Raw genomic sequence first — 461373 nt, forward strand, 5'->3', positions numbered from 1 at the left:
ACTAATACGCACCTGTGTCTCGTTTTTAAGGTGGATAATTACGTAGTAAGATTTATTGATAACAAGTCTATCGACTTTTGAAACCTCACGCCAAAAAATAACAGTACTGTTTCTCCGGATAAATATTTTTTCATCATCTATCACCATAGCCGGTTCTCCTCTTAATAAAGGTTTCAGATAGTTGATTGCGATATAAATAAATATTGTAATAAACGTGATAATTGCGACGATAGGAAGAAGATGCGGATTGGCGTTTGATCCAAAGGATGCTATAGATATAACAACAATAGCGATAATTATAAATGCAAGGCTGTGTATAATTCCAAACTTATCATACTTGAATTTGATGATTTTCATAATACATCCTTACCCATTCGCCGCCACCAATATCGCCTTCACTTTTTCAGCACTCGTTACATCCAAACTGTATTCATCAGTGATGCCGCCGGTGAGGAGGATATGGTCGTTTTTGTATTGCATGCCGCCCTGGTAATTGATACGGGCAGATGAATGTACTTCGGTTGCGCCGGTAAAATGCACCAGGTCGGCAACGTTGTTTTCGGTAATACCGCTGCCGGGCATAATATTAATACGGCCCGCAGCCTTTTCTAGCAGGTGTAAAATAACATTTGAACCTTCCATAGCGGTGCTTTTGCCGCCGGATGTCAGGATGCGTTCGCAACCCATTTCGATGATCTGCTCAAGCGCCTGGTAAAGGTCGGCACACATATCAAACGCGCGGTGAAAGGTTACCCCAAGGCCCCATTGGCGGGCAAGGCGCACCAATTCGGTACAGCGTTCTACATCTATACTGCCATCGGCTTTAAGTATGCCTATCACTACACCATCACAACCAGCCTCGATGCAGTTGCGGATATCGGCCTGCATCACTTCAAATTCCAGATCACTGTACAGGAAATCTCCGCGGCGCGGGCGGATCAATACGTAAAGTTTAATGTGCAGATGCTTGCGGGCCAATAGCATTTGGCCGTATGAGGGGGTGGTGCCGCCTTCGGCAAGGTTCTCACAAAGCTCAACCCTTATGGCGCCGCCTTCCTGCGCGGCAATAGCCGAGGTTACCGAATTGGCACAAACTTCGAGTGTTACAGGTGAGGGCTTATGGCTCATATAGCATTGTAGGGTTATGGGTATGAAACCCCGTATTCACAAAATATGTTTTAAGTAATTTTACTTCTATTTATTTTTATCGTCTTTATAAAAACTCTTGCCGGGGATTAGCAGGTTTTGCTTGTTTTTGTCGCATACGGCAAAGCTAAAACCTTCCTGTATCGCGTAAGCGCCGTATTCGCCTTTTTTGTTGATGGCCAAAAAGCCCACCTGGATCTCTTTGGCGGTTTCCGGTTTCTTTTTAATGATGCGGTGCACGGCCTCTTTACAGGCATCTTCGGGCGAGTAGCCCTGGCGCATCAGTTCAACCACCAAAAAGCTGCCCACGTTACGGATCACCTCTTCGCCCACACCGGTAGAGGTAGCGCCGCCAATTTCATTATCCACAAATAAACCTGCACCAATAATAGGACTATCGCCCACGCGGCCATGCAGTTTAAATGCCATGCCGCTGGTAGTACAGGCACCGCTGATATTGCCTTTAGCATCAATGGCCAGCATACCTATGGTATCGTGGTTGTATTTGCTGCCCGGGCGGTGCTGCTCATTCTCTATATTCATCTTAGGCGAGTACTTGGCTGTTACCAGCCATTTTTTCCAGGCCTTTTCAGATTCGGGAGTAAGGAGTTTTTCTTTTTTGATGCCCTGCTCAACAGCAAACTGTGTGGCGCCATCACCAACCAGCATTACGTGCGGGGTTTTTTCCATCACTAAACGGGCAACGGCAATAGGATGGGCAATATTCTCCATAGCGGCAACCGAGCCGCAATTGCCAAACTCGTCCATAATACAAGCATCAAGCGTAACGTGGCCATCACGATCAGGATATCCGGCGCGGCCAACTGTATGGTTCTTCATATCCGCCTCGGGTATCTTCACACCAGCCTCAACAGCATCAAGGGCGCGGCCGCCTTTTTCAAGCGTTTTCCATGCTTCTTTATTGGCTGCAATACCAAAATCCCAGGTAGATATTACTATGGGCAGCCTGTTGCCGGGCGCGCTGGTAATCGCTTTCGCGGTTGCATATTTTGATAGGGTGGCTAAAGATGCCGTTACGGCGGTTAACTTAATAAATTTGCGACGATCGTACATGAGGATAAATATAATGATAGGGTAATAATAAGCATAAATATATCAGCTTTGATACAAAGCCTCACCTAAACGGCGAAGCCCTCATGAAATAATCCTCTCCAAAGGAGAGGACTTGATAGTTTTAACTCGCCCTCATTTGGAGAGGGCCGGGGCGAGGTTCTATTCAAAATCCCTTTGGCAATTAAAGCAATGCCAGGCCTTGCGAGCGTAAAATGGCAGTACCGCCAGCAAAGCCGATACTAAAGCAACCAGCCAATGCGCCTTACGCTCGGTAGCAGGGCCAAAACGCACGTTGCTCGATCCGCAATAGGGGCATATAACGGGCGAGTGTGTTTCCTCATCTATCTCAAAATGGTCCTGCTCATGCAGGTCGCCATCCTGGGCTAAAACTTCGCGGCTGCGTTCCAGGTCGCGTTCAAATATTTTTAGTTTGATGCCACCAACCGCGTTATTAAACACCGGGTTGGCCGATATGATGTTATCATCGGCAATAAAACACGGGATGCCGTTATCCTCCAGTTTGGTGCGCATAATGTGCGCCAGCATAGGGTCGTAATATTGTTCAAGGGTGATGATCTTATCTTCGGGTTCTGCCGCCATTTTTATATAACATTTATGCTAAGGTACTTTGTTTTTGCTTATTTTGTGGTTATGAACCGAATCGACCGTATCTCAGCCATATTAATACAACTGCAAACGCGCCGTATTGTTAAGGCCAGCGATATTGCCGCGCGGTTTGATATTAGCCTGCGTACGGTTTACCGCGATGTGCGGTCATTAGAAGAAGCGGGTGTACCTATCATAGGCGAAGCCGGGGTAGGCTACTCATTGGTAGATGGTTATCGCCTGCCGCCCATTATGTTCACCAAAGAAGAAGCAACAGCTTTTTTAACCGCCGAAAAATTTGTAGAGAAGATGACCGATGCCTCTACCACCGCCCAACACCGCTCGGCAATGGATAAGATAAGGGCGATATTAAAGACCACAGAAAAGGACCTGCTGGAAAGTATGGATGGCAGCATCGAGGTGCTTAAAAGTCAAACCCAGCGCCGCGTAAACAATAACAACCATATCCAAACTATATTGAATAGTATTGCAGCCAAAAAGGTGCTTTGTATTGATTATACGGCGGGCTACACGCAAACCAAAACCAACCGCCACATCGAGCCCATCGGGATCTTTTACCTGGACAGCTATTGGCATCTGATTGCCTACTGCCGCATGCGCAACGACTACCGCGATTTCCGGCTCGACCGTATCCACGAGATCCAGAAAACGGAACTCACCTTTAAAGGTAACCATCCAACGCTTAAATCTTATATTGCGCAAACTGCATCCGAACATCATCTCGAAACCATTGTGATCAAGGTAAACAGCATCATCACCAATTTTATAAACGAACAGCGTTTTTACCACGGTTTTGTATCTGAAAAACATACGACCAACAATACCGAAATGACCTTCCTGACCATGTCTGTAGAAGGGTTTGTACGTTGGTTTATGATGTTTGGCGACCATGCCGAGATCGTAAGTCCGCAGATGGTAAGAGATAAAGTTGCTGAAGTTGCTGAAGGGATTATGAAGCGGAATGCTTCTGAATTGTCAGTCTGAGCTTGTCGAAGACTTATTCGCTCTGCAATATTTGCTAATGGTTCGACAAGCTCGCCATGACATTTTTTAAAATCAATACCCCCTGCTGCCATACTGTTGTCAATCTCACGCATTTCTTTGTGGCGAAGTAATTGTCTTTAATACATCACCACATCTAAATTTATATATCATGAGCAAATTAACCTTAACAACAAAAGTAAAATTTAAAGCACCCTCCGCTGAGGTTTGGAAGGGCCTAACCGACCCGGAAGTGGTGAAGCAATACTTTTTTGGTACCATATTAAAATCCGACTGGAAGGAGGGTAGCCCTATAACGTTTAGCGGCGAATGGGATGGTAAAAGCTACGAGGATAAGGGCGTTATTAAAGAGATAGTCCCTGGCAAATATGTTAGGTACAGCTATTGGAGCAGCATGGCCGGTACCGAAGATAAACCCGAAAATTATGCCGGTGTTAGCTACGAACTGGACGAGAAAGGCGATATTACCGTCCTAACCATCACTCAGGATAATATTAAGGATGAGGCATCTAAAGAGCACTCTGAGAATAACTGGCAAATGATGTTTAATGGTTTGAAGAAGCTGATCGAGAAATAAATTATAACCACCTATCTATGAATTACGAAACAACAAACATGCCCATGTTTTACGTTGCAGGCTTAGCCGTACGCACTATTAATAAGGACGGGCAAGCCGCGCAGGACATCGGCGCCCTTTGGCAGCAATTTATCGAAGGCAACCTTGCCGATAAACTGGAAGATAAAGAAGGCAGCGAACTATACTGTGTTTATACCGATTACGAAAGCGACCATAACGACTATTACACAGCCATTTTAGGCTGTAAAGTGACCTCGATTGAATACCTGCACGAAGGTTTTACCGGCAAGGCTATCCCCGCCGCAAAGTATCGCGTTTATGATCCCAAAGGTAAATTTCCGGAGAGTATTGGCGCTACGTGGCAACACATCTGGCAGGATGATATCAATAGGACCTACACTGCCGATTTTGATGTGTACAACCTAAATGATAAAGGTTTTGAGCATACCGAGTTTAAGGTGTATGTAGCGGTGAATTAACCTCACTTTTTGCCATGCTGAACGCATGTGAAGCATCTAATCGCCTATATGCATTTGCGTATTGCATAGTTTAATAATAGATTCTTCGCTATCGCTCAGAATGACAGAGGGGTGTAAAATATTAGCGGGTAAAGGTCATTCTTTGCCCGCTTTTTTCGTTTACGAGGCTGCCGTTATCATACACCAGATTGCCTGATACAATGGTGCTTACCACCTTAGCCTTAAACGTACTCCCCTCAAACGGCGACCAGCCACATTTGTACAGAATGTTGCTTTTGTTTACCTGCCATGGGTTGTTCAGGTTTACCAGGGCAAGGTCGGCCCAGTATCCTTCGCGGATAAAGCCACGTTTCTCTATTTGGAAGATGGTTGCTACGTTGTGCGCCATTTTCTCCGCGATCTGCTCTAAAGTTATTTTACCGTGATGATAAAGTTCCAGCATGGCGGGCAGGGCATGTTGTACTAATGGCCCACCGCTTGGTGCTTGCAGGTAGGATTGTGCTTTTTCTTTGATGGTGTGTGGGGCGTGGTCTGTAGCGATGATATCTATGCGGCCGTCTAAAACAGCTTTCAGGATCTCGTTGCGGTCTGCTTCGGTTTTAACGGCTGGGTTCCACTTAATGAGGTTGCCTTTTTCGGCATAATCCGCATCGGTAAACCATAGGTGGTGGATGCAGGCCTCAGCGGTTATGCGCTTTTCAGCCAGCGGGATATTGTTACTAAACAGGGTGGTTTCTTTAGCTGTTGATATATGCAGGATATGCAGGCGCGTGTTGTGCTTTTTAGCCAGCTCCACCGCCATGGACGATGACAGGTAACAAGCCTCGGCACTGCGAATTTTGGGGTGCAGCCTAACCGGGATATTCTCGCCAAGCAGTTGCTTGTAATGTTCCAGGTTGCTTTTTATGGTAGCCTCGTCCTCGCAATGTGTGGCTATCAGCATGGGCGATTGTGCGAAGAGGTGTTCAAGCGTTGTGGGGTTATCTACCAGCATATTCCCGGTTGATGATCCCATAAAAACTTTTACACCACACACTTTTTTAGCATCGGTACGCAAAACCTCGTCGAGGTTATCGTTTGATGCACCCATAAAGAACGAATAATTGGCCGGCGATGATTTAGCCGCTATATCGTATTTATCCTGCAGTAATTGTTGGGTTAATACATTAGGCACCGTGTTTGGCATCTCCATAAAAGAAGTGATACCGCCGGCAACAGCCGCGCGCGATTCTGAACCAATGTCGCCTTTATGAGTTAAGCCCGGTTCGCGGAAATGTACCTGGTCGTCTATACCACCCGGGAAAAGGTGCAGGCCTTCGGCATTGATCTCTTTATCAGCAGCAAAGTTTATCTGCCCGTCAATCTTTTCAATAAAACCGTCTTTAATGAGCAGGTCGGCCTGGGTTTGCTTGCCTTCGTTTACTATCGTCGCGTTTTTAATAAGGATCGTTGCCATAAAGGCAAATATAGGCGTTTGGTAGAGAATCAAGAAGTCAAGAGTCAGGAAACAAGACGGGAAGGAGTTAGGAAGTCAAAAAACAGGAAAGTCAAGAATCAGGATTCAAGAAACAAGACAGAGGGATTGTCTTGTTTCTTGAATCCTGATTTCTTGCCTCTCTAAATTATTTCCCTCCGAAGTAGTAATTTATCCCAAAGTTGAAGTTGTTGTTAAGGCTGGCGTTTAAGAAACTGCCGTGGCTTAAGTAGTTGTATTGGTAGCTGATGTTACCAAAACCCATGTTTAACCCAACCTTTGAAGATGGGAAGAAAACAACATTTGGGCCGGCGTATGCGGCAAAGTGTCCGTTACTAAAATCGTTTGCCAGGTGTGATGTACTTACGCCCATTTGCGGGTAAAAGCCCAGTTTTTCGTTGATCATGCAGTAATAACGCAGGTTAACGGCAAGGCCTAATATGTCGGTATGGTATTTACTGGTATAGCTGTAGTTGCTTGCAGGGGTAGTGGCCGAGTAAAAGTTAGAGGTTTCGGTACCTGATACCCTTGAGTAACCCGGTTGGATGCCGATAGTCCATTTATCGCCAATGAAAAAGCCAAACTCGGGGCTGATGTTAAAGTTGGTGGTCTTATAGTTAGAGTACCGGGTAACACCGCTATCAAAATTGTAGTTCTGCGAGGTGCCGTCTTCATCGTAGCTAAAGTTAAAGCTGCCGCCAATAAATTTGTGGCCTTTGCCAATTTGCGCTTGCGCCGCGCCAAAAATAAAAATGGAAGTAATTGCGGTAAGTAAGAGTTTTTTCATGTTATAAATTAACTAGTGGGTGAAGATATACCTTCGGCACCTTATACGCAGCAAAAGGTGTGGATGATACAGGCAAATGTGCTGATTAATGGTTTTGTGGAGAAAAGGTTCGATAATGTACTCTCAGGGTCTCTCGCAGAAGACACTGCCTACCCTGCACGCGTGCGCAGGGTATCGCCCCGAAGACCCTGCTTGGACGGGGTTTTGTCATGGTGAGCCTGTAGAACCATTTGCCGGTAGAAAAGTCTTCGACAGGCTCAGACTGACAATTCTTCCCGACTTTCGGTCTTCAGACATCCGACTAAATAGAAAACATTATCTTTGCGGCTATGGCTGTAACTTTTGAAGAACTAAAATTTAACCGGCAGATACTGAATGCTGTTGCCGATGCCGGTTATACCGAAGCTACGCCTATTCAGCAAAAAGCTATCCCGCCCATCATGAACGGGCAGGATGTTATGGGCATTGCGCAAACCGGTACGGGTAAAACCGCCGCCTATGTGCTGCCTATTTTAATGAAGCTAAAATATGCCCAGGGCGAAAGTCCGCGTGCATTAATTGTATCGCCAACGCGCGAGCTGGCTATGCAAATAGAAGAGAACATCAAGGCATTTGCCGCCAATACCGATTTGCGCGTGGTGGTGCTTTACGGAGGCATCGGCCCCAAAACACAGATTGAGAACCTTAAAAAAGGGGTTGATATTATAGTTGCTACGCCCGGCCGTTTCCTGGATACTTATATTGCAGGGCACATCGTTACCAAAACTATTAATACTTTGGTGTTGGATGAGGCCGATAAAATGATGGATATGGGCTTTATGCCGCAGATAAACCGCATTTTAGAGGTGGTGCCGGTAAAACGACAAAACCTGCTTTTTTCGGCTACCATGTCCGAGAAGATCCAGGAGTTATCGCATAACTTTTTGGAATTCCCTACGGTGATAGAGGTTACCCCGCAGGCTACCACAGCCGAAACGGTAGACCAGCAATTGTACCATGTACCCAATGTTAAAACCAAAATAAACCTGCTTAAAACCCTGTTGGATAAAGAGGGTGATATTAAAAAGCTGATGATATTTTGCAAAACCCGTGTAGCTGCCGAGGATGTTTTCAAATTCCTGCTGCGCAAGTTTGGCGAAAAGGAAGTGAAAGTGCTGCATGCCAACAAGGGGCAAAATACAAGGATAAACTCTATCAATTCATTCAAGAATGATGAGGTTAAGATACTGGTAGCTACGGATGTGGCATCACGCGGGATTGATGTGAGTGACGTAAGCCACGTTATAAACTTTGATGTACCCGTGGTAATTGAAGATTATGTGCACCGCATTGGCCGTACCGGCAGGGCTTATAACTCTGGTGTGGCCATAACGTTCGCTGTACCATCAGAGGAATACTACCTGGATAAAATTCAAAAACTTATCCGCCAAACCATCCCGGTGCATGCTATTCCCGATGGTGTTTTTATTGAAGAAACGCCGTACGAAGAGAGGCAGGCCCAGGCACGAGAAATAGATATGCAAAAGCGTAAGGATGACCCTGACTTTAAAGGTGCTTTCCACGAGAAAAAAACGCTAAACCAGCATAAGAAATTTGATGCCGAAAAAGCAAAAAGACAACCCAATAGTGCTAACAAGAAACCAGCAAAAACATATGGCGGAGTTCAACGATCTGCAAAAAAGAAACGATACTAACCGGGCAAAATTCAGGATCAGTCCGCTAAATTTTGCTACGGCCGCGCTTTTCATCCTGGCGGGATATATTTTTATTTACGGCGCAAAAATTACCGGTAGCCCTTATGAGCACTGGAGCGGTACCATCGGGTTGATATTTGTCCTGTTTGGCATAGTTGTGTCATTGCTGGATATAATTTTCCGTAATTTCTTCTCCGAGACCAAAAAACTATGGATTGTAGAGCTAAGCTTTATAACTTTGGTGCTCATTATATTTTTCCTTGTTAAATAATTATTACAGATGTGCGGATTTCAGATGTGCAAATATGCAGATGAAAATCCTTAAGAGGGAAATCACTAAATCACTAAATCACTAATTAAAGATGAAGACTGCTGAAATAAAGCTAACCATCCAGCTCGACGATAATAACATCCCCGAAAACATCCTTTGGGAATCTACCGATTCTAAAAACAAAGAGGCACTACCTGTGCAGGCCATGATGCTTTCTTTATGGGATAAAAATTACCAAAATACGCTGAAGATAGACCTTTGGACAAAGGATATGCCTGTAGATGAGATGAAACGCTATTTCTACGAAACCCTGCAAACCATGGGCGATACTTTTTTACGCGCCACCGGCGAAAAGAACATTGTAGAAGACCTGCGTGATTATTGCGCCCACTTTGCCGATAAAATGGAGATCAAAAAACAGTAACCTAAATATGCGCCCCGCGTCACTTATTACTTTATTAGGGTTTATTATACTTATTGCGGCAACTTTTTGCCCAATGCTACGCCCGTTTCACCTGTTTAACATGAATGTGTATATGCTAAACCAGCCATACGGTATGGTAATTATGCTGGTAGGCGTAATAGGCATATTGTGTACGGTACTAAACCAAACCAAAGTAAGCCGGATAGCAGCTTTTGCATCATTAATATTAGTGGTATTGTTATACATTGCCGCGTTGTTAAAAGTGAAGGCCAGTTTTAGCTTTATCCCTTTCAAAGGTGTCGAGGGTTTCTTTACCAGGCAAATCGCTTTTAAATGGGGTTGGTATGTTTTATTTGCCGGCCCGGTGCTATCAGTATTAGGTGTTTTGGCTTCTAAAAAACGTGTTTATTCCGAGGGGCAATAAACGCGTTACCACCTGTATGTTTATTAGTAAATAGTATTTTACGTACAAATATTTTTAAACATATTTGTATCACAAAAAATCTTATCTCACGCTATGTTTAAGCTTTCTTTTCGCAGCCAGGTATTAGCAGGTTTCGGTGTTTCCATTGTGCTTGTGCTTATTGTAGGCATACTTTCTTATACAAGTATTAGCCATTTAGAGGATGACACCATAATGGTTGACCATACCCAGAAGGTTATAAAAACCAGCAGCAACATCCTGCAACTACTTATTGATGGTGAAACCGGGATGCGTGGTTATGGCGCAACCAACAACAAAGTTTTTCTTGACCCTTATAATGAGGCGGTGCCCCGTTTAGGCGAAAGTTTAATACAGTTAACAAATCTTGTAAGTGATAATACCCTGCAGGTTAAACGGATAGATTCTTTAAAACAACTGGTTAACCGCCAACTGTTCATCCTGAAAAGAAATATAGATACCCGCGAAAAAATGGGGCTTGAGTACATGGTTACCAACCACATGTTTTTAGGTGGTAAAGGCAATATGGATAGTATCAGGGGGATTAATTTCCGTGTTATTGAAACAGAAAACAATTTACTTGCCGAACGTAAGGCAAGTTCGGCCAAAGCATCAAATGATGCTATTATAATTATTGTGATAGGTTCTGGTGTGTTTTTCCTGATCATTGTAACCATGTTCTTTTACATTCAGGCTACGTTTAACCGCCAGAAAAAGATAGAAGAAGAAGTACGCATTGCCAACCTGGAATTAGAGAAGGTACTGGCTGAGAACGAGGCTAAAAATTGGTTACTTACCGGTAGCGGTACCCTTAATGAGAAAATGCAGGGCCAGCAAAGTGAGGCAGAACTGGCTGAAAATATTTTAACAGAACTAAGCAAATACTCAAATGCGCTTACCGGTACAGTTTACCTGTTTGATGATAATGAAGAAAAACTTGACCTGTATGCCTCTTATGCATTCAGCGACCCATCGGCGTTAAAACCAAGTATCCGTATCTCCGAAGGTTGGATAGGGCAGGCCGCTAAGAATGGTAAATCGGCATTGGTAAAAGGTAAGCTGAATGATAAACTACAGTTAGGCTCGTCTATTTTAGAAAATGACCTGATCGAAACCTTTATCGTTCCGTTCTTTTTCGATAAAAAGTTAAAAGGCGTGCTCGAGCTTGGTTTCCGCGACCAGGTGCCAGAGCAGGTTAAAGAATATATTTTGCTTGTAGCGAATGATATTGGCATCTCCGTAAATACTTCGCAGGCGCGCACCATTATGCACGATCTGTTCGAAGAAATCCAGCAACAGGCCGAAGAACTGGAAGTACAGCAGGAAGAAATGCGCGTTACCAACGAAGAACTGATGAACAAAACAGGAATGTTGCAGGCATCAGAAGAAGAACTTCGCGTACAGCAGGAAGAGCTGCGCACCATCAACGCCGAACTGGAAGAGAAAGCCAGTTTGCTGGAAGAGAAGAACCAGGCCATTGAAGAGGCCCGACAGTCAATAACCATTAAAGCAAGTGAGCTGGAGACTACCGGCAGATATAAGTCTGAGTTTTTGGCGAACATGAGCCACGAATTGCGTACACCGCTGAACAGTATTTTAGTATTGGCGAGGATCCTGAAAGATAACAAACCGTTAAACCTTTCTGAAGACCAAATCAAATACGCCAGCGTGATTTTCAACGCCGGTAATGATCTGCTTACACTGATCAACGATATCCTCGACCTTTCAAAAATTGAATCGGGCAAGCTGGATATGCAGAACGAGGATATTAAGGTGGCCGATATTTTGAGCGATGTACAATCGTTATTCGCTGAGGTTGCAAGCAATAAACAGATAAGCTTTACCACTAATTTGGAAGGTGTACCGCCAACTATTTATACTGATAAGTTAAGAACAGAGCAGGTGATCAAAAATCTGTTATCAAATGCGTTTAAGTTTACGCCGGAGCATGGTACAATCAGCATCAACGCTGTTGTCGGCCCTCGCGAAAATACCATCGCCTTTAAAATTAAGGATTCGGGTATTGGTATCCCGGCCGACAAACAGAAGATCATCTTCGAGGCGTTCCAGCAGGCCGATGGCTCAACCAGTCGTAAATATGGTGGCACAGGTTTAGGCCTTTCTATCAGCCGCGAACTGGCAAGCTTGTTAGGTGGTAACATCACCCTTACCAGTACACCGGGAGAGGGTAGCGAGTTTAGGCTGACCCTTCCGTTTGAGGCCAAACATGTAGAGGTGCAGGATAGCGTGTCAACAGTAGAAAGCTACAGCCCAACCAAAAACTTCTTTGATACGGTAGTTACCAAATCTGCCAACCCGGGCCACGAGCCGTTTGTGGTAATTGTGGAAGATGATAAAAACTTCGCCATTATATTACAAGATTACGCCCGCGATCATGGCTTTAAATCGGTAATGGTGAGCGAGGGTACAAATGCCGTCGAGATCATTAAAGAACAACACCCGGATGCCGTTATATTAGATATTATGCTGCCGGGTAAAGATGGCTGGCAGATTCTGAAAGAACTGAAACAGGACGAGGCGACGCTCCATATCCCCGTACACCTAATGAGTGCCGGCGAAGCAGCTGCCAACCGTGTGCGTAAAGAAGGTGCCATCAGCTTCCTTAAAAAACCTGTAAATACCGAAACTTTGGATAAACTGTTTGGCGATATTATGGCTAAAAGCGGCACCAAGTTCACACAGATCTTACTGGTGGAAGACCATAAGGCCCAAAGCCAGGCGCTGAAAGATATGATGGAAGCGCAGGGCATCACGGTAGACCAGGCCTTTGACGGCGAATCGGCCTTTAGGATGTTGCACGAGAACGAGTACCAATGTGTGATACTTGATCTTAACCTGCCGGATATTTCAGGCCTCGATCTGTTAGATAAGATCAAGGAGGTTGATAAGTTTACTTCATTGCCGGTTATTATAAACACCGCTATGGAGCTGGATAAGAGCTCGGTAAACAGGCTGATGCAGTATGCTAACGCGATGGTGGTTAAAACCAGCAAATCAGCAGACAGGCTGATAGACGAGGTGAACCTGTTCCTGAACAAGATTAGCGAAAGCGGTGCCGCGGCACCAAACCTAAGCATGGGCAAGGCAAAAACTACCACCACTAACGGTAAGGATAGCATAAAAGGCAAAAAAGTACTGGTGGTTGATGACGATATGCGAAATATTTTTGCTCTAAGTAGTGCCCTGGAAAGCTACGAGCTTAACGTGGTTATTGCTAACGATGGGGAAGAAGCTATAGCCAAACTGGAAGAAGATGCGGACATCGACATTGTGTTGATGGACATCATGATGCCAAAAATGGATGGTTACGAAGCTACAAGGCATATCCGCAAGCAAAACAAATGGGCAAAACTCCCTGTTATAGCTTTAACGGCAAAAGCGATGAAAGATGACCGAGAAAAATGTATAGCGGCCGGTGCTAATGATTATATTACAAAACCGGTTGATATTGACAGGTTGATCGCATTGATGCAGATGTGGCTTGATAACTAATATGAAGGGACTGGTGACTAAAGACGCGATAACGAGTGTACAGCTAAACGAACTGATAGATATTGTAAAAAAGATCCACGGGTTTGATTTTAGCGATTATACCGAGGCGTCTTTTAAACGCCGCCTGGGCCGCATCATGATGCTTAAAAAGCTTGATTTTTACGACCTGAAGCATGTTCTGATCAACAACCACGGGTTTTTCCAGGGATTTTTGGAAGAAATTACGGTTAACGTTACCGAAATGTTTCGCGACCCTACATTTTACAAGGCGCTTAAAAATGAGGTTGTTCCCTATCTTTCTACCTACCAGCATGTAAAGGTTTGGTGTGCGGGCTGTTCATCCGGTGAGGAGGTTTATTCGTTAGCCATTTTGCTAAACGAAGAAAAACTCGATAAAAAATCATATATTTACGGTACGGATATTAATACCGAGGTTTTGAATGAGGCGCGTAAAGGCATATACAGCCTGCGTAAAATAAAAAGCTATTCGGAAAATTACCTGTTTACGGGCTTGCCCGGTTCATTAACCGATCACTTTACCATTATGTACGATGCCGGCGCTATCCACAGCGAATTGAAGCAGAATACATTGTTTTCGGTACATAACTTAATATCAGATACCGGCTTTAACGAGTTCCAGATGATAACGTGCCGTAACGTGTTCATTTACTTTGAAACCGAACTGCAATACAAAATATTAGACTTGTTCTACAAAAGTCTTTGCCCGCTGGGTTACCTTTGTTTAGGCAATAAAGAAACCATCCGCTCTGATGTTTTCCGAAAGAAATTTAAGGTGATCAACCAAAAAGAAAATATATACCAAAAAATTGGCTCTTGACAATCATATAAAACAACGCTGGGCGCAATCCAAAATACTGCTTTTGGGCGGTTCGGCGGGGTCGTTTAAACTGTTGTTCAAACTGGTAAAACTACTGCCCGAAAATTTCGATAAAACGGTGATTATCATCATGCATCGAAAAAAGAATTTTTTTAGTGAGATAGAAAAACTATTCGCAGAAAACAGCCGTATGTTGCTGAGGGAAATTAGTGACAAAGAGCCAATTCAGGGGAATACGATTTATATCGCCCCGGCAAATTATCACTCCCTGGTAGAAAATGAAGGTTTTTTTAGCCTTGATGTGTCTGAAGCAGTATGGTACTCAAAACCATCTATCGATGTAACTTTTGAGAGCGTTGCTGAGGTTTATAAAGAGCGTGTTACCGCTGTTTTATTTTCGGGCGCTAACCAGGATGGGGCAGAAGGCCTGTTGAAACTACGCCAGAACGGTGCTTTAACAATAGCCCAAGACCCGCAGGATGCAGAAATGGCGGAAATGCCGCAGTCTGCAATTAATATACACGCCGCAGAATATATTTTACGCACAATAGAAATTTTTGAACTACTCGAAAAAAAGAATTAACCGGATACTTATTAATAATTAGATGACCCCCATTAATATCCTTATTGTTGACGATAGGGAGGAAAATATTATAGCACTTGAAGCATTGCTTACCCGTACAGATATACGGTTATTTAGCACTACTTCGCCTAATGATGCCCTCAAAATTGCCTGGGATAACAATATATCAATAGCACTTATTGATGTTCAGATGCCCGAAATGGATGGCTTTGAACTGGTAGAGATGCTAAAATCAAATCCCCGTACAAAGGATATTATGGTAATTTTCGTTACCGCCATATCTAAAGAAGCCAAGTATGCTGTTAAAGGCTTTAGCGCCGGCGCTGTAGATTATCTTTTTAAACCACTCGACCCTTATATAACAGCAGCAAAAGTTGATGCCTTTGTAACCCTCGCCCGCCAGCAGGAAGAGATCAAACAAAAGAACGACGAGCTGCAGAACTTTGCCATGGTGGTAAAAAACAGCGCGGACATTATTTGTTCTGTTGATGCCGATACGCTACGCATAAAAACTGTTAACCCTGCAGTTGAAGCCATTTTAGGTTTTAAACAAACCGAGGTTTTTGGGACAAGTATAGTTGACCTTGCCATTGAAGCCGACCGTGCCGATCTGCGCAGGAAACTGGGTGAGATCATTAGAGATAACCGGAATTTTTCGGTACTCGAATTTCAGTTTAATACTTTCGACAAACGCGTTATCTGGGTGGAATGCCGTGCATCCTTCCGTGGTAAAACTATCTTTATCAATATCAGCGACAGTTCGCCGCAAAAGAGCTATCAACAGCAGCTCATCAAATCTAAAGAGCTTGCCGAATACGGTAAAAAAGTAAAAGAAACCTTTTTGGCTAATATGAGCCACGAATTGCGCACACCCATTAACGGCATTATTGGCCTGAGTAACCTGTTGCGTAAATCGCCTATAAACGAGCAGCAGGGCAACCTGTTGGATATGCTGGAAACATCATCGCGCTCGTTATTGGGTGTGATAAACGATGTGTTGGATATCTCAAAAATAGAGGCTGGTAAATTTAGTATTGTACGTTCGGCCAATAACCTGCGTAATATAGTAAATTCTGTATTTGGGCTGTTGAAGTTTAATGCTGATGAAAAAGACATCGAGTTTTTACTGGAGATAGATAACGATGTGCCTCAGAGTTTACAGGTAGATTCGTTACGGTTAAACCAGATCCTTATGAATTTGCTGAGTAATGCTATTAAATTTACCCATGGTGGCCACGTAAAGCTTACCGTATCTGTACTGCAAAAGCTAGATGATAAAGTTAAGTTGAAATTTAGCGTGGAGGATACAGGTATAGGCATCCCTACAGACAGGCTGTCGAAAATATTTGAATCGTTTGAGCAAGCCGAAGATGACACGGCCAACAAATACGGTGGTACAGGCCTTGGCCTAACTATTGTAAAAAAACTGGTAGAACTTAAAGGGGGCGACCTTGCCGTAAGTAGCAAAGTTGGGCAGGGTAGCGTGTTTAACTTTACCAACTGGTTTGGCGTAGCTAAACCAAAGCCCGAAAAGAAATTGCTAAAGCTGGATAAAAAATTGGCCCCGTTTGTGAACGTACGCGTTTTGGTGGCCGAAGATAACATGATCAACCAGTTTATGGTATCGAAGATGTTAAAGGACTGGAATGTTACCGTGGAAACAGCCGATAGCGGCAACAAAGCCATTGACTTGCTTAAAGTGAACGAATACGATCTGGTACTGATGGATACCCACATGCCGGGCTTAAATGGTTACCAGGCTGCCCGCATGATCCGCACCGAGTTTGAGGAGCCGATGCGCAGTGTGCCTATTATTTCCCTTTCTGCATCGGCCTTTGAGCACGAACAGTTAGAGGCATTATCTGCAGGGATGAATGATGTATTGGCAAAACCATTTGAGGCGCACGAGCTGCACGCCAAAATACTGAAGCTTTTAAAAGCTAAGCCCGAGGTTAAAAAGCCAGCTTAGTTTGGCCGTTGCCCATTACCCGGGCCTCGTGTTCTAATAGCCACTGCTTTCGCCAAAGGCCACCTGCATAACCGGTAAGGCTGCCGTTGCTACCAATAACGCGGTGGCATGGAACTACCACCCATAAATCATTTTTTCCGTTGGCTGCCGCAATTGCGCGGATAGCCAGCGGATTTTTCATTTTATGCGATTGCTGATTATAAGTAATAGTTGTCCCGTAGGGGATGTTCAACAGCTCCTGCCATACCGTTTGCTGAAAATCTGATCCTGGCTGGTTTAGCGGCAGGTCAAAGCCTTTCCTGTCCCCGGCAAAATACTCGTCCAGTTGTTTGATGGTTTCCAGTAGGATGGGGGAGTTAGTTGTGGTTTCTTCCACGTCCTCATCGCGGATGGAAACCTTCATCAAATGCGTATCATCCGCAACCAACAGGGCCACGCCAACGGGTGTGCGGTGATATACTTCTTGCATTATGACCCTTTCTGCGCTTTGTTAAGCGATTTTAAATATACCTTGCTCATTTTACCGCTAATAAATTTGCTTGGCAAAAAGTTCATGAACACGTTACCAAGGCGATTAAGCAGGCCCGGTACATAATTGTACTTGCGGGTAACCAATGCGTGTATAGCTTCTTCTGATGCCACACTTACAGGCATCAGCCAGCCTTTAAGCTCGTTAAATTTGCTGTTGTCGGTCATTTCGGTAGCGATGCCGCCGGGTGCAAATACAGTTATGGAAAAATCAGGGTTGGTTAGTTCATTATGCAGGGCGTTGCCAAAAGCGGTAATAAACGCCTTAGTTGCAGAATACGCCGCCTGGTAGGGCACCGGGAAGAACCCTGCCATGCTGGATACCAGCATCAGGCCGCCTTGCGTACCTGGTTGTTCAAAATATTTTACAAGGCTGTTGGTCATGCGTACTACACCAATTACGTTGGTTTTAAGGATGCTTTCAAAGTTGTCCCAAGCCAGTTCGGTATGGCGGCCAAAGTAGGTTACTCCGGCATTTAAGATGGCGGCATATAAATTATTATCTGCAATGCTCTCGGCAATTACACGGTCGGCCTCTTCGGGGATGGAAAGGTCTGCAATAATCACTTTTACTTTGATACCTGCGTCTTGTTCCAGTTCGGCCTTTAACGCGTTCAGCTTATCGGCACGGCGGGCGGCTATGATCAGGTTGGCTTTGTGCACATTTGCCAGTTGGCGGGCCATTTCCTGCCCAAGGCCGCTGGATGCGCCGGTTACCAATACCCATTTATTATTTAGCTGCAGGTTTTTCATGGTGCTAAGGTAAGTTTTTAGACGGAAAAGTCGGGAAGTCCGAAAGTGAGAAAAGTCCGGGAAGTCCGAAGTAAAATGTCAGTCTGAGCTTGTCGAAGACTTGAGCGCCCGGCTAATGGTTCGACAAGCTCACCATGACATGTTTTATACCTCCAACTTTCGACTTTTCCGACTTCCCAACTTTTTAGCTTACTTTGTAGTATGAAACTTGTGGGGCAAACTATTGAACTTTTAAAGAAGGAAATTATCCTGGAATGGCGCTCCAAATACGCCTTCAATGGCATCCTGCTTTATATCGTTTCTACCGTGTTTGTCTGCTACATATCCTTTAACCTTAACCCGGGTTTTAAAGAGAGCCAGGGTTACCCCATAGTTTGGAACATCCTGTTCTGGATCATTATGCTGTTTGCATCGGTAAACGCCATAGCCAAAAGCTTTTTGCAGGAGAGCAAAGCGCGCTTGCTTTATTATTATTCCATCGCGCATCCGCAGGCAATCATCCTGTCTAAAACCATTTACAATACTTTGCTGATGTCGCTTTTAAGCGTTTTGGCTTTACTGGTTTATAAGCTATTTTTCCCTAATCCGGTAGGCGATGAGCTGTTCTATTTTGTAGCTGTGCTGCTTGGCGCCATGAGTTTTTCTACCGTGTTCACCATGATTTCGGCCATCGCATCAAAGGCAGGCAATAACGGCACGCTAATGGCTATTCTTAGCTTCCCGGTTATTATCCCGGTAATACTTTTGCTGGTTAGGGTAAGCAAAGCCGCTATGGATGGGATAGACCGCAGCCTTAGCTTTGGTAACATTGGTGTGTTATTAGCAATAAATATCATCGTTATTGCGTCATCATTAATACTTTTCCCATACTTGTGGCGCGACTAATGTTTTCAATCACAAAACACCATTTTACAATGCGCCGCTGGTGCTTTTTATTTGTTTGCATAACCCTCAGTTTTACCGCGGCCGCCCAAAGCGTTATCAGCGGTAAAGTGCTTACAGGCTCAAATAACCCGGTAGCAAAAGCCAGTGTGTTTTTAAATAACGCCACATTTGGTACGGCCACTAATGATGATGGCACATTCACCCTGCGGGGTGTTAAGCCCGGTCAGTACGATCTAATTGTATCTGCCATTGGTTTTGAAGAGTACACCCAAAAGGTAATGGTAGGGTCGGCAGCTAATAACTTAGCTATAACGCTTACGCCAAAGGTGCTGATGATGCGCGAAGTGATCATCACCAGCAATGCCGACTGGAAGAAGAATTTTGAACTGTTTAAGAAAGATTTTATAGGCGTTACCGAAAACGCCAAATATTGTAAGATAGAGAACCCGAGAATCCTGAACCTGGCTTATAGCCGTAAAAAAATGGAGCTGGAGGCATCAACCGATGAATTTTTGGTGATGGAAAATGATGCCCTTGGCTATAGGGTTAAGTTTTTGCTGAAGGAGTTTTTAAGCAGCAGCCTTAACAACACTATAAGCTACGCCGGCCGTGCGCTGTTCGAAGAACTGCCCGGTACCGAAGCGCAAAAAGCTAAATGGAAGTTAAAACGTGATGAAGCTTACTATGGTTCGGCAAGGCATTTTTACAGGTCATTGTATAAGAACAAGCTTAAGCAGGAAGGGTTCGAGATCTACGATTTTAACCGAACCATCGACCCTAACCGCGCGCCAGATCTGCTAATACAACGCAAGCTAAAGCAGTTCCAGATGTTTAACCGCGATTCCACAAGGTATTGGTTAGCACAGCAGGATATGCCCCGTTGGTATAAAGAGAAACTTACCAAACCTGCCTTAACTGCTTACCAGATCATTCGTAAACCACCGCAAGACGGCTTATTTGTGATGACATTTCCCAATTACCTATATGTGGTTTACACCAAAAAACACGAAACGCAGGACTTTAAAGACCTGTATCGCCCGCTGGATATGGAGAACTTTGAAACCAGCGTGATAACGCTGCTTAGTCCCGCCGTGTATTTTGACCTTAACGGTACTGTGGTGGCGGATAGTCCGCTGTATGAGGGGACGTGGAGTAAAGCCAAACTGGCCAACCTACTGCCGGTTGATTATGAACCGTCGGAGCAGATGGTGAATTGATAAACACTTCCCCTTGTCATTCCGAACGAGGTACGAGGATGAATCTTGTTAGATAAGTATGTCTCAGGCCAAAGACGCGATACTTCGCGTCTGCTTGCTACGCTGCCTCAAAATTAGCCCATCACACAAATGTAAACCCCTATCAATCTTTCAATTCAACCAACATCTTAAAATAACAATCATAATTGATATGCATGCATAATGAAACATTGCTAATAATAACGTGGAGTGCATAAATCAAATCATCTAATTAGTACATTTGCAACATAATTTATATATGAAATTCATTTATCAAACCTGGTGGAAAGTATTAGCAGTTGTAATGATATTTTACACGCTTGTTGCCGGTTTCCTGCTTGGCGTGCCAAGGTTAGAGATACTCCACGAAACCATCCGCAACACTTACTTCCACGTACCTATGTGGATAGCCATGTTTACGGTGTTCACCATATCGGTAATTTACAGTATAAAATATTTACAAACGGGTAAAGAGGAGTACGACCTTATTGCTGTTGAGGCGGCTAATACAGGCATTTTCTTTTTTGTTTTAGGGCTGATAACCGGCATGCTGTGGGCCCGCTACACCTGGGGCGAGTACTGGAGCAACGACCCTAAGCAAAATAGCGCTGCCATAGCATTCCTGCTTTATTGCGCCTACCTGGTGCTGCGTAACTCGATAGACGAGGAACAAAAGCGCGCCAAGATCTCGGCCATATATAATATTTTCGCTTTCCCGGTGATGATCGTGCTGATCATGGTATTGCCACGCATGACCGATTCGCTGCACCCCGGTAACGGTGGCAACCCTGCTTTTGGTAAATTGGATATGGATAACCGCATGCGTGTTGTATTGTACCCTGCTTTTATCGCCTGGTCGTTAATGGCGGTTTGGATAGCCACTATCCGCTACCGCATCCGTTTAATTGAATATAAAAAGAACGCAATCAACTAAGATGAAAAGAATTGTATCCCTGATATTAATGATGCTGTGTTTTGTAGCTGTAAAAGCACAAAATGTTGAAATGGCCGACAAAATGCGCAGCGAAGGCAAAATTTACGTGGTGATAGGAACCATTGTAATTGTATTTGCCGGCCTGGCTGTTTACCTGTTCACTATTGACAGGAGATTAAAAAAAATAGAGAAAGAAAATTAAATCAAAAAATAGCGCTATGCTGTTTAAACCCAGAATAGGGTAGGGTTTTATATGATGTGTAAGCGATACACTAACTTTTTAAATTTGCATTATTGATAAAAAATATACCAAATTTGTGCACTTTTTTAAGGAATTAATTATTTATCCAATTCTAAATTATGAATATCAATAATCCGACCGCAGATCAGGATACTCACTTTTTTGGTGATGTATGTAAAAACTTCGATCATGCGGCGCAGTTCACCCAGCACGATGCCGGTTTGTTAGACCAGATCAAATCATGCAACAGTGTTTACCGTTTCCGTTTCCCGATACGCAAAGGCAATAGCTTTGAAGTTATAGATGCCTGGCGTGTAGAGCACTCGCACCACCAATCGCCAACAAAAGGTGGTATCCGCTACAGCGAAATGGTGAACGAGGATGAGGTTATGGCCCTTGCTGCCCTAATGACCTACAAATGTGCCATCGTAAACGTGCCCTTTGGTGGTGCAAAAGGTGGTATCAAGATCAACCCCAAAAACTACACCGTTAGCGAGCTGGAGAACATTACCCGCCGTTACACGGTAGAGCTTATTAAGAAAAACTTTATAGGCCCCAGCATTGACGTGCCTGCACCTGACTACGGTTCGGGCGAGCGCGAAATGGGCTGGATAGCCGATACATACGCTACCATGAACCCGGGCCAGCTTGATGCTTTAGGCGCGGTTACAGGTAAACCAATTTCATTACACGGTATTGCAGGCCGCCGTGAGGCTACCGGCCGTGGTGTGGCAATTGCCGTACGCGAGTGTGTTAGTGTTGGCGAGGATATGCAGAAAATTGGCTTAACCACCGGCTTATCTGGCAAGAAAATAATTGTACAGGGTTTGGGTAACGTGGGTTACTACTCTGCAAAATTTTTATCAGAGTTTGGTGCTGTCATCGTTGGCCTTTGCGAGTTTGAAGGCGCTATTTACAACGAGGATGGCCTTGATGTGGAAGCTGTATTTCAGCACCGCAAAGCAACCGGTTCTATCTTAGGATATGCCGGCGCTAAAAAAGAATTTAAAAACACTATGGACGGCCTGGAGCAGCCATGTGATATTTTGGTACCTGCCGCGTTAGAGAACCAGATAACTATCCAAAACATTGGCAGCATTAAGGCAAAAATTATTGCCGAAGGTGCAAACGGCCCAACTTCGCCGGAAGCTGAGGAAGCGTTTTACAAAGCAGGAGGTATGATCATCCCGGATATGTATGCTAACGCCGGTGGTGTTACCGTATCTTACTTTGAGTGGTTGAAAAACCTGAGCCACGTAGCATTTGGCCGTATTAACCGCAGGTTCGAAGAAAACTCAAACCTAAACCTGGTTAACATGGTAGAAGGTATCACCGGTGTACCATTAACGCCGATACAACGCTCGACTATCGTTAAAGGTGCAACCGAGTTAGAGTTGGTAAACTCCGGGTTGGAAGATACCATGATCCGCTCATACCACGAGATCCGCGAGATCTATAAAAGTAACCCTGCCATTGGCACCCTGCGTAACGCAGCCATGGTTGGCGCCATCAACAAAATAGCCGTGTCATACCAAAACCTTGGTGTTTGGCCGTGATGTATTGGGGATAGTATCCCCATTATAATATTAAAAGAGCGCCCGAAAGGCGCTCTTTTTTTGTTTACTAAAGTCCACCATGTCATTGAACGAGGTGAACCGACCGCAGGAAACTCATCGCAGATAAATCTTGTTAGATAAGACAAGTTGCCGATTAGTTCTTAGTTAGGTGCGGAAGTGATTAACGCCAAGCTTGTGGAAGTTCATTTTCTTTGTCTTAGCCACAACGAAAACGAACCAAAAGCAAAGCGATGCTTCCGCCCACCCTGCCGGTTCTTAACGCTTTTTCGCCGCATGCGCGGACTTCGAAGCTAAACCGACATTCCCGCCATACTCCGGCCCGCCCGCTTTGACGTTTAGGCCCGCGCTTTTGAAAAAAGAAATATTTTTAAAATTCATTAATTCGGTAAATTCAGGTTCAGACAAATAGCAAATACATGTCGGCGATCAGATGCTTCGCTATCGCTCAGCATGACAAATTGGAATTTTTGCGTTGGGGATAGCAGTGGAAACCCCGGAATGTAAGGCTGCTTCTATCAGCAGCCTGGAATGAGGAGTTGCAACGTATAGCCCGGGCCGCAGGCAACGCCCGTGTTAAAGATTAGTGATTGATTAGTTTAAAAGTTTAAAACAAATCTCTGCAAGGAAACATTTCACTCTAAACTCTAAACTCTAAACTCTAAACCATTTGTAACACAATAACACTCAACTACGTCTTCCCAACAATAAAACCATTGAATACCCAACAATAAAAACCCAAACCCTATCAATAACGATTCTAAATAATATATATCCCTTGTAATAAACTTATTTAGCTTTGCGTTTTGTATTTTTGTAACCTGTAATACAGGAAAATATCAATTAATGAAGAAAAGCTCAATTATAGGTATCGTTGTTATTGCTATCGCCATTGCGGTTATTATCAGCACCTATTCAAATACAAGTACTTACGGTTCTTTTAATGATGCAAAATCCACCAAAAGTGAATTGCACGTGGTTGGCCGTTTAAACAAAACCAAAGAATTGTTTTACGATGCTACCAAGGATGCCAACTACTTCTCTTTTTACATGAAAGATAATAAAGGCGAGGAGTGCAAGGTGGTTTATAGTGGTACCAAGCCGGAGGATTTTGAGCGTTCGGAGCAGATAGTGCTTACCGGTAAAATGACCGGTGGAGAGTTCCATGCTTCTAAGATACTGATGAAATGCCCGTCGAAATACCAGGACGGCAAACTGAATGTTACCGAAGTGAGCGCCAAAAAGAGCGCCAGTATATAATCAAATTTAATGAATACAGTTTTTAAAGGCGAACACCTGTTACCAGGGCAGTTGGGCCAGTTTTTTGTCGTACTTGCATTCGGGGCAGCCCTTTTTTCTTTTATCTGTTATTTTTTCGCCACGCAGGAAACTGTTGCCAAAAGCGATAACTCGTGGTTGCGCCTTGGCCGCATAGGCTACTGGTTAAACACCGTGGCCATCATAGGCATGGGTGTTTGTTTGTTCTACATCCTTTACAATCATTATTTCGAATACCATTACGCATGGTCGTACACCTCTAAAGAGCTGCCTGTTTACTACCTCATCTCGGGTTTTTGGAACGGACAAGAGGGCGGATTTTTACTGTGGATGTTTTGGGAAGCCGTATTGGGTAATATCCTGATCTGGAAAGCAAAATCATGGGAGAAACCGGTGATGACTACACTTGCCTTATCGCAGGTAGTGTTAGGCACCATGATCCTTGGCCTGCAAATTGGCAGCGCTCACATTGGCAGTTCGCCGTTTATGTTGTTGCGCAGTTCGGGCATCGAAGGTCCTATCTTCCAAAATCCAAACTATCTCGATTTTATAAAAGACGGCAAGGGCATGAACCCTTCGCTGCAAAACTACTGGATGATCATCCACCCGCCAACGCTGTTCTTAGGGTCGGCATCACTGGTTGTGCCATTTGCTTTCGCGGTGGCCGGCTTATGGAAAAGGCGCTATAAAGAGTGGGTGCAGCCCGCTATCCCATACGCGTTGTTCTCTTGTATGGTATTGGGCACGGGCGTTATCATGGGTTCGTTCTGGGCCTATGAATCGTTAAACTTTGGTGGCTTTTGGGCATGGGACCCGGTAGAGAACGCCTCTATCTTCCCCTGGCTGATATTGGTTGCCGCCGTACACGTCATGGTCGTTTATAAAAATACCGGTCACTCATATTTTACCGCTACGTTTTTAACCCTGGTGGCATTTGTGCTGGTTTGGTATTCATCATTCCTGGCAAGGAGTGGGGTACTTGGCGAATCATCAGTACACGCCTTTACCGATCTTGGCCTGTTCTGGCAATTGGTCATCGGCATATTGGTGTTCCTGGCTATTACGGTTTATTTGCTGATCAGCCGCTTTAAGGAAATGCCCATCACCAAAAAGGACGAAGAAACTTACTCGCGCGAGTTCTGGATGTTCGTAGGTGCTATCTTCTTAAGCCTTTCGTGTTTTCACTTAGTTTTGGTAACATCCATCCCGGTTTGGAACCTGGCGTTTGGCACTAAAATGGCGCCACCAACTGATCCTGTTAAACACTATAACGTTATCCAGGCATCGTTCGCGGTCATCATCGCCTTACTAAGCGGCTTCGCCCAGTTCCTGAAATATAAAAAGACCGACACTACCCGTTTCTTCATTACCACGCTGGTATACTTTGGCTTTGCCGCGCTGATAACCGCATTGGTTATTTACGCTACGGGATTTTACAAGCTGCATTTTGTGTTCATCATTGTGATGCTTTGCTCTATCTACACTATTGTAAGTAACGGAAAAATTCTGGCCGACGCCATTAAAGGCAAGTTTAAACTGGCCGGTTCTGCTGTGGCGCACATTGGTTTCGGACTGTTATTGGTTGGGGCTTTAATCTCCGCGGGTACAAAAAAGGTGGTTTCAGAAAACCTGGCCGGAGAGCAGTACAGCGCAGACTTTGCGAAAGACGAAAACCCTAAAGAGAATATCCTGCTTTACAAGAACGAGCCGCTTAAAATGGGAGACTATATGGTAACTTTTACGAGCGATACCATCGAGGGCGCAAGCCATTTCTTTAACATCAATTACAAACGCATTAAAGACGGCAAAACAACCGAAAGTTTTGTATTAAGGCCGAATGTTATACAGGCGCAGGGTGGTATGTCGTCAACGCCGGATACCAAACATTATCCGTTCCATGACTTGTACACCCACATCACCATGACTAACGTGATCACCACCGGGCCAAAAGAAGAAGAGGGTCAGCATGGCGATAATACCGACGATAAGAAATACGATGCCCCTGTGACTCACGAAATCGCCGTTGGCGACACTATGACCTACCGCGACGGAATCATCGTTTTAAAAGGCTTAAACAATAACGTAAAACTGCAAAATATCCCCATTACCGATAAAGACATAGCCGTAGGCGCGCAACTGGAAATTACCACACACGGTAAAAAATACCAAAGCGAACCTGTTTACATGATAAAAGGCCGCGCCGTGTTTGATTTTGGCAAGAAGATAGAAGATGCAGGTTTAAAACTGCGCTTTACCAAAATTATCCCAGGCAAAAACCTGGCAGATGGTAAGGTAGAAATAACCGTTTACCAGCAGCCGGAAAGCAAAAAGAAATTCATTGTAATGAAAGCTATCGAGTTCCCATACATTAACTTATTATGGGCAGGTACCATCATTATGGTGATCGGTTTCTTCATGTCGATATTGAGGAGGAATAAAGAGGTGAAGATTGTTTAGCCCCCCGGCCTCCGTTAGCTAACGGAGGAATAGGATATTAATAAGCCACAGAGATATTCTGTGGCTTATTTGTTTTTGCCAACTGTATGCAAGGAGGCGCGAAGTATCGCGCCTCTACATTATATTTTTCGTAGAGACGCGATACTTCGCGTCTCTTTTTTCCGCGCGTCGTTGGTAAGAAGCAATCTCTTTGCTATACAGGGTCGCTCTGCCTCCGTAGTGATTGCTTCGTACTTTGCAATGACGGTTTGGGTTTAATATTATAACTAAAATTTACTAATTTACACCAATGTGGATACCGAAAATTAAAGGAATAATCGACCGGCGCATGCTGGTTAACTTTACGGTTGACCCGGAGGTTGCGGCGAAAGTTATCCCCGGCCCGTTCAAGCCAAAGTTAGTTGCAGGTAAGGCCATTGCAGGGATTTGTCTCATTAGGTTAAAGGACGTACGGATCAAAGGTCTGCCGGTTATATTTGGTATGGGATCGGAGAATGGCGCCCACCGTTTTGCTGTGGAATGGATGGAAGACGGTGTGCTAAAGGAAGGCGTTTATATTCCCCGCAGGGATACTTCATCGCTTTTTAATACGATAACAGGGGGCAGGGTTTTCCCGGGTAAACATTACCGTGCTAAGTTTAATGTGCAGGAAAAGGATGGTAATTACCACGTAGCTTTCAATAGTTCGGACGGTACAACCATTAGCGTAGATGCAAAATTGACCGACCAGTTGAACACCACTTCGGTATTTAAAGACATGGACGAGGTATCAGCATTCTTCAAAGGCGGGGCATTGGGCTATTCGCCAAACGGCAATAAGTTAGAGGGCTTGCTGTTGAATACCTATAAATGGGAAATGAGCCCGCTTGAAGTAAGCAATGTAAAGTCCAGCTTTTTTGAAGATGAAACGATATTCCCCAAAGGCTCTGTAACGTTCGACAATGCTTTACTGATGACCGATATTGAGCATGAATGGTCGTCGGTAGCGAATAAAGTTTGCTGTTAATTTTAAACTATTGTCATGGTGAGCCTGTCGAACCATTAGCAAAGTGCACAAGTCTTCGACAAGCTCAGACTGACAGGCAAACCTTTCGCCTTTTAGCTTTCACCTTTTACCTTTCCGCTTTTACCTCTTCTCTCCACATCCCTTTAACTTTTCCACAATTCCCTTATTCCGCAGGCAATGGATTAAATTAGCAGATTATTAAAACAGGACATACCCTTGGCTAAGACCGAAACCAAAGAAACCCCCTTAATGCAGCAATACAACGCCATAAAGGCTAAGTACCCCGGTGCTTTGCTGCTGTTCCGCGTGGGCGATTTTTACGAAACCTTTGGGGCCGATGCCATCAAAGCCTCGGGCATTTTGGGCATTACGCTCACCCGCAGGGCCAATGGTGCCGCAACGCATATAGAGCTGGCCGGGTTCCCGCATCATTCGCTGGATACATACTTGTCAAAACTGGTGCGTGCAGGCCAGCGCGTGGCTATTTGCGACCAGCTGGAAGACCCTAAAACCACCAAGACCATCGTTAAACGCGGCGTTACCGAACTGGTTACCCCCGGCGTTGCCACCAGCGATAATATCCTGCAGCAAAAGAGCAACAACTACCTCGCTTCGCTATATTTCGAAAAGAATAGTATTGGTATAGCACTGATAGATATATCAACAGGCGAATTCCTGACCGCGCAGGGCAGTACAAGCTACATTGATAAGCTGCTGCAAAGCTATGCACCCAGCGAGATCATTTTCCCTAAAAGCCGTCAGCAGGATTTTAAAGACGCCTATGGCGACCGCTTTTACACCTACACCCTCGACGATTGGCCTTATAGCGGCGATTACGCGCAGGAAACGCTGCTAAAGCATTTCGGCGTAAAATCGCTTAAAGGTTTTGGTATCGAAAAACTGAGCCTGGGCATTGTAGCTGCCGGTGTGGCACTACATTATTTGAATGAGACCGAACACCGCAACCTGCAGCATATCTCGGCCATTGGCCGGATAGAAGAAGACCGGTACCTATGGTTGGACAGGTTCAGCATCCGCAACCTGGAGTTGGTGGGCTCGAGCAACGAAAACGCGCTGACTTTGGTTGATGTATTAGACCATACCTGCTCGCCCATGGGCGCAAGGATGCTGCGCCGCTGGATTGTGATGCCGCTTAAAGAAATTAAGCCCATACAAGACCGCCTTGGCGTTGTAGAATACCTGATAGCCCAGGAAGAACTGCGCGAAACCCTGCAAAACCAGATTCGCCAGATAGGCGACCTGGAAAGGTTGATTTCTAAGATAGGCCTGCAAAAAGCTAATCCGCGCGAGGTTTGTCAGTTGAAGAAGGCTTTGGTAGCTATCGAGAGCATTAAGAAACTTACTATGGAATCGGCAAGTGAGCCGATGAAGGCCATTGGCGAGCAGCTAAACCCGTGTACATCCATATCAGAAAAAATAGCCCGCGAATTACACCCCGAGCCACCCGTTATGATGGTAAAAGGTTCGGTAATGAACGAGGGTATCAACGAGGAGCTTGACCGCCTTCGTAAGATCGCTTTTGGTGGTAAAGGTTATTTGTTAGAGATCCAAAAACGTGAGGCTGAGGCTACCGGCATCCCATCGCTGAAAGTTTCGTTCAATAATGTGTTTGGCTATTATTTAGAAGTGACGCACAGTCACCGCGAGAAGGTGCCAACGGAGTGGATCCGCAAGCAAACGCTGGTGAACGCCGAGCGCTACATTACCCCCGAACTGAAAGAATACGAGGAGCAGATCTTAGGCGCCGAAGAAAAGATATTGGTGTTGGAAACCAAACTTTACAACGACCTGCTGTACGCCCTTGCAGAATATATTAAGCCCATCCAATTGAACGCTATCCTGATAGCCCGCCTGGATGTGCTGCTGAATTTTGCTACCATATCCATCAAAAACTACTACGTTAAACCGGATGTGAACGAAAGCCGTGTGCTGGATATAAAAGGCGGCCGCCACCCGGTGATAGAAAAGAATTTACCATTGGGCGAGGAATACATTACCAATGATGTTTTCCTGGATTCGGATTCGCAGCAGATCATCATCATTACTGGCCCCAATATGGCGGGTAAGTCGGCATTGCTAAGGCAAACCGGCCTTATCGTATTAATGGCGCAGATGGGTTGTTTTGTGCCTGCCAAAGCGGCGTCGGTTGGTTTGGTAGATAAGATATTTACCCGTGTAGGCGCATCAGATAACGTGTCCTCGGGCGAGTCTACCTTTATGGTGGAGATGAACGAAACCGCCAGTATCCTCAACAACCTAAGTGACCGCAGTTTGATCTTGCTTGACGAGATAGGCCGTGGTACTTCAACGTATGATGGGATCTCTATCGCCTGGTCAATAGGCGAGTACCTGCACAATCACCCAACTGCAAAGGCGAAAACGTTATTTGCAACTCACTACCACGAGTTGAATGAGTTGAGTAACAGCTTTAACCGCATCAAAAACTTCAATGTTTCGGTTAAGGAAGTTGGGCAGCAGATCATCTTCCTGCGTAAACTGGTACCCGGTGGCAGTGAGCATAGTTTCGGGATCCATGTAGCTAAACTGGCCGGGATGCCGCAAAAGGTTTTGAGTCGAGCCAATGAGATTCTCAAAAAACTGGAAAACGAACGCACCGGCGGCGAACATATCAAAGAAAGCATCCGCAAGGTGCAGAAGCAAGCCGTACAGATGCAGATGTTCTCAATAGATGATCCGGTATTAGTAAAAATCCGCGATACGCTGAACAACCTCGATGTTAATACCCTAACCCCGGTAGAGGCTTTGATGAAGCTGGATGAGATCCAAAGGGTGATAAAGGGGTAGGGCCCCCTCTAATCCCCCCCCCCGTAAGGGGAGACTTTTAATATTAAGCCCTCCCTTCCGGGGAGGGTTTGGGTGGGGCTTGTTAATATGTTTATAAATCCCCATGCAATATTTTATCGTTAACAGATATCTTTAGATTATGCTAATACCTCGCCAATCACGCCTGTTATTATTTTTTGCTGCCACGATCCTGCTATCCGCTTGTCACTCAAAAAAACTGACGGTTAGGAATAATGCCGATCTTGCCCCAAACGGCATCCCGGTTAGGCGTGGCCCGTACGTTATGGTAAAGCCGGATAAAGAAATAGCTGAAAAGTATTCGGCATTAATGGGGATAAAGCGTAACGAGATCCAAAACGGCCGTTTGTATAGCTTTATAGATGAATGGTACGGCACACCGTACCGTTTCGGCGGGATGGATAAAGATGGTGTAGATTGCTCCGGATTAGTTTTTCTACTTCAACTACAGGTATACGACCAACCACTGCCACGCACCTGCGCCCAGCAAGTAAACGTTGTAAAACGCAAATACGAAGAGAAATTAAAAGAGGGCGACCTGGTTTTCTTCGACTTTGACGGCAAGCAATATAGCCACGTAGGCGTGTACCTGCAAAACGGTTATTTTGTACATGCCAGCACCCGCAAAGGTGTAATGGTAGCCAGGCTGCATGATAATGGCATCTATAAATTCTTCTCGCGTGGTGGTTCAATCAGCGAAACTACTTCGGCACAGGTAGATTAATAACCATTGCTTAACTATTATTGGTATTTTTGTGCCGATGGATGATCCTAAAAACGACTATTCTTTCTGGACTAAATATAAGCGCTACGCCGGTACCGAGATCCTGTTGTATGTGATCATGATCGTTGGTATCATACTCGGTATCATCATATTTAGCTAATTAGTTTTAACCAACACCATATTATAATTGTCGGCTTCGGCAATTTGCTGGTAAAAGGCCACCAGGTCGGGGTAGGTATCTTTACTGTAGGTGCCATCTACCAACTCCACGCGGCGTTTAAATGTTAACTTACCATCTGCAAAAGCACTGCTCATCTTAAACTTACCAAAGGGTTTGCTCATGCTTACATCAATCGGCTCCATATCCGGTTTGTAACCTGCAGGCAGGGTGTAAACAATTTCATCCTCATCCACATAACCACGGTTGATGTAAACCGGGTTTGTACGGTTCCGCACATCGCGGATGCTGCTGCTGCGGTTTAGCGGGTTAAGCGAAAAGTAAAGCTTGCCATTATCGCGCGAGGCAAACTCGTAGGCGTTAAATACCAGGCTTTCGGTTGCTATCGGCATTTCCTTTTTATCCTTTTTAATTTCCAGCTTTTCTACATTAAGATTGTTAATGTGCGCATACATCTTTTGAATAATTTTTACCTGCTCTTTCAAAGGCTCGTCAAACAAGCTTTCGGGGTTATCATACTGGGTGCCTTTATAAACCGTGTTTATGCTGCCGCTCAGTTCACCATCGGCTGCTATTACCAGGTTGGCCTTACGGGTTTGCAGGTTGTCCGCAGCGGTGTATTTTGGGGTATGCAAAAGCTTGCCACCTTCGGGCGTGCAGGCCAGTACGGTACGGTCGTCGGTAAAATCACTTAAGAAACCAAAGGGGATCTTTTGACTGGTGCACTCCAAAAAGGTAGTGTCATTTTTTAGTGGCAGGCAAAGTATCACATGGTTGCCCTGGCCCATGCTGGCAAAATCATCAAGCATGCTTATTTTGGCGTTATCGCCCTCTACCACGCAATACCACGATGGGACATCCGCGGCCTTTAATAATGCCTGGGTATAATTAACCAATGCTTTACAATCGCCATAGCTCAACCTATCTACATCGCTTGCCAAAAACGGCTGGTAGCCGCCAATGCCTACCTGTACGCTAATATAACGGGTTTTGCCCTGCATGTACTCGTAGATCTTTTTGGCCTTCTGTTTTATATCGATAATGCCATTCGTTAATTCTTTTATTTGTGCAATGGTAGCGGGGGGAAGGGCCTGCCTGTTAGCTAATAACTTATCATTATTCCATTTGCCCAACTCATTCCAATTACTGAAACTGCCGCTGATGCCCGCGTAAACAAAATGTTTAGGTGCTATTTTAACCGTGCTTAAGTAAGTATCTTTAATAGGGCTGTAAGGTTCGCTTCGTGCCGCTTTTAGGTTACTTAATTGCCAGGTACGGGTTTTAAGGCCCTCTTTAGTGTAGCCGGCAACCATCTTAGCCGGGATGTTTATTTCTTTATATCTGATGTCGAAATCTGGCTTGCAGGCAAAGGTGTAGGAGCTTTTCTCTACGGCTAAGCCCGGGTATGGGTTGGGTTTCCAATCCCTTATGTTTAATGTTTGCCTCGATCTCAGGTCATACTCATATTCTATGGTGTACGGGTACGATCCTATCGACGGGATATAATGTTTCACCCGCGAATCTTCAAATAACGAGAAATCATTAGAAGCATCCTGGTCCTCAAAGTTCTTTTCAGAAAACTTGCTGCTCAGCTTTCCAAATTCATCATAAACCGCCCCCTTAATGCCCTTTATAATGTTGCTTTTATCGTGCCAAACCACAATATGGGCAAGGTCGTCGCCATTTTTGTTGAGTACAGTAATGGCTTTTTTGATATGGTATAGCGTATTACCGCCATCTACCTGGGTGTAAACGCTTTCATCGCGCACAACGGCGCTTGAATAAGGCAGCAGCTCTTTCGGGATCCTGCTTACCTCATAATTTGCCTGGGCATTCGCGCACGCGGCTGTACCCAATAAAAATAAGAGTGTTAAAACCTTTTTCATCACTTTTTCCTGATTACTATCTCGGTTTTCTCCGATGCTATTATTTTATTGTATAATTCTTTCAGGTAAGGGTACTCCTCTGGCGCGTAAACAGATTTTGTGAACTGGATCACATTAGAATAGGTGAACGTATCGTCGGCACCGCTAAATTCCGTTAAAAATTTGCCGCCTTTGTTTGGTAAGGCCACACCGGTAGATTGCGGCGAACTTTCAATGGCGTACCCGGCAGGCAGGTGCATGGTTAAGGTGTACCTGTCGTTTGATGATACGCCCCAGTCTACAGGGTAGTTGCGCTCCTGCAGTTTAAAGGGGTTAGTGGTATGCCTGTCAAACAAAACAGGGTTAAACGCCATGCGGTTGTGGTTAAGGTTGTCAAATACATCAATCTCAACCTCGTAAACTTCGCCCAGCGGTACATCCAGGCTATCTACATTGCTAATGGTCGATTTCAGGATCTTCGTCTTAACCAGCTTCTCATCAAGGTTTTCTACATACTCATCAACGGTATTGAATTTTTTGATCTCCTTGCGTTTATTGAAGGCCGCATAACCCATGGAGTAGGTGGTGATGGTGCCCTTAAGCTTGCCATTGGGCTGTAGGGTAAATTCTAAATTACTGACAGTGTTTTGCGTTTGTTTAGCAACAAGGTCTATCCAGTACGATGGCTTATCGAGGCTCATTACCCGCCCCTGGTCGTTAAGGCATTTTATAGGCAGCATACCAAATGGCAGTGTAGGGTCGGTGGCATCAAGCAGGTAGGTATCCGTGCCTATCGTGGTTTTGGCAATAACGTAATTAAATTCACTCTCTACAGGGTAAAGCCTGCTCACCAAGCCGTTACCACGGGTTGATAGTAGTACCGCATCTGTTTTGATCCCTGCCGAATTTAGGGCGGCTACCAGTGCTAAATTTATATCGGCTACATCGCCGGTGTGTTTATCAAGCGCTTTTTTAACACCGTCGCTGCCGCGCGAATTGATCTCGTTCCATTTAATGTTTTTTTGTATGAAGCGATAGATGGCCACGGCTTTATCCATTTCGGTAGTTTTACCTGCTATTACCGGGGCTATATACGGGTTAAGCAGGTTCTTTTTTATTTGCGAACCAAAGTAATCGGCATGTTTAAAGTTGTAGTCGATATCCTTCCATTCTTTGGTTTCTTTATTTTTAACATTGGTATAAGGGTTTGTCCATTCCTCCAGGTTAAAATATATGGCCGACAGGAAATTTTTTGACGACGTCATATAATCCTCTTCAATAAACGCCGGGATATCGGCCATGCCGTAGGTTAAGTACGAGCAATCGCACTTTGAGCCGTGGCTGCTAAAACATTCTTTTTCAACATCGGCCTTGCTTTTAGTAAGTTTTAACGGCCCGCGGATCATGGCGTTAAATGTCCAAAAAGCAGGGATATGCACTTCATATTGCGAATTTACCTTCGGGATATCATCCTGAAACTCCCAGGCCGGCATCCTGCCAAAACCTTGTAGTAATTTTGTGTATTTGTATTCAACTATACAGCCTGCGCGCAGGTTAGGCATGGCAAATTTGATCGTTTTCCAATACTTGTTTTCGGTTGTGGTGTATATTTTTGATGGTTCAAGTTCGGTAATTTTTATCCCGCCACTTTCATCAATATATGTGGTTGTACCTTTAACGTCTATAACTTCGTCATGTGTATCCTGGCTATCATAGAACGAGATAGCTACGGTGCCTTTGCCGAAACCTTTGGTATCCAGTATTTTTATTTTGGTGTGATATTTAAAAAAGGTTTTAATGTGGTCGTCGCCGGCGATATCTATCCGGGATGAGCCGAATTCGTTTAGCACTACGGCGTGGGCGGATGTATCGTTCTTGTAGTTTTTAAGGTGCATTTCATCCACGGTGAATTTGCCGAAAGGGAAATCCTGTGCAGATGCCAGCGTGGTAAAAGAAATGAATATCAGCAGGTTAAGTAAAAATTTGTTCATGTAGGTTAGGTTGTAATCTATTGACCTGAAAATATGAAAATATCCCGACATTTTACACCAAAAATAGTGTGCAGATAATTTTGATAGTTTTACCACCTTTGTACTACTGATAAGCAAAAATGAAATTACAATTAAAACGGCCCCTGGCCTTTTTCGACCTGGAAACTACCGGTATCAATATTGGCGCAGACCGCATCGTAGAGATATCTGTTATTAAACTTAACCCCGATGGCAGCGAGGATGTACTAACCCTGCGCGTACACCCGGGCATCCCAATTCCTTTAGAATCATCGTTAGTGCACGGCATTTATGATGAGCATATTAAAGACGAGAAACAGTTTCATGAAATTGGCCAGCAAATAGCCGAATTTATCCACGATAGCGACCTTGCGGGATACAACTCCAACAAGTTTGACATACCCATGCTGATGGAAGAGTTTTTACGCGCGGGCATCCAGTTTGACCTGGATAACCGCCATTTTGTGGATGTGCAGAACATTTTCCACCAGATGGAGCAGCGTACTTTGAGGGCTGCTTACCAGTTTTATTGCGATAAACAGATTATCAACGCGCACTCGGCCGAGGCTGATACCCGCGCCACCATGGAGGTTTTGCTGGCGCAGATAGAGCGTTACGAGAACCAGGAATGGGAAGATAAAAAAGGTGTTAAAAGCACGCCCGTTGTGGGTGATGTAGAGGCCTTACACAAGTTTACCAACCTGAGCCGCCCGGTTGATTTTGCCGGCCGCATGGTATATAATGAGCAGGGTGAAGAAACCATAAACTTTGGCAAGCACAAAGGTAAAAGGGTAGAGGATGTACTTAGTGCTGAGCCAAGCTATTACTCGTGGATGATGCAGGGTGATTTCCCGCTGTATACCAAACGTAAGCTTGAAGAAATTTACAAACGCTGGAACGCCAAGCGGGTAGCAGAACGCCAGCAAAATAAGCCGGCACAACCTGCCGCTGCATTAACACCTGCCCAGCCACAAGCACCAAAACCGGCATTCCAAAACAACAGCCCCAAAAGCAGCCCGCAATTAAACAGCCAGCCTGTTAAAAGGAAAGAAGAGCCTGCAAAACCTGTAGATGAAGATATGCTGGCACAGCTGGCGATGAAATTTAAGAAGAGTTAATTGGAGATTAGAGGTTAGAGGTTAGTTTTTCTGCGTGCCTCAACTCCGCGCGTAATTGCGAGCTATAGCGTTGCAATCTTCGATATGAAAAGTTTATTAAAGACGCGAAGTATCGCATCTCTACAATATTATTCCTGTAGAGACGCGATACTTCGCGTCTCTTTTTTTATTTTATTCCTAATCTCTAATCACCTGTCAATAATCATTACTCCTCAAAAACTGAATATTCCTTGTCAGTCCCTCAAACTTCGTCCGTTTCACAGCCGAGTTCTTGAACACCTTTTGAAATACATCGGTCGTAATATCCTCCCAGTCCTCTTTTTTTAGGCCGTGCAATTCCGGGTGAGGGGTAAAGGATGGTTCGTTGTGGAGTACGGAGAAGCGGTTCCAGGGGCAAACGTCCTGGCAGATGTCGCAGCCAAACATCCAGTTATCCATTTTGCCTTTAAATTCCTGCGGAATCTCGTTCTTGAGTTCGATGGTAAGGTAGGAGATACACCTACTGCCGTCAACCACGTAAGGGCCAACTATGGCATCGGTAGGGCAAGCGTCTATACAGCGGGTGCAGGTGCCGCAATGATCGGCAGTGGGCTCAATATCATACTCCAGTTCAATATCTACGATCAGCTCTGCTAAAAAGAAGAATGAACCTGCCTGCTTGCTAATGAGGTTGCTGTTTTTACCAACCCAGCCCATGCCCGCTTTTTTTGCCCATGCCTTATCCAATACCGGTGCCGAATCTACAAACGCACGGCCGCCAACCTCTCCAATCTTTTGGTTGATAACTTCTAATAGATGCTTTAATTTATCTTTAATAACACTATGGTAATCAGTACCGTAAGCGTATTTGGAAATTTTGGGTGCCGATGGATCCAGCTGTGTGGAATTGGTATAATAGTTTAGCCCGAGGGAGATAACCGACTTGGCCCCATCTACCAGTAAACGCGGGTCGAGCCGTTTATCGAAGTAGTTTTCCATGTAGCGCATTTCGCCGTGCATGCCTTTGTTCAGCCATGCTTCCAGCCGGGGTGCTTCCTGCTCTAAAAAGTCTGCCTTGGCTATGCCACAAAACAAAAAGCCCAGGTTTTTGGCCTCGGTTTTTATGAGTTGCGAATATGCCGACAGGTTTTGCTGCATGGCGCAAAGATACTATAATGCAATGTTTTTGAATGCGATAGGCTTTGCCAATAATTTTATATGTATTAAATAATTTTCTTTTTAAATAATGGTATGGCTTTTGGTAGGTTATATGCAAATAATACAACTATGGAAAATAAACCAGCAGGATTTGACAGGGCTAATGGCCAGGGCCAAAACCACGACATAACCGGAAACGTGGCCAATGTTGACAACGAAACTTTAAAATATGATGTAAACGATAAGGACCTTGCTAAAAAGATCCCGACCGTTACACCGGAAACTGTAGCAGCAGATATCCCCAACGATACCCCCGAGTTGGAAAACCCAACAGAGCAAACCTCTTCTAATAAAGGGCAGGGCCCGGCAGGCGAAAATTTGTAAACAATAAAGCCTTTCCATTTTGGAAAGGCTTTATTGTTTGTTTGTAAACCCGTCATTGCTGTAAGCGTAGCGTGGCAATTTTCGATAGAAGAGTAGGCGACAAGCACGTCGAAGATTGCCACGTCGCTATCGCTCCTCGCAATTACGCGCGGAGGATACTACTACCTGTTATGGTACAACTTCGAATTTGAGTATGTAGCCTCAGCGACTATCTTACCACTCTTTATCTTAAAAATGCTGGCGTTGCGCAGGTCGTAACGTATTGGGCTGCCGGCTTTTTCTTTCAGGCCAATAACATCATACTCAACAACCACGGTCGAATCGGTATTGATCACGTTGTCAACCAAATATTTGGCATCGGGCGATACATAAAATACCTGGTGGAATATTTCATCGGCACCTTTTGGGCCAACGGTTTCGCCATCCCAATCGGTAGTGGTTATTTTTGCCTTGTCGGCGTATTGTGCAACTAAGCCTTTAAGGTCTTTATCGTTCAGGTAGCGAAAATGCTCGTCTATTATCTGTTTTGATGCTTCGGTTTGGTTAACCACGGGCGTTTCGGGCTTATTGTTGCATGCCGCAAAGGCCGTAGCCAATAATACGAACAGGATAGGGCGTAGGGTAATTGTCATGGTTTAAAAGTAAGGATTGTCATTTAAAAACAAAACCCTCTTTTGCATTGCAAAAGAGGGTTTCAAATTTCGTATCTTTGTATTAGAAGCTATTCCTTACGCTATTACCAAACGTTTTAGTGCTCCAGTAACCGCTATCCAATATGCGGCGTACAGTCAACAATGGGTAATCCGGGTCGCGTTTATCAGCTAACTGGAAAGCCATCTTAAATCCTTTTTTATCAAGCTCAGGTAATACAGGTTTTTTCCAGATGCCAAATGGGTAAGCAAAGTAATGGATTTTTTTACCGGTTATTTCTTCTAGTTTTTTAGTTGGCTTGTCTATCTGGGTAACCCAGTCGTCAACAGGTCGGTTAGTGATCTTACCGTTAAGTCCTTTAATAACCAGGTTTGAATTGTGCGAATATTTGTCTACACGGTGATGGTCCCAAGTGTGGCTGGAAATTACATTGCCATCGTCAGACAGTTTTTTGATCATCTCGGTAGTCATGTAATGCGGGCGACCTATTGATACCGTCATCACAAAGAAAACGCCTTTAAAACCGTATTTCTTCATTTCGGGAGCGGCTATTGTAAACTGGTCAAGATCGGTATCATCAAATGTTAACATGATTGGTTTTTTAGGCAACGGCGCGCCTGCAACCAGGTAATTGTACAACTGATCGGGCAGTATGGTGTGGTAACCGCTGTCGGCCAGCATTTTCATGTGTTCTTTAAAAGCGGCAATTTGTACAATGTAGTCTTTAGCATTTTTAGAGTCACTAGCCTTCCAGTCGCGAATTTGGTGGTAGCAAACAATTGGTACCTGCTTGCGGGCCAAAACAGCGGCTTTATCAATAGGGCCGGTAGCCAGTTTTGCCACGGGCGATGAAGTTTCTTCGGTTGCAGTTTTGGCGCTGTCTGCAGAGGCCTTGTCTGTCGATGTTGGTTTAGACTGGCATGCTACCATGCCAAAAAGTACAAGTGGCAATACTGCCGAAAATTGCTTTAACATAATACGGATGATGATTTTTGAACCGCTAAATTAGTATAAATCTAAAAGGGATGTATTAACTGTTAATAAATTTTATTTCGATACCGATTTTTGGAAAACCAAGGTCGTTTTTTGGTGAAAAAAAGGCGAAAAAAAGTCGTCATTTCTACCGCTAAAATCAAAAAAGCCCGCTATTTGCGGGCTTTAATTTTTTGCGGATAGTACTAAAGTACTATTCGTTTATTTTCTGCTATAGACCGCTTGGCGGCATCCAGTATCTGCATCACTATCATGTTATATTTAAGTGACGATCTATCGGCAATACCCCTTTGCCTGTTGTTTACAACCTGTTGCAGGTACGAGATAGGGTGGTCATTTGGTGCTAACAATGGCGGGGCAATAATGGTGGTCATCGGTTTTTTGTCGATGCGGGTAATTACGTTATCCTTGTCTAGCGCGTGCATATATCCCTCATCCCCAAATACTTCCAGATCTTTAATGGAGAATGGCCAGTTCCAGGATGCTTCGATAATACCTGTTGCGGTAGGGTATTCTACAATGATTGTAGCGTCATCCTCCACTTTTGGGTAAATCTGTAACTTAAAATGGCGGGCAACAGCCGTAACCGCTATAGGTTTCTGGCCATTCATCAGCCAGGTCATCAGGTCGGCGCCGTAGCAGCCAAAATCGTTAAGGGCACCCGCACCGTTCAGTTCAGGATCGGTAAGCCAGTTGGTGAAGTCCTTGCTGCAACCTATCTCTTTTGGCCCCTGGTGGCCATCATGCACTACCATCTTGCGGATCTGCCCGAGGCTATCCTTAGAGGCCACATTGTACACATGCTGGTAAGATGGATACCAGGTAGTTTCGTAATTGGTCATAAGCTTAATGTAGTATTTTAAAGCTAAAAACTCCATACGGCTGGCTTGTGCAAGGGTAGCTGCCAATGGTTTTTCTACCATTACAGATATGCCCAACGGGGCGCAAACTTCCACAATATCAATGTGTTTGGCAACCGGGTTGTACCCTAAAACCACGTCAGGCTTTTTGGTGGTAACCAGTTTCTTAAGGTCATCAAAAAAGATAGAATCGGGTAGGTTATATTGCTTCTGGTAACGGGCACGCAACTGTTTATCAGCCTCGGCTATACCTACAATAAGCACTTTGCCGTCGCGGTAATCGCCAAGGATGTTGTGCACATGATCATGCGCCAGTCCTGCTATCCCAATTTTTTGTGTGCTTAGTAATACAGGTACAACTGGTATGGTAGGCGGCACTGGTTTAACGACCGGGGTAACCTGCGCAAACGACATCAATGTGCCCGATACAAGTATCAGGCACATTATAAGCTTAATGTATTTTATATTCGAATTACTTCTCATTTGACAGTGAATAAGGCACATCCGCAGCTTTTGTACCTCTTGCTTTGTTAGGCACAGCCGACATATTAAAGTTTAAAACTTGCCCCTGTTGCAGCGCTTTGTGGCTTAACCAGTTGTTTGTATATGGTTTGCCATTTACAGTTAAGCTGGTTACAAACCTATTTGCAGGGCTGTTTTTAGCAGCATTAATGGTAACGGTTTTGCCGTTCTCTAAAGTAAGGGTCACTTTTTTGAACAGCGGTGCACCTAAAACGTACTGATCTGTAGAAGGCGTTACCGGGTAAAAGCCCATTGCCGAAAATACATACCAGGCTGATGTTTGGCCGTTATCTTCATCGCCACAATAACCGTCAGGGGCAGAGTGGTACATTTTGTTGATCACATCGCGCACGTGCAATTGGGTTTTCCATGGCTCGCCCGAGTAGTTGTACAGGTAGGTCATATGCTGAATGGGTTGGTTACCATGTGCATACTGGCCCATGCCGGCAATTTGCATCTCGCGGATCTCGTGGATCACTTCGCCATAATAGCTGTCATCAAAAATAGGAGGAAGGCTGAAAACTGAATCCAGTTTGGCGCTGAATTTTTGTTTACCACCCATCAGGTCAACCAAGCCCTGGATATCGTGGAACACGCTCCAGGTGTAGTGCCAGCTGTTACCCTCGGTAAAGGCATCGCCCCATTTGAAAGGATTGAACGGAGACTGGAATTTACCATCCTTGTTTTTACCACGCATTAAACCGGTTTCTTTATCAAACAGGTTTTTATAGTTCATGCTGCGTTTGCGGTAGATCTCTGTTTCAGATGCAGGGCGGTTTAATGCCTTGCCCAGTTTGTAAATGGTAAAATCGTCGAAAGCATACTCTAAAGTACGGGCTGCATTCTCGGTTATTTTAACATCGTATGGTACATAGCCTAATGTGTTGTAGTAATCTACACCATCGCGGCCGGTAGCATTAGGGCCATCATTATTGGCACCATGTAAAAGCGCCTGATACAGCGTTTGGATATCATATCCGCGACCACCTTTCAGGTAGGCATCAGATACTACAGCGGCTGAGTTGTTACCCACCATTACGTCAGAATAACCGGGGCTGCTCCACTCGGGCAACCATCCGCCTTCTTTGTAATCATTAACCAAACCGGCTTGCATCTCTTTATTGATAGATGGATAAACCAGGTTCAGGAATGGGTATAAAGCCCTGAAGGTATCCCAAAAGCCTGTTCCCGCGAATTTATAACCCGGTAGGATCTGTCCGTTTTGAGCGCTCCAGTGTACCGGTTGGTTTTTGGCATCCAGTTCGTACATTTTGTTTGGGAAGAACAGCATGCGGTAAAGGCAAGAGTAAAATGTTTTTACCTGCTCTACCGAACCACCTTCTACAGCCAGTTTGCTTAAGGTTTTGTTCCAAACGGCTTTTGCTTTTAGTTTGGTTTGGTCGAAGTTATCTTTGCCAATCTCTCTGTTCAGGCTTATTTCAGCTTGCTCAATGCTGATGAATGATGAGGCTACCCTCATGTTCACTTTTTCGCCTTTTGTAGTTTTGAAACCGATAACCGCCATAGCGTGCTTGGCATCAAGTTCTAAACCGTCTTTTAAAGTGGTATCACTGTAAACCTGTGCGGTTGTAATGGGCTTATCTACATAAATTACAAAGTAGTTCTTAAAGTTCTTAAGCGGGCCGCGGGCATATTTGGTAGAGTAACCAACTATTTTTTTCTCGCCCGGGATAACTTTTACGTATGATCCTTTATCAAACGCGTCGACTATAATATAAGAATTGTTCGATTGCGGGTAAGTGAACCTGAACTGCGCGCTACGCTCAGTAGGTGTTATCTCTGTAGTAACATCATGGTCGGCAAGGTAAACGCTGTAGTAGTATGGCTTTGCAATCTCAGCTTTGTGCGAGAACCAGCTTTCGCGGCCTTTTTGCGAAACTTTTAGCTCACCGGTTACCGGCATAATGGCAAACTGCCCGTAATCATTCATCCATGGCGATGGCTGGTGGGTTTGTTTAAAGCCATTTATTTTGTAGGCATCGTAAGTGTACTGCCATCCGTCGCCCATTTTACCTGTTGTAGGCGTCCAAAAGTTCATGCCCCAGGGCACGGCAATGGCGGGGTAGGTGTTGCCGTTACTCAGGTCGTATTTTGATTGCGTACCCATCAGCGGATTGATCCATTCAACAGGGTCAATTACTTTAGCAACCTGTTGTGCAAATGAAGAAGCTGCAAACAGGAGGGCACTTAAAAGAAGGAATCTTTTTTTCATGTGTGATTTAAAGTATAATAGATGTAAACCGGCAGTAAATATAAAAGACTGGCGGGTATTGCCAGTCTTTTATATTGTAAAATTATTGCCACCCGGGATTTTGTTTCAACTTAGGGTTTGTGTTTATCTCGCGCTGTGGTATTGGCCACAGGTAGTATTGAGTTTTCATAGTAATACCCTGCTCGTTTGCAGTTGATGTTGCATCGGCAAATATACCACCCGGCACAACGTAGATCTTATGTGTACGCTGGATATCAAAATAAGCTTTATCCTCGTAGCAAAGTTCCAGGTAACGCTCTTTCCAAACGGCTTCGCGGAACGCTGTTTGAGATAAAGCGCCGTACGGGGTAAGTTGCGCGCGGCCGCGTATAGCTTCAAGAGCGCCAATTGCTGTTGCATTAGGTGCGCCATCTGCTTCGTTTTGTGCCTCGGCGTAAATTAGCTGAGCTTCGGGTAAACGGAACAGCGTCCAGTTTTCGTCGCTTTTACCATTACCTAATGCACTTTCTACATGGAAAAATTTATAAAGGGCCGGTTTTTCAAAAGTAATTATCGTTGAAGGATCTTTATCTTTTGGATAACTGCTGTAGAAAAATTCCCTTTCTTTAGCACGTTTATCACCGGCAGGGTAGCTGGCAATAAATTGGGTAGTAGGTAACATAGCGCCTAAGTGGTCGCCATAAGCACCAACCTGCAGGTTAAACGGTATAGTTAATTGTGGAATAGCATTTTCCTGTACACCCACTTTGTAGTTTATCTGGAAAATCAATTCTCCCTGGTTTTTATGGGCATTGTCATGCAGGTAAGCATAATCATTAAACAAGCTGTATTGTGTTAAAACCGGTAACACCTCAGCAGCTGCCAATGCGTAATTCTCGGTTTTTTGCAACGGATAGCCCGCCATAGTTAAATAAACGCTGCCTAATAATGTACGCACAGCACCTAACGAAACACGGCCGGTTTGTTCGGTAGCAGGTAAGCCCGAATCTTTCGCGGCTTTAAGGTCGGCTACTATCAGGTCATAAACAGATGCTATAGGCGAACGATCAGGATAAAGGGTTTCGCTGGTGATGGTAACCGGCTCTGTTATTAATGGCACATTGCCATATAACCTTACCAAATGAAAGTAAAAGAAAGCCCTCAGGAAGTACGCTTCGCCAAGTAGTTTTTTCTTATCAGCATCCGGCATGGCAATAGCCGGGATACGTTTAAGTGCTACGTTAGCATTTGCTATTGCCGCGTAACTGTTTGACCACACCGTTTCAAAACCCGGATTTGTTGGGCTTGTAGTTTGGTTTATTACCTGCTTATTATTCACACTTTGCCCAAGCGTTGTTGCATGGCCCGCAAAAAGTTCTAAAGTGATGAACGGGCTTTCGCCGTAGGCATCCCCATTTTGGAACATGTACAACGATGAGTAAATACCGTTTACAAATGTTTGCGCTTGCGAAGCGGTTGTAAAGTAGTTAGCGGTATTAAAATTATCTCTCCTTTCTTCGTCGAGGTATTTTTTGCAACTGCTTGCAGATGCTGTAAGGATCAGTAATAATATACCGGCCCTGTATTTTTTTAAGTTAAACTTCATAATACTATATATAAAATGGTTTAATTAGAAACTAACGTTTACACCAAGCAAAAAGGTCCTTGGTTTTGGATAATCGTAAAATTGGATGCCTTGGGTAAAGTTGCTGTTATTGTTGTAAGTAGAAACTTCAGGATCGTAACCGGTGTATTTGGTTATAATGAAAAGGTTTTGGGCTTGCGCGTAAACTCTTAATCTGCTTACTTTTAGTTTCTTTAAAATATTGTCAGAAAAGTTGTAACCCAAAGTAACCGACCTGCCACGGATGAAGTTGCCGTTCTCTACCTTGGTAGAGTAGATTTCAGTTTGGTAACCTACATAAGCTGGGCGGGTTTCAGCTATATTGGTATTTTGGTGCTCAGGGGTCCATGCATCTAATACCGTTGCATAGCTGTTAGCCTGGCCTGTACGGTCCTGGCCCGAGTGCTTGGTAAGGTTCATGATCTGGTTACCGTAGTTGAACTGTAACTCGATACCAAGTTCGATGCCTTTATAACGGAAGTTATTACTAAATGTACCAAAGCCATCTGGGGTAGATTTACCCAGCACCTCGCGGTCATCAGCGGTGATCTTACCGTCGCCGTTCGTATCTTTAATTTTCAGGTCACCCGGTTTAAGGCCGTTGTAAGAGGCTGCCTGCGCGGCTTCTGATGTACTCCATGTACCTAACACGGTGTAACCATAAAAACTACCCGGTGATAAACCAACCCTCATGAGGTTAAAATTTGATAAGAAGCCGGGAGAAAGGAAAATATCATCATTGTTTTGACCAAGCGCTAAGATCTTGGTGTTTAGGAATGTGATGTTGAAGTTAGATGTCCAGCTAAAGTTTTCAGATTTAATATTTGTGGTATTAATGGCAAGCTCAATACCCTTATTTTGCAATTTACCAATGTTTTTAAACACACTTCCAAACCCGCTTGATTGTGGAATTGGTGCATCTAGCAGTAGCGCTTGTGTTTTCTTAATGAACGCATCGGCCTCAATGTTAATACGGTTGTTAAATAAACCCAATGATACACCAAAGTCGATCTCGGAATTTTTCTCCCATCCAAGTTCTTCGTTGCCAATAGTTGTTTGATGTGTGCCAATAGCTTGATTACCAAATACATAAGGGATAGTTTCGATGTTAGCAGTTGAACGGTATTCACCAATCTCAGTATTGCCGGTTAAACCATAGCTTAATCTGAATTTCAGGTCGGATATGGTTTTGTTATCCTTAAGGAATGCCTCCTGTGATGCTCTCCAGGCTAATGCTGCCGAAGGGAAGAATCCGTTTTTATTATTTTTACCCAAGCGCGACGAACCATCCTGGCGGCCTGTTATAGTAAGTAAGTATTTCTCTTTTAAATTATAGTTTAAACGTGCAAAGAACGATTGCATTTGCCAGGCATCATAGTTTGAACTTGGGATGCCTGGGATTGCACCTGCACCAAGGTTGTAATAGCTATAAAAATTATCAGATAGGGTGCTGGTTGATGCACCAAACCCCGTTTGTTTAAAGTTCTGACGCTCGAAACCTGCTACCAGGTTTATTTTATGAATGTCTGCAAAGGTTTTATCGTAAGTAAAGTAGTTTGACCATTGCCAGAAAACATTATTAGCCTCGCTTATAGATGCCGAGCTATAATCCTGGCTTGCGGTTGCACCACCAACTAAGCCTGTTTGAGAGCTTGGATAATAATTTGCAGATGTAGTAACACCCAATACGCTGCGGAATTGTAAACTTGGTAAAATATTTATGTTAGCATAAGTATTACCGCTAAACACACGGATTTTAGTTAGGTTAACTATCTCGTTTGCCTGAGCAACCGGGTTATCGCCACCTTCAAGATTAGGGTAGTCGGTACGTTTACCGTAGCTACCATCGGGGTAACGGATAGGTATAATAGAAGGCATCTCCACTAACATACGTGGTATGTTGTTGCCACCTGTTCCATTATCCTGCAAACGGCCTTCCTGTGCGTTGTAATTTAAAGTGGCGCCAACTTTTAACCATGGTTTTATTTGGTTATCGAAAGTTAAACGCGCGTTGTAACGTTTTAAATAACTGTTTAGGATAATACCCTGATCATCAGCGTAGTTTAAAAAGAAACCGTAGTTCATTTTGTCGCTACTGCCGGTAAAACCGAGGTTGTGGTTTTGGCTCACCGCGGTACGGGTAGTAGCATCCTGCCAGTCTACATCATAAAGCGGGTTCAAGTTAGCATCAAACAGCTTGCCTATAAGCGCCGTGCGAATAAGTTTTGGATTTTTACTGGCATAGTTGCCTGCAGCCCAACCCGTAGGGTCATATTTTTGGATGTTGGCGTACCCCAGATCTTCGACAGCTAAAAATTCTTTGGCGTTAAGCACGTCAAGCTTTTTAGCCATTTTGCTTATGCTTACATAGCTGTCGTAACTTACTGTACCCGCGCCACCTTTGGTGCCACGCTTGGTGGTAACCAAAATAACACCGTTTGCACCACGTGTACCGTAAATAGCGGTAGATGATGCATCTTTCAACACGTCTATAGATTCAACGTCGTTAGGGTTGATGGAGTTACCACCCTCTGTCCAAACAACACCATCTACAACGTAAAGCGGGTTTGTGCTGGCGTTAAGTGATGTATAACCACGGATGCGCACTTTTGTAGCACCACCCGGTGCACCCGAGTTGGATGATACGTTTACACCCGCAATTTTACCGGCAAGTTCCTGCTCCAGGTTGGTTTGCGGCCTTTCTTGCAGAGCCTTGCTACCAACGCTGCCTACCGATCCGGTAAGGTCTACACGTTTAGAGGTACCGTAACCTACAACCACTACTTCACTTAGTGCTTTTGGCGATTCTACCAATAAAACATCAATAGTTGAACGGTTGTTAATTGGCTGCTCTTGCGAGGTATAGCCTATAAAGCTGAATACCAGTGTGCCGCTGCCTTCGGGTACATTTAGTTTATATTTACCGGCAACATCGGTAGTAGTGCCTGTTGTAGTACCTTTAAGCTTTACGTTAACACCCGGCAGCGCGCCTTTGGCATCGCTTACAGTACCGGTAATATCAACAGCTTTAATTTCTACAGCGTTGTTATCAGCATCCTTCTTTTTCACTACAATGGTTTCCTGGAAAATTTTGTAGGTAAGGGGCTGATCTTTAAACGCGATGACCAATGCCTGGTCTACGCTTACCTTATCAACATCAATAGTAATGCCGCCCGCTTTAGAAACATCGTTTTTATCATACATAAAATGATAGCCCGTTTGTTTCTCAATAAGGCGTAAAACTTTTTCTACAGAAGCGTTCTTTTGGCGCAAGGAAACAGTCTGGCTGAATGTTTTTGCGCTCACATTGGTAAGGGCTGCAATTATTAAAATGGCAGTGAGTTTCATAACCAATATTAATTTGGATAGTTTAGACCATGCCAAAGGCACAGCCTTAGAATTAAAATTCATAAGTTTGTTGTGTTTGGGTTAAACGTTAACTTTCAATTCGTCGATTGCATGATTATGGGGCCCAGGCATTTTAGCCGGGAAAGTGAGTCGAAACACTTCCCGGTTTTTTTATGCTTAATTTATCCAAATATGGGTAAACGAGGCCGCCAAATGCTTTTAGCTTGCGTGGTGTATTTCTTTCATCATAAGTGGTTTTTGTGAGGTGAATAATTGATGTATGTATTGGTGTTGTTTTTGGGCTAATTCAATTTGTGCTACAGCACAATTATCTTGTTTCCTTCTATCTTCAGGTTTACACCCGTGTATTTCAAAATATCTAACAAAACTGATGCTTTTACATTGCGCGATATGCGGCCGGTAAATACCTTATCAGGTACTTTACCATTATAGGTAACCGGTACATCGTACCAGCGCGCGGCCTGGCGCAGTATGGCATCTATACCAACTTCCCTAAACTGGAAAATACCGTTCTTCCAGGCAGTTTCGTCGTCCACATCTACATCGTTAATAATCTTGTTTTGGCCCGATGATTTGATCTGCGCCTGCTGGCCGGGTTTTAAACGTGCGCTGAAAGTGCCGCTGGTAATACTCACCGCGCCTTCCAGCAGGGTGGTTTTCATGATAACCTCATCATCATAGGCCATTACATTAAAGTGTGTACCTAAAACTTCTATATCTGCACGGTTGGTTTTTACTTTAAATGGCATCAACGTGTTTTTTGTAACCTCAAAGTAAGCCTCGCCGGTAATTTTTACCTGCCTCGATCTGCCTGTAAAACGGGTTGGGAAGGTTAATGACGATGCCGAGTTTAGCCAAACCTGGGTGCCATCGGGCAAAACAACCTGGTACTGGCCACCGCGTGGGGTGCTAATAGTGTTGATGCTAGGAGCAGCTTCATCACCGGCTAACGCATTGGTGTTATAGATCACCTGCCCGTCTGTAGTTTTTTTAACCAGGGTTGTTCCTTCTTTGGCAAGGGTGCCGTTCTCCGCATTATCCAACACAATGGTTTTGCCATTGGCAAGGGTTAACACCGCTTTATTGCCGCCGGGTAAAGCATCGTTATGCGGGCGTTTTACTTTAACAATTTGTGGTTGTTGTGCGGCTTTTTTAGGGTGCAGGTAATTGTAAACGCCAAAGGTTAATACTACCAGCATTATGGCGGCAGCGGCTATTTTGCCCCAAAGAAATATATTATTACGGTTTTTTGCTTGTTTGCCTAATCCCTCAGCGCCTAAAATATTGCTGAGCATTTGGTTGGGTTTATCGTTATTGAACAGGGCGGCGTCAGGCTTAAGATCATCCCAGGCCTGGCGAATGAGCAGCGAAAGCTCTTCATCGCTGGCGCCGGCATTAATTACAGCAAATAGTTCGTCACGCTCCTGCGGAGTTGCCGTTTTGCTATAATAGCGATCAAAAAGGTATCTTAACCTTAACCTGGATGTTTTCATTAAATGTTGTTCAATAATTTGTAGTGTGAAAAAGCCGGGGAGCTTTTGTTATATGACACCAAAGCAGATAAAAAAGGGGGTATTGCTTTGCGGTTTTTTTTAAAAAAATATTGCGCCCAATATAATTATAGCCGAAATATCAATGTTCGACTGCACGAAATTGGTGATAGAGTGTGTGGCGCCCTGCAAATATTTCTTCACCGTTTCGCGCGAGAGGCCCATTTGGTTGGCAATCTCGTCATATTTTAAACGATCGTGGCGGCTTAGCAGGTAAACTTTTTGTTGCTGCGGGGGTAGGTGGTCGATGGCCTGGTCTAATAAAGTATAGTATCCGTCCAATCCCGTATTTTCTTCGGGGATGAGCGCCATGGCGTTTTCTTCGATAGTTTTTTGATGAACGCGTTCTTTGGCCAGTTTACGCAGGCAGTTTAACGCATGGTTTTTGGAGATAACAAACAAATACGCCCTGAAGTTTTGAACATCAACCAGTGTTTCGCGGCTCACCCAGATCTTTAGAAATACATCTTGTACTACCTCCTCGGCCAATTCAAGAGAATCGGTTATGCGGTAAATGTGTGTACCTAAAAGCTGGTGATGGTTATTGAACAGTTCGCTAAAGGCATGTTCATCGCCACCGGCCACCTTCAAAAGCAACTCTTTTTCACAAGGTAAAATCAAGTCAGACATAGGCAGTAATTGGTATCGGCAAATAATGCAAAATATACTACAACTGCAACCCAATAATGCTTAAATGTTAAAAAAATATCACCTCGTGTAAAAATGACACATTTGTAATTGCTTGATTTTTAATTAATTAATCACAGCAAAAAAGAGTGGGTAAATTTGAATTGTTAAAATAATGATGGGTTTCCGCCCAGCTTTATTCTACCAAGGTGCTTGTACGCGCTTTCTGTAGCCTCGCGGCCACGTGCGGTGCGCATTAAAAAGCCTTCCTGAATCAAAAACGGTTCGTAAACTTCTTCAATTGTGCCTTCTTCTTCGCCCACCGCGGTGGCAATGGTTTTCAACCCAACAGGGCCGCCTTTAAATTTATCAATAATGGTAGATAAGATCCTGTTATCCATCTCGTCCAAGCCATGCTCATCAACGTTAAGGGCGTTAAGGGCGTACTTTGCAATAGCGGTATCGATATTACCGTCGCCTTTTATCTGGGCAAAATCGCGGGTACGGCGTAAAAGGGCATTAGCAATACGTGGCGTACCACGGCTGCGGCGGGCAATCTCGTAAGCGCCCTCATCACTGATAGGGGTACGTAATATAGTAGCCGAACGAAGCACAATAGTGGTTAGTAATTTAGCATCGTAATATTCCAGCCTGCTGTTAATGCCAAACCTCGCGCGAAGCGGAGCAGTTAACAAACCAGAACGTGTAGTTGCGCCAACAAGCGTAAAAGGGTTAAGCGAAATTTGTACCGAGCGGGCGTTAGGGCCGCTCTCCAGCATAATATCTATCTTAAAATCTTCCATAGCCGAATACAGGTACTCTTCCACCAGCGGGCTTAAGCGGTGGATCTCGTCAATAAAAAGGATGTCGCCGGTTTCCAGCCCCGTAAGCAAGCCGGCAAGGTCGCCCGGCTTGTCTAAAACGGGGCCTGATGTTATTTTGATACCAACACCCATTTCGTTAGCAATAATGTGCGATAGTGTAGTTTTACCTAATCCCGGGGGGCCGTGCAATAGTACGTGATCCAGCGCTTCGCCACGCTGGCGGGCAGCCTGTACAAAAATGCGCAGGTTTGCCATTATTTTATGCTGACCGGTAAAATCTTCAAATGCCTGCGGGCGTAATACTTTTTCTATATCACGTTCGGCAGGAGAGAGGCTTTCACCATCCGGGTCGAGGTTCTCGTTCATACTTTCAATTTCGGATTTGGGAAGATTAAAGTTAAGCTAAAAATGGGATTTGGGTAGAAATAAATTCGAAATCGAACATCCGAAATTCGAAATTTCTCACCCTTCCGGATACTTCCTGAAAATGCTGTTGATCTTCATCTGGATAACTCCAAAGAAGGCTTCTTTGAATATACCTGACGACATTTTAGAGGTGCCGGCGGTGCGGTCGGTAAATATGATGGGTACTTCGGTTACTTTAAAGCCGTGCTTTATCGAAGTGTATTTCATTTCTATCTGGAAGGCGTACCCTACAAATTTTATCTTATCAAGGTTCAGCGTTTCCAGCACTTTGCGCTTGTAGCACATAAAGCCTGCCGTGGCATCCTGCACATTAATACCCGTAATAAAACGCACATAAACAGATGCGAAGAAACTCATCAGCACACGGCTCATTGGCCAGTTAACTACATTCACACCTTTGATATAGCGCGAGCCAATAGCGGCATCGGCACCATCAATACAAGACTGGCGCAGGCGTAAAAGATCATCAGGGTTGTGGGAGAAATCGGCATCCATCTCAAAAATAAAATCGTAATGGTTGCGTATCGCCCATTTGAAACCATGGATGTAGGCAGTGCCTAAACCTTGTTTGCCCGTTCGTTCCTCAATAAATAACTTGCCGCTGTATTCCTGCTGTAATTGCTTTACAATGTTTGCTGTACCATCGGGCGAGCCATCATCTATGATCAGCACATGAAAATCATGAGGAAGGGTGAACACCTTGCGGATCATCCGCTCAATATTTTCTTTCTCGTTGTAAGTAGGAATAATGACAATACTATCAGGCACAGTAGCTGCAGATTTGGGTTTTTGTAATGAACGCCGCTAAAATAATTTAATTTTACACGGCATTAAAATAAAAAACATTAAAGTGGTGTGCTTTCCTGTAATTATAAGGTAATATTGTGGTTATTGAATTTTTATATTGGCTTAACAGGCTTGCTATACAATTGGGTTGTCAGGGTGGATATCTCTTGTTTTGTTACCTTTAATATCAAGGCCATTTGCCAAAACATCGACAGCCAGATATGCTTTTTCTTTAATGAAAGGACTTACAAAAAGGAATATAATAAAGAACCCAAAGCAGATACCTACAAATAACCAGTAGAATAAAGCACCCGTGAAACCACTAAACATACCACCATCGGCAATACTGTTATTTACAATCGCATTAAAGAATGAACCTATCGAATAGGTGAAGTACCAAATCGCTGTCATGGTACTTTTCATAGAAGGTGGTGATTGGGTGTAGGCATATTCCAAGCCTGTAATTGATACTAATACCTCACCTGCTGATAACACAGCGAAAGCGAATATCTGCCACCAAACAGATGGATGGGCTCCAGCATCAACCTTAACCTGTAATAAAGCGATAATAACAAAACTAAAGCCCGTTATAAATAACCCGGCCCCAAGTTTTCTTAACGATGTTAATTTTATACCCAGTTTTTCGACTAAGGGGTATACACCATAGTTGAAGATTGGAATAAAAGTTAACAGGAATACTGCGCCTACGGTTTGTATTTGAGAAGGTAAAACTTTCCAGCCAAAAACACCGAGACTTAAGTTAAGTTTTTTCGATTGAAGTACCCATTCGGCACTGTTCATGTCCCAAAGTGACCAAAATACCGGGATAAAGGCAAATACAGCCATTACACGCCACACCGCTTTAACGCCATCAACTTTTTCTTCGCTATATTTATCTTCTGCGCACTCCCATGCGGTTTTTCCTGCCACTTTCGCTCTGCCATTAAATTTACACATCATGGCATAAAAACTAACAGATACAAAATTATCCTTATTAATACCTTTAGGTGGAAGCTTTACATATTTTTTACGGCCTGAGAAAAAGATTAAAGTAGCCAATGCCATCAATATACCAGGTACGCCAAAAGCCCAGGCAGCACCAAATTTTTCATAAATTACAGGTATTAGCGCTAAACTCACCATTGAGCCAGCGTTGATGCTGAAATAGAACCAACTGTATATACTACTCATTAAATGCTGATTGCTGTGATCGAATTGGTCACCTACATTAGCAGATACGCAAGATTTGATAGCGCCCGCCGAAAATGCGATGATTATCAATCCTGTTTGAAACCCGGTAAGGGAGGTATCAAACATTGATAAAATGAAGTGACCAATAGTGTATATAAGTGAACCAATTAGTATAACCCTATACTTACCGAAAAACCAATCGGCAAGTATAGCTCCCAATAAAGGGGTTGCGTATACGAGTGTAGAAAAAATGTGATTTATACTGTTTGATTTTGCGTTTGCAATAACAGAACTATCGTGACTGAAAAACTGGTGAACAAGAAAAACAGCCAATATGCTGCGCATCCCGTAAAAACTAAAACGTTCGGCAAACTCGTTACCAATAATAAAGGGAACACTCTTAGGGAATCTTGACTTTGGTTTTGCCGGAACGGCATCTTGTAAAGTTTCTGACATTACTTATGAACTTTTTTTTGTTTAAAAATACTATAATTAAATTAATCCGAAATTTTATACTGAGATTATTACAGCGCGCGCTGTAATGTATTGCTTTACGTGGCTGAATAAAATTTTAATTCTTTTTACGGGCAGGTAAACTGCTCCTGTCTATAATTGCCTGTGCCTTAGGGTCAACAAATGTTGCATCCTTATCTTCTGGAATGTTACGCATATCCAAATTATTTACATATACCCAACGGCCGTTCTTTAGTTTATAACCGTCGTAACTAAGGTCGGGGCCGAAGGCTTCGGGGTGGTCTTTCATCTTCTGGTCGGGCGGCGAAAGATGGTCAAACACGATCAGGTTTTGATCGGGAACGTAACGCAACAACATAGATGCCTGCCTGGTGTATTCAAAAACCACACGTTTACGGTTTTTGCTATTGCCATCAAAAACGGCAGCCCCCAGATTAGGTTTATCGTCTTTATCAAAGGACAAAACTTCTATAACTTTTTTGGTCGATTTTACGGTATTGCCCTTCCATCCCAGCAAAACGTAATAAGGCTTTGCCGCCGCTACGCGGATAATTTTATAATACTGCGCGCCATACCATTTGTGATTATCGGTTATCGAATCTTCGGGGTTTTTAAGGAACGGTGAATAATCTTCAAGCGGGTACATCAACAGATTATCGCCGGTATTCATTTGCACGGTTCCATAAAAACGATAGCTGCCATCCTGGTTCATTACGTGCCAGCTTAGTATACGGAAACGGTTATCGGGCGAGTTTATAATGCTCACAGCCTTAACCGAATCAAAGGGATAATTAAACGAGTGCGGAACTTTTAGCGCTGCAACCAGCATGCGGATAAACCGGTAGTTGGCATTTTTGCGTTCCAGGTCGTCAGGGTCGTTGATGAACTTTTTGCCGAGCGATTTCAGGCTATCCTGGTAAATCTTCAATTCTTTCAGGTTCTTAACTTCATCAGAATGTTGCGCGTAGCTTGCGCTGAATATTAGTAGCAGGAAAAGAGCAATGAAGAAACCTTTCATCAAATATTTTTATGATAAATATTAACGTAAAACAAGCAGCTAAATTATTAAAAAGGAGTAGAGATGTTACGACAAGTTTTCGATAACCATTGCACTGGCACCACCACCTCCGTTGCAGATACCCGCAGCGCCCAGTTTGCCACCGTTTTGCTGTAATACGTGTATCAAGGTTACAATGATACGCGCGCCGGATGCACCCAGCGGATGACCAATAGCGACAGCGCCACCATTAACGTTAACCTTAGCCGGATCGAGCTTTAAAATTTTATTGTTAGCAACAGATACAACCGAGAATGCTTCATTGATCTCAAAGAAATCAACCTGTTCTGCTGATATGCCTGCTTTATGCAATGCTAACGGAATTGCCTTTGCAGGGGTGGTAGTGAAATATTCAGGAGCTTGTTGAGCATCGGCAAAAGAAACTATTTTGGCTAATGGCTTAATGCCCATTGCTTCGGCTTTTTCTTTACTCATTAATACTAATGCAGCCGCGCCGTCATTCAGGGTTGATGCATTTGCGGCCGTAACCGTACCATCCTTTTTAAATACCGGTTTAAGGGTAGGGATCTTATCAAATTTTACCATGGCCGGTTCTTCGTCGTTACTAAACAAGGTAACCTCTCCTTTTTTATCTTTTAGCTCAACAGAAGTAATTTCTGCGTTAAATTTGCCTGCTGCTTGTGACGCTTGCGCGCGTTTATAAGATTCTATGGCAAAGGCATCCTGCTCCTCTCGGGTAACATTGCAATCTACAGCGCAAAGCTCTGCTGCCGAACCCATGTGGTAATCGTTATAAACATCCCAAAGGCCATCTTTTACCAATCCGTCTATGATCTGCCCGTTACCCAGGCGGTAGCCGTTACGGGCTTTATCAAGATAGTAAGGCACATTGCTCATGCTTTCCATACCACCGGCAAGTACAATATCATTATCGCCGTTGGCGATGCTTTGGGCGGCCAGCATAATAGCTTTCATACCCGATGCACACACTTTATTTACCGTAGTTGCAGGCAAATACGGTAAGCCCGCAAATATGGCGGCCTGTGTTGCAGGAGCCTGGCCTAAGTTGGCCGATAATACGTTACCCATATATACTTCCTGCACATCTGCCGGTTGTAAACCTGCTTTTTCAATTGCCGATTTAATAACTACAGCGCCTAATTGCGTTGCCGATAAAGATGCAAGGCTGCCGCCAAAACTACCTATAGGGGTACGGGTGGCAGATACGATATATACTTCTTTCATAAGAAAAATGCTTATTGTTATAATGGTGCAGCAAATTTAGATTTTACTTTGAATAGAAACGAGAAAAATAGAAAATATTATGCATGCATAGTATTTTCTATTCAGAATCTTTCTTTTTACGGGTGGCCTTTTTACGTGCTTTTAAGGCTTCCTGCAGTAAATACTCTATCTGTCCGTTGGTGCTGCGGAACTCATCTGCCCCCCAGGTTTCTATTTCTTTGAGCACATCGGGGTTTATCCTTAATATAAAAGCTTTTTTCTCTGCCATGTTATATTATTGGGTTGCAGCCTGCTGCTGCCTAAGCATAATTATCACCAAGCCCATAAATGCCAGCAAAGGCAGGGGTGGGGTGTTGGGTTGTTGCGTAATCTGGTCTATAGTAACGGTGTAAGGCTGCTTAAAATTTAATGCTTTTTGAGTGATAGTTAAAATATCGTTCTGCGTACCATTAGTTAAACTAAGCGATTTGGAAAACATCTTTTTGTACAGATACGTAGCCTCAAAGCCATTATCCATCTTCAGGTTAAAATCGCGTTTCCAGGTTTCGGGCACTAATACACCTATGATTTCGTCCTCACCTTTGTTTACCAACACGGTGCGGTTAAACCAGCCTTTACGTTTAATGGTGTAAGTTTCCTGCGGGGTTTCTATAATGGCATCGCGTTTAAAGTTTGAGCGGAACCTTAGTTTTGCGTAAACAAACTGGCCGTCAGTCAACTCAAACTCTGGCTTCCAGAAGCCTTTTTTGATAATAGCCAGTTCGTTGGTTCGCAGTTGATCAATGTTTCTATAATCATCCATACTATTAATGATATAAAGTACCCGTATTAACTATTGGCGATACACTGCGGTCGCCACAAAGTACAACAAGCAAGTTGCTTACCATTGCTGCTTTGCGTTCTTCGTCCAACTCAATAATATTCTTTTCTTCCATTTTTTTAAGGGCCATTTCCACCATACCTACGGCACCCTCAACAATTAGGCGGCGGGCAGATATAATGGCTGAAGCCTGCTGGCGCTGTAACATGGCGTGGGCGATCTCGGGCGCATAAGCCAGGTGAGAGATGCGTGCCTCCAACACCTCGATACCGGCACGCTCAAGGCGTTCGTTCAGTTCTTGTACCAATAAAATACCAACCTGCTCAGATCCGCCGCGCAGGGTGATGCTGGCGTTCTCATCTTCAATATGGTCATAAGGGAACGAATTAGCCAAATGGCGAACGGCGGCTTCGCTTTGGATGTTTACATATTGCAGGTAATTCTCTACAGCGAAAACCGCTTTAGCAGTGTCTTTTATCTGCCATACAATAACGGCGGCAATTTCTATAGGGTTACCTACGCTATCGTTCACCTTTAGCTGTTGTCCGTTTAAGTTAAATGCTTTTAAAGAGATCTTCTTTTTAACGGTGAAAGGGTTTACCCAAAAAAAGCCGTCCTGCTTAACTGTGCCCTGGTATTTACCAAACAGGGTAAGCACTTTAGATTCGTTAGGGTTTACTATCGCCAGTCCCGGTAATATAAAAACAAAGTTTATTACACATATAATAGCGCCTATAACGGGCTGCTCCCAATAGAAGGAAACGGCGGCTGCGGCAATAAGTACAAGTACTAAAATAAAGGCTAAATAACCTGATGGTGCTGTAGTGACTTTTTCGGTTTGCATGATATTGTTAGATTTTAAAATGATATCATAAAGATATCAACTTTGTTTAGACAAAAGCAAGAAAAATAACAGATAACCGAAACTTATATTATTTTTGATTGGATTAACACGCGCTATGGCAAAACTTTCATCGTCCCGGCAAAAGGCATTACTGCGTAAATACGCTTTAAATGTTAAGTTTTTTATGATGCTGGTTTGTGTGGCTATCATTGTATATGCTTTGCCCAAGCAAGCCAAATTTGGCTACGAATTTGAGAAGAGCAGGATATGGAACCAAAAGGACCTGATCTCTCCCTACAATTTCGCCATCCTTAAAACCAATGCCGAGATAGAGGCAGATCAAAAAGCCGCGCTGGCAACTGTAACGCCCATTTATCAAAAGGACGACGAGATGAGCCTGCAGCAGCAGGAAGGTTTTAAAAGCGACCTGGAAGTGAAATGGCATAGCGCCGGCTTAAACGAAAAACTGAAGAATACTTATTTGCAAACAGGTTATAATATCCTTAAAGCCGCATACGATAAGGGTATCCTTAAACTAAACCCCAGGTACCAAACAGCAGGCAAAAATTATCCTGTTACCATATTAAGCGCTAATGTTGCTGTTGATAAAAATACATCAGACCTGTTTACCCGCGAACGCGCCATTGCTTATTCCGATTTTGAGATAGGTAAGATCCCGGCCCTCGACAAACCCTTCCTGTTGAATTTAGTGCAAGACAGGCTACAGATAAACTTAACGTTTGATGCCAAGCTTACCGCAAGGCTGGAGAAAGAAGTTACCGAGAACCTATCTATCACCCGCGGTATGGTGCAAAAGGGCGATGTTATCATCGGCAAAGGATCTGTAATTAATGATGAGGCCTATCAAAAACTGGCATCATACAAAAAAGCGTTTGAAGATAACGCCCGTACAAACGGCAACCGAAGCCTGGTACTATTAGGGCAATTCCTGCTGGTTGGTATTACCATTACCCTGTTAATGGTGTTCCTATACCTATTCAGACGGGATATATATGATGATAACCGATTAGTTAGCTTGATATTGCTGGTTATTACCGCCATGCTGGCAATGTTATCACTTGCTATAAAGCTTGAGCTACCCAACTTTTACTACATACCATATTGTATTGTACCCATCATCATCCGAATACTGTTTGATACCCGTTTGGCCTTGAATATACACCTGCTGGTAGTAATGATAGCCGGTTTTTTTGTACCCAATAGCTTCGAATTTGCTTTTTATGAGATAACGGCGGGTATGGTATCCATCTACAGCATCAAAAACCTCATCCGTCGCGAACAATTCCTGATATCGGCACTGATTATCACGTTTACGTACTTTGTGTCATTCTTAGGGATTTCGTTAATAAGAGAAGGGACGTTCACCACTATTGACTGGGTAGATTTTATACCATTCGCGGTAAGCGTATTGCTTACATTGCTGGCTTACCCGTTGATCTACCTGTTTGAGAAGGTATTTGCCATTACGTCTGACATCACGCTGATAGAACTAACTAATACTAATGCCCAGCTATTGCGCGATATGGCCTTTAGCGCGCCGGGGACTTTCCAGCACTCGTTGCAGGTAGCCAACCTTGCAGAGAACGCCATCTTCGCTATTGGTGGCAACGCGTTACTGGTTAGGGCAGGAGCACTATATCATGATATTGGTAAAATGGAGAACCCGCTGTTCTTTATCGAAAACCAAAGCTCGGGTTTTAACCCGCATGATAAATTGCCTTATGAAGAAAGTGCGCAGATCATTATCCGCCACGTAAGTAAAGGTATTGAGATGGCGCGTAAAGCTAACCTGCCAGAGATCGTTATCGACTTTATTCGCACCCACCACGGCAATACCCGGGTAGATTATTTTTACCAGTCGTTTTTGAAAAATTTCCCTGAAAAATTCATCAACGAGAACATTTTTCGATATCCCGGGCCTATCCCTTTCTCAAAAGAGGCAGGTGTTTTGATGCTTGCCGACTCGGTTGAGGCCGCTTCGCGCTCTTTAAAGGAGCCTGATGAAGAATCTATCAGCATATTGGTTGACCGCATTGTTAAATACAAACTCGATCAAAACCAGTTGAATGACAGTAATATAACTTTGAAAGATCTGGAAACAATTAAGCAGATTTTTAAGCGGATGCTGATGAGTATTTACCACGTAAGAATAGATTATTAAAAATCTGATTTATTTTTTTGTCAGCTTAAGCTAATTACTATATTTGCAATCCCTGAAAAAAGGGAAAGCAATTCGGAAAAATCAACGGTGAGGTGCCTGAGAGGCCGAAAGGATCAGTTTGCTAAACTGACGTACGGGAAACTGTACCGAGGGTTCGAATCCCTCCCTCACCGCTTAACCGAATGCGTTAATGCATCAAAGCCTGTAAGTTTTATGATTTACAGGCTTTTTTCGTTAAAAGCGGATCTTTTTAGCAACGTCTTTTTATTTACAAATAAGGATACTAATGCGATATTGCTATTTTTGTAGGGATGATTGAGCTGAATGAATACGAATGTGAAATGCTGGACGCTGTGCTGGAGGCCTTTGGAATCCCGGATAGTTTAACCAGACCACAATTACTCGAGCTTTTTGACCAGGACGAGGCAACAGCTTTTGCCCTTGTACAGATCCTTACCCGTGAAGGATTTATTGCAGAAACCGGCAAACACGGTGATTACGACCTGCCGGAAAAACTTGTGCTTAAACCCAAAGGTGATAAGTTCCTCAAAGCAGGTGGGTTTGTTCGCCGTCATAAAGCAGAACAAGAGAAACCTGTGGAGGTAAACGGTACCCTTTCTAAACTGCAACAGCAAAACATGAAGCTGCAAAACGAAAAGCTGCTTCATCAATCTCAATTAAGGGATGTTCAAACCAACATGGAGAAGCGACAGTATTTATTATACGCGCTAATCGTTATCGCACTTATAATAGGGTATTTTATTGGCCATGCGGTTGGTGCACATGGTGTGAAAAAATAATTAGCCGCTTGTTTTACAGTTTGTAATAAAGGCAATTGATAATTTTTAAAAAAGTATCGCTTACAACGCTTTTACTTCTGTTTTTAATTTCTTTTTAACTTTCTTTTTTAGGTAGTTTTTGGCATGCTCTTTTAACTCATCTGCTGCAGCATGTATCTCGCCTTTTTTGTGGATGTATAAATAAGTTATGGCCCCGGCGAACATTGCACCAATGGCTAAACCTGCAATTAGAACGCCGCTGTTATCCTTTTTTTTGAATGGGTTTTTCATATCAAATTTTTTTAAATGGATGTATTTAATTACGATCCGGTTATTGATATAACGACCTTAACGCAGGTTTTGTTTACATAATGTTAGCCAGTGCTTGTTATTTCCAGCTGGTAGCAAACCGAAAGCTTTTTGGTAGTCAGGCTTATCTTTTTGCTGTTCTTATCATTAATAACACCATCAGCTGCAAGCACGGACGAGTACGCCAGGCTTTGCATCAGCAAAAAAACAGGACAAAAAGTGTGCGTCCTCTCAAAAAAGTTGTTTTGCCGGGCATCATAGGTGTGGTAACGTAATTGGTTTTGCCAAAGTAAATAAATGTTGGCAGATAACTGTGTTGCACTGTTGCCAATTGTATCGGCACAAAAAAGCCGCTAAAAAATAAGCGGCGAACAACGGTTATAACAGCTTGCTCAGGCTGTGATTCCATTAGGCCGGTAAAGTTGCGAATATCAAGAAATAATATAGCCAGCTCGCGTTCCTCATCTGGCGCGGCGTTGTTTATGGCGGGGGCAGGTATTTAGTGATAAGTAATTGTTTTCCATGAGCGTTAGTATGTGTTATACTAATGTAGACGCAAACCTCACCAAAACATTTTAAATAAAATGCAGATTTTATTTTCTGAGATAGGGGTGACGGGATTTGGATTTCTAAATAACAAACCATTGCCGTAAAGCATATTAAAAAGCCTACTGTCCCACTAAATATTACACAAATGAGCATTTGTGATAAATATTTGAAAATCAAATATTTAAAATTTGATAAAAATTGATTTTACTTAAAGTGATAGTACATAAAATTAATTCAAATAATTGTATAGTAAATAATTATATAAATTTGGTAGGGTGTCCCACACATTTCTGAATGGGACGGAATGGGACACCCTATTTCGTGGGTTTTTTACTTACTCGATCTTAAGTTTTATTTCTTAGCCAATGCTTTTGCAATAGCTTCTTTAGCCAAGGGTGCCATTATTTTATAGCCTGCAAGGTTGGGGTGCACGCCATCTTTAGAAAGGTTGGCGGGTAGGCCGTGTTTATCATCGGCCATGGCCGTAAAGTAATCAAGGTAAACCAGGTTGTTTTTTACGGCAAACGCTTTCAGCATATCATTTAAGATCATTACTTTTTCGGTTGGGACTATGGCAGGTCTCCATGGAAAGTTGTTTGCCGGTAATACCGATGACAACACCACCTTTATGCCATGTGTTTTAGCAAGTTCGGCCATGGAGAAGATGTTGCCAGCCACATCTTCAATTTTTGACGGACCATTGTTTTCGGCAATATCATTTATCCCGGCAAGTATTACTACCACAGCAGGGTTCAGGTTGATCACGTCCTCGCGGAAGCGAATTAGCATCTGCCCGGTAGTTTGGCCGCTAATGCCGCGGTCGATGTAATTGTTGGCGGCAAAAAAGGTAGAATCATTAACGATCCAGAAATCTGTTATCGAATCGCCCATGTAGACAACCCGTTTTTGGCCCGGCACAGGTGCTGCAAGTTTGCTGTTGGCTTCTTCGTAACGTTTGATGTTTGGCCAGTCTTGTGCCGATGCGGTTAAGGTTATAGCAGTAAATGATAGTAGTAAAAAAGCGTTTTTCATAGTGGGCGCAATTTATAAAATATATGTATTAACGTAAATTAGTGGTTTTTCTTTTTCACTGGAACAATCTTGCACAAAGTGTTGTAATTACTAAATTAGTCATCCATACAACAAACCTATGTTAAGACGCAATTTTGTAAAACTATCTGCCGCCGGCTTTGCCGCGGTAATGTACAGCCGGTTAACTTTTGCCAATGCTATCGGCAATTCGCTTATAAACCACCCCGATGAGGCTTGGGCCCAGATTGCCGACCAATGGGTAAAGCTCGCGGATAAAGGCGGATCGGTATTTACCCACCAGGATGTAAAAGTTGAGATTAAAACCAGTGGTAACGCGCAGTCGGTTTACGTGCAGGCACCATCAACAAAGTTGCAGGCCGTAAAGTTCAAATGGAAATACCAAACCGCAAAATATACCAAAGTTTACGGCGACCATTGGGAACGCAGCTATGGCGACTTGGCATGGCGGGCACCAGATGCAAACACTAAAAACCCGTGGTACGCTTTGTTATATGATGATAAGCAAACGGCCTGCTTCGGTATAAAAACCGGCGCCAATACCATGTGCTATTGGGAAGTTAAAACCGCTGCTATAGAACTTACTATGGATACCCACAGTGGTGGTGTTGGCGTAAAACTGGGCCAGCGTACCCTGCACGCCGCGGATATTGTAACCGCACTTGGCAAAACCAACGAAACTCCATACGCTACCTTAACCAATTTTTGTAAGGTGATGTGTGCCAAACCACGCCTGCCAAAGCAACCTGTATACGGTATTAACGATTGGTACGTGGTGTACGGTAAAAACTCGTTCCAAACCATTAAAGACCAAACCGTGGCCATGGCCGAATTGGTAAGCGATACCAATAACCGCCCGTTTTCGGTAATTGATGATGGCTGGCAGCAGCCCGACGATTTTTCGATTGTGAACGATAAGTTTAAAGACATGCATAAAATGGCTGATGAAATTAAAAGCCACGGCATGCGCCCGGGTTTATGGACACGCCCTTTAATTGCCCGGAAGGACGATAGCAAAACCCTGCTTTCTCCCAAAATTCCGGGGCGTGGTCAGGACGATGAACTAATCCTGGACCCAACCATCCCCGAAAATATCACCCGTGTAAAACGCAACATAGCGCTGTACAAACAATGGGGTTACCACATGGTGAAGCATGATTACAGCACCTGGGATATATTTGGCAAGTGGGGTATACAGATGAAAGATACCTTTACCGCCCCGGGCTGGAAATTCCACGACCAAACTAAAACCAATGCCGAGATCATGAACCATCTGTACGGCGCCATTCGCGAAGCGGCCGGTGATATGTACATTATTGGTTGTAATACCGCCAGCCATTTGTCGGCAGGCGTGTTCGAGCTTAACCGTATTGGTGATGATACCAGCGGCAAGGAGTGGGCGCGTACCAAAAAGATGGGCGTTAACACCCTTGGTTTCCGCCTGCCGCAAAATAATACCTTTTATGCGGCCGATGGCGATTGCGTAGGTATAACCAAAGATGTGCCATGGGATAAAACCCAAAAATGGCTGCAGTTACTGGCAGAAAGTGGCTCGCCGCTGTTTATATCTGCCGAGATAGGTTTTATTGGTACTGAGCAAAAGGCCGCCATTAAACAAGCCTTTGCCAATGCCGCCCGTGTACAACCAAACGGCGAACCTTTAGATTGGCTAACCAACCAGTTCCCCGAAAAATGGAAACTGAACAACCGCGAAGTAACCTTTAACTGGGATTGATTTTATCATCGCCAAAGGCAAACTATAAAACTTATTAAGGGTTAGGTAAATGATGGAAAACGTAGACTTTAATGAAGTGCCGATACATGCGGCAAGCAAAGGATAAATCCCTGTAATAGAGGGACTTTTAAAGCATGGCGTAAGTGTAGAGGCAAAGGATGCTAAAGGGTACACGCCTATAATGATTGCCTGCTATAATAACCAAATTGAAGCGGTACGTTTCCTGCTGGACAATGGCGCTGATATCAACGGTGCCGATTTTGGCGGCAACACGGCGTTAATGGGCGTTTGCTTCAAAGGTTATGCCGATATTGCTCAATTACTCATCTACAGCGGCGCGAACCTTAACCAAATGCACGGCAACGGGGGTACAGCCCTGATGTTTGCCGCCATGTTCGGCCGTAATGATATGCTGAAACAATTGCTTGACGCTGGTGCGGATAAACCCTTACCGATGCGCGCGGAACGACGATTTACGATATCGCCGCTCAGCAAAGCAACGAAGGTGCGATGCCAAAGAAAATATCATGCTGCTCTATATGCCCGCCAGGTACTTTGGAACCTAATAGTAACATGTAAAGTTTTGGGGTATAGGCTGGTATTTTGGTATTCATTAGTATCAGTTATTTAATATGGATTTGATGATATGGCCCGATGCTTCCTGGCAAAAATCAAGCCCGGAGTAGTCGGGGTTATAACCGCCAATGTACGGAACGGCCATTATATATAATCGCTCGTTAAATGCGCCAAAGTCGTCAATAGCCTGGAAGCTGTCATTTATGGTAACGCCGGGCACGGTTAAGTAATATCCTCCTTTGCCATCAAATTTTACTTTTTTCGAGTCGTTTTTAAGCGATTCCTGGCCGTTTTTTGGTGATTTAAACCACAATTTTGCAGGGGTAACGGTACGTGCTTCGCTAAGGCCTTTGTAAGGGAACTCGTCGAATGTTAAATGGGGTTGGCCTACGCAATCGACATAAATTTTGTAGGTTTCGGCATGCTCATTTTCCTGCTCATCGGTGTAGTGGTAAATCGCCCCGCCTTCTTCTATTGGTTCTACATAATTATTGTCGCCTACGATAATAATATCTAAGGCGCCTGCCTGGTGCAGGGCCATCATCTCCTCAACAGAACTTTGCGGCGCATAGGCTATAACTACTGATATTAAGGGCATTAAAACTTTCTGGATCCTCATCATATCCTCCGCCGAAAAGTACTTGGCCGGATAGTTCATCGCGAAGCTAAGCACCCCCAGCATCTCCTTCCAATACACGGATTTATGTTGTTCTATAGATATTTCGGCCTCTTTATACTCAATTTTAAAAAGCTCAAAAGGATCTATACTCTTGCGATGCTCCAAGGTATCGTTCACAAAGTCCTCCATGCGCATATCCTTTATGCGTTCGTAAAAATCGGGCTGTTTATCTTTAAAGGCAAGCTTAAAGTCTTTCTCAAATACCAGGTCGAGCGAAAGGAAACCGTTATTCTCTTCGCGGTTTTGTTTGATCTCCTCCGGCGTAAGCTCGGCGCCTGTAGCCAAATGCGAATCTTCTAAATGGAACCTAACAGCAGGCAACAAACCATTGCGCGAATGCATCACCATTTTAAAGCCTTTGCTATCGCCGGCAACCGTGTAAGTAAGTTTTCCGTCTTCACCTTTATTAAACGTACCGTTATGGCGCGATAGGGTACGTATTGCATCAATAGCGGTAAGTGATGAGCCCCGTATCGCGACGGCGTCATTAGTTTTAAAAATAAGCTTTACAGGCGGGTAGGGCGAATCGAAATATCCCGGCACTTTGCCCTCGTTCTTTTTTGGCCAGTTGTGGCCGGTACAAATAATTACCTGGTCAAAGTCGTGTTTGGTTTCGTTATTTATTTCTACGATTACGTTTTGTTTGTCGGGGTTATCAGTAACATTGGTAACCTCGCTGTCGTAATGTACTTCAAACTTCAGGCCTTGTTCTTTGGCTTGTTTTTGCAACAGATTAAACTGGGCGGTAAGGTACTGCCCAAAAAGCAATCTCGGCAGTACTTTATACTCGTTAAACTTTTTAGGGTCGATGTGGAACTTATCCAGCGTGTCTTTAGACACGGTTTTTATCCAGTCGTTAATAGAGGTCACCATCTCGGGGATCTCGTTGCCGGATACATTGGTAACATGCTCGTCGTTAGCCCCGATGGCGCTGTAGGGCATACCCGCGCCAAGCAAATTGCTTTTTTCAAAGATAGTTATGGTAAAATCATTGTGTTTGGCATCAACAAACTGTTTAAACATAAACAGGGCACTTGGCCCGCCACCAAGGATGGCTATGTGTTTCTTATTCCTCAATTTAATAAATGATAAAGCAAGTGTGTTAGGTAAATTGCAAAGCGCGTTAAATTGTTTTGTATAGCGGCCTGTCTGATGAAATATTTCTTGAATTTCGCTAAGTAGGCGGGTGGCCCTGGCATATTCAATAGTAAAGCCCCGTATCACTTGCTGATGCGGGGCTTATTATCAACCGGCCATATTCCCCCTATATTTAATAGTACGGCCTTTTGATAATTGTAAACCTTACGGCCCGCCAGTTTACGGGCGATAAGCTTTTTGCAACAGTTGCTCTTGTACCGGTAACGTTGCGTTTAATAAAGTAACAATCATTTAAAACGGTAATCAATACTACATATGTACTATTTTAAGCATACTGGGTGTTGTTTTACTGCTATTTAAAAATATTTTTATAGCTAAGTTTTTGCAAATGAATTGGTTAAATAAGCTTGTGCAAATTCTTTTAAAAAAAGTTTGCACGGCTATACAAAAATCCTACCTTTGCAATCCCAATCGGGATGTAGCGTAGCCCGGTATCGCGCCACATTTGGGATGTGGAGGCCGCAGGTTCGAATCCTGCCATCCCGACTAAAGCGATACCAATCGAAGTCAAGAACCCGCAAATCACACTGATTTGCGGGTTTTTTGTTATATTCCCTACCAAGAAACCCCAATCAATATCAAAGAAGATGTGAGCAATTGCGTGAGTGATTTTAGTTATTTAAATTCGCTCACACAATTCGATATAAGTAATTGATTATAAAATATTTATATCGTTTATTTTGATGCTTTTTGGTGCGTTTTAACCGCTGTTTATGTGAGCGAAATTCATCATCTGCATCAATGATTATCAAGTTAACATAAAATAGATTGATATGAGAAGCAGCAACACATTTGGTATTCAGTTTGTAATCAGGCTACCCAAACAACAAAAAAACGATCAGGCCACCGTATTTGCCCGTATTTCCGTTAACGGCAGACGGTGTGAAATATCCTTAAAAAAGAAAGTCAACCCGCAGAATTGGGATGAGGCCAAAGGAAAAGCAAGGGGAACAAAAGACGAAATCCGCAAACTAAATGAGCATATAGAACGGGTGCGTACCTTAATTGCAGATGGTTACCATGAATTAGTGCAACAGAAAAAAATTGTTACTGTTGATGCCGTTAAGTCCCTTTTCCTCGGTGCAGATGATAACGAGGTCACTTTGATTAAGCTTGGTGAGTACCATAACACGGAAATGAAAGATAAACTGGCTGACGGTACCATGAAAAACTATTATACCACGCAAAAGTATATCGCGAAGTTTTTAAAGAATAAATATCACAGAAACGACATTAGCCTGGCCGAACTGAACTACAAATTTATCCTGGACTTTGAAACATTCCTAAGCAAGCATCAACCGAAAGACCATCAAAAACCATTACATAACAATGGTATCATGAAGCACATCGAAAGGCTTTGTAAAATGGTTAATATGGCTGTTACAATGGATTGGCTTGCAAAAGACCCCTTTGCCAAATACAAACAGCATTTTGATAAGGTAGAGCGTTTTTATTTGACTAAAGAAGAACTATCAGCCATTGAAAAGAAAAAGTTCACTATAGAGCGCTTACAGGTGGTTAAAGACCTTTTTCTTTTTAGCTGTTACACTGGCTTAGCTTACATAGATACTATGAACCTGACCGCCGGAAACATTGCTAAAGGTATAGATGGCAACGACTGGCTAATCACGAGCAGACAAAAAACAGATACCGATGTTCGCATCCCGTTGTTACCACAAGCAGAAGAATTGATAAAGAAGTATCAAGACCATCCGAAAGCTGTTAACCACGGTACCTTATTCCCGGTAATCTCTAATCAAAAGATGAACGCTTATCTCAAAGAGATAGCCGACCTATGTAATATTAACAAAGCGATTACCTTTCATATTGCCCGGCATACGTTCGCTACTACGGTAACTTTAAGCAATGGTGTACCGATTGAATCGGTAAGTAAGATGCTTGGGCATACTACTATACGTTCCACACAAGTCTATGCTAAGGTGGTAGAACAGAAATTGAGCGAGGATATGCAGAACCTGAAAAGGCGAATGGCCAATCAGTAAGTAATCAGGATGACCAAATTATTAATCAAAAGTTGCCTGAAATGGCAACTTTATTTATATTTGTATGAGTTATGAGCGCAAGCATTAAATTTAGAACCATAACAATCTATAAGAAGTATTTCCCGGAGTTCTTAGCTAAACAACGGCAGAAAGTTAAAGATAAGATCATCTGGACATTTAAACTGATCGAAGAAGTGCAACATGTACCTGAAACCTATTTAAAGCATTTGGAGGGTACAGCAGGATTGTTCGAAATAAGGGTGCAATCGGGCAATGATATTTTTAGGATATTTTGCTTTTTTGACGAGGGGAAATTAATTATACTGGCTAACGGGTTTCAAAAAAAGACACAAAAGACACCCAAACAGGAAATAGAAAAGGCATTAAAAATAAAGGAGTTATACCATGAAGAAAAACAATAATCTGATTACGCTGGATGACTTTATAGATAAAGAGTACGGCCATAAAGGAACACCTAAGCGGGAGAAATTTGAACAGGGTTTTGAAGAGTTTAAATTAGGTGCATTAATTCACGAAGCCCGCAAGGCCAAAGGACTGACACAAACCGAATTGGCTGATAGATGCGGGACAACCAAAGCCTATATATCCAAAGTAGAAAATGATGTGCAGGATGTACGGGTAGCCACTTTAAGAAAGATCATTGAAGTAGGTTTAGGTGGACATCTTGAACTTTCTATAAAGTTGTGAATTAGGTTTCCTTAGCTTAAATTTATGATATCTATCAATAAGCTATGCGACCACAGTACTTCAAACATAGAGCTACATTTGACTTCGATAAGAATACAAATGATGTAGGTTTCCCGTTGCCTTGGAAGAAAGGCAATGAAGACAACCATTTTCTTTACCGGCTGTACAGGAAAAATAAAGACCAATATAATTCCTTATATCAGCATCACCTTAACTACTTTCTAAGGCTTTATCCGGAAGCAACAGAACAAGAGTTCTTTGTCCACATCAAGCAAATCATCACGGATGCGATCACCGAGCTTGTTGGAAAAGACCGCTATACCTCGAAACATGCCCAAGAACGCCGAAACCGTTTGCAATTGCAGGAGTTTTTGGAATACCTGAACACGCTTGACCAGTGGTTTATACAGTCAACCGACCAGGAGACGATTAAACGCCAGTTAGAAGAGATCGCCAAGCTTATCAGTGAGAATAAGAAGCTGAAAGAAGAAAATAAAAAATTGCGCGAATTAGAAACCAAAGATTATATCGACATTCGCGAAGGGAGACACAAAACGCTATATCACCTTATGTTACAGATCAGGGAACTTAAACTGGAAGACAATAAGGAACTCACCAATGCCACTACGCTCAATATATGGTGCAAGATGATCGCCAAGTACTTCAGAGTGGGCGGAAAAGAAATCAGCTTTGAAAGCGTAAAGCCTTATTTCCGACCCGAGAACAGTGCCGACCTTACCAAATATAAAGACATACCTAAGAAAGATCAGCTTTTTACCGTCGTTCCTGCCAAGAAAAGAAGCTTGTAAAATATCAACTTAATCATAACTGCCTTAATTCTTACTTTTTAACAACTATCTGTATTATAGTCCGTTAGTTGTTGCTCTATCTTTCCAATAACCCCTTAAATCTGACCTTCTAATTTTTGAAGGTCAGTCATGCGCTGCTTTTTTATCTTCATTTGCGGCATGGAAATAATCAATTACGAAGCCCTAAGCCGCTGTATCAGGGATGCAGTCAGGGAAGAATTACAGGAACATTTTAAAAAAGGCAGTAGCCCGCCCCAACAGATCAATGAACGGCTATTGTGCAAAAAAGAACTATCGGACGAGTTAGGGGTGTCATTGGTGACTGTCACAGAGTGGATGAAAAAGGGATTACCTTTTTTCCGCCTGCACAAAAGGGTGTATTTCAAAATGAGCGAAGTGCTCAAAATCATGCAACAAAAAATTAAAGATTAAGGAGGGAAAGATGAACATCGAATTTATCACCAAGGATGATTTACGTAAGATAGAGAATTTGTTGGGTGAGATCAAGGGGCTTTTAAAACCCGGTCAGGGACAAAGCAAACAATGGCTGAAAAGCTACGAGGTCAGGAAGCTATTAAACATTTCGCCCGGTACTTTACAGAATTTAAGAGTTAACGGAACGCTCAGGTATACCAAGATCGGCGGCCTGCTTTATTACAAGTTAGAAGACATTGAAAAGCTATTGGAGGGCAACGCCAGGTGAGGAAAAAAAGCCGCTTCGATGCGACGCATCGGAAAAAGGAACGGGCGAAGACCAAAGCGAAGCTTTGGTAAAAAGAGCGGCACAGCATACCGCTTGCGGTATAGCTGTTCAGTTGTCTATACCGGCCGGAGGCCGTTAACAAAAGGCATTTGCCGATAAGGAGCAAGTTTGTGTTTTTGTTGCCACAAAAACATCCCGGATGCCTGTCGGCACCGGGCAAACTTGCCTTTTGCGCCCGATGGTTGCAAAAGGGAAGAATGAAAAAAAAATTAAAGAGGCAACCAATGGAAGCAACAGTTAAGACAACTAATAAACAACAGATACCCCAGCCAAAAAACAAGGGCGGTGCGCCTAAGAAAAGAGTAAAACGGGAGTTAATTATCCGCATAAGGATGACAGCGACCGAACGATTTTATATTGACAGCAAAGCCAAAACTGCAGGGATGCGGTCAAGTAGTTGGATAAGAGCGGCAGCCAAAAGCGCCAAGGTGGTTCCGAGATTAACTGACGATGAGCGGCGCATCCTTTGGATGCTTGCTGAGCTGGCCAATAACTTAAACCAGTTAACAAAACTTGCGCACCAGGTAGGTTTATTAACGGTAGTTCGTAATTGCGATAAAATTTTGAAAGAGATAGATATTACTCTAAAACGCCTCAATAACAATGATAGGGAAAGTGATAACGGGTAGAAGCTTTGGCGGATGTATTCGCTATGTGGTACAAAAACATGATGCAGTGGTACTGGACGCGGCAGGCGTAAGAATGCAGCAAGTTAACCAGATCATTAATGACTTTAACCTGCAACGAAAGTACAATCCCAATTTAGGAAAGGCCGTTGGCCATATTGCTTTGAGCTGGAGTGTAAACGATGCCGCCAAGCTAAACGATGAGGTAATGGTCAATTTAGCAAAAGAGTACCTGCAAAAAATGAAGATACAGGACACGCAGTACCTAATTGTTAAGCACAAGGATAAAGATCATCCGCATATCCACATCGTTTACAACCGGGTAAGCAACAGTGGTAAAACCATTTCGGATAACTTTCAAAAGCAGCGGAATGTACAGGTAGCTAAAGAATTGACCTTAAAACATGGCCTTTACCTGTCACCGGGGAAAGAGCGGGTTAATCGGCAGCAACTTAAAGGTGAGGACAAAATCAAATATGAATTATTCGATGCTATAAAAGCAGCCAGCAAAAAAGTAAAAAATATCAATGAGCTAAAGCAGGTATTGGCAAAGCAGGGTATTGTTACGCATTTGAAATACAAGAGCGGCACTACAGAGGCGCAGGGCATTAGTTTCAGCAAAGGCGAATATAAATTTAAAGGATCAGAGATAGACCGCAGTTTAAGTTATGCAAAGCTAAGCCAGGCCATAGAACAGCAGCAGGTTAAACCGGAAAAGAGTTTGGCAGATCAGTTAAGGGAAGTAATGGAAAACGCAAAGCAGCAAAGAGAAAGTCAGGACAAGACTGAACAAACCACTTATTTAAAGCCGGAGCCGGAAACCCACTATTTGAGGCAATCGCTATCAGCAGGAGCAGGTTTATTAGCTGACTTACTTGGCAATATAGCCGACGATGATGACAGCCCGGAAAGAAAGCGTCGAAAGAAAAATGAACAACAACAAAGCAGAGGAATATCAAGATGAAAGAGATAGATGAACTAAACCAAAGAATGGATAACAACGATGAGATTATTGATAACCTTGTGAAAAAAAATACAGAAATGGAAAAGCAAGTAAATAAAATTACTGAAAATCCAATCCCTGATTATTCAATTGCAATAAACACCATACTTACCGAAGTAAGAGAAATCAAGCAGAACGTTAAACAGAATGAGGAATTGACCTTGCTTAAACAGATCTATGAAAAATTGAGTAAGGCGCCAACATCTGCCATTAAACAATTACGCATTTTATTGTTCCCCGAAACTAACCAGGGGCAGTACTATAAAATAGTATTTGGCAGGCTTATTCCCTGGGGTATATGTTTGATTGTTATAACCTACTTATATTCTTTAGGGGGCAAAGCAATTGATGCATACGTGCAATATAAGCAAAGCGAGCAATCAGCCCATTATCAACGGGCTTGGATTTATTTAAAGCAGATAGCCAAAAGAAGAACCCTATCCGCTATGGATACGGCTTATTCAAAAACAGTTGTTAAATAGCTTTCAAGTATTTTCAATTGATCCTGTAACATAATTCGCAAAACTGATGTCTTATTGAAAAATCACTAATGTTAACATAAGTACGCTTTTAATGAAAAATATTTACCTAAGCTTTTGTTTCAGTGTTTTAAGCATTATAAACGCTTATTCACAGTATAAAGGACATAATAATCAAGTTTCGCAAATAGACGCCATATTTAATAAATACAGCAAACCGAACGGGCCAGGATGTGCGGTGGCCGTTGTCAAAAACGGGAAGGTAATTTTCAATAAAGGATACGGAAAAGCAAATCTTGAATATGAAATACCAATTACAAAGGAGAGTATTTTTGATGTGGCTTCTGTTGCTAAGCAATTTACTGGCTTTGCGATTTCTACCTTAGTCCAACAAAGAAAAATTTCTCTTTCTGATGATATTCGCAAATATCTACCTGAAGTCCCTGATTTTGGGCATAAAATCACCATTAGTGATCTTTTACACCATACAAGTGGCTTAAGAGACTGGCCTGAAACATTACAGGCAGCAGGTTGGCGTTATGAAGAATTATGTAGTTTCGAGGACATCATGAATATGGTAAAACATCAAAAGGAATTGGATTTCGATCCGGGAACAGCTTATTCTTATTCAAATACTGGCTACAATTTGTTAGCCGCCATAGTGGAGAAGGTAACAGGTCAATCATTTACAACTTGGACTGATGAACATATCTTTAAAAAGATGGCGATGACAAAATCGTTTTTTTTAAGTGATGATAACAAATTGATCATGAATGAAGCGTACCCTTACTCTGAAGGAGGCCAATCAGTGTTTTCTAAATTGCAAAATGTACTTACAGCCTACGGCTCAAGTTCTTTATATACAAATCTTAATGATCTTTCCAAATGGGTAATTAATTTACAAAACGGTTTATCGATGAACGATCCTGTTTATACACGAATGCTAGAAACGGGATTGCTGAATGATGGATCTAAGACAAATTACGGATTTGGGTTAGAAATTGGAGAGGATCAAGGCCGCAAAACGGTGTCACATACTGGGGCATGGTCTGGCTACCGCTCAGTTGTTAGGTTATATCCAAAAGAAAGATTAGCTATTATAATTCTTAGCAATGGAAATAACGATCATATGAATGTTGAGGGCATTACCGAACTTAGTAGAGTTTTCCTTCCCGATCACAATAAAAAGCCACTTTTTGTTATCGAAAAAAGAACTCCTGAACTTGAAGTGAGCTTAGACTTATTAAATAAATATATTGGCAAATATAAGTGGGGGCAAGGAGAAATAACTTTTTCATTAGATCAAGGGCAATTGCAATTTCAGTATACAGGCGAAAATAGATTTCCCCTCCAAGCTTTAAACGATTCTACTTTCATGCTTACTGCCGCGGGATTACCTGTTATATTTTCTAAGCCGATAACTGGCCAACAGGAATCATTTATTTTCAAATCCAAAACTGGAAAACAAATTATACCGTTTACCCCCAATAACTATGAATTAAACGACTATTGTGGGACATATTACAGCACTGAACTTTTTACACAATACACGGTCGATATCCAAAACGGGAAATTGTTTATTCACCACTTCCGGCGGGGGGATTTTGAACTTTCTCCTGATATTGACGACACGTTTAATTCAGATATAGGAACTATCAGATTTGTAAAAAGCACTAAAAATAGAACCGATGGGTTTACTTTATCTGGAAGTAAGGTAAAAAATCTTTCCTTTAACAAAAGAATTTTATAGAAGAGAGTAGATATCAACCTCTACAACGTAGAATAATTAGTTATTCTTTAATTTGTTTTAGCATATCGATCTTTTCACGCTCACTCTGAAGCAACCGTTCGTAAAGCTCAATTACTTTTTCAATGGGATTGAAATTATTTTGAATCGAATTATCGTGGAAGTTATTGATGTTATTAAATACAGAATCCTCAGTAAAATGCTTCAAGCCTTCAACTGTTACTCCTAATACCTTTGCAATTTTAATAAGCGCATCTTCTTCAACTTCAGCACTCTGCTCAATTTTAGAAATAGCCTGCTGGCTTATGCCCAATTCAGCAGCCAGGGTTTCCTGCTTCATGCCGCGCAATTCTCTAATTTTGCTGATTTTTCTGCCGATATGTAATGTTGGTGGATATACCAATTTAATTGACCCCTCTCGCCAATCGTTCGTGACCCCTTTGAGTTAAGGGTTTAAAAGAGCATAAAGTTATTGTACAGACAGGCTCCTGGGAGCGGATGCTTTTGTCCGGTTTAACAACTATTATTTTTACAAAAATACATTTTCTGATTTAGAGTTTCTTCTCCTTAGTGATTCGCCATACAGTTCAACCCTTAATGAGTGATGAACAATGCGGTCAAGGATAGCATCGGCGATTGTTTTTTCACCGATAACATCATACCATTCCTTGACTGGGATCTGCGAAGTGACCACCGTAGAGCGCTTTTGGTGCCTGTCTTCTATAATATCCAGTAAAGAAGCCCGGCTCTGGGCATCAAAAGGCTGTAGACCGAAGTCGTCCAATATCAACAGATCGGCCCGTTCTATTTTTTTCAGTTCTGCCAGAATGGTACCTTTTGCTTTGGCCAGCTTCAGCTGGCCCATAAGCTTGGCCGTATTGACGTATAAGACCTTGTACCCATTCTGACAGGCCTGATAGCCAAGCGCTGTCGCCAGATAGCTTTTGCCTGTTCCGGTGGAACCGGTAATAAACAGATCCTTGTGCTCCTTAACAAAGTCAAGCCCGGCCAGCCTGTGTACCTCATTCTTGTCCAGACCACGATCTATACCGTAGTCAACCTGCTCCAACGAAGCTTTATACCTAAAGCCTGCTCCCCTGATGGCTCGTTCTACGTAACGGTTTCGCCGGTCGTCCCATTCACTGGCGACCAGCAGGGCGATGAACTGATCGGCTGTAAGCGATTCTTTTACTGAACTCTCCAGATTGGTTTTAAAGGCATCATACATGCCATAAAGGCGAAGCTGACGCATCTTGTCTAATGTTTCATTATTCATTTGTTCTATGTTTTATGGGTTACTGGTAATATTCTTTTCCTCTGATATTGTTATGGGCGGGGATCACTGATGTCTCGTCCTCTGGCTGAAGCTGGTCCAGGCGTTTCTTGAGTATCTCTTCGATAATTGGATAGTTATACTGGTGGAGGTTGTAGGCCCAGCGGCAGGCACCAGCCAGCCTTCCGGCACCAACACGACGGGCAAAGCTTAGAATGCCAGCGCATGATTTGTAAGCCTGTTCCGGATAGACCTTATGTTCCAGTACCTTGGTAATGTAGCGGGCTACATCCTCATGAATAGCTTCGGCCTCCTGAATAAACTTTTCAGGGCACCATTCAGTAAGGAAACGATGCTGCGAGGCCAGGTGATTGTCATCTGTTGTGTGGCGATACTTGATACGGACACGTGGATGGGCTGCGATCTGAGTGTACTGGTAATAGATCTTAACGGAACCGGAAGTATATAAGACCTTGACCTTCTTTCCGATATAAGTGTAAGGCACGCTGTAATAGTGAATATCCTCGCCCAGGCGGATATATCCGTTCTTCATAACGGTAACCATTACCTGTTTATTAACCTCGTAACGCAATGGGTTCAGTGGTGCCAGTACATCCCGTTCGATCTCTTCGAACTGTTCCCTGCGGGAGTAGGTCCGCCCGGAGAAGGGTTTGTTGTTATGGATCTCTAAAGCGGGACGTATAGCCGAGTTCAGCGATCCCAGATCGCTGAACCTGCGGCCTTCCAGCCTGGTGTATATGCTCCGGTAGATCAACTTTACCGCTCCTTCCACTAAGGACTTATCACGCGGCTTATAAACACGTGCAGGCACAACGGTAACGGAATAATGTTCAGCGAAGGAAGCGAACTCGTCATTAAGTATGGCTTCGTATTTACTCCCCGGGTTACCGCAGAACGCAGGTTGTCCGGCACCATGGCAACAGGAACCCCGCCAAAGTAATGCAGCGCATTCTCACAGGCTTTGATCAGATCTTCTTTACGCTGGCTTTCCACCGCTTCTACATAAGTAAGCTGACTGCAGCCCAGGATAGCTACAAACACCTCCACATCCTGTACGCTACCTTCGGATAGGGTGATCTGCAGCTTACTTCCTGTGAAGTCAATATACATCTTATCGCCGGCCTTGTGATCAATGTGCATGACCGGCCGCGAGAGTTGTAGATAAGTGTGGACCGCATTATTGAACCGCGAACGGCCATAGCCATCAGGATACTTTTCGATATACTCATTATGCAGCATCTCGCGGGTTACGCCCTTCTTTTTGAGCTTCTTGCATATCTCGGGAAGCAAGGCCTCCAGCGTCTGCATACGGGGATTGTTCTCGGTCTTGCCAACCGGGGTAGTGAACAGCACGGCAAGCTCGCTATCGCTCCTGGCGCCAAATGCCTCGTGGCTTATGCCCAAATCGTGCCATACACGTACGTACTTTTTAATGGTGTTACGGGAAATACCTACCATCCCGTGAATCGTTTTGACCCCGGTACCCTGACAGTATAATCGAATGATCTGCCTTAGTTTATTCATCTTGATCGGTTTATTGGACATTGTATTCGCTGGTTTTCGTTTATCTAAAAAGTAAACAAAAACTTTGTCCGCAGGTACCGTCAATACAAAAACTTCGAGCTCTTTTAGGGGGTCACTTTCGCGTGGCGAGAGGGGTCACTTTGCTTTGGCGAAGTGGGGTCATCATCACGCGGCAAAAGGGTACTTCTTCAATCGGTCTGATGGGGGCATTTTATTGAGTTTTATCCACAGCATCCTGATCTGTTTCCAATGGCCTTCCTCCATTATCGCCATTTTCTTTTTCAGCTGGGCTGTGTTCTGATACACCTGCTCCAGCGTTTGGAGAAACCAGGCCAGTTCCTGATCTGGGTTGTTCTTCGGCGGCGGTGTATGTTCCTGCTGAGGTTTGATCTCCGTATTTTGCTGTTGCCCAGCTGTTTGCCTCGCTAATTGCTGCGCTGTCTCTAACTTGTTCATAGTTGATTACTTTAATGAGTCCTGCCCATTTGTACCTATTGCCTAATGCCTGGCCTTTGGCTTTGAAACCGTTGTGATAATAACTGATGCCTGACACCTTGCCCGTGGTGGCCTGATTGAAAAGAAAGTTGATACCCATTTTCTCACCCTGAGCAATCATATCCCGTAAGGTTAAGCCTGGCTTTTTCAACAAACTGTTCATCAATTCCTGCAAAACCATTCTTTCAGATGCCTTGCCGGTTCTTGTAATCATTTCTATCTCATCCTTCGTTGGTGCCTTCTTTTGGACACTGCTACTCGGTTCAACAGATACAAGTTTATACTGCTGTTCCAGTTTGCGAATAATTGCCTCGCTTTTCTTGTAATTATTACTGTCAGATACCACGCTGCCATCAAAGCTGATCCGGTTAACCAATAAGTGTATGTGGGGATGATCCGCATCGTGGTGGCGAAAGATCATATACTGGTTATTGGTAAAGCCCTGCTCCTTTAAATAATCGTTGGCGATATTCACCAGGGTTTTATTATCCAAAGTTTCATCTTTCGAAAAGTTAAGACTGGTGTGATATACATACCTGTTTAAATTGGGCTTCAGGCTTCTAAGCAGTTCTACTTCTTTCCTGACTTGTAAAGCGTCAAGTGAGGAGAAATTAGTTCCCAAAATCTCTGCCCTTAACCGTTTGTTTGGATGTGCCATCTTCTTTACGTTATAACTAAAGGCACCCATGAAGCTTTTACCTATTTTCTGAATCGCGATCATGGAGTAAAACTTTGATGATGAGGTGTTGCTGTTCTTGCAACTGTAATAAGATCTTCCTGATCTCAAATGGCAGCTTTCCGGCGTTTACCTGCTTAGCTATTTGGTTGACGTTTACGCCGATCTTTTTTAATTCAAGATAAATGCCTAAGTCAATACGCGCAATCTTTGCTTCGGGAAAGCGTCCTGTTAATAGTTTTGCACGTAACAGCTTGTAAACCTCAACCCCGGAAACTTCTGCTGCTGCCAAAAATTTCTGTTGCTCTTTTTCGCTGAGCCTAATTACATACCTGTAAATTCTTTTTTGTTCGGGAATAATCTTCGGCCTTGCCATAATATAAAATGTTTAGGCAGCAAATTTCCGATCAGAAAAAAGAGATATTTCACAAGCTTTTCGGTACTACCGAAAAATAAATTTTGAGTGCCTATAAATAAGTCGAGACAAATATTTAATCCGGTGACTTTAAGTTCATCCCAATTGTTACATTGTTATATGCAGAACGAAGTGAAAGCTTACGGGATTTTGCTGCTTCAGCAAGCGTTTGAAGGCACTTCAAACATGGCTTGCTTTGATTTGACATCATTTTTTAAGCCGTTAGTTGAGAATTTCGATATTGAAAATGAATCAACCAAAATCGACTACACAAACCACGTTTAAAACCCTTAATTAAACCACGATAACTATCGCCTTTTTTCGAATGCAATAATATCGCTGGTGATATTTCTTATAGTCATTGACATTTTAAACAGACAGGACCTTTAAAAAACGCACAGCTGAAACGACCAGCAGTTTAAGGGTCGGTGTTACGCTTTACACTTGGCGGCTTCCTTTACATTAATATTTCATTTAAAAGGCAACGTGAATCAAATGATGCACATCCGAAAACATTCCAGTACGACTAAGTGAAAAATAGTTTTTTTTGAAATGATATATCTTCATCGCGATAATGTAAATAAACTAACGTTTACTCACTATACCCGACGTTTATCTGGATTTCACTAAGAAGTGCAGCCAACTATAAAACTGAGGCACACATCAGCATCATATAAACTTTCTTGATAAAAATTACAGTTTGATTAATGGATAAGAATGCCTTAATTTATCATAGGGATGTGACATTTTTCGAACGTTAAATAGAAAAATAAATTTGATTAGATCTATGAAAAAAGTATTAATGATCACTGATGTGCGTTTTTGGGAATTGTGCTCTGGAAATCGAGTCCGAATCGCACAATTGATCTCTTACATCTCTAAGATCGTCGACTTGACTGTAGCTTTCACCGGACCCACACCATATAATATTAACATATACCTCAAGAACACTTACGGTATTTCTTTTTACGCGCTGGAGCCATTAAAAGTGCTCAATCCCGAAGAATACCAAAACAAATTCTCTCAGTTTCTCTTGGGAAAACATTTCGATCATATTGTCGTTGAATATTTACATAATAGTTATTTACTTGAGTGTTTGCCCGAACACTGGAAAGGGTCAATCTTTTTAGATGCTCATGACATCATTAGTGACAGACAAGCGAGTTTTTTAAAGTTTGGCTTTAACGATAATATGTTCACCGTAAACGCTGAAGATGAGTTAAATATATTTGCAGCTTATGATAAAGTTATTTTACTAACTACAACCGATTTTAATAAAATCGGAAGCCTTATCGGGAAAAACAAGGTTCTTCTTTGTCCTCACGCGCCAACAACTCATCCGCATCTGGTAAGGCCTTCCGTTAAAAATATAGTTTTTGTAGCCAGCTCTTACCTACCAAATGTTTATGCTATCAATAATTTTATTCATGATTGTTGGCCGTCACTCTTAGCAATTTATGATCAATTAAACTTACTAATTTATGGGACAGTTTGTGATTTTATAAATGATCATGGTTTGAAACGTATTGACATCAAAGGTTTCTGCCCCAACTTGCCAGACATTTACAAAACAGCAGATATTGTGATCAACCCGGTGAGCTTCGGCGCGGGAGCCAAAATAAAGAACATTGAAGCTTTAGGTTATGGTGTACCACTGGTGACCTCATCTCATGGTGCGAGTGGAATTGAAAGTCAAGCTGCATTATCCTTTGTGTTAGCCGATACAGCAGAATTGGTTATAAAGGCAATCTCTACACTTATTGAAAATTACGATTTCCGTAAAACTCTCAGTAAAAACGCATATCAATTCGTTAAGAACGAGTTTTCGGCCGACAATTGTTTTAGATCACTTAAAAAAGCTTTACTGAGGTAGAAAAAGTGATGTTAAAGTAATAGCTATCAACAGTAATTTAATGTATCATTTCATGTTCTAATAAAACGTAAAAGAAAAAAAATATTTTTTTTCTTTTACAATAAAATATTTTATATTGCAAATGCATTTATAAACCGATTATAATTAATTCTACTCAACGTAAGGGGCCAGTCTCTTATTTCGTTTGAGCATTGCTAAATTTTTTATTAAATTATCACAGTCAATTGGTCTGGATATGTGCTTAATACACGTAAGTGGGTAAAGTGACCTTACGCTTTAAAAGCGCGATTACTCGAGATTAATTAAATGGTAATTGGTAATCCATTTGGTGAACATTTTGATATATCTCGGATATTGGATGAACGCTGTCTTATTATTGACAGGTATTACGCTTTCGATTTCTAAATTATAAGGTATTATCATGGTTTCACTGAAAGTATTACCTAATTGCGAATCTACCGTTATCCGTCTTCTGCAATCATTGGATATAAATCCTGATCCGCAGACGATCATAGACGAATTTTTAAAACATCCGCATTATCCCAGCCTATTCGCCATAGCCGATGTTTTTAAAACGTTCGAAATTGAGTCATATACTTTTAAATGTGAAGTTGACGAGCTGGACAATATTGAAGTTCCATTTCTTGCATTAACTAATTTAAACGACGAAGAACTGGTTTTGGTTAGAAAAATCACACCTTCCCATCTTTACCTTTATAAAAATGAAAGCGGCAGTTATAAAATAAAAAAAAGCGATTTTGAAACTATCTATAAAGGCATTGTTTTAATTGCCGAACCTACAGAACTAACCAAACGATCTTCTAAAATAATTCAATTTTTACAAAAAATTAAAATTCCAGGTATCATAAGCCTGCTGGCGTTGTTTTTTATTTCGTCCCTATTACTTTACTCCGACCTTTTAGCTGTCATTAACATAAGGATCACATTCCTTGTACTTGCCAAGACCGGCGGTTTATTCGTTGCTATTTTATTGCTAATCCAAAGTATTAATAGCTTGAACCCATTGATAACGAAGCTTTGTAAGAGCGGGAAAAAGACCGACTGCAACATGATTTTGACATCGGATGCAGCTAAGGTATTTGGCACATTATCATGGAGCGATGTTGGCTTCTTTTATTTTTCCGGAACGTTTCTCGCTATTTTATTGTCGCCCTCCGATTTTACTTTCAATATTCTGAAAGTATTGAACTTTATTGCCTTACCTTATACGTTCTATTCTATTTATTTCCAGGCATTTATCGCAAAAAAGTGGTGTCTGTTCTGCTGCGCCGTCCAAGCCATAATATGGCTGGAATTCCTGTGCCTTGTAACAGGTAATCCGTTACTTCCACATTTTAAAAATGCAGAAGCATTAACACTAAAATCGGCGAACCTGTTAGTCATGTGCCTAATTATTCCGGCTTGCTTATGGCTCCTAATAAAGCCGGCATTACTTAAAATTCAAACTTTGAATGATTTAAGGTATCAGCTTAGGCATTTTAAATATAACATTGAGTTTTTTACAAAAATGCTGATGAATGAACCGAAGTACGCTGATCCTGATAAAAGCGTTACCATAAACTTGGGAAATCCAGAAGCATTGTTGAAATTTACGGTTATTACAGCACCATATTGCCGGCACTGCTCGGATGCTCACCTCAATATAGATGAATTCTTAAAGGGCAGGGATGATGTAAATTTCAGCATTGTGCTGATGGCTGACAATACGGATGATGGAAAATCAAACATCGTATGCCGGCATCTGATCGCCCTCAACCAGCAACCAAATAAAGCATTAGTCAAAGATGCACTGAGGGATTGGTATGCCCAGCCTTATAAAAACTACAAAGCATGGGCTGCCAGACACCCCATTTCCTGGGATGAGTCTGCATCAGCTGTTTTGCAGCAGCATTGGGATTGGTGCCGGATGGTTGAAGCTCAAGGGACACCCACCGTATTATTGAACGGACATATGATGCCAAAAAATTATTTGTTTCCCGATTTGAAATACCTATTTAACTAAAATACTTGGCCAGTAAAGATGCTGATCTTTTAAAATTCATGCCGCTTAAATTATCGGGGCGTATTACGGTAATAATTAAAACAAACCTTTTATGAAAATAAAACAAAAACTGGACTTTAAAAGCGTTAAAAACATGCTTTCAAAAAATGAGTTGAAAAACATCATGGCCGGCAGTGGCGGTAGCGGCGGTGGCAGCTTTCCATGTGCCGGATGCGGTCAGCAAAATGGTTACTGGTGTTCGGGAACAATTCCTGGATGCGGTTTCACTTGCTCGAATGGCGTTTGCGTTTACTAATTTTTTGGGGAGCCTGTTGAACGGCTCCCCAATTCTAACCCTTATATTAGCGATATCAGAAATTTTTTGCATAGCAAGGGTTTGTTTACCGTTCACTTTATCAGACAATGTTGAAATATTTCTTTATTGCAATTTTTATATCCTTCCAAGTTTCTGCACAACCAGTTTCCGTTAGGAAATCAGACACGACGCAACTTATTGAAACGCTTCGATCAGTCAATTTAACGCATCCTACTGAGAAAGTTTATTTGAGTTTTAATAATCAAGAATATCAAACCGGTGACACGATTTTTTTTAAAGCTTTCGTAACCATGGGTGAACGAAATTTGTTGTCCGATCTGAGCCAGTTGTTATATGTAGAGCTGCTAAATAATCGCAATAAGGTCGAAAAACAATTGATATTAAAATTGCGGGAGGGCACAGCATTAGGAGATATTTATATTCCGGATACCCTGAGAGGGGGGAATTATTCCATTCGAGCTTATACCAATTTCATGAAAAATGAACGGAACTATTTTAAGGCGCCTATGCTCATTCGTTCGTTTTACAGCGAAAATCAAATTCCTTCAACTAAGTCAATAGCAACTACTTATAATGAGATGCAATTTTTTCCAGAAGGCGGTTACATGGTATTAGGATTAAGATCCAAAATAGCTTTTAAGGCCACATCCTCTGATGGTGTTGGTATTGAAGTGAACGGTTCAATTATGGATAATTTTGGAAAGGAGGTCGGCCATTTTGCATCCTCACATTTAGGGATGGGATATTTTTACATCTTGCCTTCACCGGGTTTGACTTACAGAGCAACGGCGAAATTTGCTGACGGTCAATCCTTAACTTTTAACTTGCCCACCGCTCAAGACGAGGGAATCACTGTCTCCGTAAATAATGATTCTTTAAGTAAGGCAGTCATTATACTTGAAACCAACCAAAAATACTTTGATCGCAACAAGAATAAAATATATACATTAATAATATACAGTAAAGATCTATTGAAATCAGTCCCTTGTACACTTGATACGCCGTCAATATCGCTTGAGCTTGCCAAGGGAAACCTCAGAACCGGGATAACGCAATTGGTTCTCGTTTCGCCTGAAGGGAAAGTGATTAGTGAAAGACAAATTTTTATAAAAAACGCGGACAATTTAAGGATCAATGCCCAAGATTCTACAAGTTCGATTTATCGAAAAGATCTATTTTCGTTTAAAATCACGAACTTTGATACCTCGAGTCCAGCAGGCAGTTTCGCGGTGTCCGTTATGGCAACCAGTAAGACAATGGCCACAGAAAGATTCACCCCTAGCCCTTTAGGGTACCTGTTGCTTAGTTCCGATTTGAAAGGTTATGTCCAAGACGCCAATTACTATTTCAGGGATGACAACCTCGCTATCCGACGAAACTTGGATCTGGTAATGCTGACACATGGTTACCGTAAATGGGTGTGGAAATCATTGAAAGAGCTGTTGTCGCAGCCACTTAGGTTTTTGCCTGAAAAAGAATTTAAAATATCAGGAAGAGTGACCGATAAAAAAGGCACACCGCTAAAAAACCTTCTTGTAAACCTTTTAACTAATTCCCTGCAAATCATAGCCACTGACCGATCTAATAGTGACGGAAGGTTTACGTTTAAAGATTTCATTGACAAGACATCTGTAATCATACAATGCAACGTTGATGACAGAAGCAAAGGAGTGAACATATCTCTCGATGCGGCCGATAAGCTACCCTCTGAAAACTTAGGCAAGACACTCGGTGAGCCAAATGCACGCGGCCTTTTTGAAAATAGCAATACGCCAACGCTTGGTGTTCAACAATCAAGCGGAACCTTCTCAGGTAAAGTTCTGAAAGAAGTTGCTATTAAAGGCACCAGGCGTCAAAAGCTTATGACAAAATACGGGATAGCGGATCAAATTCTTGGATCCGACAGATTTAACGGAGGTGGCCCATTAATCAACAAATTGATGGGGTCGCTTCATGGCGTATTATTTCCTTACATCAGCGATCTGAATATTTATGTTGCTGTTTCAAAATACTCAATAGACGGACCAATGAAAGTCGTCGTTAACGACCAAGAGATGGATAGGTATTTTAATATAAATGGCATAGATGCCACAAAAGTTGAATCTGTTTCAGCCTTAACCAATCCGACAAATGGAAACGGAGTATTGATCATAAAAACTCGACCTAGTCCTAACGAAATTGTCAAATTAGGTTCAAACGGCGTTTTACCCCTAACTGTCAATGGAATTTATCAAGCAAGGCAGTTTTATAAACCACGTTATGATGCACTAAATCCTAGTGAGCCCCAAAATCAAGTGCGGTCAGTTTATTGGGATCCAAATGCTACGTTCGATAAGAATGGGAAAATGTCAATCAATGTTCCGCTCGACAGGTCGGTGAGGTATATTATAAAAATTGAAGGTATAGACAGCAAAGGCAGGATAGCGGATGTCTATCAAGTATTATAATTACACTGACAAAAGCATATAGCAATCAATGATTTTAACCTAAATTTATGATGGTAGTGAAAGTTCCCGTTCCTCTTAACGTCCGTGATGATTTACGCGGATTATACCTACAAAATAACAAATTTCTTTGGAAGCGGCCTTCGATCAAACGTTTGAAAAATGTATTTGTAACCAATTCCGGATTGTGTGTAACCGCGGATGGCTTAGTAAAAGAATGCCACCACGGTTACGCTGATCAATACGATGATTATTTGAACGAAGTATCCCATCATTATCACTGTGCTTTAGAACGACCGGAGTCCGTAGTTGAACTCTATGACGGTAACACCTATTTGTTGATTCATTCCATTTGGTTTAACTACTACCATTGGCTTTCTGAGCCGATTTATCGGTTGTGGATGGTCAGGCACAAACTGGATAAAATGACCTTATTACTTCCTGAACAATATAAAGGAGTAGATTTTATAGAAGGGTCTCTTGCACCGTTTAAGGTTCAAAAAATCGTTTACATCCCAGAAGGTAAAAATCTCCTGGTTGAAAATTTATGTATGCCACAAATTAAGCCTGTTTGTGACAGCTATCACCCGATACAACTTAAGAAGATCAGGTCGTTTTACCATAAGTTTATAAAGTCCCGTAAATCCTTACTCAGCAGTAAGATTTACCTAAGCCGGAAAAAGGCGGGACGGAGGCAAATCGTTAACGAAGCGGAGACTGAGGACGTGCTTATCAGCCATGGTTTTGCGATCTATTACCCCGAAGATTACACTTTCCTTGAGCAGGTATTGATCATGTCTGAGACGCGATATCTTATTTCTACACATGGTTCCGGTTTAACCAATATAATGTTTATGAAAGCAGGGGCGTCCGTACTTGAACTGCATCAGTTACATACGAACTACCTTGAGCATCCCAGTTTTGCTTTTTGGTACATGGCAAGTGTATTGGACATCAATTATTACCATCAACCCTGTGAATTTTCTGGCACCGAAGATTATTTTACGAGTGATTACCTTGTTGACCCGACTGAATTGGACCGAAATGTTCAAATGATGCTGGCCGGGCGTGCGAAAGATAAACGCAGCAAGTAAATTATTCGCGAAATTGACTACACCTTGTGAATCATCATTCAATATGACGGAAGATCTTCATAACTCGCTAAATGGCAAAGAGCCAACAATAGCAATTATTTCCTGTTACTTCGGTGAACTACCACCCTATTTCCATCTATTCATACATTCCTGCAAATACAACCCGTCTATTGATTTTTTTATTGTTACTGACCAGCTCCTGCTGGACAAAGATTTACCGGTCAATATCAAAATAATTCCAATCCAATTTCAGGATATGGCTTCGTACGTTTCAGTTAGACTTGGTTTAATGGCGTGCATAGCTTTTCCTTATAAAATGTGTGATTTCAAACCGGCGTACGGATTGATTTTCCAGAATTACGTCTGCAACTATGACTTTTGGGCCCATGGCGATATTGATGTAATTTACGGCAATATCAGAGGATTTATGACCACAGAGCTACTAAACGATCACGATATTATCAGCGTCAGGCCCGACTGGCTTCCCGGATGCTTCGTCTTGTTTAGAAACAACGTGCAAATGAATAATCTGTATAAGAACAGTACAGATTATAAAAGAGTCTTCTCTTCTGAGAAACACTTTTGTTTTGACGAGACTAATTTCGCGCATGACGAATTCAGTGCGGGTAAACCCTATAACGAATGTGTCACAGAGATCGACAGCATGACACATGTAGTCGCTAGGTTAAGCGCAACCAAACAAATCAGGGCGTTTTTTGACTTGTATATCATAGAAGGTTTACCAGGCCAGTTAACTTGGAAAAAAGGTGTTCTCACATTTAAAAGTCAATTTGAAATTATGCTTTATCATATGATCCACTTTAAAAACGTATACGATTTTTCTTTACTCGGCCAAACTTTACCGGATAGGTTTCGAATAACAAGATCCGTAATTCTGAAATATTAAGATCATGCGTTTCAAATTTCATAAACAATACGACGGAATGGATTGCGGGCCCGCATGTCTCAGAATGATCTGCACGCACTACGACCGACAAATCCCCCAACACGAACTGACCAAAATGTGTGAGATCAACAGAGAAGGAACTTCTCTTTTAGGTATTGCTAATGCTGCAGAAGAAATTGGCTTTTCCACCGCAGCGATGAAATTACAGCTGTGCGAATTAAAAGATATTCCATTACCGGCGATTTTGCATTGGCGCCAGAACCATTTTGTCCTATTATACAAAATTAGTAAAGAACGTTATTATATAGCTGACCCTGCGGTTGGAAAATTAGCTATTCCGAGTTCAGCTTTCGAGCCGCAATGGCTAATTCAAGGCAGCGAACAGGGTATAGTATTGGTATTGGAACCCCAAAAAAAAATTGAAAAAAATTACGGCAATGTTAATTTCCTAGGATTTAGCAATTTATTTCATCAATTAAAAAACTACCGATATTTCCTTTTACAATTATTTTTCGGTTTATTGGTGGGTTGCATTCTGCAGTTGCTATTGCCGATACTAACGCAGGCGGTTGTAGATGTAGGCATTAAAGATGGTAATCTAAACTTTCTTTATATTTTGCTCCTCGGTCAGCTTATGATCGTTATTGGCAGGGTATCGGTCGATTATATACGTTCTTGGCTGCTATTACATATCAGCAGCCGCATCAATATTTCAATACTTTCTCAGTTTGTAGCGAAACTGGCCAGATTGCCCATGAGTTTTTTCGATAGTAAGCTCACGGGAGATATTATGCAAAGGATGAATGACCAAAAAAAAATCGAGAACTTTTTGACTGGTTCAACGATTACAGCAGCATTTTCAATATTGACATTAGGTACATATTCGATATTACTCTGTATTTATGATGTAACTATTTTTTTTATATTTATTACTGGTGGTGCATTATACACTTGCTGGCTCGTCTTTTTTCTAAAAACGCGAAGGGAAATGAATTCAGAAAGTTTTGAAATCAATACCCGCAATCAAAATTCCATAATGCAGCTGATTAATGGTATGCAGGAGATAAAACTGACAGATTGTGAGCGTGAAAAAAGATGGGGTTGGGAACGCATACAAGTACGCTTATTCCACTTCAATATTCGGAATTTAAAAATTACGCAATACCAGCAGGGCGGGGCGACGATGATCACGGAAAGCGTAAATATCATTATTACATTTTTAAGTGCAAAGTCAGTAATCAATGGTCAGTTAAGTTTAGGAAGTATGCTGGCCATACAATATATAGTTGGTCAGCTGATATCACCTGTGCAGCAAATTTTACAATTTGTCCAGTCCTATCAGGATGCAAAAATAAGCTTGGAGAGGCTAAATGAAATACATGCTCTTGGCGACGAAGAGCCAATGGGTTCAAACCTGTTATCAAAACTGCCTTCTGACAACAGCATTTCCATTCAGGATGTATCATTCAGATACCCAGGAGCAGGCAATCCGTGGGTGCTTCGGCATGTAAATCTCAGAATCCCCGAAGGAAAAACTACGGCTATTGTCGGGTCCAGCGGAAGCGGAAAAACAACCATGCTAAAATTGATACTACGGTTCTATAATACACATGAAGGAAGCCTATTTGTAGGTGACAGCCCGATCGACTCTATAAGCTTTAAACATTGGCGAAACCGATGTGGAGTGGTGATGCAGGAGGGCTTTATCTTTTCTGATACCATCGAAAATAATATCGCAGTCTCAGACAAAGTCCCCGATCCTGATCGCCTGGAATATGCACAGGAGATTGCTAATATAAAGGAATTTATTCACGGACTACCTCTTGGTTTGAAAACTAAGATCGGTGTTGAGGGAAACGGGATAAGTGCTGGACAGAAACAACGAATACTCATTGCGAGAGCGGTATATAAAGATCCTGATTATATCCTATTTGACGAAGCAACAAATGCATTGGATGCCAATAATGAAAGGCAGATCATCAATAACCTAAACGGCTTTTTCAAAGGAAAGACAGTGGTCATTGTTGCGCACCGTTTAAGTACGGTAAGCCATGCGGATAATATCATTGTTTTAGATCAAGGCAAAGTTATCGAGCAGGGTACACATGAAAGTCTTTGCAAACTAAACGGTTATTATTATCATTTAGTAAAAAATCAACTTGAACTGGGCGTTTAAAAATCATGACAACAAAAGAATCAGAAATAGAATTCGATCCCGAGTTGGTTAGCGTCATCTCCAGCCTTCCCTCAAATTCCCTTCGTACAGCAATGTTACTAACTACTTTAGTAGCCTTGTCTATCCTGAGTTATACTTTACTAGTCACATTTCCCAAATCGATCCAGACAAGTTTAACGATATTAAAGCTAGATTATAAATCCTCGGGAACATCCGATTATAGGGCAGATGGATTAATTAGACTTTCTCAAGCCAATTTTAATGAAATAAAGAACATAAAACCAATTTTGCTCGATTTGAGCATCCATGGCCGCTCTTTAGGGACATACCAGGGATCAATTAAGCGCATTTACACCGCGATAAGTAGGGACGGAATGAGGGTGGTGTTTGTGGAGATCAAACCTATAAAGGATCGGTCTGATAAAAATAATTTACAGATTATAGTCCCTAAAACGTATGAGGCCACAATTTTGGTTGAAAAAAGGAAGCTTTCTAGCTTTTTCTTCAAAAAGAAACATAATAACTGATAAAGTTTATAGCAATATTCACACATTCAATAGTACCTTATGAGCACGAAGTTCATATTAAATCAAACCGCTGCATTTGCAGAGTGAGTTGCGTTTTTGGGCTTTTAATCCGGTTTATACTGCTTTGAATCTTTGCGTGCGCTTCATTTTCGCGTTGTCCCTGCGATTTTCGATCAAATAAATATAGATGGAACGAAAATCAACTTGTTATTTTTAAGTAGTTTTAAGAAGAATAGGCCAGTTATGTTTATTCTTTTTTTAGTTTTTTTTGGCCCTAGAAAGTATATTGGTTATGGCAGATGCTTTACATAAAAAGGTCTTGCCCATTTATTTACTGGAAGGACGTACAAAACATTGGCCACGAAAATACAACAGTTTTAAAGGTAAATTTTCCACTTCGTGTTTACTTTCTAATTATAAAAAGATTGCGCTCCCAGACTGGCCTCGAACCCTTTACAATAAACTCGATATTTCTTTCAAATTTCTTAAGAAATGGTTCGAAAAAAGTCCAATAGGGATCTCGTTAGCTTTGTGAACCCATTTGGATTCGAACCAAATTAAATCGTAGCAAAGATTTGCAAATCGGATGTTAAATGGTTCGACTTTAGTCCTGTTCCCGCTATTTGATTAAAATGAAAGTCTTTAGGCGTAAGTCTAAAGACTATTTCGTTTACGGAGTTTCGCAGTGTGGTGGTTGATAAACACACCGACCGCAAGGTGAGTATATTTACGTTGAAAGTGCAAACTTCCCTCAGTATAGGGCGTTGCTTTATTATAAATCCTGATCGTATATATGGGCCATATTCGTCAACTTACGGTTCAATAACTTTTCCGCATCGACTTTTGCTTTTTCTTTGACAGCAGGTGTTAATAGTTTTTCAACTTCTTTTATTACGTCAATATTTTTTTGCTGAACAAGAATAGAAAAGTCCCGTTTACTTTCGTTATAAATAAGAAACCACATATAGCTTTTTGCGAAATTCTTTGGAACATTTTTTCCGTTGTAATACATTTCAGCAAGGTTGGCTCTTGCAGATGTGATTTTCCCACTTGATTGCAGGTCCTCTGCGTTTGCAAGTATGGCAAGTCGGGTGGCCCACGTTAATGCACTGTCTATATTTTTGCTTGTACCAATACCATCTTGATAACAGCTAACCACGTTAAACATACATTCTGGGTCACCTTGTTTTGCACATTGTAAAGACCAAAAAAACGCCTGTATGTCATTTTTATTCGTTCCTCGCCCGGCGGCATAGCTATACGCAATTTTAAATTGTGCATTAAGCCATCCTTGTTTTGCTGATTTTAATAGCCAAGTATTTGCGATGCTGTCATTCTTTGGGACCTCAATCCCCTGTTGATAACAATAACCTAAATTATATTGAGCTTCGGCATTTCCAAGTTCAGCGGCTTGTTTCAAAAATGGCGCTGCGTTTTTAGTATCTCCTTGTGAAAGAAAATCCTTTGATTTTTTATTCAGTTCTTCTGCATTTTGTCCGAACGAAAGTATCGCAATAAAAAGCAACCAAAAAGTTAGTATGATTTTTTTCATAGAGTTTAAAATGTGTACAATATTAGAGCTTTACCGTTAACCACAAAGTATCGATGCGATATTCATTTGTTCATGAGTTCAAAAGCCCTAAATCTTCTTCGGTTCTTTTGCTTCTTTTCTTACAGGAAAAAAAGTTGGAGCACTCGAACATTTATAAAGTATTATGTAAAGTAAATTTCGATGAAGGCTTTTTCCAATATTTTCATAATTTACTTTATATCAAGATCTTACGAATAATTAGGAGGCGGCTAATAGTCTTAGATCTGCTAAAAAGGGGTTCGAAAAGCTTCCCCTACGGGCTCCGTGTAAGCCGTCGGTAGCAGGTTAAAATTCGAAAGATTTATGAACAATTCCCTATTTTATACCGTTTGTTTTTGCGTTTACATCTATATAATTCACCCAAAGGGCCTTTTTGTCTAACGTCGCTTTAAATTCATTTGTCATAAATTATTTGTTGTAATTCACTTTTCCTTTAAAGCGTTGCTTGCCGTTTACGGTTACTGTAACAGGCCTTTTAAAGTCGACCATCTCCGGCTATAAGTAAATTCGTACCGCATTAACAGCTGATGTTTCTATGGTAAATACATTGTTGTTGTAGCTACCCTTTATCGCACCCGAACGTTTGCGGTATACGAAGCCATTCATCACAGTATCTACCACGTGAGCTTTGGCTGCCTTATCCAATACTACCCATTTATTTATTTTAAAGTTGATAGGGCTATGCCAGGCAGCTTTAATAGCGGTAGCCGTATCTAAAGCCGTTATTCCAAGCCAGTCGCAACGGCCATAATTTACATCATCGCATTCCCAATTAATAGCTTGGCGGAAAGGATTGCGCTTTCGAAACGTCAAGTCGGCAAACAACAACTTATAAGCTGGTTCTGATTCATTAAACTGCGGGAACCAATGCGGGAAACCGTTGTAGCGATGATCCTGGTAATCTGCAGGTAGGCCTTTCATCACTTTGTCGAGCGAATCGTGTGCAGCCGGTGGGTAATAGTAATCCTGATCGACCGATACATTGAACCACGACCAGTTGAGCAAATTCCTGATATAGGTGCCGCCTGTCGCCACCCGTGGGCGGGTATTAAAACCGTAAAAGCCCGCAAATAATATGGCTGTTTTATAGCGTAAGAGAAAGAACCTGTTGCGCCGTTAGAGTGTCCCGAGATAAAAACCTTGTTATCATCCACATTGATTACCTGCTTGATTTGCTTAATCATAGCGGGAATCATGTAAAACCCCTTGTCTGGATACATCCAGCTATAATCGCGGTTACCCATAGGATATACCATTATTACTTTATTGACAGTGGCGTATTTGGTATAATACATGTTCCAGCCACTAGTGTCCCTTGCATCGGCATAATCCGGGTAACCCATATTGCTGCTTACCGCGCCGTGCAGAAAAAACAATAGCGGATAGTTTTTATGCGCATCATAATCCTTCGGCAGTACCACCAGGAAGTCCGTATGCAGACTATCCGTAATTTTAAACTACAGGGATATCGTTTCGTGCTTTATGTCGGGATATTTATCGTAGGCTTTTATACGCTTGTAAGTTTCTGTTGCGCTGCCATTACTCAGTTCGAGCTTATTTGATAAGCTTTCTTTTTCTAAACGGATCTGGTAAGCCGTTATCGAATCTGCCTTGTTCTTTTCCTCCGCTTTAATTATATTCTCCTTTGCAATAACGGCTGCTAAAATGGCTTTGTAGCGCTCATCGTCTTTTACCAAGTCGAAAGCCTCTTCCTTGATCAGCCGGTTACTAAAAATGGGATAATCATTCTCGTAATTATTTTTTACGTATATCTTAATAGCGGCTATGGTGCGTTCTTTGTCGGCCGCCATTGCCCATGCCTTGGCAGATTTGTAGGCGATCATGTTCGAGCGGCTTTCTATCTTTGCCAAATACAGATCGTAATTTTTGGCGGCGCAAAGATAGTCCTTCGTTTTGACGCAAGAATCACCCATGGCAATATAATCTTGCGCCTTTCCCGAAATAAAGAGGAACGCCAATAGTGTGGATAAAACTCAATAAAATGCCCCCATCAGACCGATTGAAGAAGTACCCTTTTGCCGCGTGATGATGACCCCACTTCGCCAAAGCAAAGTGACCCCTCTCGCCACGCGAAAGTGACCCCCTAAAAGAGCTCGAAGTTTTTGTATTGACGGTACCTGCGGACAAAGTTTTTGTTTACTTTTTAGATAAACGAAAACCAGCGAATACAATGTCCAATAAACCGATCAAGATGAATAAACTAAGGCAGATCATTCGATTATACTGTCAGGGTACCGGGGTCAAAACGATTCACGGGATGGTAGGTATTTCCCGTAACACCATTAAAAAGTACGTACGTGTATGGCACGATTTGGGCATAAGCCACGAGGCATTTGGCGCCAGGAGCGATAGCGAGCTTGCCGTGCTGTTCACTACCCCGGTTGGCAAGACCGAGAACAATCCCCGTATGCAGACGCTGGAGGCCTTGCTTCCCGAGATATGCAAGAAGCTCAAAAAGAAGGGCGTAACCCGCGAGATGCTGCATAATGAGTATATCGAAAAGTATCCTGATGGCTATGGCCGTTCGCGGTTCAATAATGCGGTCCACACTTATCTACAACTCTCGCGGCCGGTCATGCACATTGATCACAAGGCCGGCGATAAGATGTATATTGACTTCACAGGAAGTAAGCTGCAGATCACCCTATCCGAAGGTAGCGTACAGGATGTGGAGGTGTTTGTAGCTATCCTGGGCTGCAGTCAGCTTACTTATGTAGAAGCGGTGGAAAGCCAGCGTAAAGAAGATCTGATCAAAGCCTGTGAGAATGCGCTGCATTACTTTGGCGGGGTTCCTGTTGCCATGGTGCCGGACAACCTGCGTTCTGCGGTAACCCGGGGAGTAAATACGAAGCCATACTTAATGACGAGTTCGCTTCCTTCGCTGAACATTATTCCGTTACCGTTGTGCCTGCACGTGTTTATAAGCCGCGTGATAAGTCCTTAGTGGAAGGAGCGGTAAAGTTGATCTACCGGAGCATATACACCAGGCTGGAAGGCCGCAGGTTCAGCGATCTGGGATCGCTGAACTCGGCTATACGTCCCGCTTTAGAGATCCATAACAACAAACCCTTCTCCGGGCGGACCTACTCCCGCAGGGAACAGTTCGAAGAGATCGAACGGGATGTACTGGCACCACTGAACCCATTGCGTTACGAGGTTAATAAACAGGTAATGGTTACCGTTATGAAGAACGGATATATCCGCCTGGGCGAGGATATTCACTATTACAGCGTGCCTTACACTTATATCGGAAAGAAGGTCAAGGTCTTATATACTTCCGGTTCCGTTAAGATCTATTACCAGTACACTCAGATCGCAGCCCATCCACGTGTCCGTATCAAGTATCGCCACACAACAGATGACAATCACCTGGCCTCGCAGCATCGTTTCCTTACTGAATGGTGCCCTGAAAAGTTTATTCAGGAGGCCGAAGCTATTCATGAGGATGTAGCCCGCTACATTACCAAGGTACTGGAACATAAGGTCTATCCGGAACAGGCTTACAAATCATGCGCTGGCATTCTAAGCTTTGCCCGTCGTGTTGGTGCCGGAAGGCTGGCTGGTGCCTGCCGCTGGGCCTACAACCTCCACCAGTATAACTATCCAATTATCGAAGAGATACTCAAGAAACGCCTGGACCAGCTTCAGCCAGAGGACGAGACATCAGTGATCCCCGCCCATAACAATATCAGAGGAAAAGAATATTACCAGTAACCCATAAAACATAGAACAAATGAATAATGAAACATTAGACAAGATGCGTCAGCTTCGCCTTTATGGCATGTATGATGCCTTTAAAACCAATCTGGAGAGTTCAGTAAAAGAATCGCTTACAGCCGATCAGTTCATCGCCCTGCTGGTCGCCAGTGAATGGGACGACCGGCGAAACCGTTACGTAGAACGAGCCATCAGGGGAGCAGGCTTTAGGTATAAAGCTTCGTTGGAGCAGGTTGACTACGGTATAGATCGTGGTCTGGACAAGAATGAGGTACACAGGCTGGCCGGGCTTGACTTTGTTAAGGAGCACAAGGATCTGTTTATTACCGGTTCCACCGGAACAGGCAAAAGCTATCTGGCGACAGCGCTTGGCTATCAGGCCTGTCAGAATGGGTACAAGGTCTTATACGTCAATACGGCCAAGCTTATGGGCCAGCTGAAGCTGGCCAAAGCAAAAGGTACCATTCTGGCAGAACTGAAAAAAATAGAACGGGCCGATCTGTTGATATTGGACGACTTCGGTCTACAGCCTTTTGATGCCCAGAGCCGGGCTTCTTTACTGGATATTATAGAAGACAGGCACCAAAAGCGCTCTACGGTGGTCACTTCGCAGATCCCAGTCAAGGAATGGTATGATGTTATCGGTGAAAAAACAATCGCCGATGCTATCCTTGACCGCATTGTTCATCACTCATTAAGGGTTGAACTGTATGGCGAATCACTAAGGAGAAGAAACTCTAAATCAGAAAATGTATTTTTGTAAAAATAATAGTTGTTAAACCGGACAAAAGCATCCGCTCCCAGGAGCCTGTCTGTACAATAACTTTATGCTCTTTTAAACCCTTAACTCAAAGGGGTCACGAACGATTGGCGAGAGGGGTCAATTAAATTGGTATATCCACCCTGCGGACTGATCATATTCAGCAGGAACCATCGAAAGACCTTGACGCCCCGAATATGACGGATGGTGTTGTCAAGCCAGGGGACATCAAGTTTATTTATTCCGATTCGGAAGATTTGGACTATATAAAAGAAAAAATTGGCTGGGACTTTAAAAACACGCAGTACCTAATTGTTAAGCACAAGGATAAAGATCATCCGCATATCCACATCGTTTACAACCGGGTAAGCAACAGTGGTAAAACCATTTCGGATAACTTTCAAAAGCAGCGGAATGTACAGGTAGCTAAAGAATTGACCTTAAAACATGGCCTTTACCTGTCACCGGGGAAAGAGCGGGTTAATCGGCAGCAACTTAAAGGTGAGGACAAAATCAAATATGAATTATTCGATGCTATAAAAGCAGCCAGCAAAAAAGTAAAAAATATCAATGAGCTAAAGCAGGTATTGGCAAAGCAGGGTATTGTTACGCATTTGAAATACAAGAGCGGCACTACAGAGGCGCAGGGCATTAGTTTCAGCAAAGGCGAATATAAATTTAAAGGATCAGAGATAGACCGCAGTTTAAGTTATGCAAAGCTAAGCCAGGCCATAGAACAGCAGCAGGTTAAACCGGAAAAGAGTTTGGCAGATCAGTTAAGGGAAGTAATGGAAAACGCAAAGCAGCAAAGAGAAAGTCAGGACAAGACTGAACAAACCACTTATTTAAAGCCGGAGCCGGAAACCCACTATTTGAGGCAATCGCTATCAGCAGGAGCAGGTTTATTAGCTGACTTACTTGGCAATATAGCCGACGATGATGACAGCCCGGAAAGAAAGCGTCGAAAGAAAAATGAACAACAACAAAGCAGAGGAATATCAAGATGAAAGAAATAGATGAACTAAATCAAAGAATGGATGGAAACGACGAGATTGTTGACAGCCTTGTAAAAAAGAATACAGAAATGGAAAAGCAGTTAACAAAAATTACCGATAATCCAGTTCCTGATTATTCGGTTGCGATTGACATTATACTTACTGAAATAAGGGAAATCAAGCAGAACATCAAACAGAATGAAGAATTGACCTTGCTTAAACAGATCTATGAAAAATTGAGCAAGGTGCCAACATTCGTCACTAAACAAATACGGATATTATTATTTCCGGAAACCAACCAGGGCCAGTACTATAAAATCGTATTTGGCAGGCTTATTCCCTGGGGGATATGTTTGGTGGTTATAACTTATTTATATTCTTTAGGCGGCAAAGCAATTGATGCCTACGGCCAGCATAAGCAAAGCGAGCAATCAGCCCACTATCAGCGGGCATGGGTTTATTTAAAGCAAATAGCTAAAAGAAGAACCTTATCCGCTATGGATACGGCTTATTTAAAAACGGAAAAATAAATAAGCCTGATGCTCAGTAATTAAAAAAACAAAGTCCCCTTACACTCGCTGTTTGGGGACTTTAACCTAAGTATTATGATTTAGAAAACACCCGGGCTCATAAAAATGTATTTCATAGATAATCAACGGAGGATATTTTTGAAACATCAAGTTATTGAAGATGTAAACATTATGCCTCAATTGGACAGAGCCTGTGGTCTTGACATGCACAAGGATAAGATCGTCGGCTTTATCTCCGGGAAAGATGGCAGCAATCAGGAGTTTAGGGAATTTGGAACTTACACACGTGAACTCAAAGAGATCAGAGACTGGTTGCAGGAGAATGATATTCATCATTGTCTGATGGAAAGTACAGGTATTTATTGGATGAGTTTATACGCTATACTTACAGAAGCAGACATTGAAGTCATCGTGGCAAATCCAGTCCACATCAAGCAGATGCCGAAACGGAAAACTGACCGCAAGGATGCTAAGTGGCTTTGTACATTGTTATTGCACGGATTAGTGCGACCAAGTTTTATGCCAGACAACACACAGAGAATAATAAGAGATTATTGTCGAAATCGCCTATTCTACACCTGGCAACTTAACAGGATAAGGAATCGTCTACTTAAGATATTGGAAAGCAATAATATTAAACTGCGTTCTGTCATTAGCTCCATTCATACACTATCGGCTATGGATATGATACGATTGCTGGCCAAAGGTATTACAGATCAGGAACAACTGCTTAATTGTGCCAGAGGGAAAGTAAAGGCGAAGAAAGAACTGTTGATCAAAGCTTTGGACGGCACGCTACAAACCTATCATCATACTCAACTCCAAATGCTATTGGAAGAGTATGATCATGTGCAAAAGCAGGTCGATTTTTTAGACAAATCAATTACTGAAATCATAATTGAGCATTATGCACAAGCCTTTGAGTGTCTTGATAGCATCAGTGGTATAGGTGTTAAATCAGCAGAGATTATTATTAGCGAAGCAGGAAAAGATATGAGTCGTTTTCCAACAGCGGATCATTTTACCGCGTGGTGCGGCATCGCACCGGGCAACAACGAAAGTGCAGGTAAGCGAAAAAGCACTGCAATTAAAAAGGGCAACAGTTATTTAAGAGTTGCCATTGTTGGCGCGGCATGGGCTGCCGTTCGTATGAAAGATTCTTATTGGCACGCATTGTTTGATAAATTACGGAAACGGATGAAAGCGCAAAAGGCAATCGTTGCCGTTGCGAGAAGATTGCTTAAAGTCGTATATAAGACTTTGGAAACGTTAACCGTCTATCAAGAAAAAGGAATTGCTCACTTTGTCGATTTGCAGGCTAAGGCGGCGTTGTACCATAAAGCGCAGCTATCGTGGCCCCAAACAAATACTGACTAAAAAAATTAAAAGGACGGAAAAGGTAATAGAATAAAAAGTCTGAAACCTAAGCTGCCAAATCTGTAGATAGCACCCAGGCTTGTTCCATGAGAACGCAGAGGAAACTTATTTTTAATAAAGAATGACCTATGTGTCATTGGGGATTTGCAGTCATCGTATCACTCGTAAATTTAACGCAATTTCAATTTAAGACGAATTGCATAACTTAGGGCTTTAAATATTTTTAACATAGTTTGCTGTGCCGACTATTTATTGTAGTAATTTTTATATATGTTCTCAAATGCTTTAAAAACAACAGGATACTACAGTGACAGAGATAACATGCTTTTTGAAAAAGAAGTGAAGTATCGGCAAGTACAAAAAGATCAAGTATTATTGATTAACGGCGAGGTAGCTAAATCCGTTTTCTTCATTTTGAAAGGGACCATATATCAATATAACTTAAAATCTGATAATGAATATCATATAATCGACCTGCACATAGAAAATGAATGGTTTTTAAATCACAAAAGTTTTGTTTCTCAAACGCCATCCGAAAACATTATAAGTGCATTTACAGAAAGTAACCTTTTAGAACTTAGTATTGAATCTATACATTATCTCATAGGCCAATCTTCGGCGTTTCTTCAATTGAATAAGCTATTTGAGGGTGCCACTGCAAGAGTTCATTTTTTTGACAATTCACTCACTCCCTTGCAAAAGTATCAGTTCATATTTGAAAATAAGCCTAAATTGCTACAGAAATTTCCTTTAAAGGTTATTGCGTCCTTTTTAAAGATAACACCGGAAACTCTAAGTAGAGTTCGGGAGAAATTTGCAAAAAACAAATTCACTTCTTGATTTCAATCAAGTGCTTTAAGGCATTTAAACCTCTATTTTTGTTTTTTACTTAAAGCAAAAAACAACTCAAATAACCTATGGAACACAGCGCTATATCAATACGGCCATTTATCGGAGCAAAAGATTTTGAACTATCAAGGAGCTTTTACCGCGACTTAGGTTTCCAGGAAAGTGTTTTGACCCCCTCCATGTCGCTATTTAAAATTCAGCAATTAGGATTTTATTTGCAAGATGCTTTTGTAAAGGATTGGATAGACAATACAATGGTATTTTTAGAAGTTGAGGACGTTGCCCGTTATTGGAACGAACTGGTAGCCTTAAACCTTCCAAATAAATATACAGGCGTAAAGCTCACTCCAATTCGTGTAGATCATTGGGGCAGAGAATGTTTTTTGCACGACCCCTCCGGAATCCTTTGGCACTTTGGAGAATTTTTTAAATCAAAGTAAGTTCAAAAATCACACTGTCTCCGTAGAACGTTGATTGGCTGATATATTTTTAGAGGAAACCTTATCACAATTGGACAAAAGAATTTGTCCTTTTAGATGTTGGCAATTTAATATTTTTAGACCACTTATTATTATTTACCTTTTAGCAGCTCGTTTTTCTCTTTTTCAGCCTGCAACAACCTTTCGTATAGTTCAACTATTTTTTCAACGGTATTAAATGTTGGCTGGTAGTTCAAAGAACTGGCGATTAAAGTCGAATTATCACTACTGGTGTTATGAAAGGTATTGGAAATAATATTGAAAATGGCCTCCTCTGTAAAAGCCTTAATGGCCTCAGAAGATAAGCCTAAAATTCTTGCTATTTTTTCTAAAGCTTCTCCGTCAACATCTGCACTCTGCTCAATTTTCGACACAGCTTGTTGGCTTATTCCCAATTCAGATGCAAGCGTTTCCTGCTTCATTCCTTTCAATTCACGAATTTTACTGATTTTTCTTCCGATATGTAAGGTTGGTTCTGCCATAAGTCAAATGTATTGTTAAAATGTAAATGTACAAAACAACAGCTTTATTGTAAAGTACAATTAGGTATTGAAGCATTTGTCAATTTTAATTTCCACATAATACTTATAGATGGATATTAAAGCAAAAATTGTATAGAGCAAGGCCAAACGACACAGAAAAGATAATCAGTAAAATAGAACCTAATGTGATTATTAAATAAAATTGGCGTCCAAATAGTTTGTTAGTCGAGTTATCTTTTTTATTTAATTCTTCAATTTTTTTACCAAAATAAATTTCCAACCGCTCTTTTAGATGGTCAAGTCCTTTAGTAGTTTCCTCGGTATAAAAAGCCTCTGCCTTATTATAATAATCAATTAATACGCTACATAATGCTATTCTATGGTTTTCATCAGCATCAGCAAATTGTTGAATTAAGCTATTAAAATCTGAACCAGTATACGTGTTGATAAGAATAATCAATTCCGCAAATGTTTCATTGCCTACTAATGGTTTATAAACCGGCAAATCATATTGCGCATCAAAGTCGTTGCTAACACGACTATAAACATTTTTTATCAGCAGCATGTAAAACCATATATACACGTATCTAAATAGAACACCAGAAATTACAGAAAAGAACAACTCAATAAATATTTTATGAATTTGCTCGGTAGAGAGCTTGTTTGAAAATTTATCCAAATTGCCTGCAAAAAGAGCTAAACCGCCAATCGAAAAGCCTATAAACCATAAAATCCAAGCATCTGCTTTTTGAAATACATCTACTACGAGATTTTTATTATCGTTATAAGCAGCAGATAACTTGCCTTTAATAAGTTTACGAGGGCTCTCCATTTTATTTTAATTGATTGTATTTAAACGCTCTACCAAAGATAAGAGCTTTTATGCCTAATATTTATTGGTTGCTTTTTCCATTACTTTTTTCGAGATAAATACAACGGCATTATTGTAAAGTACAATCGCTTATGGTTGGGTACGGTGATGTTTTGCTATTCTTTTGTTTTGCCGGTTAATAGAGATCGGTGTAAAAAGAGCATCATGTACAACGGAACTTACGCACCCTGGGAACATTACCCTAAGACACTTCGCCATTACGAAGTTGAAAGTCCAATGTCTGTAGTAGTCGATTTTTTTAGTGCCGATTCAGTGAAAGGCCATGGCAAGCGGTTAAAGGAATGGCGATATTATGTAGTTAACGACGAGCATTACGATGAAAAACGTCATGGCCCCGGCACTCTGCTTTTTATATATGATCTCAATTTGAGGATTTTGGAAGCGATGTACCTGCTTTTAGTAAATTACAAAAACTTTTCTTACCAGCGTAAACAGCTTACGGAGGAGCAATTGGAAGAAGAAAAGGAACAATGGGAATACTACCCTAAAAACCTTTCCTTGAAAGAACAGCTTGAACCTTATAAGGCTGTTAAGAAAGTCTTTAAAAAAATTAAGCCACAGGAATATAGGGATCAATTACATGAATGGTCACATGTAGCCCTTTACAATAATGCAGATGCTGAGGCTTTATATGCAGGTGAGGTTATTACCGTTTATGAAAACTTAATTAAACTATACTCGGCAGCGTGGCTAATCTGCCAACGCGAGGGCGGTCGTCCACAGCTAAAGCGGAATACGCTTGAAAATAGCTTGGCCGAAACATCCGACGAACCAATTGTGCTAAGGACAATAAACCCCGAACCAACAGCAGCCGAAAAATTGGCTTTGGAAGAAATCAAAAACCTGATTGTAAAACGTTGTCCGCAGGTTCAAATGATTATTCATTTAGGGACACATCCCAAGCCGTTTACATTTTATCTGCTTATTCTTATTAGCGATGATGAAAAAACACCGGAGCATGAAGTCAGTAATAAGATAGAAGACAATTGCCAGTACCTCGCTCATGTACATGCCATAGTCCACAAGGCAAATAGCGCAAAAGAAGCGCTTAATATTGGTAGGCGCTTTTGGTCAACTGTTATGCAAAAGGGGTTTGTTCTATATCAATCCCCCGAATTAATGTTACCAGAGCATCGGGAAATAACTAAGGATGCATTATTAGAAAGATCAAAGTTCAATTGGGAAAGGTGGGGTAAACAGGGCGGCGAATTTTTAAGAGGTGCAGAATTATACAGGGCAGATAATAATTTCAGGCTTGCAGCATTCCTTTTGCATCAATCTGTTGAAAGCGTTTTAAAAGCTATTATACAAACCGTTATAGGTTACCGGGTACAAATGCATAATCTATCACGATTGCTTAGACTAACCTTGTTGTTTACGGATGAATTAAAAGAGGTCTTTGAACTAAATACCACAGAGGGGGCACAACTATATCAATTGTTGCAAAACGCTTATTCACAATCAAGATATAGCAGTTCGTTTGATCCTGATGGTGATTCGGTGAGAATTTTATCAAAACAGGTAACAAAGTTCAATCAGGTAGCGGAAAGAGTTTACCAAAAATACAATAATGATATTAATGTTTGACACCCTCAGCGGTATTGGCGGGCGGGCTAATTGTTCGCCTCGCCTCGCTTCTGAAAACTGTTATACTATTTACAATATACCCGCGAAGCACCCTAAGTGAATGCGGTTTGGTCGCCCAAACAATCATATTACACATGGAAAATGATAATGACGAAAAATTTGAAGAACTAACAACCACCGATATTAGGGACTTGCAACTATCTATGCGATACTTTTTTATCAATTATTCGCAGGAAGAAATTAAGAGAGTAATGTGGGAGTTGTATAGGGCTTGGTTGTATTCAATACAGCAGAAATTGTAGAGAGAGAAGAAATAACAGATATGTTATTATTCTATAAATAATTCTTGACTTTATGAAAACCGTAAATGATTATTGCGACTACCTTGATCGAACAGTTTTAAAAAGAGATTGATAGAATTTCGACATCACATAAGACAAATGACACATAGTTGGTGCTTGATAACTTTTTGATATATCATTACCGCTGCGGCAGACGACTTATTTCACCACGCGCTATCGCGCCGGGTTCAATGCGCCGTCAGCCTCGCCGCCGCTGGCAGGAGTGAAATTCGTTCCTCATAACACACCTGCCTTTCCCCTCACCCAAATATTTAATCCATTTCACCGCGTCCGGCAAACTTACCGACCGGCGGGTGAAACGTAAAGGCTATACAAGCGAAGCATTTTAATTTGTTTTTTAGCGGTGCTTCGTATTCTAAGACTTTTCCAAATATTTCTTATCAAAAATTAGTATTTAGTTCTTTTCAACGATTCTCTGATCAAACATCAAAGTACTTAACAATATGAAAGAACAAAAAATGAGCAACCATTTAAATTTCAAAATTGCCAGCAAAAAGGTGTTACCTGCATCATTATCAACCATTGTTAAAATTCCGTATGCGGCAAATAATCCGGCTATTATTCCTAATGCAGCAAGCAAATTAAACCTGATGTCACTTCTTTTTTTCAATTTTAGTTTTAGCTGACCGGTGACTTTGGCGGCAAAATTAAATGGCAAACCCTGTTCGGGTTCTGTTTTTAGTTTTTTAAACAAAGACTGGTAGCTATCCATCTGTTCTTTTTCTGAACTATCCGAAATGTCGTCAGCAGGGTTTAATCCGCTTTCCAATAGCGCCTGTATCTGTTCATCGGTTAATTTTTTCATGATTTTTAATACTTAAGATCGTGTTCTATTTTTTCTTTTAACAGTTTCCGTGCCCTAAAAAGGTGGCTCTTAACCGTTCCCTCAGGTATGCCGGTAATCTGTTCAATTTCGGGGCAGGTAAACTCGTTTAAATGATACAAGGTTAAAACAGTACGGTATTGCAATGGCATTTGCGCTATCAGTACGTTAATGTATACGGCAGTGTCTTTTTTCACCAGTTCTACTTCCGGGTTGTCATCGGTAAAATGATAATGATCTATATTTTCCGGGTAGTCGGCCTGCCTATCTGCCTTGTTTTTTTTAACATGGTCAACAGCGGTTAAATAGGCTATGCTTGCTATCCAGGTAGATAGTTTGGATTGAAACTGAAATTTAGAAAGACTTTTATGTACTTTAATAAAAACTTCCTGGCAAATATCTTCCTTATCCTGCAGGCGATGTACCAGGCGGTTCATTACAAAGAAAACCAGCTTTTCATATTGTTTTACCAATACTTCGAAAGCGCGGAAATCTCCTTTTAATATCCTGGTTACAATCTCCTTTTCATTAAACATAGTGTAGTAGTCGACTTCAGCTTGCTATCGGTTGCAAAAAATAAAGAAAAATATTTGCAACCGTTGTGTTATTTTTAAAGACTACTGTATCAAAATCATTTAAATTAAAACATCATGAAACAGTTAATGCCATTTATAATACTCATTGTATTTTTTATACTTATCGCAATTTTCATTCTTGCTTTGTATAACTACCGTTTAAAGAAACGCATTATTGATGCAGGGCCTTTAGACGAAACCGGACTTAAATTTTTAAAGCAGCTTTCGGGCTTTGATACCGAAGCTATGAAGTGGGCCATCATTATGATGACGACCGGTTTAGGTTTAATAGTAATGCAATTTATCCCCTACAGCGCCGAAGAATCACCGTTACCTTATGGAGTGGAAATGTTATTTGTAGCCGCCGGTTTCTTCCTTTATTACCTTTTTATCCGCAATCACCGCGATAAGCAATCGCTTTAATCAAAACTTAGGGGTAACATACCCTTAAACGCAATCCCTGTAAATACAGCAAAATTTTTAAAGGCCTCCGGTCTTTACAGGGATTGCTTTGCTCAAAAATTTATCACAACCAAATCTTAAATATTATGAAAACCCAACAACATACGTTAAGAATAATTTTATTATTTGCCTTTTTTATAGCACAAACCAGTAGCATACTTGCGCAAACCAACACCGGTAAATTGATGCTAAATGGTACTATAGCCGATTCGGCCACGCACAGCAAATTAGTTTTTATCACGATAAAACTAAACAACGACAAAAATAAAACCATTAGGGCTGGTGTAACCAAAGAAGATGGTTCATTTGCTTTTTCTTCACTTGCCCCGGCAACTTATCATATCGTAATTATAGCTATTGGCTACCAGCCGAAAATATTTTCGCTTGATCTGCAAAAAGATTCAGACCTGGGCACGGTTGTTTTAAAACAGCAGTTGAATACCTTAAAAGAAGTTACAGTAACGGCAACAAAGCCAATTATTAAGCAAAAAGCAGATCGTATTATATATGATTTGACAGCTGACCCTGAAAGTAAATCAAACAATGTTTTAGGAATGATGCATAAAATCCCGTATATCACTTTAGATGGGCAGGACAACATCCTGTTAAAAGGCAATTCAAGTTTTAAGGTGTTAATTAACGGTAAACCATCTGCCAGTGTTGAAAGCAATTTAAATGCGATACTTAAAAGTATGCCTGCCTCCACTATAGAAAGAATAGAAGTTATCACCATCCCACCGTCTAAATATGATGGTGAAGGCCTTGCAGGTATCATCAATATTATTACCGTGAAAAAAGTAAGTGATGGTTACACAGGCACACTAAATGCCAACGAAAGTTTCCCGGTTGGCGGCCCGGGAGCAGGGGGCTCTTTTACTGCTAAAAGTGGTAAATTTGCTATTTCAACATTTGGTGGTGCCAGTATAATTAACAACCCGCAAACCAGTTTTAGCAACAGCCGGGAAACATTTGATACGGCCCCAACCAACCTGCTGCAAACCGGAGAGCGCCGGGCAAACAATAAAACAGCCTATCTTGGTACCGAAATGAGTTATGATATTGATTCGCTTCATTTAATTTCGGGCCAGTTCAATCTGAACGGCAGCCGCGCAAACGACCATATGATGCAATCATCAGTTTCAAGCGGTAATACCAGGATAACCCAGGCTTATGATTTGTTCAATAGTAACAAAGGAATAAATCTTGGCTGGGATGCTGCCGTTAACTATCAAATTGGGTTTAATAGGGTTAGAAACCAGTTGTTGACTTTCTCTTACCAATTTGCCGACAACTGGAATAATAGAAATGGCGATGTAACGATAACCAACCCGGTAAACTTCAATACACCCGATTATAATCAAAACGATCAGCAAAAATTTAATGAGCATACTTTACAGGTGGATTTTGTAACCCCGGTAAAAAAGGTAACCATTGAGGCTGGTGTAAAAGCTATCCTGCGCACCAGTAACAGCAACTTTGGGTACAATAGTTTAAACAGGATTACGGGGCTGTTTGATTTGGATACGGCACTTTCAAACCAGTATACCAATAAACAAAATGTATTCAGTGTATATAATTCTTACCAAATCAATTTAAAAAGCTGGAACATTAATGCCGGGGTAAGGGTAGAGGGAACCGTTATCAGGGCAGATTTCATTAGTACAAGTACCGTTGCTGATCAGAATTACTTTAATGTACTGCCTTCCATAGCAGTCAGTAAAAGCTTCAGCGACCAAACCACAATTAATTTTGGTTTCTCACAACGCATCCGCAGGCCGGGTATAAACAGGCTTAACCCATACATTGACCGCTCGAACCCGGATTTCGAATCCACAGGAAACCCTAACTTGCGCCCTGTATTGTTAAACGATATTCAGGCAGGGTACAGCCGTAACAAAAAACTATCGTTAAACATAGGCCTGGATTATTCGTTTATGAACAACCTAGATTTGCAGGTAGCCGACTTTGACCCTGCAACTCAAATTACACGAACCACTTATGAAAATACAGGCAAATCAAGCAGCGCGGGGAGTAACCTGTCGGTATCTTATCCGGTTAGCAAAGTTTATAATGTAAGCCTTAATGGCAACGTAATGTATTTAGGGGACTTCTAAAAACCCGGCAGTCATAAAATATGTATTAAATATTTGATAATTAATTATTTATGTTTATATTTAGGCATTGAAAAGTTTTAAGAGACACAGGGCGATGGGGTTGTTCGACAGCGACTTCCGCATCGAAAAATTGATCCTCCTGGGCGACCCGCTTCACAGGTTGTCGGAAGGTGTTGATTTCGAGATATTTAGGTCAAAACTTGAAGAATGCCTCAGTAAGTTGGCCCAGGGGGCAGGCGGCCGCCCGCCATACGACTATGTTTTAATGTTCAAAATTCTGGTACTGCAGCGCTATTTCAACTTATCGGACGAACAAGTAGAGTTCCAGGTATGCGACCGGATCAGTTTCATGCGTTTTTTAGGTCTGACCGTTGCAGACGATGTGCCGGACAGCAAGACAGTTTGGGCCTTTAGGGAACGGTTGGCCGACCTGGGGCTTGTACAGGAGGTTTTTGAACTGTTTATAAAGGAACTTGAAAAACTGGGGCTTATCTTAAATGCGGGCAAAATAGTAGACGCAAGTTTTATAGAAGTACCCAAACAACGGAACACACGGGAGGAAAACAAGCAGGTAAAAGAAGGCGAAACACCGGCCTCATTTACGGAAAACCCTGCAAAACTGGCCCAAAAGGATATTGACGCCCGTTGGACAAAGAAAAACAAGGTAAGTTATTATGGCTACAAGAACCATGTAAAGGTGGACGGCAAAAGTAAACTTGTCACAGGTTTCACGGTTACCGATGCATCGGTGCACGATTCACAGGAAATAGAAGGCCTCATAGGTGAAAAAGACAAGGGCCAGCCTTTATACGCCGACAGTGCCTACACCGGGGAAGAACTCCACATCAGATTGAAAGGAAAAGAAGTACAATTACACATCCACGAAAAGGGCGTAAAGAACAAACCGTTGACAGAAACACAACTGGCAAGCAACAAGGAGAAATCAAAAACAAGGGTGCGGGTAGAGCATGTGTTTGGGTTTATGGAGAACAACATGAACGGGATGGGGCTGGCTTATATCGGTATAAAGCGTATAGAAAGTGCAGTGGGCATGATGAACCTGGTGTACAACATGTTCAGAAAAGTTCAATTAGAAGCTATTTAGTGGGACAGGTGCGCCCGTTCCGAAGGTAAAAATAACTTAAAATACTGAATATTAATATGTTATAAAAGTTAAAACAAAAAGGCACCAAATGACGGGCATCGAAAAAAATATAGGTTTTTTATTCCATTTGAAATAATAAGTTTTTAGAGATCCCCTTTATGGCTACAGGGGATTTCTGATGGTTTTATTGTGCATAACAATATGCTGATGTATTCTTTTTCCTTTTCAAACGGGTTCCGTTTCGATAAAGGTTGGGCCGTAAATGCCGACCTCAATATAGTGAGCCGTAACCCTACCGGCTTGCAGGGATATTCGAATGGATTTGTTGGTACAGCTTTTAGCGCGAATAAGGAATTGATTAAAAATAAACTGGGGTTTGCAGTTCGCGTAAATAACCCCTTTACCGGTTATAGGAATAATGTTGCCCGTACATTCGGTCCCGACTTTAATCAATTGTACACTTCCCGCGATTATTACAGGTCATTCGGCATTAGCCTAAATTATAAATTTGGCGGTCTTAATAACGGTGTTAATAAAAGCCGCACATCTATCGAAAATAATGATATGGCTAATTAATATAGTAATCTTATAATTATTATTTTGAAGCTCTTTATACGGCCTTCTATTTCATCAGAAGGCCTTATAAAGAGCTTCATTACAGTAAAGCCATCACTCTTTCTTTATTATAGTATTATTATCATCTTATCTCTCCACAAAGTTCTCATTTTGGACGGAACCCGTCAAGGGTGTATAAACAGTTCCGCCCATGGGCCAGCGCTTCGCTGCCCTTGACGGAACCCGACCAAAATAAGAAGAGGTGTTTACGAGTTAAGATGAAAAGCACTAAGCTGCATAGTTCATCAGATCAACGTAAGCGGTTCCCCTGTTAACAACTGCAAACATTCTGGCAATAAGCTTATTCCGAATAACATTGAGTGTGCTCATTTTATTTTTTCCTTCACTCACCCTTCGCTTATAATAGACCTTCAATTCTGGATTATATGCGCAAGCGCATATAGCCACCAAGTGGATTAATTTTTTTATTTGCCGGTTCGATAAGCTGCTGACTCGTGTTTTACCTTTTATACTGGTGCCTGATTGGTGCTCAAAGGGTGCCGTTCCTACATAACAGGCAAACTTGCGCCAATTGGTAAACCGAGTGAAATTATGTGTGCAGGCAATCATATTAGCAGCTAAAACAGGCCCCACGCATTTAATACTGGTAAGTAATTGGTAGTTTGCTTTAATTTTTTCATCGCTTTCTATAACTGCCTTAATCTGATTTTCAAGCTTTTTGATTTGCAGCGTTAAATTCTGAATGAGGGATTTATAGATTTGAAACATTTCCTTATACTCCTTTCCGTCCAATGCCTTGTTTTGTTCCTTCCACGTAGCCTCAAAGCCGCCACGGTCACATACGAGACGGTTTCTTAGTGTAAGCAATGATTGAAGTCTCATGATACCTTTGGCTGGCAATATGGTCGCCTGCAACGTTTCACGGTGCAGCCAGGCATATTCTGCAATTCTTTGCGCATCTACCTGATCACTTTTACCTCTCCTGATCCCAATGGATTGCTTGATTTGAAGAGCAGGAAGCATAGCAAAAGAGACATTAACATCGTTGAGATACAAAGCCAGTTTGATAGAATACATGCCTGTATGTTCAAATGCTATTATTGCCTTTGTCAGATCAGAAAATTTACCATGTTTTTTCACCCATGCTAAAAGGGATGCAAAACCCTTTTCGTTGTTGCTAAATGTTTTGGAGACATTGATTAAATGTAAGTGGGCATCAATAGTAAGCTTTGATACATCCACACCAATAAACGTATTGTATTTCATGTTGAATAGATTAATTGATGTACTCAGACTAAAACCTTTACAAGACCCTTATGTCTAAAATTCTAATTTGTCATTGACATCGACTTGCGACTCGGAATAGGGACTAATACGAAGCATAGGTCTTTAACCTGGGCCTTGACTTGGTTCACCCCATTCTTTGTCGACAAGTTAGTTGTTCGTTAATATTTACACAGTTCACCTAAATGACCTGAAACAGGGACTAATACGGGCCATAGGTCTTTAGCCTGGGCCTTGACATGGTTCACCCTGTTCCTTGCCATTAAGTTCATCACGTTAACTTTATCCACAAAGGATTGTTGATCAAAAAGAAAAAGAAGCAAAAAGAAAAAGGTGTGGAAATATGGAAAACTCTAACGAGTTTACCACATTCCCAAACCACAATAACAACAAGCTTTTGATTAATGATTTCATTCTGCTAATCTAAAGGGCCTTGACATTTCACCCTCCTTGCGCTTTTGGTGCCTAAGCGTTGAAAATGGGATGGTGTGTTAAATAACCTGATTGATAGCGTTATTGTCTAATAACGAGTGGATGATTCGTACATTTGATAATAAATAGATGGTACCATAACCAATTCATTTTAAGCGTCAAACACAAGCATGATAACAGATTTTGGAATAAAAAATTTTAGAAGTTTCGATGGTGAAGGGGCTTTCTTAGACGGACTTCAGAAAATAAACATTTTTATAGGGAAGAACAATAGTGGCAAATCCAACTTTCTGAGGTTTCTGAGTCTTTTATCAAACCATACAAATGATCATGAGAAATTTCCTTCATCTGTTTATGAAAATATACATAGAGGTTGTGACAACACAACGATTTTAACGCTTATCTGCACTCATGACGAAATAAGTATTCCTGAAAAGGTACATTACAACAGCGAAGATTTCTATCTGACCACTTATTTACCTAATCCTTTCAAGGTCGATTTTACATTAATTTACGAACAAAATAAAAGCATCTCATTACCGCAATTAGATAATGAAATCCCTATCGATGTATTGAGGAAGATTCAAAAACAAAACGTAAATAATGACAAAGAAGGTCAAATAAATCAACTTAAAGTTACCGTGTACCATAAAATTTTAGATAAGTTAAAAGCTTTTAGAGAAGTCATTTATATCTCTGACTTTCGATTAATTCAAGAAGGGAACAAATTCGAAAGTTCAAACAGCGAACTTAACGGTTCAAATATCATATCAAAGATGTTTGAAATGCAAAACCCTGATACCGGAAAAGAACAAGAACGAAATAAGTTTAATAAAATTCAAAAAACTGTAAGGGAGTTGTTGGGCATTGAAGACTTGAATATTGAAATTCCGCATTCAAAAGATAAAATAATATTATCAATTCATGACGGTATTCGCCAGCCTTTGTCCTCTTTTGGAACTGGCATTCATCAATTAATTATTTTGTGTAGCGCTTTGATTATTTATAGCAACAAAATAATTTGTATTGAAGAACCCGAAATACATTTGCATCCTGAATTACAACGGAAATTTTTAGATTTTTTGATTCGAGATACAGAAAACATGTATTTCATAACTACTCATTCTAACACCTTTCTGAACCTTAGAGAAAATATATCCATCTATCATATTGCAAATAACGGAAAGGCATCCAAAAGCGAACGCGTAGACAATTCTGAAAATTCGTATCGTTTACTTGACGATTTAGGTTACAAAGCGAGTGATTTATTACAAAGCAACGGCATTATATGGGTAGAAGGTCCCAGCGACCGTAATTTTATTAATAGATGGATCAGTTTAATAGCTCCAAGTCTTGAAGAAGGTTTACACTATGTAATTATGTTTTACGGAGGTAGACTTTTGGCAAATTGCAGTTTTGATACAGCTTTCTTTGAAAACAATCTAATCCCGCTTTTAAGAATTAACAGAAACGCCTTTGTTTTGATAGATCGGGACTCAAAGCAAATCAATAAAACAAAAACGAGGATAAATAACGAGATCGGAGATGATAATTGTTGGATAACAAACGGAAAAGAAATTGAAAATTACATAGCCAATGACGTTATAAAAAAATGGTTGGTAAGTAAAAGCGCATATAACGGAGAGATAATCAATCAAGGGGCGGAACAAAAATTTAGCGATATAATTGAATGCCTTGATTCGACCAAGAAGATTAAATATGACCTTTATAAAAACGCATTTTCAACTGAAATTTGCGCGTTTTTTGAAGATGAAGATTTAAACTATACTGATCTGAAAAAAAGAGTTGAACAGCTCGTAAAGAAGATTAGTCAGTGGAATTTGATGGCCATTAATTGCTAATTTACCAGTAAATTCTATCTTAGATAGTTGGATAATTTTAGACAATTTCGTATCTTTATATCGTAAGATTTGTAAATAATCTGCATCAAAAAGTGGTTAGTAATTCGGTGCATAGTCCATCGGAAACCATATAAAGTATTGTAAGTCAATTGGGTTTTAATCGTGTTCGATTCCCCTACGACATAACCTCTTTTGGATCGATGCGCTACTCTGACAGAGTGAAAGTCACTTTCTCATAACAAATTTGCCTTTTTCCTCACTCAAATATTATAATCACATTTCACCGCGTCCGGCAAAGTTACCGACCGGCGGATGAAAAGCATATGCTACACAAGCGAAGCATTTTAATTGTTTTTTTAGCGGTTCTTCTTCCTTGACATTTCACCTGCCTTGCGCTTTTGGTGCCTAAGCGTTGAAAATGGGATGGTGTGTTTAATCGATATATAAGCACTAAAAATGCAATAAACCATCTTAACATATCTCCTTTTTTATAGTAATTTCGTTTTAAAGATAAATGGCATCATACTCAATTTTAAACGATCTGGAACTGATTGATCTTTTAAAAAAAGACGATGAGCCGGCCTTTGCCGAAATTTACGCCCGGTATGCAGGTTTGTTGGCGAGTTTTGCCAGTTCCAAATTATTTGATGCGGAAGATGCCAGGGATATTATCCATGACGTATTTGTAAAACTATGGCAGGAAAGAAAGCAACTTCAAATTGACCGTGATGTTAAAGCTTACCTGTTTAAAACCACCCGTTACCGTATTGTAGACAAGATCCGCAAGAATATTACCCGCGAGGAATATGCAGATATGATGCAAGCTTTAGCTTCTAATTATGAACCCGGCATTGAGCAACAGATTGCGGCCAAAGAGTTGCAGCAAAGCATTGCAAAATCGCTGGACGAATTATCACCCCGGGTAAAAGAGATATACTTATTAAGCCGGGAAGAAAATTTAAGTATCACCGAGATCGCTGCGCTATTACAGCTTTCGGAACAAACTGTAAAAAACCAATTAAGTACTGCTTTAAACCATTTGCGCCAGTCGTTGGCCATCATCCCTGCTATAGCATTTACATTTTGGTGGCTCTTTTAAGCCATTTTGTTCGGTTAAAAAAATATTTCATTTTCTTATAGTACCAAACGGCACTTCATACGGCTACTGTGAAATACCGATAGCAAATGAGCCGTAATCAAATAGTCGCCCTACTGGATCGTTACTTGCAGGGCGAGACTACAACCGAAGAAAATGAACTGGTGGAAATGTGGCTGGAAGAGAATGGAAACCCCAATGCGGAATGGCACGCGCTGGATAAACCCGGCAAAGACCAATGGCTTTCAGAGGTGTTTAAAGATATTCACAGCACCATTCAGGCAAATGAAGCCAAAGTGGTACAGCTTCCGCAAAGGAACCGCCTGGCATGGGGAAGTGTTGCTGCCGCCGCTATATTGCTGATTGCTTCCACGCTTTTCGTGCAATGGCCGGCCTTACAAACCCGCTTACATCCTGTACAGCTTACAGCCTTACAGGCACCAGCTCATCAAAAAAAAGAGATCACCCTTGCCGATGGCAGCCGGGTATGGTTAAATTCCGGGTCGGAATTAAAATATCCGAAGACTTTTGACGGCAAAACCCGGGAAGTTTATCTTTCCGGGGAGGCTTATTTCGATATTCAGCATAATGCTGCTAAAGCTTTTATCATTCATACCGGGAAGGTGCTTACTACGGTATTGGGTACCGCTTTTAATATTAAAGAAGATAAAAGCAAACATACCGTTGCGGTTACGGTAACCCGCGGTAAAGTAAGTGTGGCCAACGGCAGCCAGTTGTTAGGCGTATTGACCCCCAACCAACAAATCAGCTTTAATACATTAAAAGCCGAAGCTTCGCATGCAGTTGTGAATGCTAACGAAGTAGTTGCCTGGCAGCAAAGCGATCTGCATTTTGAAGATGTGAGCTTTGCTGATGCCGTTACCCAATTGCAACAGCACTTTAATGTAAAGATCAGTTTCAGTAATGACAAATTAAAAGATTGCCGCTTTACAGGCACCTCACTAAATGGCGAAAGCCTGGATAAAATATTAAAAGTGATTTGCGCTTTTAATAATGCGACATATCAAACAAAATCTGATAGAAGCATCCTTATAACTGGACCGGGCTGCAACTAAATCAAAATTGTATAAATGGAAAGCATCTAAGCTCATATCGGCTTTTGTCCTCAAGGAAGGAGAAAAGCAATAACCTGTAAACCGACGGCTATCGGCTTACAGGTGTCCCGGAAAAACCGGGGTTTTAAATCATCGTGTAAATCATTAAAACATTTAAAAGTATGAATATTTCTGCAAAAATGCGGAAACCGGAGACATTGTGTATGTACCTCTCGGGTTTAACAGTATCGAATAAACAAATTATCCGTCAATTAATGCGTGTTAGCGTTGTCGTCACATTAATTATTTCAACCACTTTCCAAGTGCTGATGGCCACCTCGACCAAAGGGCAGAATATGCACACAGATAAAGTGACTATTAGCTTACAAGACGAAAGCCTGTCCAGCGGCCTCAAAAAGATTGAGCAGCAAACCTCCCTGCGTTTTTACTATCGTAAAGCGGATATTAAAACCCTTACAGGTTTAAACATGCCATTGGGCACAAGGACGGTAGAACAAACTTTACAGGAGTTGCTGCAAAATACTTTTTTCTCTTTCCGCCAGATTGATGATAATATATTACTGGAAAAAAATAGCCAGCAAAGCGGATATGAAATTACTGGAAGAGTTGTTGATCTCCATCGCAAAGCAGTCGAATTTGCTACTATCAGCATCCAAAAGGTTAGCAACAATCAAAAGGTACAAACAACCCAAGCTGATACAAGCGGGCATTATAAACTTATGGTTTCGGAAAAAGGGGATTATCTGATCAGCATTTCGGCGGTGGGTATGGATAGCTTGTCAGTTGCATTGACTCTATCAGAAAAAATAGTTGTGCAGATTCCAGATATAGTGCTTAGTCCAAATACTAAACAATTGAAAGAAGTAACGATTACAGGCAAAAAAGCGTTTATAGAACAGAAAATTGACCGTACAGTTGTTAACGTAGGGGCTATAATTTCAAATGATGGTGCGAATGCATTGGAGGTTTTAGAAAAGTCACCAGGTGTAGTTGTTGATGGTACAGGCAAAATCAATTTTCGTGGAAAATCTGGTGTTTTAGTATTGATCGATGGTAAACCCACATATCTTTCCGGGGATAATTTAACTTCTTATTTAAAAACCCTGCCTGCATCATCGTTAAATCAGATAGAACTTATGGATAATCCACCTGCTAAATATGATGCTTCCGGAAATGCGGGCGTAATCAACATTATAACTAAAAGATCTAAGGCAGCTGGCTTTAATGGTTCTCTATCGGCCAGTTATGGGCAGGCAGATTATGGGCAAACAAGTGAAAGCCTAAATTTGAATTACAGGGTAAACAAATTGAACCTCTTTGCAAATGCATCATATGGTATTAATAAAATCTACCGGCAGATAGACATCGACCGCAATTATTTTGATAATAATGGTAACGCTACTTCCGGCTTTGAACAGACCCAATACGTTAAAGTAAAAAATAACAATACCAACCTTAAATTGGGTATGGATTATTACCTGAGTTCTAAAACGACATTGGGAGTTGTTTTTACAGGTTCGTTGTCTCCTTCAACATTAGATAATCCATCTGAAAACAAGTTATATAATGGGAACCAAGTGTTAAATTCGGTTGTTATAGCGCAAAACAACAGTAAAAGTCATTTCACGAATGGTGGTGTTAATCTAAATTACAGCCATAAATTTGATAGCATTGGGAGATCTCTTACTTTTGATCTGGATTATTTAAAATATGATACCCGTAGTAATCAATCGTTTTTAAATCAAACCTATAATCCGGCAGGAATATTAACAGCTACACAAGTTATAACAGATAATTTACCCACTAATATCAATATTTATACTGCAAAAGTTGACTATTCGAACCCGTTAATAGGTAACGCAAAAATTGATGCCGGGCTTAAAAGCAGTTATGTAAATACAGATAATGCTGCCAATTATTTTGATGTTAACAACGGCTTAAGCACTATTAATTATAATCTTTCAAACCAGTTTTTATATAACGAAAATATTAATGCCGCATACATCAACTATAGTAAGTCCATCAAACGGTTCTCATTGCAATCTGGTCTTAGATTAGAGAATACTAACGCCAATGGATATCAGTTAGGCAATAAGTTACATGCAGATTCCGCTTTTGTAAGGCATTACACTAATCTTTTTCCAACTGTTTTTGTGCTTTATAAATTAGACAGTGCCGGAACCAAAACACTGGTGGCTTCTTATGGAAGAAGAATTGGCCGACCGTATTATCAAGATCTGAACCCTTTTATCTTACTGGCTGATAAGTATACGTACTCAGCAGGTAATCCTTATTTACTATCTCAGTTTTCTGATAATTTCAAACTTGCTTATAACTATAAAAGTTTGTTTAGCACAGCATTATATTATAATCATATCAGTGATTTGCAAAGTGAATTAGTAAGGCAGCAGGGTAATGTATTTATTGACGCGACTGGTAATATAGGCACCGCCACTTATATTGGAGCATCTGTAAACATATCGTTAGAACCCACTAAATGGTGGTTCTTAAATACTTATATGCAAGTATTTCGGACATATTTCGAGGGGCAGTTGTATGCATCCTATTTGAATCAGGGACTAATCTTTGGAGAAGGAAACATGACCAATCAATTCACACTTCCAAACGGATGGAGTTTAGAGTTAAGCGGCAATTATGTAATGCGTAGAACAACGGGCCAGCAAATTAACTACCCCGTCGGACAATTAAATGCAGGTATACAAAAAAAGATATTGCATAATCAGGGATCGATCAGACTAAACGGGCGTGACATATTACATACCTATACATCAGACGGCATTATAAATTTTATTCCAAATGCCACAGCCTCATTTAGAAACCGCTTTAATTCACAGATATTCACCTTAGGATTTAGTTACAATTTTGGTAAAGCGGTAACCAATAAAAAACGAAATATTGGAAGCGCTGATAGCGAGAAAGGGCGGGTAAAGAACTAATCGGTTAGTATTAACCTATAATTTTAAAAAATCTAATTTTCAGGGAAATAAGAAACAGGTGAACTTCCTGGAGACACAAAAGGAAAATTGAGGTTTCTAGATAATTCCTATCTAATTAGCTAAATTGTGGGGCGTGAAGATAGTTTGAATTGATCTTGCATAACTTAAAGGAAATCATTAAATTTGCATTAGTCACTGTTAAAGAGTATGTGAGTAAAACAGTGAGTAGTTCTAAAAAGTCTCCATCAACTTATTGATATATAGTTATTTGCGGAAAGGATTAATCGTCCTGCCATCCCGACTAAAGCGATACCAATCGAAGTCGAAACCCCTTAAATCGTATGATTTAAGGGGTTTTTTGTTTTATTCCACCCCAAGTTATTCAAGTAAAATCAAAGAAAATGAGACCTATTCGGTTACCCATTTTTATTTTCTACGTTTGGGTCACCAAAATCATTGCAATATGCTGATAGTCAATTAATTGATTAGTTTATTTTTGGTTTGTTTTGATGCCTGTTTTTTAACCAATCCGGTACCCCTATTCAAAAAGGGACATCAAAGTAGCCAAATCCATGCTTTTGTAAATTATTAAATTGAATAGCTATGAGTACCACAAACAACACCTTTGGCGTTGCTTTTTATCTTAAAAAGCAAAAGACCACACAAGCAGGCAAATCACCAATTTATGCCCGCATTACCGTAAATGGAAAGCGTATCGAAATATCCGTCAAACGCTCAATTGAGGAAAACAACTGGAATGCCAGCAAAGGAATGGCAAAGGGAAGCCGCGAAGAGATCACGAAACTGAATAAATATCTTGACCAATTTAAAGCCGGAATTATCGACAGTTACCAGCAACTTTCTTTTCAAAGGAAGTTAATTACCGCAGAACTTTTAAAAGAAAAAGTTACAGGTGCCGATCAGGAAGGATTTACGATCTGTAAATTAATGGAATATCATAACTCCGATCAAGGGCAGCTATTGGAGCCAGGCACGATGAAGAACTATTATAGGACTGGATAGTGTATATACCTATGTTAGTCCTAATTATAACCATAATTTCAGCTTCGGCACAACCACACTGGCCGGGTAGTATTTTTCCATCACACTTTATCCTGATGATAAGAAAATTTGTGAAGAAATTGGAATGAAGTGTTTTGAAGCTCCAGAGCGGCTTTTTCGCGCAACGCTACGCAAACATGACGGGAGCGGCGGGTACGTGGTGACCCAATGGGAAATGCAGGCAATGGTTGATCATATAGGCCAGCCGCGAGGACTCTTTTGTATCGGCTATAATATACCCCGTTTTGTTCATACGCAAGCTAAGTTGGATCAGGCCGAAACGCAATTGGATGAGCGGGAACTTTATTAAGGAATGTAACGTAAAAGACGGTAACCTGAGTTATAAAAAGTTGTCTTACATGCTTTGTTTCTGTTGTCGTTTTTCCGGCAAGCACATGCTGCTCGCAGGGCTGTCTATGTTCATTTATTTTGGAGCATTCGCCCAAAAAGAAAGCCTTAAGTTTTATCATATCACGACAGAGCAGGGACTGACGCAGATCAACGTGAACTGCGTCAGGCAGGATAGCCGCGGTCTTATGTGGATAGGCACACGTAACGGCTTGAACCGTTACGATGGTTACCGTTTTACCACTTTTCGAAATGACGCTAAAAATCGTAATTCCATCAGCAATAATATGATCAATGACATGGTGGAGGATAAAGCAGGCAATATTTGGCTTGCCACGCAAGAAGGGCTGAACAGGTATAACAGAAAGTTGGGATATTTTACCAGGTATGTTCACGATGACCGGGATCCAAAATCCATCTCTACCAACCTTATAAGCAGGCTGGCTTTGGACAGTTCGGGCAATATTTGGGTAGCTACACAAAATAGCGGACTTGATTATTTTAACCTGAAAAAGGGAACTTTCCAGCATCATCTGCATGATGATGCTGACCCGATGAGTATTGCCGATAACAATGCACGGACCATTTTTATTGATTCCCGCCAAAAAGTTTGGGTAGGCACCGCCTCGGGCGGATTAGCCGTTTACAATTCGAAAAGAAATAGCTTTGACAAGGTTATGGGAACGTCGCCCGGCATATTAACCGCTAAAAATATTTATTGCCTGTTTGAGGATGATCAGAAACGCTTATGGATCGGATCACAGGATGCAGGATTATTCAGGTACGATCAAGGCATGAACAGGTTTACACACTATCAGCACCTTGAGGGCGATACGGGGACGCTGTCCAGCGATGCTGTATATAGCCTGGGCAATGACGAAGCAGGCAACTTATGGGTTGGAACTGAAAACGGAGGCCTGAGTATTTTGAATAAGCGCACGGGCAGGTTTGATACCTATATGCACGACGAAGTGGATTATAACAGCCTGAACGGTAACTCGATCTACAGTATTTGCAGGGATCGAAGTGGAAATATGTGGCTTGGCGCATTTGGCGGGGGAATAAATCTTTTCCGGAAATCCACAGCTAATTTTGCGCTTTACCGGCACAATGCATCGCCAGGAAGCCTCTCTAATAATTTTGTGCTGGATATATCCCAGGACAGCAGGAGGCGTATTTGGTTGGGGACAGATGGGGGAGGTTTAAATCTTTTCAACCCGCTAACCGGCAATTTCAAAAATTACAAAAAGCCTGCCGACGGGCAAAACGGTATTACCGGTAACTTTGTACTGGTTGTTGACGAAGATCATAGCGGGAAGATATGGATAGGTACCTGGGGAGACGGCGCCAGTATCTTTGATCCGCGTACAGGTGTTTTTACCAATCTTAAACGAGACGAGAAAAAGCCCGATGGTATTGGCGGTAACAATATTTATAATTTGCTACATACCCGCGACGGGAAAACGTGGCTCAGCACGTTTAATGACGGGCTGGATCAGTACGACCCTGCTACAGGCATTTTTAAACACTACCGCTATAACCTGCAAAATCCCGACGGTCTGGGCAGCGATCGCATCTATGCACTTTTTGAGGACCGTAATGATAAGCTTTGGCTGGGTACCTCCGATGCAGGACTTGACCTGCTTGACCGCCGCAAAGGGACCTTTGTGCATTATAAACACCGGGAAGACAGGAACAGTATCAGTAATAACGGGGTGACAGAAATATTTGAAGACAGTAAAAGTCGGCTTTGGTTAGGTACTTTATCAGGGCTTAACCTTTTTGACCCGGTTACCGGGCATTTTACCATTTTTGGTAAAAAGGATGGTTTGCCCAGCGACATCATTTATGCCATAAGGGAAGACGCAGAAGGCATGTTATGGATCAGTACCAATGGCGGTCTGACACAATTTAACCCTCGTACAAAAATATTTAAAAATTATAGCACTGAAGATGGGGTCCAGGCTGATGAGTTTAAACCCCATTCAGCACTGAAAACAAGTGACGGCAAACTTTACTTTGGCGGGGTAAACGGGTTTAATGTGTTCGACCCCGGTAAAGTTATCAATTCCAAGGGGTTCGCACCAATAATACTCACTTCGTTCTCATTGTTTAATAAGCCGCTCACAGTCGCGCAAAACGCAGGTGACCCTTCGCCGCTAAAAAAAGACATATCTGAGATCAGGGCCATAAAACTCAACCACAAACAATCCGTGTTCTCTTTCGAGTTCGCAGCGCTCGATTATGCCTCACCGGATAAAAAGGAATACGCTTACCAGTTAGAAGGCTTCGATCCGGAGTGGAATTTGGTTGGAAACAAAAATTCCGCATCCTATACAAATCTTTCTCCGGGTGTCTACCGGTTAAAACTCAAATATCAAAACGCCTCAGGTGACTGGTCACCCGTAACAATGGCGCTCGTTATCGATATTATTCCCCCGTTCTGGATGACCTGGTGGTTCCGTACGGTCATCATTATTGCTGCCGTTAGTGCCGTGTATGGTCTGTTCCGTTACCGCATCCGGCTGATTAACCGGCAAAGGGGTCAACTGGAAAAGCAGGTCAAGGAACGTACGGAAAGTCTGGCCCGTTTAACGATAGAAGAACGGAAATCACGTGAAGAGGCTGAAGAAGCAAGGGAGGAGGCAGAAAAAGCGAGGAAAGATGCTGACGACGCCAATAAGGCCAAAAGTATATTTTTAGCGACAATGAGCCATGAGATCAGAACACCGATGAACGGTGTTATCGGGATGGCGACGCTGTTATCAAATACTAAATTAACAACCGAACAGGAGGAATACACCGATACGATCAGGAGTTGCGGGGATTCTCTGTTAAACGTTATCAATGATATACTGGATTTTACGAAGATCGAAACGGGTCATATGGAACTGGAAGCGCATGATTTCGATTTGCGCGACTGCGTAGAAGGGGTCCTGGGTATCTTTGCGGAAAAAGCATCCAGGCAAAAGCTTGACCTGGTTTACCAAATGGCACCAAACGTACCTCCCCGTATCATCGGCGATCCCTTGCGTCTTGGACAGGTTTTAATTAACCTGGTTGGAAATGCCATGAAATTCACTTCGAAGGGAGAAGTATTTATTGATATTCAATTCGCCGGTGTCACAGAAAGCGACCTGGTATTGCAGTTTTCTGTACGGGATACCGGCATTGGTATCCCCGCCGACAAACTGCATAAATTATTTAGAGCATTCTCACAGGTTGACTCCGGAACGACCCGCAAATATGGCGGTACCGGTTTAGGCCTCGCGATCAGCGAAAAGCTGATCAACCTGATGGGGGGAACCATATCGGTAAGCAGCGAAGCGGGATCGGGAGCAACATTTACATTCACTGTTCAGGTGAAAGCGGGACAGAAAAGCGAACGAACGTACGTTAACTTAAATACCGATGCCCTTAGATTAAAAACTATCCTCGTCGTAGACGATAATGACACCAACCGTAATATCCTGATGACCCAGTTAAAACAATGGGGTTTTTTGCCTTTGGCTGCCTCTTCAGGAGAAGAAGCGCTTGAGCTGATAAAAAAAGACAATTTCGATCTCGTAATCACCGATATGGATATGCCGGTCATGAACGGGGCTGAACTCGCCCGACGCGTTCGTGTAATGCAAAAGAAATTACATTTGATATTGCTTAGTTCAATAGGTTATGATCGTTTAAAAACTGATGCGGGCTTATTCGATGTGGTAGTGACAAAACCGGTCAAACATGATTTACTATATAAACAGATCATAGACCAGTTAAGGGATGAGGAGGCTGCGCCGAGGCCCGTACAAACTTTACCCGGCCAGCTGACCTTAGAAATGGCCCAACGTTTTCCATTGGATATCCTGATCGCGGAGGACAATATGGTCAACCAAAAAGTGATCATGCACATCCTTAAAAAGATGGGGTATTCACCCGATCTCTCTGCTAATGGCCACGAAGTCCTGGAGGCCATAGCGCGGCGTAGGTACGATATGATCTTGATGGACATCCAGATGCCGGAAATGGACGGGCTGGAGGCGACCCGTTTTATCCGGGAACATCTCAGCGAACAGCCCGTTATCGTGGCTATGACCGCCAACGCCATGGTGGAAGACCGTGAGGCCTGTCTTCAGGCCGGCATGAATGACTATTTGAGTAAACCAATGAAGCTTGCCGAGATCATCGCCGTTCTGGAGAAATGGGGTCAAAACATAAAAAATTAACGCCTGATAAGTTTTATGAGTTATAGTGCATCAAAAGGATTTAGATTTATTTAAGAAGCTTAAAATACTTTCAAATGCAAACTACAAGGTAAAGATTGCTTTTATAAGTACTATACGAGCCGGTAATTGATGTATGACTATTAGAAGAAAGAATCAGAATATTGTAATTTTTGATATTAAAAATATTTGCCCCACTTAGTTCCAGATCCAAATTGGTGTCTTTGATCTGATACCTGATGTTTGCGTCAACAAAATTGTAGTTTACGCCATGTCTTGTCCTGATATAGCTTGTCACTAAAGACAAGAAAATGAAAGCAGTATCAGTAAAAAAGAAGAAAGTCGCAATTGTTGTTAGGCGGAAGCCATTTGATAAGGTCGATGAGCAGACCAAAATAAAGATTGTCGAAGAAATAAAAACTGGGATGATCAGTTGCCTTGGGGCAAGCCGGAAATACCGGGTTCCAAGAAACACCATAAAGGCATGGGCAGGTAAGCTTAATTTGACTACTTTGCTGAATGTCAACAATTCCTCAGCGCTTCCCGGGATGACCCAAAGTCAGGAATCAAAGTTACTCGTAAAGAAGATACATGAGCTTACTAAGGCATTAGAGCTATCTCAATTAAAGAACCTTGCCTTGGAAACGATGATCGAGGTAGCTGAAAGTGACCTACATATCAAGATCCGAAAAAAGCGTGGTACCAAACAGTCTTAAGAATGCGGCAAAAGCGGCCAGAATACACCCTGGTAGCTATTTGTGCACTGTTTGGTGTAAGCCGTCAGGCTTACTATTTAGCTCATCATAAGGCTGCCAGGACAAGCATAGCACATATGGTTGTGTTGACATTGGTTGGTGAGTTCCGTGCTGCTGTTCCTATGCTTGGAACCAGAAAACTATTACATATGCTCATTCCGGAGATGGAAAAACATGATATAAAGATGGGCCGGGACCTGCTGTATGACCTGCTACGTTTCCACGGCTTATTGATTCGCAGAAGAAGACGCATGGTGAAAACAACAGATTCTCATCACTGGTTAGGAAAATATCCTAACCTGATCACGCACCTAACCGTATCAGCACCAGAGCAGCTCTGGGTAAGTGATATAACTTATATCCGTACGTTGGAAGGCTTCAGCTACCTGAGCCTGATCACAGATGCCTATTCCAGAAAAATCGTTGGATATGCCCTGCATCCCAGCCTGGAAGCAGTTGGATGTATTGGAGCCCTGGAAATGGCAGTAGACGGAAGGAAACGGCTATCTCCATTTATCCTGATACATCATTCTGACCGAGGAATACAATACTGCTCCCAGAATTATACAGCACTGCTAAACCAGGATAGGATCGCCATTAGTATGACTCAAAGCGGCAGTCCTTATGAAAATGCACTTGCCGAGCGCGTTAACGGAATTATCAAGAATGAGTTCTTTCCTAAAAAGGTTTATCAGAACCACAAGGAAGCAAAGAAATGCATTGTAGCAATCATTGGTCATTATAACGATAGGCGTCCACACGCAAGCTTAAATTACCATACACCGGAGCAGGCTCATGGCATGTCCGGTGAAATCAAAAAGCGTTGGAAGGGATATCCACGCCCCAAAAAAGGAAAGGAGGAAAATCAGGTTACTGGCATTTAAGACCGTGCTGGCAAAAAGAAAAAAAGAAGCAAAAAAGAAAAACGCATTAGGATATGGAAAACTGAAGGAGTTTCCCACATCCTAACACGCTAATAATAACAATAAGAGGTAAGCTTTCAGCTATTAAGAAAATAAAAGGCGTACCCTTGTAAAGTAAAAGCAGGACTAATGAAATATCGGTGTAAACCGATTCCAGTATTACTACTCAAAAACGACAAGTAAAACCAGGACGAGACACGGAACTGGACATTCCGGGGCCATTGACCACCTGATTCCGTGAATGCGATAAATCGATTCCGTGACACTTTGACCAGGCTAATTTATTGACTTATAACAATGACTTTGAAAATTCATTAAACAAATCGGTGCCCTAAAGTCTACGGAATTGTATGGTCAAGCCTTTCGGAATCTCCAGTACACGAAGCAGTTATGTTTTTGAAAGGCTTTTTCGCTTTCTTAAACAAATTTAAAATCGTAACAATACATCATTAGGTATTTTTTTATTCGAGATAGGAATAATAACCAAAAAATGTTGAATCAAAACCTTCAGTGCTTTTCAATTATTCAGCTTTTAAAGGTGCTTTATTACGATAGGCCCAACCGAAAATAAGAGGAAAAACCCAAAGGCTAAATATCATGGCGCAAAGTATGCCCCCAATAACAACACGGGCTAATGGCCGAGAGCTTTCTGAACCAATACCATGTGAGATTGCTGCGGGAAATAAACCTATCGCCGCCATTAAAGCCGTCATCATTACGGGTCTTATACGGGAGTTTACGCCCAGCTTTATAGCAGTATAAAGATTAACGCCCACTTTCATGTTCTCTAAGTTATATTTGAAAATAGTGATCAGCAAAACACCGTCCTGAATACAAATACCAAACAAGGCAATAAAACCGATACCTGCAGATATACTAAAGTTAGTGCCTGTAACAAACAAGGCAATTATACCACCCACAATTGCAAATGGTACGTTTAAAAATACCAGCGCTGCATCTTTAATGTTGCCGAACATGATGAAAAGTAGCAACATTATTAACGCAAGGCTTATTGGGACTACTTGGGTTAAGCGTTTTTGTGCACGTTGCTGATTCTCAAAATCGCCCTGCCATGCAATATGATAACCCCTGGTTAATTTCACCTTGTCGGCTACTTTTTCCTGCGCTTCTGCAATGGTACTACCCATGTCCCGGCCCCTTACAGAAAACTTAACGGTGGAGTATCGTTCATTACCATCTCTAAAAATTAAACAGGGTCCGGTTTTCTGGTTAATTGTAGCTATCTGCTTAATGGCAACCTTTGCGCCATTTTGAGTTGGTACAAGCAGGTTACCAATATCGGCAGGGCTCTTGCGGAAAGCTTCCGGGAACCTTATTCTGATATCAAAGGTCCTGATACCTTCATATAACGTAGATGCAGCCTGGCCGCCAATGGCCATAGAAATCACCGAGTTAGCGTCAGCAGTGGCAACACCATATTGTGCCATTTTTTGCTGGTCGAGCTGTATATCCAATTCCGGCAAACCAATGCTTTTAAGTACGCCGAGATCTGTTATACCTTTAACATTTTGTAAAATATGGTAAACATCATTCACCTTATTTTCCATGTAATTTAATGAGTCTCCGTAAATTTTAACTACGATAGATCCTTTAACACCAGATACGGCCTCTTCCACATTATCACTTATCGGCTGAGAAAAATTAAGGTCGGTGCCAGGTAATTTGGAGAGTTTGGCGTTCATCTGGCTGATCAGCTCCTCTTTAGTTATTTTTGGTTCCCAGTCATCTTCCGGGTACATCAACACATCAAATTCATTATTGTAAAAACCGGCAACATCTGTACCGTTATCCGGCCTCCCGGTTTGCGAAACTGCATACTGTACCTGTGGGAAAGTCATCAATATTTTTCGAACTTGCTTTGAGGTTGCCACAGATTCATCGAGCGAAACGCTGTAGGGCAACTGCACTCTAAGCCAAATGGCACCCTCATTTAACTCGGGCAAAAATTCGCTGCCTAGAAATTTAAATGAAAACAGACCGATACCCATTGCTATTAAGGATACTGTTACAACAATTTCTTTTGCTTTAAAAGCCCTAATAAAGCCCCCCAGCATAAAGGCGGTTAGGTGGTGTACAAAAGCATTGTGTTTTTCGTGCACATTTTTTTTGAGCAAAAGGCTTATTAGTACCGGTACAAGGGTAAGCGTTGTTATTAGCGCACCAAGTAATGCAAAACCTAACGTATAGGCCAACGGCGAAAATAATTTACCCTCAACCTTTTGAAAGGCAAACACCGGCAGTAAACCCGTTATAATGATGAGTTTTGCGAAAAAGATTGCCTTACCCAGAACTGCACCATTATTTTTGATGAGGCCAAGTTTTGCAATTTTGTTGAACCTATCCATACCGAGCTCTACGGCCCGATGATCCAGTATCACAAACATACCCTCAACCATTACCACGGCACCGTCTATAATAATACCGAAGTCGACTGCGCCAAGTGATAACAGGTTTGCCGACATACCCATTAAATGCAGGCATATAAACGCGAACAATAATGCCAACGGAATTATTATTGATACAATAAGTGTAGTACGCCAGTTAAACATAAATAGCGACACCAGGAAGGTAACAAGTAAAATACCCTCTATGAGGTTATGCAGAACTGTATGAGTTGCGTAGTTGATGAGGTTAGTGCGATCATAGTAAGGCACTATCTTTGTATCTGCCGGTAGTACATCATTATTTAATTTATCTATCTCTGTTTTTAAGGCCTGTACAACCTCAGTGGGGTTCTCACCCTTACGCATTACAACAATAGCCTCCACAGCATCGCCATCATCTGTAATGCGCCTTTTGCCATTCTTGTCAACAATAGCATCACTACGGCCTACCCAGCCTAACCTTGGCAGGTTTGATATTTCAACATTTGCCACATCCTTCACCAATACCGGTACCCCGCTGTTATTGCTTACTATGATGTTTTTTATTTCATTGATGTCATTTAATAATCCCAATCCCCGAACTGCGAAGGCCTGGTTGTTCTGTATTATCATGTCGCCGCCAACATTAATGTTGGTTTTTTGCACGGCAGTGAAAACATCGAGCGGAGTAATGTTTAGAGTGGCGAGTTTCTCAGGGTTTACTGTGATTTCATAGGTTTTGGTTTTACCACCAAAACTGTTTATATCACCAATACCGGGGATAGCCCTTAGCCGCCTGTCTATTACCCAATCCTGTATTGTTTTTAATTCCCTAACATCCCTTACAGAGCTTCTGAGCGTGTACCTGAATATTTCGCCGGTCGGCCCTACAGGGGGCTGCACAGAAGGGTTAATGCCGGTTGGCAGCGTGGCGTTATTTAACAAGTACATTACCTGTTGCCTTGCCTCGGGGTCTTTTACGCCATCATCAAAAATTACCTTTACGTAGCTTAACCCAAATATACTTGTAGAACGCAGGCTAACCTTTTTCTGTACGGGGTTAAGGGCTATTTCTATTGGTATGGTAACCAGTTTTTCAACAGCTTCGGCGCTTTGGCCGGGCCATTGGGTAATAATATCTATCTCAGTATTAGTTACATCCGGGAATGCCTCTATGGGCATCTGTATAAAAGTTATTACGCCGGCAACCACCAATAATCCGGCTAAGGCCAAAATCAGAAACCTATTTTTTAAAGAGAACCCTATAAGCCCCTTAAGAAACTTAGTCATTTAATATGATTGATTAAGTAATTATTAACTATTTAATGAGCCGTATATAAGTATCGCCTTAGATCCAATTACACGGTCGCCGGGTCTTATGCCTGTTTTTATGTAAGCTGTTTTACCGTTTGTACTTATTACGCTAACGGCACGTATCTGTACGTCTTTTTTCCCCTTTACTATAATTACATAATATTGGCTATGGTCAAACACCAGCGCGCTGCTGGGTACGGCAATTGCCTGCTCATTTTCTGTATTATTTACAGTTACCGTTGCAAACATTTGAGGCTTTAACAAAAACCCGGGGTTATCTAACACTACGCGCATTTTCATAACCTTGGTGTTTGGGTCGAGAACGCTCATTAGTTTATTTACCCGTCCTTTAAAAACCTTATCCGGATAGGTTATTGTGGTTACATCAGCTTCATCGCCCTGGTGCACTTTGGCAATATTTTCTTCATAAACGTTAGCCTCTATCCAAACATTTTTAAGGTTAGAAACCGTAAACATTGGCGATGAATTATCTGTACGGATAACCATACCGTTGGTCACATTTTTTTGAACTAAGAAACCATCAATAGGTGATTTAATGATGTACTCGCCGCCGGTGTTATTGCCATTAATACTTAAAACGCGTTTTGCGGCTATTTGGGCAGCCAATGCCTGCTCATAATTAACCTGGGCACTGGTAATCTCAACTGTAGAGGCAAGGCCGCTTTTAAACAAGTCGCGCTGCTGATCCAGCTGTTTTTTGGTTAGCAGTACATTAGTCTGGGCATTTACGAGAGCTGTAGAGTAGTTAGCCATTTCACTACTTTTTATAACACCTAAAACCTGGCCTGCTTTTACAAGGTCGCCGGGCATAACATTAATATTTTGTATCACGCCGCTTGCAAGCGGGAAGATGTTCGATACCTTGTCAGTGTTAAAATCAACCGAGCCGTTAAATTTTATGGCATATGAGATATTTGCCATTTTTACGGTATCTACCTCTATCGTATTCATAAGCGAATCCGGTATTACATAAGGCTTCCTTACATCGTCGGTATTTTTATCGCTATGGCAAGCACCCAAAGCAGCAATTAGCAATAAAGCTGCTATGCTGTGTACGCTGTTAAATATATATGACTTTTTCATTTATTGCTGATTAAAAAAAGCAGTACCGGTAATAAAGTTTAATTGCTCTAATGCTTCAATGCGGCTTAGTTGCAGGTTATTAACCTCCAGCGTGTTAGTTTTATATGATTCATAAAAATCTATGAACTCTAACAGGCTGATGTTCCTGAACTGATAGTTTTTGTAAACTTCAGCTATGAGATGAGTAAAATCATGCTTAAACTGCGGATCGATACCTGCATTCAGCTTCTCGAGCCTAAGAGCGGTTTTGTATGTTGCAGCCAAGGTTGTCTCTATTTGTAACTGCTGATTTTGCAGTTGTACCTTGCTTTGATCAATAGCAATTACCGCTTGCTTTATAACACCCTGATTGCGGTTGAAAAACGGAAGGCCAATGCTAAGGCCACCGCTCACGTAGTTACTGTTAAAAGAGCCGTACTTATCGTACCCTAATGATAAAGAAACATCTGGTACCGCATTGGCTCTTTGCAGTTGCAGGTTCATGTTGTTATAATCAACCTGTACACGTGCGCTTTTTAGATCATAACGGTTAACTAATGCAGAATCTAACATACTGCTATACCCAACCTGCGCAACATTTTGATTATTGCCGGTAACAGAATCTACGAGGGGTAAAACATAAGTGCCAGGGGCTGCCTTAATTAGTATTTTTAATTCGCTTTGGGTGGTATCAATGCCTGTTAAAAGGCTATTATATTCGGCTTGTAGTGAATATAGTTGGGATTGTATCCTTAATACTTCTTTTTGAGCGATGTTGCCTTTTGCATATTGCTGCTTAAAAGCAACCAACGTTTTTGTAAGGGAGTTTATCTCCTGATCATATACTTTTGCAGATTGTTGTTGATAATAAATGGTATAAAAATCGTTACGCAGAGTATATCTTAAGGTGCGTATCAGATCAAAAAATTGATATTTAGCTTGTTGTACACCAATATTGGCGAGCTGGATGTTTTTGTTGCGTTTACCAGCGGTGGTAAAAAGTTGTGAAAAACCTACCGATTGATTTTTATAAGCATCATGGGTATCATTAAGGATACCATTATTGAAATTAAAATCAGGGTTGGGAAATAATTTGGCAGTTATTACCTGAGCACTGGCATTATCAATATTGTATTTTTGCGCTATAAGCGTAAGATTGTTGTGTAAGAATAACGTTTCTACCTGTTTTATATTAATTTGCAACGTATCACCGGAAGATGCCTGTGCAAAAGCACAGGCACTTACAGCCATATACCACAATTGAATAGGAACCAGAACGCGAACAAATTTTCGGTGCATAGTTTATTTGTTGATACAAAACTATGGTGCACAAATTAGAGCGGTATTATAACAGGATTAGAATGAGATTAGAATTTCGAAGTCTTAAATGTAGTACCCTTACCTTCTGTAGACAACATGTTGATCTTGCCCTTGAATGATTGTATTATCTTTTGGATTACATATAAACCTACACCGGTGCCGGAATAAGTCCGGCCGTTAGGGCTTCTGTAAAAAGAGTCGAATATCATCTCAGCATCAACATCCGGCACGCCAACGCCCGAATCTTCAATAATAATGTTTATACAATCTTCATCGGCATTCAAAATATACTTTACAGGCTGGTTATTTGAAAACTTGAAAGCATTATCGATAATATTATTGAAGGCTATTGTGAGTAAAGATTTATTAGCTAAGATCGATAACATACCTGCGTCGTCCGGCAAATGTTGTATATCCAATAAGAACTTTCCCTGCCCCAATTTTTTAATCCAGAAAGCATGAAGTTCCCAGATAAGTTCGTCGATCATAACAGTTGATAATTTTGCGCGGCTGTATTCAAAGTCTGCCTGGGCAAGTTCCATTAATCTGGTTATGGTATTGTTTAATCTTTCAGATTCATACAATACAGAATTTAAAACCTGTTGATATTCTACAGAAGTACGCTCATAATTTAAAGAGACCTCTATTTCCCCGATAATACTTGTTACAGGGGTACGCAGCTCGTGTGATGCATTAGAAACAAAACCCTGCTGCAGTTCAAACGAACTTTGCAAATGCACCAATAATCGATTGACGTTTTGTGCGAGTTCTGCTATCTCATCCTTGCCTTTGCCATCATATACACGCACATGAAGGTTCTGAACAGTTATTTGCTTTATCTGTGCAATGAGCCTGTTTATCGGTGCAAGTGAACGTTGCGCAAACCACCTGCCCGCAAAAAAAATCAGGCCGTTCAAAACAAAAAACATTAACAGCATTAGCTCTGCTGCCTTTTCCATCTATTGATCATTTCTGTAATCCGGCGCAGATATCAGAATTACAAAATCACCCTGGTTGTCTTTATAATAAATACCAACAGCCTGTTTACTCCCCTGGTAAACTTAAGATTCTTTTTCTTCCTTACACGATCAATAACACGTTCAGACCAGCGTTGCTTATCGTTGGCAATAAAAGATTTGTTACGTTCATCAAATATGCCAATGGCTTCGCCGGGTAGTTTCGCTAGGTAGCGTTCCCTAACAAAGTCTTGCTTAATAATCAGTAAATCAAACTGTTATATGTAGGTTTCTTGTACAGCTGAGACCATATTTAACTTAACCTCTTAATAATTACTAAGGGGCTTTTTTGCGCCTTAAGCTGCTTATTGAGTTAATAAATGCAAAATTGTAAATTTTATGAGTTTAATATAGACCTACGATTTAGTTTATTTACTGCAGGTAATGCTAATTATACAATATCGCTTAATTATTAGCCAATAATACAAAAGCATTATTGGCGGGCATGCATTTCCTTTGTAATCATGTACAGATCAACATTCTGTTGTTAAACATAAGAATGGCTTTCCGGTCGACATCATCTCAACGGTAAGCATTAATATTTTGAAATAGCAACAACAGAAAGCAGATTGATAGGTTTTAATAATACGATTGGCTATCTTAGCTAAAGCCAATTGCCCATCCTTTTTAAGATAAGTCCATTGTGAAAGCTTTGGCGAATTATTTTATTTGAAATTATAACAACATAACCGGGTAAGCTATTTAAAGCCTCCTGGTATACAAACGGGTGCTGCATCCGAACTATAAATTATTATGGTAGAAGAAGTTAAACGTACTTTTTTACATATTCACCAAGCCGATAATGTACTTGTTGCACTTACCGACCTGCCCAAAGGTACTTATATCGAGCACGAGGGTTTAGGTTTTACACTGGTTGATAACGTGGCCGGCAAACACAAGTTTACCATTAACGCTTTGCAACCCGGCGACCAGGTGTACATGTATGGCGTATTGGTCGGTAAAGCCAGCGAATACATCCCGCAGGGCGGGGCCATTAATACCCAAAACTTAAAACACGCTGCCGACGATTTTACCCTCGGCAACCGCAAAACAACCTGGGCACAGCCCGATGTAAGCACTTTTGCTAACCGCACCTTTAACGGCTACCACCGGTCAGATGGTTCGGTAGGCACGGCTAATTACTGGCTGGTTATCCCATTGGTTTTTTGTGAGAACAGGAATATTAATGTATTGAAGGATGCCTTGCTGGATAAACTGGGTTTTTCTAAGCCACGCGGTTACGAGAACGAGGTTGACCAATTGGTAGCCATGTTGGAGGCGGGTAAATCGGCAGAAGAGATTTTACAGGCCGATCTGCAGATGACACCTGAGACGGGTGCATCAAACAAACTATTCCCTAATATCGATGGCATTAAATTCCTGAACCACGATATGGGCTGCGGCGGTACCCGTACAGATTCTGATGCGCTTTGCGGATTATTAGCGGGTTACATCACCCATCCAAACGTAGCAGGGGCAACCATACTGAGCCTTGGCTGCCAGCATGCCCAGGCCAGCATCTTGCAGGACGAGATCAATAAACGTGATCCGAATTTTTCCAAACCCTTAATAATACTGGAGCAGCAAAAGCTTGGCACCGAAAGCCGCCTTTTGCACGAAGCGCTTAAACAAACCTTCGCGGGTTTAATGCAAGTAAATAAACAGCAACGCCAGCCTGCGCCAATTAATAAACTTTGTATTGGCTTAGAGTGTGGCGGGTCTGATGGTTTCTCTGGTATCTCGGCAAACCCTGTTTTGGGTTATTTGTCGGATATGATGGTAACCATGGGTGGCAGCGTTGTACTGGCCGAGTTTCCGGAGCTTTGCGGTGTGGAGCAGGAACTAAGCGACCGTTGTGTTGACGATATCACCGCTTTAAAGTTTATGGACCTGATGCGTACCTACAATGCCAAGGCCGAAGCAGATGGATCAGGTTTTTACGCTAACCCCTCACCTGGTAATATCAGGGATGGTTTGATAACAGATGCCATTAAATCTGCAGGTGCAGCCAAAAAAGGCGGTACATCGCCTGTTACGGCTGTATTAGATTACCCCGAGAAAGTAACTAAGCCAGGCTTAAACCTGCTTTGTACCCCCGGCAGCGATGTGGAAAGCACCACTGCCGAAGTAGCATCAGGCGCAAATATTGTATTGTTTACTACAGGCTTGGGTACGCCTACAGGTAACCCTGTTGCGCCGGTGGTTAAGCTATCGACCAATACAACACTGTTTAACAAGATGCCTGATATTATTGACTTTAACTGCGGTACGGTTATAGAGGGCGCGGAAACCATCGAACAATCCGCACACCGTTTATTAAACTATGTGATAGATGTTGCTAATGGCGAGATCAAGCCAAAGGCAGTACAATTAGGTCAGGACGATTTTATTCCATGGAAACGTGGCGTTTCATTATAAACCATTATAAATGTTCAGCTTAAAAAATAAAATAGCCGTTATAACCGGCGGGGGCAGCGGTATAGGTAAGGCAATAGCCTTGCTGTTTGCCAAACAAGGCGCTACCATCCACATTATCGAATTAAATACCGATGCTGCTAACGATGTTATCGCCGAAATAAAAAACGCGGGCGGCGACGGCCAGGCACATGCCGCCAACGTTTCCGATCAGCAAGCAGTAATAAATGTATTTAATACCATTGGCAAGGTAGATGTCCTGGTAAACAACGCCGGAATAGCCCACGTAGGTAACGTCGAAAAAACATCCGAAGCCGACCTTGACCGCATCTTTAGCGTGAATGTAAAAGGTGCTTACAATTGCCTTTTCGCCGCTGTGCCATTAATGAAAGCCGCGGGCAAAGGCGCCATCCTTAATATGGCCTCAATTGCTGCTCACGTGGGTATTACCGATAGGTTTGCCTACTCGATGAGTAAAGGTGCAATCTACGCCATGAGCATGTCAGTAGCGCGTGATTACCTGGCAGATAATATCCGCAGCAATAGCATTTCGCCGGCAAGGGTTCATACGCCGTTTGTGGATGGTTTTATCGCCAAAAACTATCCCGATAACCAGGAAGAAATCTTTGATAAGCTCTCTAAAAGCCAACCCATAGGTCGCATGGGGCAACCCGATGAGATAGCGGCGCTGGCATTGTACTTATGCTCTGACGAGGCCAGCTTTATAACCGGGGTAGATTACCCGATTGATGGCGGATTTATTACATTGAACAACTAAAACAGTATGAAATTTATACGATACGGCAACGCCGGCGAAGAACGCACAGGTGTACAAATAGATGGCGTTAACTACGATACTGCCTTTTACGGTAAAGATTACGACGAAAAGTTTTTTGAAACAGGAGGCCCGGCGCAATTGGCTGCTTACGTAAAAGAGCACCAAAGCGAATTGCAAGCTATTCCTGAGGGGGCCCGTTTGGGCAGCCCGATAGCAAGGCCGTCTAAAATTGTATGCGTCGGCCTTAACTATGCCGATCATGCTAAAGAAACCAACGCGCCGTTACCGTCAGAACCTATCATCTTTATGAAAAGCACTACCTCGTTGGTTGGGCCTAATGATGATATTATGATCCCCAAAAACTCGGTAAAAACAGATTGGGAAGTGGAACTGGCGGTAGTTATCGGCAAAAAAGCATCCTATGTGGAGGAAGCTGATGCTGCCGATTATATAGCAGGTTATGTGCTGCATAACGATGTATCTGAACGTGAATTTCAACTGGAACGCAATGGTACCTGGGATAAGGGTAAAGGTTGTGATACCTTCGCTCCGATGGGCCCATACCTGGCAACGCCCGATGAGGTTGGCGATGTAGATAACCTGCGCCTTTGGCTAACCGTTAACGGCGAAAAAATGCAGGAGGGCACAACCGCCAGTTTTATATTTAAAGTGCCTTACATCGTATCTTACGTAAGCCAGTTTATGACTTTGCTGCCGGGTGATGTGATCTCTACAGGTACGCCCGCCGGCGTTGGCCTTGGTTTTAAACCACCGATCTATTTAAAGGCAGGCGATGTTGTGGAATTAGGCATCGATGGTTTAGGTACATCAAAACAAAATGTGGTTGCTTACGCCAAAGCTTAGTTACAACAATACAGTTAAGTACAGTTAAATGCTGTGGACTTTCTAATTTACGCCCACAAACCACGGCAACCATTCCGCCAACCCGATTATGAAAGTAGGCCTTTTTATACCCTGTTATGTAGATCAGTTTTACCCCAATGCGGCCATAGCTACTTTAGAGCTATTGGAAAAGCAGGGCTTAGGGGTGGGTTATCCCACGCAGCAAACCTGCTGCGGGCAGCCTATGGCAAACTCGGGTTACGAGCATTTGACGGGTGGTTGTAACGATTTATTTGTAGATAACTTTGCGGGGTACGACTACATTGTTTCGCCTTCAGGTAGTTGCGCTTTGCATATCAAAGAGCATTTACACTCGCACGATAACGAACCCGCCGCGCAAGGCATCCGCAGAAAAATATATGAGCTAACCGAATTTTTGACTGATGTTTTAAAGGTTGAAAAACTGGATGCTGCATTCCCGCATAAGGTTGGCCTGCACCAAAGCTGCCACGGTCAGCGCGGACTTAAACTGGCGCAGATGACGGAGCTAACCGCATCGCCATTCTCCAAACCGGTTTCGTTATTAAATATGGTAGCGGGAGTGGAGCTGATCAACCTTACCCGCCCCGATGAGTGCTGCGGTTTTGGCGGTACATTTTGCGTGGCCGAAGAAGCGGTATCATCCAAAATGGGTAAAGACCGTGTTGCTGATCATGAACACAACGGCGCCGAATATATAACGGCTGCCGATCTTTCCTGCCTGATGCACATGGAAGGCATTCTGAAAAGAAAAAACAGTAAGATTAAAGTGATCCATATCGCCGAGATATTGAACGGTGTAAAGGAGGTGGTATCATGAAAGACCACGCCGAACTTGCCGAGGTATTTAATAAAGATGAGCAGCGTGTAGACTGGCACGACGAAACCCTTTGGTTTGTGCGCGAAAAGCGCGACAAGGCATCGCACCAGATACCGGACTGGGAGGAATTGCGTGAGGCCGCATCACAAATAAAGCATAACGCATTATCTGATCTGGGCAACTACCTGGAACAGTTTGAAAAGAACGCTATTGCGAACGGCATCACCGTGCACTGGGCTATGGATGCTAAAGAACATAACGAGATAGTCCACAGCCTGCTGAAAAAGCATGGCATCACTCAAATGGTGAAAAGCAAATCTATGCTTACCGAGGAATGCCACCTTAATCATTACTTGGAGGAACAAGGCATTAACGTGGTAGATTCTGATTTGGGCGAGTTGATCGTCCAACTGGCTAAAGAACCGCCAAGTCACATCGTGCTGCCCTGTATCCACAAAAGGAAAGAGGAGATAGGCGATATATTTTATGAGCATTTAGGCAGCGCAAAGGGCGAATCTGACCCGCAGATCCTAACGGAAACCGCACGCATCCACCTGCGTAATACATTTCTTACCCGTAAGGCTGCTTTAACGGGCGTGAACTTCGCGGTAGCAGAAACCGGCGAGTTTGTGGTTTGTACCAACGAGGGTAACGCCGATATGGGCGCGCACCTTTCTGATATCCACATCGCCAGCATGGGGATTGAGAAACTGATCCCTAAACGAAAAGATCTTGGTGTGTTTTTACGCCTGCTTACACGCAGCGCTACGGGGCAGCCAATTACCACATATTCCAGCCATTTTAAAAGGCCAAGACCGGGGCAGGAAATGCATATTGTTTTGGTTGATAATGGCCGTAGTATCCAGCTTGGTCGCGAAGATTTCAGGAACTCACTTAAATGTATCCGTTGCGGGGCTTGTATGAACACCTGCCCGGTTTACAGGCGCAGCGGCGGGCATAGTTACCATACTGCGGTTGCCGGCCCCATAGGGTCTATATTAGCCCCGAATCTGGATATGAAACAATACGCCGATCTTCCGTTCGCGTCAACGCTATGCGGATCGTGTACCAACGTATGCCCTGTGAAGATCGACATCCACGAACAACTTTATAAATGGCGGCAGGTGATTGTAAAAGAAGGCTACAGCGATAAAAAGAAAACCGTTGCTATGCATGCAATGGCCTACACGCTATCATCGCCAAAGGTTTACCGCCTTGCGGGCAAAGTAGGCAGGGTGGTAATGAAGTACGCTCCGTTTGCCCTAAATAATGGTTTAAACCCCTGGTACAAACACCGCGATATGCCGGAGCCGCCTAAAGAATCATTTGGAGAATGGTACAGGAAGAACAGGCGTTAGAATCAGGACGATAAGAATCAAGAACCAAGACAAAAGAAAGCTTCAATTATTATTGGCAAACACCAACATGACCACGCGAGAAAAGATATTAGCAGATGTACGTAAAAACCAGCCGCCATTGGTGGATGCGCCTGGTATTGCTGTTTGGGAAAACAGGGTGCAGGCTGATGGTTCAACCATATTGGAAACCTTTAAAGCGGTTGCGGGTAATGTTGGGGGTAAGGTGGTGTTGGTTGACAGCATTGAAGGCGTCAAAGCACATTTGAATATCATCCCCGGCACACGTGTGCTTACTACCGTGCCCGAATTGTTTGATGTTGCAGATGATGCCGCATCGTTCGCTAATGCTACACCACATGAATTAGAAAACGTGGAGTTAGCCATATTAGAAGCAGAATTTGGCGTAGCCGAGAATAGCGCCCTTTGGGTGACCGAAAAGCAAATGGGTACACGCGTACTTCCGTTCATTTGCCAGCATTTAGCTTTTGTGGTAAACGCCTCAGATATTGTGGCCGATATGCACGCGGCGTACCTGCGTACAGAGGGTAGCGATCATAGTTTTGCATCCTTTATATCCGGCCCTTCCAAAACTGCCGATATAGAGCAATCCCTTGTTTTAGGGGCACACGGGCCGCGTAGTTTGGTAATATTCATCATCAGCAAATAGCGATCATTTTCTTTGAGGAGTCCACTTTATTTTGAATTAAAAAATTCAAAATAAAGTATATGTTTGTACATAATTATTTTTGATTATGAGGGCATTTAAATCTCTTTCATTAATAACGGTTGTTGCACTAATGAGCGTGTTTTCTGTGCATGCTCAAACCCCAACTGATAAGCAACTCGCGCAAAAAATACTTGCCGATAATAAATTAGATACTGTACAGGCACGTGCTCTAAAACTTTTAACTGGTTTTACAGCCGGTACCTCATACGGCGAAATATGGATCCGCGATTTTAATACGTTCATTAAAGGATCTTTACAGGCCCGCAGCAAAACGGATGTAAGGGATGCTTTGCTCCTATTTTTCAAAATACAGGCAAAGGATAATAATATACCTGATGGTGCCATTAATTCAAAAAACGCGAATGCTGGTTATGCTTACCTACATTCTGACCTGGCGCCGGGCTGGGCCATCCACAAAAACACCGTTGAAACAGACCAGGAATCGTCATTGATACAGGCCGTGAAAAAGTATGTTGACGTAACCGGTGATAAAACCATTCTTGACGAAAAAGTTGGCGACCGTACCGTTATGCAACGTATGGAGGCTGCCATGAAATATCTGTTAAAAGAACGATGGTCGGCAAAATATGGTTTAATAAAAGGCGCTACAACGGTAGATTGGGGCGATGTGCAGCCACAAAACGGTTGGGGGGTAGTGATTGACAATAATACCAAATGGGCTATCGATATATACGATAACGCCATGTTTGTATCTGCCATCAGCGATTTTATGGAGATGAAATCTGCTACCTACAAAACGCAAACCGATTGGCTGAAAGTGAAAGTAGCCTTAAAGGCAAATATCCGTAAGCACTTGTGGGATACTAAAGCACAAAAGTATATCCCGCATTTATACTTGGATGGAAGCCCTTTTCCTAAAGATTTTGATGAGCGTAAGATATTGTATTCGGGAGGTACCACCTGTGCTATATTGGCCGGGTTACATACCAAAACCGAAATAAAAGCAATTAACAAACAGCTTTTGGCAATGGCGGCTAACGAGAAATTTGCTACAATAGGCATGACGGTTTACCCTGTTTACCCAAAAAAAGTATTCCCCAATATGGCGGCTTATTCTTATCAAAACGGCGGCGATTGGACGTGGTTTGGCGGGCGCACTATCCAGGCCCTTGTCATCAATAACATGCCTCAGGAGGCATATACAGAATTAACACCGATGATAGATAGGGTTATCAAAAACAATGGTTTTTACGAATGGTATGATGTACGCAATGGCAAGGCATCAGGTTCCGGTGATTTTAGGGGCGAAGCAGGTGTATTGTACGATGCCATCACCCTGTTAAAAAACTGGGCGCAAAGTACTATTCAGTAGAAATAATTACTGCTTAATGTAGGTCTTTTGGTAAGTTAACGGGCTTTTGCCGGTTATCTCCTTAAAGTACTTATGGAAACTGGCGAAGTTGTAAAAGCCGCTATCGTAACAGATCTCTTTTACGTTCTGCTGGTTGTTGATCAACAGCTTACAGGCATTACCCACTCTGATTTCGTTAATGAACCTCGAATAGGTTTTTCTGCTGCGCGATTTAAAGAATTTGCAAAATGAGTTGGGGCTGATGTTGGCCACCGCTGCTATCTCCTCCAGCGAGATCTTTTTCTTAAAATTGGCTATGGAATAATTGTAGATGGCGTTAATCCGGTCTTTTTCTGCTTCCTGGAAGTTGTGCTGGAAGCCCATCGAGGCCAACATGTTATCCTCCGCGCTGTCGCCTATGGCCATTAATACTTCCATTAAAAGGATGATCTTCCGCGCACCTTCGGCATAAATTATTTGCTCAATCAGGTGGCCTATTTGTTTCAGGTTCTCGCCCGTTATCTGGATGCCGCGTTTTGATTGTTTGAGCACGTTTTTTATCTCCTGGGTTTCGGGTAGTTGCAGGAAGGCATCGCCCCAAAAGTTCTCGTTAAAATGGATCACGCTTACATCGGCACTAATGCCTGCTTCTTTATCAAAATAACTTTCGTTGAACTGCCAGTAGTGGGGCAGGTTTGAGCCAACCAACACCACATCGCCGGTATTGAATTGGGTGATGCAATCGCCTATGAACTGTGTGCCGTTACCTTTTTTAAAGTAAACTAATTCAACCTCGGGATGGTAATGCCAGCGGTTATTCACATTGGGCATAATATCTCGCCGAGCACTGAAGGAGTGCACTATATCGGTAGATACTTTTAGCAATTGAGGTTTCATGAAGTTATTAATTGGTTAGATGAATTTACAATAATTCAGTTTAAAAGTCTTAAAATTTCAAAATCATTTTATTAATTTACAATATTGCTTAATAATTTGCTAAAGGATAAAATTTCAAGCGTCTAACAAAGGCTTAATTTGCATATCAGCATACTACCAATTGGTATTTATAGCTAAATTATCACCAATTAAACCGGTACCAGCCGGCCCAACCATTATGGATCTACAAATAAAAAACAAAGTAATTATTGTGACCGGCGGCGCACGCGGTATAGGCAAAGGCATTGCCGTTTTATTGGCGAAAGAAGGTGCTATCCCGGTAATTTTAAGTCGCACCGAGGCGGAAAATATTAAAACAGTGCAGGAGATCGAAGCTGCCGGCGGCAAAGCATTCGCTATACAAGTCGAGCTATCAAACCCTGATGAATGCCGCACAGCATTAGAAAAAGTAATAAATCAATTTGGCTGTATTGATGGTGTGGTAAATAACGCCGGCGAAAATGATGGTGTGGGTTTGCAGAATGGCAACTACGAAAAGTTCATGCAATCGCTGCATAAAAACCTGGTGCATTATTATATGGTGGTGCATTATGCATTGCCGGAACTAATCAAATCGCAGGGCAGCATTGTAAATATTAGTTCAAAAGTGGCCGATACCGGGCAGGGTGGCACATCTGCCTATGCCGCGGCCAACGGTGGGCGTAACGCGCTTACAAGGGAGTGGGCGGTTGAATTGTTACCACACAACATCCGCGTAAATGCTGTGGTGGTGGCCGAATGCTATACCCCGCTGTACGAGCGCTGGTTGCAAACGCTCGAAAATCCTAAAGAAAAATTGGCTTCTATAACACAAAATATCCCCTTAGAGAAACGTATGACGACGGTTGAGGAAATAGCCAATACGGTTGTATTCCTGTTGTCGCCCGTATCAAGCCATACAACAGGGCAGATCACTTACGTTGACGGCGGTTATGTGCATTTAGACAGATCTATTTAAAGCTACTTATGAATAACCTTTTACGTACCGCTTCCACACTACTTTTCGCAATAATATTTTCCGGCGCCAGTGCCCAGAAATTAAAACTTTGGGATAATAAGCCCGCTAAAGACTGGATGACAGATGCTTACCCCATTGGCAACGGCCGTATGGGCGGGATGGTGTTTGGCGGCGTAGCGCAGGAACGTATCCAGTTTAACGAGTTAAGCCTTTGGACCGGCGACGAATGCGAAACAGGTGCTTATCAGGCGTTTGGCGACCTGTATATTAAATTTGCGGTTAAAGATAGTACAGCAACAGGCTATCAACGCGAACTGGATATCAGCCGGTCGGTAATGAATATTGCTTATGGTTTGGGTGGAGTGAACTATAAACGGGAGTATTTCTGCAGTTTCCCGGACAAGGTAATGGCTTTACATTATACAGCAAGCAAGCCGGGCGCATACTCGGCCATGATACAACTGACGGATGCACATAAAGCGACAATTACGGGCAACGGTGCATCATTGCAGGTAAGAGGTAAACTTGATAACGGTATGGCTTACAGCGCAACAGCTAAGATCATATTAGATGGTGGAACAGTTTCTTTAGATGAGGAGGGCAAACAGCTAAATATTCAAAAGGCTAATGGTTTTACCATCCTGCTTTCGGCCGCTACCGATTACATTAACAAGCGAGAGAATAAGTGGAAAGGTGAAGACCCGGCTGTAAAAATTAAAAACAGTATCGCGTCGGCATCGGCCAAAACATATGCGCAGTTATTGGCAAGGCATGTTGCCGATTACCAAGTCCTGTTTGGCAGGGTTTCGTTAACGCTGGGTAGTAAGTTTAGCACTTTAATGCTTGTGCCTACTTACCAGCGGATCATCAATTATAAAAAGAATGCTGATCCTAAGTTGGAAGCATTGCTTTTTCAATACGGTAGGTATTTGCTCATCAGTTCATCGCGCAAGGGGGGCTTACCTGCAAACTTGCAAGGGCTTTGGAACAACAGTACATCCCCGCCTTGGCGGAGCGATTATCATTCCAACATCAATATACAAATGAACTACTGGCTGGCTGAGCCAACCAATCTTTCGGAATGTGCTTATCCATACTTGGATTATATCAACAGCATGCGCAAGGTGAAAACCGAAAGCACCGCTAAAGAATACCCCGGCACCCGCGGCTGGACGGTAAAGACCGAGAACAATATTTTTGGCGGATCGAGCTTTTTGTGGAACACGCCGGGCAGCGCATGGTATGCGCAGGCTATATGGGAGCATTACGCGTTCACAAAAGATAAAAGTTATTTGAAAACCTTCGCTTACCCTATCTTGAAAGAGATCTCGGAATTTTGGGATGACCATTTGAAACGTCGCGAAGATGGTACGCTGGTATCGCCAAAGGGCTGGTCGCCGGAGCATGGGCCAACCGAAGATGGGGTGACGTACGATCAGGAAGTTGTTTACGACCTGTTCACCAACTATATAGAAGCTGCTGACATGTTAGGCATCGATAAAAACTACCGCGACCATATCGCATCATTAAAAGATCATCTGCTTAAGCCCAAAATTGGCAAATGGGGCCAGCTGCAGGAGTGGGAAACCGACCGCGATGATCCTAAAGATAACCACAGGCATGCCTCGCACTTGTTTGCCTTGCATCCCGGGAAACAGATCAGCACCATTAAAACGCCGGAGTTGGCGCAGGCTGCTAAAGTAAGTTTACTTGCCCGTGGCGATGCCTCAACCGGGTGGTCGATGGCGTGGAAGATGAACTTTTGGGCGCGGTTGCAGGATGGAGAGCATGCTTACAAGATCCTGAATAACTTTATAACCCTTGTTGGCGGTGCCGGGGTTGATTATAACGAAGGTGGGGGTATTTATGCCAACCTGTTTTGCGCACACCCGCCGTTTCAGATAGATGGTAATTTTGGATACACGGGTGGTGTTGCCGAAATGCTGATGCAAAGCCAAACAGACGAGATCCAACTATTACCCGCACTACCAAAAGCATGGGCAGAAGGTAGCGTTAAGGGATTAAAGGCAAGAGGTAATTTTATAATTACCAATTTGGAATGGAAAGACAGCAAAGTAACCAAGCTAATCATCAAATCTGTCTCGGGCGGCGAATGTAAGATCCGTGTAGCTAATGTTTTAAAGACCGCCACGCCGGTTAAAGGTAAAGTGCAGGACAAAGGCACGGTTTACAGTTTTAAAACCACACCGGGAGCTACCTACACCTTTACAGCCGGTAAGTAAGATTGTGTTAGATTAACGTTTCACCCAAATATCCTGCACTTCTTCCAATGATTTTCCTTTGGTTTCGGGTACCATTTTGTAAACTGTCCAAAAGGATAGCAGGCAGCACGCCGAGAAGAACCAAAAGGTATAAGCAGGGCCGATAGAACCTAAAAGGATAGGAGTTAGCTGTCCTACAATGGTATCTGCTATCCACATCACCATAATGCTGATGGCTAACGCGCGGCCACGGATCCGGGTGGGGAAGATTTCTGCGGCTATCACAAACTTTAACGGGCCAATAGAGAAAGCAAAACAAGCCAGGAAAAGTATAATACTGATCACTAAAGCGATGCTATTTGTGCTCCCGTGAAAAAAGCACCAGCCGGTAAAGAATAAGGAAACCGTTGCACCAAGCGAGCCTGCAATGTACAAAGGCCTGCGTCCCATTTTATCAACCTTCCAGATAGCGATAATGGTGAACAGGAAGTTCGCCAACCCGAAAATGATCTGCCCTAACAGGGCATTGCTGATGTTGATACCTGCATCGCTTAAAATGCGCGGGCCGTAGTAAATAACCGCGTTAATCCCGCTGAATTGTGAGAACAGGGGTAGCAGGATGCCAATTAATAAAGGTTTCCTCAAAGCCGGGGCAAAGAGCTCCTTATAAGTCCCCACATCTTTAGTGGTTCTATTTTTGATAGCGTCCGCTTCTTTTGCTGCGGTATCGGCGTCCTCAATTTTGGTGAGGATGGCAACACCTTCCGTGATTTTTCCTTTTTGCAATAACCAGCGCGGGCTTTCGGGCACAAATGCCAAACCAATAAAAAACAGGAGCGAGGGGATAATGCCCAGGCCAAGCATGCTTCGCCATACTTCTTTAACTAAAACCAGGTTGAATAAACTGTTTGATAACCCACTTTTATGCGATAGCGAAAAACTAAGTAATTGCGAATTGGTAAGGTAAGCGACAAGGATACCCGCAGTGATAGCCAACTGGTAAAATGTAACTAAACGCCCGCGTACTTTTGCTGGTGCAATTTCTGAAATGTAGAGCGGCGCAACTATAGATGCCACACCAATACCGGTACCACCCAACATGCGGGTTAAGACCAACGAAGTAAAGCCCGATGATAGTGCTGTACCGGCTGCCGAGAAAAAAAAAAGAACAGACGATAGCATCAGCATCTTTTTACGGCCAAGGCGGTCGCTCAGTTCACCGGAGAATGATACCCCAATGATACAACCCACCAGTGCCGACGAAACAAACCAACCCTCGGCAACAGGAGATAGCGCGAACTGATCTTTTACGAATGGCAGTACACCCGATATCACGGCAATATCAAACCCAAATAGAAAACCACCCATAGTGGCTACAAGGGTTATCGCCACTAAAAATAAGGACGATTTTTTGGGTTTAGATTCTAAGTATATATTACTCATTTAGGTTTGGTAATAATTGGTTTAGCAGCACTCATCTTTCACATATGCCTTCACAACTTTTGCACGTTTTTGTCCATTATTATACATGCTGTAAATATTGGCATTCGCCGGGATGATGAATGTTTCGGCGTAATGGATCACTTGCTCAAGGTCACCCGTTTTTACGGTGATACAATCGCCTTCTACCAAACTAAGCACAAGGCAATGGTCGTTAGTTACATCTACCACACGCGTATCAAATTCAAAACGGTCTATGTTATAAAAATGATCAGGGTGTGTGCTTAAGTTAAGCAATTGCCAATCGGTGCCTTTTTTTACCACGGATTGTTTAGATATCAATGTTTCGGTAGCCACGTCACCTTTACGGTCAAAATTCAGATTGTCAAAAGCACGGTCTATATTCAACGTCCGTGGTTTGCTGGTAAGGTCGGGGCGTACCCAATCGTACATTTTAAAGGTGAAGATGTATGGCGTGGCGCTAATTTCGAGCACCATATTGTTTTTGCCAGAGCAATGTACCGTTCCGTTTGGTATCAGGAACAGGTCGTGCTTTTTAGCCGGGAATACCTGCACGTATTTGTTTACATTAATAGGTTCGCTATTTTTAAAACTCTCCTCTAAAACGGTTTTAAAACTATCTTTATCGATGTTTTCCTGGAAGCCTAAATAAACCTCGGCACCCGGTTCTGCTTCTAAAATATAATAGGTTTCATCCTGGGTAAAATCCTCACCAAAATTGGCCTTTGTATAGGCCACAGTTGGGTGGCATTGTACCGAAAGGTTATCGCCATCCATCGTATCTAAAAAATCGAAACGGATAGGGAATTTGCAGCCAAACCTTTTTGCTGCTTTACCCAATACGGCGCGGTTGTTGTTGTATAAAACGCTGTCTATCGATACCTCCAAACGCCTGCCAGCATTCTCCAGCACCACGCCATTCTCTGGCGCAATCAACTCAAACGACCATGCGTAGTTAACTATATCTTTATTTAACCCATCGATGTTATTTTTTATCCATTGCCCGCCCCAAATCCCCGGCTCGAACCATGGCCTTGCACGGAATACCTTGGTAGACATATCTGTTAAGGCGGCACGCAAAGCATCACCCTTTATCCAGGTAATGTCATTGGGGCGCTGTTCATCAACAAAGGCATTAATACGGGAGAGCAGGGCTTGTTTGTGTTTGTTTAGAACCACCCAGTCTATAAAGTAAAAACGTTTATATTGTGCCTTCGGTTCAATAGGAGTGCCTGCACCAAGGTTACAAACATTCCCCGCCCGCGAACGGAACTGGATCTCATTTTTCGGCACATCAAAATACACAACCGGGCTATCCCAGTTTACCAATGCCGCACCGCAGCTGTAAACGATGTTCAATTTATTGGCTGCGGGTTTTAATGTATCTATGCTTGTTGTATCGTAAAAATCAGAAATGTCACCCGGATAAACTTTGCCAAACAGCGGGTCATCGCCGCCAAGATAGGGGGCAATAAGCCTGTCAATTTTCTGCTTGGGTTTAAGATAGGTTTCAATGGAAATCCAGTTAGCATCGACACCTTTAACTTTTAATGCATTGCTAAGTAAAGCCTTCACAATTGCCCATTGTACTCCGCCGTAGCCATCAAGGATAAAATTACCGCCCGTATTTATAATGTGGTCTGCAAGACTATTATAACCGTTATATATCGTACCATTAATTTTGAATGACGGATAAATATCGTAGTTCTGAGTAGTATGGTTATTTGTACTGCCCGACATAATCAACTGGTCAGTACTCCTCAGTTCATTTAAAGGTTTGGTGATTTTATCATTCGCTATATTTGGATTATATGTCATAATGTACAAACATATTTTATTTTAGTTAATTTCTAAAGAATTGGAAAAATTAACTTTAAATAGTACGGCGGCTCTCTACGGTGTAAACAAAGCTATCGGCTTTATAATAACCTACGTTGTATTCCAACGGGCGTTCGCCTTGGTCGTACACAAATCTCTTGCGGAACAGGATTGGGCTGCCGGTTTCTATCTCTAATTTAGCTGCCAGCGTTTTATCAGCAATACGGGCGCTTATTTCTTCTTTGGATAGTACCGCTATCGACGAGTGATCGGTCTCCAGCATTTCGTATAAGGGCATTTTAAAATCCTCTTCGCCGGTTAGGCCAATACGCGGGTGAAAGTACGATATAAAGTATACAAACGCCTCTTCGTCGCTGCCTCTTAAACGCTCCATTTTTAGGATCTTTTTATCCGTTTTGATCTCGAAAAAGTTAGCGATGTATTCTTCCGGGTAAACCCAGCTTACATGAAGTTCGTAGTTTTTTACGGGGATGCCACGGGTTTTCATCTCCTGCGAAAAGCTAAGCCAGTTCATAGATTTTGAACTGATCTTTTGGTGCGCCACTTTGGTGCCCACTTTCTTTTTACGGGTAAGTAATTCTTCGTTTACCAGCGTATTTATCGCTTGCCTTAGGGTGGTGCGGGATATGGCCAGCTTTTTGGCCAGGTCAACCTCGTTGGGTAAAAGCTTGCCTGCTTTGTATTCGGGTTGTTTTATTAATTCTCTTATTAAGCGTTCGGCCTGTATGTGTAAGGGGATAGGGCTTTTATGGTCGATGGCAAGTTTCATATATGATCCGAATATTAGAAAAGTAATGACAGTGAAATAATAATTGGAGCCTATTTAACAATTACGAAAATGGGCAGATGCTAATGTATTGATAAATATAATATTGGCAGGTATAAACAGAATTTGCGGGTGTAACAATCAACTCACAAAAAAGCCGTGTTAGCGTTTAACGCGGCTCTGATATTATTCAAAAGAATGATATTACAATAACTTTCGTACACCTGTTTTGCCGAAACGGTAGCTTAAGCTAACTTCATGTATGGCGGTATTAAAACCGCCAAGGGTGTTTGATGATGTGCCAAACTGGTAGGAGTAACCCACTTTGTAAGTATCGCCGGTAACAGATAAAATACCGGTTGCCCTTTTGTTGCTGCGGTAACCCGCACCGATACCTAACTGCTCTTTAAAATATATAGTGCCGGTAACATCGGTTAATAATGCAGCATCCTTTACGTAAGCTACCAGGGCCGACGGTTTAAACTTCATGTCTTCGCCCATATCCAACAGGTAGGCGCCCGAAAAGTAGAAGTGATTTTTTAGATAGTTAGCTTGCTGTACCGAAGCAGTACCCAGGCTGCGAATGGTAAGCTCTGGTAACGAAAGACCTAAATAGTACCTGTCGCTATAAAACATTACGCCAAAACCAAGGTTTGGGCTGGTTTCCCTTACGTCGTCTTTAAACTGGGGGTCGTAAGAATCTAATGTTGAATAGTTAGCTACGTAATTACGGATCCCGGCGTTTAGAGATACGGCCAAAAAATCATTCCCGGTAAGCTGGATACTCTTCGCAAAAAAAGCATTGATTTCCAATTGATTTTCAATGGCAACCTTATCATTTAATACGTAAACACCAACTGCACCATTTATTGATTGTATAGGCAATGTACCGCTTAACAGTAAACTGGTTGGTGCGCCGTCGATACCTATAAACTGCCTGCGGCCCATTACGCTTATCGATCCTGCTTTATCCAGCATAGAGTAAGCAGCATTAACAGGGGTAAGGTTATCAGCATACTGCGCGTAGGAGTAGATCTGCTGCTGGGCCTTTAGCCTGCCACCGCATAACAGCAGCAGGCCTGTGGTCATCATAAATATTGTTCTTTTTAAAGTAGTATCAAATGTAATTGCGTCCACACTAATCGTTTGTTAAATTGTAAGGCTATGCTTAGTATTTCAGGATGATGTAGCCTGTTTTATGTTTGTCCTTGCTACCGTCATTATAATCAAGGGTGTAGTAGTAAGTGCCGGCGTTAAGCAATTTTCCGTTTTTAGCGTGACCATCAAATACCCTGTTCCCATCTTTACCGTAATCTTTCATATCAAATACCAGCGTACCGCTCGAGTTCATGATCGATATTTTGTTTCCTGTTAGTGAAGATAAGCCTTCAACTACTAAGAAATCATTAAAACCATCACCGTTAGGGGATACACCCTGATGAACCACTACGTTATCTTTATCAAAGGTGCCGATGTTGTTTGATCTGTTCGCCAGCATATTTACACCAGCTTTTGTAACTGCTAATGTATTGTTAGGAATTGGCTTGTTAACGGTTACTGAATAAGTTTTGGTAGTTACCCCATCCTGGGCGGTTATTACAACATTGATAACAGTTACTCCCGCGCCCAGCGTGATAGGGTTAGAGTAATTGGCATTGGTTACCACCGTACCGTTAACGCGGATCACCGCGTCTGCCTGCTGCGCCGTAGCCTTAAGGCGTACACTATTTATGGCCGGTGATGTTGAAGCCTGATAGTTTACATTAGCCGAACCTGTTGTAACTGACAATATTGAAACCGGATCTAAATCTATGCGCGTTAAGAATGCATTGTTTGAACCCGCATGATTAACGGTTATTGAATAGCTTTTGGTAGTTACTCCATCCTGGGCGGTTATTACAACATTGATAACAGTTACTCCCGCGTCCAGCGTGATAGGGTTAGAGTAATTGTCGTTGGATATCACCGTACCGTTAACACGGATCACCGCGTCTGCCTGCTGTGCCGTAGCCTTAAGGCGCACACTGCTTATGGCCGCTGATACCGAAGCCTGGTAATTTTCACTAGCCGAACCTGTTATAGCTGACAATATTGAAACCGGATCTAAATCTATGCGCGTTAAGAATGCATTGTTTGAACCCGCATGATTAACGGTTATTGAATAGCTTTTGGTAGTTACCCCATCCTGGGCGGTTATTACAACATTGATAACAGTTACTCCCGCGTCCAGCGTGATAGGGTTAGAGTAATTGTCGTTGGTTATCACCGTACCGTTAACACGGATCACCGCGTCGGCCTGCTGTGCCGTAGCCTTAAGGCGCACACTGCTTATGGCCGCTGATACCGAAGCCTGGTAATTTTCACTAGCCGAACCTGTTATAGCTGACAATATTGAAACCGGATCTAAATCTATGCGCGTTAAGAATGCATTGTTTGAACCCGCATGATTAACGGTTATTGAATAGCTTTTGGTAGTTACCCCATCCTGGGCGGTTATTACAACATTGATAACAGTTACTCCCGCGTCCAGCGTGATAGGGTTAGAGTAATTGTCGTTGGTTATCACCGTACCGTTAACACGGATCACCGCGTCGGCCTGCTGTGCCGTAGCCTTAAGGCGCACACTGCTTATGGCCGCTGATACCGAAGCCTGGTAATTTTCACTAGCCGAACCTGTTATAGCTGATAATTTTGAAACTGGATCAAGGGTGAATCCGGTTGCTGCTGCATTGTTTGAACCCGCACGGTTAACGGTTATTGAATAGCTTTTGGTAGTTACTCCATCCTGGGCGGTTATTACAACATTAATAACTGTAGCACCTGCCTGTAGCAGGATAGGGTTGGAGTAATTATCGTTGGTTATCACCGTACCGTTAACACGGATCACCGCGTCTGCCTGCTGTGTCGTAGCCTTAAGGCGCACACTGCTTATGGCCGGTGATACCGAAGCCTGGTAATTTTCACTAGCCGAACCTGTTATAGCTGATAATTTTGAAATGGGGTCAAGGGCGAATCTGGTTGCTGCTGCATTGTTTGAACCCGCACGGTTAACGGTTATTGAATAGCTTTTGGTAGTTACTCCATCTTGGGCGGTTATTACAACATTAATAACTGTAGCACCTGCCTGTAGCAGGATAGGGTTGGAGTAATTATCGTTGGTTATCACCGTACCGTTAACACGGATCACCGCGTCTGCCTGCTGTGTCGTAGCCTTAAGGCGCACACTGCTTATGGCCGGTGATACCGAAGCTTGGTAATTTTCACTAGCCGAACCTGTTATAGCTGATAATTTTGAAACTGGATCAAGGGCGAATCCGGTTGCTGCTGCATTGTTTGAACCCGCACGGTTAACGGTTATTGAATAGCTTTTGTTAGTTATTCCATCCTGGGCGGTTATTACAACATTAATAACAGTAGTACCTGCCTGTAGCAGGATAGGGTTGGAGTAATTATCGTTGGTTACCAACGTACCGTTAACACGGATCACCGCGTCTGCCTGCTGCGCCGTAGCTTTAAGGCGTACACTGCTTATGGCCGGTGATACCGAGGCCTGGTAATTTTCACTAGCCGAACCTGTTATAGCTGATAATTTTGAAATGGGGTCAAGGGCGAGTCCGGTTATTGATGCATTGCTTGAACCCGCACGGTTAACGGTTATTGAATAGCTTTTGGTAGTTATTCCATCCTGGGCGGTTATTACAACATTAATAACAGTAATACCTACCTCCAGCGTGATGGGGTTCGAGTAATTGTCGTTGGTTACCACTGTACCATTAATACGTATCACCCCGTCTGCCTGCTGCGCCGTAGCTTTAAGGCGTACACTACTTATGGCCGGTGATACCGAAGTCTGGTAATTTTCATTAGCTGAACCTGTTGTAGCTGACAATGTTGAAACCGGATCTAAAATTATGCGCGTTAATAATGCATTACCTGAACCGGTTCGATTAATGTTTAGCGTATAGGTTTTGGTGGTTGAGCCATCCTCTGCAGTAGATACAACAGATATAGTGTTTGTACCAACTACAATAGGTATATTGATATTGTTTCCGCTTACAACAGGTGTGCCATTTATACTAATTGTTGTACCTGCTGTTTCGGCAGTTGGGGTTATATTAACTGATGTGCGGGAGAAAGGTATCGTCTGGTTATAATCAGTAACGTTTGGAGCAAATATTGGAATTAATTGAACACTATTAACGGTTAGGTTAGCAAGGGTAGCGTTGGTAGATAATGCTTTATTAATTACAACCCTGTACTCTCTAACATCACCGTTTTTAGCGGTTACCTGTAAGGTGATCGTATTTTGGCCGCCGGTAAGTGCTACTGTATAGGGTTGGTAACGGTCGGCAAGAACGCTTCCGTTAACTTTATACCTTGCTGTAGTATCGGCAACAAAACCTTGTACATCTATACTTACAATATTGCTTGCAACATTGGCAGTGTAGTTTAATACATCTGTACTAAAAACTGGCGACAATGAGCCTGTGCTTAGGGTTACGTTTGAAAGTTTATTATTGGTAGATAGCGCGCGTTTTACATTAAGTGTATAAATTTCAGATACGGTCCTGTCCTGCGCAATTACTTCAAAGCTGAAGTTGTTATCACCTGGTGTTAGTACCCCCGTATCATAATAACCTTCGTAAGGGGCGCCGTTTATTTTAATATATGCAGACCGACCGGCAGCAAGAGGTATTAAAAGCGCGCTGGTTATCTCATTAGGTAAATTTACGGTGTAAGCATGTACTTCGGGGTCGAAGTTTGGTACCGAAACAGAGTTATCATTGTAGCTTAATTGTAAGCCGCTAAGTTTAGCGTTGGTATCTAAAGGTTTGCTTATGTTGATAATATATTCCTTACTGGTTGAGTTATCTTCGGCAGTAACCATTACTGAGATCTGGTTATCGCCTGGGTAAACGTATACGGTGTTCGCCTGGCCTGATGTGGCGTTCAAGCCACTTATTCTAAATAATTTGGCATTCGCATCAGCAAGTACACCGGTTACGTTAACATGGCTAACATCTGCACCAACCGACAATGAATAGTTTGTAGTTGCCGCATCAAAAGTTGGTGTAATAGTTCCCTCTGCAGCAGATAAAGATGCAAGGTCGGCGTTGGCAGAAGCTGCCCTAACCGTTAATGTGCCCTGTACATAGGTAACATCATAATTAGCTATCGACGGATTGTAAGCACTCACAGGGTAAGTGCCAACCGGAGAACTGGTGGTAGCAAGTGTGCCTGTCTGGAATGGTTGCGGGAATGTTGCCTCTGTCTCGGCGTTTTTAAGGCCAGTTATTACATACGTAAACGTAGGGTTTGGGTGGCCGGCCAGCTTGGTTGAGTTATTTACAGTAACCGTTAAAGGCGCCCTGTCAATCTCAAAATTACCCAGTTGGTAGTTGATAGCGTAGTTAGTGCTGTTTACCGCTACAGTACCCCGATGTACGGTGTAGGCGCCCGGGGTTTCGCCGGCATCGCGTATTAACGCACCGCTAAGTACATCGCCGCTTAATAACGAACCTGAAGTTACGCTATAAGTAAGGGCAGGATCGGCATCGCCATAAAACTTAACTGTGAAAGGCGAAGATACGGTGATCGGCCTCGGCACAATATTATAGGCGGCACTGTTAAATATAATATTATAATTGTTGCTGTTAGATACGGTTAATGTGTTTTGTGTAATAGCATAAGTGCCAATTGCAGTACCCGGCGCACGGCCTAACACACCGCTTATAGCATCGCCGGCTACAATTGCGTTGCCGGTAGTGTTATAACCCATTGCAACATCAGCATCGCCGTATGGTACGTTTTGGGCAAATGCGTTAACTGTAATGTCGCGTTTACCTATGGTTAGGTTTGCGCCTGTATAGTTTAAAGTATAGTTACTGCTTAACGCAAGCGAACCTTGGGTGATAGGATAGGAGCCTGCCGTTTCGCCGGCTGTCCTGGTTATACTACCGGTAAAGGCATCGCCACTTACTAAAGCATCGGCATTGTATGTTAATACAGGGTCGGTTTCGCCAAAGGTTTTGCTGGCCGCTACTGCATTAACATTTATAGCTTTTATACCTATGGTTAAATTAGCACCTGTATAATATAAAGTGTAGTTGCTATTTAAGGCTAATGAACCCTGGTTAATGGCATAAGTACCAATAGTTTCGCCGGCAGGCCTTGATAAGCTACCCGAGAAGGTATCTGTAAATGCCAAAGCATCGGCTGTGTAGTTGAATGTGGGGTCAGCAGCGCCATAGGTTTTTGTTTTGGCAATTGCATTAACAAAAACGGTTTTTTTATCGATGGTAAGTTTATTACCAACGCTAAAGTTTAAAACATAGTTACTGCTCAAGGCAAGCGCGCCTTGCGTAATAGTATATGCGCCAACTCCTTCGCCGGTTGCTCTTGTTAGGGTACCTGTGAAACTATCGCTAAATGCAAGTGGACTGCTGCTGTAAGTTAACACCGGGTCGGCATCGCCGTAGGCTTTTGATAGAATGTTTGCGCTTACATTAATAGTTTTGGGTGTGATGGTAAAAGTGTTGGTTACAAATGAAATATCATAATTAGCTGATCTGTCTTGTCCGCTTGAAGGATCTAAGGGGTGTTTTAAGCCTATGGTTAAAGCATAAGTACCTGCATTTTCGGAAGAAGGCGTTTTGTCGAAAGGTCCGCTAATGGCGTCTTCAGGAGCGATGCTTGTACCGTTAAAGTTATATGGGGCCCCCGTTGCAAAATCAGCGTCGCCGTATTGTTTTGTAACTGGTAGCGGAGCTATGGTAAGCGGACGTTTTGTGATAGTAAGGTTAGTGCTTACATAGGTAATATTGTAGTTGCTACCGTAGGATAGATCGCCTTGGTTAATGGCATAATCGCCAACAAACCTGTTCGTGCTTGGTGTTACTCTGCTTAATGCACCGGTAGGGGCATCGCTACCTACTACGCCTGTGGCTGTGTAGGTAAATGCAGGGTCGGCATTGCCGTATACTTTTGTTTTGGCGGCGGCGGTTACCGTAACGGTTGCTTTGCCCACTGTAAGTGTTTGTGTGGCATCTGTAGCGGCGTTTGTGTTAGCATCACCGGCTTGCGATGCGGTAATGGTTGTGGTACCAACACCAACAATATGTATATTACCACTAACAATAGTTGCTACGGCACTGTTACTGCTGGTATAGCTAACTGCTAAACCACTGCTGGCTGTAGCGCCCGGTGCAAAATTGGCAGTGCCGTAGGTTTTGGATTCTAAGGTGGCAAATGTAATTGATTGCGATGCTTTAACTGTAGTGAACGATGTAACACCGCCGTAAGCTGTACCGGCACCGCTAGTGGCGTATGCCCTGGCATAATAGGTATTATTAGCAGTAAAGCCCGAAACTGTTGCAGTAAACGATCCAATACCCGTACCGTTAGTAACTTTAGTAACGCCTGATGCGCCAATTGTAGGTAAGGTATTGGTAATGCTGTAAACAATACCGCGTTCTGATACTGCAACATCGGTGCGGGTTATGTTACCACCTAATACAGCAGTAGTAGCGGCTACTGATGATGCTGTTGCGGTACTTAATACCGGGACGTTTGGTACCCATAAAGAAGTAACGGTTGCACCTGTTGGTAAACCGGATAATGATTTTACAACGGTTGCCGTACCTGAGGTAAGGTCAATAGAAGATATGTTACGTGCCGGGGCAACATTGTCAAATACAAATGCGCGGTTATTGCCCAAATCTAAAGCCATAAAGGTAGGTGATTGCGCAACTGCCACAACAGCCGCATAGCCTGTACCGTTAGGATGGATCTTGCTTATCGCATCATTCAAGTTTGTGCTACCCGAGTTATTTGATGAAAGGTAGTATAAGTAGTCTGTTTCTGCATCATAATCAATGTCGTTTACCAGGAACGGGTTTCCTGCCGGCGCTACTATAGTTATAGTTTGTGAAACAGAAGGCGTTCCGGATAGGTTTATGGTTAGAAAGTTTTTTTCGACAGCTAATTGATTATACACATAAGCTTTGTTATGTGCAATATCCAAAGCAAGCAAAGTGGGGTTTTTACTAAAACCGGATATTACAACCGTTTTGCCGCTTCCGTCAGGCTTTACTTTGATCAAAGCGTCATTTGATGAAGTAGTTGTAGGGCTGCTATCTGCCACAACGTAATAAATATAGTCATTTATCGGGTCGTATTTAATAGAGTAGCATCGCGCGGTAGATTCAGTAATAGGTATAGTTGCTGTTACAGCACCGGTAGTTAAATTAATAACCTTAATCCCCAGCCCGGTTGGAGGGCTCGAAGAAAATGCTTCATATACAAATGCACGGTTGTTAGGCAGATCAATCTCCATTAATCCAGGTGAAACGGTAAATGAGTTTGCCAGTAATGTGGCATTTGCCCCATTGTAATCCATACGATTTATACCATCAACTGCAGATGCAGATCCTGGAGTGGCATCATTAGTCATGTAATAAACCTGTGCTACGCTTTTATTATTTATGCCAAGCAGCGCAATTAACATTAATGCTATTGAAAAGAATACATAGCATTTTGCAAATACATTTTTCAATAGGGGTAAAAGTTTTTTCATAATGAAATTTTAAGCGGTTGGTTATTATATTTTCCGGCGATGCCGTTATATTTTACTAATAAAGGTTTGCTCGTTTTTTAAACCATAAAAACCTGCATGCCGCGCCGGGATACAAGTTTTGTTGATATAAAAAAAGTTTATGCTTAATACCTGCTTATTTATGCAGGCCACATTAAACTTGTTATTTGCTATGTTGATAGTGCCGGATTTATTATTAGCTTCTAATGAAGCGTTTTCGGCATCTAATATTTTTAGTTCGTGCCCGTTTATTAAAGTGCTTGCTCCGTTATTCCACGATGTGCAGGCTTTTATAAGGGCGAGTATCTCTTTCGCTTCCATTGTGTCCCAGTTTATTATCACATCTGCCAGTTGGGGCCTTTTGTAATACCGGGCTTCGGTTTCGGCTTGTATCTTATAAGTTAGCGATTGCTTGCTGTTAAGTTTGGTAAGTATTTGCGACACACCCTGTACCTGCAGCTGGCTAAACGCTTGGTTTATATAGTTGTAAGTATGATGTTCCTCGTTCTTTATAGTTTTTTCCCAAACAACCGCGCCTCTATCCAGCTTGTTGGTTAACTGATGTATAGCAAGGCCCAATTGCACTTCGTCATTTTTTAATTGCCAGAAAACCGGCGATGGCCCCCTGTATTGCGGCAGCTGGCCAAAGTGTATGTTAAATATTCCTTTTGGCACACCGCTTAGTTCTTCAACTGAAATTTTATGAGCGTACCCGATAATGAAGATTACATCAGGTTCGTTCATTTGCCGCCAGTTGTACAGCTCTTTTTTTTCACTTTCTGCATAAAACTGTATATTGTTCATTCTGCAAAAGCCGGCAAGTTCGTTCACGCTAATATCTGCATGCTCTGATTTGCCAAAGTATAACATAACCCCTGCTTTAATACTGCTTAAGTAGGAAAGCAGGGGTATGCATATTTTTGAATTTGATACGATACCAATTTTCATCGGCAAGTACTAAAATCCAATAGACCTGTATTCATTTAATGTTACGGTCTTGACGGATACACACCACTCCAGGCAATAATATATTGCATAGCAAGAAACGGTGGCGTTATATTAACAGGTTGGCTGCCACCTGCGATTGCAACGGTATTTGGGTTCATGGTAACATCTGGTGTTGCCTGTGAATAAACGTTAACACCAGATCCGCTCACAGGATCGCCGGGGCTAGTAGCTGGGAATGCGTTTGTTGGTTGTAAAACTGTGCCGTCGGCAGATACCGCGTTTATTGTGTGGGTATGCACCGGCATTTGTTGTGCAGTTAAAATAACGTTTTGCTGACCACCAATTTGACCTAAAGTGTACGGAGTATTACGGCCCCCACTTATATTAGTAACCTGGGTTGGGAAGGCACTGCGTAAATCGGGTAATTGAAAGTAAGTGACGCCATCCCCGCCATAATTGGTGCTCAGTATGCTAAATAAAGCCTGATACTGGTTAATAGGTAAACGTTGCCCTTCGCAGGTAAACCAGCCATTAGGTGCGAAGCTTCCTGCAAATATTTTAATTTCTCCCATTAAAGGTTCCATAGTCTGAAAGTGATAAGGTTTAGGTTTAATATTTTTGTTAATTATCCTGTAAATATAAATTATTAAATTTGTTCACAATGTTTTTTTGTTCGAAACGTTGGCGCATCCTGCAATTTATTATTACTTATCACTGCCTTATGTTTTATTGAAACAAAAATGTGCTAAATTTTACGATTTTTATAGGGTAAAAATAGCTTTTTTCATTTTTACTGCAGGGTGAAAATACACAATTACTGTTAACTATATATTATTATATATAAAGATAAACGGTTTTTTTATTTAACTAAAGCGAGGTTTGATAGATTGTTTGTAAGTAAATTAACCGTTCAATTGGTTAAAGTGGTTATTCGCTCGTTTTACACTTGCCGGTTACTCATCGGTTAAAATTGATGTATTTGCCGCGGGTACTTTTGGTTAATGAATGACAAACAAATCATTAACTAAAAGTAAAATATCATGAAAAATTTGCGGGAATAGCATCAACATTAGCAAAATTTATTTGCAGGTAGTGGTTTTGCAAAGGAGTTTAATTTAACGGGGTTATATGAGTACCATGGTAAAATTGCAGTTGCAAGTGGCCTGCGCTGGTATGTCCTGGTTACTGGTACATGGATCTCGGGTGATGATCTTTCTAAAAACGGGCAATGGTTAGCACGGATAAAAAAATACTATCAAAACCCTGAATTGATCAAACTGGTAAAAATTAGCAAATTATTCCGCCCTTTTGAGGGAAATACAGGCACAGGCGCTTCGGAGCTTTTTACCAAACAAATAGGAAGCAGTTTCTATCTTGCAGTGTTTAATTATGATAAACAGGCCCAAGTGTTTGATGTATCAGCTCAACGATTAGGCATCGACCTATCTAAAGTAACAGATGTTAAAGAAATACTACAGGATAATGCGGTAGTAATAATAGGTAACCTCCAAATTAAGCTGAATGGGACGGATGCCGTTTGGTATGAATTTACGCTGAGGAAATAAATAATATTTCTTTTAAGATTAATTATACATGTTGTTACAGTTGATTTTACAACTTCAATAGTTGTAAAATATATTATTATGCGATAATGAGCTATTTATATAACTTTATATCGTACTATCAAATATTCCCGGCTGGTTTCCCATAGGCTTGCTATCATATTTATTAGATACTAATGCCCAATATAATGGCTTCCTAACTACTCGCGGCCAATAAAGAACTCATATTTAAAAACCAGGAGAAAGAAAAGCGTGAAGCCGAATTGGTGATTGCCAATAAGGAACTCGAGTTTCAGAAACTAACCACATTTATTACCGATCTGGAATAAAAGGGCAAAAACAAAAACTTGTTTTAATATGCAATGTTAAGTATCTTACGCATGCTTAACATAATGATAATATTGAATTAACCTTGGTGTAACCTACTTTTGCACATATTACCAAATAGATACATGAAAAATAAACTTAAACCACTTGTCAAAGAAGCAAAAAAAATTGCTCAAAAATCTTTACATCAAACCCTTGTTGCCCAGTTAAAAGAAGCAACAGCCAAGTTTGGCGTAGCATCTAAAAAATTAGATAAGAAAATTGAGAAAGAAGCCAAAAAACTGGCTAAGAAATTTGCTAAAGATATCAAAATAGACACCACCACTTTGGTTAAAGCTGAGGAGCCAAAAGCACCAGAAGCTCCTAAAACAGGAAAGCCTGTAGCAGCAGCAAAAGCGAAAACTACACCGGCAGCTAAAAAAGCTGAAACAGTAGTAACAGCATCTTAATTAAATCTTTATAAGCTCGTTCTTAAGGGCCGATATTACCAGTCCTGTTCTTGATTTTACCTCAAATTTCTGGAACAGGGCCTCACGGTAATTGTCAATAGTGTGCGGGCTTAAGTGCATCATATCTGCAATTTGTTTGTAGGTAAGATCCGAACAGCATAGTTCCAAAAACTTTAATTCGTTAGGGTTTAAACCAATCGGCGCGTTTTTTACAGGCTGGTTGTTCTGAATGTTACGCAGTAACTTGCCTGAAACCAATTCGTTTATATAAAAAGATTGAGAAGCTATCCCTTTAATAGCGCTCACCAGGTCGGCAGCCTTTGATTGCTTTAGCATATATCCGCCTGCACCACTTTTAAGCATCCCAATAATGGGTTTATCCTCCTCAAACATGCTTAACGCCAGCACATTTATCCTCGGGTGATTTTCCTTTAACCATTTAGTAGTTTCGTACCCATCCATAACCGGCATGGTAATGTCCATAAGTATAACTTCAGGCAGTACTTCGCCACAAAGCTTTTTGATCATATCGGCACCGTTATCGGCATCAAACAAAACGTTTATCTCGTTAGATTCGGTTAACAAATGCGCCAGCCCCTGGCGAAAAAGGGTATGGTCATCAACTATGGCAATGTTTATTTTCTCGGTTTGCATGGTTATTTATATGGTATGTTTATAGTTACGGTAGTCCCGTTCACCGGGGTGGATACAATAGCGGCATTGCCATTTATCATATTGCTTCGTTTAATAATATTGTGCAGGCCCATACCTGCTTTGCGCGCTAATATCTTTTCCACATCAAATCCCACACCGTTATCGCTGATGATCATTTTATAGTTTTCTACGTCTCCTTGTAAATTAATGTTAATTACCGTTGCTTTAGCGTGTTGGATAATATTATTTATGATCTCCTGAAACAGTCTGAACAATATGGTTTCCTGCGCGCTATCACCATTAAAAGGTATGTTGTTGTGTGTAAAGCTTACCTGGAATTTATCGGAACGCTTTAACCATTCCAACTCAAATTCAATGGCCGCTTTTAAACCGCGGCTTATGATCTCTTCGCCATGCAACAGGCGCGAGAGCGCTTTAACCTCTTTTATGGATCGCATGGTAAGGTCTTCAACCAAGGATATCTTCTCGGCAGTGTTCTTGTTATCGTTGAGGTTTATCGAGCTTAGGGTGATGGTGGTAAGGCTAAGCAGTTGGCCAATATTGTCGTGCAGGTCATAAGCAACCGTTTTAAGGGTTTGCTCCTGTACTTCCATCTGGGTTTTTAAAAGTTCGGTGTCAAAGTTTTTTTGTAGCATAACGGTTTCCTCCTGGTATTTCTTTTTCCTGCGGTTATATGATAATACATACAGGATAAGGAACAAAGGCGCAATTAAAAATATAATTGACGTAAGCCCTATAAGGGAAATGATTTCCTTTGACGATATCTGCATATAAAAGCGTATGACCAGAAAATGTACATGATAATGTTTAATAAATTAAAGATCAGGTACCTGACAGAATATTTGTACGCAATAATCTCGTACATGGCCAGGTATTTTGAAAAGTTATTGCATACCGTGCTGCCAAAGTAGAAGAAAAGCGTGCCGCTAATCCACCAAAATGGGGCCGAATACACCAAGGGTTCAAAATGTTCGTCTTTTAATTTTACATAGTAAAAATACAGACTGGCCAGTACAAACACTACAGACATAACCGACGCTGTCACCGATACAAAATTGCCGAATTTGTTGTACACCAATTCGGCAATATACATTGCAGCGAATAATGCGAACCACACCAACAGCCATATTAATTTATACAGATATGACTTGTATAAGTAAAAAAAGAAATAGCTGGTAAAAACACATTCAAATAGTATGTAAAAATTGTAAATAGCGTAATTGGGGATACGTACAAATTCGCGAACATAGATCCCTATAATTTCAACTACACAGGTTAGGAATAAAAATGGGATAAATAGCTTCCAGGCTACGTCTTTGTCTTTATACAAACAAAGCAACGCAACCAGGAAGCATATAAATTCTGATACAGTACTAACGCTAACAAATATCATTCTAAAGTATTATGGGATAAGCGTAGCGCCTACTGTATTACAAGTTTTTGGTGGAGGGCAGATCTCACCACGGTTCTCAGGCACGCTGCCTACTATAAAACCGGTTGCAGGTTTACTTGGTGTTACTTTTCCGTTAGTGTAATAATCGCGGTGGAAATGCTCGTCAACTTTGTTTACACTGTCTTTTGTAGACACCATTACCAAAGTATTATACCCCCAATAATCTCTTGGTGGTTTACGGCCATTAAACGTAGGTGCGTAAACGGTATCATAACTGGCCAGGTAAAAACGGATACCATCGCCGTCCTCGTCTTTAATTTTTTGGGCAAGGGCTAATATCCTGTCTGCACTAAACCAAATACAACGGGTGTTTGGTTTCTTTTTGGTTTTAGCAAAATTCGATTCGCTATAATTTGAGTCAACAGTTCCTGCATGTTTTTCATAATTTTTAACGTATTGCTTAGCGAGTTCATAGCTCAGGCTATCATTATCAATAACTTGCTTCGCTGTTAATTTAGGTGCTTCGGCCTTTGATTCGTCTTTGGCGTGCTGGTTTTCGCATGCGCTGAATATTACCGCTGTTGCTGATAATAGTAATAAGGTTTTTTTGAATGTCATATAGTTATGATTTAAGGTTTACCGAAAGTGATTATTTATAATATGATATACAAATTAATGCTTTGCCTTTTTTTCACTTAAACAAAGCCATAAAAAAGCTGATTTCACCCTATGGGTAACCTAAATTATAATTGACATTTGCTATTGGCATTATCGCTTTTAGGAATAATTTAAGCCGATGTCATTCACAAAACATCTATTGCTGTAAAATTTAGCAGTATTTGGGATAGGATAAGTGTAAACGCATTTTGATTACTGATCACACAAATGGCGGATACCGAAAAGCCTGTAACAGAGTAGGTATAAAAACAACCTAAACCAATATCACAATGGAACCTATTAAGAGTATCCCGGCAGCAGAAGAGCAACACATGCTTTTGCTTTTTTTGCCTCTGAAAAAGAAAACAAACGAAACAGTAGCCAAAGCCGTTGCAACCCTTAACGCCGAAGCTAAAGCCGGCAATGATCTGCGCGCGGCTACTGGTGTGCATTATTTTATGATCTATCACCTGGCAGATGGCCAAAAACCACTACCTGCATTGCCGGTTACCAGTTTTCAAACAATGCCTGGTAAAGACATGCTTGTTGTGCTATCTATTTACGACGCCGATTTTGCACCCTACATCGCCTCTTTTGTAACCAACCCCGTTATTGCCTTTGGTTTAAACGCTATTGTAAATGCAATGGACGAAACTGGTATAATGGATCCGGAAGACCCAAGGTCTGCAGCGTATATTAAAGATAACGGTGGTGTCGCCGCAAACCCCGATGCTTTTAACTGCCTGCTTATGCGTTATAACTTTGGCGACCCAACTGTCCCTGCAGCGGCAAAAATACCCGCCAACAGCAATTATAAATATGTGCTTAGTGCAACTTTCCCTGGCCTTACTGTAGGTAAAATATTGCAAAACTACCCCAATGCTGAGGCATTATGGCCATCTACCGCAGTTGATATTCAATATGAACCATCAACACCGCCACCTACTTGCTAATTAATCATTCTGATCCCCGCGAAAGCGGGGATATTTCATTTATATAAACAAAATAACGATGAGTGCTTATCTGAATGATGTAGCCGATAAAGAAGCGCCGCCATTGCAGTTGGATGATATACAAGGGCTGATATTGCGCGGATATAATTTTGAATATATACGGTACCTTGTTTTTACAATTGATAATATTGATGGCGCACGCGAATTTATTGGGAAACTACTGCCCGATAGTGGCTCGCCATTGAACATCACATCAGCCAAACCCTGGCCCAAGGGCCAAAAACCACCATACTGCCTTAATATAGGTGTAACAAGTTTTGGGTTGAAGTTGTTAACAAGTGACGCTGATTACGAAAAAGTCAGGAATCGTAGCTTCCCGCTTTTTAGCTTGTATGATGGCGGCGCTGCAAATGTAAGCAATGCACTTGGAGTAGGTGATATATGTGATAGCGCGCCTGAAAACTGGTGGAAGCGGTCGGGCGGATGGACACTACCTGCAGACCCAAAAACGGACGGTTCTGATCTGCATATACAAATTACCATTTATACCAAAAGCGACGAGGAGCGTAATGGGTACTACGATACATTAATGGGCATAATACCCTTAAAAGATAATGTACCGGCGTTAGTATTAGCGTTCTCAAAAGATTCCAACCCTTTATTAACTGGTTTAAATTATATCCATTTTGGATACAAGGATAGCTTTTCGCAACCGAGGCTGAGTAAAGTGCCGTGGAATACCGAAAAACAACGCTTGCTTATGGGAGTAAGCACTGTTGATGACAGGCCTATTGTGCCTCCGTATGAGTTTGTTATTCAAAAAAAATACACCAATGATAAGAATGCTTTGGTGCCTGCTTATTTGGCGCATCCTTTAATTTTAAACGGGAGTTTTGCTGCTTTTCGTTTGCTTTATCAGGATGTAAAAGCATTTAATACATTTATCAATAAAACTCCGGGTGTTAAGCCCGAACTGGTTGCAGCTAAAATGTGCGGGCGATGGTTTGACGGCACCCCATTGGTGGTATCGCCGGAAGGGCCTGATCCCAAACTCAAAAATTTCGATTATACCAACTTTAATTATATAACGGCAACAGCCAACCAGCAGGGAGATAAGAAAGATGATACGTTAGGGCAGCTTTGCCCATATGCAGCGCATATCCGCCGTACCAATCCAAGGGATGATAATATGGTTACAGGTAATCAGGATAACCCGGACGGCACACCAAGTTATGCTTCGAACCGAAGGATAATGCGCAGGGCGGGAGCTTACGGCATCGATTATGAAGAAGGCGAATCTCCTGATATCCAACGTGGGCTGGTGGGCTTGTTCATCTGTTCTAACCTGGCCTCACAATTTCAGTTTATTATGCAAACCTGGATCATCCATAACAGTTTTCGCCAGCCGGATGCCAGTCCAAACAGCAGTGGGTTCGACCCATTGTTTGGGCCGAAAGATAAAACTATAAAAGCTTATAAAGAATTTGATTACCTGGATGCTAACTCGCAATACAAAAAGGTAGAGGGCCTGGAACTTTTTATCCGTACCGATGGCAGCCTTTATTTGTTCTTACCGGGTATAGCCGCATTAAAAAAACTTTCGCAAGGAAAAATAGATTAACTTGAACCCATAAACTTAAATTAAAACCTTATCATGAAAACAACGCTCTTGTTTACTGATGATAACCGGTTAGCAAACCGGCCGGTATCATACAAGGACATCGACGAAAAAGCCCTGCACGCAATGGTGCAGTCGGCTGTAAACGTCGAACTATTCACCATTCCGCTGTACATGACCTCGCTTTACTCGCTACAGGGTATGCACGAGATCAATAGCAAAGGCAGCAATTTTTACGAAGGCCGCAAATGGCCGGGCATGGCTGCGTCAGCAAAACCACAAAGCGAGAATGAGCAGGCATTTAACGCCGTGTTTAGTGTGTTTGTGGCTGAAATGCTCCATCTGCAAATTATCTCTAACCTGGCAAAAGTAGTGGGCTACGACCCTAAGTTTACATGCGAACCTTTACAGGACGAGAAAACCTACGCCTGGAAATGCTACTCGCCCGATTCATCTGTACTGCCCGGCATTCTTGATTTTAAGGATACTGTTAAAAGTACCCACATTAAAGTGAAATTGGGCCCGATGGATAAAGACCAGTGTAACCTGTTCCTTGCCATTGAGCAAACAGAGAAAGCCGCTTTAGCTGACATCCGCGAAGACAAAAAACATAAATACGAAGAGAAAGCGCCATACAATAATTGGAAAGAGGGCCAGCCATTACCCATGTTTGGTTCGATAGGTAACATGTACCTGCAATTATGGAACTACCTTTCTATAGAATACGTTGATGGCATTACGCTTTGGGAGATAGTTTACAAAAAAGGCCTTGCAAAATCGCAGGCGGTATCAACTAAGGGAGGCGATAACAGGAAGCTGGAGTACGCCATTCAAAAAGAAGTATTTAACCCGGGCCGGCTTGACGCAACGCAAACAAGCCAGGACGAATACCCATACATGCCAACCAGTATCAATACCGGCGATCTTGAAAAAGCGCTGTATGATGTGCTGAACATGATAAACGGCATTACCGACCAGGGCGAAGGCGGCGGCGTTATCGACGAGATTTTACAGCGCGTTAGCAAAAGCCGCAATTTAAAAGCGCCTTTAACGCTAACGGTTGTACAGGATATGTTTCAGCCTAAGTGCCCTGTATTACGTGCCAAATATCCGTCGTTCAATGCTACCGGTGTGGAAGTGGACTCGGCCAAGGCAGAAGCACGCGGCCATTTCGGCAAAATGGATCACTATGAAACATTTGCCTTCGTTTTAGAACTAGTTAGAAGCGGTAAGATTGAAACCTGGGACCAATGGCATGCAAAAGGCAACAAGTGGACACCGGAAATGCTGCAAACCAAGGCATATAACCCTGCACTTTACCCGCAATTGCCATTATCTGGCGATGTTGCCGGCGCGCTTAACCGTTTAAAGCTGAACGATGTCGACGGTAAAAACTTCGATCTGTTTAGCCGTGCCTCAACCGGTGCCATCGCGGGTGTAACCAGGGTATTGAATGATTATTTCCAAAACCCTAAAACCGCGTTCCCTTACCCATCAATGGGTGGCTCGGGCGATAGGTTATCTATCTGTTGGGCGGTATTCGGCAAAGTTCCTGATATCTCATTGGGCGTAACCTCTAAGGATTACCCGCCATTAAACCGCAACGAACATTTATACCACGCCTGCCAAGGCTTAAACCTCGATGAGGATATTGTAAAAGACCCGGCAAGTTGCGCGCCTGTGCAATTGTTTCACGCCTGTAAAGGCTCTAACGAGTGCAAGGGCGAAGGCGGTTGTGGCTTTGTACAATCGACAGGTGGCGGCGGCGTTTGTGGTCAACCTACGAATAATGCCTTCCTGAAAGCTAAGGGCTCAAAGGTATCGCCGTACAGCCCGCCATCAGATAACGCATGTGGTAGTTTAGGCGGATGCGCGGTGCCTATGTCGGCCTCGCAGATGTACCCATCTTTATCAGCACCAAACGAATATCAGATGCAGTTGAATAATTTTGGCCCTAAGCCTAAATACCAACCAACCCCGTTTGCAATTGTTGATTACGCCCAAGGCGACCTGGTTTATGATGTAGCCTGGAACGCTTATGCTGCGGTATTGAAAAAACGTGGCGTACCTATTCCCGAAAAGCCAAAACCAAGCGACCTGCGTTTGGCTTTCCCGCCATCTACCTAAAAATAATTGCCAACGTAAAGCCTCACCTAATCCTCTCCAAAGGAGAGGGCTTTGATTAGAAATTTATAAAACCCTTCTCCAAAGGAGAAGGGTTGGGATGAGGCTCTAAAAAAATCAATTGCCATGAGTATTAAAACTATACCACGCCTGGGCCTGCCAAATTTGGGCCTTGGCGTGGGTTTACGAAACAAGCATTTCAATTACCTGCTTAATAACCCGGCGGGGGTAGATTGGTTCGAGATCATCAGCGAGAATTTTATGGATGATTTTGGCTTTGCCAGCCATGTGTTAATGCATGTGCGCAAGCAGGTGCCGGTGGTAATGCACGGTGTTTCGCTGTCTGTCGGCAGTACCGACCCGCTTAATTATACATACCTGCAAAAGCTGAAAGAGTTGGCCGAAAAGATAGAACCCGAATGGATCTCTGACCACCTGTGCTGGACAGGCGTTGCCTACACCAATACGCACGACCTGTTACCCATGCCCATGACCGAAGAAAGCCTTGATCATGTGGCCGAACGGGTTTTAAAAATCCAGGATTATCTGAAGCGACCGCTGATATTAGAAAACCCATCAACCTATCTTCAGTTTAAGGCATCAACGATGCCCGAGTGGGAGTTCCTGTCAGCTTTGGCTAAAGAAACAGGTTGCGGTTTATTACTTGATGTGAACAACGTTTTTGTATCAGCCCATAATCACGGTTTTGACGCTGCCAAGTACATCGATAGCCTGCCGCACGAACATATTGTACAGATGCATCTGGCAGGGCCTACAGATTGTGGAGACCTTTTGGTTGACACCCATGATCAACCCGTACCATCAAAAGTTTGGGAACTATTCCACCAAGCATATAACTTAACCGGGGGCGTAAGCACCCTATTAGAATGGGATGCAAAGATCCCCGATTATCCCGAATTGCTGGAGGAGCTTTTTAAGGCCAATGAAGTTTTAAAGGGGAACATCCCGCAGGAAGGGGTTTATCGCTCACCACATTTGCCGGTATCAAACCCGGTAGATTTTCAGTTGCAGGCATCAAATGGTTAAACAGGATACCGCATTGCTGCAAAACTGGCTGCGCACCGTAGTGATGGCGCCTGGCTTTCTTAACCAAAAGATAGGTTTTGCTAACCAGACTTATCAGTTGAGCGAACATGATGTAGTAACTGATAACGATATAGCTTCGGTACATGCGCGTTTAAATGTATACAGCTCGGGCTATATGATGAGGTTGCTGGATTGCATGTATGCCGATTATTCCATCAGCAGGAAGTTTATGGGCGAGGAACTGTTCGATAGTTTCGCAAAGGCTTACCTGATGTATCACCCGTCAACATCTTATACTTTGTATGATTTGGGCGAGAAGTTTCCCGACTTTTTAGACAAAACTAAACCACAATTACCCGAGGGAGAAGATAGCAGCGCTTACGACATACCCGCAACATTAGCCAGAGTAGAACGTGCCCGACAGGTTGCCATGCGTGCAAGAGGAACCGAGGATGATATATTGGATATTAATGTGGATGATGTTTATCAAATGTTCTCCGCCACACTTAACATTCGCATCCCCGAATGCCTTCAATTGCTGGAACTGGACCTGCCCATGAAGGGATTTTTTGAAGCCGTACTGCGTGATGAGGAATATGAACTGCCATTGCCACAAAAAACCTTTATGGCCATAAGCAGGAAAAACTACAGAATAGTACTTGACGAAATTTCCGAAATGCAATACCTGTTGTTGCAGGAGTGTAGAAACCATGCTAATTTATACGATGCGATATCTGCCTTAAGTATCAACCAAAATATCCCACCTGCCGATCTTTTAGCCGATGCCTACCTGTGGCTACCGTACTTTCGGAAATGCGGGTTTGTGGCGGTTGTTTAGATATCTGTTTCCATCAGAACGTCTTCCCGGTGCTTTTCGGGTGTTTGCGAACGGAACATCATGTAAATGATGGCAAAAACAGTAACCACTGCCGTAGCATATAAGATATAAGGAACCATGCCGATTACATCCTGGTAAAACCAGCCCGAGATCAAAGCGCCTAAACCGATCCCTGCTTCCAGCGAAATATACATGGTTGCCATAGCCTTGCCGCGGTGCTGCGGATTGCTCATATCAACCGTCCATGCGTTTAGGGCGGGGGACAGGATGCCGGTAGCCACGCCATAAATTACACCGCCCGCCAATAGGCCAAAAGCCGTTTTTTGGTAACCAATAACCATGAGGGCAATTACTAATAAAACCAACCCCGTTTTAATAACAGAAACCCGGCCGTATTTATCAGATAACCTCCCGGCCCCAAAACGGATTAGCAGTGATGCAATGGTAAACACCATAAAGAATAAACCTTTATTCATAATACCCAGGTGGCCGCTCCAATCGGGTATAACGGTTAGTATAGCGCCATAAGCCACATAGGATAGCAACGTTACGATCGCTGCAGGTAAAACCTCTACAGCTATGATATCCTTACGAGAGATCTTTAATATAGACAGGCTAAACTTCTGTTTAATCTTGAGCGTTTCCTTCATATTCATCAGAATGATAATGGACATCAGCGCTAAAAATGAAGAAGTATAGAATAATGTGTTCAGTGAAAAATATAACCGTATGGTACTGCCAATAAATGGCCCTATGGCAAGCCCTGTACTAAAGCAAATGCCATGCAGGCCTAATGCCTCGCCCCAACGTTCGCGCGGGATGATATCAGCAACGTAGGCTGCTGTTGCGGTCGGTTTAAAGCCTGTTGAAAAACCGTGCAGTAATCTTAGAAATAGAAAGCCGGAAACGGTGCTTAATACCGGGTAAAGAAAGCCGCACACAAAACAAACTATGGAGCCAACCGCCATTACGGGCACACGGCCAACAGTATCAGTAAGTCTACCGCTAAATGGGCGGGAGATGCCAGCGGTTAACGTAAATAGTGCGATGATCAACCCTTTATGCTCACCACCGCCAAGGCTGGTTAGGTAGGAGGGTAACTCGGGGATCAGCATATTAAAGCTTGCAGAAAACAACAGCGAACTTAAACAAACCAGCGCGAAGTGTAAATTATAGATAGAAGGTGCGGGTTTGGTCATGTATAGAAATGGTAGAATATTTGGCAAGTGTACCAAATTGCATTAAAAAATTTTTGCCGATTTTTGAACATCGGTAATGTGGATTATAAGATAAACGAAGTAATCGCGGAATGTGTTACCGCCGTCAACAAAAAAAGGCTTCCAAAATAAGCCCTTTCCTGTTTTATAAAGTATTAAGCTTATTTCTGCATCACCATAACGCCATTCATAATAATGGTGCTGCCGCCATCAGCCACAATGTTATAAACTTTTTGGATGCCGCCGGCCTGCTCAGTTTTTAATAGGACGGTAAAGTTTTCGTACTTGCCGGTTTGCTCGTTAAGGCAAAGTACATCCTGCCCTAAAGTTATCTCGCCGATTTTTTGGTTACCCTGTTTGGTAAGCATGGGGTGGTTTGGTGTGGCCCGCAATACTTTGCTGTTTAGCGTGATATTATTACCATTAGTTTGTGCCGATACCAACACCAACTTGGTTAACGCATAATTCTTGGCATCATGGGTGGTCAATTCTTTAACTTTTACTGCTGATGCAATTTTGGTGTCAGGGTCTACGGTGATTACCTCATCACCACTCTTAACATCTTTTAAAAGCTTTTTAGCGCTGTTTCCCATCGTTACCATTTCATTACCCGGGAAACAGATATCGTTACCGTAAGTAGCCGATTCTTCCTTCATATCCTTGCCGCCGTTAAGCAGTTTGTATTGCTGAAAGCTTAGTTCTTTCGACAAAATGTAAGATAGTTTCAGTATGAAATTAGTCTCCACTTTATTGATATTGTCAATATCCTGGAAGTACTGTTCCCAAACTTTGGCATCCGCGGTAAAATCCGGGACTAACGCTTTGTAAAGTTTCCCCTTTTCGTTGGTGTAGAAAACCATGGTACCAATTTCCTGTATGCCCTCTTTGGCTACCAATTTATACAGGTCGATTCGTTTTTTCAAACCATCGCTGCCGGTGATGAAGTATGGTTTGCGGCCTTTGTAACGGTCCAGCACGTAGGTGTTTTCAAACTTTACGTAGGTGTCCTTATCCAGGTCGGCAATGGTGAATGTTTGCGCCTTGGTGTATTCGGCCATGGTGAGCGGCCTTGGTGTTACGGTTTGTGCCTTGCATATATAAATTGAGCCTGCAAGAAGTAATGTTAATGTTAGTTTATGCATATTTTTAATAGAATCAGGATATTAAGAATAAGGAATCAAGATGAAAAAACAGGTCAACAATAGAGCAGCCTTGTTTCCCACATCCTGATATCTTGCCTCTCTTCAAATTAAGATATTTCTTTAAAGGCTGCTGCAAAGGCTTCCATTTCGTCCATACGGCCAATGGAGATGCGGCACCAGTCCTGGCCGTTCAGTTTCCAGTCGCGGATGCCTACGCCGCGTTTAAACATTTCTGTGCTGAATTTTTTGCCATCCATTTTTATCGGGAACATCACAAAGTTGGCCGATGACGGGATATAGGTATAACCCTCCTCCTTCAAAACCGAATATAAATACTCTTTAGATTCGTTTGTCTTTTTTAGGGTTTCGGCTAAAAAGTCCTTTTCCTGGTAAGCAGCAATAGCGGCAGCTAGCGTGGTACTGCTGATGTTAAATCCATCGCTCGAGTATTGTTTCAGCATTTTAATAGTTTCCGGCTGCGCGATAGCATAGCCTAAACGCAGGCCTGCAAAACCGTAAAGCTTAGAGAAGGTACGCGCGATGATGATGTTGTTACCTGCTTTTAGCTGGCTGATCATGGTAGTGCCTTGTGGATCGGGCAGATAATCTATATAAGCCTCATCAATAAATACCATTGTTTTTTTGGATACACGTTCGCAAAAGGCCTTAAGCTTGGCGGTATCTACCACAGTGGCGGTTGGATTGTTTGGGTTACAGATATAAACCATGCCGGTGTTGGCGTCAACTTTGGCTTCCATGGCATCAAGATCTAACTTGTAATCTGAAGTTAAAGGCACTTTCACCCATTTGCCGTCAAATTCTTCAGCGTAGGTTGGCAAGTCATCGTATGATGGGTCGCCGGTGATAACACTTTTGCCGCCTTTGGTAAAACAGATCGCCGCAGCATGCAGCAATGGGGTAGACCCGGAATCCATCAGTATGTTTTTCATACCCACTCCTTCGTGCTTAGCAATTTTGCCCGAAAGTTGTGAACCCAACATAAACGGGTACTGGTAACTTTTGTCCAACGCATCTGCAATTGCTTTTTTAGCCGCGGGGGATGGGCCGAAAGGGTTCTCATTAGCCAGCAGCCTTGCTTTCAAATCAAACGGTGCGGCGGCTGCTACTTCGCGGTCGGTAAGAGCGCGCGGCGACTTTAGCATACGTTTAGGCATAGCTGACAGCTTACTGATGGTGCCCGAACAAAAAGCCAGTCCCCCGGCTATAAAAGCGCTGGATCTGATCCAGTTTCTGCGGTTAATTGAGTTTGCCATTGTGAAGGTATTTTAGTTTTATTGTTGTGCCTTGTACTGTACCTGTTGCCCGCTTACCCTTGCGTGCAAGGCCGCCACCGTGCTTCGTGCCGATTCAAAAGCGCCGGCCATCCACGCGTTTAAGTAGGTAAGGTGTTCGCCTGCAAAGTATATTTGCTTATCGGGTTTTAGCAGCGCCGGGTATTGGTTTTTACGGGTGTCGGTATTGTAAACCGCCCATCCACCGAGGCTATACTTGGTTTTGTGCCAGCTTACCGAGAACGAGCTTTCAAACTCCTTATCGTATTGCGGGTGGATCAACCTGCCTTTATCCAGCGCAAACTTCTCACGATCCGCAAAGTTTAAAGCACCAATTTTTTGTGCTTTCTCATTAAAGTTGTAGTAACCTATCAAGATGCCTTTTTTGCCCAGGTAATCGTAAGATGGGTAAAACACCTGCGTCAGATCGTTATTGGTATGGGTGATGCCGCCGTAAATATGTTCGTCCTCTTCCCAAAAGCGGCGTTTAAACTGCAGGCCAATTTTCCCTGTCGGGATGTAACCGATATAATCTATCGCACGGCTTACATCGCCAGAGAAATTATGGTTGATGTTGCTGAGTACAGGCAGTGGTAGGGTGCAGATACACAAGTCGGCGGTTATTTCATGTTTACCCGTAGCATCGGTATATAAAATCTTTACACCTTCGGGCAGGTTGGTAATATCGGTAACCTCAGCACCCATCTTTAAAAACGGCGCTACTTTCTTCTCCAGTGCTGATGCTATCTTATCCATCCCGCCAACTGCCTGGAACATCGTCATCTGTAATTCGTAAGTATATTCAGCCACATTATAAAAATCGGGGTCCATCAGGCCGGAGTGGATCAGGTCGGCCAGTTTATGCGGGTCACCAATTTTACCGGGTTTATCGCCCGCGCCGCACATCTCAGTATAGCCACGTCGGGCTGATGCTTTGTATAGCTTATCTACATCCAATCCGCCTTCGGCTTTCAGGTACTCTATAACTTTTTCGGCATCTTCTTTGGTTAAAGCGCTGTCTAATCCACCATGATCAATGCTTTTTGCAAGCATCTCGCTCATGTATCCGCGGATGTCATTATGCACTTCACGTACTTTTATCTTTTTGTTTGATAGCGGGCCCTTGCCTTCGGCGAAATAGTATGCGCCTTCGTTTACATTATTATAAACCTGGATAGGTACACCCAATTCCTTGCAGTAATGTAGCGTAAGTTCGTGGTTATGCGGTATGCGCGATGGTCCGGCATTAAAATACTGGCCATCGTCGAAACGCGCTGTGGCTGTTGGTTTGTCAATCTCTGTTTGGGTACTGCCGTTACGGATGCTCCAGCAACGGCCGCCGGTGCGTTGGCGTGCTTCTAATATGGTGCAGCGGTAACCAAGTTTGGTAAGTTCGTAGGCGCTGGTCATGCCGGCCAGGCCCGCGCCTAATATGATAATGTGTTTGCCGTTGCCGTTCCCTTCTAAGTTAAATGCGTGTGCAGGGGCGGGGCGCAACAAGCCTAAAGCCATCATGGCGGGGTAGGTGCCGCCTGCCAGCATAGCGCCTTTGCCTAAAAAATTTCGTCGGCTAATAGTTTTCAAAAGAAATTGTTGTAAAGTGCTTGGTGAGCTAAAGATAATTTATTTTCAGTTTAATAATGCATGGCGATAAATATTTTAATTATGATAATATCTACTAATTTAATATGCATTATTATCAAAAAAAGTAGATTTAGTTAAATAGCTTTACAATTATCGCCAGCAAAAAAACCTCTCTTAATACTTTGATAGCATTATGTAAAGTGTTGTAAATAGTCCGTTCGGTTAGGCCGGTACGCTCACTAATCTCGCAGAAACTTACCTGGTCAAAATATCTTAACTGCACAATCTCTATTTGGCGGGGCGTAAGTTGGTTTAGGGCTTTTTGAAGGCGTTTTTTGGTGATTTCGTCCTGTTGGCTGGCTATCAGGATGTTTTCGTAGGGCTGCTCGGCTATGGCTGATTCTATGTCGGCTTCTTCCAGGGTAGAGGTGAAGGTATCGCGGCTGTATTGCTGATAGGTTTTATATAGGATACGCTTATATATGGTAAGCACATACTGCTGAACGTTTTGTACGGCAGATAATTTCTCCTGTATCCGCCAAAGCTCGATGAACAGATTGTTTATGCTCTCTTTAACCAGTTCGGGGTTTTTGTACATGCAAACGCCAAAGCGGTAAAGGTCGTCATAAAAAATATCAAAACAGGCATACAAGCCTTGCTGATCGCCTTGCACAAGCAACCCCCAGTTCTTTTTTACCCGTTCTGTTTTAATGTTCATCTACCTGATCCCTAAAGTGGTTTAACATCCCATTGTTAATTCGATGAAGGTATATAAAATCTTTATAAATAATTTTAAAAAGTATTGGTAAAAAAGAATAATCTATTGCACTTGTGTACAAATACCAACTTAATGGACTACATGAATTTCAATATCGAGGATTTTTTAACGGATGAAAGCTTTATTAACTATTGTTACGAACTTAACGAAGCTGATAAAACACACTGGGAAAATATCATTTCAACACAACCACTTCTAAAAAAGAAAATTGTCGATGCCCGCGAACTTTGCCTGTTGCTGAGCATCAAAATAAGTAAAGAAGAAAAACAGGATTCCCTTACCAAATTAAAGGCATCAATAGCAGCCGAGCAGCTTAAAACAAAAACCATACAGATAACCAACATCCGCCGTTTATGGATGCCACGCATAGCTATTGCCGCCACGTTATTGGTGTTGGCAATTGGTTATGGTTTGTATCGGTACAATGCACCCATTTCAGGCGCGGTGTTGTACAGCCAGGTAACCAATAATAATTATCATACGGTAGCCCAAACAAACTTCAGCAACCGCAAAGTGGTGGTTTTGCCCGATGGTTCAACCGTAACGCTTAACGGATCGAGCTCGCTAAAAATAGCTAACGATTATAACAAGGAAAACCGCCATGTGCTTTTAACCGGCGAGGCATTTTTTGAAGTTACTAAAGACAAAACACGCCCTTTTGTGGTGTTAACCAACAAAACAGCCACCACAGCTTTAGGTACATCATTTAAGGTAAGCAGCTACGGTGATGCCAGAACCGCGAGTGTAATGCTATCGACAGGTAAAGTTAAGGTTGAGGCAACCCAAACCCAATCAAAAATTGCCGATCAGATCCTGATACCAGGACAGCAGGTTGTTTTGGCGGAAGGGAATAACAGCTTCACCAAATCAGACTTTGCCCAAGTTGAGATCCAAAACTGGAAAAACAGCAGGCTTGTATTTACCAATGCCGATTTTAAAGATATAGCTGCAAAAATTGCTAATACCTATGGTGTAGTTATTAAAGCAGATGAGAAAGAAGCCGGGAAAATAATGTTCACCGGTCAGTTCAATAATAAAAACCTAACCCATGTGCTTGATGCCATTGGCTTTGTAAACAAATTCACTTATAACCACGATGGCAGCACTGTAAAACTTGTATTCTAAAAAGTAAACTATAATTAAAATAAACGCAACCTAAATTTTTAAACTATGCTAAAAAAACTACCCGCTAAACGTTTTTTTTCGAAAATGTTACTGAGGATGCTCGGGGCAGTGTTCCTGGTTATTTGTACCAGTGCTTACGCCCAGTCGGCACCCAAAGCAGAGCTTTACTCTTTTAACTGGCAAGACCAGCCTGTTGACAAAGTGTTTAAGCAAATTGAGGATGCCACTAAAGTTCATTTCTCATACAACCCTGCCGATGTTGACTTTAAACACAGGATCAGCCTTAAGGTAACCAACAAGCAGTTGAACGATGTTATCGAAGCTTTAGCAAGCAGGATAAACGTGAGGTATAAAATTGCCGGCGAAACGGTAATGATACAGGCGTTTAAAAGCAATGCCAATGCAGTAGCGTTTACCCTTAAAGGTAAAGTGTTGGATTCTGACAAGCTGCCTTTGCCGGGGGTAACGGTAGTGAACACCAGGAACAATAAATCGGCTGTTACCAATAACCAGGGCGAATTTGCTGTAGAAGCTAACGACGGCGATGTAATAACCTTTAAAATGCTTGGTTTTGAGACATCATCTGTTATAGCCAGCAAAAACGTAAAGTTTGTAACCATTAACCTAAGCCTTAGCAGCACCGAATTGAAAACGGTAGTAGTAACTGCCCTTGGTATCAAACGCGAACAACGCGCTTTGGGTTATGCCTTTGCCGAGGTAGACGGTAACGACCTGAAAAAAGCCCGCGAAACCAACGTGATGAACTCGCTTGCGGGTAAAGTTGCCGGTTTGGTTATCAACAGCACAGCAGGTGGCCCTGCAGGTTCATCAAGGGTTATTATTCGTGGTAACACAACTATTACGGGCAATAACCAGCCATTATATGTGGTAGATGGTGTGCCGATAGATAACTCTAACTACGGCCAGGTGGGCGGTGGCAAATATTCGGGTGGCCAGGATTTTGGCGATGCCATATCTGCCATTAATCCAGATGATGTAGATAAGATAAGCGTGCTGAAAGGCCCTTCTGCTTCGGCACTTTACGGTAGCCGCGCAGGTAACGGTGTTATTTTAATAACTACTAAACGTGGAGGTACTCGTAAAGAATTGGGTATCGAATTTAACAGTACCTCTTCTTTTGAAAAACAACTAACCACTTTAGATGGAAACCAGTTCATTTACGGGCAGGGCAGTTCAGAGCAATTGGTGATAGATGCCGCACAGGCAAAAAACACCCTGTTCAATAACTTTGGCCCACGTTTAGATCCAAACTTACAGGTAATTGGGTTTGACGGTGTATACCGCCCTTATGCTTTGGTGAAGGATAATATCCAGGATTTCTTTCGTACTGGTTCAACTTTTACCAATACTATCGCGTTATCAAACTCAAGCGATAAAGGAAACTTCCGCTTGTCCATCTCAGATCTTCGTAACAACGATATTGTACCTGGCAGCAACATGCGCCGTAACACATTCAACTTTACAGGTAGCTCAAAATTCGGCAAAAACCTTACGGTAGAAGCCAGGGTAATGTACATGAACGAGAATGTTAAGAACCGCCCGTCATTGGCTGATGATCCGGGTAACATTGGTAACAACTTTATTGGCCTGGCTAATAACGTTGATCAGGCTTACTTTAAAACAGGCTATAAAGATGTGGAAGGTAATTACGTAGAGTGGGGCGGAGGCCAATACAGGCTGGACCCATACTGGGTAATTAACGAGATGAGTAACCACACCAAAAAGAACCGCATGATAGGCGGTTTGCAGGCCAACTACGTTTTTACCAGTTGGTTGAATTTGCAGGGCCGCGCCTCTACAGATTTCACCTATTTCGACTACGAGAAATTCAGCCCACGTTCAACCCCCGGCTCGTTAACCGGCAGGTTAGAAACTACCAACCAAAAGGTACAAACTACCGAGGCTGATATGTTACTAACCGCTCAGAAACAAGTGACCAGATCTTTAAACTTATCTGCAAGGTTAGGTACAAGTTTGTCGCGTAGTGCGGCACCGGGCTACACAGGTAACTATATAAATATGGTGGCAACAGATGCAATAAGTTCTAATAGCTTCTCTGATAAAACCATCATCCAGCTCTCGCCAAGAGCAATGGAAACCAGGTCTGTATATGGGTTATTCACAGCCGGATACAGAGGTTATTTATACTTGGATGCAACCGTTCGCCGGGATGCGGTATCAACACTGCCGGCCGGTAAAAATGCTTACACCTATCCGTCAGCATCAGCAAGTTTTGTATTTACCGATGCATTCAATATCCCTAAATCGGTACTTTCATTTGGTAAGATCCGGGTATCGGGTGCCGAGGTTGCAAGCAGCACTGACCCATACATGCTGAATTTAGTTTATGCCCTTAACCCTCAAAACTTTAACGGGCAGGCTATAGGTGGTATCGGCACAACCATTAAACCGCCGGGTAACGACCTTAAACCGACCCGTACACGTTCTTTTGAAGTGGGTACCGACCTGAAGTTTTTTAACGACAGGATTGGTTTGGATGTTACTTATTACACCTCAAAATCAAGGGACCAGATTAATATCGTTAATATCCCGTTAAGCTCGGGCTTTACGCAAAGCTTGGTAAATGCAGGTGTTATTGCTAATAAGGGAATTGAGGTTACCTTATTAGCAAGGCCGGTTGTGACCAAAGATTTTAGCTGGGACCTGAACGTGAATTTTGCGCGCAACATCAATAATGTAGAATCTCTTGCCGAGGGTATCCCATACCTTACGCTTTCTGACGCACGCTGGTTAGGTACATCTGTTGTTGCAAGGCCAAATACCCCATATGGGGCTATATTAGGTTACGGCGGCCAAAAAGACGATCAGGGCAACGCCATACTCGATCCGGTTACCCTTGCGCCAATGCAAACGGTTGACCGAGAGGTGCTTGGTAAAGGTACCTGGAGCTGGACGGGCGGTTTAAGCAGTCAGTTCTCCTATAAAAATTTTGGTTTAAGCTTCGTAGTGGATATTAAACATGGTGCAAGCCTGTTCTCGATGACTAACTTATTCAACGTTATACGCGGCGCAAGTTTGGTAACCTTACCGGGCAGGGCCGAGTGGATAGCATCGGAAGAAGCACGCCAAACCGCTGGTATGAGCATTGAGCAATGGACCGCAGCCGGTAATGTTAGGGGCTACGTACCACAAGGTGTGGTACAAACCGGCGTTGATGGCGCAGGCAAACCTATCTACGCTAAAAATACCAAGGCTGTTGATCCATCAATATACTGGGCTAATTACTACAGCGATGGTAATGGTGTAGCTACGCCGTTTATTTACGATGCAAGCTATATCAAAATGCGAGAGATCACGGTAAGCTATAACATCCCAAGTGCAGTTTCATCAAAATGGGGAATCAAAAATATGTCGGTAGCGCTGGTTAGCCGTAACCCGTTCATCATACATAAAAATGTACCCAATGTTGACCCGGACTCCAACTACAACAATGGTAACGGCCAGGGCCTTGAGTATGGCTCATTACCATCAAGAAAAAGCTGGGGCTTTAACTTAAACGTGAAATTCTAATAAGAGATATAGACTATTGACAATCATATAGATATGAAAAGATATATAAACAAAATAGCCATTGTGCTTTTAGCGGTTATCATGCTATCGGTATCCTGTAAAAAGTTCGAAGATTTTGGCAGCTTAAATACCGACCCAACCAAGTCGAGCAATCTTGACCCGGTTAACCAGTTGGTTTTAACGCAACTGCGTTTCTCTGGCGATTTAACCATTAACGAACGTAGCAGCATCATTATGACCATGCCATTGGTGCAGCAAATTGGCGGTGCTTATTACACCCGCTACGGTTTCGAATATGTAAAGAACAGGCAATACATGTCCGAGCTTTGGGAACTTGGCTATCCTAACGATGTGTTGAACATTGTTGATGCTGCCGGGCGTTCTGCAAAAGACCCGCTTAAAAGCAACCTGAACGCCATGTGCCGTATTATGAAGGTGTACATTTTTGCCCGTATGACAGACCTTTATGGCGACATCCCTTACAAACAGGCCGGCAAGGCCTATATTTCTGGCATTATTCGCCCCGAGTTTGATGCACAGCAGGATATTTACAACGACTTCTTTAAAGAACTGAAAGAAGCATCGGCACAATTGGATGCATCAAAAGATAACGTAGCCGCAGATATTTATTATCAGGGCAACATAGCTGCCTGGAAAAAATTCGCAAACTCCTTACACCTGCGTTTAGCCATGAGGCTGAGCAAGGTTGACCCCGACAAAGCAAAAGCGGAAGTACAGGCAGCTTACGCAGCAGGTGTATTTACCAGTGCCGATGATAATTGCATAACCCACCATGCCGATGTGCAAAACAGTTATTCGGATATCCGCGGTAACGGGATCTCGGTTGCTATTAACCAATACCCGGATGAGGGCCGCCCACGTATTTGTTCAACCTTGTTAAAAGCGATGAGTGATGCCAACGACCCACGTTTAGTGCCTATAGCGCGTAATTATTGGGTTAACCCCGATAAACCTTCGGAAAGGCTCGATGTAAGCGATGCTTTAAGAACCGCTGGTGTTGGTATTGTAGGCGTTGGCCCCGGTAAATATAACTACGATGATTTCATGGGCGCTGTGAATGTTGACCTTGGTGGTGGCCGCATTGTGCAGGTACCAAACAATGGCCAAAAAGTGCAATTTGCCAACTGGATGATCACTAACGATGCACCATATTTTCATATTACCTATGCCGAAACCGAACTTTTATTAGCCGAAGCAAACCAACGCTGGAACCTGAATTTAGGTGCAAGTGCTAAAACACATTACGAAAATGGTGTGGCTGCAGCCATGAAGCAATTGGCTCTGTTTAAAGGCGGACCTGTAATTACCGACACCCAGATCCAAAACTTTAGAACAGATAACCCGCTTGCACCGGGCAATGAGTTAAAAGCGATTGATACACAACTTTGGATCGCTTTACTATTAAACGGCCCCGAAGCTTACTCAAACTGGCGCCGCACAGGCTTCCCGGTTTTAGTACCTGCAATTACCGGCGAATCAACCACTACAACCACGCCACGCAGGTTTGAATACCCGCTTACCGAAACTGAACAGAACGCTACAAACATTAACAAAGCCATTGCCAAACTAACTGGCGGGCTTGACGACTGGACCGCACGCGTTTGGTGGGATAAACAATAATATACAAGATTGATGATGACGATAATGAGAAGAAATATTTGGTGTGTTATTTTACTGGTTGTAGTTATGTGCAGCTGTAAAAAAAGTGCGCGATCTGAAGTGAAGACGGATGACGATAAAACGCCGGTGGCAGCCGCCTCGTTTAGGGTGGTGGGTTACCTGCGCGAATATAATGTGGTTGATGGCCGGGCTATTCAGTTTGATTTTAGCAAGATAACCCATTTGAATATCGCATTTATAAACCCCGATGCAAACGGCACTTTTAGCACGCTTAGCGGGTTGAAAGAACTGGTTACTGCCGCGCATGCAAAAAACGTAAAAATTTTGGCATCAATTGGTGGCGGACTTGCGCCGGAGTATTACACTACGCTGATAGCCGATAAAAATAGTCGCGCAAAACTGGTAGGCAGCTTAGCATCACTAACCGACCAGTACAACCTGGACGGTATTGATGTTGACCTGGAAGGACACTTTGTGGATGCCAATTACGAAACCTTTGCGGTAGAGTTAAAGGCACTATTGACGCCTAAGGGCAAGCTGCTTACAACGGCTATTGCAACGGTTTATGCAACGCAGTACACCAACAAGGCACTGGCACAGTTCGATTTTATCAACATCATGTCGTACGATAAAACAGGGCCATGGAAACCCGAAAAACCTGGTCAGCATTCGCCTTACTCAATGGCGGTTGATGACCTTAACTATTGGGGCGGTACCCGCGGCATAGCCAAAGAAAAGTTAAGTATTGGCTTACCTTTCTATGGTTATGGTTTCGGTAACGGCGTGCCCGAGGATATGGCTTTCTCAGACATCATCAAAAAATATCCCGGAGCAGAAGGTAAGGACGAGGTAACCGTACCTGCCGGTGGTACCATTTACTACAATGGCCTGCCAACCATTAAAAGTAAAACTACATTGGCTTTGCAAAAGGCAGGTGGTGTTATGATATGGCAGCTGCTACAGGACGATGCCGGTACAAACTCGTTATTAAATACTATTGACGCCGAGATAAAGGCAGCAAAAAAATAAGATATACAGCATATTAAACCATAAAATAAAATGAAAAAGGTCTATAAAAAATCATTATTCCTGCTGGTGATGCTGGTTGCATTAAGCACCGGGTGTAAAAAAGACATCGCCAAAGAACAGGAAGCCGGCAACCCGCTTCAGCCAAGGATCTTCGATATCTTGAGGGAGTTTTCGGGCGCGCAGATCATCAATGAAGGTGATACCGCTAAATTCAACGGTATCGAAATTACACCTGCCGGCAAAGCGGATGTAAGCTGGATGGTTGATGGCAAGGAAGTATCAAAAGATAAAAAATTCGCATTCGCCCCTGCAAGGGGCGGCGAGTTTGTGATCAAACTAAAGGTATCTTACAACGGTGATTCGAGTGTTAGGAGTACCAAGGTATTGGTTAATCCATCAACCTATACATTTAAGCCATACACCAAAATAGCGATGACCTACCTTACACAGGATGCAACCGCTGCCAACGTAAATTTCAACAACGTTACCCACGTTGCTTACAAAATTGGGTTAGTATCTCCTGAAGGCGACCTGGATACTTCACCGGGCGAAGTGGGCCAAAAAGCAAGGGAAATTATAGCAAGGGCGCACATTGCAGGTGTACCGGTTATTATGGGCATCAGCGGCAGGCTGTCAGGCATTGATGGCTGGGCAATTTACGAAACCAACGATTTTGGTACCGCCATCCGCGACGCTGCAAAACGTACCAAATTGGTTGGCCTGGTTAAGGCTTATGTAGCCGCTAAACAAATGGACGGTGTGGATATCATGATGACAGACATTAATTCGGGCAACGCGCCGGATAATATCCATGCTATCGGCCCATTCCTTACCCAGCTTAAGGCAGCTTTACCGGCAGCGGCTATTATTACTGTTACAGTAACCACCAACTACCAGCATTGGGAATATCCCGATCTTTCTGCCGCAACATGGGTTAACGTACACACTTTTGAGGATAACATCCACATAGGCCCCGATGCACCGGTTGGCCAGTCGTCAAGCCTGGCCTTTATGAAAGAGGGGGCCGAAAAATGGACAAACTTTCACTTACCTGCAAGCAAGCTGGTTTTGGGTGTGCCTGCATTTGGGTTACGTTACAACGCATTAAACGGAGCGGGTAACAACGAAAGTTGGGGGTCATATGATTACATGACCTATAAAGCTATCCTAACTGCCGACCAAACCGCGTTTGGTAAAGAGTTTACCGATAAGTCTGGAAAAGGTGTTTACTACAGCGGTGTGCCGTTAGTTACCTTAAAGGCTGGTTATATAAAAAACAATGGCTTTAAAGGTGGTTATGTATGGGCAGGCGATTATGATACGCAAGATGCCAACTCGTTAATGTTGGCCTTATTTAACGGAGTAAAATAACAGCTACAATGAAAAGAAAATTTGTTTTAGCGGTTGCTTTATTGGTAATCGCCGTGTATAATAATGCAAATGCACAAGGCCAAACAATTAAATGGAGTGGCTATACCTGGAATGTAAAAGAGCCTACAGAAGCAACCGGCCCCGGCCCAAATTACTGGAGCGGCAACAACGTATGGGTTGATGGCAGTGGCTGGTTACACTTAAAAATAAGTAAGAATGCCACCAATGGCCGTTGGGAATGCGCCGAAGTTGCCAGTACCGAAAGTTTTGGCATGGGCACTTACCAATGGCAAATTGATGCCGATGTAGATAAGTTTGATAAAAACCTGGTACTGGGCTTATTTGATTACTCGGGCACCGATGCGCGTGATGAGATAGACATTGAGTTTGCACGTTGGGGTAACAGCGCTTATCCAAACTTAAACTATACGGTTTACCCAAAAGCCGGCGACCCGCCAAGGCATACCAGCTATAGCACAGAGTTTACATCGCCCAATGGTACTTATACTACCCACAGGTTCATCCGTACGGCTAATAGTGTTACTTTTAAAACCCTGTACGGCCATTTGAACGAGGAGCAGAGGGATAACCTGTTTTTGAGTAAAGAATTTAAGAGCCCGTCGGTATCTGTAAGCAGTGTGGCTATGCCGGTGCTGTTAAACCTTTGGCTGTTTAAAGGCCAGGCGCCAACAGATGATAAACCTTTCGAGGTCGTCATCCACAGCTTTAAGTTTACTGCACAATAAATTTGTTGTTAAGTGAGGATCGCCTGGTTGTTGAGAAACATCCGGGCTTTTTATGACTATAATTCGGCTTTTGGGGTATCGGTGTTATCACTTTTAACTTCGCAGGCATAACCAAATAAGCATCTTTCCTTAATTATCGCGGCAACCTCGGCAGGTACAAATTGCTCCCAGCCGTCGGCACCCTCTTTTATCAATTGTAAAACCTTATCGGTTTGCAGGTTAAGGTTGCTTTTTTTATAGTCTTTAATATCCTCTATCTTATTATTCGCTATCAGGTATTGGTAAAGGTCTTTTAGGTGCGGGGGCAGGGTAAATTTCTCGCTGTTCCAGATCTGCCCATCGCGCAGGGTAGGGTATATAAACACCTTTACCTTACGGCTAAACAGCGTGGCGAACGACTCTAAAATACCGCCTGGCAGGTTCTGGTAATGTTCCTCCGTAAAAATGTACTCCAAGTTAGGATATCCCAATACCACACCCATTTTTAGCTTGGTAATTTTCGATAGGTAAGCTACCAGCTTATAATATTCGTGGAAGTTGGAGATCAACACATTTTGCCCAAGCGAGCAAAGGATATCCACCCGGTCAAGAAAATCTTTCTCGTCAATGTCGGCATTCTCATCAGCGTCGCGTTCCTTTAGGGATTGCAGGGTAAGCTCGGTGATCACCACAACATTATCTTTGTCTACATCCGGCTCATCCAAAAACTGCTCTACACCGGTTTTTAGCATATCTATATGCACGTTAATAACCGGCCTGAAACGCCCGCGAACCACCACAATATGCTTTTTATAAAGCACTTCACTCGGTTGCCTGTTCTTACCATTCGGGCCAAATAGTGCTGCATCCGAGAATCCGTATTTTACCAAATAAAGGCTCATTAAACGGTTATCTACTTTGGTAAATGCAGGGCCTTCAAAATGGATCATATCTACCTGGATGCGGTCTTTCGACAGGTCATCCATCAACGATAGTAAAAAGCTAAGGGGCTGCTTGTAATAGTTAAAACAAGCATAGATAAGGTTAACACCCAACACACCTACAGCTTGCTGCTGCAGGTTATTATTGTTATCTAACAGTTTTACGTGGAGTAACACATCCTGGTATTTGCCATTTGGTTCTAACTGGAAACGCACGCCCATCCAGCCGTGGCCATCGTTCGTTTTAAAGTAATTGAGGGCCGAAAATGTGTCAGAAAAGGCGAAAAAAGTGGTGTTATGTCCGCGCTGTTCTTCAAGGCGTTCTATTAATAAATCATACTCTTTCTCGAGCATGGCTAAAAGCCTTTGCTCTGTTACATAACGCTTTACCTGCTGCGTGCCGTATATGGCATCAGAAAAGGTCATATCATAAGCCGACATGGTTTTGGCGATGGTGCCTGATGATGCACCGGCCTTAAAAAAGTTAGCCGCTACATCCTGGCCGGCACCAATTTCGGCAAAGGAACCGTAAATAGCAGGGTCGAGGTTTATGGCAAGCGCTTTTTGTTTTGTACCGAGGTCTTTGTTATGATTGATATCCATGCGCCGGGGAGGTTAAATATGAACGATGTGTAAACCACTGTAAAAATACGTTTTTATAGCGATAACAGGCGCGTTATATATAAACTTAACATTGGGAAAGGTTTTTCATTAGTAGATTATTAAAAAGGTTCCCCTGTAAAAAGCATCAAAAATTAGTAGCTTTGGCTTAATCATTAACACCCATAAAGCTATTATAACATGCAGGAAGCATCGCCGTTAAACCAGGTTGCCGAATTTCATAAAACGTTTAAACACCCGGTTCTTGATGAGCCAACTATACCATCACAAGCCCGCTGCGACTTGCGCGTTGCCCTTTTGGCCGAAGAGGTAAGGGAACTACAGGAAGCCATTGCCGACAACAACCTGGTTGAAATTGCCGATGCCCTTTGCGATATTCAATACGTACTGGCAGGCGCCATACTGGAGTTTGGCCTTGGCGATAAATTTAAAGCCCTGTTTGATGAGGTGCACCGCTCAAACATGAGCAAGGCCTGCAATACCATCGAAGAAGCAAATGAAACCATTGCACATTACTTGAAGAAAGACGGAAGCGAAGCACATTACAAGGAGGAAGAAGAGAAATTTTTAGTGTTCCGTACGGCGGATAATAAAACACTAAAGTCTATCAACTATTCTCCTGCGGATTTGAAGGGATTGCTGTTGTAATACCCGATAACTAATAGTTAAAAAAGCCTTTCAGCATCAAACTGAAAGGCTTTTTGATTGCATTAAGGTTAGGTTTTATTTTGTCGCGGTTATGATAACCTGCGAATCGAAATCTGAATTATAGCCGTAAAGCGCCACATACCACGTGCCGGATGACGGGTTACTTATGGTAACCGAACGGTCATCGCGGTTTACACCTATCTCGTGATAGTCGGCTGTCCAGGCGTATTTGGGTTGGTAGGTTGGCGGCAGAGGGCCTGCTACAAAAGGTGCCGAACCTTTACGAACAAACAGGTCGGCCAAGTTACGGTAATTGTTATTTTTTTCAGTCGTGCGGATCTTCATGGTTTTGTAGCCGGACGGTAGCGTGAAAGAGAAACCTGCAGTTTTATAAGCCTTGCCCGAAACGTCCTTATCAGCCAAAGTTGATGAAGTGCCTGTTCCGGTACCAGTTCCTGTGCCCGACCCTGAACAGCTTGCCGCGATAATGCCATTTACGCGCACAACTGGCTCATTTGCCTGAATAGATATTTTTAGCGTGTTAGAAGAGTTTTTATTGGTGAAAAATGACTTTGATATAGTGCCGCTATAATTAATTGTGGTGGGCGTCCATGCCGAACCTGATAAGGTGAATTTTTTGCGGCGGAATGAATAGGGGATAGATTGTGGCAGATCTATCTGGATACTCGAGGTACTCATCAGCTTATTGTTTAACACCACCTGGTCTACATAGTTTTCGAGGTTACTGGTCCTGTCAAGGTCTTCGGTTATTGCGTTTACCGATAACAGTTCGGTAATGGCGTCATCAACCGCATGGTCTATAGCATCAGATAGTTCTCCTGCTTTTTTGCATGACGCACTGCATACCATCATGAAAAGAAATGCAGCCGCGATATTTTTTTGGGGTAGTGCTTTCATCATATAGTTTTGTTTGAACCCAAAAGTATTTTTTGATAGCTGCGCCCAAAATATCCATAAGTAGGTATTTGTTTTTATATATCTAATAATGAGATATATAAATTATTATTTAAGATTTTTAATATGCGAATTAAAATATTTATAAACCAAAAGCCTTTCAACTAAATTTGAAAGGCTTTTGGTTTATAAACATATGTTTGAGGCTTTTGCCTATAACGAATACCCTAAAGATATATTAAATATCCGGTTTTTAATTTTAACATCGTTTTGTTCGGGTAAAACATTCGTAAATCCATAACCATAGCCCGCACTTACCTGAAAGCCACTGTTAGAGGCAAAGCCAGCCAGTGCATTAACACCATAATCCATCAGTTTAAGATCATCAACATTATCGCCAATAGTATAGTTAATGTTTTGCCCGGGCTGTTTTACGCCCTCCACTGTGGATGTACTTTTAACATTTGCCGACATCAGATAACCGGCGTAAGGGCCCCCGCCAAAGAATACTTTGCCATAAGGGATACTAATAAAATTGCTTTTTCATGTTTAAGATGTTTAAACTAAATATTTAGTAAATTATTGCAACAATAAAAAGGTTTCGTTATGAATAGTTATCATAGTTGTTAAGGCCTTAACCTGTACTTAAACTAATAACTATGTAAGTTTAATATGGAGCAAACCCGCCAATAATATTACTCCTACACTTTTGCGCTTAATTAAAACTCACAAACTATTAAGCATGAAAAAACAATTCCTCAAAAAAGTATGGCTTGCTTGCCTGTTTAGTTTGCTGTTTGCAACAGCGGCTATGGCACAAACTAATTTGGCCGGTATATCCGGTAAAGTATCTGATGCAGGCGGTGCATTGTTGCCAAATGCAACCATCACCGTTAAAAACGAATCTACCGGCTTTACAATAAAAGCTACATCTAATTCAAAAGGAACATTTTTACTGAAAGAACTTCCATTAGGTTCGCCATACAGTATTACTGTAGAAGCAATGGGCCTGGCTACGCAAAAGCAAACTGGTTATTCATTAAATCAGGGCGACCTGCTGCAGGTTTCGTTTGCGATGGAGCAAAAAGTACAGGAGCTTAACGCTGTTGAGATCAAAGCATCATCAACCCGTAATAAAATTGAGAACATTGGTTCTGCCACTGCTGTAACCGCTAATGATATTGCGAAGTTACCGGTTAACGGCCGTAACTTTACCTCTCTGGCAGATCTGTCGCCATTGAGCGCGGGTAGCAGCTTAAGCGGCCAGCTGGCATCGGCAACTAACTATACTATTGATGGTATGGCAGCAAAGAGTACAATCTCCGGTGGCCAGCCAACAGGTGCTTACTCTATCTCGTTAGAGGCAGTTAGGGAGTTCCAGGTGGTTACCAACCAGTATGATGTTACTTATGGTAATGCAGGTGGCGGTACTATAAGTACGGTAACCAAATCTGGTACCAACGTGCTTTCCGGAAGTGCATTTACATATGCACGTGCCAACTGGTTATCAAGCAAGTATGGCTTAAATGGTTTAAAACGTAACCAGACTTTTTCTACCTACCAATACGGTTTCTCGTTAGGTGGGCCTATCGTAAAAGATAAAGCGCAGTTTTTTATCGCTTGGGATCATCAGGCAGATTCAAGGCCGTTATACATTGCCAGCATCCAATCGGCAGATGACGAAAAACGTTATAATGTAACCCAGGCTACTTTAGATAACTATTTAACCATCGCCAGGAATAAATATGGTGTGGCAAGCTCGCCTCAGTTTGGCCAGTTTGATAAATTTAAAAATACACACGCAGGTTTCGCCCGTATCGACTGGCAGATAAACCCTAAGAACTTGTTCACCATACGTGATAACTTTATTTACGATCTGGACAACCAGTCTGATGGTGATAATACCGCTATTAATATTTACGAGGTGTACAGCACACGTAAAAGTTTAAACAACAGCGTAATGGCATCGTTACGTAGTATCCTGAGCCCTAATTTAACAAACGAGTTGAAAATTCAGCATTACTGGGAATACAATAAAATGTTTGCGAACAGCCAGTTGCCTGAAGATAATATCCCGCGTGCTATTGTGCAAATATCCCGTCTGTTGCGGCTGATGGTTCTACCTACACAACTGCTATACAGTTAGGCGGCCAGCGTTACGGAGGCGATTATTTCAATAATAACGTTGCCCAGCTAACCGATAACGTTTACTGGACCAAAGGAAAATACAACTTCACCTTTGGTGGTGGCTTAACTTTCACCAACCAAAACTCCATTTATGGTAGCGAAATAAACGGCCGTTTTTACTTTACCGGTTTAATAAATTTCAATAATCTTACCCCGTATCGTTATGCAAGAGATATTTACACGTCATCAGACAGGAATATAAAATTCAACATACTTGCGCCAAACTTATACGCACAGGTACAAACCACCTTGTTCCCGGGTTTTGACCTTACAGCGGGTATCCGTGCAGATTACACCACTTACCTTGACCAGGCAAACTTTAATCAGGTTGTTTACAATACGCTTGGTTTAAATACATCTAACAAATTGGCAACCTTTCAGGTGCAGCCAAGGGTACAGGCCACATGGGATGTAGGCCAGAATGGTAAAGACATTATCCGTTTAGGTGGTGGTATTTTAGGTTCGGCGTTAAACCCGTATTCTATGATCAACAACATGTTGTTTGATGGTTCGCACATTGTAGGTGTAGATATTACCAACGCGGCTTTGATACCAACGCCAAACTTCCCGGGGTACCGAAACAATCCGTCAACGGCACCGGGTTTAGATCTGCTTAACAACCCTGCAATAGCAAAACTGACAACTATTAACATGAATGGTAAAGATGCCAAAGTACCGGTTGTGTACAAAGCGAACGTATCTTACTCGCACTTTTTCGCGCAAAACTTTAGGGTTACCGCAAGCGGATATTTAAGCTTAGGCCGCAACAACTATACCTACCTTGATAAAAACATGGTAGACCAACCATTCTTCCGCCTTGCGGCTGAGGACAATAGAGGTGTATATGTGCCTGCAAGTACCATCAACGCCACAAACGGTACAGTTGACTGGACACAAGGCAGAAAAACCACTCAGGTTGGCCGTGTGTTAGAACTGGAAAGCGTTGGTAAAGTAAACCAAATGGCATTTGTTTTTGATGCCGATTATAAGTATTATAAACAAGGGGAAATTTCGGTATCATACACCTGGAACCAAACTAAAGATAATACTTCTTACAATGGTAACGTAGCTAACACCGCTACACTGGTACAATACGTAAAAGATGATCCACGTAACCTTGGCGGCATGAGCTATTCTGGTAACCAGTTCAGGAGCAAAATTGTAGCTTACGGTAGCTCACCAACATTCTACGGTTTTAGCGCGGGTGTTAGGTTCTCGGGCTTAAGCGGTACACGTTACTCATTATTTGTTAACGGAAACGTGAACGGCGACTTTGTGGCAAGTAATGATCTTGCTTACATCTATGATCCTAATGCTTCATCAACACCGCAGTACTTAAAATATGGTATCAATGCGGTATTGAACAACCCTAAAGTTGAAAAAGGCATGAAAGAATACATCCGTAACAGTTTTGGTAAAGTTGCCGAGCGTAACGGTGGTGTTAACCCTTTCTATGGTGTGGTTGATCTAAGGCTGATCAAGAAGCTGGCGATCGCTAAGAAACAATACGTTGAGTTATCAGTGGATTTGTTTAACGTAACAAATTTACTTAACAGAAACTGGGGCGTGAACCATAACCTTGGTGCAACTTCTATTTACAACATTAAAAGCTTTGATACCGCTAAGCAACAGTATGTATATAGCGTTAATACTAATGCCGGTGTATCAAACTTAAGCGGTAACCCTTACCAGTTCCAGTTAGGTTTACGTTACGGGTTTTAACTAATACAAACATGAAAATAAACATATACAGTACACTAATAGCGCTTGCCGCGGTATTAGGCCTTAAACAAAGTGCCACAGCACAAGCCCCTGCGGCCAAATACGTGATACTGGTAACGGTAGATGGATTTAGGCCCGAGTTTTATCTGGATAGCATTAATTACGCTATGCCTACTGTAAGGGAATTAATGAAGAACGGCGTTGCAGCACAGGGGTTAAACCCTGTGTTCCCGTCGGTAACTTACCCGAATCATACCACCATGATAACGGGCGTTACCCCGGCAAAACACGGTATTTACTACAATACACCGTTTGAGGCCGAAGGAGCAACAGGTAAATGGTACTGGGATTATAGTTTGATAAAATCGCCAACCCTTTGGGATGCTATGCACAAGGCGGGTAAAACTACAGCTTGCGTACGCTGGCCGGTTACAGTGAACGCTCCGATAGATTACAGGATCCCAGAATACTGGAACTATAAAAACATGAGTGATGCAAGGGAGTGTACCGCTGCTGCTACCCAACCTTTAACCTTATGGAAAGAGGTGCAGGATAATGCAACAGGTTTATTGGAAGTAAACGACCTTAACGCGAATAATGATGAGCTGATACAAGATGAAAATGCGGCCCGTATTGCAGGTTATATCTCCAATAAAAAAAGCCGTCAATTATTTGACGGCTTTGGGCGGTAATCTAAATGTTACCTGAAGTGTTAAATACTTACTTAGCTGAGTTTGCCGCTTGCTCAATAATAGCAACTACCTCTTTTGCATGAGATACCATTACCACGTGGCTAGCTTCAATCTCTGTTGTTTTAGCATTTATTCTTTTAGCCATTAATCTTTCCAGATCAGGGCTTATCGCTTTTTGCTGCAATATACCAGCTTGGTTTGGTTTTCCAGGCAGGCTCGCCGCTTTTATCCGCAAATACAGTTTGTGAAGCAGGTGTTTGTGTAGCGTAGATCTGATCTTGCTGTTGGGCAGAAAGATCTTGTGCAAATACAGTTTTAACACCGGCGTTGGATATGTAGATAAAACCATCCTGGGGGTCAAAATAATCGGCAAGCTTAACGGCAGAGCCTTTTGCTGATAGGGTAGGCAATTTTTCGTCCAAATCAGGCGCTAATGCGGCTACATATACCCGGATAGAAACTTATGGCGATGAAGTGTTAACCGATTACCAGTGCAGCCTCACATACCCAAAGATGATGACCAACGCCGGTGAAATGGAAGGCAAACACATTACCTTTAATTATCTTAACGGCGAAACACCAGGTTTTACTTATCTGTGGGAATAGTAATTATATACAACTTAAAAGCCAAAAGCCTCAAGATTTTCCACTTGAGGCTTTTGTGTTCTGAAGGACCCTCTGACAACAGTTATCGATAAATATCTGCATCGCATATTTTGCAGCCACAACCTAATTCAGAATAAAATCAGATTTAAGATCTAAGTTTAGTCAGTATTTGTTAAGCGTCTGATTTCCCACAAATTATAATAGAAATGCATAAAGAACATCACGTTACCGGTTCAGAAACGATCAGGGATATTGTAATAGGCATGTCCGATGGTTTAACAGTACCCTTCGCGCTTGCTGCAGGTTTGAGTGGCGCCATAAGTTCGTCGACTATAGTGGTTACGGCAGGTATTGCAGAAATTGTAGCCGGGTCTATCGCAATGGGTTTAGGAGGCTTTTTGGCAGGCCGTACCGAAGTGGATCATTATAATTCTGAATTAAAACGGGAATATGATGAAGTTGACCGGTTGCCCGAACAAGAAAAAGCTGAGGTGAAAGAAGTTTTCGCCGGGTTCGGTCTGTCAGAAATATTGCAACAACAAATTGCCGATGAAATGGCAAAAGATAAAGATAAGTGGGTTGATTTTATGATGCGTTATGAATTAGGGTTGGAAGAACCCCACGCCAACCGCGCTACCAAAAGCGCAATTACTATTGGCTTATCCTATATAGTAGGTGGTATAATTCCGCTTTCGCCCTATATTTTAGTTGATAGTTCTCAAACAGCATTATACTATTCCTGCATAGTTACATTGATAAGCCTATTTATTTTTGGCTATTTTAAAAGCAAGTTAACTGGGCAACCTGCTATAAGCGGTGCATTTAAAGTAGTAATTATAGGCGCGCTGGCAGCAGGGGCTGCCTTTGCTATGGCAAAGCTTATTAATGGTAAATAACAGCTAATTTGTTAAAAATGGTTAAATAAATGGCCAAGCCCTAAAATTCATATTAAATACAGATTTAGCGTTTAAACTTGTATTGTAAAAGAAACGGTTGTATTGGAGCATACAGTTTATTGAAATTAAGAACCCCTAATTAATTACAAAATGAATTCTAAAAAAACGATGGACAGAAAAGAGTTTTTTTCTGCAGTAGGTATCGGTGCCGCGTCTTTAACTATTCTGAGTTGTTTAGGTTGTTCCAAAACTTCCAATTCATCAAATGGCCCTTCTAATGCCGCGCCAACCAATGTGGATTTTACACTTGATTTAAGTACTTCTGCAAATGCAGCGCTTTCAAAAAACGGCGGCTACTTAATATCACAAAGTATATTAGTTGCACGCACCGCGGCCGGTGCTTATATAGCGGTGCAGGAATCGTGTACACATCAAAGCTACCCATTAGTTTATGAATCGGGCAACAGCCAATTTTATTGCAATAACCACGGTGCTACCTTTACCGAAAAAGGAACGGTAACCGGTGGGCCAACCAACCGCTCCTTAACGGTTTATAATACTACGTTAACCGGTACATTTTTAAGGGTTTACTCCTAATATCTAACGATAATGAAACAACTGATATCAATTATATTATTTGCCTTAATACCCCCGGTAATTACCTGGTCCGGAGATTTTAACGAAGCTCAAAAAGAGGCACAAAAAGGGCATAAACTTATTGTGATAAACTTTTCCGGTTCGGATTGGTGCGGGCCTTGTATCCGCACCCGTAAAGAGATATTGGAAACTAAAACCTTTGAAGATTACGCGGCAGAGCACCTTGTATTGGTGCGCGCAGATTTTCCGCGTCAAAAGAAAAATCAGTTAGTCAAAGAGCAGGTAAAAAAGAACGAAGCGCTGGCCGATAAATACGATCCCGATGGCGAGTTTCCGCTTACTTTATTGGTTGATGAAAACGGCAAGGTGCTAAAAAAATGGGAAGGATTCCCAAATGTGACATCGCAACAGTTTGTAGAACAAATAGCTACAGCAAATGCAAACCGCTGAAACAGCTAATATTGAAACAGTACATAAACGTGTACTAAAACTAATGGGCAACCGCTTCGAAATAAGCGTAGTTGCCGGTAATGAACATTGGGCTAATACCAGGATAGACCTGGCTATTGCCGAGATAAAACGGATAGAGCAACTGCTTACCACTTTTAAAGATGACAGCCAAACCAACCTAATAAATGCAAATGCCGGTATTGCACCGGTTAAGGTTGCCCGGGAGGTGTTTGATTTGATCGCACGTTCGTTAAAAATATCCGAACTAACACAAGGTGCTTTTGATATTACGTATGGGTCTATAGATAAGAGCCTTTGGAACTTTGATGTAAATATGAAAGCCCTGCCTAGTGCAGCACTTGCGCGTGAGTCGGTAAGGCTGATAAACTACAAGAATGTAATACTTGATAACGATAATGCCACTGTTTTTTTAAAAGAGACAGGTATGCGAATAGGTTTTGGCGGCATAGGTAAAGGTTATGCCGCTGATATGGCAAAGGCTTTATTGCACGCCAACGGGGTTAAAAGCGGTATTGTAAATGCTGCCGGCGATCTCGTTACGTGGGGCACACAACCTAACGGTAAACCCTGGACAATTGCCATTGCCGACCCTGACCAGGAGGCGACACCTTTTTCTACCCTTAACATCAGTAATATGGCCATTGCCACATCGGGTAATTACGCAAAATTTGCGGTGATAGATGGCAAAAGGTACTCTCACACCATCGACCCTAAAACAGGCCTACCGGTAAGCGGGATAAAAAGTGTTACCATAATTTCCCCAAGTGCCGAATTTGCTGATGCTATGGCTACGCCTGTAACGGTAATGGGCGTAACGGTAGGCCTGGACATGGTTAACCAATTGCAGCAAATTGCCTGCGTAATTATTACCGACAACAATTGCTTTTATACATCAAAAAACATCAACATTAAATAAACAAATGATGACTAAAATACCCCTGTTAATTATGATGGTCGCCTGTATTGGCGCAATCGGCTTTTCGTCCTGCAAAACTGTTAAACCTTATCAAAAGAACCGGTTAAACGACTCGGAGATGGACTTAACGGCCCGTAAATCGCAAAAGTTTGAACAGAGTTTCCAGCTTTATCGCGAGGGTGGCTCCGGCGCCAATGGTGGTAAAAGTGGTGGTGGATGTGGATGTAATTAGTTAAACACTTAAATGAGAAAACTATATTTAGGTTTAATTGCCATGTACCTTGGCATTTTGGCATCGCACGCGCAAACAAAACCTGTCCCTGTTAAAGATACGTCTAACTACGAAGCGCGTAAATTGAAACTTGATGAGATAAACTTTGTAACGTCCTACTATCACCAGGATGGTAATAACTCGGCCGTTACCGGTGGGATAGGGACGGAGAAACTTACCGACTTTGCTAATACGTTTGACCTGCAGATGTCTAAATATAGCAGCTCGGGTAAAAAGCATACGTTCAACTTCGAATTAGGCGTGGATCATTATACTTCAGCGTCGTCAGATAAGATCGACCCAAACAGTGTGTCGTCTGCATCAATGCAGGATACGCGGATCTATCCATCATTAAACTGGACTGTATCGAACGATAAAACGGGTAACGCTTTTGGTTTATCAGCATCCTATTCGCACGAGTATGATTACCAGTCGGTAGGAGCGGGCATCAATTTTACCAGGCTGTCAAAAAATAAAAACACCCAGTTTGATTTTAAGGCCCAGGCCTTTTTAGACAAATGGAAAGTGATACTTCCTGTTGAACTGCGCCCCGCGGGTTACGGTTCCGGGTCTGACCATGAGGATAACCGGCCGGTTGATTCGCGGCCACGAAACTCATTCAGTACATCTTTTTCTCTATCGCAAGTACTTACGCAAAGGCTACAGGTTGCATTAATAGTCGAACCATCTTACCAGCATGGTTTACTGGCTACCAAATACCAGCGGGATTATTTTACTGATGGATCTGCACGCGTAGAGAACCTGCCCGACGACAGGTATAAATTGCCAATCGGGCTGAGGTTAAATTACTTTTTAGATGATCATTTTATCATCCGCACTTTTTACCGGTACTATATGGATAACTGGGGAATAAGGGCGCATACTGCCGAGATAGAGGTACCGGTAAAGCTAACATCATTTGTATCTGTAAGTCCGTTTTACCGTTATAACACGCAGGTAGGTACACGTTATTTTAAACCATATGGGCAGCATAACCCAACAGACCAATTTTACACCAGCGATTACGACCTATCCAGTTTGCACAGTAATTTTGTTGGCGCCAATGTTAGGCTATCTCCGCCAAAAGGAGTGTTTGGCAACGCACACTTTACATCGTTAGAGTTAAGGGCCGGGCACTATATGCGCTCTACAGGCTTAAACTCTAATATTGTAACACTGGCTTTAAAGTTTAAGTAATCAGTACCGGGTTGGTTTGTAAACAAACTTGTTGTTAGCAACATGCACTTTTACGATCAATCCTGCTTCAACCAGTTTTTTAAGGCGGCTATAAAACGAGGTTATACTCATTTTATAGCCTTTTTTAGTTACTTCTAACCACAAAAATTCCGCGTCTCTAGCTTCGGTTAGGGTATTTATAAATTCAACTACCACGTCGTTAACCCGGTTATATTCTATTTGCTTTTCAGTTAGACGTGATTTTGATGATCGATGTATTTGTGACAGATAATTCATTTAACAGATCAATTATTGGTGTTGCCGCCGTTTATCATATCAGATACAATGCCTTTTTCGTTCTTACGTTCTGCCAATAAAACGCCAATTAGGTGTACCAAAATAAATGTCAGTATAAGGTACATGCAAAAACCATGAACCTCTTTAACAGAATGCCTGATGGATTTATAAGCTGACAGGGCATCTTCGAAAGCAAGGAATAATCCGGTAATAGCCATTACTAAAAGTAACACGTAAAATATTGCGTAAATGGCTTTAACAGTAAGCTCGTGCCTGGCCACCTCCCTGTTTTTTTTGATGGTATTAAATTGCCGGTAGGCGCTTTTTAGTTTGCGGATAAACTTTTGATCGGCCAGCTGAAAAAACTCCAATATCAGCCTAAAGGCGAGCAGCGCTGCCAGCGCATAGCCAAAATAGATGTGTACCCCCCATACGCTATCGCTTAAGGCGTGTGCGGCAGTTTGAGTTTGATTATCTGTTAGAGTTGTGCCTGTTTTTTGAATTTCATCTTTCATCAACTTTGATGTGGCACGGTCATCTGTAATGGTCGAATTAATTAATACAGTAATTAACGAACCGCTGATCACGATCAGGTTTACCCAGTGCCAAAGGCGTAGTGGAAACGAATATCGCTTTAATGCGGAAGGATGTTGTACGTCGTGGCGGGTTGGTTCTATTATAGCCATAGGAATTTAAAATTGTGATATCTCTAAAGATATACTGTAAATCTGAAGAAAAACTGAATTGGCGCAGGCATAGGTGCTTTTTGATGGATTTAATACAGATTGTATTCAGATTGTTTGAGTAAATAGCCATTAAATACCCCATTACATTGCACCAATTGTTGTAACTTGAAAACGTGAAAATACTTATTGTTGAAGATGAGCAAGGGCTTAGGGAGAACATGCTAACCTACTTAAGCGAGGATAATAACATTTGCGAAAGCAGTGCTACACTTGCAGATGCAGTGGCTAAGCTGGCTTCATACAATTACGATTTTGTATTACTTGATATTGGCCTGCCCGATGGGGAAGGATTTGAACTGTTAAACTATTTGAAAAAGGAAATGAGGGGCGAGGCCGTCATCATCATATCGGCGCGCAATTCGTTAGATGATCGTATAAAAGGCCTCAATATAGGTGCCGATGACTACCTGGTTAAACCCTTTCACCTGGCGGAGTTAAAAGCCCGGATAGTGGCGGTTTTTCGCCGTAAAGCCACCAATAGCAACAATAACCTTATTTTTAACGAGATAGTGATAAACCTTATTGGCCGCACGGTTTTTATAAACGATGTTGAGATAATTTTAACCCGTAAAGAGTATGATATGCTATTATATTTTATAGCCAATAAAGGAAAAGTAATTGCCAAAACCGCCCTTGCCGAACATTTGTGGGGCGATGAAATGGATATGCATGACAATTTTGATTTTATTTACTCGCACATTAAAAACCTGCGAAAAAAGATCCTTGATGTTACCACTAACGATTATCTGAAATCTATTTACGGCATTGGTTATAAATTTACGGATAGATGAAACTGGCTGACCACTATAACAAGGTAAACATCGTTGTCACCTTGTCGGTACTGTTAATTGGTGCGGTTATCTATTTCTTCGCTATCGATAAGATCATAAATAACCGTTTGGATGAAGAACTTGGTGAAGAAGTTTCTGAAGTGATTACGTATGTGCATCAAAATCAGCTGTTGCCTAAACAGTTTGATATTGACGAGAACCAGTTAGAATTCATAAAAACAAATGCCCTAAACAGCAGCCCCAGGTATTTTGATACTACCTATGTAAATCCCCGCAAAAGTGGCGATAAAAGTGGCCGGGCGTTTGAAGGTGGCATAAAATTTAAAGGCGATAATTACAGGATCAGAATAATTATATCCAGCGAAAGCACAGTTTATCTTAAACAGATAATTACAGCTATTACCCTTGTATTAATACTTGCGCTGCTAACCATATTATCGCTGGCTAACAGGTATATACTTAACGATCTGTGGAAACCCTTTTTTGGCCTGCTGGCACACATGAAAGCATTTAATATATCAGAAAGCAGTTCCTTTATATTAACAAACAACAAAGTTGATGAGTTTGCGGATCTGGATAATGCTATTGCAGAAATGTCATCCCGTGTAACAACCGATTTCCAAAATCTTAAACAATTTACCGAAAATGCATCACACGAGATGCTTACACCACTTGCCGTTATCACATCCAAGTTGGATACATTGATACAGGATGAAACCTTGAAAAAAGAACATTTCGATCAGATCCAGGATATCTATGGAGCAGCCGGGAAATTATCGCGGCTAAACCAGTCGTTGTTGTTATTGGTTAAGATAGAAAACAATCTGATAGCAGATAACGATAATCTGGACCTTAACCAGCTGATAAATGATAAGCTCAGGCAGTTTCAGGAGTTATCTGCATCTAAGGAAATAAGGATTTATGCCGAGTTAGGCAGTAAAGAAGTTATAGTTAGTAAACACCTGATGGATATTCTACTTAACAACCTGCTAAGTAATGCTATACGGCATAATCAAAGTAAGGGTAGCATTAATATTTACCTAACGAATGATAAGCTTACAATCCAAAATTTGGGTTTAACCGGTCCGCTTAATAGCAATTCAATTTTTGACCGCTTCCAAAAAGGGAGTACGTCAGAAGGTGCCGGCCTCGGTTTAACTATTGTTAAAAATATATGCAATGTATACGATTGGGATATACAATATTCATCAGTTAATAATTTGCACACGTTTTCAATTGTTTTTTAATTGGTTTTATATTCTAATGTCGTTATTTCAACGTTTTATAAACGGCAAAAACGACAGCGAAAAACTAATAGGGGGCGCTGCAACAGTTGATTTTTGTAAAGTTCAAAACATTATCAATACAAAAAGAAAAATTGTAAGTAAGGTATGTGAAATAAGCGAAATGTTCATGTTGCGCAAATAGTTGGTTTGCCCGCATGCAATAGAAAATTAAGCGGAAGCTTTTCCAAAGGAAAAACGAAAAGATACCCGTATTATCATTGTGGAACGGGCTGCAAAACAAGATTTAAAGCAAATGTACTCAACGGTAATTATGAGGATAAATTGAATCAATAGAGCTTTGTTTTGGCGTTGAAAAATTATTCAATCTTTTTTTAGAGGATATAAATGTAAACATTCAACGCGATGAACATTTAAGTGAGCGAAAACTGTTGCTTAAGCAAATTGAATAACAAGAACCTTTTGTTTCTAAAGCAAGAAAACTATTTATAAATGAGAAAATTCAATTTGATGATTTCAGTAATTTAAAAAAAGAGTATCAAATCATATTGGACGACTTTAAAAATAATTTGGAAAAGGTGACAATAAAGTTGAGTTGTCTAGACAAACAATTAAAAAAAAATCATTCAGGGAAATTTTTTCCGATTTCAAGCATTTGAATATAAATGATAAAAAACATATCATCAATCTGATACCTCCAATCAATTTCGATAAGCATGGTAGTTTTTAAATTAACGTAAATAAAGCCTTGTCAAATATTTTGTTGCTCAAAAGTAAGACTGAATATCAACTCGATTCAACTGAAGTGCAGACGCAAACGCCTTTTCTACAACTTCATAATTTTAAAGATAGGAGAGTGACTGCCAAGAAAGCAATTGCTATATTAGCTAAAAGCAACATCCATATCGATGAAAATGATGCGGCTGTAATTCTTAATTTTCTCTATTTGGTTGCAAAGTCGAATAAAGCACATGCCTCGCCACCATATAGTTTAATTACTACTGTATATTTGCCCCGATGATCAAACCAATAGCGATAAGCGATTTTCTACTGATGGATGTTTCTGTTCCGCTGATTGATGTACGCACACCAGCCGAATTTGAGCATGGACACATTCCAGGCGCATTTAATCAACCTTTGTTTAGCAACGAAGAAAGAATAAAAGTTGGTACGGCCTATAAGCAGGTTGGCCGGGAGGAAGCGATCCTTTTAGGTTTTGATTTAACGGGTTCAAAGTGGTCTGGATTTATTAAGGAAGCTTTGATCATTGCACCCGATAAAAAGATAGGGGTACATTGCTGGCGCGGCGGTATGCGCAGCGGGGCAATGGCATGGGCACTTGATCTCTACGGCTTCGATGTTTATCTTATCCAAGGCGGCTATAAAAAATACCGTATTTGGGTGCACCTGCAATTCGAGGAGCGATATCAATTGCAGATACTGGGAGGAATGACCGGTTCGGGCAAAACCAAATTGTTACTTCAATTAAGATCTGTAGGTGAACAGGTAATAGACCTCGAAGAACTGGCACAGCATCAGGGTTCCTCTTATGGCAGTATGAATAAAATGATACAGCCTACCCAGGAACAGTTTGAGAATAACCTGGCCGGCCAGTTAAAAGCATTAGACCTGCAAAAAAAGGTTTGGGTAGAGGATGAAAGCCTGACCATTGGTAAACGCTCTATCCCCAATCCGTTTTGGCATCAAATGCGGGAAGCGGCAATTATCGATATTAAGGTAGGCCTGCAACTACGCGTTAACGCGTTGGCCGCCGAATACGGTTGCTTAGATAAAGATTTCCTGATGGAGTCTACCGAACGCATCCGCAAACGGCTTGGCCCGGAGCAAACTAAATTTGCCATCGAAGCGATCATGGAAGGCCGCATGAAAGATTTTGTGAAGATAGTTTTAGTATATTATGATAAAACTTACCGCACCGGTCTAAGTAAACGAGACGCTTCCAAAGTCGTATCGCTTGATCTTGCCGATGCAGACATCGCTACGCAAGCCAATCATATTTTAAATTCTACAATCAACGCGCCAGCTACTTAATGGATACAACAACAATTAAACTAACTCAATATTCCCACGGTGCGGGTTGTGGCTGTAAGATCAGCCCTGCCATTTTAGACAAGATACTGCATAGTAATATTGCCCCCGTTGCCGATCCAAATTTATTGGTTGGTAATGATAAAAGGGACGATGCTGCGGTATTAGATCTTGGCAATGGCACCGCCCTGATTTCCACTACCGACTTTTTTATGCCGATTGTGGATGACGCGTATGATTTCGGACGGATTGCTTCTGCTAATGCCATCAGCGACGTTTATGCTATGGGTGGTAAACCTGTTTTAGCCATTGCTATTTTAGGCTGGCCGATTGATAAACTTCCGCCGGAAGTTGCCCAAAAAGTATTGGAAGGTTCCCGCGCTGTTTGCGCCGAAGCCGGTATCACATTAGCAGGTGGTCATAGCATTGATTGCCCCGAGCCGGTATTCGGACTGTCGGTAAACGGTATAGTAAATATCCCGCAATTGAAGCAAAACTCGACTGCAACCCCTGGTTGCAAATTATATCTTACCAAAGCTTTAGGGGTTGGCATCTTGTCAACTGCTCAAAAACGAGGCGTATTGTTGCCGGAAGATGCAGCTATTGCACTAAAGAGCATGACCACATTAAACAAACTGGGCGAAGTATTCGGGCAGATGGATGATGTAAAGGCCATGACGGATGTAACCGGCTTTGGTTTACTGGGCCACCTCTCAGAAATGTGCGAGGGTAGCGGTTTATCAGCAATTATTGAATTTAATAAGGTGCCGGTTATCCCGTCTTTAGCAGGTTATCTGGAACAAAAATGCTTTCCCGGTGGCACGCAACGTAACTGGAATAGTTACGGAAGTAAAATAGGCGCGCTGACCGAAGAACAGCAATATATACTGGCCGACCCGCAAACAAGTGGCGGCCTGCTGGTAGCCGTTGCGGAAGAAGGTGCGGCGGCATTTGAAGCAACACTACAAAGCCTGGGGCACAGTTTAGCACCTATCGGTTGGTTAAAGGTGCCGGATAACGATGCGCTGATAACGGTGATTTAACGTCTTAATTGATGCTTTGCTTTAAAAGCTGCAGAATAGAAAGTTTTGTTTGAAAGGGGGTGATATGATCTTCATTGATACACCTGATCTTTTCAAAATCTTTTTTCAACTGGTTTTGCACCATATAGTTATTGATTGACCTGCCCGCAATTTGCAGATAAGCAGCTATCTGGCTGTCACGGGTCAGGAAATGAAAAGTCGCGCGGTCATGCCAAAGGTCAAAATGATCGTCCGTTTTAAAATCGGTTATGTCAGAGACCACCCATTTAACCAGGTTGCTTTTTTCGCCAAGCCGGGCTTTCTCCTTATCAATCGCAGATGCCGAAATATCCAAAACGGTAATGTTCTGAAAGCCTTCCTGTAAAAGAAAATCTACCAGCATACTATCGCCCCGCCGATGTCGATGATTCTTGCGTTTTTGGATAAGGCAAACTGGTGAATGAAATCCAGGGATGTCTGCAGAACTGCTTGCGTCCAGCTTACCTGGTTCGAAGTTTTATTGGAATAAATATCATCCCAATGTGCTTTTTCATTACCTTCATGCATAAAATCTGATCTTTGTAATAAAGGTCATCATAATTTCAACCAAATGAGCAATAAAATACGTTTAACCATTTACTGCCTGTTAATTGGCAGCTTATCGTCTTCATTGGCAAAAGCGCAGACATCGCCGGTTGCTGTACCATCTATCCTGAACAATTACCCCTGGACGGAAAGTGAATTGTTGGAGCCTGCGTTTTTAGCGGCCACTCTAAAGCAAGCACCAGCTAAATGGCCGCTTGTATTAAATATTGGCGCGGTCGAAGATATCAAAGGCGCAAAACACATTGGCGCGGTAAGTGAAGATAAAAATATAAAAGCATTAAAAAGTTCAGTAGCTGCGCTGTCAAAAAACACGATGGTCATTATTTATTGCGGTTGTTGCCCTTTTACCAAGTGCCCGAATATTAAACCTGCTTTTCTTGATCTAAAAAAAATGGGGTTTACAAACATTAAACTGCTGAATCTGCCGGTTAATTTGCAAACGAATTGGATTAGCAAAGGTTATCCCTTAGCTAAAGAGTGATCAGGTCTTCAATGTTTTTTGTTTGTTGCGGAGCATAATCATTGCTTTGTCGGCGCTAGCTTTTCTGGTTTCTTTCTGTTTGGCTGATGCCACCCAATCGCGGTAGCCTTGTTTATAAGATTTTGACAGGCTTCAAAAAATGAATTCGTTCTGGCTCTTGGTCGAGGAGTACCGGCAATTCGGCAGGGGTTCCTTCAATATGTTCTCCTTTTTTCAGCATTTGACATTGCTTTTTTGTTAATAAAGATACCCATACCCTTTAGTTACTACACCGAACTATAATAAAGAATAAAAGAGTTTCTATCTGTAATTGACGTCATTCTTGTTATAACAATAGTGTAGCCTTAAGGCGTTACCGAACTCTAAAACAGACTTCACAAGGGAATAGAGCAACCTTTTTATTAAATTATCTTAAGAGAGTATAACTTCGCCAAATCTCGAACTCTTTTATTGTTAATAAAAGAGCGGTTCAAGGACTTGTAAATGAGGGTTTTATTATGTTAAAAAAAGAAGGCGTTCTATAATAAACTCCTTCTTAAGTGAACCCTTAGTACACAATTTCCGAACTCTTTTCTTGAAGATTTGAAGAAAATGGCTTCTATCGCTACTTTTGTTTAAGTACTGATAATACCCGAAATATTATTCGGGGGAATTGGATGTTAATGCGGAGCCGACAGACTTTTAGCAATTGGCTTCGCTATCGTTGACGTCTGCAATTGTATAAATACGGCGCGTGGCGACATCGACCAGCATGCAACTTTTGGCGTGGAGATTTAGTCCCTGGTTTTTAAAGGAAATTTTAGAGCATGAAGTTTAACTTCAGCTAAGAATGTGATATAGGCGACAAGAAATACTGTAAAAAACGATGTCAAATAAATATCTGTAATATAAGCCTTTCTGGACTTGATCAGGTAAGTCGCTTTCTTATTATTGAGCGTCATATTTGTTTGGATGCAACTAATATAATCATTTAGCACCTCCTGTTCAAATGTAGTTTGTGTCTGAAACTGATTTGCATTATCTGGTTGAATTGTAAAGATCGATTCGGCCTAATGTGCTTTACTGTAGATTTTATAATCCCCGTTTTTGATAATGCCCATGGTTTCCAGGCCTACGGCAGTTACTTCAAGCCCCTGGTTTCCTGATTTAACTTTCTTAATGCTTTCCATAATTTGATGTTTTATTTCCGTACAAATATCCGCAGCAAAACAGATGCTAGTTATCCAAATCCGTTAATACAGTATCCGGAATAGGGCGAAAGGTGTCATCAAATTAATTAATTCATCCAGCAACCGTGCTTCATTACTTCTTAAGATTCCAAGGATTTTTGCACCTGATTTTTCTTGTCTTAATAATTATTAAAAAATTATTGCAATCGATTGTATTATTGAAATAATGTTTTTACTTTTATGTCGTAACACCAATTACACCTAATAATCAATTTTTTATTTACAAGTTCTACAGTGCTGATTAGCAACGAGGAACAAATAACGCAATCGATTAAAATTTCGATACGGAAAGGAGGAATACTTAATAAATCAGTCAGGCTATAATCTTATCGGTTTTACAATGGGGTAGTATACTGCATTGTAAAAAATCGGAATTGCATGTTTTCAATGTACAAAGGTTTTGACTGATGGAATCGAATATACTATTGCTCTTAAGAAATAAACCAATTAAGCTCTATAAAACAAACAACAATTATTATGGGAAAAAATTTACGAATAGTACTACTGTTTTTCCTGCTTGTGTACAGTATGCTAAGCATGGCGCAAACAGGAAGTATAGTGATCAAAGGAACAATATCAGACGATAAGGGTATCACTTTACCTGGCGTAACCGTATCTGTAAAAGATATGCTGGTTAACGCCATTTCCAATGTTGACGGTAATTACACGATTACCGTGCCTGCAAACGGAAAGACATTAGTGTTTTCATTTATCGGTATGGAAAAGCATGAAGTGAACATTAATGGCAAAACGCTTATTAACGTCATACTGCACTCATCAACCACCTCATTAACAGATGTTAATGTAGTAGCTATAGGGTACGGTAGCCAAAGCAGGAGTAACCTGTCAGGTGCCATATCATCTATAAAAGCAGCAGATATTGCCAATATACCACAGGTAAGTATAGAGCAGTTAATGCAGGGTAAAGCGGCAGGTGTTACCATTACGCAAAACTCAGGTGGGCCAGGTAGTTCTACTTCGGTACACATCCGCGGTATCACATCTTTAACGTTATCTAACGAGCCTTTGTATATTATAGATGGTGTACCTGTATCCGGTGATGCCAATAACCGTACAACCAGTGGGCGTTCGCCGCAGTTAGCGCCTAATAATGGCGAAAACGGTGTTAGTCCGCTATCATTTCTTAACCCGAGTGACATTGAATCAATTGATGTGTTAAAAGATGCATCTGCTACGGCTATTTATGGTAGCAGGGGTTCTAATGGTGTGATCATCATCACCACTAAAAAAGGTAAGAACGGTAGTTTCCGCGTAGGATATGACGGTTATTACGGTTTTCAGCAACAAGGCAGAGAGTTGCCGATGTTAAACCTGAAACAATATGCTTCGCTGCAAAACGCCCTAGCCGATGTGATCGGTATTTCCAGAAGGGGCGAGTTTGCCAACCCTGAACTTTTGGGCAAAGGTACCAATTGGCAGGATGAGATCTTTAAAACGGCTGCACAACAAAGCCATCAGTTAAGCTTCTCTGGTGCAAAAGACAATACCGATTACTATATCTCTACAGGTTTTGTTAAACAGGACGGTACAGTATTGGGTAACGATTACAAACGTTATAATGTGCGTGCCAATGTAAACTCCCAGCTTAAACCATGGTTAAAAGTTGGTACAACCATGTCTGGCAGCTACAGTTTCCAAAACACATCTTTAAGCAACAATACTGGTATAATTTATACGGCATTATTAAGCGCGCCAGACCAGGTTGTTTACAATGCAGATGGTTCATTTGCAGGACCGCAGGCCGATCAGATAGGGGGGCAAAATAACCCGGTTGAACAGGCTTTGCGTATTACCAACAACCTTGCCCGTTATAATTTTAATGGTGGTTTATATGTCGATCTGAAATTAACAAAAGACCTTACCTTTCGTTCGGAAGGTAATGGCGACCTTAACTTTAGCGCAGCTAAATTATTCAGGCCAACTTACAACAACGGCCCGCGCTTTGTAAATCTAACGGCATCTTTACAGGAATACAACAGCAATTCCGTTTACTGGACCTGGAAAGAATACCTTACCTATAACCATACATTTGCTAAAAAGCATGCCTTACAGATTACAGCCGGCCACGAGCTGATCAATATCAATTACAAAGATAATTCGGCCAATATCCAAAGTTTTTTAAGTAACGACCTTCCGGCGCTGGGCCTGGGCGACGCTAAAACCGCAACAGTAGGAGAATACATTGGCCCGACAGATGTATTAGAATCAGCGTTTGCAAGGGCTATTTATACGTTTAATGATCGGTATAATTTAACAGCAACTTTCAGGGCAGACAGGTCATCTAAATTTGCCCAAGGCCATCAAACAGGTTATTTCCCTTCTTTCGGTGCTTTCTGGCGCGTGTCTGAAGAACCATTCTGGAAAGAATTAAAAGGCGTTGCTGATAACGTTAAACTAAGATTAGGTTACGGCCAAACTGGTAACCAAGCTGTTCCAAACTACCTTTACGGTTCTGCTTTAAATGCGGTGATCACGGGCCAGGGTACAGGTTTCGCTATCGATAAAATAGCTAACCCTAATTTAACCTGGGAAACCGCTATTCAATCCAACGTTGGTTTAGACTTCTCTTTATTTAACGGCAGGATCGAATCATCTGTAGATTTCTGGCGCAAAAGTTCAAAGAACTTCCTGTTCCAGGCAGCGCTACCGGCATTCCTGTTGGGCCAAACTGCCGAATACTCCGGTACAGGCGTTATCAGCCCGCCATATGTGAACGGTGGCGAGCTTAAGGCTAATGGTTTTGATGTGTCTATTAACACAAAAAATATCTCAGGTAGCAATTTCAGATGGAACACATCAATAGTATTCAGCCATTATGCCAATAGGGTAGAGTCTTTATATACCGGCGTACCTTTCATCAGCCAAAACGTAACAACCAGTTTCCTGGCGTTACCGGTAACCCGCACACAGGTGGGTACATCTGTTGGTGAGTTTTACGGATACAAAATAAAAGACATCTTCAGAACGGCTGAGCAATTACGCAACGCACCGGTTCAGTTTGGCCGCCCTATACAAACAGGCAGCGGTGGTACTTACCTGGGCGATATCCAATATGAGGATATTAACAATGATGGTAAAATTGACGCCAACGACCAAACCTTTATCGGCAACCCTAATCCCCAATTTACTTACGGTATTACCAATAATTTCTCTTATAAAGCTTTCGACCTGTCGATATTCCTGAATGGATCATATGGTGCTAAAATATTTAACGTATTAAATTACCAGATAGCCGGATTAGGAAGTCTTTATCAAAACCAGGTGGCCTATGTAGCCAGTTTCTGGACACCAACAAACCCGGGCTCCAACGTGCCAAGGCCGATAGCAGGGGATAACCCCAATTTGCTGAACTCGGATCGTTTTATCGAGAATGGCTCGTTTCTACGGGTGCAGAATGTAAGTCTTGGTTTTACACTGCCATCAGTAATTGCTAAAAAAGCAAAGCTTGAGCGGTTACGTGTTTATGCAAGTGGTCAAAATTTATATGTATTTACACCTTACAAAGGCCTCGATCCGGAGATTGGTTCTGTTAACCAGAACGTGTTCTTATCTAACGTTGACCTGGGCAGGTTCCCGATACCTATGACCATTGTATTTGGTATTAATGCATCATTTTAATTTAGAATTTAACATGAAAACATTTAATAAATATTTAATAACGGTAACAGCGCTGACCTGTATGATCAGCAGTAGCTGTAAAAAAGAGTACTTTGACCGTCCTCCAAAAAGTCAGATCACGATTGATAACTTTTACCAGAATGCAGAGCAGGTTAATGCCAGTACCCTATTATTATACAGCGCGCCATGGTTTGGTTACAGCGGTAAAGGAGGCTGGTCTATTACAGAATTAGGCGGGGGTAACGGCAGGACATATTCTGCGGATATTATCAATTTTCAGGATTTTTCTGTTTCGGCAACCAATTTTGAGATCTCGGCGGTATGGAACTCCCTGTATATCGAAGTTGCACAAGCCAACGCGGTAATCAACAATCTGCCGTCTAAGGTTCCGGCATCGGTAGATAAGGTAGTAGTTAACAACGCACTGGGCGAAGCCCATTTGTGGAGGGCGCTTGCTTACTTCCATTTAGTAAGGGTATTTGGCCCGGTACCGATCGTCGAAAACACATTTGATTATGTGGCCGATTACCAGGTGCCAAGAAACCCGGTAGCTGATGTGTATAAGTTTATTGTGAACGACCTGAAGTTTGCAGAAGCGAATTGCTACACCAAAAATAGGAGCGGTACGTCGCCATCTAACGCTAAAGTTTCCAGCGGATCAGCATCTGCTTTACTGGCAAAGGTTTACCTGTATATGCAGGATTATCCAAACGCGCTGACCGAAGCAAATAAAGTGATTAATAGCGGTGAATTTAAACTGTACGGAATAGATGTACCTGGAAAATCCTTCGCCGACTTGTTCCTGACAGCTAACAATAACAACGAAGAATCGATTGTTGCCTTACAATGGGCCGGTAACGGCGGTTACGGCAGGGGTAACCCTTTCCAAGCTGCGGTAGCTTACAACAGCCAGATCACCGGCACAGGGGATGGTTACGGTCAAATGGCACCAACCTTTGATCTTCAGGATAAATTTGACCCGAACGATCTACGCAGAAAAGCGACCATTATGTTGCCGGGCGATAAATATCCCGAGATCAACCAGTCTGCAGGTGGTTATACCTTACCTGCCGATGCCAACTCACAGGGCACCCACGCACAGGTTAAAAAATACGTAGTAGGTACACCGGCTGATAATGGCGGTACCGGTAGCGCACAATCATCAGCTAACAATACTTACCTGATGCGTTACGCTGAGTTGTTTTTTATTAAAGCAGAGGCAATAATGGCCGGTGCCAAAACCAGTTCAAATCCGGAAGCGCTTGCAGCTATCAACACTATTCGCAAAAGGGCGGGATTAGGTAACCTGGCGGTAATAGACAGGGGCGGCTTTGTGACCAACCCTAACTATGTTGCCGGCAGTAATCAAAAAGGCCAGCATTGGCCAACAGTTTACCAGGATGATCTGTTAGATGAACGCCGCAGGGAATTTGCATTCGAGAATGACTACTTTTTTGACTTGATGCGCCTGGATGGTTATAACAAGACCAGCCACCCTATTGCGCTACAAATCATCAAGCAGCAGGATAAAGGTACATCTGATAGCCAGACTCCGCCTAACCGCTACGGTAATGGTTACCTGACTAACATTAACGATGCCAGTTTTGTGTTCCCTATCCCGGCCACAGAAACGGCTGCAGATCCTAAATTGAATGATCCACCGGTTCCTTACGTTTTTAAATAATTTAATTATATCATCATGAAATTAAATCTTAAAATAGTTTACCTGGTATTGCCGCTGCTTATTATATGCGGAATATCGGCCTGTAAAAAGAATAACGAGGGCGGCAAAGGTGCGCCAATGGTTAACCGTGTACGCTTGCTTAGCAAAACAGATACAGTAAGAGATGTTATCCATCCCATCACCTTAGATTCTAACAGCATTTATGACCAGACACGGTTGAATGCATATGACTCAACGGTTGCAGCAGGCAGGTTGAATACGCAGTACGCTATACTGGGATCCAATCTAAAAACAACAAAATCTGTGTCGTTCAACGGTGTTTTAGTTTACTTTAATCCCGGCCTGGTAACGGATAATAGCATTATCCTGACCTTGCCGGCTACCCTTCCGTTTGGCCCTACAGAGTCTAATAAACTGACCATCGTGACACAATACGGTACGGTAGATTTTAACTTCGGTATTCAGCAGCCGCCGCCAACTATTGCAAGTTTCACACCGCTGGCAGCCAGTGCAGGAGATATTGTGACCATCACCGGGTCGGTATTCAATTCTGTATCAGCTGTGAGGTTTGACACCACACCTGCAGAAATTGTTGGAACGCCTACCAGTACCGAGATTAAGGTAAGGGTACCTGCGGGTGTTGTACAAGCTTATGTTTACGTAACCACACCGGGCGGCACAACCCGCTCGCCGGGGTCATTTGGCTTTAAGGCGCTGGTATATGATGATGCCTTCACCTCAGGCTGGGGATCGTACTTCGGTTATAACAGTACCCGTGATATTGCTAATACCGAGCATCCAAAAAGAGGCACTATTGCCATTAAAACAACTTTTAGCGATGCTTACGGTGCTTTCCAGGTAGGTTATAACGGCGCTACGTTAGATGTGAAAAAAGCCGGTTTAACTGCCATTAAATTTTCAGTATACGGTGGTAACGGCACCGACGGGAAAAGTGTGCAGGTGGTTATCAACGGCTCTTACGGCTCGGCATTTGCCGTACCGATTAGCCCGGGAAAATATACCGATTATACGGTACCACTTAGTTCGGTAGGTAACCCAGCCACAATATCGGAACTTGTGATCCAGATCCTTAATGGAAATGGCAGCACTGTTTATATTGATGATATCGGATTTATTTAATGATGGGCTAAAGCGTTGCCACTTGGCAGCGCTTTACTTCGTTTTAAAATCAAACAAAACTTTAATTATGAAAAATTCTACAAAAATATTGCGGCTTTGCGTCGCCGGTATGCTTATTGCCTGTAGTTCTTCCTGCCGTAAGGATAATTATGATAACGTAACCGTGCCGGAAACACCACTTTTAACCAGCACCGGCAATGTAAACCCTGCAGATAGCATGGGCGTGCTTAAAATATTAACGGCAAGTAGCTTCCCAAATATGGGAATGGCTGTAACCTACGGTCCAATGTCATCTAATGCAGCGTTTTTGGCTACAGTAAAGGCGCATGCCAATAACATTACCTTCGGTAACGAGTTAAAGGAAGGTTCTGTTGTAACCAATAATGGAACTTACAATTACACCACAGCCGATGCTTTATACAACATTTGTAAAAATAACGGCTTGCAGGTTTTTGGTCATACGCTGGTTTGGCATTCGCAGCAAAACAGCACCTATTTAAATGCGCTGATCGCGCCGCAGGTAACAGCACCGGTATTAACCAACGTGCTGGCCAATGGTGGTTTTGAAGCCGGCAGCGGTAGTTCATTCACCAATTGGGGCGCTTATAACGGTGCTGCTTCTTTTATGGCAGGCTCCGGCGCCAATGAGGTGCGCACAGGCAGCCGGTCGCTTAAAGTTTCGGTAGCGGCCAATGGCGAGGCTTATTCGGTACAGCTGGCCAGTGATCTATTCGGTACTACTGTGGGTACATCTTACACCATGACGTTTTACATCAAAGCAGCAACGGCAGGCGGTAAAATGAGGATCTCAACTGGTACAACGGCACAATACTCTTCCGATTATGCTACCACCACCTCTTTTGCCCCTTACACCTTTACATTTAACGCTAAAGATGCGCAAACGCGTGTGTTGATAGATATAGGTTCTGTTGCTAATACTTACTATGTTGACGATGTTGCCGTAACCGGCCCTGCCAGCGGCAGCGGTATAATAGAGCAAACTGCTGCCCAAAAAGCAACAGCTATTGATAACGAAATGAAAAAGTACATCACAACTACTATGCAGCGTTACACAGGTAATATCAAAGCATGGGATGTGGTTAACGAGCCATTTACCAACAACGGGGCATTGCGTACTAACACCAATTACAGCGTTGCTGCCAATAATGAGTTTTTGTATGGACAGTACATTGGAACCAAGTATGATCAAAACAACTACATCCTGAAAGCTTTTCAATATGCAAAGGCTGCAGACCCATCTGCGTTAAGGTTCATTAACGATTATAATTTGGAGGTATCAAGGGCCAAGACAGACTCGATTGTTGCCCTGGTCAATTACATTAATAAACAAGGTGCGCTTATAGATGGTATCGGTACACAAATGCACATTGCCCTAAATACATCACACGCTGGTATCGATTATGCCTTTAAGGCGCTGGCATCAACAGGTGTAAAGATCCGCATATCGGAACTTGATATCATCTTAAATTCATCACGATCAGCCACCTACACCCCGAGTGTAACCGGTTTGAATTTGCAGGCGGATTTGTACAAGTATGTGATGCAATCGTATCTTAAAAACGTACCTGTAGGACAGCGCTACGGGGTAACGGTTTGGGGGGTATCAGATACTGATAGCTGGTTAAACACAACAGCATCACCGGATGTGCCATTACTGTTTGATAAAAATTACAAAAAGAAGGTAGCCTTTGCGGGCTTTATACAGGGTCTTAAATAATCTATACTTTTATATTGTTAAATAATATCAGGGCAGGTAATTAAACATACCTGCCCTGCTTATTCCGGTCAATTAAGCTTTTATTGTTTGTGTTTTTATTGGTTATATTGGTTCAACTTTCTGCTCTTATTACATGAAATTATTTTTAAGATTAGCCTTTTTTTTTGGATGTTGGTTAACGCTGCCTGCACATGCAGCTGTGCGGCTGCCGCAATTGATAAGTGATGGTATGGTGCTGCAAAGGGGCGTGCCGTTAAACATTTGGGGCTGGGCTGATGCAAATGAACAGATCATCTTAACATTCAATAAAAAAACCTATCGCATAAATTCCGGCGCTGACGGGGAATGGAAAGTGATCTTTCCTGCCATGAAAGCCGGCGGGCCGTATACGATGGACATAAGAGCTTCTAACCAGATCACTTTAAAAGATATTTTAATTGGAGACGTTTGGTTTTGTTCGGGCCAGTCGAATATGGTTTTACCGATGGAAAGGGTAAAAGAGCGTTACCCGGATGACATAGCATTAGCCAAAAATTCGCAGATCAGGAATTTTTCCATCACGACAGAGTCGGATGTAACCAAAGAGCACCAGGACGTGTTGCCTGCTAATTGGAGCGCGGCTACGCCTGAAAATGTGCTCAACTTTGGGGCTGCCACCTGGTTTTTTGCCAACCAGTTATATAAAAAATATCATGTGCCCATTGGCATTATCAATTCTAGCGTTGGGGGCACACCTATCCAGGCGTGGATCAGCACAAATGGACTGAAGAACATTACGCCGTATAATAGCCGCGTCCTGCAGACGAACACCCGGGCTTTTCAGGATAGCATCCTGAAGGATCAGCAAGCAGCCAAAAATAAACCGCCTGCAATACATAACGATAAAGGGCTATCAGAAGCAACAAAATGGTATGACCCTGCTTATATACCTAAAAGCTGGCATCAATTCTGGTTGCCGGGCTACTGGACCGATCAGGGCATAAGGGATTTAAACGGCGTGGTATGGTTTCGCAAAGAAGCCGATTTGCCCGCCTCAGCAGCTAACCAAACTGCTAAATTGCTTTTAGGCAGGATACTAGATGCCGATGAAACTTATGTGAATGGTAAATTAGTGGGCAGTATCAGCTATCAGTATCCTCCGCGGCGTTATAATATTCCGGATGGTTTGCTTAAGACGGGCAAAAACATCATTGTGGTAAGAGTTACCAACTTTAGCGGAAAGGGTGGGTTTGTACCCGATAAGCCATTCTATTTAACCGTAGGGAACGACACCATTGACCTAAAAGGGAGCTGGCAATATAAAGTAGGAGAGGTGTTTACGCCTGAACCATCAGCAAACGCCATCCCTGTTTTTTCTGCACAGAACGAGCCTGCCGGATTGTTCAATACCATAGTGGCACCAGTAATTCAATACCCGGTAAAAGGAATCTTATGGTACCAAGGCGAAACCAATGCCGAAGCTCCGGCTAATTACGGCCAGTTGTTAACTGCTTTAATTGCCGACTGGAGGAATAAATGGCACCTTGGCAACCTGCCTTTTATTTATGCACAGCTTCCTAACTTTAACGACGTGCAATACAGCCCTGCTGAAAGTAAATGGGCAGAGCTACGCGAGCAGCAGCTTAAAACGCTTGCAGTACCCAACACGCGGATGATCGTAATCATAGACCTGGGAGAATGGAACGACATCCACCCTTTAAATAAAAAGGATGTAGGAACCCGCTTTTTCCTGGCTGCACAAAACACAGCTTATGGCGATAAGACTACCGTATACTCGGGCCCCATATTTTCTTCAGCTAAAGTTTTGGGAGACCAGATTGAGTTATCTTTTAACCACACAGGCAGCGGTTTAACAGCCAAAGGGGAGGATGAGTTAGGCGAATTTGCCATAGCCGGAATAGATAAAAAATTCGTTTGGGCCAAAGCTGTTATTAAAAACGGCAAAGTAATTATTCATATCGATAAAATTCAAAAGCCGACATACATTCGGTACGCTTGGGCCGATAACCCGAAGGGCGCTAATTTGTATAACAAAGAAGGTTTGCCTGCCTCGCCTTTTGAGGTTAAATTAACAGAGTAATTAAATGGAATTACATGATGAAAAATATAAAATACAGTTTGGTTATGTTGCTTTTATTCAGTTTTTACAGCGGTATTGCTCAAAAAAATGAGTTGTGGAAAGGAAAGCAGTGTGCGGTAGTTTTAACTTATGACGATGCTATAAATGTCGATCTGGATAATGTTATTCCTGCGCTCGATTCGCTAAAGTTGAAAGGGACTTTCTACCTCATCGGGTCGTCTCCTGTGCTTAATTTGAGGATGCAGGAATGGCGAAAAGCGGCAGCCAACGGTCATGAACTGGGTAATCATGCCTTATTTCACCCTTGCGACGGAAATTTGCCGGGCAGGGGCTTTGTAACCGCCGAGAGCGACCTGAGTAAATACACCGTAACACGTGCTGTAAACGAGATCAGGATCAACAACACCCTACTTAAGGCGATAGATGGCAAGGATACCCGGACATTTGCTTACCCCTGCGGCGACCTTAAAATAGGGGATAAGTTTTTTTACGAGGAACTCAGGAAAGATTTTTCCGGCGCACGTGGTATCAGTTCCGGTTTGCAAACGGCAGACCAGGTTAACCTTGATAATGTTAACGCCTATTTTATCAATGGGCAATCTGCCGACTATATGGTCGGCCTGGTAGAGCAGGCCAGACGAACTAACACCTTGCTTGTTTTTTTATTCCACGGCGTAGGTGGCGGCCATAATCTTAACGTCGACCTAGAAGAGCATAGCAAATTGCTTCACTATCTAAAAAACAACGAAAAAACTGTATGGACAACCACGATGGTGAATGTTACCGAGTATATCAGGAAAAAGCGGGCTAAATAATATAACCTCTTTTTATTAAATCAACCGTCAATCTCAAAAACGATCTTTTTAACCGGAGCAAACCGATAATGACATAAAAATCAAATATTTTTATTATTATAACAATCGATTGTATAATAAATTTATATTTGGGATATCTGTTATAAACCAGGCATTAGAGATGATCCTGACCATCACAACACTATGAGCAACTTCAAACTGAAATATATATTTACAGCTGTGCTTTTTACATTTTTAGGCAACTTTCAGCTAATATCCGTATCCGCACAACAAGCACCTGCCTCAAAGGGACTAAAAGATTATTACCGTAAATATTTCCCGGTTGGTGTTGCTGTTTCACCGCGGTCTATCAAAGATGCTAAGCAGTCGGCTTTAATTACAACGCATTTTAACAGTATTACGCCAGAGAATGCCATGAAAATGGGGCCGATCCATCCAGCAGAATATTATTATAATTGGAAGGATGCCGACGCTATTGTAGCTTACGCGCAGGCAAATGGTTTAAAGGTGAGGGGCCACAACCTTTGCTGGCACGAGCAAACACCTAAGTGGATATTTACGGATAAAAAAGGCAAACTGGTAACAAAAGAAGTGCTTTTACAAAGGCTTAAAAGTCACATAGAAAAAGTTGTAGGCCGCTATAAAGGTAAAATTTACGCCTGGGATGTTGTGAACGAGGCCATTGATGATGACAGCTCAAAGTTTCTGCGTAACTCATTATGGTTCCAAATCAGCGGTGAGGATTTTATTTTTAAAGCATTTGAATACGCACACGCTGCCGACCCTAAGGCCATTCTGTTTTATAACGATTACAATACCGAGCGCCCGGAGAAAAGAGAGCGGATCTATAAACTATTAAAGAGATTGGTGGATGCTAAAATTCCGATTCAGGGTGTTGGGCTGCAGGCGCACTGGTCGTTAGTTGAACCTTCACAGCAAGATCTGATCAATACCATTGAACGTTTCAGTTCATTAGGATTAAAGGTGCAGATTACCGAGCTGGATATCTCTGTTTACCCATGGGAAAAGGAAAGACGTAACCTGCGCACGGGCGAATCATTAGAATTTACAGCTGATAAGGAACAGCAGCAGGCAGCGCAATATGCAATGGTATTTAAGGTGTTTCGCAAGTATAAAAATGTGATAACCGGGGTAACTTTCTGGAATATTTCTGACCAGTACTCCTGGCTGGATGATTACCCGGTAAAAGGCCGCAAAAATTATCCATTATTGTTCGATCAAAACCTGCAACCCAAAAAAGCTTACCAAATGGTGGTTGATTTTTAACCTTCATCATGAAAAAATACTTGTTTAGCGCATTTATAACCTGTTTGGCTATTATTTTCGTGTGGCCTTACAAAGGATTCTCCCAGGTTCCCGGCGGGCAAAACTATATCGCCGTACAAAATACCAAGGGCTCTTTTCAATTATCGGCAGCAGGCAGATCTGTACCCGTTTATACAGCAGATACAGACTACCCGGGCGTTAAAAGAGCGGTTAACAATTTACTAGCTGACATCACTTCCGTAACCGGATCAACACCTGCACTCATTCAGGATCTTAAAAATAACAAGTTTTTAGTACTTATCGGTACCCTGGGTAAAAACCCTTTGTTAGATCAGCTGGCGTCAAATAAAAAAATTGATGTGGCTGCTATCGCCGGTAAATGGGAGGCGCACCTTACGCAGGTGGTGCAAAATCCTTTTCCGGGAGTGAAGCAGGCACTTATTATTGCGGGCAGCGATAAACGGGGAACCATCTATGGCGTTTATGACCTATCCGCACAGATAGGTGTATCTCCATGGAATTGGTGGGCAGATGTGCCGGCAAAAAAGAAAGCCAATATTTATGTTTTGCCCGGCCGTTATACGGATGGCGAGCCGGCTGTTAAATACAGGGGCATTTTTATTAATGATGAAGCGCCTGCCTTTTCGGGATGGGCAAGGGCAAAATTCGACGGGGTTAACCACCAGGTGTATGAAAAAGTTTTTGAGCTGATACTGCGTTTAAAAGGCAACTACCTGTGGCCCGCCATGTGGGATAATGCCTTTAACGATGATGATAAGCTAAACCCCGTCTTGGCGGATGAGTATGGCATTGTGATGGGTACCTCTCACCACGAGCCGATGGACCGGGCGCAGAAAGAATGGAAAAGATATGGCGAAGGCGACTGGAACTATCAAACTAACGAGAACGTATTAAAAGATTTCTGGAAAAAAGGCATCCAAAACATGGGTGATAAAGAAACCATAGTGAACCTAGGAATGCGGGGCGATGGGGATACGGCAATGTCTGAAGGGGGCAATATTTCCTTGCTTGAAAAAATAGTAAAAGACCAGCGGCAAATCATTACTGATGTTACGGGTAAAGAAGCGGTAAAAACACCGCAAATGTGGGCCTTGTATAAGGAGGTGCAGGATTATTACGACAAAGGCATGCGCGTACCAGATGATGTTACCCTGTTGTTGTGTGATGATAACTGGGGCAATATCCGTAAACTGCCTGCATTGAATGCAAAGCCACGTAAAGGCGGCTACGGTATTTACTTTCATTTTGATTACGTAGGCGGGCCGCGAAACTATAAGTGGCTTAATACAAACCAAATTGCGGCAACCTGGGAGCAAATGCACCTTGCCTATGAATACAATGCCCGGCAGGTTTGGATAGTGAACGTTGGTGATCTTAAACCGATGGAGTTTCCGGTTAGTTTTTTTTTAGATTACGCCTGGTCACCAGATAAGTGGCCGGCAAGCAAATTGAGCGAATATACCAGGTTATGGGCAAGCCAGCAGTTCGGGCCGGAATATGCTTCAGAAATAGCCGAGATGTTAAATAGGTACAGCCGTTATAACAACAGGCGCAAACCTGAGTTACTTGACCAAAACACCTATAGTTTAAACAACTACCGTGAGTTTGAAACCGTAGTAGCAGATTATAACAGCTTAAAGCATGATGCAGAAGCGCTTTACGCCAGGATGCCACAGGAGGATAAAAGTGCCTTTTACCAGTTGGTTTTACACTCTATCATCGCCTGCGCCAACGTTAACGAAATGTATTTTGAGGCAGCAAAAAATAAGCAATATAGACTTCAGGGCCGGGCTGCTGCCAATACTACTGCCAATAAAGTAAAATCCTTATTTGAAAAAGATAAACAGATTTCCCGATACTATAACGACACCCTGTCTAACGGCAAGTGGAAGCATTTGATGGACCAAACGCATATCGGTTATACCTACTGGCAACAACCTGATCAGGATAAAATGCCTGATGTAAAAGAAATAACGCTGCCATCTGCTGCAACAATGGGCGTAGCAATAGAAGGCTCGGCAAATACATGGGGGGCAGGGCAAACAGCAACCGGCCTGCCAGAATTTTGTATGGGCCAATATAATCGTCATTATATTGAGGTATTTAACCGCGGTAAAACACCGTTCATATACACGGTAAAGTCATTAGCGCCTTATCTAAAAATAAATCAAACAGCAGGTCCATTAACAGAGCAGGAGCGGGTTTGGCTAACGGTAGACTGGGCTAAAGTTCCGCAAAGCAGTAATAAGGCAGTCGTAACCATTATTGGCTTGCAAGGCAGCGTGATGGTAAATGTAAAGGTCAGCAAACCCAAACAAGTTGCAGGTAAGGTTTTCCTTGAAACGGATGGTTTCGTTTCCATAGAAGCGGCGCACTACAGCAAAGCGGTGAGCAAAGGCCCTGTAAACTGGCTAGTTATTCCTAACTATGGCCGTACTTTATCCGGCGTATGCCCGGTACCGGTTACGGCGCCGAACGCAACACCCGGCGGCAATAGTCCCCATGTGGAATATAATATAAACTTCAGAGACACCGGCACGGTTGCCGTAAATCTTTATATCTCGCCAACACTTGATTTTAAGAATCAAAAGGGTTTGCGTTATGCTGTTTCCATAGATCATGAGCGGCCGCAATTGGTCAACATCAATGACAATGAAAAGCCTGGCGAAGGCGAATGGAACAATAGTGTTGCAAATAATATTAAGGTATTGGTCACCAAACACCATATTAGCAAGCCGGGCATTCATATTTTGAAATACTGGAAAGTTGATGCCGGCGTGGTCTTACAAAAGATAGTTATTGACACGGGCGGACTAAAAGAAAGTTATCTGGGGCCGCCGGGCCAATAGGGTCCCCAAAAGGATTAAATCAACTGTTTTTTTGTGTGGAAGACCTGATGATGAGCTTAGGTTTAATGCTGATCACTTTAGGGATAACAACAGTATCGGCGTTCTCCATCTCCTGAAAATATAAATTAGCCACCGTTTTACCCATATAAAAACTGAACTGATCTATCGTAGTGATAGAGGGGCTGGTAATATCTGTAAAATCTTCGTTTGAATAACCGCAGATCCCTAATTCATTGGGCACTTTCACGTTCATAGCTGTTGCTACTTCTAAAACTCCTAAAGCCGAGAAATCTGACGTTGATGCAAATATTGCATCTGGTGGCTGGGGTAAACTTAACAGTTGCCTCGTGGCATTTGCGCTTAATTCTTTTGTCCAGGCATTTTCCTTCATCAATTCCTTGATGACTGGCATGTTGTTTTCCTGAAGCGCCCGCAGATAACCGTTTTTCCTCTGGCGGAATATATTTAAGTTTTGCGGCCCTTCCAGTAATGCGATTCGGGTATAACCTTGTTTAATAATATGGCTAACCGCTTCAAAAGAGGTTTGTTCGTTGTCGTTGGTTACTTTCAGGGTTTCCAGTTCGTCAGCTACGCGGTCAAACTGTATCAATTGGATATTGTGATCGATGATGTTTTGCAAGTGTTTAAATTCTGTGGTTTCAACAGAGATTGAGATAACAATACAGTCCACATGCTGGTTAATAAGCGTGTTGACACACTGCACCTCTTTTTCCAATAATTCATTCGATTGGCAAATGACCAGGTTATAACCTTGCTCATAAGTGACAGCCTCAATTCCTGCAATAACGTTCGAAAAAAAAATTTGATTGATGCGTGGGACAATTACGCCAATCGTTTTAGAATGACCTGTACGTAAATTTGAAGCTAATGTGTTGCGCTGATAATTAAGCTCTTGTGCGGTTTTTAAGATCAACTTTTTAGTAGCGGGATTTACAGTACTGCTATTATTAAGTGCACGCGAAACCGAAGAGGGGTTAAGATTAAGCTTTTCGGCAATATCATAAATGGTTGTTCTTTTTTTTGGTTTCATAGACAATTAAAAAAATTATAAAATAATTTAAGCAATCGATTGTAATTTGAAGATTTTACGTTATTTTCGTTTTACAATTATAACCAAAAACTAGTTAAAATATGTTATTATTAGGTATCGATATCGGTACGTCGTCTGTGAAGGTGAGCGTTGTTGACGCTGATCAACAGCAGGTAATCGCTACCGCACAATACCCGGATACGGAATCGCCCATTTTATCGCTGCAAACCGGTTGGGCAGAGCAATCGCCTGATATGTGGTGGCAGCAAACCGGGCAGGCTATTGCGCTTTGCCATCAAAAAGGCGGCTATAACCCGCAGGATATTGCAGCAATTGGTATCGCCTACCAGATGCATGGGTTGGTTTTGGTCGATAAAGATCAGCAAGTACTGCGCGATAGTATCATTTGGTGCGATAGCCGCGCGGTAAAGATAGGCGACGAGGCGTTTGACGCGATAGGGCACGAAGCCTGTCTGTCGTACATGCTTAATTCGCCGGGTAACTTTACGGCTTCTAAACTGGCATGGGTTAAAAAGCACGAGCCAGATATTTACGATAAGATATACAAGGTAATGTTGCCCGGCGATTATATCGCTATGAAACTAACCGGTGACATTACAACATCTGCCTCTGCGATGTCTGAGGGGATATTATTTGACTTCCAGATCGGCGGATTGTCTAAAGATATTACGGGGTACTTTGGTTTTGGTGATGAGCTGTTTCCTGAAGTGAGGCCGGTATTTTCGGCGCATGGTACGGTTACAGCGACGGTTGCAAGCGCCCTGCAGTTAAAGGAAGGCATCCCTGTTACCTACAAAGCTGGCGACCAGCCTAATAATGCACTATCATTAAACGTACTTAACCCCGGCGAAGTGGCAGCAACGGCGGGTACGTCCGGTGTGATCTATGGTGTGAGCGATCAATTGGCTTATGATCCGCAATCTCGCGTAAATACATTTGCACATGTCAATCATACCAACGAACAAAAACGGCTTGGTGTATTGCTTTGTATAAACGGTACAGGTAGCTTTTACCGTTGGGTAAAAAGTGCCTTTGGCGCGCATCTAAATTATCAGCAAATGAATGCCGAAGTCGAAAAGGCACCTTTAGGCAGCGATAACCTGCGGATAATGCCATTCGGTAACGGTACCGAACGGATGTTGAACAACAAACAGATAGGGGCGCAGTTGCATAATATAGATCTTAATTTGCATACGCCTGCACATGTTTTTAGGGCAGCACAAGAGGGCATAGCATGCGCATTCCGGTACGGATTGGATATCATGCGCGAAAATGGCATGAACCCAACGGTCATCAGGGCCGGGCGATCAAGCATGTTTTTGAGCGACGTTTTTACACAGTCATTTGTAAACGCTACCCGCGTGCCGGTTGAACTTTATAATAACGACGGAAGCATGGGTGCTGCATTGGGTGCAGGTATAGGTGCGGGTATTTTCGCAAACGGCGGTGAAGCGTTTGGCAATTTAAAAGCTAAACACCGTATAGAACCCAACACGACAGATTTTGAGGAAGTTTACCAAAGCTGGAAGCTGATCCTTGATCAGCAATTATCAATTATTCAATAAATTTAAATATATCTAAATACTAAATTATGTCAATTGTAACCGGAGAAAAAGAATTTTTTGCAGGAATAGGCCAGGTAAGTTATGAAGGGCTGGAGTCTGATAACCCGCTGGCTTTTCGCTGGTATGATGCAGACCGGGTAGTTGCCGGCAAAACCATGAAAGATCATTTGCGCTTTGCCTGTGCCTATTGGCATTCGTTCTGCGGCAATGGGGCCGATCCGTTTGGTGAGGCTACTCAGATATTTCCATGGAACACAAAAAGTGATGCCGTAGAACGCGCCAGGGATAAAATGGATGCCGCTTTTGAATTCATAACCAAAATGAATATTCCCTACTACTGTTTTCATGACGTGGATGTTGTAGATTATACCAATGACGTAAACGAAAACGACAGGCGATTACAGGCGCTGGTGGAATATGCCAAACAAAAACAGGCGGCAAGCGGCGTTAAATTGCTATGGGGAACATCAAACCTGTTTAGTAACCGCAGGTATATGAATGGCGCTTCTACCAATCCAAACTTCCATGTTTTGGCACATGCAGGAGCGCAGGTTAAAGCAGCTTTGGATGCCACGATTGCATTAGGTGGTGAAAACTATGTTTTTTGGGGTGGACGTGAGGGTTATATGAGCCTGCTAAATACCAACATGAAACGCGAGCAGGAGCATCTTGCCCAATTTTTACACACGGCGAAAGATTACGCCCGTAAGCAGGGATTTAAAGGTACATTCTTTATCGAACCAAAGCCTTGTGAGCCAACCAAACACCAATATGATTATGATGCCGCAACAGTATTTGGTTTCCTGCAAAAATATGGCCTACTGGGCGATTTTAAACTGAACCTGGAAGTTAACCACGCGACACTTGCCGGCCATACTTTCCAGCATGAATTGCAGGTAGCGGCAGATTGCGGGCTATTAGGCTCGATTGATGCTAACCGTGGCGATACGCAGAACGGCTGGGATACCGACCAGTTTCCTAATGATATTACCGAGGTGACCGAATATATGACAATAATCCTAAAAGCCGGTGGTTTACAGGGTGGCGGTATAAACTTTGATGCCAAAGTACGACGTAATTCTACCGACCGGGCAGACTTGTTTTATGCTCACGTAGCTGGTATGGATGTATTTGCAAGGGCCTTGATCATAGCTGACAATATCCTCCAAAAATCTCAATACGAGCAAATTAGAAAAGAGCGGTACGCATCTTTTGACAGCGGCGCGGGAAAAGATTTTGAATACGGAAAGTTAACGCTGGAAGACCTGCGTGCATTTGCCGTTGAAAACGGCGAGCCGGAGACCATTAGTGGTAAACAAGAGTATCTGGAAAACCTGTTTAACAGATATATTTAACAGTTATCTGCCACAAAAATCCCATTTAAAACCGAGAATACTAAATGAAAACCCTTTCGTCCGGCGATTACGCTGTGTTTTTGATCTACTTTTTAATAGTGGCCTGTTACGGTTATTGGATATATCGCCGAAAGCGCAACGCGGACGCTACATCAAAAGATTACTTCTTAGCTGAAGGATCGCTCACCTGGTGGGCCATAGGCGCATCGCTCATCGCATCTAACATCTCTGCCGAGCAATTTGTTGCCATGAGTGGCAATGGTTTTACTATGGGTTTGGCTATATCTACCTACGAGTGGATGGCTGCCTTTACCCTAATCATTGTTGCTGTGTTTTTCATCCCCGTATATCTTAAGAACAAGATCTTCACGATGCCGCAATTTCTGCACCAGCGCTATAACAGCACCGTTGCCATGATCATGGCGGTGTTTTGGTTGCTATTGTACGTAATTGTTAACCTAACCTCTATTTTATATTTGGGCGCTATTGCCATAAACGGCATATCCGGTATCGACTTTAAGATTTGTATAGCAGGCCTGGCTTTCTTTGCCATTATCATCACTTTGGGTGGCATGAAGGTAATTGGTTATACCGATGTTATTCAAGTGTTCTTTTTGATATTGGGTGGTTTAGTAACGACTTATATTGCAGTTACCAAGGTAGGGGAATACTACGGCCATCCGGGGCTCATTAACGGCCTATCATCGATGTATGAACACGCCAATGACCACTTCGCGATGATCTTGAAAAAAGATAATCCTAGTTATGGCGATTTGCCGGGTTTAACGGTTCTGATAGGCGGCATGTGGATTGTAAATCTCAATTATTGGGGTTGTAACCAGTATATCACTCAGCGTGCTTTGGGTGCTGACCTTAAAACCGCACGGAGCGGCATTTTATTTGCAGCTTTTTTAAAGCTTCTGATGCCATTGATTGTTGTATTGCCCGGCATAGCTGCTTATATTTTGTACAAGCAAAATGTATTTAATTCAGAATCTATGGGTAGCATCGCGGCCAATCATGATAATGCTTATCCCGTTTTACTTAATATGCTGCCTGCAGGTGTTAAAGGGCTTGCGTTTGCCGCATTAACTGCCGCGGTAGTAGCTTCACTGGCTGGTAAGGCCAATAGTATTGCCACCATTTTTACGCTGGATATCTACAAAAAGAAGATCCGTAAGGATGCAACAGACCACCAGCTGGTGGTAGTAGGTAAAATTACGGTAGTGGTGGCTATGATTTTAGGCGTAGCCATATCCCCTTTTTTAGGCATCGATAAAAAGGGTGGCTTTCAGTTTATCCAGGAATATACCGGTTTTGTTTCGCCGGGTATCTTTGCCATGTTTATTTTAGGATTCTTCTGGAAAAAGGCTTCATCTAACGCAGCGTTGTTTGCTACTATCGGTGGTTTTGTTTTTTCAGTGTTCTTTAAGTTCTTACCTAAGTTTGTTGATTTGTCACCGTTGGCACCAACGGGGTTTTCCACCAAAAACGCGACAAGCGGCTTATACGAAATGCCGTTTTTAGACAGGATGGGATTTGTATTTATCATCTGTATCATCGGTATGGTGATCATCAGCTTGGTAGATGCGGCAAAAGGAAAAGAGACTAACGGTTTAGAGATAGATGCTAAAATGTTCAAAACATCAAATAGTTTTGCCATCGGCGCTATGCTGGTTATTGGAGTGATTGTGGCGCTCTACACCATATTCTGGTAACAGCTAAAATTAATTTGAAGAGAAAAGGCGCATTTTATAAAGAAGTGCGCCTTTTTAACTTGGTAGCGATTATAATTAAAACCCTGTAGAATTGCCGCCATCAACCGGTAATATTACACCGGTGACATATTTGGCAGCATCGCATGCTAAGAAAAAAATGGCTTCTGTAACATCACTGGGTTCACCAAGTTTGCCCGTTGGGGTGCGTGATAATACCTTTTGTTTTCTGTCCGGGTCATTATCCAGCGCCCCGGCGGCCATATTAGTAGCAAATAAAGCCGGGTGCCATACAATTCACCCTGATCCCTTGCGGAGGATAACTCGGTAGCCATGGCCATTGTCATCCCCTCTATAGTCGATTTGGCCGCCGTGTAGGCAATACATAAGGTATGCCGTATTGTAATGCCATAGAACTTATATTGATGATGCTGCCCTTGCCTGCAAGTATCATTGTTTTACCACTTCCCGGCTTAATGCAAAAAACTGCTGAAAGGTTAGTTTGAATAATGTGCAGGTCTTCCTGATAAGCGATGTTATTTTCAGAATGTACGGCTCTTATAGCCTCTGAACCGTTATGCATAAACATTCCTTAAAACATTGCCTGTGATATTCAAGATACGCCCGGCGCCTTGTTGGATCAAATGATCGGACAACCCATGGGCGTAAAAAAATATGTTAATCGGTGAAATACAATCGATTGTATTTATGAATTTTTTTTCTCAGATTTGTAATATCAATTAACCTCAAATTATAAGCAATGTATTATCTGCCGCTGATTAAAAAGCCATTTTTGGTGCTGCCGTTTATGGCGTGCATCATGTTTTCGTGCGAGTCGCCCGCTCAAAAAGTTGCCGTAAAAACCGACGCTGTAAAATACCTAAGCAAACCGCTGATCCGCAATATTTACACTGCAGATCCGTCCGCACATGTATTTGAAGGGAAGATTTATATTTATCCCTCGCACGATATAGATGCAGGCGTAGCAGAGAACGATAACGGCGACCACTTTGCGATGAAAGATTATCACATTCTCTCGATGGATAGCGTTGGAGGCAAAGTTACGGACAATGGGGTAGCGTTTTCCATTCAGGATATTCCATGGGCGGGCAGGCAGTTATGGGCACCAGATGCAGCCTTTAAGAATAATACCTACTACCTTTATTTTCCGGTAAAGGATAAGAATGATGTATTTAGAATAGGCGTTGCTACCGCCAAACGTCCGGCAGGCCCGTTTAAGGCCCAACCAAAGCCAATAGCGGGCAGTTTTAGTATCGATCCTGCAGTATTTATCGATACCGATGGCAGTTCATATATGTACTTCGGTGGTATTTGGGGCGGACAGCTGCAACGCTGGAAGGATGGCAAATATGATAGAAATGGCTCAAAAACCGATCTTCAGCAGGATGATACGCCAGCCATAACCTGTAAGGTTGCCAAACTGAAAGATAATATGCTGGAATTTGACGGTGCCGTTAAAGATGTAGTAATCAATGACAGTTTAGGCATACCGTTATTGGGTAAAGACCATAACAGGCGCTTTTTTGAAGGATCATGGATGCATAAATATAATAATCTTTATTATTTCACCTATTCTACTGGTGACACGCATTATCTTGCGTATGCAATAGGTAACAGTCCGTTAGGCCCTTTTACCTATAAAGGCGTATTTATGAATCCCGTGCAAGGCTGGACAACTCATCATTCTATTTTGCAGATAAAAGACAAATGGTATGTTTTTTACCATGACACCGAATTATCGAGCAAAACGCATCTGCGTAATATTAAAGTAACCGAACTAAATCATAACAAGGATGGTTCATTAAAATTAATAAATACCTTTATTACACCACATTAACACCGGGCGCGTTATCTTTAAAAAAGCAACTTAGCGAATACCAGGATAAAATTGTAAGGGCAAGAGATTTGCTCCTTGCCGGTGATTTGGATGGCGCTGATTATAAGAAGATAAAGATCGATAGCGAACGCCAGATAACAATTATAGAGGGAAAACTTGTTAATTCTTCTGTAAAAAGCCGGTATTGGGCCCTTATTGGATATGGCATTTAAGAATTTATCAAGTTTACCACAAATCTATTAAAGTGCTGATTCAGAGCAGAAAATGTATATAGTGAGTTCGATGTTCCATCAAAAATTGACTTTTGACGGAGAGTAACATCGAACTCTTTTTGTAAATGAAGCAATTTGTTTTTTTGATAACGTAAAATCACTTTTGTGAAACACAAAATAGGCCTTTAAATACATCTAAAGGCCGTTTTGCTATTAGTTGGTGACCTGGGAGGGGTTCGAACCCTCGACCCACTGATTAAGAGTCAGTTGCTCTACCAAGTCGTGCTGATATTTTAGACGGGCTGCAAATATAAGATTGATACGCACAGCAACGAATGTTTTGTGCAGGTTATACAGTACGGTAAGGGTTTAAAGGTGGGTTTACCTTGGCAGGTCCTTCTTAATAAATTTATGGTACAGGTATTCTGCATAGCCCACGCTAATGTAATCGGGGAATTTCCAGGTTGGGTAATAACGTTTCTTGATATATTTAAGAAAGCTGAAAAATGCAATACAAAGTATAAGGGTGATAGATATAGCCAGTAATACGACGCAGAATAGGGAAAATAAGCTCATAATTAAATGATAAAGTTGCATGTTACATTGGGGAAGCTAATATAATCATTACTGATGTATTACAAATAAATGTTGAAAAATAATATTTAGAATTTAATATTATTAATGATTGTAAAATGTGTTAAACTGACAATTAATCGTAGTTTCCCTATGCATAGTTTATAACAGAGCTAATTATTTATTCGACAACGGTTTTGTGATTTTATCGCAATAATACTATCAATAGTAAATTATGGGTTCAAGAGATATTCAGGGTAAACTTTGGTGGAGCGCGCCGAAGATTGGGCAAACATTCAGGAACAAACCGGTATTGCCGGTTATAATTATGTGATAAATTATTTGAAGCCTACAGCTGCCGATAAATTGTTGGATATAGGTTGCGGTTCGGGCTTATTTAGCGACTTGGTTAATTTAACCGGGGCTAAAGTTACCGGTATTGATGCCAGCGAGCGATTGATTGACAGGGCAAAGAAACGCAATCCAATTATCCGTTTTGTTAGCGGCGAAATGGAGGAACTACCTTTTGCTTCTGATGCTTTTAACATCGTTTGTGGTTTTAATTCCTTTTAATACGCCGCAAATGTAGAAAATGCTTTGATCGAGGCCAAACGTGTGCTACAGCCCGGCGGTAAACTGGTAACTATGTTATGGGGCAACAAGGGCAGCCGGCACAAGGGGCCCTTTTGCACTTACCGAAAACAGGTTATTAGAAACCACATTAGAACAAGTAGGTTTCAAAATTTTTGCAAGGTAGAGGATGTGACATCTATATGGGACTATGCAAGCGTTGAAACCGCTATTAAAGGTTTGCTGGCAACCGGGCCGGTTGCCAAAGCCATTGCACATAGCGGTTTCGATAAAGTGTACGAAGCTATTGCTAAAGCTATTAAACCCCACACCCGAACTAACGGGCATGTGGTTTATCATAATAAATTCAGGATTACGGTAGCCGAAAAATAAGGCTGGTTAATATTCGGCCAGCACATTAAAGGCGATGCCTGCAATGCCCACCTTTTCCCAGGTAGCCTGGCTGGTTTCGCGGGTGATAACAGCACCGCTGCCAAAGATGCTTAGGTACGCCGAAAACATCAGGCCACGGCCTTTTGAGTTTGCTATCCACTCCGGGCTCGCAAAAAAGTTATCATCAACATAAATGCTGTAGGGTTGCAGATCAACCTGGATGTCTTTTTGCCCCGGTAATACATCTATGTATATATTTTGGTTTTGCAGGAGTTGATCTGGCATGCCTTTCTTCACCGAGTAAAAATTAAGGCGAAGCTTTACCGGGTACAGCGGCGCATTAGTAATGTGTATGTTGAACTTTTAAGAAAAGTTGGCGATTTTTCGATTTTGATAACCGTGCCTATTTCATGGCCAAGTATGTTGTCAGAATAACCCACGTTACTATTGTCAGATCTTGAATCGTTACCCAGGATGCCTTCTTTCCACTTGCGGTTACTTACTCGTACCTCCTTAAGCTACGTTGTGGATGGCTGCAATAATACCGTTTTATGCGTATCACTTACAAATAATGCTACTTTGTAAATAACAGGCGCATAACCTATTATAGAAAGTTTTAGCGTATCGGCATCGTGGCCTGCAAGGTTTAGTTTGTAGCGGCCGGCGCTATCAGTTACGGTACCAACGCTTTTGCCTATTATGCCCACGTTAACGTAGGGGATAGGGAGGTTGGTTTTCGCATTTTTAACAAGGCCTTCAAAAACCTGTGCGTTTGCAAATAGGGATGGGAGGATAAGGAGGGCAACAAACAAGATCCGTTTCATTACAGTAAGACGAGTTTGTTGCCCAATTAGCTACGCCATAGCGTAAAATTCTTCGCGTTGTTTTTGTACAACGTCGCTGTTGATGTACTCGTCGTAAGTCATTAGCTTATCAATTATACCACCGGGGGTTAGTTCGATGATGCGGGTTGCAACCGTTTGGATCAATTCATGATCTCGTGAGGTGAAGATGATGTTGCCCCTAAAATCTTTCATGCCGTTGTTTAGCGCGGTGATAGATTCCAGGTCGAGGTGATTGGTTGGCTCGTCCAGTATCAGCATATTGGCCGATTGCAACATCATGCGGCTAAACATACATCGCATTTTTTCGCCACCAGATAGTACATTGCTTTTCTTCAGTACTTCCTCGCCGCTAAATAACATACGGCCTAAGAAGCCACGGATAAACTGATCATCTTTTTCGCCTGCCGAATATTCGCGCAGCCAGTCTATAAGATTATCATCTTTACCTTTAAAGTATGATGAGTTATCGATAGGGATATCCGCGAGGTTTACGGTAACGCCCCACTTAAAGCTGCCTTTATAATCTTTATCGCGGCCGGTTAAAATATCATAGAAGGCCGATGTTGCCAAACTATTCTGAGACAGCACGGCAATTTTATCACCCTTGTTGGCCATAAAATCAATATTGGCAAAAAGTACTTCACCGTTAAGCGATTTACCCAGTTTTTCGGTTTGTAAAACCTGGTCTCCAATTTCGCGGCCCTGATTGTTAAATATAATTCCGGGATATTTACGATTAGATGGCTGGATCTCATCAAGGTTGATCTTATCCAAAGCCTTTTTACGGCTGGTTGCCTGTTTAGATTTTGAAGCATTCGCGCTAAACCTGCGGATAAATTCCTGCAACTCTTTTACACGTTCTTCGGTTTTCTTGTTCTGATCGCTGCGTTGTTTCAAGGCCAGCTGGCTACTTTCGTACCAAAATGTGTAGTTACCGGTGTAGATGCTCATCTTGGCAAAATCGATATCCACCACGTGGGTACAAACGGTATCCAAAAAGTGCCTGTCGTGAGATACTACAAGTACAATAGCTTCATACGTTGCCAGGAAATCTTCCAGCCAGGTAATGGTGTGGATGTCCAGGTCATTCGTAGGCTCATCCAGTAACAAAATATCGGGTTTGCCAAAAAGGGCCTGTGCTAATAACACACGTACCTTTTGGGTGTTGTCAAGGTTTTTAATCAAGCTATAATGGAACTCTTCTTTAATGCCTAAGTTGCTTAGTAGGGTAGCGGCATTGCTCTCGGCATTCCACCCATCCATTTCGGCAAAAAGGTTTTCCAGATCGCCTGCACGTTCGCCATCGGCATCGCTAAAATCTTCTTTCAGGTAAATAGCATCTTTCTCCTTCATGATGGCGTACATTTCTTTGTGGCCCATCATTACGGTTTCTAACACGGTAAATTCATCGTAAGCGTAATGGTCCTGGCTTAACACGGCCATACGCTCGCCGGGGGTAAAGCTAACCGTTCCGCTGCTTGGGTCTATCTCGCCCGAAAGGATCTTCATAAACGTAGACTTACCCGCGCCGTTAGCCCCAATTACGCCATAGCAATTGCCCTGGCTAAACTTAAGGTTAACATCTTCAAAAAGGGTGCGTTTTCCGTAACGAAGGGATAGATTAGATACCGTTATCATGCTGTACTTTTATTTTGCGCAAAAATACGGTAAATACTTAATTTATTTTAACCCGCGCGTAATTTGGCTGTAGAATAATTTCTTTGAGATAAAAATGCACAAAGTGCGACAGGGGGATGAGGATGCCATTCTACACAGTTCCCCACGTTTTTTTTATTACAAATTACTTGCTAATCGGCCTTCAAAATGCATAGATTAATTTTTTAGAGTAACAATTGATTAACATTACACGTAAAAGTATTTAAACCCTAATTTAAACTTTATGATTATTGTAGTAATAAGTCTGTTTATCGTGAATGCATTAGTAGTAGTGCAGCACTTAAAGGTGAAAAGATCATACCCCCCCCCGAAAATGCGGTTCAACTAACTTAGCAGCTTTGCTAAGTTAGTTGTTTCCTCATCGACAAGCTTTTGCAGCGGCCCAGAGACAAGCATCTTCATTAACATATTCAGGTCGGCGGTAATGGTAAAAGAGGCTTGGGTAGCCCCATCAACCTCGCTTAATTCCCATATTAGTTCCATATCAAACGGTGGTTTTTCTGCCGGGATTATTTTCACCAGGCTATTAGCCACACGCTCCTCAATCTTTATCGAAAGTTTTGTAATGTTTTGGATGTTAAAACTGGCTACATCGGCAGTTGACTCCCAATCCTCGATGTTATCGGGCATCAGTTGGCGATGATTGTTCATATCAGCCAAAAAAGCATATACCTGTGCTGCCGGTTTATTTACGGTAACGGTACTTTCAAAAACACTCATAGTAAAATATTATTGTCCCCAGGTAGAGGGTTGTGCGCGCCACTCTTTTAATACCGCGGTATCAGCAGCAGATATATAGCTGTGCTCTTCGGCGTATTTTAAAAGCGCGTTGTAGTTAGATAATGTAATAAACGGGCATTTAGCTTCTTTAAAGTTATCGGCAGCTATATCAAAGCCATAGCTGAAAATAGCGGCAAGGCCTGCAACGGTATAACCGGCATCGCGCAAAGCGTTAACGGCTTGTAAGCTGCTTTTACCTGTCGATATCAGGTCCTCGATAACCACCACACGCTGGCCCGGAGAAATATCTCCTTCGATAAGGCTGCCCGTGCCGTGCTCTTTTGCTTTCGCACGTACGTAAATAAATGGTAAGCCCATTTCCTGCGCTACTAATGTGCCCTGCGGGATGCCCGCAGTAGCAACGCCTGCAATACAACCAACAGAACCAAATTGCTCCTGGATGGCTGATGTTAGTTGCTGGCGGATGTAAGTGCGGATGGTAGGATGTGATAGTGTTACCCGGTTATCGCAATATATGGGTGATTTCCAGCCCGAAGCCCATGTAAAAGGATTACTAGGTTGTAATTTTATTGCTTTAATTTGCAGCAGGAATTCCGCGACCTGCTGTTCGGTCTCACTATTGGTATACATGGCTCAAAAATACAGAATTTATATTAACGAAAAAGTGATTTTGCTAACCGTGAAAACACCCAAAGTTTCATCTCATTATCAAAAGATTGATGCTGAGCACTTTGATCTGAAAATTGTTTACCACTGGGTAGATAAACAGCCCTGCAAATTATTTTATGTGCTTTGCGATGATGCCACGGCTTTCCTGAAAAAGGTGATCAAAGCAAATTATTTGATAGAAGCAGCGGGCGGATTGGTGACTAACCAACACGGCGAACACCTTTTCATTTACCGTAACGATAAATGGGACCTGCCAAAGGGTAAGATAGAAAAGAAAGAAAAAACCAAAATTGCCGCCGTGCGCGAAGTGGAAGAGGAGTGCGGCATCAAGGTTAATAAGCTGGAAGAAAAGATCTGCAAAACTTACCATACCTATATTTACAAAGGCGAGGTAGTGCTAAAGAAAACCCATTGGTTTAAAATGGCCTACAAAGGTAAGGCTAAATTGGTACCCCAGTTAGAAGAAGGCATTACCGATGTACGCTGGTTTAAAAAGGAAGACGTACCGACTATCGTAAACAATACCTTCCCGTCTATAATTGATGTGCTGGAGAAAGAGGAGCTGATTACAAATACGGTAGGGCTTCTTTAGGAATAAACTGAGCGACATCGCCATTGTAGCGGATAATTTCGCGTACAATGCTCGAGCTGATGGACGAGTACCCCGGTTTGCTTACAATAAATATACTTTCAATTTCGGGCTCGAGCGCATGGTTCATCTGGGCTATGGCTTTCTCGTACTCAAAATCGGATACGGTACGGATACCCCGGATCATGTAATCGGCACCGATACTTTTACAAAACTCAACGGTTAGGCCTTCGTAAGCTACAATGTGGATGCGGTCGTCATGTGCGAACACGGCCCTCAGCATATCCTCGCGTTTGCCAACGCTAAGCAGGCCCTGCTTGGTACTGTTTACCCCGATGCCTATATAAACCTTATCAAACAAGCTTACACTTCGTTTTACAATATCAACGTGGGCTTTGGTAATCGGGTCAAACGAGCCAGGGAAAAGTGCTATTTTCATATAGGTGATAACGCTGTTGCTTATTCAAAAGTAGTTAATAATTGTGATAACAAACTCCGCACATTTGCGATAATTAACCAGCGCGTCATTGCGAAGCAATGACGCGCTGGTTATGATTTTCTCGTTTCGTCCGTACTGGTGTTGTTACCAACAAATTACACTAACCCATTTATCTGCGCGTATTGCAGCAGCATTATAGTCTTCGCATCTTTTATGCCGCCGGTTTTTACCATCTCCAGTGCTTTGGCGAAGGGTATTTCCATTACTTCAATATTCTCGGTTTCTTCGGCAAGTCCACCGCCATCGCTCACCTTCATATCTTTGGTATACTCGGCGGTAAAAAAGTATAATATCTCGGTAACGGAGCCGGGCGACATGTACGCTTCAAACGCTTTTTGTACTGATGTTATCTTGTAGCCGGTTTCTTCCTCGGTTTCGCGCATAATGCAGTCTTCCGGGTTATCAAGGTCAAGCAAGCCGGCACAGGCCTCTATCATGTAGCCATCGGCATTGCCATTTAAATAAGTCGGCATCCTAAACTGGCTGGTAAGTATTACTGTTTTATTGGCCTTGTTATAAAGCAAAATGGTAGCGCCGTTGCCGCGGTCGTAAACCTCGCGCGAGAAACTTTCCCACGTACCGTCGTTCCCTAAATAATCAAAAGTGGCTTTTTTTAAAATGTACCAGCTATCAGATAAGATGGATACCTCAAGGTTTCTTATTCTATTATTCATGACGGGCATATTAAGTTAGGCTTTAAAGAACGAGAACGACGAGTGCCCGTATTTGCGCTGCTCTGTAAAAGCCGGGTGGTTGCTTAGGTTTTGCATACTTTGATGCTCAACTATGAGCATACCGCCCACTACAAGCAGGTTTTTCTCAAACACTATTTTGGGGATCTCGGGAATCTGGTTCAGGTCGTAAGGTGGGTCGGCGAAGATGAGGTCGTACTGCTCGGTTTCCATAGCCAGGTATTTAAAAACATCGGCTTTAAAAACCTCTATTTCATCCAATCCGTGCTGGCGCGATGCATCTTTAAGGTAATGTACGCATTGTATGGCGCGGTCAACCCCGGTAACTTTTTCCGCTCCGCGGGATGCAAATTCCATGGCAATGTTGCCAGTACCGCTAAACAGGTCCAGCACTTTAATGTCCTCAAATTCTATCTGGTTTTGCAGGATGTTGAAAAGCGCTTCCTTTGCAAGATCGGTAGTGGGGCGTACGGGTAGGTTTTTTGGCGGGTTAAGCCTCAAACCCTTTAATCTTCCACCGATGATGCGCATAGCGATAAAGCGGCAAGGCCTAAAATTTTATGAGATTCGGTGCGGTATGGCAGGTCTAAAACCGAAATATTATTCAGTTTTACTTCGCCAAAAAAGCCTTTCAGGTATAAAAAGTAACGGTCGGTATCGTTAATGTCGCCGCTCATGATCAGATTGATCTTATCGGGCTGGATGCCCAATTCGGTGGTTACCAACGCGCTGAAATAAGCCAGATCTTCGTGACTTTTAAATTTAAAGGTATTGTAAAAACGAAGGCTGCTATTGGTAAAATTCACAAACGATACGGTATCATTACCAATGTTCAGATACAGATCGGTACTTAGCGGGTAGTTTTGGGATATAGCTTTAATAAATCCTGCATCATTGTGGATAACGTTTTGGTTATCCAGGTCTTTTATAGCGTAGGTTAAAATTTCGTCAACCTTGTAAATAATGATGTTTGTGCTGTCTATCTTTTCGCATTTTACCTTTTCGGTATCGGTAACGTCAAGCAGGCGGGCAATATCGGCAAGGCGGCCTTTCTCAAAAAGGACTTCGGGCAACAGGGTGAAACCCGTGGCTTGCAAGCCGGTAACTACCAGGTTATATTTGGCGGTTAAAATATCGCGCAGCTGCTGCGGGTCGCGCAGTTCATTAAGCGAATAATTTTCGCCCCATGACAGTAGCTGTTTACCGTTAATAACGGCATAACTAAAGCTGTTTACATCAACCTGTAACAACAGGGTGTAGCTGTGGGCCAGTGTAAGGCTTAGGTCGTCGCTGGTATAGTGGTGTCTGTGTTCGCTCATGCAGGTTAACAAAAGTAATATTTTTTCCGGATTATGTAATTATCATCCTTACCACGCCCATGTTTACGAATAGATTGAATATTATATCGCCCCTTTAAAGAAGCCCCCTCTAAATCTCTAGTGACAAGAAACTGAAAGATGTTGCTAAAAATTATTACGAAATGGCCTGTAAAATGGATAGTAGTTTAAAAAACGAACATATGGAAGTTCTTCTTAAATAGTTGGCTATTTTTGTGTGTGCCAACAATTGATCATATCCGCCAGGGTTTCCCGCATGAGCCTACACTGCAGCAACTGGAGCTTTTTTCCAAGCTGGATATATTTCTGAGCAGCGAGGAGCAGAACGATTGCTTTATCCTGAAGGGTTATGCCGGTACGGGTAAAACTACGGTGCTTGGCGCGCTGGTAAAAGCCCTGCCCAACTATAATTTAAAGGCGGTACTGCTGGCGCCAACAGGCCGTGCAGCTAAAGTGATCACCAATTACAGCGGCCGCAAGGCGTTTACTATACACAAGCGTATTTATCGTAAAAAGTCGGCGTTGAATGTGGACGAATCTTTTATGATAGCCGATAATATGAGCACCAATACGCTTTTTATTATTGACGAGGCCTCCATGATATCTGACGAGCTGACCGGCAACAACCGCGAAACCCTGCTGCATGACCTGGTTACCTACGTTTATAATGAAAAGAACTGTAAGCTGATGCTGGTAGGCGATACCGCCCAGTTACCGCCCGTTGGTGCCGATGATAGCCCCGCGCTGGATGCTAACCTGATGAAGGCCGACTACGGCCTCACCATTCATACTTACGAGCTTACTGATGTGCTGAGGCAGCAAAAGGATTCGGGCATATTGTATAATGTAACCAAGGTGAGGGACATTATAAGGCAGGGCAAGGAGGTGATGCCACAGATTGTGACCAAAGGCTACAAGGATGTTTACCGCATGAGCAGCGAGTTGCTGGAGGATGGCCTTAATTATGCCTACAGCAAATACGGGTACGATAGTACGCTGATTATTTGCCGCAGTAATAAGAATGCCAACTTGTATAACCGGCAAATTCGTGGGCGCATATTAATGCGCGAAGAGGAACTTACCGGCGGCGACCAGCTGATGGTGGTTAAGAACAATTACTTTTGGCTGGAAGGCCAGGAGGAGGGCAGTACGGGTTTTATTGCCAATGGTGATATTGCCCGGGTGAAAAAGGTGCGCCGAATAGAGGAAATGTATGGCTTTAGGTTTGCCGATGTGCAATTGGAGTTTATTGATTACGCCGAAGACCCTGTGCTGGATTGTAAGATATTGCTGGATACCCTGTATTCTGAAGCGCCCGCCCTACAATCAATCGACCAAAAGCGCTTTTACCTGGAGGCGATGAAGGATTACGACCATATCCCAAACAAACGAGCCAAACATAACGAGCTTAAGTTAAACCCATATTACAATGCCCTGCAGGTTAAGTTTGCCTACGCCATTACCTGCCACAAAGCCCAGGGCGGCCAGTGGGAAGCCGTATTTGTTGACCAGGGCTACCTTACGGATGAAATGGTGAATACCGATTTTCTCCGTTGGTTTTATACCGCCTGCACCCGTGCTACTAATGAGCTTTATTTGGTGAATTTTAACAAGAAATTTTTTGTTGGAGGGAGCGAGGAAGAAGATTAGTATTTCGGATTTTAGATGTACGATTTCGGATTTTTAAAATTGCCCGTTTTACGTCGTCGCAGGGTCTCTCGACAGAGGGCCCTGCATTGCATTAACGCGGCACGTTGTGAGGCCCTGCTAAGACAAAATGGGTATAAAGTTCGGCGTTTGAAAGTCGAAATAAGGTGTTTTAAATCCTGTTAAAATCGTTGATTTGAGGTGTCTCATTCCGTCTCATTTAGAAAGCTGTGAGACACCTGCCTAAAATTTATAAATATCTTATTTACGTCGTCGCAGGGTCTCTCGACAGAGGACCCTGCGTTGCATTAACGCGGGACGTTGTGAGGCCCTACTAAGACAAAATGGGTAGAAAGTTCGGCGTTTTAAAGTCGAAATAAGGTGTTTTAAATCCTGTCAAAATCGTTGATTTGAGGTGTCTCATTCCGTCTCATTTAGAAAGCTGTGAGACACCTACCTAAAATTTATAAATATCTTATTTATAATTAGTTAAGTTTATTATTAAAAAGTTTTACTTTAATTAGAAATAAAATTCAATATTATGCAATCATCTAATTTTTAATTACTTATAAATCATATTGCTTTGTGTAATATATAGTGGGACACCCTGCCTACTGACTACTCCACCATCGGCAGCACAATTGTGAACGTACTGCCTTTTCCCTCTATACTTTCTACCGCGATCTTACCGCCGTGGCTTTCTACAATATCCTTTACAATACTCAAACCTATGCCGGTAGATTGCTCGCCCTTGAGCCCAGTACGGCCGGCACCGCTAAAACGCTCGAACAGTTTTGGCAGCATATCTTTGGGGATACCCATTCCTTGATCTTTAACCTTAATAACGATGTTGTTTTTTAGGCGGTTGAGTGATAGCTCCAGGTTATCGGTATCCTTAGAGAATTTTAGCGCGTTGCTGATGAGGTTATCTATCACTCTCGGGAATTTTTCGAGGCTTATCTGTGCGTAAATATCTTTCACGTCGCTGGTAAAAACCACGTTATTGCTGCTGATGTTCTGTACCTTCCAGGTGTTTACAATGTTTTGCAGGCACTTGTTCATCTCTGTGCGGGTGGTTTCAAAGGAGTTCAGGTTCTCGTTACGGGCGGCATCCAGCAGGTCGTCTATAATGGTACGTGCTTTTACGCACGATTGGCGCATCATGGTGAGGCTATCCTGCGTGTCTTCATCAATATCTTCCAGTTCCATCATCATGGCCAATGATTCTACCGCGGCAATGGGGTTTCGCAGATCATGCGCCACAGTACCCAAAACCTGGTTCTTGAACTGATTGGCCTTGTTGATCTCCTCATTCTTCTGGCGGATCTCTACGATCTGCCCGTAATAACTTGCTTTGTAAGAGAAAAAATATCTTGATGTTAAATAGAAACCGGCAAGTAATATGGCCGAGATCATTTGGTTGTAAGTCATTTCAGTTGCGCTTACCTGCGCGTGAAAAAGCATCATGGTAAACAACATCTCGATGCCTATAAGCAGCACAATAGTTTCATAGTATTCGAACACAAAAAGCACGCTTACAATACTCAGGGCTATCAGGTAAAGGGTAAGGGCGTTACTTGGGTCGGATGTGGAGATAAAGCTGGAGTACATGCCGCAGCAGATAATGTACAGCGCGAATATGAAAACAAACAGTGCCATGCCTGCTGTGGCGTGTTTGGTGCGGCGCATATTTACCGCCAGTAAATGGCTTATGAGGTAAAAAAACGGGGTTACAATAATAAATATCCAGTTGATCAGATTAAACTCGGGGAAGTTTTGCGCCTTGGTTAAACTCTCCGGGAAAACGTGGTAAAGGATCCTGATGGTGATGTTCAGCGTCAGGAAGATAAAGCTGGCGGTACGCACACCCTGCAGGTTCTGATAAGTATAATAGTTGCGGTAAGCAGCACTGTACTTAAGAGATAGTTTGGTGAAAAAGTGCGTTTCCAATTTGGTTTGATTTAGTGCTTGCCCAAAAATATCAATTTATTTAATCCCTTACTCAAAAATGCGACAAATCATCAACCAAATCGTAAACTGTATTGACAAATTGTCTGCTCAGTTTAAAATTGAATGCCATTTGTTCATAAATGCGGATGTGGCAATTGTTTTGAGCATATCTTAGTACTATGAATTTTAACAACTTTACCATAAAAGCCCAGGAAGCCGTACAAAAGGCATCCGAAATTGCGACAGGCAACCAGCAACAAGCTATTGAGCCAGCGCACCTATTAAAAGGGCTGTTATTGGTTGACGAGAACGTTATTACCTATCTATTAAAAAAACTAAACGTTAACCTAAACAGGCTAAACGAAACGCTTGATACCCAAATCGCATCCTTCCCAAAAGTGAGCGGGAGCGATGTTTACCTTGCATCAGGCGTAAATTCAGCATTACAAAAAGCAAATGCTTACCTTAAAGAATTTAAGGATGAGTTTGTATCTGTAGAACATATACTATTAGGCATCTTAAGTGGCAGCAACAAAGCTGCCAGTGACTTAAAGGATGCAGGCGTAAATGAAAAAGACCTTAAAAAAGCAATTACCAGTTTACGCGGTGACAGCAAGGTTACCGACCAAAACGCCGAAGCATCTTACAACGCCCTTAACAAATACGCCCGTAACTTGAATGATTACGCCGAAAGCGGTAAACTCGACCCGGTGATAGGTCGTGATGAGGAAATCCGTCGGGTGATCCAGATCCTATCGCGCCGTACCAAAAACAACCCGATATTGGTTGGTGAGCCGGGTGTTGGTAAAACCGCTATTGCCGAAGGTATCGCCTTCAGGATCATCAAAGGTGACGTGCCCGAGAGCCTAAAAACCAAAACCGTTTACTCGCTGGATATGGGCGCACTGATAGCCGGTGCCAAATATAAAGGTGAGTTTGAAGAACGCCTTAAAGCCGTTATTAAAGAAGTTATCCAGAGCGATGGCGAGATTGTATTGTTTATCGATGAGATCCACACCCTGGTTGGTGCAGGTGGTGGCGAAGGTGCTATGGATGCCGCAAACATCCTGAAACCGGCCCTTGCCCGTGGCGAATTACGCGCTATTGGTGCAACCACGCTTAACGAGTACCAGAAATATGTAGAGAAGGATAAAGCGCTCGAACGCCGTTTCCAAAAGGTGATGGTAGGCGAGCCGGATACTGCTGATGCAATCTCTATATTACGTGGATTGAAGGAACGTTATGAAGCACACCATAAAGTACGCATCAAGGATGAGGCTATTATTGCCGCGGTAGAAATGTCGCAGCGCTATATTTCTGACAGGTTCCTGCCGGATAAGGCTATTGACCTGATGGATGAGGCCGCTTCTAAATTGCGTTTAGAAATGGATTCGGTACCTGAAGTGGTGGATGAGTTGGAACGCCGCATTATGCAGCTGGAGATAGAGCGCGAAGCTATCAAACGCGAAAAGGAAGACCACAAAGTAAAAGAACTTAGCAAAGAGATCGCCAATCTATCTGCCGACCGTGATTCGCTACGTGCTAAATGGCAGGGCGAAAAAGATATTGTAGATGGCATCAACCAGAAAGTTGAGCAGATCGAAAATTATAAACTGGAAGCCGAACAAGCCGAACGCGCTGGCGATTACGGTAAAGTAGCCGAATTACGCTATGGTACCATCGTTGAAGCACAGCGCGAAGTGGATAAGCTTAAAGAAGCCCTGGCCGAAAACAAGGACGATAACCGCATGCTGAAAGAAGAGGTTACCGCAGACGATATTGCCGGTGTGGTAAGCCGATGGACAGGCATCCCGGTGAGTAAAATGATCCAAAGCGAACGCGAGAAATTGCTGAGCCTGGAAGCCGAACTGCACAAACGTGTGGCAGGGCAAGAGGAAGCTATTGAAGCGATAAGCGATGCCATCCGCCGGAGCCGCGCAGGTTTGCAGGATAAGCGTAAGCCAATCGGCTCGTTTATCTTTTTAGGTACAACAGGTGTGGGTAAAACCGAGCTTGCCAAAGCCCTTGCAGAATACTTGTTTAATGATGAAAACTCATTGGTGCGGATCGACATGAGCGAGTACCAGGAACGCCACTCTGTTTCAAGATTGATAGGGGCCCCTCCGGGATACGTGGGTTATGATGAAGGCGGCCAGTTAACCGAAGCCGTTCGCCGTAAACCGTACAGCGTGGTATTGCTGGATGAGATAGAGAAAGCGCACCCGGATGTATTTAACATATTGCTACAGGTGCTTGATGATGGTCACCTAACCGACAACAAAGGCCGCGTGGTCAACTTTAAGAACACCATCATCATCATGACATCCAACATAGGTTCAAACATCATTCAGGAGAACTTCTCTGAGTTGGAGGATAATAACCGTGATGAAGTGATCGCCAAAACCAAAAATGAATTGTTTACGCTGTTGCGTGCAACCATCCGCCCCGAGTTTTTAAACCGGATAGACGAGATCATCATGTTTACGCCGCTAAGCAGGGACGAGATAGGAGATATTGTGAAACTGCAGTTTAGGCAGGTACAACAAACACTTGCCGAAATGGGGGTAACCATAGATGCGACTGAAGAAGCCTTAGATTGGCTGGCGCAATTGGGTTACGACCCGCAGTTTGGTGCCCGCCCGTTAAAAAGGGTTATCCAAAAGAAAATACTGAACGAGTTATCAAAACAGATCCTGGCCGGCAAGGTGGATCGTGATAGCAAGATTAAGCTGGATATGTTTGATAATAACTTTGTATTTGTGAATGCGGGTGAGTAAGATTTGAGACGAGATATGAGATAGATTTGTGAGAGTGATTGCAATCTCGAACTATTAATTAACTATTTATACAAGCGGGCTGCCTTAGGGCGGCCTTTTTGTTTTTAGATGTTTTTTGGTTAAATTAAACTTGTAAATAACTTAATAATAACTTAATAATAGGTGTATAACTTATTGAAAGATATTGTAGAGATTTGAGTGTATAATTAAGTGAAACGAAATCAAAACTTAACTAAAAAATAAAAACATGTCTCATTTTACTAAACTGAAATTACCGTTTATCGCATTATTTGCGGCGGGTTTATTGGCAGCAGGTTGCCAGAAAAGCGAAAGTGTTAAAACAGATGCAACATCATTAGCCGCCGGGGTTAAGCCATCAGCATCTTTAAAAACAGAAGCTGTATCCTTAACGCAGGGGTTTGAAGTTGGTGCTACCAGCCCAAAAACAGCATATGATGTATCACCAACCGGTTCATCGGGCGGCGATGACGTTACTTTATCCGGCAGTACATGGAACTTATACGACGCGCTGATAGGTAATTTAGCGGCCGATCAAAAAGTGGGGTCATGGTCGGCGCGTATTCGTAACACGGGTAAAATAACCATGCTTTTTGATGTTACCACAGGTGTGAGTACGGTAACGTTAAAGTCGGCAACTTACAGCGGCGATGTAGCGAGCACCTGGGGCTTGTTTTATTCGGTAAACGGCGGAAGTACCTGGGCACAATCGGGTGCGGCGGTTACTACAACGGCGTCTCTAACTTTAACAACCTTTACCATTACCCAAACCGGGAATGTACGTTTAGAGATCCGTAAGTTAAGCGGTGGTACCAACCGTATCAACATCGATGATATCGCCGTAAATGATAACGCCGGTGGTGGTGGCACAGGCGGCGGTACAGTTATTGCCGGGAAGAAATTTTTATTTGATGCCAGCCATTTAGAAAACGCAGGTAGTGCCGATTGGCAAATTGATGCTGATGGTACCGAAAATGTACCGATATATACCGGCGGTACAACTGTAGAAACCAAAGCTCAGCGTTTCCCTACGCCATCTTATACAGGTATTACCGCATCAACCAGCGAAAGCTATTGGAAAGGTGCTATGTCGGCCTGGGCGGTTGAACTGGTTAAAAAAGGCGAGTTGGTAGAATCGTTACCTTCCGGTACGGCAATTACTTATGGTAACAGCTCAAATGTGCAGGATCTAAGCAATTACGATGTGTTTGTGGTTGTAGAACCTAACCGTTTATTTACTGCTGCCGAAAAAACAGCTATTATGAATTTTGTAAGCAATGGTGGTGGGTTGGTAATGGTTGCCGACCATACAGCCGCGACTACAGCAGGTACAGATGCAAATGGTTACAACCCGTCAGATCGTGATGGCGATGGTTATGATTCGCCCCGTGTTTGGAATGATCTGATGACCAATAACGGCATCAATAATAACAACCCTTTTGGCTTTACAATTAACTACGTTGATATCAGCGAAGGGCCGTCTACCAATGTATATACAGGTACAAATGCCAACGCGCAAATAGTTTTAAACGGTGCAGCGGGCGCGGCTTCCAAACTTGCGTTTTACAATGGCTCTACAGCAACTTTAACACCTGCCAATAATGCCAATGTACAAGGCCTGTTTTGGCGTAATAGCGCCACCAACGGCGGTAATGCCAATGTAATGGCATTGCTTTCAACATATGGTAGCGGCAGGGTTTTCTTTATTGGCGATAGTTCACCATCTGATGACGGTACAGGTGATACCGGCGATAGCTTGTTTAACGGATGGTCGGGCGATTCGCCATCAGGTTTTACATCGCACCCGGCGTTGCATTTAAATGCGGCACTGTGGGCGGCTAAAGCGCAGTAGTAGTTTTTAATCTGATTTAGGCAGCAATGGGGTAAACCTCATTGCTGCTTTTTTTTGAATATAATTTTATCAGCATTAACTATTTCAAAACAAACCTTTCGCATTAATGGTTATTTAGGTTCAATTGTTATCACACCAATATAAACGCTACTACCATGAAAAATTTTGAAACCTTAGTGGATGCCACTAACGACCTTACGAAGAGAGGATATACAGCAAACTTAAGCCTCGAAGGCGATACCATAGACGACAAATCGCAAGACGTACACATGACTGCCGATGACTTTGAGATAGACGAATTTTACCGTTTTGAAGGACAAAGTAACCCGTCGGATATGTCTATCGTTTATGCCATCAATTCACCAAAATATAACCTTAAAGGTATTTTAATAAATGCTTACGGTACTTATGCAGATGATAGTTCATCAGCAATATCTGCCAAGCTGCACCATCACCAGGTTAGCGATAACCTGCACGGCGCGGATAGGCCGACAGAGTAAAATGAAAATATAAAAGTCAGAATTTGAAGATGTTGCAGGCGACAGGCAATTTTTTTAAACTTTGACTTTTTAATTTTTACTCTCCATCGCAGCAAGTAATTTTTTTCCTCTTGATTGTATGGCCGGGCCGCCGGTGCGCATTATAAACTGCATCTGGTTCGCCAGTTCTTCTTTGATCCAATCGTACCGCCTATGTAAATTGAATAAAGTATCTGCCGCGAAAACCTTAACCGCTACTTTTACTTTTGGGTCTATGAGCCAGTCGAAACATTTTTCAACTACGTCTTCCATATCTATAGCTGCTAATTTTTGGCGGATGGTTGCCGGTGCATCAGGCATAGTTAAATGCATCATGATGCGGGCGTAGTGCCGTTTGCAGCTTTCGTTGGTTACATCGGCCATGCGTTTTGCAAAATATTCCAGGTGCTCTATATAACGTTCGGGGTGGGTCAACATCATCGTATCCAGTAACCATGCGGCATGGAAACCTATTTGTTTATTGGTATGGAAGGTAAGGCCTATAAGTTCATTAAGGTCGTAATGCTGATCGGGTAATATAACAGCCAGTCGCTCAATAAACCCTTTGGTGGGGTCTACTGTTAGTTCTATTATTAACTGTTCTTTCGTAAGCATTATATCAATCAGTATGTAAATTTATAATAGCTTGTTTTAATAATATCGTAACAGGCTGGTAATATAACAGATATGTAATTGTTGTAAAATACCACAACCATTAGCTGTTTATTTGTTTAATATAGCGTACTAATAATATTGTTTTTTATGTTTGATAAGTATGGGCTTAGTGTTTATTTTTTGACAATGCCCGTACAACAAATAAACCTAACAGAGGGTAAAAATTATACATTTGCCTACTGCTAATTAATCGTTATTACATGGTTAAATTTAATCGTTTTACACTGGACAATGGCCTGCGCGTAATTGTTCACGAAGATAGTACTACCCCGATGGCCGTGCTCAACATTCTATACGATGTTGGTGCGCGCGATGAAAACCCCGGGCAAACCGGCTTCGCGCATTTATTTGAGCACCTGATGTTTGGCGGCTCGGTAAATATCCCTAATTATGATGGCCCGCTGCAAAGGGTGGGGGGCGAAAACAACGCCTTCACCAGCAATGATATTACCAACTATTACATCACCCTGCCATCGGCCAATTTAGAGACCGCCTTTTGGCTGGAAAGCGACCGCATGCTAAGCCTTGCCTTTAGCGAGAAAAGCCTGGAGGTGCAGCGTAACGTGGTGATAGAGGAGTTTAAGCAGCGTTACCTTAACCAGCCTTACGGCGATGTTTGGTTAAAGCTTAGGCCAATGGTATATAAAAGCCACCCATACCAATGGGCAACTATCGGTAAAACCATTAAACATATCGAGGATGCCAAAATAGAGGATGTAAAAGCCTTTTTTAAAAAGCACTACAACCCGCAAAACGCCATTATGGTAGTTGGGGGCGATGTAAAGACCGAAGACATAAGAGCCATGGCCGAAAAGTGGTTTGGCCCGATCCCTGCCGGCGAAAAATACCACCGCAACTTGCCACAAGAGCAACCACAGCACGAAGAGCGCCGCGAAACGTTTACCGCGAAAGTGCCGTTGAACGACGTATATATCGCCTTCCAGATGGAGGGGCGTTTGGATGATAGCTATTATGCGGTGGAGCTGATGTCTGACATTCTATCAAGAGGAAACTCATCACGCTTGCACCGTAGCCTGATAAAGGATAAACAGCTGTTTAGCGAGGTGCATGCTTATATCACAGGCAGCCTTGATAAAGGCATGTTTGTGCTGGAAGGCAAACCGCTTGAACATGTGAGTATTGAACAAGCCGAACAGGCGCTTTGGGACGAAGTAGAGAAACTAAAGAACGAAGAAGTGCCTGCCAATGAACTAACCAAGGTTAAGAATAAAACCGAGAGTACGATGGTGTTTTCGGAGATGTCGCTTTTAGATAAGGCCATGAATTTGGCTTTTTATGAGTTGATGGGCGATGCAGATGGTTTTAACCACGAGTCGGCTAAGTTTTTGGCGGTTACGGCAGTAGAGATAAAGGCGCATGCCAACACCATCTTCACTAAAGAAAACTCATCAACGCTGGTTTACCTGGCGCAGGCTGTAAATGAGCCGGTACAGCTAATTAGCGAATAACAGATTAATTGAATCGTCTAAGCCGCAAATGTTAAGTATTACGGTAATGACTAAATGACGCAATGACTCAATGACTGAATTAGACAGAAAAACACCCCCGCAATTTAACGGGGTAGAAAATATAACACTGATCCGCCCGGAGGCTACTAAACTTGCCAATGGTGCCAATATCTTCACCTTTAACTCGGGCGACCTTGACCTGGTGCGTATAGAATGGATCTTCCATAATCTGCGGTTCGACCCTACGAAGCCTTTGCTGAACGTAGCCGTTAACACCATGCTTACCGAGGGTACAATCAAATTAACCGCCGCGCAGATTGCCGACAAGATTGATTTTTACGGTGCTTTTTTGCAGGTTGATTTTAGTTACGACCACTCGCAGGTAACGCTTTACACGCTTACCAAGCATTTAAACTCGACCCTGCCGGTGATCAAGGATATCCTTACGGATTCCATCTTCCCGCAAAAGGAGTTGGAAACCTTTGTGCGTAACCAGCAGCAGAAGCTACAGGTGAGCCTGCAAAAGAATGATTTTGTTGCCCGCAGGGCCTTTAATAAAGCCCTATACGGCGAAACTATTTACGGACTGGCTGCCCAGCCCGAAGATTTTCAGTCTTTAAAAAGGGAAGACCTGCTGGAGAAATACAAGGAAATGTACCAGCCGGATAATTGTAATATCATTATTGCAGGTAAAGCCGATCCGCAGATATTGGAGGCCGTTACCAAAACCTTTGAGGGTGCATGGGGCGAGGTAACCGTACCAGCCGATACCACGCAGCCCGATCTTAACCCATCTGCAGAGCGTTTCATTTACGTGGAAAAAGCGGATGCCATTCAATCGGCTATACGGATAGGCACACCGTTCGTAAATCGTACGCATCCCGATTTCCATGCGTTGCAGGTGTTGAATACGGTTTTGGGCGGATACTTTGGTTCGAGGTTAATGACCAATATCCGCGAGGATAAAGGCTACACTTATGGTATCGGCTCGGGCATGTCGTCGTTCAAACAAACGGGTTCGTTCTTCATCGCATCAGAAGTTGGGGCCGATGTTTGTAAAGCCGCGGTTGCAGAGATCGAGAAAGAGGTGAACCTGTTAAAAACAGACCTGATCCCCCACGAAGAACTTTCGCTGGTGCGCAACTTTATGCTTGGCTCACTTTTAGGCAGCCTGGAGAACGTGCTATCCCATGCCGATAAATTCAAGAACCTGTACTTTGCCGGCCTGGATTATGATTATTACGAACGCTACACCCAAACCGTAAAAAATATCACTGCCGAAGACCTGAAAACCCTTGCCAATAAGTATTTCGACTTTGAGGATTTTTATAAAGTGATAGTAGGGAAATATTGATCAATTTGAAGATGAAATAATTTGAAGGTTTGAAAATGACACATCCAAAAGTCATTTTCAAATCATTCTCATTTTCAAATTCTCAAATTTCATATATTTTGTTAGCTTTGCCTGGCAAATAATAACTCCAAATAATTATTTGCTATGCAGTTAGACCCATCCAAATTTGTCGCCGAAGGATTAACCTATGACGACGTACTATTACTCCCCGCTTATTCAGAAGTATTACCGCGCGAAGTTAACACGAGCACCTTTTTAACAAAAAAGATCCGTTTAAACATCCCGATCATTTCGGCCGCAATGGATACCGTAACCGAAGCTGGCCTGGCTATTGCCCTTGCCCAGGCTGGTGGTATTGGTATGCTGCACAAAAACATGACCATCCAGCAACAGGCCGACGAGGTACGTAAAGTAAAACGTTCGGAAAGTGGCATGATCCAGGAACCGGTTACCCTGCTCGAAAATGCATTGTTATCAGATGCCGTTAACATCATGCGCGAAAACAGCATTGGTGGTATCCCAGTTATTGATGCCGATGGCAAATTGAAAGGCATCATCACCAACCGCGATCTTCGTTTCCAGAAAGACCTTACTGTACCGGTGAGCGACATTATGACCAAAACTAACCTGATCGTAGCACCGCAAGGCACCAACCTTACCGATGCTGCTGCCATACTGCAAGCCAATAAAATTGAAAAACTACCCGTAGTAAACAAGGATGGTGTACTGGTAGGTTTAATTACATATAAGGATATCCAGAAAGTTAAAAACTTCCCCAACGCTTGTAAAGACGAGTTTGGCCGCCTGCGTGTAGGCGCTGCCGTTGGTGTTGCTTCAGATAATATTGACCGTGTTACCGCATTGGTTAAGGCAGGCGTGGATGTGATTACGGTTGATACCGCTCACGGCCACTCAAAGGGCGTTATAGACATGGTTAAGGCCGTTAAACAGCTTTACCCGGACCTACAGGTTATTGCAGGTAACATTGCTACAGGCGATGCCGCAAGGGCCCTTGCCGATGCTGGTGCCGATGCTGTTAAAGTAGGTATTGGCCCTGGTTCTATCTGTACTACCCGTATCATTGCAGGTGTGGGTGTGCCGCAATTGTATGCCATTTATGAATGTGCTAAAGCGCTTGAAGGTACAGGCATCCCGGTTATTGCCGATGGCGGTATCAAACAAACCGGAGATATTGTTAAGGCTATTGCGGCAGGTGCAAGCTCAATCATGGCAGGTTCATTATTTGCGGGGGTAGAAGAATCACCGGGCGAAACTATCATTTACGAAGGCCGTAAATTTAAATCGTACCGTGGTATGGGTTCTATCGAGGCGATGGCTAAAGGTTCTAAAGATCGATACTTCCAGGATGAAACCGACGTGGTAACCAAACTGGTTCCAGAAGGTATAGTTGGCCGCGTACCATTTAAAGGTAACATGGCCGAGGTGGTTTACCAATATATTGGCGGTTTACGCGCCGGTATGCACTACTGCGGTGCTGCCAATATCGAAGACCTGCAGAAAGCCAAATTTGTACGCATCACCGCTGCCGGTATGCGCGAAAGCCACCCGCACGATATTACCATCACTAAAGAAGCACCCAATTATACGAGGTAGTGATTAGAGGTTAGAGATTAGAGATTAGTATGAAATCTTAATCTCTAACCTCTAAAACATGCAAGCCTAATCTCTAATTAACTAATCTCTAATTTCTATGCGAAGCATCTGCGTATTCTGTGGTGCCAATTTTAATGGCGACCCTGCACTTAAACAAGCGGTTGAATTATTGGCCGAAGTAATGGTAAGCAAACATATTAGTTTGGTATACGGTGGCGGTAATGTTGGCGTAATGGGTTTACTGGCCGATGCGGTATTGGGCAGGGGTGGGGAGGTCATTGGCATTATCCCACAGTTTTTGATGGATAAGGAAGTCGGCCACAAAGGCATTACCAAACTACACATTGTAGATAACATGCACCAGCGTAAGCAAATGATGAACGACCTTTGCGACGGTATCATCATGCTTCCCGGCGGCTTTGGTACTTTGGAGGAATTTTTTGAAGTGCTTACCTGGCTGCAATTAGGCTTACACAAACACCCGGTTGGCATTTTGAATGTTGGCGGCTTTTACGATGCCCTGCTAACGCAGATGGATGTGATGGTGGAACAGCGCTATCTTAAACCCGCTAATCGCGAACTGGTACTAACTTCTGTAGACCCAATAGAACTGGTTGACCTGATGGAAAAGATCGACATAAAACCCGATGAGGTTTGGTTTAGGGATAGGAATTTGACGTAGCAGTTGGCATATAAGAGTCAGCAATTGCTGTAATTGCTATGCATGCATAATAAAACACAATGTGTTTGGGTTATTCCCAAGTAATTTTCCTAAAATTACATAACCTATAATAAACACATATGAATCTGGAATTCAATAAGAATGAGGACGTTAACAAACAACTCGTTTACGAATTTAATACAAGGCTTAAAAAAATATTCATGGGTGGTGGCGAAAAGGCCGCTGCCAAACAAAAAGAAAAAGGCAAAATGCTTGCCCGCGAGCGCGTTGCCTACCTTATAGACGACGATAAGCCCTGGCTGGAAGTCGGAGCCTTTACTGCCGATGGCATGTATGCCGAGCATGGTGGCTGCCCAAGTGGTGGCGTGGTTTGCGGCATTGGCTATGTAAGCGGCAGGCAATGTGTAATTGTGGCTAATGATGCTACCGTTAAAGCCGGTGCATGGTTCCCTATAACAGCCAAGAAAAATTTACGCGCGCAAGAAATCGCGATGGAGAACCGCCTGCCTATCATCTATCTGGTAGATTCGGCAGGTGTGTATTTGCCATTGCAGGACGAGATATTTCCCGATAAAGAACACTTTGGCCGCATCTTTCGCAATAACGCGCAAATGAGTAGCATGGGTATCATCCAGATCGCGGCTATTATGGGCTCTTGCGTAGCTGGTGGCGCGTATTTGCCCATTATGAGCGATGAGGCTATGATTGTGGAAGGCACTGGCTCGGTTTTTCTGGCGGGATCTTATTTGGTAAAATCAGCCATAGGCGAGGACGTGGATAACGAAACCCTTGGCGGCGCAACCACGCAGTGCGAGATCTCTGGTGTAACAGATTACAAACATCCTAACGATAAAGCCTGCCTGGATTCTATCCGTAACATCATGAACAAGGTGGGCGATTATAACAAGGCCGGTTTCGACAGAATTAAACCATCGGCACCAAAACTAAACGAGAAAGATATTTACGGCATCCTGCCCGAAACCCGAGATAAGGCCTATGATATGTATGAGATCATCAAACGTTTGATAGATGATTCGGAATTTGAGGAGTACAAGGCAGGTTACGGTCAATCTATCATTTGCGGCCTTGGCCGTGTGGATGGCTGGGCGGTTGGCATTGTGGCTAATCAGCGCAAGGTCATCAAATCTAAAAAAGGCGAAATGCAATTTGGCGGGGTCATCTATTCCGATTCGGCTGATAAGGCAACCCGTTTTATAATGAACTGTAACCAAAAGAAGATCCCCTTGGTTTTCTTGCAGGATGTTACCGGCTTTATGGTAGGCAGCCGTAGCGAGCATGGCGGTATCATAAAAGACGGTGCTAAAATGGTGAACGCGGTAGCCAATTCAGTCGTGCCAAAATTTACCATCGTGATAGGTAATTCTTACGGTGCAGGCAACTACGCTATGTGCGGTAAGGCTTACGACCCAAGGTTGATCTACGCGTGGCCATCAGCCAAAATAGCCGTGATGGGTGGCGCACAGGCAGCAAAAGTATTGGTGCAAATGCAGGCCGCAGGCCTAAAAGCAAAAGGCGAAGAGGTGGATGAGGTAAAAGAAGCCGAATTGTTGAAACAAACTACCGACCGTTACAACGCCCAAACAACCCCATACTATGCTGCTGCAAGGCTTTGGGTAGATGGCATTATCGACCCATTAGAAACCCGCAAAGTGATCTCAATGGGCATCGAAGCCGCCAACCACGCGCCGATAGAGAAACAATTTAATGTCGGGATAATACAGACGTAGTTACACAACCTGTCATTGAGGAGCGTAGCGACGTGGCAATCTCAGCATATCCGGCTTGTCCTATGAGATTGCCACGCTATCGCTTACAGCAATGACATGGTGTTTAAAAGTTTTTACTACCTTCAAAATATGAAACGCCTCCTGCTACCAATTTTCCTCTTATCAGCCCTCTGCGCCTCCGCTCAAAACGTTAAGCAGATCCATCAGCGTGCAATTCTGGTAGATACCCATAACGATGCGCTTTCCAATCAACTTATAACCAAAGTCGATCTGGGCAAATTGCAAACCATTGGCAATTTCGATCTGCCGCGGGCTAAAAAGGCAGGGTTAGATGTGCAGGTTTTTTCCGTTTGGTGTGGCGACCAGTATGGTAATGGCACGGCTTATGCTTTTGCCAACCGCGAAATAGATTCGTTAGACGCGCTTATTAAACGTTATCCCAATAAAATTAAGTTAGTCCGCACCGCCGCCGACCTGCAAAAAACCGTCGCGCAGAAAAAAATGGCGGCCATGATAGGGGTAGAAGGGGGCCACATGATAGAGGACAGGCTGGATTATATCGATAGCCTGCACAAACGCGGTATGGCTTACCTAACCCTCACCTGGAATAACAGCACCAGTTGGTCAACATCTGCCCGCGACGAAGTTTTGCACGGTGATAGTTTAAAGCACAAAGGCCTTACGGATTTTGGCAAGCAGGTGGTTCAGCGCCTAAATAAATTAGGGGTGATGATAGACCTGTCGCACCCCGGCGAACAAACCTTTAACGATGTAATGGCGATAACTATCAAGCCGGTTATTGCATCGCATAGTTGTGTTTACGCCTTAAACCCGCACCGCCGAAATCTTAAGGATTATCAGCTTAAAGCAATCGCCAAAAACGGAGGTGTGGTTTTTCTTAACTTTTACAGCGGGTTTATCGATAGTGCCTATAATGCGAAGCATGAGATTTATCTTGCCAAACACAAAACGGAGCTGGATTCGCTGATCAAAATCTATAACGATTACGACCTCGCCAGCATTCGCCTAAATGTTATTAACAAAACCGAGGCCGACCAGTTCCGCCCGCCGCTAAGTATGCTTATTAAACATATCGATTACATGGTGAAGCTGATCGGTGCCGATCATGTGGGTATCGGCTCGGACTTTGACGGCGCCGAATCGTACCCCTTAGGATTGGATAGCGTTTTAGATTATCCTAAAATAACCGCCGAAATGGTTAAACTCCATTACAGCGAGAAAGATATCGATAAGATATTGGGTGGTAATTTTATCAGGGTATTAAAGGCAAACACAGGCAAATGATATATTATTTATATTTGTAATAATGCACAGAAGGGCAGAAATATTGCAATGGTTAAAGAATATATTGGATAAGAATTTGTCTAATATAACTTACCGCGCTTTTATTGTTGGTTCCCAGGCCAATAAGGAAATTTTAAGCCGTTCGGATATTGACGTAGGTATTATTGCCGATGTAAATCTCTCAACCGAAAAAATCGTTCGTATCCACGAGGCTATCCAGCAATTGCCAATGCATTTTAAAGTTGATGTTGTTGACTTTTACGATGTTGATGGAACTTTTAAAACCATGGCGTTAAGCAATATTGAAGTTTTATGACGGATTTATTTCGACAAGAAATGATGAAATACTTCGGTCTGCTATAACTTTAAGGCGCAACGCATCTGTACATACCTATAATCAAAACTTGCCGATACCTTATTTGGCGAGCTTCCTACTTATTATCAGGCCATGAATAATCTATTGATCGCATTAAAAAAGCAAGCTTAAGTATGGCACTATGTTGACTATTACCTATTGGCGCAATCAGGTATAAATATTAAATTCGCATCTCATTAAAAATACAAATGTCACAAGATATTGAACACGTAAAATGCCTTATTATAGGTTCGGGCCCGGCGGGATATACCGCAGCAATTTATGCTTCCCGTGCCGACCTGCACCCGGTAATGTACACAGGCATGCTTGCCGGCGGGCAGCTTACCCAAACTACCGATGTAGAGAATTTCCCGGGTTACCCTGATGGGATCATGGGCCCCGAAATGATGGAAGATTTTCGTAAACAGGCCGAGCGCCTGGGTACCGATATCCGCTTTGGTTACGTAAGTTCGGTTGATTTTAGCTCGTTGCCCCACAAGGTTACCGTTGATGAAAGCAAAACCATACTGGCCGATACCGTTATTATTTCTACCGGTGCATCTGCAAAATGGTTGGGTTTGGATTCTGAGCAAAAATACAGCGGCTTTGGCGTTTCTGCCTGTGCCGTTTGTGATGGCTTTTTCTTTAAAGGACAAGATGTTGCCATTGTTGGTGCCGGTGATACCGCTGCCGAAGAAGCAACCTACCTGGCTAAATTAACCCGTAAAGTTTATATGATCGTTCGCCGCGATGAGTTCCGTGCTTCAAAAGCAATGGTTCACCGTGTGCTGAACACCCCGAACATCGAGATACTTTATAATACCGATACCATCGAAATTTTAGGCGATGGACAAAGCGTTAACGCTGTTAAAGTTTGTAATAACGTTACCAACGAAGACAGGATCTTAGACGTTACCGGTTTCTTTGTAGCCATCGGTCACAAACCCAATACCGATATTTTCCGCAATACCATCCACATGGACGAAACCGGGTACATCATCACCCGTCCGGGTTCAACCGAAACTAACGTAGAAGGTGTGTTTTGCTGCGGCGATGCGCAAGATCATATTTACCGCCAGGCAGTTACCGCTGCAGGTACAGGTTGTATGGCCGCCATTGATGCCGAGCGTTACCTTGCTGCCAAAGAGCACGTGGTAACAGCGTAAAGTAGAGACTCGATACTTCGCGTCTTTCTACGACAAATTAAAATATTTTAAAAAGCCGTATTCCTAATAAGAATATGGCTTTTTTGTTTCTGTTAGTGTAATATTTGAATGATTATGGTGCATTTTTTTTAAATAATGCTAAATTACGGCCTCAATATTTACCTGTTTAGTTTTACTATGAAGAAAAAGATCTCTGCAGCACTGCTTACCTTTTTATTAACCTCATCTGTTATTGTTAAAGCCCAGGATACCGACCCTTATGCCGGTATTATCCCGGCACCGGTGTCTGTCAAAAAAATACCCGGCGAATTTATTTTAAGCCAGGAAACTGTGATTCAGGCCGATACGCCGAACAATAAGGCTGTGCAGTTCTTCTCTGCATTTTTAGCCAATAACATGGCCTACAACAAGCAGGTAGGTTTAAGAAATGCCCGTGTTAGTACTACCTCCATATATTTAACATCAACAGGTACCGAAGGCCTGCCTGCCGAAGGTTATCGTTTAACCATTACCCCACAGCAAATTACCGTAGCAGGTAAAGGCGCGGGTTTGTTTTATGGCATCCAAACGCTGATGCAATTAATGCCGCTCGAAAGATCGGCAACTGCGAAATTGCCTGCTGTTACTATTGAGGATTATCCCCGTTTTGGTTACCGTGGTATGATGCTTGATGTTTGCCGCCACTTTTTCTCGGTAGAGTTTGTGAAAAGGTATATCGACCTGATGGCTGCATACAAATTAAACACCTTCCACTGGCACTTAACTGACGACCAGGGATGGCGCATCGAGATCAAAAAATACCCGAAACTAACCACCGTAGGTAGCCGCCGCGCCGAAAGCGTTATCGGTAACTTTAAAGACCGCACCCCACTGCAATATGATGGTGTGCCGGTTACAGGTTTTTATACGCAAGACCAAATTCGTGAGGTAATTAAATATGCATCTGACAGGTACATCACCATTGTACCCGAAATTGAAATGCCGGGCCACGCTTTAGCTGCCCTAACCGCATACCCGGAGTTAAGCTGCGACCCAAGCCAAACCTACCAGGTATCGGGCAAGTGGGGCGTATTCAATAATATCTTTTGTCCAACAGAAAGAACGTTTGGCTTTTTGCAGGATGTGCTGACCGAGGTGATAGACCTGTTCCCGAGTAAATACATACACATTGGGGGCGACGAAGCACCAAAAGACATTTGGAAGAAAACGAAATTTTGCCAGGACCTCATCAAACGCCTCAAGCTTAAAGACGAACATGGTTTGCAAAGCTACTTCATTCAACGGATGGAGAAATTTGTGAATAGCAAAGGCCGCAGCATCATCGGCTGGGACGAGATACTGGAAGGCGGGCTTGCACCAAACGCTACCGTAATGAGCTGGAGGGGCGAAGAAGGCGGCATCGAAGCGGCCAAACAAAGCCACGATGTGATCATGACGCCAAGCAGTCAGGGCTTATATTTTGACCACGCGCAAGGTAAAATAAACCAGGAGCCCGTAGGCATCGGCGGTAGCGCAACTATCCAGAAAACGTACGCTTATAACCCTACACCGGCGGCCCTAACGCCTGATCAGCAGAAATACATCAAAGGCGTACAAGCCAACCTTTGGACGGAATATATTACCACCGAAAACAAGGTTGAATATATGGTGTTGCCGCGAATGCTTGCCCTATCAGAAGTCGCCTGGACACCAATCGCCAATAAAAACTATAAGGACTTTTCTGAAACACGTTTACCCGCGCACTTAGCCTGGTTTGATAAAAACGGTTACAACTTCCGTGTACCGGCAGCTATTGGCAATGCGGATACGGTGATGATAGGCTCGACCATGACAGTAAACCTGAAATCGCCGGTGAAGGGTGCTAAGATCTACTACACCATTGACGGCTACACCCCGAGCGAAACGGAGTTACTTTACACCACGCCAATGACGTACCCTGTACCTTTAAATGAGTACCGTGATCTAAAAACGATTGTGGTTACCCCATCGGGCAAACGCAGCGTTATAACGGCGGCTAAAGTATTTAATAAAGCACCGTTAGCGCCAGTACAATATGCAGGCAACACCCCGGGCTTAAAATACCAGGCATCGGCAGGTACTTATGTAAATACTACGCAAATTAACCCGGCAGCGGTTATTGATACCGGCGTGGCAAAAAGCTTTAGCACCGCATTAAGCGCGTTCAAAAAGGCGTTTAACAAATATGGTGTGGTATTTAACGGTTACTTAAAGGCCGATGTTGATGGTAACTATGGCTTTTCAACCGCTTCATCAAATGGTTCGGTTTTATTGATTGATGATGTAGCCATTGTTGATAAAGACGGCCGCACCGGCCCGGTTGAGCAGCAGGGTGTGATCCCTTTGCAGAAGGGGTATCATAAGATCACCATAAAATATGTGGATGCAAACTCCTCGGGAAGTGGTCTACGGGTTTACATGACCATTCCCGGTAAGCCAAAAGGCGAGGTATCACCAGATATGATGTTCAATTAATTGCTATCTTCACGTATGGATTTTAGAAACTATTTATTCATATCAGCTGCTTGCTTGTCTATCGCGGGCTGCAGCAGTGAGGATAAAAAGCCTGCCGTTAACAATAACGTGGCGGCTAAACCGGCTGTTATGGCACCGTTCCGTTTCCATAAAGCGATAGAAGTATCGCCGGGGCAAACGTACGATGTGGTTAGCTGGGGCAGGGGATCTACACAAACCGGTTCGTTTGCTATACTGCATTCCGATTCGGCGGCTATGAAATATAACACCACCACGGGCGACCTCGACGGCACCATTACCGATGTGTTTAATGCCGATATGGATGTTGATGGCAACCCCGAGATATTGATTCAATCTAAAGGGAAAGACACGGTTAATTACGCCAAGATATACGCGTTTGAGTTTAATAATACCAATGCCAACAAGTTGGATTTTCCAAAACTGACCAGTTCGCAACGGAAAGGCTATCGTGGTAACGACAACTTTTACATTAAAGATGGCAAGCTGATCCGCGAGTTTCCGATCTACGACAAAAACGATTCCACTGCCAAACCAACAGGTGCCAAACGCCAGTTAGAATATGGCCTGCGCAGTAACAACTTTACGGTTACACAGTTAAGCAAGGATTCGACAGATAGCAAGACATCGGTTATTGCGAAAAAAGCCGAACCTGAAAAGAAACAAACGGTAAGCAAAAAACACAAACAAACCGAAACCAGAAAGAAACGCCGCAGGCATAGGAGATAGGCAACAAAATATGATATTTCACCGCAGGTGGTTTAGCTGAATAATACTAAACCACCTGTTTTATTTTCAGCATAAATGATATTAGAAGAGTTTTTACACCGCTTAAAAGTTGAACACCATACGGTGGATAAACTTACACAAGAAACCTATTACCAGCGCCTCTCGAGCTTGTTTGTAGTGTTAGAACTTGATGGCGATAACCTGAACGAAGAACACGACCTGGGCTTAGACGCCATTCTCGATAAGATGAACGATATCAATGAGGATGACCTGCAGCTGGACATGTCGCCCGAGGATCTGGCGGTGCTGGTTAAGAAAGTGAAGACGGGGCTGGCGATTTTGATCACTAAGATTGAGGAGTAGTCGGTAAATAAAAATGCACGTCATTGCGAGCGTAGCGTGGCAATCTTCGATCGGTCTGCGGCTCTGTAAGTAGGGCATTGCCGCGTCGCTATCGCTCCTCGCAATACCGCATGGAAAACAAAAGGGGCTTAGCGTTCGCTAAGCCCCTTTTGTCAATTTAAACTTCCTTAAAACCCATCAAACACATACGGCTCTTTAACCAGCGGTTTGCGTGGCATCATATCTTTTTCGATACTGGTTTGGTATACGAATGATGCTACGATGATGGCGGCCTGTTTAAGGTCTTCAATCTGCAGGTGTTCGTAATTATCCTGGTTGCTATGGTGGGTTTTGGTTTCGTAATCTATCGGGTCCTGGATGAACTGGAAACCCGGGATGCCCGCCCAGTCAAACGACAAATGATCTGTTGAGCCGGTGTTTTTATCGGTAACTGTTTTTGCGCCAAGGTCGGCAAAGGGCTCAAACCATTTTTGGAAGATCGGCATAATGGTTTTGTTGCTTTGGGTGAAGATCCCGCGGATCTTACCTGTGCCGTTGTCCAAATTATAATAGGCCGATACCTTTGATTGTTCCGGTTTTAGCTTATAATCCATGCCCATAAAATGGTTTTTTGCATAGTTGTATGAGCCGTAAATGCCCTGCTCTTCGCCATCCCATAGGGCGATTCGGATGGTGCGTTTTGGTTTAAGACCAAGCGAATCTATCAATCGCACAACTTCCATCATTACAATACAGCCAGCGGCGTTATCGGTAGCGCCGGTTGCTGACTGCCATGAATCGAGGTGGCCGCCAAGCATCACCAGTTGCGATTTTAATTTAGGATCGGTACCCGGGATCTCGCCAACTACGTTATAGCCTTTGATGTCATCGGTTGAGGCTTTTGCCTGGATGTTAACCGCAAGCTCTACAGGATGACCGCTTTGGATCAGGCGTTTAATTTTTTGTCCGTCCTCGTAAGCCATGCTTAGCTGAGGGATGGCCGCAGGTGCGGTAAGCTTATGTTCGGCATTACCCTGCACAAATACGGTACCATTGTTGTTGCTTTCCCCTGCGCCTATCAATCCTAATGCCCCTGCGCTTTTCATCAGCACATCAACCTTACTAATTATTTTAAAATATCCTCCGTATTGCGCCATCTGCTCACGAGTTACCATATACGTGTCCTTCATGTTCGCCAGTTCCTCGTCGGTTAGGCGTTCGGCCAAAGGCTTAAAGTTTGCATCTTTCTGTTGATTGCCGGCAACGGCTATCAGGATAAATTTGCCTTTAAAATCGTTAAGATGCGCCGCGATGTACGTGGTATCCATCGCCTGCGCCGGGGTTATTAATGAAACCTGCCCTTGTTTTGTTCCGTTGGTCGCGGCGCTCCAGGGGTTAGGGTAGGCCATAACGGGTTGCACGTATGGCGCTTTCATGATAATGCTGAAACCCTGCAAATCCCACTGCTTGCCAAAATCACCCCATGGTTCTAGCTTGGCGTTCACCAGTCCCCATTTGGTCATGGTTTCAACGGCCCAGTTGGCGGCGCGTTTATAACCCGGCGAAGCGGTAAGCCTCGGGCCGGCAACGTCGGTTAAATAATGCGCTATCTTAGGGATCTGCGAGCTGCTCATTTCGGCACGGCGGATGCGGCCAAAAACAGCGGTATCCGGCGTTTGTGCAAATGCCGATATGCCGCCAAGCAAACCCGCGGCCAATGTTAGTTTTAAGGTTAAGTGTTTCATTGTTTTGTGGTTGCAGTTAAGTTTGTTAAAACTACAGCAATGTTGTTACAAGCGCAAATATTGATTTGCAAATCATTCTTCGTAGTGACGCGAGGTACGGGAATAATATTGTAGAGACGCGATACTTCGCATCTCCAGCCTGCAAGACCGCGGGAATAATATTGTAGGGACGCGATACTTCGCGTCTTTTTGGGATATGGATTGTTAAAAATATCATTGCCGTTGGCTTCAGCCAACGGATAACCAATAAGCATCTTCCGGCTTTAGCCGAACCCAAACGTATTTGGCTAAAGCCGTTTTCTTATCTCCCATTCCGTCCCTTAAAAGGGACGGCAATGAATTACAAGCAAAGTTTGAGACGCGAAGTATCGCGTCTCTACGGGAATAATATTGTAGAGACGCGATACTTCGGTAACTATACACTATTTTACACCAATTATTTTCAAATAAATTTGGATTTAGTGTAAACCGAGTGTTTATTCCTACCTTTAAGACACCTAACAAGTGACTTTTTTTATTACAATGAAGGTATTAAGAAATATTTTATTTATTACTTTAATATTTATAGGGTTTAGGTCGAAATCGCAAACCTTATTAAATCGTGACTTATCGGAAATAAATAAAGTCATTTTGTCACAAAAAGGAGGGCTCCTCCATAAATCCAAAAAAAGTGCAAAGTTTGGGTACGTAACACCACCGGAGGGGAATACCTGTATATTTAATACAACTTGTTATTTTAACCCAAAACACAAGTGCTTTAAATACATCAACAAATATTGGGGCAATGATTTACCAACTAAAGAAATCAATGGACTTAAAAATAGCTATCCCGGTTTAAAAGCAATCGTCAACGATTCAACATGGATCGATTATAATCAAAAAATTCGGGTAACATTAGTAAATGATAAGCATATCCATGCCGTATATTATTTGATAATAGAAACTTTCGATTTGAAAACTAACAAATAATTTAGTGTAAACTTATATATAGTCACCGATACTTCGCGTCTCCAGCCTGCAAGACCGCGGGAATGCTATTGTAGAGACGCAATACTTTGCGTCTCCCGAATGCAAGCCCGCATACCCAATTTAACTTGATATCCTTCCCTCATCTGCCCAATAATTTGCACATTTGTGTAATGCACTTTTTATATCCCGCTTTTTTATTTGCATTGTTAACGCTGGCCATCCCGGTCATCATTCATCTGTTCAATTTCAGGCGTTATAAAAAGGTTTTGTTCAGTAATGTGCAGTTCCTTAAAGAGGTACAGGAGCAACAGGCAAGTCGCCGCAATATCAAGGAGCGGTTGATCCTGGCTGCGCGATTATTAGCCCTGTTGTTTTTGGTGCTGGCCTTTTCCCGGCCATACATCCCCGGTAAAAATGAAGCCAGTACGGGCAAGCAGCAGGTGGTGAGCGTTTTTGTAGATAACTCCTACTCGATGCAAACCCTAAACCGCGAGGGCAGCCTGCTTGACGAGGCCAAACAAAAGGCTAAACAAATTGCCGCAGCATACAATATTAATGATCGTTTTCAACTGCTTACGCAGGATTTTGAAGGCAAACATCAACGATTACTTACCCGCGCCGAGTTTAACGACGCGGTGGATGCCGTAAAGATAAGCCCGCAAAGCAGGCAGCTTAACCAGGTTTTGGCAAGGCAAAAAAGCTTGCTGGACATGCAGGTAGGCGCGGTAAAAAGCGTATATATCCTGTCAGATTTTCAAAAGAATATTGAAGGAAAGTCTACTATCGCGGATGCCGGTTTACCGGTAAACCTGATCCGGTTAAAAGCCAATCCGCTGCCCAACATGGCGGTAGATTCAGTTTGGATGCTGAACGCCACCCATCGCCCCGGCGAAAACGAAAAGATGGTGGTGAGGCTACGCAATTATGCCGATAAAGCTGCAGAGAAGATCCCGCTTAAGCTGATGATAAACGGTGTACAAAAAGCCATTGGCAGTTTTACGGTGAAAGAACGATCGGCACAAACGGATACCTTGTCGTTCTCGGGTTTGCAGGATGGCTGGCAGCGTGCCGAGATCCAACTGCAGGATAACCCTATCACGTTCGATAATAAATTTTACTTTACTTTTAATGTTACCAAACAACTGCCCGTATTGCTGATAAACGGCGGGGCGCCCAATAAATATTTAAGCGCTGTTTTTGCTACGGATGCCTTCTTCGCCCCGAAGCAAGTGCGGGATGGTAATGTGGATTACGCGGGGCTAAATGCTTATCCGATAATCGTACTGAGTGATGTTAAAACGGTGTCGGCAGGTTTGGCGCAGCAGTTAAAAACTTATGTAAGCAAGGGCGGCACGCTGATGGTATTTCCGTCCGTAGGTGCGGATATCAATAGTTATAAAGCTTTTTTGCAGCCAATTGGGGCCGCTTACCCGACAGGTTTGGTGGAGGTACCAACCAAAGTAGCAAGCATCAACCTGCAAAGCCGCATCTTTAAAAGCATTTTTGAAACATCGCCACAAAACCCCGACCTGCCGGCGGTATATAAATATTATGCGTTAAACAGTGGTACACGCCAAGGCGAATACCTGATGAAGCTGAAAGACGGGGCAGCCCTGTGGCAGGGCTCAACATTGGGCAGGGGCTGGGTTTACGTAGCCGCCGTCGCCTTGGATGAGGCTTACAGTAACCTGCCGGTACACGCGTTGTTTGTGCCGGTGATGTTAAGGATAGCCTTGCTGAGCGGCCACGACCAGCCGCTGTTTTATACCGCTGGCAATAACGAACCTATTGAAACCGTTCCGATACAATCGACAGAGAAACAATTGGTTAAGCTAATTAAGGATAACCAAACCATCATCCCAGAAGTAAAACAGCAGGAGGGGAGTACCATGCTTTACCTGCCCGACCAACTGACCGAAACCGGGATCTATGATCTAAAAAAGCAGGACAGCACAGCCGCGGTTTTGGCTTTTAACGATAACCGTAGCGAAAGCGACCTGAGTTATCTGACATCGGCAGAATTGGAAAAACTGTTCCCAAAAAACGCGTTTTTGTTAAACGCGAATAAATTAAATGCAGAAAGCCTTACAGGAGCTGCAAATTTGGGGCTTCAATTATGGAAACTTTGTATAATTTTGGCGCTGATATTCCTGGCCGCCGAAACGTCGCTGATCCGGTACTATAAAACCGGCAAAACAAACGTTACGCAACCTGCAGATATCAACTAACCCATCATAAAACAGCGCAAATGAATTTGCTAATCAAATCCGCCACTGTTGTAGACCCCGCTTCGCCTTTTCATAACAAGGTTGCCGATATTTTAATTGAGAAAGGCATCATTACCAAAATAGCAAAATTGATAGATAGCGATGTGAAATCGGTAGATGCCAAAAGCTATTACGTTTCGCCGGGATTTTTTGACCTGAATTGTAACGTTGGCGAGCTTGGTTTAGAAGTAAAGGAAGACCTGCAGACCGGTACGGCAGCAGCAGCGGCAGGTGGTTTCACCGGCATAGCGCTGATGCCTAACACCCAGCCGCCTGTACATTCAAAAGCCGAGGTAGAATACCTGATAAACCGGGCGAAAGGTAATTTGGTAGATATATATCCTCTTGGGGCCATTTCCAACAAACGTGAAGGCAAAGATATGGCCGAGATGTTTGACATGTTTAAAAGCGGTGCAAAAGCCTTTACAGATGGCAACCGACCCGTGCAGGATGCCGGCCTGATGGAACGCGCATTGCTTTATGTACAAAACTTTGGTGCCAAGGTGATCTCGTACCCCGAAGATACTTCGATAGCCGGGAAGGCGAAAGTGAACGAAGGTGTGGTAAGCACCATGCTGGGCATGAAAGGCATCCCCGCGCTTGCCGAAGAATTGATGATAGCCCGCGACCTTTACCTGGCCGGGGATACCAATTCCGAAATCCACTTCACCACCATATCTACCGAGCACGCCGTGGAACTGATCCGCGAAGCGAAACGCAAAGGGGTTAAAGTTACCTGCGACGTTGCCGCGCATAACCTGGTACTTACCGATGAAGCCTTGATGGGCTTTGACAGCCTTTATAAAGTAAAGCCGCCACTACGCACCCAAAAGGATGTAGACGCGCTGATAGCCGGGCTAAAAGACGGCACTATCGATGCCATTGTAAGTCAGCATACCCCGCACGAGATAGAATTTAAAGATGTAGAGTTTGAGGTTGCCGAATATGGCATCATCGGCCTGCAAACGGCTTTCTCGCTGGCCTTACAAGCCGGGTTGACTGCGGAGCAGATCGTACAGAAGCTATCCATCAACCCACGTAAAATATTAAATGTTGCGGTGCCGACGCTAAGCGAAAACGCGACCGCCAACCTCGTTGTATTTAGCACCGAAGGCGAGTGGGCGTACAGCCGCGCGGTTAACCGCTCAAAAAGTTATAATTCGCCATTTTTAGGGGCGAACTTAAAAGGAAAAGTATTGTTAACCTGTAATAACAACCAAATCTCAAAAAACTAACACCTACAAAACATGACCGACCCAAAAGTAAGCTTAGCCGTTACCGGCGCATTACAGGCTTTTACACAATATGGTGGCTTTGATGCCACAGCACTTACAGCAAAATTTGAAGCGGTATTTTCATCAGATGATGATTTTTTAACCAAGGTTGATCTGCTTGACGGCGTATTTGACGATGAGCCACAGTTAGAAGAACTTCGCGAGGTTTTCTTTGACCTGCTAATGATTAACTTCTTTAGCGAAGACGTTAAAAAACTGGAAGACGATTACCTGGAAACCCCGGAGTGGGAAGATATTGAAGAACAAACCCTTGACCGTGGAACCGAGTTGTTGAACCTGCTTTTATACCTTAACGAGTGCGAGGACGAAGACATTGACCCTGAACTGGAAGATTACCTTAAAGAATTTTTGCTGGTGGATGAAGACGAGTTCCAGGATGAATACCGCATTTACGAGCCGGTAATAGCGCACCAAATATTGGTAGAAAGCCCGGTTAGCGAAGTAGCCAAAGTTGCCCAAACCATAGCAGAAGATTCTGAAGTGAAGGAGTTGTTTTACCCGATGATCTGTTTCTTCCAAAACCCCGAAGCAGGCGATGCCGATAAAGCAGCCATAGCAGAAAATGCCGTAAACAAGCCGTTTGATATGGCTGTTGTAGAAATTTTGTATAGCTTTAAATAAACCTAATATTAAACCTAAATTATCATGAGTGAAGAATTAGATAAATCAATAAAAAAGAATGCTGTTCCGGTGGGGTTGATCCTTGGGGTAATAGTTACGGTAATAAGTATCCTGTCTTTTTACGTGATGACGTCTACAACGTCTATTATACTTATCTCTGCCGCTCCAATTGTATTATCGGTTATTATTCCAATAATATTGGCTGTTATCTATAGCAAACAATTAAGAACCAAAATTGGTGGTTTCTGGAATTTCAGGCAAGCAACCTCCGGCATATTTATTATGTTGCTGATATCGTTTGCAGTACAATTTGTTGTAAGAGATATGGTGTTCGCTAAGGTAATTGAGCCGGACATGGTATCTAAAATGGAAGTTTCGATGACTACCGCAGTGAGCCAGATGCTTGAAAAAAGTAAAGCCAGCCAGGAAGCTATAGATAAACAGATCGACAAAATCCAAAAGAGTTTTGATGAACAAAAAACCCCTACAATTGGTAAGCAGGTACAGGCAGTGGCTATTACTATTATATTTTTGTTTGTATTAGCGCTGATACTTGCAGCATTCCTAAAAAAAGAAAATCATACCTTCAATCTGAATGACGAATTAGAAAGCGAGCCAACAGTTTAGTTTTCGTTGACACAAAATACAAGCCCGGCTATTAGTTTAGCCGGGTTTTTTTATTTGAGATAATTTGCGTATATTGATGTACCCCGATCAGCAATTTCAGAATTATAATTCCCATATAAATGGTGGCAAAGGTTTGACACCATGTTTTCAGGTCAAAAGCCAACCCATTTAGGGCGAACCACGGGCGAAAAAAAGACGAAAAAAAGTGAAATTTTACCACAAAAAAGCCGCTCCAAAACTGGAACGGCTTTTTTATTTTTCGATATCCGGACAGACTATTTTTTCATCACCTGTTTCACAATATCGTTACCAAAAGCAAATACCATTAGTGAGATCAGTAGCACAAAACCTACTATCTGCGCACGCTCAAGGAACTTATCGCTTAGCGGTTTGCCCTTTACCATTTCTATTAAAAGGAATAGGGTGTGCCCGCCATCTAATCCCGGTATCGGCAATAAGTTTGTTAGGGCTAATACCATCGAAAGGAAGCCCACAAGGCTCCAAAAGCGGATCCAGTCCACATGGCTGCCAAACATCACCGCGATGCCTATAGGGCTTGATATAGCCTTACGTGCCTTAACCTGGCCAGTGAATATTTTGCCTATGCCTTTGGCATTATCGGTAAACATGCCCCAGGCTTTTGTAGCGCCAATAGGTAGAGAACCCAGAAAACCGTATTTTATGGTAGTATCTTTTGGCAGCACTTCTTTCATTGGGCGGCTAAAGCCAAGCTTGCCGTTTGTGTCTATTTTTGCGGTTACATTTAGCAAACTATCCCTACGTTTTACGCTTAATTGCACCTCTTTACCTTTGTTGGCAACTAATTGACTTTGAAACTCATCGAAGAAATTGATCTTAGTATTGTTGATGCCAACTATACTATCACCCTTTGTTAAACCTACCTTTTTAGCCTCGCCGTAAACCGAATCAACACTGAATTTACTACGCGGTGCGCGACTGATAAATTCTTCAATACCGAAATCAGAAAGATCGTTTAGTATTGTAGGAGGTACCTTAATATCAATTTTCTCGTTTCCACGCTGAACGTTAAGCACAGTTTTGTCAAGTAATACTTTGGAACTGATCAGGTCCTCGAACCTCACAATGGGTTTGCCGTTTACCGAGTTGATCTTATCCCCGGCCTTTAAGCCCATTTTTGTACCGATCTTGCCCGGTACTATACCATATTTGATATTAGCGTTTGGAGTATAGGTTTCGCCATAGCGGATGGTTAACACCCAAAATATGAAAATACCTACTATAATGTTAACGATGATACCGCCAAGCATTACAATTAAACGTTGCCAGGCCGGTTTTGAACGAAACTCCCAGGGTTGCGGCGGGCCCGCTAATTGGTCGGTATCCATAGATTCATCTATCATACCGGCAATTTTCACGTAGCCACCTAAAGGTAACCAGCCTATGCCGTACTCAACACCTTTGTAGTTGAATTTAAAAAGACTTACACCCCAGGCATCAAAAAACAAGTAAAATTTTTCAACCTTTATCCCGAAAGCCCGGGCGGCTAAAAAGTGCCCAAACTCGTGTAGTATCACTAAAATTGAAAGACCAAGTATTAATTGGCCGGCCATTATTAAAACGCTCATCCGTAGTATTTATGTATTAAGATCGTACTGCCTTTAACGGCATTTATTGTATTAAATTTTGCGCAAATATGCGTGTTTCTTTATCAGTATTCAAATAGTCATCTAACGAAGGCGCCCGGATATAAGTAATTCGCTGCATGCAGGTTTCAATTATATCGCTCATCGCCAAAAAGCCTGTTTCGTTTTTAAGGAATGCCGCCACTGCAACTTCGTTTGCCGCATTGATGATACAAGGCATATTGCCGCCCTGTTCTAATGCATCAAAAGCCAGCTTTAGGTTACGGAAGGTAGCTATATCCGGCTGTTCGAATGTCAAATTTGGGTAATCAATAAAATTAAAACGTTTAAAGTTTGTTTTAATACGGTTGGGGTAGGTAAGGGCATACTGTATAGGCAACTTCATATCCGGTAAACCCAGCTGAGCTTTTATCGATCCATCTTCAAACTGTACCAGCGAATGCACTATAGACTGCGGGTGAACAATAACGTCTATCTGGTTAGCCTCCAATTCAAACAACCATTTAGCCTCTATAACCTCTAAGCCTTTGTTCATTAACGATGCCGAATCGATAGTGATCTTGGCGCCCATCACCCAGTTGGGATGCTTAAGCGCATGTTCGCGGGTAACGTTAGCCAAAAACTCTGCAGATCTTCCACGGAACGGCCCGCCGGAAGCAGTCAGAATTATCTTTTCTATCTTATTATCCTGCTCGCCGGCAAGGCATTGGAAGATGGCCGAATGTTCGCTATCTACAGGTAAAATATTTACACAATGCTTTTTGGCAAGGCTGGTGATGATCTCACCCGCAACAACCAACGTTTCTTTGTTTGCTAACGCGATGTCTTTGCCTGCTTTAATGGCATTTATAGTAGGCTCTAAACCGGCAAAGCCTACCATTGCGGTAAGTACCATGTCGATATCCGGATGGGTTACGGTTTCTTTAATAGCCTCGTATCCGCCCAAAACTTTGATGGGTAAATGGGCGAGGGCTTCCTTTATCTGGGCGTATTTGGTTTCATCGCAAATGATGGCGTACTTGGGCATAAACGCTATAGCCTGCTCAATAAGCAGATAAGCATTTGAATGCGCAGTAAGCATAAAAGCCCTAAACAGTTGACCGTTATCACGGATAACCTCAAGTGTTTGTGTGCCAATACTGCCTGTTGAGCCAAGTATGGCTATGTTTTTAATTTTGTCCAATTATATTTTATAAACCGTTATTGCGAGGTAAGAAGCAATCTCTTTGCTATACAGAGCGGCTCTGCCTATGTAGAGATTGCTTCTTACCTCGCAATGACGATGGTTTAGTTTTACCTTGATATATAAGTTGTTAACTCATCCGCTATCTTCCTGTCGTTTGACAGGCGCGGCACTTTATTTTGGCCGCCCAGTTTGCCCTGGCTGCGCATATAGTTTATAAAAGTATCCTTTTTTAAACTTCTAACTATTAAAGGTTGCAATATGTTACCCTCAATAAGGTCGAAATAATAAATATTTTTTTGCTGAAGCGCTTTGTTAACTTTTAAAGCAAAGGCTTCAAGGTCTTTAGGCTCTTTACCAAATTCGATAAACCATTCGTGGTATGGCAGCGAATTATCGGCAGGGGCAACCTGTGGCGCAACGGTAAATTCGATCACATCAACACCTTCTTCGGTAGCAACACCCATAAGGGATTGCTCAACCTCCTCGCCAATAACATGCTCTCCAAAGGCGGAGATATAATGTTTTATACGGCCGCTTACCACAATTTTATAGGGGTTTTTCGACACGAACTTAATTGTATCACCTAAACTATATCCCCATAAACCCGCGCTGGTGTTCATGATGAGGGCATAGTTTTTATCCAGCTCTACGTCCTTTAGGTTGATACGCGTAGGGTTATCGTTAAAATACTCGTCGGACGGGATAAACTCGTAGAAAATGCCGGCATCAACCATCAGCAATAAACCTTTTTCTTTTTGCGAGTCCTGGAAGGCGATAAAACCTTCGGAAGCAGGGTAGGTTTCAATGCTATCTATTTTAAAGCCAATGCTCTCTTCCATACGGGCACGGTAGGGCCCGTAGTTTACACCACCATGCACGTACAGCTTAAAATTAGGGAAGATGTCTTTGATCTTTTTGCCACCCGAAACGGCAGAAAGCCTGTCGAAATACATCTGGCACCATGGCGGGATGCCTGATATCAGTCGCATATCCTCCTTGGCCGTTTCCTGCACAATAGCATCTACCTTTTCTTCCCAATCGTCGATACAATTGGTTTCGTATGATGGCAGGCGGTTGTTTTGCAAATAAGCCGGTACATGGTGCGCTACTATGCCAGATAGTCGGCCGGTTTGTACACCATGCTTTTCATCTAAAATAGGGCTGCCTTGAAGAAAGATCATTTTGCCGTCCACAAAGTCGGCATTGCCAGTTTCATGAATGTAGCTCAACAAGGCATTGCGTGCGGCTTTGATATGCTCGAGCATGCTCTCGGCAGAAATAGGGATGTATTTTACGCCCGATGTGGTGCCGGATGTTTTAGCAAGATAGGCTGGTTTGCCCGGCCACATCACATTGGCTTCGCCGTTTACAACGCGGTCTATGTACGGTCGTAGTTCTTCATAATCGCGTACAGGTACTTGCTTTTTAAAATCTTCGTAGCTTTCAATTCCAGCAAAATTGTGATCGGCACCAAAGATGGTATTTTTAGCATCATGAATTAAGTTGCTAAATGTTTTTTGCTGAAGCGCTACGGCATTTTGCCTTATGGTATTTAATTGCTTGTTTACATACCAGGCAAATATCTTGCTTAATGCTGCTTTTAAACCCATAATTAGTTGGTTTCCGCAATATCGTCATCTACATCCTGGTGGCTGTAAATTAGCTTGCGATATGTAACCGCTAATATAATATTTACAAAAGGGTAGGTGAACAATATAGCTATGGATATAACAGGATAGTATTGGGCCAATTTGGCCGGTAGGGCAATTAATAAAATAATGATACCCAATATTAAAACCACCTTTAATATATACCCTCTGGTTAACTCGAAACTTTGTTTTAGTGATTCTATCGGGCCGGATGCATCATCAACCACGAAGGTGTTAAAAAACATAATACGTAAAGCAAGGTAAAGCCCCAGCACACTTGCAATTAGTTCTACCGCGAACTGGATGCTTGGGCTTTCATCTAAATAATCTATCAGTATACCCATATTGGTTATAACAAAGGCAAATATGAAAACTACTGCAAGGTAGCTCCAAACCATTTTAGCTTTGGGTATAACCTGTATAAACTCAAAGTCGTAATATTCGCTATCAATAACAGTAAAAATTAGTTTATAAAGCCCCAGGGTTGTGTAAGCCTGCAACCAAATAAGAACAAACGTTACGATCATAGAACCCCAAAAATCATTGGGAGAGTAGATAAACCCTATAATAAGGCCAAGCACGCCTAATAAAAAAAACGAAATAACGGAGTATACTATAATAGTTACAAAGTTTTTCCTAAAGATATCCCACGCAGCCTTTACGGTATCTGCAACAGAGAAAGGGTGATACATACTACGTTTTTAAGATCCTTTTAACACTACACGCTTCCAAAAATCCTGCATAAATCCTAACCCGTAGGCAGTGAGTTGAGTGAAGGCAGCTATAATGCTCAAAAATGCGATTTTTGCTGATTTATTCTTAATAAGAGAGTGAAAAAATATTAACAAAATGTAAACCCCTAACATTATGTTTAATAGCGTGGCAAATGGCCATTGCGCTATATTGGCGATAATGATAAACATAAAGCCAAGCGTGGCAATCGCCGGGAAAAAGTGCACCAGCTTTAGCTGCGACGGAAAGAATTTGTAGATGTTGATACGTGCCCGCCCAAAAAAGTGAATCTGTTTGTAAAACTTCAAAAAATCGGTGCGTCGCTTGTGGTAAACTATAGCATCGGGTATCAATCCGATCTTGTATCCCAATGAATGGATACGGATGCTGTACTCAATATCTTCGCCCAAACGGGTAATGATAAAGCCGCCTGCCTTTTCCCAAACCTGGCGAGAGATACCCATGTTAAAACTACGTGGATGGAATTGCCCAATGCCTTTTTTACCGCCACGGATGCCGCCGGTAGTGAAAGGGGAGGTCATGGAGTAGCTAATGGCCTTTTGTAGCGGCGTGAATGATGCATGCGCGCCATCAGGCCCGCCGTAGGCATCCAGCCAGTTCTTGCTAAGCGAGTCGTTTACGATCTGCAAATAATCCGCAGGGATCAAACAATCCGAATCAAATATTACAAAGTAGTCGCCTTTAGCGCGTTCAAAACCAAAGTTGCGGGTAAAACCCTGGCCTTCGTTTGCTTTTTCAAAGTAATGGATGTCTAATTTCCCTTCATAACCCTTTACAACATCCTCAGCGCGGTTAATAGAGCCATCCTCAATAACCAAAACCTCAAACTGCTTATAAGTTTGCAGCGTTAGGGTAGCCAGTAGTTCGGCAATTTCCTGTGGGCGGTTATATAAAGGTATGATGATGGAAAAAAACATATTCTCAAATGTGCAGATATGCAAATATGCAGATGTGCAGATGAATTATTGGGGTGTATGATGTAACGATGTTGTACAAGGATTTAATCTGCATATCTGCACACCCTCGTATTTGCATATCTAAATTGTGTCTTCTATTTGGTAATTGTTCCTGTCGTGTGAGTTACGCGAAACCAGTTCAGCCACAAAACCTGTCAGGAATAGCTGCGAACCCAGTATCATAGCTACCAGCGCGATATAAAACAGCGGGTTTTCTGTTACATTACGATAAGGTAATTTATGTGCGATCAGGTAAAGTTTTTCGCTCAGCATCCAAATGGTAATTACGATACCTGCGAAGAAGCTAAGCGTACCCATGGCGCCAAAAAAGTGCATAGGGCGCTTGCCAAACTTGCCTACAAAAAATATCGATAGCAGATCTAAAAAGCCGTTGATAAACCTCGTCCACCCAAATTTAGTTTTGCCGTATTTGCGGGCGCGGTGCTCTACCACTTGCTCGCCAATTTTGGTAAAGCCCGCCCATTTGGCTATTACAGGAATGTAACGGTGCATCTCGCCATAAACCTCAATGTTTTTTACCACAGCTTTGCGGTAAGCTTTCAATCCGCAATTAAAATCGTGCAGGTTATCAATACCGCTCATTTTGCGGGTTGCAGCATTAAAAAGCTTGGTGGGAATGGTTTTAGTTAAAGGGTCGTAACGTTTTGCTTTCCAACCGGATACCAGGTCATATTTATCTTCGGTAATACGGCGGTAAAGTACGGGGATCTCATCTGGGCTGTCCTGCAGGTCGGCATCCATGGTAATCACTACATCGCCATGGGCGGCCTCAAAGCCAATATTTAAAGCAGCGGATTTACCATAGTTACGCCTAAACTTGAAAGCCTTTATAAAAGGGTTGTTCTCTTTAAGTTTCACAATCATATCCCAAGATCCATCCTTGCTGCCGTCGTCAACCAGGATAATTTCGTAGGTGTAATTATTATCGGCCATTACCCGGCTTATCCAGGAGGTAAGTTCGGGTAACGATTCTACTTCGTCGTAAAGTGGTACTACTACTGATATATCCATTTATAGGGAAAGATGCCCGGGCTGTTCAAATCAGCAGCCCGCCTTGTCTGCAAAAATATAAAAAATAGGGAACGGATGGATAAACATTATTCAAAGCCATTAAGTAAGTGATATTGAAATAAATAATTGTTAATTTAGTAGGTTCTAAACCATATCTTACTTATATGCGCAAAGCGTTGCTTGCCCTGCTTCTTGGGTTTATTTTTTGCCTGCCTTCAATAGCTCAAACTAAGAAAATAATTAAACATGATAGCACCGCTTATTATATGCGTAATGATTATGATTTGGCAAATAGTGAGAGCGACGCAAAATCGTTACGATTAATCATAAAAGCAAAAAATGGATTATTTCGTATTGAAGATTACTACCTGGATGCCAAACCAAAATTGCTTGCTGAGTCGACCATTAACGGAATCCATTTTGAATCTGGTACGGAAGGGGAACGAATAGATTATTATCCTACCGGAAATATCAAGACAATTACCCAATACGATAAAGGGCAATTAATAGGGGATAAGGAATCCAACTATCCAAATGGTAGTTTATATTCAGTAACTACACGTATTGGTAATTTAGAATATTTGAAAAAATATGTAGATACCGCCGGTAACATATTGGCAGATAACGGCAATGGTAAATGGGCGGATTTTGACAATATGTTTGTTATGCCTACAGAAGGCCGTATTGTTGATGGCAAACGAGTTGGAGAATGGGTGCAAACAAGAACCAACGGAATAAAAACATCAGGTGTATATAAAAACGGAGTATTAGTATCGGGCGATTTGTTTCTTCAGGATAGTACAATTTACTCGGCAATTGATACGCCCCCAAGTTTTCCTGGTGGAGATTCTGAATACAATCACTTCATATCCAGCCGGGTTAAATACCCGTTAATGGCACGTAAAAACAATGTTCAAGGCAAGGTGACAATAAGTTTTATTGTTGAAAAAGACGGAACATTAACAAATGTTAAAGTTTTAAAAGGCATCGGTAGTGGATGTGACCAAGAATCTGCCAGGGTAATTTCTTTATCACCGAAGTGGAATCCCGGAATCATTAATGGTAAACATGTAAGAGTTCAATACAGTGTGCCAGTTGGATTTTTCTTAAGTGCAGAATAAAACTTAAGATGAGACCGTCCAATATAAATTGAATTACCATACCGTTACACCAACCCCAATACCTTACTTGTCCTCCCCCTTGTAGCAATAGCCAAAGCCTCGTCATTAGTTAACGATTGCCCGTAAGATGGGATCATCTTCTTAAACGTAGCCTGCCATTCGGCTGTTTGTGCTTTGTCTTTAAAACAACGGGTTATCAAATCAACCATAATGGGTACTGATGTTGATGCACCCGGCGATGCGCCTAACAGGGCAGAAATGCTACCATCTGCGGCAGTAACCACCTCGGTGCCGAACTCGAGTACACCAGTACGCTTAGCATCTTTTTTAATGATCTGTACACGCTGGCCTGCAATGTCTAAAGTCCAGTCCTGGTCTTTAGCGGCAGGGAAGTATTCCTGTAAAGCTTTAAGCCTGTCGGTGGGAGATTGCAGTACCTGGCTAATGAGGTATTTTGTCAACGCCATATTATCGCGTGCGACGGCCAGCAAAGGAAATATGTTATTCAGTTTTATTGATCCGAACAGATCCAACAACGAACCCTTTTTGAGGAAACGGGTAGAGAAACCTGCATATGGGCCAAAAAGTAAAGATCTTTTACCGTCTATCATCCTTGTATCCAAATGCGGCACCGACATTGGCGGCGAACCTACCGATGCCTTACCATATACTTTAGCATCGTGTTGTTTGATAATCTCGGGATTGGTACAAACCAGCCATTGCCCGCTTACCGGGAAACCGCCAAAGCCTTTGCTCTCTGGTATGCCCGATTTTTGCAGCAGGGGCAAGGCGCCACCACCTGCACCAACAAATATAAATTTGGCGTTCAGTTTGCGTTTGTTACCGCTTACACGGTCGCTCACTTTTACCTGCCAGGTGTTATCTTTATTACGTTTAATATCGTCAACATCGTGGTTAAGGCTTAAAGTAACGCCGGGCTTTTGTTGCAGTTTGCTAATTAAGCTGCGGGTTAGCGAGCCAAAGTTAACATCGGTGCCAATATCCATAAACGTGGCCGATACATTATGGCCTCCGTCGCGGCCATCCATTATAAGCGGAGCCCATTTTTTTATTTGTGCATGGTCTTCTGAGTACTGCATGCCTTTAAAAAAGTGGTGTTGCACTAATGCATCGCGGCGCTTTTTAAGGTAATCAACGTTGTCATCACCCCAAACAAAACTCATGTGTGGTATTTTGCTGATGAAGCTTTGTGGCGAATCTACATAGCCATTCTCAATCAAAAACGACCAAAATTCTTTTGTGATCTCAAATTGCTCGGCTATTTTAATGGCTTTAACAATCTCTATAGAGCCGTCTTTACGTTGGGGGGTATAGTTTAATTCGCAAAAGGCAGAGTGCCCTGTGCCTGCATTGTTCATCGCGTCAGAACTTTCGGCGGCAACGGTGTCAAGTCGTTCAAATATCTCTATTGTAAGATCTGGCTGCAGCTGTTTAAGCATTACTCCAAGTGTTGCGCTCATAATGCCCGCGCCAACCAAAACTACATCAACCGTTGTGTTATAAAATTTGCCGTTATTCATATTACTATTGAATGCTAAAGATACATTCAAATAAATTATTTGATAGATTATACCTCTTGTAAACTAATTAAATGATATAAAGTTTACACTCTTTGCAATGGAGTCGCGACATTGCGGTGTAATTACTATATGAAATTCAGAAGGCAATTTTACTAAAATTTATATAAAAAGCGTCATGATGCAGGCAGGTTTTTGTAACTGCCTCTAATACTTTAGTATAACACAAATTAAGGCCGGGCTTGTTGTAGCAATACAATTATAATATGTATGAAAAAGCTAAGCTTGCAATTATTAGTGCCTGTAATTATTATTCTTATGGCATCGTGCCAAAACAATAAGCCTAAGCCAACGTCCGCAGATGGTAAAACGACTATAACCATAAATGGTAAAAAAGACAGCGTACTTAATAACCCCGAAAAGAACTACGGTAACGCCACCGTTGCCGAGCCTTGCGTAAAGTGCTTAATAAAAGTTATACAAACCACCCCGGATTATAAAAAGATAGTCGCCAATAAAGCGGCTGATAAAATAAGTTATGTGATTAATTGGGATAATGGGGACAAGGCAACTGATAGTATAAACACCAAACACACTCCAATAAACAGCCTTAAAATAGATGTTGTTGAAAATACTACTGTAAAAAACAAATTGGCGTCGTTTAATTATAATAATAAACTCTCAAAACTATCTTTTATGTCTGATGATACCGTAATTGACGAAAAAATTAGCGAGCCAAGCCTTAAAACAATTAGAAATAAATGTTTTTGGGGTGTGGCGTCAAGTAAATAGTAGAATTATTCTAAAAAGGGGCGCAATCAATAAATGGTTGCGCCCCTTTTGTTTTATGTGTAATTATTATGCACGCATAACTTATTAGTGTTACTAAATGGTGGTATTATAATGGATTTATGAATATTTTAAGTGATTTATTGTTAATTTTTATAAAATTTATAAATATTGCTATGAAATTTATAAAAATAATTTAAATTCGCACTGTAAACTATAACTGATCTTATAGGTAATTAATATTTAAACTTAAAAAATTACAAATTAATCATTAAAATGGCAACTAAACTTGAGTACATCTGGCTTGATGGCTACAAACCAACCCAAAGCCTGCGTAGTAAAACAAAAATTGTTAAATCTTTTAGCGGTAAAGTAGAAGATTTAGAGAACTGGAGCTTTGATGGTTCGTCAACTGAGCAAGCACCTGGTGGTTCTTCAGATTGTATTTTAAAGCCGGTATTTACTTGCCCGGATCCACAGCGTAAAGATGCACACCTTGTAATGTGCGAAGTTTTGGATTCGAAAGGACAACCACACGAGTCAAATGGCCGTGCGCTTATCCAGGATGATGATAACGATTTTTGGTTTGGTTTTGAGCAGGAGTACTTTTTATGGGACCCTGAAACCAACAAACCGCTTGGTTTCCCTAAAGGTGGTTACCCGGGCCCGCAAGGCCCTTACTACTGTTCGGTAGGTGCTAACAATGCATACGGCCGCGATATTGTTGAAGAACACTTAGACGCTTGTTTAGAAGCAGGCTTAAACGTTGAAGGTATCAACGCTGAGGTTGCTGCAGGCCAATGGGAATTCCAGATATTCGCTAAAGGCGCTAAAGAAGCTGGTGACCAAATTTGGGTTGCACGTTATTTATTAGAAAGAATTGGCGAAAGCTACGGCGTGTCAATCAACTGGCATTGCAAACCGTTAGGTGAATTAGACTGGAACGGCTCTGGTATGCATGCTAACTTCTCAAACACTATCTTACGTACTGCAAACAGCAAAGAAACCTTTACTGCTATCTGCGAAGCGTTCCGCCCTGCGGTTGCTGAGTGTGTTGCCGTATATGGTGCTTACAACGAGTTGCGTTTAACCGGTAAACACGAAACTGCTTCGATCAACGATTTTAGCTACGGTGTTTCTGATCGTGGTGCATCTATCCGTATACCTTTGTATACAGTAGATCACAACTGGAGTGGTTACTTAGAAGATCGTCGCCCTAACTCGGCTGCAGATCCATACAAAGTAGCAGCGGTTATCATCAAAACTGTAAAAACAGCAAAAGTTTAATACCCTATACTCTTTACAAGTCCCCCGTGTTTAATTACCGGGGGATTTTTTTTACGCTATAAATTCGGCATAGTTGACGGATGCAATTAATGGCAAACCATCAACCGGTAGGTTATATAGGTAGATCCAGGTATCAATTACGCCATTTTGTGTTTCGATAGTCGCTATTTCGCGCCTGTATAAATTAGGTTGTTCATGTTCTGGCCCAACACCTTCGTAATCATCTATTACGCAAAGGTTTTGTTTAGTGTTATGAAGTTTGTAGATGTGGCCATAAACGTAATTTTGAGCATTGTCGATGATAATTAACCCCGGATATTCACCAATATCATAAAGTATACCCTTTACTTTACCGCGTGATAGGTAGGTGCTGTTTAGGTTAAGGTAATTAGCAAAGGGGTTGCCGGGTTGTAAGAGAGTACCGTAAACGAATAGCAAATCAATCATACTTTAAAGATAAAACTCTTTGAAAATTTAACCACTAAGAGCACAAAGTTTTCACGAAGAAATACAAAGTATCAATTCTCTTTGAACTTTGTGTTTTTTCTTTGTGTCCTCTGTGGTTAAATAATCATAAATTGGCATTTTATACTACTTATCATGAACACTGAACAGGTTATCGCTTATATCAAAGAGAACAATATCCAAAAAGTAAAATTCGCGTTTGCAGATATCGACGGCATTTTGCGGGGCAAGGTTATCAGCACGCAAAAGTTTTTAGAAGGTTTGCAGGGTGGTTACGGCTTTTGCGATGTGGTTTTTGGATGGGATAGCAGCGATGTTACCTACGATAATGTGGAACTTACCGGCTGGCATAGCGGCTACCCGGATAAGCAATGTTATATAGACTTGTCGACAATGCGCAATGTGCCATGGGAGGATAACATCCCGTTCTTTTTGGCAGATTATACCGGGCCAAAAGGTGATGCATTAACGGCATGCCCCCGCAGTTTGTTAAAGCAAATTGTTAAGCAATGCGATGATATGGGTTACCATGCCGAGTTTGCACAAGAGTTTGAGTGGTTTAATTTTAAGGAGACCCCGCAATCGTTACAGCAAAAAGGATTTGCCAATATGGAGCCATTGTCGCCGGGGATGTTTGGTTACTCTACATTACGTACCTCACAAAACAGCGCCTTTTATTACGATCTGTTTAATTTACTCACGCAATTTAATATCCCGATAGAAGGCATCCATACCGAAACAGGGCCCGGAGTTTACGAAGCCGCCATTATGCACTCCGAAACTTTGGACGCCGCAGATAAAGCCGTATTGTTCAAAACCGCTGTTAAAGAAATTGCCTACAAACATGGCATCACCGCCACATTTATGGCCAAATGGAACCAGGAACTGCCCGGTTGCAGCGGCCACATCCATCAAAGCCTGTGGACTAAAGATCAAAGCGACAACCTGTTCTGCGATGATAACGATGCAAATAAAATGAGCGAACTGCATAAGCAATATTTGGCCGGTCAGCTTTATTGTATGCCGCATTTATTGCCAATGTATGCGCCAACCATCAATAGCTACAAACGCCTTGTAGAAGGTGCCTGGGCGCCAACTACAATTACGTGGGGAGTAGATAACCGCACAACCGCCTTACGCGTTATCAATACATCAAAAGCCCATACCCGTTTAGAAACCCGCATTCCGGGATCGGACACGAACCCATATCTTGCTATCGCGGCCGCTTTAGCATCTGGTTTATATGGTATAAAAAACAAAATTAAGCTGGATGTTGCCGCAACTGTAGGCAACGGTTATCAAAACAAAACCAACGGCAGCCTGCATGCCAACCTTTTCGATGCCGCCACCGCCATGCAAAATTCATCTGTTGCAAAAGAACTCTTCGGTGAAGGCTTTGTACAACACTTTACCCAAACCCGCCTTTGGGAGCATAAGCAATATGCTAAAAGTGTAAGCGACTGGGAATTAAAGAGGTATTTTGAGTCTATCTGATTGCGTTTTTGTACTTAATTAGGTAACTATGCAATTATAAACCAATCCCGGTAATGGACTTTCATCTCATTATAAGATCTGCCTGGGCAGACTACGACGCTTCTAAAACCATCAGGGATATTGAGGATATCAGCGCGATGGTATCTACCAATCACGTGTATCGTATTACCTTTGATGACGAGGATATTATTATTGCCAAACTTTCATTCTTTGGTAAGTTTGAGCATTTTAAGGAAGATCACCGCATCATTCAGTCCCTGTCAAACAATCTGCTTTACCCGTTCGAGAACCTGCTCTCTAAGTCATTACTTAAGAATAACCGCGTTTATGTGTATCGCTATAAACAAGGTAAAAACGACGCATGGGTAGTGTTTTACAACCCAACCAGGATTATGGACAGCATGCCTCGCCGCTTAGATGAGGAGATGATCAAAAAGCTGGGCTCGCAGTTGGGTAAATTCCATAAGGCTTGTTCAAGGATCAAAAACGTGTTGCCAAAATCATCCAAAACCCTGCGTACAGATATTTACGATTTGCAACGCCAATTGGAGAAGGACGAACGCAAGTTTGGCTCGCGTATGCAGGTTGATTTGTTGAAATACCATTGCGAACAATTTTTAAAGAACAGGTCGCGCTATAATATGAGCTCGTTCGAGATCATCCCGGTATTTATCGACTGGAATATTGGCAACTTCTCGGTAACGCCCGATCTGGACCTTTATTCGCGATGGGATTATGATTGGTTCAGGATGAGTTACCGCTTGCTCGATTTCTACTTTTTTAGTCGCGTGGTATCTGATGCAGGCGACCGAACCGTATTCAGTTATGTAATTGGCCCAATGATGGAGGATCGGTTTATCACCTTCCTGAAAGAGTATCACAAAGTAAACCCCGTTACTGCCGATGAGATCCGTTTCCTGAAAGAGGCCTACCGTTTCTTTATTTTGAACTATGTGATAAAAGATGGCAAGTACTTTTTTAACGAACAATACGCCAAAAAGCTACAAGCCGAGGCCATGGAAATTTACCTGCCATCGGTTGATCGCGACTTTGACGCGGAAGTAATAATTAAAGCATTAAATTTATAGTGAGTGGTTGATTAGGTTAAATAGTGAGTAGTTGCCGCTTAAAACCAATCAACATAATTTAACTCAATCAACCAATAACTAAACTATGAAACGCATTGAAGATTTTAAATCGATAATAGACCGTTACGAAATTATATTTTTCGATGCGTTTGGTGTGCTTAAAACCCACAGCGGCCTGGTGCCCGGCATCGAGCGTACGTTTGAATACCTAGAGCAGCAAAAGAAGGAGTATTATATTGTTACCAATGATGCATCGCGCAGCCCGGGGCAATTGGCACAGTCCTATCATGATAAAGGTTTGTACGCCATTACATCCGACAGGATCATTTCATCGGGCCAGTTAACTAAAGAGTACCTGGAGCTTAAAGTTAACGATGGTTACGTAGCTTATTTAGGCACTTTAGAATCTGCCCACTACATTGAAAGCGCGGGGTTAAAAACCCTGCCTGTTAGGGATGTAAACAGTACTAATATCGATAAAGTTAATGCCTTGATATTTATGGACGATGAAGGTTTCGACTGGTTCGAAGATTTAAATAAAACCGTTAACCTGCTGCGTAAACGCACCATACCAGCTATTGTTGCCAATACCGATTATGCTTACCCCGTTTCAAAAACCGATGTAGGCATCGCCATTGGCGGTTTGGCGCAAATGATTGAAACCATAGTGGGCAAAAAGTTCATCCGTTTTGGTAAGCCCGATTCGCAAATGTTTATGTTTGCTTATGACCTGATACGCGAGTACCGCACTATCAGCAAAAAACAGATCGTAATGGTAGGCGATACTCTGCAAACTGATATTATGGGTGGCAATAAATTTGGGCTGGATACTGTATTAGTTCTTACAGGTAATACCCAGGCAACCGATTACGAGAACCGGATTGAGGCCACCGGCATTATACCAACTTATATTTGCGATAGCGCTGTATTAGGCCCGGATGCTTTGGCGCTATAAATTATACCTATGAAAAAGCTTTTTTTAAATATTCTGTTTGCATTGTTGCTGGTGTATGTAATGCCGGCTTTAGCACAGCAGAAAATATTTACCAACCCCTTGAAATCATCGGGACCTGACCCATGGGTGATATATAAAGGCGGATATTATTACTACACCAATTCATCGCAAGATAGCCTGGTGCTTTGGAAAACCAAAAATATGGCCGATTTAAAATCTGCCTGGAAGAAAACTGTTTGGAAACCACCCGTTGGTACACAATATTCAAAAGAGCTTTGGGCACCCGAACTGCACTTTTTAAATTGCAAATGGTACATGTATTTTGCTGCCGATGATGGCGATAACAACCATCACCGTATGTATGTGATAGAAAATGCCTCTGCCGACCCGCTAAAAGGCGAGTGGACATTTAAAGGTAAAGTAGGCGACGGTACTGATAAATGGGCGATAGATGGCTCGATATTTACCCATAAAGGACAGTTGTACATGATATGGGCCGGATGGGAAGGTGATTATAACGGCCAGCAGGATATTTACATTGCCAAGCTAAAAAATCCATGGACGATTGATGGTAAACGAGCTAAGATCTCCAGTCCGCTATACGATTGGGAGAAGAATGGCGATTTGGGCAAAAACAGTAACCCGCCACATGTAAATGTAAACGAAGGGCCGGAAGTGCTTAAACATAGTAATAAACTATTCCTGATATACTCGGCAAGCGGCTGCTGGACAGATTTTTACGCGCTTGGAATGTTAACTGCATCTGCCAATAGCGATCTGATGGATGTACGGTCGTGGAAAAAATCGACAAAACCTGTTTTCAAAAACTCTGTTAAGAATGGTGTGTACGCGCCGGGCCATAATTCGTTCTTTAAATCGCCGGATGGGACGGAGGATTGGATCATATACCATGCAAATGCAAAACCGGGGCAGGGCTGCGGAGGTTTCCGTTCGCCAAGGATGCAAAAATTCACCTGGAATAAAGATGGTTCGCCAAAATTTGGTGAGCCGGTAAAGGAAAGTATGGTGTTAGCCATTCCATCGCAACGCAAATAACGATAATCAACTAGTATAAAAATATTATGCGAAACACATTTAATAAACCAACATTGGCACTTGCACTTGCAGGGAGCATGCTATTTGCAGCCTGTAACCATTCTGCCAAAAAAAACCCATCTACCATGACCGATAGTACCACAACTACACCAAAATTACCAATTGCATCCGCCTTTGAGAAAACCATTAACGGTAAACAAACACACTTGTACATTCTTAAAAATAAAAATGGGGTAGAGGCTGCAGTAACCAACTATGGTGGCCGTATTGTAAGCCTGTTGGTGCCAAATAAAGATGGCAAACTAACCGATTTGGTTTTAGGTTTTGAAAGTGTAGACGGTTTTATCGGTTCAAAAGAATCTTATTACGGCGCAACCATTGGCCGTTACGGCAACCGCATTGCCAAAGGTAAATTTAAACTGGATGGCAAAGAGTATACTTTGGCTACCAATAATGGACCTAACACCTTACATGGCGGCCACCCGGGTTTCCAGGAAGTGGTATGGGATGCTAAGCAGATAGACAGCGCAACTTTAGAATTGAGCTACCTTGCAAAAGACATGGAAGGTGGTTTCCCCGGTAACCTAAATGTTAAAGTTACTTACCAGATAACGGATGATAACGCCATGAAAGTGAGCTATTCGGCAACCACTGATAAAAGCACAGTTGTTAACCTAACCAATCATGCGTTCTTTAATTTGAACGGCGAAGGTAGCGGTACTATCTTAGATCATACCGTGCAAATAGCAGCTGATAATTATACCCCGGTGGATAGCACGCTGATCCCTACAGGTAAGATAGAAGCGGTAGCGGGCACACCATTCGATTTTACAAATGCAACTAAAATTGGTGCGCGTATCAATACTGATAATGTGCAACTCAAAGATGGCAAAGGATACGACCATAACTTTGTATTGAGCAAACATGATATCAGCACGCCTATAGCGACGGTAGTTGGTGATAAAAGCGGTATTAAAATGGAAGTATTTACCGAAGAGCCTGCCCTGCAGTTTTATAGCGGTAACTTTATGCAAAGCCAAAACGTGATGAAAGGCGGAAAGAAAGATGATTTCCGTACTTCATTTGCTTTGGAAACACAACACTACCCGGATTCGCCAAACCAGCCGACATTCCCTTCAACAGAATTAAGGCCGGGGCAGACATACAAAACCCAATCGATCTACAAATTTTCTGTTGTAAAATAATTTACAAAAGAGGTGCGACAATAGTGCCTCTTTTGCGTTTAAATTAGCAACATGCTTTTAGATAACCACGGACGAAAGATCAATTACCTGCGGCTGGCCGTTACCGACCGCTGCAACTTGCGCTGCTTTTACTGCATGCCCGAGGAGGGGCTGGACTGGCTATCGCGCAAGGAACTGATGACCTACGAGGAAATGCTGCAGGCCTGTACCTTATTGGTTAAAATGGGCATCGAAAAGATCCGTATTACCGGTGGTGAGCCATTCGTGCGTAAAGACATTATGCAGCTGCTTACAGCGCTTTCAAAATTGGATGGGCTAAAAGAACTCAGCTTAACTACCAATGGCGTTTTAACCGCCCCGCATGTAGCTGAATTAAAAGCGATAGGTGTGCGGTCTGTAAACTTAAGTTTGGACACGCTGGATGCCAACCGCTTTTTTGCCATTACCCGCCGCGACGAATTTGCCAGTGTGATGCAAACCATGGACGCGTTGTTAGCGCACGATATAGAGGTAAAGATAAATGCCGTGGTGATGGCCGGCAAGAACACGCAGGATATTATTCCGCTGGTGCGGTTAACTAAAGATTTGCCGGTAAGTGTCCGCTTTATCGAAGAAATGCCCTTTAACGGCGACGGGCACAGCCACAGCGGCATTGTTTGGGATTATGTAAGGATATTTGATGAGATCCGTCAAACCTTCCCGGAGATCCAAAAGATTCCCGATCCTCAGTTTTCAACATCATATAATTACCAGGTACCGGGACATCAAGGTAGTGTAGGTATCATTGCCGCCTATTCGCGAACGTTTTGCGGCACTTGTAACCGCATCCGCATCACACCGCAGGGTACACTTAAGAATTGTTTGTATGATGATGGCGTACTGAATATAAAAGACCTGATGCGTTTTGGTATGGATAACGAGAAACTGGAAGCTACCCTAAGGCAAGCCTTCAACGTTCGCGAGAAAGATGGTTGGGAGGCCGACCGCAAACGTTTGGAGAACCCGAACTTCCACGAATCAATGGCTACTATAGGCGGATAACATAATCAATATATGATAACGGTAGAAGAAGCCGAACAGATAATTCTAGCCCATGCACAAGATTACGGTACAACAGCCGTTCCTTTTGAGCAGGCTTTAGGCCATGTTTTATTCGAAGACCTAAAAGCAGACCGTGACCTGCCGCCGTACAACCGTGTAACTATGGATGGCATCGCGATAGCATATAAAGCTATTGAACAGGGGATAAGTACCTTTACAATAAAAGTTACTCAGGCCGCTGGTGATAAACCCATAGATATCGAAGAGGTGAGGGAATGTATCGAGATCATGACGGGCGCAGCCTTACCATCAACCGTTGATACCATTATTCGTTATGAGGATCTGGAGATAAAAGACGGTGTTGCCAGGTTGATTGTCACTAATATCAAGCAAGGCCAAAACATCCACCAAAAAGGGAAAGATAAAAAGCAGGGCGAAGTAGTTGCGGCTGCTAATCAATATGTAACACCCGCTATTATCAGTTTAGCTTCATCGATAGGGAAAGCAGAGTTATTTGTGAAGAAATTGCCAAAGGTGATGATCATATCATCGGGAGATGAGTTGGTTGATGTAGCTGATACTCCATCAAATTACCAGATCCGGCGGTCGAATAATTATACAATTAAAGCCATTTTAAAACAACAGGGACTGGAAGCAGACATGCTGCACATCCCCGACGATCCAGAAGTAACCAAACAACAAATAGCGCATTGCCTGCAAAATTATGACGTGATACTGCTGAGCGGCGGTATCAGTATGGGTAAGTTTGATTATATACCCCAGGCATTGGAAGATATGGCGGTTAATAAGTTATTCTACAAAGTGCAACAGCGCCCAGGCAAGCCTTTCTGGTTTGGCAGGCATGATAATGGTACGCTGGTGTTCGCGTTCCCCGGCAACCCGGTAGCTACATTTATGTGTATGCACCGCTATTTTTTATTGTGGTTAAAAGCTACACTCGGCTTGCCGGCAAAACAACCTGTATATGCACAACTGGCTAACGATTATACTTTTTTGCCACCGCTAAAGTATTTTTTACAGGTAAAGCTTAATTTTACAGCGCAAGGCATCCTATCAGCCACTCCAATAGAAGGCAATGGCTCAGGTGATTTTGCTAACTTAGCTGATGCCGATGCTTTTATGGAATTACCTTTAGAACGAAATGACTTCAAAGCAGGAGAGGTATTCAAAGTTCATTTATTCAAATCGGTGTAATCAAATGGAAAAGAGTTTTAGTCATTTAGATAATAATAACAACCCATTGATGGTAGACGTGTCCGAAAAGCAGATTACACACCGCACGGCAACTGCGCACAGTATTGTGGTTTTGCCCGATGAGGTTTTGCAACTTTTAGCAGACGGCGAACTGCAAAGCAAAAAGGGGCCGGTTTTTCAAACAGCTATCATCGCCGGTATTATGGCCGCCAAAAAAACGGGCGACCTGATACCGCTTTGTCACCCGCTGGGGATGGATAACTGTAAGATCACTATTGAATTATCTGCCGGTAATGAAGTGGTAATAGAATGTACGGCAAGCATTAGCGCCAAAACCGGTATTGAGATGGAGGCATTGGTCGGCGCATCCATAGCAGCCCTAACCATTTACGATATGTGCAAGGCCCTGAGCCACGATATTGTGATAAAAGAAACCAAACTGATCTCAAAAACAGGGGGTAAGCGTGACTTTAAACGAGCATAACAATCAAGAGGAATTATCCGAACAGATACCAAAACTGAATGGCTTGGTTCTCGCCGGCGGCAAAAGCACCCGCATGGGCGTTGATAAGGGGGCTATAAACTGGTACGGTAAAGAGCAACGCTACCACATGGCTGACCTGCTCAAGAAACATTGTAACCAGGTTTATATTTCCTGTCGGGACGTGGAGCAGCAAAAGGAGATAGATGCGGAATATTTGAGTCTGCCCGATACTTTTACCGGCCTTGGGCCTTATGGCGCTATCCTGTCGGCCTTTCGCGAACAGCCCGATGCAGCATGGCTCATTATCGCCTGCGATTTGCCTTTGGTGGATGCCGACGTGATACAGCATTTGGTAGATAACCGCAACACGGCAACCATTGCCACAGCTTATCAAAGTAACTATCAGGATTTTCCGGAACCATTAATAACTATTTATGAGCCAAAAAGTTATCCTGTTTTACTTCAATTTTTAGCACAGGGATATTCTTGTCCACGTAAGGTGCTTATCAATAGTGATGTCACAATATTAAAGGCTCTCGACCTGGATGCTCTGGCGAATGTAAATACCCCCGAAGAACTTGAGCGCATCAAACGTATCCTTCGTCAAAAAACGACTGCAAGCAATGCATCCTAATTTATCGAGATATAGTTGCCAGGTGGCATTACCGGGCTTTGGCGAACACGCGCAGTATTTGTTGCAACAGGCAAAGGTACTGATAGTAGGTGCCGGCGGTTTAGGTTGCCCTGCTGCTCAATACCTAACCTCAAGCGGGGTGGGTACTATTGGCATTGCCGATTTTGATACAGTATCGGTAAGTAACCTGCACAGGCAGATCTTGTACGGCCCGGATGATGTAGGTAAGTTAAAAGCTGAAGTTGCCTGTGAGCAACTGCAGAAACAAAACCCGGATGTGAATTTGCTATCATTTACTGATAAAATAACTCCAGCTAACATATTGCAAATTATTGATGGATATGATATTATAGTTGATTGTTCCGATAATTTTGAAACAAGGTATTTGCTTAATGATGCCGCGGTTATCTTGGGCAAGCCTTTGGTTTACGGCGCCATCTATCAATATGAAGGACAAGTAGCGGTTTGGAATGTCAAAGATCAAGATGGGAAATCATCACCCAACTATCGTGACGTGTATCCGCAGGTAGATGCCTCGCAGATCCCCAATTGTGCCGTGGGTGGGGTTATACCTACCCTCTGCGGAATTATAGGCTGTATGCAGGCTAATGAGGTAATAAAGCTTATCACGAAAACTGGTGAGCAACTTGTTGGCAAAGTTTTGATATTCGATGCCCAAACCATGCAAAGCAGGATCATTAAGATAGGCACCTCCACTAAAACAAATATTACGCCTTTGCAACAAAGTGCTGATATACCCATCATCTCCGCAGCCGAAACCAAACATGGCTTAGCAAACCACACTATTGAATTAGTAGACATCCGCACCGATCAGGAACGGGATGAATACAATATTGGCGGTATTCACTTTGAACTGGATGAATTGGAAGATAACATCGATGAATTTAACGCAGGCAAAACTTATGTATTCTACTGCTCCTCAGGAAAAAGAAGCGCGGAAGCTATAAGGGTACTTCAACAGAAATTGCCTGGAGTGAAGGCATACTCTTTGGATGGTGGTTTGGGTGAGTGGAACCGGGATTAAGCGGATTTAACAAATTTGTTGGATTTTGATTTGCATCATGAAATCTTTTAATCAGGGAAATCATGGTTCGGGACAAACCCGCAGGCAATTAATCTCTCATCACCAATCTCCACACACTAACTACGGATGCGCCGCCACCCAAACTTCACCATCCTCAAAAAATTCTTTTTTCCAAATAGGTACCGTTTGTTTTAGGGTGTCTATAATATAGCGGCAGGCCTCAAAAGCGGCGTCGCGGTGCGCGGTGGATACTGCGATAATTACAGGTACTTCACCAACCTGTAGTGTGCCGGTACGGTGATGGATAAGCACTTTTTGTACGGGCCATCGCTCAAAAACCAGTTCAGATATCTTTTGCATTTCTTTGATAGCCATTGGTTTATAGGCTTCAAATTCAAGTTTTAATACCGTTCGGCCCTTGGTGGCATTACGCACCGTGCCAATAAAAACATCGATCCCGCCGGAGTCAGGCGACATCACCCAATCGATGCACTGTTGGATGTTTAACAGTTCGGAATGTATTTCTATCTGGGTTTGCATATTATCCTCCACTAACCGGTGGTATTATCGCCACCTCGTCGTGCACTGTTAAAATTCCGTCGTCTTCCGCATATTCATTATTCACTGCTACCATATAACTGGCCAGTTTTTTCAGTCGCGGATATTGCGTTTCTAACTGACTTTTCAGATCAGCTGTAGTAGCAGCTTCTGCCAACTTTACCTTTATCCACGCCCTCCCGAATATATCTTTGGCAATGCCGAATGCGAGTATGGTAATCTCCATTATGCAAATATGCAACAATCTTGTTCATAACATAAATTAACCCTCCTTGGTTGATATAAAATCAGAACAATTTTTACTGCCGAATTGTATATTTGATTATGGCCAACAACGCTGTTCAAAATATTCGGGTTACGCGGGTTACCGATGCCAGTACAGAAGACGTTTTGGATGCCATCGCGATAGAGGAACCTTTAGAGATCCGCCTGGAATATGGCGCGGCAGGAGAGCGTAAAGTGCAGAATATTTCGGTTACTATGCGTACACCGGGTAACGATGCTGAATTGGCTACCGGCTTTCTATTTACCGAGGGCATCATCAAAAACATCTCAGCCATACAAACTGCTGAACATTGTTTTATAGCCTGTGCCGAAAATAGAGAGAATGTGATACAGGTTTCGCTATCAGAAAGCATCACCCCAAATTTGCAAAATACCGAACGTAATTTCTATACCACATCAAGTTGCGGGGTTTGCGGTAAGGGTTCCATAAACGCTATACGTACCGTAAGTAATTATACTGATGTGCAATTAGATAGCAACTTTATCTCAACTGATATATTAACCGATTTGCCCGATAAACTACGACAGCATCAAAAGGTTTTTGCCGATACAGGCGGGTTGCACGCTTCGGCATTGTTTACACCTCAAGGAGAATTACTGTCCGTTCGCGAGGATGTGGGCAGGCACAATGCTTTAGATAAGTTGATCGGTGCGGCAATCAAACAATATAGCTTACCGTTAAATAATACCATACTATTATTAAGTGGCAGGGCCAGTTTCGAATTGGTACAAAAAGCAGCCATGGCCGGCATTAATATCATTGCCGCAGTTGGTGCGCCATCGAGTTTGGCAGTACAATTAGCACAGGAATTTAACATTACACTTGCCGGTTTTTTACGCGGGCAACGCTTTAATATTTATACCGCGCCACAGCGCATTCTAATATCAAGTTATGAAAATTCGGATCAAAAATAACGGATTAAGATATAGGCTAACCCGCAACGAGGTAGCGACATTTGCCAACGAGGGCATTTTTAAAGAAAAGGTGCAAATTGGCGATGGTGCGCTTATTTACATTCTGCAACGCACGGCTGAAGATCAACTTTCAGCATCATTTAAAAATAACATCATAACCATGCTGGTGCCCGAAAAGTTGGCCGATGAATGGACAAATACAGATCAGGTTGGGTTTGAACACAAAATGGATGATCTGCACCTGTTAGTAGAAAAAGATTTTACCTGCCTCGATGAGGTTGAAGAAGACCAGAGCGATAATTACCCTAACCCTTTAGCGGCAAAGCGATGAGTAAAGAAACCAAAGAACAACCAGCTGCAGAAAACCCCGAAACTCTGCATAAGCTAACGGTTAGTCAGCCTAAAAAATGGGCTGCAGGTATCCCTGCTGTGGTAGCATCTTTTGCGGATATTTTGGAAGAAACGGGTGCTATACGTGGCCCGCTTGCGTTATTTAAAATGAACCAAAAAGGTGGGTTCGATTGCTCCAGCTGTGCCTGGCCCGATCCGGATGATGACCGCTCGCCAATTGCAGAATATTGCGAGAATGGTGCCAAGGCATTGGCTGATGAGGCAACTACTAAGAAACTAACGCCGGATTTTTTCGCCCAAAACTCCGTTGCCGATCTGTCTAAGCTGGACGATATGACCATTGGTAAAAACGGCCGTATTGCGCAACCTATGTACCTGCCAAAAGGGGCAACGCATTATCAACCGATAAGCTGGTACGATGCTTTTCATAAGATTGGTGATAAATTGAATAGCCTGGCATCGCCAAACGAAGCCGCATTTTATACATCTGGTCGTACCAGTAACGAGGCATCTTTCGTTTACCAGCTTTTTGTGCGCGAATTTGGTACCAACAACATGCCCGACTGCTCAAACATGTGCCATGAATCTACCAGTGTGGCACTTGCCGAGGTTATAGGGATAGGTAAAGCTACGGTCACGTTAAACGATCTTTACGATTCGGAAGTGATTATCATTATGGGTCAAAATCCCGGTACAAATCATCCAAGGATGCTCACGGGATTGGAAAAAGCCAAGAAAAATGGCTCGAAGATCATCGCCATAAATCCTTTGCACGAGGCCGGGTTAATGGGTTTTAAAAATCCGCAGTCTTTAACCGGTATTATGGGGGTTACTACCCAACTGGCAGATGTGTACCTGCAGGTGCAAATAAATGGCGATATGGCCCTTTTAAAGGCCTTAGAGAAGCTTTTATACGATGCCGAGCAGCAAGAGCCCGGAAAAGTATTCGATCGCGAATTTATCGGTAAAAGCACCGTTGGCTACGATGAGTTCATTGAGGGTGTAAAAGATTTTGATGTAGAGGCCCTTTGCGCCACCGCGGGTGTACCCTTTGACCAGGTTAAAGAAGCTGCCGAATTGCTTAAACACAAAAGCAAGATCATTATTTGCTGGGCTATGGGTATTACACAGCAAAAAAATGGAGTGGACACGGTTAAAGAGATCGTTAACCTTACTTTGTTAAAAGGCAGTATTGGTAAAGCCGGTGCCGGTTTATGCCCCGTGCGTGGGCATAGTAATGTGCAGGGCAACCGCACCATGATGATATGGGATAAACCAAAAAAGGAACAGTTGGCTAAACTGAAAGAGATATATGGTTTTACCCCGCCGCAAGAGCATGGCTATGATGTGGTCGATTCTATAAAAGCTATGCAGGAGGGTAAACTTAAAGTATTCTTTGCGATGGGGGGCAATTTCCTTTCGGCTACGCCGGATACCACTTTTACTGCAGAGGCTATGCGCAAATTGGAATTAAGCGTGCATGTATCAACCAAGTTAAACCGCAGCCATTTAGTGCATGGCGAAGAAGCGATAATCCTGCCTACGCTGGCCCGCAGCGATAAGGATGTTATAAATGGAGAGGATCAATTCATTAGTTGCGAAAATTCGATGGGGGTGGTGCAAATGTCGAAAGGGATCTTGGATCCTGTTTCTAAGGAATTGCTCAACGAAATGCAGATAGTTTGTGAATTGGCAAAAGCAACCTTAAAAAACCGTACGGTTATAGATTGGGGCAGATTTGCCAACAGCTACGATGCTATCCGTGATGATATTGGTAAGGTGATACCGGGATTTGAAAATTATAACCAGCGGGTGCGCCTGCCGGGTGGGTTTTACCTGCCCAATGCCGCGCGCGAAGGTAAGTTTGAGACCGAAACCTTTAAAGATAAAGCGCCATTCACGGTAACGCAGTTGCCTGATCATGTTATGGCAGATGATGAGTATATGATGACCACCATTCGCAGCCACGATCAGTTTAATACTACCATATACGGTATGGAAGACCGATATCGCGGCATCCATAACGAGCGCCGGGTGATATTTATGAACCCGAAAGACATTGCCAAAGCTGGTTTTATGCAGGGCGATAAGGTGGATCTTTTCAACTATTACGATGATATTGAACGTGTTGCACGCCTGTTCATCATTGTGCCTTACAATATACCTGAGCGTAATACGGCAACCTATTACCCAGAAGGAAATGTTTTAGTGCCGATAAACAGCGTAGCCTTAAAAAGCAATTGCCCTACCAGTAAATTGGTGTTTATTAAGATCAGGAAACATGAGGGTATTTCAAATTTGTCATCCTGAGCGGTAGCGAAGGATCTATAACCGAGCTTTGCAATCGGAATTCATGGCGGCGAATAGATGCTTCAAACGTTCAGTATGAAAAAAAAGGCTATTTATTCGTAAACGATAAGCTGTTTTTGGCAATTGATGATCTCTACTAAATCCATTTCAAAGTTTGTTAGTGTGATACAAAGTTCACAAAAATGCGGCCATTCGTGAGGTGGTATTGCGGCGGATTTAGGTCGTTTTGCGACAATTATTTGACGGAGTCCAATCTTTTGAACGACTGAATTTTTCCCGTGTTTAAAATGTATTATAAATAATTATCTGGAAAGTGTGGTGGCATCATTTTGTCAGTACGGTAAAATTTAAAGCTTTGGTTATTAATTAATTACAAATATATGCGTGTGTTCGCAAACGTGAACGTGAACATTTTGTGTGTCTTAGTCGCCCCAGGCAGTGATCATCAATCGCCTTGTGCCGCCATGGTTGCGGTGTTCGCATAAATAGATGCCCTGCCAGGTGCCAAGAGCCAGTCGGCCATTTCGAATTGGGATCTGTACTGAGCAACCCAGCATTGCGGCCTTCAGGTGCGCGGGCATATCATCAGAGCCCTCATCGTCGTGGCGGTAATCGGGGTCGTTCTCGGGTACTGCTTTATTAAAATACATTTCAAAATCCTGCCTTACGGTTGGGTCGGCATTTTCGTTGATGCTAAGCGAGGCGGAGGTGTGCTGGATAAACACCTGGCAAATCCCAACTTTGATCTGCGATAACTCCGGTATGGCATTTAATACCTCATAAGTGATTATATGGAAACCACGGCGCTTTTGGGGAATGTCGAGCGTTTGTTGAAATATTTTCATAATGGCAATAATATAAGTAATAATACAAGTCGCGGGCCTACAAGTTCTCAAAAAGGGCTTTTTTAGTACTACATATGTAGTATTTTGCTATTAAAATGCAGTACACCAGTTTGGTGTGGAATATATTTCAATAATCAAAACCGATATGAAGCGTTTCCCCCTAACCATTATCCTGCTTGTTTTTGTACTATGGCTGCATCGGAACAAAGTATCCGCCAGTTGATCGACTCCGCCCGTTACAACAAACAAAAAGACTTTGCTAAGGTGATCTCTTTCTCTACAAAGGCATACAACAAAGCAAAAGCCGCAAAAGAAACCAAGCTGGAAGTCGAAAGCGCTTTTGTACATGGCATGGGCAATTATCTTTCTGGTAAATATGATGAATGCCTTCGCTGGTATTTTGAATCAAAACGGCTTTACACCACTGTAAAAGACACTGCGGGCCTTGCCGAACTGTATTCGGATATTACCATTTTTTACCTGCGGGTAAAGAGATTTAAAGATGCGGATGAGGTAAGTAAAAGGCAATTCAATATACGGAAATTATAGGGAATAAAAAAATGCTGCCCACGGCGGTAAATAACCGCGGATGAATGTTTTTGGATGACAATAAGCTGGACAGCGCCGTTGTGTATTTCAAAAACAGCTATAGGCTTTACCAAACATTAACGATAAGGTAGGGATGTCGTACAGCCTTGATTACCACAGTTGAAAAAGGTCTCGAAGCTGTTTACCTGCTCACCGAAACCGCTAAAGAATATTTTGAAGAAAAGGGTTAAGAGCATATTGCCCGTATGGATATCCCCGATGCAGTAAAAGAATCGCAGGAATTTACACACGTTTGCCCGGAGTCGGCCACGGCTATGCAAAAATCGTTAATGTAAATAGTTATAACTTATTGGTTAGTAGTGCATCTAACCAACATATAAAGAAAGAAATATTTAGCATCCACGGTAAAGAACTTGTAAACAAGATAAAGGAGCTTGTTGAAGAAGGCAATATCAACCGCATTACCATAAGCGATAAACATGGTAAAGAGTTAATGAGTTTCCCGTTAAATATTGGTTTGGTTGCCGTAGTATTGGCGCCGGTATTGGCAGCAGTTGGGGCCATGGCAATATTTGTTGGCGAATGCAGTTTAATTGTTGAACGTGACGTAGATGAAGAAGAAATTAAATAACATATTGTTAATGATTATTTAAACTGATATTTGCTTTATTCGCATAGAAATTTAAAATATCTGAAACAACTTCTAAAAGCGTTTGTCATTATAATATAATCTTAAAGCGATATGGTAATCTTAAAAGTAGGTACAGAAAACGGACCGGAACAACATGTTGAAATTGTAAGTGAAAGAGGTGTTTGGGGTAGCGGGGCATATAAAATATTTGCCGCTAAATTCCTGAGCAGGTTATCTTACAAAGATGCACCTAACGAGCCAACAGATAGCAACGATCCCAACTTCCTGGGCGAAATCAGCATAGACAAGGAACAAGAAAAATGGGAATACAAAGGCACCAAGCTAAAGATCCCCGAACTTAAAAAGATAGTTGATTTTATATTTGACTATAACGCGCCAGACGCAGTTTATTAATAGTTGCCCAAATAATTTAATTTACATCGCTTAGGTTTAAATAGATGTTTTGCACACGCAAAATTGCTCTATTTGGCCTGAGCGATGTAAATACCGAAATATCAAAAACAAAACGGGCGCCTGCACCCTGTTCTGCCTGGGTAGCCTCTTGCCAAGCTTTTATAGTGCTCTCAAACTGCCCGGCTACATCATTACCCTTATTGGTAGCAAATTCAAACTCCATATCATTCACTAAAAATACAGGCAGTGTTACTGTCATAAAATCATCCGGGGTTAATTTATATTCGTAAGAAGCATTTACCGATATATTGTATGCCGTATCCGATACATTGCCAAAAAGCTGTGTAAGTAACAACAATACGTATTCTTTTATGCTCGCATTTGCCGTGGTGGTACGCAGGTCTGCCAGGTTAAATTCAGTACCCCAGTCTAAGAATGGCTCTACAGGTAGCGCACTATTTTGAGGAATATTGTATATAAGCCTGCTGTCGGTTTCTAAATAACCGCCGTTACTGTTTGGTAACAGGTTTTTGTTACGGTTTAAAACTGTTGTTGTTGCTAATTGCTGAACCTCCAACACGTCAAATCCTGAAATAGTAAATTCACTAAGGTCATACTTGTCGGTAACCAACAAAGCCTCGCCGTTGGCATCGGAGAAGGTATAAGCAGTAACCGAACCTGTTTCATTAGTTGTTGTTGAATGCACCTTTGTAGTGTATCCTTGTAATGATACTAGTGGCAACGCGTATTTACCTATTTCATTTTTGGTTGCGCTTACCGTTATCAATAAGCGCGGATCAGTCACCAGGGTAACCAGGCCCTCTGCTAATTCAAAACTATAGGCCGCCTGGGTTGGGATTGTAGCGCGCGAAGTAAGGGTTTGAGGAAGAGACAACACCGGCTTTATGCTATTCACCAGTTCGCTAAACGTAACCAATGCCGATGTCACAACATGGTAAGTATCACTATTAATGTCGGTTTTAGCTGTAACTAACGGCAGGTATTCGTCCAGTTCGGCTTTTATAAGTGTGTAGCTGGTGATGAATTGCGCCAGGCTTTGTAATAAAGTATTTTCCCGTGGCCGCGTTAACCCGATGCTGATGTTCTTAACCGGGTTTAGGGCAACGCGGGTTTCTAAAACATCTTGTGCGTTAAGATGGCCATTATAATGGTATTGATAATTGAACAGTTTTACGTCTGTTAGTTTTACCGAATCGGGGCGCATCTTTTCTGTAAGCTGGCTGAGGATCTGCGATGGCCCGGGATAACTGCGCAACACCAACGGCACAGTTGCCGAAAGGGGCTTAACCGACGCCGGATCAATTAAAAAATGAAGCGTTATAACCGTGCTGTCATTTACCGTATACAGCACGTTTTCGAGTTTATAATTAACATTAACAGGCAAATAACGCTGTTGTGCAGGCGAAGTAGCGAAAACCGTGAAAGAAGTAAAACCCTCGGGGTCGCTTTTAATGCCGGTATTTGAAAATGAAGCGTCGGTTGACTTTACAGCCGGTTGTATCGATCCCAATAATTCAAAATCACCTGTACCATCCGCAGACGCTACATGGGTTTTAAATTGCATAGTGGCGGTGCCGGTGTATAAAGCGGCCAGGCTATTATTTAATTGCGACTTTAAATGATGGCGTGCGTTTGATAAATTGCCGTCTTGCCCGGGTATAACTTGTATCAGCAGATCTGATAATTTTTCAAGGATGGCATCTTTTGCAATAAGCAAATCATTTATAACTGCAAATTTCCCCTGTTCTATTTTATCGTAGGTGTTTGTAATTAGGTTTATAACCTCGCTTTTTTCGGGCGAAAGCACATCATCAATGGCGGTTAAAAAATGCTGCAGCCAATTATCAAGGTCGATGTTTTCGAAGGTTGTGGCGTGGCCCTGTTTATTCCAATTGATCCCGGCTTTGCTGATATATTCCCGAATTTTAACGTCGCCACTTAATAGGGTAGTGGAAAGTGGCATCGGAGCGAAAGCTACCGGGTTATCGATTATAATATCGTAATAAATCCCCTTAGCACCGGCAGTATCCGCCATGCGGATAACCCAAAGCTGTTGGGCATTATTGCTGTTGATGGCACTTAGCCCTGTAGCCAGCTTTAATTTACTATCAGCCGATGCGAAAATGGCTTCAAAATTTTCCGCGAAAGCGTTGTGTTCTCCCAATAATTTAGCAGGAAGGATAATTTTTGAATATTGCGCTGCATGCGTAACGTCATCAGGATTTTTGCGGGTAATATTCAGCGCGACATTTAACTCAAATATGTCTTTTACTTCCTGTTCGCCTGTGATAGGGAGCGATAGCACCATTGTTGAAGGACTATCGGGCAAGCCATCCTCGCCGGGAGTGATAACCACCTCCAGCCAGGAAATTATAACGCTTACAAAGTTTTTTAAAGCATTGGATTGCTGATCGGTAAACGATAAGTTTTCTGATAAGATACTGCATGATGCGGAGTGTGCCAGGAAATTTACAGCTTCATCTGGTTTGTCATCAGTAGTGTATTGCCAGTTTAGCTGGTAATAGATGTTTTTGAAAACGGTAAGATCATCAACAGCCTTTTCCCCGATTGCATCGTAACCGCTGCCATCAAACTTAAAATGCAATTGCAGGTTGGGATTACCGTCTATTATGGCGAAGTTATACCTTATGGATACCGACGGCCATTGATCGTAACCTAAAATATCAAATGTATAACCTGTTTCAAGGTTGTGGGTTGGTTTACCTGCAAATTGGCTCATCGGTGCGTGATCTGGTTTAAGCCGTTAAGGTATATATAATCCCTAAAAAAACCATCTATTTTGATTTAAAAGGGCTTTTTTACCCTTTATAGCCAGGTAAAAGGATCCCCCGATTTGATATGCGTTATTTTTACGCCGGCAAGCTTTGGCTGCAGCCATTCTACAAAATAATCCATGCCCGGGTCTTCGCTAAAATTATGGCCGAGTACAATTAGCGAGATTTTAGAACCGAATAATCGCGCGTCGCGAATGTACTCGGCGGTTTCCCATTCAGATAGTTCGCCTACAATGAGTACATCGGGTTTATCGCGTTCAGCAAAATCAACCTGCATTTTACCACCGGGCGCGCCGGGCAAATATGTGATGCGGCTGCAGGGCTGTTTCAAATCGCCAATAACCCGCAGGTGCGCAATGCCTAATGATGTTTTAACATGCTGAACCAAAGCCGACAGGCTTAATTGCGGAATGGTAAAAGTTGGACTCTCTGCATTAAAATATTGCAGCCAGTTAAATTTCTTCATGGAGCCGTACTCAACCGCATCTGGTTTTAGGCTGTGGATATAATCATGGAAGCGCCAAATGGTAATGTCATACTTTTTAAGTAGGGCCTGCTTTTGTTTTACGACGCTATTGTCCTTCACCCAGTTTGGGTCATCTAAATGGTTATAAAAGGTAGGCTCGTGGGCTATGATGAAATTCGCGCCAAGTTTTGCCGTTTGTTTGATTACGTCAACCGTAGCAAACATGGTGGTTACGATCCCCGTAACAATTGTATTGCCATCGCCAGATTTAAAGGTATCAACCGTATTGGGTATAGGCAAGAGGTTGCCTTCCTTCAATATCAGATCTATCACCTGCTGCACCGTATATTGCTTTTGTGCCGATAGTAAACTATGAGCGAAGGCAGGCTTTATAGATAATAAAGCTAAACCCCCGGCAGAGATTGCCGATGTGGTGATGAATTTTCTGCGAGTAATTGTTGTTTTGCTTGGCTTGTTCATATTAGGCTGATACTTTAACGCAATATATTAAATCTATGTTATTAGTTTATAATTATTAGGCTCCATATCAACAGCGGAACGCTTTTTTGCTATTAAAATATTATGGAAAATTCAGGTAATTTTTTAACAGCAACCGGCCCGCAAGATGGTGATAACCTTTCTGTGGCGGGCGGCATCTATCGCATACTGGTGAGCGGTAAGCAAACCAATGGCGAGTTCGCGGTGATAGAAATATCGGTGCCTGCGGGTGGCGGGCCGGGGCCGCATGCCCATGCCGGTTTCCAGGAATCGTTTTACGTGATAGAAGGAGAGGTGGAAGTGAAAACCGAGGAAACCACTTTTATTGCTACCAAAGGCGCGTTTGTGAACATCCCTTTAGGCGGCATGGTGCATTGCTTCGAAAATAAATCAGACAACCTGGCCAAACTCCTTTGCACTGTTGTACCCGCCGGGCTCGAAGAAATGTTCCTGGAAATAGGCAAACCCGTATAAGCCAGTGAATTTATCCCGCCACAACCTATGGACCAAGGGACCTTAAAGAAGTTTATCGCAATAGCCGAAAAGCATGGACAAAAGCTTTTCCCGCCCGATTACCTGGATAAAAAATAGACGAAGCGCTATCGCTACTCCCTTTATTTGTCATCCTAAAATGATCTTATTAAAAATAACGGAATGTTCGTTCCGTTATTTTATACATTTGCGGAACGAACATTCCAATTAGCAAAAATTAATCGCTCACAAAAATGAAAAAGTTAGAAAATAAAGTAGCAGTAGTAACCGGCGCCTCTAAAGGTATTGGCGCGGGCATAGCAAAAAGCCTTGCAGCAGCAGGCGCATCGGTAGTAGTAAACTATTCGTCGTCAAAAGCAGGCGCCGATAAAGTGGTTGACGAGATTGTAGCGGCAGGTGGTAAAGCCATCGCGGTGCAGGCAAGCGTAATCAGCACGGCTGACGTAACCCGTTTGTTTGAAGAAACCACCAAAGCATTTGGCCCTACAGATATACTGGTGAACAACGCCGGTGTATATGAATTTGGACCCATTGACCAGATCACTGAGGAACATTTTCACAAACAGTTTGATACCAACGTACTTGGTTTATTGTTAACCACAAAGGTCGCCGTAGCAAACTTTAATACAAATGGTGGCAGCATCATCAATATTGGGTCGGTAGTGAGTGCTATTACCCCGGTAGGAAGTGCTGTATACAGCGCTACAAAAGGTGCTGTTGACGCCATTACCCACGTGTTGGCAAAAGAGCTTGGCCCTAAAAACATCAGGGTGAACTCGATTAACCCGGGTATGGTAGAAACCGAAGGCATGCACACCGCGGGCTTTATCGGTAGCGATTTCCACCACGAAGCGGTTAAAACCACACCATTGGGCCGTATCGGTCAGCCGGAAGATATCGCTTTGATCGCGGTTTTCCTTGCGTCGGAAGATTCTCGCTGGTTAACCAACGAAACACTGCTTGCAGGTGGCGGTGTAAGATAATCCCCGCGTTTTAAATAAGTATTTTAAAATGAATAGCTTTGCTTATTATTAAGCAAAGCTATTTCTGTTATGGCAAGAACGAAAGATTTTGATGAGGATGCAGTGCTGAAGAAAGCGGTTGACCTTTTTTGGTTAAAGGGGTATAATGCTACGTCTATGCAGGATCTGGTGGACGGGTTGGGCATCAGCCGATCCAGTTTGTACGATACCTACGGCGACAAGCATTCGCTGTTTATTAAAGCGTTGGAGAGCTACCAGTGCACCAATACCGGCAAGTTTGTAACGATTATTGAAGGTGGCAAATCTGCAAAGGAAACCATAAAAGCCCTGCTGAAATTTATTTCCGATAACCTGCTGGACGATAAAAGCCAGAAAGGCTGCTTTATTGTAAATGCCGAGGTAGAGGTAGCCCTGCACGACAAGGAAGTGGGCGACATGATTCAAAAAAATGACCAGAATGTGGAAGACGCTTTTTTCCGTGTGATCCAAAAAGGGCAGGAGAGCGGCGAGATATCCAACAAACAAGACGCCCGTGCCTTAGCCCGTTTTATATTCAATACCGTAAAAGGCATCCAGGTAACCGCAAAATCGACCACCGAGCGAGCCGTTTTTGATGATATAATTAGCTTGGCGGTAGGTGTGTTGGGGTAGAGGGGGTGTAGTGATGACTTATTTTCCAATTGCTTTTAGTAAATAATTAGCTATTGTTTGTGTTTCTCCGCTTTTAAAACACGGACTTAAATAACTTATGTAGCTAAATAAATTGTTTACCGTCAATATTTTAACATCTTGAAACTCTTCAATTGGCTTATGATTTGTGAATACTATTAAGTTTTTTACGGGAATTTTTCTATCTCCCCAATGATGTTTGTTTAAGTTTAATTTATTCCTCGAAACTCCTCCATTCAACACTGTAGATAAAGCGAACCTTGCTCTTTTTATTTGATGAACAGGTGAATGCAGGCTTAAATTTGCTAATGAGCGTTTACTCCAATTTTTGGTTTCAATTAGAAAAACCCCGGAGGGAGATACCAAAATATGATCGATTTGTACCGATTTTATATAATCATTTTCGTATCTATAAAGGGGTTTATTAAATATAAGGTTGAAGTCATTTATTAGAATGTGATCGTCCGATAATCGCTTTAATTCTTTAACCACTTCATGCTCCCCTAAAGCACCGTAAATCGAATTATTTATTTGATCGACTATCTCTTTTCTTCTATCTATTTCTTGTAGATGTGTATAACCGCTTTGCAATACGGCTTCTTTAAAAAGTGTGACGATAAATTGATGACGCTTACTTTTAATGTTTTTGATCTTCACAAAATCCTTAATTGAATTTTGAACTTTAAATTTAAAAGTGAGTTTGCTAAATTGAATTTTGAACTTAAATTCGCTTTTTTTAAAATAGTTGACAACCGAACCTATATAATTGGAATGAGCTACCGGCAAATTATCTAATTGTTGTTTCAGTTTCTCCTGCTTCAACAATAACTGCTGTTCAACTTCATTTTTTGTGCTGTCAATTACACTGAGAATTTGGATTAATTCGTCGCTTAATGTATTTTGTTCTTGCTCTATCAAGATTTCATGATTAGCGACAATTTGTTGACGGTCAGCAGTGTAACTGTTCTGAAAATTAATCAATTCAGTAATCGACTTGTATTCATTCACATTGTGCATTTCCAAGTGTGATTTCACAGCCGTCAAACAACCTATTTGATTATAAACCTTACACATATCGTCTTTAACAATTAACGAAAAGCTAATGTAAAAGAATAATTGTTTATTTTTTGCCTTTGTTGATGTTGTTGCCAATAAACCGCCATGCCAATCTACCCTAATCACTTAGTAAACGCCAATTTTTAGACTTGTCTAAAAATTAAATATTTGAATATCAAATATTTATAAAAACATGAATGTGTGTTCACATCGTGAACGTGAACATTTTTTAGCCTATAGTCGGTTTTATCACCACACCATATCACTACCATCCAAAGTCGCAAATCACCCTTTTATTGTCATAAATACACCTCACGCGCTTCGCTTGTTCATTCTATCTTTGAATTATCAAAACAAACTAAAAATACAACATGAGAAAGATCAGGATTTTTGAACATATCTCGCTGGATGGCGTGATCGAACATGACGGGGATTACACCTACGGCGCATGGACTACACCATACCGCAGCCCTGCCGGTGCGGCAATGCTTTTTGATACATACGGACCGGATTTCGACCTGTTGCTTGGCCGCCAAACTTATGATATATTCAGCAAATTTTGGCCTAATGCCGGAGATTTCCCGATGGCAAATGCTATAAACGCAGCAACCAAACACATCGTTACCCACAGGCCCGACAGCTTGGAATGGGGGCCGGTACAGAGCGTGGGTGAAGATATCGTAGCGGGTATCCGTGATCTCAAATCAGCCGATGGCCCCGACCTGATCGTGGTGGGAAGTTCTACGCTTACATCCGTGTTACTCGCCGAAGAACTGGCCAATGAAGTTATACTCATTACGTACCCGGTTTTGCTTGGCAAAGGAAAACGCTTATTTGGAGAAGACTTCGATGCGCGCAAACTTGAATTTGTGAGTTCGCAAAGCACCCCTACAGGTTTGTTGCTTAATACTTACAAGCACCTTGGCGCGCTTAAAGAGTAGTGATTGTATCAGGAAATTAGCAGCTTTTGTTTTTCTTAGTATATTTAAATCAATACTATATACAGGAGCTACTTTTAATTTAATCAATAAAAAAAATAAAATTATGCCACTCATTAATCCCCACGTTAACTTCAACGGCAACGCCGAAGAAGCATTTACTTTTTACAAATCGGTATTTGGCGGGGAGTTCGCGAAAGTTATCCGTTTCAAAGACCTTGCAAACGACGACTTCCAGATACCAAAACACGAAGAAAACAAGATCATGCATATTGCCTTGCCCATAGGCACCGGTAGCGTATTGATGGCAAACGATGTCCCCGAAGCTATGGGCCGGACAAACGAAAGCGAGAACCGAAGCAAAATTGTGATCTCTGCGGAAAGTAAAGAAGAGGCGGACAAGTTATTCAACGGCCTTTCGGTAGGCGGAGACGTAGAAGGCCCAATCGGCGATAGCCCATGGGGAACCTATTTTGGTTGCTTTAGGGACAAATACGGCATTGAATGGATGGTGGAGTTTGATCCGAGATAAAATTCAATAGATCGATATAAAAAAGGCCGGATGTTACTACATCGGGCCTTTATGCTTTTAATAGTTTATGTAACGCTCCTCAAAACTACCGTCGGAATATAAGTCGATAAGGCCATAGCCGGGGGCGGTTTCCCGTCGGTTACCTTCCCACCACGCGCCGGATACCGCGCCATCACATATATAGGTAACATTATTGTAAACCAGTTTTTCGCGCAGGTGTATATGGCCACTCAGGCAAAGTTTAACATTGGGATACTGGTAAAACAGCTTAATTATCTTCGAGGTGTCGGTATGCATATCGCCGCCGTACATTATCCATCTGTTTACGATATCATCTTGTATCAAATTGGTAGCCGTGAGTATCGGGATGTGCGACAAGATTAAAACAGGGGTAGTACTGCCTGTGCTTTTCAACTCCTGCTCCAGCCAGTTAAACTGCTCGTCGCCAAGTTTGCCGATGTACCAGGTGTCATCTATATCAAGATGAACGCTGTCCAGAACGATGATCTTCCAGCCGTTCTTTTGCATGCTGTAGTATGGCCTGGTCAACTGTAACTGATCCATTGAATACTTTTTGCCGTAAAGCGCCTGCCCTTTGTCGTTCTCGTTCCACCAGATGTCGTGGTTGCCAAGGCAGTAGTTAACCGGGATGCTACATTCGCTTGCCATAATGCCCTTCATAAGTTTCCATTGCTCATCAATGGTAGCCACGTTCTCTTTATTCATATCAAAAACCACGTCACCACCGTTAAGAATCAAGTCTACTTTTGGCGATTGCTTCTGTACATGGTGCAAGCACTTTTCGAACCTTTTAGGCGCGTCAAATTTGTTTTTTAAGTGGATATCCGTTAAATGCGCTATCCGCAAAACAGATCGACTATCCGCCGCAACCGCCGGGAGTGCCAATGCAGGGGCTAACAACAACCCTCCAATATTTTTTAATGCAGCTCTTCTTTCCATAATGTTTCAATTGTAAATACAATGCGTAAACTTAATCTTGGGGTTTTAAGTTAATGTTAACTGGATGTGAGGAAAGGGCTTTTGATTTCGCATTTAGATTTTAGTATAATTTTATCCATTTTTGAATGGAATGGACGCCCCTAAAAAAATAAGAATTACCGATGTAAATGTTGCTATGACTAAGGCCGGGAATTATTGCGCTTACCAAGAGCGGTCGCAGCAGGAGGTACGCAATAAACTTTACGAATGGGGCCTGTGGACGGATGCAGTGGAGAATATCATAACCCGGTTGATTGAGGAAAATTATTTAAACGAAGAGCGTTTTGCCAAAGCCTACACAAAAGGCAAGTTTAACCAGAAGGGGTGGGGTAAAATAAAGATCAAACAGGGGCTTAAATTAAAAAATGTATCGCCGGCGCTGATAAAAAAGGCTCTTTTGCATATAGATGCCAGCGATTACATGGGCACCCTTATCCGTTTAGTTGAGAAAAAAGCGGCTACCTTGCCCGAGAAAGACCCTTACAAACGTAGGTATAAACTGCAGCAGTACGCTTTAAGCCGAGGTTTTGAAACGGAGCTGACCGCTGAGGTTTTGAAAAACAGCGAGTTATAAAAAAAGTTTAAAAAAGTTTAATTTTTACTTGCAGAACGTTCATTTCTGTCTATATTTGCACTCCCGCAAACGCAGTAATGCTAAATAGGAAAATACCAATGCGAAAGTAGCTCAGTTGGTAGAGCACGACCTTGCCAAGGTCGGGGTCGCGAGTTCGAATCTCGTCTTTCGCTCAAATCCCTTTCTAAAAAGAAGGGATTTATTGTTACAAGGTTAATCACCTGCTCAGATGGTGGAACTGGTAGACACGCAGGACTTAAAATCCTGTTCCCGTTAAAGGAGTGCGGGTTCGATTCCCGCTCTGAGTACGAAAACCTCGCAAGTACCGACGTACTTACGAGGTTTTTTAATAATATTTATATACGATATTATTAAAAAAAACCTGAAAATTGGGGATCAATAAGTGCAATTATTGGTTCTTTCAATTTGATTAGTGCCTTTTAGTAGCCGCATCATAGGTACAGCAGAAGTTCCCACCGCCTATTTTGCATAGATCATCGCCATTGAAACCAACTTTTAACATGGCATTCACTAATGTATAATTAATCCAAATTGCTGTTTCTGCCAATTATTATTCGTGACTTCTATAAACGAAATTAGTATCATTTACAATTGTATTTGCGTTAGCAAAGCCAAAAATTTGACATGCCACCTATGAGTGAGTGTCAACGGATGATGATTTGCAACTACTGTTTTCAGCCATATAAATGCAGGAAATACGGTTGTCATACAAGCGGCAGGAGCGTAGGGATTACAGTTGAGCCTTAAAGATAAATATAGATAGCCCTTCGGGGTCTTAAATGAAAAAAAATGCCCGATATTATCTGCAATGGATATCGGGCATTTCTGTTCCTTTCCTTTTAAAGAAATCCTATTCGTCTTTCACGTCGTAACGGTCTAGCATCATTACCTTATCCCAAGCCGCGACAAAATCTCTTACAAAGCGATTTTGCCCGTCATCAGCGCCGTAAACCTCAACGATATTGCGCAATTGTGCGTTGCTGCCAAAAATTAGATCGCAGCGGGTAGCAGTGTATTTGGTCATGCCGCTTTTGCGCTCTTTAATGTTGAACAGCATTTCGTTTGAGTCTTGAGGAACCCACTCATAATCCATATTTGTCAGCAGCCGGAAAAAGTCGTTAGACAGTTGGCCAGGGCGATCAGTAAACACGCCGTGTTTAGAGTAATCGTAATTTTGATCCAATACACGAAGTCCACCTACTAAAACCGCCCACTCTGGTGCATTTAAGTTTAAGAGCTGCGCCCGATCCAGAAATATTCTTTCAGATGGCACCCGATAACCTATCTTATCATTGTGGTAGTTTTTGAATCCGTCAGAAACAGGCTTTAAATAATCAAAACTTTCTACATCAGTTAGTTCTTGAGTAGTGTCCATCCGTCCCGGAGTAAAAGGCACTGTAATTTGCATGCCAGCATCTTTAGCTGCCTTTTCGATAGCAGCACAACCACCTAAAACCACTAAATCGGCCAAAGAAACTTGTTTATTACCCGATTGATTAGAATTGAAATCGCTTTGAATTGTTTTGAGAGTATCAAGAACCTTATTAAGCTCAGCAGGTCGGTTCATTACCCAATTGTTCTGTGGTTCCAGGGCTATACGCGCTCCGTTGGCACCACCTCTTTTGTCAGAATGGCGGTACACAGCCGCTGAGGACCAAGCTGCAGAAACTAGAGCTGAAACACTTAATTCACTGCCGAGGATCTGATTTTTCAAATGGGCTGTATCAATATCGTTAATCAATTCATGATTACAAGCCGGAACTGGATCTTGCCACAATAAATCTTCTTTGGGTACTTCAGGACCCAAATAGCGATCTTTTGGCCCCATATCTCGATGTGTTAATTTGTACCAAGCTTTTGAAAAGGCTTCTGTGAAATAATCAAAATCGTTTAAGAATTTCTCACATACTTTGCGATATTCAGGATCTACCTTTAATGCAATATCAGAAGTCATCATCATCAAATCGTCCATTTTTCCATCTAAATGTGCATCTGGAGTTTTTGGAGCACTTGGGTCAATAGGAGTCCATTGGATGGCTCCAGCAGGACTTTCTTTCTTTTTCCACTCAAATTTGAATAGGTTAATCAAGTAGTCATTGTCCCATTGTGTAGGATCGGGCGTCCATGAACCTTCAATCCCGTTGGTCATCGTGTACTGACCAGATCCCGTACCATCAGGGTTATGCCAGCCCATACCCATGGCCTGAATGGGTGCTGCTTCTGGTGCTGGACCTATCTTATCGGCAGTTACCATACCATGACTCTTCCCAAATGCATGTCCACCCGCAATTAATGCTACCGTTTCTTCGTCATTCATCGCCATGCGCTTAAATGATTCTCGAATTGCTCTGGCAGAATCCAAAGGTACCCCATTACCACCAGGCCCTTCAGGATTTACATAAATTAATGCCTGATGGGTAGCGCCGAGAGGATTTTCAAGATCCCGATTCTCGTCCGAAGGTTCGCCTACCCAACGGAGAGTTTGGGTCACCATTTCACCGGGATGACCGTTGTGAAATTCACCAGCTTTTGATTCATTAAAGGGCTTTCCGTTCCAGAATTCCGGCCCCCAGTATGTACTGCGGTCTGGTTCCCAAGCATCACGCCGGCCACCGCCGAAACCAAATGTGGGGAAATTCATGATTTCTAAACCGCAATTACTTGACAAAATAATAAGGTCTGCCCATGAGAGTGCTGCACCGTATTTTTTCTTTATGGGCCATAGCAGGCGACGTGATTTGTCTGTATTCCCATTGTCCCACCAGGAATTGATAGGGGCAAAACGCTGCATACCTTGTGCTGCACCGCCTCGACCGTCGGCAATACGATAAGTACCCGCCGAGTGCCACGCCATACGAATCATCTGCGGTCCATAATTAGCATAGTCTGCAGGCCACCAATCTTTAGAATCAATTAGTAATGCCTTAATATCCTCCTTAAGTTGCTGGAAATCGATTTTATTAAAAGCTTCTTTATAGCTTTCGTCACTTGTTGGATTAGCTGCAGGCTGATCCTGGTGCAACAGCTCGACTTGTAAACGGTTGGGCCACCAATCGTCAATCTGGGGAGCAGTTCCAATTGCTCCTCCTATTCGGGTACCTCTAAATGGGCATTTCTCTATATTTTCAGTATTATCAATTTTATTCATGTTAAATTATTGAATTAAAAAATGTTTTGAAAATGAAATAATTATTATTTATATATATGTTTTTCAAGGAACCATTCGTCACATTGATAAATGCGAATAATGCTATAACGCTTGCAAGTGACTGAGCGAAGAGAAAAGTCTTGATATTGCTCCAAAAGATCATATCAAAACTACTTATTATCTACGGCTGGGTAACTACAGTGTTATAATTGCCGCCGAATATACCACCTGCAAAAACAATTATCATAAGAATACCCCAATGGCAAAAACCGCCATTTTATCGGCATTATTGTAAACGATCAGGGCAATTATCAGCGCAATAAAAAATGTTCTAATGAACTCAACAAAATACTTTTCATCATTTTAAGTTTTAGAGTAAGAAGATTTTTCTATTATCAAACAATTTGCTTTTACCTTAATTTTATATTTGAATTACGATTTGAGACCAGCGCTTATTTGATTATAAAATTTTATGGTATAAAAGGTGCAGGATTTAAGTATAAAAATAGTTTTAACAACAGTTCAAGAGCTTAAATCTTCATTAAGTAGTATTATAACATTTACAAATTCATATAGTTTTGCGAACTTTTAAATCATATATATACTCTATCAAATTTAGTATTACTCACTAACGCTACGCTGAACATTCTATAAAAACAGCAAACAGGCAAGCTGCATTATTGATACCTTTTTGAGTTGGATATTGTTTTGTTTTTCAATAAGAAATTACTTAATTATTTTAATTCGTTCAATTTTTGAAGAGCTGTAGGTTCAAAAAAAATAAAAGGAGACCTATCAAATACCACCATGCACCAGAAAGTGTTAACTACCTACATCCGATCATGGAAGACCAATTGAAAGAAACTTATGGGTAATGGTATCAGGAGGATGTGATTAAAATATGTATTCACTTCGCAGGTATGGATGGTACAGATGCAGATATTCTCAGACGGGGAATGAGTGGGAAATATCGTTCAAAAAAGAGTTTGATCGTTTGCGGCAACGAATACATCTCATGTCTTTCTTTATCGGAATACTATGAACATTGGAAAAATATAGGTTATGATTGGGTAAAACCTGCGGATCAAGAAGCATGGGTATTTCTAAACCAAAAGGCAATCAAGAACTGCCTGTATTAGAAGCAATTCCAAATAAAGTGTTTGAATTTGTTTTTTCATTAGTTATTAAGGAGTTAACTCCAAAACCCTTTTTTTATACAAGTTTTCCGTCTTTGATAATACCGATTGCCAATCCAGGAACTTTAAATAATCGAAGGTCTTTTGTCGCCAGGCTGTCTATTTGACGTTCGTTTAAAGCTTGTCCGAAACATAGGTTCAAATTCATTCCTGCTAATAGTATTATCAGTGCTAAACTATGTAATCCAAGTATTTTTATTAATTGTTGATGGCCGTTTAAAATTGAATACATCCTAAATGTGATTGTATGTCAGTAAATTATAAAATTAGCGAAAAGAGTGTTGCTTTTATTTTTTTAATTCATGATCACATGTTTTATAATAAAATGCTTAATAAGCTTTTGAACAACTTAATGGATGAATATATACTTTGAAAGCGCTATGGTCATAAAGGATGATGAATTTAATCAAAAGGAATCACTGTCCTTAATAACGTCCGAATATTTTCCCCGTTATTTATCTTGTTTTATGTGACTAATTCATTCAAAACCTGCACATCTTCTACGAAATGTTTGGATACTTATGTCGTTAGGAGTACGAAAGCCTGATGCAAATGGACTGCCCCCAAAAAGTTAGACACTTATTGGGGGCAGTCCAGTCCGCATCAGGCTCTTTTGTTTTATTGAAATGGCGTAAATTCAGCCCAGCATTGCAGCCTTAAATTACCGCCACAGCTTCTGCCACCGCCACCCCAACTACCTCCATGGCTTCTGCAATGTGCAGTGCCACCACCATGGCCGGAATTGATATAGCGTAAATGGCGGTTTTGGTAGATCTTTTCTTCCAAAAAGCTTTTGAATATCGCTGCCGCATTAGCGTCAGCCGTGCTTTGATCACAACAGCCTCTAACGCCGCTCCAACTACCAGAACGTGCTTCCTCAATTCTAATAATATCACATGTTCTATACTCGGCTATCTTTGGGTCCAGCCTTATCAATTCCAATAATTCGTCTGCACTGTCGTTAGCTTTAATAACGGTTTCGTGCTTTTCCAGATTTTCTTCCATAATTTTATGCTTAGTTTGTTTAGGATCAAAATTACAGCTTCATAATAATTGTCGTCACCGTGTATTCACCCGGTTCAGTACGTATTTTCACTATATTCTAAGCTGTATTTTCTTGTATCAAGGTTTATTAAATCAATAAAAGTGTACGATATTCGTATCATGCAAAATTCGTACGCAATAAACGATGTAAAACAGATTATAAATGCCACAGGAGAGATTGTTAGCGATGCTACCATAAGCGTGTTGCTTACCGACAGCCGCCGCGTCAACAACCCCGCATGTTCCCTGTTTTTTGCATTGGCCGGCAGGCGAGACGGGCACGAATTTATTGCCGACACTTACAGCGCGGGCGTCCGTAATTTTGTGGTGAACCACCAGCCTGATACCATTATGCCTGATGCCAACTTTTTGGTGGTGGCGGATGTATCGGAGGCTTTGCAGGTACTTGCCGCGCATCATCGTAAACAGTTTAGTTTGGATGTGATAGGCATTACCGGCAGCAACGGCAAAACCATTGTAAAAGAGTGGCTTTACCAGTTGATGAACCCAGAGAAAAGCATTGTACGCAATCCTAAGAGTTATAACTCGCAGATAGGGGTGCCGCTTTCGGTATGGCAGATCAACAAAACGCATAACCTCGGGATCTTTGAGGCGGGAATTTCCGTACCCGGAGAAATGGATAAGCTGGAAGCGATCATTCAGCCTACAATCGGCGTGCTTACCCACATCGGTACCGCGCACGATGAAGGATTTGAAACACCCGAAGATAAACTGATAGAAAAGCTAAAGCTGTTTAAGAATTGCAAGCAGATCGTATATAACTACGAGGCATTGCTCGACCACCAGGAAGAACTTAAAAGCCGCGAGTGCTTTGTTTGGAGCCGCAAATTTAACCTTGCCGACCTGTACGTTTTCAGCGAAACTACCATAGAAGGCAAGTATTACATGCGGGCCATTTACAAAGAGCAGGAGATAGAATGCCTGGTACCGTTTCGTGATGAGGCATCGGTAGAGAACGCCATTGTTTGCTGGGCAACCATGCTAGCCATGGGTTATAGTCCAGAGGATGCGGATGAGCGGATAGAGCGCCTGTCCGCTGTAAGCATGCGCCTGGAACTGAAGCATGGTATCAATGATTGTTCCATCATTGATGATTCCTACAACTCAGATATCCAGTCGCTGGAGATTGCACTTAACTTTTTAAATCAGCAAAATCAGCATCAAAAGAAAACTTTGATCTTGTCGGATATTTACCAGTCGGGTTTGCAGCAGGAGGCCTTGTACAAACAGGTAGCCCAAATGATAAATGCCAAACAGGTAGATCGTTTTGTTGGTGTAGGTACGTTTCTGCAAGACCACAAAGCGCTTTTTAACGTTCCCCAAACACATTTTTATGCAGATACAGCGTCTTTACTAAAAGACCTGAGCAAACTGCACCTGCACGAGGAAACCATCCTAATCAAAGGCTCGCGCAGTTTTGAATTTGAAAAGATAAGCAGGGCGCTGGTGCAAAAGGCACACGAAACGGTATTAGAGATAAACCTCAATACACTACTTAGCAACCTCAATTTCTACAAAGCCAAACTGGAACCTGGCGTCAAGATCATGGCTATGGTAAAAGCTTTCTCTTACGGTAGCGGCACGTTCGAGGTGGCTAATATGCTGCAATATAACCAAGTAGATTATCTTGCCGTAGCCTACACGGACGAAGGCATCGCCCTGCGCGAAACCGGCATCACCCTGCCCATAATGGTTTTAAATCCTGAACCATTAGCGTATGATAAACTGGTAGCTAATAAATTAGAGCCTGCCATCTACAGCTTTACCTTGCTTGATGAGTTTGTGAAATTTGCTCAGGAAGAGGATGTATTGAACTATCCCGTCCATATTAAAATAGATAGTGGTATGCACCGCGTAGGTTTCGAAGCCATTGAGGTGGAAACGCTGTGCGACCTGTTGGAGATCAACCCGTACATCCAGGTGCAATCCGTTTATTCGCATTTTGTAGCGAGCGATAACGAGCAGCACGATCTTTTCACTATTCAGCAGATCCAGATCTTCGAAACGGCTTATAAACAGATAGAAGAGGCTTTAGGTTACACGGTTATCAAACACATCAGCAATACATCCGGCATCAGCCGATGGCCAAACGCACGTTATGATATGGTGAGGCTGGGCATTGGTTTATACGGGGTTGACGCCGCCGTACCGCGCGGCGAAAGCGGTTTGCAGCCCGTGGCTACCTTAAAAACGACCGTATCGCAAGTGAAGAAAATGCCTTCCACGGAAACCGTTAGTTATAATAGAAGTGGCAGCTTAAAAGCTGACGGCAAAATAGCTACTGTGCGTATAGGTTATGCCGATGGATATGTGCGTGCTTTTGGTAATGGTGTTGGCAAAATGCTGGTGAACGGTACGCTGGTACCAACCGTTGGCAACATCACTATGGATATGTGCATGTTGGATGTAAGTAATGTTGAGGTGAAGGAAGGCGACGAGGTTATCGTGTTTAACCAGCAGCAAAGGATAGAAGACCTTGCCCAGCAAATTGGCACCATCCCGTATGAAATACTAACAAATATTTCGCAACGGGTAAAAAGGGTGTACTTTTACGAGTAGATGTGTTGATATGCAAATGTGCGGATTTTATATGTGCAGATAAAAGCGCCTTTGGAAATCACTAAATCACTCTTCCGATAGTTATCGGGATACCAAATCACTAATTAAAAGAATGAAGAGATTATTCCGCGCCCTGCTTAATTATTTTGTAAAAGGACTATTGATTGTAGTGCCGCTTGGCGCTGCTTTTTTCCTGATTTTTTGGATCATAGCACGGATAGATACTTCCCTTAACTTAAGCAGCGAGATTCTGGTGGATAGCCACGGTAAACCTTTATACATCCCGGGCTTGGGCATTCTTAATGTGGTGGTTATTATTATGGTGGCCGGCATATTGGTTACCAACGTAATTACCGATCCTATCAAAAAGTGGTTTGGCCGCTGGCTAAACCGGTTGCCGTTATTCAAGTTCCTTTACTCGTCTATTAAAGACCTTACCGAAGCTTTTGTAGGTGAGGAAAAGAAATTTAACGAGCCTGTTTTGGTGGAGGTAAATGAGTTTGGACTGAAGAAAATTGGTTTCCTGGTACAGAAAGACATGAAAGCAATTGGCCTGCCGGGCGAGGTTGCGGTGTACTTCCCTATGTCGTACTCATTCGCGGGGCAGGTGGTTATCGTTTCGGTAGATAAAATAAAACCCATTAACCGCAGCGCTGCCGATGTGATGAAATTTGTGATCTCGGGCGGGGTTAGCGGACTGGAGTAGCCGCGTTCTGCGGCAGCAAATTGGGGTCTTTCTTTTTAAAGCTACGGATCGTTAGTATGATAGCGATGAACATTAATATGGCACCCATCAGGAACGGCGCACCGGGGAAATAGACTGCTGCGCCCTTTAGCGTAAAATGGTGGAACAATGTCGTCATCATCAACGGGCCTATGATGGTCGTGAGGCTCACCAAACTTGCCAAAGCACCCTGTAGTTCGCCCTGCTCGTTAGCGGGTACGTTATCGGATATAAAGCCCTGTAGTGCCGTGCCGCCAATGCCACCCAGGCAATAAGGTATCATGTAGATATACATTAGCCATCCAACATTATTAAACGCGATAAATATCAAACCTATCCCATAAAAGGTGATACCCGCCAAAATATTCTTGCGCATCCCAAATTTGGGGATTGTCCATCGTACAAAGCCACCTTGTATAGCGGCAATCAGCAACCCTATAAATATACCCAGGGCGCTAATGCTGGGTAAAGTCCACTGGAATTTCTCGATCAAATAAAAAGGCAGTACACTTTCAATAGCTTTTTGGCCGATGTATACGATGGTGTAAGCAGTAATTAAGGTACTTATCGCCATAGAGTATTTTCTCAATCTTAACAACGAACCAATCGGGTTAGCGCGTTTCCACTCAAAACGACGGCGGTTTCTTAAGGTTAGCGATTCGGGCAATACAAAAAAGCCATATAGGGCATTTAGCAAGGCTAACCCGGCGGCTACTATAAAAGGTAGCTTTATCCAGTAATTACCTAAAAACCCACCCAAGCCTATACCCAAGATAAACCCTAAACCTGTTGCTGCGCCAATTAAACCAAAATTTGTAGCGCGTTTTTCGCCGGTGCTAATGTCGGCAATGTATGCGGTTGCTGTGGTGGTACTTGCGCCTGCTATACCAGCTATCAATCGGCCAATAAACAGCCAGGCAATGGTAGGGGCAAAGGCCATAAACAGGTAATCGATCCCGAAACCGAACAGCGAGAATAGCAATACAGGTCTGCGGCCTATCATGTCACTTAAATTACCCAATACCGGCGCGAACAGGAACTGCATAGACGCATAGGTGAACGTTAACCACCCGCTATACTGGCTGGCCATACTTATATCCACATGTGCCAGTTCTTCCAATAATTTCGGCAGGATAGGGATAATAATACCCAAACCCAAAACATCAATAAATATGGTGATGAAGATAAATCCTAAAGCAGCTTTGCCGTGTTGTACGGGTTGATCCATAGTTTAAAGTATCAGTTACTTAATGTGACCCGGTATTATAAGCAGATGTTTCGGCAGATTGTTTCTCTTTTCTAAAACTTCTTACAGCAAGCACGGCACCTATCAGCATTAAAACCGAAGCGATAAAATATGGCGCACCAGGCAAATGTACAGGGGCTCCAGGTTTTGTGAAATAGTAAAATACAAACGTCATAAACCAGGGGCCGAATATCGAACTTAAACTCATTAAGCTGGTAAGTCCGCCTTGTAGCTCGCCTTGCTCATTTTTAGGCACCTCGTTGGTCATTACTCCCTGTAGTGCCGGGCCGCAGATACCACCAAGGGCATACGGGATCATAAAGGCAAACATCATCCAGCTTTGGTTGGCCAGGCCGAATAATAGCATACCTATTGCATATAAAACCAAGCCTATCCAGATACTGCGGTGCTGGCCAAGTTTTGGGATAGCGATGCGTATTAACCCGCCTTGTACAATGGCAATGGTTAGGCCAATAAAACCGAGGGAGTAGCCAACAATGTCTTCCGTCCATTTGAATTTTTCCATGGTATAGAAAGTCCAAACGCTTTGTACGGCATGCCCGGCGAAGTAAACTATAAACAGGCAAACGGCCAGGCCAATTACAGCGGGATATTTTTTCAATTGGATCAAGGATCCTAATGGATTAGCACGTTTCCAGTTAAAGTCGCGGCGATGTTCCTTGTCTAAAGATTCCGGAAGAATAAAATATCCGTAAGCAGCGTTTAACAAAGCCAAAGCAGCAGCGGCATAAAATGGATAATGTGTATCTATTTTACCTAATACGCCTCCTATAACCGGGCCAATAATAAAGCCAAGGCCAAAGGCAACGCCAATCATCCCAAAGTTTTGCGCACGTTTTTCGGGTTCGCTTACATCTGCAATATATGCCGATGCTGTTGTGAAACTCGCACCGGTTATACCAGCTATAATCCGCCCGACAAATAACCAGCCGATTGTGGGGGCAAACGCCAGGAAAAGATAATCGATCCCAAAACCCAAAAGAGAGAAAAGTAATACCGGCCTGCGGCCATATTTATCGCTCAGGTTACCTACAAGCGGCGAAAACAGGAATTGCATAACCGCGTAGGCTACCAGCAATAATCCCGAATAGCGTGATGCCTGGCTTAGGTCACCGTGAATCAGCTTCTCTATCAATTTCGGAAAAACGGGGATGATGATGGCTAATCCAATAACATCAATAAGCAGGGTAACAAATATAAAGCTTAATGCAGCCTTTTTTTTGGGTTGAGTAAGCGCATCCATTACTGTAAAATAACAATTAATAATTTACAAATCGATATTAATTATTAGGTAATATTTGGAAGTAATATATCTATTTTAGTAAATTGACTAAAAATTTAGTTATACCATGAAAACACTAAACCTTATCCTCACATTACCCTGTGCATTGCTGATGCACAGCGCCTTTGCGCAAACAGCAGAACACCTTAAACTATCTTCTGTTACACCTACAGCAGGGCAAACTATATCTTTTGTTTACAACCCCGAGGGCACACCGGTAGCCGGAGAGAAACCACAAGCGGTAGTTTATTTTTTAGATAATAAAACTTTCCCGGTTAGTGATGTAGACTTAAAAGCTGACGGTAAATTGCTCAAAGGCGAATTTAAAATACCTCAGACGGCAAAAGCTTTTTTTGTAAAAATTAGCGCGGGGGAAAAGGTTGATGATAATGAAGCTAAAGGATATGTTTATCCTGTTTATAACGGAAGCAAGCCCGTTGAAGGCGCTTTCGCTACCGAGGCGTTCCTGATTCAATCCGGTACGGGAGGTTATTTTGCTAAAATAGGGCCCGATAATGCTAAAATTGGAGCCTTATACAAAAAAGAGTTTGCGATGTACCCGGCAAGTGAAAAAGAGTTTCGCACAAATTATTTGATGTATCTGCTTAATTCAAAAGATACCGAAACTAAAGTTTTGGCAAATAGTAAATGGGTAGAATTAACTAAAAGCAATGACGAAAAGGATCTGATGACCCAGGCTTATTTATTGGGCCGGCAAAAGAAAATCGCCCAGGTTGATTCAGTTAACCTAATTATTAAAGCTAAGTATCCAAATGGGGAATTGCTGAAAAATGGGGCTGGCATGGCTTTAAATAAAGAAAAGGATGTTGCCAAAAAAGAAGCGCTTTACAAAGTTTATGTAAGCAAATACCCGGAGAAAAATGAGAAAAATACAATTCAGGATAATTTCAGGGTACAACTGGCAAGTGCTTATTTAACTAACGGCGATATTACAGGTTACAATAAATGGTCAGCACAAATAAAAAACAAGTCGCAACTGTCTGGTGCGTTAAATAACGTTGCCTGGGCATGGGCTGAAAAAGGGGAGCACCTTGATACTGCCGCTATCCTATCAAAACAATCTTTAGACATTTTAGACGAACAATACAAAAACGATGATGCAGGTGCATATATGTCACCCAGACAAGCCAAAGAAAATAACCGTTCATCATATAACCTGTTTGCTGATACCTACGCGTTTATCCTTTACAAACAAGGTAAATTCCCTGAAGCGCTAACTTATCAGCAAAAAGTTTACGACGGTATGAAATATCAGGATGCAGAAATTAACGAACATTATGCGTTGATATTAAATGCCAACGGCCAATATGCAAAAACCAAGGAGGTTGTAGAAAAATCTATCCTTGCGGGCAAAGGCTCGGAAATTTTAAAGGCCCAACTTGCTATAGCTTATGCTAAAGTAAAAGGCAGCGATGCAGGATTTACCGAATATTTTGCAGGCCTTGATAAACAAAAGAACGACGCGGGCAGGGCGAAGCTTGTTAAAGAAATGATAAATACCCCGGCACCCGCCTTTGCGTTAAAGGATTTTGATGGTAAAGAAGTGTCGCTGGCAAGCCTTAAAGGTAAAGTGGTAATTGTTGATTTTTGGGCTACCTGGTGCGGCCCTTGTAAAGCTTCGTTCCCGGGGATGCAAATGGCGGTCAACAAATTTAAAGATAACCCTAACGTTAAATTCCTGTTTATTGATACCTGGGAAAATGGCGACAACTACCTGCCGGGAGTTAAAAAGTTTATTGCAGATAATAAATATACCTTTCATGTGCTAATGGATGAAAAAACCAGCGACGGCAAGCAGGCTAAGGTAGTATCAGATTTTAAGGTTTTGGGTATCCCAACCAAATTTGTTATTGATAAGGATGGTAACATCAGGTTTAAATATGTAGGTTACTCGGGCACGGCAGAGGCGGTGCTTGATGAGGTAAGCAACATGGTTGAACTTACCACTAACCCGGAAGCGGTTGCAAACGCGCCAAAGGTATCTATGCTGAAATAAACCTAAAGTATATAAGTAAAAAGGCATCCCGGTTTATCTGCGACGCCTTTTTACTTATATGTTCAATATATTAAAAATTCGGCTTCAATACATACTTATCATAGAAACGGAAGATGTGTTCTGCTGCTTCTTCGGCGGTATCAACCACGCGGTAAAGGTTAAGGTCATCGGCGCTGATGTTGTGCTCGTGGGCAAGCATTTTTTCTTCAACCCATTTAAATAATCCGCCCCAATAATCAACCCCGACAAATACGATTGGGAAACGGGCGATCTTGCCGGTTTGGATCAGTGTGATCGCCTCAAAAGATTCGTCCATAGTACCAAAACCACCCGGCAGGATGATAAAGCCCTGCGAGTATTTCATGAACATAACCTTACGAATAAAAAAGTAATCAAATTCCAGAATCTTATCTCTGTCGATATACTTGTTATGAAATTGCTCAAAAGGCAGCTCGATATTTAACCCTACGGATTTACCCCCAGCTTCGTAAGCGCCCTTGTTGGCAGCCTCCATAATACCGGGGCCACCTCCGGATATTACACCGTAACCACGCTCGGTAAGCAGTCGGGCAGCATCTTCGGCCAGTTTGTAGTATGGGTTATCGTTATGCGTGCGTGCCGATCCAAAGATGGATACACATGGGCCTATTTTTGCTAGCTTCTCGAAGCCGTCTACAAACTCGGCCATAATTTTAAAGATCTGCCAGGAATCGGTCACCTTAATTTCCTGCCAGTTTTTATTCTCAAATGCTTGTCTTATTTTTTCTTCACCAGTCATGTTATTAGATTAGTCCGGAAGTCCGAAAAGTCGGTTAAGTCCGGAAGTATGATATATATTACAACAAAATTTCCTTTAAGTTTTACAATGTGAATTTAAGCCACTTGCAGACTTGCAGTCTTCCCGACTTTCGGGCTCGATGATATCCACAGGCCTACAAAAGTAATTAAACCGTTTACAATGATGAGTTCGTTATCGAAAACATAACCGCCCAATAGTTCTTTTGACTCTGTGCTAAGGAAGTAACAAACCGCAGGCGAGATCAAACAAATAAACGGCACCAACTTATCATTAACCTGCCTTTTGCTCACAAATAAGCCAAAACTATAAAGGCCAAGAAGCGGGCCGTAAGTGTAGGATGCTACTTTAAAGATGGCAGTAACTACAGCATCGTTATTCAAAGCGTTGAACGCTATGATCGTTAGGAACATCAACCCCGAAAAAGCGATATGCACATAATGGCGAACATTGATCATTTTTTTGCTGTTTACATTGCCACGTTTGTTAAAGTTCAGGAAATCTACACAGAAAGAAGTTGTTAATGCGGTCAAAGCCGAATCGGTAGTAGCAAATGTGGCCGCAGTTAAGCCCAGCATAAATACCATAGCAGGAATTATGCCTAAGTATTGCAGGGCAACGGTAGGGTATAGGTAATCGGTTTTTGCTACGCTGATGCCATAGCGTTGCGCATATATGTATAAAAGCGCGCCCACACTTAAAAAGAAGATGTTGATCACCACGAAAACAGCCGTAAAGCTAAACATGTTTTTTTGTGCCTCCTTGATGTTTTTAAGGCTTAGGTTTTTCTGCATCAGGTCCTGGTCAAGGCCGGTCATACCAATGGTAATAAACATCCCGCCGAGAAATTGCTTGCTGATATGGAAGTGGCTGCTCATGAAATCGTCAAAAAAGAAGATTTTGGAGTAGCTGCTGTTTTTAATGGCTTCCGCAGCCTGGAATATGTTATAATGAAGGCTATCGCAAATGAAATAAATGGACAGGAACACAGATGATACCAGGAACAGGGTTTGCAGACTATCAGTAATAATAATGGTTTTTAGCCCACCTTTAAACGTGTACGACCAGATCAGTACCAGACAGATCAAAACCGTTACCGCGAAGGGCACGCCATAACTGTCAAAGATGAATTTTTGCAGCACAATAACCACCAAATAAAGTCTGAATGATGAGCCTATAGTACGGCTTAAGAGGAAGATACCCGCGGCTGTTTTATAGCTCCACGTACCTAAAGCCTGTTCAATATAACTGTAAATAGAGGTTAGTTTCAAACGATAGTAGAGCGGCAGTAGTACGGTGGCAATGATGAGGAACCCTGCAGCATTACCCAGTACAAATTGAAAATAAGCAAACTGATCGCCGCTTGGTGCGCCAACTTTGCCGGGAACGGATATGAAAGTTACCCCGCTCAAGGCTGTACCTATCATCCCAAAAGCTACGAGGTACCATTTAGAATTGCGGTTAGCCACAAAAAAGGTATCGTTATCTGATGATTTTTTGGAGGTGAAGTAGGAGATAACCAGCAGTACCAAAAAGTAACCAATTATAAATGAGAGTAATATTCCGGGCGACATATTCTTCAGGTTTAAATGCATGCCTGCCAAAAGCAGATTGCTCTAAAGTAGGAGTTTAAGGTGGCAAAGCAAAAATATTTGAATTAGAATTAACCACAAAGGGCACCAAGAAAGAACCACGAAGACCACAGAGATTAATAATTCGCAAAGCTTTGTGCACTCTGTGAAAAACCGCTGTGTGCTTTGTGGTAAAAAATCATTTTTATACTATAAAAGACGTTTATTAAAAGATATTTTTGCACATGGCTAATCCAACCACTCCCATGAACCGTCTTAACCAACTTTTCTCAACTAAGAAAGAAAACCTGCTTTCGATATATTTTACCGCCGGTTACCCGGAGCTTAATACTACTGTAGATATTGCCGAAGCATTGGAGAAAGCGGGTGCGGATTTCCTGGAGATAGGTTTTCCATATTCTGACCCAATTGCTGATGGGCCAACCATTCAGCATAGCTCACAAACGGCGTTGGATAATGGTATGACGCTTAACCTGCTGTTTGAGCAATTGAAAGATCTACGCAGCCGGGTAAGCATCCCGATTTTATTAATGGGTTACGTTAACCCTATTGTACAGTATGGTGTAGAACGCTTTTGTAAAGCAGCGGCAGGGGTTGGTGTAGATGGCATCATCGTTCCCGACCTGCCGATGTATGAGTATGAGATGCTGTATATCAACCACTTTGAGGATAACGGCTTAAGCAATATCTTCCTGGTTACCCCGCAAACGTCCGAAGAGCGCATCCGTAAAATAGATACCCTGAGCAATAGTTTTATTTATCTACTTTCATCATCATCTATCACCGGTGGCAGTTTGCAGTTAACCGATAATATCGAGGGTTATTACAGCCGCATTAAAGCTATGGAATTGAATAACCCAACCATTATAGGTTTCGGGATCTCGGATAAAAGATCGTTCAGTAAAGCCTGCGAATACGCCAATGGTGCCATTGTAGGCAGCGCCTTTGTGAAACTTTTGGGTGAGGATAATTATATGGAGAAGATCCCGGCGTTTATAAAAGGTATCAAAAATTTGTAGAGACCCGATACTTCGCGTCTGATTGAATATGATTGCCTAACGGAGATTTAAAGTATTGCGTCTCTACTTCTTTTTAATTTTAAGGAGTATGGTGTAACCTACAGCCGCCGCCAATACCGAAGTAACTAAAACAATAAATTTTGCCTGGCTTTGTAAACCCACGTCGGCAAAGGATAACAGCGCCATAAATATCGACATGGTGAAGCCTATACCGGCCAACTGACCGATCCCCCAAACCTGCATCCATTTAACACCATCGGCCAGTTTGGATAACTTTAGTTTTACAGCAAGCCAGCTGAAGAGGGTAATGCCTATGGGTTTGCCCAATATCAGCCCCAATAATATCCCTGCAGATAATGGATTGATGATATTACCACCCGCCAAACTTTCACCAATATTGATGTTTGAATTTGCTAACGCGAATATTGGGATGATGATAAAATTTACCGGGTTCTCTAACAGTTGGATGAGTTTCTTTAAAGGCGAGTAATTAACCTTTACGTTATGTGGGATAGCCATTGCCGTAAGTACACCTGTAACTGTCGCGTGGATACCGCTATGATGGATAAAATACCACATGAATGCACCGGGAATTAAATAGGCCAACAAATACCGAACATTAAACTTGTTAAGTAGCAATTGTAATACAAACATCGCCAATGCTAAGAGTAGGTAGGTGGTGTGCAACCCTGCCGAGTAGAAGATAGCGATAACCAATATCGCGCCCAAATCATCAACAATAGCCAATGCCTTTATAAATACCTGTAATGATTGCGGCACCCGCGATTTAATAACGCTGATTATAGCCACCACAAAAGCGATATCGGTAGCCATAGGGATACCCCAACCCGCGCTGGTATTTGTATGGAAGTTGATAAGCGCGTAAATGCCGGCCGGTACGAGCATCCCGCCAATTGCCGCAAAAACGGGTAGGGTAGCAGACTGCCTATCGGATAATTCGCCGTTTAATACCTCGTCTTTAATTTCTAACCCCACCAGCAAGAAAAAGATAGCCATTAGCCCGTCGTTTATCCAGGTTATTCTACTGTATGGGCCGATAGGAGTATTAAGAAAATGGGTGAAAGGGGTATGCAGGCCCGTATTTGCAATTACCAGCGAAATAACCACGCAGGCAATAAGGATGACTCCGCCGGTAGCGTATGAGCGGATAAATTCGGCGAATTGTTTAATGTTGCTAATCAAATTGTATCGATATTATAATCGTAAAGATACGGTTATAAATATTCTTGCAGGTCGCCTTTACCTTCACGGATAACCTCGAAGTCGCCTGCTGTGCAATCTACAACGGTTGAAGGGATATTTTCACCATAACCACCATCAATAACCAAGTCAACCAGGTTTTCATATTTCTCGTGGATTAGTTCAGGGTCGGTAGAGTATTCGATAATATCATCCTCATCATGAATAGAGGTAGATAGGATAGGGTTACCCAACGCTTTTACAATTTCGCGGGCGATGTTATTATCTGGCACGCGGATCCCGACCGTTTTTTTATTGCTGCTCAATAGTTTCGGTACCGCATGGCTGGCATTAAATATAAAGGTGAACGGCCCCGGTAATGCTTTTTTCAACACACGGAATGTGGTGTTATCGATAGGCTTTATATAATCTGATATATGGCTAAGATCGTAACATATGAATGAAAAATTGGCCTTCTCGGCTTTAATATTCCTGATCTTACAGATGCGCTCGATAGCTTTTTGATTGGTAATATCGCAGCCCAACCCGTAAACCGTATCGGTAGGGTAGATGATGATGCCGCCTTTGCGCAATACATCAGCAGCCTGCTCAATGGCTTTCTCGTTTGGGTTTTCAGGGTAAATTCGTATCAGCATAATTATTAAACAAATATACGGCTTTAATTAAAGACAATAATGCCGCCTAATTGTTGTTGGACGGTTTATTATCTACCTTGTACACGGTCATTAACCACTAATGAAAAATATCAAATTCACCGAGAGTATCATCATTAACACATCGCAACAGGTTGCTTTTGATTTCACACAAGATTATGATACCCGGTTGAGATGGGATACCTTTCTTAAAAAAGCAGAACTGATAAATGGCGCGACGGAAGCGGGGGTAGGCGTAAAAGCATGGTGTGTAGCTAAAAATGGCCTCGGGATGGAAACTGAATATGTGTCTTTTAACCCACCCAAAGCTACCGCCATAAAAATGACTAAAGGGCCCTACATTTTCAGCGCGTTCTTAGGGTCGTGGACATTTAAGGAAATAACGCCCGCACAAACCGAAGTGATATTCCTGTATTCGTTTTCGCTTAGGTTTCCGTTTAACTTATTCACGAGCATTATTAAACGCAACCTCCAAAATAACGTTAAACAGCGCTTGCTCGATCTAAAGAAGAACCTGGAAGTATAAAGCACAAAAAAAGTCACTCGAAGTCGAGTGACTTTTTTATATTTTGCGATTGTCAACTAATCTCTAATCAACCAATCACTATTCACGCTTGTTTAGCAAACTGGATATTAGCTATCAGTTTAATGTCTTCGCCTACAACTATAGAACCTGCTTCGGTTACGCCATCCCAGGTAAGGCCAAAGTCTTTACGGTTTATTTTGCCGGTTACTTCAAAACCAGCTTTAGTGTTGCCATAAAAATCGCCTGCTACACCACCGTGTTCTACTGCAAATGTTACCGGTTTGGTCACATCTTTAATGGTCAAATCGCCTGCTAATTTATAATCGTCGCCGTCTTTAGTGAAAGAAGTTGATTTAAAGCTGATCTTCGGAAAGCTTGCTGCGTCAAAAAAATCAGCGCTTTTCAAGTGCTCGTCGCGTTGTGGTTGGGTAGTATCAATGCTGTTAACATCTAAGGACAATTCAACGGTTGCGCCGCTAAAGTCTTCGTTCTCTGTTTCTAAAGCACCTTCAAATGTTTTGAAAAAACCTGTTACGGTTGATATTACTAAGTGTTTTACTTTGAATTGAACCTCTGAGTGCATTGTGTCTAAAACCCATTTAGTTGTTGCCATGATATTTAAGTTTTTGTTTGTTTCTCTGTTAATTATATATAAATGTAGTAATAGATGTTTAAACATCTATTACTTTTGTAAAGTATTACAATTGGCAGACACATTTTAAAACAACTGCACAATAGGGGTATTGTTTGTTTTAACTTATAATTTAACAAAATGATAATAAACAAAAAAGGGAGCCATTCGGCTCCCTTAATATTTTAAAGGTTAACTTCCCGATAGCTATCGGGACTCTAATTATAGTGCTAACACTTCTTTAACCCTGTCTGCAGCTTCTTTTAAAAGGATAGCAGAGAATACTTTTAAGCCAGAATTGTCAATCAGTTCTTTTGCCTCAGCGGCGTTTGTGCCTTGTAAACGAACGATGATAGGTACAGGGATATTGCCAATTTCATGATAAGCATCAATAACACCTTGTGCAACACGGTCGCAACGTACGATACCACCAAAAATGTTGATCAGGATAGCTTTAACGTTTGGATCCGAAAGGATGATATTAAAACCAGCCTTAACCGTTTGTGCGTTCGCGGTTCCGCCAACGTCAAGGAAGTTAGCGGGCTCGCCACCGGCAATTTTAATAATATCCATAGTAGCCATAGCTAAACCTGCACCGTTAACCATACAGCCAACGTTGCCGTCAAGCTTTACATAGTTAAGGTTGCTTTTGCTTGCTTCAACTTCGGTAGGGTCTTCCTCGTCGGTATCGCGCATTGCTGCGTAATCCGGGTGGCGATATAAAGCGTTATCATCAATGTTAACCTTAGCGTCAACCGCTAAAATTTTGTTATCAGATGTTTTTAATACCGGGTTAATTTCAAATTGAGAAGAATCGGTAGCATCGTACGCTTTGTATAAAGCAGTGATAAATTTAACCATATCCTTAAAAGCATCGCCGGATAAGCCCAGGTTAAACGCGATCTTACGCGCCTGGAAACCTTGCAAGCCAACTTTAGGGTCAATCTCTTCTTTGTGGATCAGTTCTGGTGTAGAGTGCGCTACTTCTTCAATGTCCATACCGCCTTCGGTGCTGTACATGATAATGTTGCGGCCCTTGGCACGGTCAAGCAATACGCTTATATAATATTCTTTTACTTCGCTTTCGCCGGGGTAGTAAACATCCTGCGCAACCAAAATCTTTTTAACAAGTTTACCTTCGGGGCCGGTTTGCGGGGTTACCAACTGCATGCCAATAATATTGCCTGCAATTTCTCTAACCTGGTCTGCGTTCTTAGCTACTTTTACACCGCCACCTTTACCGCGGCCACCTGCGTGTATTTGTGCTTTTATAACTGTCCAGTCCGACCCAAAGTCTTCCTTCATTTTCTGAGCAGCAGCAACAGCCTCTTCAGGTGTGTCTGCAACAATGCCTTCCTGTACTCTTACGCCAAAGCTTTTCAATATCGCTTTGCCCTGATATTCGTGAATGTTCATATTTGTTGAAGAATTTGCGGTAAAGCTACTATTTTGTTTTTAGAGATTACAGCCCGGATATGGCTGTTTGTAATATTTATCGCAATAATTATGTAATAATACGAGCGTGGCTTATGTTAAACATCTGTTAAAATATTTAACTAATCGCTGTTCTCTAATCAACTATTCACTAAATTCGCCCATGCTTAAAGCGCTATCTATAAATAAATCATACGGCAACCTGCATATCTTAAAAGGGGTAGACCTTGAAGTTAAACGCGGCGAAATTGTAACCATAGTAGGGGCATCGGGCGCGGGCAAAAGCTCGTTATTAAACATACTCGGTACTTTAGATAATGCCGATAGTGGCCAGTTATTTATTGATGATGTTGAGGTAAGCAAGCTTAACAATAAGAACCTTAGCGCGTTCCGTAATCAAAAAATAGGTTTTATCTTCCAGTTCCATCATTTACTGGTGGAGTTTAATGCCTTGGAGAATGTATGCATCCCAGCCTTTATTGCGGGCATGCCACGTGCCGAAGCCGAGAAAAAAGCTACCGATTTATTAAAGATGCTTGGCCTTGGCGACAGGGTTACCCACAAACCTGCGGAACTATCCGGCGGCGAGCAGCAGCGTGTTGCAGTAGCACGAGCGCTTATAAACGACCCGGCTTTGATATTTGCCGACGAGCCATCGGGTAACCTCGACTCTAAGAATGCGCTTGAACTGCACGAGCTTTTCATCAAACTCCGTAAGGATTTTAACCAAACCTTTGTAATTGTAACCCATAACCAGCACCTGTCAGATATGAGCGACCGCACTATATTAATGAAGGATGGTTTAATTGTAAATGCCTTATAAGTTGAAAGTGCTTATCACATCTGCTAAATCCGCGCAAGCGCATAAGCTTAAAACTACGCTTACCCATGATGAGGTTGTGTTAGGCGATTTTAATGAGTTTCCTTCATTTATGGGAATCATAAAACTACCTAACCCGGCAAGTGACACCTATGCGCACGAAATGCTGACCCTTAGCTTAGATAATGGGTTCAGAAATATTTACCTGTTAAATAAGCAGGAACTGGATGTGCTTATATTATCTGAACAACTTTTTAACGAATACAATATCAATATTATAAATGCCTGCGATAAGTTATAACGATATAGACCCGGGTAAAAAAGCATTCATATTTGAGTTGGATGATGTGCTGTATCCCGCAAAAGATTACTACTACCAGATCTATTACCTTTTTGCCAACCTTTTGGAGTACACCGAATTAAATAGTGCTGCCAGGACAACCGAATTGATGATAGATACGTATAATAAGAAAGGAGCAGGGGAGGTTTATAATGAACTTGTTGCACAGCTTAGCATTGAAGAGAAGTATCGTGATAAGCTGGAGATAATGTTGTTAACATCGCGGTTGCCTTTAAAATTGCTCTTATTTAAAAATATGCTTAGTTTTATGCAGGAGGTTGTTACCGACCGTAAAAGGCTATTTATAGTTACAAACGGCAGCCCGCAACAGCAGCTTAATAAGTTAAGGCAGATAGAGTGGCACGGATTAGAACCCTATTTAACATGTTATTTTGCCGATGAAAGCTTACCCAAACCCGAGCCGGATATATTACATTTATTAATGAAGGAACACAATTTAGAACGCCGCGATTTGTTAATGATATCAGGCTCTGACACAGACACGTTATGTGCCGAAACCTGCGGAATTGACTATATTAATGTCGGTGAAATAATATAACTATATTTTGATAATATTAATACAATAGCACCGTTTACTCGATATAATTAATTAAATCATGAAGAAATTATTTTACTTAATACTATTATCCGCTACAGTAGTTATTACTTCTTGTTCAAAAGATAAAAAGATCACTCCCGGTAATACAGGCAATACAGGCGGTACAACCAGCACTGATGTACCGCCGACAACAGGCTCAACGCTTGATTTTATCAAAGATTCGGTATTTTTATATGCGAAACAGGTTTACTACTGGAACGAAAGCCTGCCATCTTATTCGGCATTTAAGCCACGTTCTTTTCCGGGCGCTAACGATCTGGATGTATTGCAAACCGAGATAGACGCGATGACCCAATACAGTACCGACCCTTCAACAGGCAAGCCGTATGAATATCGTAAAGCCGCCCCCGGTACAGCAAAATATTCTTTTATAGATGATGGTAGTGTATCCGGTGAATTAAACGGTGTAAAAGGTGATTTTGGTTTTGCACCGGTTTGGATAGGTGATGACGATATTAGGGTTAAATATGTTTATCCGGGTTCGCCGGCTGATGTTAAGGGGCTTAAAAGAGGCTATCAAATCACGGCTATAAACGGCCGCACCGACGAAGGATTAAAATATGACGGTAATGGCGGCAACGGTACAAATGTTAACTTTTTGATAAACGCTTACACTAATTCGTCAACAATTACCTTAACGCTTAAAAGACCAGACCAAACTACTTTTAATGTGACTATGTCCACTGGTAGTTATAATGTAAACCCGGTATTAACAACTAAAGTTATTGATGCAGGTGGTGGCAAAAAAGTTGGTTATTTTGTATTCAACAGTTTTACATCTGATGCTAACGCAAGGCCGAAACTTGATGCAGCTTTTGCAACTTTCGCTGCTGCAGGCGTTACCGATCTGGTTGTGGATTTGCGTTACAATGGCGGCGGTTACGTATCTACAGCCGAATATCTAAGCAACCTTATCGCCCCTGCTAATAAAACCAACACTACCATGTTTAGTTACTATTTTAACCAAACAATGGTAGATCGTAAAGCGACCATACTGGCTAATCAAAAACGAAAAGATGATAAAGGCGCAATATATTCCTACTACGATTTTGATTACACGGTAGCCGGTAATACGGTTAAGTTTTCTAAAGATGGCGTGCCAACAGCGCTTAACCTAAATCACGTGTTTTTTATAGTTACAGGTTCAACCGCATCAGCAAGCGAACTTACCATAAACAACCTATTGCCGGTAACTTCTTTAAATGTTAACCTTATAGGTACAACAAGTTATGGAAAACCGGTTGGTTTCTTTGATATCGATATTAACAAGTACCAAATGTATATCCCCCAGTTTGAGACTAAGAATAGCCTGGGCAAAGGTGGATATTACGCAGGTATGACCCCGGGCACTGCAGATTACCCGGGCAAACAGGCATCTGATGATGTTACCAAAGATTTTGGCGACCCTACGGAAAGCCTGTTGAAATATGCCATCAATTTTGTTACAAAAGGTAACTATGTGCTTACCGGTAGTAATCAGCAAACACAGAGCTTAAGCAGCTTAAAAACTTTCTCTGTCGATCAATCTCGCGAGGTTGGTATCCAGTCTGAAGGTAAAGTGTTTAGAGGGATGATCTACAACAACTCAAAGGCTAAAAAATAAGTTAGCTGTAAATAAAAGGCTCCGATTTTTTCGGAGCCTTTTATGTGCTTTACAGTTTTATTTAATCTGCCATTTCACGAAGGTCTACAGGTACTACACGTGAGATGCCTTGTTCTACCATAGTAACACCATAAATAATATCGGTACAGGCAATGGTGCGCTTGTTGTGAGATATGATGATGAACTGCGATTCTTTAGAGAACTTACGGATGATGTTATTGAACTTATCAATATTGGTATCATCCAGCGGGGCATCCACCTCATCAAAAATACAGAATGGGGCAGGCTTTAGCAGGTATAACGAGAACAGAATAGCAATAGCCGTCAATGTTTTTTCGCCACCCGATAACAGGTTGATAGATAGCGGGCGCTTACCTTTCGGCCTTGCAATAATATCAATTTCAGATTCCAAAGGCTGATCGGGATTGCTCAGGATCAGGTCACAGGAATCCTCCTCGTTAAATAACGAGCGGAAAACCTTAATGAAATTCTCGCGCACCATCGTAAACGCCGACATGAATTTCTCTTTGGCCGTATCATCTATCTCCTGTATCGTTGCCAGTAACGATGCTTTAGCTTCCGCCAGGTCCTTCTTTTGTGTTTGGATGAATGTATGGCGTTCGCTCATTTCGTTATAGGCTTCAATAGCCATTGGGTTAATGGCGCCAAAGTCATCCAGCTGGCGTTTCATTTTCTCCGTTTTATCACGGATCTCGTCTTCGTCGCTGGTTTCGGTGCTATCAATCTCCAGCAGGTCATTGATATCTACATTAAACTCAACGGACAGGCGCTCTCGCAGGGCGTTCAGCTCCAGTTTAAGTTTATTGCGTTCATCTTTTAATTCGTTCTCCAGGGCCTCGGTTTGGTCTTTACGCTGGCGGAGTTTTGAAACTTCTTTTTCGCTTTCGGTAATGGTGGCGCGCCATGCGTAATATTCATGCTCGGTTTCGGCTGTTCCTTTTTCCAATGCTTCCTTTTGCCCGTACATTTCCAGCAGGCTTTCGTCGCTGTCGCCGGTTTGCTGCAGGTTCTCTAATATGGCAGCCTTTGCTTTTTCAAGCTCGATATTATTTTGGCCGATGCGTACATCCAGGTGTTCAAGTTGCGTTTCGCGGTAATCCAGGTCCTTCAATAACCCCGATACCTTATTTTGCTGCTGGTGGAAGCGGATATTCTCCTGGTTATAAGTGTTTGATTGCACCGTAACCATCTCGTTCAGCTCGTTAAAGGCCTGTTGCTTATCCAGCATCAACCCCGCCTGTGCCTGCTTTTGTTCCTTTAGCTCCATTAACTGCGGGCCAAGGGTGATAATATCATTTTTGATACCCGCAACCTTGTTGGCAATATCCTGCTTACGGTTAAGGCTGTTCTCAATAAAGGCCTGGTATTGCTCCTGCTTGGTTTTAACGGTGATCAGCTCGGTATTGACCTGGTTAAGTTTGTACTGTTGCTGGCGTAGTTCGTTTGTTTTGTTGGATACCTTTATCGCAGCTAAACTGCTTTGTAGTTCCTCGCTTTTATTCTTGAAATTCTGGATGCGGCTTTCGGCTTGTTTGATCTCCTTAAGCAGGTTATCTAAATTCTTTGCCCTACCAATACGCTTGCCCTCAAACAACCCAACCGACCCGCCGGCCATGGTATGTTTAGATTTATTGAACTTACCGCTTTTACCGATCAGGACCACACCATCCGGTAGTTGTATACCATTGATGTCGTTTTCGGTAGCATCGTTTACCAAATAAACGTTTTTAAGCAAATAGTTACAAAGCGGCATATAACGTTCCTCAACCTCCACAACAGATAGGGCAGGAGCCCCCTCTAAATCTCCCCCGGTAGGGGAAACTTTTTGTTCTGAAGCCCTCCCTTCCGGGGAGGGTTTGATTGGGGCGGCCTCGTAATTATCTAATATAAAAAACTGCGCGCGCCCTTTAGACGAATTGCTTAGCAGATTTATCGCCGCGATGGCCTCATCATAAGTGTTCACTACATAGTGGTTCATTAGCGGCTCCAGGTAGTTTTCTATCGCTACGCGGTATTCTTCCTTGCAAAATAATATATCGCTAAACAGGGTGACTGTTTTTGCCCAGTTGGTGTTCTTTTTCAGGAAGCGGATACTCTCGGGGAAGCCTTCTAAATTATCAACCAAGCTTTTGGTAAGGTTGTATTCGTTTTGTTTGGCATCCAGTTTACGGCCATTGGCGGCAATGCTGTCGGTAACGGTTTTAAGTTCGGTTTCTGTTTCGGCAACTTGTTCCTGTAGTTTGTTTTCTGCTTCAACAGTCTGGTCGTATTCGCTTTCAAGGGTTGCAACGCGGTTATCTAATTCGGCAACAACTTTGTTGAAATGCGAAAGTTCGGCCTCCTTGTTGGTGGTATCCTCCATATTGCGCTGGCTTTCCTGCTCAAGCGCTTGTTGTTGTATGTTAAGGATGTCGATATCTTTTTCGGCCTTGTAAACCTGGTTTTGCAGGCGTCCGTTTATGCTGTTAAGTTCGTTTAGCTCGTTACGGGCTTCTGCCTGCTGGGCGCGAAGCTCATCAACCGCTTCTTTCAATTCCGCTACCCGGGATGTGATGGTTTGCAGATTTTCGTCTTCCTGTAGCTTCTCCTCGTTAAGGCGTTTGATATTGTATTGGACGTGTTTGAACTGGTTGTTATCCCGTTCCAATTCTTCCTTTAAGCGGCTTTCTTTATCCTGTTGATTTTTAAGCTGCTCGTTCTTTACCCGTCTCTCACTTTCATAAGCACGGATCCTGGCCGTAAACTCGTTGCTGGCTTTTTGCTGCGCGGAAAGGTTTTTCTCTTTGGTAAGGCTATCCAGTTTGTTTTGCTGCAGGGTAGCTTCCAGTTTATCAATTTGCGTTGCGATGCCTAATTTTTGCTCGCGCTGTATTTGTTCTTTTTCCTCAATTTCGGCAAGCGATTTGCTAAAATTGGCTATACGGAATGATGCCAGTGAAATACTCAGCGACTTATACTGATCGCGTAGTTTATAATAACGCTCCGTTTTTTTAGCCTGGTTCTCCAGCGTTTTTAAGTTCTTTTCTATCTCGAAAAGCAGGTCCTCAACGCGCTCTAAATCGGCCTCGGTATCTTTTAACTTGCTGAATGTTTGTTTTTTACGGAGTTTATATTTGGAGATACCCGATGCCTCCTCAAACAAATTACGGCGCGAACCTTCTTTGTTATTGATAATCTCATCGATCATCTTTAGTTCGATGATGGCGTAGGAGTCAGAGCCGATACCGGTATCAAGGAACAGGTCAGTAATGTCTTTTAAGCGGCATTGTACATCGTTTAAACGGTATTCGCTTTCGCCGGTGCGGTAAAGCCTGCGCGTAAGGGTAACCTGCGAAAAATCGGTAGGGAGTACGTTTTTGGTATTATCAAAAGTTAGAGAAACCTCGGCAAGGTTGGCGGCCTTGCGGCTTTTGGTTCCGTTAAAAATGATGTTATCCATTTTTTCGGAACGCAGGGCGCGGGTGCTTTGCTCGCCTAAAACCCAACGGATAGCATCCACCACGTTGCTTTTACCACAACCATTAGGGCCTACAATAGCCGTAACACCCTCATTAAAATTAATGGTGATCTTATCGCCAAAGCTTTTGAAGCCCTTGATTTCTAACCTGGTAAGTTGCATTAACGGATAGCGGAGTTCTAAAAAAGTAAGAACGGAAAATAACGATTTTAGCTGAAAGCACAAAGCTTTATTGCTTTTGGCTTATGTTTTTACCTCAATGGAGCCTTTCAAATAAACCATCGCTTTACTTACCGCTAAGATAACCGTAAGTAACCAATTCGTCATTATTTGTAATGTGTTTTGTAACGCCATCTTTTAATAAGATCACCTTATCGCTCACTTCCAAAATATTATAATACTGATGGTCTGTTATGATAATGCCCTTGCGTTTGGCACACGCGCGGATGACAGGCTTAAATTCGTCAGCCTGGATGGGGGAGATGTGGGTGAAAGGTTCATCAAGTAAAATAAAATCGGCCTTGCTATGGATGATCATTAGCATTTCCAATTGCCTCAATTCACCGCCGGAGAGTTGGCCCGTTGTTTTGTGATAGTTTACCTTATATATATTCAGATCGATAAACTCGTCCCAAAAGTTTTCATCTACCAGCATTTTTGCCAAATTTTTTATCTTTAAGCTGTCAGGTAAATAGCTGTGCTGAGGAAGATACGCGATGCGATTGTTATGATAGCCTTTATATATAAATTGGTCATCGATACTTACGTATTTATATGATGCACTTAATGTCCCGAAAATGATTTTTAATAATGATGATTTACCGCAGCCATTCCGTCCCAATAAACCTATTACCTCGCCCTGGCGACACGTAATATGCACATCCTGTAATATTTTGCGATCCTCAAACGCCAACTGGACGCTATCAACTTTTAAAATAAGTGTCGACATATAGCTAATAGGATGACCGAAATTAACAATACAATGAAATCAACTAAGTAAGCATATGCATATAATCGCCAAATGCTTAGGCCTGCATTTCGATAGTAAAAATAGGTTTTAGCCGACGAGTAATTGTGCAAGGCGACAGCCCCTACAAAGCCAATGAACTTAGAAAAGAATAAACTAACAGAGCTGTTGCCGGAACTTAAGCCAACAAAAAAAAGCAAAGAAAAGTAAAAGTTATATTGTAAACAAGTAGCGTACGATAATACTGCAGGGTAAGAGTAATCAGCCTTTTCATTTTTTGATTGCTTACAATACGTAAATCAATCAAATAAATTGTATTAGGGGTTGGGTTTATTACAGTTCTCTATATATGTTAGTAGCCGTATGGATCCATAATTTTATAACAAAAAAAACCCCCGCTTGTTTAAACGGGGATTTCATATTTTTTTTAACTAAAGGCTTATCCCAAGTATGATTTCAGGATCTTGCTGCGTGATGTATGGCGTAACCTCTGCAATGCTTTATCTTTTATCTGGCGTACACGCTCGCGGGTTAAATTGAATTTCTCGCCAATTTCTTCCAGTGATAACGGATGGTTGCTACCTAAGCCAAAGAACAACACGATGATCTCGCGCTCACGCTCGGTTAGGGTAGATAGCGAACGTTTGATCTCTTCAGACAACGATTCGTTGATCAGGATAGAATCTGTATTTGGTTCAGAGTTTTCCAGTACGTCTAATAGCGTATTTTCTTCACCCTGTACAAACGGGGCATCCATAGATACATGGCGGCCGCTATTACTTAGCGTATCAGATATTTTATCTACAGTAGTTTCCAGCATATCGGCAAGTTCTTCGGGCGATGGCTCGCGCTCAAATTCCTGTTCCAATTTGGAGAATGCTTTGCTTATTTTACTTAACGAGCCTACCTGGTTCAAAGGCAAACGAACGATACGGCTTTGCTCGGCAATAGCCTGTAGTATGGATTGACGGATCCACCAAACGGCGTATGATATAAATTTGAAACCCTTGGTCTCGTCAAAGCGTTTTGCAGCTTTAATAAGGCCTAAGTTACCTTCGTTTATTAAGTCGCCAAGGGTAAGTCCCTGGTTTTGATATTGTTTAGCTACTGATACCACAAAACGTAAATTCGTTTTGGTTAGACGCTCTAAAGCAGCCTGGTCACCTTCTCTTATTTTTTGGGCTAAGATTACTTCTTCTTCGGCAGTTATCAGGTCAACTTTACCAATTTCGTGAAGATATTTGTCGAGGGATTGCGACTCACGATTGGTAATGGATTGAGTTATTTTGAGTTGTCTCATTTATTTAATTAACCTCTATACTTAATTTAAAATTGAACGTGCAAAACTATTAATTTGTTTCTAAAAATAGTATTTTCATACAGAAAATCACCCGTATTTTACTATTTTATGAGAAAGTTTTAAACACCCGTTTTTGGAATAATATTTGTGGTTATAAAATCCATAACGATTGCCACGATAAATTTCTTTATCGTTAAAAAATCAAAACTCATCCAGTTTAAACACCTCTTTCACCCTGATGCCTCTTTCGGTTTGTTGCAGGGTGCAGCATTCGTTTATAGGGTCGTGTTCCAAGTACAGGATGTATTCTTTTTCTACCGCCTCGCTCCAGTACACTTTACGTTCTTCCAACGTTTTCAGCGGGAACATATCATAAGCCATTACATAGGGTAGGGGCAGGTGGCCTACAGATGGCAGCAGATCTGCCATGTATAAAACCTGTTTGCCTTTATAATTTATCAGCGGCAGCATCATGGCATCGGTGTGGCCGTAAGCCAATTTTATGCTGATGTCATCTGTGAAACTTACACCGTCTTCAGCGTTTATAAATTTGAGCTGGCCGCTTTCCTGTATCGGTAAAATATTCTCTTTCAGGAACGATGCTTTCTCGCGGTCGTTAGGGTTAACTGCCCAGTCCCAGTGCTGCGGGTTGCTCCAGTAGGTTGCATTCTTAAACGCGGGTAATAGTTTTTCACCATCGCGCTTAACAGCTCCACCAACATGGTCAAAATGCAGGTGGGTTAAAAATACATCGGTTATATCATCGCGGTGGAAACCTTTAGCGGCTAAAGAACTATCCATGGTAGCATCGCCATGCAAATAGTAATGACTAAAAAACTTCTCGTCCTGCTTATCGCCAATGCCCGTATCAACAAGGATCAGTCGGTTGCCATCCTCTATCAGCAGGCAGCGCATGGCCCAGGTGCACAAGTTTTTATCGTCGGCGGGGTTTGTTTTTTGCCATATAGCCTTGGGTACAACGCCAAACATCGCGCCGCCGTCCAGTTTAAAAAGGCCGGTATCAATGGTATGTAGCTTCATGGTAGCTCGGTTTATTAAAGTGTGAAAGTAAAATTTTAACCACAAAGTACACAGAGGTTTTTCACAGAGGTTACAAAGCCGTGCATTACGCTCTGTGTTCTTTGCGTTTTTTCTTTGTGCCTTTTGTGGTTAAATACTTTTATGAGTTGTAATTACCTAGTTGAAATAATAATATTTCTTAAAATTATAATTCTGTAACCCGTGGTATAATTAGAAACTAACGAAAACTGAAAAATATTATGAAAGCAGCAGTATTTCACAAACCCGGCGACATTAGATATGACACTGTAGAAGACCGGCGGATAGAAGACCCAAGGGATGTTATCCTGAAAGTAACCTCAATCGCCATTTGCGGATCCGACCTATATATTTTGAGCGGCGGTGTACCTCAAAAAGAGCCTATGGTAATGGGCCACGAGTTTATGTGCATTGTAGCAGAAGTTGGCTCGGCCATCACCAACCTTAAAAAAAAGCGACCGTGTGGTTGTGCCGTTTTCGATATCATGCGGACATTGTTTCTTTTGTCAGCATGATGCCTCACCGGCTTGCGAAAACTCAAACTATAAACATTACGGCCCTAACGGGGACATGATGGATCAGAAAGGTGCGGCCTTGTTTGATTACACCGACTTATATGGTGGTTACAGCGGCGGCCAGGCGCAATATGTACGCGTACCTTATGCAGATATCAGCCCGCGCGTTGTGCCTGATAATATGATCGATGAGCAGGTGTATTCCTTACAGATATTTTCCCTACCGGATGGAGCGCGATCGATTGGGCGCAACTGAAAGGCGGCGAAGTAGTAGCCATATTTGGTTAGGGCCCGGTGGGTTTAATGGCATAAAAAGCGGCTTGGCTTAACGGCGCAAGCCGTGTTATCGCTATCGACCCGGTGAACTACCGTTTAGAAAAGGCCCGCCAGGTGAACAAGGTAGATACTTTGAACTCTGATGAAGTGGATGTGGTAGAAGCCATCCGCGAAATGACAGGTAGCCGCAGTGAGGACATTTGCGTGGATGCCGTAAGTTTTGAGTCTGAGCGTACTACACTGAATAAAGCAAAGGCATTAGTAAACTTTGAGGTAGGCAGCATGAAGGTGATAGATGTGGCCTTTAAAGCGGTACGACGGACGGGTACGGTATCTATAATGGGCGTATATGGTTCTACTTACGACAACTTTCCGATGCACCGCATGTTTGATAAAGGCATCACGGTAAAACAAGGTCAGGCACCGGTAATCAACTACATCGATCATTTGATCGAGTTGGTGAAAGAAGAAAAGGTTGTGTTAGATGACATCATTAGCCACAGGTTACCGCTTAGCGAGGTTACCAAAGTTTACGGGATCTTCGACAAGAAGGAATACACTGTGTTAAGGTTGTTTTAACCCTGGGAATTAGGAATAATACCCGGTAAATATTAAATTTCAAGTTGTAATAGAAGAGGGGCTGGTTTTTAACCAGTCTCTTTTTGTTTATAGCCTTTGTCAAATCAGCTAACATTCCTTTTCTTTGGTTGACAAATTAAAGACAAACTTGAAAGATATTTTTGGACAGGCACTATTCGACTATTTTAAAGGCGAAGGCGGGCATAAACTTTGGATAAATAATACTTACGGATGTAAAGAGGAAATGCCGCTGGATATTTATTTCCGCACCGAAGAAGAAATGCCCGAACTGGAACTCATTGCCCTTAATAACTGCAGGGGTAAGGTTTTAGATATTGGTGCAGGCGCGGGTAGCCACGCTTTGATCTTACAGGATAAGGGCCTGGATGTTAACGCGCTGGATATATCTGACCTTGCCGTAACCATAATGCTGCAGCGTGGCGTTAAACACGCGATAGCTGCAGATATATTTACTTATCAGCAAGGTGAATACGATACCTTATTACTGATGATGAACGGTATTGGACTATGCGGTACTATCCAACAATTACGCTTATTTTTACAGCATACCAAAACGCTCCTGAACAAGGGCGGCCAATTATTATTCGATTCTTCTGATATTGCTTACTTGTATGAAGGTGACCTGCCAGATAGCTTAGACTACTACGGCGAGTTATCCTATAAGTACGCCTACCAAAGCCATAAAACCGATTGGTTTAAGTGGCTTTATATTGATGCAGAAAAACTAAAAATCATAGCTGCCGAAGAAGGCTGGGCGGCAGAGGTTTTGTATGAAGATGATATGGATCAATACCTGGCGAGGTTAACACCGGTTAATTAAGAAAGTATGAAAAACGTTTACAGGTTCATCAAGGTCGTAGTCCTGCTGATATTAACAGCGGGCACGGTATCGGCACAAAATGAAAAATTGCCTGCATGGGCTTTTGGCCCCTTTATTAGGCCTACAGGGGTAAACCCGCTCATCAGCCCCGATACCACCACGCGTTTTTATGACCCTATGCGCAAACGGCAAATGGATTGGGAATCGAACGATACGTTTAACCCAGCAGCAACCATAAAAAACGGTAAGATCTATATTCTTTACCGCGCCGAAGATAAATCGGGTACGGGGATAGGCGGCCGTACCTCGCGCCTTGGTTTGGCGGAAAGCAGTAACGGCACAACTGTAAAACGTTCGCCGGTGCCGGTGCTTTATCCAGATAACGACAGCCAGAAAGAATTTGAATGGACAGGCGGTTGCGAAGACCCGCGTGTAGCCATGGCAGCCAACGGAACCTATGTAGTATTCTATACACAATGGAACCACGATATGCCGCGCCTTGGTGTAGCTACTTCTAAAAACTTAAAGAAGTGGACAAAGCACGGGCCGATCTTCCGTAAAGCTTATAATGGTAAATTTTTTAACATTGCCAGTAAATCTGCATCCATCATCACCAAATTGGTAAATGGCAAGCAGGTTATCGCCAAAATAAACGGTAAATATTGGATGTATTGGGGCGAACTGGGGGTGTTTGCAGCCACATCAACGGACCTGATGAACTGGTCGCCGCTGATGAACGAAGACAGTAGCTTAAAGGCACTGATCTCGCCCCGTAAAAACTACTTTGACAGTGACCTTACCGAATGTGGGCCTCCTGCTATAATAACACCCAAGGGCATATTGTTATTATACAACGGTAAAAACAATAAAGATTACGGTGATAAGCATTACACCGCCAACTCATATTGCGGCGGACAGGTTATGTTTTCGTCAACAGACCCAACAAAGGCTATAAGCCGTTTAGATAAACCGTTTTTTGTGCCGCAAGAAGCATTTGAAAAAAGCGGACAGTACCCGGCAGGCACCGTATTTATGGAGGGATTGGTATATTTTAAACAAAAATGGTTCCTTTATTATGGCTGTGCTGATTCTAGGGTGGGGGTAGCCATCTTTAATCCGCTAAATAAAACAGTAAGTGAGGGTGTCCCATTCCGTCCCATTCAGAAATAAGTGGGACACCCTTTCTTTTTATTTAATTAATTGTTTAACAAGCTCTTACAATACTTTGTATAAAGTAATTATTTATATAAGGTGATATTTCTAAAAACTACAAATTATTGAATATCAAGTATTTGTATATTTATAATTATCTGGTCATAATTTGTGGGACACTTGATAATTGTAGCTAATGAAGCTTATGTACAAAATTGTTTAATATATTGTTTCATCGATTGTGATTTTTTTGCTGGAATTGAAATTTTATATATATTTACAAAGTATAACCCTAATTCGTGCACCAGCATACCAGATAAGTGAAAAGGTTTTTTGCCCTATTCTTATTAAGCATACATCTGTTTAACACGGGCGGCTACACGTTTGCCTTTCAATATTTCATCCACCAGTCCGAGCTTAGCATTGTAAAAAATATTTACGAAAACAAGGTAGATGCTACTCAACTTGTACAAATTAAGGTACCTGTAAACAATAAAGGCATAACCAACTGGCCCGATTATGAACGTGTACAAGGGCAAATTCAACTAAAGGATGGCTTTTATAACTACGTTGGCGTTAAAATGACGCAGGATACCATGTTTTTAGTTTGTGTTGCCAATAGCACTAAAACAAAATTATTTAATGCCAATATTATAGTAGCCAAAAATGTAAGTGATGCCCCCTTAAGTAAAAAGGGCGAAGCACCTGCAAAGAAAGTACCCTCATCAGTTTCGGAATACAACAACCCTGTGGTTAGTTATTACTTCCTTAGTTTTGATGATTCTGTAGAAAGAATAGTAAACCCTATATCTTCCAAATTGACAAGTCCTTATATTAAATCGCCGGGCAAACCTCCCAACCACATCAGCTGATTAATATATTCCAAAAGATTTATTGTTTCTTAATTAAGACTGTTGAAAGACCTGTGCATTTATGGTATGCATCATGTTTTTTTAAGCCTAATTAAGATGAAAAATATCAAGCATCAGCTACTGATTTGTGAGATTTTTAGCAGCTGATGCTTCATAAAGCCTATCTAAGCCCATTATTTAAAATTATTATATGAAACACTGTTTACAATATATAAGCAGATACTTTTTAGCCATTTTGGCTTGCGTCGCTTTCGCTCAATCGGTAAGCGCCCAAACCGAAAATGATGCACTAATGATACCCAAAAACTTCTTCTGCGCTGCCGGCCTATATACCCACAATAGCTGGGATAAATACTGGGAAGGCACCTTCAAACGCGAAAACCTAAACTTAGGAACCATCAGTAGCAACCTTTATGCTGTGGGTGGTAACTACGGGTTAAGCAACAGGATAAACTTATTGTTCATGATCCCTTATATCAAAACAAACGCATCTGCAGGTACCCTTAGGGGCCAAAGCGGCATACAGGATATTAACCTTGCCGTTAAATGGATGGCTATAAAGCAGGAGGTGGGCAGTGGCTTACTAAGCTTACATGCTATCTTAAACGGTAGCTTACCTTTAGGCAATTACCAGGCAGATTATTTGCCATTAGCAATTGGCTCGCGCAGCAAAAGCGTTGGCTTAAAAGCATTGGTTAACTATCAAACAGGCCGTTTTTTCGTAGCCGGTTCCGGTCAGTACTTACGCAGGAGTAACATCACCATTGATAAAGATTCTTACTACACTACCGAAATGCATTACACTGACCAGGTTGCATTGCCAAACATGACTAACTTTTTGTTCAGCACCGGTTACCGTAGCTTAAAATTTAACGCGGAAGCGGTTGTAACCAAAATAAACACCATTGGTGGTTTTGATATCACCAAAAATAATATGCCTTTCCCAAGCAATAATATGGACGCTACCTCGGTAGGTGCCATTTTTAAATACAGCTTTCAAAATGTTGCGGGTTTAGAACTTACCGGGGGCGGTAGCTACGTTGTTGATGGCCGTAACGTTGGCCAAAACAAGTCGTTTTTTGCCGGTGTGTACTATGTGTTTTCTGTTAAAAAGGATAAATCTGATAAATAAGAATTGTGATGAAAATATATATATGTAAAGTATTACCAATGATGATGATCGCCCTTGCGGTTTTCAGTTCATCATGTAAAAAAGATATCCAGGAAATGGACCGCAGCCAGGATTACCCTGCTTTGGCGCCAAGCAATTTAGACCTTAATGCTGATGCGTGGACACCGATCCTAACTGCATCCAACACGTTTACAATTGCTACGCCGGATGCAATCACCACGCCAAATTATTTGGCCGACCTAAATGAGATAAAAAGCTACCAGCGTAACCTTACCAGCGAACAAAGGGATATTATTAAATACTGGAGCGTAGGCTCGGTGTTACGCTGGAACGAGATCTTGCGCGAACTGGTTGCAAAACACAACCTGCCGCCATACCAAAAGGATGATGGCACTTACCCGTTCCCAAGTGCGGCTAACCCGCTGGCTTATCCGTTGTTCCCTTTCTCTAACCCACCTTATGCAGCACGTGCCTACGCTTATGTAAGCGCGGCGCAATATGATGCATTAGTGCAGGCATGGAAGTTTAAGAAACAGTTTAACCGTGCAGCACCATATATTAACGATGTAAACGTGCAGGCTTTGGTGCCAAAATCAACGTTGCCATCATACCCAAGCGAGGATGCGGTTGTGGCAGGTGTTACCGGTAAAATGATGGAACTGCTTTTCCCAGGCGACCTGGATTATATCCAAAAGAAAGTTGCCGAAGAAAAACTATACCGTATTATGGCCGGTGCCAACACCCGCTCTGATATGGATGCAGGCGAAAACTTAGGTAAACAGGTTGCTGCCTTATTTTTAGCCCGCGCCCGTTCTGATAAAGCAGGTGCAGCTATTGGCACCCAGGCCGACTGGGATAACTTTGCAACTACAGCTACCGCAGCGGGTAACACCCCATGGATAAGTTTAGAATTGCCTAAACGCCCGCCGATGTTACCGTTGTTTACAAAGGTTACACCGTTCTTGTTCCCAACAACTACCGTAGTTGCTTTACGCCCTGCGCCGCCATACAAACCGGGTAGTACCGAGTTTCAGAAAGAAAGCGACGAGGTATTGGCAATGAGTAACAACCATAGCCGCGAACACGAGCGTATTACCGCTTTTTGGGCAGATGGTGTAGGTACAGTAACCCCTCCGGGCCACTGGAACACTATTGCAGCCGATGAGTTTGTAAAACATAATTACAGCGAAGTACGCTGGGCACGCAATCTCGCTTTACTAAATATGGCCGAAATGGATGCTGCCATTGTGTGCTGGGATGCTAAGTATTTTTACTTTAACCCACGCCCCACGCAGATGGTAATGAATATTAAAACGCTTATAGGAATCCCTAACTTTCCGTCATATACATCAGGCCACTCAAATTTTAGCGGCGCGGCTGCAACAGTGTTAGGTTATTTAGTTCCGGAGAAAGCAAGTGCTTTTATGGATATGGCGCATGAAGCGGCAATGTCGAGGCTTTACGGTGCTATCCACTACCGCAGCGATTGCGAAGTTGGCTTACAAACCGGTATAAAAGTTGGCGAATATGCTGTTGCCCGTGGTAAAGCAGATGGGTCTAATTAATAGATGAGACATAATGCTTAGGACTGAACAAAAGATACATTACGTTTTGCGGGTTGCCATAGCCATGTGCTTTATTGGGCACGGTATTTTTGGCATCATTACAAAACAAGTATGGTGTAATTACTTTGCCGTTTTTGGTATTGGTACCGATACCGCCTACGCTTTAATGCCATGGGTAGGGGCGTTGGATATACTGATGGGGGTTGTAATGCTGTTTTACCCAATGCGCGCTATTGCTTTATGGCTGGTGATATGGGCAACTATTACAGCATTTTTGCGCCCTGCATCAGGTGAGCCATTTGCCGAATTTATTGAGCGCGCGGGTAACTTTGGTGCCCCGCTCGCTTTGTTGATCCTGTCGGGTGGTATAAAAAGCTTCCGCCAATTATTTGCGCGGATAGATGCTAATGCTTCGGTAGATGATAAAACTATTAGCAATGTATTCAATTGCCTAAAAATAGTCGGCTTCCTGTTACTGATAGGCCATGCTTGGTTAAACCTCATACAAAAGAAGAGCCTGCTTGGCCAGTATGCATCACTTGGGTTTACAAGCCCTGCAAAAATGGCGCAATTTTTCGGCGTTTTTGAAATAGCGGCCGCTTTAATTGTATTGATCAAACCCATCCGCACGGTGCTGTTAGTATTCATCATCTGGAAGATCTCAAGCGAATTACTATACCCGCACTATGAGTTATTTGAGTGGATTGAACGTGGCGGCAGCTACGGCACTTTAATAGCTTTATGGTTTGCAACTAAACACTTTTTCTCAAATCTCACAATTGCGTCTCCACATACTAATAAATAATTAAAGGACTTTCAACCTAAATAAATCCTGTATTACAGGTTATAGCCGGGCCGGTTGGCCTGGCTGTACTTTACATTTTATTCATAACATACTTAAAACATGAAATTTACATATAAATTCTTCATCGGGATCGCTATATATTTATTGTTCAATAATACCGCTATTAATGCCCAGTGATGCGTGGGTATTCGTGGCAACGGCTCGTTCTCTACCATGGAACACCCAATGCTGGATAGCAACACAGCACCGGGTTCTTATAAAAGCTGGTATGTTACGGCATCGTACCGTTACTTTAAATCCTTTCGCCATTTTAAGGGAACAGATGAGCAAACCCAAAGGCAAACCCTGCATAACGAAGTAATAAACTAAACTTTGGCGTATCGTTTAAATTGTAAAATGATAATAATGGTTATATAAGTGAGAGGTCGGGGTGGTTTCCGGCCTTTTTTGTTTAATTGCGGATGCTTTTTGTTTTAAAATAATAGATTTACAAAATGAACTCAGCTGAACAAAATTTTAAAGATTTAGGCTTAAGCCTACCACCTGCGCCAAAACCGCTTGGGGTTTATAAACCGTGTTTAATTGATGGCAAATACCTCTATCTATCGGGACACGGCACCGTGCAGGACGATGGTAGTTTGATCATAGGCCGCATTGGCGATACCATCAATATGGAAGATGGCAAACTTGCTGCAAGGCAGGTTGGTTTGGCTATGCTGGCAACCATCAAAGCAAACTTAGGCAGCCTGGATAGGGTAAAGCGCGTGATAAAAGTATTGGGTATGGTTAATTGCACCCCCGATTTTGAAAAGCACCCCTTCATCATCAACGGGGCAAGCGAACTATTCGCCAAGGTTTGGGGCGAAGAGAACGGCATCGGCGTACGCAGCGCTGTGGGCATGGGCTCGTTACCGGACAATATCCCTGTAGAAATAGAAGCCTTATTTGAATTAGTATAAGCATGTTAGCCACCGACTGGTATATCATAGATAATGTTGACGAGCTGGATACGCCAGCGTTAGTCGTATACCCCGATAGGGTGCAATACAACATCAATCTGCTTAAAACCATGATTGATGATCCATCTCGCCTGCGCCCGCATGTTAAAACGCATAAAAGTATTGATGCCACCGGTTTAATGATGCAATCGGGCATCAAAAAATTCAAATGTGCCACCATTGCCGAGGCAGAAATGCTGGGTATGGCCGGTGCATATGATGTATTATTGGCCTACCAGCCAACCGGGCCAAAGCTCAGGCGTTTTGTGCGGTTGATAAGTGCATATCCACAAACAGCATATTCTTGCCTGGTGGATAATACGGCTACCGCCAATGCCATATCAAAAGAGGCAGCAGATAGCGGTATCAACATCTCTGTTTATATCGACCTGAATGTGGGCATGAACCGTACAGGTATTATACCCGATGTAGAAGCATTTGCTTTATATGAACTATGCGCAGCATTACCCGGACTGGAGCTGAAAGGACTGCATGCCTACGATGGCCATATCCACGACGCTGATTATAGCATTCGTGAGAAGCGGTCTGAAGAAAGCATTAAGCCTGTGTTGAAGTTAGTTGATGATATTTTGGCTAAAGGATATCCAAATCCCAAAGTGATTGCAGGAGGATCGCCAACATTCCCCATACTTGCCAAATTAAAGGATATAGAGGTTAGCCCCGGTACATTTGCTTATTGGGACAGGGGTTATCAGCAGGCTTTCCCTGAACAAGCTTTCCAAACAGCGGCGCTTATAGTTGCAAGGGTTGTTTCCTTGCCCGATGAGGGTAAGATATGTATCGACCTTGGCCATAAATCGGTATCGGCAGAAAACGAATTGAACAAACGGGTTTACTTTTTAAACGCTTCCGAATTAAAATTCACAGGCCAAAGCGAAGAACATTTAGTAGCAGATGCAGGTGAAGGTCATCACTATAAGGTAGGCGATACTTTATATGGCTTGCCACACCATATTTGTCCGTCGGTAGCTTTATATGAACGTGCCATAACTATCGAAAATAAGTTAGTTACCGGCGAATGGAAAACAATAGCAAGAGATAGAAAGATAACTATCTAAACAATCGGTGAAATCGTTTCCATCGGTATAATCGAAATATAACAACTATATAACAACTCACTTAATCAACCACTCACCAATAACCATGTTTATCATAGACGCTCATTTAGATCTTAGCATGAACGCGCTGGAGTGGAACCGTGACCTTACCCGCCCGGTTGCCGAACTTAACCAGCGCGAAGAAGGTATGACGGACAAACCCGACCGTGCCAAAGCGGTGGTATCCCTGCCCGAACTGCGCAAAGGTAACATTGGTTTGGTGGTGGCTACCCAAATAGGCCGCTATGTAGCCCCCGATAATAACCTGCCCGGCTGGCACTCGCCCGAGCAGGCATGGGCGCAAACGCAGGGACAACTGGCCTGGTATAAGGCAATGGAACTTGCGGGGCAAATGACCCAGGTTAACGATTTGCAAAGTTTGGATAAACACCTCGCCGTTTGGTGCGATGGAAAAGATAATACCAACAAAGCCATCGGGTATATTTTAAGCCTGGAGGGCGCCGACTCAATGATAAACCCTTGTTACCTGGAACAAGCCTATAACAGCGGTTTACGGGCTGTAGGCCCCGCGCATTACGGCCCCGGGCGGTACGCCAATGGTACTGATGCAACCGGTAAAATGGGTGCCGAAGGTTTAGCGTTATTGAAAGAGATGGAACGCCTCAACATCATCCTTGATGGAACGCATTTGTGTGATGATGCCTTTTGGCAAGCACTTGATAATTTTAACGGGCATATTTGGGCAAGTCATAATAACTGTCGCGCCTTGGTAAACCATAACCGCCAGTACAGCAATGAAATGATAAAAGCGCTTATTGGCCGTGGCGCGGTGATAGGCGCAGCCCTTGATGCCTGGATGATGGTGCCCAATTGGGTGAGGGGACAGTCAACCCCGCGTCAAATGAATTGCAACTTGGAGGTAATGGTAGACCATATTGACCATATTTGCCAGATAGCAGGTAACGCCCTGCATGTGGGTATGGGTACCGATCTGGATGGGGCTTTTGGCAAAGAGCAATGCCCTTACGATCTGGAAACCATTGCCGATATGCAAAAAGTGCCTGCTTTGTTACAGAAACGTGGTTACACAGATGCGGATATTGAAAACATGATGCACGGTAATTGGTTACGTTTCCTGAGGAATGCTTGGAAATAAACACATATGGGTGCAGAACAGGATAGGTTAAAAGATACGGGATGGAAAAAATGGGGGCCTTATGTAAGCGACCGCCAATGGGGTACCGTCCGCGAAGATTACAGTGCCGATGGTAACGCCTGGAACTACATCACCCATGATATTGCCCGTAGCAAGGCCTATCGCTGGGGCGAAGAAGGTATAGCCGGCATCTGCGACCATGAGCAATTACTGTGCTTCTCCATCGCGCTATGGAATAAGAAAGATACCATTCTGAAAGAACGTTTCTTTGGCCTCAGTAATGCCGAAGGTAACCATGGCGAGGACGTAAAGGAATTATATTACTACCTGGATAATACGCCCACGCATTCCTACATGAAAATGCTGTACAAGTATCCGCAGCAGCAATTCCCATACGTGCATTTGGTTGATGAGAGCAAAAAACGTAACCGTAACCAAGGCGAGTACGAACTAATGGATACCGGCATTTTTAATAACGATGAATACTTTGATGTATTTGTGGAATATGCCAAGCAGGATACCGATGATATCCTTGTCAAGATCACTATACATAACCGCAGTAAAGTAGCTGCAAGTTTAAACGTACTGCCTACGGTATGGTTCCGCAATACCTGGGAATGGGGCTACGACGATTATAAACCTCAATTATCTGCGAAAGGCAATGCGGTCAGTATCGACCATAAAGAATTAGGCGCTTTGAATTTAGTGGCCTATGGCTCACCCGAACTGCTTTTTTGTAATAACCAAACCAATACCAAACGGTTCAATAATATTGATGATGGCAAATCTTTTTACAAAGATGGCATCAACGATTATATTGTAAACGGCACTAACGCAATTAACCCGGCTAATACAGGTACTAAAGCAGCCTTTAATTACGATATAACTATCCCGGCAGGCAAAAGTATTACTATAAAACTGAAGCTGTCTGAAAGCGCCGAAAACGCCTTTGACGATTTCGACGCTATTTTTGCTTCGCGGTTGCAGGAAGCCGATGAGTTCTATGCAGGCTTGCGCCCGCCCGACGAGAATAAGGACAAAGCGCAGATCCAGCGCCAGGCTTATGCCGGGATGCTTTGGAATAAGCAATTTTACTACTACAACATTCACCAATGGCTAAACGGTGACCCTGCCGAGCCGGGGCCACCTGTACAACGCCAGCATCAGCGTAACAGTAAATGGCAGCATTTTAACAGTCAAGATATTATTTCCATGCCCGATAAATGGGAGTACCCTTGGTTTGCCGCCTGGGACCTTGCCTTCCATTGCGTACCGCTTGCTGCTGTAGATATGGCCTTTGCCAAACGACAACTTAACCTTTTAGTGAAAGATTGGTTTATGCATCCAAACGGGCAGCTACCCGCCTATGAGTGGGATTTTAGCGATGCCAACCCACCGGTACATGCCATGGCTACGTGGAAGATATACCAGATAGATAAAAAGGCTAACAACGGTGAGGGCGATACCTTCTTTTTAGAACGCATCTTCCACAAACTGATGCTCAACTTTACCTGGTGGGTAAACCGTAAGGACGAGGCCGGCAATAATGTTTTTGAAGGTGGCTTTTTGGGGATGGATAACATTGGCGTGTTTGACCGTAACACTAAATTTGCCGATGGCGCGCACCTGGAACAGGCCGATGGCACCAGTTGGATGGCGATGTATTCTTTAAATCTGCTGCGTATAGCGGCAGAGCTTGCTGAAACTAATAAGGCTTATGCCGATATCGCGTCTAAATTCTTCGAGCACTTTATTTATATCTCGGCAGCCATGTCGAGCCTTGGCGAGGGTGGTACCAGCGGTTTATGGGACGAGGCAGATGACTTTTTTTACGACCAGTTGCGCATGCCCGATGGAAGTGCCGAAAAAATGCGGATCCGTAGCATAGTAGGCCTGGTGCCGCTGTTTGCTACCGAGGTATTGGATGAAGAAACAATAGCCAGGAACCCCATCTTCCGCGACAGGATGGATTGGTTTGCGGCCAACCGCCCGGACCTTGCCGGTTTGGTTTCGCGTTGGGATGAACGCAGCGCAAGTAACAAACACCTCATAAGTTTGCTGCGCGGCCACCGTATGAAAGGCATCCTGAAATATATGCTTGATGAAAATGAGTTTTTAAGCGATTACGGTATTCGTTCCTTATCAAAATATCATCTTGAGAATCCATTCAGCGCCAACATCAACGGAACGCAATTCAGCATCAAATATGTACCTGCCGAAAGCGACAGCGATATGTTTGGCGGCAACAGCAACTGGCGCGGCCCGGTTTGGATACCGATCAATTACCTGATCATCGAAAGTCTAAATGATTTTTACCAATATTATGGTGACGAACTTACTGTGGAATGCCCAACCGGCTCAGGCAATATGATGAGCCTAAAGGAGGTGGCGAACGAAATTTACCGCCGCATCTCCAAACTTTTTTTGCCGGATGAGAATGGCCACCGCCCGAGTAATGGTGTCGACGAGAAAGCACAGACCGATCCCTTTTTCAAAGACCATATCCTTTACTATGAATATTTCGACGGTGATACCGGCCGCGGCTTAGGTGCCGCCCACCAAACCGGGTGGACGGGCTTGATAGCAAATTGCCTTTATCATTAATGCGTTCTTTTGACACAACAAATTTCTTTCTTCGAATTATTTGATTTAGATTTACTTACCAAGTAAACTTAAATACCATTCAGAATGAATTTTAACAGGCGCAAGTTTTTGCAAACCACCGGCACTTTGGTGCTTAGTAGTGCAGTCTTGTCAGGTAAAGCGGCATCCTTTATAAATCTAAAACACCCGGTAGGCGTGCAACTGTTCACGTTTTTTAACGTGATGGATGAGGATGTTAAAGGCACATTAACCAAAGTTGCCAAAGTAGGTTATAGCGAAATAGAATCAGCATTCAGTAAAAAAGGCGGTTATTATGGCTTAAAACCAAAAGAATTTAAAGCTATGGCCAACGGACTGGGCTTAACCTGGAGATCACACCACGTATTGGGCGCGCCGTTTAAACTGCCTGCCGGTACAAAAATGCCTACCATGCCCGATGGTAAACCAATGGTAATACCACCAATGATGAACCTGCAGGATAATATGCAACAACTGGTTGATGAAGCTGCCGAAGGCGGCGTGAAATTTCTGGTTTGTGCTAATACCCCAACCGGCACCCCCGAGGAATTGAAAGCTTCTATAGCAGTATTAAATAAAACAGGTGAGGCTGCTACAAAAGCCGGCTTAACGTTTGCATATCATAACCACGACATGGAGTTTAAGATCCTGAACGATGGCACTATTCCGTACGATCTGCTACTATCAGATACCGACCCTAAGTATGTAAAAATGGAACTTGACCTGGCCTGGGCAGTTAAAGCGGGTAAAAACCCGGTTGACCTGTTTAAACAAAACCCCGGCCGTTTCCCGTTATGGCACGTTAAAGATTTGGATGCAAGCCGCGAAAACATTATGCCTGTAGGTAGCGGCACTATCAACTTTAAGCCCATTTTCGCGGCAGCAAAAATTGCTGGGATGCAAAGCTTTTTTGTAGAGCACGATATGCCAAAAGATCCTTTTGCAAGCATCAATAGCAGCATTCGATATATCAACAAAAATTTAAATGTATAATTTATAAATAGAATTTGTGCAGGTTATTGTAAGTACGCCTGTACAAATTCATCATTATTTATAGCAGTTACCAAAGCGTTTATGGTAGCTCTTTCAGCTGAATTATCATCCAGTTCTGAAGCATAATCTTCCAATTTGTCAAGATAAGCTACCGCTTCTTCCTCATCTTCAAACAGCAATATCAATTCGCCATTTATTTCTGTCTCGGTGCCATTTGGCGGGGTTGGCAGGGTGTGCTGCTCAAATACTTTGGCAGATACATTTGCCGTTGGTATATCTATTTTTAACATGGCTTTTAATTGAGTGTTTTTAACTTAACACAATCAATTACGCTTTAGTTTTTTTTCTTTCTGTTATGTAACCGGTAAAACGGATCTGCTGCCTGTTTTGGTTGATCACGCTTAAATCGGCATTACCGTTGTTATAAACCTGGATAAGCAATTGTGTAGCGTTTCGGGTGTCTTTGGTTTTGATCCTGATAAAATAACTGCCATCTTTCTGAATAGCGGATGTTGTATAATCAAACTTTGTTGATTTAAATTTTATGCCATTATCCTCATTGTTATTGTAACCCGCACTCGAATAAGCTACACCAAAATAGGGCAAAAAAGCCTCAACGGTATCAGGGGCTATGGTAAGGTCATATGGCGAGGTTAAATAGCGGGCTGCACCACCAAGCGGGTACATGTAGGTAGCCTGGAATACATAATCTTTTGCATCGATAAGGCCTTTTATCTCGGTAGCTTTTTTAGCCTCTTTTATAGCTTTTTTACTTTGCGCGTTAACCGGTGTAAAACCGGCAACTGCTACAAGCAGCACAAATAATAGTTTGATTAAAGTTTTCATTTTTAAATGTTTATATAAATATAACATAGTTTTTAATAGACTTGATATACCTTCATTGGTTTAATTACTTCAGGTATTTTGGGTAGATAAAATTAGTACAATTGGCGGCGCTTTACTGTTTGTTTTAAATCGTTTCATCTCTGTGTTTTGATGATAGGATGCAAACGTTAATAGGTTTCCATAATAAAATGAAAAAAATGTCAGTCTGAGCTTGTTGAAGGCCTGTTCTCCTTGTTAATGATTCCACAAGCTCAGCATGACAAATAGTATCAACAAAAAAGCCAACCGTTAGTTAGCGGTTGGCTTTCAAATTCTGTTTCCCCTTCAGGGGGTTAGGGGGCTTTGTATTATATCAAACTAACACTGCGGTTAACAAATTCAGTCAATTCGGCACCTGTTAATAAACCTTGTGACAATAGTGCAAGGTCGAAAGCTTGTTTGGCAAGCTGTGCCTGTACACCTTCGTCTTCGCCATCTAAAATGCGGCTTATTAATTTGTGGTTGCCATTTACAATAACCTTGTAATTGTCAGGCATGTTACCGTAGAAGCCCATACCGCCGCCCATGGCAGCCATATCTTTCATACGGCGCATAAACTCGTCCATGGTAACGGTTACCGGCAATTCATCCGGGTTTAAGCTTTCTAACTCAACGCGGTAAGCCGGTTTGTTAATAGCTTTATCGAAGATCGCTTTTATTTTGGTTGACTGTTCTTCGGTCAAAATATGCTCAGGCGCATCATCTTTCTTAATCAGTTTATCGGCAACATCAGCGTCAACACGTTTTAGTGAAGTTTTCTCTAATTTCTGCTCAAGCTGACTGATGAAGTGATTATCGATAGGAGAGTTCATCACCAAAACATCGTAACCCTTTTTACCTGCCGACTGGATAAATGCATCCTGTTTTTCGGCATCGTTGGTGTAAATGTAAATCAACTGGCCATCTTTATCTGTTTGTAAAGGCTCAACTTTATCCTTGTATTCGTTAAGAGTAAAGTTTTCTTTAGCGGTGTTGGTTACCAAAACAAAATCTTTCGCTTTGTCGTAGAATTTTTCTTCGCTCACCATACCGTATTTCACAAACAGGCCAATATCTCCCCATTTCTCTTCAAAACCTTTACGGTCTGCTTTAAACAGTTCGGCAAGCTTATCTGCTACCTTTTTAGTAATGTAGCTGTTTATCTTTTTAACATTGCTGTCAGCTTGCAGGAAACTACGTGATACGTTCAAAGGGATATCCGGTGAATCGATAACACCATGCAGTAACATCAAAAACTCAGGCACAATATCCTTTACCTCGTCGGTAATAAATACCTGGCGAGAGTATAATTTTATCTTGTTACGGGTGATCTCAAAGTCGTTCTTCAGCTTTGGGAAGTACAATACACCGGTTAAGTTGAAAGGGTAGTCAACATTCAGGTGGATCCAGAACAAAGGGTTTTCGCTGTATGGATAAAGCTCTTTGTAGAATTTTAAGTAATCTTCATCGCTAAGCTCACTTGGCGCTTTTGTCCAAATAGGGTTGGTATCGTTAATGATGTTATCAACCTCAACAGATTTGTATTTTGGTTTACCTTCTTCGTCAACACCATCTTCTTCCTCTTGTGTAGTTGTACCAAATTTGATAGGCACCGGCAGGAACTTAGCGTATTTATCCAATATCTCCTGTAAACGGCCCTGGTTTAAAAACTCTTCAGAATCGGCATTAATGTGCAGGGTAATTTCGGTACCGCGCTCTTCCAGGCTGCCTTCGCTTATTTCAAACTCGGTGCTGCCATCGCAAGTCCAGTGTGCTGGTTCGGCACCATCCTGGTAGGATAAGGTCTCAATTTCAACCTTGTCTGCAACCATAAAGGCGGAGTAGAAGCCCAAACCAAAACGACCAATGATCTCATTGGCATCTTTAGCTTCTTTAAATTTCTCCATAAACTCGGTAGCACCGCTAAATGCTATCTGGTTAATGTATTTTTTTATTTCTTCGGCCGTCATACCCAAACCGTTATCAGATATGGTGATGGTCTTTTTGTCTGCATCAAAAGCAACTTCAACGCGCAGGTCGCCCAGGTCGCCATTGTATTGGCCTAATGATGCAAGGCGTTTTATTTTTTGGGTAGCATCAACCGAGTTAGATACCAGCTCGCGCAGAAATATCTCGGTATCAGAGTATAAGAACTTTTTAATTATCGGGAAAATGTTTTCGGTATGGATCGAAATTGTTCCTTTTTCTTGCATAGTAGTAATTTTATAAAGCTTAAATAATTTACGGATATAGCTAATCAATGCCCGTTCCAAAGCTTACGATTTGCCAAATTGGCAGAAGGAGAGAAGCAAAGAAGTAAGAGACAGTACAGGACAGTAAGAAGTAATAAACACGCGTCATTGCGCGGAGCGATAGCGACAAAGCAATCTCTTTAGGACAATTATACACTTTGCATAACCGAATATCCTAAAGAGATTGGTTAGTACCACGCAATTGTAAAGGTCAACTAATTCGGTAACAGAATTAGCTTTAAAGAATTAAAGCTACAACGTTATTACCGTAGGTATCTAACGATGCGCCGGCAGGCCTCACCTGGCTATCGTCTAAACTTTGCCTTTGGCATCAAGTACTACCCAAAACGGCAAGCCCGATTTTTCGCCTTTTAGTTTGGTCATCACTTCTAACGATTCGGGGTTTTCAAGGTTTTTTTTCTCGGGGCTTTCCATCACATCAAGCGTGGCTACAACGTAATTGCTTTCGATCAATGGCTTAATGGTAGGATCAGCAAGTGGCGCTTCCATTTTTTTACACCAGCCACACCACGAGGCATGGAATATGAGCATCACTTTTTTATTTTCTTTAGCGGCTTTGGCGTAAGCCTCTTTTAGCACAACTTCGCTTGCAGGCAAGGTGGCAGTTTGCGCAAAACCCGACTTAACGGCAAACAACACAAAAAGTATTAACAGTGATTTTTTCATGGTGATTGTTTTAAAAGCAATTTAGGGAATAATTAGATTGCATTCAACAAGTTGTTGTAGCTTAGTTGTTTGCAAACTGCAAAATAAACGAAGCGCCCTTACCCTCGGTAGATTGTGCCTGGATGTTGCCTTTGTGCAACAGCATAATTTGTTTACAAAGACTTAAGCCGATACCGCTGCCTGTTTTGCGTGTACTAAAGAATGGGATAAAGATCTTATCCAACAATTCCGGCGGCATGCCGAGGCCATTGTCGGTTACTTTAACCAGTATGCGGTTGTTGCTTTGCGTTTCGGCAGATAGGGTGATGCGTGGTTCTTCACGATCCTTTACGGCCTCAATAGCGTTTACCAGCAGGTTAATCATTACCTGGTCTAAAAGATTGATATCCGCCTCGATTGCCAATGCAGGGTCGCGCAAAATGATCTCCAGTTCGATGTTTTTCTTTTCGAGCGTAGGGCGCATCAAACTTGCCAGGTTTTCAAATATGTTACGAACTAACAACTTGTTCAGATCGAGTTTGGTGATTTTGTTAAGGCTGCGGTAGCTCTCGGTAAATTTAAGCAGGCCTTCGCTACGGCGTTTAATGGTTTCAATACCGAGAGTGATATCCTCCAGGTCGCCGCTTCCAATACTCTCGGCTATTTCCGGGCTTTGCAGGCGGTTCTTCAGGGTGTCGGCCAATGATGAAATAGGAGCAACCGAGTTCATGATCTCATGCGTCATCACATTTAATAACTTCGACCATGCCTTTGATTCTGTTTCGTCCAAAGCCTCGCTTACGTTCTGGAAGGCTATCAGTTTATACAATTTCTCGTCGCTGCGCATAATACTGGCGGTAACCAGCATTTTTACCTGTTGCTGGTCGCGGGTGATGCTCAGTACCTGCGCCTCGCCGGGTTTCATCCTGATCACATCTTTGTACAAAACAGGTTCGCGTTTCTCAAGCGAGTGGATGGTTTTTAGATAGGGGATACTAATGAGCGATTTAAAGGCCTCGTTTATCCAGCTGATCTCGCCGGTTTCTTCCTCATAAGAAAGGATGCCTGTATCAACCAATTCCAATATCTTTTGCAGGTAATGATACTGTGTTTCGCGTTCGCGGCTGATCAGTTTAAACGTGGTGTTAATGTCATTAAACCCTTTACGCAAAGGTTTTAACTCATTAGGTGCTTTACGCACATCAAAGTGGCGTGAAAAATCGCGGTAATGGATAGATTCTACAAATTGGTTTACCTCGTCCTGCGCTTTTTTGTTAAAACGGATCAGATCAAGCACCGAGTAGATCACCGCCGGGACTGTTATAACGCCATATAGTATTTGTCCACTCGTAACCACTATAGTAGTGGCCACCACAGCGGCAAATAACAAAAGCACACGCAGCACAAGCCGCCATTCGTAACGGTTAAATATCATATTTGCTTAATCTGCGGTATAGGGCGGTACGGGTTAAACCCAGTTCTTTGGCAGCACGGGTAATGTTGCCGTTATGCTTTTCTATCACGCGCAAAATCGCGTTTTTTTCCAGTGTGCTAAGCTGGATGTTATCATCAGCAATAATGTTTTCGCCTGGTGATTCCAGTACCGAGAAAAGCAGGTCATCGGCTTTTAAATGCTGGTCATCGGCCATAATTACGGCACGCTCTATGGTGTACTGTAACTCGCGTACGTTACCGGGGTAGCTATAACCGCGTAATTTGTTTAGCGCCGCGGCATCAAAATCAATCGCCGGTTTAAGGTATTTGGTGGCGTATATTTTGGCAAAATGTTTTGCCAGTACTACAATATCCTCGGCGCGTTTACGCAAAGGTGGCATATTTATTTCTACCGTATTGATCCGGTAAATCAAATCCTTACGGAATTTATTTTCGTTTGCCAATTCCTGCAACGGCACGTTGGTGGCACATATCAGGCGGATGTTAATATCCACGGCCTTATTGGTACCCAAACGGGTTACATGGCGGTTTTGTAGTACGGTTAATAGTTTTGCTTGCTGCTGCAGGCTGATGTTACCAATCTCATCTAAAAACAAAGTGCCGCCTTCGGCTTCTTCGAAACGGCCCATGCGGTCTTCACGGGCATCGGTGTAAGCACCTTTTTTATGGCCAAACAACTCACTCTCAAATAAAGAATCCGTCAGCGCGCCCACATCCACTTTTACAAATGGTTTATCGGCACGTAACGAACGTTCATGAATGGCTTTTGCCATCAGATCTTTACCCGTACCGTTCTCGCCCAGTATCAAAATATTGGCATCGGTAGGGGCAATCTTATTTACCTTATGAAATATATCCTCCATCACCTCGCTATCGCCAAGGATGTTTTTTTCGCCGCCCTCACCTTTAACGGATGCTTTGGTTGATTTACCGCCACCTTCTTTCTTATCAAGCAGGTCTTTAATGGTATCAATCAATTTCTCGTTATGCCATGGCTTCACTACAAAATCGTTAGCGCCTTCTTTTAAGGAACGTACAGCCAGGTCGATATCGCCGTAAGCGGTTATCATAATAACGCAAACGTTCGGCTTCCATTCCTTTATTTTACGCAGCCAGTAAATGCCCTCGTTACCGGTATTAATGGCACTGTTATAGTTCATATCCAGCAGCACCAGGTCAACCTCGTTTTTTTGCAAAAGCCAGTTGATGTTCTCCGGGTTCTTTTCGGTAATTATTTCTTTGGTTTCTGTTTTAAGCAATAACTTAACAGCCGTAAGCACATCGGGGTCGTCGTCAACAATTAAAACGGTTGCTTTCTTAAGTATCATTTATGGATAGTGATTAGTTCGTGGTTAATAGGTAATAGCGCTTATTATACATGTACTATTTACCCCCGCAATTTAGTAGTTTGGCACGAAATATCGTACCAATTGGGCTATATTAAGTATAATTTAGATATTCAACTATGTTTAGCGAACGGTAAGTTAAAGCACGTAAAAAAGCATTGTATCATAACCGAACACTTGCTGTAACAGAAGCGTACGGTGCATTATTGTGATTTTAACATAAGTAATTGAAATACAGTAATTTAATTTGTGGCATGTGTTTTTGTATCCAATTATCAAATATTTAATAAAATACAGTGGATAGAGTTATACAAAAACAGAAATGGAGCACTAAGCGCCTGATGACCATAGCCGGTATTACAGGGGTAGTAGTTTTAGTTGCCGGCAGTATATTTTTTACATCGGGCAAAAGCAAATTAAATGTTGATACAGAACGTATCACCGTAAGCGAAATAAAAAAAGGCGCTTTCCAGGAGTTTATCCCGGTTAATGGTGTGGTGTTACCGCTTACTACCATATACCTAGATGCGATTGAAGGCGGACGGGTTGAAGAGAAATATGTTGAAGACGGCGCAAGCCTTAAAAAAGGCGACCCGATCATCCGTTTATCAAATACCGATCTGGAATTAAGCCTTGCCAATCAGGAAACAGCAGTTTACGCTGCACAAACCCAAATGCAGATCTCGCATAACAACGCGCAGCAAAACACTATTGCCAAACTAAACCAAATGGCCGATGTGGACAATGCATACAAAGAGGCAGAGCGTATCTATAATCTTGACAAAAAACTTTTAGACCAAAAAGCAATTGGTATGCAGGAATTTAAAGCGGCAGAAAATGCTTACATATACCAGTTAAGGCGCAAAAAGTTAACCACACAGATCTTAAAACAAGATACCACCCTGATTAGCCAGGAAGATGAGCAAGCCCGTGAGCAATATGCACACAACAAAAGCACACTACTTTTAATGCGTAAAAAAGTTGCTGATTTAACAGTTCGTTCACCTATAGATGGTCAGTTGACTTCAATGGATGCCGAAGTTGGTCAAAATAAAAATAAAGGCGAACACCTGGGCCAGATTGATGCACAGGGCGGGTTTAAGGTACAGGTTGATGTGGAAGAGCACTACCTGTCGAGGATTTACAACGGCTTAATGGGCGACTTTGCCTTTGCCGGTAAAACATACAAACTAACCATCAAAAAAGTATTTACACAGGTAACCAGCGGCCGTTTTAAGGTAGATATGCAATTTGTTGGCGATGTACCTAAAGGTATCCGCAAGGGCCAAACCTTACAGATCCGTTTAGCATTGAGCGATGAGACGACTGCTACCTTAGTACCTAAAGGTGGTTTCTACCAGCAAACCGGTGGTAACTGGATCTTTAAAGTGAGTGAGGATGGTAAAACAGCCTACAAAACCGATATCCAGATAGGCCGCCAAAACCCTGATTATTACGAAGTATTGCAAGGCTTAAAGCCTGGCGACAAGGTAATTACGTCAAGCTACGAGAACTACGGCGACATACAGGAATTGGTACTTAAAAAGTAGCGAAGTAGTGTAACCTTCTGCTATAGGATGCGTCTTGTAAATAAGAGAATAAGAGATTATAATTTAATAAAATATAAATCACAATTAAACAAAAAAGGCTGCGGCGCGAAAGCGCTGCAGCTGGGGAGGCCAAATGATAAAAATTACAAATCTTGAAAAATTCTACCGTACCGAAGAGGTAGAAACCATTGCACTGAACAAGCTATCGATGCATGTTGATACCGGCGAGTTCGTGGCCATTATGGGCCCGTCTGGTTGTGGTAAATCAACCTTGCTAAACATTTTGGGTATGCTTGATGACCCGGATGAAGGTAGCTATGTATTCAACGAGGTTGAAGTTGCTCATTTTAACGAGCGTAAGCGTGCCGACCTGCGCAAGCATAACATCGGTTTCGTTTTCCAGAGCTTTAACCTGATTGACGAGCTTACTGTATTTGAAAATGTTGAACTGCCATTAATTTACACCGGCGTACCTACTGCAGAGCGTGTTAAAAGGGTAGAAGAGGTGCTGGATAAAATGCAGATCATGCACCGCCGTAACCACTACCCGCAGCAGTTATCGGGTGGCCAGCAACAGCGTGTGGCCATTGCCCGCGCGGTTGTAAACAAACCAAAACTGATACTTGCGGATGAGCCCACAGGTAACCTGGATAGCAGCAACGGTAACGATGTGATGGAACTGCTAACCGATTTAAATGAACAAGGGACTACAATTATAATGGTTACCCACTCCGAGCATGATGCCCGTTACAGCCACCGTATCATCCGCCTGTTGGATGGACAAACGGTGATGGAAAACATCATGGTATAAAACGCCCAATTTTAGTTTAATTAATATAGTTAAGTGTGCCTCCTGCCTTACCTCTCCGCGCCCGAAACGCGGAGGGGTTTGCTTGAGAATTGCCAATAATTGCCCCCTCTAACGTCAATATCTAACAGTAACCTAAGGTGCGGGTGGTAATAAATTGCTTCAAAATTTAATATTACCTATCATGTTTAAAAACTACATAAAAACCGCATACAGGAGCCTTTATAAAAACAAGGGCTTTACTGCTATCAATATATTAGGATTAGCGTTGGGCCTTGCTACCTGCCTGCTAATTGTTTTTTATGTGGTGGATGAACTGAGCTACGACCGCTACAACACCAAAGCCAGCCGTATTTTTCGTGTAAACGAAGACCTAAAACTGGGCGAAAATAACGTGCAATATGCCGTTGCCATGCCGCCCTTGGCTAAAACTTTAAAGGCAGAATACCCCTACGTGGAAGATGCCGTAAGGCTAAAAAATGCCGGATCTTTTCATGTCAAAAAAGGTGATGCGAATATCATAGAAAGCAAGATGGTATATGCTGATGCGTCAATTTTCAATGTTTTCACTTTGCCTATGATAAGCGGTAGCAGTTCATCGGCGTTAGTTGAGCCAAACTCTGTAGTAATTAATGAAACCATTGCTAAAAAGTATTTTAAAAATACTAATGCTATTGGTAAAATATTGACATTTAACAATAACTGGAACCTAAAGGTTACAGGGATTATACATGATGTACCAAAACAGTCGCATTTTAACTATGACTTCTTTATTTCTATGTCTACTGTACCTGACAGTAAATCTAACGAATGGTTAAGAAGCGATTATAGTACATATGTGTTGCTTAAAGAAGCGAAAGACCACACAAAACTGGCCGCCAGTTTCCCGGCGTTTTTGCAAAAGTTTAGCGGCGCGCAAATGCAATCCGAACTTGGGCAGAGTATAGCCCAGTTTGAAAAAGGCGGCAGCCATTTCAGGCTAAACCTTACCGCGTTGACAGACATCCACCTAAACTCGAACCTGAGTGGCGAACTGGGGCCTAACAGCACTACGCAATACGTTTACATCTTTTCGGCAATCGCCTTATTTATATTGCTGATAGCTTGTGTAAACTTCATGAACCTGAGTACTGCCCGTTCGTCAAACCGCGCTAAAGAAGTAGGGGTACGCAAGGTGATGGGTTCATCGCGCAAGCACCTGATCTTCCAGTTCCTGGCCGAATCTATACTCATCACATTTGTGGCTACCGTAATTGCGATCGTCGTGGCAGTAATATTATTGCCATTCTTTAACCAGCTGTCCGGTAAAGAGATTGTACTCACTGTAGATTCGCTTAAATGGCTGGTGCCATCGCTGTTAGCTATTGTATTGGTTATTGGTTCATTAGCAGGTTCATACCCGGCGTTCTTTTTATCGGCCTTCCAACCGATAGATGTATTGAAGGGCAAACTTTCGGCCGGCTTTAAAGGCGGTGGTTTGCGCAGCTTCTTAGTCGTATTTCAATTTTTTGTATCGATACTATTGATCATTGGTACATTGGTGATTTATAATCAGCTGAACTTTATCCAAACCAAAAACCTTGGGTACAACCGCAGCCAGGTGCTTGTTGTGAAAAATCTGGGCGAGCTTAATCAACAAACCAATGTATTTAAACAGGCACTTGCCGAATTACCGGGCGTAAAAGAAACCACCATGACTGGTTTTTTGCCTACCAACGGCTGGCGCAATACCCGCATCTATTTTAAAGATGCTACTTACGACCAAAAGAAATCGCTTTTCCCGCAAAGCTGGCAGGTTGATGCCGATTACATTCCAACTATGGATATGAAAATGGCGCAGGGCCGCAATTTCTCAAAAGACATGCAGACCGATTCATCGGCGGTTATCATCAACGAAGCGGCTGCCAAGTTTCTCGGCTTTGCAGACCCTATCAATAAAACAGTTTATCAATCATTAGGTGGCGACCGTAAAGGAACTACGCCGAATGTTAAAGAATGCCATATCGTAGGTGTTGTTAAAGATTTTCACTTTAACTCGCTGCGCGAAAAAATTGAGCCTATTGTACTTACCTACGGCCAAAACCCGGGCGCGTTAGCCATCCGTGTAAGCACTTCAAATATTACCGGACTGATGGGGCAGATTAAAGATAAGTGGAATAGCCTATCGCCGGGTATACAGATCGATTACTCATTTATGGATCAGGACTTTGATGCTTCATACCGTTCAGAACAACGCATCGGGACGATCTTTGTCATCTTCACAGCACTGGCTATTATTATTGCCTGCCTTGGCTTGTTTGGTTTAGCCGCTTACGCTGCGGAACAACGCACCAAAGAAATAGGTATCCGCAAAGTTTTAGGTGCCGATGTAAGCGTAATTGTAGCTATGCTGTCGAAAGATTTTATAAAACTGGTATGTATTGCCATTGTAACCGCATCGCCGTTTGCATGGTACATAATGAATAAATGGCTACAGGATTTTGCTTACCGCGTAATCATACACTGGTGGGTAATAGCAGCAGCTGGTGTAGGGGCATTGCTCATAGCATTTGTAACCATCAGCTTTCAATCCATAAAAGCCGCACTGGCTAACCCGGTGAAAAGCTTGCGTTCGGAATAGTGATTGGAGATCAGTTAATTAGAGATTAGTCCTTTTAGAATTTTATAACATTATGATAAAAAACTATATAAAAACCGCCTGGCGTAACATCCTTCAAAATAAGTTTTACGCTACCATAAATGTAACGGGTTTAACCGTGGGCCTTGTTGTGGGCCTGTTTATGTTACTTTGGGTGCAGGACGAATTGAGCTTTGATAAGAACAACTCTAAAGCTAAAAATATCTATAAAGTAGGTATTGTAGGCGGTACTGGTATCAGCAAGCAGATCTTTAACCATATTATAGCCCCGGTTGCAACATTCGCCAAGAGCGAAATCCCTGAGGTGAAGGATGCCGTGCGTGTTATGCCGCTTGGCGACGCTCCTTTTAAATATAAAGACAAGGTGTTTTACGAGACCAACTTTGCTTTTACAGACCCATCCTATTTTACAGTATTTGATTTTAACCTGATAAAAGGGGATAAGCGTAATCCGTTCCCGGATAACAGCTCGATCGTAATAACCGAAAGCACAGCCAAAAGATATTTTGGCAACGAAGACCCGATAGGCAAAATAGTGATCACCGGCCAGGACGAGCAAAATAAAGTAACCGGTGTAATTGCCGATTATCCCGCAAATTCAAGTTTCCAATATCATGTTTTGATGCCGATATCGAGGTTTAATGATCTCGCTTATATCAAAAGCAAAAAGAGCTACGATAACAAAACTATTATATCATCAATGGATGCAGATTGGAGCAACTTTGGTTTTGAAACATACCTGTTACTAAAAAACGACAACGTAAACACCGTTGCCTTAGAGAAAAAATTACAAGCCATACATGAGCGCCAAAATCCGGTAGACGCCCCCGTGCCGTATCTTACCCAACCATTATTAAAAATGCATCTATACAAAGCAGATGGTACGGATGCCGGCATGTCAACCGTAAGCACATTTGCTATTGTGGCATTGATGCTGTTAGTGATAGCCTGTATCAACTACGTAAACCTGTCTACCGCGCGTTCAATGCTGCGGGCAAAGGAGGTAAGCATGCGTAAAATAATAGGGGCGGGCAAGTTCCAGTTGTTTATGCAGTTTATGGTAGAAACGGCATTGCTGTTTGTAATAGCATCCGTTTTTGCTTTTGTATTGCTCATATTATTATTGCCCGAATTTAACCAGTTCTCGGGCAAGCAAATCGCGTTAAACTTTTCAAATTATAACATCTGGCTTTGTATATTACTAACACTTGTAGGCACACTTGCTGCATCAAGCATCTATCCTGCATTACTGCTTTTGTCTTTCGAACCATTAAAGGCGCTAAAAGGCAAGATCTCGGTAAGTATTGGCAACGTCGCTTTCCGCAGGACCTTGGTTGTATTGCAATTCTCAGCATCTATCATCCTTATCATCGGCACATTGGTTATTGGCAACCAGTTGAGGTTTATCCGCAATAAAAACCTGGGGTACGATAAAGAAAACGTATTCTCTTTCAGTATGCGTAACGATATGCAAAAGCACTTCGATGTAGTAAAAACCGAATTGCTTAAAAACCCCGCGGTACTCTCTGTAACCCGTGCCGGGCGTGATATTATCACCAATGGCAGTTCTACAGGCAATATCGACTGGGATGGCAAGCCTGCAAACTCCAACATGTGGTTTAACCAGGTTTATGCTGATAAAGACCTGATCCCGTTCTTCAAAATGAAACTCCTGTCTGGCGATAATTTTACAGGAGTAGTGGCCGATTCTGCACACTTCATTATTAATGAAACCGCTGTAAAGGAAATGGGTTTAAAAGACCCGATTGGCAAACGCCTGCGCATACAGGCCCGCAATGGGACAATCATTGGCGTGGTAAAAGACTTCCATTTCACCACAATCCATAAAAAGATAGAGCCTGCCGTGTTCCAATACCAGCCAAATTACTGCTGGAAGGTATACGTGAAAACCACAGGCCGCGATGCGCAGCAAGCTATAGCCGCGGCTATAGCGTCATGGAAACAGTACAATAACGACGTACCATTTAACTACGCCTTTTTGGATGATACCTACACCAAAATGTACACCATGGAGCAAAAGCAAGGTTCGTTATTTAACCTGTTTGCTACCATCGCTATCGTGATATCCTGCCTTGGTTTGTTCGGATTGGCAACCTATTCGGCACAGGTAAAAACAAGGGAAATAGGAATCCGCAAAGTATTGGGTGCAAGTGTAGCCAAAATCATTCGCTTGCTGGCTACCGAATTTATGGTGCTGATCATCATTGCCATTGTAATAGCCATGCCGATAGCCTGGTTTGCCATGAACAGTTGGCTGCAGGATTTTGCCTATAAAATTAACATCGGCTGGGTAGTATTCCTGTTTGCAGGCGGTGGGGCATCATTGATAGCCCTGGCAACCATCAGCATACAATCTATAAAAGCCGCGCTGGCAAACCCGGTAAAAAGTTTGCGGAGCGAGTAAGCCTCACCCCAAACCCATCTCCGGTAGAGAAGGGCTTTTAAAAGTCCTCCCTGCCGGGGAGGATTAGGTGGGGCCGGACTTTTTTTATTCTAACGCAACCTATTAAACAAAAAAGTGGTCTTATTATAAACTCAAAACATATTATGAAAAAGTATTTCCTTTTATTACTCATGGCATCGCCCGTTTACTTTGCATCGGCACAGGATAGCAAAACCCCATATTACACCCGCTCGTTGGCTAAAGACGGTATTAAAGCGGTATTTGTAAACACCAGCGGCGGCAGTATCTCTGTAGTTGGCGGTACCGAACAGGCACACGTGGATGTGTATGTGGTGGGCAACAATAACCAGCAGCTAAGCAAAGAAGAAATTAAAAAACGTTTAGAAGAAGATTACATCCTGGATATTGATATCCACGGCGGCGAACTGCATGCAACCGCTAAAAGCCGCCGGAATAACATGGGTTGGAGAAGATCTTTAAGCATCGGCTTTAAAGTTTATGTGAATGCTAAAACCACTACAAACCTGAACACCAGCGGTGGCAGTTTATACCTGAAAAACCTTATCGGCGACCAAAACTTTGAAACTAGCGGCGGCAGTATCAATGCTACCGGCCTAACCGGTATTATCAAAGGCGAAACCAGTGGTGGCAGTATCAATGTAGCCGGCTGTAAACCTAATATCGACCTTGAAACAAGCGGTGGCAGCGTTACCGCAAGTGATTGCAATGGCAAGATCCGTTTGGAGACCAGCGGCGGCTCGTTAAACCTTAGCGGCCTTAAAGGAACCATTGATGCCAAAACAAGCGGCGGCAGCGTACGTGGAAACAATATAGATGGCGATATTATTACCGGTACCAGCGGCGGCAGTGTAAACCTGGTAGCGATGAGTGGCAGCGTTGATGCATCTACAAGCGCGGGCAGCATGCACGTGCAAATGCTGCGTGTAGGCAAGTATGTTAAGATCGATGCAAACTCGGGCCACGTTGACCTGCAGTTACCTGCAAGCCAGGGTGTAGATGTAGACCTGCGCGGCAACAACGTAAACTTTAGCATGAACGGCAAGTTTGAAGGCAACAAACAGAAAGAACGCGTAAACGGCAAACTAAACGGCGGTGGCTCATTAGTTGAAGTACGTGGCGATGGTACCGTTAATGTTTCGAGCAAATAATAAACACAAAAAAGCACAAGGTATATGTTTAAGAATTATTTAAAAATTGCGTGGCGCAACATAGCCAAGCATAAAGGTTTTTCGTTAATTAACGCGGGCGGTTTGGCATTAGGCATGGCAAGCTGCCTGCTGTTGCTTTTGTATGTGGCCTATCATTTTAACTACGATAAGCAGTTTGACAATATTGATAACATATACCTTGTTGAGAATAACCAGCCGGGTGATGGTAAGATCTACACCTTTGCTTCCACACCACGCCTGGCTGTGGCAGCCATAAAAACCGAAGTGCCGGGTGCGGTGCGCACGGTAAGAACTGTTACTTATACCGCAGAAGGCTTGCTAACCTACAAAAACAACAGCTTTAAAAAAGCGGGCATGTTTGCTGATGATGGTTTCTTTAATATCTTCTCGTATCATTTTATAAAAGGCACGGCCAACAACGCGTTAAAATTGCCAAACTCAATTGTCATCACCCAAAAATTGGCTAAAATCCTTTTTGGCGACGAAGACCCGATAAACAAGGTCGTAAAACGTAATAACCAATTGCCGCTAACCGTTACGGGTGTAATTGAGGATGTACCGGCGAACGCCACCTTCCAGTTTGAATTTGTTTTACCGTGGATAATGTTCGAGGACACTAACTCCTGGGCAAAAAATTCAGATTGGGGCAGCAATTTCGCGCGTACGGTTGTCCAATTAAAAGATCCATCAGCATTAACCCGTGCCAATATGATTATGAAAAACATGGTGGAGCGGCATAATAATGGTAATAAAAATCAATTGTTTCTTTACCCGTTCAGCAAATTGCACCTGTATTCGGAGTTTGTAGAAGGAAAGGCTGTGGGAGGGATGATAGACCAGATGAAACTGTTCATCACCCTGGCTATTTGTATTTTATTGGTGGCCTGCGTAAATTTTATGAACCTGAGTACTGCCCGGTCTGAGGAACGTGCCAAAGAAGTAGGCATCCGTAAAGCTATCGGTTCAAGCAGGTCATCGCTGGTTAGTCAGTTTATTACCGAGTCCGTTATTTTATCGCTCATCTCCACGGTTGTCGCGATGTTGATCGTGGTATTGTCACTCCCATATTTTAACACCTTGTTAGGCATCCAATTGGTATTACCATACAGCAACGTACTTGCGTGGATCGCTATAGCAGGCATCGGCTTATTAACCGGCATACTGGCGGGTAGCTATCCTGCCTTTTACCTGTCTTCTTTTGAACCTATAAAGGTACTTAAAGGCATGTTTAAAGGCGGTGGCTCGGCCTTGCCATTGCGCAAAGTACTGGTTGTTGTACAATTTGGGTTTGCTGTGTTTTTAATAACTGCTACCATCTGCATATATCGCCAGATAAAATTTGTGCAGGAAAAATCGACAGGGTTTGAAAAGAACAACCTGGTAGAGATCGCTATTGAAGGCGACTTGCAAAAAAATACGGAGGTACTGATAAACCAGTTAAAAACAGATGGCACTGTTACCAATGGTACAACGTTTTCGCAAAGTATTACCGAAGACGGCAATAATACCTGGGGGGTAAGCTGGCCCGGCAAACGCGATGACGAAACCATCCTGTTTGATGTGTTTAGCGCAGGTACCGATTTCACCAAAACCGCAGGTGTTAAACTGATAGACGGGCGCGAATTTTCGCCGGCTTACCCAGCTGACACTTCGGGCAAATCAGTTATGATCAATGAATCGGCCGCTAAGGTGATGAAATTTAAAAACCCGGTTGGCTCACTAATTAAATGGGGCAATAGCCAGTTAACCATTATTGGTGTTTATAAAGATTTTGTGTGGGGATCCCCATACGAAAAAACCCGCCCTATGGTAACCAGTTATGGCGGCACCAGCGGTGCAACTATTGACCTGCGCTTAAGCCAAAACAGAAGTATCAGCACCAATATAGCAGCTATAAACAAAGCCCTTAAAACCTATAACCCTGCATACCCGCCAACGGTGAAATTTGTAGATAGCGATTTTGAGAAGAAATTCCAGAACGAGCAATTATTGGCTACGCTATCTAACTTATTCGGCGGTTTGGCAATTGTAATATCATGCCTTGGGTTGTTTGGTCTGGCAGCTTACGCCGCCGAGCAACGGGTGAAGGAAATAGGGGTACGCAAAGTACTTGGTGCAACGGTTATAAATTTGGCAACGCTGCTATCCAAAGACTTTTTAAAGCTGGTTGCCATAGCCATCGTGATCGCTATCCCGTTATCTGTCTGGGGGATGAACAAATGGCTGCAAAAGTTTGAATACCGTATTACTTTAAGCTGGTGGATGCTGGCCGCTGCCGGTTTAATAACCGTATTTATAGCCATTGTAACCGTAAGTTACCAGGCCATAAAAGCCGCGCTTGCCAACCCGGTTAAGAGTTTGAGAAGCGAGTAAGCCTCATCCCAAACCCCTCTCCGGCAGAGAGGGGGCTTAAAGTCCTCCATTCCGGGGAGAGGATTAGGAGGGGCTACTGTATCATAACCGAACAATAGCTGTTACAATAGCGAACACACGAAAGCTTTCGTACATATTTATAGTGTTGATTATCAGTAATGTAATAGTTTGGTATCCCTTTTAACCATATCACTGTATTATGATCAAGAATTATATAATAATTGCATGGAGGAGCCTTACTAAAAACAAGGTGTTTTCTTTTATTAATATGTTTGGTTTAGCTATTGGCCTTGCCTGCTGTATGTTAATTACCGGCTACCTATACCAGGAGCTTACTTATGATACTTATTCCTCAAACGCCAAACAGCTTTACCGCGTTAACTTAGGCACGGTTGGCGCCGTTGGTACAGATACCTATCCAATAGTTGATGTTGCAGTAGGCGAGGGCATGAAGAATGCCTATCCCGAAATTTTGGCATCAACCCGTCTAACAAGCAACCCGCCTTTATTTGTAGAATACGGCAGCCGCCAGTTTAAAGAAAGCCAGTTAGCCGGCGTAGATTCAAACTTTTTGCAGATCTTTTCCATCCCACTTTTAGAGGGTGATAATAAAACTGCTTTGGTTGAGCCAAACAGTGTTGTGTTAACAAAAGATATGGCCAAAAAATACTTTGGCGAATCTCCTGCACTTGGTAGGATCATACTGATCGCTAAAGCGCCTGTAAAGGTTACCGGCGTTATCGATAAAGTGCCCGATAACTCCCATTTCCATGCGGATGCCTTTATTAGCCTGAATACAAAAAACAGGCAGCAAACCTGGAGTAACGTTGGCTTTTATACCTATTTGCTGCTCGATAAAAATGCCGACCCAAAAAAGCTGGAAGCACAATTCCCGCAACTGGTATCAAAATATGTAGTGCCCGAAATTCAGCGCGATATGGGCGTGAGCCTTGCAGAAGCGCAAAAATCGGTAAATACATTTCTGTTTAGCTTACAACCAATAGCCGATATCCACCTGCACTCGCACACCAAATACGAGCGCGAGGCAAACGGCGATATTAACTATATATACATATTTGGCGTATTAGCCGTTTTTATCCTGATACTGGCTTGTATTAACTTTACTAACCTTTCTACCGCGGCATCTGCCAAACGTTCTAAAGAAGTAGGCATCCGTAAGGTATTGGGTTCGTTAAAAAGCAGCCTGGTGGGTCAATTTTTGGCCGAATCAATTATGTTGACCACATTGGCTATGGTTTTTGCCCTGGCATTGGTTTACCTGTTACTGCCATACTTTAACGAAGTGGCAGGTAAAAATACCACCATCCAATTCTACCTAAATTACAAAGCTTTAATTATCGAATTGTTTATTGCCTTGATAGTAGGTGTAGCCGCAGGAATTTACCCGGCATTCTTTATCTCGTCGTTTAAGATATTGAGTGTATTAAAGGGCAATACCAATTCGCAAAACAGCAAAAGCGTTTTGCGCAGTGGGTTAATCGTTTTCCAGTTTGCTATCTCAACTATGTTTATCATTGGTACAATAATAGTTTACCAGCAACTGCACTATATGCAGAACCAAAAGCTGGGTTACGATAAAGAACAGATATTGGTGATTAACGATACGTACACCTTAAAAAATAACCTGGAGCCCTTTAAGAACCAGTTGTTACAAAACAAACAGGTGGTAAATGCTACCATCTCCAGCGATGTACCGGTACGCACAAGCGATGGTACCCAGATCTACTTAAAATCTACTACCGCTGATGCTTCGCATAGCGAGATCCATAGTGCTATCTATCATATTGACGAAAGCTACCTACCAACCATGGGTATGAAAATGGCGGCTGGCCGTAACTTTTCTCCCGCTTCTCCCGGAGATTCGTCAGCTGTTATCGTAAACGAAACCGCTATTAAAGAATTAGGCATCGCATCAGATCCAATTGGCAAAACCATCGTCCGCTCCGGCCAGCGCGAGTTTACAATAGTGGGTGTAGTGAAGGATTTTCATTACTCATCAGCCAAAGAAAAAATTGCCCCTTTAATGATGCTTTATGGCCATAGCAATGGCACTATCATGTTAAAAGTAAAAACCGCGGATGTTGCAGGTTTACTATCAGACATTAAACAACAATGGACAGATTTCCATGCCGACAGCCCCTTTAGCTATACCTTTCTTGACGACCAGTTTGCACAGCTTTACGTAAACGAAGCACGCACCGGTAAGATATTTACTTCGTTTGCTATACTGGCGGTTGTGATAGCAAGTTTAGGTTTGTTCGGCTTATCAGCATTCAGTATCCGCCAAAGGGTAAAAGAAATTGGCATCCGCAAGGTACTTGGGGCATCATCAGGCAGTATTACGGGGATGTTATCGGCGCAGTTTTTAAAATTGGTGAGCTTGTCTATCATTATAGCAGTACCAATTACCTGGTATGCCATGCACAAGTGGTTGCAGGAGTTTGCATACCGGGTAGAGATCCACTGGTGGGTGTTTATTGTGGCCGGCGCGCTTGCCTTAATGGTAGCATTTATAACCGTAAGCTTTCAATCTGTTAGGGCGGCATTGGCTAACCCCGTGAAGAGTTTGCGGAGCGAGTAAGCCTCACCCCAAACCATCTCCGGCAGAGAGGGGCTTTTTAAAGTCCTCCCTGCCGGGGAGGATTAGGTGGGTTACTGTATCATAAACGAACACCAACTGTTACACATACGTACGTATTGCCATGTATGTAATTATGATAATTAATTGATAATTAGTTTGTTATATATGTGGCATTTTATTTAAGTTTATCTGTTCAAACAACATCGCCATGATCAGGAACTACTTTAAAATAGCCTGGAGAAACCTGCAAAAACACAAAGCTTTCTCTTTCATCAATATATTTGGCCTGGGTATGGGTATAGCGGCTTTTTGGCTCATAACCCTGTACGTTACCGACGAGTGGAGCTACGACCGTTACAACACTAAAGCCGACCGGATCTTCCGTGTGGCACAGCATGGCCAATGGAACGGCGGTAAGTTCGACCTTGCCGTAACCTCGCCACCATACGCTGCTACTTTAAAATCAGAGTTTCCGCAGGTGGCTGATGCCTGCCGCATAGATGCAGAGGGCGGTGGCAAGATCACGATCGGCGATAAAACCATTAACGAGGGTAGCGTGCTGCTAACGGACAATAGCATCTTTAATATTTTTAGCTACCAATTTTTATATGGCGATGAAAAAGACGCCCTTGCTAAACCGCAAACTATTGTACTAACAAAAAACCTTGCCGAAAGCCTGTTCGGTGATGCGTCTATAGCACTAAATAAAATTATCCAGATAGAAGGCCAACCAACAACGGTAACAGGTGTAATTGTCGACGTACCTGTAAACTCGCACTTTAGCTTTAAAGCCTTGCGTGCTTTCCCTGCCGATTATATGAACGGCTATAACGGTAACTGGGGCAATTCTAACCTGTACACTTACCTGCTGCTAAAAAATCACGACGATTATAAAACCATCGAAGCTGCCGGAGAGAGTTTTTTCAATAAACACATTAAAAACGACCTTGGCGCCATGAAATTCACCCTTGATTTGCAGCCCTTGACAGATATCCACCTGCGCTCAAACTTAAGCTATGAACTGGGTTCTAATGGAAATATCACGTATGTGTATGTATTCAGCATCATCGCTTTGCTGATATTGGTTATCGCCATTATCAACTATGTCAACCTAACCACCGCAAGGTCTTCCATCCGGGTTAAAGAAATTGGTGTACGTAAAGTAATAGGATCTGACAGGGCACAATTGATGGTTATGTTTTTCGTCGAATGTATCCTGCTTACCTTTATCGCTACACTCATAGCCGCGGCCATTATCCAGTTTGCACTACCATACTTTAACGAACTATCCGGCAAAAAACTAATCCTGCTGCAATTTGGCACGGTGAAAACTATCGCGGCTTTCATTGGCTTCAGCTTGGTTGCCGGTGTATTAAGTGGGATCTATCCGGCTTTGTTCCTTTCGGGGTTTAAAACTATCCCGGCCATGAAGGGGCAGTTGGGCAACCAGTTATCAACTATTCTGTTTAGAAAGTCATTAGTGGTTTTCCAGTTTGTGATCACTATTGTAATGATAGCCGGCTCATATGTCATCTATCAACAGCTAAACTATTTCCAAAAACGCGACCTGGGCTTTAATAAAGCGCAAACGCTAACGTTCCATGTCAACAACCGCGAAGTGCGTGGTAAAGTAGATGCCTTGAAACAACAGTTATTATTAAACCCTGCTATCGAGGCGGTTGGCGTAGCAGGTAACCCAATAGGAAACAATAATATTGGCGGTGGTGATTTTAACCTCGGCCCGGATGGTAAACCTACCTCCGAATCTAAAATTGTACAAAACCTGCAAATTGACGAGGATTTTATCCCAACCCTGCAGATCAAAATGGCAGGCGGCCGCAACTTCTCAAAAAGCATCACCAACGATGTTACCGACGCCATTTTGGTGAACGAAACCCTGGTGAAGGAATTGGGCTGGAAAGATGCCGTTGGTAAACGCGTCCGTACGGGTGTAGGTTCAAAAGGCAAAGTGATAACGCAAACCATAGTTGGTGTGGTAAAAGATTTTAACACCTATTCATTACAGCACAAAATAGCGCCGATGACCATGGTGTTACCTGTAGAAGCAAAGGATAAAGACAATTTATACATTCGCATAAGCAGGGGCAACGTACAGGCATCGTTAGATTATATCTCTAAAATTTACAGCACTTTCGATATCGAGAACAAGGCCGAGTTCCATTTCCTCGACCAAAACTTTGCCGCCCAATATCAAACCGAACAAAAACAGGGTACTATACTGTTGATCTTTACCATCCTGGCAATCAGCATTGCCTGCCTTGGTTTATTTGGCTTGGTAACGTTTACGGCTGAACAAAGAGTTAAAGAGATAGGCATCCGCAAGGTACTTGGCGCAAGTGTGGCAAGCATTGTAAACCTGCTATCTACAGACCTGATGAAGCTGGTGATTATAGCCACCCTGATTGCCTGCCCAATAGCATGGTTTGCCATGGATAAATGGCTGCAGGACTTTGCCTATAAAATAAACATCAACTGGTGGGTATTCATGCTGGCTGGTGGCGGCGCAGCATTGGTAGCATTGGCAACCGTAAGCATACAAGCTATAAAAGCAGCAGTAAACAACCCCGTGAAGAGTTTGCGGAGCGAGTAGTGACCAGAGATCAGTTAATTAGAGATCCGGCAATAGTTGGTCGCATAGGCTATCAATTATGGTCTATGAACCTTAAATTATGTTTAAAAACTATTTTAAAACGGCTAACCCGGTGAGGAGTTTGAAAAGCGAGTAAGTGAGGCAAGATGACAAAAGTTATGAATCAAGAAAAAAATCTGTTAAATTATATTAATCATTAAATCTGCGGTAAATAATCAAAAACTATTTTTAAAATCGCGTTCAGGTTCTTTAGTAAATAATTTCTCAATAGTTGTAAATGGCAATCCTAATAATATGATAAACAATTGAACAGCGGAAACAATACCAATTACCCAAAGACTGATTTAAAGGGCGCAACAGCTAATGATCAAAATAGAGGTCGTTCGTTTGCTACGTATTCTAATCCTTCTGGTCATGGGCATGTCGCTACTTCTAGTATTGGGGAGAACTTGGCTAAAGAAAAAAATCGCCAATATCGGTATAACTAAATATTCTGGTTTCACTTCATTAAATGGGTCTTTTTCAAAGGATAAAGTAAAAAAACACCTTATATTCACACCCAATGTATTAAAAACAGTAACAATAAAACCAACACCAGGACAATGAAAAAATTGACATTATTGCTTCTAATTATTATAAAATGCAGTTTCATCAACGCGCAAAGCTTAGTGGGTATTTGGCAATTAAATACCCCTGAGGTAAGTTCAGGGTATTTGGATACCTATCAGTTTTTTTCAAATGGGACGTTCCGCTTTAATTCCAGTCAATATAATGCCTTAAAGAGGGTTATAACAATAGGGGGTAAATATAATGTTCAGAAAGACAAGGTTACTTTCTTGGTTGAATATACAATGGAAAAAGTGGGAGGAGTGTTCAAAGTCGGAGATATTTCTTCTGGAAGCGATTCTTGGTCAATAACGGGAGGACAAATAAAAAGAGTTCCTTTATTGAAAACACTAATGCAATACGCGAGTATAGAGACAGGTATCAAGGATAAAGGAGTAGATGTAATAAAAATAAATAAAGCAAAATATTATAAGGTAGATAATGATCCGGAGAACTTTCAATAATCGGTTGAGTACGATCTGTAAGCGATACCCACCATTGAAGTATAAGTTTGTTTTGGTATTGTTGGCTGGCGTAATGCTATCTATGCAATCACATAAAGATGACAGAAAAGCTTTACTTTGCCATAGTTGGAAACAAGTAGCTTATAAATCAGTTAAAGATACCTTGCCTAAAGCCGTATCTGAACAAATGGCTAAAATATGTTCATTTAATACAGATGGGAATTATGAAGAGGAAATGTATAATCTTAAATCAAGTGGTAAATGGTTTTTTAACTCTGATAAAACTAAGATAGGTTATGTTCTGACTGCATTCAATGGCAAACCATTACCAACGTTTCCAGATACAACAAGGAGGCCGAACACTATAATTCTTAAGCTTACTCAAGATACGCTGATTTATGGGCATGAAGCATATTATGGACCTGATAAAATATACGGACATAATGATTACTACTTTGTTAAAGTAAAGTAAACAACAAAGCCCCTTAACCGGGGCTTTGTTATGTAATGAGCGTAAGCCTTACGGTCTTTAGCATCGCGTAACAGCCCATCACTCGCCTATAAAACCCCTTACGCTGTTGATCCCTAATCACAATAGATTGAAGAACCGTACCTTTCACATTGCCTTATAGTTAGGCTGCTATCGTCAGAATTGATCTGGCTGATCCTATTAGCCCTTGTACTGGTAACGCCGATAGCCTACTGGGCCATGCATAAATGGATGGAAAACTTTGCCGACCGTACCACCATCAGTTGGTGGATCTTCGCACTGAGCGGGGCAGGCATGTTAACTGCAGCCTTGTTTACACTTAGCTTCCAAACTATAAGGGCAGCAGTAGCTAACCCCGTGAAGAGTTTGCGGAGCGAATAGGAAAAAATTAGTGATTTATTGATTTCTCCTTCTTATCATCCTGAGCGATAGCGAAGGATACAGGAAGATGAATACTATAGCTTTAAGAAGAACGCCAGGGATATATGATTTCTCGAATAATAACCGTTACCTTTATAATGGGAAGGAGATACAGACAGATTTAACTACCCAATACGATTACGGCGCAAGGTTCTATGATCCTGTTATAGCGCGTTTTACAACACAGGATAGGTTTGCTGAAAAGTATAGAGCTCATACTCCTTATCATTATTGTTTAGATAACCCTGTAAAAAGCATTGATGTTAATGGTGATACAGTTGTTGTATTGCATGATGTAAATGGTGCACATGGCTTTGGGCATATGGCTATATTGATACAAGGGAAAGATGGCGGGTATCGGTTATATTCTAAAAATGGCACTAATGAAAGCTCGGGAACATCAGGGCCGGAGGATAAAGCAGGGGGTGATGATGTTGGAACTGGAAAATCTTATAAATCTCCAGCCGAATTTATGACAAGTGATAAAAATGCACCCGATAAAAAAACAGGCGAGAGAGAATACGCTGAGGGCTTTGTAATACCAACTACAAAGGCTGAAGATAAAAAGGCTATTGCGGGGGCTAAAGAAGAGTTGAAGAAAGATTATAACGTGGTAGGTTCTAATTGTGCTACTACAGTGCAAAAAGCTTTGGATGGTGCAGGGAAATCGGACGGATCACCATCCCAGGTTGGAAATGCTATTTTACACGCTATTTCTCCTGCAATTGGAACTGCTGTTGAAAAGGGGCCTAATCATATTTACGATAGAATAAAGGAGCAAAATAAAGGAACTGTTATAACACCTTAATTATGAAAGTACAGCGATTTTTAATTGTGATTATTAATATTCTATTATCATCATGTGGTTTTAATGTAACAGATAATCCAGGTGAACAAATGAGTTCGTCAATTGACGTATCTAAAAATCATAGTGCCTTTATTTGTGCTTATCAAGTTCAGGGAAATAATATTAATGGCATTCCAATCAAGACTATTTTCGCCGAAAAGGAGTATTGGTTAGATAAAGGACTTTTTGGTAAACACCATGTTGACTGTTGTAAATCACATTTAGTAATTGTTTCTAAGGGTTACTTTGCGACAGATTCTACAGGTTATGATATAAATTGGGAATTGATCAATTTTAAGAGTCAGCATTCCTCTATCATATTTAAAGATTACAATGGAATACTTTTTCCAGATTCTATACCCATAATCGTTGTGTCAATAAAAGGAAAAGATAGTAGTCAAGTCATTAAAAAACTCACGCTTTATAAGATAAAAACCCAATAGTAAGCTTATTAAAGGAACATTTCCCGGCAGATAAACAGGTGAAGCTATTTATTTATCCGTTTACCGACTTGCACTTACGGGGCAATTTTAAAAATGGCGTTAACGTTGGTGGCAGTATAAATTATGTGCGTTTGTTCCTTTTCCTGGCAATCGGGATCTTGCTGATAGCTTGTATCAATTTCATGAACTTATCTACCGCCCGGTCGGAACGGCGGGCAAGGGAAGTGGGGATCCGCAAGGCAATTGGAGCACGCCGCAACTCGCTTATAGCGCAATTTATGGGCGAGTCGTTATTAATGGCATTTATAGCGCTCGCTACATCACTGGTGTTGATAATTGTGTTGATGCCTTTTTTCAGGAACCTTATTGGCATCAGCTTAAGTATCCCTTACACTAACTTGTGGGCTTGGTTAACAGCACTTGGCGTAACAGTTGTAACCGGTTTGTTTGCAGGCAGCTATCCGGCATTGTTTTTATCGTCGTTTAACCCCGTAAAGGTATTAAAGGGGCAGTTTGCCAGTACTAAAACTACCATTAGGCCACGCCAGATTTTGGTGGTTGTACAATTCACCTTTGCCATATGCCTAGTTGTATCCAGCATTTTTGTTTACAGGCAAATCAATTACATTAAAGGTTTGCCAATTGGCTACAATCGCAGCGGCCTTATCGAATTACCGATAGACGGTGCTATGTACGATAAGTTTGAAAGCTTTAGGCAGAATGCCATCAGCGTGGGAGCAATTACAGATGCCGCCAGTATCTCAGAACCCATTACAACCTTAACCAACGCCACATGGAAAAATAAATGGCCGGGCCAATTGCCTGGGGAAGACAAGATCCCGATTGATTGTATTGCGGTTACTTACCACATGCTAAATACCTACCAGATAAAGATAATACAAGGCCGCGATTTTGCTATTGATCGCCCGTCAGACTCTACCGCGGTTGTGTTGAACGAAGCTGCCGTAAATCTGATGCACTTAAAAGATCCGGTTGGGCAAAAAATAACCTGGATGAATGCCGAGCGTACCGTTATAGGTGTGGTTAAAAACTTTGTTTGGGGCTCGCCGTACGAGGCTGTAAAACCTACCATTATTGGCTTTACAAAGGGTTGGATAGGTAATATAGGGTTACGACTTAACCCCGCAAATTCCGTATTAAAAAACCTCGGATTACTACAGGATATTTACCGCAAATACAATCCCTATTACCCGTTCGATTATAAATTTACGGACGAAAGCTTTGCCCAAAAATTCAAAAGCGAACAGCAATTGGGTACAATGGCGGTTATGTTTACCTGCTTGGCTATCATCATATCATGCCTCGGTCTTTTTGGTTTGGCCTCGTTCTCGGCCGAGCGCCGCGGCAAGGAGATCAGCATCCGTAAAATATTAGGTGCAAGTACTGCCGGGCTCTGGTTAAAACTATCGCAGGAGTTTGTCAAACTGGTTTTAATATCTTTCGTAATAGGGGCGGCCATCAGCTGGTATAATATAAACCAATGGCTTAAGTCGTACACCTACCATACCGGCTTTAGTGTTTGGGTTTTTGTGGCGACGCTTTTTTTAAGCATAGCCTTGTGCCTGATAGCGGTAAGCTGGCAAGCCATAAAAGCTGCATGGGTTAACCCAGTTAAAAATCTGCGGAGCGAGTAAGTGGTTCATTAGTGTCCCGATAGCTGTCGAAATAGTGATCTTCGTAGTAGTTCCATATGCGTTTAAAAGTCGAAAAAAGGACGGAAAAAAGTCATGAAATTGCTGGAATTTGAGCTGTAAATGGAGGTTTTTAACGTTCAAACTTATAAAAATGAAGGTGTCCCATTCCGTCCCATTCAGAAACGAGTGGGACACCCCGGTAAAATATATTACTGCTTGTATTACAGTAATTTATATAAATATTGATAAGTAAAACTTTAAATAAAAGTTAATTTTTCATTTTTGTATTTAATTGATATACAGGAAGTTATTACATTGTCCCGCATTGTATAATATTTAGTGGGACACCCGGTAAATATGACGGCATATCAAACTATGCAGCAATACCTAAAATCCGTAAATTCGTGCCATGAATTTTTCATCTAAATTGCTGGAGGATGCTGTTGCCGAATTTGCAAAACTACCGGGTGTGGGCCAAAAAACCGCGCTCCGTTTAGTGCTGCACTTGCTGAACAGGGATAAGGAAGAGGTGCATAAATTTAGTTCAGCCATCAGCAAACTGCGTAACGAGATCCAGTTTTGCCAAACCTGCCATAACATCTCCGATCAAAAGATATGCGAGATCTGCACATCCCACAAACGCGACCATAGCCTGATTTGCGTGGTAGAGGACACGCGCGACGTAATGGCTATCGAAAATACTAATCAATACAACGGCGTTTACCATGTTTTAGGCGGATTGATCTCGCCCATGGATGGCATTGGCCCGGCCGATCTGCAGGTAGATACGTTGGTAGAAAGATTAAAGGACGGTGTTGTTAAAGAGGTGATTTTTGCCCTTAGCGCAACGATGGAGGGTGATACTACCATCTTCTATTTAAATAAACGATTAAAACAATTTGCAATAAATATCTCAACTATAGCCCGTGGCATAGCTTTTGGAGGTGAATTAGAGTACGTAGACGAAATCACATTAGGACGTTCTATTGTGACCCGTGTACCGTACGAAAATTCATTATCCTGATAGCTTATGAAACTTTCTGTTATTGTGGTTAATTACAACGCATGCCCCTTTCTAAAGCAGGGATTAGCTACGTTAAGCAGAGCCTGTAAGTATATTGACCATGAGGTGATTGTGATTGACGATGCGTCGACAGATAATTCGGTTTCCATGGTACAGGACGAATATCCGGAAGTGCAATTAATTCAAAATCAGCAACATTCAGGCATGGCCAAAGCCCGCAACCAAGGTATCCAAAAAGCAACAGGAGAGTATGTTTTATTGGTCAATGCGGATACAATAAGCGGCAAAAAAACTTTGGAGCATGTAATTGAATTTATGGATGCCCACTATGATGCCGGCGGTGTTGGTGTACGCATGCTTAGTCCGCGCGGAAAGTTGCTATCCGAGTCCCGAATAGGGTTTTCGCGCCAATGGGGTGCTATGTTAAAACTAACCCGTCTTGCAAAATACTTCCCAAAATCGCGCCTTTATAAAAATGATGACAATTGGGTTGAGGATGAGGAATTTGCAACAACTGAAGTTGATGTTGTAAATGGTGCGTTCATGCTTTTGCGTAAATCGGTATTGAACCAGATAGGTGGCCTTGATGAGCGTTTGGCGGCTTTTGGGCATGATATTGACCTTTCATTCCGCATCCGTCTTGCGGGATATAAAAATTATTACTTCCCCAAAACTTATATATTAAACTTTAAAAATCAGCCGAATACTAAATTTAGCTGGGCCTATATTAAAAGTTATTATGGCGCTATGATTATATTCGCTGCGAAGTATTTACTGCACATGCCGGAGATAAAAATACCGGGCATCCCGCAGATCTTCTCCCCGAAATATGAAATTGAAAGATAAGGTTGTAATCATTACCGGTGCTTCTTCTGGAATAGGCAAAGCTCTTGCCATTGAGTTTGCCCAACGTGGCGTGAATTTGGTTTTGGCCGCCCGACAGTATGTTACCCTTTGCGGAATAGCACAACAACTTCAAACCGACTACAATATCAAAGCCATAGCCGTACAATGTGATGTTGCGGTTGAAGATGACTGTGCCGCCCTGGTTAAACAAACTTTACTAACTTTCGGAAAGATCGATGTCCTGATAAATAATGCAGGTATTTCCATGCGTGCCCTTTTCAAAGATGTAGACCTACAGGTAATGAAAAACCTGATGGATGTTAACTTTTGGGGCACCGTTTATTGCACAAAACATGCACTACCGGCAATAATAAAAACACATGGCAGTATAGTAGGGATATCATCTGTAGCTGGCTACAAAGGCTTGCCCGGCCGTGCCGGATATTCGGCATCTAAGTATGCGATGAATGGTTTTTTGGATGCCTTGCGGGTGGAGAACTTACGCACAGGTGTTCATATCATGGTGGCCTGCCCGGGCTTTACCGCGTCAAATATCCGCAATACCGCGCTCGATAAAAACGGCAGGCAACAAGGCGAGAGCACTCTGGAAGAAGATAAAATGATGACCGCTGAAGTAGTGGCCCGCCTCATCGCCAACGGCGTAGAAAACCGTTCACGTACCCTCATCATGACTTTTCAGGGAAAGCTAACGGTTTTTCTGAGCAAATTCCTGCCTGCGTTTTTAGATAAACAGGTGTTTAAGGTATTCGCGAGGGAGAAGAATGCTTTGCTGAAATAGTTCATTCGTTGATTTTTTCGTTGGGCTTGACGCGACACCAATAAACTAATGAACCAGTGAACTAACTAACCTTATCAAACTCACTTATCTTACTCATATCCAGCTCGATCCTTCCATCCTCATCACGGTTAAACATGGGTACAAATTTGGCGTTCCAAACCATATCCTGCGCGGTGTATGATGTGCGGGAGTGTACCGTTTGCGAAAAAGTATCGTCAAAAGTTTTTAATAGTACCGCAAAGGTAGCCTGGTAGGTTTCAAGATCTTCATGTAAAATATCTATCAACGGACTGTTAGCATCTAATGGATGTACTACCGTCCAGTTTAAGGTCAGCAGGCTTACATACTTACGCTCCAGTTCCAGTGGAAAGAAACGTCTGACAGGTTTGCCATCTACAAATTCGTTGTAAGAGAATATAACCTCAACATCCAGGTCTATCAATACGTTCTTGCGGATGTTAGCAAGGCGGAACATTAACCCACGTCCGTTTTCTTTGTAGGGAGAAACCAGTAAATTCTCACTGTAAACGATCTTGGCTGATGGTTTAGAAAAACGCCCGTAAAGTAAACCTGTTGCCAAAGCAAAGGCCAGCAAGCCAATCATCGATTCAAACGCGGCCACGCTGTTAGCCACCACACCCCGCGGACTGATATGCCCGTAACCCACCGTAGAAATCGTTTGTGCCGAAAAGAAGAAGGCGTCAAGGAAATGGCTGCTGGTGCTATTGCCCGATGCGCCATTAAGGCTATCCATGCCTATCAATACGTATATCAAAGCGAATATTAAGTTAGCAACTAAATACCCGCTCAGCACAACCACCCAAAACTTACCCCAACTCATCTTAATAAGCGTATGGTAATTATCTGCCGTATTAAAGCGGGAGAGGCCACGGCGTATCACGTTTACTGAGCCATCCTTATTAATAAGCGGCTGGTTTTTGATCACCGGCTGCGGGCCAAAGCCAAGGTCATTCTCGGGGTTTATTTGCTGGTTATGTATGGCCATGGGTTATTTTGCTGAACTATGTAATCATAGGATCATTAAATCTCTTAATCAATAATTGTTCCCCGTAAAAATATCATAATGCTTGCTTTTAGTGAAAACAATTTCCATATTTGCGTAACAAAATGAAAGTGCAAATATTAAACAACAATTGGTGGTGGCTTAACGAGAATTCGTAAGGCAGCCTCATTTTTTGTTTTTTTATAAAATATACAGAAGGGTTGCCACATGGTAACCCTTTTTTTATGCCCCAACAAATGAAACAGATACTTAACCATCTATTCGAACATAAAACCTTTACCCGCGAGCAATCGAAAGATATCCTGAAAGATATTGCATTGGGTAAATTCAATAATTCCCAAATGGCTGCCTTTATGACGGCCTATTGTATGCGCAGCATCACCGTTAACGAGCTGGAAGGTTTCCGCGACGCGATGCTGGAACTTTGCCTGCCTATCGACTTGGAGCAGGGCGAACTGATTGACCTTTGTGGCACTGGTGGCGATGGTAAGGATACGTTCAATATCTCTACCCTGGCATCGTTTGTGGTGGCGGGAGCGGGGTATAAGGTGGCCAAACATGGTAACTACGGTGTATCATCGGGTTGTGGTTCATCAAACGTGATGGAGCATCTGGGTTATGTGTTTACCAACAATACCGATGGTCTTAAACGGAGTGTAGACAAGGCGAATATCTGTTTTCTGCATGCGCCGCTGTTTCACCCGGCTATGAAAACCGTGGCACCTATCCGCCGTGAATTGGGGGTTAAAACATTCTTTAATATGTTGGGCCCGCTGGTAAACCCGGCTAAACCGCAAAACCAGATGGTTGGCGTGTTCAACCTGGAGTTGGCAAGGATCTATGCTTACCTCTACCAAAAATCGAACGTAAAATATACTATACTGAATGCTTTGGATGGCTATGATGAGATCTCGCTTACCTGCGATTTTAAAACTTTCTCAGCAGAAGGTGAAAAGATTAACAGCATTGAAAGCCTTGGCTTTGATAAACTGGCCGAAGACCAGATAACCGGCGGGCACACCGTGAGTGATTCGGCAGATATTTTTATGAATGTGCTGAATAATGAGGCTACTATTCCACAGATCAGCGTGGTGTTAAGCAACGCGGCAATGGCTATTAAAACCATCCATCCGGAAAAAAGCTTTGCAGATTGCTTTTATGAGGCCGAAGAAGCATTAGTCAGCAAAAAAGCTTTGAACAGCTTTAAAACATTAATAGCCAACTAAGCCATGAAGATCAAGGTTTGCGGATTAAAATATTCAGATAACATTAAAGCTGTTGAGGCTTTAGCGCCCGATTATATGGGCTTTATCTGCTATGAAAAGTCGCCCAGGTTTATTGGCGGGATGGATGACGAAGAGTTGATAAACATACCTACGGATATTATCAAAGTAGGCGTTTTTGTAGATGAAGATGCCGATAGTATCAGCAAAATGATCTACAAATATAAGTTTGACGCTATACAACTTCACGGCAGCGAAAGCCCGGAGTTTTGTGATATGTACAAACACGAAGTTCAGGTAATAAAAGCATTCGGCGTAGATAAGCACTTTGATTTTACCCGGTTGGATGCTTACAAGAACAATGTGGATTATTTCCTGTTAGATACTAAAACGCCCGTGCATGGCGGTTCGGGAATGGTTTTTGATTGGGGCGTTCTTAATAAATACAAACTTGATGTGCCTTTCTTTTTATCAGGCGGTTTGAGTTTGGATAACCTGGAAGAGATAAAGAAAATTAAACATTCGGCGTTTTACGGGGTGGATCTGAACAGCAAATTCGAACTATCACCTGCATTAAAGGATATAAGTAAGTTAAAACAAGCATTTAATACTATAAATACATTATAAACAGCAATGAAGTACGGAGTAAACGAACAAGGCTATTACGGGGATTTTGGCGGTGCATATATACCGGAAATGTTGTACCCGAATGTGGAAAAATTAAAGCAGGAATACATAAAAATAATGAGCGACCCGGGTTTTATTGCCGAATTTAACCAGTTGCTGAAAGATTATGTTGGCCGCCCTTCGCCGCTTTACCGCGCCGACAGGTACTCTGAAAAATATGGCGCTAACATCTTTTTTAAACGAGAAGACCTGAACCATACAGGTTCGCATAAAATAAATAATGCCATTGGGCAGATATTGCTTGCGCAACGCCTTGGCAAGAAACGTATTATTGCCGAGACAGGAGCGGGCCAACATGGCGTAGCTACGGCAACTGTTTGCGCACTTAAGGGCATCGAATGTATCGTTTACATGGGCGAAGTTGATATGGCTCGCCAGGCACCAAACGTGGCTCGTATGAAGATGCTGGGCGCAAAGGTAATACCGGCAACATCGGGCAGTAAAACGCTTAAGGATGCCACCAACGAGGCTCTGCGCGACTGGATAGGCAACCCGGTTGATACCCATTACATCATCGGCTCGGTTGTGGGGCCATACCCATACCCGGATATGGTGGCAAGGTTTCAATCCATTATATCCGAAGAAACCAAAAAACAGCTTTTAGAGCAAACGGGTAATGAGTTACCACAATATGTAATGGCCTGTGTTGGCGGTGGCAGTAATGCCATGGGGATGTTTTACCATTTCCTTGATGATGAAGTCGTAAAACTGGTTGCTGTTGAAGCAGCAGGTAAAGGTGTTTATAGCGGCCACTCGGCAGCTACCACATTTTTGGGTAGGGAGGGCGTGTTACACGGCAGCCGTACCATATTAATGCAAAGTGACGACGGGCAGGTTGTAGAGCCATATTCTATTTCTGCAGGATTAGATTATCCCGGCATTGGCCCTCAGCACGCCCATCTTTATAAAATAAATCGCGCCAAGTATGTTAGCATTACCGATGACGAGGCATTGAACGCAGGTTTGCTTTGTTCACAAATGGAAGGTATTATCCCCGCAATTGAAACCGCGCATGCGTTGGCTTACTTAGAAAAAATGACCTTTGAGAAAAGCGACAACGTAGTGATCTGCCTATCGGGCAGGGGAGATAAGGATCTGGATACTTATATAAAGCATTTTGGGTTTTAGTGTTAGAGATCAGAGGTTGGGGATTAGTTAAGGAATAAATTTCCTAATCTCTGATCACCACCTCTTACCCCACACTGTATCAATACCGAACACATACTGTTACACTTACGTACATAGCGTACGCTTTTAAATCTGCATAAATATCTGATAATTAGTTGTTTAATACTTTGGTATATGTTTTAACCTATTAAAGCAAATTACCATCACAATGTTAAAGAACTACTTCAAAATTGCCTGGAGAAACATCATCCGTCATAAGGCACATTCTATCATAAACATTTCTGGCTTAAGCGTGGGTATTGGTGCTTGCTTGCTCATATTTGTTATCCTGCAATTTGAACTTAGCTACAATACTTTCAACAATAACTTCAAGGATATTTATCACCTGGTTACCAAGCAAACTGCCGAGGATGGAGTGAACTATAACCCCGGGGTATCTGTGCCTGCATTAGATGCTTTGCGGTTAGATTTTCCACAAGCAAAATTCGCTGCTTTAAATTCAAGCTACGGTAGTCAGATGACCGTTCCCGGTGCCGACCCAAATAACGCAACTGCTAATAAGAAATTCATCGAGCCAATTGGTGTGTTTTTTATGGAACCACAGTTCTTGGATATTTTCCAGGCAAAATGGCTTAATGGCACTAAGGAGGCGCTTTCGCAGCCAAATATGGCGGTTATCAGCAAAGCTATCGCTACCAAGTACTTTGGCGACTGGAATACCGCAGTAGGTAAAACCATCAAAATGGATAATACCCTAACCCTGCGTGTTGCGGGTGTAATAGAAGATTCGCCAAGTAACAGCGATATCCCCATGAAGATAATGGTGTCGTACATCACCTGGAAACAAACCGGGAATACCTATGGCTATAATACCGTATGGGGAGCTATAAGCAGTAACCACCAGATATTTGTACAATTGCCGGCAAATCTCAGCCAAAAGAGTTTCGAATCGCAGCTTGTAGGCTTCACCAAAAAGAACCTGACCGATAAAACACGTTCGGTACGCGAGCATTTGGTGCAGCCACTTAGCGCTATGCATTTTGATACTAAAGTTGGTAACACACTTGGGGATCACCTAACCAGCAAAGCCACTTTAAATACCTTAACTTTTATTGCCATTTTAATAATCCTGATGGCTTCTATTAACTTTATTAATCTATCAACTGCGCAATCGGTCGGTCGTTCAAAAGAGGTGGGTATCCGTAAGGTGTTAGGTAGCACACGCAAACAGTTAATAGCACAGGTAATAGGCGAAACTACTATGGTGATCATGTTCTCTGTAATCTTAGCTATCGCGATGGCGAAAATTGCCTTGCCTTATCTTAAAAATATTGCAAGTGTGCCGGATGATATCGCTTTGCTCAATACAGGCACAATATTATTTCTTGTTATCACGATGTTTGCCGTGATATTGTTGTCGGGTATTTACCCCGCATTGGTAATATCGGGCTTTAAACCTGTGGCCGCGCTTAAAAATAAAATTACTGCTGCATCAATAGGTGGCATCCCATTACGCAGGGCCTTGGTTGTGGCGCAGTTTGCTATTGCGCAACTACTTATCATAGGTACTATAGTGGCTGTTAACCAAATGAATTTTGTGAACGATGCCGACCTTGGCTTTAATAAAAACGCGGTGCTAATTATACCAGGCTATACTGATAGCCTCAGCCTGAGCAAAATGCAATCATTTAAACAGCAGGTGTTACAAAACCCTGACGTAAAGTCGATGAGTTTTGCTTCTGATGCGCCGTCGTCAGATAATAACTGGGGGTCAAATTTTTACTACAATAACTCCACTAAGGACGTAACCTTTACCACTTTTTTAAAATATGGCGATGCAGATTACTTTAAAACTTTTGGGTTGCAATTTGCCGCAGGGCATGGTTATGACCCGAGCGACACCACCCGCCAGGTGGTAGTTAACGAAACGCTGATACATAAATTAGGTGTTATGAAAGCTGAAGACGCCATTGGTAAAACCATCTGCGTTGGCGGTAGGTGGGCTTGGGCACCAATAACCGGTGTGGTGAAAGATTTTAAAACCAACTCGCTGCGTGACGCGGTCAAGCCTATTGTTTTTGCCCCACGCAAATCGGTACTATCGCAAGCGGCTATTAAGATCCAGACACGTAACCTTACCAAAACAACTAAAGAGATCCAAAAACTTTGGGAAGCTACTTACCCGGAATATGCTTACAATGGCTTTTTCCTTGACGAAAACATAGCGCAATTTTATAAACAGGAAAACCAGCTGGCTTTAGTTTACAAGATCTTCGCCTTCATAGCCATCTTTATCTCGTGCCTTGGTTTGTACGGCTTAGTATCTTTTATGGCTATACAGCGCACCAAAGAGGTTGGCGTACGCAAAGTATTGGGTGCATCGGTGTTCAGTATCGTATTCCTGTTCTCCAAAGAGTTTATGATCCTTATTTCGATAGCATTTGTAATAGCCATGCCTGCGGCCTGGTACATGATGTCGGGCTGGTTGCAAAATTTTGCTTACCGCATACCATTAACGGCTGGGGTATTTATACTGGCCATGGTATCATCTATAGCCATTGCGTGGTTAACAGTAGGATATAAAGCAGTAAGAGCGGCATTGGCTAACCCGGTAAAGAGTTTACGGAGCGAGTGATCGGAGATTTGTTAATTAAAGATTAGCAGATCAAAAACGAATTATAATAATTTAGAATTTTCATTTTTAGAATTTCACCTTCAATATCATGTTAAAAAATCACTTTAAAATTGCTTTGAGAAACCTGTGGAGGCACAGGGTATTCTCTTTTATAAATATCACGGGGTTATCTGTAGGTATAACGGCTTGTTTCTTTATCTCCATGTATGTGATGTTCGAGTTGAGTTATGACAAATTCCATACCAAGGCCGATAGGATCTATCGTGTGGTTACGGATATTAAAACCCCGTCAGAAACCATCCATACGGATGCCACCTCATGGGCATTCGCACCAAATTTAAAGCTCGATTTTCCCGAAATAGAATCTTTCGTTCGCGTTAGTGGAGACAGCTACCTGGTAAAAAAAGGGAATGTAAAGTTTCAGGAAGAAAAAACCCTGCTTGCAGATTCGGCCTTTTTTAAGGTGTTCGATTTTAAACTATTAAAAGGCGACCCTAAAACAGCCTTAAAAGTGCCGGCCAGTGTGATATTCACAGAAACCGCCGCTAAAAAGTATTTTGGTAATACAGATCCAGTTGGCCAAACCGTATTGCTAACCGGTAATAATACACCTGCCATGGTTACCGGCGTAATGAAAGACCTGCCCGAAAACTCGCAGATCAAAGCAGATATGATCGTTTCTATGTCAACGTTAACTCAAAAATTTAACAAGGGGCTTGAAGAACAATGGGGTAACTACGGAGCGAATACTTATTTATTATTAAAACCGGGTGTAAATGCAAATGTACTACAATCAAAATTCCCGGCATTTATAAACAAACGCAACGGCGACGAAAGCCGCAAGCGCCAAATGTTTGCAACGCTGATCTTGGAGCCTATTAAGGATATTTACCTGCACTCTACCCATGGTGGCCCGGCGGTTGGTAGCATGAGCAATGTTTACGTTTTTAGTATTGTAGCAGTATTTATATTGCTGATAGCCTGTATCAACTTCATTAACCTAACTACAGCCCGTTCTGTAGAGCGTGCTAAAGAGGTAGGAATCCGCAAGGTGGTAGGTGCTGCCAAAGGCGAATTAGCCGGCCAGTTTATTGGCGAAAGCGTGGTACTTTGTTTGGTTGCATTTGTTGTTACAGTTGTGCTTTCAGCTGCATTGCTACCGATGTTTAACCAGTTGTCCGGTAAGATAATTAGTCCGGGTATCTTCTCATCGCCATATTATATCCTGATCCTTTTTGGTACATCAATATTGATAGGCTTATTGGCGGGTATTTATCCTGCATTGGTATTATCATCGTTTAAACCGATTATGGTTTTAAAGGGCAGGTTCTCTACAGGTACAAAAGGTAGCCTTTTACGCAAAAGCCTTGTTGTAGCGCAGTTCAGTATCTCAATCGCGCTCATCATCGGCACCATCATCGTGTATAATCAGATGGATTTTATGCGTAACCGCGATCTTGGTTTCTCTAAAGACCAAATGCTGGTGATGGACACCAACGGCGACCAGGGTAAAGATGCTTTTCAGCAATCGGTAAGATCATTGCCGGGCGTTAAAATGGTATCCCAATCATCAAGCGTACCGGGCGGTGGCAATAGTGGTGCTTACTCTGAAGTTGAGAATAAAAAAGGCGACCTGCAGGTTGCCAACCTCGACCTATACTTTGTCGACTTTGATTACCTGAAACAATTCAAAATAAAAATGGTTGCGGGCAGGCCATTCTCCCGCGATTTTATCAGCACCGATACTTCGCAAGCAATGATCCTGAATGAAGAAGCGGTAAAATTGTTTGGTTACAGCTCGCCGCAGGAAGCCATAGGTCACCGGTTTAAACAGTGGGGCCGCGAGGGCAAAATAGTAGGGGTGATGAAAGATTTTCACTTCCGCTCGTTACAGGAAAAAATCAAGCCTTTAAGCATGCGTGTGGAGCTGGGTGGCTTTAATCTCGTATCGGTTAAGGTTGATTCCAAAAATTTGACCGCAACACTTGCCGCTATCCAAGCCAAATGGAAAGAGGCTATCCCGAACAGGCCATTTAGTTATTACTTTTTAGATGAGTTCTTCGACAGGCAATACCGTGCCGAACAACGCTTTGGCAAGTTGTTCTTCAATTTTGCTATACTGGCCATTGCTATATCGTGCCTTGGTTTATTAGGCCTTGCATCATACAGCACTTATCAGCGTACCCGCGAAATAGGTATCCGCAAGGTATTAGGCGCATCAACATCGGGTATTGTAAATATGCTGTCTTCAGATTTTATGATACTGGTGGGTATCTCATTCCTGATAGCATCACCAATTGCATGGTATTTTATGCATAAATGGCTGCAGGATTTTGCTTACCGTATAGAGATCCAATGGTGGGTGTTTGCCGTATCGGGAATATTAGCGATGATTGTTGCACTGGCAACGATCAGCTTCCAGGCTATTAAAGCAGCCATTGCTAATCCTGTAAAGAGCTTAAGAAGTGAATAGAGATTAGTTAATTAGAGATTAAGGCAGATAATTTAGAGTTAAGAAATTAGAATTTATAATAACATGATCAAAAATTATTTAAAAACCGCGTGGCGTAATCTGTTTTTAAACAAAACCACATCGCTTATCAGTATGGCAGGCTTAGCAGTAGGGATCTGCTGCTTCTTATTGCTGACAACTTACCTGATAAATGAGTTACGTTATGATGGTTTCCATACCAATGCCGACAGGATAAGCCGCTTAACCTTCAGCTACAAATCAGCCGATGATGCCGATGTTAAAACTGCCGCGTTAACACCGACGGCACCTGTTCCGGTTTTTAAACAGGAGTTTTTTGATGTGGAGGATGGTGTTCGCGTAGTTAATTATTCCAACATGCGGGCTGCCGTAGTGCAGTTTGGCGATAAGATTTTTAAAGAGAAAAAGATGCTGGTTGCCGATGCTTCCTTCTTTAAGATTTTTACGTTTAATTTCATCTCGGGCGATACAAAATCGGCTTTAGATAACCCTTCATCGATTGTAATTACGGCATCTACCGCCAAAAAATACTTTGGCAACGATAATGCCATTGGTAAAATACTTAAGGTTGACCAAAAAAATAATATGATGGTTACCGGCGTGGTAGAGGATGTGCCGGAGTACTCACAGATCAAATTCGACCTGTTAGGTAACTACGCCATGATGCCGCGCTCGCTAACCCGTGCGTGGAATTCATCAAACGATTACTCATACTTCCTATTAAAACCCAATGCTGATAGGGAAGCTGTTGCTAAACAGATGACCAATTATATTACTAAGGACAGGCCACTCTCTAACGATAAAATGTGGTTCAATTTAGAGCCGCTTACCAAAGTGCATTTATATTCATCCGCTACCTATGGTTTAGAGCCCGGCGGTAATATAAAATACATGTACATCTTGGGTTTAGTGGCTGTGATATTACTGGTATTAGCTTGTGTGAACTTCCTTAACCTGGTAACCGCCCGCTCTGCCGAACGCGCCAAAGAAATTGGTGTACGCAAGGTAATGGGGGCAATGCGTGGGCAGTTGTTCAGTCAGTTTATTATAGAGGCAGGTATAATTACTTTGATCTCTTTAATAGTTGGTTTTGCGCTGTTAGATTTAACATTGCCTGCATTCAGTACATTTACGGGCCAGCAATTAGGCTTGCACACCTGGAATTTATCTTGGCTGGTTATAGCATTGGTAACTTTATTTGTTTTGGTTACGCTTTTGGCTGGTACTTATCCATCGTTATATCTGTCGGCCTTTAAACCTATTATTACGCTTAAGGGCGGTTCGTCAATGCAGTCGGGTGGCAACATGCTGCGTAAATCGTTGGTGGTGTTCCAGTTTGTGGTATCAGTGTTTTTTATCATCAGTACTTTAATTGCGGGCAACCAGCTACGCTTTATGCAAAGTTTAGATACCGGCATCAACCGCGACCAGGTATTAGTTTTAGATATGGGTGGCATGCCATACAGCAAAATAGAAACCTTTAAAACGGAGATTGGCGTACAAACGGGCGTATTGGGTTCAACCGCGAGTTACGATTCGCCGGTGAATGTTAGGGGAGGATACTCTATCAATATTGCCGAAGGTAAAAATGCCGACTTTAATCTGTCGGTAACCGCTATTCCTGTAGAAAAAAGCTTTACTAAAACACTTGGTATAAAATTGGTTGCAGGTAGCGATCTGGACGTTGGCGATGAACAACAAGTAATGGATACCGCCGAAAGTAAAAGACGTTTCAGTTTTATCCTGAATGAGAAAGCAGTAGCTGCCTTGGGCTGGCAACCTGAGCAAGCCATTGGTAAAAAAATAGGGCTAAATGGCCGCATGGGCACTATTAAAGGAGTAGCTAAAGATTTTAACTTCGCATCGCTGCATGAAGAGATAACACCTATAGTGATGTTCCCGGAGTATGATTGGTTTGGTAAATTATTGGTTAAAACATCAGGCAAAAACACTGCTAAAACCATTGCCAATATTCAGGCAAGCTGGCACAAGTTCTATCCAAACGCACCCTTTGAGTACCATTTTCTTGACCAGGAGTTTGAAGCCTTGTACAAAACAGATCAGCGGACGGGTTCTATCCTTACGGCGTTTACCATTATTGCCATATTTATATCGTGCCTTGGTCTATTTGGCTTAGCGGTATTCTCAACCCGCCAGCGTATTAAAGAAATAGGCATCCGTAAAGTATTAGGGGCAGGGGTGGCATCAATTGTAGGCTTGGTTTCTTTTGATTTCATTAAACTGGTGCTTATCGCCATCCTTATCTCATCGCCATTGGCCTGGTACGCTATGCATGCCTGGCTACAGGATTTCGCCTTCCGTGCGGAGATACATTGGTGGGTATTTGCCATTGCAGGCGGTACAGCGGCGCTTATAGCGTTTTTAACAGTCAGCTATCAATCGGTAAAAGCGGCACTATCAAACCCTGTTAATAGTTTGAGGTCGGAGTAAGAGATTAGAGACTTGTGATTAGAGATTAGTTAAGAGGCCAAAGTTGAAACTTCTGACCTCTTATCATTATACGCCATTTTTTCCTAATCTCTGATCTCTAATCACTAATCACTAATCTCTGCGCCCAACAACTGTATCATAACCGAACGCAAGATGTACATAAGCGTACAGTTTTAGCTTTTAACAATCAACATAATTAACTGATATTAAGACACTTATAAGTTTGGTATATTATTGATACCTGAATACCAAAATCAGTTTAAGAAATTGCAAATAATTAAACAGTAATTCATTTAACACAATAATTAAACATGTTATCACTTCAGCATATTTCAAAATATTACCAGGTAGGCGGAAACAAGAATTTCGTTATAAACGATATCAGTCTTGAGGTTGAGCAGGGCGAATTTGTATCCATCATGGGGCCCTCGGGTTCGGGCAAATCAACCCTGCTGAACATCATAGGCATGCTTGATGAACCGAGCGATGGTTTCCATTACTTTGTTGACCAGGCCGTGCATCAGCTTAAAGAGAAACAACGTGCTGCCCTGTATAAACAATACATCGGCTTTGTTTTCCAGGCGTATCATTTAATAGATGAGCTTACCGTTTATGAAAACATCGAAACCCCATTAATTTACCAGGATGTAAAAGGATCGGAACGTAAGGCCATGGTTGCCGATATGTTGGATCGTTTTAACATTGTAGGCAAAAAAGATCTTTTCCCGGCGCAATTGTCGGGTGGTCAACAGCAGTTGGTAGGTATAGCCCGCGCGCTTATTGCTAAGCCCAAAGTATTGTTGGCCGATGAGCCCACCGGTAACCTTAACTCTAAACAAGGAGAGGAGATCATGGAATTGTTTCGTAAGCTGAACAAAGAGGACGGGGTTACCATCATCCAGGTAACACACTCCGAAAAAAACGCGGAATACGGATCGCGTATTATTAACCTATTGGACGGAAGGGTAGAATCTTCCAGGAAATTCTGAACTATAAATCAAAATGCGATACTTTAAATTTTTACTTTTTAGCTTAATAACCCTTACGCCTGCACTGGCACACAGCCAGGCTGTAGATAGCGTACTTACCCTAAGGCAATGTATCGACATCGCCTTAAAACATAACCTTGATGTACGTAAAAGCGAACTAATATTACAATCTGCCAGAGTTGATAAGAACCAGGCTAAAGAAAACCTCTTGCCAACTTTAAACGCACAGGTAGACCATGGTATAAATAATGGACGTAGTGTTAACCTTGTAGATTACAGTTATGTAAACGCATCAACAAAGTTTGCCAGCTACAATGCCAATGCAGATTTGACGCTATTTAACGGCCTGCAAAACCTTAATCGCATTAAGCAAACCTCACTTGCATATAAAGCCGGTGAAATGGACCTGCAACAGGCTAAAGACTTGGTTACTATCAATACCATTACCGCTTATTTACAGGTATTAAACAACACTGAGGCCTTATCACAAGTGCAAAACCAGATAGCGGTTTCTAAGAAACAATTGGATAGGTTGCAGATACTTGAAAACCAGGGAGCCAACAAACAACCAAACGACTTTACCGACCTTAAAGGTACCTACGCGGATAACCAAGTAAGCTACGTTAACCAAAAGGCTACGCTGCAAACATCTAAACTTAATTTGTTGCAGATCTTAAACATCCCATACAGGCCGGATATTGTATTCGAAAAAATCTCAAATGCAGATATATTTCAGCAAACCGGCACTTCAGAAGATGTTTATCAAACTGCACTAAATCAACTGGCTTATGTAAAGGCAGCCATATTGCGCAGGCAAAGTGCCGAGAAGGGGGTGTCTGCAGCGAGGGGTGCTTTATCACCAACTGTATCGTTATTTGCCGGCCTAAATACCAATTATTCAAGCGCTACTACTTTGAATGATGGCAGCAATGCTACAATACCTTATGGCAATCAGTTAAAAACCAACTTTAATAATAACTTTGGTGTAAGTGTAAGGATCCCGATCTTGAACTATTTTCAAAACCGTAACAAGGTAACGCTGGCGAAAATTGACCTGCAATCGTATAAATATGTAGAGGAGAACACAAAAATACAGTTGCGACAGAACGTTGAGCAAGCCTATCTGAATATGAGTAATGCTCTTGAGCGTTACAAAGCTTTACAAGATCAGGTTGCAGCGTACAAAGAATCTTTCAGGATAGCCGAGATCCGTTTTAACGCGGGTGTGCTTAATTCTGTAGAATTTGTACTATCCAAAAATTACCTGGACAGGGCAAACCTAAATCTGATAAACGCACGTTACGATTGTTTTATCTACAACAAAATACTAGACTATTATCAGGGGCGTTTAGCACTATAATTTGACACTACTTCTTTCAAACAAGAATATCCGGCCCTCGTAATTGTTGTGTGCCGGATATTTGCTTTTAAAACAATTACTATTTTAGCACGTTAAAACATTAAATCATAAACCATGAAAAAATTAGTACTTACATTAGGCTTATTTGTAGCCGTAGTAACCGCAACGCAGGCACAGGTATTACCCAGTGTACAATTTGGTGTTAAAGGCGGTGTAAACTTATCAAGTTTATCAAATTCCGGTAGCGTTTTCAGCAGTAGTAACCGAGCCGGTTACCTTGGTGGTATTTGGGCGCGTTTTGGCGCATTGGGTTTTAATTTTCAGCCGGAACTTTATGTAACAAGCAAAAATGTCGATATCAATTCCAGTAATGGTTATTCAAGTTCTGCCAAATTTACAAGTATAGATGTACCGTTATTATTCGGTGGTAAGATTGGTGCATTTGGTTTGGGTGGCAGGTTCTATGCGGGCCCTCTTATGTCTTTTGCGATAAACAGGGATGGTAACTCTTTTGGTTCAGCAGCAGGTAATGCGGTAAATCTTCGCTATAAAGACGCAAACTTTGCCGCTACTATAGGTGCTGGTGTAGATATTAGAAGAATATCTATTGATCTGCGTTACGAGGCTGGTTTAACCAAGCAAGAATACTTTGATGGATCAAACAGTGTAAAAACACGTGTAAGCTTATTTAACCTAAGCTTAGGTTACGCGTTCTTGTAATCGAGAATTAAATATAAACAGAAAAGGTCCCGATATGTCGGGGCCTTTTCTGTTTTATACTGTAATAACCGCGGTTATAATAAGTAGGTACTGCTCCAGCATATTGTCGCGTCCATCGGCAGAAAGCGTAGCTTGGTTAGTAAGATAATCGTCGTAAGTTGCAAACTTGTCTACGTTTTCGGTGCCAAAAAATGTGAACCAGCCTTCTTCATCGGTATTACGCGCTTTTAACTTTGTAGAATCCTTCTCCATATCGGCGTTTATTTCTTTCGCCAATGTATCGGGCACAAAAGCCTTTATCTTTTCAGATAGTAACTTCTTTTGTTCGGCGTTTAGGTTTTTATTGGCATAGATGCCTTTATCAATAGCTGTTTTAGCTTTATCACTGGTTTTTTGCTCCGTTTTTTTTATTGTCGCTTATTTTGTCCTTTTCATGCTTATTGCCCTGAAAAAATATCACAAAAAATACCAGGCTAATAAAAATGTACATTTTAACCGGATGAAGATATTGTGCATGGCGGCCGGCCAGATATTCTTTTGTAAGGTGCGCGGGTTTTAAAAACAGCGGCCTCATCGTATGAAAAAACTAGTAATCGAAGTGGAAATAATCGCTTACAGCATGGTTTAGCATATGGCCAAAGCTTTCTTTTATTTCCAAGTTTTCCTGCCCGCAGTTGTGGCAAAATTTATCTTCTAAAATGGTTCCGAAATTGAGGCAGTCGTTCTCTTTACGGTAATGTTTTTTCATATGGGTTGATAGGGATTAGGCGTGTTCAATAGCATGTTTTAAAGCCGCATTGTGCTTGTATCTAAAAACAAAAGGGAAGATCACCGCAACAACCAATGCATATGCAGAAAAGGTTAGCCAGATGCCGTGCCAGTCTTTAGTTTGATCGGCATGGGTAAAAAACTTATCTATAAGGTAGCCGCTGGCAAAGCTGCCAAACAAAGCACCGAAACCGTTTACCATCATCATAAACAAACCCTGCGCGCTGCCTCGGATCTCCGGTGTGGTTTGAGTTTCCACAAATAACGAACCCGAGATGTTAAAGAAATCGAACGCCATACCGTAAACGATACATGACAATACGATCATCCAAAGCCCGTTGGCCGGATCGCCAAAGGCAAAAAGGCCAAAACGTAATACCCATGCCAGCATACTGAAAAGCATTACATACTTAATGCCGAACTTACGCAGAAAGAATGGTATGGCCAGTATAAACAGCGTTTCGGAGATTTGTGAGATGGACATGATAATTGCCGGATATTTTACCGGAACCAAGTCTTTATAAACCGGAATCTTTGCAAAATCGTGTATGTAAGTATCACCGTATGCATTGGTAAGCTGTAATGCCGCCCCTAATAATAAAGAGAATGCAAAGAATATAGCAAATCTTGGCATTTTAAATAGAGCGAATGCATTTAAACCCAACAGATTGGCGAATGATTTATTGCCCGTACGCACTGCGAACGGCCTGCATTTAGGTAGGGTAAACGCATATATGCCCAAGCATAACGACACAGCAGAAGCGATGTAAAACTGGTTGGATGAAGTTTCGTTATGGGTCAAGCTGACCGTCCATAAGGCTACAATGAAGCCTATTGTACCCCAAATACGAATTGGCGGGTACTCCTTAACAATATCTATATTGTTGTTTTTTAATGCGGAGTACGCTACCGTAATGGATAAGGATAGGGTAGGCATGTAGAACATCATGTTTAACAGTATCACCCAAAAGAATGTATTTGGGTCTTGTACCAAAGGCAGACAAAATAAAGTTGCCGCTCCGAGGATGTGCATGATGCCGTAAAGTTTTTCGGCATTTATATATCTGTCTGATATGATACCGGTAATTGCGGGCATAAAAATGGAAGCGATACCCATTGTAGAGAAAATGGCGCCAAACTGCGCTCCCGACCATTGTTTGTTTTGAAACCAGTATGCCCCTATGGTGATAAGCCACGCCCCCCAGATAAAAAATTGCATAAAATTCATCAGTATTAAGCGAAACTTAATATTCATACAGCACTGGTTTAAATAATTAATAGTTAAAAAAATAAAGGCTGAAAATAGTGAAATAAAGCGATACGGGAAAGGCTTAAAAGCGACAGTAAACCGCCATTAAATCACAAAAAAACGCCCGTGAAAGTAAAAGCTACCTTACAGATGACTTCCTCTTTTAGCTTTATGATGATTTTCTCTTCGTCAATTCGTCCCTGATTTTGGCGGCCTTTTCATAAGCCTCTTCGGACAGAGCCTGTTGCAGCATATTCTTAAGTTCGTCCTCGCTCAACGTCGTATATGCCCCGGTGGCAGATGTACGCGTTTTCTCTTCAGGCGTTTCGCTAATGTTTTCCAGGTATACAAAGTCGTTACCTTCTATCACTATACCAGCTGTAGACAGGATAAACTCGTAGGTATAAATAGGGCACTCAAATCTTACCGATACCGCTATGGCATCAGAAGTACGGGCATCTATCTCCACCGTTTTTTTACCGTCGAAGCAGATCAGTTTGGAATAGAAGATCCCATCAACCAGGTTATAAATAATAACCTCCTGCACGGTAATATTAAAAGCCTGGCCTAAGCTCTTGAATAGGTCATGAGTTAGGGGGCGGCTTGGTGTCATCTTCTCTATCTCGATAGCTATGGCCTGCGCCTCGAAGCTGCCTATAATGATAGGTAACCTGCGGCGGCCGCTAATTTCACCTAACACCAATGCGTATGCGCCCGACTGGGTTTGGCTGTATGAAAGGCCTACAATATCCAGCTTAATTTTCTTTATGTCGTTACCCATCACAGCGATATCTTATCTTATTTTTTAGGCTGATGCTTTATACTCTTTAACAGCAGCAATTAATTTTGGCAATACTTCAAACGCGTCGCCAACTATGCCATAATCAGCTACCTTAAAAAACGGCGCTTCGGCATCTTTGTTTATTACTACAATAACTTTTGAAGAACTAACCCCGGCAAGGTGCTGAATAGCGCCCGAAATGCCTATCGCAATATACAAATTTGGACTAACAGCTATGCCGGTTTGCCCAACGTGTTCGCTATGTGGCCTCCAACCCGAGTCTGATACCGGTTTTGAACAGGCAGTTGCCGCGCCCAACAGATTAGCAAGTTCTTCTATCATTCCCCAGTTTTCGGGGCCTTTCATACCACGGCCGGCAGATACAACGATCTCTGCATCAGGTAATGATACCTTGTCGGTAGAGCGTACAATATCTTTGATCATCTCTTTAAAATCAGATGCCTTGGCTTCCACGATAAAGTCTTCAACCGGGGCAGCAGATCCGCCTTCAACCACTTTATAAGAATTTGGTGTTAGGGCGATAACTTTATTGGCAGAAGTTAGCTCAACCACAGCAAAAGCTTTACCCGAAAAGGCGTTTTTTTTAACCGTGAATTTGCCACCATCCTGTACAGGTAAGGCAACAGCGCCATCGGCAACACCGGCTTGCAGCTTAACACCCAAACGGGGGGCAAGGCCACGACCGCTGAACGAGTTTGACAGCACTACAATATCTGCACCGTTGGCTTTAGCAGCTTCGGCTATAACCGATGCGTAGGCCTGGTTTACAAAGTTCTTTAGTTTATCGTTGCTTACGTTTAAAACCTTTTCGGCACCGTAATTACCTAAGGCAGCTAATCCATCATTAGCAACATCGCCGATTGATATGGCAACAAGGTTGGTGTTATTTTGTGCGGCTATTGCCTTAGCGTATGATACAGCTTCAAAAGTTGATTTTTTGAATTTGCCCGCCGCGTTTTCCGCATATATTAAAACTGACATAGTAGAATATTAATGTTAAAACTTTAATTATATAACCCTTGCTTCGCTATGTAACAGATCTACCAGTTTGGCGGTATCATCTGCCGAAATCAAATTAACCTGGCCGCGTGGGGCAGGGGTTTCATAACTGATGATCTCTGATAATGTATCTACAGCTACAGGCTCAACCACGGTTAATGGTTTGGTACGGGCGCTCATGATACCACGCATATTGGGTATTTTAGGCTCCGCAACACCCTCGGCACAACCGGCTACGAAGGGGAAAGGGATAGTAATTACTTCTTTACCGCCCTCTATCTCGCGTTCAACTGTTGCTTCGCTATCGGTGGCATCCAGTTTTTTGATGATGGATACTGATGGCAGATCTAATAGTTCGCCCAGCATGCCGGCCACTTTAGACCCGTTGTAATCTATAGACTCACGACCGGTCAAGATCAGGTCGAACGGGTTTGCTTTAACATATTCGGCTATCTGGTAAGCCACAAACCAGGCGTCATGTGCTTTGGCATTAACACGTACCGCATCGGTAGCACCAATAGCCAGTGCCTTGCGGATGGTAGCCTCGGTGTTAACTTCGCCAACGTTGATAACGGTTACGCTGCCTTTGCCGCCATCGGTTAGTTCGATAGCACGGGCGAGGGCGATCTCGTCGTACGGGTTTAAAATGAACTGAACCCCATTTGTATTAAATTGGGTGTTATTATCAGTAAAAGTTATTTTTGTAGTGGTATCCGGAACATTGCTGATACATACCAGTATTTTGCTCATTATAATTGGTTTATATTTTTACAGGTATTTGTAATTAGGATACTGCAAATTTAAGTTAAAAAAGAGAGAGTTTAAAATGGATACAAGCAGATTAGATAAGCTATTAGCGTTTATACAGAACGAACCCGAAGATGAATTTTTAAAATACGCGCTGGCTACTGAATACCTGCGACTTAACGATACTAAAAAGGCCCTGAGCTATTACGAAGACCTGGTTAATAACCACCCCGGCTATACCGGTACTTACTACCACTTGGGCAAATTATATGAAGCCCTAAACCGCAAAGACGACGCAATTACAATATACGAAAAAGGCATGGAAATAACAAAAGCCAAACGCGATATGCATGCCTTTAGCGAGCTACAATCCGTTTATCGCTCTGCAAAGGGATTTGAGGAAGACGATGATGACGACTATTAGGAGAGGGGCAAGAAATTAAGAATCAAGAGCCAAGAAAAAAGAACACTAAAAGTAAAGCCCGTTTAATAGTTAAACGGGCTTTTTTGTCTTGATTCTTATATCTTAATTTCTTGATTCTTTAAAACGGCGGCTCATCATCAATATCGTCCATACGTGATGGGCGGATGATAAAGTTACTTGGTTTGCTGTCAAAATCTTGCGATGGGCTAAGGCCTGCAAAGGCATTAGTTGCGCCCGGCGCACCAAAGCTATCCATACCTTGGTCAAGGTCTGTAAATTTCACATACTTACCAACAAATTTCAACCTCACTTTACCGGTCTCGCCGTTACGGTGCTTGGCAATAATAATCTCACCAACGCCTTGGGTAGGGTTGTTGTCCTCATCCACATCCAGTCCGTAATACTCAGGTCGGTAAAGGAACAGTACCATATCCGCATCCTGCTCAATAGAACCAGATTCACGTAAATCGGACAGCATTGGCCTTTTAGAACCACCCGGCCTATTCTCCACCGCACGGCTTAACTGCGACAGCGCAATAACCGGTACGTTCAATTCTTTAGCCACCGTTTTAAGCGCGCGAGAGATACTACCAATTTCCTGCTCGCGGTTACCGCCGCCACCTTTACCTTCGGCCTTACCCTGCATTAGCTGCAAGTAGTCAATGATGATCAGCTGGATATCATGCTGTGATTTTAAACGACGGCATTTAGCGCGGAACTCAAATATGTTTAGGGATGGGGTATCGTCGATAATTAACGGTGCAGCCTCTAAGCGGCCAATTTTGGAGTGGATTTGTTGCCATTCCCATTCTTCCAATGTGCCTTTACGGATCTTTTCCTGCTCAATTTCGGTTTCACCGGAGATCAAACGATTAACCAACTGTACTGACGACATCTCCAGCGAGAACACGACAACCGGTTTATCAAAATCAACAGCGGCATTACGTGCGCAACTTAGTACAAAGGCTGTTTTACCCATCGCGGGGCGGGCAGCTATAATTACCAGGTCGGATTTTTGCCAGCCCGAGGTCATACGGTCAAGATCTGTAAAGCCGGATGGTACACCCGTTAAACCGTCTTTTTTATCTTTTAACGCCTCAATATCTTTTAATGCTTCGTGCACCAGGTCGTCCATTTTACGCGAATCTCGTCGTAGGTTATTCTGGGCAATCTCGAAGAGGTTTTTCTCGGCTTTATCAAGCATATCCAGCACGTCGCTGGTATCTTCATAAGCCGAATTTATCACATCTGTTGAAATGCGGATCAGCTCGCGCTGAATATATTTTTGAATGATGATCCGCGAGTGATACTCAATATTGGCAGCAGATGCTACACGGTTAGTCAACTCGGTAATATAATATGCGCCGCCTATCATTTCCAGTTCGCCTTGCTGGCGTAATTGCGCGGTAACGGTAAGGATGTCTACAGGCGATGTTTTCTCGAACAGTACGCTTATAGCGTTAAATATTTTCTGGTGCTTAATCTCGTAAAAAACTTCGGGCTTCAACACATCTATAACCGATGAAAGGGCGTCTTTTTCAAGCATCAGGGCGCCAAGCACGGCCTCTTCAAGGTCTAAAGCTTGCGGCTGTAGCTTGCCATTACCAGCAAAAGATTGCGGATTTGTGATCCTGCTTCTGCGGTCAGTATTCTGTTTATAATTAGGGGTATCGTTCTCAAAATTCATGACATACAAAAATATATAAAAAATGTTCTTGCCTGTTTTTAATTAGTTAACAAATGAGTTTTCCACATAATGAAAACATTATCAGCGCTATAAATTTCGATGGTAGTAATTAACATCAAATGTGTATAACGTGTTAATATCGTTGTAAGTATCTCATTTATATGGGTGTTGATAAATGTAAGCCTATGTTAGGCATTGTTAACACTGATGCTAATCCTTCTACTTAGATAACCATAAAATGAGTTAATATCCCTATTTTTGCCAAAAATAATTTTATTAAAATGGCATATAATTCTAAACCTCCACCACGCGAAGGCAATCAGATGGTTTTTGGTATAAGAGCAGTGATTGAAGCGATATTGGCAGGTAAAGAAATTGAGGCTTTATATACACAACGTGGTTTAAGCGGGAGCCTATTAACCGAGTTGCGCGATGTAACTACCGAATATAATATTACAGCCCAGCAGGTACCGGTAGAAAAACTGAACCGCATCACCATGAAAAACCACCAGGGTGTTATCGCGTTTATCTCACCAATCATCTACCAGAAAATAGAAAACATTATTCCCGAAGTATTTGAAAGGGGCGAGGTGCCTTTAATATTGGTTTTGGATAGTATTACCGATGTACGCAACATGGGCGCCATAGCCCGTACCGCTGAGTGTGCTGGCGTACATGCTATTGTTATCCCGGGCAAAGGCTCGGCGCAGATCAACCCCGATGCGATAAAAACATCGGCAGGTGCATTGTACAAGATTCCGGTTTGTCGTCACGATAACTTCATGCAAACCGTTAAATTTTTACAGGAGTCGGGCTTACAGTTAGTTTGCTGTACCGAGAAAACCAACGACTATATTTATGCGCCGGACTATACCGCACCAACGGCAATCATCATGGGGTCTGAAGAAGACGGGATCCGCAACGATATCATCCGCATCAGCGACCACCTGGCTAAGATCCCAATGTTTGGCGAGATAGAATCGCTGAACGTATCGGTCTCAACAGGGGTGATATTATATGAGGCCATAAGGCAGCGCGAAGCGGTAAAATAAAAGCAAAAAATCAAGAATCAGGATACAAGACTGAAATTACGCATCACGAAAAAGCCCGACTATTATGCAGCCGGGCTTCTTTATTGTCTGGATTCTTGAATCTTATTGTCTTAACTCTCTACTCTAAATGTATTTCGTTCCAAACTTGCTCTTAACATCGGCAACTACTTGCTTGATGTTTTGCTCCTGGTCGCGTGGGCAGATCAGGAGGGAGTTGTTAGATTCCACCACGATGTAATCGTGCAGGCCTTGTAATATCACCAGCTTATCGCCTGGTACATTTACCATACAGTTGCTGCTATCGTACATAATTACTTTTTCTGACGGGATAACCGCATTGCCTACATAATCCTTATCGGCAAGCTGGTAAATAGAAGCCCAGGTACCCAGATCGCTCCAGCCAAATTCTGATGGGAGTACGTAAACGTTTGATGCTTTCTCCATAATGCCATAATCGATAGAGATATTGATACAGCGCTGGTAAACCTTGTGTACAAATGCTTTCTCCTGATCTGTATTGTAAACCGAACGGGCTTCCGCAAAGATCTCGTGCATTTCGGGCAAGTGACTGTCAAATGATGCAACAATAGCCTTAGCCGACCATACAAATATGCCGGCGTTCCACAGGAATTCGCCGCTTTGGATGAAAGTTTTGGCTATCTCAACGGTAGGCTTCTCTGTAAAGGTTTTTACCTTGTGGAAATCGTCGTTAAGCGTTTGATCAGTATATTGGATGTAACCATAACCGGTATCAGGTCTTGACGGCTTGATACCAAGTGTGATCAGGCAGTTATTTTCTGATGAGGTCTTTAAAGATTTTTCGATGGCAGCAACGAAAGCTGCCTCATCCAGTATCAAGTGATCTGATGGCGCTACAACGATGGCGGCATCAGGGTTCATGCTTTCTATCTTAAAACAACCGTAAGCCACACAAGGGGCGGTGTTACGCATCACAGGCTCTGTCAGGATCTGCTGATCGGCCATGCCCGGTAATTGTTCTTTAACCAGGCCTGTATAATTCTCGTTGGTTACAACGTATATATTTTCGGGAGGGCACACTTTAAGAAAGCGGTCGTAGGTGTTTTGGATAAGTGTTTTGCCGGTTCCCAAAATATCTATAAATTGTTTTGGGTGCGATGCTCTGCTGATTGGCCAAAAACGACTGCCAATTCCGCCTGCCATAATGATGGCGTAGTAATTTTTATTCATTGTTTGTGTAGTAGATTTTAATTTGGCAAATCCGTGCTAAATATGTGCATTAATTTGTAAATTTAATATTAGGTAAAACTAAAATATTTCTATTGGGATTTTATCGTTTTTAAAAGAGATAAATAAGTAAATTGTTTTTAATCAAATAATCATTTTAATATAAAATTTTTAACAAAACCAACCGTTTATTTATAAATTTTTGTTATTTTGAACCATAATTTCCAAAAGTACAAGTAAATAATGATAGAGACTAAGAAGTCGCTTTTTGATAACCTGCAAAACTTTTTCGGGTTTGATAATTTCAAAGGGGAGCAAGAAGCGATCATCACTAATATTTTAGCGGGTAACGATACCTTTGTGATAATGCCTACCGGTGGTGGCAAATCCATGTGTTATCAACTACCGGCACTCATGAGCGAGGGCACGGCGATAGTGATCTCCCCGCTTATCGCGCTAATGAAAAACCAGGTAGATCAGCTAAGGGCCTTCGGAGGCTCGGACAGCATTGCGCATTTCCTAAATTCATCACTTACCAAGGCAGATATTTTAAGGGTTAAAGACGACGTTTTGAGCGGCAAAACCAAACTGCTTTACGTTGCGCCCGAATCATTGACCAAACAAGAGAACATTGATTTTTTAAGGCTTAACCAGATATCATTCGTGGCTGTTGATGAGGCGCATTGTATCTCGGAGTGGGGGCATGATTTCCGCCCGGAATACCGCAAGATCCGCCAGGTTATCAGCAATATTGGCGATGATATCCCAATCATAGCCCTTACCGCAACCGCAACACCAAAAGTACAGCAGGATATTCAAAAAAACCTGCAAATGAATAACGCCACCGTTTACAAATCATCGTTTAACCGCAATAACCTGTTTTATGAGGTTAGGGCTAAACGTAATGCTATAAAAGAAATTGTAAAGTTTGTTAAGCAGAACCAGGGTAAATCGGGCATTATCTATTGCCTTAGCCGTAAAAAGGTGGAGGAAGTTGCCGAAGCATTAAACCTTAACGGTGTAAAAGCTTTACCATACCACGCGGGTTTAGATCCTAAAGTACGTGCCGATACGCAAGACAAATTCCTGATGGAAGACGTGGACGTTATTGTGGCTACCATTGCCTTCGGTATGGGTATCGACAAACCGGACGTTAGGTATGTAGTGCACCACGATATGCCTAAAAGCATGGAAGGCTATTACCAGGAAACAGGCCGTGCCGGCCGTGATGGTGGCGAGGGTGTTTGTGTGGCATTCTATTCAGGAAAAGACATTGATAAACTGCAAAAGTTTATGAAGGATAAGCCTGTTGCCGAACGCGAGATTGGCACACAGATCCTGAAAGAAGTTATTGATTATGCCGAATCATCTGTTTGCCGCCGTAAGCAGCTATTGCATTACTTTGGTGAGAACTTTAACGAAGCTGGTTGCAACAACATGTGCGACAACTGCTGTGGCCCGAAAGTTCATTTTGATGGCGAAGAGCACCTGCACAGGGCATTAAGCCTCATTAAACTGATCGGCGAGAAATTCGACGATTGCCATATCATTAATATTTTGATGGGCAAAGATGACGCGCAGGTTAAAAATTACGAACACGATAAACTGGATTATTTTGGATCGGGCATTGAGCAGGGCGAGAACCTTTGGAATTCGCTGATGCGCCAGGCTTTACTGAATAACTTCCTGTCGAAAGATATTGACCAATACGGACTGCTGCATCTTACTAAAACCGGTAACGCGTTCATCGAGAACCCGTACAGCATCCGCTTCCTGTTAAACCAGGAAATGGGCCCGATGGATGAAGATGACGTTGAAGACGGACCTAAACAGGGTGGTAGTGCGTTAGATACTGCATTGTTGCAGATGCTTAAGGACCTACGTAAAAAACTGGCTAAACAAAAAGGATTGCCGCCTTTCGTTATTTTCCAGGATCCATCGTTAGAGGAAATGTGTACGCATTATCCTATCAATACCGAAGAGCTGAAACAGATCTCGGGCGTTGGAGCGGGCAAGGCATTGAAATTTGGTGCCCCGTTTGTAGACTTGATCAAGAAATACGTTGAGGATAATGATATTGACCGCCCTATTGATATGGTGATTAAAAGCGCTGCCAATAAATCGGCACTTAAAGTCTTTATTATCCAGAATATTGACCGCCATTTAAATTTGGATGATATAGCCGCTTCAAAAGGCTTGACTTACGAGGAGATATTGAAAGAGGTTGAAACCATTGTAAACTCGGGCACCAAGCTTAACTTAAACTATTACATCGATGAGATGATAGATGAAGATAAGCAGGAAGAAGTTTACGACTACTTTAAAACCGCCGAAATAGATTCTATCGATGATGCCCTGGTAGAACTTGGCTCTGACGACTACACCCGCGAAGAAGTGCAGCTTATGCGCATCAAATTCATGTCTGAAGTAGGGAATTAAGCCTTTGAGAATTAAAGCGAAGAAGTAAAGGCCTGAACAGTTAATCTGTTCAGGCCTTTTATAGTTTTGTAAATATCCTTAACTTTATACTTTAAACCACTTATCAGGATAAAAATAAAGCACGTAATCGCAGTCAAGTAAGCGGTTTAACAAATCAAGTAGAAAATACTCCTGATATAAAGAAAATGCTTGAAGAATATCAAAAGGATAGTTTATAAAACTTTCTGATTTTTTTGTAATACTTACTTGGCAATAATCATAAATTCTGTTCTACGGTTAAGCGCTCTGTTATCTTCGGTGGTATTTGGTGCAATAGGCTGTGCCTCGCCGTAGCCTTTGTAAACAAGGCGTGTTGCCACAATACCATTTGCTGATAGGTATTGGTATACGGCATTAGCGCGTTTCTCTGATAATGCTACATTTGCTTGTTCATTACCTACATTATCGGTGTAACCTGCGATCTCTATCTTAACGGTTGGATTAAGCTGTAAAAATTCTACCAGCTTTTGCAACTCGGCTTTTGATTCTGCTTTCAGCTCAAACTTATTGGAATCGAAGAAGATGTTCTTCAGGATCACTTTGTTGCCAACTTCGATAGGAGATAAGAGCACCGAAATATTAAATGCCTTTTTATCTTTTAAACCAATCAACGAGAAATTATCAGAGTAAAACAGGTAACCTTCTCTGGAAATATTCAACCCGTAATTTTTGCCGGCACCCAGTGTTGCTAAAAACTCTCCGCCGTCTGCCGAGCTATAATCCTGGAATACCGGATTGTTTTTCTGAAGGTCGATGATCTCAACGGCCGCCTCTAACGGCGCTTTGGTATTTTTATCGGCCACCGTGCCCTTAACGTATGTTACGATGTTAGGTCGAAGACTAAGCGGCAACTCGAAGGTATAAATATCATATCCACCAAACCCTTTTAGGTTGTTCGATGAAAAGAACGCGTATGAGCCATTGGCGGTTAGCGTTAATCCGTTTTCATCGCCGCTGGTGTTGATGGGATAACCTAAGTTTTCAGGCTTTTGCCATTTACCATCCTTACCTAACCGACTTATAAAAAGGTCTTTTCCACCCATTCCCGGCCAGCCGTTGCTGCAGAAGTAAAATGTGCTGTCATCAGGGTGTATGAATGGCGATTGCTCATCATAAGCGGTATTGATCTCGGGCCCCATATTCTCGGGCACGCCCCATCCTTTATCGCTTAAGGTCGATTTCCAGATGTCGTAACCACCATAGCCACCTTTACGGTTGCTCACAAAGTACAGTGTACGCCCATTGGCACTGATAGATGGCTGCGCCTCCCATCCCGAGGTATTTACCGGGTTGCCTAAGCTGAATGGTTTAGCCCAGTCATCGCCTTTTTTCTGGGCGATGTATATATCGCACCTGCCTAAACCATCGGGGCGGTTACAGCCTGTAAAGAACAGGTATTTACCATCCTGCGAAATAGATTGCGCGCCCTCGTTAAACATGGGCGTATTTATGATATTGCTCAGGTATTCGGCATTTTGCCAGTTGTTGTTAAGCTTAATACTTTTATAAAAATCTTCGTTGTTATCTATTTTACGGGTAAAGATCAAAGTACCCTCATCTGCGGTAGCCACGGGGAGGTATTCGTCGTTAGCGGTATTGATCTCGGCACCCATGTTTATCGGCACAAAAGCAACGGGATGGGTTAAAGCCTGGATACTGAATCTGCAATCAGCAATTAGTTTTTGGGCATAAGCCTGGTTTTGCGCAGTAATGTTTGGGTAGGTAAGGTACTTTTCCAAATGGCGCTGGGCCGGCTCGTACATGGCGCTGGTGATCTCAATTTCGCCAACTTTTAAATATACCGAACGGTTATACTCCGGGTCTAATTCAATAACTTTTAAGAATTGGTTAATGGCAGGTTTGTAAATGCGGCGCATACGTAGTACCTCACCTAATTGCGCATGGGCCTCAATAAATTTAGGATCGGCTTTAATAGCTTGCTTAAGCTGGGTAATGGCCTCGTCATACAAGTGTTCATCAATACTTTGGTTTGCCTGCGCAAAATATTTAATAGCCTCTTTATCCGTAGTAGAATACTGCCTTTGCTGGGCAAAGGCACCTAAAGATAACATCACCATGAAAATTAACAGAAGGTAGGTTTTGCGCATTGGGTATTGATACGGTAATCAATACACTAAGTTACACTATTAAGGGATATTTAAGTATTTATGGGTTTGTAATGATATTTCCCATTGAGGGTTCGCCATTACATAATCCACAATAAGCGGGGTCATCTCGGTGTGTTTAGACCATTCTGGTTGCATATACAACTTGCAATTTGGGCCAACCAACTTTGCATTATGCTCTGCAAAGGCAAAATCCGATTTATTGAAGATTATCACTTTCAGCTCGTGAGCAGCATCGGCAACAACCTGTGTAGGTGCTTTAAACTTCTTGGGCGACAGGCAAATCCAATCCCAGTTACCTGAAAGGGGGTAAGCACCGGATGTTTCAATAAAGGTTTTGATGCCTTTTTGCTGCAGGTTTTGGGTAAGATAATCCAGGTTATAGATCAACGGCTCGCCACCGGTAACAACAACCGCTTTGGATGGAAATTTGGTAGCGTTTTCTACAATAGTGTCGGATAGTGTAAGCGGATGCAGTTCTGCATCCCAGCTTTCTTTAACATCGCACCAATGGCATCCCACATCACAGCCGCCAAGGCGGATAAAATAAGCAGCTTTGCCGGTATTGTATCCTTCGCCCTGTATCGTATAAAACTCTTCCATTAAAGGAAGTAATGTGCCATCTTCCGGAACCTGGTGTGCCATAATAAGGCGCAAAGGTAACTTTTTTAGAGGTAAAAGGTTAAAGGCGAAATGGAAAAGCAATTGATTATGATATTTAAAAGATAATAGTAGTGCCAGTTTAATAAACTTTTATTCTTAACCTTTTACTTTTCAACCGTTTAAATCCTTTTAGCTTTCAAGTAAATTAACTATAATTACATAAATTTTGTCGCATGAAGAAACTATACACCCCCCTTGTATTTTTTGCATTCTTTTGCCTCAGCTCATGCGTGGATATTGAAGAGCGTTACGATTTTAAACCAAACGGCTCTTGTACTGTTGCCTATGGCTTTGATATGAGCCGGGCGCTCTCCGTTTTAAATGTGTTGATCTCTGACTCGGTAAGGGCCACACCACAGTTTAGTTTGGTTAAGGACACTTCCATGAATTACTTTTATACGCTGCCCGATAGTGTTGTAATGAAAATGAGCGCTGAAGAGATAAATACGGCCAAAAATAGTTCGCTCCATATTAATATGGATCTTACCAAAAATAAGATGAAGGTGAACCTCGATTACCTGGCCAAAACCCCGGCCGATCTGGTTTATTACCTGCACCATGTTTCGGCATTTTCAGTAAAAGTACCCCAGGGTGAGTTTATCGAATCTAAACAAAAAGTTGTTAAACAATCCGGCGACCCAAAAGATTATAAAGGTGAGCTTTTATTGGGAGGGCAAGACTATTATACCTACGAAATTACCGACCATAAATTCTCCCGTATTATTAATAAAACCAAGTTTAATAATTTCTTAAAAGGTGCGGGCTCGCGGTTGGCTATGGCTAAAGCTATGCTGATAGACATGCCTTATAAAATGGTTTTAAAATTTGCCAAGCCTGTGAAGAAGATCGACAATTCCAAGGCCATACTTTCTGCCGACAGGATGCAGGTTACGTTAGTCACCAGTATGGATGAGGTGATTAAAAACCCGGCTTTGATGAACTTGCAGGTTGATTTCTAATCATTGCTAATGAAGTGGTACCCAGTCCCCGGCCTTGAGTTGAACGGTCAGCCATTCATCAAGAAAGTAAAAGTAAGCGGCAAAGATATTATTATAATTGGCTACGAAAACGAGCTTTATGCGCTTGGTTCAATTTGTCCGCATGCCCGTGAAGACTTAAGCCGTGGCTGGTGTGCAGATGGAAAACTCGTTTGCCCATACCACCGGTTTAGTTACGACCTCCAAACAGGCAATGGCAGCCCCGGCCAAAATGATTATGTTGATAGCTATGCAATTGCAATAAGGGCAGGAGAGGTGCACGTTGGGATAGAAAACTTTTGGGATAAATTCAAGCTGTCTGGAATGACGAACATGTAAGTCTGAGCCTGTCGAAGACCTATAAGCTGGCTAATGGTTCGACAAGCTCACCATGAAAACTTGTTAAGAATAAACCTCTTTATTAGCAGAAGCCAGCGTATTTTTAAGTAAACCTATAATGGTCATCAAACCAACGCCTCCCGGTACAGGGGTTATCCATGATGCTTTCTGTGATACACCTTCAAAATCAACATCGCCATAAAGTTTGTAGCCCGATTTGGTAATGGTTGAGGTTTCGCGGTTCATACCTACATCAATAACTACAACACCATCTTTAACCATATCGGCAGTAATAAAATTCTTTTTACCGATGGCTACGATGAGGATATCAGCATCAAGCGTGAACTTTTTAATATCAGGAGTGCGGCTGTGGCAAATAGTTACAGTACAATTACCCGGGGTAGTGTTACGTGCCATCAGAATACTCATTGGCGAGCCAACGATGTTACTGCGACCAACTACCACGCAATGCTTACCTGCGGTTTCTACACCATATTCTTTTAGCATTAAAGTAATACCATAAGGGGTAGCCGGGATAAACGACGGCAGGTTACGCTGCATACGGCCAAGATTAACCGGGTGGAAACCATCCACATCTTTCTTAGGGTCGATACGCTCTGTTACTTTCTCAGGGTCGATATGTTTTGGTAGTGGAAGTTGTACGATGATACCATCGATATCTTCATCAGCATTTAACTCTGCTACTTTGGCAAGCAGTTCATCCTCGCTCACCGTATCTTCATAACGTACCAGGGTAGATTTAAAGCCTACCTTTTCGCAGTTCTTCATCTTGCTGGCAACATAGGTTTCGCTGCCGCCATCGTGGCCAACCAAAACGGCTACCAAATGCGGTTTACGGCCGGTGCGCGCTAAAATTTTCGCCGCTTCTTCGGCAATTTCACCTTTAAGTTTTTCTGATACGTATTTTCCGTCGAGTAACTTCATATAAGAGAGAGTCAAGATTTGGAGAATCAAGAATCAAGACATGAAATTTCTTGTCTCTTGATTCCTGACTTCCTGATGCTAATAATTAATCAAGTTTCAACACCGCCATAAACGCGCTTTGTGGTATTTCTACGTTACCAACCTGGCGCATGCGTTTTTTACCTTTTTTCTGTTTTTCTAACAGTTTACGTTTACGCGAAATATCACCACCGTAACATTTGGCAGTTACATCCTTACGTAAAGCTTTCACAGTTTCGCGGGCGATTATCTTAGCACCAATAGATGCCTGAATAACAATTTCAAACTGCTGGCGTGGCAAAAGTTCTTTCAGCTTTTCACAGATCTTTTTGCCAAAATCGAAAGAGTTACCACGGAAGATCAATGATGACAGTGCATCAACCGGCTCTGCATTCAACTTTATATCCAAACGAACCAAGTCCGACTGGCGGTAGCCAATCTGGTGGTAATCAAAAGAGGCATAACCTTTTGAAATGGTTTTTAGCTTATCGTAAAAATCGAATACGATCTCGCCCATTGGCATTTCGAAAACCAGCTCTACACGATCTGACGTTAGGTATGATTGATTTTTGATAAAACCACGTTTCTGGATACAAAGCGACATCACCGGGCCAACAAATTCGGCTTTGGTAATGATGGTTGCCTTGATATATGGCTCCTCAACAAAATCTATCTTACTTGGGTCGGGAAGGTCTGATGGGTTATTTACTATAACAGGTTCGCCTTTGGTACTGTGGGCAATGTACGATACGTTAGGTACGGTTGTAATAACCGTCATATCAAACTCGCGCTCCAAACGTTCCTGGATGATCTCCATATGCAGCATCCCAAGGAAACCACATCGGAAACCAAAACCCAAAGCTGCGGATGATTCCGGTTCAAAAACCAATGAAGCATCATTCAGCTGCAGCTTGGCCATCGATTCGCGCAGTTCTTCGTAATCCTCAGTATCAACCGGGTAAATACCCGCGAATACCATTGGTTTTACTTCTTCAAAACCTTGGATCCCGCCTTCGCATGGGCGGGCGATGGTGGTAATGGTATCACCAACTTTGACTTCGCGCGATTCTTTTATTCCCGAAATGATGTAACCTACATCACCGGTTTTAATTACGTCTTTTGGTAGTTGCTTTAGCTTAAGCGTACCCACTTCTTCAGCAATGTACTGCTTTTCGGTAGCGAAAAATTTAACCCTGTCACCCTTGCGGATCTCGCCGTTCACTACTTTGAAGTAAGCTACGATACCACGGAACGAGTTATAAACCGAGTCGAAGATCAACGCCTGTAGAGGTGCTTCAGGGTCGCCAACAGGGGCGGGGACACGGTCTATAATGGCACGGAGGATATCAAATACACCCATACCGGTTTTACCCGATGCAGCCAATATCTCTTCGCGTTTACAGCCTATCAATTCAACAATCTGGTCTTTAACCTCCTCGGGCATAGCGCCGGGCAGGTCCATTTTATTTAGTACGGGGATGATCTCCAGGTCATTCTCTAACGCTAAATAAAGGTTAGATATGGTTTGTGCCTGGATGCCTTGCGCAGCATCTACAATAAGCAATGCGCCTTCGCAGGCTGCTATAGAGCGCGAAACCTCGTATGAAAAATCTACGTGGCCGGGGGTATCGATCAGGTTCAGGACATATTTTATCCCGTCCAGTTCATAATCCATCTGGATGGCGTGGCTCTTTATGGTAATGCCACGCTCACGTTCAAGGTCCATATCGTCAAGCAATTGGGCCTGGCTTTCGCGCTGGGTGATGGTGCCGGTATATTCTAATAACCTATCGGCAAGGGTACTTTTACCGTGGTCGATATGTGCTATTATACAAAAATTACGTATGTGCTTCATTCAGCCGCAAAAATAACTTTTTAAGCGGATAAATTCGTATCTACTTATCAATTAAGCTTGGAAAGGGAACGGCAATCAAATTCATCATTTATTTAACCTCCATTTACCTCACTGTCCCACTAAATATTACACAATATGGGACAAATATACAAATGGCTGCAAATGAGATATTTATAGGGATCATAAATTTAATTTTACTTCAAGTAATACCTTATTATTTTTATAATAAATAATTAATAATCAGATATATATAAATTTCAACAGGGGTGTCCCACTCACTTCTGAATGGGACGGAATGGGACACCCTCTGAATTGACCCGTCCTGAAAAAATTTTACACTTTTGGTTGTTAATATTGTGCCTGTTTTACACTTTAATAACTACTTTTTTCCGCTATTTTTTCGCCCCTAATTCGCCCCAGAAAAATCACATAATAAAATTTCTTTAATAAATAAAGATTATTCTGTATATTTACAGAAAATAGTTTGTTATGGAAGAATATGAATTTTATGGGGATACCGATAATCCCACTTTTTACAGGCCGCCAATTATTGAAGCCCTGCGCACCCGGGTGCAAAACAACAGGAAGCGTTTAAAAAAACACGGCCTCGACCCGACCGTTTACCTCGACCCGCAAAAAACCGACCTGCTGTTTGTTAAAACCGCCGGTGAGTGGATGAAACAGGAGTACGGCAAACCCATGCCGCGCATGCTATTGGGCGACCTTTGGCTGGAGGGCGAAATGTGCATCCTGTTTGTCGATACCAACCTGGGCAAATCTATCCTGGCGGTACAAATTGGCAATAACCTTGCGCAGGGTTGTTGTACCGGCATATTCAACAACCAGCTGGAGCCACAAACCCGCGTGCTGTATGTAGATTTTGAGATGGGGAGCAAGCAGTTCGAGAGCCGGTATTTCGACAGCCAATGGGGCAGCCACCAGTTTGGGCTTACATTTTTCCGTGCCGAATTTAACCCCGAGGCCGAGAACCCCGCCCTGTATGATAATTACGATGCCTACCTTGAATCTGCACTCGAAAGCGCCATTACCAAAACCAAGGCTACGGTGCTTATCATCGATAACCTTACCTACATGGCTACCGGCACAGAGCGCGCCCGCGAGGCCCTGCCGCTGATGAAGAAGCTGAAAGCGCTAAAGAAAAAGTACAACCTGAGCATGCTGGTGCTGGCGCATACCCCAAAACGCATGGCCAACAAACCCATTACCGTGAACGATTTGCAGGGCAGCAAAATGATCATCAACTTTTGCGACAGCGCCTTCGCCATTGGCAAAAGCCACACCCAGCCCGGCAAGCTGTACCTGAAACAGGTAAAACAACGCAGCCGCAAAACCATGTACGATGAGCATAACGTTTGCCTTTGCCACATAGCGAAGGACATGAGCGACCTGAACTTTGTATTTGAAGGCCACGCCAAAGAACGCGACCACCTGCAAAGCGCCTTTGCCCAGGCCCGCGAACAACTGCAACAACAAGCCCGAGACCTGCACCTAACCGGCCAAAGCTATCGCCAGATCAGCACGCTACTAAAAGTGCCGGTAAGTACGTTGGGGAGATGGTTGGGGTAGGGTAGCTTATGAAAATTGAAATTATGTAACATTAATTTGTCAATACTATACTCGAATTAATAATATTAGATAATGTTAGTTTTAACTTGTAAAATTGTTAAATTACTTCTAATAAGAATATAAGGATAATTAATGATTACTTACATTAAGATAAATGGCTTTAAATCATTTCAAAATTTTGAAATGTCGTTTACACCCCTTACGGTTATTGCAGGTGTAAACGCGTCTGGAAAAAGCAATTTATTTGACGCTTTAAAACTTTTATCTCGTTTAGCGGAGACGGACTTAAAAACCGCTTTCAGTGAGCAGAGAGGAAATGCGGATGAACTATTTACGCAATATGATGATGATGAGTATGCAACTGAAATGGAATTTACAGTTGAAATGCTCGTTGAAAGAAAGATTAAAGATAATTGGGGTGGCTTAGCGGAATTAAATAATACAAGACTTAAGTATAGCTTAACAATAGCACGTAATAAAAGTGAATTTGGGTTTCAGAATTTAATAGTAGCACATGAAAGCCTGGAAAAAATAAAGCCCGAGGACGATAAATGGGCAAAGCAATTACTTGGAAAAGATGCTAAAGATTTGTGGAAAACACTTAGAGCTGGTGGTTCTAAGGAACCGTTTATTAAAGCAGAAAAAGAAGGCGATATTCTTGCAATAAAAATAAGACAAGATGGCGGTCACGGAGGCAAAGCAACACCTGCAAATGCTGCGGTTCAAACAGTATTAGGAGGAATTAACTCAATCGACTTTAGACATGCTTTTGCAGCTAAAGAGGAAATGAGAAAGTGGAAATTTCTACAACTTAATCCTGATGATTTAAGAGAGCCTACGAAGCAAGATGTTGGTCTTAAAGATGAGATATCGCAAACAGGTAAGAATTTAGCAGCTGTTTTGTATCGAATAAAACTGCAAGACCCGTATGCTATAAAAGAAATTTCAAGGAAATTAAATTCATTCTTACCCGGATTTACTGAAGTCAGGGTTTATAATGACACTAATAACAGACAGTATATTATTAAATTAAAAGGAGAGGATGGTAAAGAGTTTTCATCAAGGGTATTATCGGAAGGCACATTAAGACTATTAGCCCTTTGCGTATTAGAATACGACCAAGCCCATAACGGTTTACTTTGTTTTGAAGAACCTGAAAATGGTATACATCCATTTCGAATCGACTCCATAGCTCAACTTTTGAAAAACTTAAGTGTAGACTTTAAAGATGATCATGATAATTTAAGGCAAGTTATAGTAAATACTCATTCTCCTGTTTTGATTAGTACATTAATTCAATGGCGTGCGAATCCTAACGTATCAGTTTGGTTATCCAAACAAAACACGTTAATTAAAGAGATCAATGGAAAGAAAATTAATTTAAAAGTTAGTCGAGTTTCTCCAGTAGTTAAGGAATCTGAAGGATCAAAACAATTATATCTTTTTAATTTCACAAGCGAAAATGAAAGGAAGCTGACTCTTACTGAAGCTGAAAACTATTTAAAAACTGCTGACGCTGAGAATGCTATAAAAGCGATCAAAGTATGAGCCAAATTAGTATAGCTTTTTCTACTGAAGGAAATACAGATGTTCGCCTACTTGAGGGAATATTACAACGTACATTTATTTCTGTAGGTGGTGAGTGCACATCTCAAATAGAGGTTATCGATCCTATAATTAGTGTAAACAAAGAACATGGAAATGACTTTGTCACTCAAATGGAAAGCTGTGCTAAAAAAGCTTTTGCAAATGGTGCTATGGTATTCTGTGTTCATGTAGATGCAGATTCTGCTAATGATCAATTGGTTATAACGAATAAAATCAAGCCATTATCTGATTTTTTTGCTGCACATCCGGATAGTGATATTTGTAAAATATTAGTGTCAATTATTCCAGTTCATATGTCAGAATCATGGATGTTAGCCGATAAGGAACTTTTGAAAGAAGAAATAGGGACGGATAAAACCGATTTAGAGTTAGGCTTAAATAGGCCTCCTGAGTCTTACGCTGACCCAAAATCCGCAATTGAAGCTGCCATAAGAATAGCAAGACAAAATATGGTTAGACGTCGACGGCATGAATTAAAAATATCTGACTTATACAGATCTATAGGACAAAAGATTGAATTGCACAAATTAGAGCAACTCCCATCTTTTTTAAAATTTAAAGAATCTGTAAGAGATTCATATAAGTCTCTAAATTATTTGCATTAAATTTTGTCTTCGCAGGGTCTTCTGAAAGAGACCCTGCGAAGTATGCAAGGCAACGCAGGGTCCACTATGTGAGACCCTGCGACGACCAAGCTGTGATGATGGTTGGCTACCTTAATTATCTAACAAGATTCCTCCTCCTACCTCGTTCGGAACGGCATGGATGGAGAGGCCGACTTGAAGCACAAACCCCTTCCTGCACCTTCCCCAGGTAAGAGATTGCACGAGGCCGCCGCTTTTATTAGCATGCGTGGACACGTACGCCGGCATCAGTTTAGACAAAACGAGCCTGACGAACGGAACGATGACCTCAAAATGCGACATAGCGTAACACTTGGGTGGCACAGCAACTGATAAAGCACTAACTTACACAAGGTGTTACCAAGTCGCGACTTTTCTTTGGTTCGTTTCTTTTGAGAGAAAAGAAATGAACATCCACTGCCGATAAAAAAGCTCACTGCCATTCCTAACGGAGAACTAATCGGCTACTTGTCCTAAAGAGATTGCTTCGTATCTCGCAATGACTTGGTGTTGAGGAGTTAATCGAAGATCTACATAACCTAACAAGATTCTGTCTTCGCAGGGTCTTCTGAAAGACACCCTGCGCCGTATACAAGGCAACGCAGGGTCCACGATGTGAGACCCTGCGACGACCAAAAAGCGTGGGGTAAATGTCAGAGCGGGCGGGCCGGGAGTATGGCGGGAATGTCGGTTTAGCTTTCGAACTCGCGCATGCGGGAGAAAGCGTTAAGAACCGGCAGGGCGGGCAGAAGCGTCGCTCTGACTTGGCCTTTTCTTTTGGTTCGTTTTCTTTGCGGCTAAGGCAAAGAAAATGAACATCCACAGGCTAAACGAAAACCCACTGCCATTCCTAACGAAGAACCAATCGCGAACTTGTCCTAAAGAGATCTGTCTTCGCAGGGTCTTCTGAAAGAGACCCTGCGCCGTATGCAAGGCAACGCAGGGTCCACCATGTGAGACCCTGCGACGACCCAAAAGCGTGGGGTAAATGTCAGAGCGGGCGGGCCGGGAGTATGGCGGGAATGTCGGTTTAGCTTTCGAACTCGCGCATGCGGGAGAAAGCGTTAAGAACCGGCAGGGCGGGCAGAAGCGTCGCTCTGACTTGGCCTTTTCTTTTGGTTCGTTTTCTTTGCGGCTAAGGCAAAGAAAATGAACATCCACAGGCTAAACGAAAACCCACTGCCATTCCTAACGAAGAACCAATCGCGAACTTGTCCTAAAGAGATCTGTCTTCGCAGGGTCTTCTGAAAGAGACCCTGCGCCGTATGCAAGGCAACGCAGGGTCCACTATGTGAGACCCTGCGACGACCAAGTTGTGATGATGGTTGGCTACCTTAATTATCTAACAAGATTCCTCCTCCTACCTCGTTCGGAACGGCATGGGTGGTGAGGCCGTCGCTTTTACAAACACAGGCGTTTCGCCAACTTGTATTTTAAGCTTACCGTTTATGGTGTTCACCTGCTTACTTTCCATGGTATCGGCACCAACTTTTAAGGTATAAATAACGCCGTTTTTCGCCCCTGAAAGATCTAGGGTGTACTCTGTTTTGCGGCCAATTTGATCGGGAACGGTACACACATAAATAGTACTTGCACCGCTCTGGTATTTGTCAACCAAAGGGTCGGCGTTGATAGTGCCTTTATAAATATAGTTGCCCATCAGCCTATTAGTTTGCAAAATATAATAGGCAGCGGGGCGGCATTTGGGGCTTTCGGCCAGGCCGGATGTAGCGTACTGCTCCGGGTTGTTGGGCGTAGCATCAAACAGTTGGTAAAAGAAAAGGCGCTGCACCCCGTGGCGGGCATACAAAAGTGACGACCGCAATGTCCAGTCGGCTTGTGTTATCAATGCTGATTTATTGGCAATCGGTGGCGCATGCTGGTAACTTTGCTGATTGATATCATACCCCGTTTCGGTAACCCAAACAGGCAGCTTTAAACTATTACCCAATTTCACAAAACCATCCGCAACCTTGCCCGATACCGAAAGCTCGGGCGCTACACCGGTGGTAGAGCGCTGGTGGGTAAATACGCTTCCATTATTAGCGTAAAGGTGATAATTGATCACATCAAAGCAAAGATTTATACTGCCATCGGCTTTCAAGCCACGGTTGGTTTTGCACCATGCTACCATGCGCTCAACGTATTTTACATCGGCAGTTGCTAAACCACCCATAACTACCAGCATATTTGGGTCGGCGGTTTTTACGCCGGCGTTGTTGCCCAGGGTGCCTTTATGCCCGTCGTAAAAAGCCGATAGGTTGGCAGCATATTCTTCGGGTGTTTGCGTGGCTTTGTCGCCTTTCCACCAGCGGTCGGGTTCGTTACCGCATTCTATGTATTTGATGAGGCCAAGGCCTATCTTAACGTTGTTTATGGGGTCATTCGTCCAGCGGGGGCGTCCGTCAACCTTCACAAGTGCAGGGTTTATATCTTTGTTTGAACCATATCGCGCGGCAAACTGAAAAGCTGTGCGGGCCTGTACTATATATGAAGCAGGCTTTGAATGGTCGGCTCCATAATTTACCGGTACATTTTCATCATCGCGTTCAGCGGCAGGGTAGGTGTTCATCATCCACACGGGCAGGTTTTTAATATCGGCTAAAACCAAAATGCTATCCTGTTTGCAGCGTGCATAAATCACATCGTAATACCAGCTGCCGTTATTAGTGGGGTTGTAGGTGTAGTTGCCCTCGGTATTTTCCAGCTTATTCCAATTCAGGTAATGCCTTACCGCGCTAAAGCTTTTAATGAGGGCCATATTGGCCTCGTAAATATGGTTGCGGTCATTCCTGGCGGTAGGATTTTCCAAAAAGTTCCATTCGTAGCCGTTTACCCCAAACATGTTTTTAAGCGGCGTTTGGTTACTGTCAGCCGGGTTCGGCTCACCTGGTTTTACTATCGCAACGGTATCTTTTGCGATAACAGGCTTGGCTTTCTCCCTAAAATGGCAGCGCGAAAAGCTAAGCGTTGCAATTAAAACCGGGAACATCAATTTATGGGAAAACAGCAATTGCATATGACTAAGTTAAACTTTATGGCGTTTAAAGATAATAATTTAGCCTAACGCTTATAGTACTAACCTTTATAATCCAAATCCGTCAGGTCTTTTACCGAACCAAAGCCTATTACATCTTTTATCACTTTGCCGTCGGTCATTTCTACAGCGCGGATCAGCTTGTCTGATCCAAACTTATCTTTGATCTGGTGCATAGTTTTCAGCGCGGTTTCCTGCTTATCCATATCATCAAACAGGCTGTAAAGCATATTGCCGTTATTTACAAAATTAGTTACGGCCACGCGCATCTGCGTTATCTGGGTATTCATGATCGGCGCGCATTTGGTGGCCTCTTCAAATTTTGCTATGCGGATACGGATCATCCTCATCAAACTAATGGCATCCTGTACCGGGGTGGTAATGGTAAAGGCATCATCCCAACGGGTATCGTCGGCGTAGCGGGCCGTAAACCCAACCGATTTGCAATAGAATTTATGATGCACCATGCGCTTTTCAAGCGTAAGGCAAAGGGTCATAAACAACTGGTCGATATAGTTGATGTGCTGCCGCTTTTCTGCCGAGATCTGCCGCATGGCCTGCATGCCCTTGTATTCGTGCGCTATAATATTGGTCTCGATAAAGTTGAGGCGGTAATGCCAGTAAACACCATCGATACTTTTAAAAATACTGCGCAAACGTTCGGGAGGGGTGTAGCGCATCTCCAGCGGGGTTTTAACGCCGGCGCGTTCCAACCGGTATGACATATTAGCCCCAATGCCCGGCAGGTCGCCCAGTTTCAAACCGCTTAAAACCGAATCGATATTTTGCGGGGTGATCATCATCAACCCATTCCGTTTTTTGCCCTGTACCGATGCCAGCTTAGCCAGGAAAGCATTTGGGGCAATGCCTACGGAGCAGGTTAGCCAGTCGCCCACGTTTTTAAGGATGTCCCGCTTGATGTTCATGGCCATCTGCATGGGGTCTACATTTTCGTAGTTACTAAAATTAACAATAGCCTCGTCGATGCTTTTGGGTACCACGTCGTTGCAATACCCGCGCATCACATTAATAATTTTGGTGTGATACTCGCGATAGCGGGCGGGGTTGCTCTCCACCGGGACAAGATCGGGGCATTGGGCTATGGCATCGTTAAGGCGCATGCCTGCTTTAAGGCCGCGCTCCTTGGCCTCGGTAGATAGCGATATTACGCAGCCGTACTTGCCTGTGTAAACGCAAACCCCCACGGGGCGGCCACGCAGCCAGTAATTTGCCTGCTGCTCGCACCGCGCAAAATAGCTGTTCATATCTATAAACAGCACCCGCGCCTCTGTCTTTACCTCAATCTTGTTCTGGTTCACAAAAACAAAATTGCTAATTATTTTAGCAATAACAAATTTTTGTGGATATTTAGTTTAATGATTAGCTATATTTAGCGCTTATACTAAACACTTATCACCATTCACAATGAAAAGGATCCCTGTTCTTTTATTAAGCCTGTTTTGTTTACAAGCCATGGCGCAAAAAAATAAACCCAATATAAATTTTGATGCCCGCTTTAAGGGGCTGGATACCGCCATAAACCACGCTTTAAAAACCTGGCATGCCGCAGGCGTTGCAGTTGCCGTGGTGTATAAAGATAAGGTGATATACGCGCAGGGTTTTGGCAAGCGCGATGTAGCGGGCAACCTGCCCGTAACCCCGAATACTTTATTCGCCATAGGGTCGTGCAGTAAGGCGTTTACCGCCACCCTGATAGGCAAACTACAGCAGGATGGTAAACTGGATATTGATAAACCTGTAAACACCGTGTTGCCCGCCCTTAAGTTTTATAACGACGCCATGAATAATAGCATTACCCTGCGCGATATGATGAGCCACCGCACGGGCTTGCCGCGGCATGATGTTTCCTGGTATTATTTCCCCACAACATCTCGCGATAGCATGCTGCTGCGTATCAAGTTCCAGGAACCGGTAGCTGCTGTGAGGCAAATTTGGAATTATAACAACTTTATGTTTATGGCACAGGGTGTTGTTGCCGAAAAGCTATCTGGCAAAACCTGGGAAGAAAACATTAAGGAAAAGTTTTTTGTACCGCTGGATATGAAAACAGCCAACACCACTATAGAAGAGCTTGAAAAAAGCAACGAACCCGCCACAGGTTACGAAGTGTACCATGATAGCGTTATACGCAAAATGCAGTATTACCATATTAACGCCATGGCCCCGGCAGGTGCTATAAACAGCAGCGTAACAGATATGGCCAACTGGGTAATTACCTGGATAAACAACGGCAAGTTTAAAGGTAAAGAGATAATCCCGGCCAATTATTATACCGAGGCAATTAGCTCGCAAATGGTGGTGAGCGCGGGGCTGCCTACCAAAAAAAATCCCGATGTGTATTTTGCTAACTACGGTTTCGGCTGGTTCCTGGATTCGTACAAAGGGCATTACCGGGTAGAGCATGGCGGCCATATCGATGGCTTTTCGGCTAGTACCAGTTTTTTCCCGGCCGATAGTATTGGCATAGTGGTATTATCCAATCAAAACCAATCAAACGTACCATCTATCGTGCGTAACTTAATAAGCGACAGGCTGCTGAATAATAAGTATTTCGATTGGAATGGCGATGCAAAAAAGGCTTATGACAAAGCAAAGGCCGATGCTAAAAAAGCCGAAAAGGCCGAAGTTAAAACAACAAAAAGCTTCCCCGCTACACATGCCATTACAGATTATGCCGGCGTTTACAGCAACGGCGGCTATGGTACCATAAGGGCCTTTGTGGTTAAAGATTCGTTATTTGCGGCTACACCAAACAAAACCTTTTGGATGCGCCATAAAACTTATGATACCTACGACCTTTTTGAAAACTCCAAAAGCGCCGCTATCGATACCTCGAGCGAAAACTTAACAGTACAGTTTCAGCTGAATGTGACCGGCGATGTCGAAAGCTTGTCGACACAGTTGGAGAGCGGCCTGGAACCAATTGTATTTACCAAAGGGCTGGAAGAAAAGGCTATTATCGCGGCAGACATACAAAAGTACATTGGCGATTATCAGCTAAGCGGTATTGTTGCCAAAGTATATGTAAAAAATGGTAAAACGCTTTATGCGTTTGTGCCCGGCCAACCCGAGTATGAGCTTGTGCCAGTTGATAAAGATAAGTTTGGCATTAAAGTACTAAGCGGCTATTTCCTGAAGTTTGAGCTGGATGCCGCGGGCAAGGTTACCCACCTGCTGTTTATACAGCCCAACGGTAACTACAAAGCCGAAAAGAAATAAAAGCACAGCGCTTTAATGCAAAAAAGCCATCCCGATTTACATCGGGATGGCTTTTTTAAATGTATTGAATGCTATTAAAATAACATTTCCTGCGGAGGGGTGGCACCTTTTAAACGCAGGTAAATGGTGGTTTGGCCACGGTGGTGCGTTTGATGCTCAAAAGCTTTTGCCAATAACAAGCCACGGGTCGATTTCATTTTACCCATCGATGCTTCTTCTTTAAACTGGGCATCTGTCATGGTCTGGATGCTCGCGATAGCAAAATCGTAGCTGTCTAAAACCGCTTTGGTGGTTGCCTCTTTTGTTTGGGCAACGGTTTTCTCCAACGATACATCTTTAGCCAACGGCGGTACTTTACCGGTTGCTGTCGCGATTAAAAAGTAGTTGGCATCTGCCAGGTGAAGCATCTGCCCTGCAAATGTGCGCACCTCCGGGGTTGCTTTAAAGGTGTAACCATCGGCAGGCATAGCATCTAAATACGCTTTTGTGTAAGCTTTGGCGCGTGTCCACTCGGCAACGGTTTCGTCTTTAGTGATCTGCGCAAATACCGAGGTACATGCAAGTACCATAAAGGCTAACAGAAATGATAATTTTTTCATATAAGGTTAATTTTAGTTTTCGGTATAAAGGTAATTTTTTAAGGATTAGTTATCAAGGGCTTACGATTTTTTTTAACCATTCGTTAAAAAAGGAGTTGATTAAAGTAAATGTTCCGATAAAACATTTAGCCGAACCTTATATGAAAAAACCACTTATCTGCCTGCTGCTATTATCCGCATGTACCGCCTTCGCGCAGTACGCGCAGATCATCAAAAAAGATTTCGAGACCATTGTTGCCTACACCCATCAAAAAAATATGGATAAGGTGATAGAAATGACCTACCCGCGCATTTTTACCGTGATGCCCAAAGCCCAGATAGGCAGCGTGGGCAATAATGAATTGATAGATAAAAAATACGGCTATTCTATAGATTACAACCTGCTGTATGATATCAAAACCTATGTTATCCGCACCAAAACCAAACAGGTGTGGATACAGATGACGTTGATGAATGAGGAAACAGGGACATTGACGGTGTTGGAAACAACAAATTAGTCTCTTTGTCATGCTGAACGTAGTGAAGCATCTAATCGCCGACATGCATTGTTCAACTGCATAGTTCAATAATAGATTCTTCGCTATCGCGAAGGATGACAAACTATTAGGTGAAAATTTACCTCGATACGTCTATCTTGATCTTCCTGCCTTTTATCTTTTCGTTCTTCACTAACGCTACGGTGCGCTCTATCAGGTGGCGTTTTACAGCAGCGTAGGATGAATGGTCTAATACTTCTATCAGGCCCAGGTCTTCTTTGGCTAACTCGCCTTTTTTAAGGAGCAGGCCTACAATATCAACCTTGTTTATTTTATCTTTTTTACCTGCGGCGATGTAAACTGTCGACCATGGCGACAACGGCGGGATAACGGTTTTCTTGGGCAGTACTTCCTCTTCGGGGATCTCAGCTAAGTAGTCGGGTTTTTCGCCGGGAGATAATAGCAGGTAGGAGGTACCCGTCGCATGCATTCTTGCGGTACGGCCGTTACGGTGGATGAACGCTTCCTCGTTATGTGGCAGTTGGTAATGTACCACGTGCTCAATTTCGGGGATATCTAATCCTCGCGAAGCAAGGTCTGTAGTAATTAAAATATGGTGACTGCCGTTCCTGAATTTTAGCAGGGCACGTTCGCGGTCGTCTTGCTCCATACCACCATGAAAAATATCGTGCGGCAAGCCCATATCATAAAGCAGGTCGCTGATGCGGTCTACGGCTTCGCGGTGGTTACAAAATACCAGGGTTGGTTTATCGCTGATCTTACAGATCAAAGCAAAAAGAGCGTCCAACCTGTCGGCCGGTTCGCTGATGACTACTTTCTGTTTAAGATCGGGTGTAGAGGCGGCATTGGTCAGGTAATCCAGCTTTGCAGGGCGGTTGATGCCCGTGAAAGACGGGATCTCGTCCATCTGCGTAGCCGACGTAAGGATCCGTTTTTTGATGTTCGGCAATTGCTTGATGATGTACGACATATCTACCTGGAAACCAAACTCCAAAGCTTTGTCAAATTCATCAAGTATTAAGGTGGTGATGGTGCTGGTATCAAATGTTTCGCGGCGGATGTGGTGGGCTATGCGGCCCGGCGTGCCTACAATAACCGCGGGCGGCTGCGACAGGCTGTTCAGCTCTATCTTAAGCGGGTGGCCGCCATAAAAACAGTTTACTTTAAACCCGCTACCCATATTGCGGAAAACCTGCTCAATCTGGAGCGCCAGTTCTCGCGATGGCACCATAATCATCACCTGTACGGTTTTGATCCCGGGATCTAATAAACCAAGCAAAGGCAGCAAAAACCCCAATGTTTTACCAGACCCGGTAGGCGAAAGCAGTATTACGTCGACTTTTTTAGCGGCGGCAATGGCAGCCTCCTGCATGGGGTTAAGGGCATTTATCTTGAGGTTTGTGAGCGCTTGCTGTATCATAAGCCGCAAAGATACGCTAAACCCGCTACTTAATTATCCTTACGGGTTTCTTGTGTTCATCTATCGCCACAAAGGTAAAGCTGCCGTGTATGGCAAGGTCGCGGCCTTCGGCATACATTTGTTCCACGTAAATCTCTACATCTACCTTTAAACTGGTATTGCCCACGTGGCTTACGCGGCCAATAAGTTCTACAATGGTACCTGCGGGGATGGGTTTCTTAAAATCTATCTTATCGCTGCTTACGGTAACCATTACCTGGCGACTAAAACGGGTGGCGGTGATAAAGGCCACCTCATCCATCATGTGCATGGCGGTACCGCCAAACAGGGTATCGTAATGGTTAGTGGTATTAGGGAAAACGGCTTTAAAAATGCGGGTTTCTGATGCTTGTATTCTTTCGTCTAAGGTCATATCGAGGCAAATATAAATTTATTAATTTCCGTTTGCGTGGGGGCTATGCAACGCAGGGTCCACTATCGAGAGACCCTGCGAGGACATTAAAGCCTTATCCAAACCCTCTCCGGGAGAGAGGGCTTAAGGTTGGTATGTTGTTTAAATAGTTACGGGCTCTGCAACGGTAGCGCGCATTTCTTTTGCGGCGGCTACCATTTCTATCAGCGCCTTTTTGGTTTCGTCCCAGCCGCGGGTTTTGAGGCCGCAATCGGGGTTTACCCAAAGCTGCGCATCGGGGATAACCGCCCTTGCTTTTTTGAGCAGGTGGGTCATTTCATCCCGGTTTGGCACACGTGGCGAGTGGATGTCATACACACCCGGGCCAATCTCGTTAGGATATTTAAAATCGGCAAATACGTCCAGCAGTTCCATTTGCGAACGTGATGTTTCTATGGTGATCACATCCGCATCCATATCGGCAATATTCTGGATAATATCGTTAAACTCCGAATAACACATGTGCGTGTGGATCTGTGTATCGTCCTGCACACCGCTTGCCGATATCCGAAACGCTTTAACCGCCCAATCCAAATAGGCAGCCCAATCTGCTATCCGCAAAGGTAAACCTTCGCGGATAGCAGGCTCATCAATCTGGATAATTTTTATGCCGGCCATTTCCAGGTCGCAAACTTCATCACGAATAGCCAGGGCTATTTGTGTGCAGGTTGCCGACCGTGGCTGATCGTTCCGCACAAACGACCATTGCAGGATGGTAACCGGCCCGGTCAACATCCCCTTCATCCACTTATTGGTTAATGATTGCGCATAACCCGACCACTTAACTGTCATGGGCCTTGGGCGCGATACATCGCCATAAATAATAGGGGGCTTCACACAGCGGCTGCCGTAGCTTTGCACCCAACCGTTTTGGGTAAAGGTAAAGCCCTGTAATTGCTCGCCGAAATACTCTACCATATCATTACGTTCAAACTCGCCATGCACCAAAACATCAATGTCGATATCTTCCTGCCATTTAACGGCTTTCTCGGTTTCTTCGGCAATGTGCAGGTCGTATTGTGTTTGAGTGATAGCGCCTTTCTTCAATTGGGCACGCCAGCTGCGCACCTCTGCCGTTTGCGGGAACGAGCCGATAGTGGTGGTGGTGTACAAGGGCAGGTTTAACAGCTCCTGCTGTTTTTGCTTACGCGATGCAAAAGCACTTAACCGCTGCGCATCACTTTCAGTTATCTTGGCAACACGTTCTTTTACAGAATTGTTATGAATTAATCCTGAAGTTTTACGCAAGGCGTTATCATGCTGATTTTCGACCAGTTTGTATTGGGTGCTTACACCGGGGGTATCTGATGCCAGGCTTTTCAGCAAAGCAATTTCCGTTACCTTTTGGCGGGCAAAGGCAAGCCATTGTTTGATCTCGGGGGTGAGTTTTTCCGGATTGTGCTCGTTCCTCAGATCAACAGGCGAGTGGATCAACGAACATGATGGTGCTATCCAAACGCGATCATCGCCAAGCTTTTCTTTTGCTTTTTGGATGATGGCGAGCGAGGCTTCAAAATTGTTCTTCCAGATGTTGCGGCCATCCACCACACCTAACGACAATATAGTTTTGGCAGGTAACAACTCCAACACTTCATCCAACTGCTGCGGCGCACGTACCAAATCGATATGTAGGGCATCAACAGGGAGGGAAGCGGCCAATTCGGCATTGCTGCCCAATTTTTCGAAGTAGGTGGCTAATACAAACTTTAATCGCGGGAAATCTTTACGTAACTGTTTGTAAGCATCTCGGTAAGCCTGCTGTTCTTTTTCCGTCAGATCAAGCGACAGGAACGGTTCGTCAAACTGGATCCACTCAGCACCTAAGTCCAGTAGTTTGGTAAGTATTTCGGTGTAAACCGGTAACAGGTTTTTCAGCAGGTCTATCTTTTCAAAACCGGCTTCTTTTTCTTTACCCAACAGCAGGTAAGTAACCGGGCCGATCAGCACTGGTTTGGTGATAATACCTAGCTGCTTTGCCTCGTAAAACTCGTTGGTGATTTTGGTAGAGAATAACCTGAATTGCTGGTTCTTATAAAACTCGGGAACAATGTAATGGTAGTTGGTATCAAACCATTTGGTCATTTCCATGGCTACTACATCCAGTTCGTCTTTTTGATAGCCGCGGGCCATAGCAAAGTACAGGTCAAGTTCTTCTTTGCCTTGTTTTAGGATCACCTCGTTGTAACGTTTTGGGATTGCGCCAAACATCAGGGAATGATCCAGCACGTGGTCGTAATACGAAAAATCGTTTGAGGGGATAAGGTCTATCCCGGCTTCTTTTTGCATCAGCCAGTTTTCGTGGCGGATGGTTTTACCTACGGTAAGCACATTTTTGTGCCCCGTTTTGCCTGCCCAGTAACCCTCGCAGACCTTTTTTAATTCGCGTTGGCCACCAATACGCGGGTAGCCTAAATTTTGCGTCAGCATTGCTTTAATTGATTAAATGAATAAATCGGTTAAAAGCCCTTTTAGCTAATCTTCGCAATGCGTTTGTTGGGATGGATTGGTGGAAAAGTATGGATACAGCACTCCCTTGCATAAAAAATACAGGTTGTAACAAAAACTATATCAAACACACGACCATTGCCCCATACCGCGAAAGCATTGTCAATTCGGTATGGCAGGTCTCCTGACTTGTAACATTTTTGCCGCCCTTCCCGACTGTTTTTGGACAATCAGTGGGCATATATTCTGGCAAAAACCTTTTTGTGTTACTTACAGTTGCGCGACAGTTAGTGATTTGCACACTATTCCCTATTAATCTACAATTAAGTAAAACCTATACCGGTTGATGAAGGAAAGTAAAGAACTTACATCGGCTCAAATGTAAGTAATAAGGATGAGGAAAAGGAGGATTAGCTGTCTTCTCTTAATTTTCTGATCTCCTGGAGAGCGTCAACGTCAATCTGATCTTTAGGGCGGTTTATAATTTTCTTGTTTTCGATAAGCTGATTAATATGCAAGAATGGGACGCTTATACCGTCAATATCCGCAACAGAAGCCATTGATAAACATTCGTCAAAAGTGTAACCTTCAAGGCCTTTCATATTAGTCATAATATCCAGGTTCATGCCGTTATTCAACCTAAATTCTGTCCACCCGGCTATAAATTGCATATGTGCTATCATCGGGTAATCGCCCATGTTGTTGTTAATAAATGCCTTTCGTAAATTGTCCCTGTTTTCAGGTATATCTTTTAACCAAATATCTACATCGCCTGTAAAACGCTGAAAGCCATGTAAGTTTATAGCATAACCGCCAACCATAATGTATTGCACATCATTTTGTTGTAGCGCCTTCCATAAATTTAGAATATCCTCATCAAAAACATCCACGGGCTATTTGCTGATAAAAGGTTTATGAGTTATTACAGCCTTGTTCATGGTTTGCTGTATTTTATATAGGCGTGTGCACATCTCAAAACGCTCTTTGTAAGTTCGTTTTAAACCCTCTTTAAGATGCTCTATCAGGGCATGATCTACGGCCGGTTCCTTTTTATCCATAACGTTAACTTACCTCAAATTTAGCTAAAAAGGGATTAGCAAGCAATAACTATTCCGTATGAAAAACCTTTTGCATATCGCTCCATATCTTCCCTATGGCGGCAGCGTAGGGAAGATATGGAGTTGTGTTGGATCGGTGCGTTTCCATCATTTTTTGGGTGTTTGGATCAGCCGCCATTTTCTGCATATCGGCGTTAAAGTCATCTCCCACATATTCAAAATAGCTGAACAGGTAAGGCTATACGACAAAGATTAGAACTTTTTATTTGCTTAATATTTGAATTGTACGCAGTTTTGTGATATAACATAGCGCAATGCACTATATACAATATGCAAACTGTACATTGCGGCAACCACATCATAATGAAAAATATAGTTTACGTTAGCACCGCTGTCAACCTGATGCACGAAAATCAATTGTTTGACATTTTGCACAATTCGAGGTTACATAACCAAGCCTTAAATATTTCGGGGGTATTACTTTATTCAGAGGGGACATTTATACAGGTTTTAGAGGGGAAGGATGGCATGATAAACGCACTGTACGCAAGGATAAAAGCCGATCAGCGACATAAGGATATTATAACCTTAATTGACGAACCCATAACCGAAAAGAGTTTTGCCCAATGGCTGATGGGTTTTGCCATAACCGATAAAGAAAAAACCGAAAAATTGGTTGGCTATTTAAGATCAGTTAAAGAATTGGATATTAACAGCGGTAACAGCGCCGCCATCGCTGCTATCAAAACCTTTATCGAAACTAATGAGCTTGAAGTGAAGTATTAACATTATTAATAAAGGAATGGGGCTGCTTGAAAAGCGGCCCTTTTTTCATTTGATCCGTATTGCTATTTATTAAACATTGATATTGTGGCCAACTTACTTGTAAGCCATCATTTCTATGTTAAATATTGGCAGCTAAAATTTATATTTTTCAAAAAGTAATTTATAATTACACCATAAATATTTAGTAAACAGCCGATAAATCATGAAATACCCGCTATTCATCCTGCTAATGTGTGTTTTTTGCCGTTTAAATGCGCAAAACTCAACCTTGATTACGCTGGAGGATAAAAAAATGGACGCTTATCTTATCGCCCGTAAACCGGCAATACTAACAATTCAACTTAAAAACCTACCAAAGAATACCAAAAACGTTACCATCAAATACACGCTTGTAAAGTTTGGAATAGATTTTCAAACTACAAAGTATACAGAAACCGATAGCTTGGGTGTATCAAAAATCGTTCTTGATCAAAACTTACCGTATCAGCAGATTTGGCTAAATGTGGGTGAATATCTATACGCAGGTGTATATGTTAATGAAGGGTTGACTATTACGGTGGATGCTCAAAAAACTACAGCTCAAAAGGGTTATATGATTGGTGACGGCATAGGCTATAATGGGAAAGACGGAGAAGTAAACACTGTTATAAATAAATACATACAATTTAAAAAACAGGAAAAAGCGGGCATTTTTGAAAAACTAAGAGGATTACGCGACGAAAAAAACAAAACTTCTACAGGGTTTATTTCTAAGATTGATACTATCCGCCTACAACTTGCACAAATAAATAAAGAGTTTATTGTGGGTTATCCAAACTACGCCTGGGCAGTTGAAAACGAAACCTTATCCGATTTTTATAACAACCTGTGTGTTGTTTATTGGGGAGATGTAATGCCAAACAAGCTGTTTCAAGACATCAGCAAACATGAACCATATTTTACAAGCAATGAAAGCGTTTTATTTTACAAAAATTTGCAAACCTACATTAGCATAAAAAAAAACGAACAAAAAGCAAAAGGCCTTGAAGAGACCTTAACATGGTTTGACAAAACATTTACACCACAAAAATCTGATTTGCTTAAATTGTGTTTGTTAGACAACGCGAAACCTTCATTTGCACAATCTTTTCCGCTTATTATTAACAGCATACAAACCAAATGGTGCAAAGTAATTGCAAAAGATGAATTAGCTAAAGCTATTACTACTCAACACAATATTGACAGTTTATTTTCTCTGTCAAAAAAATTAGAGACCACCAATATTGGCAAGCCGCTTTTGAAGTTGCCGTTCGAAGCTGAGCTTTATCAAATAGATACCCTTAAAGACGTTAACGATCTGATCTATAATCTAAAATCAAAATTTACAGGTAAAGCCTTAATTATTGATTTTTGGGCTACCTGGTGTATTCCCTGTTTGTCAGATCTTCCGTTTAGCAAAAATATACACGAAGCAAATAAGGACCTGCCAATAGCTTATATCTACATCTGTACAAGCAGAAATTCAAATATGAATATCTGGAAAAATAAAGTTGCTGAATTTCGTTTGCCCGGCACACATATTTTCATGAATGAAAAGGTAATTAATCAATTAACAAGAACGCTTGATGCGACAAATGGTTTCCCGGCATACGTTGTAATAAACGCAGACGGCAAGGTTAACACCAAAGCTATATCCCGTATGGAAGTTTTAAATAGAGATAGCATAAAACAAGCTACAGGCCTTTAAAGAAAAATAAATCGATATATATTGTTAAGATACCCTGCTTAATCTATTAACCGGATTTAAAAAAGAGGCTAACAATTTTTACATGCTGTTAGCCTCTCATTAAATATAGATTTTACTCTACAATCTTTTATTCCCCTCTTTTCAAACCGAATTTCTCGATCTTGCTGTAGAGGTGGCTGCGTTGGATGTCGATATCGTCGGCAGTTTTGGATACGTTCCAGTTATTTTTTTCCAACTTGAACTTGATGTACTCGCGCTCCGCATAGTCTTTATATTCCTGGAAGTTGGTGAACTGATCAAAATCTGTTTGCGGCGCGGCGGCTGCTGTTGCAGCGCCGGCTTCGGCAGTTACCGGGGCAGATGGGTTTGCAAAAGCCTTCACATCACCATCAGTAATGGTTTTATCACTTAGGATAATTAAACGCTCTACCATGTTGCGCAGCTCGCGAATGTTACCCGTCCACGGCAGTGCTTTAAGGGCTTCCAGCGCGGCGTCCGAGATCTTTTTAGCAGGCATACCGTACTCGTTGCAGATCTCCTCTAAGAAACTCTTGGTAAGCAGGGTGATATCTTCACGGCGTTCGGTAAGCGGCGGTACGTGGATGAGTATAACACTTAGGCGGTGGAATAAATCCATACGGAAGTTACCGGCCTCAATTTCTTTAAGCAGGTCTTTGTTGGTTGCCGCAACTACGCGTACATCCACATCAATTTCCTTTTCGCCACCTACACGGGTAATTTTGCTTTCCTGCAAGGCACGCAGCACTTTTGCCTGTGCCGACTGGCTCATGTCGCCTATCTCATCAAGGAAAAGGGTACCGCCATTGGCACTTTCAAATTTACCAATACGTTGTTTTATAGCTGATGTAAACGACCCTTTTTCGTGGCCGAACAACTCGCTTTCAATCAGTTCTGATGGGATAGCCGCACAGTTAACCTCGATCATAGGGCCGTTAGAACGGTTAGATTTTTCGTGCAGCCAGCGTGCAACCAGTTCCTTACCGCTACCATTAGCACCGGTAACCAATACACGGGCATCGGTAGGGCCAACACGGTCAATAGTTTCCTTGATCCGAAGAATAGCCTGCGATTCGCCTAATATTGGGCGAACCTTTGATACCTTACGCTTTAAAACTTTGGCTTCAACAACTAAACTTCCCCTGTCCAGTGCGTTGCGTACGGTGATCAGTAAACGGTTTAAATCAGGTGGTTTCGAAATAAAATCGAACGCACCTTTTTTACTGGCCTCAACAGCGGTCTCCACCGTGCCGTGGCCGGATATCATGATAAAAGGAAGATCGGGTTTTATATTAAGGCCTTCGGTTAGCACTTCCATGCCATCCATGCGGTTCATTTTTATGTCGCACAGTACCAGGTCGTAATCGTTCTTGCGGATCAGTTCGAGGCCGTCAACGCCGTTATCAATGTCTTCAACAATGTAATCCTCATACTCCAAAATCTCACGAAGGGTGCTTCGGATAGACCGTTCGTCGTCAATTATTAAAATTTTTGCCATGTGTTATTGTAAACCTAAAACAGGTAGTAATGTTTGCGGCTAATATATAAAAATGTATAGTATTATGAGCAGTTTTTTGGTGAGTGGTTTAGTTGGTTCATAGTTCATGGATGATGATTCATAGTAGCTGCCTTTTACCATGAACTATAAACCAGAAAAGCCCCCTTGCGGGGGCTTTTCACAGCAGCAAATCTGTAAGCCGGGTTTTGTACTCCCGAATGAGAGCTTCTATCATTAATCTCGCCCTGCCGTTGCCGGCATGATCTATCAACCTACCCATTCTGACATTCCGTTGCCGGACATGGATGCGAGCAGCACCGCTTTCAGAACCTATTTGGTTTTTCAACTCCTGAGGTTTACCGCGATCCCGGTCGCCCGGAAAAGCCGTGAGCTCTTACCTCACGTTTTCACCCTTACCCTTGCAGGCGGTATATTCTCTGTGGCACTGGCTGTCGCCCGCTGTGGGCGCCTTCCCGTTAGGAAGCAGGATGCTCTATGTTGCCCGGACTTTCCTCTCACCGACTACGTCGGCACAGCGATAGAACGTTTTGCAGTTACAAATGTAAGTTTTTTATTATGGATGTTGGTGGTAAAAGCAGCTTTTCCGGCTCATTGGTAAAGCATATATCCAGTGGCTCCTCAGTAAAGTTTATGAAGAAAGAAAGTTGTTTGCCTTTTTTATTTTGGAGCATCAGGGCATCTGCCTGCAATGGTTTGTTGCTATAGGTTTGGAAAACAAAGCGCATGGCTACATTACAGCTTAACTTTCTTATAAAAATTGATAAGTACGGGTGGCCCATTGCGGTTGTAGAATAAGTATATTTTTTGTATTAATTTAACGTTAATAAAATGTATATTTAATGTAACCAAATTATAAGCCATGCCAAGGCTGCCGCGTATATTATTTACCATGCTATTGATGTTGCCACTTGCAATCGCAAATGCGCAAGGGCAGGAGGTACGCGTAGATTTTTATAAAGATCCATTCACGGTTAAGGTTGACAGATCTGTTTTAGTAAATTTGCCGCAACAGCTTAGTGCCGATGTTATAAAAAAAAGTTATAACACCGTTAACACAGGTAACTACCAGCCTATAGTAGATTCGCTTTTGGCTTACAAACAGGAGCATCAGCTTAACGATTGGCTATATTATCAGCTTGTCCGCAGGGTGGCGCAGCAAATAAGCCCTAAAGAAACAAATTACGGTGCATACACTTTTTACAAGTGGTTTATGCTCAATAAATCTGGCTATGATGCAAGGTTGGCGCTGGCCCATCAAAAGGTGATCTTTTACGTTTACAATAATGAGGACATTAGCGATATCCCATATTTTATGGTGGATGGTAAGCAGTTTGTTTGCCTAAACTATCACGACTATGCTAAAGCTGATCTGAACGATGACCCGCCGATACCGGTAAACATCCCTGTCGCGGCAGCTAATAAAGCGTTCTCATACAAGGTTACCATGATGCCCGATTTTAAACCCGAGCACGATGTAGAGAAACAAATGTCGTTTGAATATGACCGCAAGCAATACCACTTCAAAGTAAAACTCAATACCGATCAACAGAAGGCATTTAATAACTACCCGGGCGTTAGTTTCGAGACCTATTTCAATATCCCCCTGAGTAAAGAAACTTACGGCTCGCTTATCCCGCTGTTAAAGAAGAACATGAAGGGGATGGATGAGCACAAAGGGGTTGATTACCTGATGCGTTTTACGCGTTACGCCTTCCTCTACGAGAATGATAACGAAAATTTCGGCCGAGAAAAACGCCTTTCGCCGGGCGAGACCCTGGCATCAAACTATAGCGATTGCGATGACCGTGCCGCATTGTTCTTTTATTTGGTGAAAGAGATCTACAACTTGCCGATGATAGCCCTGTTATACCCAACCCACATTACTATGGCAGTAGAGTTTAACAAACCAGTAGGCGACCCTATTGTATATAAAGGCAAAACCTATTCTGTATGCGAGCCAACCCCGCAGTTAGAGAATTTAGCAATTGGTCAATTATCGGCTAAACTGAAAAGCACGCCGTATCATGTGGTTTATGCTTACGAGCCTTTGGGTAAATAGCTCCTTATAAAAACTTATCGCTTGCCCTGTAAGCTTCAATAACGCGCAGCTCGCCTTCTTTACCGGGGCGGGAGTTACCGTGCTCCATTCCTAAAATGCCCTTATAGCCTTTCTCGTTCAGAAATTTGAAGATGTTTTTGTAGTTCACCTCGCCGGTGGTAGGTTCGTTACGGCCCGGGTTATCACCTATCTGGAAGTAGGCAATCTCGTCCCACGCCAGTTTAATGTTGTTGATCATATTGCCCTCGTTCTTCTGCATATGGTACATGTCATACAGGATCTTACAGCTTGGGCTGTTTACACCTTTACAGATCAAATAGGTTTGTGCCGATGTGCGCAGGTATAGGTCAGGGGTATCGCTTAATGGTTCAAGCACCATTACAATGCCGTGCGGTTCTAATATCTCGGCACCTTTACGCAGGGCGGTTATCACATTCGCGTTCTGGATATCCAGTGGTAGGTTACGAGCAAAATCACCCGGCACAACAGTTGCCAGCTTACCGCCGCAACGTTTAGAAACCTCTACCGCCTGGCGGCAGCCTTTCAAAAATATATCAATATGTTCTTGCTTACCATCGGCTAAAGTATTCGCCCCGTTTCCGCCTTTATCCATTACAAAAACGCCCATTTTCATCCCCAGTTTAGCCAGTAAGCTGCCAATTTTTTCCTGCTCGGCAGGGCTGCGGCTGCTCATGCCATTATCTTCGATACTGCGGAAACCCTGGTCATACATAAACCGTATCTGATCTAAAAAATTAGCGCCTGCCGAATTTTTGAACATGCCATCGTGCGGTGCGTAGTTCAGGTTAAACGGTTTGCCGGGGGCAACCTCCCGGTTAATATTGTTGCTTGCCAAAACGTCGTTCCCGGCCAGGATACTGCCTGCTGCCAAAGCGCTATTCTTTAAAAAGCTGATTCTGTTCATGGTAAATAGGTTTGTGATCGATAGATAGTACAACGGCGTAATATCACATTTTTTATGATAAATAGTATACAGTAGTATAATTTATTAATGATGACGGGTTAGTCTGTATCCCTTTTCACCGCACTATTCCTGATAAATAACACCGCCATTAGCGCTCCTAAAAACCCTAACCCGGCCGAGATACGCATGATAGTACCATAGGCCGCTATAAAACTATCCTTGTAAGCTTTTTCAATCGCTTCTTTATCTTGCCCCTCAAAACCATCCGGGGCTTTTGCGTTACCCAGGTTTATAGCCTGCTGTTCTATGGCTTGCTTTTGCTTATTATCCAACTTGATATTTTTGATCCCGTCCTGTAATGCGCCCGAGAAAAACAGCACCGCCAAGGCACCCAATATCGCGTTAGCAAAAACATTGGCAATACGGGTAAGCGCGTTGTTTACACCCGATGCCACTCCCGAAAAATGATCGTTTACCGAACCCATTACCGCGGCGGTAAGCGGCGCAACGGTGAATGCCATGCCCAGCCCGAACACCAGTATCCCGGGGAAAAACGTCGTCCAATAATCAGCCGGTCCGGCGGTTTGCGTAACAAAGGATAGGATGAGCAATCCCAACCCTGCAGCCGCAGGGCCGCCAATCAATAACAGGCGCGGGCCGTGCTTATCTGCCAGTGTACCCGCAAAGCGTGCTATGCTGATCATCAGCACCGTAAAGGGTAAAAAGGTCAAACCCGATTGCAGCTGGCTATATCCTTGTACCTGCACCATATTTAACCCCAAAAACAACATACCAGCGCCAAGCCCGGCATAAAGGAAAAATGTAAGCAAGTTGGCCCCGCTAAACGTTAGGTTGGCAAAAAGCTGCAAGGGCATCATGGGGTATTTGCTTTTCTTTTCGATGAATACGAAAGCGATCAGCAGCATCAAACCACCGCCCAATGATGCATATACCTGCCAGTTGCGCAACCCCACCTCAGGGATCCTCAAAAAGCCGAACGTAACAGCAGCCAACCCTAATACAATGGCTATCGCACCGGCAAAATCGAGGCCTTGTTTGCTGTCATCATCTTTGATTTCATGTACTTGTTTAGCTAAGATGATGAGGGCTACGACGCCTATTGGGATATTAATAAAGAAGATATATCGCCATAAACCGGCATCGCCAAAGGCACCGCCTAAAACCGGGCCACCCATGGTAACTACGGTTGTAAAGGCACTCCAGGTGCCAATAGCTTTGCCACGTTCTTTTGGGTTGATAGAGGAGGAGATGAGCGACAAACTTCCCGGTATCATCAGCGCGCCGCCAATGCCCTGCATCATCCTGAATACGATAAATAGTGTAACACCCGGCGCGAAACCACACGCTGCCGAGCCCATGATAAAAATGAAGATGCCCACCATAAAAACCTTTTTGCGGCCAAGCCTGTCGCCCAGCGAGCCACCGATTAATATGAGCGCGGCCAGCATCAACAGGTAAGCGTTAAGAATCCAGAAAAGGTCCGTACCACTGGCGTTGAGGCTTTTTTGCAGGGAGGGTAAAACCACATTTAAGGCGGTGCTATCAATAAAAGCCATAGCCGATGCCATGATGGATGACACCATTATCCATTTACCGGCCTTACTGCCCAGTGCAACTGTTGCCATGTTTATAGGTTTTAAGTAAACCTACTAAAAACGCTTCAGTAAAACTATTGCTCGGTTGCCATCACCGCAAATCTGCCTGCTTAGTGTATCGAAATTCAGTCAACTATTTTTTATTTGAAAAATACTTTGTAATTATGCCTTACCAATTACAGCAAACCATTTACCGTCCATTTTATGCTTCCAGATAAGGAATATCAAATGTGGCCCGATGCAGAACTTTTAGAACTGTTAAGGCTTGACGACCGTAAGGCGTTTGAAACGCTGTACCATAAATATTCGGGCAAGGCTTACCAGGTTGCGTACACTCTTTTCAGGGATAGCGATGTTTGCGAAGATCTTGTGCAGGAGCTGTTTATTGATCTTTGGGCAAAGCGGAATACATTACGCATAAACTCGCTGGAGTGGTACTTAAAAGTTGCTATTAAAAACCGGGTGCTGATGTATATACGCACGCAAAAAGCTACGCTTGATCTATCGGCCATTGCAACCCTTACCGAAAAGTACAGCACCGACAGCAAAGTAATGCAAGGCGACATCAGCAACCTGCTTGAAGAAGGGGTAGGGCGCCTGCCCGAGAAATGCCGCCAGATCTTCACCCTGAGCCGCAAAGAATACCTTTCTAACAAAGAGATAGCCACACGTTTAAATATATCTCCCAAAACGGTAGAGAATCAAATTACCATTGCCCTGCGCTATCTGCGTATTGGTTTGAGCGATTATTTGCCTGTGCTGATTGCCGCTATTTTAGTACAGGTTTTCGGCGCATAAAACATTCCTCAAAAATATTTTCATTTTCTTTAGGGGGTGCCGCCTGCAATTGCATCTTACATATATAAACCATGAGAAAGTTTACTTTTCTGAGAAAAAAAATCCAGGCCAAAGACCGCTCTTTGCAGGAAAAACTTGTGACCAAATATTTTGACGACATGCAGCTTAGCGATGAGCCCGCTGCCGGCCCAAACACAGGTTTTAATAGCGATGAGGTGTATAACCGCATCATCAATAGCATTGATGCAATGCCGGTTAAACGCGCGGGCAATGGTAAAAAATGGATGGTTGCCGCATCTTTAGTTGCGGTGGCTTCACTCTCGGCATTGTTTTTTGAATACCGCTTACAGATCCTTGACGTTGTATCGCCCATCCCACAAAAACAATTTACAGCAGCAAATGGCCAGGTAGCCAGCTTCACCCTGTCAGACGGCACCAAAATTTGGTTGAACGGCGGGAGTAAGGTGACTTATCCGGCGGAGTTTCGTGGCCCTACAAGGGACATCACTTTAACAGGTGAAGCCTTCCTTGAAGTTGAACACGATGCTGAAAAAGCTTTTATTGTACACACAGGTACTATCAAAACACAGGTATTAGGTACAAGCTTTAACGTTAAAGCCTATCCCGAAGATGCTTTTGTAAAGGTTGACGTAGCTACAGGTAAAGTAGGGGTGGTTGCGCCGGCAGTAAAAACCGTATTCCTTACGCCTGCGCAGGAAGTGGTGATGAACAAGAAAGACCACAGCGCTATTACTACCCAGGGTGTTGACATCACCAACCTTACCGGATGGAAGAGCGGCGATTTTATTGTGAAGAACATGCCGTTAGCAGAAGTGCTTAACGCCATTTACCATCGCTACAACGTAACTGTAAAGGCTGATGGCAACCTTGTAAAATGTTCAATATCAGCTAATTTCACTAATGTGTCCTTGCAAAACATCATCAGGATCATATCCAAACTGGTGAGGGGTAAGGCCACGGCAGACGGACAGGGGTACCACTTAAAAGGTAAAGGCTGCTAATAAAAGAAGAAGAAACCAATTATAATAGAAAGATAAACCAATTATCAGTTCACCTAAATTAAAACGAATGATGACATAAATACATAAAAAAACCCTGCTCAATGGGAATTGAAACAGGGTTATTAAAATGCCGGGTTATTATTAAGTGTACGTTTCAGAGGTCGAATTCAGAGAACGCTGCACTTGAATTTCAAACACTTTAATTTATTCAAATCTATGAATATATCTCTATTTTCAAATGGAGTAGTTCGTTATGTATTAATATTAATGAAATTTACCTCGCTTGCCTGCTTCGTTGTTTGCTTAATGTGCTTTACGGCCGTTGCAAACAATTCTTATGGCCAAAAATTTTTAGAGCAACAGATAACACTTAAGCTTAAAAACTTAAAACTTACCGACGCGCTCGACAAAATTGCTGTCGATAAACAAGTAAAATTTGCTTACGCAGATAATTTACTGAAGCCGTCATTCAAGGTTGACGTAAACGTTACCAATAAAAGCATAAAGGATGTGCTTGCCGAGGTTTTAACTCCATTTAACCTCGATTACAAAATAATTGACGACGTTATTGTTATCAGCGACAGGGCAGAAACTCCTACATACCCAGGCCAATCTATAGCACCTGCAAAACAAGCTGTAAAAATTACCGGTAAGGTATTGGATGATACCAACCAGCCTTTGCCGGGTGTAAGCGTAAAGCTTAAAGGCACCACCACAGGTACAGTTACCGATGTTAACGGTAACTTTGTATTAGACCTGCCAAACGCCGATGGTACTTTGGTATTTAGCTTTATTGGTTTTACACCAAAAGAAGTACCGCTTAACGGACAAACTTCTGTCGGTAACATTCAGTTAGTAGCTTCGCAAAGCTCGCTTACCGAGGTTGTGGTTGTAGGTTACGGCACTCAAAAACGCGTAAACGTAATTGGCGCGATAGACCAGATCGGTACAAAAGATATCGAAGGCAAGCCGTCTGTTAACTTAACCCAGGCTTTACAGGGTGCATCACCAAACTTAATTATCCAGCAAACCAGTAACGAGCCGGGCGCTTACCAAACCGTTAACATACGTGGTGTTAGCACATTTGGTAACAACAACCCGCTTACCGTTATTGATGGTATAACCGGTGGCGACCTTAACCTGCTTAATCCGCAGGATATCGAAAGCATCTCTATCTTGAAAGATGCGGGTAGCGCGGCTATTTATGGTTCGCGGGCTGCTAACGGTGTAATTTTGGTTACCACTAAAAAAGGTAAAAAGAACACCGGCGCTGTGCTTACCTATAACGGCCAGGGCGGTGTACAGGTTCCTCACGTAGGTTACAAGCCGGTACATTCTTACGAGAACGCTATTTTACGTAACGAGGCAGTTGTAAACGCGGGTTTAACCCCTATTTACAGCCCGGCACAAATTCGTGATTTTCAACAACAGGGAGATCAGCAATGGTTTTTGGATGCTATTTTGCAAAACGCGGTACAGCAAAACCATAACCTAAGCTTATCAGGCGGTAGCGCTACTTCAACATATTTGGTTTCGGCCGGTGTGATGGATCAGCGCAGTAACCTGGTTGGGCCGGATTATGGCTTAAGGCGTTACAATTACCGTATGAACTTAAGCAGCGATTTTGGCCGCTTAAAATTAACCAGCATATTGGCTTATACCCGTACCGAAATAAAAGAACACTCTTATAACACAGGTACGCTTATAGTTGATGCAGGCAGGACGCCAACCTACTACAAAATAAAAGACGACCAGGGCAACTACTTAACCAATGATGTATTAGCCGAGTTTAACCCGCTTGGGATCCTTGAAAAAGGTGGTTTCCGGAAGCGCGATAACGATAATATTTTTGGAAACTTAACCGCCGAGTTAGGCATCACCAAAGACTTGAAAATTAAAGGTGTGTTTGGTGGTACATTGTTATCAAACCACATGTTTGGCCGTGTTATACAGGTTAACTACTTACCAAAGGGTAGTTATGGGTCTGACAGGAACACTACTGATGAGAACCAGAAAAACCTGTTCATCAACTCACAGTTCCTGGCACAATACACCAAAACAATTGCCAAAAACCATAATATTGATGTGTTGATTGGTGTGGCAAACGAGTCGACCACTAACGATGCGAATTACCTTCGCCTTAAGTTTACCGACCCTGAGTTAGGTACGCCTATCACCGGTACAATTATCGAAACCTCATCAACAAATACAAATAACAACAAAAGCGAAAGCAGCCTTAACTCGGTATTTGGCCGTGCATCATATAGCTTTAAAAACAAGTATTATGGCGAGTTCGATTTCAGAGTGGATGCTTCATCTAAATTCGCAAAAAACTATCGCAACGCATTCTTCCCGTCGGGAACCATTGGTTACCGTTTAACCGAGGAAGACTTTATGAAGAGCTACCGAGATAAGTTTGGTGATGTAAAGATCCGTGCTTCGTACGGTATTTTGGGTAACCAAAACGTAGGCGACTATCAGTTCCTGAATACCTTTGGTGTATCTACAGATAGCTTCTACGCGTTTAACAACCTTGCGCAAAGCACCGCGACAATTGGTTTTGCTAACCCGGATATCCGTTGGGAACGCGCATCAACCTTTAACGTAGGTTTCGACGCGACATTCTTCAATAACAAGCTAACCCTATCTGCCGATTACTTTAACAAAATTACCCGCGACATTTTATTACCGCCGGTAGTACCCGGTACATTTGGCGCAGGCCTGCCAGATTATAACGCGGGCGAAGTACAAAACCGTGGTTGGGAGTTAAACATCAACTACCGTTTAAGAACAGGCGCGTTCAACCACAGCTTTGCTTTCAACGTAGGCGATACTAAAAACAAGGTATTAAAATTGGAAGGTGGCGACCAGTTAAGGACTTATGATGAGATGCAGCTTTTAAATAAAGTTGGCTTGCCAATAGGTTCGTACATTGCCCTGAAACGCGATGGTTACTTCCAAAACCTTGATGATGTAAATAAAGGGCCTAAACCAGCCGGCCTTAACGTACAACCCGGCGATAACCGCTATGTTGACGTAAACGGCGATGGCGTTATTGATGATAACGATAAATTCGTTTTCGGCAGTGGTTTCCCTCGTTTAACATTTGGTTTTACCTACAACGTTGCAGTTAAAAATTTCGACTTAAGCCTTTTTTTACAGGGCGTAGGTAAACGCGATATGTTTGTTAGGGGCGAGCAGGTTGAACCTTTCCACGTAAACTACTCGCAGGTTATTTACCAGCACCAGTTAGATTACTGGACACCGCAAAACCCTGATGCCCGTTTCCCTCGCCTTGCAGCAAGCGGAAGCCAGTCTAACGAGAATAACTTCCGTCGTGGTTCTGATATGTACATTTTCGACGGTAAATACCTGAGGGTTAAAAACGTACAAATAGGTTATACTTTGCCACAAGGCGTTTCTAAAAAGATAGGGATGAAAAAAGTAAGGACTTACCTAACCGGCCAAAACATCCTTACGTTCTCGGCCATGAAGTTCATCGATCCTGAATCGACCGAGCTTGGCGGTAACGTTACAGCAGGTGGCGCAAACAGCGGCAGGTCATATCCGCTACCTGTTTATTATGGTTTTGGTATTGATATCTCCCTTTAATTCTACACAGACATGAAAAAAATTAATATCAATAAAATAGGCTTGGCATTAATGCTGGTAACAGCCTTATCTGCCTGTAAAAAGCTGGATCTGGCGCCTGAGAACAGGTTTACAGATGCCAATTACTGGACTACTACCGATAAAGCAAACAACGTTTTAAATACTGCTTATTCGCAGATCTCTAACAGTGGCTACTTCTTTTCGATGGAGGCAATGTCTGACAATGCTTACAATGGCCGCGGCGATAATAACGGTGTTGCTTCATTGGCAGCAGGTACTTATGATGCATCACTGGGCCGTTTAAAAGGCGAGTGGGGCGATCATTACCGCGGCATTAAAACCTGTAACATCTTTTTAGAAAACGTTGACAGGGTAATATCGATAGACCCCACACTTAAAGCACGTATGAAAGCCGAAGCAAGGTTTATCCGCGCATGGCATTATTACTTGCTGGAAACCTGGTGGGGCGATGTGCCTTTGATAAAGAAAGATATCACTATCGAAGAATCCAAAACCATTGCACGCGCACCAAAGGCCCAAGTAGTTACTTTTATATTAAAAGAACTTGATGAGGCTGCAGCCGATCTGCCAACAAACACATCATTAGCAGCCGCAGACAAAGGCCGTGTAACCAAAGGTGCCGCTGTTGCATTAAAAGCAAGGGTTTTACTTTACGATAGCCGCTGGGCCGAAGTTGTTACCGAATGTGAAAAGCTAATTGGCAACACCGCGAATGGTAGCTATGCTTTGTTTAATTCGTATGAGGGTTTATTCTTACCACAAAACGAGTATAACAGCGAAGTGATATTCGACTTGCAATACGCGCCGGTAGCGGCCGGTAACAGGTTCTATACCGATTTTAGGGACATGGCGCCAATATCTGTAGGCGGCAGGCTTAATGCCTTTGCACCAACACAGGAACTGGTTGACAGCTACCTGATGGCAAACGGTAAAAAAATAAACGCGGCAGGTTCCGGTTATGACGAGAACAACCCATACGTTGGTCGCGATCCCCGTTTTACCAATACAGTGGTTTACCACCAGTACCAATGGAAAAACCAGGCAGGTGTAACAAGCACTATTTACACCAAACCGGGTAGTGATCCTAATCCGGACCCAACCAAACGTTTTGACGAATATGCACCGGGTGCAACATCATCGCCAACAGGTTATTACACACGCAAATACTTCGACCCAACATCAAACACTGCCGATTTTGGTTCGGGCTTAAACCTGATCCTGATCCGTTATGCCGATGTACTGTTAATGTACGCCGAGGCTAAAAACGAGTTAAGCCAGATGGATGCGACAACGTGGGATAAAACGATCAAGGCTATCCGTTCACGTGCGGGCTTTACTGCTGCAGAAGCATTAAACTTCCCTGCAAGCGACCAAGCTTCGTTACGTACTGCCATTCGTGATGAGCGCCGTGTGGAGTTAGCAATGGAAGGCTTGCGCATATTTGATATCCGCCGCTGGAAAATCGCCGAGACCGTATTGAAAGGCTGGGCGCACGGTGCCAAATTTGGCGCTCCGGGTGTAGATAATGGATACATCCGTGCCAACCTGCGCACGTTTGATGCAAGCAAAAACTACCTGTGGCCGGTACCAAGGGATGAGCGTGCGGTTGACCCCAACCTTACTCAAAACCCGGGCTGGAACTAAAATTATTTATAGAAAAAATTATAATCAATTAAGATCATGAAAAATATTTTTTATAGCCTGCTTGCAGGTATAGTAGCCCTGGTTGTGATAACCGGCTGCAAAAAAGACAAAACACTTGCTAATGCAAACGTATCACCGGTAACAAACTTGTTTTTACCTGAGGATGGGAAATTTGTAAAAATTGCCACCGGTGCATCAGGCTCGGTAGCATTTGAATGGGAGCAAGCCCGTGCAGAAGATAATGGTGTAGTTTTATATGAGGTTGCGTTTGATAAAGAGGGTGGCGATTTTTCAAAGCCCCTTTATTCGATACCTTCTGACGGTAACGGTTTGTATAACAAGCTAACTCTAAACTTTAGCGACTTAAACAAAATTGCTGCCCTTGGTGGTGTAAAACAAAAAGAGTCTGGTAAATTTATCTGGACAGTAATGTCTTCAAGAGGTATTAATTTGCAAAAAACCGATGTTAAACGTGTAATCGAGATACAGCGCCCAGATGGTTTCGAGAGCCCTAATGCGGCTTACCTTACGGGTACCGCTACAGAAGGTGGCGATGACCTGAGCAAAGCTTTGAAGATGAAAAAAACAACAGATGGCAAGTTTGAGATATATACATCATTAAAAGCAGGCGAGTACCGTATTGTAGACGGCACAAGCGGTACAATTAATACATTTTCGTATGACGGCTCAAAACTTGTTGAAGGTGGCCAAACAACTGTTACCGGCAATAAAAAAATAATGAGGATACAAGTTGGTTTTACTGATGCATTGGTTACCACAACAGAGGTTACATCGGTAGGCCTGTGGTTCTCTGCTGATAATAAGATCTGGTTCGACCTGCCTTACACCAGTAATGGCACATGGGAATCGGGCGTTCAGCCTATCGTGTTCCACCAGGAAACATGGGGCCGTGATGAGCGTTATAAATTCAGGTTCACCTTTAAAAATGCTGATGGATCATCAACCACACAGTTTTACGGCAGTGCAAACTCTGATAATAATGCTGCAACATCAGCTACCGCCGCATCATATTTTTATATGTTGCCGGTAAACAATTCTCAGTACGATTTTGCCTTTAAGTTTAATCACGATTTTGATAATAAATCGGCAAATATTAGAGTAATGTTTAACGCTACCGTGCCAGCTTACACACATAGTGTAACAACTAACTAATACCTTATTTAATTGGATGGTAAAGCCGTTTCGGCGGCTTTGCCATCTTTAAATCATTAAACTTTAGTTTATGAACAGCATAACCGAAACTATAAAAAGAGTGGCACTGGCGGGGCTTATCCCTGTTATGCTTACTTCCTGCTTGAAGAATAACCCTTTCCCACTGTATGGCAATAAAGCATCGGCTGTAATTAATTACAGCTATGCGGCAACTGCCGATACGCTGCAGGAAAAAACTTATACTACTTTCCTGTCATCAAACGGAAACTACTTTATAAACAATAACGCCGGTAACACAACTTATAATTACTGGCCGCAAGCGCACACCATGGATGTATTTATTGATGGCTACCTGCGTACCAAAAACGACATATATAAACAACGCATCAAATCGTTGCTTAATGGTACAAAAATAGCCAACGGTAATAAATTGCAAAACGATTATTACGATGATATGGAATGGTTGGCATTATCAACCCTGCGTGCCTACGAAGCTACTAACGATGCCGATTACTTTGCAGCAGCTAATACTTTGTGGACAGATATTAAAACCGGCGTAAACAGCAGCCAGGGTGGTGGTATAGCATGGCGCAAATCGCAGTTAGATTACAAGAACACACCTGCAAACGCACCGGCTATTATTTTTGCCGCTCGCTTGTATCGCCTGCAAAAAAATGCTGCCGACCTTGCTTTGGCTAAAGAACTTTATACCTGGTTAAAAGGCAAATTGGTTGATCCGGTTAGCGGTATTGTTTGGGACGGCATCAACGGCGATCATGACGGACAGATTAGCAAAAACAAATTTACTTATAACCAGGGTGTATTTATTGGTGCCGCGCTCGAACTTTATAATGTAACCGGCGACGGTACTTACCTGAGCGATGCCATACGTACGGCCAATGCCACCATTAAAGACCTTGATATATCACCGGGCGGCTTGCTAAAAAGCGAAGGCCAGGGCGATGGTGGTTTGTTTAAAGGAATTTTGGTTAGGTACTTAACCTTATTGACACTTAAAGAAGACGTATCATCTACGGATCGCGAAGCATACGCCAAATTTTTAAAATACAATGCCGAAACCTTGTTTGCAAAAGGTATCAGCAGGCCCGAATTTACGGTTAGTCCGGATTGGAAAACCAAGCCCTCGGGTACAACAGATCTAACCACGCAAATAAGCGGGGTGACGACGATGGAGGCCGCAGCCATTTTAAAAGCAGCCGGCAAATTTTAAGCACTGAGAATTGGGTCTTCCGGGTTATATTTGGCCCGGAAGATTTTTTTTATTTACCTATTTTAAAACATGAAGAGAAGGCAATTTATTGGCAGCACCAGTGTATTAGGTGCGGGCGTATTGATGAGTAAATTTTCGTTTGCGGGCGTAAAACCTGCATTCCCTGTTGTAAGGGTACCTGTATCGGCACGTAAATTCAAAAATGCGTCAATAGAAAAAGCGATAGCGGAGTTTAAATCGAAAGTTAAAAACCCTGAACTGGGTTGGCTTTTCGAGAACTGTTTCCCAAACACGCTTGATACCACCGTTACCTATAAAGTAGTTAACAACAAACCCGATACCTACGTAATTACCGGCGATATTGATGCCATGTGGCTGCGCGATAGCAGCGCGCAGGTTTGGCCATATATTGCCTTCATAAATAAAGATGCCGAACTAAAAAAACTGGTTGCAGGCGTTATTAACCGCCAGGTTGTTTGTATTCTGCGTGATCCATACGCCAACGCTTTTTACGACGACCCTAAAAAAGTGGGAGAGTGGAAAGACGACGTTACAGATATGAAACCCGGTCTGCACGAACGTAAATGGGAAATAGATTCGCTTTGTTACCCGGTGCGTTTGGCTTATAAATACTGGAAACTTACCGGCGATATTTCACCATTTGATGCGCAATGGAAAACCGCCATCCAAAGTATCCTGAAAACCTTTAAAGAACAACAACGCAAGGATAACGACGGCCCGTACTCGTTCCAGCGTAAAACCGCCTGGGCTACCGACGGTGTACCGATGAACGGTTATGGTTACCCGGTTAAACCGGTTGGTTTAATTTGCTCTGCTTTCCGCCCAAGCGATGACGCTACCATTTATTCATACCTGGTTCCTTCAAACTTCTTCGCGGTTACCAGCTTAAAGCAGGCATCAGAAATGGTAAAGGCTATCTCTAAAGATGATGCCTTATCTGCCGAATTACTTGCATTGGCAAACGAGGTAGACGCAGCTTTACAAAAACATGCCATAATAGATCACCCGGGTTATGGTAAGATCTACGCTTACGAGGTTAACGGCTTTGGCAGCTACAATTTAATGGACGATGCCAACGTGCCCAGCCTTTTAGGTATGCCATACCTGGATGCTATTAAAAATACCGATCCTATCTACATTAATACCCGCAAAATGTTGTTATCACTAAACAACCCGTTCTTTTTTAAAGGAACGGCAGGCGAGGGGATAGGCGGCCCGCACGTGGGTAAGGATATGATCTGGCCAATCAGCATCATTATCCGTGCGATAACAAGTACCGATGATAACGAGATAAAAGAATGTATAGAAATACTGCGCAAAACACATGGCGGCACAGGCTTTATGCACGAATCGTTCCATAAGAATGATCCTACTAAGTTTACCCGTAAATGGTTTGCATGGGCTAATACCCTATTTGGCGAACTGCTTTGGGAAACTTATACTCAGAAGCCCCAGTTACTAAGCTAAATTGTTTTAGTTGCTTATTATCGCAACATTTTTAATAATAAAAAACATTATCTACCTATGAAAAGCACTTTGAAAATTGCCTGCCTGTTTGTGGGTGCGTTTATAAACCAATATGCGCAAGGGCAGGCTACCAAGGCCCCGGCGTATCCGTTGATCACACACAATACGTATTTCAGTATTTGGTCTAATACCGATAACCTTAACGAATCGACGACCCACCACTGGACCGGTAAAAATCAATCCTTGCTGGGTTTAATAAAAGTTGACGGCCAAACTTACAGGTTTATGGGCCAGCAGCCGGTGAGCTATAAAACCATACTCGCCGATGGTGAAACCAAACCATACAAAGTTAAATACACCGAAATAGTCCCCGCAGAAGGCTGGCAGAATACAAGTTTTGATGATAAGGCCTGGAAAACTGGCACCGCACCTTTTAGCGATGATGCATCGCAAGGCAAAACGCTTTGGAAAAGTCGCGACCTGTTTGTGCGCCGTACTTTTACATATACCAAATCAGGGCCAATCAATAAGCTGATCTTGAAATTACATCACGATGATGATGCCGAGGTATTCTTAAATGGCGAACGCATCAACATTAGCAAAGGCGCAAACGGCGACCTGTTACCTGTTGAAATAGACGATAACGTTGCAGGTAAATTAAAAGAAGGCGAGAACGTGCTGGCTATGCATTGTGTAAACACAGGCGGCGGCGCATGGCTTGACGCAGGCTTTGCAGACGAAGTTAAACCCGCCGATACCAAAGGCCTAAAAATGGCGCGCCAAACAGGCGTGCTGATCAATGCCACACAAACTATTTATTCCTTTACCTGCGGTGATGCCGACCTGAAAGTTACTTTCACCTCACCTTTGTTAATGGATAACCTTAACCTGCTTTCTCGCCCGGTTAGTTATGTAACTTATAGCGTAAAAGCAAACGATAGTAAAAGCCATAATGTACAGGTGTACTTAGGCGCATCTGCAGATCTGGCGCGTACCAAACCGAGCCAGCCGGTAACCGCTCAGAAATTAACGTCGGGTAATCTGTCGATACTAAAGGTCGGTACCAAAGAACAACCTATCCTGCAAAAGAAAGGCGATGACCTGCGGGTCGACTGGGGATACCTTTATGTAGCTGCACCTGTAGCATCCAAAGTGTCACAATACATTACTAATGATGATGATGCCGCTGGCTCTTTTATCAACAATAAAAATTCATCTACTGTTACAAGTGGCACATCTGTATTCTTAAATACCGTTATCTCTTTTGGTAAAGTGGGAAGTGCTTCGGTAGAAAAGTTTATTGAACTGGGTTATGATGATATTTACTCAGTACAATATTTTGGTAAAAATTTAAGGCCATGGTGGAACCGCAATGGCAAGAAAACCATTACAGGCGAACTTAGACAGGCCACTATCGATTACAAAACCATCATGGCTAAATGTACCGCATTTGATAACGCCATGAATGTTAAAGCATCGGCAGCCGGAGGTTTGGAGTATGCTAAGCTTTGCGCTATCGCTTACCGCCAGGCAATCGCGGCGCACATCCTTGCACTTAGCCCTAAAAATGAGATCCTTTGGTTATCGAAAGAGAACTTTAGCGGTGGCTTTATCAACACGGTTGATGTTACCTATCCATCGGCACCATTATTCTTAATTTATAATCCTAAGCTTGCCGAAGGCATGCTGAACGGCATTTTTGAATTTAGCGAAACAGGTAGGTTCAAACATCCGTTTGCCGCGCATGATCTGGGTACTTATCCTTTCGCCAACGGTCAAACGTATGGCGAGGGTATGCCGGTAGAGGAATCGGGTAATATGTTGTTGCTTACCGCTGCAATTGCTAAGGCAGAAGGCAACGCATTATTCGCCAAAAAACACTGGGCAACCCTAACCACCTGGACAAACTACCTCATCAAAGAAGGGCTTGACCCCGCTAACCAGCTTTGTACCGATGACTTTGCAGGTCACCTGGCGCGTAATACCAACTTATCTTTAAAAGCCATCAACGGTATCGCCGCATACGCGATGCTGGCCGATATGCTTGGCGACAAAGCCACTGCCCTAAAGTATCATACCATTGCAAAAGACTTTGTAGCTAAGTGGATGAAAATGGCCGATGCCGGCGACCATTACGCTTTGGTATTTGAAAAGCCCGATACCTGGAGCCAAAAGTATAACCTGGTTTGGGATAAATTATTGGGCATGAAGATCTTCCCTAAAGAGGTTTACACCAAAGAGATCAAGTACTACCTGGCCAAACAAAACGAATACGGTTTGCCTTTAGATAGCCGCAAAACCTACACAAAATCCGACTGGATAATTTGGACAGCTACCCTGGCCGATAACCCTTCAGATTTTAAGGCTTTGATAGAACCTATTTATAAATACGCTATTGAAACACCATCTCGCGTACCCATCAGCGACTGGCACGAAACCACCAACGGTAAACAGGTGGGTTTCCAGGCGCGAAGCGTTGTTGGCGGTTACTTCATGAAAATGCTGGAACAACAATGGCTAAAGAAAAAGTAAACCGACAATAACCTAAGATCCACAATAACAAAAGCCCGGCGCATAAAACATGCGGCCGGGCTTTTTAACTAAGTTACTCATGTGTTGTAGTTTTTTCATAAGTGTTATTAAAATGATTTACTACAAGTTGCGGCTTTTACAAACACGTTTTTTTGCTACATAGCGGGCAGGGATTTTTAGTTAGTAAACATGCGGAAACGCTGAGCGAAGGGTAGTGCGGGGGTTAACAAATAAAATCAATTTGTTAATTAACCTGTTAAACACTAATAAACAACAAAGCCCTCTCTTTCGAGAAGGCTTTGTACCCAAAACGGGACTATTCTCGAACCAATTTATTGAAGATTTACAAAGAATAGCTTTTTTGGGGGGCTTAATGGACACATTAACAATTACAGGTGGGACTAAAGTCGAACCATCCAAGTATTTAGTAAAATATAAAAGAAATTATTTTTTACGTCGTATAGATTACACGATAGAAGAATTTGTTTCCCCGCCGGTTCAAGCGAAACGCTTGAACCTATACACACGTCAGCGTCCTGTTGGCGTGACCAAATGATTTTCAGCGGACTTTCAGGCTTCGCGCTGCTATATCATTAGTCTTGTGTCGAACCCATATGCCCCAGACGGGTAAATACATCTATCCAGTCTACTACAGTTAGGGTGACGAAGTAAAGTTCGTCGGTTGAGGTGTTGCGTTGCATGGTAATAAATATGCAGACGTTTTTTCCGACATTGCAAAAGGGTTGTTGTAAGCGGGATGCTTGAACCGGCGGTTAACAGTCAATAATCTACTTGTACCCAGGCTGTTTATAGTGCGTTTAATTCAACAACTATTATTTCGTTTCCGTACAGGTCAAGGCAATGGAAATATTTATAATCGGGTGTATTGACAGGTGCCACATTGATGATGACATTATTGCCTTTGATCTGCTGATAAAGATCATCAAGTGAAGATGTATAGATCACCATTGCGGGCTGGCCATTGGTTTGTTTTCCAACATTGTCCCTTTGGCCCTTGCCATCCGCCATGATGAACCAAAGACCGGTAGAATTCGGATCACCCGAACCAATTTGCAGAAACCGCTGACCTACGTCTGTTGTGACATCATAAATTCTTTTGAAGCCAAAGTTCTTTTCGTAAAAGTTTGAGGCTTCCTCATAATCATTTACCAGGATGATCATTCTTCCAATGTTGTTTTTCATATTCTTAAGTTTATTTTTTAAATTATTCTTGATTTAAATAGTTCTCCGTTGCCTTTTTATTCAAAAAGTGCCAGGCTTGCAGATCGGAGGGTTTTACCCAGTCGTAACCTATCCTTTTCCAATACTCAGGGTAGCCGGCAAGCGAAATGGAGGTGATGTATTCATCGCCGCAAACTACAAAGTCGTTCCAAAATTTGAGCAGATAGCCACTATGTTGCTGATGATAGACCGCTGCTCTTTTATAATCGTCAAACCAGGCGTAGATCAATCCTACTTTGGAGGAACGGTAAAGGCAATCTTCCTGCGTCACAACCTTTTTTAGCTCAACCCAGCTTTTGAAACCGTTCTTTTGCGCGATTACCAAAAGGGCGTCCTTGAGTTTAATTCTATCGAAGTTTTGAAGAATTGATTGTGTAGTTCTTTCTGAAAAGGCAGGGACGTTTAGAAATTGTTCCGCAGCATCCTTGGATTTCGGAGAATCAGAACGCAGGTCCTTTAAAAGAAATGTACCTTGAGTTTTAAGATAGGATAATCTTACCGGCTTTAAAATGTTCATATAATTCCCTTTTTGCCAACGTCCCATATTTGGCGGAAATTATTAAGCATTCTGAAATTTTTGATTTAAGGGTGAATTTATCTTTTATGGGAACAGGCTGCCCTCACAACCTGTTGTAAAGATAGATTAATTTTTTTTAAAAAACGTAAAATTATTTTTTGACTCCCGTTTGTGATTTATACAAAGACGGTAATCAATTTCAACAAGATGAAAAAGCCTCATATCTCAAATTACTGAAAATAACAATCGTATTGGGAATTGCTGTTAAATGATGGAATAGATCAGGTAGATTATAAATTAGTTAATTCAGAAGCGGAAGAAAAAACGATTAGGCTCGAAGCCAAGCTTAGTGTTTTGCGGCAAATGGTACAGCATTCGTGGATATTGAGGAACTTGTTTACAAACCGTTGAAAACCTTCAATAACTTGACCTGTTTTATTTAAACGCAGATATTGAAGGTCAAAGGTTTATAATTGGTTCGATGTTCCCTGAAAAATGGACTTATTTTTAAACCGGACATCGAACCGGAATAGTCAATCAGGCAGCGTTACTTATTAATCAAATTAACAGCAGTTTAGAGCATAAAAAAACCCGGATCAGAACTACTAAATGTTCTATATCCGGGTTTGTACCCAGCGCCGGAGTCGAACCGGCACGGTTTCCCACAGGTGTTTGAGACCAGCGCGTCTACCAATTCCGCCAGCTGGGCATGTTCTTAAGCAAGTCTTTTGCTTAGAAGCGGGCTGCAAATGTATCTAAACTCTCTTTAATTCGCAACAGATATTTTTGCCTGTAGTAAATATTTGCAATGTGGTTTAGCCTGTCTTCTTTAGCGGTATCGTTAAGGGTTTCGTAATCGTTTGTAAGGGCGTTTAGCTCTTCTACCATATCACCCTCAATTGCAGCAACTTCCGCGCCTATCTCGCCAAACTGCTCGGCGTTCTCAATTTCCATGAGGCGTTCGTTGATGTCCATCATTTCCATCAAAAAATCTGCCGGGAGCGATGGTTTTGCGCCTTCGCTAACCAGTTCGTGTAGCTTTAAAACGTATTCGAGCACCTTGTTTGGGTCGCTTAGGGTTTGGTAAGCCTTATTATTCAGGGTAGATAACTCTAAAATTTCCTGCTGTTTCTCGTCTTCAGCGTTGGCATGAAAATCGGGATGAAACTGTTTGCTTAAAGCATAAAACTGCTTTTTTATCTGCGCGGCATCGGGTTTAAAGGATTCCGGGATGTTATAAAATTCAAAATAATTCATCGGTGCAAAACTACTAATTTTTGATGGCTGAAATTTAATTTACCTTAGCACAATAACAAAGCCGAAATACGCTTATGCCGGTATTTTACGACCAGATGAACAATGCCGTTAATTTGCCGGAAACCCCCACTCGAATTATCTCCATCGTACCCTCCCAAACAGAACTTTTGTTTGATTTGGCTTTGGACGGTCACATCGTTGGCATCACCAAATTCTGCATCCACCCGGTAGGTAAAGTTAAACACGCAACCAAAATTGGCGGCACAAAACAACTAAACTTACAAGCCATACATAAACTACAGCCCGACCTGATCATAGCCAATAAGGAAGAGAACGAAAAAAGCCAGGTAAAAGAACTGATGAAGCTTTACCCTGTTTGGATAAGCGACATACACGACCTGCACAGCGCGCTCAGCATGATCAACAAAGTGGGCGAGATAACCGGCAAGCAAACCGAAGCCTCAACCATATCTAACGACATATTTAAACGTTTCGGCTACCTGAAACCAACAAATAAGCAAACCCGTGTTGCCTATTTAATATGGCGCAAACCTTACATGGCTGCCGGGCAAGGCACATTTATAAACAGCCTGCTCAACTTATGCGGCTTTAAGAATGTGTTAGCGGCAAGCCGTTACCCGGAGGTAAGTAAAGAAGAATTAGTAGCGGCTGATCCCGAAGTGATACTGTTATCATCCGAGCCTTATCCATTCGCCCAAAAACATATTGATGAGTTTAAGAAAATGTTACCCCATGCTAAAATATTATTGGTAAATGGCGAGCTGTTTTCCTGGTACGGCAGCAGGTTATTACACTCGCCCGCGTATTTTAATAAGCTTATAGATAAATTAATTGCAATGTAATGAGGTACATAAATAAAAAAGTAAAATTGAATTTTAAAGTTTAGCATTTTACGCTATCTTTGCACTCTCTTAAAAACCAAACGCGGAAGTGGCGTAATTGGTAGCCGCACCAGACTTAGGATCTGGCGCCGCGAGGCGTGGGGGTTCGAGTCCCTTCTTCCGCACTAAGTTTAAAGCCTGATACGAAAGTGTCAGGCTTTTTTTATTACTGATGGTTCGAGTCCCTTCTTCCGCACCAAGCTTGAAATTTAGCTCTTAAATATTTAAGTGCTTTTATTTATCTTTCAATTTTAATAATTGATTATTTGAATGGAGGAATATGTAGAGGCTGCAAAATTTGCAGCTGCCGCTCTTTTGGCTAAAGGGCCACTTACAAAATTAATTGAAGTAGGGCAGGCAGCGGTTGG

At 42.6% G+C, this 461373-nt stretch carries 401 protein-coding genes, 6 tRNA genes, 1 other RNA gene and 1 riboswitch (2 of these 409 only partly in view); of the genes, 248 read left to right on the forward strand and 160 right to left on the reverse strand.

Going from position 1 to position 461373, the window contains the following annotated elements; all coding sequences use genetic code 11:
- The 4 genes from RHM67_RS09850 to RHM67_RS09865 all read right to left on the reverse strand — a co-directional run.
- On the reverse strand, positions 1-357 hold the 5' portion of the coding sequence (locus tag RHM67_RS09850) for a hypothetical protein (RefSeq protein ID WP_322232036.1). The gene continues 114 nt to the left of window position 1, outside the view; the window shows 357 of its 471 coding nt (coding positions 1-357); it begins with the start codon at positions 355-357; its stop codon lies off the left edge, out of view.
- 9 nt (positions 358-366) lie between these two features.
- Positions 367-1128: a copper homeostasis protein CutC gene (locus tag RHM67_RS09855; protein ID WP_322232037.1), complete on the reverse strand. Its 762-nt coding sequence runs from the start codon at positions 1126-1128 to the stop codon at positions 367-369.
- Positions 1129-1194: 66 nt separating this feature from the next.
- A complete protein-coding gene (locus tag RHM67_RS09860; protein WP_322232038.1) occupies positions 1195-2220 on the reverse strand; it encodes a N(4)-(beta-N-acetylglucosaminyl)-L-asparaginase in 1026 nt (341 codons plus the stop codon).
- Between the two features lie 159 nt (positions 2221-2379).
- On the reverse strand, positions 2380-2820 hold the full coding sequence (locus RHM67_RS09865; protein ID WP_252757331.1) for a DUF2007 domain-containing protein: 441 nt from the start codon (positions 2818-2820) through the stop codon (positions 2380-2382).
- Positions 2821-2871: 51 nt separating this feature from the next.
- On the opposite strand from RHM67_RS09865, the gene RHM67_RS09870 reads away from it, so the two are divergent.
- The 3 genes from RHM67_RS09870 to RHM67_RS09880 all read left to right on the forward strand — a co-directional run bounded on the left by RHM67_RS09870 (position 2872) and on the right by RHM67_RS09880 (position 4905).
- The gene (locus RHM67_RS09870; RefSeq protein WP_322232039.1) at positions 2872-3831 is read left to right on the forward strand and encodes a YafY family protein; all 960 of its coding nucleotides are present in this window, start codon (positions 2872-2874) and stop codon (positions 3829-3831) included.
- A 169-nt stretch (positions 3832-4000) separates the two neighbouring features.
- A complete protein-coding gene (locus tag RHM67_RS09875; protein WP_322232041.1) occupies positions 4001-4426 on the forward strand; it encodes an SRPBCC family protein in 426 nt (141 codons plus the stop codon).
- Between the two features lie 17 nt (positions 4427-4443).
- On the forward strand, positions 4444-4905 hold the full coding sequence (locus tag RHM67_RS09880) for a GyrI-like domain-containing protein (protein WP_322232042.1): 462 nt from the start codon (positions 4444-4446) through the stop codon (positions 4903-4905).
- Positions 4906-5026: 121 nt separating this feature from the next.
- On the opposite strand, the gene RHM67_RS09885 is transcribed toward RHM67_RS09880, so the two are convergent.
- On the reverse strand, positions 5027-6361 hold the full coding sequence (locus RHM67_RS09885) for a dihydroorotase (protein WP_322232045.1): 1335 nt from the start codon (positions 6359-6361) through the stop codon (positions 5027-5029).
- A gap of 166 nt (positions 6362-6527) precedes the next feature.
- Positions 6528-7166, reverse strand: coding sequence for a hypothetical protein (locus RHM67_RS09890; protein ID WP_322232046.1), 639 nt, complete (start codon positions 7164-7166; stop codon positions 6528-6530).
- A 329-nt stretch (positions 7167-7495) separates the two neighbouring features.
- Between RHM67_RS09890 and RHM67_RS09895 the strand changes: the two genes are divergently transcribed.
- From RHM67_RS09895 to RHM67_RS09930, 8 genes are all read left to right on the forward strand, one after another.
- Positions 7496-8860 carry a DEAD/DEAH box helicase gene (locus RHM67_RS09895; RefSeq protein ID WP_322232047.1) on the forward strand — a complete coding sequence of 455 codons (1365 nt, stop codon included), beginning with the start codon at positions 7496-7498 and terminating at the stop codon, positions 8858-8860.
- Positions 8820-9131 (forward strand): hypothetical protein, encoded by a 312-nt coding sequence (locus tag RHM67_RS09900; RefSeq protein ID WP_322232048.1) that lies wholly within the window; start codon positions 8820-8822, stop codon positions 9129-9131. The genes RHM67_RS09895 and RHM67_RS09900 overlap by 41 nt, the downstream gene beginning before the upstream one ends.
- Before the next feature lie 91 nt (positions 9132-9222).
- Positions 9223-9555, forward strand: a complete 333-nt coding sequence (gene gldC / locus RHM67_RS09905) for a gliding motility protein GldC (RefSeq protein ID WP_252757323.1) — start codon at positions 9223-9225, stop codon at positions 9553-9555.
- A 73-nt stretch (positions 9556-9628) separates the two neighbouring features.
- Positions 9629-9979: a hypothetical protein gene (locus tag RHM67_RS09910; protein WP_322232049.1), complete on the forward strand. Its 351-nt coding sequence runs from the start codon at positions 9629-9631 to the stop codon at positions 9977-9979.
- Between the two features lie 93 nt (positions 9980-10072).
- On the forward strand, positions 10073-13510 hold the full coding sequence (locus RHM67_RS09915; RefSeq protein WP_322232050.1) for a response regulator: 3438 nt from the start codon (positions 10073-10075) through the stop codon (positions 13508-13510).
- A gap of 1 nt (position 13511) precedes the next feature.
- Complete coding sequence (locus RHM67_RS09920) at positions 13512-14348, forward strand: protein-glutamate O-methyltransferase CheR (protein WP_322232052.1); 837 nt, start codon at positions 13512-13514, stop codon at positions 14346-14348.
- Positions 14338-14931 carry a chemotaxis protein CheB gene (locus RHM67_RS09925; protein WP_322232053.1) on the forward strand — a complete coding sequence of 198 codons (594 nt, stop codon included), beginning with the start codon at positions 14338-14340 and terminating at the stop codon, positions 14929-14931. The genes RHM67_RS09920 and RHM67_RS09925 overlap by 11 nt, the downstream gene beginning before the upstream one ends.
- A 22-nt stretch (positions 14932-14953) precedes the next feature.
- Positions 14954-16900 (forward strand): hybrid sensor histidine kinase/response regulator, encoded by a 1947-nt coding sequence (locus RHM67_RS09930; RefSeq protein WP_322232054.1) that lies wholly within the window; start codon positions 14954-14956, stop codon positions 16898-16900.
- Here the strand turns inward: RHM67_RS09930 and RHM67_RS09935 are convergent.
- Both RHM67_RS09935 and RHM67_RS09940 read right to left on the reverse strand, forming a co-directional pair.
- The gene (locus tag RHM67_RS09935) at positions 16884-17369 is read right to left on the reverse strand and encodes a methylated-DNA--[protein]-cysteine S-methyltransferase (protein ID WP_322232056.1); all 486 of its coding nucleotides are present in this window, start codon (positions 17367-17369) and stop codon (positions 16884-16886) included. The genes RHM67_RS09930 and RHM67_RS09935 overlap by 17 nt on opposite strands.
- Positions 17369-18181 (reverse strand): SDR family NAD(P)-dependent oxidoreductase, encoded by an 813-nt coding sequence (locus tag RHM67_RS09940; RefSeq protein ID WP_322232057.1) that lies wholly within the window; start codon positions 18179-18181, stop codon positions 17369-17371. The genes RHM67_RS09935 and RHM67_RS09940 overlap by 1 nt, the downstream gene beginning before the upstream one ends.
- Positions 18182-18382: 201 nt before the next feature.
- Here RHM67_RS09940 and RHM67_RS09945 point away from each other — a divergent pair, with 201 nt between their 5' ends.
- The 11 genes from RHM67_RS09945 to RHM67_RS09995 all read left to right on the forward strand — a co-directional run bounded on the left by RHM67_RS09945 (position 18383) and on the right by RHM67_RS09995 (position 31519).
- Positions 18383-19066: a heme exporter protein CcmB gene (locus RHM67_RS09945; protein WP_322232059.1), complete on the forward strand. Its 684-nt coding sequence runs from the start codon at positions 18383-18385 to the stop codon at positions 19064-19066.
- Positions 19066-20283, forward strand: coding sequence for a carboxypeptidase-like regulatory domain-containing protein (locus RHM67_RS09950; RefSeq protein WP_322232060.1), 1218 nt, complete (start codon positions 19066-19068; stop codon positions 20281-20283). Before RHM67_RS09945 ends, RHM67_RS09950 begins: the two co-directional genes overlap by 1 nt.
- A 286-nt stretch (positions 20284-20569) precedes the next feature.
- On the forward strand, positions 20570-21235 hold the full coding sequence (gene ccsA, locus RHM67_RS09955) for a cytochrome c biogenesis protein CcsA (RefSeq protein WP_322232184.1): 666 nt from the start codon (positions 20570-20572) through the stop codon (positions 21233-21235).
- Position 21236: 1 nt separating this feature from the next.
- Complete coding sequence (locus tag RHM67_RS09960) at positions 21237-21437, forward strand: CcmD family protein (RefSeq protein WP_322232062.1); 201 nt, start codon at positions 21237-21239, stop codon at positions 21435-21437.
- Positions 21438-21595: 158 nt separating this feature from the next.
- Positions 21596-23032, forward strand: a complete 1437-nt coding sequence (locus RHM67_RS09965) for a Glu/Leu/Phe/Val dehydrogenase (protein ID WP_322232063.1) — start codon at positions 21596-21598, stop codon at positions 23030-23032.
- An 864-nt stretch (positions 23033-23896) separates the two neighbouring features.
- On the forward strand, positions 23897-24310 hold the full coding sequence (locus tag RHM67_RS09970; RefSeq protein ID WP_322232064.1) for a cytochrome c maturation protein CcmE: 414 nt from the start codon (positions 23897-23899) through the stop codon (positions 24308-24310).
- Positions 24311-24319: 9 nt separating this feature from the next.
- The gene (gene ccsA, locus RHM67_RS09975) at positions 24320-26785 is read left to right on the forward strand and encodes a cytochrome c biogenesis protein CcsA (RefSeq protein WP_322232065.1); all 2466 of its coding nucleotides are present in this window, start codon (positions 24320-24322) and stop codon (positions 26783-26785) included.
- A 289-nt stretch (positions 26786-27074) separates the two neighbouring features.
- Positions 27075-27791 carry a DUF2071 domain-containing protein gene (locus RHM67_RS09980; RefSeq protein WP_322232066.1) on the forward strand — a complete coding sequence of 239 codons (717 nt, stop codon included), beginning with the start codon at positions 27075-27077 and terminating at the stop codon, positions 27789-27791.
- A gap of 216 nt (positions 27792-28007) precedes the next feature.
- A complete protein-coding gene (gene mutS / locus RHM67_RS09985; protein WP_322232067.1) occupies positions 28008-30617 on the forward strand; it encodes a DNA mismatch repair protein MutS in 2610 nt (869 codons plus the stop codon).
- Positions 30618-30756: 139 nt separating this feature from the next.
- The gene (locus RHM67_RS09990; protein WP_322232068.1) at positions 30757-31359 is read left to right on the forward strand and encodes a C40 family peptidase; all 603 of its coding nucleotides are present in this window, start codon (positions 30757-30759) and stop codon (positions 31357-31359) included.
- Between the two features lie 37 nt (positions 31360-31396).
- Positions 31397-31519 carry a hypothetical protein gene (locus tag RHM67_RS09995; protein ID WP_256474436.1) on the forward strand — a complete coding sequence of 41 codons (123 nt, stop codon included), beginning with the start codon at positions 31397-31399 and terminating at the stop codon, positions 31517-31519.
- Here RHM67_RS09995 and RHM67_RS10000 read toward each other — a convergent pair.
- Positions 31516-33423 carry a DUF3857 domain-containing protein gene (locus RHM67_RS10000; RefSeq protein WP_322232069.1) on the reverse strand — a complete coding sequence of 636 codons (1908 nt, stop codon included), beginning with the start codon at positions 33421-33423 and terminating at the stop codon, positions 31516-31518. The two genes, RHM67_RS09995 and RHM67_RS10000, sit on opposite strands and share 4 nt — an antisense overlap.
- Complete coding sequence (locus RHM67_RS10005; RefSeq protein WP_322232070.1) at positions 33423-35393, reverse strand: DUF3857 domain-containing protein; 1971 nt, start codon at positions 35391-35393, stop codon at positions 33423-33425. Before RHM67_RS10005 ends, RHM67_RS10000 begins: the two co-directional genes overlap by 1 nt.
- 119 nt (positions 35394-35512) lie before the next feature.
- Between RHM67_RS10005 and RHM67_RS10010 the strand changes: the two genes are divergently transcribed.
- Positions 35513-36529, forward strand: a complete 1017-nt coding sequence (locus RHM67_RS10010) for an exonuclease domain-containing protein (RefSeq protein WP_322232071.1) — start codon at positions 35513-35515, stop codon at positions 36527-36529.
- Positions 36530-36724: 195 nt separating this feature from the next.
- Here the strand turns inward: RHM67_RS10010 and queG are convergent, their stop codons facing one another.
- Positions 36725-37666 (reverse strand): tRNA epoxyqueuosine(34) reductase QueG, encoded by a 942-nt coding sequence (gene queG / locus RHM67_RS10015; RefSeq protein WP_322232072.1) that lies wholly within the window; start codon positions 37664-37666, stop codon positions 36725-36727.
- A gap of 129 nt (positions 37667-37795) precedes the next feature.
- On the opposite strand from queG, the gene RHM67_RS10020 reads away from it, so the two are divergent.
- Positions 37796-38050, forward strand: a complete 255-nt coding sequence (locus tag RHM67_RS10020) for a hypothetical protein (RefSeq protein WP_322232073.1) — start codon at positions 37796-37798, stop codon at positions 38048-38050.
- 161 nt (positions 38051-38211) lie between these two features.
- Here the strand turns inward: RHM67_RS10020 and RHM67_RS10025 are convergent, their stop codons facing one another.
- From RHM67_RS10025 to RHM67_RS10100, 16 genes are all read right to left on the reverse strand, one after another.
- Complete coding sequence (locus RHM67_RS10025) at positions 38212-38682, reverse strand: nuclear transport factor 2 family protein (RefSeq protein WP_322232074.1); 471 nt, start codon at positions 38680-38682, stop codon at positions 38212-38214.
- 82 nt (positions 38683-38764) lie between these two features.
- Complete coding sequence (locus RHM67_RS10030) at positions 38765-39676, reverse strand: polysaccharide deacetylase family protein (protein WP_322232075.1); 912 nt, start codon at positions 39674-39676, stop codon at positions 38765-38767.
- 203 nt (positions 39677-39879) lie between these two features.
- Positions 39880-40998: a Gfo/Idh/MocA family oxidoreductase gene (locus RHM67_RS10035; protein WP_322232076.1), complete on the reverse strand. Its 1119-nt coding sequence runs from the start codon at positions 40996-40998 to the stop codon at positions 39880-39882.
- A gap of 28 nt (positions 40999-41026) precedes the next feature.
- A complete protein-coding gene (locus tag RHM67_RS10040; protein ID WP_322232077.1) occupies positions 41027-43309 on the reverse strand; it encodes a GH92 family glycosyl hydrolase in 2283 nt (760 codons plus the stop codon).
- Positions 43310-43391: 82 nt separating this feature from the next.
- Positions 43392-44894: a RagB/SusD family nutrient uptake outer membrane protein gene (locus RHM67_RS10045; protein ID WP_322232078.1), complete on the reverse strand. Its 1503-nt coding sequence runs from the start codon at positions 44892-44894 to the stop codon at positions 43392-43394.
- A 24-nt stretch (positions 44895-44918) separates the two neighbouring features.
- Entirely contained in the window at positions 44919-48323 is a 3405-nt protein-coding gene (locus tag RHM67_RS10050; protein ID WP_322232079.1) for a TonB-dependent receptor, read from the reverse strand.
- 254 nt (positions 48324-48577) lie between these two features.
- Positions 48578-49774, reverse strand: coding sequence for a FecR family protein (locus tag RHM67_RS10055; protein ID WP_322232080.1), 1197 nt, complete (start codon positions 49772-49774; stop codon positions 48578-48580).
- 99 nt (positions 49775-49873) lie between these two features.
- The gene (locus tag RHM67_RS10060) at positions 49874-50461 is read right to left on the reverse strand and encodes an RNA polymerase sigma factor (RefSeq protein WP_322232081.1); all 588 of its coding nucleotides are present in this window, start codon (positions 50459-50461) and stop codon (positions 49874-49876) included.
- Positions 50462-50625: 164 nt separating this feature from the next.
- A complete protein-coding gene (ruvB, locus tag RHM67_RS10065; protein WP_322232082.1) occupies positions 50626-51648 on the reverse strand; it encodes a Holliday junction branch migration DNA helicase RuvB in 1023 nt (340 codons plus the stop codon).
- A gap of 96 nt (positions 51649-51744) precedes the next feature.
- A complete protein-coding gene (locus RHM67_RS10070; protein WP_322232083.1) occupies positions 51745-52476 on the reverse strand; it encodes a polyprenol monophosphomannose synthase in 732 nt (243 codons plus the stop codon).
- A gap of 153 nt (positions 52477-52629) precedes the next feature.
- Complete coding sequence (locus tag RHM67_RS10075; protein WP_322232084.1) at positions 52630-54141, reverse strand: MFS transporter; 1512 nt, start codon at positions 54139-54141, stop codon at positions 52630-52632.
- A 115-nt stretch (positions 54142-54256) separates the two neighbouring features.
- On the reverse strand, positions 54257-55177 hold the full coding sequence (locus RHM67_RS10080; protein WP_322232085.1) for a hypothetical protein: 921 nt from the start codon (positions 55175-55177) through the stop codon (positions 54257-54259).
- A 66-nt stretch (positions 55178-55243) separates the two neighbouring features.
- Positions 55244-56422: an acetyl-CoA C-acyltransferase gene (locus tag RHM67_RS10085; RefSeq protein WP_322232087.1), complete on the reverse strand. Its 1179-nt coding sequence runs from the start codon at positions 56420-56422 to the stop codon at positions 55244-55246.
- 97 nt (positions 56423-56519) lie between these two features.
- Positions 56520-56690, reverse strand: coding sequence for an Arc family DNA binding domain-containing protein (locus RHM67_RS10090; protein ID WP_322232089.1), 171 nt, complete (start codon positions 56688-56690; stop codon positions 56520-56522).
- Positions 56691-56696: 6 nt separating this feature from the next.
- Complete coding sequence (locus tag RHM67_RS10095; RefSeq protein WP_322232091.1) at positions 56697-57224, reverse strand: hypothetical protein; 528 nt, start codon at positions 57222-57224, stop codon at positions 56697-56699.
- A gap of 4 nt (positions 57225-57228) precedes the next feature.
- Positions 57229-58086, reverse strand: coding sequence for an SPFH domain-containing protein (locus tag RHM67_RS10100; RefSeq protein ID WP_322232092.1), 858 nt, complete (start codon positions 58084-58086; stop codon positions 57229-57231).
- A 115-nt stretch (positions 58087-58201) separates the two neighbouring features.
- On the opposite strand from RHM67_RS10100, the gene RHM67_RS10105 reads away from it, so the two are divergent.
- The 3 genes from RHM67_RS10105 (at position 58202) to RHM67_RS10115 (ending at position 61068) form a co-directional block, all read left to right on the forward strand.
- A complete protein-coding gene (locus RHM67_RS10105) occupies positions 58202-60268 on the forward strand; it encodes an HDIG domain-containing metalloprotein (protein WP_322232093.1) in 2067 nt (688 codons plus the stop codon).
- An 86-nt stretch (positions 60269-60354) separates the two neighbouring features.
- A tRNA-Ser gene (locus RHM67_RS10110) sits at positions 60355-60441 on the forward strand.
- Between the two features lie 138 nt (positions 60442-60579).
- Positions 60580-61068 carry a hypothetical protein gene (locus tag RHM67_RS10115; protein ID WP_322232094.1) on the forward strand — a complete coding sequence of 163 codons (489 nt, stop codon included), beginning with the start codon at positions 60580-60582 and terminating at the stop codon, positions 61066-61068.
- Positions 61069-61128: 60 nt separating this feature from the next.
- On the opposite strand, the gene RHM67_RS10120 is transcribed toward RHM67_RS10115, so the two are convergent.
- From RHM67_RS10120 to RHM67_RS10135, 4 genes are all read right to left on the reverse strand, one after another.
- On the reverse strand, positions 61129-61338 hold the full coding sequence (locus tag RHM67_RS10120; RefSeq protein WP_322232096.1) for a hypothetical protein: 210 nt from the start codon (positions 61336-61338) through the stop codon (positions 61129-61131).
- An 83-nt stretch (positions 61339-61421) separates the two neighbouring features.
- Positions 61422-61553: a hypothetical protein gene (locus RHM67_RS10125; protein ID WP_322232097.1), complete on the reverse strand. Its 132-nt coding sequence runs from the start codon at positions 61551-61553 to the stop codon at positions 61422-61424.
- Positions 61553-61765 (reverse strand): hypothetical protein, encoded by a 213-nt coding sequence (locus RHM67_RS10130; RefSeq protein WP_322232098.1) that lies wholly within the window; start codon positions 61763-61765, stop codon positions 61553-61555. Before RHM67_RS10130 ends, RHM67_RS10125 begins: the two co-directional genes overlap by 1 nt.
- Positions 61766-62256: 491 nt before the next feature.
- Positions 62257-62937, reverse strand: a complete 681-nt coding sequence (locus tag RHM67_RS10135; protein ID WP_322232099.1) for an SGNH/GDSL hydrolase family protein — start codon at positions 62935-62937, stop codon at positions 62257-62259.
- 118 nt (positions 62938-63055) lie between these two features.
- Here RHM67_RS10135 and RHM67_RS10140 point away from each other — a divergent pair, with 118 nt between their 5' ends.
- Both RHM67_RS10140 and RHM67_RS10145 read left to right on the forward strand, forming a co-directional pair.
- Positions 63056-64690: a hypothetical protein gene (locus RHM67_RS10140; RefSeq protein WP_322232100.1), complete on the forward strand. Its 1635-nt coding sequence runs from the start codon at positions 63056-63058 to the stop codon at positions 64688-64690.
- Between the two features lie 115 nt (positions 64691-64805).
- Positions 64806-65321 (forward strand): ankyrin repeat domain-containing protein, encoded by a 516-nt coding sequence (locus RHM67_RS10145; RefSeq protein ID WP_322232185.1) that lies wholly within the window; start codon positions 64806-64808, stop codon positions 65319-65321.
- Here the strand turns inward: RHM67_RS10145 and RHM67_RS10150 are convergent.
- A complete protein-coding gene (locus RHM67_RS10150; protein WP_322232101.1) occupies positions 65310-67022 on the reverse strand; it encodes an FAD/NAD(P)-binding protein in 1713 nt (570 codons plus the stop codon). The genes RHM67_RS10145 and RHM67_RS10150 overlap by 12 nt on opposite strands.
- A gap of 493 nt (positions 67023-67515) precedes the next feature.
- Here RHM67_RS10150 and RHM67_RS10155 point away from each other — a divergent pair.
- From RHM67_RS10155 to RHM67_RS10205, 11 genes are all read left to right on the forward strand, one after another.
- A tRNA-Pro gene (locus RHM67_RS10155) sits at positions 67516-67589 on the forward strand.
- Between the two features lie 287 nt (positions 67590-67876).
- The gene (locus tag RHM67_RS10160; RefSeq protein WP_322232102.1) at positions 67877-69106 is read left to right on the forward strand and encodes a site-specific integrase; all 1230 of its coding nucleotides are present in this window, start codon (positions 67877-67879) and stop codon (positions 69104-69106) included.
- Positions 69107-69177: 71 nt separating this feature from the next.
- Positions 69178-69528: a type II toxin-antitoxin system RelE/ParE family toxin gene (locus RHM67_RS10165; RefSeq protein ID WP_322232103.1), complete on the forward strand. Its 351-nt coding sequence runs from the start codon at positions 69178-69180 to the stop codon at positions 69526-69528.
- Entirely contained in the window at positions 69512-69814 is a 303-nt protein-coding gene (locus RHM67_RS10170) for a helix-turn-helix transcriptional regulator (RefSeq protein WP_322232104.1), read from the forward strand. The genes RHM67_RS10165 and RHM67_RS10170 overlap by 17 nt, the downstream gene beginning before the upstream one ends.
- A 44-nt stretch (positions 69815-69858) precedes the next feature.
- Positions 69859-70623: a hypothetical protein gene (locus RHM67_RS10175; RefSeq protein ID WP_322232105.1), complete on the forward strand. Its 765-nt coding sequence runs from the start codon at positions 69859-69861 to the stop codon at positions 70621-70623.
- 159 nt (positions 70624-70782) lie between these two features.
- On the forward strand, positions 70783-71055 hold the full coding sequence (locus RHM67_RS10180; RefSeq protein WP_322232106.1) for a DNA-binding protein: 273 nt from the start codon (positions 70783-70785) through the stop codon (positions 71053-71055).
- A gap of 10 nt (positions 71056-71065) precedes the next feature.
- A complete protein-coding gene (locus RHM67_RS10185) occupies positions 71066-71326 on the forward strand; it encodes a helix-turn-helix domain-containing protein (protein WP_322232107.1) in 261 nt (86 codons plus the stop codon).
- A 284-nt stretch (positions 71327-71610) separates the two neighbouring features.
- Positions 71611-72015 (forward strand): plasmid mobilization protein, encoded by a 405-nt coding sequence (locus tag RHM67_RS10190; RefSeq protein ID WP_322232108.1) that lies wholly within the window; start codon positions 71611-71613, stop codon positions 72013-72015.
- Positions 71990-72976: a relaxase/mobilization nuclease domain-containing protein gene (locus RHM67_RS10195; RefSeq protein ID WP_322232109.1), complete on the forward strand. Its 987-nt coding sequence runs from the start codon at positions 71990-71992 to the stop codon at positions 72974-72976. The genes RHM67_RS10190 and RHM67_RS10195 overlap by 26 nt, the downstream gene beginning before the upstream one ends.
- Complete coding sequence (locus RHM67_RS10200) at positions 72973-73497, forward strand: hypothetical protein (protein WP_322232110.1); 525 nt, start codon at positions 72973-72975, stop codon at positions 73495-73497. Before RHM67_RS10195 ends, RHM67_RS10200 begins: the two co-directional genes overlap by 4 nt.
- 91 nt (positions 73498-73588) lie before the next feature.
- Complete coding sequence (locus RHM67_RS10205; protein WP_322232111.1) at positions 73589-75244, forward strand: serine hydrolase domain-containing protein; 1656 nt, start codon at positions 73589-73591, stop codon at positions 75242-75244.
- A 40-nt stretch (positions 75245-75284) separates the two neighbouring features.
- Here RHM67_RS10205 and RHM67_RS10210 read toward each other — a convergent pair whose 3' ends face one another.
- From RHM67_RS10210 to mobC, 6 genes are all read right to left on the reverse strand, one after another.
- Positions 75285-75644 carry a helix-turn-helix domain-containing protein gene (locus tag RHM67_RS10210; RefSeq protein ID WP_322232112.1) on the reverse strand — a complete coding sequence of 120 codons (360 nt, stop codon included), beginning with the start codon at positions 75642-75644 and terminating at the stop codon, positions 75285-75287.
- A gap of 126 nt (positions 75645-75770) precedes the next feature.
- The gene (gene istB, locus RHM67_RS10215; RefSeq protein ID WP_322227467.1) at positions 75771-76517 is read right to left on the reverse strand and encodes an IS21-like element helper ATPase IstB; all 747 of its coding nucleotides are present in this window, start codon (positions 76515-76517) and stop codon (positions 75771-75773) included.
- Between the two features lie 19 nt (positions 76518-76536).
- Complete coding sequence (locus RHM67_RS10220; RefSeq protein WP_322227468.1) at positions 76537-77307, reverse strand: Mu transposase domain-containing protein; 771 nt, start codon at positions 77305-77307, stop codon at positions 76537-76539.
- Complete coding sequence (locus RHM67_RS10225; RefSeq protein WP_322227469.1) at positions 77307-78059, reverse strand: IS21 family transposase; 753 nt, start codon at positions 78057-78059, stop codon at positions 77307-77309. The genes RHM67_RS10220 and RHM67_RS10225 overlap by 1 nt, the downstream gene beginning before the upstream one ends.
- A gap of 211 nt (positions 78060-78270) precedes the next feature.
- Entirely contained in the window at positions 78271-79275 is a 1005-nt protein-coding gene (locus RHM67_RS10230) for a relaxase/mobilization nuclease domain-containing protein (RefSeq protein ID WP_322232113.1), read from the reverse strand.
- Positions 79250-79606 (reverse strand): plasmid mobilization relaxosome protein MobC, encoded by a 357-nt coding sequence (gene mobC, locus RHM67_RS10235; protein ID WP_322232114.1) that lies wholly within the window; start codon positions 79604-79606, stop codon positions 79250-79252. Before mobC ends, RHM67_RS10230 begins: the two co-directional genes overlap by 26 nt.
- Before the next feature lie 159 nt (positions 79607-79765).
- Here mobC and RHM67_RS10240 point away from each other — a divergent pair, with 159 nt between their 5' ends.
- The 9 genes from RHM67_RS10240 (at position 79766) to RHM67_RS10280 (ending at position 91005) form a co-directional block, all read left to right on the forward strand.
- Positions 79766-79930, forward strand: coding sequence for a hypothetical protein (locus RHM67_RS10240; protein WP_322232115.1), 165 nt, complete (start codon positions 79766-79768; stop codon positions 79928-79930).
- Positions 79931-80432: 502 nt separating this feature from the next.
- Positions 80433-81518 (forward strand): glycosyltransferase, encoded by a 1086-nt coding sequence (locus RHM67_RS10245; protein WP_322232116.1) that lies wholly within the window; start codon positions 80433-80435, stop codon positions 81516-81518.
- A gap of 421 nt (positions 81519-81939) precedes the next feature.
- On the forward strand, positions 81940-83541 hold the full coding sequence (locus tag RHM67_RS10250; RefSeq protein ID WP_322232117.1) for a vitamin K epoxide reductase family protein: 1602 nt from the start codon (positions 81940-81942) through the stop codon (positions 83539-83541).
- A gap of 91 nt (positions 83542-83632) precedes the next feature.
- On the forward strand, positions 83633-83836 hold the full coding sequence (locus tag RHM67_RS10255; protein WP_322232118.1) for a hypothetical protein: 204 nt from the start codon (positions 83633-83635) through the stop codon (positions 83834-83836).
- A 107-nt stretch (positions 83837-83943) separates the two neighbouring features.
- Positions 83944-86304 (forward strand): carboxypeptidase-like regulatory domain-containing protein, encoded by a 2361-nt coding sequence (locus tag RHM67_RS10260; protein WP_322232119.1) that lies wholly within the window; start codon positions 83944-83946, stop codon positions 86302-86304.
- A gap of 47 nt (positions 86305-86351) precedes the next feature.
- On the forward strand, positions 86352-87395 hold the full coding sequence (locus tag RHM67_RS10265; protein WP_322232120.1) for a glycosyltransferase family 61 protein: 1044 nt from the start codon (positions 86352-86354) through the stop codon (positions 87393-87395).
- 43 nt (positions 87396-87438) lie between these two features.
- Positions 87439-88302 carry a DUF6625 family protein gene (locus RHM67_RS10270; protein ID WP_322232121.1) on the forward strand — a complete coding sequence of 288 codons (864 nt, stop codon included), beginning with the start codon at positions 87439-87441 and terminating at the stop codon, positions 88300-88302.
- Between the two features lie 4 nt (positions 88303-88306).
- A complete protein-coding gene (locus RHM67_RS10275) occupies positions 88307-90478 on the forward strand; it encodes a peptidase domain-containing ABC transporter (RefSeq protein ID WP_322232122.1) in 2172 nt (723 codons plus the stop codon).
- 5 nt (positions 90479-90483) lie between these two features.
- Complete coding sequence (locus tag RHM67_RS10280) at positions 90484-91005, forward strand: hypothetical protein (protein ID WP_322232123.1); 522 nt, start codon at positions 90484-90486, stop codon at positions 91003-91005.
- A gap of 772 nt (positions 91006-91777) precedes the next feature.
- Here RHM67_RS10280 and RHM67_RS10285 read toward each other — a convergent pair.
- The 4 genes from RHM67_RS10285 to RHM67_RS10300 all read right to left on the reverse strand — a co-directional run bounded on the left by RHM67_RS10285 (position 91778) and on the right by RHM67_RS10300 (position 94530).
- Positions 91778-92557: a tetratricopeptide repeat protein gene (locus tag RHM67_RS10285; protein WP_322232124.1), complete on the reverse strand. Its 780-nt coding sequence runs from the start codon at positions 92555-92557 to the stop codon at positions 91778-91780.
- 534 nt (positions 92558-93091) lie between these two features.
- Entirely contained in the window at positions 93092-93601 is a 510-nt protein-coding gene (locus RHM67_RS10290) for a hypothetical protein (protein ID WP_322232125.1), read from the reverse strand.
- Positions 93517-94017 carry a hypothetical protein gene (locus RHM67_RS10295; protein WP_322232126.1) on the reverse strand — a complete coding sequence of 167 codons (501 nt, stop codon included), beginning with the start codon at positions 94015-94017 and terminating at the stop codon, positions 93517-93519. Before RHM67_RS10295 ends, RHM67_RS10290 begins: the two co-directional genes overlap by 85 nt.
- Before the next feature lie 36 nt (positions 94018-94053).
- Positions 94054-94530 carry a hypothetical protein gene (locus tag RHM67_RS10300; RefSeq protein ID WP_322232127.1) on the reverse strand — a complete coding sequence of 159 codons (477 nt, stop codon included), beginning with the start codon at positions 94528-94530 and terminating at the stop codon, positions 94054-94056.
- Between the two features lie 278 nt (positions 94531-94808).
- Between RHM67_RS10300 and RHM67_RS10305 the strand changes: the two genes are divergently transcribed.
- The 8 genes from RHM67_RS10305 (at position 94809) to RHM67_RS10340 (ending at position 101285) form a co-directional block, all read left to right on the forward strand.
- Positions 94809-95561, forward strand: coding sequence for an IS21 family transposase (locus tag RHM67_RS10305; protein WP_322227469.1), 753 nt, complete (start codon positions 94809-94811; stop codon positions 95559-95561).
- Positions 95561-96331 carry a Mu transposase domain-containing protein gene (locus RHM67_RS10310; RefSeq protein ID WP_322227468.1) on the forward strand — a complete coding sequence of 257 codons (771 nt, stop codon included), beginning with the start codon at positions 95561-95563 and terminating at the stop codon, positions 96329-96331. The genes RHM67_RS10305 and RHM67_RS10310 overlap by 1 nt, the downstream gene beginning before the upstream one ends.
- Before the next feature lie 19 nt (positions 96332-96350).
- Complete coding sequence (gene istB / locus RHM67_RS10315) at positions 96351-97097, forward strand: IS21-like element helper ATPase IstB (protein WP_322227467.1); 747 nt, start codon at positions 96351-96353, stop codon at positions 97095-97097.
- Positions 97098-97351: 254 nt separating this feature from the next.
- Positions 97352-98101, forward strand: coding sequence for a relaxase/mobilization nuclease domain-containing protein (locus RHM67_RS10320; RefSeq protein WP_322232128.1), 750 nt, complete (start codon positions 97352-97354; stop codon positions 98099-98101).
- A complete protein-coding gene (locus tag RHM67_RS10325; RefSeq protein WP_322232129.1) occupies positions 98098-98619 on the forward strand; it encodes a hypothetical protein in 522 nt (173 codons plus the stop codon). Before RHM67_RS10320 ends, RHM67_RS10325 begins: the two co-directional genes overlap by 4 nt.
- Before the next feature lie 138 nt (positions 98620-98757).
- The gene (locus tag RHM67_RS10330; RefSeq protein WP_322232130.1) at positions 98758-99996 is read left to right on the forward strand and encodes an IS110 family transposase; all 1239 of its coding nucleotides are present in this window, start codon (positions 98758-98760) and stop codon (positions 99994-99996) included.
- Positions 99997-100317: 321 nt separating this feature from the next.
- Positions 100318-100836: a Crp/Fnr family transcriptional regulator gene (locus RHM67_RS10335; RefSeq protein WP_322232131.1), complete on the forward strand. Its 519-nt coding sequence runs from the start codon at positions 100318-100320 to the stop codon at positions 100834-100836.
- A 77-nt stretch (positions 100837-100913) separates the two neighbouring features.
- The gene (locus tag RHM67_RS10340; protein WP_256539466.1) at positions 100914-101285 is read left to right on the forward strand and encodes a glyoxalase; all 372 of its coding nucleotides are present in this window, start codon (positions 100914-100916) and stop codon (positions 101283-101285) included.
- A 131-nt stretch (positions 101286-101416) separates the two neighbouring features.
- Here the strand turns inward: RHM67_RS10340 and RHM67_RS10345 are convergent, their stop codons facing one another.
- A complete protein-coding gene (locus tag RHM67_RS10345) occupies positions 101417-101806 on the reverse strand; it encodes a helix-turn-helix transcriptional regulator (protein ID WP_322232132.1) in 390 nt (129 codons plus the stop codon).
- A gap of 103 nt (positions 101807-101909) precedes the next feature.
- Positions 101910-102638 carry a hypothetical protein gene (locus tag RHM67_RS10350; RefSeq protein ID WP_322232133.1) on the reverse strand — a complete coding sequence of 243 codons (729 nt, stop codon included), beginning with the start codon at positions 102636-102638 and terminating at the stop codon, positions 101910-101912.
- 204 nt (positions 102639-102842) lie between these two features.
- Between RHM67_RS10350 and RHM67_RS10355 the strand changes: the two genes are divergently transcribed.
- Positions 102843-104285, forward strand: a complete 1443-nt coding sequence (locus RHM67_RS10355) for a HEPN domain-containing protein (RefSeq protein WP_322232134.1) — start codon at positions 102843-102845, stop codon at positions 104283-104285.
- Between the two features lie 756 nt (positions 104286-105041).
- Here the strand turns inward: RHM67_RS10355 and RHM67_RS10360 are convergent.
- Together RHM67_RS10360 and RHM67_RS10365 are read right to left on the reverse strand one after the other, a co-directional pair.
- Positions 105042-105452: a hypothetical protein gene (locus RHM67_RS10360; RefSeq protein WP_322232135.1), complete on the reverse strand. Its 411-nt coding sequence runs from the start codon at positions 105450-105452 to the stop codon at positions 105042-105044.
- 5 nt (positions 105453-105457) lie between these two features.
- Positions 105458-106006: an RNA polymerase sigma factor gene (locus RHM67_RS10365; protein WP_322232136.1), complete on the reverse strand. Its 549-nt coding sequence runs from the start codon at positions 106004-106006 to the stop codon at positions 105458-105460.
- Positions 106007-106120: 114 nt separating this feature from the next.
- Here RHM67_RS10365 and RHM67_RS10370 point away from each other — a divergent pair, with 114 nt between their 5' ends.
- The 4 genes from RHM67_RS10370 (at position 106121) to RHM67_RS10385 (ending at position 110302) form a co-directional block, all read left to right on the forward strand.
- On the forward strand, positions 106121-106468 hold the full coding sequence (locus RHM67_RS10370; protein WP_322232137.1) for a hypothetical protein: 348 nt from the start codon (positions 106121-106123) through the stop codon (positions 106466-106468).
- A gap of 125 nt (positions 106469-106593) precedes the next feature.
- Positions 106594-108621, forward strand: a complete 2028-nt coding sequence (locus RHM67_RS10375; RefSeq protein ID WP_322232139.1) for a TonB-dependent receptor domain-containing protein — start codon at positions 106594-106596, stop codon at positions 108619-108621.
- Between the two features lie 67 nt (positions 108622-108688).
- The gene (locus RHM67_RS10380; protein WP_322232140.1) at positions 108689-109726 is read left to right on the forward strand and encodes an IS5 family transposase; all 1038 of its coding nucleotides are present in this window, start codon (positions 108689-108691) and stop codon (positions 109724-109726) included.
- Positions 109727-109933: 207 nt separating this feature from the next.
- Positions 109934-110302, forward strand: a complete 369-nt coding sequence (locus tag RHM67_RS10385; RefSeq protein WP_322232141.1) for an outer membrane beta-barrel protein — start codon at positions 109934-109936, stop codon at positions 110300-110302.
- 267 nt (positions 110303-110569) lie between these two features.
- Here RHM67_RS10385 and RHM67_RS10390 read toward each other — a convergent pair whose 3' ends face one another.
- Complete coding sequence (locus RHM67_RS10390; RefSeq protein WP_322232143.1) at positions 110570-111568, reverse strand: IS110 family transposase; 999 nt, start codon at positions 111566-111568, stop codon at positions 110570-110572.
- 620 nt (positions 111569-112188) lie between these two features.
- Between RHM67_RS10390 and RHM67_RS10395 the strand changes: the two genes are divergently transcribed.
- The 8 genes from RHM67_RS10395 (at position 112189) to RHM67_RS10430 (ending at position 126269) form a co-directional block, all read left to right on the forward strand.
- A complete protein-coding gene (locus RHM67_RS10395) occupies positions 112189-113880 on the forward strand; it encodes an ATP-binding protein (protein WP_322232144.1) in 1692 nt (563 codons plus the stop codon).
- Between the two features lie 514 nt (positions 113881-114394).
- Positions 114395-114979, forward strand: a complete 585-nt coding sequence (locus tag RHM67_RS10400) for an RNA polymerase sigma-70 factor (RefSeq protein WP_322232145.1) — start codon at positions 114395-114397, stop codon at positions 114977-114979.
- An 86-nt stretch (positions 114980-115065) separates the two neighbouring features.
- Positions 115066-116052 carry a FecR family protein gene (locus RHM67_RS10405; protein ID WP_322232147.1) on the forward strand — a complete coding sequence of 329 codons (987 nt, stop codon included), beginning with the start codon at positions 115066-115068 and terminating at the stop codon, positions 116050-116052.
- Positions 116053-116213: 161 nt separating this feature from the next.
- Positions 116214-119009 carry an outer membrane beta-barrel protein gene (locus tag RHM67_RS10410; RefSeq protein WP_322232149.1) on the forward strand — a complete coding sequence of 932 codons (2796 nt, stop codon included), beginning with the start codon at positions 116214-116216 and terminating at the stop codon, positions 119007-119009.
- A gap of 603 nt (positions 119010-119612) precedes the next feature.
- Positions 119613-120032: an Arm DNA-binding domain-containing protein gene (locus RHM67_RS10415; RefSeq protein ID WP_322232150.1), complete on the forward strand. Its 420-nt coding sequence runs from the start codon at positions 119613-119615 to the stop codon at positions 120030-120032.
- 455 nt (positions 120033-120487) lie between these two features.
- The gene (locus tag RHM67_RS10420; RefSeq protein ID WP_322232151.1) at positions 120488-124633 is read left to right on the forward strand and encodes a two-component regulator propeller domain-containing protein; all 4146 of its coding nucleotides are present in this window, start codon (positions 120488-120490) and stop codon (positions 124631-124633) included.
- Between the two features lie 308 nt (positions 124634-124941).
- Positions 124942-125346, forward strand: coding sequence for a hypothetical protein (locus RHM67_RS10425; RefSeq protein ID WP_322227398.1), 405 nt, complete (start codon positions 124942-124944; stop codon positions 125344-125346).
- A 2-nt stretch (positions 125347-125348) separates the two neighbouring features.
- Entirely contained in the window at positions 125349-126269 is a 921-nt protein-coding gene (locus tag RHM67_RS10430; RefSeq protein ID WP_322230892.1) for an IS3 family transposase, read from the forward strand.
- Positions 126270-126829: 560 nt separating this feature from the next.
- Here the strand turns inward: RHM67_RS10430 and RHM67_RS10435 are convergent.
- From RHM67_RS10435 to RHM67_RS10450, 4 genes are all read right to left on the reverse strand, one after another.
- Complete coding sequence (locus tag RHM67_RS10435) at positions 126830-129982, reverse strand: CusA/CzcA family heavy metal efflux RND transporter (protein WP_322232152.1); 3153 nt, start codon at positions 129980-129982, stop codon at positions 126830-126832.
- A 24-nt stretch (positions 129983-130006) separates the two neighbouring features.
- On the reverse strand, positions 130007-131110 hold the full coding sequence (locus tag RHM67_RS10440; RefSeq protein WP_322232153.1) for an efflux RND transporter periplasmic adaptor subunit: 1104 nt from the start codon (positions 131108-131110) through the stop codon (positions 130007-130009).
- A complete protein-coding gene (locus tag RHM67_RS10445) occupies positions 131111-132388 on the reverse strand; it encodes a TolC family protein (RefSeq protein WP_322232155.1) in 1278 nt (425 codons plus the stop codon).
- Between the two features lie 68 nt (positions 132389-132456).
- Positions 132457-133368, reverse strand: coding sequence for a HAMP domain-containing sensor histidine kinase (locus RHM67_RS10450; protein WP_322232156.1), 912 nt, complete (start codon positions 133366-133368; stop codon positions 132457-132459).
- 810 nt (positions 133369-134178) lie between these two features.
- Here RHM67_RS10450 and RHM67_RS10455 point away from each other — a divergent pair.
- The 7 genes from RHM67_RS10455 to RHM67_RS10485 all read left to right on the forward strand — a co-directional run bounded on the left by RHM67_RS10455 (position 134179) and on the right by RHM67_RS10485 (position 141738).
- Positions 134179-135843, forward strand: coding sequence for an altronate dehydratase family protein (locus RHM67_RS10455; protein ID WP_322232157.1), 1665 nt, complete (start codon positions 134179-134181; stop codon positions 135841-135843).
- 10 nt (positions 135844-135853) lie between these two features.
- Positions 135854-136618, forward strand: a complete 765-nt coding sequence (locus RHM67_RS10460) for a glucose 1-dehydrogenase (RefSeq protein WP_322232158.1) — start codon at positions 135854-135856, stop codon at positions 136616-136618.
- A gap of 6 nt (positions 136619-136624) precedes the next feature.
- On the forward strand, positions 136625-137482 hold the full coding sequence (locus RHM67_RS10465; RefSeq protein WP_322226624.1) for a fumarylacetoacetate hydrolase family protein: 858 nt from the start codon (positions 136625-136627) through the stop codon (positions 137480-137482).
- A gap of 88 nt (positions 137483-137570) precedes the next feature.
- A complete protein-coding gene (locus RHM67_RS10470) occupies positions 137571-138320 on the forward strand; it encodes a (Fe-S)-binding protein (protein ID WP_322226625.1) in 750 nt (249 codons plus the stop codon).
- On the forward strand, positions 138317-139678 hold the full coding sequence (locus RHM67_RS10475; RefSeq protein ID WP_322226626.1) for a lactate utilization protein B: 1362 nt from the start codon (positions 138317-138319) through the stop codon (positions 139676-139678). The genes RHM67_RS10470 and RHM67_RS10475 overlap by 4 nt, the downstream gene beginning before the upstream one ends.
- Before the next feature lie 67 nt (positions 139679-139745).
- A complete protein-coding gene (locus RHM67_RS10480; protein ID WP_322226628.1) occupies positions 139746-140345 on the forward strand; it encodes a LutC/YkgG family protein in 600 nt (199 codons plus the stop codon).
- 85 nt (positions 140346-140430) lie between these two features.
- A complete protein-coding gene (locus RHM67_RS10485) occupies positions 140431-141738 on the forward strand; it encodes a hypothetical protein (protein ID WP_322226629.1) in 1308 nt (435 codons plus the stop codon).
- Between the two features lie 6 nt (positions 141739-141744).
- Here the strand turns inward: RHM67_RS10485 and RHM67_RS10490 are convergent, their stop codons facing one another.
- Entirely contained in the window at positions 141745-142614 is an 870-nt protein-coding gene (locus RHM67_RS10490) for an AraC family transcriptional regulator (RefSeq protein WP_322226631.1), read from the reverse strand.
- A 217-nt stretch (positions 142615-142831) separates the two neighbouring features.
- Between RHM67_RS10490 and RHM67_RS10495 the strand changes: the two genes are divergently transcribed.
- Both RHM67_RS10495 and RHM67_RS10500 read left to right on the forward strand, forming a co-directional pair.
- Positions 142832-143611 (forward strand): SDR family oxidoreductase, encoded by a 780-nt coding sequence (locus RHM67_RS10495; protein WP_322226633.1) that lies wholly within the window; start codon positions 142832-142834, stop codon positions 143609-143611.
- Between the two features lie 8 nt (positions 143612-143619).
- Positions 143620-145854 carry a glycosyl hydrolase family 95 catalytic domain-containing protein gene (locus RHM67_RS10500; RefSeq protein WP_322226634.1) on the forward strand — a complete coding sequence of 745 codons (2235 nt, stop codon included), beginning with the start codon at positions 143620-143622 and terminating at the stop codon, positions 145852-145854.
- A 12-nt stretch (positions 145855-145866) separates the two neighbouring features.
- Here RHM67_RS10500 and RHM67_RS10505 read toward each other — a convergent pair whose 3' ends face one another.
- From RHM67_RS10505 to RHM67_RS10535, 7 genes are all read right to left on the reverse strand, one after another.
- A complete protein-coding gene (locus RHM67_RS10505) occupies positions 145867-147276 on the reverse strand; it encodes a sugar porter family MFS transporter (RefSeq protein ID WP_322226635.1) in 1410 nt (469 codons plus the stop codon).
- A gap of 21 nt (positions 147277-147297) precedes the next feature.
- Positions 147298-149112, reverse strand: a complete 1815-nt coding sequence (locus RHM67_RS10510) for a class I mannose-6-phosphate isomerase (protein ID WP_322226636.1) — start codon at positions 149110-149112, stop codon at positions 147298-147300.
- 55 nt (positions 149113-149167) lie between these two features.
- Entirely contained in the window at positions 149168-149902 is a 735-nt protein-coding gene (locus RHM67_RS10515) for a GntR family transcriptional regulator (protein ID WP_322226637.1), read from the reverse strand.
- A 201-nt stretch (positions 149903-150103) separates the two neighbouring features.
- Positions 150104-151036: a PorP/SprF family type IX secretion system membrane protein gene (locus RHM67_RS10520; protein ID WP_322226638.1), complete on the reverse strand. Its 933-nt coding sequence runs from the start codon at positions 151034-151036 to the stop codon at positions 150104-150106.
- A gap of 31 nt (positions 151037-151067) precedes the next feature.
- Positions 151068-158474: a cadherin-like beta sandwich domain-containing protein gene (locus tag RHM67_RS10525; RefSeq protein WP_322226640.1), complete on the reverse strand. Its 7407-nt coding sequence runs from the start codon at positions 158472-158474 to the stop codon at positions 151068-151070.
- A gap of 45 nt (positions 158475-158519) precedes the next feature.
- Complete coding sequence (locus tag RHM67_RS10530; RefSeq protein WP_322226641.1) at positions 158520-159362, reverse strand: formyltransferase family protein; 843 nt, start codon at positions 159360-159362, stop codon at positions 158520-158522.
- Positions 159363-159481: 119 nt separating this feature from the next.
- Entirely contained in the window at positions 159482-160024 is a 543-nt protein-coding gene (locus tag RHM67_RS10535) for a phage tail protein (protein WP_322226642.1), read from the reverse strand.
- Positions 160025-160708: 684 nt separating this feature from the next.
- Between RHM67_RS10535 and RHM67_RS10540 the strand changes: the two genes are divergently transcribed.
- Both RHM67_RS10540 and RHM67_RS10545 read left to right on the forward strand, forming a co-directional pair.
- Positions 160709-161005 carry a hypothetical protein gene (locus RHM67_RS10540; RefSeq protein ID WP_322226643.1) on the forward strand — a complete coding sequence of 99 codons (297 nt, stop codon included), beginning with the start codon at positions 160709-160711 and terminating at the stop codon, positions 161003-161005.
- A gap of 449 nt (positions 161006-161454) precedes the next feature.
- Complete coding sequence (locus RHM67_RS10545; RefSeq protein WP_322226645.1) at positions 161455-161778, forward strand: hypothetical protein; 324 nt, start codon at positions 161455-161457, stop codon at positions 161776-161778.
- Here RHM67_RS10545 and RHM67_RS10550 read toward each other — a convergent pair whose 3' ends face one another.
- The 3 genes from RHM67_RS10550 to RHM67_RS10560 form a co-directional block, all read right to left on the reverse strand.
- Positions 161779-162432 carry a response regulator transcription factor gene (locus RHM67_RS10550; RefSeq protein ID WP_322226647.1) on the reverse strand — a complete coding sequence of 218 codons (654 nt, stop codon included), beginning with the start codon at positions 162430-162432 and terminating at the stop codon, positions 161779-161781.
- Between the two features lie 2 nt (positions 162433-162434).
- Positions 162435-163223 (reverse strand): sensor histidine kinase, encoded by a 789-nt coding sequence (locus tag RHM67_RS10555; protein ID WP_322226648.1) that lies wholly within the window; start codon positions 163221-163223, stop codon positions 162435-162437.
- Between the two features lie 632 nt (positions 163224-163855).
- Complete coding sequence (locus tag RHM67_RS10560) at positions 163856-164464, reverse strand: hypothetical protein (RefSeq protein ID WP_322226649.1); 609 nt, start codon at positions 164462-164464, stop codon at positions 163856-163858.
- Between the two features lie 329 nt (positions 164465-164793).
- On the opposite strand from RHM67_RS10560, the gene RHM67_RS10565 reads away from it, so the two are divergent.
- The 5 genes from RHM67_RS10565 to RHM67_RS10585 all read left to right on the forward strand — a co-directional run bounded on the left by RHM67_RS10565 (position 164794) and on the right by RHM67_RS10585 (position 171083).
- Positions 164794-165456, forward strand: coding sequence for a hypothetical protein (locus tag RHM67_RS10565; RefSeq protein ID WP_322226650.1), 663 nt, complete (start codon positions 164794-164796; stop codon positions 165454-165456).
- Positions 165457-165514: 58 nt separating this feature from the next.
- Positions 165515-167077, forward strand: a complete 1563-nt coding sequence (locus tag RHM67_RS10570; RefSeq protein ID WP_322226651.1) for a hypothetical protein — start codon at positions 165515-165517, stop codon at positions 167075-167077.
- Positions 167078-167110: 33 nt separating this feature from the next.
- Positions 167111-169201 carry a ferritin-like domain-containing protein gene (locus RHM67_RS10575; RefSeq protein WP_322226653.1) on the forward strand — a complete coding sequence of 697 codons (2091 nt, stop codon included), beginning with the start codon at positions 167111-167113 and terminating at the stop codon, positions 169199-169201.
- 123 nt (positions 169202-169324) lie between these two features.
- Positions 169325-170245 carry a DUF692 domain-containing protein gene (locus RHM67_RS10580; RefSeq protein ID WP_322226655.1) on the forward strand — a complete coding sequence of 307 codons (921 nt, stop codon included), beginning with the start codon at positions 169325-169327 and terminating at the stop codon, positions 170243-170245.
- Positions 170238-171083, forward strand: a complete 846-nt coding sequence (locus tag RHM67_RS10585) for a DNA-binding domain-containing protein (protein WP_322226657.1) — start codon at positions 170238-170240, stop codon at positions 171081-171083. Before RHM67_RS10580 ends, RHM67_RS10585 begins: the two co-directional genes overlap by 8 nt.
- Here the strand turns inward: RHM67_RS10585 and RHM67_RS10590 are convergent.
- From RHM67_RS10590 to RHM67_RS10610, 5 genes are all read right to left on the reverse strand, one after another.
- On the reverse strand, positions 171080-172282 hold the full coding sequence (locus tag RHM67_RS10590) for an MFS transporter (protein WP_322226659.1): 1203 nt from the start codon (positions 172280-172282) through the stop codon (positions 171080-171082). The two genes, RHM67_RS10585 and RHM67_RS10590, sit on opposite strands and share 4 nt — an antisense overlap.
- Before the next feature lie 179 nt (positions 172283-172461).
- Positions 172462-173442 (reverse strand): Hint domain-containing protein, encoded by a 981-nt coding sequence (locus RHM67_RS10595; protein ID WP_322226661.1) that lies wholly within the window; start codon positions 173440-173442, stop codon positions 172462-172464.
- A gap of 107 nt (positions 173443-173549) precedes the next feature.
- Positions 173550-174716 (reverse strand): histidinol-phosphate transaminase, encoded by a 1167-nt coding sequence (locus RHM67_RS10600; protein ID WP_322226663.1) that lies wholly within the window; start codon positions 174714-174716, stop codon positions 173550-173552.
- An 18-nt stretch (positions 174717-174734) separates the two neighbouring features.
- Positions 174735-176318, reverse strand: a complete 1584-nt coding sequence (locus RHM67_RS10605; RefSeq protein ID WP_322226665.1) for a flavin monoamine oxidase family protein — start codon at positions 176316-176318, stop codon at positions 174735-174737.
- Between the two features lie 130 nt (positions 176319-176448).
- Complete coding sequence (locus RHM67_RS10610) at positions 176449-177036, reverse strand: sigma-70 family RNA polymerase sigma factor (protein WP_322226667.1); 588 nt, start codon at positions 177034-177036, stop codon at positions 176449-176451.
- Between the two features lie 141 nt (positions 177037-177177).
- Between RHM67_RS10610 and RHM67_RS10615 the strand changes: the two genes are divergently transcribed.
- From RHM67_RS10615 to RHM67_RS10640, 6 genes are all read left to right on the forward strand, one after another.
- Positions 177178-178221: a FecR family protein gene (locus tag RHM67_RS10615; RefSeq protein WP_322226669.1), complete on the forward strand. Its 1044-nt coding sequence runs from the start codon at positions 177178-177180 to the stop codon at positions 178219-178221.
- Positions 178222-178266: 45 nt separating this feature from the next.
- Entirely contained in the window at positions 178267-181773 is a 3507-nt protein-coding gene (locus tag RHM67_RS10620; protein WP_322226671.1) for a SusC/RagA family TonB-linked outer membrane protein, read from the forward strand.
- Between the two features lie 33 nt (positions 181774-181806).
- A complete protein-coding gene (locus RHM67_RS10625) occupies positions 181807-183414 on the forward strand; it encodes a SusD/RagB family nutrient-binding outer membrane lipoprotein (protein ID WP_322226673.1) in 1608 nt (535 codons plus the stop codon).
- A 66-nt stretch (positions 183415-183480) separates the two neighbouring features.
- Positions 183481-184443, forward strand: a complete 963-nt coding sequence (locus RHM67_RS10630) for a glycosyl hydrolase family 18 protein (RefSeq protein WP_322226675.1) — start codon at positions 183481-183483, stop codon at positions 184441-184443.
- 30 nt (positions 184444-184473) lie between these two features.
- Positions 184474-185814, forward strand: coding sequence for a glycoside hydrolase family 18 protein (locus RHM67_RS10635; protein WP_322226677.1), 1341 nt, complete (start codon positions 184474-184476; stop codon positions 185812-185814).
- An 8-nt stretch (positions 185815-185822) separates the two neighbouring features.
- The gene (locus tag RHM67_RS10640; RefSeq protein WP_322226679.1) at positions 185823-186560 is read left to right on the forward strand and encodes a glycoside hydrolase family 16 protein; all 738 of its coding nucleotides are present in this window, start codon (positions 185823-185825) and stop codon (positions 186558-186560) included.
- Positions 186561-186616: 56 nt separating this feature from the next.
- Here the strand turns inward: RHM67_RS10640 and RHM67_RS10645 are convergent, their stop codons facing one another.
- The gene (locus RHM67_RS10645) at positions 186617-188083 is read right to left on the reverse strand and encodes a TonB-dependent receptor (RefSeq protein ID WP_322226681.1); all 1467 of its coding nucleotides are present in this window, start codon (positions 188081-188083) and stop codon (positions 186617-186619) included.
- A 198-nt stretch (positions 188084-188281) separates the two neighbouring features.
- On the opposite strand from RHM67_RS10645, the gene RHM67_RS10650 reads away from it, so the two are divergent.
- Complete coding sequence (locus RHM67_RS10650; protein ID WP_322226683.1) at positions 188282-188749, forward strand: nucleoside triphosphate pyrophosphohydrolase family protein; 468 nt, start codon at positions 188282-188284, stop codon at positions 188747-188749.
- A gap of 75 nt (positions 188750-188824) precedes the next feature.
- Here RHM67_RS10650 and RHM67_RS10655 read toward each other — a convergent pair whose 3' ends face one another.
- Together RHM67_RS10655 and RHM67_RS10660 are read right to left on the reverse strand one after the other, a co-directional pair.
- Positions 188825-189670 (reverse strand): hypothetical protein, encoded by an 846-nt coding sequence (locus RHM67_RS10655; protein WP_322226685.1) that lies wholly within the window; start codon positions 189668-189670, stop codon positions 188825-188827.
- Positions 189671-189877: 207 nt separating this feature from the next.
- Entirely contained in the window at positions 189878-190138 is a 261-nt protein-coding gene (locus RHM67_RS10660; protein ID WP_322226687.1) for a hypothetical protein, read from the reverse strand.
- Between the two features lie 268 nt (positions 190139-190406).
- Between RHM67_RS10660 and RHM67_RS10665 the strand changes: the two genes are divergently transcribed.
- The 3 genes from RHM67_RS10665 to RHM67_RS10675 all read left to right on the forward strand — a co-directional run bounded on the left by RHM67_RS10665 (position 190407) and on the right by RHM67_RS10675 (position 194265).
- Positions 190407-191810, forward strand: coding sequence for a TonB-dependent receptor (locus RHM67_RS10665; protein ID WP_322226688.1), 1404 nt, complete (start codon positions 190407-190409; stop codon positions 191808-191810).
- A 290-nt stretch (positions 191811-192100) separates the two neighbouring features.
- Positions 192101-193573 (forward strand): hypothetical protein, encoded by a 1473-nt coding sequence (locus RHM67_RS10670; RefSeq protein WP_322226689.1) that lies wholly within the window; start codon positions 192101-192103, stop codon positions 193571-193573.
- Positions 193574-193584: 11 nt separating this feature from the next.
- Positions 193585-194265: an ectonucleotide pyrophosphatase/phosphodiesterase gene (locus RHM67_RS10675; protein WP_322226690.1), complete on the forward strand. Its 681-nt coding sequence runs from the start codon at positions 193585-193587 to the stop codon at positions 194263-194265.
- A 158-nt stretch (positions 194266-194423) separates the two neighbouring features.
- Here the strand turns inward: RHM67_RS10675 and RHM67_RS10680 are convergent, their stop codons facing one another.
- Positions 194424-194687: a hypothetical protein gene (locus RHM67_RS10680; RefSeq protein WP_322226691.1), complete on the reverse strand. Its 264-nt coding sequence runs from the start codon at positions 194685-194687 to the stop codon at positions 194424-194426.
- Between the two features lie 390 nt (positions 194688-195077).
- Here RHM67_RS10680 and RHM67_RS10685 point away from each other — a divergent pair, with 390 nt between their 5' ends.
- The 6 genes from RHM67_RS10685 (at position 195078) to RHM67_RS10710 (ending at position 199219) form a co-directional block, all read left to right on the forward strand.
- Positions 195078-195767 (forward strand): VIT1/CCC1 transporter family protein, encoded by a 690-nt coding sequence (locus RHM67_RS10685; protein ID WP_322226692.1) that lies wholly within the window; start codon positions 195078-195080, stop codon positions 195765-195767.
- 150 nt (positions 195768-195917) lie between these two features.
- Positions 195918-196364 (forward strand): ubiquinol-cytochrome c reductase iron-sulfur subunit, encoded by a 447-nt coding sequence (locus tag RHM67_RS10690; protein WP_322226693.1) that lies wholly within the window; start codon positions 195918-195920, stop codon positions 196362-196364.
- A gap of 12 nt (positions 196365-196376) precedes the next feature.
- The gene (locus RHM67_RS10695; protein ID WP_322226694.1) at positions 196377-196814 is read left to right on the forward strand and encodes a thioredoxin family protein; all 438 of its coding nucleotides are present in this window, start codon (positions 196377-196379) and stop codon (positions 196812-196814) included.
- Positions 196801-197751: an FAD:protein FMN transferase gene (locus tag RHM67_RS10700; RefSeq protein WP_322226695.1), complete on the forward strand. Its 951-nt coding sequence runs from the start codon at positions 196801-196803 to the stop codon at positions 197749-197751. The genes RHM67_RS10695 and RHM67_RS10700 overlap by 14 nt, the downstream gene beginning before the upstream one ends.
- Before the next feature lie 7 nt (positions 197752-197758).
- A complete protein-coding gene (locus tag RHM67_RS10705; protein WP_416182874.1) occupies positions 197759-197983 on the forward strand; it encodes a DUF4266 domain-containing protein in 225 nt (74 codons plus the stop codon).
- 12 nt (positions 197984-197995) lie between these two features.
- Positions 197996-199219: a DUF3570 domain-containing protein gene (locus RHM67_RS10710; RefSeq protein ID WP_322226697.1), complete on the forward strand. Its 1224-nt coding sequence runs from the start codon at positions 197996-197998 to the stop codon at positions 199217-199219.
- Here RHM67_RS10710 and RHM67_RS10715 read toward each other — a convergent pair whose 3' ends face one another.
- Positions 199220-199495, reverse strand: coding sequence for a hypothetical protein (locus tag RHM67_RS10715; protein ID WP_322226698.1), 276 nt, complete (start codon positions 199493-199495; stop codon positions 199220-199222).
- Between the two features lie 8 nt (positions 199496-199503).
- Positions 199504-200181: a cytochrome b/b6 domain-containing protein gene (locus RHM67_RS10720; RefSeq protein WP_322226699.1), complete on the reverse strand. Its 678-nt coding sequence runs from the start codon at positions 200179-200181 to the stop codon at positions 199504-199506.
- A 173-nt stretch (positions 200182-200354) separates the two neighbouring features.
- On the opposite strand from RHM67_RS10720, the gene RHM67_RS10725 reads away from it, so the two are divergent.
- The 5 genes from RHM67_RS10725 to selD all read left to right on the forward strand — a co-directional run bounded on the left by RHM67_RS10725 (position 200355) and on the right by selD (position 205368).
- Complete coding sequence (locus RHM67_RS10725) at positions 200355-201032, forward strand: response regulator transcription factor (RefSeq protein ID WP_322226700.1); 678 nt, start codon at positions 200355-200357, stop codon at positions 201030-201032.
- The gene (locus tag RHM67_RS10730) at positions 201029-202279 is read left to right on the forward strand and encodes a HAMP domain-containing sensor histidine kinase (RefSeq protein ID WP_322226701.1); all 1251 of its coding nucleotides are present in this window, start codon (positions 201029-201031) and stop codon (positions 202277-202279) included. The genes RHM67_RS10725 and RHM67_RS10730 overlap by 4 nt, the downstream gene beginning before the upstream one ends.
- Positions 202280-203024: 745 nt before the next feature.
- Positions 203025-203297 carry a hypothetical protein gene (locus RHM67_RS10735; RefSeq protein WP_322226702.1) on the forward strand — a complete coding sequence of 91 codons (273 nt, stop codon included), beginning with the start codon at positions 203025-203027 and terminating at the stop codon, positions 203295-203297.
- Positions 203294-204328, forward strand: a complete 1035-nt coding sequence (gene mnmH, locus RHM67_RS10740; RefSeq protein ID WP_322226703.1) for a tRNA 2-selenouridine(34) synthase MnmH — start codon at positions 203294-203296, stop codon at positions 204326-204328. Before RHM67_RS10735 ends, mnmH begins: the two co-directional genes overlap by 4 nt.
- A complete protein-coding gene (gene selD / locus RHM67_RS10745) occupies positions 204328-205368 on the forward strand; it encodes a selenide, water dikinase SelD (RefSeq protein ID WP_322226704.1) in 1041 nt (346 codons plus the stop codon). The genes mnmH and selD overlap by 1 nt, the downstream gene beginning before the upstream one ends.
- A gap of 4 nt (positions 205369-205372) precedes the next feature.
- Here selD and RHM67_RS10750 read toward each other — a convergent pair whose 3' ends face one another.
- Entirely contained in the window at positions 205373-205750 is a 378-nt protein-coding gene (locus RHM67_RS10750; RefSeq protein ID WP_322226706.1) for a class I SAM-dependent methyltransferase, read from the reverse strand.
- Positions 205741-205914, reverse strand: coding sequence for a hypothetical protein (locus RHM67_RS10755; RefSeq protein ID WP_322226707.1), 174 nt, complete (start codon positions 205912-205914; stop codon positions 205741-205743). Before RHM67_RS10755 ends, RHM67_RS10750 begins: the two co-directional genes overlap by 10 nt.
- Positions 205915-205957: 43 nt before the next feature.
- Here RHM67_RS10755 and RHM67_RS10760 point away from each other — a divergent pair, with 43 nt between their 5' ends.
- Positions 205958-206434 (forward strand): rhodanese-like domain-containing protein, encoded by a 477-nt coding sequence (locus tag RHM67_RS10760; RefSeq protein ID WP_322226708.1) that lies wholly within the window; start codon positions 205958-205960, stop codon positions 206432-206434.
- Here RHM67_RS10760 and RHM67_RS20625 read toward each other — a convergent pair whose 3' ends face one another.
- Positions 206435-206563 (reverse strand): YdeI/OmpD-associated family protein, encoded by a 129-nt coding sequence (locus tag RHM67_RS20625; protein WP_369124765.1) that lies wholly within the window; start codon positions 206561-206563, stop codon positions 206435-206437. It lies immediately after the preceding gene.
- A 1577-nt stretch (positions 206564-208140) separates the two neighbouring features.
- On the opposite strand from RHM67_RS20625, the gene RHM67_RS10765 reads away from it, so the two are divergent.
- The 8 genes from RHM67_RS10765 to RHM67_RS10800 all read left to right on the forward strand — a co-directional run bounded on the left by RHM67_RS10765 (position 208141) and on the right by RHM67_RS10800 (position 222916).
- Positions 208141-211302 (forward strand): TonB-dependent receptor, encoded by a 3162-nt coding sequence (locus RHM67_RS10765; protein ID WP_322226709.1) that lies wholly within the window; start codon positions 208141-208143, stop codon positions 211300-211302.
- Positions 211303-211315: 13 nt separating this feature from the next.
- Positions 211316-212986: a RagB/SusD family nutrient uptake outer membrane protein gene (locus RHM67_RS10770; protein ID WP_322226710.1), complete on the forward strand. Its 1671-nt coding sequence runs from the start codon at positions 211316-211318 to the stop codon at positions 212984-212986.
- Positions 212987-213001: 15 nt separating this feature from the next.
- Entirely contained in the window at positions 213002-214126 is a 1125-nt protein-coding gene (locus tag RHM67_RS10775) for an IPT/TIG domain-containing protein (RefSeq protein ID WP_322226711.1), read from the forward strand.
- Positions 214127-214193: 67 nt separating this feature from the next.
- On the forward strand, positions 214194-215864 hold the full coding sequence (locus tag RHM67_RS10780) for an endo-1,4-beta-xylanase (protein ID WP_322226712.1): 1671 nt from the start codon (positions 214194-214196) through the stop codon (positions 215862-215864).
- Positions 215865-215997: 133 nt separating this feature from the next.
- The gene (locus RHM67_RS10785; protein WP_322226713.1) at positions 215998-217944 is read left to right on the forward strand and encodes a sialate O-acetylesterase; all 1947 of its coding nucleotides are present in this window, start codon (positions 215998-216000) and stop codon (positions 217942-217944) included.
- Between the two features lie 14 nt (positions 217945-217958).
- Positions 217959-218759: a polysaccharide deacetylase family protein gene (locus RHM67_RS10790; RefSeq protein WP_322226714.1), complete on the forward strand. Its 801-nt coding sequence runs from the start codon at positions 217959-217961 to the stop codon at positions 218757-218759.
- Between the two features lie 183 nt (positions 218760-218942).
- Positions 218943-220046 carry an endo-1,4-beta-xylanase gene (locus tag RHM67_RS10795; RefSeq protein ID WP_322226715.1) on the forward strand — a complete coding sequence of 368 codons (1104 nt, stop codon included), beginning with the start codon at positions 218943-218945 and terminating at the stop codon, positions 220044-220046.
- Between the two features lie 8 nt (positions 220047-220054).
- On the forward strand, positions 220055-222916 hold the full coding sequence (locus RHM67_RS10800) for a glycosyl hydrolase 115 family protein (protein ID WP_322226716.1): 2862 nt from the start codon (positions 220055-220057) through the stop codon (positions 222914-222916).
- A 19-nt stretch (positions 222917-222935) separates the two neighbouring features.
- On the opposite strand, the gene RHM67_RS10805 is transcribed toward RHM67_RS10800, so the two are convergent.
- Positions 222936-223967, reverse strand: a complete 1032-nt coding sequence (locus RHM67_RS10805) for a LacI family DNA-binding transcriptional regulator (RefSeq protein ID WP_322226717.1) — start codon at positions 223965-223967, stop codon at positions 222936-222938.
- Positions 223968-224068: 101 nt separating this feature from the next.
- On the opposite strand from RHM67_RS10805, the gene RHM67_RS10810 reads away from it, so the two are divergent.
- From RHM67_RS10810 to RHM67_RS10820, 3 genes are read left to right on the forward strand one after another with little or no spacing between them, the layout of a single operon-like run.
- Complete coding sequence (locus RHM67_RS10810; RefSeq protein WP_322226718.1) at positions 224069-225553, forward strand: xylulokinase; 1485 nt, start codon at positions 224069-224071, stop codon at positions 225551-225553.
- 26 nt (positions 225554-225579) lie between these two features.
- A complete protein-coding gene (xylA, locus tag RHM67_RS10815; protein WP_322226719.1) occupies positions 225580-226908 on the forward strand; it encodes a xylose isomerase in 1329 nt (442 codons plus the stop codon).
- Positions 226909-226952: 44 nt separating this feature from the next.
- The gene (locus RHM67_RS10820) at positions 226953-228626 is read left to right on the forward strand and encodes a sodium:solute symporter family transporter (protein ID WP_322226720.1); all 1674 of its coding nucleotides are present in this window, start codon (positions 226953-226955) and stop codon (positions 228624-228626) included.
- A gap of 75 nt (positions 228627-228701) precedes the next feature.
- Here RHM67_RS10820 and RHM67_RS10825 read toward each other — a convergent pair whose 3' ends face one another.
- The gene (locus tag RHM67_RS10825; protein WP_322226721.1) at positions 228702-228887 is read right to left on the reverse strand and encodes an SDR family oxidoreductase; all 186 of its coding nucleotides are present in this window, start codon (positions 228885-228887) and stop codon (positions 228702-228704) included.
- 88 nt (positions 228888-228975) lie between these two features.
- A complete protein-coding gene (locus RHM67_RS10830) occupies positions 228976-229206 on the reverse strand; it encodes a hypothetical protein (RefSeq protein WP_322226722.1) in 231 nt (76 codons plus the stop codon).
- Positions 229207-229383: 177 nt separating this feature from the next.
- Here RHM67_RS10830 and RHM67_RS10835 point away from each other — a divergent pair, with 177 nt between their 5' ends.
- The gene (locus tag RHM67_RS10835; RefSeq protein WP_322226723.1) at positions 229384-230481 is read left to right on the forward strand and encodes a glycoside hydrolase family 43 protein; all 1098 of its coding nucleotides are present in this window, start codon (positions 229384-229386) and stop codon (positions 230479-230481) included.
- Positions 230482-231074: 593 nt separating this feature from the next.
- Here RHM67_RS10835 and RHM67_RS10840 read toward each other — a convergent pair.
- Positions 231075-231269, reverse strand: coding sequence for a hypothetical protein (locus RHM67_RS10840; RefSeq protein WP_322226724.1), 195 nt, complete (start codon positions 231267-231269; stop codon positions 231075-231077).
- Positions 231270-231533: 264 nt separating this feature from the next.
- On the opposite strand from RHM67_RS10840, the gene RHM67_RS10845 reads away from it, so the two are divergent.
- Together RHM67_RS10845 and RHM67_RS10850 are read left to right on the forward strand one after the other, a co-directional pair.
- Positions 231534-231839, forward strand: a complete 306-nt coding sequence (locus RHM67_RS10845) for a class I SAM-dependent methyltransferase (RefSeq protein ID WP_322226725.1) — start codon at positions 231534-231536, stop codon at positions 231837-231839.
- A 189-nt stretch (positions 231840-232028) separates the two neighbouring features.
- Positions 232029-232229, forward strand: coding sequence for a hypothetical protein (locus RHM67_RS10850; RefSeq protein WP_322226726.1), 201 nt, complete (start codon positions 232029-232031; stop codon positions 232227-232229).
- A gap of 6 nt (positions 232230-232235) precedes the next feature.
- Here RHM67_RS10850 and RHM67_RS10855 read toward each other — a convergent pair whose 3' ends face one another.
- The 5 genes from RHM67_RS10855 to pyrE form a co-directional block, all read right to left on the reverse strand.
- Positions 232236-232514: a hypothetical protein gene (locus tag RHM67_RS10855; RefSeq protein WP_322226727.1), complete on the reverse strand. Its 279-nt coding sequence runs from the start codon at positions 232512-232514 to the stop codon at positions 232236-232238.
- A gap of 233 nt (positions 232515-232747) precedes the next feature.
- Positions 232748-233053: a carboxypeptidase-like regulatory domain-containing protein gene (locus RHM67_RS10860; protein ID WP_322226728.1), complete on the reverse strand. Its 306-nt coding sequence runs from the start codon at positions 233051-233053 to the stop codon at positions 232748-232750.
- A gap of 30 nt (positions 233054-233083) precedes the next feature.
- A complete protein-coding gene (locus tag RHM67_RS10865; RefSeq protein WP_252756742.1) occupies positions 233084-234712 on the reverse strand; it encodes an ABC-F family ATP-binding cassette domain-containing protein in 1629 nt (542 codons plus the stop codon).
- Positions 234713-235075: 363 nt separating this feature from the next.
- Positions 235076-235471: an SRPBCC family protein gene (locus RHM67_RS10870; protein WP_322226729.1), complete on the reverse strand. Its 396-nt coding sequence runs from the start codon at positions 235469-235471 to the stop codon at positions 235076-235078.
- Between the two features lie 9 nt (positions 235472-235480).
- On the reverse strand, positions 235481-236122 hold the full coding sequence (pyrE, locus tag RHM67_RS10875) for an orotate phosphoribosyltransferase (protein WP_322226730.1): 642 nt from the start codon (positions 236120-236122) through the stop codon (positions 235481-235483).
- 49 nt (positions 236123-236171) lie between these two features.
- On the opposite strand from pyrE, the gene RHM67_RS10880 reads away from it, so the two are divergent.
- On the forward strand, positions 236172-236753 hold the full coding sequence (locus RHM67_RS10880; protein WP_322226731.1) for an NUDIX hydrolase: 582 nt from the start codon (positions 236172-236174) through the stop codon (positions 236751-236753).
- On the opposite strand, the gene coaD is transcribed toward RHM67_RS10880, so the two are convergent.
- The 4 genes from coaD to RHM67_RS10900 form a co-directional block, all read right to left on the reverse strand.
- The gene (gene coaD, locus RHM67_RS10885) at positions 236728-237189 is read right to left on the reverse strand and encodes a pantetheine-phosphate adenylyltransferase (protein ID WP_322226732.1); all 462 of its coding nucleotides are present in this window, start codon (positions 237187-237189) and stop codon (positions 236728-236730) included. The genes RHM67_RS10880 and coaD overlap by 26 nt on opposite strands.
- Before the next feature lie 155 nt (positions 237190-237344).
- A complete protein-coding gene (gene nudK, locus RHM67_RS10890) occupies positions 237345-237923 on the reverse strand; it encodes a GDP-mannose pyrophosphatase NudK (protein WP_322226733.1) in 579 nt (192 codons plus the stop codon).
- A 15-nt stretch (positions 237924-237938) separates the two neighbouring features.
- Complete coding sequence (locus RHM67_RS10895) at positions 237939-238472, reverse strand: RsmD family RNA methyltransferase (RefSeq protein WP_322226735.1); 534 nt, start codon at positions 238470-238472, stop codon at positions 237939-237941.
- Entirely contained in the window at positions 238448-239260 is an 813-nt protein-coding gene (locus RHM67_RS10900; RefSeq protein WP_322226736.1) for a DUF3822 family protein, read from the reverse strand. Before RHM67_RS10900 ends, RHM67_RS10895 begins: the two co-directional genes overlap by 25 nt.
- Before the next feature lie 237 nt (positions 239261-239497).
- Here RHM67_RS10900 and RHM67_RS10905 point away from each other — a divergent pair, with 237 nt between their 5' ends.
- The gene (locus RHM67_RS10905) at positions 239498-240928 is read left to right on the forward strand and encodes an ATP-dependent DNA helicase (protein WP_322226738.1); all 1431 of its coding nucleotides are present in this window, start codon (positions 239498-239500) and stop codon (positions 240926-240928) included.
- Between the two features lie 615 nt (positions 240929-241543).
- Here RHM67_RS10905 and RHM67_RS10910 read toward each other — a convergent pair.
- Positions 241544-242875: a HAMP domain-containing sensor histidine kinase gene (locus tag RHM67_RS10910; protein WP_322226739.1), complete on the reverse strand. Its 1332-nt coding sequence runs from the start codon at positions 242873-242875 to the stop codon at positions 241544-241546.
- Between the two features lie 179 nt (positions 242876-243054).
- Here RHM67_RS10910 and clpB point away from each other — a divergent pair, with 179 nt between their 5' ends.
- From clpB to RHM67_RS10925, 3 genes are all read left to right on the forward strand, one after another.
- The gene (clpB, locus tag RHM67_RS10915; protein ID WP_322226740.1) at positions 243055-245652 is read left to right on the forward strand and encodes an ATP-dependent chaperone ClpB; all 2598 of its coding nucleotides are present in this window, start codon (positions 243055-243057) and stop codon (positions 245650-245652) included.
- A 247-nt stretch (positions 245653-245899) separates the two neighbouring features.
- The gene (locus tag RHM67_RS10920; RefSeq protein WP_322226741.1) at positions 245900-247522 is read left to right on the forward strand and encodes a hypothetical protein; all 1623 of its coding nucleotides are present in this window, start codon (positions 245900-245902) and stop codon (positions 247520-247522) included.
- 155 nt (positions 247523-247677) lie between these two features.
- Complete coding sequence (locus tag RHM67_RS10925; protein ID WP_322226742.1) at positions 247678-248022, forward strand: phosphoribosylpyrophosphate synthetase; 345 nt, start codon at positions 247678-247680, stop codon at positions 248020-248022.
- Positions 248023-248091: 69 nt separating this feature from the next.
- Here the strand turns inward: RHM67_RS10925 and RHM67_RS10930 are convergent, their stop codons facing one another.
- Positions 248092-248655, reverse strand: coding sequence for a hypothetical protein (locus tag RHM67_RS10930; protein WP_322226743.1), 564 nt, complete (start codon positions 248653-248655; stop codon positions 248092-248094).
- A gap of 260 nt (positions 248656-248915) precedes the next feature.
- Between RHM67_RS10930 and RHM67_RS10935 the strand changes: the two genes are divergently transcribed.
- The 11 genes from RHM67_RS10935 to RHM67_RS10985 all read left to right on the forward strand — a co-directional run bounded on the left by RHM67_RS10935 (position 248916) and on the right by RHM67_RS10985 (position 262011).
- Positions 248916-250184, forward strand: coding sequence for a pitrilysin family protein (locus RHM67_RS10935; RefSeq protein WP_322226744.1), 1269 nt, complete (start codon positions 248916-248918; stop codon positions 250182-250184).
- A gap of 70 nt (positions 250185-250254) precedes the next feature.
- On the forward strand, positions 250255-251538 hold the full coding sequence (locus tag RHM67_RS10940; RefSeq protein WP_322226745.1) for a pitrilysin family protein: 1284 nt from the start codon (positions 250255-250257) through the stop codon (positions 251536-251538).
- A 144-nt stretch (positions 251539-251682) separates the two neighbouring features.
- A complete protein-coding gene (gene guaB, locus RHM67_RS10945; protein WP_322226746.1) occupies positions 251683-253152 on the forward strand; it encodes an IMP dehydrogenase in 1470 nt (489 codons plus the stop codon).
- A gap of 97 nt (positions 253153-253249) precedes the next feature.
- Positions 253250-253834 carry a TIGR00730 family Rossman fold protein gene (locus RHM67_RS10950; protein ID WP_322226747.1) on the forward strand — a complete coding sequence of 195 codons (585 nt, stop codon included), beginning with the start codon at positions 253250-253252 and terminating at the stop codon, positions 253832-253834.
- Between the two features lie 119 nt (positions 253835-253953).
- Entirely contained in the window at positions 253954-255582 is a 1629-nt protein-coding gene (locus RHM67_RS10955; protein ID WP_322226748.1) for an acyl-CoA carboxylase subunit beta, read from the forward strand.
- 129 nt (positions 255583-255711) lie between these two features.
- Positions 255712-256887 carry a dipeptidase gene (locus RHM67_RS10960; RefSeq protein ID WP_322226749.1) on the forward strand — a complete coding sequence of 392 codons (1176 nt, stop codon included), beginning with the start codon at positions 255712-255714 and terminating at the stop codon, positions 256885-256887.
- A 22-nt stretch (positions 256888-256909) separates the two neighbouring features.
- A complete protein-coding gene (locus tag RHM67_RS10965; RefSeq protein WP_322226751.1) occupies positions 256910-257203 on the forward strand; it encodes a nucleotidyltransferase domain-containing protein in 294 nt (97 codons plus the stop codon).
- A 248-nt stretch (positions 257204-257451) separates the two neighbouring features.
- Positions 257452-258408, forward strand: a complete 957-nt coding sequence (gene trxB, locus RHM67_RS10970) for a thioredoxin-disulfide reductase (protein WP_322226753.1) — start codon at positions 257452-257454, stop codon at positions 258406-258408.
- Between the two features lie 177 nt (positions 258409-258585).
- Positions 258586-260901, forward strand: coding sequence for a family 20 glycosylhydrolase (locus RHM67_RS10975; protein WP_322226754.1), 2316 nt, complete (start codon positions 258586-258588; stop codon positions 260899-260901).
- 15 nt (positions 260902-260916) lie between these two features.
- Complete coding sequence (locus RHM67_RS10980) at positions 260917-261648, forward strand: hypothetical protein (RefSeq protein ID WP_322226755.1); 732 nt, start codon at positions 260917-260919, stop codon at positions 261646-261648.
- Between the two features lie 75 nt (positions 261649-261723).
- The gene (locus tag RHM67_RS10985) at positions 261724-262011 is read left to right on the forward strand and encodes a hypothetical protein (protein WP_322226757.1); all 288 of its coding nucleotides are present in this window, start codon (positions 261724-261726) and stop codon (positions 262009-262011) included.
- A 167-nt stretch (positions 262012-262178) separates the two neighbouring features.
- On the opposite strand, the gene RHM67_RS10990 is transcribed toward RHM67_RS10985, so the two are convergent.
- Positions 262179-263735: a M20/M25/M40 family metallo-hydrolase gene (locus RHM67_RS10990; protein ID WP_322226758.1), complete on the reverse strand. Its 1557-nt coding sequence runs from the start codon at positions 263733-263735 to the stop codon at positions 262179-262181.
- 522 nt (positions 263736-264257) lie between these two features.
- On the opposite strand from RHM67_RS10990, the gene RHM67_RS10995 reads away from it, so the two are divergent.
- The 5 genes from RHM67_RS10995 to RHM67_RS11015 all read left to right on the forward strand — a co-directional run bounded on the left by RHM67_RS10995 (position 264258) and on the right by RHM67_RS11015 (position 269514).
- Entirely contained in the window at positions 264258-264704 is a 447-nt protein-coding gene (locus RHM67_RS10995; protein ID WP_322226760.1) for a hypothetical protein, read from the forward strand.
- Between the two features lie 170 nt (positions 264705-264874).
- Positions 264875-266932, forward strand: coding sequence for a BatA domain-containing protein (locus RHM67_RS11000; RefSeq protein ID WP_322226761.1), 2058 nt, complete (start codon positions 264875-264877; stop codon positions 266930-266932).
- A 20-nt stretch (positions 266933-266952) separates the two neighbouring features.
- The gene (locus RHM67_RS11005; RefSeq protein WP_322226762.1) at positions 266953-268206 is read left to right on the forward strand and encodes a dihydroorotase; all 1254 of its coding nucleotides are present in this window, start codon (positions 266953-266955) and stop codon (positions 268204-268206) included.
- Between the two features lie 12 nt (positions 268207-268218).
- On the forward strand, positions 268219-268887 hold the full coding sequence (locus RHM67_RS11010) for a hypothetical protein (RefSeq protein WP_322226763.1): 669 nt from the start codon (positions 268219-268221) through the stop codon (positions 268885-268887).
- A 24-nt stretch (positions 268888-268911) separates the two neighbouring features.
- Positions 268912-269514, forward strand: coding sequence for a DUF4199 domain-containing protein (locus RHM67_RS11015; protein ID WP_322226764.1), 603 nt, complete (start codon positions 268912-268914; stop codon positions 269512-269514).
- 275 nt (positions 269515-269789) lie between these two features.
- Here the strand turns inward: RHM67_RS11015 and rseP are convergent, their stop codons facing one another.
- From rseP to RHM67_RS11045, 6 genes are all read right to left on the reverse strand, one after another.
- Positions 269790-271121, reverse strand: a complete 1332-nt coding sequence (rseP, locus tag RHM67_RS11020; protein WP_322226765.1) for an RIP metalloprotease RseP — start codon at positions 271119-271121, stop codon at positions 269790-269792.
- A 43-nt stretch (positions 271122-271164) separates the two neighbouring features.
- A complete protein-coding gene (locus RHM67_RS11025) occupies positions 271165-272313 on the reverse strand; it encodes a 1-deoxy-D-xylulose-5-phosphate reductoisomerase (protein ID WP_322232186.1) in 1149 nt (382 codons plus the stop codon).
- Between the two features lie 119 nt (positions 272314-272432).
- Positions 272433-273935, reverse strand: coding sequence for a GH3 auxin-responsive promoter family protein (locus tag RHM67_RS11030; protein ID WP_322226767.1), 1503 nt, complete (start codon positions 273933-273935; stop codon positions 272433-272435).
- A gap of 2 nt (positions 273936-273937) precedes the next feature.
- Positions 273938-274666: a hypothetical protein gene (locus RHM67_RS11035; protein ID WP_322226769.1), complete on the reverse strand. Its 729-nt coding sequence runs from the start codon at positions 274664-274666 to the stop codon at positions 273938-273940.
- Between the two features lie 9 nt (positions 274667-274675).
- Positions 274676-275644 (reverse strand): glycosyltransferase, encoded by a 969-nt coding sequence (locus tag RHM67_RS11040; RefSeq protein WP_322226770.1) that lies wholly within the window; start codon positions 275642-275644, stop codon positions 274676-274678.
- A gap of 120 nt (positions 275645-275764) precedes the next feature.
- On the reverse strand, positions 275765-276715 hold the full coding sequence (locus tag RHM67_RS11045; RefSeq protein ID WP_322226771.1) for a glycosyltransferase family 2 protein: 951 nt from the start codon (positions 276713-276715) through the stop codon (positions 275765-275767).
- A gap of 164 nt (positions 276716-276879) precedes the next feature.
- Between RHM67_RS11045 and RHM67_RS11050 the strand changes: the two genes are divergently transcribed.
- On the forward strand, positions 276880-277836 hold the full coding sequence (locus RHM67_RS11050; protein ID WP_322226772.1) for a TonB family protein: 957 nt from the start codon (positions 276880-276882) through the stop codon (positions 277834-277836).
- Positions 277837-277880: 44 nt separating this feature from the next.
- Here RHM67_RS11050 and RHM67_RS11055 read toward each other — a convergent pair whose 3' ends face one another.
- Positions 277881-279377, reverse strand: coding sequence for a malate:quinone oxidoreductase (locus tag RHM67_RS11055; RefSeq protein ID WP_322226773.1), 1497 nt, complete (start codon positions 279375-279377; stop codon positions 277881-277883).
- Positions 279378-279644: 267 nt separating this feature from the next.
- Between RHM67_RS11055 and RHM67_RS11060 the strand changes: the two genes are divergently transcribed.
- Together RHM67_RS11060 and RHM67_RS11065 are read left to right on the forward strand one after the other, a co-directional pair.
- Positions 279645-280166: a hypothetical protein gene (locus tag RHM67_RS11060; protein ID WP_322226775.1), complete on the forward strand. Its 522-nt coding sequence runs from the start codon at positions 279645-279647 to the stop codon at positions 280164-280166.
- 273 nt (positions 280167-280439) lie between these two features.
- Positions 280440-281450 (forward strand): glutamine synthetase beta-grasp domain-containing protein, encoded by a 1011-nt coding sequence (locus RHM67_RS11065; RefSeq protein ID WP_252756785.1) that lies wholly within the window; start codon positions 280440-280442, stop codon positions 281448-281450.
- A 51-nt stretch (positions 281451-281501) separates the two neighbouring features.
- Here the strand turns inward: RHM67_RS11065 and RHM67_RS11070 are convergent, their stop codons facing one another.
- The gene (locus RHM67_RS11070) at positions 281502-281897 is read right to left on the reverse strand and encodes a gamma-glutamylcyclotransferase family protein (protein ID WP_322226776.1); all 396 of its coding nucleotides are present in this window, start codon (positions 281895-281897) and stop codon (positions 281502-281504) included.
- A gap of 153 nt (positions 281898-282050) precedes the next feature.
- Here RHM67_RS11070 and RHM67_RS11075 point away from each other — a divergent pair, with 153 nt between their 5' ends.
- From RHM67_RS11075 to RHM67_RS11120, 10 genes are all read left to right on the forward strand, one after another.
- Entirely contained in the window at positions 282051-283409 is a 1359-nt protein-coding gene (locus RHM67_RS11075) for a glutamine synthetase family protein (protein WP_322226778.1), read from the forward strand.
- Between the two features lie 53 nt (positions 283410-283462).
- The gene (locus RHM67_RS11080; protein ID WP_322226780.1) at positions 283463-284497 is read left to right on the forward strand and encodes a hypothetical protein; all 1035 of its coding nucleotides are present in this window, start codon (positions 283463-283465) and stop codon (positions 284495-284497) included.
- 85 nt (positions 284498-284582) lie between these two features.
- Entirely contained in the window at positions 284583-285452 is an 870-nt protein-coding gene (locus tag RHM67_RS11085) for an HAD-IIA family hydrolase (protein ID WP_322226782.1), read from the forward strand.
- 9 nt (positions 285453-285461) lie between these two features.
- Positions 285462-286508, forward strand: a complete 1047-nt coding sequence (locus tag RHM67_RS11090) for a glycoside hydrolase family 43 protein (RefSeq protein WP_322226784.1) — start codon at positions 285462-285464, stop codon at positions 286506-286508.
- Positions 286509-286534: 26 nt separating this feature from the next.
- Positions 286535-287713: an aldose epimerase family protein gene (locus tag RHM67_RS11095; protein WP_322226785.1), complete on the forward strand. Its 1179-nt coding sequence runs from the start codon at positions 286535-286537 to the stop codon at positions 287711-287713.
- Between the two features lie 51 nt (positions 287714-287764).
- Positions 287765-288754, forward strand: a complete 990-nt coding sequence (gene moaA, locus RHM67_RS11100) for a GTP 3',8-cyclase MoaA (protein ID WP_322226786.1) — start codon at positions 287765-287767, stop codon at positions 288752-288754.
- A gap of 12 nt (positions 288755-288766) precedes the next feature.
- Positions 288767-289969 carry a molybdopterin molybdotransferase MoeA gene (locus RHM67_RS11105; RefSeq protein ID WP_322226787.1) on the forward strand — a complete coding sequence of 401 codons (1203 nt, stop codon included), beginning with the start codon at positions 288767-288769 and terminating at the stop codon, positions 289967-289969.
- A 4-nt stretch (positions 289970-289973) separates the two neighbouring features.
- Entirely contained in the window at positions 289974-290453 is a 480-nt protein-coding gene (moaC, locus tag RHM67_RS11110) for a cyclic pyranopterin monophosphate synthase MoaC (RefSeq protein WP_322226788.1), read from the forward strand.
- Positions 290434-291087 carry an NTP transferase domain-containing protein gene (locus tag RHM67_RS11115; protein ID WP_322226789.1) on the forward strand — a complete coding sequence of 218 codons (654 nt, stop codon included), beginning with the start codon at positions 290434-290436 and terminating at the stop codon, positions 291085-291087. Before moaC ends, RHM67_RS11115 begins: the two co-directional genes overlap by 20 nt.
- Positions 291077-292132 carry a HesA/MoeB/ThiF family protein gene (locus tag RHM67_RS11120; protein ID WP_322226790.1) on the forward strand — a complete coding sequence of 352 codons (1056 nt, stop codon included), beginning with the start codon at positions 291077-291079 and terminating at the stop codon, positions 292130-292132. The genes RHM67_RS11115 and RHM67_RS11120 overlap by 11 nt, the downstream gene beginning before the upstream one ends.
- A gap of 120 nt (positions 292133-292252) precedes the next feature.
- Here the strand turns inward: RHM67_RS11120 and RHM67_RS11125 are convergent, their stop codons facing one another.
- Positions 292253-292672 (reverse strand): molybdenum cofactor biosynthesis protein MoaE, encoded by a 420-nt coding sequence (locus RHM67_RS11125; protein WP_322226792.1) that lies wholly within the window; start codon positions 292670-292672, stop codon positions 292253-292255.
- A gap of 1 nt (position 292673) precedes the next feature.
- Positions 292674-292916, reverse strand: a complete 243-nt coding sequence (locus RHM67_RS11130) for a MoaD/ThiS family protein (RefSeq protein ID WP_322226793.1) — start codon at positions 292914-292916, stop codon at positions 292674-292676.
- 98 nt (positions 292917-293014) lie between these two features.
- Here RHM67_RS11130 and fdhD point away from each other — a divergent pair, with 98 nt between their 5' ends.
- The 3 genes from fdhD to RHM67_RS11145 are packed head-to-tail and all read left to right on the forward strand — an operon-like array spanning position 293015 to position 296551.
- Complete coding sequence (gene fdhD, locus RHM67_RS11135; RefSeq protein ID WP_322226795.1) at positions 293015-293890, forward strand: formate dehydrogenase accessory sulfurtransferase FdhD; 876 nt, start codon at positions 293015-293017, stop codon at positions 293888-293890.
- Positions 293868-294221, forward strand: a complete 354-nt coding sequence (locus RHM67_RS11140; protein WP_252756800.1) for a DUF7009 family protein — start codon at positions 293868-293870, stop codon at positions 294219-294221. The genes fdhD and RHM67_RS11140 overlap by 23 nt, the downstream gene beginning before the upstream one ends.
- Complete coding sequence (locus RHM67_RS11145) at positions 294218-296551, forward strand: FdhF/YdeP family oxidoreductase (RefSeq protein WP_322226796.1); 2334 nt, start codon at positions 294218-294220, stop codon at positions 296549-296551. The genes RHM67_RS11140 and RHM67_RS11145 overlap by 4 nt, the downstream gene beginning before the upstream one ends.
- A 422-nt stretch (positions 296552-296973) precedes the next feature.
- On the opposite strand, the gene RHM67_RS11150 is transcribed toward RHM67_RS11145, so the two are convergent.
- On the reverse strand, positions 296974-297396 hold the full coding sequence (locus RHM67_RS11150) for a secondary thiamine-phosphate synthase enzyme YjbQ (RefSeq protein ID WP_322226797.1): 423 nt from the start codon (positions 297394-297396) through the stop codon (positions 296974-296976).
- A 189-nt stretch (positions 297397-297585) separates the two neighbouring features.
- Here RHM67_RS11150 and RHM67_RS11155 point away from each other — a divergent pair, with 189 nt between their 5' ends.
- The 3 genes from RHM67_RS11155 (at position 297586) to RHM67_RS11165 (ending at position 298990) form a co-directional block, all read left to right on the forward strand.
- Complete coding sequence (locus RHM67_RS11155) at positions 297586-297945, forward strand: hypothetical protein (RefSeq protein WP_322226798.1); 360 nt, start codon at positions 297586-297588, stop codon at positions 297943-297945.
- A 349-nt stretch (positions 297946-298294) separates the two neighbouring features.
- Positions 298295-298576, forward strand: a complete 282-nt coding sequence (locus tag RHM67_RS11160) for a DUF4342 domain-containing protein (protein WP_322226799.1) — start codon at positions 298295-298297, stop codon at positions 298574-298576.
- A gap of 111 nt (positions 298577-298687) precedes the next feature.
- Positions 298688-298990, forward strand: a complete 303-nt coding sequence (locus RHM67_RS11165) for a hypothetical protein (protein ID WP_322226800.1) — start codon at positions 298688-298690, stop codon at positions 298988-298990.
- Positions 298991-299006: 16 nt separating this feature from the next.
- On the opposite strand, the gene RHM67_RS11170 is transcribed toward RHM67_RS11165, so the two are convergent.
- Positions 299007-301751 carry a hypothetical protein gene (locus RHM67_RS11170; RefSeq protein WP_322226801.1) on the reverse strand — a complete coding sequence of 915 codons (2745 nt, stop codon included), beginning with the start codon at positions 301749-301751 and terminating at the stop codon, positions 299007-299009.
- Between the two features lie 86 nt (positions 301752-301837).
- Positions 301838-302752, reverse strand: coding sequence for a Nif3-like dinuclear metal center hexameric protein (locus RHM67_RS11175; protein ID WP_322226802.1), 915 nt, complete (start codon positions 302750-302752; stop codon positions 301838-301840).
- Positions 302753-302854: 102 nt separating this feature from the next.
- On the opposite strand from RHM67_RS11175, the gene RHM67_RS11180 reads away from it, so the two are divergent.
- From RHM67_RS11180 to RHM67_RS11190, 3 genes are all read left to right on the forward strand, one after another.
- A complete protein-coding gene (locus RHM67_RS11180) occupies positions 302855-303244 on the forward strand; it encodes a cupin domain-containing protein (RefSeq protein WP_322226803.1) in 390 nt (129 codons plus the stop codon).
- Positions 303245-303495: 251 nt separating this feature from the next.
- Positions 303496-304245, forward strand: a complete 750-nt coding sequence (locus tag RHM67_RS11185; protein ID WP_322226804.1) for a glucose 1-dehydrogenase — start codon at positions 303496-303498, stop codon at positions 304243-304245.
- A 69-nt stretch (positions 304246-304314) separates the two neighbouring features.
- Complete coding sequence (locus RHM67_RS11190; protein ID WP_322226805.1) at positions 304315-304896, forward strand: TetR/AcrR family transcriptional regulator; 582 nt, start codon at positions 304315-304317, stop codon at positions 304894-304896.
- Positions 304897-304914: 18 nt separating this feature from the next.
- On the opposite strand, the gene RHM67_RS11195 is transcribed toward RHM67_RS11190, so the two are convergent.
- Positions 304915-306096 (reverse strand): nuclease-related domain-containing protein, encoded by a 1182-nt coding sequence (locus RHM67_RS11195; protein WP_322226806.1) that lies wholly within the window; start codon positions 306094-306096, stop codon positions 304915-304917.
- A 245-nt stretch (positions 306097-306341) separates the two neighbouring features.
- On the opposite strand from RHM67_RS11195, the gene RHM67_RS11200 reads away from it, so the two are divergent.
- A complete protein-coding gene (locus RHM67_RS11200; RefSeq protein ID WP_322226807.1) occupies positions 306342-306911 on the forward strand; it encodes a dihydrofolate reductase family protein in 570 nt (189 codons plus the stop codon).
- Between the two features lie 103 nt (positions 306912-307014).
- Positions 307015-307440 carry a VOC family protein gene (locus RHM67_RS11205; protein ID WP_322226808.1) on the forward strand — a complete coding sequence of 142 codons (426 nt, stop codon included), beginning with the start codon at positions 307015-307017 and terminating at the stop codon, positions 307438-307440.
- A gap of 57 nt (positions 307441-307497) precedes the next feature.
- Here RHM67_RS11205 and RHM67_RS11210 read toward each other — a convergent pair whose 3' ends face one another.
- The gene (locus RHM67_RS11210) at positions 307498-308400 is read right to left on the reverse strand and encodes a metallophosphoesterase (protein ID WP_322226809.1); all 903 of its coding nucleotides are present in this window, start codon (positions 308398-308400) and stop codon (positions 307498-307500) included.
- A gap of 130 nt (positions 308401-308530) precedes the next feature.
- Here RHM67_RS11210 and RHM67_RS11215 point away from each other — a divergent pair, with 130 nt between their 5' ends.
- From RHM67_RS11215 to RHM67_RS11225, 3 genes are all read left to right on the forward strand, one after another.
- Entirely contained in the window at positions 308531-309013 is a 483-nt protein-coding gene (locus tag RHM67_RS11215; RefSeq protein WP_322226810.1) for a regulatory protein RecX, read from the forward strand.
- Positions 309014-309113: 100 nt separating this feature from the next.
- Positions 309114-309186 (forward strand) — tRNA-Gly (locus RHM67_RS11220).
- Between the two features lie 50 nt (positions 309187-309236).
- Positions 309237-309321: transfer RNA gene (locus RHM67_RS11225), tRNA-Leu, on the forward strand.
- 563 nt (positions 309322-309884) lie between these two features.
- On the opposite strand, the gene katG is transcribed toward RHM67_RS11225, so the two are convergent.
- Positions 309885-312182, reverse strand: coding sequence for a catalase/peroxidase HPI (katG, locus tag RHM67_RS11230; RefSeq protein WP_322226812.1), 2298 nt, complete (start codon positions 312180-312182; stop codon positions 309885-309887).
- Positions 312183-313102: 920 nt separating this feature from the next.
- On the opposite strand from katG, the gene RHM67_RS20630 reads away from it, so the two are divergent.
- Positions 313103-313321, forward strand: coding sequence for a hypothetical protein (locus tag RHM67_RS20630; protein ID WP_323514086.1), 219 nt, complete (start codon positions 313103-313105; stop codon positions 313319-313321).
- Positions 313276-313485 carry a hypothetical protein gene (locus RHM67_RS11235; protein ID WP_322226813.1) on the forward strand — a complete coding sequence of 70 codons (210 nt, stop codon included), beginning with the start codon at positions 313276-313278 and terminating at the stop codon, positions 313483-313485. The genes RHM67_RS20630 and RHM67_RS11235 overlap by 46 nt, the downstream gene beginning before the upstream one ends.
- Here the strand turns inward: RHM67_RS11235 and RHM67_RS20635 are convergent.
- Positions 313395-313610 carry a hypothetical protein gene (locus RHM67_RS20635; protein WP_323514089.1) on the reverse strand — a complete coding sequence of 72 codons (216 nt, stop codon included), beginning with the start codon at positions 313608-313610 and terminating at the stop codon, positions 313395-313397. The genes RHM67_RS11235 and RHM67_RS20635 overlap by 91 nt on opposite strands.
- Before the next feature lie 386 nt (positions 313611-313996).
- Positions 313997-314383, reverse strand: a complete 387-nt coding sequence (locus tag RHM67_RS11240) for a hypothetical protein (RefSeq protein ID WP_322226814.1) — start codon at positions 314381-314383, stop codon at positions 313997-313999.
- Positions 314384-314542: 159 nt separating this feature from the next.
- Between RHM67_RS11240 and RHM67_RS11245 the strand changes: the two genes are divergently transcribed.
- Both RHM67_RS11245 and RHM67_RS11250 read left to right on the forward strand, forming a co-directional pair.
- Positions 314543-317002 (forward strand): bifunctional UDP-N-acetylmuramoyl-tripeptide:D-alanyl-D-alanine ligase/alanine racemase, encoded by a 2460-nt coding sequence (locus RHM67_RS11245; RefSeq protein ID WP_322226815.1) that lies wholly within the window; start codon positions 314543-314545, stop codon positions 317000-317002.
- 112 nt (positions 317003-317114) lie between these two features.
- On the forward strand, positions 317115-317708 hold the full coding sequence (locus tag RHM67_RS11250; RefSeq protein WP_322226816.1) for a DUF502 domain-containing protein: 594 nt from the start codon (positions 317115-317117) through the stop codon (positions 317706-317708).
- On the opposite strand, the gene RHM67_RS11255 is transcribed toward RHM67_RS11250, so the two are convergent.
- Both RHM67_RS11255 and RHM67_RS11260 read right to left on the reverse strand, forming a co-directional pair.
- Complete coding sequence (locus tag RHM67_RS11255; RefSeq protein ID WP_322226817.1) at positions 317692-318954, reverse strand: TCR/Tet family MFS transporter; 1263 nt, start codon at positions 318952-318954, stop codon at positions 317692-317694. The genes RHM67_RS11250 and RHM67_RS11255 overlap by 17 nt on opposite strands.
- A gap of 19 nt (positions 318955-318973) precedes the next feature.
- Entirely contained in the window at positions 318974-320236 is a 1263-nt protein-coding gene (locus tag RHM67_RS11260) for a TCR/Tet family MFS transporter (protein WP_322226819.1), read from the reverse strand.
- A 106-nt stretch (positions 320237-320342) separates the two neighbouring features.
- Between RHM67_RS11260 and RHM67_RS11265 the strand changes: the two genes are divergently transcribed.
- A complete protein-coding gene (locus RHM67_RS11265) occupies positions 320343-322292 on the forward strand; it encodes a redoxin domain-containing protein (protein WP_322226820.1) in 1950 nt (649 codons plus the stop codon).
- 70 nt (positions 322293-322362) lie between these two features.
- Here the strand turns inward: RHM67_RS11265 and RHM67_RS11270 are convergent, their stop codons facing one another.
- The gene (locus tag RHM67_RS11270; RefSeq protein ID WP_322226822.1) at positions 322363-323070 is read right to left on the reverse strand and encodes a TIGR00730 family Rossman fold protein; all 708 of its coding nucleotides are present in this window, start codon (positions 323068-323070) and stop codon (positions 322363-322365) included.
- A 95-nt stretch (positions 323071-323165) separates the two neighbouring features.
- Positions 323166-324662 (reverse strand): sodium:solute symporter, encoded by a 1497-nt coding sequence (locus RHM67_RS11275; protein ID WP_322226824.1) that lies wholly within the window; start codon positions 324660-324662, stop codon positions 323166-323168.
- A gap of 263 nt (positions 324663-324925) precedes the next feature.
- Between RHM67_RS11275 and trpA the strand changes: the two genes are divergently transcribed.
- The gene (gene trpA, locus RHM67_RS11280; RefSeq protein WP_322232187.1) at positions 324926-325699 is read left to right on the forward strand and encodes a tryptophan synthase subunit alpha; all 774 of its coding nucleotides are present in this window, start codon (positions 324926-324928) and stop codon (positions 325697-325699) included.
- Between the two features lie 63 nt (positions 325700-325762).
- Here trpA and nhaA read toward each other — a convergent pair whose 3' ends face one another.
- Both nhaA and RHM67_RS11290 read right to left on the reverse strand, forming a co-directional pair.
- Positions 325763-326902, reverse strand: a complete 1140-nt coding sequence (gene nhaA / locus RHM67_RS11285) for a Na+/H+ antiporter NhaA (protein ID WP_322226825.1) — start codon at positions 326900-326902, stop codon at positions 325763-325765.
- 32 nt (positions 326903-326934) lie between these two features.
- A complete protein-coding gene (locus RHM67_RS11290; protein WP_322226826.1) occupies positions 326935-327555 on the reverse strand; it encodes an L-threonylcarbamoyladenylate synthase in 621 nt (206 codons plus the stop codon).
- A 100-nt stretch (positions 327556-327655) separates the two neighbouring features.
- Between RHM67_RS11290 and RHM67_RS11295 the strand changes: the two genes are divergently transcribed.
- Positions 327656-328099, forward strand: a complete 444-nt coding sequence (locus RHM67_RS11295; RefSeq protein ID WP_322226827.1) for an SRPBCC family protein — start codon at positions 327656-327658, stop codon at positions 328097-328099.
- Positions 328100-328181: 82 nt separating this feature from the next.
- Here the strand turns inward: RHM67_RS11295 and RHM67_RS11300 are convergent, their stop codons facing one another.
- Together RHM67_RS11300 and sucC are read right to left on the reverse strand one after the other, a co-directional pair.
- The gene (locus tag RHM67_RS11300) at positions 328182-328712 is read right to left on the reverse strand and encodes a YceI family protein (protein ID WP_322226829.1); all 531 of its coding nucleotides are present in this window, start codon (positions 328710-328712) and stop codon (positions 328182-328184) included.
- Positions 328713-328952: 240 nt separating this feature from the next.
- Positions 328953-330146, reverse strand: coding sequence for an ADP-forming succinate--CoA ligase subunit beta (gene sucC / locus RHM67_RS11305; protein WP_252756825.1), 1194 nt, complete (start codon positions 330144-330146; stop codon positions 328953-328955).
- 181 nt (positions 330147-330327) lie between these two features.
- On the opposite strand from sucC, the gene RHM67_RS11310 reads away from it, so the two are divergent.
- From RHM67_RS11310 to RHM67_RS11325, 4 genes are read left to right on the forward strand one after another with little or no spacing between them, the layout of a single operon-like run.
- Positions 330328-330987, forward strand: coding sequence for an ABC transporter ATP-binding protein (locus RHM67_RS11310; protein ID WP_322226830.1), 660 nt, complete (start codon positions 330328-330330; stop codon positions 330985-330987).
- Positions 330977-331285: a hypothetical protein gene (locus RHM67_RS11315; protein WP_322226832.1), complete on the forward strand. Its 309-nt coding sequence runs from the start codon at positions 330977-330979 to the stop codon at positions 331283-331285. Before RHM67_RS11310 ends, RHM67_RS11315 begins: the two co-directional genes overlap by 11 nt.
- A complete protein-coding gene (locus RHM67_RS11320; protein ID WP_322226833.1) occupies positions 331266-331883 on the forward strand; it encodes an HAD family hydrolase in 618 nt (205 codons plus the stop codon). The genes RHM67_RS11315 and RHM67_RS11320 overlap by 20 nt, the downstream gene beginning before the upstream one ends.
- 58 nt (positions 331884-331941) lie before the next feature.
- Positions 331942-333546, forward strand: coding sequence for a S41 family peptidase (locus RHM67_RS11325; RefSeq protein ID WP_322226834.1), 1605 nt, complete (start codon positions 331942-331944; stop codon positions 333544-333546).
- A gap of 61 nt (positions 333547-333607) precedes the next feature.
- Here RHM67_RS11325 and smc read toward each other — a convergent pair whose 3' ends face one another.
- From smc to RHM67_RS11345, 4 genes are all read right to left on the reverse strand, one after another.
- On the reverse strand, positions 333608-337186 hold the full coding sequence (gene smc / locus RHM67_RS11330; RefSeq protein WP_322226835.1) for a chromosome segregation protein SMC: 3579 nt from the start codon (positions 337184-337186) through the stop codon (positions 333608-333610).
- Between the two features lie 124 nt (positions 337187-337310).
- Positions 337311-337973 (reverse strand): ATP-binding cassette domain-containing protein, encoded by a 663-nt coding sequence (locus RHM67_RS11335; protein ID WP_322226836.1) that lies wholly within the window; start codon positions 337971-337973, stop codon positions 337311-337313.
- Between the two features lie 457 nt (positions 337974-338430).
- Complete coding sequence (locus tag RHM67_RS11340) at positions 338431-339291, reverse strand: sigma-70 family RNA polymerase sigma factor (RefSeq protein WP_252756834.1); 861 nt, start codon at positions 339289-339291, stop codon at positions 338431-338433.
- A gap of 201 nt (positions 339292-339492) precedes the next feature.
- Entirely contained in the window at positions 339493-340332 is an 840-nt protein-coding gene (locus RHM67_RS11345) for an MBL fold metallo-hydrolase (RefSeq protein ID WP_322226837.1), read from the reverse strand.
- 239 nt (positions 340333-340571) lie between these two features.
- On the opposite strand from RHM67_RS11345, the gene RHM67_RS11350 reads away from it, so the two are divergent.
- The 15 genes from RHM67_RS11350 to RHM67_RS11420 all read left to right on the forward strand — a co-directional run bounded on the left by RHM67_RS11350 (position 340572) and on the right by RHM67_RS11420 (position 354935).
- Positions 340572-340865 (forward strand): alcohol dehydrogenase catalytic domain-containing protein, encoded by a 294-nt coding sequence (locus tag RHM67_RS11350; RefSeq protein ID WP_322226838.1) that lies wholly within the window; start codon positions 340572-340574, stop codon positions 340863-340865.
- Entirely contained in the window at positions 340819-341121 is a 303-nt protein-coding gene (locus RHM67_RS11355) for an alcohol dehydrogenase catalytic domain-containing protein (RefSeq protein WP_322226839.1), read from the forward strand. The genes RHM67_RS11350 and RHM67_RS11355 overlap by 47 nt, the downstream gene beginning before the upstream one ends.
- A gap of 104 nt (positions 341122-341225) precedes the next feature.
- Positions 341226-341720: a hypothetical protein gene (locus tag RHM67_RS11360; protein WP_322226840.1), complete on the forward strand. Its 495-nt coding sequence runs from the start codon at positions 341226-341228 to the stop codon at positions 341718-341720.
- A gap of 148 nt (positions 341721-341868) precedes the next feature.
- Positions 341869-342561 (forward strand): class I SAM-dependent methyltransferase, encoded by a 693-nt coding sequence (locus RHM67_RS11365; protein WP_322226841.1) that lies wholly within the window; start codon positions 341869-341871, stop codon positions 342559-342561.
- A 6-nt stretch (positions 342562-342567) separates the two neighbouring features.
- Positions 342568-343731: a glycoside hydrolase family 130 protein gene (locus RHM67_RS11370; RefSeq protein WP_322226842.1), complete on the forward strand. Its 1164-nt coding sequence runs from the start codon at positions 342568-342570 to the stop codon at positions 343729-343731.
- 302 nt (positions 343732-344033) lie between these two features.
- Entirely contained in the window at positions 344034-344585 is a 552-nt protein-coding gene (locus RHM67_RS11375) for a hypothetical protein (protein WP_322226843.1), read from the forward strand.
- Positions 344586-344775: 190 nt separating this feature from the next.
- Positions 344776-345717: a hypothetical protein gene (locus tag RHM67_RS11380; RefSeq protein ID WP_322226844.1), complete on the forward strand. Its 942-nt coding sequence runs from the start codon at positions 344776-344778 to the stop codon at positions 345715-345717.
- An 8-nt stretch (positions 345718-345725) separates the two neighbouring features.
- On the forward strand, positions 345726-347282 hold the full coding sequence (locus RHM67_RS11385; protein WP_322226846.1) for a phosphatase PAP2 family protein: 1557 nt from the start codon (positions 345726-345728) through the stop codon (positions 347280-347282).
- Between the two features lie 13 nt (positions 347283-347295).
- Positions 347296-348087: a hypothetical protein gene (locus tag RHM67_RS11390; RefSeq protein WP_322226847.1), complete on the forward strand. Its 792-nt coding sequence runs from the start codon at positions 347296-347298 to the stop codon at positions 348085-348087.
- A 180-nt stretch (positions 348088-348267) separates the two neighbouring features.
- Entirely contained in the window at positions 348268-348456 is a 189-nt protein-coding gene (locus RHM67_RS11395) for a hypothetical protein (protein WP_322226848.1), read from the forward strand.
- A 125-nt stretch (positions 348457-348581) separates the two neighbouring features.
- Positions 348582-349046: a RidA family protein gene (locus RHM67_RS11400; protein WP_322226849.1), complete on the forward strand. Its 465-nt coding sequence runs from the start codon at positions 348582-348584 to the stop codon at positions 349044-349046.
- Between the two features lie 2 nt (positions 349047-349048).
- Positions 349049-350164: a D-TA family PLP-dependent enzyme gene (locus RHM67_RS11405; RefSeq protein WP_322226850.1), complete on the forward strand. Its 1116-nt coding sequence runs from the start codon at positions 349049-349051 to the stop codon at positions 350162-350164.
- Positions 350165-350249: 85 nt separating this feature from the next.
- Positions 350250-351320: a dipeptidase gene (locus tag RHM67_RS11410; protein WP_322226851.1), complete on the forward strand. Its 1071-nt coding sequence runs from the start codon at positions 350250-350252 to the stop codon at positions 351318-351320.
- Positions 351321-351326: 6 nt separating this feature from the next.
- Positions 351327-353924, forward strand: coding sequence for an MGH1-like glycoside hydrolase domain-containing protein (locus tag RHM67_RS11415; RefSeq protein WP_322226852.1), 2598 nt, complete (start codon positions 351327-351329; stop codon positions 353922-353924).
- Between the two features lie 84 nt (positions 353925-354008).
- Positions 354009-354935, forward strand: coding sequence for a sugar phosphate isomerase/epimerase (locus RHM67_RS11420; protein WP_322226854.1), 927 nt, complete (start codon positions 354009-354011; stop codon positions 354933-354935).
- A 23-nt stretch (positions 354936-354958) separates the two neighbouring features.
- On the opposite strand, the gene RHM67_RS11425 is transcribed toward RHM67_RS11420, so the two are convergent.
- From RHM67_RS11425 to RHM67_RS11450, 6 genes are all read right to left on the reverse strand, one after another.
- Positions 354959-355225 carry a hypothetical protein gene (locus RHM67_RS11425; protein WP_252756848.1) on the reverse strand — a complete coding sequence of 89 codons (267 nt, stop codon included), beginning with the start codon at positions 355223-355225 and terminating at the stop codon, positions 354959-354961.
- A gap of 37 nt (positions 355226-355262) precedes the next feature.
- Positions 355263-355781: a DUF4251 domain-containing protein gene (locus RHM67_RS11430; protein WP_322226856.1), complete on the reverse strand. Its 519-nt coding sequence runs from the start codon at positions 355779-355781 to the stop codon at positions 355263-355265.
- Between the two features lie 347 nt (positions 355782-356128).
- Positions 356129-358012: a molecular chaperone HtpG gene (gene htpG, locus RHM67_RS11435; protein ID WP_322226858.1), complete on the reverse strand. Its 1884-nt coding sequence runs from the start codon at positions 358010-358012 to the stop codon at positions 356129-356131.
- A 351-nt stretch (positions 358013-358363) separates the two neighbouring features.
- Entirely contained in the window at positions 358364-358738 is a 375-nt protein-coding gene (locus RHM67_RS11440) for a thioredoxin family protein (protein WP_322226859.1), read from the reverse strand.
- 61 nt (positions 358739-358799) lie between these two features.
- The gene (locus RHM67_RS11445) at positions 358800-360152 is read right to left on the reverse strand and encodes a sensor histidine kinase (protein ID WP_322226860.1); all 1353 of its coding nucleotides are present in this window, start codon (positions 360150-360152) and stop codon (positions 358800-358802) included.
- On the reverse strand, positions 360142-361500 hold the full coding sequence (locus RHM67_RS11450; RefSeq protein ID WP_322226861.1) for a sigma-54 dependent transcriptional regulator: 1359 nt from the start codon (positions 361498-361500) through the stop codon (positions 360142-360144). The genes RHM67_RS11445 and RHM67_RS11450 overlap by 11 nt, the downstream gene beginning before the upstream one ends.
- Positions 361501-361814: 314 nt before the next feature.
- On the opposite strand from RHM67_RS11450, the gene RHM67_RS11455 reads away from it, so the two are divergent.
- The 18 genes from RHM67_RS11455 (at position 361815) to RHM67_RS11540 (ending at position 385309) form a co-directional block, all read left to right on the forward strand.
- On the forward strand, positions 361815-363068 hold the full coding sequence (locus tag RHM67_RS11455) for an efflux RND transporter periplasmic adaptor subunit (protein ID WP_322226862.1): 1254 nt from the start codon (positions 361815-361817) through the stop codon (positions 363066-363068).
- A gap of 133 nt (positions 363069-363201) precedes the next feature.
- Positions 363202-363879: an ABC transporter ATP-binding protein gene (locus tag RHM67_RS11460; protein ID WP_322226863.1), complete on the forward strand. Its 678-nt coding sequence runs from the start codon at positions 363202-363204 to the stop codon at positions 363877-363879.
- Between the two features lie 181 nt (positions 363880-364060).
- On the forward strand, positions 364061-366496 hold the full coding sequence (locus RHM67_RS11465; protein ID WP_322226864.1) for an ABC transporter permease: 2436 nt from the start codon (positions 364061-364063) through the stop codon (positions 366494-366496).
- Between the two features lie 52 nt (positions 366497-366548).
- Positions 366549-368939 (forward strand): ABC transporter permease, encoded by a 2391-nt coding sequence (locus RHM67_RS11470; RefSeq protein WP_322226865.1) that lies wholly within the window; start codon positions 366549-366551, stop codon positions 368937-368939.
- A 143-nt stretch (positions 368940-369082) separates the two neighbouring features.
- Positions 369083-370108 (forward strand): DUF4097 family beta strand repeat-containing protein, encoded by a 1026-nt coding sequence (locus RHM67_RS11475; RefSeq protein ID WP_322226866.1) that lies wholly within the window; start codon positions 369083-369085, stop codon positions 370106-370108.
- 24 nt (positions 370109-370132) lie between these two features.
- Positions 370133-372502, forward strand: a complete 2370-nt coding sequence (locus RHM67_RS11480; protein WP_322226867.1) for an ABC transporter permease — start codon at positions 370133-370135, stop codon at positions 372500-372502.
- Between the two features lie 199 nt (positions 372503-372701).
- A complete protein-coding gene (locus RHM67_RS11485) occupies positions 372702-375104 on the forward strand; it encodes an ABC transporter permease (protein WP_322226868.1) in 2403 nt (800 codons plus the stop codon).
- A 208-nt stretch (positions 375105-375312) separates the two neighbouring features.
- The gene (locus RHM67_RS11490; RefSeq protein WP_322226869.1) at positions 375313-377715 is read left to right on the forward strand and encodes an ABC transporter permease; all 2403 of its coding nucleotides are present in this window, start codon (positions 375313-375315) and stop codon (positions 377713-377715) included.
- Between the two features lie 363 nt (positions 377716-378078).
- Complete coding sequence (locus RHM67_RS11495) at positions 378079-378321, forward strand: hypothetical protein (protein ID WP_322226870.1); 243 nt, start codon at positions 378079-378081, stop codon at positions 378319-378321.
- The gene (locus RHM67_RS11500) at positions 378318-378785 is read left to right on the forward strand and encodes a hypothetical protein (RefSeq protein ID WP_322226871.1); all 468 of its coding nucleotides are present in this window, start codon (positions 378318-378320) and stop codon (positions 378783-378785) included. The genes RHM67_RS11495 and RHM67_RS11500 overlap by 4 nt, the downstream gene beginning before the upstream one ends.
- A gap of 82 nt (positions 378786-378867) precedes the next feature.
- Complete coding sequence (locus RHM67_RS11505; RefSeq protein ID WP_322226872.1) at positions 378868-379257, forward strand: hypothetical protein; 390 nt, start codon at positions 378868-378870, stop codon at positions 379255-379257.
- Between the two features lie 180 nt (positions 379258-379437).
- The gene (locus tag RHM67_RS11510; RefSeq protein WP_322226873.1) at positions 379438-379656 is read left to right on the forward strand and encodes a hypothetical protein; all 219 of its coding nucleotides are present in this window, start codon (positions 379438-379440) and stop codon (positions 379654-379656) included.
- Between the two features lie 67 nt (positions 379657-379723).
- Positions 379724-380503, forward strand: a complete 780-nt coding sequence (locus tag RHM67_RS11515; protein ID WP_322226874.1) for an RHS repeat-associated core domain-containing protein — start codon at positions 379724-379726, stop codon at positions 380501-380503.
- A 2-nt stretch (positions 380504-380505) separates the two neighbouring features.
- Complete coding sequence (locus tag RHM67_RS11520; RefSeq protein WP_322226875.1) at positions 380506-380985, forward strand: hypothetical protein; 480 nt, start codon at positions 380506-380508, stop codon at positions 380983-380985.
- A gap of 38 nt (positions 380986-381023) precedes the next feature.
- Complete coding sequence (locus RHM67_RS11525; protein WP_322226876.1) at positions 381024-382640, forward strand: FtsX-like permease family protein; 1617 nt, start codon at positions 381024-381026, stop codon at positions 382638-382640.
- A gap of 409 nt (positions 382641-383049) precedes the next feature.
- On the forward strand, positions 383050-383664 hold the full coding sequence (recR, locus tag RHM67_RS11530) for a recombination mediator RecR (RefSeq protein WP_322226878.1): 615 nt from the start codon (positions 383050-383052) through the stop codon (positions 383662-383664).
- A 6-nt stretch (positions 383665-383670) separates the two neighbouring features.
- Positions 383671-384510, forward strand: coding sequence for a glycosyltransferase family 2 protein (locus tag RHM67_RS11535; protein WP_322226879.1), 840 nt, complete (start codon positions 383671-383673; stop codon positions 384508-384510).
- A complete protein-coding gene (locus tag RHM67_RS11540; protein ID WP_322226880.1) occupies positions 384494-385309 on the forward strand; it encodes an SDR family oxidoreductase in 816 nt (271 codons plus the stop codon). Before RHM67_RS11535 ends, RHM67_RS11540 begins: the two co-directional genes overlap by 17 nt.
- Positions 385310-385370: 61 nt before the next feature.
- On the opposite strand, the gene RHM67_RS11545 is transcribed toward RHM67_RS11540, so the two are convergent.
- On the reverse strand, positions 385371-386315 hold the full coding sequence (locus tag RHM67_RS11545) for an ion channel (RefSeq protein ID WP_322226881.1): 945 nt from the start codon (positions 386313-386315) through the stop codon (positions 385371-385373).
- Between the two features lie 254 nt (positions 386316-386569).
- Between RHM67_RS11545 and trpD the strand changes: the two genes are divergently transcribed.
- From trpD to RHM67_RS11590, 9 genes are all read left to right on the forward strand, one after another.
- Positions 386570-387559: an anthranilate phosphoribosyltransferase gene (trpD, locus tag RHM67_RS11550; protein WP_322226883.1), complete on the forward strand. Its 990-nt coding sequence runs from the start codon at positions 386570-386572 to the stop codon at positions 387557-387559.
- 3 nt (positions 387560-387562) lie between these two features.
- Entirely contained in the window at positions 387563-388183 is a 621-nt protein-coding gene (locus tag RHM67_RS11555; RefSeq protein ID WP_322226885.1) for a phosphoribosylanthranilate isomerase, read from the forward strand.
- Between the two features lie 6 nt (positions 388184-388189).
- Positions 388190-389371 (forward strand): tryptophan synthase subunit beta, encoded by a 1182-nt coding sequence (gene trpB / locus RHM67_RS11560; RefSeq protein WP_322226886.1) that lies wholly within the window; start codon positions 388190-388192, stop codon positions 389369-389371.
- A 208-nt stretch (positions 389372-389579) separates the two neighbouring features.
- Complete coding sequence (locus RHM67_RS11565) at positions 389580-392006, forward strand: ABC transporter permease (RefSeq protein WP_322226887.1); 2427 nt, start codon at positions 389580-389582, stop codon at positions 392004-392006.
- A gap of 88 nt (positions 392007-392094) precedes the next feature.
- Positions 392095-394479, forward strand: a complete 2385-nt coding sequence (locus tag RHM67_RS11570) for an ABC transporter permease (RefSeq protein WP_322226888.1) — start codon at positions 392095-392097, stop codon at positions 394477-394479.
- Between the two features lie 63 nt (positions 394480-394542).
- Positions 394543-396948, forward strand: a complete 2406-nt coding sequence (locus RHM67_RS11575) for an ABC transporter permease (protein ID WP_322226889.1) — start codon at positions 394543-394545, stop codon at positions 396946-396948.
- A gap of 311 nt (positions 396949-397259) precedes the next feature.
- Positions 397260-397937: an ABC transporter ATP-binding protein gene (locus RHM67_RS11580; protein WP_322226890.1), complete on the forward strand. Its 678-nt coding sequence runs from the start codon at positions 397260-397262 to the stop codon at positions 397935-397937.
- Positions 397938-397950: 13 nt separating this feature from the next.
- On the forward strand, positions 397951-399297 hold the full coding sequence (locus tag RHM67_RS11585; protein WP_322226891.1) for a TolC family protein: 1347 nt from the start codon (positions 397951-397953) through the stop codon (positions 399295-399297).
- Between the two features lie 114 nt (positions 399298-399411).
- Positions 399412-400017, forward strand: a complete 606-nt coding sequence (locus RHM67_RS11590) for an outer membrane beta-barrel protein (protein ID WP_322226892.1) — start codon at positions 399412-399414, stop codon at positions 400015-400017.
- A gap of 54 nt (positions 400018-400071) precedes the next feature.
- On the opposite strand, the gene RHM67_RS11595 is transcribed toward RHM67_RS11590, so the two are convergent.
- The 7 genes from RHM67_RS11595 to RHM67_RS11625 form a co-directional block, all read right to left on the reverse strand.
- On the reverse strand, positions 400072-400305 hold the full coding sequence (locus tag RHM67_RS11595) for a hypothetical protein (protein WP_322226893.1): 234 nt from the start codon (positions 400303-400305) through the stop codon (positions 400072-400074).
- A gap of 94 nt (positions 400306-400399) precedes the next feature.
- On the reverse strand, positions 400400-400591 hold the full coding sequence (locus RHM67_RS11600) for a DUF3667 domain-containing protein (RefSeq protein WP_322226894.1): 192 nt from the start codon (positions 400589-400591) through the stop codon (positions 400400-400402).
- A gap of 12 nt (positions 400592-400603) precedes the next feature.
- Positions 400604-400765, reverse strand: coding sequence for a hypothetical protein (locus RHM67_RS11605; RefSeq protein ID WP_322226895.1), 162 nt, complete (start codon positions 400763-400765; stop codon positions 400604-400606).
- A 15-nt stretch (positions 400766-400780) separates the two neighbouring features.
- Positions 400781-402040, reverse strand: coding sequence for a nucleoside permease (locus RHM67_RS11610; RefSeq protein ID WP_322226896.1), 1260 nt, complete (start codon positions 402038-402040; stop codon positions 400781-400783).
- A 163-nt stretch (positions 402041-402203) separates the two neighbouring features.
- Positions 402204-402803 carry a bifunctional nuclease family protein gene (locus RHM67_RS11615; protein WP_322232188.1) on the reverse strand — a complete coding sequence of 200 codons (600 nt, stop codon included), beginning with the start codon at positions 402801-402803 and terminating at the stop codon, positions 402204-402206.
- Between the two features lie 36 nt (positions 402804-402839).
- Entirely contained in the window at positions 402840-403817 is a 978-nt protein-coding gene (locus RHM67_RS11620; RefSeq protein WP_322226897.1) for an electron transfer flavoprotein subunit alpha/FixB family protein, read from the reverse strand.
- 27 nt (positions 403818-403844) lie between these two features.
- The gene (locus RHM67_RS11625; protein WP_322226898.1) at positions 403845-404585 is read right to left on the reverse strand and encodes an electron transfer flavoprotein subunit beta/FixA family protein; all 741 of its coding nucleotides are present in this window, start codon (positions 404583-404585) and stop codon (positions 403845-403847) included.
- Between the two features lie 76 nt (positions 404586-404661).
- Here RHM67_RS11625 and RHM67_RS11630 point away from each other — a divergent pair, with 76 nt between their 5' ends.
- On the forward strand, positions 404662-405006 hold the full coding sequence (locus tag RHM67_RS11630; RefSeq protein WP_322226899.1) for a tetratricopeptide repeat protein: 345 nt from the start codon (positions 404662-404664) through the stop codon (positions 405004-405006).
- A gap of 118 nt (positions 405007-405124) precedes the next feature.
- On the opposite strand, the gene dnaB is transcribed toward RHM67_RS11630, so the two are convergent.
- Positions 405125-406693 (reverse strand): replicative DNA helicase, encoded by a 1569-nt coding sequence (gene dnaB / locus RHM67_RS11635; RefSeq protein ID WP_322226901.1) that lies wholly within the window; start codon positions 406691-406693, stop codon positions 405125-405127.
- A 281-nt stretch (positions 406694-406974) separates the two neighbouring features.
- Between dnaB and rlmB the strand changes: the two genes are divergently transcribed.
- Entirely contained in the window at positions 406975-407745 is a 771-nt protein-coding gene (gene rlmB, locus RHM67_RS11640; RefSeq protein ID WP_322226902.1) for a 23S rRNA (guanosine(2251)-2'-O)-methyltransferase RlmB, read from the forward strand.
- Positions 407746-407868: 123 nt separating this feature from the next.
- On the opposite strand, the gene RHM67_RS11645 is transcribed toward rlmB, so the two are convergent.
- Entirely contained in the window at positions 407869-408954 is a 1086-nt protein-coding gene (locus RHM67_RS11645) for a mannose-1-phosphate guanylyltransferase (RefSeq protein ID WP_322226903.1), read from the reverse strand.
- Between the two features lie 243 nt (positions 408955-409197).
- Here RHM67_RS11645 and recQ point away from each other — a divergent pair, with 243 nt between their 5' ends.
- The gene (gene recQ / locus RHM67_RS11650) at positions 409198-411390 is read left to right on the forward strand and encodes a DNA helicase RecQ (RefSeq protein WP_322232189.1); all 2193 of its coding nucleotides are present in this window, start codon (positions 409198-409200) and stop codon (positions 411388-411390) included.
- A gap of 242 nt (positions 411391-411632) precedes the next feature.
- Here recQ and RHM67_RS11655 read toward each other — a convergent pair whose 3' ends face one another.
- Both RHM67_RS11655 and RHM67_RS11660 read right to left on the reverse strand, forming a co-directional pair.
- Positions 411633-413537, reverse strand: coding sequence for an OmpA family protein (locus tag RHM67_RS11655; protein ID WP_322226904.1), 1905 nt, complete (start codon positions 413535-413537; stop codon positions 411633-411635).
- A gap of 39 nt (positions 413538-413576) precedes the next feature.
- Positions 413577-414200 carry a 7-carboxy-7-deazaguanine synthase QueE gene (locus RHM67_RS11660; RefSeq protein WP_252756889.1) on the reverse strand — a complete coding sequence of 208 codons (624 nt, stop codon included), beginning with the start codon at positions 414198-414200 and terminating at the stop codon, positions 413577-413579.
- 191 nt (positions 414201-414391) lie between these two features.
- Between RHM67_RS11660 and RHM67_RS11665 the strand changes: the two genes are divergently transcribed.
- Both RHM67_RS11665 and RHM67_RS11670 read left to right on the forward strand, forming a co-directional pair.
- A complete protein-coding gene (locus RHM67_RS11665; protein WP_322226905.1) occupies positions 414392-415177 on the forward strand; it encodes a hypothetical protein in 786 nt (261 codons plus the stop codon).
- A 9-nt stretch (positions 415178-415186) separates the two neighbouring features.
- Positions 415187-415534, forward strand: coding sequence for a Rieske (2Fe-2S) protein (locus RHM67_RS11670; RefSeq protein WP_322226907.1), 348 nt, complete (start codon positions 415187-415189; stop codon positions 415532-415534).
- 63 nt (positions 415535-415597) lie between these two features.
- Here the strand turns inward: RHM67_RS11670 and RHM67_RS11675 are convergent, their stop codons facing one another.
- Positions 415598-416479: a bifunctional 5,10-methylenetetrahydrofolate dehydrogenase/5,10-methenyltetrahydrofolate cyclohydrolase gene (locus tag RHM67_RS11675; protein ID WP_322226908.1), complete on the reverse strand. Its 882-nt coding sequence runs from the start codon at positions 416477-416479 to the stop codon at positions 415598-415600.
- Positions 416480-416564: 85 nt separating this feature from the next.
- Positions 416565-418352, reverse strand: coding sequence for a translation elongation factor 4 (gene lepA, locus RHM67_RS11680; protein ID WP_322226909.1), 1788 nt, complete (start codon positions 418350-418352; stop codon positions 416565-416567).
- Between the two features lie 489 nt (positions 418353-418841).
- Between lepA and RHM67_RS11685 the strand changes: the two genes are divergently transcribed.
- The 3 genes from RHM67_RS11685 to RHM67_RS11695 all read left to right on the forward strand — a co-directional run bounded on the left by RHM67_RS11685 (position 418842) and on the right by RHM67_RS11695 (position 422152).
- Positions 418842-419939, forward strand: coding sequence for an AAA family ATPase (locus RHM67_RS11685; RefSeq protein ID WP_322226910.1), 1098 nt, complete (start codon positions 418842-418844; stop codon positions 419937-419939).
- 132 nt (positions 419940-420071) lie between these two features.
- Complete coding sequence (locus tag RHM67_RS11690; protein WP_322226912.1) at positions 420072-421487, forward strand: AAA family ATPase; 1416 nt, start codon at positions 420072-420074, stop codon at positions 421485-421487.
- Positions 421484-422152, forward strand: a complete 669-nt coding sequence (locus RHM67_RS11695) for a DUF4276 family protein (protein ID WP_322226913.1) — start codon at positions 421484-421486, stop codon at positions 422150-422152. The genes RHM67_RS11690 and RHM67_RS11695 overlap by 4 nt, the downstream gene beginning before the upstream one ends.
- Positions 422153-423530: 1378 nt before the next feature.
- Here RHM67_RS11695 and RHM67_RS11700 read toward each other — a convergent pair.
- On the reverse strand, positions 423531-425189 hold the full coding sequence (locus RHM67_RS11700; protein WP_322226914.1) for a hypothetical protein: 1659 nt from the start codon (positions 425187-425189) through the stop codon (positions 423531-423533).
- Positions 425190-425248: 59 nt separating this feature from the next.
- Complete coding sequence (locus tag RHM67_RS11705) at positions 425249-426526, reverse strand: DNA polymerase IV (RefSeq protein ID WP_322226915.1); 1278 nt, start codon at positions 426524-426526, stop codon at positions 425249-425251.
- Between the two features lie 106 nt (positions 426527-426632).
- Here RHM67_RS11705 and RHM67_RS11710 point away from each other — a divergent pair, with 106 nt between their 5' ends.
- On the forward strand, positions 426633-428447 hold the full coding sequence (locus tag RHM67_RS11710; RefSeq protein WP_322226916.1) for a serine hydrolase: 1815 nt from the start codon (positions 426633-426635) through the stop codon (positions 428445-428447).
- A 74-nt stretch (positions 428448-428521) separates the two neighbouring features.
- On the opposite strand, the gene RHM67_RS11715 is transcribed toward RHM67_RS11710, so the two are convergent.
- Positions 428522-429046: a DinB family protein gene (locus tag RHM67_RS11715; RefSeq protein ID WP_322226918.1), complete on the reverse strand. Its 525-nt coding sequence runs from the start codon at positions 429044-429046 to the stop codon at positions 428522-428524.
- A gap of 140 nt (positions 429047-429186) precedes the next feature.
- Between RHM67_RS11715 and RHM67_RS11720 the strand changes: the two genes are divergently transcribed.
- Positions 429187-429543: a hypothetical protein gene (locus RHM67_RS11720; protein ID WP_322226919.1), complete on the forward strand. Its 357-nt coding sequence runs from the start codon at positions 429187-429189 to the stop codon at positions 429541-429543.
- Positions 429544-429661: 118 nt separating this feature from the next.
- Here RHM67_RS11720 and RHM67_RS11725 read toward each other — a convergent pair whose 3' ends face one another.
- From RHM67_RS11725 to RHM67_RS11750, 6 genes are all read right to left on the reverse strand, one after another.
- Entirely contained in the window at positions 429662-430963 is a 1302-nt protein-coding gene (locus RHM67_RS11725; protein ID WP_322226921.1) for a DEAD/DEAH box helicase, read from the reverse strand.
- A 25-nt stretch (positions 430964-430988) separates the two neighbouring features.
- Positions 430989-431375, reverse strand: coding sequence for an acyl-CoA thioesterase (locus RHM67_RS11730; protein ID WP_322226922.1), 387 nt, complete (start codon positions 431373-431375; stop codon positions 430989-430991).
- A 141-nt stretch (positions 431376-431516) separates the two neighbouring features.
- A complete protein-coding gene (gene metE / locus RHM67_RS11735) occupies positions 431517-433841 on the reverse strand; it encodes a 5-methyltetrahydropteroyltriglutamate--homocysteine S-methyltransferase (RefSeq protein WP_322226923.1) in 2325 nt (774 codons plus the stop codon).
- Positions 433842-434015: 174 nt separating this feature from the next.
- Positions 434016-434212, reverse strand: a riboswitch (cobalamin riboswitch).
- Positions 434213-434269: 57 nt separating this feature from the next.
- A complete protein-coding gene (locus RHM67_RS11740) occupies positions 434270-434749 on the reverse strand; it encodes a nucleotidyltransferase (RefSeq protein WP_322226924.1) in 480 nt (159 codons plus the stop codon).
- A 3-nt stretch (positions 434750-434752) separates the two neighbouring features.
- Positions 434753-434917: a hypothetical protein gene (locus RHM67_RS11745; protein WP_322226925.1), complete on the reverse strand. Its 165-nt coding sequence runs from the start codon at positions 434915-434917 to the stop codon at positions 434753-434755.
- A 49-nt stretch (positions 434918-434966) separates the two neighbouring features.
- Positions 434967-435128 (reverse strand): hypothetical protein, encoded by a 162-nt coding sequence (locus RHM67_RS11750; RefSeq protein ID WP_323514000.1) that lies wholly within the window; start codon positions 435126-435128, stop codon positions 434967-434969.
- Positions 435129-435280: 152 nt separating this feature from the next.
- On the opposite strand from RHM67_RS11750, the gene RHM67_RS11755 reads away from it, so the two are divergent.
- Positions 435281-435703, forward strand: a complete 423-nt coding sequence (locus RHM67_RS11755) for a BLUF domain-containing protein (RefSeq protein ID WP_322226927.1) — start codon at positions 435281-435283, stop codon at positions 435701-435703.
- A gap of 442 nt (positions 435704-436145) precedes the next feature.
- Positions 436146-437429 carry a TlpA disulfide reductase family protein gene (locus tag RHM67_RS11760; RefSeq protein ID WP_322226928.1) on the forward strand — a complete coding sequence of 428 codons (1284 nt, stop codon included), beginning with the start codon at positions 436146-436148 and terminating at the stop codon, positions 437427-437429.
- A gap of 127 nt (positions 437430-437556) precedes the next feature.
- Here the strand turns inward: RHM67_RS11760 and RHM67_RS11765 are convergent, their stop codons facing one another.
- From RHM67_RS11765 to RHM67_RS11775, 3 genes are all read right to left on the reverse strand, one after another.
- A complete protein-coding gene (locus RHM67_RS11765; RefSeq protein WP_322226929.1) occupies positions 437557-438945 on the reverse strand; it encodes a sigma-54 dependent transcriptional regulator in 1389 nt (462 codons plus the stop codon).
- Between the two features lie 179 nt (positions 438946-439124).
- Positions 439125-439500, reverse strand: an RNA gene (gene rnpB / locus RHM67_RS11770) — RNase P RNA component class A.
- Positions 439500-439691, reverse strand: a complete 192-nt coding sequence (locus tag RHM67_RS11775) for a hypothetical protein (protein WP_322226930.1) — start codon at positions 439689-439691, stop codon at positions 439500-439502. The genes rnpB and RHM67_RS11775 overlap by 1 nt, the downstream gene beginning before the upstream one ends.
- A gap of 134 nt (positions 439692-439825) precedes the next feature.
- Between RHM67_RS11775 and RHM67_RS11780 the strand changes: the two genes are divergently transcribed.
- The gene (locus tag RHM67_RS11780; RefSeq protein ID WP_322226931.1) at positions 439826-441025 is read left to right on the forward strand and encodes a hypothetical protein; all 1200 of its coding nucleotides are present in this window, start codon (positions 439826-439828) and stop codon (positions 441023-441025) included.
- Positions 441026-441029: 4 nt separating this feature from the next.
- On the opposite strand, the gene RHM67_RS11785 is transcribed toward RHM67_RS11780, so the two are convergent.
- Both RHM67_RS11785 and RHM67_RS11790 read right to left on the reverse strand, forming a co-directional pair.
- Complete coding sequence (locus RHM67_RS11785; protein WP_322226932.1) at positions 441030-441950, reverse strand: hydroxypyruvate isomerase family protein; 921 nt, start codon at positions 441948-441950, stop codon at positions 441030-441032.
- Positions 441951-442048: 98 nt separating this feature from the next.
- Complete coding sequence (locus RHM67_RS11790; protein ID WP_322226933.1) at positions 442049-443596, reverse strand: MFS transporter; 1548 nt, start codon at positions 443594-443596, stop codon at positions 442049-442051.
- 174 nt (positions 443597-443770) lie between these two features.
- Here RHM67_RS11790 and RHM67_RS11795 point away from each other — a divergent pair, with 174 nt between their 5' ends.
- The 9 genes from RHM67_RS11795 (at position 443771) to RHM67_RS11835 (ending at position 457643) form a co-directional block, all read left to right on the forward strand.
- A complete protein-coding gene (locus RHM67_RS11795; RefSeq protein ID WP_322226934.1) occupies positions 443771-444364 on the forward strand; it encodes an RNA polymerase sigma-70 factor in 594 nt (197 codons plus the stop codon).
- Positions 444365-444435: 71 nt separating this feature from the next.
- Entirely contained in the window at positions 444436-445386 is a 951-nt protein-coding gene (locus RHM67_RS11800) for a FecR family protein (protein ID WP_322226935.1), read from the forward strand.
- Between the two features lie 267 nt (positions 445387-445653).
- Entirely contained in the window at positions 445654-448998 is a 3345-nt protein-coding gene (locus RHM67_RS11805) for a TonB-dependent receptor (RefSeq protein WP_322226937.1), read from the forward strand.
- A 12-nt stretch (positions 448999-449010) separates the two neighbouring features.
- Positions 449011-450663 carry a RagB/SusD family nutrient uptake outer membrane protein gene (locus RHM67_RS11810; protein ID WP_322226939.1) on the forward strand — a complete coding sequence of 551 codons (1653 nt, stop codon included), beginning with the start codon at positions 449011-449013 and terminating at the stop codon, positions 450661-450663.
- A 36-nt stretch (positions 450664-450699) separates the two neighbouring features.
- On the forward strand, positions 450700-451836 hold the full coding sequence (locus RHM67_RS11815; RefSeq protein ID WP_322226940.1) for a SusE domain-containing protein: 1137 nt from the start codon (positions 450700-450702) through the stop codon (positions 451834-451836).
- 70 nt (positions 451837-451906) lie between these two features.
- Positions 451907-453067 carry a glycoside hydrolase family 76 protein gene (locus RHM67_RS11820; protein WP_322226941.1) on the forward strand — a complete coding sequence of 387 codons (1161 nt, stop codon included), beginning with the start codon at positions 451907-451909 and terminating at the stop codon, positions 453065-453067.
- 69 nt (positions 453068-453136) lie between these two features.
- Positions 453137-454555, forward strand: a complete 1419-nt coding sequence (locus tag RHM67_RS11825) for a glycoside hydrolase family 125 protein (protein ID WP_322226942.1) — start codon at positions 453137-453139, stop codon at positions 454553-454555.
- A gap of 57 nt (positions 454556-454612) precedes the next feature.
- Complete coding sequence (locus RHM67_RS11830; RefSeq protein ID WP_322226943.1) at positions 454613-457087, forward strand: glutaminase family protein; 2475 nt, start codon at positions 454613-454615, stop codon at positions 457085-457087.
- Positions 457088-457328: 241 nt separating this feature from the next.
- Positions 457329-457643, forward strand: coding sequence for a hypothetical protein (locus RHM67_RS11835; RefSeq protein WP_322226944.1), 315 nt, complete (start codon positions 457329-457331; stop codon positions 457641-457643).
- Between the two features lie 251 nt (positions 457644-457894).
- Here RHM67_RS11835 and RHM67_RS11840 read toward each other — a convergent pair whose 3' ends face one another.
- The 4 genes from RHM67_RS11840 to hscB all read right to left on the reverse strand — a co-directional run bounded on the left by RHM67_RS11840 (position 457895) and on the right by hscB (position 460103).
- Positions 457895-458290: a VOC family protein gene (locus RHM67_RS11840; RefSeq protein ID WP_322226945.1), complete on the reverse strand. Its 396-nt coding sequence runs from the start codon at positions 458288-458290 to the stop codon at positions 457895-457897.
- A 22-nt stretch (positions 458291-458312) separates the two neighbouring features.
- The gene (locus RHM67_RS11845) at positions 458313-458846 is read right to left on the reverse strand and encodes a hypothetical protein (RefSeq protein WP_322226946.1); all 534 of its coding nucleotides are present in this window, start codon (positions 458844-458846) and stop codon (positions 458313-458315) included.
- A 629-nt stretch (positions 458847-459475) separates the two neighbouring features.
- Positions 459476-459555 (reverse strand) — tRNA-Leu (locus RHM67_RS11850).
- A 23-nt stretch (positions 459556-459578) separates the two neighbouring features.
- The gene (gene hscB, locus RHM67_RS11855; protein WP_322226947.1) at positions 459579-460103 is read right to left on the reverse strand and encodes a Fe-S protein assembly co-chaperone HscB; all 525 of its coding nucleotides are present in this window, start codon (positions 460101-460103) and stop codon (positions 459579-459581) included.
- Positions 460104-460177: 74 nt separating this feature from the next.
- On the opposite strand from hscB, the gene RHM67_RS11860 reads away from it, so the two are divergent.
- The 3 genes from RHM67_RS11860 to RHM67_RS11870 form a co-directional block, all read left to right on the forward strand.
- A complete protein-coding gene (locus tag RHM67_RS11860; RefSeq protein WP_322226948.1) occupies positions 460178-460966 on the forward strand; it encodes a helical backbone metal receptor in 789 nt (262 codons plus the stop codon).
- An 82-nt stretch (positions 460967-461048) separates the two neighbouring features.
- Positions 461049-461130 (forward strand) — tRNA-Leu (locus RHM67_RS11865).
- Positions 461131-461275: 145 nt separating this feature from the next.
- Positions 461276-461373, forward strand: partial view of a DUF2806 domain-containing protein gene (locus RHM67_RS11870; protein WP_322226949.1) — the 5' portion only. It continues 811 nt past the right edge of the window; the window shows 98 of its 909 coding nt (coding positions 1-98); it begins with the start codon at positions 461276-461278; the stop codon falls past the right edge of the window.

Origin of the sequence: Mucilaginibacter sp. 5C4, assembly GCF_034345625.1 — a bacterium.
GTDB lineage: Bacteria > Bacteroidota > Bacteroidia > Sphingobacteriales > Sphingobacteriaceae > Mucilaginibacter > Mucilaginibacter aurantiaciroseus.

Excerpts from the sequence above, each read along its gene's own strand:
- RHM67_RS11780 (WP_322226931.1), top strand. The coding sequence starts at position 439,826 with ATGCCAAGGCTGCCGCGTATATTATTTACCATGCTATTGATGTTGCCA.
- RHM67_RS11130 (WP_322226793.1), bottom strand. The coding sequence starts at position 292,916 with ATGGAGATTACCATACTCGCATTCGGCATTGCCAAAGATATATTCGGG.
- RHM67_RS10500 (WP_322226634.1), top strand. The coding sequence starts at position 143,620 with ATGAATAACCTTTTACGTACCGCTTCCACACTACTTTTCGCAATAATA.
- RHM67_RS10085 (WP_322232087.1), bottom strand. The coding sequence starts at position 56,422 with ATGAAAGAAGTATATATCGTATCTGCCACCCGTACCCCTATAGGTAGT.
- RHM67_RS11785 (WP_322226932.1), bottom strand. The coding sequence starts at position 441,950 with ATGAACAGAATCAGCTTTTTAAAGAATAGCGCTTTGGCAGCAGGCAGT.
- RHM67_RS11155 (WP_322226798.1), top strand. The coding sequence starts at position 297,586 with ATGGCTGCATCGGAACAAAGTATCCGCCAGTTGATCGACTCCGCCCGT.
- RHM67_RS10580 (WP_322226655.1), top strand. The coding sequence starts at position 169,325 with ATGAGTATTAAAACTATACCACGCCTGGGCCTGCCAAATTTGGGCCTT.
- RHM67_RS09895 (WP_322232047.1), top strand. The coding sequence starts at position 7,496 with ATGGCTGTAACTTTTGAAGAACTAAAATTTAACCGGCAGATACTGAAT.
- RHM67_RS10005 (WP_322232070.1), bottom strand. The coding sequence starts at position 35,393 with ATGAACAAATTTTTACTTAACCTGCTGATATTCATTTCTTTTACCACG.
- RHM67_RS10630 (WP_322226675.1), top strand. The coding sequence starts at position 183,481 with ATGTGCAGCTGTAAAAAAAGTGCGCGATCTGAAGTGAAGACGGATGAC.
- RHM67_RS11215 (WP_322226810.1), top strand. The coding sequence starts at position 308,531 with ATGGACGCCCCTAAAAAAATAAGAATTACCGATGTAAATGTTGCTATG.
- RHM67_RS09860 (WP_322232038.1), bottom strand. The coding sequence starts at position 2,220 with ATGTACGATCGTCGCAAATTTATTAAGTTAACCGCCGTAACGGCATCT.
- RHM67_RS11765 (WP_322226929.1), bottom strand. The coding sequence starts at position 438,945 with ATGGCAAAAATTTTAATAATTGACGACGAACGGTCTATCCGAAGCACC.
- RHM67_RS09995 (WP_256474436.1), top strand. The coding sequence starts at position 31,397 with ATGGATGATCCTAAAAACGACTATTCTTTCTGGACTAAATATAAGCGC.
- RHM67_RS11030 (WP_322226767.1), bottom strand. The coding sequence starts at position 273,935 with ATGGGTTTAAAAGCAGCATTAAGCAAGATATTTGCCTGGTATGTAAAC.
- RHM67_RS10035 (WP_322232076.1), bottom strand. The coding sequence starts at position 40,998 with ATGTGCCTGATACTTGTATCGGGCACATTGATGTCGTTTGCGCAGGTT.
- RHM67_RS10760 (WP_322226708.1), top strand. The coding sequence starts at position 205,958 with ATGAGCAATAAAATACGTTTAACCATTTACTGCCTGTTAATTGGCAGC.
- RHM67_RS11505 (WP_322226872.1), top strand. The coding sequence starts at position 378,868 with ATGCAATCACATAAAGATGACAGAAAAGCTTTACTTTGCCATAGTTGG.
- RHM67_RS10690 (WP_322226693.1), top strand. The coding sequence starts at position 195,918 with ATGAATTCTAAAAAAACGATGGACAGAAAAGAGTTTTTTTCTGCAGTA.
- RHM67_RS10770 (WP_322226710.1), top strand. The coding sequence starts at position 211,316 with ATGAAAACATTTAATAAATATTTAATAACGGTAACAGCGCTGACCTGT.
- dnaB (WP_322226901.1), bottom strand. The coding sequence starts at position 406,693 with ATGAATTTTGAGAACGATACCCCTAATTATAAACAGAATACTGACCGC.
- RHM67_RS10040 (WP_322232077.1), bottom strand. The coding sequence starts at position 43,309 with ATGAAAAAAAGATTCCTTCTTTTAAGTGCCCTCCTGTTTGCAGCTTCT.
- coaD (WP_322226732.1), bottom strand. The coding sequence starts at position 237,189 with ATGAAAATAGCACTTTTCCCTGGCTCGTTTGACCCGATTACCAAAGCC.
- RHM67_RS10230 (WP_322232113.1), bottom strand. The coding sequence starts at position 79,275 with ATGATCGCGATTCAGAAAATAGGTAAAAGCTTCATGGGTGCCTTTAGT.
- RHM67_RS10640 (WP_322226679.1), top strand. The coding sequence starts at position 185,823 with ATGAAAAGAAAATTTGTTTTAGCGGTTGCTTTATTGGTAATCGCCGTG.
- RHM67_RS10870 (WP_322226729.1), bottom strand. The coding sequence starts at position 235,471 with ATGAGTGTTTTTGAAAGTACCGTTACCGTAAATAAACCGGCAGCACAG.
- RHM67_RS10050 (WP_322232079.1), bottom strand. The coding sequence starts at position 48,323 with ATGAATTTTAATTCTAAGGCTGTGCCTTTGGCATGGTCTAAACTATCC.
- RHM67_RS10060 (WP_322232081.1), bottom strand. The coding sequence starts at position 50,461 with ATGTCTGACTTGATTTTACCTTGTGAAAAAGAGTTGCTTTTGAAGGTG.
- RHM67_RS11555 (WP_322226885.1), top strand. The coding sequence starts at position 387,563 with ATGAAGATCAAGGTTTGCGGATTAAAATATTCAGATAACATTAAAGCT.
- RHM67_RS11340 (WP_252756834.1), bottom strand. The coding sequence starts at position 339,291 with ATGAGACAACTCAAAATAACTCAATCCATTACCAATCGTGAGTCGCAA.
- RHM67_RS10660 (WP_322226687.1), bottom strand. The coding sequence starts at position 190,138 with ATGTCGGCAAATGTTAAAAGTACATCCACAGTGGAGGGCGTAAAACAG.
- RHM67_RS11575 (WP_322226889.1), top strand. The coding sequence starts at position 394,543 with ATGATCAAAAATTATTTAAAAACCGCGTGGCGTAATCTGTTTTTAAAC.
- RHM67_RS10195 (WP_322232109.1), top strand. The coding sequence starts at position 71,990 with ATGATAGGGAAAGTGATAACGGGTAGAAGCTTTGGCGGATGTATTCGC.
- RHM67_RS10160 (WP_322232102.1), top strand. The coding sequence starts at position 67,877 with ATGAGAAGCAGCAACACATTTGGTATTCAGTTTGTAATCAGGCTACCC.
- RHM67_RS09980 (WP_322232066.1), top strand. The coding sequence starts at position 27,075 with ATGTGGATACCGAAAATTAAAGGAATAATCGACCGGCGCATGCTGGTT.
- RHM67_RS10185 (WP_322232107.1), top strand. The coding sequence starts at position 71,066 with ATGAACATCGAATTTATCACCAAGGATGATTTACGTAAGATAGAGAAT.
- RHM67_RS09920 (WP_322232052.1), top strand. The coding sequence starts at position 13,512 with ATGAAGGGACTGGTGACTAAAGACGCGATAACGAGTGTACAGCTAAAC.
- sucC (WP_252756825.1), bottom strand. The coding sequence starts at position 330,146 with ATGAACATTCACGAATATCAGGGCAAAGCGATATTGAAAAGCTTTGGC.
- RHM67_RS10835 (WP_322226723.1), top strand. The coding sequence starts at position 229,384 with ATGTATTATCTGCCGCTGATTAAAAAGCCATTTTTGGTGCTGCCGTTT.
- RHM67_RS10370 (WP_322232137.1), top strand. The coding sequence starts at position 106,121 with ATGAAACAGTTAATGCCATTTATAATACTCATTGTATTTTTTATACTT.
- istB (WP_322227467.1), bottom strand. The coding sequence starts at position 76,517 with ATGAATAATGAAACATTAGACAAGATGCGTCAGCTTCGCCTTTATGGC.
- RHM67_RS10425 (WP_322227398.1), top strand. The coding sequence starts at position 124,942 with ATGAAAGCAGTATCAGTAAAAAAGAAGAAAGTCGCAATTGTTGTTAGG.
- RHM67_RS10485 (WP_322226629.1), top strand. The coding sequence starts at position 140,431 with ATGAGGGCATTTAAATCTCTTTCATTAATAACGGTTGTTGCACTAATG.
- RHM67_RS10550 (WP_322226647.1), bottom strand. The coding sequence starts at position 162,432 with ATGCAAACCGAGAAAATAAACATTGCCATAGTTGATGACCATACCCTT.
- RHM67_RS11265 (WP_322226820.1), top strand. The coding sequence starts at position 320,343 with ATGAAAACACTAAACCTTATCCTCACATTACCCTGTGCATTGCTGATG.
- RHM67_RS10285 (WP_322232124.1), bottom strand. The coding sequence starts at position 92,557 with ATGAAAAAAATCATACTAACTTTTTGGTTGCTTTTTATTGCGATACTT.
- RHM67_RS11170 (WP_322226801.1), bottom strand. The coding sequence starts at position 301,751 with ATGAGCCAATTTGCAGGTAAACCAACCCACAACCTTGAAACAGGTTAT.
- RHM67_RS11830 (WP_322226943.1), top strand. The coding sequence starts at position 454,613 with ATGAAAAGCACTTTGAAAATTGCCTGCCTGTTTGTGGGTGCGTTTATA.
- RHM67_RS10265 (WP_322232120.1), top strand. The coding sequence starts at position 86,352 with ATGATGGTAGTGAAAGTTCCCGTTCCTCTTAACGTCCGTGATGATTTA.
- RHM67_RS11105 (WP_322226787.1), top strand. The coding sequence starts at position 288,767 with ATGATAACGGTAGAAGAAGCCGAACAGATAATTCTAGCCCATGCACAA.
- moaA (WP_322226786.1), top strand. The coding sequence starts at position 287,765 with ATGCTTTTAGATAACCACGGACGAAAGATCAATTACCTGCGGCTGGCC.
- RHM67_RS10390 (WP_322232143.1), bottom strand. The coding sequence starts at position 111,568 with ATGAAATACAATACGTTTATTGGTGTGGATGTATCAAAGCTTACTATT.
- ccsA (WP_322232065.1), top strand. The coding sequence starts at position 24,320 with ATGAATACAGTTTTTAAAGGCGAACACCTGTTACCAGGGCAGTTGGGC.
- RHM67_RS10470 (WP_322226625.1), top strand. The coding sequence starts at position 137,571 with ATGAAAGTAGGCCTTTTTATACCCTGTTATGTAGATCAGTTTTACCCC.
- RHM67_RS10360 (WP_322232135.1), bottom strand. The coding sequence starts at position 105,452 with ATGAAAAAATTAACCGATGAACAGATACAGGCGCTATTGGAAAGCGGA.
- RHM67_RS10730 (WP_322226701.1), top strand. The coding sequence starts at position 201,029 with ATGAAACTGGCTGACCACTATAACAAGGTAAACATCGTTGTCACCTTG.
- RHM67_RS11500 (WP_322226871.1), top strand. The coding sequence starts at position 378,318 with ATGAAAAAATTGACATTATTGCTTCTAATTATTATAAAATGCAGTTTC.
- RHM67_RS10275 (WP_322232122.1), top strand. The coding sequence starts at position 88,307 with ATGCGTTTCAAATTTCATAAACAATACGACGGAATGGATTGCGGGCCC.
- RHM67_RS09930 (WP_322232054.1), top strand. The coding sequence starts at position 14,954 with ATGACCCCCATTAATATCCTTATTGTTGACGATAGGGAGGAAAATATT.
- RHM67_RS10435 (WP_322232152.1), bottom strand. The coding sequence starts at position 129,982 with ATGACTAAGTTTCTTAAGGGGCTTATAGGGTTCTCTTTAAAAAATAGG.
- RHM67_RS11290 (WP_322226826.1), bottom strand. The coding sequence starts at position 327,555 with ATGCTGATACGAATTTACCCTGAAAACCCAAACGAGAAAGCCATTGAG.
- RHM67_RS10955 (WP_322226748.1), top strand. The coding sequence starts at position 253,954 with ATGAATCTGGAATTCAATAAGAATGAGGACGTTAACAAACAACTCGTT.
- RHM67_RS10270 (WP_322232121.1), top strand. The coding sequence starts at position 87,439 with ATGACGGAAGATCTTCATAACTCGCTAAATGGCAAAGAGCCAACAATA.
- RHM67_RS11045 (WP_322226771.1), bottom strand. The coding sequence starts at position 276,715 with ATGGATATATCAGTAGTAGTACCACTTTACGACGAAGTAGAATCGTTA.
- RHM67_RS11050 (WP_322226772.1), top strand. The coding sequence starts at position 276,880 with ATGCGCAAAGCGTTGCTTGCCCTGCTTCTTGGGTTTATTTTTTGCCTG.
- RHM67_RS10405 (WP_322232147.1), top strand. The coding sequence starts at position 115,066 with ATGAGCCGTAATCAAATAGTCGCCCTACTGGATCGTTACTTGCAGGGC.
- RHM67_RS11200 (WP_322226807.1), top strand. The coding sequence starts at position 306,342 with ATGAGAAAGATCAGGATTTTTGAACATATCTCGCTGGATGGCGTGATC.
- RHM67_RS10930 (WP_322226743.1), bottom strand. The coding sequence starts at position 248,655 with ATGCTTACGAAAGAACAGTTAATAATAGAACTAACAGTAGACCCCACC.
- RHM67_RS10205 (WP_322232111.1), top strand. The coding sequence starts at position 73,589 with ATGAAAAATATTTACCTAAGCTTTTGTTTCAGTGTTTTAAGCATTATA.
- katG (WP_322226812.1), bottom strand. The coding sequence starts at position 312,182 with ATGAATAAAATTGATAATACTGAAAATATAGAGAAATGCCCATTTAGA.
- RHM67_RS11080 (WP_322226780.1), top strand. The coding sequence starts at position 283,463 with ATGGACTTTCATCTCATTATAAGATCTGCCTGGGCAGACTACGACGCT.
- RHM67_RS11320 (WP_322226833.1), top strand. The coding sequence starts at position 331,266 with ATGCCTGCGATAAGTTATAACGATATAGACCCGGGTAAAAAAGCATTC.
- RHM67_RS10140 (WP_322232100.1), top strand. The coding sequence starts at position 63,056 with ATGTTAAGACGCAATTTTGTAAAACTATCTGCCGCCGGCTTTGCCGCG.
- RHM67_RS11295 (WP_322226827.1), top strand. The coding sequence starts at position 327,656 with ATGAAAAATATCAAATTCACCGAGAGTATCATCATTAACACATCGCAA.
- RHM67_RS11335 (WP_322226836.1), bottom strand. The coding sequence starts at position 337,973 with ATGTCGACACTTATTTTAAAAGTTGATAGCGTCCAGTTGGCGTTTGAG.
- RHM67_RS09915 (WP_322232050.1), top strand. The coding sequence starts at position 10,073 with ATGTTTAAGCTTTCTTTTCGCAGCCAGGTATTAGCAGGTTTCGGTGTT.
- ruvB (WP_322232082.1), bottom strand. The coding sequence starts at position 51,648 with ATGAACGAGAACCTCGACCCGGATGGTGAAAGCCTCTCTCCTGCCGAA.
- RHM67_RS10545 (WP_322226645.1), top strand. The coding sequence starts at position 161,455 with ATGAAAAATAAACTTAAACCACTTGTCAAAGAAGCAAAAAAAATTGCT.
- RHM67_RS11405 (WP_322226850.1), top strand. The coding sequence starts at position 349,049 with ATGTTAGCCACCGACTGGTATATCATAGATAATGTTGACGAGCTGGAT.
- RHM67_RS10705 (WP_416182874.1), top strand. The coding sequence starts at position 197,759 with ATGACTAAAATACCCCTGTTAATTATGATGGTCGCCTGTATTGGCGCA.
- RHM67_RS11450 (WP_322226861.1), bottom strand. The coding sequence starts at position 361,500 with ATGATACTTAAGAAAGCAACCGTTTTAATTGTTGACGACGACCCCGAT.
- RHM67_RS11205 (WP_322226808.1), top strand. The coding sequence starts at position 307,015 with ATGCCACTCATTAATCCCCACGTTAACTTCAACGGCAACGCCGAAGAA.
- RHM67_RS10790 (WP_322226714.1), top strand. The coding sequence starts at position 217,959 with ATGATGAAAAATATAAAATACAGTTTGGTTATGTTGCTTTTATTCAGT.
- RHM67_RS10855 (WP_322226727.1), bottom strand. The coding sequence starts at position 232,514 with ATGCCAGATCAACTCCTGCAAAACCAAAATATATACATAGATGTATTA.
- rlmB (WP_322226902.1), top strand. The coding sequence starts at position 406,975 with ATGGCATATAATTCTAAACCTCCACCACGCGAAGGCAATCAGATGGTT.
- RHM67_RS11625 (WP_322226898.1), bottom strand. The coding sequence starts at position 404,585 with ATGAGCAAAATACTGGTATGTATCAGCAATGTTCCGGATACCACTACA.
- RHM67_RS11590 (WP_322226892.1), top strand. The coding sequence starts at position 399,412 with ATGAAAAAATTAGTACTTACATTAGGCTTATTTGTAGCCGTAGTAACC.
- RHM67_RS10045 (WP_322232078.1), bottom strand. The coding sequence starts at position 44,894 with ATGAAGTTTAACTTAAAAAAATACAGGGCCGGTATATTATTACTGATC.
- RHM67_RS10335 (WP_322232131.1), top strand. The coding sequence starts at position 100,318 with ATGCTTTTTGAAAAAGAAGTGAAGTATCGGCAAGTACAAAAAGATCAA.
- RHM67_RS10810 (WP_322226718.1), top strand. The coding sequence starts at position 224,069 with ATGTTATTATTAGGTATCGATATCGGTACGTCGTCTGTGAAGGTGAGC.
- RHM67_RS10775 (WP_322226711.1), top strand. The coding sequence starts at position 213,002 with ATGAAATTAAATCTTAAAATAGTTTACCTGGTATTGCCGCTGCTTATT.
- RHM67_RS11470 (WP_322226865.1), top strand. The coding sequence starts at position 366,549 with ATGATAAAAAACTATATAAAAACCGCCTGGCGTAACATCCTTCAAAAT.
- RHM67_RS11250 (WP_322226816.1), top strand. The coding sequence starts at position 317,115 with ATGAAGAGATTATTCCGCGCCCTGCTTAATTATTTTGTAAAAGGACTA.
- RHM67_RS10780 (WP_322226712.1), top strand. The coding sequence starts at position 214,194 with ATGAAAAATTCTACAAAAATATTGCGGCTTTGCGTCGCCGGTATGCTT.
- RHM67_RS11310 (WP_322226830.1), top strand. The coding sequence starts at position 330,328 with ATGCTTAAAGCGCTATCTATAAATAAATCATACGGCAACCTGCATATC.
- RHM67_RS09910 (WP_322232049.1), top strand. The coding sequence starts at position 9,629 with ATGCTACGCCCGTTTCACCTGTTTAACATGAATGTGTATATGCTAAAC.
- RHM67_RS20635 (WP_323514089.1), bottom strand. The coding sequence starts at position 313,610 with ATGTATTCAATTTTAAACGGCCATCAACAATTAATAAAAATACTTGGA.
- RHM67_RS10755 (WP_322226707.1), bottom strand. The coding sequence starts at position 205,914 with ATGCATGAAGGTAATGAAAAAGCACATTGGGATGATATTTATTCCAAT.
- RHM67_RS11125 (WP_322226792.1), bottom strand. The coding sequence starts at position 292,672 with ATGCAAACCCAGATAGAAATACATTCCGAACTGTTAAACATCCAACAG.
- RHM67_RS10530 (WP_322226641.1), bottom strand. The coding sequence starts at position 159,362 with ATGTTATACTTTGGCAAATCAGAGCATGCAGATATTAGCGTGAACGAA.
- RHM67_RS11315 (WP_322226832.1), top strand. The coding sequence starts at position 330,977 with ATGCCTTATAAGTTGAAAGTGCTTATCACATCTGCTAAATCCGCGCAA.
- RHM67_RS10555 (WP_322226648.1), bottom strand. The coding sequence starts at position 163,223 with ATGCAGATATCGTCAAAGGAAATCATTTCCCTTATAGGGCTTACGTCA.
- RHM67_RS11120 (WP_322226790.1), top strand. The coding sequence starts at position 291,077 with ATGCATCCTAATTTATCGAGATATAGTTGCCAGGTGGCATTACCGGGC.
- RHM67_RS11465 (WP_322226864.1), top strand. The coding sequence starts at position 364,061 with ATGTTTAAAAACTACATAAAAACCGCATACAGGAGCCTTTATAAAAAC.
- RHM67_RS11240 (WP_322226814.1), bottom strand. The coding sequence starts at position 314,383 with ATGGAAGAAAATCTGGAAAAGCACGAAACCGTTATTAAAGCTAACGAC.
- RHM67_RS11190 (WP_322226805.1), top strand. The coding sequence starts at position 304,315 with ATGGCAAGAACGAAAGATTTTGATGAGGATGCAGTGCTGAAGAAAGCG.
- guaB (WP_322226746.1), top strand. The coding sequence starts at position 251,683 with ATGCAGTTAGACCCATCCAAATTTGTCGCCGAAGGATTAACCTATGAC.
- RHM67_RS10665 (WP_322226688.1), top strand. The coding sequence starts at position 190,407 with ATGAAAAAACAATTCCTCAAAAAAGTATGGCTTGCTTGCCTGTTTAGT.
- RHM67_RS11145 (WP_322226796.1), top strand. The coding sequence starts at position 294,218 with ATGAGTAAAGAAACCAAAGAACAACCAGCTGCAGAAAACCCCGAAACT.
- RHM67_RS10025 (WP_322232074.1), bottom strand. The coding sequence starts at position 38,682 with ATGACAATTACCCTACGCCCTATCCTGTTCGTATTATTGGCTACGGCC.
- RHM67_RS09990 (WP_322232068.1), top strand. The coding sequence starts at position 30,757 with ATGCTAATACCTCGCCAATCACGCCTGTTATTATTTTTTGCTGCCACG.
- fdhD (WP_322226795.1), top strand. The coding sequence starts at position 293,015 with ATGGCCAACAACGCTGTTCAAAATATTCGGGTTACGCGGGTTACCGAT.
- trxB (WP_322226753.1), top strand. The coding sequence starts at position 257,452 with ATGTCACAAGATATTGAACACGTAAAATGCCTTATTATAGGTTCGGGC.
- istB (WP_322227467.1), top strand. The coding sequence starts at position 96,351 with ATGAATAATGAAACATTAGACAAGATGCGTCAGCTTCGCCTTTATGGC.
- RHM67_RS10720 (WP_322226699.1), bottom strand. The coding sequence starts at position 200,181 with ATGGCTATAATAGAACCAACCCGCCACGACGTACAACATCCTTCCGCA.
- RHM67_RS11745 (WP_322226925.1), bottom strand. The coding sequence starts at position 434,917 with ATGGATAAAAAGGAACCGGCCGTAGATCATGCCCTGATAGAGCATCTT.
- RHM67_RS09890 (WP_322232046.1), bottom strand. The coding sequence starts at position 7,166 with ATGAAAAAACTCTTACTTACCGCAATTACTTCCATTTTTATTTTTGGC.
- RHM67_RS10560 (WP_322226649.1), bottom strand. The coding sequence starts at position 164,464 with ATGACATTCAAAAAAACCTTATTACTATTATCAGCAACAGCGGTAATA.
- RHM67_RS11060 (WP_322226775.1), top strand. The coding sequence starts at position 279,645 with ATGAAAAAGCTAAGCTTGCAATTATTAGTGCCTGTAATTATTATTCTT.
- RHM67_RS10280 (WP_322232123.1), top strand. The coding sequence starts at position 90,484 with ATGACAACAAAAGAATCAGAAATAGAATTCGATCCCGAGTTGGTTAGC.
- RHM67_RS11040 (WP_322226770.1), bottom strand. The coding sequence starts at position 275,644 with ATGTTTTTTTCCATCATCATACCTTTATATAACCGCCCACAGGAAATT.
- RHM67_RS10865 (WP_252756742.1), bottom strand. The coding sequence starts at position 234,712 with ATGATAACGGTATCTAATCTATCCCTTCGTTACGGAAAACGCACCCTT.
- RHM67_RS10340 (WP_256539466.1), top strand. The coding sequence starts at position 100,914 with ATGGAACACAGCGCTATATCAATACGGCCATTTATCGGAGCAAAAGAT.
- RHM67_RS10765 (WP_322226709.1), top strand. The coding sequence starts at position 208,141 with ATGGGAAAAAATTTACGAATAGTACTACTGTTTTTCCTGCTTGTGTAC.
- RHM67_RS11645 (WP_322226903.1), bottom strand. The coding sequence starts at position 408,954 with ATGAATAAAAATTACTACGCCATCATTATGGCAGGCGGAATTGGCAGT.
- RHM67_RS10700 (WP_322226695.1), top strand. The coding sequence starts at position 196,801 with ATGCAAACCGCTGAAACAGCTAATATTGAAACAGTACATAAACGTGTA.
- metE (WP_322226923.1), bottom strand. The coding sequence starts at position 433,841 with ATGCTGACGCAAAATTTAGGCTACCCGCGTATTGGTGGCCAACGCGAA.
- RHM67_RS09870 (WP_322232039.1), top strand. The coding sequence starts at position 2,872 with ATGAACCGAATCGACCGTATCTCAGCCATATTAATACAACTGCAAACG.
- RHM67_RS11150 (WP_322226797.1), bottom strand. The coding sequence starts at position 297,396 with ATGAAAATATTTCAACAAACGCTCGACATTCCCCAAAAGCGCCGTGGT.
- RHM67_RS11805 (WP_322226937.1), top strand. The coding sequence starts at position 445,654 with ATGAAATTTACCTCGCTTGCCTGCTTCGTTGTTTGCTTAATGTGCTTT.
- RHM67_RS11430 (WP_322226856.1), bottom strand. The coding sequence starts at position 355,781 with ATGAAAACTTTAATCAAACTATTATTTGTGCTGCTTGTAGCAGTTGCC.
- RHM67_RS11630 (WP_322226899.1), top strand. The coding sequence starts at position 404,662 with ATGGATACAAGCAGATTAGATAAGCTATTAGCGTTTATACAGAACGAA.
- RHM67_RS11270 (WP_322226822.1), bottom strand. The coding sequence starts at position 323,070 with ATGACTGGTGAAGAAAAAATAAGACAAGCATTTGAGAATAAAAACTGG.
- RHM67_RS11790 (WP_322226933.1), bottom strand. The coding sequence starts at position 443,596 with ATGGCAACAGTTGCACTGGGCAGTAAGGCCGGTAAATGGATAATGGTG.
- RHM67_RS10100 (WP_322232092.1), bottom strand. The coding sequence starts at position 58,086 with ATGCAAACCGAAAAAGTCACTACAGCACCATCAGGTTATTTAGCCTTT.
- RHM67_RS10995 (WP_322226760.1), top strand. The coding sequence starts at position 264,258 with ATGAAGGTATTAAGAAATATTTTATTTATTACTTTAATATTTATAGGG.
- RHM67_RS09935 (WP_322232056.1), bottom strand. The coding sequence starts at position 17,369 with ATGCAAGAAGTATATCACCGCACACCCGTTGGCGTGGCCCTGTTGGTT.
- RHM67_RS10450 (WP_322232156.1), bottom strand. The coding sequence starts at position 133,368 with ATGGAAAAGGCAGCAGAGCTAATGCTGTTAATGTTTTTTGTTTTGAAC.
- RHM67_RS11695 (WP_322226913.1), top strand. The coding sequence starts at position 421,484 with ATGAGCCAAATTAGTATAGCTTTTTCTACTGAAGGAAATACAGATGTT.
- RHM67_RS11415 (WP_322226852.1), top strand. The coding sequence starts at position 351,327 with ATGGGTGCAGAACAGGATAGGTTAAAAGATACGGGATGGAAAAAATGG.
- hscB (WP_322226947.1), bottom strand. The coding sequence starts at position 460,103 with ATGAATTATTTTGAATTTTATAACATCCCGGAATCCTTTAAACCCGAT.
- RHM67_RS10350 (WP_322232133.1), bottom strand. The coding sequence starts at position 102,638 with ATGGAGAGCCCTCGTAAACTTATTAAAGGCAAGTTATCTGCTGCTTAT.
- RHM67_RS11370 (WP_322226842.1), top strand. The coding sequence starts at position 342,568 with ATGAAAAACGTTTACAGGTTCATCAAGGTCGTAGTCCTGCTGATATTA.
- RHM67_RS10115 (WP_322232094.1), top strand. The coding sequence starts at position 60,580 with ATGATTGAGCTGAATGAATACGAATGTGAAATGCTGGACGCTGTGCTG.
- RHM67_RS11300 (WP_322226829.1), bottom strand. The coding sequence starts at position 328,712 with ATGGCAACAACTAAATGGGTTTTAGACACAATGCACTCAGAGGTTCAA.
- RHM67_RS11700 (WP_322226914.1), bottom strand. The coding sequence starts at position 425,189 with ATGCAATTGCTGTTTTCCCATAAATTGATGTTCCCGGTTTTAATTGCA.
- RHM67_RS10635 (WP_322226677.1), top strand. The coding sequence starts at position 184,474 with ATGAAAAAGGTCTATAAAAAATCATTATTCCTGCTGGTGATGCTGGTT.
- RHM67_RS10400 (WP_322232145.1), top strand. The coding sequence starts at position 114,395 with ATGGCATCATACTCAATTTTAAACGATCTGGAACTGATTGATCTTTTA.
- RHM67_RS10430 (WP_322230892.1), top strand. The coding sequence starts at position 125,349 with ATGCGGCAAAAGCGGCCAGAATACACCCTGGTAGCTATTTGTGCACTG.
- RHM67_RS10120 (WP_322232096.1), bottom strand. The coding sequence starts at position 61,338 with ATGAAAAACCCATTCAAAAAAAAGGATAACAGCGGCGTTCTAATTGCA.
- selD (WP_322226704.1), top strand. The coding sequence starts at position 204,328 with ATGGATACAACAACAATTAAACTAACTCAATATTCCCACGGTGCGGGT.
- RHM67_RS11690 (WP_322226912.1), top strand. The coding sequence starts at position 420,072 with ATGATTACTTACATTAAGATAAATGGCTTTAAATCATTTCAAAATTTT.
- RHM67_RS11520 (WP_322226875.1), top strand. The coding sequence starts at position 380,506 with ATGAAAGTACAGCGATTTTTAATTGTGATTATTAATATTCTATTATCA.
- RHM67_RS10475 (WP_322226626.1), top strand. The coding sequence starts at position 138,317 with ATGAAAGACCACGCCGAACTTGCCGAGGTATTTAATAAAGATGAGCAG.
- RHM67_RS11275 (WP_322226824.1), bottom strand. The coding sequence starts at position 324,662 with ATGTCGCCCGGAATATTACTCTCATTTATAATTGGTTACTTTTTGGTA.
- RHM67_RS10170 (WP_322232104.1), top strand. The coding sequence starts at position 69,512 with ATGAAGAAAAACAATAATCTGATTACGCTGGATGACTTTATAGATAAA.
- xylA (WP_322226719.1), top strand. The coding sequence starts at position 225,580 with ATGTCAATTGTAACCGGAGAAAAAGAATTTTTTGCAGGAATAGGCCAG.
- RHM67_RS11775 (WP_322226930.1), bottom strand. The coding sequence starts at position 439,691 with ATGCGCTTTGTTTTCCAAACCTATAGCAACAAACCATTGCAGGCAGAT.
- RHM67_RS10620 (WP_322226671.1), top strand. The coding sequence starts at position 178,267 with ATGCTAAAAAAACTACCCGCTAAACGTTTTTTTTCGAAAATGTTACTG.
- clpB (WP_322226740.1), top strand. The coding sequence starts at position 243,055 with ATGAATTTTAACAACTTTACCATAAAAGCCCAGGAAGCCGTACAAAAG.
- RHM67_RS11815 (WP_322226940.1), top strand. The coding sequence starts at position 450,700 with ATGAAAAATATTTTTTATAGCCTGCTTGCAGGTATAGTAGCCCTGGTT.
- RHM67_RS11710 (WP_322226916.1), top strand. The coding sequence starts at position 426,633 with ATGAAAAGGATCCCTGTTCTTTTATTAAGCCTGTTTTGTTTACAAGCC.
- RHM67_RS11325 (WP_322226834.1), top strand. The coding sequence starts at position 331,942 with ATGAAGAAATTATTTTACTTAATACTATTATCCGCTACAGTAGTTATT.
- RHM67_RS09855 (WP_322232037.1), bottom strand. The coding sequence starts at position 1,128 with ATGAGCCATAAGCCCTCACCTGTAACACTCGAAGTTTGTGCCAATTCG.
- RHM67_RS10395 (WP_322232144.1), top strand. The coding sequence starts at position 112,189 with ATGATAACAGATTTTGGAATAAAAAATTTTAGAAGTTTCGATGGTGAA.
- RHM67_RS10960 (WP_322226749.1), top strand. The coding sequence starts at position 255,712 with ATGAAACGCCTCCTGCTACCAATTTTCCTCTTATCAGCCCTCTGCGCC.
- RHM67_RS11055 (WP_322226773.1), bottom strand. The coding sequence starts at position 279,377 with ATGAATAACGGCAAATTTTATAACACAACGGTTGATGTAGTTTTGGTT.
- RHM67_RS11255 (WP_322226817.1), bottom strand. The coding sequence starts at position 318,954 with ATGGATCAACCCGTACAACACGGCAAAGCTGCTTTAGGATTTATCTTC.
- RHM67_RS09865 (WP_252757331.1), bottom strand. The coding sequence starts at position 2,820 with ATGGCGGCAGAACCCGAAGATAAGATCATCACCCTTGAACAATATTAC.
- RHM67_RS10030 (WP_322232075.1), bottom strand. The coding sequence starts at position 39,676 with ATGTTAAAGCAATTTTCGGCAGTATTGCCACTTGTACTTTTTGGCATG.
- RHM67_RS10615 (WP_322226669.1), top strand. The coding sequence starts at position 177,178 with ATGAATTTCAATATCGAGGATTTTTTAACGGATGAAAGCTTTATTAAC.
- RHM67_RS11475 (WP_322226866.1), top strand. The coding sequence starts at position 369,083 with ATGAAAAAGTATTTCCTTTTATTACTCATGGCATCGCCCGTTTACTTT.
- RHM67_RS11655 (WP_322226904.1), bottom strand. The coding sequence starts at position 413,537 with ATGCGCAAAACCTACCTTCTGTTAATTTTCATGGTGATGTTATCTTTA.
- RHM67_RS10020 (WP_322232073.1), top strand. The coding sequence starts at position 37,796 with ATGGAAAATAAACCAGCAGGATTTGACAGGGCTAATGGCCAGGGCCAA.
- RHM67_RS11495 (WP_322226870.1), top strand. The coding sequence starts at position 378,079 with ATGATCAAAATAGAGGTCGTTCGTTTGCTACGTATTCTAATCCTTCTG.
- RHM67_RS10420 (WP_322232151.1), top strand. The coding sequence starts at position 120,488 with ATGTTCATTTATTTTGGAGCATTCGCCCAAAAAGAAAGCCTTAAGTTT.
- RHM67_RS11600 (WP_322226894.1), bottom strand. The coding sequence starts at position 400,591 with ATGAGGCCGCTGTTTTTAAAACCCGCGCACCTTACAAAAGAATATCTG.
- lepA (WP_322226909.1), bottom strand. The coding sequence starts at position 418,352 with ATGAAGCACATACGTAATTTTTGTATAATAGCACATATCGACCACGGT.
- RHM67_RS09945 (WP_322232059.1), top strand. The coding sequence starts at position 18,383 with ATGAAACTTGTGGGGCAAACTATTGAACTTTTAAAGAAGGAAATTATC.
- RHM67_RS10175 (WP_322232105.1), top strand. The coding sequence starts at position 69,859 with ATGCGACCACAGTACTTCAAACATAGAGCTACATTTGACTTCGATAAG.
- RHM67_RS11685 (WP_322226910.1), top strand. The coding sequence starts at position 418,842 with ATGGAAGAATATGAATTTTATGGGGATACCGATAATCCCACTTTTTAC.
- RHM67_RS10255 (WP_322232118.1), top strand. The coding sequence starts at position 83,633 with ATGAAAATAAAACAAAAACTGGACTTTAAAAGCGTTAAAAACATGCTT.
- RHM67_RS10240 (WP_322232115.1), top strand. The coding sequence starts at position 79,766 with ATGCAGAACGAAGTGAAAGCTTACGGGATTTTGCTGCTTCAGCAAGCG.
- RHM67_RS11035 (WP_322226769.1), bottom strand. The coding sequence starts at position 274,666 with ATGTATCACCCTTTCTCTGTTGCAGATACCGTAAAGGCTGCGTGGGAT.
- RHM67_RS10895 (WP_322226735.1), bottom strand. The coding sequence starts at position 238,472 with ATGCGCATCATCGGTGGAAGATTAAAGGGTTTGAGGCTTAACCCGCCA.
- RHM67_RS10800 (WP_322226716.1), top strand. The coding sequence starts at position 220,055 with ATGAAAAAATACTTGTTTAGCGCATTTATAACCTGTTTGGCTATTATT.
- RHM67_RS11005 (WP_322226762.1), top strand. The coding sequence starts at position 266,953 with ATGAATTTGCTAATCAAATCCGCCACTGTTGTAGACCCCGCTTCGCCT.
- RHM67_RS11545 (WP_322226881.1), bottom strand. The coding sequence starts at position 386,315 with ATGGCCATACATAACCAGCAAATAAACCCCGAGAATGACCTTGGCTTT.
- RHM67_RS10445 (WP_322232155.1), bottom strand. The coding sequence starts at position 132,388 with ATGCACCGAAAATTTGTTCGCGTTCTGGTTCCTATTCAATTGTGGTAT.
- htpG (WP_322226858.1), bottom strand. The coding sequence starts at position 358,012 with ATGCAAGAAAAAGGAACAATTTCGATCCATACCGAAAACATTTTCCCG.
- RHM67_RS10345 (WP_322232132.1), bottom strand. The coding sequence starts at position 101,806 with ATGGCAGAACCAACCTTACATATCGGAAGAAAAATCAGTAAAATTCGT.
- RHM67_RS10460 (WP_322232158.1), top strand. The coding sequence starts at position 135,854 with ATGTTCAGCTTAAAAAATAAAATAGCCGTTATAACCGGCGGGGGCAGC.
- RHM67_RS11165 (WP_322226800.1), top strand. The coding sequence starts at position 298,688 with ATGGTAATCTTAAAAGTAGGTACAGAAAACGGACCGGAACAACATGTT.
- RHM67_RS11380 (WP_322226844.1), top strand. The coding sequence starts at position 344,776 with ATGAAACACTGTTTACAATATATAAGCAGATACTTTTTAGCCATTTTG.
- RHM67_RS10495 (WP_322226633.1), top strand. The coding sequence starts at position 142,832 with ATGGATCTACAAATAAAAAACAAAGTAATTATTGTGACCGGCGGCGCA.
- RHM67_RS11400 (WP_322226849.1), top strand. The coding sequence starts at position 348,582 with ATGAACTCAGCTGAACAAAATTTTAAAGATTTAGGCTTAAGCCTACCA.
- RHM67_RS10090 (WP_322232089.1), bottom strand. The coding sequence starts at position 56,690 with ATGGCAGAGAAAAAAGCTTTTATATTAAGGATAAACCCCGATGTGCTC.
- RHM67_RS11010 (WP_322226763.1), top strand. The coding sequence starts at position 268,219 with ATGACCGACCCAAAAGTAAGCTTAGCCGTTACCGGCGCATTACAGGCT.
- RHM67_RS10830 (WP_322226722.1), bottom strand. The coding sequence starts at position 229,206 with ATGCATAACGGTTCAGAGGCTATAAGAGCCGTACATTCTGAAAATAAC.
- moaC (WP_322226788.1), top strand. The coding sequence starts at position 289,974 with ATGGAAAAGAGTTTTAGTCATTTAGATAATAATAACAACCCATTGATG.
- RHM67_RS10685 (WP_322226692.1), top strand. The coding sequence starts at position 195,078 with ATGCATAAAGAACATCACGTTACCGGTTCAGAAACGATCAGGGATATT.
- RHM67_RS11090 (WP_322226784.1), top strand. The coding sequence starts at position 285,462 with ATGAAAAAGCTTTTTTTAAATATTCTGTTTGCATTGTTGCTGGTGTAT.
- RHM67_RS11820 (WP_322226941.1), top strand. The coding sequence starts at position 451,907 with ATGAACAGCATAACCGAAACTATAAAAAGAGTGGCACTGGCGGGGCTT.
- RHM67_RS11420 (WP_322226854.1), top strand. The coding sequence starts at position 354,009 with ATGAATTTTAACAGGCGCAAGTTTTTGCAAACCACCGGCACTTTGGTG.
- RHM67_RS10135 (WP_322232099.1), bottom strand. The coding sequence starts at position 62,937 with ATGAAAAACGCTTTTTTACTACTATCATTTACTGCTATAACCTTAACC.
- RHM67_RS10975 (WP_322226754.1), top strand. The coding sequence starts at position 258,586 with ATGAAGAAAAAGATCTCTGCAGCACTGCTTACCTTTTTATTAACCTCA.
- RHM67_RS10525 (WP_322226640.1), bottom strand. The coding sequence starts at position 158,474 with ATGAAAAAACTTTTACCCCTATTGAAAAATGTATTTGCAAAATGCTAT.
- RHM67_RS10590 (WP_322226659.1), bottom strand. The coding sequence starts at position 172,282 with ATGACCAAACCCGCACCTTCTATCTATAATTTACACTTCGCGCTGGTT.
- RHM67_RS11180 (WP_322226803.1), top strand. The coding sequence starts at position 302,855 with ATGGAAAATTCAGGTAATTTTTTAACAGCAACCGGCCCGCAAGATGGT.
- RHM67_RS10250 (WP_322232117.1), top strand. The coding sequence starts at position 81,940 with ATGGTTTCACTGAAAGTATTACCTAATTGCGAATCTACCGTTATCCGT.
- RHM67_RS11095 (WP_322226785.1), top strand. The coding sequence starts at position 286,535 with ATGCGAAACACATTTAATAAACCAACATTGGCACTTGCACTTGCAGGG.
- RHM67_RS10715 (WP_322226698.1), bottom strand. The coding sequence starts at position 199,495 with ATGAATTATCTGTCACAAATACATCGATCATCAAAATCACGTCTAACT.
- RHM67_RS11755 (WP_322226927.1), top strand. The coding sequence starts at position 435,281 with ATGAAAAATATAGTTTACGTTAGCACCGCTGTCAACCTGATGCACGAA.
- RHM67_RS11860 (WP_322226948.1), top strand. The coding sequence starts at position 460,178 with ATGCCGGTATTTTACGACCAGATGAACAATGCCGTTAATTTGCCGGAA.
- RHM67_RS10990 (WP_322226758.1), bottom strand. The coding sequence starts at position 263,735 with ATGAAACACTTAACCTTAAAACTAACATTGGCCGCGGGTTTGCTTGGC.
- RHM67_RS10650 (WP_322226683.1), top strand. The coding sequence starts at position 188,282 with ATGCAGGAAGCATCGCCGTTAAACCAGGTTGCCGAATTTCATAAAACG.
- RHM67_RS10950 (WP_322226747.1), top strand. The coding sequence starts at position 253,250 with ATGCGAAGCATCTGCGTATTCTGTGGTGCCAATTTTAATGGCGACCCT.
- RHM67_RS11245 (WP_322226815.1), top strand. The coding sequence starts at position 314,543 with ATGCAAAATTCGTACGCAATAAACGATGTAAAACAGATTATAAATGCC.
- RHM67_RS10490 (WP_322226631.1), bottom strand. The coding sequence starts at position 142,614 with ATGAAACCTCAATTGCTAAAAGTATCTACCGATATAGTGCACTCCTTC.
- RHM67_RS10410 (WP_322232149.1), top strand. The coding sequence starts at position 116,214 with ATGAATATTTCTGCAAAAATGCGGAAACCGGAGACATTGTGTATGTAC.
- RHM67_RS10805 (WP_322226717.1), bottom strand. The coding sequence starts at position 223,967 with ATGAAACCAAAAAAAAGAACAACCATTTATGATATTGCCGAAAAGCTT.
- RHM67_RS11730 (WP_322226922.1), bottom strand. The coding sequence starts at position 431,375 with ATGACCTTAGACGAAAGAATACAAGCATCAGAAACCCGCATTTTTAAA.
- RHM67_RS10225 (WP_322227469.1), bottom strand. The coding sequence starts at position 78,059 with ATGAATAAACTAAGGCAGATCATTCGATTATACTGTCAGGGTACCGGG.
- RHM67_RS10075 (WP_322232084.1), bottom strand. The coding sequence starts at position 54,141 with ATGTCAGAAACTTTACAAGATGCCGTTCCGGCAAAACCAAAGTCAAGA.
- queG (WP_322232072.1), bottom strand. The coding sequence starts at position 37,666 with ATGCAGCAAAACCTGTCGGCATATTCGCAACTCATAAAAACCGAGGCC.
- RHM67_RS10570 (WP_322226651.1), top strand. The coding sequence starts at position 165,515 with ATGAGTGCTTATCTGAATGATGTAGCCGATAAAGAAGCGCCGCCATTG.
- RHM67_RS10260 (WP_322232119.1), top strand. The coding sequence starts at position 83,944 with ATGTTGAAATATTTCTTTATTGCAATTTTTATATCCTTCCAAGTTTCT.
- RHM67_RS10625 (WP_322226673.1), top strand. The coding sequence starts at position 181,807 with ATGAAAAGATATATAAACAAAATAGCCATTGTGCTTTTAGCGGTTATC.
- RHM67_RS11185 (WP_322226804.1), top strand. The coding sequence starts at position 303,496 with ATGAAAAAGTTAGAAAATAAAGTAGCAGTAGTAACCGGCGCCTCTAAA.
- RHM67_RS11610 (WP_322226896.1), bottom strand. The coding sequence starts at position 402,040 with ATGAATATTAAGTTTCGCTTAATACTGATGAATTTTATGCAATTTTTT.
- RHM67_RS10480 (WP_322226628.1), top strand. The coding sequence starts at position 139,746 with ATGACCACGCGAGAAAAGATATTAGCAGATGTACGTAAAAACCAGCCG.
- RHM67_RS10305 (WP_322227469.1), top strand. The coding sequence starts at position 94,809 with ATGAATAAACTAAGGCAGATCATTCGATTATACTGTCAGGGTACCGGG.
- RHM67_RS11445 (WP_322226860.1), bottom strand. The coding sequence starts at position 360,152 with ATGATATTTAACCGTTACGAATGGCGGCTTGTGCTGCGTGTGCTTTTG.
- RHM67_RS10080 (WP_322232085.1), bottom strand. The coding sequence starts at position 55,177 with ATGAAAGGTTTCTTCATTGCTCTTTTCCTGCTACTAATATTCAGCGCA.
- RHM67_RS10750 (WP_322226706.1), bottom strand. The coding sequence starts at position 205,750 with ATGCTGGTAGATTTTCTTTTACAGGAAGGCTTTCAGAACATTACCGTT.
- rseP (WP_322226765.1), bottom strand. The coding sequence starts at position 271,121 with ATGAGCGTTTTAATAATGGCCGGCCAATTAATACTTGGTCTTTCAATT.
- RHM67_RS10695 (WP_322226694.1), top strand. The coding sequence starts at position 196,377 with ATGAAACAACTGATATCAATTATATTATTTGCCTTAATACCCCCGGTA.
- RHM67_RS10645 (WP_322226681.1), bottom strand. The coding sequence starts at position 188,083 with ATGGATATCAATCATAACAAAGACCTCGGTACAAAACAAAAAGCGCTT.
- RHM67_RS09950 (WP_322232060.1), top strand. The coding sequence starts at position 19,066 with ATGTTTTCAATCACAAAACACCATTTTACAATGCGCCGCTGGTGCTTT.
- RHM67_RS11175 (WP_322226802.1), bottom strand. The coding sequence starts at position 302,752 with ATGAACAAGCCAAGCAAAACAACAATTACTCGCAGAAAATTCATCACC.
- RHM67_RS09885 (WP_322232045.1), bottom strand. The coding sequence starts at position 6,361 with ATGGCAACGATCCTTATTAAAAACGCGACGATAGTAAACGAAGGCAAG.
- RHM67_RS11385 (WP_322226846.1), top strand. The coding sequence starts at position 345,726 with ATGAAAATATATATATGTAAAGTATTACCAATGATGATGATCGCCCTT.
- RHM67_RS10935 (WP_322226744.1), top strand. The coding sequence starts at position 248,916 with ATGGTTAAATTTAATCGTTTTACACTGGACAATGGCCTGCGCGTAATT.
- RHM67_RS10925 (WP_322226742.1), top strand. The coding sequence starts at position 247,678 with ATGAAAAATTTTGAAACCTTAGTGGATGCCACTAACGACCTTACGAAG.
- RHM67_RS11390 (WP_322226847.1), top strand. The coding sequence starts at position 347,296 with ATGCTTAGGACTGAACAAAAGATACATTACGTTTTGCGGGTTGCCATA.
- RHM67_RS11620 (WP_322226897.1), bottom strand. The coding sequence starts at position 403,817 with ATGTCAGTTTTAATATATGCGGAAAACGCGGCGGGCAAATTCAAAAAA.
- trpA (WP_322232187.1), top strand. The coding sequence starts at position 324,926 with ATGAACCGTCTTAACCAACTTTTCTCAACTAAGAAAGAAAACCTGCTT.
- RHM67_RS11345 (WP_322226837.1), bottom strand. The coding sequence starts at position 340,332 with ATGAAGCTACATACCATTGATACCGGCCTTTTTAAACTGGACGGCGGC.
- RHM67_RS11490 (WP_322226869.1), top strand. The coding sequence starts at position 375,313 with ATGATCAGGAACTACTTTAAAATAGCCTGGAGAAACCTGCAAAAACAC.
- RHM67_RS11515 (WP_322226874.1), top strand. The coding sequence starts at position 379,724 with ATGAATACTATAGCTTTAAGAAGAACGCCAGGGATATATGATTTCTCG.
- RHM67_RS11580 (WP_322226890.1), top strand. The coding sequence starts at position 397,260 with ATGTTATCACTTCAGCATATTTCAAAATATTACCAGGTAGGCGGAAAC.
- RHM67_RS11425 (WP_252756848.1), bottom strand. The coding sequence starts at position 355,225 with ATGTTAAAAATAGATATACCAACGGCAAATGTATCTGCCAAAGTATTT.
- RHM67_RS11795 (WP_322226934.1), top strand. The coding sequence starts at position 443,771 with ATGCTTCCAGATAAGGAATATCAAATGTGGCCCGATGCAGAACTTTTA.
- RHM67_RS10385 (WP_322232141.1), top strand. The coding sequence starts at position 109,934 with ATGTATTCTTTTTCCTTTTCAAACGGGTTCCGTTTCGATAAAGGTTGG.
- RHM67_RS10595 (WP_322226661.1), bottom strand. The coding sequence starts at position 173,442 with ATGCATAAACTAACATTAACATTACTTCTTGCAGGCTCAATTTATATA.
- pyrE (WP_322226730.1), bottom strand. The coding sequence starts at position 236,122 with ATGTATACCAATAGTGAGACCGAACAGCAGGTCGCGGAATTCCTGCTG.
- RHM67_RS11075 (WP_322226778.1), top strand. The coding sequence starts at position 282,051 with ATGAACACTGAACAGGTTATCGCTTATATCAAAGAGAACAATATCCAA.
- RHM67_RS09900 (WP_322232048.1), top strand. The coding sequence starts at position 8,820 with ATGGCGGAGTTCAACGATCTGCAAAAAAGAAACGATACTAACCGGGCA.
- RHM67_RS10860 (WP_322226728.1), bottom strand. The coding sequence starts at position 233,053 with ATGAAACGGATCTTGTTTGTTGCCCTCCTTATCCTCCCATCCCTATTT.
- RHM67_RS10965 (WP_322226751.1), top strand. The coding sequence starts at position 256,910 with ATGCACAGAAGGGCAGAAATATTGCAATGGTTAAAGAATATATTGGAT.
- RHM67_RS10710 (WP_322226697.1), top strand. The coding sequence starts at position 197,996 with ATGAGAAAACTATATTTAGGTTTAATTGCCATGTACCTTGGCATTTTG.
- RHM67_RS10245 (WP_322232116.1), top strand. The coding sequence starts at position 80,433 with ATGAAAAAAGTATTAATGATCACTGATGTGCGTTTTTGGGAATTGTGC.
- RHM67_RS10375 (WP_322232139.1), top strand. The coding sequence starts at position 106,594 with ATGAAAACCCAACAACATACGTTAAGAATAATTTTATTATTTGCCTTT.
- RHM67_RS11715 (WP_322226918.1), bottom strand. The coding sequence starts at position 429,046 with ATGAAAAAATTATCATTTCTGTTAGCCTTTATGGTACTTGCATGTACC.
- RHM67_RS10055 (WP_322232080.1), bottom strand. The coding sequence starts at position 49,774 with ATGAAAACATCCAGGTTAAGGTTAAGATACCTTTTTGATCGCTATTAT.
- RHM67_RS10505 (WP_322226635.1), bottom strand. The coding sequence starts at position 147,276 with ATGAGTAATATATACTTAGAATCTAAACCCAAAAAATCGTCCTTATTT.
- RHM67_RS10440 (WP_322232153.1), bottom strand. The coding sequence starts at position 131,110 with ATGAAAAAGTCATATATATTTAACAGCGTACACAGCATAGCAGCTTTA.
- RHM67_RS10600 (WP_322226663.1), bottom strand. The coding sequence starts at position 174,716 with ATGGCAAACTCAATTAACCGCAGAAACTGGATCAGATCCAGCGCTTTT.
- RHM67_RS11535 (WP_322226879.1), top strand. The coding sequence starts at position 383,671 with ATGAAACTTTCTGTTATTGTGGTTAATTACAACGCATGCCCCTTTCTA.
- RHM67_RS11810 (WP_322226939.1), top strand. The coding sequence starts at position 449,011 with ATGAAAAAAATTAATATCAATAAAATAGGCTTGGCATTAATGCTGGTA.
- RHM67_RS10565 (WP_322226650.1), top strand. The coding sequence starts at position 164,794 with ATGGAACCTATTAAGAGTATCCCGGCAGCAGAAGAGCAACACATGCTT.
- RHM67_RS10940 (WP_322226745.1), top strand. The coding sequence starts at position 250,255 with ATGACTGAATTAGACAGAAAAACACCCCCGCAATTTAACGGGGTAGAA.
- RHM67_RS11015 (WP_322226764.1), top strand. The coding sequence starts at position 268,912 with ATGAGTGAAGAATTAGATAAATCAATAAAAAAGAATGCTGTTCCGGTG.
- RHM67_RS10415 (WP_322232150.1), top strand. The coding sequence starts at position 119,613 with ATGAGTACCACAAACAACACCTTTGGCGTTGCTTTTTATCTTAAAAAG.
- RHM67_RS11480 (WP_322226867.1), top strand. The coding sequence starts at position 370,133 with ATGTTTAAGAATTATTTAAAAATTGCGTGGCGCAACATAGCCAAGCAT.
- RHM67_RS11210 (WP_322226809.1), bottom strand. The coding sequence starts at position 308,400 with ATGGAAAGAAGAGCTGCATTAAAAAATATTGGAGGGTTGTTGTTAGCC.
- RHM67_RS11800 (WP_322226935.1), top strand. The coding sequence starts at position 444,436 with ATGAGAAAGTTTACTTTTCTGAGAAAAAAAATCCAGGCCAAAGACCGC.
- RHM67_RS20630 (WP_323514086.1), top strand. The coding sequence starts at position 313,103 with ATGGATGGTACAGATGCAGATATTCTCAGACGGGGAATGAGTGGGAAA.
- RHM67_RS11260 (WP_322226819.1), bottom strand. The coding sequence starts at position 320,236 with ATGGATGCGCTTACTCAACCCAAAAAAAAGGCTGCATTAAGCTTTATA.
- RHM67_RS11845 (WP_322226946.1), bottom strand. The coding sequence starts at position 458,846 with ATGAACATTTTAAAGCCGGTAAGATTATCCTATCTTAAAACTCAAGGT.
- RHM67_RS09960 (WP_322232062.1), top strand. The coding sequence starts at position 21,237 with ATGAAAAGAATTGTATCCCTGATATTAATGATGCTGTGTTTTGTAGCT.
- RHM67_RS09880 (WP_322232042.1), top strand. The coding sequence starts at position 4,444 with ATGAATTACGAAACAACAAACATGCCCATGTTTTACGTTGCAGGCTTA.
- RHM67_RS11000 (WP_322226761.1), top strand. The coding sequence starts at position 264,875 with ATGCACTTTTTATATCCCGCTTTTTTATTTGCATTGTTAACGCTGGCC.
- nudK (WP_322226733.1), bottom strand. The coding sequence starts at position 237,923 with ATGAATAATAGAATAAGAAACCTTGAGGTATCCATCTTATCTGATAGC.
- RHM67_RS10510 (WP_322226636.1), bottom strand. The coding sequence starts at position 149,112 with ATGACATATAATCCAAATATAGCGAATGATAAAATCACCAAACCTTTA.
- mnmH (WP_322226703.1), top strand. The coding sequence starts at position 203,294 with ATGATCAAACCAATAGCGATAAGCGATTTTCTACTGATGGATGTTTCT.
- RHM67_RS10785 (WP_322226713.1), top strand. The coding sequence starts at position 215,998 with ATGAAATTATTTTTAAGATTAGCCTTTTTTTTTGGATGTTGGTTAACG.
- RHM67_RS11720 (WP_322226919.1), top strand. The coding sequence starts at position 429,187 with ATGAAAAAACCACTTATCTGCCTGCTGCTATTATCCGCATGTACCGCC.
- RHM67_RS10125 (WP_322232097.1), bottom strand. The coding sequence starts at position 61,553 with ATGCAAAGCCTGGCGTACTCGTCCGTGCTTGCAGCTGATGGTGTTATT.
- RHM67_RS11485 (WP_322226868.1), top strand. The coding sequence starts at position 372,702 with ATGATCAAGAATTATATAATAATTGCATGGAGGAGCCTTACTAAAAAC.
- RHM67_RS11825 (WP_322226942.1), top strand. The coding sequence starts at position 453,137 with ATGAAGAGAAGGCAATTTATTGGCAGCACCAGTGTATTAGGTGCGGGC.
- RHM67_RS10575 (WP_322226653.1), top strand. The coding sequence starts at position 167,111 with ATGAAAACAACGCTCTTGTTTACTGATGATAACCGGTTAGCAAACCGG.
- RHM67_RS11140 (WP_252756800.1), top strand. The coding sequence starts at position 293,868 with ATGAAAATTCGGATCAAAAATAACGGATTAAGATATAGGCTAACCCGC.
- RHM67_RS10300 (WP_322232127.1), bottom strand. The coding sequence starts at position 94,530 with ATGGGTGATTCTTGCGTCAAAACGAAGGACTATCTTTGCGCCGCCAAA.
- RHM67_RS10190 (WP_322232108.1), top strand. The coding sequence starts at position 71,611 with ATGGAAGCAACAGTTAAGACAACTAATAAACAACAGATACCCCAGCCA.
- RHM67_RS11585 (WP_322226891.1), top strand. The coding sequence starts at position 397,951 with ATGCGATACTTTAAATTTTTACTTTTTAGCTTAATAACCCTTACGCCT.
- RHM67_RS10675 (WP_322226690.1), top strand. The coding sequence starts at position 193,585 with ATGAAAATAAACATATACAGTACACTAATAGCGCTTGCCGCGGTATTA.
- RHM67_RS10105 (WP_322232093.1), top strand. The coding sequence starts at position 58,202 with ATGGCAAAACTTTCATCGTCCCGGCAAAAGGCATTACTGCGTAAATAC.
- RHM67_RS10825 (WP_322226721.1), bottom strand. The coding sequence starts at position 228,887 with ATGGCCGCCGGGGCGCTGGATAATGACCCGGACAGAAAACAAAAGGTA.
- RHM67_RS09940 (WP_322232057.1), bottom strand. The coding sequence starts at position 18,181 with ATGAAAAACCTGCAGCTAAATAATAAATGGGTATTGGTAACCGGCGCA.
- RHM67_RS11460 (WP_322226863.1), top strand. The coding sequence starts at position 363,202 with ATGATAAAAATTACAAATCTTGAAAAATTCTACCGTACCGAAGAGGTA.
- RHM67_RS11235 (WP_322226813.1), top strand. The coding sequence starts at position 313,276 with ATGGGTATTTCTAAACCAAAAGGCAATCAAGAACTGCCTGTATTAGAA.
- smc (WP_322226835.1), bottom strand. The coding sequence starts at position 337,186 with ATGCAACTTACCAGGTTAGAAATCAAGGGCTTCAAAAGCTTTGGCGAT.
- RHM67_RS09970 (WP_322232064.1), top strand. The coding sequence starts at position 23,897 with ATGAAGAAAAGCTCAATTATAGGTATCGTTGTTATTGCTATCGCCATT.
- RHM67_RS11665 (WP_322226905.1), top strand. The coding sequence starts at position 414,392 with ATGAAGAAACTATACACCCCCCTTGTATTTTTTGCATTCTTTTGCCTC.
- RHM67_RS10610 (WP_322226667.1), bottom strand. The coding sequence starts at position 177,036 with ATGAACATTAAAACAGAACGGGTAAAAAAGAACTGGGGGTTGCTTGTG.
- RHM67_RS10165 (WP_322232103.1), top strand. The coding sequence starts at position 69,178 with ATGAGCGCAAGCATTAAATTTAGAACCATAACAATCTATAAGAAGTAT.
- RHM67_RS09965 (WP_322232063.1), top strand. The coding sequence starts at position 21,596 with ATGAATATCAATAATCCGACCGCAGATCAGGATACTCACTTTTTTGGT.
- RHM67_RS10840 (WP_322226724.1), bottom strand. The coding sequence starts at position 231,269 with ATGAGCTTATTTTCCCTATTCTGCGTCGTATTACTGGCTATATCTATC.
- gldC (WP_252757323.1), top strand. The coding sequence starts at position 9,223 with ATGAAGACTGCTGAAATAAAGCTAACCATCCAGCTCGACGATAATAAC.
- RHM67_RS10455 (WP_322232157.1), top strand. The coding sequence starts at position 134,179 with ATGGTAGAAGAAGTTAAACGTACTTTTTTACATATTCACCAAGCCGAT.
- RHM67_RS10585 (WP_322226657.1), top strand. The coding sequence starts at position 170,238 with ATGGTTAAACAGGATACCGCATTGCTGCAAAACTGGCTGCGCACCGTA.
- RHM67_RS11440 (WP_322226859.1), bottom strand. The coding sequence starts at position 358,738 with ATGAAAAAATCACTGTTAATACTTTTTGTGTTGTTTGCCGTTAAGTCG.
- RHM67_RS11065 (WP_252756785.1), top strand. The coding sequence starts at position 280,440 with ATGGCAACTAAACTTGAGTACATCTGGCTTGATGGCTACAAACCAACC.
- RHM67_RS10200 (WP_322232110.1), top strand. The coding sequence starts at position 72,973 with ATGAAAGAGATAGATGAACTAAACCAAAGAATGGATAACAACGATGAG.
- RHM67_RS11570 (WP_322226888.1), top strand. The coding sequence starts at position 392,095 with ATGTTAAAAAATCACTTTAAAATTGCTTTGAGAAACCTGTGGAGGCAC.
- RHM67_RS11085 (WP_322226782.1), top strand. The coding sequence starts at position 284,583 with ATGAAACGCATTGAAGATTTTAAATCGATAATAGACCGTTACGAAATT.
- mobC (WP_322232114.1), bottom strand. The coding sequence starts at position 79,606 with ATGGCAAGGCCGAAGATTATTCCCGAACAAAAAAGAATTTACAGGTAT.
- RHM67_RS11540 (WP_322226880.1), top strand. The coding sequence starts at position 384,494 with ATGAAATTGAAAGATAAGGTTGTAATCATTACCGGTGCTTCTTCTGGA.
- RHM67_RS10795 (WP_322226715.1), top strand. The coding sequence starts at position 218,943 with ATGAGCAACTTCAAACTGAAATATATATTTACAGCTGTGCTTTTTACA.
- RHM67_RS10000 (WP_322232069.1), bottom strand. The coding sequence starts at position 33,423 with ATGAAAAAGGTTTTAACACTCTTATTTTTATTGGGTACAGCCGCGTGC.
- RHM67_RS11070 (WP_322226776.1), bottom strand. The coding sequence starts at position 281,897 with ATGATTGATTTGCTATTCGTTTACGGTACTCTCTTACAACCCGGCAAC.
- RHM67_RS10095 (WP_322232091.1), bottom strand. The coding sequence starts at position 57,224 with ATGGATGATTATAGAAACATTGATCAACTGCGAACCAACGAACTGGCT.
- RHM67_RS11565 (WP_322226887.1), top strand. The coding sequence starts at position 389,580 with ATGTTAAAGAACTACTTCAAAATTGCCTGGAGAAACATCATCCGTCAT.
- RHM67_RS10325 (WP_322232129.1), top strand. The coding sequence starts at position 98,098 with ATGAAAGAAATAGATGAACTAAATCAAAGAATGGATGGAAACGACGAG.
- RHM67_RS10900 (WP_322226736.1), bottom strand. The coding sequence starts at position 239,260 with ATGAGCGAACACAGACACCACTATACCAGCGACGACCTAAGCCTTACA.
- RHM67_RS11660 (WP_252756889.1), bottom strand. The coding sequence starts at position 414,200 with ATGGCACACCAGGTTCCGGAAGATGGCACATTACTTCCTTTAATGGAA.
- RHM67_RS10130 (WP_322232098.1), bottom strand. The coding sequence starts at position 61,765 with ATGGAATCACAGCCTGAGCAAGCTGTTATAACCGTTGTTCGCCGCTTA.
- RHM67_RS11725 (WP_322226921.1), bottom strand. The coding sequence starts at position 430,963 with ATGATACAGCAAGCGCTCACAAACCTCAAGATAAATGCCCTTAACCCC.
- RHM67_RS10515 (WP_322226637.1), bottom strand. The coding sequence starts at position 149,902 with ATGAAACTTGCCATCGACCATAAAAGCCCTATCCCCTTACACATACAG.
- RHM67_RS11670 (WP_322226907.1), top strand. The coding sequence starts at position 415,187 with ATGAAGTGGTACCCAGTCCCCGGCCTTGAGTTGAACGGTCAGCCATTC.
- RHM67_RS10920 (WP_322226741.1), top strand. The coding sequence starts at position 245,900 with ATGTCTCATTTTACTAAACTGAAATTACCGTTTATCGCATTATTTGCG.
- trpD (WP_322226883.1), top strand. The coding sequence starts at position 386,570 with ATGAAACAGATACTTAACCATCTATTCGAACATAAAACCTTTACCCGC.
- RHM67_RS09875 (WP_322232041.1), top strand. The coding sequence starts at position 4,001 with ATGAGCAAATTAACCTTAACAACAAAAGTAAAATTTAAAGCACCCTCC.
- RHM67_RS11675 (WP_322226908.1), bottom strand. The coding sequence starts at position 416,479 with ATGAAGTTACTCGACGGAAAATACGTATCAGAAAAACTTAAAGGTGAA.
- RHM67_RS11840 (WP_322226945.1), bottom strand. The coding sequence starts at position 458,290 with ATGAAAAACAACATTGGAAGAATGATCATCCTGGTAAATGATTATGAG.
- RHM67_RS11410 (WP_322226851.1), top strand. The coding sequence starts at position 350,250 with ATGTTTATCATAGACGCTCATTTAGATCTTAGCATGAACGCGCTGGAG.
- RHM67_RS11605 (WP_322226895.1), bottom strand. The coding sequence starts at position 400,765 with ATGAAAAAACATTACCGTAAAGAGAACGACTGCCTCAATTTCGGAACC.
- RHM67_RS10010 (WP_322232071.1), top strand. The coding sequence starts at position 35,513 with ATGAAATTACAATTAAAACGGCCCCTGGCCTTTTTCGACCTGGAAACT.
- RHM67_RS10985 (WP_322226757.1), top strand. The coding sequence starts at position 261,724 with ATGATATTAGAAGAGTTTTTACACCGCTTAAAAGTTGAACACCATACG.
- recR (WP_322226878.1), top strand. The coding sequence starts at position 383,050 with ATGAATTTTTCATCTAAATTGCTGGAGGATGCTGTTGCCGAATTTGCA.
- RHM67_RS10535 (WP_322226642.1), bottom strand. The coding sequence starts at position 160,024 with ATGGAACCTTTAATGGGAGAAATTAAAATATTTGCAGGAAGCTTCGCA.
- RHM67_RS10465 (WP_322226624.1), top strand. The coding sequence starts at position 136,625 with ATGAAATTTATACGATACGGCAACGCCGGCGAAGAACGCACAGGTGTA.
- RHM67_RS10655 (WP_322226685.1), bottom strand. The coding sequence starts at position 189,670 with ATGATGAAAGCACTACCCCAAAAAAATATCGCGGCTGCATTTCTTTTC.
- RHM67_RS10820 (WP_322226720.1), top strand. The coding sequence starts at position 226,953 with ATGAAAACCCTTTCGTCCGGCGATTACGCTGTGTTTTTGATCTACTTT.
- trpB (WP_322226886.1), top strand. The coding sequence starts at position 388,190 with ATGAAGTACGGAGTAAACGAACAAGGCTATTACGGGGATTTTGGCGGT.
- RHM67_RS10180 (WP_322232106.1), top strand. The coding sequence starts at position 70,783 with ATGGAAATAATCAATTACGAAGCCCTAAGCCGCTGTATCAGGGATGCA.
- RHM67_RS10365 (WP_322232136.1), bottom strand. The coding sequence starts at position 106,006 with ATGTTTAATGAAAAGGAGATTGTAACCAGGATATTAAAAGGAGATTTC.
- RHM67_RS10980 (WP_322226755.1), top strand. The coding sequence starts at position 260,917 with ATGGATTTTAGAAACTATTTATTCATATCAGCTGCTTGCTTGTCTATC.
- RHM67_RS10355 (WP_322232134.1), top strand. The coding sequence starts at position 102,843 with ATGTACAACGGAACTTACGCACCCTGGGAACATTACCCTAAGACACTT.
- RHM67_RS11350 (WP_322226838.1), top strand. The coding sequence starts at position 340,572 with ATGAAAGCAGCAGTATTTCACAAACCCGGCGACATTAGATATGACACT.